This window comes from Isosphaeraceae bacterium EP7, assembly GCA_038400315.1.
Taxonomy (GTDB): Bacteria; Planctomycetota; Planctomycetia; order Isosphaerales; family Isosphaeraceae; genus EP7.
Genome location: CP151667.1, coordinates 2537550 through 2998922 on the forward strand (window position 1 = coordinate 2537550; position 461373 = coordinate 2998922).

General features: G+C 66.9%; 350 protein-coding genes, 2 tRNA genes and 12 pseudogenes (2 of these 364 running past the window's edge). 169 read left to right on the forward strand and 195 right to left on the reverse strand.

Annotated elements, in window-relative coordinates; translation table 11 throughout:
• The 9 genes and pseudogenes from EP7_RS09730 to EP7_RS09770 form a co-directional block, all read right to left on the reverse strand.
• Positions 1-3179, reverse strand: partial view of a hypothetical protein gene (locus EP7_RS09730; protein ID WP_463527666.1) — the 5' end (the start) only. 7696 nt of this gene lie to the left of the window's left edge; 3179 of the gene's 10875 nt are visible here — the first part of the coding sequence; it begins with the start codon at positions 3177-3179; its stop codon lies off the left edge, out of view.
• A gap of 6 nt (positions 3180-3185) precedes the next feature.
• Entirely contained in the window at positions 3186-12221 is a 9036-nt protein-coding gene (locus EP7_RS09735; RefSeq protein ID WP_463527667.1) for a hypothetical protein, read from the reverse strand.
• Between the two features lie 98 nt (positions 12222-12319).
• A complete protein-coding gene (locus EP7_RS09740; RefSeq protein ID WP_463527668.1) occupies positions 12320-13555 on the reverse strand; it encodes a hypothetical protein in 1236 nt (411 codons plus the stop codon).
• A 32-nt stretch (positions 13556-13587) separates the two neighbouring features.
• Positions 13588-14601 (reverse strand): hypothetical protein, encoded by a 1014-nt coding sequence (locus EP7_RS09745; protein ID WP_463527669.1) that lies wholly within the window; start codon positions 14599-14601, stop codon positions 13588-13590.
• Between the two features lie 1035 nt (positions 14602-15636).
• A pseudogene (locus tag EP7_RS09750) lies at positions 15637-16447 on the reverse strand (IS5 family transposase).
• A 129-nt stretch (positions 16448-16576) separates the two neighbouring features.
• The gene (locus EP7_RS09755) at positions 16577-17992 is read right to left on the reverse strand and encodes an MFS transporter (RefSeq protein WP_463527670.1); all 1416 of its coding nucleotides are present in this window, start codon (positions 17990-17992) and stop codon (positions 16577-16579) included.
• A 274-nt stretch (positions 17993-18266) separates the two neighbouring features.
• A complete protein-coding gene (locus tag EP7_RS09760) occupies positions 18267-19298 on the reverse strand; it encodes a M14 family metallopeptidase (RefSeq protein ID WP_463527671.1) in 1032 nt (343 codons plus the stop codon).
• A 33-nt stretch (positions 19299-19331) separates the two neighbouring features.
• The gene (locus EP7_RS09765) at positions 19332-20735 is read right to left on the reverse strand and encodes a DUF1501 domain-containing protein (protein WP_463528396.1); all 1404 of its coding nucleotides are present in this window, start codon (positions 20733-20735) and stop codon (positions 19332-19334) included.
• 51 nt (positions 20736-20786) lie between these two features.
• Positions 20787-24125, reverse strand: a complete 3339-nt coding sequence (locus tag EP7_RS09770) for a PSD1 and planctomycete cytochrome C domain-containing protein (RefSeq protein WP_463527672.1) — start codon at positions 24123-24125, stop codon at positions 20787-20789.
• A gap of 315 nt (positions 24126-24440) precedes the next feature.
• On the opposite strand from EP7_RS09770, the gene EP7_RS09775 reads away from it, so the two are divergent.
• A complete protein-coding gene (locus EP7_RS09775; RefSeq protein WP_463527674.1) occupies positions 24441-24791 on the forward strand; it encodes a transposase in 351 nt (116 codons plus the stop codon).
• A gap of 3 nt (positions 24792-24794) precedes the next feature.
• Here the strand turns inward: EP7_RS09775 and EP7_RS09780 are convergent, their stop codons facing one another.
• Both EP7_RS09780 and EP7_RS09785 read right to left on the reverse strand, forming a co-directional pair.
• Complete coding sequence (locus EP7_RS09780) at positions 24795-25406, reverse strand: IS630 family transposase (RefSeq protein WP_463528397.1); 612 nt, start codon at positions 25404-25406, stop codon at positions 24795-24797.
• Positions 25340-25837, reverse strand: a complete 498-nt coding sequence (locus tag EP7_RS09785; RefSeq protein WP_463527675.1) for a helix-turn-helix domain-containing protein — start codon at positions 25835-25837, stop codon at positions 25340-25342. Before EP7_RS09785 ends, EP7_RS09780 begins: the two co-directional genes overlap by 67 nt.
• Positions 25838-25905: 68 nt before the next feature.
• Here EP7_RS09785 and EP7_RS09790 point away from each other — a divergent pair.
• Positions 25906-26271: pseudogene (locus EP7_RS09790) on the forward strand (transposase); the annotation flags it as partial.
• Between the two features lie 453 nt (positions 26272-26724).
• Positions 26725-27354, forward strand: coding sequence for a GntR family transcriptional regulator (locus tag EP7_RS09795; RefSeq protein WP_463527676.1), 630 nt, complete (start codon positions 26725-26727; stop codon positions 27352-27354).
• A 164-nt stretch (positions 27355-27518) separates the two neighbouring features.
• Here the strand turns inward: EP7_RS09795 and EP7_RS09800 are convergent, their stop codons facing one another.
• Positions 27519-27971, reverse strand: coding sequence for a hypothetical protein (locus EP7_RS09800; protein WP_463527678.1), 453 nt, complete (start codon positions 27969-27971; stop codon positions 27519-27521).
• Positions 27972-28232: 261 nt separating this feature from the next.
• Here EP7_RS09800 and EP7_RS09805 point away from each other — a divergent pair, with 261 nt between their 5' ends.
• Positions 28233-28787 carry a hypothetical protein gene (locus EP7_RS09805; protein WP_463527679.1) on the forward strand — a complete coding sequence of 185 codons (555 nt, stop codon included), beginning with the start codon at positions 28233-28235 and terminating at the stop codon, positions 28785-28787.
• A 240-nt stretch (positions 28788-29027) separates the two neighbouring features.
• Here EP7_RS09805 and EP7_RS09810 read toward each other — a convergent pair whose 3' ends face one another.
• Positions 29028-36149 carry an SdrD B-like domain-containing protein gene (locus tag EP7_RS09810; RefSeq protein WP_463527680.1) on the reverse strand — a complete coding sequence of 2374 codons (7122 nt, stop codon included), beginning with the start codon at positions 36147-36149 and terminating at the stop codon, positions 29028-29030.
• A gap of 387 nt (positions 36150-36536) precedes the next feature.
• Here EP7_RS09810 and EP7_RS09815 point away from each other — a divergent pair, with 387 nt between their 5' ends.
• Complete coding sequence (locus tag EP7_RS09815) at positions 36537-37151, forward strand: RNA polymerase sigma factor (RefSeq protein WP_463527681.1); 615 nt, start codon at positions 36537-36539, stop codon at positions 37149-37151.
• Positions 37152-37360: 209 nt separating this feature from the next.
• Entirely contained in the window at positions 37361-40456 is a 3096-nt protein-coding gene (locus EP7_RS09820) for a WD40 repeat domain-containing serine/threonine protein kinase (RefSeq protein ID WP_463528398.1), read from the forward strand.
• Between the two features lie 264 nt (positions 40457-40720).
• On the opposite strand, the gene EP7_RS09825 is transcribed toward EP7_RS09820, so the two are convergent.
• Positions 40721-41404 carry a hypothetical protein gene (locus tag EP7_RS09825; RefSeq protein ID WP_463527682.1) on the reverse strand — a complete coding sequence of 228 codons (684 nt, stop codon included), beginning with the start codon at positions 41402-41404 and terminating at the stop codon, positions 40721-40723.
• Between the two features lie 110 nt (positions 41405-41514).
• Positions 41515-72138, reverse strand: a complete 30624-nt coding sequence (locus EP7_RS09830; RefSeq protein WP_463527683.1) for a CARDB domain-containing protein — start codon at positions 72136-72138, stop codon at positions 41515-41517.
• A gap of 503 nt (positions 72139-72641) precedes the next feature.
• Between EP7_RS09830 and EP7_RS09835 the strand changes: the two genes are divergently transcribed.
• From EP7_RS09835 to EP7_RS09855, 5 genes and pseudogenes are all read left to right on the forward strand, one after another.
• Positions 72642-72899, forward strand: coding sequence for a hypothetical protein (locus EP7_RS09835; protein WP_463527685.1), 258 nt, complete (start codon positions 72642-72644; stop codon positions 72897-72899).
• A gap of 758 nt (positions 72900-73657) precedes the next feature.
• Positions 73658-73804: a hypothetical protein gene (locus EP7_RS09840; RefSeq protein WP_463527687.1), complete on the forward strand. Its 147-nt coding sequence runs from the start codon at positions 73658-73660 to the stop codon at positions 73802-73804.
• Between the two features lie 268 nt (positions 73805-74072).
• A pseudogene (locus EP7_RS09845) lies at positions 74073-74477 on the forward strand (IS1595 family transposase); the annotation flags it as partial.
• A 175-nt stretch (positions 74478-74652) separates the two neighbouring features.
• Positions 74653-75072: a helix-turn-helix domain-containing protein gene (locus EP7_RS09850; protein ID WP_463527689.1), complete on the forward strand. Its 420-nt coding sequence runs from the start codon at positions 74653-74655 to the stop codon at positions 75070-75072.
• A gap of 7 nt (positions 75073-75079) precedes the next feature.
• Positions 75080-75466, forward strand: a complete 387-nt coding sequence (locus tag EP7_RS09855) for a transposase (RefSeq protein ID WP_463527690.1) — start codon at positions 75080-75082, stop codon at positions 75464-75466.
• 191 nt (positions 75467-75657) lie between these two features.
• Here EP7_RS09855 and EP7_RS09860 read toward each other — a convergent pair whose 3' ends face one another.
• The gene (locus EP7_RS09860; protein WP_463527691.1) at positions 75658-77076 is read right to left on the reverse strand and encodes a DUF1501 domain-containing protein; all 1419 of its coding nucleotides are present in this window, start codon (positions 77074-77076) and stop codon (positions 75658-75660) included.
• A 20-nt stretch (positions 77077-77096) separates the two neighbouring features.
• Positions 77097-79430, reverse strand: coding sequence for a PSD1 and planctomycete cytochrome C domain-containing protein (locus EP7_RS09865; RefSeq protein WP_463527692.1), 2334 nt, complete (start codon positions 79428-79430; stop codon positions 77097-77099).
• A 387-nt stretch (positions 79431-79817) separates the two neighbouring features.
• On the opposite strand from EP7_RS09865, the gene EP7_RS09870 reads away from it, so the two are divergent.
• Both EP7_RS09870 and EP7_RS09875 read left to right on the forward strand, forming a co-directional pair.
• The gene (locus EP7_RS09870; RefSeq protein ID WP_463527693.1) at positions 79818-80042 is read left to right on the forward strand and encodes a hypothetical protein; all 225 of its coding nucleotides are present in this window, start codon (positions 79818-79820) and stop codon (positions 80040-80042) included.
• An 8-nt stretch (positions 80043-80050) separates the two neighbouring features.
• On the forward strand, positions 80051-80569 hold the full coding sequence (locus EP7_RS09875; RefSeq protein ID WP_463527694.1) for a transposase: 519 nt from the start codon (positions 80051-80053) through the stop codon (positions 80567-80569).
• On the opposite strand, the gene EP7_RS09880 is transcribed toward EP7_RS09875, so the two are convergent.
• The 5 genes from EP7_RS09880 to EP7_RS09900 form a co-directional block, all read right to left on the reverse strand.
• Entirely contained in the window at positions 80537-81148 is a 612-nt protein-coding gene (locus tag EP7_RS09880; RefSeq protein WP_463527695.1) for an IS630 family transposase, read from the reverse strand. The genes EP7_RS09875 and EP7_RS09880 overlap by 33 nt on opposite strands.
• Positions 81145-81519, reverse strand: coding sequence for a transposase (locus EP7_RS09885; protein ID WP_463527697.1), 375 nt, complete (start codon positions 81517-81519; stop codon positions 81145-81147). Before EP7_RS09885 ends, EP7_RS09880 begins: the two co-directional genes overlap by 4 nt.
• Positions 81520-81563: 44 nt before the next feature.
• Positions 81564-82391, reverse strand: a complete 828-nt coding sequence (locus tag EP7_RS09890) for a hypothetical protein (RefSeq protein WP_463527698.1) — start codon at positions 82389-82391, stop codon at positions 81564-81566.
• A 78-nt stretch (positions 82392-82469) separates the two neighbouring features.
• The gene (locus tag EP7_RS09895; protein ID WP_463524443.1) at positions 82470-82637 is read right to left on the reverse strand and encodes a hypothetical protein; all 168 of its coding nucleotides are present in this window, start codon (positions 82635-82637) and stop codon (positions 82470-82472) included.
• Positions 82634-83797 carry an IS701 family transposase gene (locus EP7_RS09900; RefSeq protein ID WP_463524442.1) on the reverse strand — a complete coding sequence of 388 codons (1164 nt, stop codon included), beginning with the start codon at positions 83795-83797 and terminating at the stop codon, positions 82634-82636. The genes EP7_RS09895 and EP7_RS09900 overlap by 4 nt, the downstream gene beginning before the upstream one ends.
• 97 nt (positions 83798-83894) lie before the next feature.
• Here EP7_RS09900 and EP7_RS09905 point away from each other — a divergent pair, with 97 nt between their 5' ends.
• The 5 genes from EP7_RS09905 (at position 83895) to EP7_RS09925 (ending at position 88262) form a co-directional block, all read left to right on the forward strand.
• Positions 83895-84269 carry a class I SAM-dependent methyltransferase gene (locus tag EP7_RS09905; protein ID WP_463527699.1) on the forward strand — a complete coding sequence of 125 codons (375 nt, stop codon included), beginning with the start codon at positions 83895-83897 and terminating at the stop codon, positions 84267-84269.
• A gap of 69 nt (positions 84270-84338) precedes the next feature.
• On the forward strand, positions 84339-84479 hold the full coding sequence (locus EP7_RS09910) for a hypothetical protein (RefSeq protein WP_463527700.1): 141 nt from the start codon (positions 84339-84341) through the stop codon (positions 84477-84479).
• A gap of 55 nt (positions 84480-84534) precedes the next feature.
• Complete coding sequence (locus tag EP7_RS09915) at positions 84535-84816, forward strand: YdeI/OmpD-associated family protein (RefSeq protein ID WP_463527702.1); 282 nt, start codon at positions 84535-84537, stop codon at positions 84814-84816.
• A gap of 487 nt (positions 84817-85303) precedes the next feature.
• Complete coding sequence (locus EP7_RS09920) at positions 85304-86692, forward strand: DUF1501 domain-containing protein (RefSeq protein WP_463527703.1); 1389 nt, start codon at positions 85304-85306, stop codon at positions 86690-86692.
• A gap of 139 nt (positions 86693-86831) precedes the next feature.
• Positions 86832-88262 (forward strand): sulfatase, encoded by a 1431-nt coding sequence (locus EP7_RS09925; RefSeq protein ID WP_463527704.1) that lies wholly within the window; start codon positions 86832-86834, stop codon positions 88260-88262.
• Positions 88263-88454: 192 nt separating this feature from the next.
• On the opposite strand, the pseudogene EP7_RS09930 reads toward EP7_RS09925, so the two are convergent.
• Positions 88455-89493: pseudogene (locus EP7_RS09930) on the reverse strand (IS701 family transposase); the annotation flags it as partial.
• Between the two features lie 266 nt (positions 89494-89759).
• Between EP7_RS09930 and EP7_RS09935 the strand changes: the two are divergent.
• The 4 genes from EP7_RS09935 to EP7_RS09950 all read left to right on the forward strand — a co-directional run bounded on the left by EP7_RS09935 (position 89760) and on the right by EP7_RS09950 (position 93471).
• On the forward strand, positions 89760-92027 hold the full coding sequence (locus tag EP7_RS09935) for a DEAD/DEAH box helicase (RefSeq protein ID WP_463527705.1): 2268 nt from the start codon (positions 89760-89762) through the stop codon (positions 92025-92027).
• Positions 92028-92159: 132 nt separating this feature from the next.
• Positions 92160-92504, forward strand: coding sequence for a DUF6444 domain-containing protein (locus EP7_RS09940; protein WP_463527706.1), 345 nt, complete (start codon positions 92160-92162; stop codon positions 92502-92504).
• Positions 92392-93156, forward strand: a complete 765-nt coding sequence (locus EP7_RS09945) for an IS66 family transposase (RefSeq protein ID WP_463527707.1) — start codon at positions 92392-92394, stop codon at positions 93154-93156. Before EP7_RS09940 ends, EP7_RS09945 begins: the two co-directional genes overlap by 113 nt.
• 15 nt (positions 93157-93171) lie before the next feature.
• A complete protein-coding gene (locus EP7_RS09950; RefSeq protein WP_463527708.1) occupies positions 93172-93471 on the forward strand; it encodes a hypothetical protein in 300 nt (99 codons plus the stop codon).
• Positions 93472-93476: 5 nt separating this feature from the next.
• On the opposite strand, the gene EP7_RS09955 is transcribed toward EP7_RS09950, so the two are convergent.
• The gene (locus EP7_RS09955) at positions 93477-94148 is read right to left on the reverse strand and encodes an IS630 family transposase (protein WP_463528381.1); all 672 of its coding nucleotides are present in this window, start codon (positions 94146-94148) and stop codon (positions 93477-93479) included.
• A 74-nt stretch (positions 94149-94222) separates the two neighbouring features.
• A pseudogene (locus EP7_RS09960) lies at positions 94223-94630 on the reverse strand (helix-turn-helix domain-containing protein); the annotation flags it as partial.
• A 105-nt stretch (positions 94631-94735) separates the two neighbouring features.
• On the opposite strand from EP7_RS09960, the gene EP7_RS09965 reads away from it, so the two are divergent.
• Positions 94736-95251 carry a helix-turn-helix domain-containing protein gene (locus tag EP7_RS09965; protein ID WP_463527709.1) on the forward strand — a complete coding sequence of 172 codons (516 nt, stop codon included), beginning with the start codon at positions 94736-94738 and terminating at the stop codon, positions 95249-95251.
• Positions 95252-95259: 8 nt separating this feature from the next.
• Positions 95260-95802 (forward strand): transposase, encoded by a 543-nt coding sequence (locus tag EP7_RS09970; protein WP_463528399.1) that lies wholly within the window; start codon positions 95260-95262, stop codon positions 95800-95802.
• On the opposite strand, the gene EP7_RS09975 is transcribed toward EP7_RS09970, so the two are convergent.
• The 4 genes from EP7_RS09975 to EP7_RS09990 all read right to left on the reverse strand — a co-directional run bounded on the left by EP7_RS09975 (position 95799) and on the right by EP7_RS09990 (position 101981).
• A protein-coding gene (locus EP7_RS09975; protein ID WP_463527710.1) for an IS3 family transposase occupies positions 95799-96928 on the reverse strand; the annotation gives its coding sequence in 2 pieces (ribosomal slippage) (positions 95799-96661 and positions 96661-96928; 1131 coding nt in all). The two genes, EP7_RS09970 and EP7_RS09975, sit on opposite strands and share 4 nt — an antisense overlap.
• Before the next feature lie 30 nt (positions 96929-96958).
• Positions 96959-97204, reverse strand: a complete 246-nt coding sequence (locus tag EP7_RS09980; protein ID WP_463527711.1) for a transposase — start codon at positions 97202-97204, stop codon at positions 96959-96961.
• Between the two features lie 303 nt (positions 97205-97507).
• Positions 97508-98920, reverse strand: a complete 1413-nt coding sequence (locus tag EP7_RS09985; RefSeq protein WP_463527712.1) for a DUF1501 domain-containing protein — start codon at positions 98918-98920, stop codon at positions 97508-97510.
• A gap of 34 nt (positions 98921-98954) precedes the next feature.
• Complete coding sequence (locus EP7_RS09990; RefSeq protein WP_463527713.1) at positions 98955-101981, reverse strand: DUF1553 domain-containing protein; 3027 nt, start codon at positions 101979-101981, stop codon at positions 98955-98957.
• Between the two features lie 232 nt (positions 101982-102213).
• Between EP7_RS09990 and EP7_RS09995 the strand changes: the two genes are divergently transcribed.
• The 7 genes from EP7_RS09995 to EP7_RS10025 all read left to right on the forward strand — a co-directional run bounded on the left by EP7_RS09995 (position 102214) and on the right by EP7_RS10025 (position 110284).
• Positions 102214-102966 carry a helix-turn-helix domain-containing protein gene (locus tag EP7_RS09995; protein ID WP_463527714.1) on the forward strand — a complete coding sequence of 251 codons (753 nt, stop codon included), beginning with the start codon at positions 102214-102216 and terminating at the stop codon, positions 102964-102966.
• A 68-nt stretch (positions 102967-103034) separates the two neighbouring features.
• Positions 103035-103457 (forward strand): winged helix-turn-helix domain-containing protein, encoded by a 423-nt coding sequence (locus tag EP7_RS10000; protein ID WP_463527715.1) that lies wholly within the window; start codon positions 103035-103037, stop codon positions 103455-103457.
• A complete protein-coding gene (locus tag EP7_RS10005) occupies positions 103458-104069 on the forward strand; it encodes a transposase (RefSeq protein WP_463527716.1) in 612 nt (203 codons plus the stop codon).
• Between the two features lie 381 nt (positions 104070-104450).
• The gene (locus EP7_RS10010; RefSeq protein ID WP_463527717.1) at positions 104451-105575 is read left to right on the forward strand and encodes a DUF1559 domain-containing protein; all 1125 of its coding nucleotides are present in this window, start codon (positions 104451-104453) and stop codon (positions 105573-105575) included.
• Between the two features lie 815 nt (positions 105576-106390).
• Positions 106391-106906 carry a hypothetical protein gene (locus tag EP7_RS10015; RefSeq protein ID WP_463527718.1) on the forward strand — a complete coding sequence of 172 codons (516 nt, stop codon included), beginning with the start codon at positions 106391-106393 and terminating at the stop codon, positions 106904-106906.
• Between the two features lie 238 nt (positions 106907-107144).
• Complete coding sequence (locus tag EP7_RS10020; RefSeq protein ID WP_463527719.1) at positions 107145-108896, forward strand: CRTAC1 family protein; 1752 nt, start codon at positions 107145-107147, stop codon at positions 108894-108896.
• 83 nt (positions 108897-108979) lie between these two features.
• Positions 108980-110284 carry a tetratricopeptide repeat protein gene (locus tag EP7_RS10025; RefSeq protein ID WP_463527720.1) on the forward strand — a complete coding sequence of 435 codons (1305 nt, stop codon included), beginning with the start codon at positions 108980-108982 and terminating at the stop codon, positions 110282-110284.
• Positions 110285-110357: 73 nt separating this feature from the next.
• Here the strand turns inward: EP7_RS10025 and EP7_RS10030 are convergent, their stop codons facing one another.
• Entirely contained in the window at positions 110358-111599 is a 1242-nt protein-coding gene (locus tag EP7_RS10030) for an SGNH/GDSL hydrolase family protein (RefSeq protein WP_463527721.1), read from the reverse strand.
• A 192-nt stretch (positions 111600-111791) separates the two neighbouring features.
• Between EP7_RS10030 and EP7_RS10035 the strand changes: the two genes are divergently transcribed.
• From EP7_RS10035 to EP7_RS10050, 4 genes and pseudogenes are all read left to right on the forward strand, one after another.
• Positions 111792-112682 carry a phosphoenolpyruvate hydrolase family protein gene (locus tag EP7_RS10035; RefSeq protein WP_463527722.1) on the forward strand — a complete coding sequence of 297 codons (891 nt, stop codon included), beginning with the start codon at positions 111792-111794 and terminating at the stop codon, positions 112680-112682.
• Positions 112683-112734: 52 nt separating this feature from the next.
• Entirely contained in the window at positions 112735-116859 is a 4125-nt protein-coding gene (locus EP7_RS10040) for a ThuA domain-containing protein (RefSeq protein ID WP_463527723.1), read from the forward strand.
• Entirely contained in the window at positions 116856-118079 is a 1224-nt protein-coding gene (locus tag EP7_RS10045; RefSeq protein ID WP_463527724.1) for a Tm-1-like ATP-binding domain-containing protein, read from the forward strand. The genes EP7_RS10040 and EP7_RS10045 overlap by 4 nt, the downstream gene beginning before the upstream one ends.
• A gap of 40 nt (positions 118080-118119) precedes the next feature.
• Positions 118120-118604 (forward strand): annotated as a pseudogene (locus tag EP7_RS10050) (transposase); the annotation flags it as partial.
• A 12-nt stretch (positions 118605-118616) separates the two neighbouring features.
• On the opposite strand, the gene EP7_RS10055 reads toward EP7_RS10050, so the two are convergent.
• The 6 genes and pseudogenes from EP7_RS10055 to EP7_RS10080 form a co-directional block, all read right to left on the reverse strand.
• A complete protein-coding gene (locus EP7_RS10055) occupies positions 118617-119186 on the reverse strand; it encodes an IS630 family transposase (protein ID WP_463527725.1) in 570 nt (189 codons plus the stop codon).
• Positions 119183-119557 (reverse strand): IS630 transposase-related protein, encoded by a 375-nt coding sequence (locus EP7_RS10060; RefSeq protein ID WP_463527726.1) that lies wholly within the window; start codon positions 119555-119557, stop codon positions 119183-119185. Before EP7_RS10060 ends, EP7_RS10055 begins: the two co-directional genes overlap by 4 nt.
• A 71-nt stretch (positions 119558-119628) precedes the next feature.
• Positions 119629-119931, reverse strand: a complete 303-nt coding sequence (locus EP7_RS10065; RefSeq protein ID WP_463527727.1) for a hypothetical protein — start codon at positions 119929-119931, stop codon at positions 119629-119631.
• Positions 119932-119952: 21 nt separating this feature from the next.
• A complete protein-coding gene (locus EP7_RS10070) occupies positions 119953-120186 on the reverse strand; it encodes a hypothetical protein (protein ID WP_463527728.1) in 234 nt (77 codons plus the stop codon).
• A 41-nt stretch (positions 120187-120227) separates the two neighbouring features.
• Positions 120228-120839: a helix-turn-helix domain-containing protein gene (locus tag EP7_RS10075; RefSeq protein WP_463527729.1), complete on the reverse strand. Its 612-nt coding sequence runs from the start codon at positions 120837-120839 to the stop codon at positions 120228-120230.
• Positions 120840-121078: 239 nt separating this feature from the next.
• Positions 121079-121914 (reverse strand): annotated as a pseudogene (locus EP7_RS10080) (IS5 family transposase).
• A 127-nt stretch (positions 121915-122041) separates the two neighbouring features.
• Between EP7_RS10080 and EP7_RS10085 the strand changes: the two are divergent.
• Positions 122042-122374: a hypothetical protein gene (locus EP7_RS10085; protein ID WP_463527730.1), complete on the forward strand. Its 333-nt coding sequence runs from the start codon at positions 122042-122044 to the stop codon at positions 122372-122374.
• Here EP7_RS10085 and EP7_RS10090 read toward each other — a convergent pair.
• Complete coding sequence (locus EP7_RS10090; protein WP_463527731.1) at positions 122371-122670, reverse strand: hypothetical protein; 300 nt, start codon at positions 122668-122670, stop codon at positions 122371-122373. The two genes, EP7_RS10085 and EP7_RS10090, sit on opposite strands and share 4 nt — an antisense overlap.
• Before the next feature lie 6 nt (positions 122671-122676).
• Entirely contained in the window at positions 122677-123015 is a 339-nt protein-coding gene (locus EP7_RS10095; protein WP_463527732.1) for a thermonuclease family protein, read from the reverse strand.
• A gap of 346 nt (positions 123016-123361) precedes the next feature.
• Between EP7_RS10095 and EP7_RS10100 the strand changes: the two genes are divergently transcribed.
• The gene (locus EP7_RS10100; protein ID WP_463527733.1) at positions 123362-123934 is read left to right on the forward strand and encodes a tetratricopeptide repeat protein; all 573 of its coding nucleotides are present in this window, start codon (positions 123362-123364) and stop codon (positions 123932-123934) included.
• Between the two features lie 4 nt (positions 123935-123938).
• On the opposite strand, the gene EP7_RS10105 is transcribed toward EP7_RS10100, so the two are convergent.
• Positions 123939-125086, reverse strand: a protein-coding gene (locus EP7_RS10105; protein ID WP_463527624.1) for an IS3 family transposase whose coding sequence is annotated in 2 segments (ribosomal slippage) — positions 123939-124816 and positions 124816-125086 — 1149 coding nt in all. Because the reading frame shifts where the segments join, the coding sequence is not laid out codon by codon here.
• Positions 125087-125151: 65 nt separating this feature from the next.
• On the opposite strand from EP7_RS10105, the pseudogene EP7_RS10110 reads away from it, so the two are divergent.
• Positions 125152-125682 (forward strand): annotated as a pseudogene (locus EP7_RS10110) (integrase core domain-containing protein); the annotation flags it as partial.
• Positions 125683-125725: 43 nt separating this feature from the next.
• Here EP7_RS10110 and EP7_RS10115 read toward each other — a convergent pair.
• A protein-coding gene (locus EP7_RS10115; protein WP_463527734.1) for an IS3 family transposase occupies positions 125726-126849 on the reverse strand; the annotation gives its coding sequence in 2 pieces (ribosomal slippage) (positions 125726-126597 and positions 126597-126849; 1125 coding nt in all).
• An 84-nt stretch (positions 126850-126933) separates the two neighbouring features.
• Between EP7_RS10115 and tnpC (EP7_RS10120) the strand changes: the two are divergent.
• Positions 126934-128028: pseudogene (gene tnpC / locus EP7_RS10120) on the forward strand (IS66 family transposase).
• Between the two features lie 1165 nt (positions 128029-129193).
• Here tnpC (EP7_RS10120) and EP7_RS10125 read toward each other — a convergent pair.
• The 5 genes from EP7_RS10125 to EP7_RS10145 form a co-directional block, all read right to left on the reverse strand.
• A complete protein-coding gene (locus tag EP7_RS10125) occupies positions 129194-130438 on the reverse strand; it encodes a reverse transcriptase domain-containing protein (RefSeq protein ID WP_463527735.1) in 1245 nt (414 codons plus the stop codon).
• Positions 130435-131886, reverse strand: coding sequence for a hypothetical protein (locus EP7_RS10130; RefSeq protein ID WP_463527736.1), 1452 nt, complete (start codon positions 131884-131886; stop codon positions 130435-130437). Before EP7_RS10130 ends, EP7_RS10125 begins: the two co-directional genes overlap by 4 nt.
• A 62-nt stretch (positions 131887-131948) precedes the next feature.
• Complete coding sequence (locus EP7_RS10135; RefSeq protein WP_463527737.1) at positions 131949-132338, reverse strand: helix-turn-helix domain-containing protein; 390 nt, start codon at positions 132336-132338, stop codon at positions 131949-131951.
• 347 nt (positions 132339-132685) lie between these two features.
• On the reverse strand, positions 132686-134755 hold the full coding sequence (locus EP7_RS10140) for a hypothetical protein (RefSeq protein ID WP_463527738.1): 2070 nt from the start codon (positions 134753-134755) through the stop codon (positions 132686-132688).
• A gap of 168 nt (positions 134756-134923) precedes the next feature.
• A complete protein-coding gene (locus EP7_RS10145) occupies positions 134924-136171 on the reverse strand; it encodes a tyrosine-type recombinase/integrase (RefSeq protein WP_463527739.1) in 1248 nt (415 codons plus the stop codon).
• Between the two features lie 506 nt (positions 136172-136677).
• On the opposite strand from EP7_RS10145, the gene EP7_RS10150 reads away from it, so the two are divergent.
• Both EP7_RS10150 and fae read left to right on the forward strand, forming a co-directional pair.
• A complete protein-coding gene (locus tag EP7_RS10150; protein ID WP_463527740.1) occupies positions 136678-137301 on the forward strand; it encodes a transposase in 624 nt (207 codons plus the stop codon).
• Positions 137302-137475: 174 nt separating this feature from the next.
• Entirely contained in the window at positions 137476-138024 is a 549-nt protein-coding gene (gene fae / locus EP7_RS10155) for a formaldehyde-activating enzyme (RefSeq protein WP_463527741.1), read from the forward strand.
• A 192-nt stretch (positions 138025-138216) separates the two neighbouring features.
• Here the strand turns inward: fae and EP7_RS10160 are convergent, their stop codons facing one another.
• Positions 138217-138666, reverse strand: a complete 450-nt coding sequence (locus EP7_RS10160; RefSeq protein WP_463527742.1) for a hypothetical protein — start codon at positions 138664-138666, stop codon at positions 138217-138219.
• Between the two features lie 173 nt (positions 138667-138839).
• On the opposite strand from EP7_RS10160, the gene EP7_RS10165 reads away from it, so the two are divergent.
• The 5 genes from EP7_RS10165 (at position 138840) to EP7_RS10185 (ending at position 147065) form a co-directional block, all read left to right on the forward strand.
• Positions 138840-139142, forward strand: a complete 303-nt coding sequence (locus EP7_RS10165; RefSeq protein ID WP_463527743.1) for a hypothetical protein — start codon at positions 138840-138842, stop codon at positions 139140-139142.
• Between the two features lie 452 nt (positions 139143-139594).
• Positions 139595-139831: a hypothetical protein gene (locus EP7_RS10170; RefSeq protein WP_463527744.1), complete on the forward strand. Its 237-nt coding sequence runs from the start codon at positions 139595-139597 to the stop codon at positions 139829-139831.
• A 301-nt stretch (positions 139832-140132) separates the two neighbouring features.
• Complete coding sequence (locus EP7_RS10175) at positions 140133-140408, forward strand: helix-turn-helix domain-containing protein (RefSeq protein WP_463527745.1); 276 nt, start codon at positions 140133-140135, stop codon at positions 140406-140408.
• Between the two features lie 526 nt (positions 140409-140934).
• The gene (locus EP7_RS10180; protein ID WP_463527746.1) at positions 140935-145965 is read left to right on the forward strand and encodes a beta strand repeat-containing protein; all 5031 of its coding nucleotides are present in this window, start codon (positions 140935-140937) and stop codon (positions 145963-145965) included.
• Between the two features lie 752 nt (positions 145966-146717).
• Complete coding sequence (locus EP7_RS10185; RefSeq protein WP_463527747.1) at positions 146718-147065, forward strand: hypothetical protein; 348 nt, start codon at positions 146718-146720, stop codon at positions 147063-147065.
• 48 nt (positions 147066-147113) lie between these two features.
• Here EP7_RS10185 and EP7_RS10190 read toward each other — a convergent pair whose 3' ends face one another.
• From EP7_RS10190 to tnpA, 5 genes are all read right to left on the reverse strand, one after another.
• Entirely contained in the window at positions 147114-147752 is a 639-nt protein-coding gene (locus EP7_RS10190; protein WP_463527748.1) for a hypothetical protein, read from the reverse strand.
• Positions 147753-148452: 700 nt separating this feature from the next.
• The gene (locus EP7_RS10195; protein WP_463527749.1) at positions 148453-152031 is read right to left on the reverse strand and encodes a cadherin domain-containing protein; all 3579 of its coding nucleotides are present in this window, start codon (positions 152029-152031) and stop codon (positions 148453-148455) included.
• Between the two features lie 775 nt (positions 152032-152806).
• Entirely contained in the window at positions 152807-154336 is a 1530-nt protein-coding gene (gene tnpC, locus EP7_RS10200; protein ID WP_463527750.1) for an IS66 family transposase, read from the reverse strand.
• 52 nt (positions 154337-154388) lie between these two features.
• Entirely contained in the window at positions 154389-154751 is a 363-nt protein-coding gene (gene tnpB / locus EP7_RS10205) for an IS66 family insertion sequence element accessory protein TnpB (protein ID WP_463527751.1), read from the reverse strand.
• Complete coding sequence (tnpA, locus tag EP7_RS10210; RefSeq protein ID WP_463527752.1) at positions 154745-155146, reverse strand: IS66 family insertion sequence element accessory protein TnpA; 402 nt, start codon at positions 155144-155146, stop codon at positions 154745-154747. The genes tnpB and tnpA overlap by 7 nt, the downstream gene beginning before the upstream one ends.
• A gap of 547 nt (positions 155147-155693) precedes the next feature.
• On the opposite strand from tnpA, the gene EP7_RS10215 reads away from it, so the two are divergent.
• On the forward strand, positions 155694-156185 hold the full coding sequence (locus EP7_RS10215) for a hypothetical protein (protein WP_463527753.1): 492 nt from the start codon (positions 155694-155696) through the stop codon (positions 156183-156185).
• Positions 156186-156413: 228 nt separating this feature from the next.
• Here EP7_RS10215 and EP7_RS10220 read toward each other — a convergent pair.
• From EP7_RS10220 to EP7_RS10230, 3 genes and pseudogenes are all read right to left on the reverse strand, one after another.
• Positions 156414-156581: pseudogene (locus EP7_RS10220) on the reverse strand (transposase); the annotation flags it as partial.
• 39 nt (positions 156582-156620) lie between these two features.
• Positions 156621-156962, reverse strand: a complete 342-nt coding sequence (locus EP7_RS10225) for a hypothetical protein (protein ID WP_463527754.1) — start codon at positions 156960-156962, stop codon at positions 156621-156623.
• Positions 156963-157192: 230 nt separating this feature from the next.
• Complete coding sequence (locus EP7_RS10230) at positions 157193-157450, reverse strand: hypothetical protein (RefSeq protein ID WP_463527755.1); 258 nt, start codon at positions 157448-157450, stop codon at positions 157193-157195.
• A 582-nt stretch (positions 157451-158032) separates the two neighbouring features.
• Between EP7_RS10230 and EP7_RS10235 the strand changes: the two genes are divergently transcribed.
• A complete protein-coding gene (locus EP7_RS10235) occupies positions 158033-158971 on the forward strand; it encodes a ligand-binding sensor domain-containing protein (protein WP_463527756.1) in 939 nt (312 codons plus the stop codon).
• Here the strand turns inward: EP7_RS10235 and EP7_RS10240 are convergent.
• Both EP7_RS10240 and EP7_RS10245 read right to left on the reverse strand, forming a co-directional pair.
• Positions 158961-159119 carry a hypothetical protein gene (locus EP7_RS10240; RefSeq protein WP_463528400.1) on the reverse strand — a complete coding sequence of 53 codons (159 nt, stop codon included), beginning with the start codon at positions 159117-159119 and terminating at the stop codon, positions 158961-158963. The two genes, EP7_RS10235 and EP7_RS10240, sit on opposite strands and share 11 nt — an antisense overlap.
• A 158-nt stretch (positions 159120-159277) precedes the next feature.
• Positions 159278-159550, reverse strand: coding sequence for a hypothetical protein (locus EP7_RS10245; RefSeq protein WP_463527757.1), 273 nt, complete (start codon positions 159548-159550; stop codon positions 159278-159280).
• Between the two features lie 426 nt (positions 159551-159976).
• Between EP7_RS10245 and EP7_RS10250 the strand changes: the two genes are divergently transcribed.
• The 3 genes from EP7_RS10250 (at position 159977) to EP7_RS10260 (ending at position 162054) form a co-directional block, all read left to right on the forward strand.
• Positions 159977-161314, forward strand: coding sequence for a hypothetical protein (locus tag EP7_RS10250; protein ID WP_463527758.1), 1338 nt, complete (start codon positions 159977-159979; stop codon positions 161312-161314).
• A gap of 223 nt (positions 161315-161537) precedes the next feature.
• Entirely contained in the window at positions 161538-161798 is a 261-nt protein-coding gene (locus EP7_RS10255) for an SOS response-associated peptidase family protein (RefSeq protein WP_463527759.1), read from the forward strand.
• 31 nt (positions 161799-161829) lie between these two features.
• Positions 161830-162054, forward strand: a complete 225-nt coding sequence (locus EP7_RS10260; protein WP_463527760.1) for a hypothetical protein — start codon at positions 161830-161832, stop codon at positions 162052-162054.
• Here the strand turns inward: EP7_RS10260 and EP7_RS10265 are convergent.
• Both EP7_RS10265 and EP7_RS10270 read right to left on the reverse strand, forming a co-directional pair.
• A complete protein-coding gene (locus tag EP7_RS10265) occupies positions 162051-162662 on the reverse strand; it encodes an IS630 family transposase (RefSeq protein WP_463527761.1) in 612 nt (203 codons plus the stop codon). The genes EP7_RS10260 and EP7_RS10265 overlap by 4 nt on opposite strands.
• Entirely contained in the window at positions 162659-163033 is a 375-nt protein-coding gene (locus tag EP7_RS10270; RefSeq protein ID WP_463527762.1) for a transposase, read from the reverse strand. Before EP7_RS10270 ends, EP7_RS10265 begins: the two co-directional genes overlap by 4 nt.
• Before the next feature lie 154 nt (positions 163034-163187).
• On the opposite strand from EP7_RS10270, the pseudogene EP7_RS10275 reads away from it, so the two are divergent.
• Together EP7_RS10275 and EP7_RS10280 are read left to right on the forward strand one after the other, a co-directional pair.
• A pseudogene (locus EP7_RS10275) lies at positions 163188-163568 on the forward strand (helix-turn-helix domain-containing protein); the annotation flags it as partial.
• Positions 163569-163663: 95 nt separating this feature from the next.
• Positions 163664-164314, forward strand: coding sequence for an IS630 family transposase (locus EP7_RS10280; protein ID WP_463528401.1), 651 nt, complete (start codon positions 163664-163666; stop codon positions 164312-164314).
• 43 nt (positions 164315-164357) lie between these two features.
• On the opposite strand, the gene EP7_RS10285 is transcribed toward EP7_RS10280, so the two are convergent.
• The gene (locus EP7_RS10285) at positions 164358-165605 is read right to left on the reverse strand and encodes an IS256 family transposase (RefSeq protein ID WP_463527763.1); all 1248 of its coding nucleotides are present in this window, start codon (positions 165603-165605) and stop codon (positions 164358-164360) included.
• 806 nt (positions 165606-166411) lie between these two features.
• On the opposite strand from EP7_RS10285, the gene EP7_RS10290 reads away from it, so the two are divergent.
• The 4 genes from EP7_RS10290 to EP7_RS10305 all read left to right on the forward strand — a co-directional run bounded on the left by EP7_RS10290 (position 166412) and on the right by EP7_RS10305 (position 170399).
• Positions 166412-167515, forward strand: a complete 1104-nt coding sequence (locus tag EP7_RS10290; RefSeq protein ID WP_463527764.1) for a DUF1559 family PulG-like putative transporter — start codon at positions 166412-166414, stop codon at positions 167513-167515.
• Between the two features lie 220 nt (positions 167516-167735).
• Entirely contained in the window at positions 167736-169115 is a 1380-nt protein-coding gene (locus tag EP7_RS10295) for an aminotransferase class V-fold PLP-dependent enzyme (protein ID WP_463527765.1), read from the forward strand.
• 187 nt (positions 169116-169302) lie between these two features.
• Positions 169303-169605 carry a helix-turn-helix domain-containing protein gene (locus EP7_RS10300; RefSeq protein WP_463527766.1) on the forward strand — a complete coding sequence of 101 codons (303 nt, stop codon included), beginning with the start codon at positions 169303-169305 and terminating at the stop codon, positions 169603-169605.
• A 332-nt stretch (positions 169606-169937) separates the two neighbouring features.
• Positions 169938-170399 carry a PA14 domain-containing protein gene (locus EP7_RS10305; RefSeq protein ID WP_463527767.1) on the forward strand — a complete coding sequence of 154 codons (462 nt, stop codon included), beginning with the start codon at positions 169938-169940 and terminating at the stop codon, positions 170397-170399.
• 42 nt (positions 170400-170441) lie between these two features.
• On the opposite strand, the gene EP7_RS10310 is transcribed toward EP7_RS10305, so the two are convergent.
• Positions 170442-171583, reverse strand: a protein-coding gene (locus EP7_RS10310; protein ID WP_463527768.1) for an IS3 family transposase whose coding sequence is annotated in 2 segments (ribosomal slippage) — positions 170442-171316 and positions 171316-171583 — 1143 coding nt in all. Because the reading frame shifts where the segments join, the coding sequence is not laid out codon by codon here.
• Between the two features lie 103 nt (positions 171584-171686).
• Here EP7_RS10310 and EP7_RS10315 point away from each other — a divergent pair.
• The 5 genes from EP7_RS10315 to EP7_RS10335 all read left to right on the forward strand — a co-directional run bounded on the left by EP7_RS10315 (position 171687) and on the right by EP7_RS10335 (position 178356).
• Positions 171687-172810, forward strand: a protein-coding gene (locus EP7_RS10315) for an IS3 family transposase (protein ID WP_463527769.1) whose coding sequence is annotated in 2 segments (ribosomal slippage) — positions 171687-171939 and positions 171939-172810 — 1125 coding nt in all. Because the reading frame shifts where the segments join, the coding sequence is not laid out codon by codon here.
• A 135-nt stretch (positions 172811-172945) separates the two neighbouring features.
• Complete coding sequence (locus EP7_RS10320; protein WP_463527770.1) at positions 172946-173107, forward strand: hypothetical protein; 162 nt, start codon at positions 172946-172948, stop codon at positions 173105-173107.
• 963 nt (positions 173108-174070) lie between these two features.
• Positions 174071-176869 carry a hypothetical protein gene (locus EP7_RS10325; protein WP_463527771.1) on the forward strand — a complete coding sequence of 933 codons (2799 nt, stop codon included), beginning with the start codon at positions 174071-174073 and terminating at the stop codon, positions 176867-176869.
• Between the two features lie 697 nt (positions 176870-177566).
• A complete protein-coding gene (locus tag EP7_RS10330) occupies positions 177567-177761 on the forward strand; it encodes a hypothetical protein (protein WP_463527772.1) in 195 nt (64 codons plus the stop codon).
• 343 nt (positions 177762-178104) lie between these two features.
• Positions 178105-178356: a hypothetical protein gene (locus tag EP7_RS10335; RefSeq protein WP_463527773.1), complete on the forward strand. Its 252-nt coding sequence runs from the start codon at positions 178105-178107 to the stop codon at positions 178354-178356.
• Here EP7_RS10335 and EP7_RS10340 read toward each other — a convergent pair.
• The 3 genes from EP7_RS10340 to EP7_RS10350 form a co-directional block, all read right to left on the reverse strand.
• Positions 178346-179140 carry a hypothetical protein gene (locus EP7_RS10340; RefSeq protein ID WP_463527774.1) on the reverse strand — a complete coding sequence of 265 codons (795 nt, stop codon included), beginning with the start codon at positions 179138-179140 and terminating at the stop codon, positions 178346-178348. The two genes, EP7_RS10335 and EP7_RS10340, sit on opposite strands and share 11 nt — an antisense overlap.
• Before the next feature lie 203 nt (positions 179141-179343).
• Positions 179344-179964, reverse strand: a complete 621-nt coding sequence (locus tag EP7_RS10345; RefSeq protein WP_463527775.1) for a hypothetical protein — start codon at positions 179962-179964, stop codon at positions 179344-179346.
• Positions 179965-180234: 270 nt separating this feature from the next.
• Positions 180235-180849: a hypothetical protein gene (locus EP7_RS10350; RefSeq protein WP_463527776.1), complete on the reverse strand. Its 615-nt coding sequence runs from the start codon at positions 180847-180849 to the stop codon at positions 180235-180237.
• Between the two features lie 347 nt (positions 180850-181196).
• Here EP7_RS10350 and EP7_RS10355 point away from each other — a divergent pair, with 347 nt between their 5' ends.
• From EP7_RS10355 to EP7_RS10365, 3 genes are all read left to right on the forward strand, one after another.
• A complete protein-coding gene (locus EP7_RS10355; protein ID WP_463527777.1) occupies positions 181197-181718 on the forward strand; it encodes a hypothetical protein in 522 nt (173 codons plus the stop codon).
• 53 nt (positions 181719-181771) lie between these two features.
• Complete coding sequence (locus EP7_RS10360) at positions 181772-182233, forward strand: hypothetical protein (protein ID WP_463527778.1); 462 nt, start codon at positions 181772-181774, stop codon at positions 182231-182233.
• Between the two features lie 175 nt (positions 182234-182408).
• The gene (locus EP7_RS10365; RefSeq protein ID WP_463527779.1) at positions 182409-182687 is read left to right on the forward strand and encodes a hypothetical protein; all 279 of its coding nucleotides are present in this window, start codon (positions 182409-182411) and stop codon (positions 182685-182687) included.
• Here the strand turns inward: EP7_RS10365 and EP7_RS10370 are convergent.
• From EP7_RS10370 to EP7_RS10380, 3 genes are all read right to left on the reverse strand, one after another.
• Positions 182623-184020: a tyrosine-type recombinase/integrase gene (locus EP7_RS10370; RefSeq protein ID WP_463527780.1), complete on the reverse strand. Its 1398-nt coding sequence runs from the start codon at positions 184018-184020 to the stop codon at positions 182623-182625. The genes EP7_RS10365 and EP7_RS10370 overlap by 65 nt on opposite strands.
• Positions 184021-184129: 109 nt before the next feature.
• Positions 184130-184215 (reverse strand) — tRNA-Leu (locus EP7_RS10375).
• A gap of 135 nt (positions 184216-184350) precedes the next feature.
• Positions 184351-184692 carry an ArsR/SmtB family transcription factor gene (locus EP7_RS10380; protein ID WP_463527781.1) on the reverse strand — a complete coding sequence of 114 codons (342 nt, stop codon included), beginning with the start codon at positions 184690-184692 and terminating at the stop codon, positions 184351-184353.
• A gap of 237 nt (positions 184693-184929) precedes the next feature.
• Between EP7_RS10380 and EP7_RS10385 the strand changes: the two genes are divergently transcribed.
• The 10 genes from EP7_RS10385 (at position 184930) to EP7_RS10430 (ending at position 197474) form a co-directional block, all read left to right on the forward strand.
• Positions 184930-186003 (forward strand): alkene reductase, encoded by a 1074-nt coding sequence (locus EP7_RS10385; protein ID WP_463527782.1) that lies wholly within the window; start codon positions 184930-184932, stop codon positions 186001-186003.
• Positions 186004-186048: 45 nt separating this feature from the next.
• Complete coding sequence (locus EP7_RS10390) at positions 186049-187080, forward strand: aldo/keto reductase (RefSeq protein WP_463527783.1); 1032 nt, start codon at positions 186049-186051, stop codon at positions 187078-187080.
• Between the two features lie 180 nt (positions 187081-187260).
• Positions 187261-188403 carry an alkaline phosphatase family protein gene (locus EP7_RS10395; RefSeq protein WP_463527784.1) on the forward strand — a complete coding sequence of 381 codons (1143 nt, stop codon included), beginning with the start codon at positions 187261-187263 and terminating at the stop codon, positions 188401-188403.
• Between the two features lie 333 nt (positions 188404-188736).
• A complete protein-coding gene (locus EP7_RS10400; RefSeq protein ID WP_463527785.1) occupies positions 188737-189597 on the forward strand; it encodes an STAS domain-containing protein in 861 nt (286 codons plus the stop codon).
• Positions 189598-189631: 34 nt separating this feature from the next.
• Complete coding sequence (locus tag EP7_RS10405; protein WP_463527786.1) at positions 189632-190027, forward strand: STAS domain-containing protein; 396 nt, start codon at positions 189632-189634, stop codon at positions 190025-190027.
• Positions 190008-190412 (forward strand): ATP-binding protein, encoded by a 405-nt coding sequence (locus EP7_RS10410; protein ID WP_463527787.1) that lies wholly within the window; start codon positions 190008-190010, stop codon positions 190410-190412. Before EP7_RS10405 ends, EP7_RS10410 begins: the two co-directional genes overlap by 20 nt.
• Complete coding sequence (locus tag EP7_RS10415; protein WP_463527788.1) at positions 190387-191436, forward strand: ATP-binding SpoIIE family protein phosphatase; 1050 nt, start codon at positions 190387-190389, stop codon at positions 191434-191436. Before EP7_RS10410 ends, EP7_RS10415 begins: the two co-directional genes overlap by 26 nt.
• On the forward strand, positions 191433-193661 hold the full coding sequence (locus tag EP7_RS10420) for an ATP-binding protein (RefSeq protein WP_463527789.1): 2229 nt from the start codon (positions 191433-191435) through the stop codon (positions 193659-193661). Before EP7_RS10415 ends, EP7_RS10420 begins: the two co-directional genes overlap by 4 nt.
• Positions 193662-193679: 18 nt before the next feature.
• Positions 193680-196001, forward strand: a complete 2322-nt coding sequence (locus tag EP7_RS10425; protein ID WP_463527790.1) for a hybrid sensor histidine kinase/response regulator — start codon at positions 193680-193682, stop codon at positions 195999-196001.
• A 639-nt stretch (positions 196002-196640) separates the two neighbouring features.
• A complete protein-coding gene (locus EP7_RS10430; RefSeq protein WP_463527791.1) occupies positions 196641-197474 on the forward strand; it encodes a hypothetical protein in 834 nt (277 codons plus the stop codon).
• A gap of 74 nt (positions 197475-197548) precedes the next feature.
• Here EP7_RS10430 and EP7_RS10435 read toward each other — a convergent pair whose 3' ends face one another.
• Both EP7_RS10435 and EP7_RS10440 read right to left on the reverse strand, forming a co-directional pair.
• On the reverse strand, positions 197549-198334 hold the full coding sequence (locus tag EP7_RS10435; protein WP_463527792.1) for a PEP-CTERM sorting domain-containing protein: 786 nt from the start codon (positions 198332-198334) through the stop codon (positions 197549-197551).
• 444 nt (positions 198335-198778) lie between these two features.
• Complete coding sequence (locus EP7_RS10440; RefSeq protein ID WP_463527793.1) at positions 198779-199636, reverse strand: hypothetical protein; 858 nt, start codon at positions 199634-199636, stop codon at positions 198779-198781.
• 410 nt (positions 199637-200046) lie between these two features.
• Between EP7_RS10440 and EP7_RS10445 the strand changes: the two genes are divergently transcribed.
• Positions 200047-202635 (forward strand): DUF4214 domain-containing protein, encoded by a 2589-nt coding sequence (locus EP7_RS10445; RefSeq protein WP_463527794.1) that lies wholly within the window; start codon positions 200047-200049, stop codon positions 202633-202635.
• Between the two features lie 203 nt (positions 202636-202838).
• Positions 202839-203342 carry a c-type heme family protein gene (locus tag EP7_RS10450; RefSeq protein ID WP_463527795.1) on the forward strand — a complete coding sequence of 168 codons (504 nt, stop codon included), beginning with the start codon at positions 202839-202841 and terminating at the stop codon, positions 203340-203342.
• A gap of 106 nt (positions 203343-203448) precedes the next feature.
• Here the strand turns inward: EP7_RS10450 and EP7_RS10455 are convergent, their stop codons facing one another.
• Positions 203449-204084, reverse strand: a complete 636-nt coding sequence (locus tag EP7_RS10455; protein WP_463527796.1) for an MSMEG_1061 family FMN-dependent PPOX-type flavoprotein — start codon at positions 204082-204084, stop codon at positions 203449-203451.
• Positions 204085-204457: 373 nt separating this feature from the next.
• On the opposite strand from EP7_RS10455, the gene EP7_RS10460 reads away from it, so the two are divergent.
• A complete protein-coding gene (locus EP7_RS10460) occupies positions 204458-204994 on the forward strand; it encodes a DUF3568 family protein (protein ID WP_463527797.1) in 537 nt (178 codons plus the stop codon).
• Positions 204995-205021: 27 nt separating this feature from the next.
• Here EP7_RS10460 and EP7_RS10465 read toward each other — a convergent pair whose 3' ends face one another.
• A complete protein-coding gene (locus EP7_RS10465; RefSeq protein ID WP_463527798.1) occupies positions 205022-207403 on the reverse strand; it encodes a hybrid sensor histidine kinase/response regulator in 2382 nt (793 codons plus the stop codon).
• Between the two features lie 910 nt (positions 207404-208313).
• The gene (gene bshB1, locus EP7_RS10470) at positions 208314-209006 is read right to left on the reverse strand and encodes a bacillithiol biosynthesis deacetylase BshB1 (RefSeq protein WP_463527799.1); all 693 of its coding nucleotides are present in this window, start codon (positions 209004-209006) and stop codon (positions 208314-208316) included.
• A 207-nt stretch (positions 209007-209213) separates the two neighbouring features.
• Here bshB1 and EP7_RS10475 point away from each other — a divergent pair, with 207 nt between their 5' ends.
• Positions 209214-209537, forward strand: a complete 324-nt coding sequence (locus EP7_RS10475; RefSeq protein ID WP_463527800.1) for a hypothetical protein — start codon at positions 209214-209216, stop codon at positions 209535-209537.
• A gap of 22 nt (positions 209538-209559) precedes the next feature.
• Here EP7_RS10475 and EP7_RS10480 read toward each other — a convergent pair whose 3' ends face one another.
• Positions 209560-211110, reverse strand: a complete 1551-nt coding sequence (locus tag EP7_RS10480; RefSeq protein ID WP_463527801.1) for a phytoene desaturase family protein — start codon at positions 211108-211110, stop codon at positions 209560-209562.
• Positions 211111-211358: 248 nt separating this feature from the next.
• Between EP7_RS10480 and EP7_RS10485 the strand changes: the two genes are divergently transcribed.
• Positions 211359-211667 carry a Rieske (2Fe-2S) protein gene (locus EP7_RS10485; protein WP_463527802.1) on the forward strand — a complete coding sequence of 103 codons (309 nt, stop codon included), beginning with the start codon at positions 211359-211361 and terminating at the stop codon, positions 211665-211667.
• A gap of 72 nt (positions 211668-211739) precedes the next feature.
• A complete protein-coding gene (locus EP7_RS10490) occupies positions 211740-212735 on the forward strand; it encodes a GNAT family N-acetyltransferase (RefSeq protein WP_463527803.1) in 996 nt (331 codons plus the stop codon).
• Positions 212736-212903: 168 nt separating this feature from the next.
• Here the strand turns inward: EP7_RS10490 and EP7_RS10495 are convergent, their stop codons facing one another.
• The 14 genes from EP7_RS10495 to EP7_RS10560 all read right to left on the reverse strand — a co-directional run bounded on the left by EP7_RS10495 (position 212904) and on the right by EP7_RS10560 (position 241243).
• Positions 212904-215162, reverse strand: coding sequence for a M56 family metallopeptidase (locus EP7_RS10495; RefSeq protein WP_463527804.1), 2259 nt, complete (start codon positions 215160-215162; stop codon positions 212904-212906).
• Positions 215159-215542 (reverse strand): BlaI/MecI/CopY family transcriptional regulator, encoded by a 384-nt coding sequence (locus tag EP7_RS10500; RefSeq protein WP_463527805.1) that lies wholly within the window; start codon positions 215540-215542, stop codon positions 215159-215161. The genes EP7_RS10495 and EP7_RS10500 overlap by 4 nt, the downstream gene beginning before the upstream one ends.
• Before the next feature lie 243 nt (positions 215543-215785).
• Positions 215786-216934: a ribosome small subunit-dependent GTPase A gene (gene rsgA / locus EP7_RS10505; RefSeq protein WP_463527806.1), complete on the reverse strand. Its 1149-nt coding sequence runs from the start codon at positions 216932-216934 to the stop codon at positions 215786-215788.
• Positions 216935-217058: 124 nt separating this feature from the next.
• Positions 217059-217757 carry a CAAX prenyl protease-related protein gene (locus tag EP7_RS10510; RefSeq protein ID WP_463527807.1) on the reverse strand — a complete coding sequence of 233 codons (699 nt, stop codon included), beginning with the start codon at positions 217755-217757 and terminating at the stop codon, positions 217059-217061.
• 73 nt (positions 217758-217830) lie between these two features.
• Positions 217831-218703, reverse strand: a complete 873-nt coding sequence (locus EP7_RS10515; RefSeq protein WP_463527808.1) for a DnaJ domain-containing protein — start codon at positions 218701-218703, stop codon at positions 217831-217833.
• Positions 218704-219042: 339 nt separating this feature from the next.
• On the reverse strand, positions 219043-219930 hold the full coding sequence (locus EP7_RS10520; protein ID WP_463527809.1) for a J domain-containing protein: 888 nt from the start codon (positions 219928-219930) through the stop codon (positions 219043-219045).
• 153 nt (positions 219931-220083) lie between these two features.
• Positions 220084-220761, reverse strand: coding sequence for an HAD family hydrolase (locus EP7_RS10525; protein ID WP_463527810.1), 678 nt, complete (start codon positions 220759-220761; stop codon positions 220084-220086).
• Positions 220762-220788: 27 nt separating this feature from the next.
• The gene (locus tag EP7_RS10530) at positions 220789-221772 is read right to left on the reverse strand and encodes an NAD-dependent epimerase/dehydratase family protein (RefSeq protein WP_463527811.1); all 984 of its coding nucleotides are present in this window, start codon (positions 221770-221772) and stop codon (positions 220789-220791) included.
• A gap of 16 nt (positions 221773-221788) precedes the next feature.
• Positions 221789-223420 (reverse strand): fatty acid CoA ligase family protein, encoded by a 1632-nt coding sequence (locus EP7_RS10535; RefSeq protein WP_463528402.1) that lies wholly within the window; start codon positions 223418-223420, stop codon positions 221789-221791.
• A 41-nt stretch (positions 223421-223461) separates the two neighbouring features.
• Positions 223462-224328, reverse strand: a complete 867-nt coding sequence (locus tag EP7_RS10540; RefSeq protein ID WP_463528403.1) for an alpha/beta fold hydrolase — start codon at positions 224326-224328, stop codon at positions 223462-223464.
• A 128-nt stretch (positions 224329-224456) separates the two neighbouring features.
• Positions 224457-225644 (reverse strand): 3-oxoacyl-ACP synthase III, encoded by a 1188-nt coding sequence (locus tag EP7_RS10545; RefSeq protein WP_463527812.1) that lies wholly within the window; start codon positions 225642-225644, stop codon positions 224457-224459.
• Positions 225641-232630, reverse strand: coding sequence for a beta-ketoacyl synthase N-terminal-like domain-containing protein (locus EP7_RS10550; RefSeq protein WP_463527813.1), 6990 nt, complete (start codon positions 232628-232630; stop codon positions 225641-225643). Before EP7_RS10550 ends, EP7_RS10545 begins: the two co-directional genes overlap by 4 nt.
• A gap of 135 nt (positions 232631-232765) precedes the next feature.
• Positions 232766-239584, reverse strand: a complete 6819-nt coding sequence (locus EP7_RS10555) for an SDR family NAD(P)-dependent oxidoreductase (protein ID WP_463527814.1) — start codon at positions 239582-239584, stop codon at positions 232766-232768.
• A gap of 63 nt (positions 239585-239647) precedes the next feature.
• Complete coding sequence (locus EP7_RS10560) at positions 239648-241243, reverse strand: PfaD family polyunsaturated fatty acid/polyketide biosynthesis protein (protein ID WP_463527815.1); 1596 nt, start codon at positions 241241-241243, stop codon at positions 239648-239650.
• 566 nt (positions 241244-241809) lie between these two features.
• Between EP7_RS10560 and EP7_RS10565 the strand changes: the two genes are divergently transcribed.
• The 4 genes from EP7_RS10565 to EP7_RS10580 all read left to right on the forward strand — a co-directional run bounded on the left by EP7_RS10565 (position 241810) and on the right by EP7_RS10580 (position 247554).
• The gene (locus EP7_RS10565) at positions 241810-242034 is read left to right on the forward strand and encodes a hypothetical protein (protein WP_463527816.1); all 225 of its coding nucleotides are present in this window, start codon (positions 241810-241812) and stop codon (positions 242032-242034) included.
• 110 nt (positions 242035-242144) lie between these two features.
• Positions 242145-243230 carry a DUF1559 family PulG-like putative transporter gene (locus tag EP7_RS10570; RefSeq protein WP_463527817.1) on the forward strand — a complete coding sequence of 362 codons (1086 nt, stop codon included), beginning with the start codon at positions 242145-242147 and terminating at the stop codon, positions 243228-243230.
• A 101-nt stretch (positions 243231-243331) separates the two neighbouring features.
• Complete coding sequence (locus EP7_RS10575; protein ID WP_463527818.1) at positions 243332-246268, forward strand: CRTAC1 family protein; 2937 nt, start codon at positions 243332-243334, stop codon at positions 246266-246268.
• Complete coding sequence (locus EP7_RS10580) at positions 246265-247554, forward strand: heparan-alpha-glucosaminide N-acetyltransferase domain-containing protein (RefSeq protein ID WP_463527819.1); 1290 nt, start codon at positions 246265-246267, stop codon at positions 247552-247554. Before EP7_RS10575 ends, EP7_RS10580 begins: the two co-directional genes overlap by 4 nt.
• A gap of 51 nt (positions 247555-247605) precedes the next feature.
• Here the strand turns inward: EP7_RS10580 and EP7_RS10585 are convergent, their stop codons facing one another.
• From EP7_RS10585 to EP7_RS10600, 4 genes are all read right to left on the reverse strand, one after another.
• Positions 247606-248760 (reverse strand): hypothetical protein, encoded by a 1155-nt coding sequence (locus tag EP7_RS10585; protein ID WP_463527820.1) that lies wholly within the window; start codon positions 248758-248760, stop codon positions 247606-247608.
• Positions 248757-249593, reverse strand: a complete 837-nt coding sequence (locus tag EP7_RS10590; protein ID WP_463527821.1) for a metallophosphoesterase — start codon at positions 249591-249593, stop codon at positions 248757-248759. The genes EP7_RS10585 and EP7_RS10590 overlap by 4 nt, the downstream gene beginning before the upstream one ends.
• A 48-nt stretch (positions 249594-249641) precedes the next feature.
• Positions 249642-251546 carry a molecular chaperone HtpG gene (gene htpG / locus EP7_RS10595; protein WP_463527822.1) on the reverse strand — a complete coding sequence of 635 codons (1905 nt, stop codon included), beginning with the start codon at positions 251544-251546 and terminating at the stop codon, positions 249642-249644.
• 266 nt (positions 251547-251812) lie between these two features.
• Positions 251813-253552, reverse strand: a complete 1740-nt coding sequence (locus EP7_RS10600) for a hypothetical protein (RefSeq protein ID WP_463527823.1) — start codon at positions 253550-253552, stop codon at positions 251813-251815.
• Between the two features lie 492 nt (positions 253553-254044).
• Between EP7_RS10600 and EP7_RS10605 the strand changes: the two genes are divergently transcribed.
• The 6 genes from EP7_RS10605 (at position 254045) to EP7_RS10630 (ending at position 269472) form a co-directional block, all read left to right on the forward strand.
• The gene (locus EP7_RS10605; protein ID WP_463527824.1) at positions 254045-254494 is read left to right on the forward strand and encodes a BlaI/MecI/CopY family transcriptional regulator; all 450 of its coding nucleotides are present in this window, start codon (positions 254045-254047) and stop codon (positions 254492-254494) included.
• Positions 254443-257874 (forward strand): carboxypeptidase regulatory-like domain-containing protein, encoded by a 3432-nt coding sequence (locus tag EP7_RS10610; RefSeq protein ID WP_463527825.1) that lies wholly within the window; start codon positions 254443-254445, stop codon positions 257872-257874. Before EP7_RS10605 ends, EP7_RS10610 begins: the two co-directional genes overlap by 52 nt.
• Before the next feature lie 162 nt (positions 257875-258036).
• Complete coding sequence (locus tag EP7_RS10615; RefSeq protein ID WP_463527826.1) at positions 258037-266061, forward strand: MG2 domain-containing protein; 8025 nt, start codon at positions 258037-258039, stop codon at positions 266059-266061.
• Positions 266062-266079: 18 nt separating this feature from the next.
• A complete protein-coding gene (locus tag EP7_RS10620; RefSeq protein WP_463527827.1) occupies positions 266080-267696 on the forward strand; it encodes a CRTAC1 family protein in 1617 nt (538 codons plus the stop codon).
• 146 nt (positions 267697-267842) lie between these two features.
• Positions 267843-269090 carry an efflux RND transporter periplasmic adaptor subunit gene (locus EP7_RS10625; protein ID WP_463527828.1) on the forward strand — a complete coding sequence of 416 codons (1248 nt, stop codon included), beginning with the start codon at positions 267843-267845 and terminating at the stop codon, positions 269088-269090.
• 136 nt (positions 269091-269226) lie between these two features.
• A complete protein-coding gene (locus EP7_RS10630) occupies positions 269227-269472 on the forward strand; it encodes a hypothetical protein (protein WP_463527829.1) in 246 nt (81 codons plus the stop codon).
• A gap of 53 nt (positions 269473-269525) precedes the next feature.
• On the opposite strand, the gene nikR is transcribed toward EP7_RS10630, so the two are convergent.
• Genes nikR through EP7_RS10645 form a run of 3 tightly spaced genes read right to left on the reverse strand, consistent with a single transcriptional unit; the run spans position 269526 to position 273079 of the window.
• Positions 269526-270023, reverse strand: a complete 498-nt coding sequence (gene nikR, locus EP7_RS10635) for a nickel-responsive transcriptional regulator NikR (RefSeq protein WP_463527830.1) — start codon at positions 270021-270023, stop codon at positions 269526-269528.
• Between the two features lie 6 nt (positions 270024-270029).
• Complete coding sequence (locus tag EP7_RS10640; protein ID WP_463527831.1) at positions 270030-272036, reverse strand: DUF2339 domain-containing protein; 2007 nt, start codon at positions 272034-272036, stop codon at positions 270030-270032.
• Positions 272036-273079, reverse strand: a complete 1044-nt coding sequence (locus EP7_RS10645) for a YihY/virulence factor BrkB family protein (protein WP_463527832.1) — start codon at positions 273077-273079, stop codon at positions 272036-272038. The genes EP7_RS10640 and EP7_RS10645 overlap by 1 nt, the downstream gene beginning before the upstream one ends.
• Positions 273080-273283: 204 nt before the next feature.
• On the opposite strand from EP7_RS10645, the gene EP7_RS10650 reads away from it, so the two are divergent.
• Together EP7_RS10650 and EP7_RS10655 are read left to right on the forward strand one after the other, a co-directional pair.
• The gene (locus EP7_RS10650; RefSeq protein WP_463527833.1) at positions 273284-273763 is read left to right on the forward strand and encodes a hypothetical protein; all 480 of its coding nucleotides are present in this window, start codon (positions 273284-273286) and stop codon (positions 273761-273763) included.
• Positions 273764-273841: 78 nt separating this feature from the next.
• Positions 273842-274408, forward strand: coding sequence for a DUF2231 domain-containing protein (locus tag EP7_RS10655; RefSeq protein ID WP_463527834.1), 567 nt, complete (start codon positions 273842-273844; stop codon positions 274406-274408).
• Positions 274409-274558: 150 nt separating this feature from the next.
• On the opposite strand, the gene EP7_RS10660 is transcribed toward EP7_RS10655, so the two are convergent.
• Both EP7_RS10660 and EP7_RS10665 read right to left on the reverse strand, forming a co-directional pair.
• The gene (locus EP7_RS10660) at positions 274559-275077 is read right to left on the reverse strand and encodes a hypothetical protein (RefSeq protein ID WP_463527835.1); all 519 of its coding nucleotides are present in this window, start codon (positions 275075-275077) and stop codon (positions 274559-274561) included.
• A gap of 158 nt (positions 275078-275235) precedes the next feature.
• A complete protein-coding gene (locus EP7_RS10665) occupies positions 275236-276351 on the reverse strand; it encodes a hybrid sensor histidine kinase/response regulator (protein ID WP_463527836.1) in 1116 nt (371 codons plus the stop codon).
• Between the two features lie 519 nt (positions 276352-276870).
• Here EP7_RS10665 and EP7_RS10670 point away from each other — a divergent pair.
• Positions 276871-278265 (forward strand): sigma-54-dependent transcriptional regulator, encoded by a 1395-nt coding sequence (locus EP7_RS10670; RefSeq protein ID WP_463527837.1) that lies wholly within the window; start codon positions 276871-276873, stop codon positions 278263-278265.
• An 86-nt stretch (positions 278266-278351) separates the two neighbouring features.
• Entirely contained in the window at positions 278352-278804 is a 453-nt protein-coding gene (locus EP7_RS10675; RefSeq protein ID WP_463527838.1) for a CBS domain-containing protein, read from the forward strand.
• Between the two features lie 25 nt (positions 278805-278829).
• Here EP7_RS10675 and EP7_RS10680 read toward each other — a convergent pair whose 3' ends face one another.
• From EP7_RS10680 to EP7_RS10705, 6 genes are all read right to left on the reverse strand, one after another.
• On the reverse strand, positions 278830-279741 hold the full coding sequence (locus EP7_RS10680; RefSeq protein ID WP_463527839.1) for a diacylglycerol/lipid kinase family protein: 912 nt from the start codon (positions 279739-279741) through the stop codon (positions 278830-278832).
• The gene (locus tag EP7_RS10685; protein ID WP_463527840.1) at positions 279738-280199 is read right to left on the reverse strand and encodes a phage holin family protein; all 462 of its coding nucleotides are present in this window, start codon (positions 280197-280199) and stop codon (positions 279738-279740) included. Before EP7_RS10685 ends, EP7_RS10680 begins: the two co-directional genes overlap by 4 nt.
• Entirely contained in the window at positions 280178-280390 is a 213-nt protein-coding gene (locus EP7_RS10690; RefSeq protein ID WP_463527841.1) for a DUF883 family protein, read from the reverse strand. The genes EP7_RS10685 and EP7_RS10690 overlap by 22 nt, the downstream gene beginning before the upstream one ends.
• A 46-nt stretch (positions 280391-280436) precedes the next feature.
• Positions 280437-280988, reverse strand: coding sequence for a hypothetical protein (locus EP7_RS10695; RefSeq protein ID WP_463527842.1), 552 nt, complete (start codon positions 280986-280988; stop codon positions 280437-280439).
• Positions 280989-281139: 151 nt separating this feature from the next.
• The gene (locus EP7_RS10700; protein WP_463527843.1) at positions 281140-282654 is read right to left on the reverse strand and encodes a GTPase; all 1515 of its coding nucleotides are present in this window, start codon (positions 282652-282654) and stop codon (positions 281140-281142) included.
• A gap of 184 nt (positions 282655-282838) precedes the next feature.
• Positions 282839-283357: a hypothetical protein gene (locus EP7_RS10705; protein WP_463527844.1), complete on the reverse strand. Its 519-nt coding sequence runs from the start codon at positions 283355-283357 to the stop codon at positions 282839-282841.
• 399 nt (positions 283358-283756) lie between these two features.
• Here EP7_RS10705 and EP7_RS10710 point away from each other — a divergent pair, with 399 nt between their 5' ends.
• The 4 genes from EP7_RS10710 (at position 283757) to solA (ending at position 286524) form a co-directional block, all read left to right on the forward strand.
• Positions 283757-284002, forward strand: coding sequence for a hypothetical protein (locus tag EP7_RS10710; RefSeq protein ID WP_463527845.1), 246 nt, complete (start codon positions 283757-283759; stop codon positions 284000-284002).
• Between the two features lie 210 nt (positions 284003-284212).
• The gene (locus tag EP7_RS10715) at positions 284213-284656 is read left to right on the forward strand and encodes a CsbD family protein (protein WP_463527846.1); all 444 of its coding nucleotides are present in this window, start codon (positions 284213-284215) and stop codon (positions 284654-284656) included.
• Positions 284657-284757: 101 nt separating this feature from the next.
• Positions 284758-284934: a DUF1328 domain-containing protein gene (locus tag EP7_RS10720; RefSeq protein ID WP_463527847.1), complete on the forward strand. Its 177-nt coding sequence runs from the start codon at positions 284758-284760 to the stop codon at positions 284932-284934.
• Between the two features lie 444 nt (positions 284935-285378).
• A complete protein-coding gene (solA, locus tag EP7_RS10725) occupies positions 285379-286524 on the forward strand; it encodes an N-methyl-L-tryptophan oxidase (protein ID WP_463527848.1) in 1146 nt (381 codons plus the stop codon).
• Positions 286525-286535: 11 nt separating this feature from the next.
• Here the strand turns inward: solA and dnaB are convergent, their stop codons facing one another.
• From dnaB to EP7_RS10760, 7 genes are all read right to left on the reverse strand, one after another.
• Positions 286536-287954, reverse strand: coding sequence for a replicative DNA helicase (gene dnaB, locus EP7_RS10730; RefSeq protein ID WP_463527849.1), 1419 nt, complete (start codon positions 287952-287954; stop codon positions 286536-286538).
• A gap of 294 nt (positions 287955-288248) precedes the next feature.
• A complete protein-coding gene (rplI, locus tag EP7_RS10735; protein ID WP_463527850.1) occupies positions 288249-288890 on the reverse strand; it encodes a 50S ribosomal protein L9 in 642 nt (213 codons plus the stop codon).
• Between the two features lie 187 nt (positions 288891-289077).
• Positions 289078-289614 carry a single-stranded DNA-binding protein gene (locus EP7_RS10740; RefSeq protein WP_463527851.1) on the reverse strand — a complete coding sequence of 179 codons (537 nt, stop codon included), beginning with the start codon at positions 289612-289614 and terminating at the stop codon, positions 289078-289080.
• 234 nt (positions 289615-289848) lie between these two features.
• Positions 289849-290253 carry a 30S ribosomal protein S6 gene (rpsF, locus tag EP7_RS10745; RefSeq protein WP_463527852.1) on the reverse strand — a complete coding sequence of 135 codons (405 nt, stop codon included), beginning with the start codon at positions 290251-290253 and terminating at the stop codon, positions 289849-289851.
• 95 nt (positions 290254-290348) lie between these two features.
• On the reverse strand, positions 290349-290921 hold the full coding sequence (gene pth, locus EP7_RS10750; RefSeq protein ID WP_463527853.1) for an aminoacyl-tRNA hydrolase: 573 nt from the start codon (positions 290919-290921) through the stop codon (positions 290349-290351).
• Between the two features lie 50 nt (positions 290922-290971).
• Positions 290972-291610: a 50S ribosomal protein L25 gene (locus EP7_RS10755; protein ID WP_463527854.1), complete on the reverse strand. Its 639-nt coding sequence runs from the start codon at positions 291608-291610 to the stop codon at positions 290972-290974.
• Positions 291611-292326: 716 nt separating this feature from the next.
• A complete protein-coding gene (locus EP7_RS10760) occupies positions 292327-293226 on the reverse strand; it encodes a cobalamin-binding protein (protein ID WP_463527855.1) in 900 nt (299 codons plus the stop codon).
• A 320-nt stretch (positions 293227-293546) separates the two neighbouring features.
• On the opposite strand from EP7_RS10760, the gene EP7_RS10765 reads away from it, so the two are divergent.
• A complete protein-coding gene (locus EP7_RS10765; RefSeq protein WP_463527856.1) occupies positions 293547-293837 on the forward strand; it encodes a hypothetical protein in 291 nt (96 codons plus the stop codon).
• Between the two features lie 757 nt (positions 293838-294594).
• Here the strand turns inward: EP7_RS10765 and EP7_RS10770 are convergent.
• From EP7_RS10770 to EP7_RS10805, 8 genes are all read right to left on the reverse strand, one after another.
• Positions 294595-295833 carry a M16 family metallopeptidase gene (locus tag EP7_RS10770; protein WP_463527857.1) on the reverse strand — a complete coding sequence of 413 codons (1239 nt, stop codon included), beginning with the start codon at positions 295831-295833 and terminating at the stop codon, positions 294595-294597.
• A gap of 3 nt (positions 295834-295836) precedes the next feature.
• Positions 295837-297090, reverse strand: coding sequence for a M16 family metallopeptidase (locus EP7_RS10775; protein WP_463527858.1), 1254 nt, complete (start codon positions 297088-297090; stop codon positions 295837-295839).
• A 91-nt stretch (positions 297091-297181) separates the two neighbouring features.
• A complete protein-coding gene (locus tag EP7_RS10780; RefSeq protein ID WP_463528404.1) occupies positions 297182-297709 on the reverse strand; it encodes a GNAT family N-acetyltransferase in 528 nt (175 codons plus the stop codon).
• A 287-nt stretch (positions 297710-297996) separates the two neighbouring features.
• Complete coding sequence (locus EP7_RS10785; RefSeq protein WP_463527859.1) at positions 297997-298461, reverse strand: hypothetical protein; 465 nt, start codon at positions 298459-298461, stop codon at positions 297997-297999.
• Between the two features lie 154 nt (positions 298462-298615).
• Positions 298616-300004: an amidase gene (locus EP7_RS10790; RefSeq protein WP_463527860.1), complete on the reverse strand. Its 1389-nt coding sequence runs from the start codon at positions 300002-300004 to the stop codon at positions 298616-298618.
• Between the two features lie 30 nt (positions 300005-300034).
• Positions 300035-300361, reverse strand: a complete 327-nt coding sequence (locus EP7_RS10795) for a hypothetical protein (RefSeq protein ID WP_463527861.1) — start codon at positions 300359-300361, stop codon at positions 300035-300037.
• A 20-nt stretch (positions 300362-300381) separates the two neighbouring features.
• The gene (locus EP7_RS10800; RefSeq protein ID WP_463527862.1) at positions 300382-301860 is read right to left on the reverse strand and encodes an APC family permease; all 1479 of its coding nucleotides are present in this window, start codon (positions 301858-301860) and stop codon (positions 300382-300384) included.
• A gap of 76 nt (positions 301861-301936) precedes the next feature.
• The gene (locus EP7_RS10805) at positions 301937-304303 is read right to left on the reverse strand and encodes a M28 family metallopeptidase (protein WP_463527863.1); all 2367 of its coding nucleotides are present in this window, start codon (positions 304301-304303) and stop codon (positions 301937-301939) included.
• A gap of 253 nt (positions 304304-304556) precedes the next feature.
• Between EP7_RS10805 and EP7_RS10810 the strand changes: the two genes are divergently transcribed.
• On the forward strand, positions 304557-305072 hold the full coding sequence (locus EP7_RS10810; protein ID WP_463527864.1) for a hypothetical protein: 516 nt from the start codon (positions 304557-304559) through the stop codon (positions 305070-305072).
• Between the two features lie 25 nt (positions 305073-305097).
• On the opposite strand, the gene EP7_RS10815 is transcribed toward EP7_RS10810, so the two are convergent.
• Positions 305098-305511 carry an organic hydroperoxide resistance protein gene (locus tag EP7_RS10815; RefSeq protein ID WP_463527865.1) on the reverse strand — a complete coding sequence of 138 codons (414 nt, stop codon included), beginning with the start codon at positions 305509-305511 and terminating at the stop codon, positions 305098-305100.
• Between the two features lie 182 nt (positions 305512-305693).
• Between EP7_RS10815 and EP7_RS10820 the strand changes: the two genes are divergently transcribed.
• From EP7_RS10820 to EP7_RS10830, 3 genes are all read left to right on the forward strand, one after another.
• Positions 305694-306233, forward strand: a complete 540-nt coding sequence (locus EP7_RS10820) for an RNA polymerase sigma factor (RefSeq protein WP_463527866.1) — start codon at positions 305694-305696, stop codon at positions 306231-306233.
• A gap of 22 nt (positions 306234-306255) precedes the next feature.
• Complete coding sequence (locus EP7_RS10825; protein WP_463527867.1) at positions 306256-309108, forward strand: YfbK domain-containing protein; 2853 nt, start codon at positions 306256-306258, stop codon at positions 309106-309108.
• Positions 309109-309387: 279 nt separating this feature from the next.
• The gene (locus tag EP7_RS10830) at positions 309388-309627 is read left to right on the forward strand and encodes a hypothetical protein (RefSeq protein WP_463527868.1); all 240 of its coding nucleotides are present in this window, start codon (positions 309388-309390) and stop codon (positions 309625-309627) included.
• Positions 309628-309692: 65 nt separating this feature from the next.
• Here EP7_RS10830 and EP7_RS10835 read toward each other — a convergent pair whose 3' ends face one another.
• The 9 genes from EP7_RS10835 to EP7_RS10875 form a co-directional block, all read right to left on the reverse strand.
• Complete coding sequence (locus EP7_RS10835; protein ID WP_463527869.1) at positions 309693-310973, reverse strand: glutamate-5-semialdehyde dehydrogenase; 1281 nt, start codon at positions 310971-310973, stop codon at positions 309693-309695.
• Complete coding sequence (gene folP / locus EP7_RS10840) at positions 310970-311875, reverse strand: dihydropteroate synthase (protein ID WP_463527870.1); 906 nt, start codon at positions 311873-311875, stop codon at positions 310970-310972. The genes EP7_RS10835 and folP overlap by 4 nt, the downstream gene beginning before the upstream one ends.
• An 84-nt stretch (positions 311876-311959) precedes the next feature.
• On the reverse strand, positions 311960-312472 hold the full coding sequence (gene lptE / locus EP7_RS10845; protein WP_463527871.1) for an LPS assembly lipoprotein LptE: 513 nt from the start codon (positions 312470-312472) through the stop codon (positions 311960-311962).
• 91 nt (positions 312473-312563) lie between these two features.
• Complete coding sequence (bamD, locus tag EP7_RS10850) at positions 312564-313868, reverse strand: outer membrane protein assembly factor BamD (protein ID WP_463527872.1); 1305 nt, start codon at positions 313866-313868, stop codon at positions 312564-312566.
• 5 nt (positions 313869-313873) lie between these two features.
• Positions 313874-314626, reverse strand: coding sequence for a DNA repair protein RecO (gene recO / locus EP7_RS10855; RefSeq protein ID WP_463527873.1), 753 nt, complete (start codon positions 314624-314626; stop codon positions 313874-313876).
• Between the two features lie 60 nt (positions 314627-314686).
• Positions 314687-315967 (reverse strand): hemolysin family protein, encoded by a 1281-nt coding sequence (locus EP7_RS10860; RefSeq protein WP_463528405.1) that lies wholly within the window; start codon positions 315965-315967, stop codon positions 314687-314689.
• On the reverse strand, positions 315964-316428 hold the full coding sequence (ybeY, locus tag EP7_RS10865; protein ID WP_463527874.1) for an rRNA maturation RNase YbeY: 465 nt from the start codon (positions 316426-316428) through the stop codon (positions 315964-315966). Before ybeY ends, EP7_RS10860 begins: the two co-directional genes overlap by 4 nt.
• A 70-nt stretch (positions 316429-316498) precedes the next feature.
• The gene (locus tag EP7_RS10870; protein WP_463527875.1) at positions 316499-318739 is read right to left on the reverse strand and encodes an HD family phosphohydrolase; all 2241 of its coding nucleotides are present in this window, start codon (positions 318737-318739) and stop codon (positions 316499-316501) included.
• A gap of 128 nt (positions 318740-318867) precedes the next feature.
• A complete protein-coding gene (locus EP7_RS10875) occupies positions 318868-319896 on the reverse strand; it encodes a PhoH family protein (protein WP_463527876.1) in 1029 nt (342 codons plus the stop codon).
• 297 nt (positions 319897-320193) lie between these two features.
• Between EP7_RS10875 and carA the strand changes: the two genes are divergently transcribed.
• Together carA and EP7_RS10885 are read left to right on the forward strand one after the other, a co-directional pair.
• Positions 320194-321345, forward strand: coding sequence for a glutamine-hydrolyzing carbamoyl-phosphate synthase small subunit (carA, locus tag EP7_RS10880; RefSeq protein ID WP_463527877.1), 1152 nt, complete (start codon positions 320194-320196; stop codon positions 321343-321345).
• Between the two features lie 958 nt (positions 321346-322303).
• Positions 322304-322966, forward strand: a complete 663-nt coding sequence (locus EP7_RS10885) for a PEP-CTERM sorting domain-containing protein (protein ID WP_463527878.1) — start codon at positions 322304-322306, stop codon at positions 322964-322966.
• Positions 322967-323235: 269 nt separating this feature from the next.
• Here EP7_RS10885 and EP7_RS10890 read toward each other — a convergent pair whose 3' ends face one another.
• Positions 323236-324561: a hypothetical protein gene (locus tag EP7_RS10890; RefSeq protein WP_463527879.1), complete on the reverse strand. Its 1326-nt coding sequence runs from the start codon at positions 324559-324561 to the stop codon at positions 323236-323238.
• A 344-nt stretch (positions 324562-324905) separates the two neighbouring features.
• Between EP7_RS10890 and EP7_RS10895 the strand changes: the two genes are divergently transcribed.
• From EP7_RS10895 to EP7_RS10905, 3 genes are all read left to right on the forward strand, one after another.
• Positions 324906-326198: an adenylosuccinate synthase gene (locus tag EP7_RS10895; RefSeq protein WP_463527880.1), complete on the forward strand. Its 1293-nt coding sequence runs from the start codon at positions 324906-324908 to the stop codon at positions 326196-326198.
• A 97-nt stretch (positions 326199-326295) separates the two neighbouring features.
• The gene (gene uppS, locus EP7_RS10900; RefSeq protein ID WP_463527881.1) at positions 326296-327084 is read left to right on the forward strand and encodes a polyprenyl diphosphate synthase; all 789 of its coding nucleotides are present in this window, start codon (positions 326296-326298) and stop codon (positions 327082-327084) included.
• Between the two features lie 106 nt (positions 327085-327190).
• Complete coding sequence (locus tag EP7_RS10905) at positions 327191-328105, forward strand: phosphatidate cytidylyltransferase (protein WP_463527882.1); 915 nt, start codon at positions 327191-327193, stop codon at positions 328103-328105.
• On the opposite strand, the gene EP7_RS10910 is transcribed toward EP7_RS10905, so the two are convergent.
• On the reverse strand, positions 328081-328680 hold the full coding sequence (locus EP7_RS10910; RefSeq protein ID WP_463527883.1) for a hypothetical protein: 600 nt from the start codon (positions 328678-328680) through the stop codon (positions 328081-328083). The two genes, EP7_RS10905 and EP7_RS10910, sit on opposite strands and share 25 nt — an antisense overlap.
• Positions 328673-329230 carry an RNA polymerase sigma factor gene (locus EP7_RS10915; protein ID WP_463527884.1) on the reverse strand — a complete coding sequence of 186 codons (558 nt, stop codon included), beginning with the start codon at positions 329228-329230 and terminating at the stop codon, positions 328673-328675. The genes EP7_RS10910 and EP7_RS10915 overlap by 8 nt, the downstream gene beginning before the upstream one ends.
• Before the next feature lie 204 nt (positions 329231-329434).
• Here EP7_RS10915 and EP7_RS10920 point away from each other — a divergent pair, with 204 nt between their 5' ends.
• From EP7_RS10920 to EP7_RS10930, 3 genes are all read left to right on the forward strand, one after another.
• On the forward strand, positions 329435-329764 hold the full coding sequence (locus tag EP7_RS10920) for a cupin domain-containing protein (RefSeq protein ID WP_463527885.1): 330 nt from the start codon (positions 329435-329437) through the stop codon (positions 329762-329764).
• Positions 329765-329806: 42 nt separating this feature from the next.
• Positions 329807-330598, forward strand: coding sequence for a carbon-nitrogen hydrolase family protein (locus EP7_RS10925; protein ID WP_463527886.1), 792 nt, complete (start codon positions 329807-329809; stop codon positions 330596-330598).
• 469 nt (positions 330599-331067) lie between these two features.
• Positions 331068-331841 carry a LamG domain-containing protein gene (locus EP7_RS10930; protein WP_463527887.1) on the forward strand — a complete coding sequence of 258 codons (774 nt, stop codon included), beginning with the start codon at positions 331068-331070 and terminating at the stop codon, positions 331839-331841.
• A 346-nt stretch (positions 331842-332187) separates the two neighbouring features.
• Here EP7_RS10930 and EP7_RS10935 read toward each other — a convergent pair whose 3' ends face one another.
• From EP7_RS10935 to EP7_RS10945, 3 genes are all read right to left on the reverse strand, one after another.
• Positions 332188-335079, reverse strand: coding sequence for a bifunctional transaldolase/phosoglucose isomerase (locus EP7_RS10935; RefSeq protein ID WP_463527888.1), 2892 nt, complete (start codon positions 335077-335079; stop codon positions 332188-332190).
• A 209-nt stretch (positions 335080-335288) separates the two neighbouring features.
• Positions 335289-335954: a DUF502 domain-containing protein gene (locus EP7_RS10940; RefSeq protein ID WP_463527889.1), complete on the reverse strand. Its 666-nt coding sequence runs from the start codon at positions 335952-335954 to the stop codon at positions 335289-335291.
• A gap of 304 nt (positions 335955-336258) precedes the next feature.
• Positions 336259-336651: a hypothetical protein gene (locus EP7_RS10945; protein ID WP_463527890.1), complete on the reverse strand. Its 393-nt coding sequence runs from the start codon at positions 336649-336651 to the stop codon at positions 336259-336261.
• A 599-nt stretch (positions 336652-337250) separates the two neighbouring features.
• Between EP7_RS10945 and EP7_RS10950 the strand changes: the two genes are divergently transcribed.
• On the forward strand, positions 337251-339200 hold the full coding sequence (locus EP7_RS10950) for an Nramp family divalent metal transporter (protein ID WP_463527891.1): 1950 nt from the start codon (positions 337251-337253) through the stop codon (positions 339198-339200).
• 41 nt (positions 339201-339241) lie between these two features.
• Here the strand turns inward: EP7_RS10950 and EP7_RS10955 are convergent, their stop codons facing one another.
• From EP7_RS10955 to EP7_RS10980, 6 genes are all read right to left on the reverse strand, one after another.
• Positions 339242-339688: an Imm30 family immunity protein gene (locus tag EP7_RS10955; protein WP_463527892.1), complete on the reverse strand. Its 447-nt coding sequence runs from the start codon at positions 339686-339688 to the stop codon at positions 339242-339244.
• Positions 339689-339733: 45 nt separating this feature from the next.
• Positions 339734-340315: an NADPH-dependent FMN reductase gene (locus EP7_RS10960; RefSeq protein ID WP_463527893.1), complete on the reverse strand. Its 582-nt coding sequence runs from the start codon at positions 340313-340315 to the stop codon at positions 339734-339736.
• A 60-nt stretch (positions 340316-340375) separates the two neighbouring features.
• Positions 340376-342028, reverse strand: coding sequence for an FAD-dependent oxidoreductase (locus EP7_RS10965; protein WP_463527894.1), 1653 nt, complete (start codon positions 342026-342028; stop codon positions 340376-340378).
• Positions 342029-342067: 39 nt separating this feature from the next.
• Complete coding sequence (locus EP7_RS10970; RefSeq protein WP_463527895.1) at positions 342068-342355, reverse strand: ubiquitin carboxyl-terminal hydrolase 14; 288 nt, start codon at positions 342353-342355, stop codon at positions 342068-342070.
• Positions 342356-342590: 235 nt separating this feature from the next.
• Complete coding sequence (locus EP7_RS10975; RefSeq protein WP_463527896.1) at positions 342591-343589, reverse strand: hypothetical protein; 999 nt, start codon at positions 343587-343589, stop codon at positions 342591-342593.
• Positions 343590-343672: 83 nt separating this feature from the next.
• Entirely contained in the window at positions 343673-345658 is a 1986-nt protein-coding gene (locus tag EP7_RS10980; RefSeq protein ID WP_463527897.1) for a hypothetical protein, read from the reverse strand.
• Positions 345659-345974: 316 nt separating this feature from the next.
• Between EP7_RS10980 and EP7_RS10985 the strand changes: the two genes are divergently transcribed.
• The 4 genes from EP7_RS10985 (at position 345975) to EP7_RS11000 (ending at position 350132) form a co-directional block, all read left to right on the forward strand.
• The gene (locus EP7_RS10985) at positions 345975-346589 is read left to right on the forward strand and encodes an HdeD family acid-resistance protein (RefSeq protein WP_463527898.1); all 615 of its coding nucleotides are present in this window, start codon (positions 345975-345977) and stop codon (positions 346587-346589) included.
• Positions 346590-346699: 110 nt separating this feature from the next.
• Complete coding sequence (locus EP7_RS10990; RefSeq protein ID WP_463527899.1) at positions 346700-348127, forward strand: monooxygenase; 1428 nt, start codon at positions 346700-346702, stop codon at positions 348125-348127.
• 480 nt (positions 348128-348607) lie between these two features.
• Positions 348608-348690, forward strand: a tRNA-Leu gene (locus tag EP7_RS10995).
• A 995-nt stretch (positions 348691-349685) separates the two neighbouring features.
• Positions 349686-350132 (forward strand): tyrosine-type recombinase/integrase, encoded by a 447-nt coding sequence (locus tag EP7_RS11000; protein WP_463527900.1) that lies wholly within the window; start codon positions 349686-349688, stop codon positions 350130-350132.
• Between the two features lie 19 nt (positions 350133-350151).
• Here EP7_RS11000 and EP7_RS11005 read toward each other — a convergent pair whose 3' ends face one another.
• Together EP7_RS11005 and EP7_RS11010 are read right to left on the reverse strand one after the other, a co-directional pair.
• Positions 350152-350430: a hypothetical protein gene (locus EP7_RS11005; RefSeq protein ID WP_463527901.1), complete on the reverse strand. Its 279-nt coding sequence runs from the start codon at positions 350428-350430 to the stop codon at positions 350152-350154.
• Positions 350431-350606: 176 nt separating this feature from the next.
• Positions 350607-351581 (reverse strand): hypothetical protein, encoded by a 975-nt coding sequence (locus EP7_RS11010; RefSeq protein ID WP_463527902.1) that lies wholly within the window; start codon positions 351579-351581, stop codon positions 350607-350609.
• Positions 351582-351990: 409 nt separating this feature from the next.
• On the opposite strand from EP7_RS11010, the gene EP7_RS11015 reads away from it, so the two are divergent.
• From EP7_RS11015 to EP7_RS11025, 3 genes are all read left to right on the forward strand, one after another.
• Positions 351991-352542: a helix-turn-helix transcriptional regulator gene (locus tag EP7_RS11015; protein ID WP_463527903.1), complete on the forward strand. Its 552-nt coding sequence runs from the start codon at positions 351991-351993 to the stop codon at positions 352540-352542.
• Positions 352543-352880: 338 nt separating this feature from the next.
• Positions 352881-353513, forward strand: a complete 633-nt coding sequence (locus EP7_RS11020; RefSeq protein WP_463527904.1) for a hypothetical protein — start codon at positions 352881-352883, stop codon at positions 353511-353513.
• 245 nt (positions 353514-353758) lie between these two features.
• Positions 353759-354454 carry a hypothetical protein gene (locus EP7_RS11025; RefSeq protein WP_463527905.1) on the forward strand — a complete coding sequence of 232 codons (696 nt, stop codon included), beginning with the start codon at positions 353759-353761 and terminating at the stop codon, positions 354452-354454.
• Here the strand turns inward: EP7_RS11025 and EP7_RS11030 are convergent.
• The 5 genes from EP7_RS11030 to EP7_RS11050 form a co-directional block, all read right to left on the reverse strand.
• On the reverse strand, positions 354444-354695 hold the full coding sequence (locus tag EP7_RS11030; protein ID WP_463527773.1) for a hypothetical protein: 252 nt from the start codon (positions 354693-354695) through the stop codon (positions 354444-354446). The two genes, EP7_RS11025 and EP7_RS11030, sit on opposite strands and share 11 nt — an antisense overlap.
• A 622-nt stretch (positions 354696-355317) precedes the next feature.
• Entirely contained in the window at positions 355318-355659 is a 342-nt protein-coding gene (locus EP7_RS11035) for a hypothetical protein (RefSeq protein WP_463527906.1), read from the reverse strand.
• 220 nt (positions 355660-355879) lie between these two features.
• A complete protein-coding gene (locus EP7_RS11040) occupies positions 355880-356722 on the reverse strand; it encodes an IS5 family transposase (RefSeq protein ID WP_463527907.1) in 843 nt (280 codons plus the stop codon).
• A 103-nt stretch (positions 356723-356825) separates the two neighbouring features.
• Positions 356826-356993 (reverse strand): hypothetical protein, encoded by a 168-nt coding sequence (locus EP7_RS11045; RefSeq protein ID WP_463524443.1) that lies wholly within the window; start codon positions 356991-356993, stop codon positions 356826-356828.
• A complete protein-coding gene (locus EP7_RS11050; RefSeq protein WP_463524442.1) occupies positions 356990-358153 on the reverse strand; it encodes an IS701 family transposase in 1164 nt (387 codons plus the stop codon). The genes EP7_RS11045 and EP7_RS11050 overlap by 4 nt, the downstream gene beginning before the upstream one ends.
• A gap of 103 nt (positions 358154-358256) precedes the next feature.
• Between EP7_RS11050 and EP7_RS11055 the strand changes: the two are divergent.
• Positions 358257-359066, forward strand: a pseudogene (locus EP7_RS11055) (IS5 family transposase).
• 110 nt (positions 359067-359176) lie between these two features.
• On the opposite strand, the gene EP7_RS11060 reads toward EP7_RS11055, so the two are convergent.
• A protein-coding gene (locus EP7_RS11060) for an IS3 family transposase (RefSeq protein ID WP_463527908.1) occupies positions 359177-360321 on the reverse strand; the annotation gives its coding sequence in 2 pieces (ribosomal slippage) (positions 359177-360066 and positions 360066-360321; 1146 coding nt in all).
• A 108-nt stretch (positions 360322-360429) separates the two neighbouring features.
• Between EP7_RS11060 and EP7_RS11065 the strand changes: the two genes are divergently transcribed.
• The 3 genes from EP7_RS11065 to EP7_RS11075 all read left to right on the forward strand — a co-directional run bounded on the left by EP7_RS11065 (position 360430) and on the right by EP7_RS11075 (position 361971).
• Entirely contained in the window at positions 360430-361197 is a 768-nt protein-coding gene (locus EP7_RS11065; RefSeq protein WP_463527909.1) for a DUF932 domain-containing protein, read from the forward strand.
• Positions 361198-361202: 5 nt separating this feature from the next.
• Positions 361203-361520, forward strand: a complete 318-nt coding sequence (locus EP7_RS11070; protein WP_463527910.1) for a hypothetical protein — start codon at positions 361203-361205, stop codon at positions 361518-361520.
• A 169-nt stretch (positions 361521-361689) separates the two neighbouring features.
• A complete protein-coding gene (locus EP7_RS11075; RefSeq protein WP_463527911.1) occupies positions 361690-361971 on the forward strand; it encodes a hypothetical protein in 282 nt (93 codons plus the stop codon).
• A gap of 262 nt (positions 361972-362233) precedes the next feature.
• Here EP7_RS11075 and EP7_RS11080 read toward each other — a convergent pair whose 3' ends face one another.
• The 4 genes from EP7_RS11080 to EP7_RS11095 form a co-directional block, all read right to left on the reverse strand.
• Positions 362234-362614, reverse strand: a complete 381-nt coding sequence (locus tag EP7_RS11080; RefSeq protein ID WP_463527912.1) for a nuclear transport factor 2 family protein — start codon at positions 362612-362614, stop codon at positions 362234-362236.
• Positions 362615-362700: 86 nt separating this feature from the next.
• Positions 362701-362937 (reverse strand): alcohol dehydrogenase catalytic domain-containing protein, encoded by a 237-nt coding sequence (locus tag EP7_RS11085; protein ID WP_463527913.1) that lies wholly within the window; start codon positions 362935-362937, stop codon positions 362701-362703.
• 25 nt (positions 362938-362962) lie between these two features.
• Positions 362963-364075 carry an NADH:flavin oxidoreductase/NADH oxidase gene (locus tag EP7_RS11090; RefSeq protein WP_463527914.1) on the reverse strand — a complete coding sequence of 371 codons (1113 nt, stop codon included), beginning with the start codon at positions 364073-364075 and terminating at the stop codon, positions 362963-362965.
• Positions 364076-364246: 171 nt separating this feature from the next.
• Positions 364247-365230 (reverse strand): aldo/keto reductase, encoded by a 984-nt coding sequence (locus EP7_RS11095; RefSeq protein WP_463527915.1) that lies wholly within the window; start codon positions 365228-365230, stop codon positions 364247-364249.
• A gap of 352 nt (positions 365231-365582) precedes the next feature.
• On the opposite strand from EP7_RS11095, the gene EP7_RS11100 reads away from it, so the two are divergent.
• Entirely contained in the window at positions 365583-366524 is a 942-nt protein-coding gene (locus EP7_RS11100; protein WP_463527916.1) for an AraC family transcriptional regulator, read from the forward strand.
• 96 nt (positions 366525-366620) lie between these two features.
• Here EP7_RS11100 and EP7_RS11105 read toward each other — a convergent pair whose 3' ends face one another.
• The 5 genes from EP7_RS11105 to EP7_RS11125 all read right to left on the reverse strand — a co-directional run bounded on the left by EP7_RS11105 (position 366621) and on the right by EP7_RS11125 (position 369966).
• A complete protein-coding gene (locus EP7_RS11105) occupies positions 366621-367064 on the reverse strand; it encodes a putative quinol monooxygenase (protein ID WP_463527917.1) in 444 nt (147 codons plus the stop codon).
• A gap of 64 nt (positions 367065-367128) precedes the next feature.
• Entirely contained in the window at positions 367129-367524 is a 396-nt protein-coding gene (locus EP7_RS11110) for a (R)-mandelonitrile lyase (protein ID WP_463528406.1), read from the reverse strand.
• A gap of 140 nt (positions 367525-367664) precedes the next feature.
• Positions 367665-368432: an SDR family NAD(P)-dependent oxidoreductase gene (locus EP7_RS11115; RefSeq protein WP_463527918.1), complete on the reverse strand. Its 768-nt coding sequence runs from the start codon at positions 368430-368432 to the stop codon at positions 367665-367667.
• A 44-nt stretch (positions 368433-368476) separates the two neighbouring features.
• Positions 368477-368818, reverse strand: coding sequence for a cyclophilin-like fold protein (locus EP7_RS11120; protein ID WP_463527919.1), 342 nt, complete (start codon positions 368816-368818; stop codon positions 368477-368479).
• 170 nt (positions 368819-368988) lie between these two features.
• Positions 368989-369966: an alpha/beta hydrolase gene (locus EP7_RS11125; protein WP_463528407.1), complete on the reverse strand. Its 978-nt coding sequence runs from the start codon at positions 369964-369966 to the stop codon at positions 368989-368991.
• 302 nt (positions 369967-370268) lie between these two features.
• Between EP7_RS11125 and EP7_RS11130 the strand changes: the two genes are divergently transcribed.
• The 3 genes from EP7_RS11130 (at position 370269) to EP7_RS11140 (ending at position 373185) form a co-directional block, all read left to right on the forward strand.
• Entirely contained in the window at positions 370269-371171 is a 903-nt protein-coding gene (locus tag EP7_RS11130; protein ID WP_463527920.1) for an AraC family transcriptional regulator, read from the forward strand.
• A 159-nt stretch (positions 371172-371330) separates the two neighbouring features.
• Positions 371331-371726 (forward strand): MarR family winged helix-turn-helix transcriptional regulator, encoded by a 396-nt coding sequence (locus tag EP7_RS11135; RefSeq protein ID WP_463527921.1) that lies wholly within the window; start codon positions 371331-371333, stop codon positions 371724-371726.
• 127 nt (positions 371727-371853) lie between these two features.
• Positions 371854-373185 carry a 4Fe-4S binding protein gene (locus EP7_RS11140; RefSeq protein WP_463527922.1) on the forward strand — a complete coding sequence of 444 codons (1332 nt, stop codon included), beginning with the start codon at positions 371854-371856 and terminating at the stop codon, positions 373183-373185.
• Between the two features lie 174 nt (positions 373186-373359).
• Here the strand turns inward: EP7_RS11140 and EP7_RS11145 are convergent.
• Positions 373360-374483 (reverse strand): IS3 family transposase gene (locus tag EP7_RS11145; RefSeq protein ID WP_463527769.1). Its coding sequence is split into 2 segments (ribosomal slippage): positions 373360-374231 and positions 374231-374483, totalling 1125 coding nucleotides; the frame shifts between segments, so codons are not numbered across the junction.
• A 112-nt stretch (positions 374484-374595) separates the two neighbouring features.
• Here EP7_RS11145 and EP7_RS11150 point away from each other — a divergent pair.
• Positions 374596-375719 (forward strand): IS3 family transposase gene (locus tag EP7_RS11150; protein WP_463527923.1). Its coding sequence is split into 2 segments (ribosomal slippage): positions 374596-374851 and positions 374851-375719, totalling 1125 coding nucleotides; the frame shifts between segments, so codons are not numbered across the junction.
• Between the two features lie 84 nt (positions 375720-375803).
• Here EP7_RS11150 and EP7_RS11155 read toward each other — a convergent pair.
• The 4 genes from EP7_RS11155 to EP7_RS11170 form a co-directional block, all read right to left on the reverse strand.
• On the reverse strand, positions 375804-376256 hold the full coding sequence (locus EP7_RS11155) for an IS630 family transposase (RefSeq protein ID WP_463527924.1): 453 nt from the start codon (positions 376254-376256) through the stop codon (positions 375804-375806).
• A complete protein-coding gene (locus EP7_RS11160) occupies positions 376253-376627 on the reverse strand; it encodes an IS630 transposase-related protein (protein WP_463527726.1) in 375 nt (124 codons plus the stop codon). The genes EP7_RS11155 and EP7_RS11160 overlap by 4 nt, the downstream gene beginning before the upstream one ends.
• A 63-nt stretch (positions 376628-376690) precedes the next feature.
• Positions 376691-376951, reverse strand: coding sequence for a transposase domain-containing protein (locus EP7_RS11165; RefSeq protein WP_463527925.1), 261 nt, complete (start codon positions 376949-376951; stop codon positions 376691-376693).
• Between the two features lie 179 nt (positions 376952-377130).
• Positions 377131-377982 (reverse strand): SDR family oxidoreductase, encoded by an 852-nt coding sequence (locus EP7_RS11170; protein WP_463527926.1) that lies wholly within the window; start codon positions 377980-377982, stop codon positions 377131-377133.
• 83 nt (positions 377983-378065) lie between these two features.
• On the opposite strand from EP7_RS11170, the gene EP7_RS11175 reads away from it, so the two are divergent.
• Positions 378066-378518 (forward strand): winged helix-turn-helix transcriptional regulator, encoded by a 453-nt coding sequence (locus EP7_RS11175; protein WP_463527927.1) that lies wholly within the window; start codon positions 378066-378068, stop codon positions 378516-378518.
• Between the two features lie 301 nt (positions 378519-378819).
• A complete protein-coding gene (locus tag EP7_RS11180) occupies positions 378820-379218 on the forward strand; it encodes a hypothetical protein (protein WP_463527928.1) in 399 nt (132 codons plus the stop codon).
• A 41-nt stretch (positions 379219-379259) separates the two neighbouring features.
• Here the strand turns inward: EP7_RS11180 and EP7_RS11185 are convergent, their stop codons facing one another.
• From EP7_RS11185 to EP7_RS11210, 6 genes are all read right to left on the reverse strand, one after another.
• Positions 379260-379631 (reverse strand): DUF1801 domain-containing protein, encoded by a 372-nt coding sequence (locus tag EP7_RS11185; protein ID WP_463527929.1) that lies wholly within the window; start codon positions 379629-379631, stop codon positions 379260-379262.
• Positions 379632-379656: 25 nt separating this feature from the next.
• Positions 379657-379887 carry a DUF4287 domain-containing protein gene (locus EP7_RS11190; RefSeq protein ID WP_463527930.1) on the reverse strand — a complete coding sequence of 77 codons (231 nt, stop codon included), beginning with the start codon at positions 379885-379887 and terminating at the stop codon, positions 379657-379659.
• A gap of 73 nt (positions 379888-379960) precedes the next feature.
• Positions 379961-380443, reverse strand: coding sequence for an SRPBCC family protein (locus EP7_RS11195; RefSeq protein ID WP_463527931.1), 483 nt, complete (start codon positions 380441-380443; stop codon positions 379961-379963).
• On the reverse strand, positions 380440-380778 hold the full coding sequence (locus tag EP7_RS11200; protein ID WP_463527932.1) for an ArsR/SmtB family transcription factor: 339 nt from the start codon (positions 380776-380778) through the stop codon (positions 380440-380442). Before EP7_RS11200 ends, EP7_RS11195 begins: the two co-directional genes overlap by 4 nt.
• Before the next feature lie 619 nt (positions 380779-381397).
• The gene (locus EP7_RS11205; RefSeq protein ID WP_463527933.1) at positions 381398-382030 is read right to left on the reverse strand and encodes an MOSC domain-containing protein; all 633 of its coding nucleotides are present in this window, start codon (positions 382028-382030) and stop codon (positions 381398-381400) included.
• A gap of 158 nt (positions 382031-382188) precedes the next feature.
• Positions 382189-382773 (reverse strand): DinB family protein, encoded by a 585-nt coding sequence (locus EP7_RS11210; protein ID WP_463527934.1) that lies wholly within the window; start codon positions 382771-382773, stop codon positions 382189-382191.
• A gap of 237 nt (positions 382774-383010) precedes the next feature.
• Between EP7_RS11210 and EP7_RS11215 the strand changes: the two genes are divergently transcribed.
• Positions 383011-384432: a neutral/alkaline non-lysosomal ceramidase N-terminal domain-containing protein gene (locus tag EP7_RS11215; RefSeq protein ID WP_463527935.1), complete on the forward strand. Its 1422-nt coding sequence runs from the start codon at positions 383011-383013 to the stop codon at positions 384430-384432.
• A 116-nt stretch (positions 384433-384548) separates the two neighbouring features.
• Here the strand turns inward: EP7_RS11215 and EP7_RS11220 are convergent, their stop codons facing one another.
• Both EP7_RS11220 and EP7_RS11225 read right to left on the reverse strand, forming a co-directional pair.
• Positions 384549-384869, reverse strand: coding sequence for a hypothetical protein (locus tag EP7_RS11220; protein ID WP_463527936.1), 321 nt, complete (start codon positions 384867-384869; stop codon positions 384549-384551).
• A gap of 247 nt (positions 384870-385116) precedes the next feature.
• The gene (locus EP7_RS11225) at positions 385117-386904 is read right to left on the reverse strand and encodes an ABC transporter permease subunit (protein ID WP_463527937.1); all 1788 of its coding nucleotides are present in this window, start codon (positions 386902-386904) and stop codon (positions 385117-385119) included.
• Between the two features lie 333 nt (positions 386905-387237).
• Between EP7_RS11225 and EP7_RS11230 the strand changes: the two genes are divergently transcribed.
• The 8 genes from EP7_RS11230 to EP7_RS11265 all read left to right on the forward strand — a co-directional run bounded on the left by EP7_RS11230 (position 387238) and on the right by EP7_RS11265 (position 393669).
• Positions 387238-388467, forward strand: a complete 1230-nt coding sequence (locus EP7_RS11230; protein WP_463527938.1) for an FG-GAP repeat domain-containing protein — start codon at positions 387238-387240, stop codon at positions 388465-388467.
• A gap of 117 nt (positions 388468-388584) precedes the next feature.
• On the forward strand, positions 388585-389088 hold the full coding sequence (locus tag EP7_RS11235; RefSeq protein WP_463527939.1) for a 2'-5' RNA ligase family protein: 504 nt from the start codon (positions 388585-388587) through the stop codon (positions 389086-389088).
• Positions 389089-389700: 612 nt separating this feature from the next.
• Positions 389701-390201, forward strand: coding sequence for a DinB family protein (locus EP7_RS11240; RefSeq protein ID WP_463527940.1), 501 nt, complete (start codon positions 389701-389703; stop codon positions 390199-390201).
• Between the two features lie 167 nt (positions 390202-390368).
• Complete coding sequence (locus EP7_RS11245) at positions 390369-391013, forward strand: dihydrofolate reductase family protein (protein ID WP_463527941.1); 645 nt, start codon at positions 390369-390371, stop codon at positions 391011-391013.
• A 42-nt stretch (positions 391014-391055) separates the two neighbouring features.
• Positions 391056-391505: a VOC family protein gene (locus EP7_RS11250; protein WP_463527942.1), complete on the forward strand. Its 450-nt coding sequence runs from the start codon at positions 391056-391058 to the stop codon at positions 391503-391505.
• Between the two features lie 39 nt (positions 391506-391544).
• Positions 391545-392279: a helix-turn-helix domain-containing protein gene (locus tag EP7_RS11255; protein ID WP_463527943.1), complete on the forward strand. Its 735-nt coding sequence runs from the start codon at positions 391545-391547 to the stop codon at positions 392277-392279.
• A gap of 131 nt (positions 392280-392410) precedes the next feature.
• On the forward strand, positions 392411-392692 hold the full coding sequence (locus tag EP7_RS11260; protein WP_463527944.1) for a hypothetical protein: 282 nt from the start codon (positions 392411-392413) through the stop codon (positions 392690-392692).
• A 146-nt stretch (positions 392693-392838) separates the two neighbouring features.
• Positions 392839-393669 (forward strand): alpha/beta fold hydrolase, encoded by an 831-nt coding sequence (locus EP7_RS11265; RefSeq protein WP_463528408.1) that lies wholly within the window; start codon positions 392839-392841, stop codon positions 393667-393669.
• Here EP7_RS11265 and EP7_RS11270 read toward each other — a convergent pair.
• Both EP7_RS11270 and EP7_RS11275 read right to left on the reverse strand, forming a co-directional pair.
• Complete coding sequence (locus EP7_RS11270; protein ID WP_463527945.1) at positions 393641-395053, reverse strand: serine hydrolase domain-containing protein; 1413 nt, start codon at positions 395051-395053, stop codon at positions 393641-393643. The two genes, EP7_RS11265 and EP7_RS11270, sit on opposite strands and share 29 nt — an antisense overlap.
• A 353-nt stretch (positions 395054-395406) precedes the next feature.
• A complete protein-coding gene (locus EP7_RS11275) occupies positions 395407-397758 on the reverse strand; it encodes an efflux RND transporter permease subunit (RefSeq protein ID WP_463527946.1) in 2352 nt (783 codons plus the stop codon).
• Between the two features lie 701 nt (positions 397759-398459).
• Between EP7_RS11275 and EP7_RS11280 the strand changes: the two genes are divergently transcribed.
• From EP7_RS11280 to EP7_RS11295, 4 genes are all read left to right on the forward strand, one after another.
• Positions 398460-398741, forward strand: a complete 282-nt coding sequence (locus EP7_RS11280; RefSeq protein ID WP_463527947.1) for a hypothetical protein — start codon at positions 398460-398462, stop codon at positions 398739-398741.
• Between the two features lie 187 nt (positions 398742-398928).
• Positions 398929-399051, forward strand: coding sequence for a hypothetical protein (locus EP7_RS11285; RefSeq protein WP_463527948.1), 123 nt, complete (start codon positions 398929-398931; stop codon positions 399049-399051).
• A gap of 210 nt (positions 399052-399261) precedes the next feature.
• Positions 399262-400308, forward strand: a complete 1047-nt coding sequence (locus tag EP7_RS11290) for a YybH family protein (protein ID WP_463527949.1) — start codon at positions 399262-399264, stop codon at positions 400306-400308.
• Positions 400309-400362: 54 nt separating this feature from the next.
• Positions 400363-402954 (forward strand): tetratricopeptide repeat protein, encoded by a 2592-nt coding sequence (locus tag EP7_RS11295; RefSeq protein ID WP_463527950.1) that lies wholly within the window; start codon positions 400363-400365, stop codon positions 402952-402954.
• 228 nt (positions 402955-403182) lie between these two features.
• Here EP7_RS11295 and EP7_RS11300 read toward each other — a convergent pair whose 3' ends face one another.
• Positions 403183-404124: an NAD(P)H-binding protein gene (locus EP7_RS11300; protein WP_463527951.1), complete on the reverse strand. Its 942-nt coding sequence runs from the start codon at positions 404122-404124 to the stop codon at positions 403183-403185.
• Between the two features lie 121 nt (positions 404125-404245).
• Between EP7_RS11300 and EP7_RS11305 the strand changes: the two genes are divergently transcribed.
• A complete protein-coding gene (locus EP7_RS11305) occupies positions 404246-404866 on the forward strand; it encodes a DUF1990 family protein (protein ID WP_463527952.1) in 621 nt (206 codons plus the stop codon).
• A 448-nt stretch (positions 404867-405314) separates the two neighbouring features.
• On the opposite strand, the gene EP7_RS11310 is transcribed toward EP7_RS11305, so the two are convergent.
• The 3 genes from EP7_RS11310 to EP7_RS11320 form a co-directional block, all read right to left on the reverse strand.
• Entirely contained in the window at positions 405315-405539 is a 225-nt protein-coding gene (locus EP7_RS11310) for an SEC-C metal-binding domain-containing protein (RefSeq protein WP_463527953.1), read from the reverse strand.
• 154 nt (positions 405540-405693) lie between these two features.
• Positions 405694-406080 (reverse strand): SMU1112c/YaeR family gloxylase I-like metalloprotein, encoded by a 387-nt coding sequence (gene gloA2, locus EP7_RS11315; RefSeq protein WP_463527954.1) that lies wholly within the window; start codon positions 406078-406080, stop codon positions 405694-405696.
• A 245-nt stretch (positions 406081-406325) separates the two neighbouring features.
• Entirely contained in the window at positions 406326-407126 is an 801-nt protein-coding gene (locus tag EP7_RS11320) for an SDR family NAD(P)-dependent oxidoreductase (protein WP_463527955.1), read from the reverse strand.
• Positions 407127-407201: 75 nt separating this feature from the next.
• Here EP7_RS11320 and EP7_RS11325 point away from each other — a divergent pair, with 75 nt between their 5' ends.
• The 4 genes from EP7_RS11325 to EP7_RS11340 all read left to right on the forward strand — a co-directional run bounded on the left by EP7_RS11325 (position 407202) and on the right by EP7_RS11340 (position 412085).
• Positions 407202-407594 carry a ribosomal maturation YjgA family protein gene (locus EP7_RS11325; protein ID WP_463527956.1) on the forward strand — a complete coding sequence of 131 codons (393 nt, stop codon included), beginning with the start codon at positions 407202-407204 and terminating at the stop codon, positions 407592-407594.
• A 327-nt stretch (positions 407595-407921) separates the two neighbouring features.
• The gene (locus EP7_RS11330) at positions 407922-408338 is read left to right on the forward strand and encodes a hypothetical protein (RefSeq protein ID WP_463527957.1); all 417 of its coding nucleotides are present in this window, start codon (positions 407922-407924) and stop codon (positions 408336-408338) included.
• Positions 408339-408984: 646 nt separating this feature from the next.
• Positions 408985-411012 carry a flagellar basal body P-ring protein FlgI gene (locus tag EP7_RS11335; RefSeq protein WP_463527958.1) on the forward strand — a complete coding sequence of 676 codons (2028 nt, stop codon included), beginning with the start codon at positions 408985-408987 and terminating at the stop codon, positions 411010-411012.
• Between the two features lie 497 nt (positions 411013-411509).
• Positions 411510-412085: a response regulator transcription factor gene (locus EP7_RS11340; protein ID WP_463527959.1), complete on the forward strand. Its 576-nt coding sequence runs from the start codon at positions 411510-411512 to the stop codon at positions 412083-412085.
• A 103-nt stretch (positions 412086-412188) separates the two neighbouring features.
• Here EP7_RS11340 and EP7_RS11345 read toward each other — a convergent pair whose 3' ends face one another.
• Positions 412189-412797 (reverse strand): NUDIX hydrolase, encoded by a 609-nt coding sequence (locus EP7_RS11345; RefSeq protein ID WP_463527960.1) that lies wholly within the window; start codon positions 412795-412797, stop codon positions 412189-412191.
• Positions 412798-413072: 275 nt separating this feature from the next.
• Here EP7_RS11345 and EP7_RS11350 point away from each other — a divergent pair, with 275 nt between their 5' ends.
• The 13 genes from EP7_RS11350 to EP7_RS11410 all read left to right on the forward strand — a co-directional run bounded on the left by EP7_RS11350 (position 413073) and on the right by EP7_RS11410 (position 426694).
• The gene (locus EP7_RS11350; RefSeq protein ID WP_463527961.1) at positions 413073-414176 is read left to right on the forward strand and encodes a hypothetical protein; all 1104 of its coding nucleotides are present in this window, start codon (positions 413073-413075) and stop codon (positions 414174-414176) included.
• Between the two features lie 191 nt (positions 414177-414367).
• On the forward strand, positions 414368-415117 hold the full coding sequence (locus EP7_RS11355; protein WP_463527962.1) for an FKBP-type peptidyl-prolyl cis-trans isomerase: 750 nt from the start codon (positions 414368-414370) through the stop codon (positions 415115-415117).
• Between the two features lie 323 nt (positions 415118-415440).
• Positions 415441-417171: a DNA polymerase/3'-5' exonuclease PolX gene (gene polX / locus EP7_RS11360; protein ID WP_463527963.1), complete on the forward strand. Its 1731-nt coding sequence runs from the start codon at positions 415441-415443 to the stop codon at positions 417169-417171.
• 207 nt (positions 417172-417378) lie between these two features.
• A complete protein-coding gene (locus EP7_RS11365; protein WP_463527964.1) occupies positions 417379-417840 on the forward strand; it encodes a DUF2203 family protein in 462 nt (153 codons plus the stop codon).
• A gap of 101 nt (positions 417841-417941) precedes the next feature.
• The gene (gene cmk / locus EP7_RS11370) at positions 417942-418604 is read left to right on the forward strand and encodes a (d)CMP kinase (RefSeq protein ID WP_463527965.1); all 663 of its coding nucleotides are present in this window, start codon (positions 417942-417944) and stop codon (positions 418602-418604) included.
• Positions 418601-419296, forward strand: a complete 696-nt coding sequence (locus EP7_RS11375) for a lysophospholipid acyltransferase family protein (protein ID WP_463527966.1) — start codon at positions 418601-418603, stop codon at positions 419294-419296. The genes cmk and EP7_RS11375 overlap by 4 nt, the downstream gene beginning before the upstream one ends.
• A gap of 161 nt (positions 419297-419457) precedes the next feature.
• A complete protein-coding gene (locus EP7_RS11380; protein ID WP_463527967.1) occupies positions 419458-419850 on the forward strand; it encodes a hypothetical protein in 393 nt (130 codons plus the stop codon).
• On the forward strand, positions 419828-420799 hold the full coding sequence (locus EP7_RS11385; RefSeq protein WP_463527968.1) for an SDR family NAD(P)-dependent oxidoreductase: 972 nt from the start codon (positions 419828-419830) through the stop codon (positions 420797-420799). The genes EP7_RS11380 and EP7_RS11385 overlap by 23 nt, the downstream gene beginning before the upstream one ends.
• A gap of 116 nt (positions 420800-420915) precedes the next feature.
• Positions 420916-421638 carry a 3-keto-disaccharide hydrolase gene (locus EP7_RS11390; protein WP_463527969.1) on the forward strand — a complete coding sequence of 241 codons (723 nt, stop codon included), beginning with the start codon at positions 420916-420918 and terminating at the stop codon, positions 421636-421638.
• A gap of 96 nt (positions 421639-421734) precedes the next feature.
• On the forward strand, positions 421735-422700 hold the full coding sequence (locus EP7_RS11395) for a lysylphosphatidylglycerol synthase domain-containing protein (RefSeq protein ID WP_463527970.1): 966 nt from the start codon (positions 421735-421737) through the stop codon (positions 422698-422700).
• The gene (locus EP7_RS11400; protein ID WP_463527971.1) at positions 422697-423653 is read left to right on the forward strand and encodes a glycosyltransferase family 2 protein; all 957 of its coding nucleotides are present in this window, start codon (positions 422697-422699) and stop codon (positions 423651-423653) included. The genes EP7_RS11395 and EP7_RS11400 overlap by 4 nt, the downstream gene beginning before the upstream one ends.
• Complete coding sequence (locus EP7_RS11405) at positions 423650-425218, forward strand: hypothetical protein (protein ID WP_463527972.1); 1569 nt, start codon at positions 423650-423652, stop codon at positions 425216-425218. Before EP7_RS11400 ends, EP7_RS11405 begins: the two co-directional genes overlap by 4 nt.
• 192 nt (positions 425219-425410) lie before the next feature.
• Positions 425411-426694: a beta-ketoacyl-[acyl-carrier-protein] synthase family protein gene (locus EP7_RS11410; protein ID WP_463527973.1), complete on the forward strand. Its 1284-nt coding sequence runs from the start codon at positions 425411-425413 to the stop codon at positions 426692-426694.
• Positions 426695-426716: 22 nt separating this feature from the next.
• Here the strand turns inward: EP7_RS11410 and EP7_RS11415 are convergent, their stop codons facing one another.
• From EP7_RS11415 to EP7_RS11425, 3 genes are all read right to left on the reverse strand, one after another.
• On the reverse strand, positions 426717-427328 hold the full coding sequence (locus EP7_RS11415; protein WP_463527974.1) for a TetR/AcrR family transcriptional regulator: 612 nt from the start codon (positions 427326-427328) through the stop codon (positions 426717-426719).
• Between the two features lie 55 nt (positions 427329-427383).
• Positions 427384-428619 carry a beta-ketoacyl-ACP synthase II gene (fabF, locus tag EP7_RS11420; RefSeq protein ID WP_463527975.1) on the reverse strand — a complete coding sequence of 412 codons (1236 nt, stop codon included), beginning with the start codon at positions 428617-428619 and terminating at the stop codon, positions 427384-427386.
• Between the two features lie 258 nt (positions 428620-428877).
• On the reverse strand, positions 428878-430191 hold the full coding sequence (locus EP7_RS11425) for a Gfo/Idh/MocA family protein (RefSeq protein WP_463527976.1): 1314 nt from the start codon (positions 430189-430191) through the stop codon (positions 428878-428880).
• Positions 430192-430538: 347 nt separating this feature from the next.
• On the opposite strand from EP7_RS11425, the gene EP7_RS11430 reads away from it, so the two are divergent.
• The gene (locus tag EP7_RS11430) at positions 430539-433025 is read left to right on the forward strand and encodes a DUF1559 domain-containing protein (protein ID WP_463527977.1); all 2487 of its coding nucleotides are present in this window, start codon (positions 430539-430541) and stop codon (positions 433023-433025) included.
• 64 nt (positions 433026-433089) lie between these two features.
• Here the strand turns inward: EP7_RS11430 and EP7_RS11435 are convergent, their stop codons facing one another.
• The 3 genes from EP7_RS11435 to EP7_RS11445 form a co-directional block, all read right to left on the reverse strand.
• Positions 433090-434409, reverse strand: coding sequence for a DUF1552 domain-containing protein (locus EP7_RS11435; protein WP_463527978.1), 1320 nt, complete (start codon positions 434407-434409; stop codon positions 433090-433092).
• Positions 434410-434455: 46 nt separating this feature from the next.
• Positions 434456-436828, reverse strand: coding sequence for a DUF1592 domain-containing protein (locus tag EP7_RS11440; RefSeq protein ID WP_463527979.1), 2373 nt, complete (start codon positions 436826-436828; stop codon positions 434456-434458).
• Positions 436829-437078: 250 nt separating this feature from the next.
• Positions 437079-438695, reverse strand: a complete 1617-nt coding sequence (locus EP7_RS11445) for an outer membrane beta-barrel protein (RefSeq protein ID WP_463527980.1) — start codon at positions 438693-438695, stop codon at positions 437079-437081.
• A gap of 612 nt (positions 438696-439307) precedes the next feature.
• On the opposite strand from EP7_RS11445, the gene EP7_RS11450 reads away from it, so the two are divergent.
• Positions 439308-440687: an ammonium transporter gene (locus EP7_RS11450; protein WP_463527981.1), complete on the forward strand. Its 1380-nt coding sequence runs from the start codon at positions 439308-439310 to the stop codon at positions 440685-440687.
• A gap of 354 nt (positions 440688-441041) precedes the next feature.
• The gene (locus EP7_RS11455) at positions 441042-444134 is read left to right on the forward strand and encodes a PVC-type heme-binding CxxCH protein (RefSeq protein WP_463527982.1); all 3093 of its coding nucleotides are present in this window, start codon (positions 441042-441044) and stop codon (positions 444132-444134) included.
• A gap of 109 nt (positions 444135-444243) precedes the next feature.
• On the opposite strand, the gene EP7_RS11460 is transcribed toward EP7_RS11455, so the two are convergent.
• From EP7_RS11460 to EP7_RS11475, 4 genes are all read right to left on the reverse strand, one after another.
• Positions 444244-448116, reverse strand: coding sequence for an ELWxxDGT repeat protein (locus tag EP7_RS11460; RefSeq protein WP_463527983.1), 3873 nt, complete (start codon positions 448114-448116; stop codon positions 444244-444246).
• A gap of 165 nt (positions 448117-448281) precedes the next feature.
• The gene (locus tag EP7_RS11465) at positions 448282-448494 is read right to left on the reverse strand and encodes a hypothetical protein (RefSeq protein WP_463527984.1); all 213 of its coding nucleotides are present in this window, start codon (positions 448492-448494) and stop codon (positions 448282-448284) included.
• Positions 448495-448540: 46 nt separating this feature from the next.
• A complete protein-coding gene (locus tag EP7_RS11470) occupies positions 448541-448942 on the reverse strand; it encodes a radical SAM family protein (RefSeq protein WP_463527985.1) in 402 nt (133 codons plus the stop codon).
• 121 nt (positions 448943-449063) lie between these two features.
• A complete protein-coding gene (locus EP7_RS11475; RefSeq protein ID WP_463527986.1) occupies positions 449064-449225 on the reverse strand; it encodes a hypothetical protein in 162 nt (53 codons plus the stop codon).
• Between the two features lie 705 nt (positions 449226-449930).
• Here EP7_RS11475 and EP7_RS11480 point away from each other — a divergent pair.
• The gene (locus EP7_RS11480; protein WP_463527987.1) at positions 449931-450062 is read left to right on the forward strand and encodes a hypothetical protein; all 132 of its coding nucleotides are present in this window, start codon (positions 449931-449933) and stop codon (positions 450060-450062) included.
• A gap of 248 nt (positions 450063-450310) precedes the next feature.
• Here EP7_RS11480 and EP7_RS11485 read toward each other — a convergent pair whose 3' ends face one another.
• Complete coding sequence (locus tag EP7_RS11485; protein WP_463527988.1) at positions 450311-450466, reverse strand: hypothetical protein; 156 nt, start codon at positions 450464-450466, stop codon at positions 450311-450313.
• 151 nt (positions 450467-450617) lie between these two features.
• On the opposite strand from EP7_RS11485, the gene EP7_RS11490 reads away from it, so the two are divergent.
• A complete protein-coding gene (locus EP7_RS11490) occupies positions 450618-451412 on the forward strand; it encodes a M90 family metallopeptidase (protein WP_463527989.1) in 795 nt (264 codons plus the stop codon).
• A 25-nt stretch (positions 451413-451437) separates the two neighbouring features.
• Here EP7_RS11490 and EP7_RS11495 read toward each other — a convergent pair whose 3' ends face one another.
• The 4 genes from EP7_RS11495 to EP7_RS11510 form a co-directional block, all read right to left on the reverse strand.
• Positions 451438-453279 carry a M61 family metallopeptidase gene (locus tag EP7_RS11495; RefSeq protein ID WP_463527990.1) on the reverse strand — a complete coding sequence of 614 codons (1842 nt, stop codon included), beginning with the start codon at positions 453277-453279 and terminating at the stop codon, positions 451438-451440.
• 135 nt (positions 453280-453414) lie between these two features.
• The gene (locus EP7_RS11500; RefSeq protein WP_463527991.1) at positions 453415-454662 is read right to left on the reverse strand and encodes a hypothetical protein; all 1248 of its coding nucleotides are present in this window, start codon (positions 454660-454662) and stop codon (positions 453415-453417) included.
• Positions 454663-454850: 188 nt separating this feature from the next.
• Positions 454851-455228 carry a winged helix-turn-helix domain-containing protein gene (locus EP7_RS11505; protein WP_463527992.1) on the reverse strand — a complete coding sequence of 126 codons (378 nt, stop codon included), beginning with the start codon at positions 455226-455228 and terminating at the stop codon, positions 454851-454853.
• Positions 455215-455841, reverse strand: coding sequence for a hypothetical protein (locus EP7_RS11510; RefSeq protein ID WP_463527993.1), 627 nt, complete (start codon positions 455839-455841; stop codon positions 455215-455217). The genes EP7_RS11505 and EP7_RS11510 overlap by 14 nt, the downstream gene beginning before the upstream one ends.
• Before the next feature lie 549 nt (positions 455842-456390).
• Between EP7_RS11510 and EP7_RS11515 the strand changes: the two genes are divergently transcribed.
• A complete protein-coding gene (locus EP7_RS11515) occupies positions 456391-457101 on the forward strand; it encodes a hypothetical protein (RefSeq protein ID WP_463527994.1) in 711 nt (236 codons plus the stop codon).
• Positions 457102-457273: 172 nt separating this feature from the next.
• Here the strand turns inward: EP7_RS11515 and EP7_RS11520 are convergent, their stop codons facing one another.
• Both EP7_RS11520 and EP7_RS11525 read right to left on the reverse strand, forming a co-directional pair.
• Positions 457274-458095, reverse strand: a complete 822-nt coding sequence (locus EP7_RS11520; protein WP_463527995.1) for an HNH endonuclease — start codon at positions 458093-458095, stop codon at positions 457274-457276.
• A 178-nt stretch (positions 458096-458273) separates the two neighbouring features.
• Positions 458274-458741, reverse strand: a complete 468-nt coding sequence (locus EP7_RS11525; RefSeq protein WP_463527996.1) for a cupin domain-containing protein — start codon at positions 458739-458741, stop codon at positions 458274-458276.
• A 109-nt stretch (positions 458742-458850) separates the two neighbouring features.
• Between EP7_RS11525 and EP7_RS11530 the strand changes: the two genes are divergently transcribed.
• Complete coding sequence (locus tag EP7_RS11530; protein WP_463527997.1) at positions 458851-459120, forward strand: hypothetical protein; 270 nt, start codon at positions 458851-458853, stop codon at positions 459118-459120.
• Between the two features lie 85 nt (positions 459121-459205).
• Here the strand turns inward: EP7_RS11530 and EP7_RS11535 are convergent, their stop codons facing one another.
• The 3 genes from EP7_RS11535 to EP7_RS11545 all read right to left on the reverse strand — a co-directional run.
• A complete protein-coding gene (locus EP7_RS11535; RefSeq protein WP_463527998.1) occupies positions 459206-459517 on the reverse strand; it encodes a hypothetical protein in 312 nt (103 codons plus the stop codon).
• A 119-nt stretch (positions 459518-459636) separates the two neighbouring features.
• Positions 459637-460053: a hypothetical protein gene (locus EP7_RS11540; RefSeq protein WP_463527999.1), complete on the reverse strand. Its 417-nt coding sequence runs from the start codon at positions 460051-460053 to the stop codon at positions 459637-459639.
• A gap of 165 nt (positions 460054-460218) precedes the next feature.
• A protein-coding gene (locus EP7_RS11545; protein WP_463528000.1) for a mandelate racemase/muconate lactonizing enzyme family protein crosses the window boundary here: on the reverse strand, positions 460219-461373 show its 3' portion. Its footprint extends 102 nt past the window's final position; the window shows 1155 of its 1257 coding nt (coding positions 103-1257); its start codon lies beyond the right edge, outside the window — the gene reads right to left on this strand; it ends in the stop codon at positions 460219-460221.

A 461373-nucleotide genomic window follows, 5' to 3' on the forward strand; every position in this document is an offset into this window, starting at 1 on the left:
ACGATCGCTGCACCTCCCCGGTCCTCGTCCCCGCTCTCAACTTCGCCCTCCCCCTCGAAGGGGGGCACGATCTCCGCGATCTCGTGGACCGCGACGGCCCGAGCGCCCCCGGACGGCGTGGCGTCGAAATCGACGGGGGCGAACGTCAGGAGGCTTCCGGACTGCCTGGCGAGCAGGACCAGGGGCGGTCCACCGGCGCCCGGGGCGACGGCCAGGGCGAGCCCGTCGGCGGTCGACCGGAGCGAGATCGACACAGAGGCAATGGTGCCGAGCCCCGCCACGGTCTCGGCGCGCGGGTTCGTGCTGTCGAGCGGCTTGTCCGGATCCCACGACCACACATGCGTCGCATGCGCGTCGGAGCTTACAATCACGGCGAGCCCGTTCAGGAACCCGAGGCCAGCCACCTGGCAGGGGTGGGCCGGCAGGATCACCGGGATCGCCTCGGGGTCGGAATCAACGTCGGTCAGCCGCCACGCCCCGAGCCGCCCTCCTGCGTCGATCGCCAAGGCGAGGTGAGGGTAGCCGGCCCCGCCCACGGCCACGGCCAGGACAGCCGCCGGCGGCGAGGCTCCAGGGATCGCGAGCGAGGCGCGGAGCCGTCCCGTCCGGGGATCGATCAAGCGTACCCGTCCAGAGCCGTTCGCAGCCAGCAGAGGCGGGCTCGCCGGGGTCGCGCCGGGGCCGCCCAACGCAGCGGCGGTCAGCTCGTCGGCCTCGAACAGCAAGGGCACGGCGCTCTGCCTCGCTCGCTGTCGACCGTCGGTTGGGGCCGTCCTCGGTGGGGGCTCGGCGACCTCGACGCGTGGCCTGCGGCCCCCGTCCACGTCGGCCCAGCCCCGCCAGCGCACGTCGAAGGTGAGCCAGGGCAGGTCCTCGCCGAGGACGGGGACCCTGTCCCCCGGGATCGCCTGGAGCCGCTGGGTGGAGCCCGCCAGCCGGACGGCCGGCAGGCGGTCGAGCGGCGCCGAGCCGGGGGCCGTCGGCGTTTCCAGCCAGGCCCGCGGCCCGGGTGTTGCGTTCCCGCCGGGAGCCACGATCGCGGCACCTGGGAGCCAGCCGGTGACCGGAGCCGCCGCGGCCTCGATGCCGGGCAGGATTGTCACGGCCACGCTGTACGCGTCGCGAACGGCCTCCAGGAAGTCCCGCCGGCTGGCGGCGATCGCCACCGGCCGGCCGTCGACGGACCGATCCATGCTCGCCGCCGCGAACTCGCCGTGCTCGAGCACGAGGTTGCGGTGGTGCAGGGTGCGCCGGGTGGGCGCGGCTCCACCGATGTCGAGCCCGTCACGACACACGACCCAGGGCGCCAGGGCGAAGGCGAAGTAGACGGAGGACTCGACCGGGTCGACGGCAACCGAGCCGGACACGGCCTCCAGCCGTCCCGGGTGGTCGTCTGTGGCGCCCGCAAGCCGGAACGGCCGACGTAGGGTCCAGGTGGTCAGGCCGTGGCTGACGTCGCGCTCGACGATTACCCGGCGCGTGCGGTCGTCGATCCGCTGGCCGAGGTTTCCCGAAGCGGCCGAGAGCGGGTCGATCCCGGCCACCAGGCCGTAGGGAAGGAACGCGACGACGGCATCACGCTCGGCGGTCAGCCCGAAACGCACGGGAGCCCCAGGCGTGATGGTCGCCGTCAATTTCGGACGCGACGTCCGTCCCTCCGACTTGTGGCTGGTGAACACCAGCCTCGTCGTCGCGAGAGTCCCGGACGTCCCCCGCCCATCCAGCTCGAGCCGGCGCGAGTTCGGTGGCTGGCGTGGTGCGGGAAGCGCTCCGGGGTAGACGTGAACGGGCACGGACTCCGCGGTCACAACCGCGTCGAAGACGCTGAGCAGCACGCCGAAGCGTGCCCCATCGGTCACTGTCAGCTCGACCCGTCGCCCGGTCGGCACCGCGCCGGCGTGGTCTCTCGCGACGTGCTCAAACCTCAGTCGCCAGCCGTCAGGGCCGAGTTCTGGCGGGAGGCCGAGGGGGCCGTCAAGCGAGGCCACCACCATCGACGGCGGTGCAGCCTCGTCCGGCTCGGGCAGCTCGTAGCGGACCCAACCCGGCATCTCGGCACCGGCGACCACGGGCACCGGTGCCACGGCCGCGAACTGCCACAGGTAACCGGACTGGAGCCGCGTGGAGGTCGACCCGACCCCTTCGAGCGTGGGGAGCCGCGCCTCCGCGACGGACCACCCCGAGCCTGTACGCTCCCAGCGAATCTGGGCGACCGGTTCGCCCGAGTCGGCCCCGTCCGCGTCGGTGCCAATCCCTTCGGCCGGGTCGTCGTGCAGAACGATCTGGTTCTGGACGGTGGTCACCACGCGGGGCGACCAGCGAGTCGTCGCCGGGTCGTCGCGGAAGAGGAGGTCGAAGTCGGGCCGGGCGAATCGGCGGATCGGGGTCGCCGGGATGGGCCAGGCTCGCGAGACCTCGTAGAAGACCTGGGCCGACGATGGATCGGCCCCGAGCCGAGGGGCCACCGCCACGGCCCGCCGCGGCAGGGTGTCCAGGACGGCCTGGACTCGTGTGCGGAGCTGCGTGAGAAGCTCAGCGGGGGTTTGTGTCGGGGTGGCGAGCCGGCGGCAAGACGACTGTTCCCACAGCCGGAGGTCGGCAGTCTCCTGCCTGAGGTCCAGCCGCAGACGAGGCTGGGCCGTGCCCCGGTTGACGACGACCTCGATCTCGGTCGATTCGCCGCCGAACCACAGCGCGGCCACGTCGTTGACTCGGTCGGGCCAGATCGAGGCACGCCAAACGGCGAGGTCGGTGCCGGGGTCGAGCGGGGCGAACAACCGGCTGTGAAAGATGAACCCGCGGTCGGTCCACAGCTTGAACACACCCGACTGAATGCGAAATCGGAAGCCCGGGTGGCCCTGAACCCACGCCGCCTCGAGGGTCCCGGTCGCGCTGAGGTTCAGGTCGAGAGAGTTGATGTTGTCCTCGAGGTACGACACGACGAGACCGACCGTGGCGCCGAACGCGGTGATGGTAGGGACCGGGACGGGGCCGCTGAAGACCCGGTTCCAGCGAACGATCCTGTCCCACTGCATCACGAGCGTCGCCCATTTGGGCTCGCTGGCGTCCCCCTCGACCTGGCTGGCCAGCCAGTCATCGGCGACGATCAGCGTGAACACCATCGGGTCACCGGTCGGGAGCGAGCCGGACACGACTTCGAGCAAGACGGGGTTTGCCATGGCCGGTCACTCCGCAAGAACGTGGATCGGGAGACTGGCGGAAAGGTGACCGCCGCGCGAGACCTGGAATACCCAGCGGGCCGGCTGAGATGGGTCGAACACCGGGCCGTTGGGGTCGTGATCGGTCCGGAATTGCACGGCGACGATGTAGGCCGGGACGAGCGGGCCGGCCGCCGGGTGAAGCTCAGACTGACCGCAGACGATCGGGAGCCACTCCGCGCCGACGTTCAACTTGACCCGCGCGTCGAGGGGGCGGAACCGGGGATGCAGGGGAAGTAGCGGCTGTTGTGGGTCAGCCGGGGGGGCCGGGAGCTGATAGCTCGGGTGCCACGGCATGAGGATCTCGCCCACGGAGAGGAAGACGCCAAGATCATCGGGGTCGGCGAGTGGGTCGTCGATGCGGTAGGAGATGCCGTAGCCCATTCCGGGCTCGGGCAGGCGGTCCAATGCGAGGTCGAGCGTGACGCCGTTCGAGGTGGTTGCCTGCCGGGGGGCGAGCGGCGGACTGGCCGCCAACTCGACCGGCTCGAGCAGGTCGCCGGTTCGGGTCAACGAGACCGTGACCTTCCAGTCGTCGAACCCTGCCCCGCGGCCGAGGTGTTCCAGGGTGGCGGGGCGGCAGGCCAGGAAGGCCGGCTCGCGGCGGGCCGGCTCCGGGGCGAGACGTGTCGTCGGCACATCGGGGCCCCCGACCCACCGAAGGTCGTACTGCGAACGGGCCTCCAGCCAGTACTCGAAGAAGTAGGGGAGGCGGTCGAGCACGACAAGCCGCTCATGGCGGAAGAGCCGGGGCTCGCCGGCGGGCGTCCGAGGCACCGGCCGCACGACCGCGGGCGGGTCGGCGATGCGGGCCGAACCGTCGCTGCCCGGAGCGCGGAAGGTCATCGCGGCGAGCAGGCGTTGCCACCCGCGCACGCCCGGCTCGTCGTGATCGCGAAGTCGGTAACGGAACCCCAGTGTGTAGCCCTGGTAGCCCGTGCGGACTGCGGAGATCACGTTGTACAGCGACCGCGCACCGGCCGCCGGCAGCGGGAAGCTGAAGCGGATGTCGAGGGAGTCGGGGTGGACGACGATGGGCAGATCTTCGGGGAGGTCGAGGTCGGTCAGGCGGTCCTCCTCGAGCGTGATCCGCCGCACCGCGAACGCCTCGGCCGGGTCGCCCGAGGGCCAGACGACAGGGACGTCGAACCTCTCGTGCCACCGCACGAGGGGCTCGTATCGCGAGACGACGCGGCCGAGCACGGGCTCGGCCAGGCGGCGGCCGCGGCGGTCTGGCAAGGTCCAGTCAATGTGGGCCCGACCGTCGACCAGCGGCACCGTGACCCAGCCAGTCTCACGCGGCTCGAGGCGCAATCGCGGGAGGGTGTCGGCCGGCACCGTGTCCATGCCGTGCGATACATAGGCGAAAACCTGCACGATGCGTTTCAACAAGGCGATCGCATCGGCGTCCTGGGAGTCGCCGAGGGTCAGCCGCCGCGCCTCGCACCACGCTCGGAACCGGTTGAACGCGACCGTCACCCGCGACGCGGTGGCCGAGTCGTCGATGGGAGAAGGCCAGATTCGCGTCTGCAGGAGCGTGGCGAACTCCTGCGGCACGACGACGAGCTTGGCGAACGAGTGGCCGACAAAGAACTCGGGACGCCTACCTTCCAGGTCGGGGAACACTCCGCGGTGCTCGGAGTCGGGTTCACGGCCGAGGACCACCCACGCCCGGTGCGGTGCCAGGCCCGACCGAGCGAGGGCGCCCAACAAATCGGCGGCATCGATGGCCGTGACGAGGTCGTCCTGCGGAACGGGGTGGCCGAGAGCGTCGTGGGCCGCGAAGTCGAGGGCGAACCCGAACCGTTCGAGGAGATTGAGCAGCCCGACGACCCCGGTCTCGGGGGGCGTCGCGGTGTCAGCCGAGCGGCCGGTCGCGGCATCCAGTCGGGGTGCGTCGTCCATGAAGTCCGCCAGCCGATTATCGACGGCCTCGCGTGCTCCATCCTCCTTCACCCCGACGCCGACCTGGTGGTGCGGGCGCCGGGCAAGCCGCCAGCCCTGGGTGGCCAAATTTTCCCGAAGGCCGTTGATGGCCACGGTGAGACCGGCTGCCTGTCCCACGAGGGCCGCGGCAGCCTGGCGACGCTCAATGGCGCCGTCGAACTGCAGCATCTTCCTCAGCGTATCGAGGTGGCCCGGCAGGAGTTCCACGGCCCAGACGACCGCTGCCGGGGTCGGCGTTGGCATTCGGTCGAGGAGCCTCTGGCAGCGAACAAGAGGACCAACCTCGGCCGAGAATCGCTGGACCTGGCCGCGGAGGTCCTCGAACCACGTCTGGCCGGGCAGTCGCGGGCTCTCGGCCGCCAGCTCGGCGGCCGTCAGCACGTCGTCGGACGCCGAAGCCGACAGCACTTCCGCAACGCAGGTCAGACGACGCCGGAGCACCGAGGCGAGCTGATGCGCCAGGTCGAGATCGAGGTACGCCCTCCGGGCCGCTCTCAGACCCTCGGGGGTATCGTCAGGCTCGGCGAGGTCGTCGGTCCGGGCATCCTCGGCCTCGGCTAGCCAGGCGGCGAGGTCGGTGTCGATCCGGACGGTCTCGGCCACCGTTGGCATGGCCTGCCGGCCGGCGACCTCCGGGTCGCGCAGCCCGGTGAACGCGTGCTTGATGAGGAACTTGAGTTGAATGACCTGATCGCGGGCCGTGGAATCGTTAAGGCTCAGTGGCGACCGCTCGTAGCCGCGCAGGGCCGTCAGCAAGTTCTTGGCCGCAGGCGAGATCGCCCACCACGGGGTTGGGGCTCCGCCCGTCGCCGGGCGAGCCAGTTGCTCCAGTTCCTCGCTCCGCCGGAGGACGGCACGCAGGATCGGGTTGTCGCTGCCGGCGAGATAGAGCAAGGCATCGGTGATGCTCCCGGTGCCGGGAGTGCCGACGGCCGGAGCGAAGGGCACACCCAGCCGGTCGAGCTGTTCCAGGGGAGTCGGCCGCCAGGCGGAGGGGTTGCGGAAGTCGGTCGTCAGTAGCCGGTAAGCCTCCTCGTCGGGCATCTCGCAGACGAGGAGATCTTGCACGGCGGAATCATCGAGGTCGCGGATCAGGATCTCGACGCCGCCCGCCCGATCGCCGGCGACGGCCGGGTCGGCCTGGAAAAGGTCCCAGGTCAGTCCGATGCGGGCCCGGAGGTTGGCGGCGAGGGCCCGGCGGGCCTCCCGTTTGGTTGGGACGACCAGGGGGCGTTCGTCGACCCGCACAGGCAGAAAACGGAGGACCTGGTCGAGGACGGCCTGGCGGACCGACCTCGGAACGAACTCGATCAGCGACGCGGGGCGGAGCCCGAGCGAGGCGCCCGCCCCGACCTGAAGGGCCTGGTCCGGTCTCTCCGACCGGGTCAGGAAGGAACTTATCGGGCGGAGCAGACCGATCGCCTCGCGCCGGGATGTGCCCGGCCGGATCGATCGCGGCCGCACGAGAAAGCGATAGGCCAGTCCGGGCCGGAGTCTCGTGCGGGCTGCTGCAGGGTCGATCCGGAAGGCCGCCCCCGGGGTGGAGGCGTCGGGATCGACGTCGAAAGGCACCACAAACTTCCGGCCGTCGGTCGTCTCGTCGGGGCCGGCATCGCGTGTGGAGCGGAGCGTGTCGATCTCCCCGCCGCTGGCGGGACTGTCGCCGAGGTCGCCGGGTCTCGGGTCGCCGCCGCCGTAGTACCCGGAGCCCGGGATGTCGCACTCCTCGGCCCAGAGCTCGAAATCGTCCGCCCGGAGCGGGCGCACCTGGCCGTCGGGAAGGGGGATCGTAACCGGCCGGGGCGAGCCGCTCGAGCCCGGCTCGTCGTCGGCCATGGCGATCGTGAACCGGCCCCAGCCCTCGGGCGCGGCACCAGCACCGGCGCCGGGGTGGTACAGCGATCCGACCGGAAAGATCATCATCAAGCCGGCGGGCAGCGTGTCGGCCGGCGGGATGTGGAGCCGCACCGGCAGCGGCAACGGCAGCGACCCGGCCGCGCTCGGGGACGACGTGTCGCCGACCGCGATGGGCTTGACGCTATAATGGATCTCGCTCTGGTCGAGGATCACACCGGGCGTCTGAATCCGGCCGTCGGCGGTCGGGAACTCGTCGGCACAGAGGTAAGGCCCGACCACGACGACGTGCGGACCCGTCGGATCGTCGAGATAGCTCAGGCCGGGCTGCTGGAAGTCGGCGATCAGGCTCGGCTCAGACTCGTTCGGCAGCCGCCTCCAGAGCTGCCAGTGCGATACGGTCGGCAGCAGGGACTTCAGAACCTCATCGGGCATAAGCACCGGCACCTTCACGACGATGCGGCCGCGCTCACCTCGACGGGTCCGGTCGCCCGCCTGGTCGATCACGTGCTCTTGTCGCGCCCAGAGTGGCCGGACGAGTTCCTTGAGCCGGTCGATCGCGGTGGCAGGTGAGACGACATCCACTTCCTCGAAGTTGGGCGAGGCATCGCCGGTCGCCCGGCCGACGCGAACCGCCGTCACGTCAGACCACGCAACTCCATCCGGGAGTCGGAACCAGAGCCCGAACCAGTCGCGCGGACCGGTGGTCGCTTGCGGCCGCGCCCAGACCACCGCCCCGGGCGACGCAGAACCGGACGGGCCGGCGAGGGCGCGGTCGATCTCGGCCCGCGCGTCGAACAAGATCCGGACGACCCCCGCCCGGCTCTGGAGGGGACGGGTGCGATTGTCGTCGTCCACGCGGTGCCGGTGGAGTCGCTCGGCGCGCTCGCCCCAGGCGAGGTAATCGACGAGCCTGACGTAGTCAGTCTCGGCCCGATCGCCCACGCCCGGGCTGGCAAGCGCCGCGTCAGCGGACCGGAAGCGTAAGGGGATGGCGTAGTCGGGTAGCCGCGCCCGGTCCTCGTCTGTCCACCACTCCCGCCCGATGCTCTCGACGCGGGGGTCGCTCTGGGGATCGTACGATTGGAGGGGCACGGACGAGACCGCCTCCTCGGGTGCCGTATCAATCATGATCGCCTCGGCGGCCTCCAGCGCGTCGCGTTCGTCGCGGAAGTGGTCCCAGCGGGCTCGCTCCCACGGCGGTACGACGGTCGCGAGCCGCTCGGCGTTCCCTTGAAACGCGCCGTCGACCTCGATGCTCGTGACGCGGTCGCGGAACGGCGGGGGTGTGTCGGGGTCGGCCGCGGCGTCTTGCGGCAGCGACGGCGTAAACCAGGTCGCGTCGGAGCGGGGCAGGAGAAGGTGCCAACCGTTGATCTCGTAATGCAGCCACGCCTCGGCCGACACCGCCAGGCTCTGCATCGCACGGTGGCCGTCCCCGTCCTGAAGCTCGCGGCTGCCGCCTCCGTCGAGGAGTTCGCGACGAACCGCCTCGATCCTCGCCTCGAAGGCCGCCACGCGGTCCTGCACCTCGCTGATCAGCCCCTCGTTGATCCGGAACGAAGGGGAAATCTCGAGCCGGAACGAGGCAATCGCCACCGAGATCGCGATCGCCCCGTCGAACCCGAAGCGACCCGACTCATCGAACGCCACCGCGCCCCGCAGCCCGAGCCCCACCCGGGCGGAGACCAACGTGACGACGAGCGAATAGCTGAACTTCTTCTTCCAACGACCGATCCGGATGGTGATCGACCACTCATGCTTGAAATACGCGCGGACGGCCAGGCTGAGCTGAACGTCGAGACGGCCATACACCGCCAGCCCGCGCGGACTGAGCAGGCCGGCGATCTCCAGAGCGATATTCAGCGCCCCCGACGCGGCGAATCCGCCCGGCCGCTGCTCGAACTGGCGGTCGAACCGGCCGGTGACCGACTCGCGGAGGATCACCAGCATGGTCCGGTCCATCACGGCCAGCCGGAAGCTCCCGCGGTAGAGCATCTGGAAGCCGAGGAACTCATCCTGATATGAAACTTCGTGGAGGTGGAAGTCGACCAGCCGAGGCGACAGCAGGAACGAAAGCCGGATCCGCCCGTTGTTCAACACCCGGGCCAGTTGCTCGTTTTTTTCGATGGCCGGCCGCGCCCGCGACTCCAGCGCGGCGGAGATCACCCGATCGCGCGGTCGCATCGCGATCGCCCCGACCAAGGCGGGCCGGTTCCAGTGATCTTGCCTCCGCACGAAGTCGACGCTGCTGGAGAACCAGAGCTTGCCCGCAGCCACCACGTTCAAGTCGAGGTCGAGGCAGAGCACCAACGCCGCAACGTAGGCATTGATCTGGTCGCTGGGGCCCTCGTCGGACGTGATCACCGTCGTGCCGACGATGCTGAGGAAGAATCCGTTCCGCCGGACGAACTCCCAGCCCTCAATCCGAGAGGGGTCGATCCGATCGATGTTCGCGAGCACCGCCTCGGCGTTCGGCCGCTCGCCGACCCCGGCGAGCCGGTTGTTGATCCCGAGCCCCACGCCGAAACTCTTTGCGACGACCCCCGCGAAGAGCGGCACCGACACGTCGGTCGCGCCGTAGAGGGCGATGTTGGGGACCGTGGCACCGTCGAGCTTGACCCCGCTGCCGAACTTGAGCAGGGACGACGCTTCCGGCAACCCCTGGAGCGACAGCGTCCCGGCGGCCGCGAAGTAACGCTCGACATCGTTGTCGACCCAGGCCACGGCCCCGCGAAAGCGCACCGAGCCCCCGATCCGGACGTCGATCCCCAGCTTCGACGGGTTCCGCATCGTCACACGGTTGCCGCCGTGAAACTCCAGCCTCACGGCCCCCACCTCGATCCTCACGTCGAGCTGCCCGGGCTGCTTGTAGCGAAACGCAGCCGTGTCGCACGCGAGGAAGAACCCGTTCCCCCAGCCGAACTGGAGCTTCTCGAAGCGGGCCGAGAACATCCCATCCAGGCAGTCGAACACCACCGGCTTGTCGAGCTGGAGGGCAACCTCACCGGGTCCCCGGTGCAGACTGAGCAGGTCGAGGTCGCGGACCACGATCGCATCAGGACGCGCCAGGTCGTCAAGTCCGCCCGTGTTGCTGGTCCGCGGCGCGAGCGAGAGCCGGCCATCGACCCGGACCGAGAGGTCCCAGTCGTTCTTGCCCAGATCCCAGGAGAGCCGGGCGCGGAAGTCATCGAGCTTGACCTGAAGGTAGCCGACCGAGAACTGGGCCAGCGGCATGCCGTCTGTGCGGTCAAGGTCGACGGCCACCCAGATGACGGGCGGCTGCCCCCGCTTGTCCTGACGCAGGCCTAGCTCCACCTTGGCAACCAGGTCGTCCAGGCCCGGCACGTCGAGCTCGCCGAAGAGGACCGACTCCTTCCACACGCTCTCGATCAGGACGACCCGGCTCCGCGTCGGCCCTCGCTGCTCGTGCAGCCGCAAGGTCAGCGGCTTGCCGCCGCCGGTACCGATCTGCGGAGAGTGGCTCGAGTCGACCTCGGCATGGAAGCTCAGGCCGCCGGGGCCGATGCGCAGGTAGATCTTATCAGGCCCGTCGACGGGCCACGTGCCCGGGTCGAACTCCCGGAGACGCAACACAACTCGATTATCGATCCGTTGATCTGTCAGGCTGCCGGGGATCAGGACCAATGGGCCGGGACGCGGGGTCGCCCCCGCCTGAGTCGGCGCCTTGATCGTGAAGGTGCGGGCCTCCAGGTCGAGCCCGCCGTCGTTGTCGTCGCCGAAACCGCCGGGCCCGCTGTCCGGCCGCGAGGGAAGGATTAGCGCGAGAAATCCGAGGTCGATGACCTGAAGCTCGCACAGGTGCAGGCCCGGGCCGAGCCGGAACTTCAGGTCGTTTGCCGTAAGCCGCAGGGTCTTCAGGGCAATCTTGAGCTCGAGGTCGAGCCGGAACGTCTGGCCCGCGACCAGTAGGGAGAGCGACAGCGGGACGGTGAGCCGGCCGCCGGTCGGGGTGGGGGCGGACGACGAACTCCGGTAGCGCCTCGGGCTCGCCACCTCAAGCGAGACCGGCCCGAGTAAGTCGCCGAGCAAGTCGGCCAGCGACCAGCGTAGACCGTTGAACGCGTGAGCGTGGTGCCCCAGCTCGCGCGACGAGAACAACCACTGGCCGGCATTCGCGGCGGCGAGGAAGTCGTCCCACGACCAACGATTCCCATCCAGCGGCAGCGTCAGAACAGGCTGGCCCAGGTGCGCCCAGTCGCCGTCCACCAGGAACTCGATCCGATGCCGCAAGGACGGTAGTCCGCCAGCCGTCCGCGACTCGAGCGGGGCAAGAAGTGCCTGTGCGTCTGGCAGCTCGACCTGATCCATCACGATCGAGAACGTCAGGTCGATCGGCAGATGCACCGGGTCCCCGGCGATGTCGGGAAACAGGTAAACCGCCAACCTCCCGGTCTCCAGGCGGATCGACACCGCCTCGCGCGGCAGCTCGACGCGGGCCAATCCCCCGACCCCGAACGGGAGCGAGAGATGGCCGGAGCAGAGGAGATCGATGCCGGGTCCGGAACTCCCCGCCACGAGGGCGATAGGGCCCGAGGCGATCCGGGCCCCCTCCACACCGCAGACGACCGCGTCGTTGAATCGAAGCCTGCCCCCCGTCCACTCGCTCTCTCCCAGACCGTTGGCGACCAGACCGAAGGTGACCTCGCCCTCCCCCACACCGGGGACATCGACCGCGGCGGCGGGCAGCACGAACGAGGGGGCGATCGCATCGGTGTCATCGGAACCGGCCAGCGCGAACCGCCAGCCGTCGGGATGACCTCCGCTCCGCTTCAGCCCAAATCGCGCGGGCCCGAGGCCGTTGGGGGCGAATCCCCCATTGACCCGCGAGGCTCGGAGCTCCGCCTCATTCACGTGCAATGTGGCGAGGTCGAGGTAGGTGTCGAGCCGCTCATCTTCCCCTACGAGGGGGTCGTCACTCAGCGAACCGAACGGGCCGTCGGTCTTGATCCTGTGGAACGCCCAGCCGCCGAAGGGGGGGGCTTCCGTCCCGTCGCGTTCGAACCCGAGCAGAGCGAGGGTCTGAGCCGCAGCCACGTTCGAGTCGGCCGCCAGCACCGCGAACCGGTACCGATGGCCCGTCTCGCCCAACCCCGGGGGACCCTGGAACAGGTAGGGGAAGACGACCCCATCGCCGGCCGACGGGGGAAGCGGCTTCAGGCTGAGTGGGAGGTACGGCATCACCAAGGGCACCTTCCAGCACGGGGGGACGCGGACCCTCGGTCCGCGCGACCGGCCACCCTGATCGGCCAGCACACGCTCACACCGAGGACGGCGTCCTAGGTCGTTGAGTTCGGCTTCCGGACGAAGAAGAGCTCGGCCGCGAGATAAAGCGGCTGGAGATGCCGCCCCACGATCGCATCGACAAGCTCCCGGTCAATGACGGCGGGATTCAGATCGCTCGGGCGCTCCATCAAGCTCAAGGCGGTCGTCCGGACGCCCCGATCCACCCGTTGATCGACGCGCTCGGGCCGGCCGAAGAGCTGATAGAACCCGGGCAACGACAGGAACCCGCCCCAGAATCCTTCAGTCTTACGTTCCCGTGTCGGGTCGTTGGAAAGCGACTTCACATTGGCGTCGTCGGCCAGGAACTTTTGGACGACTGGATCGCTCTCGAGGTGAGGGATCTCGTACTGGAGGTAATAGCCGTCATCCAGCCCAAGGTGGTGACCGAACTCGTGGGCAGTGACATGCACCCGGTCACGGGTTGTGGTGCTGTCGTCGATGTCGATGGCCCACCATTCCATCGTGCTCTTGGCCACGATTCTCCGGAAAAGCGATCCGCCGGCCGTGACGATGTCGATGTTGTAGTGGCCGCCCGACTCGACCCAGTCGCACTCGACGTGGAGCGTTTTTCCGTTCGAGCCGCCGACCGCCGTGGCCCATACGGTCTCGATCTTCTCCTTCCAGACGTCGAGCTGGGTCGGGCCGCCCACAGGCCCCTCGAGCCGCTTTCGCTCGTCGTCCGAGAGGGACGACGACGGGTCGGCCGTGAGCCGGACGGTGATGTACAGGTCGTCTCGCTTCCAGGTCCGTGTCTGCAGGCCGAAGGCATAGAAGCCGGCCGCCCCGGAGAGGACCGAGTCGAGCTCCCCTTCCTTCACGCCGAGCTCGTCCTCGGTGATCGGAAACTCCGAGACGCGATCCAGCGGATCTGTCACCGGGGTGCCGTCACGCGTGGCGTCTGCCGGCGACACCTCGTAGCCACGCCTCCAGGGGGGAGCGGACTCGCTCCGGGGGAGGAACGGCACGCAATGGAGAGTCATATCCTGAGTGAAAAAGCCGTCACCCCCATGCGGTGGATAGATGAAGACATAGTCGGTAAGAACCTTCCACCAATCCTTGGAACCGAAGACCTCCAAACCGAACTCGTCACCAGCGCGAAGCTCGGAGCAATTGAACGTCGCCTGTGTCTGCTTACCGGGTGCAAGGATCCAGCGGCGGGCCGTGCCTGAAGCCGTCTCGGTCCCATAAACTTCGATCACATGGCTCGAACGGTTCACCACCTGGGCCATCGGGGCATTCCTGGATATGAATGGGGAACTCGCTATTTCTTGACGACTTCGCAAACAAATCCGATCGACTTGTTCGTGGCGTCACGGAGCATGCTCCCGGCAAGTTTGAGGTTCTCGTTCCCGGACGGCTCGAGCTCAAAGGTCTTGAGAAAGAAGTTGTCGGCACTGGTGCCCAGCAAGTCGTAGAGCGAGCACAGCGTGCGATCGGCTCGGAAGCGTCCCACGTCGAGACCGAATTTGAGCGAGGCGGTGGGAGTGGCCAGCAGGATCTTCAACCGCGTCCGCTCGGAGTCATCCAGGCCGGGGACCTCCTCGGCCAGCTTGTCTGTGAAATCGTGAAGGGTGTCGAACACCCACCCCGATGCCGTCCAGCCCATGGTGACGATCCGGGCCTCCCCTACTCCCGGTACGAGGAGCAACAGGACCGCGAAGAAGACGTCGAGGGTCATCCCGGCCACACGGTCGGGCTTCCAAACGTCGCCCCAGGTGGCATCCCAGGCGCTCTTCAACCGCGCCTCGTTCACGGCGTCGTAGAACTTCTCCAGCAGATTCGCATCGTTGGAGTTCGTGGGCAGGGGGACGGGGACCGCTGTGGACTCGACTGGGGTCGCGACGTAGCCGACGGCGATCCTGCCCGACGTGTGCGGCAGCACCATCAACGCGCCCTGAGTGGCCAGGAAGCCCGACGCGACCCGGACGGGAAACACACCCGCGTAGTTCACCTTGCCCAGGCGAACCGTCTGCCCGGGGACCGCCTCCAGCGACTGCCCGCCGAAGGCATTCTCGATCAGGACCTTCGCGTCGGCGACGACCACCGCGTCGACGTCCTGCCCGATGTCGTAGAGCATGCGGGTGAGCCGCAGCGTCGGGGCCCTCTGGCCGAGCTTGACAGCCGCCAGGAGGAGCCCATTCTGCCGCGCTGAGCCGGTGTACGCCTCGCGGAGGTCGTAGAGTCCCCAGAGCCGCCTGCGGGCCGCGAAGCTGGACCCGTAGCCCATCGAGCGTAAAGCGTCCACGAGCGAGTTCGGGTCGTAGGCCACGCTCACTGTTGGGGACTCCTTCACTTTGGGTGAAGACCCGGGAACCTCGTGCAAACCGCCCCCTCTGGGCTCAGGATCCGGGAGGTTATTCACCGTCGGATGGCTGACAATCCCACAATTCGTGGGACCCAGGTGGACTTACGGACGCCCGTGACGTTTGGCTAACAATCGATAGGATCGCTACGGGCAACCGAAGCCGCGAATCGACGTCACGTCGAAGCGAAGTTCGGGATGCCTGCGAACGACGGCCTCACGGGTTAGCGGTCGATCGAGCGTTGCGGAGGTGAACTTACACTTACGGTAGATGCCATTCAAGGAACACGTGTGGAATCTGGAGTTAATTTTTGACTGACAACCTCAATACATCGCCACCAACTGATTTGTATGCCTCGACTGCGAATTTCTCCAAGCCTGTGGACCAGCTCATCCGGGCCGGGAGCACGCTCCCAGGCGAGCGCCGAAGTGAGTGCCCCAATGTCCGTGAACGATGCGGCGATCTCGCCTCGCCCGACAGATCACCGCGAACGAATCCAGCTTTTTGGAACCGTGGGCCACGAACCATCTGGACACTATTAATTTGAAGGTTTCCTCTCTTATTGAGACCCGTACTTTCCGCAACTTCGTTCACGATAACGCGGCAAGCTGCGGGCCTCCGTGCCTGCGTCTACGGCAGGGTGTGCCGATTTCTCCAATCTTACCGGAGCGCGGCATTGCACAATTTGAAAAATTTAAATATACATATCCTCATTAAAAAAATCGCGATTGAATGACACACGGCCCGGCGTTCCGGAGCCAACCGAGGATGACTCGCGGCGTTGGGGTTGACCTGCCGTCACCTTTGCCGCAGCTTGTGTGCGGGCCGGCCAGGATCACCCTCCGTTACGACGCTAAGGAGTCGGTGAAGATCATCGCTCCGCCCTGGTACGCCTCGGGCAGAGCGTCCCAGAAGCACCAAGTGGGGTCCCCGAGCGATCGCGGAAGATCATGACCACCACGCGCCGTGTCTCGGCGTCCAGGGCGACTCAAAGCCTGTTGAGAAAGCTACCTTTTCGCCAACACTTTCGGCAGCCGGCGGGCCATCAGGTGGATCATCGCCAACTTGACGAATGCTTCGCTGCTGGAGATCGTCGCCTCGTAGCCCTTGCTCAGCCGGCGATTCCGGCCCAGCCAGGCAAAGGTCCGCTCCACACGCCAGCGGAACGCGTTCGGCTCGAACTTGCCGGCACCGGGGCGCTTCGCCTTGATTTCCAGGCGAAGTCGGCTTCTGCGCCGCAGCGCAGCGACCCATTCGGCAATCCCGCCCTTGTAGGATTCTATCAGCGACGATCAGCCGCAGCCGCATGAAGCGGTGCCGCAGCGGGGCCAGGACCAGCCTCGCCCCGTCGCGATCCCGGATGCACGCGGCGTGGACGACCACCGAGAGCATCAGCCCCAGGCCGTCGATGAGGATGTGCCGCTTGCGGCCGGCGACCTTCTTGCCGGCGTCTTAGCCTCGGGGGCCCCTTTTTCCGTCGTCCTGACCGACTGGCTGTCGAGGATGGCCGCCGACGGCTGGCGCGGCCGGCCGTGGGCCTGGCGCAGGTCGCCTCGGAGCAGGTCCATCAGGCGGTCGAAGGTGCTGTCGGCCTTCCAGATGCGGAAAATACCAGTAGGCGGTGGCCCAGGGGGGCAGGTCGTGCGGCAGGGCACGCCACTGGCAGCCGGTGCGGAAGACGTAAAGCAGGGCGTCGACGATGTCCCGCAGGTCGTGCTTGGCGGGCCGCCCGCCCGGTCTGGGCGAAGGGATGACGCGGCAGACCTGAGCCCGCTCGGCGTGGGTCAGGTCGCTCGGGTATGCGGTTCGTGTGTCCATCCCGGATGGCTAGGTCAAGCTTGCCCAACAGGCTTTTAGGGTCCACACATCGGATTGGCCGCGATCTCAATTGCGGGCGACCTTCCGAGTGGAAGACTCTCATCTGGCCAATCTAGGTCACCGAGAAGGTCAGTCCGCGGAAATCGGGGTCGAAGGGTCGATGAGGGGCCAGCAGCAGGAGGCTAGTAGGAAGACAACGACATAGGTGGCGAAGGCCGCGTCGTATCCAGATAGGACGGCGACATGCCGATCGACGGCAGACAGTTGCGCGAGAGAATTGTGTTGCAAGGCCACTTGTAATGTCAAGGATCGCTCGACCAGCGTGCCGGTCAGCCAGACCGCCATGGCAGAGCCTAGCGTCCCGATCGTGTTCATGCAGGCCGCTGTCACTGCGGCATGCTGTCGGCCGAGGTCCTGGCAAGTTGCCCAGGCCGCCCCCAGGGTGAGGTCGATGCCGAACGCGGCCAGGGAGATCAGAAGGCAGAAGGTCTGGACGTTCTCGGCATGACGGGCACCCCACCAGCAGAGTGCCCCCGCACTCAAGGCCGTGAAGCCCAGAACCTGCCTTGCCCGCCGTCGATCGCCCAGGACGCGAGCCAGTCCGTTGATGCAGAAGCCTCCCAGAAAGCAACCCGCCGCGCCCAACCAGAGAGGGGCCCCTTTATAGATCGCGCCGAGTCTGTCTCCAGTTTCGATGGAAAATCGTTCCTGGAGGTATGTGGGGAGATAGGTCAGGTTGAAGGCCCAGGCGTAATTCACCAGGAAATACATCAGGCACAAGGCCCAGAGGCTTCGGCTGGTGAATAGACCCCTCCAGGGTATTGCACCGTGCAAGGACCGCGCATGCTCATGCGAGCCGATCAGGTCGCGTTCCGCTGCGTTGATGCCGGGGTGCTCTTCGGGCCGGTTGCGAAACCAGCGGGCGAAAGCGACGGTCCAGATCAGTCCGATCCCACCGAAGAGTAAAAAGGCCGGTCGCCAGCCCATCAGCGGGGCAGTCTCGGCGGTCCCTCCGACCAGGATCGCCCAGAGAAGCGGGGTCAGCCCGCCCATCACGCGACCCGCCATAAAAACCATCCCCTGGGACATTTCCCAGCTTCGGGGGGGAAACCAATTATGGATGGCACGAGTGATATTCGGATAGGCACCCGCTTCGCCGGCTCCGAAAAGAAACCGGAGGGCGATGAGAGTGCCGAGCCCGCCGATGACCGTCCCCCCCACCCGCAGGCCGATGACGGCGGTAAGGGCCGTGCAGACCGACCACCAGGTGACGATACGGATCAGCATCATTCGAGGTCCAAGCCGGTCGCCCATCGCGCCCGCCGGGATCTCGAAGACGGCATAAGCAATCGCGAAAGCGGTCATCGCCCACTTGAGCTGGGACACGTCGGTAAGACCGAGCTCGGACGCGATCGAGGGGGCCGCCGCGCCGAAGCAGGCGCGGTCGAGATAGGTGATCATCGAAAGCGTGCAGGCAAATCCGAGCACCCGATATCGGACACCTGTGGGAGATTCCGAATTCGTTGCGTTCGTGGGGCCGTTCATCGCCGGGACTCGCAGATTGATAGGGGGTTCTCCATGCTTTGACGGAGCGAATTTCCAGTTCCGGGCCGATCGGGGACCGTGATTTACCCGTCCACGGTCGGACAATTCCCCAGGGCGGGTCCTTGTCGTTGACGAGTGTTCTCGAAGTCGATGGCCGACAACCCTCGGGCCCAAAACATCCTCACAAAGAACCGATCGGCCTGGAGTCAGCGATGTCGACCAAGACTTCGATCAGGCCGGTTGTGTCGTTACGGACGTTCGCATCACAACCGGATCAGTTGGAGAGCACGCGACCGACGACCACGATATGCTGGCCTCGCGGGACCGGGGAGACCCAGGCCTGGGCGAGGATCACCCCATCGACTCCAGCGACGACGGGCCACGGTTCCATGTCGATATGATCAAAATCGTGAAGCAAGCCGACGGTCTCGCCGCGTCGGACCGCCGTGCCACATTCGAGCAGGGGCTCGTAGTGGCCGTCAAACGGGGCAACGGAGAAACAGTCGCGGTCGACCATCTCCAGTTTTCGTTGCGTGCCATCCTTGTGGTAGCCGATAGGCTCGATCTCGCCGTGGAGTTGGCCTTGATGGATGGCCGCCGCGAGGACGCCATGCTTCCCGTATCGGACGCCGTCGACGTTCACGGCACGTCCCCAGCCGAGTTCGGTTCCAACCGTGATCTTACCGAGCCGCTCGGCCTCGCTGGGGAGTAGGCCCGGAGTTGAATTCTGGTAGACCATCAGGCAAGGGGTGCCGAACCAGCGAGCGGTCTCCTCGACCTGGGCCGCGAGGATGGGGTCGTCCAGGGGATGGTAGTTGGCACACAGAGCAAACCGGGCCACATCGCCGCCGGAATGAAGGTCGATGACCGTGTGGACGCGAGGCCAGATGTAGGCCCGGACGAACGCGGCAATCCGATGGGTAATGCCGGCGAGAGAAGGTGTGACACCCGCCCCATCCACGAATGCCCGATTGAGGTTCACGCCATCAGCGTCTCGACTCTCACGGGTCCCCGTTCGAAATGCAGCGACATTCAACACCGGGATGAAGATGATTCGGCCCCGGACCTTCTCGATCTGGATCTCACCCATCAGGTGCTTCAGGACCATGGGCCCTTCGTATTCGTTTCCGTGGTTGGAGCCGAATGCGACGAGGCCTCGGCCCAACTCGACTTCCGGACCCACCCAGACCGTAAGGGGGATGAGGTGATCGCCCCAGATACTGTCGTGCTCCAGGGCGACCCAGTAGTCACGCCTACCGGGAGTATCCAGGTCCAGCTGATCGGGGCGAACGATGAGGCGTGCCATGTGATCGAAGTTCCAGCGTGAAGAGAAAGGTGGTCAGGCGACGATCGGTCGGACGACCTGCCCGTGAACGTCTGTGAGGCGGAAATCGCGACCTGCGTAGCGATAAGTCAGGCGCTCGTGATCGAAGCCGAGGAGGTGGAGGATCGTTGCGTGGAAATCGTGGACGGTGACGGGATTTTCCACGGCCTTGAATCCGAAATCATCCGTGGCACCATGGATCGTCCCGCCTTTAATTCCGCCGCCCGCCATCCAGACGCTGAATCCGTAGTGATTGTGATCGCGGCCGAGCGCGGCCTTTCCGTTGCCGTCGAGCTCGACGGTCGGTGTGCGACCGAACTCCCCACCCCAGATCACGAGCGTGTCCTCAAGCATCCCACGCTGCTTCAAATCGGTCAGCAGCGCGGCAATCGGCTGGTCGATCTCGGCAGCGAGCTTGCGGTGATTTTCCTCGATCTGGGAATGATTGTCCCAGGGCTGCCCGGCTCCGTGCCAGAGTTGGACGTAGCGGACTCCGCGTTCCAGGAGTCGACGAGCGATCAACGTCTGCCGCCCGTGCACCCCGTTTCCGTAGAGTTCGCGGATCGACTGGGGCTCCCTGCCGATGTCGAAGGCCTCAGCGGCCTCCATCTGCATGCGGAAGGCCATCTCGAACGACTGGATGCGGGCGTCGAGTCGGGCATCAGCCCGATTTTCCCGATGCTTCGTGTTGAAGGAGCGGAGCAGGTCGAGCTGCTTGCGTTGTACGGCCGTCGTGGCGTGGGGGCTGCGGATATTCTCGATGAGCCTGTCGATTTGTGTGTGCTGGGGATCGATGTAGGTTCCCTGGTAAATCCCAGGCAGGAATCCCGACTGCCAGTTATCCGAATCCTTGATCGGGAGACCGCTGGGGCACATCGAGACGAACCCTGGAAGGTTCTGATTCTCGGACCCGAGCCCGTACATCACCCAGGCTCCGACGCTCGGGCGCGAGAGCACCGAGTCGCCGCAGTTCATGAGCATCAAGGATGGCTCGTGATTTGGCACCTGGGCGACCATGGATCGGATGACCGCGATCTCATCGATATGCTGGGCCGTCTTGCTGAACAGCTCGCTGACCTCGATGCCACTCTGCCCGTATTTCTGGAATTTGAACGGCGAAGGGAATGCCGCGCCCGTCTTGCGCTCCGTCGCGAAGGACTGAGGCGTGGGCTGGCCGGCATATTTCAGCAGAGCCGGCTTGGGGTCGAACGTGTCGACCTGACTCGGCCCTCCGTTGAGGAAGAAATGGATGACACGCTTTGCCTTGCCCGGGAAATGGGGCGACTTCGGCACCATGCTCGCGACGCCTCGACCTCCGGCGGCGACGTCTGCGTAGGCCTTTTGGTCACTGAAGAGGTCGGCCAGGCCAAGGGCCCCGATGCCGAGCGCGGAACGCTGAAGAAGGGCCCTGCGGCTCATCCCCTGCGACGGTTCATGCGGCTGCTCTGGCACGGCTCGCTCCCCTTAAGGTCAGTCGACGAACATCAATTCGTTCGCCATCAGAAGCACCTGGGCCAGTTGCTCCCAGGGATTCAATTGGCGAGATGAGGGGCCAGCGAAATCGCGAGCCGAATTCCAGCTTGACGCAATGGCGGAGTCGCTCAATTCGCGAATCGTCGCGACCCAGGTATGCTGATCACTGTTCAGACCGCCGCGGTAGTCGACGCCGAAGTCAATCGTGTCTCCGACCTCGACGGCCACACGATCAATGTTAAATTCCACGCGACTATTGTGGACCGGCGCCGACTTGAGAACACCATGACGACTGGAAACGACCCAGCCTCTGACGCCATCACCGGCGGCCTCGGCATGCACCAGCGTTGAGCCAATCGCGACGTTGGATGCCTTCGTCGCCGTCCATCGCCGGACGATGGCGTGCTTGAGATCGTCGCCGGGATGGCCACCTTGTGCGTTGATCCGAGCCCAGCCCAGTTTGGAGTCGGGCCACTGTGGGCCTCCTCCCCAAGCTGTCCCATTGAAGTGTGGCAGGTGAACGAAGTCGCGGGAAGGTCCCGTCGTGGGATCGACCTCGGCGTAGCCGTACTGCCAGGCAAGGGTCTCCGGTGAGACGACCGGACTCGCCTCTTCGACGGGTGTGGAGATGAATTGCCGACAGTCTGCCAGTTCCACCTCAGTCGGTTCGCGCTGATAGGTCGACTTGTAGAGTGATCGAATCGACGCTTCGGGATCGTTGATCGTCAGTTTATCCGCCAGGGCCTTGGCCCGATCTGCGATGAAGGGATGGTTCATCGCAAAGAGGGCCTGCTGTGGGACTGTCGTCTCGCTACGGATCGGCGTGTGGAGGTCGGGGTTGGCGAAGTCGAAGACGCGGAGGATGCTCGGCAAGAATTGCCGGTCAACCAGGCCATAAAGCGATCGACGGACGTTCGATGAGCCGACGGGAAATAATTCCGAGGAGCGGCCGCCGAGGCGAGAGTCGAGTTCCCCGGTTACGGAGAGAAGCGTGTCGCGTGCTTCCTCGAATGTCAGTCGATGCGGATTCATCCGCCAGAGAAGTCGATTCTCGGGGTCGACGCTCTGAGTGAGCTCACGAGCTGCCGCGTCCGCAGGCTCGTCGGACCGCTGCTGGTACGCGGAAGAGAGCAGGATCAGTCGATGAATGCTCTTGGTGCTCCAGCCATTACTGACGAGCTGACGAGCCAACCAGTCGAGTAATTCTGGATGGCTTGGCGCCTCGGCCCGGATGCCGAAGTCGCTCGGCGTGCGGACGAGCCCTGCACCGAAGTGGTGCATCCAGATCCGGTTGACCCAGACCCGAGCCGTCAGAGGGTTAGTCGGGGCGACGATCACTCGGGCCAGTTCCAAGCGGCCACTGCCTTGCGAGAATGGCTTGCGATCCTGCCCCGCGACGACCTGGAGGAACCTCCGGGGGACCTCATCGCCTCGATTCGCCGAACTTCCTCGCTTGAAGATGCGGGGCTCCTGAAGCTCTTCGCGATCGACGACTGCGACAGCATGAGCCGGGGATCTCGGCGACTGAATCAGCCACCGATCGACCTCGCCCTGAAGTTTCCACATCTGAACGACGGTGGTCGAATCGAAGAACCACTCGGTTGTCACGATGGGCTCATCAGGCATCGAGCACGGGCCTCGATCCGAATACAGGACTTGTCTGAGCGCCTCGGCCTCGGGATCTTCCAGGAACTTGGGAGGCGTCGCCCCGGCTGCACCGGAAGGCTTCTGTACCTCTTGCCAAAGTCGATCGATCTCGGTAAAGACCTTGCCATAGCGCTCGGCAACCTCACCGATCGAGCTGGGAGGGGTCGCAAACGCCTCGGCGATCTTCCGATTCAGAGGGAGCAATCCAGGTTTATTTATGTTACCGGATTCGATTATTGCTTGCGCGGCGAAGTCGGCATCCGTCAATCTCGCAAATATGCGCCAGGGTCGGAAAATACGGTCGTCGGAATTCGCTGCGTTGGAGAGATAGGCCGTGAATCGACGCACGAACGCAGGATTCAGATCATCTTTTCCGAGGACCGTATCGAAGCCTTCCTGGGGTACCTTCGAAAGGTCCTTTTGCACGAGAAGGTAGGCCGCGACACGCTCTCTGACCCGCTTCATGGCCTCGGTCCGACTCGCTTCCATGCCCTTCTTTAGGTTTTCGAGACGGGTCGAAAGTTCCTTCTCGAAGGCTACGTAGGCGGGATCACGCGACTCGGGTTCGTTGATCTGGACCAGACGTTCGGTGCAGTTCTGAAACACCCCGTAGAGTGAATAATAGTCGGCAGTCGGGATCGGGTCATACTTGTGGTCGTGGCAGCGGGCGCAGGCGACGGTCAAGCCCATCGTTCCGCGGGAGAGGACGTCGATTCGGTCATCGATAATATCCGGTGTGATGCCCAGGAATCGACGACCAACGGTCAGGAACCCCATCGCCGCCAGGGCCGTTCGGTCTTCGGGTACGACCAGGTCCGCGGCGATCTGATTGAGGAGGAACTGGTCATAAGGCAGGTCTTCGTTGAATGCCTTGACGACCCAATCTCGGTAGGCCGGGGCCTGCACGAGGAACCGCTCTTCTCGCCCGTAAACATAGCCTTTTGTGTCTGCATAACGGGCCACGTCCAGCCAGTGTCTGGCCCATTGCTCACCGTATTGCTCGGACGCCAGCAGGCGATCGACCAGCTTTTCATAGGCGTCGGGGGATTGATCCTCGAGAAACGCAGTGGCCGCTTCGGGCGTTGGAGGCAAGCCGGTCAGGTCATAGGTCAGCCGCCGGATCTGGCGATACCGATCGGCCAGAGGCGAGGGCGCGAGGCCTTTCGCTTCGAGGGTCGCCTTGACAAACGCATCCACCGGGGTGCGGCACCATCCTGTATCCTTGGGGCGGGGGATTGGCGGATCGGTGATCGGTTGGAACGCCCAGTGCGCAGCCCATGCATCCTTACGTCGATCGACGACGGGCGTCAGATCTGCGGGCCATTTCGCACCGGCCGCGACCCATCGTTCCAGCGAGGCGATTTGCTCGGCTGAAAGCTTTCGGCCCGGCGGCATCTTGAGGTCGCCTTCGTGCCGAACCGCCTCGAGGAGGAGACTCTCGTCCGGCTGGCCTCCGATTACCGCCGGGCCAGAGTCTCCGCCATTCATAAACGCTTGCCGTGTATCAAGCCGCAGCCCCCCTTGCTGCTTGTCGGCGCCGTGGCACTTCGCGCAGTTCTCGAGCAGGAGAGGGCGAATCTCTTTCTCGAAGGATTCGGAGTCCGCGGCCGCCTGGGCAAGCAGGCTGACCTGGAGCGAAGCGACAAAGGTCGCAGTCAAGCACACGATTCTGCACCGATCGTGGAGCATGATGAAGCTCGCTCGGACGCCCGGAGGGGGAAGGCGGGAGTTGATCACGACTGCGGGAGGGATTGCTGGCCGGAGTAGCGGCGGGCCTAAGATGGATTGTAGACAATCATCGATCATGTGGCGACAGGAATCCGGGTCGCTTCCGGAAACCTTACCAAAGCTCAAAACATGCCAGCCAAGCCAGGCTCTTCGTGCCGGTGAGGAGAATTCGGTCGGCAGCAGGCGAGCCAGAAGCAATCCGGCAATTGAGCTTTGCCTTAAACTGATGATGGAAAACGGCGTACGCTCGACCGACCATCAACGGGAGATAACCCGATGCGTAAGCCCTACCCATCCGATCTCACCGACGAACAGTGCGCCATCATCGATCCGATCATCCCGGTCCACCGGGTGGGACGGCCGCGGCGGGTCGAGATGCGCGGTCCTCAACGCGATCTTCTACGTGACCCACTCGGGCTGTCTGTGGGGCATGCCGCCACTCGACCTGCTGCACAAGAGCACCGTCTGCGACCACTTCAAGCGCTGGCGAGAGACGTCACCTTGCAGCGGATCATGGGCATGGATTCGCCGCGACGTTCGGGTCGCCGCCCGGCACGACCCCGCGCCGCCGCCATCGGCTGCCAGGCGGTCAAGGGGATCGAGGTCGGCGGTTCCCGTGTTTATTGACCTTCAGATGGTTAAATTCCGGTTCGGAAAGGGGAGATCCGACCCGTTCCAGAGCGACCGAATCAGCCCCGGATTGCCCCTGACACCCCGCAGATTCTCCCGGACCACCCGCTCCAGGTGGAGGACATCCTCGGGCACGAAGTTGGCCATCCGCCCGTGCTTCAGGTGGCCCCAGATCATCTCCACCGGGTTGAGATCCGGGGCGTAGCCGGGCAGGTGCTCCAGCGTCAGCCGGGGGTAGCGCCCCAGCAAGGCTCGGATCGCCGGCCCCTTGTGGTTGCTCCCCCCGTCCCAGACCACGATCACCCGGCCCTTCAGGTGCCGCAGCAGGCCCCGGAGGAAGGAAACCACCGCCTCGGCGTCGATGTAGCCCTTGGGATCGGTCTTCCAGCACAGCCCGAGCCGGCGCCGCCCCGGCGCGACGCTGATGGCGGCGATCGTCGAGACCTTCTGGCGATGTCGCCCGCACCCGGTCAGCACCGGAGTCTGCCCCTTGGGGGCCCAGGTGCGGCGGACCGCCGGGTTGAGGAAGAAGCCGCTCTCGTCGATCAGGACGACGTGGGACCCCTCGTCCCTCGCTTTTTTTCGATCCGGGGCCAGTCCTCGGCGGCCCAGCGGGCGATGGCCGGGTTGTCCCGCTCCACCGCCCGGACCTCGGGCTTCGGCGGCGAGGAGCCTCGCCGGGTGAGCCAGCCGGCCAGGTCGTTGGAGTTGAAGCGGACGCCGTACTTCCTGGCGATGACCTCGGCCAGTCGCCTGGTGGTCCAGAGGTCGGCCTTGTCGCCGAAGGCTTGCGGGCTCCTGGCCAGCCAGGACAGGACGGATTGCTCCCTGCGGCGGGTGAGCTTGGGGGCCGGCCCGGGGTGGGGCGTCGCCTTGAGGCCCTCCTCGCCGGCCTCGCGGTGGGCGGCCACCCACCCGCCGACGGCCCGGGTCGAGACGCCGAGAAAAGCGGCGACATCCTGCTGCTTCCAGCCCTCGGCGACCCGCTGCACGGCGAGACGTCGGCGGGCTTCGAGTTCGGTCGATGTTCCGGTGGGTCTCATCGCCGGAAAGTATCGGAAACGGACGCCATCCGACAAGAAGTTAGCCGCCTGAGGGGCAATAGGTCGGCGGCAAGAAGCTCTCGGGCCGCAAGCGTCATCTCATCGTGGACAGCCTAGGGTTGCTGCTCGCCGTGCTGGTCACGGCGGCGTCTGCCGACGACGGGACGGCGGCGCCCCGGGTGCTGCGCCGGGTGACGCCCGAGCATCGGTCGCGTCCGGAGGTCGTACGCGCCGACAGCAAGTATCGCGACAACTCGCTGGATGGCTGGCCGAGGCGGTCGAAGGTCGTCTATCGGGTCGAGGAGGTCAAACGCCCGGCCGGTTCGGCGGGATTGGTGCCTCTAGCGAAACGCTGGGTGGTGGAGCGGATGTTCGCATGGCTGGGGCGCTCTCGCCCCGACGGCGAGGGCGCCCGGAGTCGAGCGGGGCGATGATCAAGATATGCTCAATAAATATCACACAGGCGCGATCGAGTCTGAATCCCGGAAAGACGAATCCGTTCAACGATTCGAGAAAACGTCAGAGAGTTCCCGGACAGCCTTTCGCAGACAGGCAGGAATCCGATCGAATCGATTTATCCACCATAATATTGCAGACAATTAATGGCCGATTGAATACAATCGGCCATCACTTCAGAGGCCGAACCCCTAACCTCACGTTCATTCTGCGATTTCGCCGCGGTGCCCTCCCGGGCAGGATTCGTCATGCGTCCAGTCGTTCCCCTAGATTCGACAATTCTAATTTACTCGGAGATCTCGGCGGCATGCGCTCGTGATATCCACGCAACCGGATGCGTACGGCTCGCGATCGCTGAAGCGTGAAACAATTCAGTTATGAGCATGCAACCTACAATTCTAGCGGCCTCAGTCCCCGAGGGAGACAACCGAATGGCGGCGGTCGATGCAGCGGCCGGTTCCTCGGGAGCCAGTCGCATCACGCAACAGTTGAAGGAGGATATTCTCACGGGTCGTCTCGAGGTTGGCTCGCGTCTGACCGAGGCGCAGGTTTCAAAGCGGTTCGGGGTAGGGCGGGGCCTTGTCAGGGAGGCCGTCCAGAGCCTTTCATTCCAGGGTTTGCTGATCAACCGCCCGAATCGGGGGGCGGTCGTTGCCCCCGAGGCTCCGCGCGAACTTCGCAACTTCATCGTCCCGATCCGGCGGACCGTCGAGATTTACGCGTTGCAGCTCGTCTTCGCCGAGTTGGAAATCGGCGATTACGTCCTTTGGGAAGAGATCCTCGGTCGCATGCGAAGCGCCTGTGAACGCGGCGATTACCACGACATCGCCGAAGCCGACATCGCATTTCACCGTGCTCTTCTGGAGCGAGCAGGCCAACCTGATCTGGTTCTGATCTGGGAAACCTTGGTCGGCCGCATCCGCTCGCACTTCCGTCGTACCCAGCGTCGTCGGGTCGAAGATGCGATGGAAATTTACGAGGAGCACCGCGCCATCCTCGAGGCGTTCCGGGGCAAAGATTTCGCGGCCGCCAAACGAATCCTTATGGAGAAAATCGTCTGACGGTCTCCTCGAGTGCTGGCCGTCCAGGGTCCGACGCTTGAGGATCCATAGCAGGCTTTCGGCCAAGTTCAGCCACGACCCGCCCACCTGCGTGTCCAGCGGCATGACCCCGTGGGCGAACAGCCAGCAAACCAGCTCCGGCGTCTTGTGCCCAGCCGGGTTGTTCAGGCCGGGAGCATCCATAGCGGCAGCGGTTTCACCAGCAAGATCGGCCGGATCGAGAGGCCTTGCTGCCAGCGTTCCCAGGCCCCTCGCCCACCTGATCCGGTCTCCTCGGGCGGATCGGGCACGCCGGCAAGGACCTCGCTCAGTTCCCGCTTGAGCCAAGGGCGAGGCACCGCGTTGGGGCACCACCGGACGCCCCGAAAGCGGACGCGGCCATCGCCCGGATGGAGCAGGGTCAACGCCTTGAGAGTCCCCGCGCGGAGGTATTCGTGCGGCAGTCGCGCCGGCTCGCCCTCGGGCCGCCACGACTGGCCAGCGTACGGGACCGTCTGGTACGGCCCGGCTTGGTCGGTGCGCCAGACCGCCAGAGCCGACGACTCGCCGGTGCGGTAGGCGGTCTCGATCAGATATTTTCTAGGGCAGTCGAGCCGGCTTGATCGACGGATGGCCATCAGTGATCCTGGTGTGGAAGCACCCGGGGACTCAACGATTTCACGACGCACCGCCCGACTTATGCCGATCCGGGAGATCGAGCTGCAGGCCGTGACCCGGGCCTGTCCCGAATGCGACCGGCCCCTCTCGGCCGCCTGCAAGAGCCATCGGACCCTGGCCACCCTCGACGGATTGATTCGACTCGCCTTCCAGGTCCGACGCTGCCGCAATGCCGAGAGCCCGAGTCACGACGTTTCGCTCCGAACTCGGGGGGGCTCGCCTTGCCGTGGCTCGAGTTCTGCCTCGATGTCATCGCCGCGATTGGCCGCCTACGGCACGCCGAGCATCGCAGCGTGCCCGAGATCCATGCCCAGCTGAACAGCCGTGGCGTGTCCATCTGCGTCCGGAGCGTCGCCAGCCTGCTGGACCGCTACCATGAGCTGCTCGCCCTCTTGCTCTCTGACCCGTCCCGACTCCATCGCGTCACAGCCGAGGCCGGTCGGGTGATCCTGGCCGTCGACGGCCTCCAGCCCGAAGTCGGCCATGAGGTGCTCTTGGGGCATCCTCTCCGGCGAGGTCCTCCTGGCCAGGAGCCTGCTCTCCTCCTGCCGGGCCGATCTGGCCAGGCTGCTCGGCGAGGCCCTCCGGCCCGAGGAGGCCACGAGGACGACGAGGCGACGGCGATCCGGGGCTACTGCGCCGCGATCCGCACATCGCAGACCGACGATGGCCGGTCGCCGCTGGCGGCGTCGGACCTGGTATCGCGGGACCGTCTGGGGAAGTTCGCCGCGAGCCTGGATGAGGTCGCGTCCAAAAGGGGCTCACGAGGGAATTGACGAGGCTGCGGGCGATCCTGACCCGAGGCCTGGAGCCGACCGAGTCGGCGTGGCCCGAGGTGAGCGTGGCGGTCGGCAGGGTACATCGCGCGGCGGCGATCCTACGGAACAAGAAGAGGCTCGACGCCGCCGGGGTGCGGCGTCGGCTCGTCGGGCTAATGGGGGCAAGCGTAAGGCCTCATCCGATCAGAGTTTCCCGTCTGGTTTATCCGAGGGAAGCATGTCAATGCCCCGAGCGAATCAGCCCGTGATTGGCTTGAGTGATCGCATCGGGATCGAGACGGTTGTTACTTGGGCCGCGCGCAAGCCCTGAATAGCCTGGGCACGCATCGCCGGTGTGAGACGTCCGAGGGGGCCCCTGGGATGGGCGAGGATCGGCTCGACGGCCCGTGGCACCAGCCCGGCGGCCCTGGAGGCCCTCGCATAGAACTCGTCGGATGCGAGGACCTTCACCACGAAGCTCTCAGGCGTCTCGTGGCGGGCGACGAGACGCCGGATCCAGGGGCGGGCCTCAGCGGAGGATGGGGCCCGGCCGAGATCGCCTAGATAGGTGCGCGTAACGAGCCGCGCGGTGGCCATCCGAGAGTTCAGGAAGGTACGAGCCAGGCCCTCCGAGTTGAACCGACCTCCGGCCAGTCGAATCCAAGCGTTGACCTCCCGCGGACTGGGATTCGTGCCGAGCACGTCCCGGTAGAGGCCACGGATGAAGGCGTCCGGCGATGTGTGGCTGGCCCGATATTCATTCGAACCGAGGAGCTTGGCCGCCAGAGCCGTGGTGCTCAGCCCTCCCCGCATGCTGGTGACCCAGAAGTCACGCTCGGCGGGCTGAGCGGCCCGCTTGAAGTACGACGTGTAGAACTGATCGACTTGAAGGCCGAGGTGTTCAGTCGAGTCGTAGAGGGCCCTGACCAGGTCCAGGCGAGTCACCCCGAAATCGAGTCGGGTGGTCAGCGTCTCCGCGACTTGCGAGGTGGGAGTCGTGCCGAAGATCACCTGATAAACCGCGTAGACGAAAGCCGTGGGCGAGGACACTGACGCGACGCTGATAGTGAAGGTTCGCGAGTCATGGATCGTCGACCGGAATGGGTTTGACACCAAAACGGTGACGGAATAGCTCCGGCCTCCCTGGAGGAGCGTCGGGGTCCAGGTGAAGGCACCCGTGGTGGGGTCGATGCTGGCCCCCACTGGCGCCCCCGGGGCCAGGCGATATCGCAGGACCGAGTTGCCCGCGGTTGCAGACTTCTTGGCGACAACGCCGACGGCCACGCCCGCGACGACCTGGACATCGGCGATGGGCGCGAGCAGCGTCGGGGCCATCCCGAAGGATCGGGCGGTGATTTGGCTGGCACCAGCGACGGCCACGGCATACCCTCCCCCCGCCGGCCCGGTTAGGGCCTGGCCGTCGCCGGCGATGACTCGGACCGTGTACGTGCCGTCTGGCAGGCCGCTGAACGCGTAATAGCCACCCGCCGTCGTGACCGTGGACCGATCGACGCCGGGGTCGAAGATGCCGTTGCCGTTGAGGTCGAGGTAGACCGTCACGCCCGCCTTCCCGACCTCTCCGGCGTCCCGGACCCCCGAGCGATTGGGGTCGCCGTAGGTCGTGCCGTTGATCTGACCCAGCTGGACATTGTTAAAATTCTGGCTTGTCAAATTCACGATGCCCCCGCCGACATTGATCGAAATGGGCTGCGGGGTGATCGTGGACTGGTTCAGGAGGTAGCCGATCGATCCGATACTCGAACCGTTGTCGTCGCCGTAGAGGAGATCCGGCAGGCCGTCGCCATTCAGGTCGGTCGCGATCAAAGACACGGGCCCGGCGCCGGTGAAGACAGTCGGTGGGGAGGACGTGTCGAATCCGCCGGTCGAGCCGGGGTCGTTGAGGTAGATAGTCGTATAGGCGAAATTGTTCGGATAGGGGTTGCCTGAGTTGGGATTCACGGGAAGGATCGCGAGATCGGGCAGCGAATCGCCGTTGAAGTCGGCCGCGACCAGGTTGGTCACGACCTGCGGGTTCGTGAGGCTGAGCGGTGCGAGGATCGCCTGGACCGCCCAGTTCTGAGTGCCCCCCTGCGAGAGGATCATCACCTGGAATGGAGCGACGCCAGAGACTACGGCCACGTCGGGCATGGAGTCGCCGTTGAAGTCGGCCACCGCGACGGGCCCGCCCCCGGGGTTCTGCGACGTGAAGACGGCGTAAGATGTCACGGAGCCGAACATGCCGGTCGCTGTACCGTAGGCGATGTAGAGGGAGTTCTGGTCGCTGGTGACGATGTCGGGGAAGGTGTCGCCGTTCATGTCGGCGACGGCGAGGCCGAATTGCTCGCCGCCCGCCGGAAAGACAAAGTTGGCCTGCAGCACCTGGGCGGCCCCTCCGCCGGGGAGCAGCACGACAATCCCGCCGCCGACACCAGAGATGTTCTCGTAGACGTAGGCGACGCCGTTCGACTGTGAGCCGGAGACGAAAAGGCCCGACGCGCTGGCCATGGACACGATGCTCGATGGGAGGCCCTGCCAGTAGTTCGGGTTGTCGGTGAAATTTCCGAGGCCGTCGTTCTGCAGGAGCTCAACCGACCCGTCAACGTTGATGACGACGATGTCCGGTGTGCCGGGGCTCCGCACATCGGCCGCCACCAGTAGCTGGGTGTTTCCGGCGGCCGTGTTCACGGCATCCAGGTAGGTTTGGTACGAACCAGTCCCGTTCGAGAGCACAATGTCGATCGCGTTGACGTTGTAGGTTTGCTCGAAACTCAGGACGCCCGAGGCAAAGTCGATGATCCCGTCGTTGTTGAAGTCGGCGGCTGCCAGACCGCTGGGGTATCCTGATGATCCGAAGAGCTGGTTCGTGGTCCCAGGGAAGGAGAATGTTGCCACGACAGGGGACGTCTGCTGCCACTGGGTGCCGGGGGCCTCGGTGATCGTGTAGGGCCCCTGCGCCAGGCCGCTGAACGAATAGTTGCCCGAGGCATCGGTGATCGTGGTGGCCACGGCTTGCCCATTCTGGCTGAGCGTGACCGTGACCCCTGCGAGGGGTGTCTCCACCATATTCAGGCCGGCATCCGTCAGCCCGTTGCCCGTAATCGTCCCGCTCACCGTGACGTACGGCAGGACCCCGAAGTTCAAACCGGTGTCATGCTGGTAGGGGTTGTTGCCAATCGGCGAGGGAATCATCGCCTGCGTGGTCAGGTAGTAGGTCGCCGGGATCGTCGGGATCACGCTGAAGTTGGTGTTGAGCGGGACGTTATAGAAGATGTACCCGCCGGTCGCGTTGGTGATTGTGGTCGGCTCGCCCGGGTCAAACTGGCCATTGTTGTTGAGATCCAGCACAACCGAGATGTTGGGCAAGCCAGGATCGGACGGGTCGTTCGTACCGTCGTTGTTCAGATCCACGAAGACAATGCCGGAGACGCTGGCCAGTTCGTCGATGGCGAAGTCGAGGTCGACGGGGTTGCCCTGGCTCACGAAGACGCCCGGGTTCGTCGAGGCGGCGTCGAGCTGGAATCCCTGGGGGACCGTTACGTAGACGTTGAAAGTGCCGGTCGTCACTGGCGGCGAGAAGAAGGCATAAAACCCGGTCGGACCGGTGGTCGTGAACGGGTCGACGGTCGAATCGAAGACACCATTGCCGTTGACGTCGATGTAGACCTGAATTCCGGAGATGCCGACGTTACCGTTTTTGGGATCCGAGACCGTCCCGCTCAGGATCGGCGTTGGCGTCAGCGAGGCGGATGTCGCGGAGAAGACCGGGACATTGAACCCGTCGTTGATCCTGGCATAAACGACGTAGGGGATGGGATAAAGGCCGTCCAGGTTCCAGTTCGCCGTCATGGCCGGGCCGGTGTAAGCCAGCACCGGCTGACCGCCGATGAGCGTCCCATTTCCCATGAGGGCCGCCGGCGTGGAATACAGGCTAACCGTCGTCTGGCTGGCGAAGGCCGAGTCGACCTGAGAGCCGATGCTGATGGTGGCGTTGCCCGACTGGGCCGGGCCGGGCTGGACCCCGCTGACGGCGACCAGCGGGCGGAACCTGTGATAGGTGGCCGTGATCGTTGGCTGGCTGACCGACTCGCCCGGCGCGGCGACCAAGGTGGTGACGATCGTGTAGGTGCCGGGCTTCAGCGATTGTGTCGGGTCGCTCGCCGAGGCGACGAAGTGGAGGGCGGCGGTCGAGGCGGAGCTGAACGCCGGGACCGCCTGGGCAACCACCGCGATGCCGGCCGGGTTCATCACGACCAGGTTCGAGGAGATCAGGCTCTGGCCCCAGTCGGACTGCACCGTCACGTCGGTGGCACCTGCCGAGAGTTGGTCGTCGCCGATCGTGAACGTGGTCGTGAACGTATACGTCTGGTTGGCAGGGGGAGGTGCCGGGGTGTTTTTCAGGTTGTTCACCGACTTGGTGCCGATCACCTTCACTGTCTTGGAGGCATCGCTGAATTCGTACTCGATGCCGATATCGAACTTGCGGACGATGTCCAGCTCAACCCAGGCCGCGACGAACCCGGTGGGATTGCCGTTGTTGCTGTTGTAGTCCATCAGGAAGTCGATCTGGCCGAGTTCCTTGCCGCCGATGAACGGGATGTGGGCTGGCACCCTCACGTCGGCCTGGGCGCTCAGGCTGAGCGCGAACTGGTCGTCGCCGAGGTCGTGGAACGTGAAGGACGTCGTCAGTTGAAAGACGTCGTCGTACATCGAGAACGACGCGGTGACCTGATAGAGCCCCTGCGCCCAGTCGAGCGTCACCTGACCGCTGCCCGTTCCGTAGAGGCCTTCCGGAAGCGTGGGGGTCGTCGTGATGGGCGGCGGGGTGGTCTGGCTGATAGCTCCGATCGCGAAGCCGGCGTCCAGTGTCAGGCCGTCCTTGTCAACGCTGAACGAGCCTGCGGCGCTGAAGATAGTGACGCTCGTCCCCGCGATCGACACCTCGCCACCGAAGTCGATCCCCATGGCCCCGGACACGATCAGGTTGTTCGGCTGGTCGATATTCTGGACCGTCGCCGACATCATATTCAGGAACAGGCCCGTGTCGCCGATCTCGATTCCCTCGCCGGTCGCCGCCGAGTACGAGAGCGAAAGCTCGTCAAGCTTGCCATTGACGAATGCAATGCTGCCGCCGATCGCCCATCCCTGGGGGAAGAGGACCGAGACAACGACGCTGAAGGTCTCGTTGGGGGCATAATTGACATCGAGCTGCTCGATGGTGAACGCACCCAGCTGGACGTCGTTGAGGGCCAGCGTGAACGCGCCAATGGAGACCACGCCGTTGTCGATGGTCAGGCCATCCTGGCCGCCCTGACCAAGGATCACGCTGGCATTGAAAAGCTCCGGGACCGTGATGCCGCCGGTGATCTGATAGATCGTGCTGCCCGGCTCGCTGACATAAACCAGGTTCAAGGCGTCGAAGTCGATTGCGAGGCCGAAGAGGTCGAGGTTGCCGTTGAGCGTCATATTGACGTACTCAAGAGTCCCCCCCACGATGACCAACCCTGCCGAGATGGACGTGCCGTTGTTGTCGTAATTCCCCTGTAGGCTAGCGGAGATGTTGCTGCCGGACACTGCGATCGAGAGGGCCCCGGAGACGCTGTAAACCGAATTCGCCCCGGCGTCCTGATAGGAGAATGCGAGATCCTTGATGTTGAGGGTCAGCCCGGCGAAGACCGCCGTCCCGTTCAGGTCGAGGTTGAACGCCTGGAGCTGCCCTCCTTGCACGACCAGGCCCTGGCCCGGGAAGCTGGCAGAGAAGCTGATCTGCCCCGCGGTATCAGAGAAGCTGACCGGCCCCCCCGTGATCGCCACCTGCGAGGGTACGCCAACCCCCTGAGAGGCCGTATACGCCATCGTCAGTTTGTCGATGCTGAAGGCCAGGCCACCCAGACTGGCCGAACCGTTAATCGTCAGATCGAAATTCTGCAACTTCCCATTCGAGACGACGACACCGGCCCCAGGGAAGCTCGCCGACAGGCTCAACCCCCCCGCGGTGAAGGTGACCGGTCCACCCGTCAACTTATAGACTTTGCCGGCGGCCGCGTAATCGATGGCGAGGTTAGTGACGTCGAAGGTCGCGCCGGCGAGGCTAGCGTTGCCGGACAGCTGGAAGTCGAAGTCACTCAGCGTGCCGTTGGTGACGACCACTCCCGCGGCGGGGAAGCTGGCCGAGAAGCTCAGGCCGTCCGCGGTGAAGGTGGCCGGTCCACCCGTCAACGTGAAGACCTGTCCGGCGGCCGCGTAAGTGATGGCGAGGTTGGTGACGTCGAACGTCGCGCCGGCGAGGCTAGCGTTGCCGGTGATTGACAGGTCGAAGTCTTGCAGCGTCCCGCCGGAGACCTGCACACCGGATCCGGGTAAGGTCGCCGAGAAGCTCAGGCCATCGGCGGCGAAGGAGACGGGACCGCCCGAGATTGCGAAATAGGACGACACTGCTCCTTGAGATGGGGTGTAGGCGATCGCGAGATTCTGCGCACCGAATGTAGCGCCGCCCACGCTGACACCGGCGGACACGGCGGCATCGAAAATGGCAAGGCTGCCGTTGACGATCGTCAGGCCCGGTGCGGAACTCGGCCCGAAATCCGCAGTGAGTGAGAGGTCGCCCGAGGTGCTGGCGATCCCAGCGCTACCCCAGAGCGAGAAGACGTCGTCGGTGCCCGATGTGGAATATGAGACCGACAGTCCCTGCGCCGAGACCGTCAGGCCGGCGATCGAAAAAGTCTGGGTGAGCGTGGCGGACACGCCGGTCAGGCTGATCCCGGAGTGGGCGACGTTCACGTAATTCGAATCGTCAACCTCGATCGTCAGGCCGACGAATGTCGGCAGCGTCAGAGCTCCCTGGAGCTGGACTCGTGAATCCGTCGTGTCGATCGACCCCGGGTTGTTGAAGCGGAACTCATCGAATGCCAGGCTAGCACCGGCGACCGAAACAGCATCCCCGACGAGCGAGACCCCCGGCCCTACGAGGTCGCCGACGTTGAAGCTGCGAGTGCCCTGGAACAGGGGAACCAACACATCGCCTGCGTCGAGCTTGGTGCGGATCGTGCTGCCCGCGATCTCGAATGTGGAGTCGGCCGAGCCCGTGTCGAACGAGACGGATCCATCGATCTCGACGAGCGGAGTGAAGGCCTCACCCTGGGTGGGAGCAAAACCGACCTGAGTCGTGCCGGTGGCCGTGTACTGAGTGCCGAGAATATTGAAGTTCGCGGACGAGAACAGTAACGAGCCAAGCTGCACCTGGGTCGAGGCGAGCAGCATTCGCTCCTCGAGCCCCTCCACACCAAGCTTCCAGCCCAGCTTGAGGCTGCGAGGTTGCCTCAACCCCCTGGGAGAGGCTGGACGACGAGGCCTGAGGTTCGGCGAGATCAAGGTGCGAGGCATCGAGTAGGCTCCGCGGAGGGCTGGCACTGAGTGGAGAGTCAAGGGAGAATGGGCGTCAGGAGATGCCGATCCGCGATCCGGTTTCGGGGCTTTTGGCAGACTAGACTGCGGCGCCAGGTGGCGAGCGAGAACTCTCGGCCCGGTCAGCTTCACCCCGGGATTGAATCATTTGACCGGGCAGTCACAGATCTACCCGGTCTGCGGTAGTCGCAGTCGTTGGCTGGTAGTCCCGTCGCGACTTCGCGGCTCGATTCCACATGCACAAAGTCAGCGAATACGAGGGAGTCACCCCTTTTCTGCAAAACCTGACAGCGCGTGCTATTTTTTCTGGTGGAGGTCGATTCGTGGTGGACGAAACCCACCTGAGTAAGGGGTTGCGGAGTTGTAATGGATGAACGATCGCTCTCGAGAACAAGTGCCAGCCTCCTTGAAAGGCTCCGGGGCGAGGCCGCAAACCCAGTCGACTGGGCCGTCTTCGTCGGGAGATATGGCCCGCTGATCTATGGTTGGTGTCGCGGCCTGAAGTTGCAGGAGGCCGACGCTCAGGACGTGACCCAGGACGTACTGACCAGGCTGGTGTCCAGGCTCCGCTCGTTCCGATACGACCCGTCGCAGAGCTTCCGTGCCTATACCAGGACGCTCACCCATTACGCCTGGTGCGACTTCGTCGAGTCGCGAAGGCGCCCCGGTGCGCGAGGGAACGGTGATTGCCGGTTCCTCAATCAACTCGACCACGTCGTCGCGCGGGACGACCTCCAGACGCAACTCTCCGACGCGTTCGATCGCGAGGTGCTGGAGATGGCGATGGAGCGGGTCAAGAACCGGGTCGAGACGAGAACTTGGGAGGCGTTCCGGCTGACGGCGATGGAGGGGTTCGCCGGCACCCAAGCCGCCGAGAAGGCCGGCATGGGGGTAGCTGCCGCGTTCAAGGCCAAGAGCAAGGTCCAGCAGATGCTGCGTGAGGAGGTCCGCCGGATCGAACAGGACATGGCGGCTCTATGAACGGGACTACCTGCCCCGCACCCGACCTGCTGGCCAGAATGTTGCAAGAAGAATTGCTCCCCGGTCAGTCCGAGGATGTCGAGCGACACGTCGCTGACTGCCCAACCTGTCAGGACATGCTCGAAGCTCTGACCGACGACAAACGTTTCCTCCCCGGTCCGGCCCTAATTCCCGGTGATCCGGACTCCTCTGCGTTTCTCCGCCGTCTCATGGGCCGCCCGCCAGAGGCACGCTCGGGCCAGCGCACGCCGCTCGCGCCCACAACTCTGGGCGACGTGCTTTTACATCGGAGAGGGGGCCTCCCGGACATCCCCGGGTACGAGATCCTGGATGAACTCGGGCGAGGTGGCATGGGCGTCGTTCTCCGCGCGCGCGAAGTCCGCCTCAATCGGATCGTGGCGATTAAGATGCTGCCGCCGGGCGGATTGACGTCTCCAGAGTTGATCTCGCGATTCAAGGGTGAGGCCGAGACCATCGCCCGGCTGGAGCATCCCAACGTCGTCCGCATTCACGCTGTCGGCGAGCATGAAGGCCTCCCTTATTTCGAGATGGAATATATGGTCGGCGGCACCCTGGCCGACCGTCTCGATGGCACTCCATGGGCCCCGCGAAAGGCGGCGATTCTTGTCGAAGCATTGGCCAGGGGGGTCGAGGAGGTTCATCGGCTCGGCGTCGTGCATCGCGACCTGAAGCCGAGCAATGTGCTGATGAATCTCGATGGCTCACCGAAGATCGGCGATTTCGGTCTGGCCAAAGATCTCGCCGACGATTCGGGCCTGACCGGGACCGGGGTCTTGCTCGGCTCCCCCATCTACATGGCCCCCGAGCAGGCGGAGCACGGGGCCCGGCAAGCTGGAACGGCGGCCGACGTCTACTCGCTGGGCGCGGTACTTTACGAAGTCCTCACCGGACGGCCGCCGTTCCGCGGTGCAACCATCTTCGAGACCTTGCGTCAGGTCCGTGTTAACGAACCGGTCTCCCCCTCCAGTCTTGTGCCGGGGCTGCCTCGCGACGCCGATACGATCACACTGAAGTGCCTGGAGAAGGCCCCTGGCCGCCGCTATGCCTCGGCCGGAGAGTTGGCCGAGGACCTACGACGATTCCTCGATCACAGGCCGATCTTGACCCGTCGCACCGGGCCCGCCGGGCGTCTCCTCAGGATCTGCCGCCGCAACCCCTGGCAGGCCGGGCTAGTCGCGGCCATTGTCGTTCTGCTCCTGACCATCACGGGGGTCTCGATTACCGCGGCAATTCGGGTCGCACACCTGGCCTCGCAAGAGCGCAGGACCTTCTACTTCGCCCGAATGAACCTCACCCAGCTCGCCTGGGAGTCGGCTGACATACGCAGGATGCGCGACCTGCTCGCCCCGTACGGGCGAGACTTAGGCGCCGACGACCTCCGCGGCTTCGAATGGTATTACTGGTGGAGGCTGGCTCACCGGACCTCGGCCGAGTTCGCGGGCCACCGCGGCCTGGTCATCGCCGTAGCCTACTCGGGCGACGCTCGGACCCTCGTCACGGCTGCGCAGGAGGGGGTCATCATCGCATGGGACCTCGCCACCGCAACGGAGAAAGCCCGCTACAAATCGGCTCGCAAGATCCTCTCGCTGGCCGTTTCGTCCGACGGTGAGAAGATCGCGGTCGGCTGCACCGACGGCTCGATCCTGATCTGGGGACAGGGCGATCGCGCCCCTCGACCTCTGCCCAGAGTCGACGGCAAGGGAGTACTCGCTCTGGCCTTCCTGGATGGGCACAGGTTGATCTCTGCCCAGGATCAGAACCTCGACCGCGTCTGGGATCTCGATTCGTGGCGACTCGTCCGCGAATACTCCGGCCCGCCCCTGGCGGCCGGCCCGCTTCCCGACACTCACTATCGGATCCACGCATTCTCGGACGACGGCCGGTTGATGGCCGTCGCCGGCCTTAACGGCACGGTCCTCGTGCGCAAGACCTGCTGCGCCGGCGAGGCGACGCCATCCGTCGTGGACTCGTTCCGCGTCGGCGAGGTGGCCGCGAGATCACTGGCCTTCTCCGCAGATGGGAAGTCCCTGGCCGTTGGGGGGGAGGACCGTTCGATCACGATCCGCGATCTCGTGCGTCGGGAATCCCGAGACAAGCTCAGGAGCCATTCGGCCAGCATCTGGGGACTAGCCTTTTCTCCCAACAGTCGACGCCTTGCCGCGGCCAGCTTCGACAACACCATCACGCTCTGGGACGTCGAGACAGGCCGACTTGAAGCGACCCTCAAGGGGCACAGCGGCCCGATCAATAGCCTTGCCTACTCACCAGACGGTCGATCGATTGCCTCGGGGAGCAACGATGCCAGCGTGAAGCTGTGGAGCATGAGTACCGAAGGGGCAGACGCCCCCGTGGCTAGCCATTCTGCCGGCCTTGTTGTCGTCGCCTACTCGAGCGACGGCCAGGTCCTGGCCGCGGGTTGTCGCGATGGAAGGATCGTCATCTGGTCCGCCTCGAGCGGCGAGCGCATCGCTCAGATCGATCCGGCGCCGGAGAACCCGTCGGGCCATGCCGGCGAAGTCACCGCGATCCTCTACACCCCCGACGGCAAGACGCTCATCTCGGCCGGAGAGCATAGCCCGATCCGATTCTGGGACGCCAAGACTCTAACTCCCCAGGGGTCGATGGGTCGAAGTTCGCCCCCTGGGACAAAGCCAAAGTCTTACGTCTCGCTAGCCCTCTCCTCCGACGCAACGAAGCTATTGTCCGGCTGCGACGACGGCGAAGTTACGCTCTGGGGCCTCGCCGAGAGGGCAGCCCTATCCACCTACCCCGGCCGATCCAAGACCCTCTCCGCCGTCGCCATCTCGCCCGACGGCCGCACACTGGCCGCCGCGAATGGAGGCAATCGAATCGACCTCTGGGACGCCGCCGGTTCACGCCAGGACGGCGGCCTTGATCGAGCCGGCAGCGACTTCCGCTCGCTGGCCTTCACGCCTGACGGCAAGACGCTCTTCTCGGGCGATGCCGAAGGGCGCCTGATCAACTGGGACGTCGGCAGCAAACGGGCCAGGTCTGTCGCCCTGGCACACACCAATCACATCACCTCCCTCGCGATCCTCGATGGAGGCCGTACCATCGCCAGCGGTGCTAGAGACGACATGATCCGACTCTGGGATTACGACTCCGGCGAACTGAAGTCGACTCTCAAAGGACACACCGGCAACGTCATGTCCCTCGCTGTTTCCCCCGACGGGATGTCCTTGGCATCCGCAAGCCTGGACAGGAGTGCTCGCATCTGGAGGGCGGCGACCAGTGCCGAAACCCGTCTGTGGCTCGGCCCTTAGAGCGATTTTCATTAACTCTGGCGGTTGACGCGGTTATTTCTTCCCGTCGGGTGGATACGGATGATGAAGACCCATTCGATGAACCTACGAGAGTGGGTCGTGGCCGCTTGAGACGCCGGCGACGCGAGCCGCGAGCAGATCGCCGCGAGGTTCTCGGTCAGGCTCTCCTGGATCCGCGACCTGCTGCGGAAGCCTCGAAAGACCGGCTCGATCGCCTTGCGGCCCCGCGGGGGCGGGCGCTCACCGGCTCCGCGAGGCGGGTCATCACCCAGGAAATCGGAGACGCGTCAATCGCCCGGTCGAGAGGGCGGCGACACACGCCAGGCCGGTCGCGAGCAGGACGATCCCTCCGGGCTCTGGGACGGCCGCCAACGTCACACCATCGAGGGTCACGGACGATCCGGTGGCGGTTCCTCCCGAGAGGAGACGGAAGAGGATCCGGGCGTTCTGGCCTCCGAGCGGGCCGGCGATCGCGACCGAGATCGTCAGAGGCAGAGCGTCCGCCGCCGGGGAGACGGTCACCCCCGCCGCTGCATCTCCCTGACTGACGCCGGAGACGAGGTCTCGTATGTAGAACGAGTCGGTCATGCTGTCCACGGTCGGCACGAGCGAGAGGGACGTGAGGGGGTCGATCAGGGCGGCACCAAAGGCATTCGGCGGATCGCCGTCGGACTCGGACGTCAGTCCCGCGATCGTAAACGAGAGGGAAGGGGCCCCGACGGGGAGGGTGAAATCCTGGTAGAGGAAGACTTCCTGATCGATCGGATGTTCGGCAAGGGTGACCTTGCCGTTCGAGACAGTCACGTAGGACGGATCGGAGACGACCCAGCCGAAGAGGCCATTCGAGAAGTCGCCGTTGACCAGCTCGCCCCCCTGGGCCGGGGTGAGACCGGCCCCGAGGAGTGAGATCACCGAGGCGATGAGCCAGGCTCTCGCAGGATATCGCATGTTCATCAAAAATTCCTGTTGCAGTGTGGATCGGACCGGATGAAGAATCGGACGACGATCGGCCCGCCATGATACAGGACGCCGTGGAGGATGCAAGCAATCGCGGAGGGTCAGAGCCCCCACCAGCCCAGGGCGATGTCGGAAAGCAACTCGGTGGACTGGAGTGCCCGCTCGACAACCCTCGAGCCGGGCCGGACAGCCTCAATCACAGACCCGTCAGAATTCATCGACCCCGAGGCCGTCTCGACCCTGACGGCCTGGTAGCGTCCCGCCCCGACCGGCCTGGCCGAACTCGGGGCCGACGGGATCCGCCGACGCCAAGCCGGTCCCGTGGGAACGGTCTTCCGGACCGATGCCGCCTCGGCGAAGCTCGGGGTGATCACGGGGTCGGTCGGCCAGACCGAGGGGGGGGCGAGGGTCGCGATGAGAGGGGCCGCCCCTCCCGAGGGCGCGACGACTGCGAAGATCGCCGAGCCTGGTTCGAGAAGGTCGCGATCAGCGGCCAGGTCGAGCACACCGCCGCCCGAGCCCGCCCCAAGGGCGACTAGTCGCATCTCTAAAGGAGCGGCGGAGGGAGACAGGGCGACTTCCGGCACTGAGGGCATGCTCACCGAGGTGCCGAATGCCCCCGACATGACCACCGGCGCGGGGGCCGATTGCAGCCAAGCCGAGTTGGGGAGGGGGTGGGCGGGGGTCCCCCGCGTGTCTCTCTGATTGACGTAAAGCTCGATATACCAGCCGAGGTAGCTCTTGATCTGGTCAAGGCCAATCTCGTGTTCGGGGATGTCGAATGCCATCCAGAGAGTCGCGGCCTCGGCCTGGGTGACGTGGTTCGTGGCGTTCTTGCCCCCCGCCATGAAGCCGAGGTCGTCGGTGAAGATCGGCTCCTTCGCGGCGTTGTACTCGTCGAACAGGCCGAGGTTATGGCCTAGCTCGTGGCCGATGGCGTAGCCGAAGAACTTCCCGAGGTTGGCGAGCGAGGCCGGCGAGAACTCGCCGAAGGTCTCGGAGAAAAGGTACAGGACTTCTCCCAGGACGACCTGATTCGCAATATTTCCCCCGGGCCAATCCGCCAGGGCCCCCCCACGCTCCGGGTTCGTGGCCTGGTCCATGACGAAGCGGATCGAGGCAAGCGAGATGTCGGACCTTAACTGGATATCGGCGTTGGAGAGGTCGTCGACTTTCTCGATGACCGAACTCCACGCCTGGTCGATGAGGGCGGCGCTGCCGACGTCGGGAACGTAGAATGCGAAATAATTGATGTCGTTGCTCCCGCCCGATTCGAAGGAGATTGCCCCTTCTTCAGCGAACGGCTTGTAGATATCCCCGGTGAGCGACTGGTCGAGCCCGCCGAGGAATAGCTCCCAGTCTTCGTCGACAATCTGGAGGGAGCCAGTGAAGGTGAAGAGGTCCTGGATCGGCGCGAACCACGGCAGATAGACATCGGGGTTGGCCGATGCGAAGTAGACTTCGGGGTTGAGCAGGAGGGCGGTCAACTCATTTCGGAGGGAGTCGAGGTTGAGATTGACGGTCTGCCGCTCCGTGGCCCGCGCGGAGAGATCGACGGCGCCGATCTGCTTCCCTCGGAGATAGAACTTCGCGATCCCGTCGTAGGAGCCTTCCTGGTCGGAGGAGAAGCCGAGAGCGTAGAGTCCGGTGGACACCTCGGAGGCGGCGAATTTGGAGTTGGCGCCTTCGATCTGAATCCCAACCTCATGGCACCCGTCCCCTTCGAGGGAGACGATGACCTCGCGGGTGTGCCCGGCGAGCGTGTCGGCGAACTTGAGTTTCCCGTCGTTCATGTCCTCGTCGCCGGCATCGACGAGCCGATAGACGCTGAGCTCGTCCTTCAGTTCCTTACCGACCTGACTGCCGGTCTGACTCACGAAGATAGGCCGGCTCGACACATAAATCTGCGACCAGAGGAGCTGGTCGTGGGCGATCCCCGCGCCCTGGTCGTTCAGCGTATCGAAGTAATTTGACGCGAGTTCGGTCGTAACGGTGAAGGTGAGTGACTGGCCCGGGGCCAGGCGGACTGGGGCAGCGAGAATCACATGGGAGGCGCTGTCATTGAGAGCAGTGACGACCCCGCCGGGGAGCCCCGCGATCGACCGAATGAAGGCGTTGGCACCCACTTCGATCCGAGTGATCTCCATCCCGGTGTTGCCGAGCGGGTTGGTGATCGTGAAGGTCCGCGAGACGTCGCCGGGCTGCGCGAGGAAGACGGTGTGATCCTTCATCTCGAAGCTGTCGTCGGTGATGTTCAGGCCCTGTTGGAAGAAGATCTCGTCGAGCAGGATCTTGCTATGAACCTTCCCGGCGGAGGACCTGAGAGTGAACTTGAGCGTGCCGATCTTGCCTCGGACCTCGTCGGGGAGCTTCAGCAGGTAGGTGTCGAGGCCGGCCGCGGAGACATTGATGACAGTCGTGTTGAGGCAATCGCCCGCGTTCAGCTCGTGCATCGTCCCGTCGTCGGTGGTGATGACGATCCGGAGCTCGTCGAGGTCGCTCGCCTCGAGGACGTTCATGGAGAACCGGAGCCCCGCCGCCATCTCGGGGATATACATCCAGTTGTGGACGATCGAGTTGCCGGTGAAGCGATGGCTGAGCTCGACCGCGTAGTTGTTATTTCCCGTGTCCTGGAGCCGGCCCTTGCCCTCGACCTGGTCGTCGGAGAGGTCCAGGGAGGTACCGCTGAAACCGCCATGGAACGACCAGCCCGGCATGGCATACAGCCGGCTGGCATCCGCCAGGGAGAAGCGAGTGGAGCTTAAGCGGTCCTTTTCGGTCAGATACCACGTGCCCGACTCGAAGTCGCCGTTGAAGATGCTCTGGACGGGGGCGAACTTCGTGCCCGCGGTGTCAAAGACGAGGCTCTCCAGGGGGGAGACGCGTGCATTCGGGTCATCAGAGTTTGTGTTGTCATAGTAGACTTCCAGCCGATTCCCCGAGACCGGCCGCTTGTCGTCGCCGCCGCCGAGGCGACTGTAGAACCACCCGACTCCGATCCCCTCCTGGGGTGCTGCGTCTGGCACGCTCGCGTACTGCGCGGGCACGTACCAGGGTTTCGCGTTAAGGCTGTCCACAATGTTCTTCACATTGTCGGAGGCGATCTTTACGACAGCGTCCTTGACGCTCCGATATCGGGCTAGCCGGACCATGAAGCCGCTCGAAGCCAGGAAGACCAGGGAGTCGACAAGTCGGCGCTGAACTAGCTCGCCGTCGGGCCCGGACTGGAACTGGAGAAGGTCCATCGCGGTCGTGCCCGCATACCATCTCCACGCCCGGCTGTGCGGGCCCACGAGCGGGAAGCCCACTCCGGCGCCCAGGGAGAGCCGGATCTCGCCCGCGTCGTCGCGAGTAAAGCCCGACATCCCGTTGAGGAGGAGGTTGAGGTCGGCACCGTCGCCAGTCTTCGGGTCCTTATCCGGGTGAAGCGGGTCAGCTCCCGGCGAGAGCGTCCGGCCGTTGGGGGTGAGGCTCCCGACGATGAGATTGTCCTCGGCCAGGCTCTGATAATAGTTGTCGGCGAACGCGACGTTGTCCCAGACGTGGACCATCGGCTCGTGGAAGTTATCCCACTGGGCCACCACGGGCAACTCAAGGTTCGGCTGATTGAAGTCGTGGACGTCCAGGGTGGTCATCTGGATGTCGATCGCCTTGCCGTCGACCCGATTCTTTGGGAAGTAGGTCGCGAACCGCTGGATGAGTTCGCCGGTGACGACCGTTCCCCGGCTGTGCCCGATGAAGTGGAGCGCCGACTGGAAGAGCTTGCCGTCGATCCCTGCGGAGGCGTCGAGACGGACGAGCGCCGCGAAGAGGGCATCGGCCGCGGCCTCTGAGAATCCGGAGTCGTCGATGTCCGACTCGGCGACCCAGTCGGAGACCAGCACAAGCGCCTCGCCCAGCTTCGGTGTCCCCCCTTCCCAGGTTCCGTTCTGCTTGTTGTAGACGAGCACCACGCCACCGCCGGCCGAGGTCGCGATCTCCTTGCCGAGTTCGACGAACTGATTCGCATCCGAGATCGAATTCCCGAACGCGGCGAAACCATGGGTGATGATCGTCACCCCGTTGAAGGGACCGGCGAGCTTCACCGGTGCCGTGCGGAAGGAGTACCACTTGCGAGAGCGGTAGCCGTCGGCCGTGGTCGTCTCGACCCCCCAGTAATACACCTGGCCCGCCGTCAGGCGTCGGCCGGTGGGGAGCTTGTACTCATAGACGCCATCCCCGGCGGAGGTGATCCCGAGGCTGACCCCGTTGAGGATGCGGTTGGGGTTGAGGTCGAGAAGCTCGAAAAGATCCTCGGGGAAAAGCCCCTCCCCCGCCGGGGAGGTGCTGAGGTAGAGCTTGGTCTCGACCGGCTGCCGTCCCCCCTCGATCTTCCAGCGGAAGAGCGGCTCCAGGACGTTGCCGGTGCCGACCGGTCCGAGCAATTCGAGTACGTTGACTGGGGTCGCCAGGCCCCTGGCCCCACCGAGACTCAGCGGGGCGTTCGCTCCGCTGTAGACCTCATAAACCGGATCGGCGCCCTTCGTGCCCCCTTGTAGGGCATAGGCGGCGTGGAGGTCGATGGCCGCGTTGTGCAGCAGGTTTCCGGCGGCATCCTTCACCCGGCCGTCGATGATGTCGTTGATGCCGTAGCGGGTCATCAACGATGCGTTCCTAGGGTCGCTCACCGCGGCGTCGATCGCCGTGACGTCGTACACGAAGACCGCCCCCAGGCCGCCACCCGCGATCGGGATCGTCGGCATCGAGGCGTAGAGGTAGCGGCCGTCGCCCGAGATCGCCAGCTCATACTGGAAGCCGGCGGGAATTGGCCGGGTGGCCGCCACGAGTGTCGCGGCCCCGAGAGGGTCGCGGATGATGCCGATGTTACTCCCGGCCGGGTAGTCTTCTGGTTCGAAGTGATTATGGCTGGGGATTTCCATGTCTGGAGCGTTGTAGCCCATGACGAACGCATACTTCAGGTCGGGTGTGACGACCACCGAACGCACGTTATTGACGTCGAACGCGTCCTCGGAGCTCCCGAGCGCCATCTGGACCGAACCGGCGAGGCCCCACGCCCCTCCCTGCTTCTTCAAGACGTTGAAGCCCGAGAGGTCAGAGAGATAGTCGGTGAAGACGATCGCGTTGGGGTCGGAGGTCGAGGTGACGCCGAAGGGGGACGGGCCGACATCGATCGCCGTCTTCTTATCGAGCAGGCCGAGGAGCCCGCCGCCGAGCTCGATCACGAAAATTCGCCCCTTCTCGGAGGGGGCGTTGCGCTCGTAGCTGACCCGGGCCGGGGCGGCGACGAACAGAGTCTTCCCGTCGGTGCTGACCGCGATCCCCCGCAGTCCCTTGGGCGCCGGGCCGACGTCGATCGTTCGGTCGAGTGAGTTGTAGTCCCTCGACGTCGGCGAGATGTCGATCACGTAGATCGTCCCGGTGATCGAGTCCGTCACGTAGGCGAACTCGTCGCGGCGGTCGATGACGATGTGAGAGGGGGACGCATTCGGAAGCCGGATGCTGTCGATCACGTCGGGCGTGGAGGGATCGGCGTCGATCCGCTGGAACGCGACGGTGTCGATGACGTCGATCGTCCCGTCGCTGCGGAGGACGTAGGCCCGCGTCCCGTCGTTGGTCGCCGCTGTCATCTTCGAGAAGCCCGCGCCCGACAACGCGACCTGCGCCACCGGAGCCTGCGTGCGAGAGTCCAGCACGAGGAGATCCTTCGACCCGGCCGCATAGCTATAGTCGGAGGTCGCGGGGACCTGGGCCTTCAGGCTCGTCATGATCAGGTCCGGCAGGATCGCCTGCTTGATCGTCCGACGGACCGTGATGTAGGCGACACCGAGCGTCACGCCGTGGGGGAGGACCAGGCGGATCTCCTTGCCATCGGGGCTCACCGATTCGATCTCGGCCGTGATGTCGAGGGCTCCTCGGCGATAGAAGACCTGGTTCAAGAAGTCCAGATCTGCCCCCCCCATCTCGAAGTGAACCTTCAGCTCGTCTTTCCTGGCCCCGAACGCCTCACCGGTGATGACGAGCCGGGTCGTGCCGGGGGCCGAGGTGAGGTCGACCCGAATCGACGAGATCCGTGGGGTGTCGGCCTCGGGCATCAATCCCACACCGGTGGGGACCGTCACGCTGATGGCGGTGGCGCCCGGCTGGGCCTCGATGACGAAGTCCCTGATCACCGGTGCCCCCGTGCGAGGGATCGCCACCAGCCGCATGTCGTTGGAGCCGACCGGGATGTCCATGACGAAGCCGGCGAGCAGGCTCATCGAGACGCCCACGCCGATCCCGCCCGCCATGTTGGAGATCAGGTTGAAGGACGAGCCGCCGTCGTTGATGCCGGTCGTGAACTCGAGCCGCCCCTTCACCTGGCTGGTCGCTTCGGGTGCCATCCCCCACATGTAGGTGCCCTTGATCCGGACGCCGTCGTAGGGGGGCGACGTCGTCCGGGCGAAGCCATCGGTGCCGACTACCCCGACCTCGACCTGGAACCAGACCGGCATCTCGGTCCCGTCGCCCTTCGGCACCGCGCCGGCCCGGTAGACGAAGATCTTCGAGCCCGGCAAGACACCCGGCCCGACCGGGATGGCGAGCTGCGCCGGCTGGAGCAACTCCTGGTCGCCGACGTCGAGCGCGACCGCGCCGACGAACTGGATGAAGCTCGGCAACGCCATGGGGAGGTCGGCCTTCGAGACGGCCTCGATGCGGACCGTGGCCGGCGACGTCAGGGCGCCTGGGGCGATCGTCACGAGCGAGCCGTCGGCTCCCCGGACCGCCCCGCCGCCGGTCCCGACCACCGCCGGGCCGGTCCTAGCGGCCTCGACATGGACCTCGATCAGACGCTCGGACGGGCCGTTGATGACGGTCACCGTCGCCGAGCCCGCCGCAAGGCCACGCATCAAACCGTCGGGGCCGACCTCCACGACACGGGGATCGCTCACGTAGTAGCGGGTGCCCGAGGCGGACGAAGTCAGGTCCTTCGAGCCGTCGAGGGTAATCTTGAGCTGGCGGCCGGAACCGCCGGTAGCCAGGGTCACCGCATCGGGGTAGACGTCGAGGCCGAACCAGTAGAGGAGGATCTGCTCGCCGGCCGGGGCGCCGACGGCCACCGCCGTCGCGGCCTGGAGTCCCTTCGCCGAGACAAGCAGGGCCGACGTCCCGTTCGCCAACGCGGTCACAACTCCCGACGAGGAGACCGAGATCACGCCGGGGTCGGAGACGGCGAAGGTCACATACGAGCCGGGGAGGACGACTCCCTGCTGGTCGGCGAAATCCCCGACCAGGACCACGGTCGTTCGCCCTCCAGCGTCGAGCGAAAGCTCTCGGGTCGTGATATCGAGCCGAACGAGCGGGGCATCGCTGACGTTTACCCGGACGATCCCCGGGGTCGAGGTGCCGTAGCCGTCATCGGCCACGTACCAGAAGCTGGCCGCGCCGGAATAGTCGGCATCTGGGGTGAAGGTGATCGTCTTGCCGTCGGCCTCCAGCCGGGCAACGCCGTGGTCGGCTCCCACAACCCGGATAAAGACCGGGTCGTCCTCGGGGTCGGCGGCCTTCGCGGCGGCGTCGTACGAGAAGGAGAGGCCTGTGTGCGTCAGAACTTCGCCCGCCGTGACGGCCGGTGCCCGGTTGGCCGCGAACCCGAGATTGCTCCCCAGGATCTGGACGTCGGCGGCGTCGATCACCCCGTCGAGGTCGGTGTCGGCCCCGACGAGATAGCCGAACTGCCCCGCTGAGGTTCCCTGCGCGGAGGCGATGAGCTGCCCATCGACGCCGTCGACCATGCCGTCGCCATTCACGTCGCCCGCGGCGAACATCCTGAGCGTGTAGCCCCCCGACGTGCCGCCGAGGCCCGCCACTTCGAGCAGGTGCTGCCCTTCGCGATCGATCGCGAACAGGGCGAACGCCGAATTTGCGCTGACCCGACTGATGAGCGGGGTCAGGCCGGGGATCGATGGGACCGCAGGCCGCAGGCCGCTCCCGGTCGGAGTGGTGATCTCGATGCCTATCAGGATCCGACCGTCGGCGGTCGCGCGGAGTTCCGACGGACGGACGCCGAACGCGAAGCGGGCGGTCGCGCCGGCGGCCAGGGTGCCTGATGTCGTCGAGGAGAGGTACTGGCCCGAGCCGCCGAGATCGGCGGTCAGCGGCTGGACCTGCCGGACCGGACCGTACACGACGACCTTGCCTTCGGAGGCCGTCGAGGCGTTCACCAGGTTGAGCAGGTGGGAGCCGGGGGCATAGCCATAGCGTCCCGAACGGCCGGTCGCGATGTTCCTCGCAGAGATCAGGTTTCCGCCGGCGTCATAGCCGTAGATCAGGCGAGTTCCATTGGGTGCGACGATCGAGACGATGCGGCCGGCCTCATCGTGGACGAACTGCACCGCCTCGCCCGTCGCGGCGTCGGCGATGCCGGCGTCGCTAACGAGGAACGTCTGGCCCCCCGGCAGGTTGATCTCGCGGGCCGTGCCGTCGGCGTCAAGCTGATAGGCGGTGCCGTCGGGCGCCCGGAGTGTGTACGCCTCGGCGTTGAATTCGGGAGCAGCCGGGTGATAGGGGCGGGCCGTCTTGATCTCGTAGAAGCGGTCGCCGACCCGGGTGAGGATTGCCGGGGAGGCGTCGAGTCGGTAGTCGTTGCCCGCGTCGGGGGTGAAGCTCGGGACGTAATAGGTTAGCCCGGAGACCGTGCTCGACTTAGGGGTGAAAGTGAAGCCGAGCCGACGCCCGTCGGGGACGGTCAGGTAGACCCTCGTCCCGGCCCGGAACGGCGTGTAGACGCCGAGCGCTTCGCGGCCGGTCGGCTCGACGCCAGCCTGGAGGTTGAACTCGACGTTGGACAGCCGCCATCCTGGCCCGAACGAGCCGGGACGTCCCGCGTCCAGCGAGTCGTAGGCCCGCACCAGGCTGAGGCCCGTCCCGCCCAGGGTAACCGCGAGGTCGGTTTCGGAGTGAAGGAACTGAGCCGGCTTGGATGCACCGGAGATCTCGACCGTGACATCAGCCGTCTTCGAACGCCCGCCGATATCGGCCGCGGTGAGCCTGAGGCGGTAGAAGCCGTTGGCGAGCGAACCCGGATCGAGCCGGGCGAGGACGCCATCGGACCTCGAGTCGTGTCCTCCCGCGATACGAAGGAAGGTGTCTGAGCCGAGGGGGGCCAGCTCGAGGGTCCATTCGTCCAGGTTGGTGTCGAACGCCCGGCCGATCAGGTCGGTGGGGGCGGTGATCTTCAAGCCCTGGAGGGTAGGGCTGAGCGCGACGTCGGGCGAGGCGAGGTCATTCGGGTCGCGGACCTTGAGGACGGCCTCGGCCGTTCCGATCAGGCCGTCGGCGTCGGTCGCGGTGGCGTGAAGGATCAGCCGCCCGAACCGGCCGGCGACCACCTCGGCCCGCCCCTGGGCGTCGATCGGCACGGGGACGCCGTCGACGGTCAGGGTCAACCCGACGATCTGGGCCAGGCTCCCGGCGATCGCGTGGACAAGCACCCTCTGGCCCGGGACGACCGGGAAACTTGGGGTCAGCTCGATGTGGACCTGGGGCTTCGGAGGGGCGATGGAGGCGCGGAGCAGGACGGTCCGGCTCGCGGTCGCCTCGCCGTCGGTGGCCGAGAAGGTGACCAGCGTGTCGCCCGCCTGGCCCGCGCCCGGCCTCCAGCGAACGTGTCCGGTGGCCGGGTCGAGCATCGCCCCCTGCGGGAGCCCCTGCGCCGCGAAGGTCAGGGTGGTCCCGGCGTCGGCGTCGGCCGCCACCAGATCGAATTCGAGCCATTCGCCCAGAGTTGCACTGTGGTGCGACGCGTCGAGGCTGGGGGCGCGATTGACGTTGTCGATGAAGAGCATCACATCGACCATCGAGGTCAGGCCATCGGGGTCGAGCGCCCGGAACGCCAGGAGATAGTCTCCGGCCTGCTCGAATCCCGGGGTCCAGAGGAACCGGCCCGTCCTGGCGTCGAAGCGGGCTCCGTCGGGGAGCGACGACGCGACCGAGTAGGTCAGCGGGTCGGCGTCGGGATCGGTGGCGACGAGCGTGAACTGGAGCGGCGTCCCCTCTCGCCCCGATTGCGGCGCCAGCGGCGTCAACGTCGGAGCCTGGTTCGTGTTCGTGACCTCGACGCGGAACGTCTGCGATGCCGTGCCGTGGCCGTCACTCGCCGTGACGACAATCCCGGCATAAATTCCGGCCTGGAACAAATTCGGTGCCCAGGAGAGGCGCCCCGTGACGGCGTCGAGCCTCGCGCCCGCCGGGAGGTTGCGGGCGGAGTAGGTCAGTCGGTCGCCGTCGGGATCAGCGGCGGAGAGGTCGAGGACCAGGGGCGTTCCCTCGGCGACGGTCACGTCACCGACGGCGGCCAGCGTCGGTGCGGCGTTGGAGGCGCGGGCGACCAGGCGGAATGTCCTCGATGCGGACACGGAGGAGGCAGGGTCGCCGTTGCCACCGTCGAGGACGCGGACCGTCACGTCGTAAATGCCGGCCTGCCCCTGGTTCGGGGTCCAAATCAGCGTGGCCTCGCCGTAAATCGAGGAGGGCTCGATCCGGGCGCCGGCGGGGAGGCCGTCGGCCTCGAAAGTGAGAGACTCCTCGTCGAGGTCGCGAGCGAACAGGGCCAGTCGGAGCTCCTGGCCGATCACGGCCACGGTGTCGCCGACGTGACCCAGGCTCGGGGGATCGTTGGGGGAGACAACCGTGACGATGAACGTCTGCTCGGCCGACAGGGCAGCCCAGGCGCCGTCTCCGTCTCCCTCGTCGGTCGTCCGCAGAGTGATCGTGTAGTTCCCGCGGTGTCCCGTCCCCGGAGCGAATCGAAGCAGGGCGGTCCCGTCGCCGCGATCGACGAAGGCAGCGAAGGGGGGGAGCCCGAAGCCGGGCAGGCCGGCGGCCGCGATCGCGACCGGGTTGCCGTCGGGGTCGATGACACGAATGGGCACATCGAGGACACCGCCGCGGTCGACCGAGACGTTGGCGATCGGCGCGAAGACCGGCGGCCGGTTCGTATTCAGGACAGTGATCGGGACGACAACGGTGGTCGTCAGAGGCATGCCGGTGCCGTCGCCGTCGTCTCTGGCCGAGATCGTGATGGAGTAGCTTCCGGCAGCAGAGTACCCGGGGAGCCAGGTGATCATTCCCGTCGCGGGGTCGAAGGCAGCCCCCTGCGGGAGCCCCGTGACGGTGTAAGCGACCAAGGACGACGTCCCCTCGAGCGGGGTCAGAGTCCCGTCGGGGAGCCGGTCCTGCGGGATGTGCCCGGGGTTGTCCGGGTCGGCCGCGAAGGCGCGGAAGCGGAGGACCTGGCCCTCGCGGACCTGCCACCCGCTCAGGTCATCGAAGCTCGGGGCCGCATTCGCGTTGAGGACCGTGACGTTGAACTCTCGAGTCGTCGAGAGCGAGCCGTCGGTGACCGTCACCGGGATCTGGTAGGTACCGTGCTGGAAGTAGCCGGGGGTCCATTCGAGCACGCCGGTCAGCGGGTTGAGGGTCGCCCCCGCGGGGAGCATGGAGCTGTGATAAACGACGGCGTCACCCTCGGTGTCGTCGGCGATCATCGCGATCCGGAGCCGGTCCCCTTCGAGGATGGTCCGGTCGGCGGGGCGCACCAGCGTCGGCGCCTGGTTCGTGGGGGCGATCACCAGGGTTGTTGACCGGACGACGCGGTGGATGCCGTCGCCGACGATCAGGCGGACGTCGGGATAGGTGCCGGCCGCGTCGAAGCCCGGGGTCCAGATCAAGGCCCGTTGCATCGGGTCGAAGACGGCGCCCGGGGGGAGGTTCTCGGCCCAGTAGGTCAGCAGGTCTCCCTCGGGGTCGGTGGCCTGGAGGGCGATCTCCAGCGGCATCCCCTCGCGGCCCTCGATCTTGTCCGGCAACGCCGCCACGACAGGCGCCAGATTCGTGCCCGAGACGTCGATCGTGAACTCCTGGGTCGCCGAGCGGCCCTTCGAGTCGTAGACCTGGAGGACGACCGTCGCGGCGATCGGCGAGGCGACCGTGGGGAGCCACCGGACCCTACCGGTCGCCGAGTCGACCGTCATCCCGTCGGGCCCCGAGACGAGCAAGTAACCCAGCTTCGTGCCCGCGGCCCCGGCGGCAGAGGCCTGATAGTCGTAAGGCTGGCCGACCTGGGCGGTGAGTGCCGGCGCGGACAGGAAGGTCGGAGCCGCCTCCGGGAACGGAAGGGCAAGCACCCCCGACTTCCACGAGAGACGCCCCCCGGAGGGATTCGAGAACGTGATCGACCGAGGCGAGGTGGTCTGGCCGGGACCGAGCAGGCCCCCGAGAACCTGCGTGCTGAGGTCAATCCACCAGGCGCCGTCGCGGTAGACGGCCCCCGAGGAGACCGGCTCGACATCGAGCGGATTCAGCCCCTCCAGTGAGAGCCAGATCGCCGGTTGCAGGTTGCTCGTCGAGTTGTTCGTGACCGTCACATCGTAGGTAATGGTCTTGTGCGCCGCATCGGCCCGGCCGCGTGAGAGCTTGACGGCGACCATCGTCGAGAAGTCGTTGACCGCCCGGAAGGTGCCGGCATACTCCTCGGCCAGAGGAAGGTCTTCGACGCTACGGAGAGAGGTCAGGACGCGCAGCACATAGGTGTCGGGCGCCAGCGAGTCAAAGACCAGCGAGGCGGTCCGGCTGCCACGGTCATAAGCGACCGAGCGGATCGTCACCGCCCCCCCCGAGGCGCCAACGAGCCGGTAGTTGGCCGGGTTGAGGACCGATCGTGGGTCGGTGGCCGTCCCCACGAACATGTCGCGGTCGAAGGTGACGCTCACCGAACCCATGGGGAGCGGGACCACGCCCCCTGTGGGGGGGTTGGTCGAGGCGACCCGGGGGGCCATCACCGGGCTCAAGACGTCGACCTGGCCCGTCTGGCTGATCAGCACCCGTCCGTCGGAGGTCGTGCGAACCACGTCGCCACGCGTCCCACCCCGGGCCACCGCGACCCGACGCAGGCTGGCCAAGTCGACCATGATCAGCTCGCTGCCCACTCCCGCGCGGGGCCCGGCGTTGTTCGAGACGAAGAGTAGGCCGGCGAGGTGGGTCCCCGCCTTGCCGAAGGCGATCGAGTCGACCTGTGTCTTCAATTCGAGCATCAGCTCGGGCCGGACCCTCGACGCGGTCAGGTCGAAGCGGAGGACATTCCCCCGGCTCGGCCAGCTCGCCGCCCACAGGCTGCCGTCGGGGGCGAATGCTAGGCTGCCGACACGGACGTCGGAGAGGTGGCGGAAGGTTGAGGTGGCCGGGTCGAACGTCTCGATCCCCTTCCCGGAGGAGACGAAGATCGTCCCGGTTCCCGGCTGGATTGCCAGCGCCTGGGTAAGACCGTCGCCGAAGCGCCCGAGGATCGCGCCGGTGTCGGGGTCGAGCCTCAGCAGCGGGCCTCCACCGGTCGTGGCCCAGAGCCCGCCGTTGGCGTCGAGCGCCAGGTCGAAGATCGGCAGCGGGAGCGTGGCGAACGCCTCGCCAACCTGCCCACCGGCCGCCGAGAGCCGGAATAGGAGGTTGCGCCCCGGCCCGCCGCTGAGGATCACGCTGCGATCGGGAAGCTCGACGATGGCCATCGGGCCGATGCCCGCGTGGCTCTGCGCGATGCCGGTCGCGAACGAGGCGCCCACGAAGGGTCGAATGAGTTCCGTGAAGCCGGACGGGCGTGTGCCGGGCACGGCCGCGGGGATGGCCCGCTCGGCCTCAAGGTAGAGTGGATTGCTCGACGGTTGGCCGATCGGCGCCGGCGGGCCGGGGTCGAACTCGGTGGTCTCGGGGACCGACGGGAGGGCGCCGAGGTTGGCCCCCGATCCGTCGTCGGGCGCCTGCACCCCGGCGTCGGGCTTCTCGCGATTGCCGGCCTGGTCGGTCGCCAGCACCAGGAACCGATACTCGTGGCCCGCCCGACCCTGATAGATCGCTTCGGTCGCGGTCGTCTGCCGCAGCCAGATCCTGTACTCTCCGCCATCCTCCGAGACATAGACCGTCGCGTGCCGGACGCCCGAGCCGGACGCCTCGTCGACCGAGGACCAGCGGACCTGGTAGTCCGAGCCACCCTCGACGATCGCCTCCACTATCACTGTGGTCCTCGGCGCCGCGCCATCGACCAGGGCGACCAGCACGTTGGTGTCCTGCGGCGGGGCGTTGTCGAGGAGGACCCTCGCTTCGGCACGGATCTCGGTGCCGGTGGCGATCCCGGCCTTGGGGACGGCCGTGTAGCCGACGAATCCGCTCCCCGACCCCTTGGCGTCGTTGGGCCGGAGAAGACCCGCGTCGACATCCTCGAGGACCTCGCCGGTCTCGGGGTCGATCGCCTGGATCAGCCAGGTGGCGGTGTTCGACTGCACGTCGAGGCCGGCGCTGACGCGGAGGATGAACCCCTTGGTGCGGATGAAGTCGAAGTCGCCCTGGAAGATCCCGCGTCCCGAGGGGATGTGGACCTCAATGTCGCCAATGCGGAGATCGCCGAGGCGGAAGCTCCGCGGGTCGAGATCATCATCGAGTTTTGTGACGATCCGGATCTCGTTGGCCGAAGTCGCCGACTGTGCCGGGTTCTCGAACCGGATCGTGTACGGGAGCGCCTGGCTAGCCGGGACGAACCCGTTCGCGCCGTAGCCGATCGGCCCGGTCAAAGTCGCCAGTGGGGTCGAGGAGCCCGCCGTGCTGAAGTACGAGGCGAAGTCGGGGGGAACCGGCGGGTTGCCCGGGGGGATATCGAGCTGGAGGTCACCGAACGGCACGTAGACGTTGAATGACTCGAAGTGCGTGGGATGCGAGAGGTTCAAGTCGAATTCATCGATCGGCTGCGCCGGCGAGATCAGAGGATCGGTCGAGGTGATCGGGCCGAGGAGGTTCGGGTCGTTCCCGTACCATTCGCGGACCTGCTCGAAGAACTTGACGAGGTCCCCCTCCGAGCGAATCGGATCCCCCGCCGGACCGATCAGGAGGCCTGAGCTGAGCGTGGCCACCAGGCTGACCAGCCTCGGATCGGTCCGGATGGGAGGCGCCTGATCGACGGGCCGGAGCAGCCCGACCTCTTCGAGCGCCGAGAGGAACGCGGTGGTCCAGGTATCGGAGTCGGCCGCGAGGAGCACGAGCGTGCGATTGGCGGCCGGGTCGGCGAGGATCTTCTCCCTGAGCCGGAGTGCGTCGGCGGTCTGCCGGGCGATGAATTCGTCGCGGGTCAGCGCCGTGGCAGTCGCCACCAGGTGGAACTGGAAGGCGACCTTCTCGGGCTCGAGCGCAAATTCCTCCAGGAATTCGGGATCTTCCGCGAGCCGTTCGAGCAGGCCGGGATAGATCACCGTGTTGAAGGTGCGCCCGGCATAACTCCGCGCGTAGAGGTCGAAGGCGTAGCCGGGCGCCAGGTTGTAGCCGCCGGTGTTGATCGTCGAGTTGAGGCTCGCCCACGGGACGTCGCCCAGATCCGCCGACCCGGGCCCACCCGCGAGATTTTGGAAGAAGTCCAGGTAGCGCAGGCCCAGGTTCGGATTGATCCCCAGCTCGGGGACGCCGAACGCGAAGTAGACATAGGGGGCGTCGACGTTGCTCACGCTTTCGAGCGAGAAGCCATAGGTCCCGGTCTGACCGGGGGCGAGCACCCGGGGGCCCCCAAGCCCGATCCGGACGTCGGTCTCCATCGCCGTCTCGACGAGGTAGCGATAAGGGGAGACCGCTGTGTCGCCGTTGGGGTTGACCACCCGGATGTCATAGAGCCCGTGCGGCGCGTCGCGGAGGTCGAAGGTCGCAATGATCTTCGTGCTGTCGACGACCTCGTAGCGGGTCGGCTCGTACTCGGCGAAGCCCGGGCGGATGAGCTTGACGATCGCGTTGGGCTGGAACTGGGCGCCGAGGATCGTGGTCGTGACCCATCGCGAGTCGCCACCGGCGTCGGGGGAGACGGCGGTGATCGAGAGCGGGAGCACCTCGGCCAGGAGCGTGGTCGGAGTCGACGGGGCCGGCTCGGAGTGACCGCGGACCAGGATGTAATAGGTCCCCGGCCGGGTTAGCGGGATGATCACCGTCTGATTCGGCGCCAGCGGGCCCTGGTACGAGGCGTCGTAGGTGATCCCGTCGGGGACGTCGCCGTAGCGGAGGAATAGCTCGTTGGCCGCGTTCTGGGCGGGCGTCGTCAGCGTCACCCGCAGAGTCTGGCCCAGCCCGACGACGACCTTGTAGAGCCGCTCATCCCCGGTGGAGAGGGTCGTCTCCAGGGGGATGTTCAGGTGCAACTCGTCGACGGTGACGTTCAGGGGGTCGGCGGAGGCGGTCCGATTATTCGACTCGTTCGTCCCCTCGTAGACCTCGTTGAAGATGTCGGGACGGACGATGATCCGGTACTGTCCCGGCCGGGCAGGGGGCAGGGTCGCCCGAAGGGCCGCCTCGTACGAGCCGCCCGACAGGAGAGTGCCGGAGTGAGAGACCCGGCCCAGCAGCCTGTCGTTGACGTCCCAGACGGCGTCCTCGGAGAGGTAGACGGCGTCGGTCCAGCTCCCCTCGGCCTGGAAGTCTCCCCGGTTGAAGACGGTCCAGGTGACGTCGACCACTTCGCCCGAACGTGCCGAGCCGGGCAGGCGGATCGTGTCGACCTGGAGGTCGGAAGGGGGGGGGACGTCGAGGATCATCGGCCTCGGGGAGGGGGAGGCATTGTTCCCCTCCTTGTCGAGCTCGAATACCACGCCCCGGGCCCGCCCACGCGATGCGTCGGTGTATACGAAGACGTAGAACGGGCCCGCGAGGTCACGCGGGGCGCGGAACGTCAGAGTCTCGGTGTACGAGCCCCCCGACGCGAGCCCGCCGGTGTGGCGGATCGAGCCCAGATAGCGGTCGCTATCCAGGTCGAGGAAGGCGTCGCGCGACAGGTAGATCAGGTCGTCCCAGCTCGACTGCTTCGGCGGCGTGTCGCCGGCGCCGGCGTTTCTGACCGTGTAGGTGACCTCAAAGGCCTGGCCGATCAGGGTGTGCTCGGGGGCCGATACGGCGGTGACTAGCAGGTCGGGCGGGGTCCGAAGTTCGATCGGCTGCGCCGACGCGGTGATGTTGTTTCCCTCGTCCGCGAATTCGGGCACGCGAGCCATGCCCACGGAGATACCGTACTCGTACCGGAGCGAGGGATCGGCCGGGGGGACAGGCCCTGTGATATTCGAGTCAACGAAGACCAGGAGATAGAAATCCCCCTCGATGCCGTCGGGGAGGTCCACGTCGAGGCTCGCGTCGTATGAGGCCCCCTTCGCGAGGCCCACGGAGCGAATCCAAGAGCCGAGGAGCTGGTCGCCGGAGTCGAGCGACGCGTCGCGAGACAGGTAAACGCGGTCAATCCATTCCAACTGCCGCGTGTCGCGGGTGCCGATGTTGGTGACCGTCCAGGCGACCCGGACCCGGTCGCCCGACAGGGGCGTCCCCCCCGGCGCAATCAGGTCGGTGACCTTTAAATCGGGCTCGCGATAGACCACCGGCAGGGGTGCCATACCGAGGTTGTTCGACGCGTCTTCATAACCCCGGGAGATGAAGGAATCGCGGCTGATGTCATTGTAGCCGCCCCGTTCTCCATTCGATCCGTTCGGGTCGGTGATGACGTAGATGTAGTATTCGCCCCCGATCCCAGCGGGGAGCGTGAATTGCGCAGACTGCGTGTAGCTCTCGCCGGCCCCGAGGGTCGGCTGATTGCCGCGAATGACCGAGCCAATGTGGGTTGCCCGGCCTGGGATGAAGGTGTCGTCGGGCGAGAGGTAGACGTAATCGGTCCAGTACCGCGTCCCCGACCAGGTCTCGGCGCCGGCGTTCTTGACGGTCCAGGAGACGGTCGTCTCCTCGCCGGAATAGCTCACCGGCTCGGTCCGGATCGACTCGACGAGGAGGTCGGCCGGGTCGCGCCGGACGACGCTCGTGCTCCCATGGCTGACGTTGTTGTTGCCATACGGCCCCTCCCAGACCCCGGCTCCGGTGACGACGATCACGTACTTGCCCGCAGCAACGGGCGTCAACGCGAAGGTCGCTTCCGCCGCATAGCTCTGGCCTACGCCGAGCTTGCCGGTGTGCTGGATCGAGCCGAGATACCAGCGCTCCGCGTTCGGCGTGGTCAGGTCGGGGAAATCCGAGAGGTAGACCGCGTCATACCACGAGCCCTCCTCGGTTTCATTTCGCCCCTGGTTGGCGACGGCCCAGCGCACCGTGAACGAGTCTCCGCCGACAGCCTGCGCCTGCGGAGTCACCGTGGTCACGACAAGGTCGGGCGGCGGCGTCAGCAGCACCTTGATGGCCCGCGCCTTGTAGTTGTTGTTGTCGAGCTCGTTGGGGTCGTCGGTGTTGATGACGTTGCTGAAGGTGTCCTCCAACTCGACGTCGTACGTGTCGGCCCAGGGGGTGATGTAGAGCTCGCCCGAGACGCGCCTCGGCAGCGTGATCCGGACGACCTGCTCGTAGCTCTCGCCGACCCCGAGCCTCCCGGAGTGCGCGACCTGGCCGACCACCATGTCGTACTGGACGTTGTCATCGGTCTTGAACTTGCGGGGATCGGGCCGGACCTTATTCACCGCGAGCCAGATCGTGTCGGTCCAGTTCGCCTCGTACGTCGGGTTGGCGCCCCGGTTGGTGACCCTGAATCGGACCTCGATCTCGCTGCCGTCGAACGCCTGCGAAGGCACGACGACGTCGCTGATCACAAGGTCTGAGGGGGGGAGGGGGTCGACGTAGATCTCCTGCACGAAGACGTTGTTGTCCTCGTTAGGGAACTCGTTGACTGCGGCCCCGGAGTCGGCCCTCACGATCAGGAAGGCCGGGCCTCGATACCGCTTCGGGACGACCAGCCCCGGCGTCTTCGTGCGGTAGGTCTCGCTCGGCAGGAGCGCCGAGCCGTTCTCCATGGTCCCGATCAAGATGTCGTCGCCCGAGATGACGCCATCGAGTGAGAAGTAGACCGAGTCGGACCAGCGCGGGGCGGTGGTCGGGACGGTCCCCTGATTGATGACGACGAATTCGAGCGAGACCGTGCCGCCGGCCTGAACCCGGCCCGGCGCGGTCACCGAGCTGACCTGAAGGTCGGGGTGGGGGGCCAGCCGGACGAGCGTCGTGGCGTCGTCGGCCGTCGTGTTGTTGCCCGAGGCCCCGTGCTCGTAGAGGGAGAGTCCGGAGTTGGTCGTCACCTCGAGGCGATAGAGCCCCTGGATGTTCTCAGGGAGCGTGAACTGCTCCGAGCGAGAGTAGGTGCGCCCGGCCTGGAGCCCCCCTCCAAAGCTGAAGGAACCGAGCGGGATCGCACCCGTCCCGTCCACGCGACGCAGGGAGAGCGTGTCGGTCCAGGTGCCGATCGCGTCGCCCGGCCCGGCGTTGCGGACCGTCCAGGTCACGTCGATCTTCGAGCCCGAGACGACGTCCGCGGGGGCGATGATGTCGGTGACCGTCAGGTCGGGGGGAGGCGTCAGGGTCACCTCGATCGGACCACCGACCCGGGTATTATTCTGGGTGTACTCGAACTCATAAGGCCCGCCTGTCGCCACCACGACGTAGTACGTCCCGCTGATCCCGTGGGGGAGGACCGCGGTGGCGGTGCGCTCGTAGCTCGCGCCGACGGCCAGGTGGCCGCTGTGGTCGAAGCTGCCAAGCGAGATCAGGCCGGTCTGTCCCGTCGGGTCGGTCGTCAGGTAGACCGAGTCTCGCCAGGATGGCGTGCTCGTGAGCCCGATCCCCTGATTGGCGACGGTCCATCGAATCGTCAGCGACTTGCCGCTCTGCCCGGAGGCCGAGGGCTCGACCTGGCCGACAATCAAGTCGGCGTAGGGAGACGGCACGACGTCGAAGAAGCCGGGGGCTCGGCCAGCGTTGTTCCCTTCGTAGTCGAACTCGTCGACCGCGTTGTTCGCGTCGGCCTTGACGAAGAGGGTGTACCGGCCCTGGAAGCCGGGCGGAAGGCGGAACGTCTCCGACGCTGCATAGCTCTCGCCCACGCTGAGGGCCGACGGACGCTCGAAGCGGCCGAGAACGATGTCATCGCCGTTGCCGACGACGGTGTCCTTCGAGGCGATGACCACGTCGACCCAGGGCACCGCGCCGCTGGGCCCGGTCCCCTGGTTGGTGACAGTCCATCCGACCGTGACGCGCACCGGGTCGCCGATCGTCAGCGGTGGGGCGGTCACCGCCGAGGTGACGAGGTCGGCGAACGGGGAGGCGGCGATCCGGGTCTGCGAGGATGCCGCGACGTTCGACTCGGCCCCCGGCTCGTAAATCTGGTCGCCCGCGTCGGCGACGACGAGGAACCGATAGGTGCCTCCGACTAGCGTGCGCGGAAGGGTGACAGTCCGCGTGACCTCGTACGAGGAGCCGGCCACCTGCGGGCCGGTGTGGTCGACCTCGACAAGCAGCATGTCCCCGTCGTCGACGGTCGCATCGCTCGACAGATAGACGCGGTCCACCCAGGTCCCGAGGGCAGGGGCCCCTCCCTGAGAGGAGACCGCCCAGTGGACGACAATCTCATCGCCGGCGACGGCGATCGCCGGCCCCGTGATCGTCGTCGGCTTCAGGTCGGCGTTCCGAATCGCCAGCGGGACGTGAAGGGAATTATTCGACTCGCCGGAGTGCTCGTAGACCTGGCCGTCGGCGTCGGCGACGACGAGGAGCCGGTATCCGCCGGCCGTCACCCGGGGAATGACCACATCGGCGAACGCCTGGTACTGGGCGGCCGAGGCGAGCGAGCCCGAGCGGGCGACGGCGGCGAGCAGGGTCGCCCCCTCGACCCGGCCGTCGGTCGAGAGGTAGAGCCGGTCGACCCAAGGGCCAGCCGCCGCGCCAGGGCCCGCGTTCGTGCCGGTCCAGCGCACCCGGATCGTCTCGTCCGGCTGGGCCGACGCCGGTACGGAGATCGACTCGATCTTCAGGTCGGGGGGCGGGGTCAGCGTCACGGCGATCGGGGACACGGTGCGCCCCGCGTTGTTTCCCTCGGAGTTCCCCTCGTCGATCGCATCCTCGGCATCGGCGATCACGAAGATGTGGTACGAACCCGAAATCCCCTCGGGGAGGACGAAGCTCCCCGAGCCGGTGTAGGACCCTCCCGCGGCCAGGGCCGACGTGCGGGCGACTCGGCCCAGCTCGACGTCGGACGGGTCGAGCACCGCATCGGCCGAGAGCACGATCCGGTCAACCCAGGACGAGGCGCGGGCGGAGGCGGTCCCGCGATTTCCCACGACCCAGGATACGCTGACGGCCCGCCCGCTGGCGGCCGTCCCCGGTGGGGAGACCGAGTTGACGACGAGGTCGGCGAGCGACCGGGGAGTGACGCCGAGAATCACGCCATCGGAGAGGTTGTTCCCCTCGCCTGTCCCCTCGTCGAGCGTCCCCGAGGCATCGACTCGGAGAATGAGCCGGTAGGTCCCGTCGAGCCCGCCGGGGAGAGTCACCGTGCGCGAGACGGTGTAGGACTGCCCGGCGCCGAGGGCCCCGGAGCGCTCGACCTCGATGATCGCCACCTCGGGACCGGGTGTGGACCCGTCGCGAACAAGTACGATCCGATCGAGCCACCGTGAGACGCCCGGGGCGGCCCCGCCGCCGTTCTTGACGGTCCAGGTGAGGGTCACTTCCGCCGGGTCGCCGATCACGCTGGAGGCGGAGGCAGTGAACGTCTCGACGGCGAGGTCGGGCCGCGCTGCCTGGCTCGGGACGATCTCGGCCTGGACCAGGTTGTTCCCCTCAGCGGCCTCGTGGCCCTGGGCGTTGAACTCGTAAAGCCGGTCATCCAGGTCGGTCGTAATCTCGACGGTGTAGCGGACCCCAAGCTGCAGCGACAGCTCAAGCGAGCCGGCCCTCGAGGCCCCAACGGCCAGCCCCCCCTCGACATTCCGGGTCGTGCTGGAGACGAGGCCATTGTTGTCGGCACGACGGACAATGATCCGCTCGCGCCAGCCCTCCGAGGCGACGCTCGATCCCCGGTTGAACGTCCGCCAGGAGAGGGTCAGTCGGCCCGAGCTATCGGCAGACGAGCCCGAGACCCCCTCGACAACGAGGTCGGCGTACGGCGAGCGGGTGATGTGGAAAGTCCGCGCCGAAGCCCTCGTGTTGTCCCCCTCGTTGAAGAACTCGTTCACCTCGTTGAACGCGTCGGCCGCGACGAGGAGATAGTAGTCGCCCTCGATACCGTCGGGCAGGGTGAGCGATGAGCTCTCCGTCCGGCTCGCGCCGACGGCGAGCGACCCGGATCGGGCGAACTGGCCGAGCGGGATGTCGTCCGCGTCGCCGTAGATCGCGTTCTTCGAGAGGACGACCCGGTCCGACCACCCCCCGGCGGTCGCCAGGTTCCCGGAGTTGGTCACGGTATACGTGAAGGTCACGGCCTCCCCGCTCTTCGGGGCGGCCGTCGTCGGCAGTTCGACGGAGGATACGACCAGGTTCGGCACCGTTGCCGCGCCGGAGGGGCTGACGACCACGTCGAGGACATACAGGGCAGTCAGGCCCCCGGTGCCGTCCCGGCCCCAGACCACCGCGAAGTATGTCCCCGAGCGGGTGATCCGCACCCGGGCGAGGGCGTCCCCAGAAAGCCCCCCCAACTCCTCGACGAGGTAGCCGCTTGCGGCGTCATAGAGGCTGACGGCGGGAACCAGCCCGCTCCCCGCCGGGGTCCGTACGGCGAGGGAGACCGTCTGGCCCGCCTCGATCCGGCCGAGCGCGTAGGTGTCGATGTCACCGGGGAGCAGAATCACACCCGCCGTGCTCGCCAGCCTCGTGTTGCCGCTGGTCTGGAGGGGCAACGCGGTCGACTGGGTGAGCGAGTCGCCCGGGTCGACCGCCAACGTCAAGGGCGCCGACGCCAGCGAGGCTCGGAACCGGTACTCGCCCTGATAGCCGTAGTAGCCCTGACTCAGTTGGATCGTGTAGGTCCCGTCGCTGGGCAACGACACCGGGGCGAGCTGGGACGGGTTCTTGTACGCCGAGAAGGAGGCGATGAGCCGTCCATCCGGTCCGAGAAGCGAGAGGTTGACGGAGGTCGTCGAGAAACTCTGCGTGACGGAGTCGATCGCCTCGGCGACGATCGTCGCCTGGTCCCCCGCCTTACCGACGAACTTCCAGGTGTCGAGGTCCCCCGCGATGATGTAGCCGCGACCAGCCCCTGAACTCAGCCCTGTGAAGGTCGTCGTCAGGGGGAGCACCGTGGCGGTCCCGGCCGATTCGTTGGGCTCAGCCTCGGCGGTGAAGCCGGCCAGCGCCTCCACGCGGAACTCGCGGACGAGCGGGGCGGCCAGCGGGTTGCCGACCCGGTCCCTCAGCCCCGCCTTCGCCGTCAGCCGGTACGACCCCGGCGCCAGCGGCCTGGCCGGCGCGAAGCTGGCGGAGGTCCCGCCCGTGTAGGGGGGCGAGGCCGACAGCGCGATGACCACGTCATCGCCGGTGCCGAACGACCCGTCGGGGCCGGCGGAGCGGAGCTCGACGTTGGACGGGTCGTTGACCGCGGCCGGGTCCATCTCCTCGGAGAAGCTCAGACCGACGGAACCCACAAGACGGGACGTCGTACCCCCGGGCTCCGGGAGGTTGCTCAGGCTCACCGTTGGCGCCACCCGGTCGGTGACGGAGATCGACAGGAGATACTGCGAAAGCAGGCCGAAGGTACCCCCCGACCTCTGGAGAGAGGCCGAGTACGATCGGGGGGTGGCGCTGGCCGGCACTGTGTACGTCAACGTGGTGACGCCCGACGCGGAGGAGGCGACCTGGGTCTGACTGAAGCCCTCGATTTGGAGAATGGTGAGGAGGGCCGACAGCCCGCTACCGGCGGGCTTCGCCAGGGTCAGCGTGATCACCTGGCCGGCGTTCAGAATTCCCAGTGAAATCGTGTCTGATTCATATTCATTATTAAAAGAACCTACAATGGTTGCGTTGAGCGTCCGGGTCGAGGAATCGGCGACGAGCTTGACGTCCCCCTCGGCCTGCAGCGGGGCGGCCACCAGCGAGGCGCGGAACCGGTACTCACCGGAGTAGCCGTAGTAGCCCGGCTGCGCGCGGATCGTGTACTCGCCGTCGGCGGGCAGCACCAGAGGCGAAGAGAGGGATCCGGACCGTGAGGCGGAGAACTGCCTGAGGTAGGAGCCGTTGCCGTCGTAGACGTAGAAGTCCACGTAGGTCGTGTAGAAGCTGACGGCGGCGGAGTCGGGGGCCTCGGCGGAGACGGCCAGACGCTCCCCAGCCTTCCCCGTGAACTTCCAGACGTCAACATCCCCCGCCGACAGATGGCCACGCCCCAGCCCCTGCCGGAGCCCGGTGGACAACGAGGCGAAGGGGAGCGCCGTGGCGGTCGCGGTCGACTCGTTGGGCTCGGCCTCGGCGGTGAAGCCGGCCAGCGCCTCCACGCGGAACTCGCGGACGAGCGGGGCGGCCAGCGGGTTGCCGACCCGGTCCCTCAGCCCCGCCTTCGCCGTCAGCCGGTACGACCCCGGCGCCAGCGGCCTGGCCGGCGCGAAGCTGGCGGAGGTCCCGCCCGTGTAGGGGGGCGAGGCCGACAGCGCGATGACCACGTCATCGCCGGTGCCGAACGACCCGTCGGGGCCGGCGGAGCGGAGCTCGACGTTGGACGGGTCGTTGACCGCGGCCGGGTCCATCTCCTCGGAGAAGCTCAGACCGACGGAACCCACAAGACGGGACGTCGCCTGCCCCGGGGCGGGCAGACCCGGGGCGGAGACGACCGGCGCCACCCGGTCGGTGATGGAGATCGACAGGAGATACTGCGAGAGCAGGCCCCAGGTCCCGTCCCCGGCGCGGACGACCAGGATGTATCGGCCGTCCTCCCCGGCGGGCACGGTGAAGGCGAGCGAGCCCTCTCCCGGCCCGGCGGCGGCGACCTCCTGGCCGTCGTCCTCGCGGACGATGGCCAGGGAGGCCACCAGCGGGCTCGCCGAGGGACGGGAGAGTGTCAGAGTGATCGCCTGCCCGGCGTTGAGGAGCCCGACCTCGAATTGGTCCTCCTCGTACTCCTCGGTGATCGCGCCGGCGACGGTCATGCTCAGGCGCTTGGCGGCGACGTCGGCGACGAGCTGGGCGTCCCCCTCGGCCTGCAGCGGGGCGGCCACCAGCGAGGCGCGGAACCGGTACTCACCGGAGTAGCCGTAGTAGCCCGGCTGCGCGCGGATCGTGTACTCGCCGTCGGCGGGCAGCGCCAGCGGCGAGTAGAGGGACCCGGACGGCGAGGCGGAGAACTGCGCCAGGTACGAGCCGTTGCCGTCGTAGACGTAGAAGTCCACGTAGGTCGTGTAGAAGCTGACGGCGGCGGAGTCGGGGGCCTCGGCGGCGATGGCCAGACGCTCCCCAGCCTTCCCCGTGAACTTCCAGACGTCAACATCCCCCGCCGACAGATGGCCACGCCCCAGCCCCTGCCGGAGCCCGGTGGACAACGAGGCGAAGGGGAGCGCCGTGGCGGTCGCGGTCGACTCGTTGGGCTCGGCCTCGGCGGTGAAGCCGGCCAGCGCCTCCACGCGGAACTCGCGGACGAGCGGGGCGGCCAGCGGGTTGCCGACCCGGTCCCTCAGCCCCGCCTTCGCCGTCAGCCGGTACGACCCCGGCGCCAGCGGCCTGGCCGGCGCGAAGCTGGCGGAGGTCCCGCCCGTGTAGGGGGGCGAGGCCGACAGCGCGATGACCACGTCATCGCCGGTGCCGAACGACCCGTCGGGGCCGGCGGAGCGGAGCTCGACGTTGGACGGGTCGTTGACCGCGGCCGGGTCCATCTCCTCGGAGAAGCTCAGACCGACGGAACCCACAAGACGGGACGTCGCCTGCCCCGGGGCGGGCAGACCCGGGGCGGAGACGACCGGCGCCACCCGGTCGGTGATGGAGATCGACAGGAGATACTGCGAGAGCAGGCCCCAGGTCCCGTCCCCGGCGCGGACGACCAGGATGTATCGGCCGTCCTCCCCGGCGGGCACGGTGAAGGCGAGCGAGCCCTCTCCCGGCCCGGCGGCGGCGACCTCCTGGCCGTCGTCCTCGCGGACGATGGCCAGGGAGGCCACCAGCGGGCTCGCCGAGGGACGGGAGAGTGTCAGAGTGATCGCCTGCCCGGCGTTGAGGAGCCCGACCTCGAATTGGTCCTCCTCGTACTCCTCGGTGATCGCGCCGGCGACGGTCATGCTCAGGCGCTTGGCGGCGACGTCGGCGACGAGCTGGGCGTCCCCCTCGGCCTGCAGCGGGGCGGCCACCAGCGAGGCGCGGAACCGGTACTCACCGGAGTAGCCGTAGTAGCCCGGCTGCGCGCGGATCGTGTACTCGCCGTCGGCGGGCAGCGCCAGCGGCGAGTAGAGGGACCCGGACGGCGAGGCGGAGAACTGCGCCAGGTACGAGCCGTTGCCGTCGTAGACGTAGAAGTCCACGTAGGTCGTGTAGAAGCCGACGGTGGCGGAGTCGGGGGCCTCGGCGGCGATGGCCAGACGCTCCCCAGCCTTCCCCGTGAACTTCCAGACGTCAACATCCCCCGCTGTGAGAAACCCTTGCCCGGCACCCCATCGGAGGTCGGCGGGTCCGGTAGTCAGGGTCAGGGGAGTGGCATTTGAAGCCGTGTTGTTCGGCTCGACTTCCCGCTGGAAGCCGGACTCCGCGGGGCTCAGGACACGGAACTCGCGAGTGAGGACCGAGCTCGCCACCGGGTTGCCCGCGCGGTCGGTCAGGCCCGAGCTGACCTTCAGCCGAAGCTTGCCCGGAAGGACGGGAAGGTTCCCCACGGTATACGTCACCGAAGCAGACGGGGCGGTCGTCTCGGAGGGGATAAGCGTATAGAGGATATCGTCGGCCGTGTCGAACTGGTCGTCGGACCCGGCCGCGCGGAGTTCGACCAGCGACCCGTCGTTCAGCGTCGAGGGGGCCATCAACTCGGAGAACGTGAGCGTGAACTGCCGGAACGACGGAACCCCTGTCCCGTCGGGGGGGAGCGTGGTCGAGACCAGCGTCGGAGCGGTCCCATCGGCCAGGAGCACGTTGAGGAGGTACTGCGCCTGCATCCCCAGCCGGGCCAGGCCCTCGACCTTGACGTAGTAGGTCGCATTGGTGGCGACGAAGCTGAGGGCGCCCGAGGTCCCGGAGGCGATTGGCGTGGTGCCGCCGACCTCCAGGATCGAGAGCCTCACGTCGCCTGGGGAGAGTGAGCTCCAGGGCGGAAGGACGAGGTTCAAGCTCACGGCCCCGCCCACGGCGGGCACATCCAACTTGAACATGTCGACCGAGGAAATCCCCGTCGGGAAGGCCCCGGCGACGCGGGCCTGCAACCCCCCCCGGTACGCCTCGAAGTTCGTGATCGGCGTCGCCGAGGCTTGCGAATCGTTCGATTCCTGCTCAAGCTGAGCGCCCCGGACCGGCCGGGCGAGATCGAGGCGGAGACGGTAACGACCCTGCCCTCCAGAGACGCGCACGAGGAAGGTACCCGGAGTTGGGATCTTGAAGTTCGCGACCTCGGCCGCCGACCCGCTCGTGCTCGTCAGGACGCTCCCGCTGATACTGAGAAGCGCGATCGTGAAGTAGCCCGACGACCCATCTCCTTCGAGCCGGATCGTGACCCGATCCCCAGCCTCGGCATCGAAGCTCCAGTGGTCGAGGTCGGCGGCGTTCGCGATCGAGCCGACGCCGAGGGCCGACGAGATCCCGGACCCAGGCGCGAGCTCGACCGCCACCAGCGGCGATGCGCCTGCCGGCGTGTCGTTCCCGAGCCTCTCGATTGTCCCGCCGGGGGGCGCCGCGACGGAGAATCGCCCCTCATAGGGCTGCGCGACGCGACCCGCGCGGTCGGTCAGGCCCGATGCCCGCAGGCGATAGAGACCCGGCTGGAGCGGCGAGGTCGCGATCGCCAGCGAGGCCGAGGCGCCGTCCAGGGACGCCGCGATCGGGATCGACGCGTCATCGCCGGTGCCGAGCAGGCCGTCGGCTCCCGCGGAGGTCAACACAAACTGCGCCCCCCCCAGCAAAGAGGCGAGCAATTCCTCATTGTAGGTCAGGGTGATCCGGTCGACCGCCGACGCCACCACGCCCGGCCCGGCCAGGGGCGCAGTGCTCACCGTCCAGGGGGACCGGCCGGCCGCCTCGGCCCCCAGGTTAATCGTGCCGTCGAAGTGGTTGGGGGTCGCGTCGGCCACGACATTGCCCGTGCCCGCGTCGAAATTCCAGGCCCCGACGAGGCCAGCCTCCGCCCCGGAAACCGGAAGTGTCCTCCGGTCGCGGACCTCCGCGGCCGTCCGGGCCCTCGACCAGATTCGGAGAGCATCGACCTGGCCAGCCCAGGGCGAGGCCCCTTCGGCCCGGCCGATGCGGAGCGGCCCCTCGACCCGCGGCACGGCCACAGTCGAGGTGGCCGTCCCATTCTCCTGGCCATCCCTGTAGAAGCGGTAGGTCTCGCCCGACTTCACCAACGCCAGGTGGTACCAGGAGTCGAGCGAGGGCGTCCAGGATGACGAGGAGAGCGTCACATCGTCGCCAATCTCGGTCCGGATCCGGAACACGGTCGATCCCGCGGACGTCCCGGATGCCCGCGCGAAACCGAAGACCCAGCTATCCTTGGCGGCATCCGGCCCCTCGTCCTTGCCGACGAGCGCCGCGATCGTCCCGTCCGGCAGGGCCGAGAACTTCACCCAGGCTTCGATCGTGGCCTGCTCGCCCGGGTCGAGCGAACGTACGGGGGGATCCGCCACGAGGACCTGATCGTCGATGCCGTCGAACGTCAAGGCCGAGCCGGCGCCGTCGGCCGGGAGCGAGGTGCCCGCGATCGCCGGGGCCGAGCCATCGGCGATCGCAACCCGGAGGAGATAAGTCGACCGTAGCCCGGCTGTCGAGGTCGTGTTGGCGGCCACCCGAACCTGATAGGACCCGTCGGCCGTCGCGGTGAAAGTCGCGTGATTCGAGCCGACGGCCTGGGCCACGACGGCCCCGTCGGGCCCGATCAGCCGGATCATCGCGTCGAGCGTGCTGAACGACGGGAACGCAAGCGACAGGTCGATCGCATCGCCCGTACGGAGCTGGCCCAGGCGGTAGAAGTCGACGTCCGAGGAGGTCACGATCGAGCCCGAGACGCTCCCCGTCGCGCGTTGATTGCCGGCCGGGGTGAGTCGGATCGGACTGGCCTGCAGCGAGGAATCATTCGACTCCTGCTCGGCGGAGAAACCTCGCGACAGATCGACGCGGAGGGCGTACGGGGCCGACGTGATGATACCCGGGGTGTTGTAGTAGGTCCGGGCCCGGAGGTAGTATGTCCCGTCGATCGTCGCCTGGAAGGCGGATCGGGGACGCGAGGCGGGGAATCCATAGTAATCGTCGGCCTGGACCAGGAGGGTGCCGGCCGAGTCGCGCAGCTCGAACACGAGCGAGTTGGAGTAAGTGCCCCCTTCGCCCGCCACGCCGATCCAGTCGCCGGCCTTGGCCTCGAACCTCCAGAAATCGACGTCGCCGCCAACGCCCAGCGAGCCGATGCCATACATCGAGAAGAAGCCGGACCCGGTGGGCGACTCGGTGGGCACCAGCGGCGTGGCCCCTGCCGCCGTGTCGTTCCCCTCCCCCTCGATCTTCCCCCCCTCGGGTGCCTTCACGGAGAACCGCCGTTCGAACGCGGGCGCCTCAAGGCCCGCGCGATCGGTCAGCCCCGACGTCAGGAGTCGGTAGGAGCCCGGCTGAAGTGGGCCCCCCACGATCGTCGCGATCACCTGATTCCCCGCGGCCATCGTCGGGACGAGGGCGATCGCACGGTCATCGCCCGTGCCGAACGAGCCGTCGGCGCCGGCCCAGGTGAGGGCGAGGTTGGCCGGGGTTGCGGAGGAGATCAGCAACTCCTCGCTATAGGTCAACTTGAACGAGTCGACCGCCTCCACGACGCTCGCCCCCTCGCCCGGCAGCGAGGATCCGAGCAACGCCGGGGCCGTAACATCAGCGACCTCGACCGAGAGGAGATACTGGGCAAAGATCCCGGCCTCTGCCGGCCCCGCTTCGGTGGTGGCTGAGACGCGGGCGAGGTATTGATCCGCAGCGGCGACCGTGAAGACCGCGTGCGATGCCCCGACGGTCGAGGCTACGACCTGGCCGGTCGAGGTGCGGATCAACTCGACGCGAGTAGCGAGCGAACTCCCCGGGATCGGCGTGGCCACGAGGTCGATCTTGTCTCCGACGCCGAACCGGCCAAGGTCAAAGTGATCGACATCCCCATCGCGGAGGATCGCCCCCGAGGCCCGACCCGAGGCTCGGCCAGCCCCCGCCTTCGTCAGCTCGATCCGGGAAGGCCCGTAGACATAGTCATTGGACTCGACCTCGGAGAGGACGCCCCGGCCGACATCGACGCGGAGCGAGTACTGATCGAGACTGTCGCCATACGTCCTCGCCCGGACCAGGTACGTTCCATCCGCGGCCGCAACAACGTTGGCGAGCGTAGGGATGCCGCCGTAGTAGTCGTAGACCTGCCCCAGCGACGTCAGGTTTGGATCCAGGAGCTCGAGAATGACCGATTGCCCGTAAAGGCCCCCCTCGGCCGCCACGGTGAGCCGGTCCCCCGCCTTCGCGCTGATGCTCCAGTAATCCTGGTCGCTGTAGGGGGTGATCGCCCCCCGGCCAGCCGCCGAGAAGAAGCCGGACCCGGGAATGGGCTCGGTCGCCACGAGTGGAGTCGCCTGGATGGGGAGGTCGTTCGGCTCGAGCTCCTGGGTGAGCGAGAGCATCATCAGCTGCTCAAGGCGCTCGACGCCGGGGTGCGAGACCCGGGGAGCTCGCCGGGGTGCCTTCCCCTTCCGGCCCGATGACGACTTCTGGTTGAGGCCCTTGCCCAATCCGATGGATCGCGACATGTTTGTCGATGGCTCCCAGCGAGGTGCAGCGTTCAATCGGATCATCGCGCAGAGGCGCGGGTCATCACGAACCCAGCCATCGGGGAAATCCCGGAGGGGTGGGCTTGGAGGGGAGAAACTCGTGCCTTCAAGCCTATGGAAGGCCTACTCTTCGCGGACGGGTAGGGGGCCGTCCATGCTTCGAATCCCTGGGGGATCGAGAGCATCGAAGATATCGGTGCCGATCGAGATAGAGGGCCAGGCCAGGGCTGTCATAGCCCGGCATTGTGCCTTATCTTTACGGGATTCGGACGGTGAGTACTCGCCGGAGACTGCCTGCGAAACGCGGCCACAAACCAGCCGGACTGGATTCTTTCCTGCTTTTGGTCGGGGGCTCCTCGACATGAGACAGGGGTCTCACTCAAGTCAGTCCGCAGTGATCTTGGACTCGAAAAGTTCCGAAAAAACTCGTCTGCCGGCTTAGAAGCCATATCACAACTGTCTGGCGGCAAATTGCTCGTAGGGTGAGGCCCGAGTACAACAGCTCCTCGATCGAAAACATCGACGTGATCGAGGCCGAGGACGCCGGCACCCCGCCCCGCCCCGAGCAGCTGAACTTGGACAGGGGCTACGACGTCTGCCCGTTGCGGATGCGGCCGGTCGGTCGTGGGATCGAGACGATCTTGCCGCATTGCGGGTATCGCAAGTTGCCGAGGACGCAGGACGTCTGGATGCTGAGTCGACTGAGGAGGCTTTGCGAGGTGGATCAGCCCTTCGCATGACTGAAAAACGACCGTCGTCTGGTGGTCCGGTACGAGCGGACGCCGCGGATGTACCGGGTATTCTTCCACCTCGCCTGCCTCCTGATCGAGATCCGCAGGTTAAAATTCGGCTTCTAGAAAGCTCTCGATTCATCGAGAAAATGCCGCCATTCACGCTCTCGTGTATTTGTTCGAGTGATCTTACGAGGGCGGCTCTGGCGACCGCAAGAATAAATTTCACGATTATTCATGCGATCACGTCGCTCGCTGGGCGTGATGAATAGTGTGGCAAGTCCAAATCAACGAGCCTTGATGATTTGGAGATGGAGAATTATTGCGTCGGGGCCCGCGTTTCAAGCTTCGCACGTCAGTTTGGGGTGCGGTCGGAAAGACGCAGGGAATTGGCCCACAGCGGTCTCCGACCATTCCCAGCCAACAGTGTCGTTTAGAGGTGAAGACGGCATCGACTCTGACCGAGTTCGTCTCGGCCCGAGAACCTCCAACAGGCCCTCGGGCGGTCTCGGGCTGGAGAATGAGTCGATTGTGGCCGTCCCCAATGTCATAAAAATCGTTCGCAAGGGGCAGGCTCCACGAGAATCAGCCCTTAGTCCCCCCGTATTCGGCGATCTTGGCCCGGCACCGCAAGCGAGGCAGGCTGAAATCGCGATCGATGCCGATTCGGGATGCTGGCTTGGCCGATATCCTCCGGTTCTCGGGATTCATCCGCAGGCCAACCTGTCCGGTCGGCTTTCCTGGCGTCCTACCACCGGGAGGTCGCCATGCACGTCGAAGCCCACCAGACTGCGGACCAGTTGGCCGACCGCATCCGCGCCGAGCTACACGCTCGTGTCGCCCGACGACTGATGGCCCTCCACCTGGCGTTGCTCGGCCAGACCGCCGCCCAGGTCGTGCCCCTGGTGCGGTGATTCGGAATTTTCTAGGGCAGCCGATAGGCTGCTCTCATGGACCTGAACCACTGATCGCCACCTCGTTGGCCTGCTGTGCTGGGCCTGCCATGCCGCGACCGGGGCCAGCAACGCCCGGCAGCGTCAGTGCCCACGCAGCCGCCGCAAGTGGAGCTACGATCGCAAGCGGACCCGGTGGGAGCTGCTCAAGGCCTTCTGCCTCAACGCCACAGCCCATCACGCCTCCTGCTCCGCCCGCTGCGACGATCGGACTGCCTATCGGGCCTACATGCACTTTCGCCTCGCCCTGGGCAAGATGACCGCCGAGGAGAACAGGCCCCTCCTCGGCGAACTGGAGTTGGACGAGTCAAACTTCGGCGGCAGGCGCAAGGGCAAGCGGGGCCGTGGTGCGGCCAGGAAAGTGGCCGTCCTCGGCGTCCTGGAGCGGGCCGGGCGGGTCTACACCGTCATCGTGCCCGACCGCAAGAAGGAGACCTTGATGGCCAAGATCGAGGCCTCGACGGTCAAAGGCTCGGTGTTCTACACCGACGAGCTCATGAGCGACAACGACCTGAGCCGATTCGGCAAGCACGTCCCGATCGACTACTCCGAGGCCTACGCCGAGGGGCCGGCGCACATCAACGAGATCGAGGGATTCTGGAGCGATGCGAAGGGCATGCACCGGCCCTGCCGCGGAGTTGATCGGGAGAACTTCCCGGTAGACCTGTCCGAGTACGAGTTCCGATTTAATCACCTTGACGAGCATCTTCTGGAGATCCTCTTCAACAGGCTATACAGACCGGAACTCATCAAGGGACGCTGCCCTAGAATATCCTTAATCACCCCGAGTGCTCTTCTCCGAGCGTCAGGTGTATGCTTGGGTCGCCCGCTACAACGCCGACGGGCCCGACGCCCTGGACGACCGACCCGGACGCGGCCGCAAGGGGCCGCTCACCGACGACGAGCCACAGCGGCTCAAGGCCCGACTCCTTGCCGGGCCGACCGAGGCCGACGGCGTCTGCACCCTCCGCGGAGAGGACTTCCGCCGCATTCTCCACGACGAGTTCGGCGTGGTCCGTTCGCTGCAAGACGTCTACGACCTGCTGCATCGCCTCGGCTTCGAGCCCCTGCGTCCCAGGCCGCAGCACCCGGGCGGCGACGCCGAGGCCCAGGCCGCCTTCAAAAAAGTCTCCTCGAGCGGGTCACTGCCGTCGCCGAGTCACATCCCGGCCGGCGAGTCGAGGTCTGGTTCGAGGCCGAGGCCCGCTTCGGCCAGAAGGGAATGCTGACGACGGTGTGGGCCGACCTCGGCAGCCGACCCACCGCGCCGAAGCAGAGGCCTACGGCAACCTCTATGTCCTGACGGTCGTCTGCCGGGCCGATGGGCTGATCAGCCGTCGGCTCAACGCATCGGTAGTCCAGGTGATGGTCGACGGCCTGTCGGCGACGATCCCGGCCGGCGTCCACGCGGTGCTGGTCTGGGACGGGGCCGGCTACCACGTGGCCAAGGCCCTGCGGATGCCGGCGAACCTGACGATCCTCGGCCTGCCGCCCTACTCGCCGGAGCTGAACCTGGTGGAGCGTCTCTGGCTGGACCTGCGGCAGCACCACTGGTCGAACCGGCTCTACGAGGACGTCGTTGCCGTGGAGGAGGCGGCGATGGCCGGGTGGAGGGTCGTCTGACTGGACCAGGCCAAGGTCAGGAGCATCTGCCGATGCGAGTACGTCGAGCCAGGAAGTTCATTCCTGGGAAGCGTATCATGCCAGGCGGAACGCTGATCTCGGATTGAGCGATTCGCCCCCACTCTATTGGGATGGATGGGTCCGGTGCATGGCGCCTCGGGGCTCGTGCCATGGGGGCGTTGTCTGAAAGGTCAGGCGAGAATGTCGTGGACGACTCGGCCCGCGACGTCGGTCAGGCGGAAGTCGCGGCCCGCATAGCGGTAAGTGAGCTTCTCGTGATTGAGCCCGATCAGGTGGAGGATCGTGGCGTGCAGGTCGTGAATATGGACTTTATCCCGGACGGCGTAGTAACCATAGTCGTCGGTGGCGCCATACTGCATACCCCCCTTCACTCCACCTCCGGCCATCCACATGGTGAAACCTTCAGGGTTGTGGTCGCGGCCGTCCTTGCCCTGAGCGGTCGGGGTCCTGCCGAATTCGCCGCCCCAAAGCACCAGCGTATCGTCGAGTAGGCCCCTCGCCTTGAGGTCGCGGATCAGGGCTGCAATCGGGCGGTCGACCTCACGGGCGTTCTGCTCGTGGCCGTTCTTGAGGTCACCGTGCTGGTCCCACTGCACGGCGGCGTTGCTGTGGGTGGCCTGCACGAACCGGACTCCGCGTTCGGCGAAGCGGCGGGCGAGCAGACACTGGCGGCCGAAGTTCTCGGTGACCGGGTCGTCGATTCCGTATGCCTTGAGGGTCGCGGGCGACTCGCCGGAAATGTCCTGGATCTCGGGCATCTCGGTCTGCATCCGGAAGGCCAGTTCGAACGACTCCAGGCGGCCTTCCAGCTTCTGGTCGGGTCCGGTCCGATCCAGCTGATCGCGGTTGATCTCCGCGAGCAGGTCGAGCTGGGACCGCTGCTGGGCGGTCGAGAACCGGGGGCTCTGGATGAATCCGACTCGGGCCTCCTTCGCGGGGACTCCGGCGTTGCCCAGGGGCGTTCCCTGGTAGGGGGCAGGCAGGAAGGCGGAACTCCAGTTCGAAACGCCGCCGTGGGCCAGGGTCGGGCAGATCGTGAGGAAGCCCGGCAGGTTCTGGTTCTCGGTCCCCAGTCCGTAGGTGATCCACGATCCCATGCTCGGCCGGACGAAGTTGTCACTGCCGGTGTGCATCTTGAGCAAGGCCCCGCCGTGGGCCGCGTTGGTACCGTGCAGGGAGTTGATGATGCAGAGGTCGTCCACGCACTGGGCGACGTTCGGGAAGAGATCGCTGACCTGGATCCCGCACTCCCCATAGGGCCGGAATTTCCAGGGGGAGCCCAGGAGCATGCCGGTCGGGGCGAACTGGACCCGGGGCTTCTCGAACGGCAACGGCTTGCCGTCGTCGCGCTGGAGCAAGGGCTTGTAATCGAACGTGTCGATGTGCGAGGGGCCACCCTTCATGAACAGGAAGATGACCCGCTTGGCGCGAGCGGGGAAGTGGGGCGTCCTGGACATAAGAGGATCGGTAGACACCGGCCCGGCTTTCGCCTCGGCGAGCATCGCGGCCATCGCCAGGGAGCCGAAGCCCGCGGCACTCCGCTGGAGCATTTGCCGACGGGAGACGAGCGGTTGCAAGTCCTGGTCCATCTCAAGATCTCCCGTGAGCATTATCGAATGTACACGAACTCGTTTGAAGCCAGAATCACCTGACAGAGTGCTTGCCAGGCTTCCGTGCGCCGCTCGTCGTTCGAAACGCCCGGCCCGTCGTGGCGTAGGCGTTCGAACCGTTCGAGGAACGCGAGGTTCCGACGCGACTCCTCGGGCGCGGGAGAACGTCCGAGGGTCTGTTCATAGAGCTGTCGGATCCGACCTGCGTCGTCGGTCTGGGGGCGTGTAATCAGGTCCGCGGCCAGTGTCCGTGCCGCCTGGAGGACCAGATCGCTGTTGAGCATGAAGAGGGCCTGTGGGGCAACGGTCGTCGTGGCCCGATCGCCGTTCATGACGTTGCCGTCGGTGGTGTCGAACAGTTGGAACATGTTGTACAGGTGGTTGCGGACGATCGGCAGGTAGAGCGAGCGGCGGCGGGTCTCGTAGCCGGTCTTGTCGCGCGAGGTGTGATCGAAGAAGTAGGCGCGATTGTCCACCTGAAGCAGGGAGCCGCCCATCGTCTCGTCGAGCGAGCCGCTGACTGCAAGTAGGGCGTCGCGGATCTCCTCGGCCTCCAGTCGGCGGACGTCCCAGCGCCAGTAAAGCCGGTCTTCCGGGTCCTTCTGAAGCGCGTCAGCATCAGGCTCGCTGCTCATCTGGTAGGTCTTTGAGAGCATGATGAGCCGGTGCATCGCCTTGACCGACCAGCCTTCGGCCACGAAGCGGCGGGCGAGCCAATCCAGCAATTCGGGGTGAGTCGGCAGGGCGCCGTTGGTGCCGAAATTGTCGGTCGTGCTCACCAGGCCTCGGCCGAAATGCCAGCGCCAGATCCGGTTGACCATGACCCGGGAGGTCAAGGGATGCTCCGGCTCGACCAGCCATCGCGCCAGCTCTAGCCGTCCGCTCTTTGAGCCTCCGAAACTCGGCGGGCTAGCCTCGCTGAAGACCTCGGGCGCACGTCGGGGGATGACCTTACCCAGGGTCAGGTGGCTGCCCCTGATGTGGACGGCCACGTCGGTGGCGGTTCCCTCGGTCACACCCATCGCCGACGGCATCACGGGCGCGGCCTTCTCCAGCGTGGCCAGGTCCGCACGCAACTTCGTGAGCCGGGCTTTGGTCTCCTCGGGATAGAGCGTATCGAGCTTCTCGGGAAGGGTCGCGCCTTCGGCCTTCGTGGCGCGGACATGCTCGTCGGCGGCGGTGACCTGGCGGGCGATCTCGGCCTTCGCGGCAGCGACCTCAGCCTCATGAGCGGCGTTCCGAGCCAGTTCGGGCTCGGTGGCGAGCGTGTTCTCGTGCCAGCGAGCGACCGTCGTGAAACTGTCCATCGTCTTCGTGCTCTTGAAGACTCCGGCGAGTGCGTAATAGTCGGCCGCGGTGATTGGATCAAACTTGTGGTCGTGACATCGAGCGCACCCAATCGTCAGGCCGAGAACCGCCCGACCCAGGGTGTCGATCTGCTCATCGATGATGTCCATCTCCATCTTCGTCTTATCGACCTCGGCCAGCACCTTCGGCCCGAGCGTGAGGAAGCCGGTGGCGATCAGCCGCTCATGCTGAACCTCGACGGAGTCGGCCTTCGGGAGCAGATCGCCGGCCAGTTGCTCAACGAGGAACTGGTCGTAAGGCGTATCGCGATTAAACGCGGAGACGACGTAATCGCGATAGCGCCAGGCATTGCCGTGGGCCACATTCTCGTCCAGGCCGTTCGAGTCAGCATAGCGTGCGACATCGAGCCAATGCCGTCCCCAGCGCTCCCCATATCGTGGAGAGGCGAGCAGGCGTCCCACGACCCGATCGAAGGCGTCCGGAGCATCGTCCGCCAGGAACGCGTCGACTTCCTTCGAGGTTGGAGGCAAGCCCGTCAGGTCGAACGTCGCACGTCGGATCAGGGTCCGCTTGTCGGCCGCCGGAGCCGGCTTCAAGCCCTGGGCTTCCAGTTGGGCCAGGATGAACTGATCGAGGCCATTCCCGGGCGAAATCGCGGATGAGACCGGGGGGGGCGTCGGATTGCTAGGAGGCTTGAAACCCCAGGCTGCCTTATTACGCTCGCCATCACTTGCCGGCTTCGTGGAGGCCGCCAGGTCCATCGCCGGGGCAGGAGCCCCCATCACGACCCATTCGGTCAGAAACTCGATCTGGCGATCATCAAGCTTGCCCTTCGGGGGCATCTGGATGGATTCGTCCTTGTAGCGGACCGCGGTGATCAGCAGGCTTTCTTCCAGATTGCCCGGCACGACGGCTGGTCCAAGGTCGCCCCCCTTCAGCCAGTCGGCCTTGTTGTCGAGCCTGAGGTTCCCCTTGATCCGCTTGCCCTCCGCCGAGTGGCAGGAATAACAATGCTCAACGAGCAACGGGCGGATGTTCTTTTCAAAGAAGGCGACGCCATCCGGGGCAGACTCACTCGCAATCGCCGGACTTGTAAGAAGCCCGAAGACCGCGACGATCAGACGCGCGGGAAGCCCCTTCACTAGGCGTCCCCACACGCCAGGCGCGCGGAAGTCGTTATGAGGACCGTTGAGCGTAATAATCATAGCGATCTCATCGCTTGGCGGTTCGGGGCAGGTGGCTGTACGGTGGGACTCAGGAAGCGACGATGGGGCGGGAAGGCGAGTCGCGTGCAAGATCAATCATCGCCTAAGTGCCTGGAATGGGAAAGCAAAAATCCCGGCCCCGTGGATCGCAATGAGTGCTCTGGACCGGAATTTGAAGATCCTCAAGCCGCGGCTCGATCGCCCGAGGTGCTCGATACCACCATTCTCACCGAAAGCCCGCCGCGGCGAGCCGGTTGGGCCAAGGTCGGCACTCAGGAGGTTGCGCCGATCACCGGCAACCGCGACCGCCGCGTCCACTTCGTCGCCATCGCCGTGGGCCGCGGCACGCTCTGCCTGGACCGCGCCGAGCACTGGAATCAGGACAGCTTCCAGGGTCATCTGCGGCACCTCCGCCCGACCTGGCGAGGCTGACGGACGCATTGTTCCTGGAACAGGGCTCGCCGCAAACGGCCAAGCGGTGGCGCGCTCTGGCCAGGGAGTCCTCCATCGAGCTGCGGTTCTTGCCGACGGCGTGCCCGGAACTCAACCCGATGGAGGGCCTCTGGCGCGAGTTCAAGGGGCAGATCTTGGCCATCGAGCAGCCGCCCGAGCTGGGTGTCTCGCTGGAGCGAGCCACCGATCACCTCATGGCCATGACCGGCCAACACCGGCGGCAGACCGCGGGTATCCTGTCCAAGAACTTCTTCGGAGGCGGGCCCTTGGTCCGATCGCTAAAAGAAAGCCCCCTGGCCCCTGCAATTGCCGGGCCGGGGAGATGTCGATCCTGGTCAGCGTCTCCTGCGTCCCGGACGGATCTCGCCTCCGGCCAGGCAAGAGGCGAGCATCGCGAGGAAGGCCAGCATGCCGATCCCCAAGCTCGAGGACATCAGGCCGATCGGCGAGGACAGCGGGAGGCAGCCGTTGACTTAGCCCGGTTTTCCTTTGAGCGTGTCGGTTGACGCCTCTACCCCGCTCCGGTATCCGCAGTGGTCGAACCAGCCGCGGAGGTCGCCCGGCTCGACGGCCCTCAGGCCGTCGCCCATCGCACCGATCCGCGCCTCGACCGTCCGCGCCTTGGCCGACCTCAGGTGCGGCTTCAGCTTGGAGAACATCGACTCGATCGGGCTGAGGTCCGGACTGTACGGCGGCAGGTACCGCACCTCGGCCCCGGCCGCCGCGATCAGCCGGCCGACCTCGGCCGTCTTGTGGCACGGCAAGTTGTCGATGATCACGACGTCGCCCGGACGGAGCGTCGGGGCCAGGCACCGGCCGATGTCGGCCTCGAAGCAGGCGGCGTTGGTCGCCCCGTCGAAGGCCAGGCAGGCCGCCGCCGGCACGCCGTCGAGGCGAACCGCGGCGGTCAGCGTCGTGACCTTCCAGTGGCCGTGCGGCACCGGGCCGTCAACGCGGACCCCGCTGGGGGCCCGGCCGTGGGTACGGTCCATCGCCGTGCTGGCGCCGCTCTCGTCGAGGAAGACCAGCCGCCCCGGGTCGACCGCGGCGAACTCCTCGCGCCAGGCCCGCCGGTGCGCCTTCAACTCGGGGCGATCCCGCTCGGCCGCCCGCCGCGACTTTTTTGGCGCGTGATGCCCAGTCGCCTCCGCGCCCGGTGCACGGCCGACGGGCAGCAGCCCACGCCGGCGGCCTCGGCCAACGGCGCGAGCGTGGCGTCGTCGTCGGCCCGGACCGCCTCGCGGAGTCGCCCCGCGGCCTCGCCGTCGAAGGCCGGGGCCCGCCCGCCGCCGTGCGGCCGGGGGGCGATCGAGCCGGTGTCGCGCCGCGGCCGCACCAGCTTGCCAATCCAGGTGACGCTGACGGAGAACCGCGAGGCGATCTGCTCGCGGGTGCCGTCGCGCCGGTCGCAGGCGGCGAGGACCCGCTCGCGCAGGTCGGCAGAATAAGCCTTCATCCCCGTGCCCTCCATCCAGGAAGGGATAACAAGGGACAACCGGCTCAGTCAAAGAGAAACCGCTCTAGGTGGCCGCCGTAGAGCAAGATCACGTCGGACCCGGCGGCGGCTGTCGGCACGTTGAACGACAGCGTGATCGACTTCTGATTGGACGCGAAGCTGTACGCGGAGAACGTCAGGCCCGTGAGCCCGTAGGTGGTGATCGAACCGGCGACCTGGGCAGCGCTGGGTAGTGAACCATCGGTTGGGGTCGCCCAGTTGCTCGCCACGCCGAACGGGCTCGTGCCGACGGTCGGGTCCACCCCGGCGAACGTTGCGTTGTAACTGGCAAGCGAGTCGATGAAGTGCTCGCCTTGAGAGTTCGTGAAATCATACTTTAGATCGACGCTCTTCGCGCCCGCCGTCGCATTTTTGATCACGATGCGGAAGGGAATGACGTCGCATTCATTGAACCGCGGATTGCTCCCCTGGAGATTGCCACCCCAGGCACCTACACCGACTAGGGTCTCCCACCCTTCCACGTTGTCTACATTAGTCGGCGCGTCAGTAAAATGCGTCGTCGCCTCGGCCCCCGAATCGACCCCGGTCGCCGTCAACTTCAACGAAGTATAAGCATATTGATTTTCAACGAACCAGGACGTCCCGATCGATCCGTTGGCCACGCCGTCGGCGTCGCCTGTGCCGCCGTCGGTGGCGAACCAGGGAAGGTTGCCACTGGGGAAATCCTCGATCCCATCGGTCCGAGTGACCTGAAACTTCAGCGTCTCGCCGATATTGAAGTTCGAGCCCTCGGCCTCATCGTTCCATGCCGTGATCTGGGCAGTCGAGCCGGGCGCGTAATCGGGGAGGTCGGTCACCACTCGGGCCGTCATGAGCGTCCGCGATTCCAGCAACTGGACAACGGAGTCTACCGGGTTACCGCCCGATCGGCCTTAGTACTACAGTTGTAACTAACCCGGGGGCCCGGCCTCGCGTTTCTTGTAGTGGCAACGCCGCGCGAACGCCTGGTGGGCGCGCCGCCATACCGACCAATCCAGGACCTCGACGGCCTCCGGCAGGCGTCCCCACAGGAGTCGGACCAGGAGCCGACGGGCCTCGGGCACCGTCAGGGCGATCAACTCCGGCTCGTCGGCCGACTTTTTTTGGGCGGTGCGCCGGCAAGTCTCCGGATCGCGGCCAGGACGGCATGGGCCAGCAGGGCCAGGGTGATGTGCCGATGCCAGCCGGTCCAACTCCGCACCTCGTAGTCGGCCAGTCCAGCCTCCTGCTTGGCCGCCTCGAAACCGCCCTCCACCGCCCAGCGAGCCCCGGCGGTCTGGGCCAGCCGGGTTAACGTCGTGCGGCTCGGGCCGGCCGCGATGGAGTACGCCAACTCCTCGCGGCCATCCAGACTCTTGCGCACCAGCAGCCACCGCCTCCATGCCGGGCCCAGGTCGCTGTTGATCTCCAGCCACGCCCAGGCGTACCGCCTCGGCCCCTTGCTGCCCGCCGCGATGGTGATCTTGTGCCAGGCCTGCTTCGGCAACGCTCTGGTCAGGGTGGCGACCGCGGCCTGCCCGGACCCCGCCCAGACATACTGGTTGGCCCGGACCGCCAGCACGTACGGCCGCTTCTGCTCTTCCAGCCACCGCCGCAACTCCCACGCGCCGTAGACCTCGTCGCCGGTCACCCACGCCGCAGGCACCCCGGCCTTGAACGCCCGCTCGAGCATCGCCCTGGCCAGCCGGATCTTGGTCGCGAAGGCGGTCTTCTCCGGGACACCCGCCGCCTTGCACCGCCCGGGGTCGCCGGCCCACTCCTCGGGCAGGTACAGCGTGCGGTCGAGGAACGCGACGCCATGCCGGCTGGCGTACGCGAGGAAGACCCCGACCTGGGCGTTCTCGATCCGGCCCGCGGTGCCGGTGTATTGCCTCGCCACGCCCACCGACTTGGTCCCCTTCTTGAGGAACCCGGTCTCGTCGAGGATCAGCACGGCGTCGGGGTCGCCGAGCGTCTCGACGACGTAGGCCCGCAGGTCGTCGCGGACGGAGTCGGGGTCCCAGTCGGCCCGGCCCATGAGGTACTGGACGCCGTAGGGCGTCTCGTCACCGATCTGCTCGGCGACCTGCCAGGCGTTCTTCCGCTGGACCGGCCCGAGCAGGCCGATGAGATAGGCCCGGACGCGATCGCGGGTCTCGCTTCGAGGAAACCTCGCCCCGATCCGGCGGGCCACCTCGTCGATCTGCCGCCCCCAATCGTGGACGTCCTCGGGGCTGAAGGCGGCATCGGTGCTGGCCATGGTGATCCTCCTCGGGGATTCCATGGCCAAACTACCGGGCTGATCGGTTAGTTGCAACTGTAGTATTAGGGGGGGCCTGCACCTGCTCATCGGGCCCGTGCTCTCGGACCTGGGGGACGACGCACGGTTCCTCTACATCGGCGTGGGCACGGGTCCGGAGCTGATCTACCTGGCCGAGCGGTTCCCGGGCTGGCGCTTCGTTGCGGTCGAGCCCTCGGCGCCGATGCTCGACGTCTGCCGAAGGAAGGCCGAGGAACGCGGGATCGCCGACCACTGCGGGTTTCACGAGGGCTATCTCGATTCTCTACCTCAGGGCGAGGCGTTCGACGCGGCCACGTCGCTTCTGGTGTCCCAGTTCATCCTCGACCGGCAGGCACGCACCGGCTTCTTCCGCGAGATCGCGGGTCGCGTCCTTCCTGGTGGAGTTCTGGTGAACGCGGGCCTGTCATCCGACGCGAGCGCGGCTGACTAAGATAGCCTGCGCGGGGCCTGGTTCCGGATGATGCGGGACGGGGTACTCAACCGCGAAGCCATCGGGAAGATGCGTGCGGCGCATGACCGGGACGTGGCCCTCCTGCCTCCCGATGAGGTCGGTGCGATCATCTCGGCCGGCGGCTTCGACGCTCCGGTCCAGTTCCTCCAGACCGGACTCATCCGCGCCTGGTATGCGCGGCGGGTGTGAGCTTGGTGGGCAGCGGTGCTGCGTGTTGCTAGGGTGAGGCGTCTCCGAGGCAGTCATGAACCCCACCATCTTCGAGACCCCAGGCGACTTTAGGGCATGGCTTGCCGAGAATCACACCACGGCCGGCCATGTATGGGTGGGTTTCTACGGCCGGAAGCGCATGACCTGGCCCGAGGCCGTCGACGAAGCCCTCTGCTATGGCTGCCTCGACGGTGTACGCAAGGGCGTCGATGCCGAGATCTACGCGAACCGCTTCACGCCTCGCAAGACAGGCAGCGTCTGGAGCAACGTCAACATGAATCGAGTCCAGGCCCTGATCGCCCTCGGGCGGATGTAGCCGACCGGACTCGTCGCGTTTGAAGCCCGGAAAGAGAGCCGATCTGGCATCTACTCACACGAGCAGCAGGACGTGGACCTGCCCGAACCGTATCAGGGCCTCCTTAGACAGAACACCGCGGAGTGGGAGTTCTACCAGCGGCAGCCGGCGTCATATCAGAAAGCCGTCAGTTGGTGAATCGCGAATGCCAAGCAGGAGAAAACCCGCCTATCACGGATGAGAAAACTGATCGAACATTCGACTCGGGCGGAGAGATTGCCGCAGTTTACCCGGAAAAAGTCATCGGATTGATGCAGCCTCACGCCATCCGAGAGAACCACAATTCTCCCGCCCGACGAGCAAGGAGCATGATCCACCGGAAGCCGCCGGATCGGGTCTCGACGGGCGTCTGCCCGCCTAGAAGCCTGGCGACGAATGAGTTAGGCTGAGGGTGATCGGTGCCGATCGAATCGCCGTCTCCGGTTCGCCCTTACAGGAATGATTCATGATGCATGCAACCGGAGCGGGGTCTCGCCGAGAATTCCTGAGGGCGGGGCTGGCGGGGATGGGGTCGCTGTCGCTCCCTGGACTGCTCCAGTTGAGGGCGCAGGCCGCGCCGACACGGGAGCGGAAGGCCGTGATCCTCGTCTGGCTCAGGGGCGGGTGCAGCCACCTGGACACCTACGACCCGAAGCCGGATGCCCCGTCGGATTTTCGGGGCCCCTTCGCGACCCTGGACACCAGAACGAGTGGCCTGCTCCTGTCCGAATTGCTCCCACTCCAGGCCGCGATCTCAGACAAGTTCAGCGTGCTGCGATCCATGGCGCACACGGGCGGAGGGCACCCGGCCGGGTCGCTCCAGCTGCTCTCGGGCGATCCCGACCCGCAGGACAAGGCCGGGCCGGCCTTCCCCGACGTGCTTGCGGTGGCGAACTATCTCGGGAAGCGTACAGACCGGACGCTGCCCAATTACGTGGGGGTCAACCCGATCCACGGCTACGACGGGTTCCGCATCGCCGGCCCGGCGTTCTTGGGATCGACATATGAACCATTTGCCGTGACGGGCGACCCGTCGGCCCCGGACTTCCGCGTTAACTTCGGCGAAGTCGCGCCGGATGCCCGCCTCCGGGACCGGGATCGCCTCCGCCGAACGTTCGACGACCTCCGGCGGTCGCTGGATCGTTCCGAAATCGAGAAGTCCATGGACGTTTTCCAGTCCCGCGCCCTGGATCTCATGACTAGCCCACAGGCCGCCAGGGCGTTCGATGTGTCCCGCGAAGATCCGAGGCTGCGGGACCGTTACGGCCGCCATGCCTGGGGGCAGCAGTGCCTCATGGCGCGTCGGCTCGTCGAGGCGGGTGTTGACCTCGTCACCACGACCTTCGACGGCCCGCTCTGCGGCCGGGTCGCCAACTGGGACGACCACGCCGTCAACCACCACGTCTTCGACGCTCTCAAGTTCCGTGCCCCCTATTTCGACCAGGCGGTCTCGGCCCTGATCCAGGATGTCCACGACCGGGGGCTCCAGGAGCGGGTCCTGGTCATCGTCACGGGCGAATTCGGCCGAACGCCCCGAATCTCCTACGTGGCGAGCAGTGGGGGCGGCGTGGCGAGCGCACCGGCGGGGACGACCCAGCCGGGGCGGGACCACTGGAACCGGGCCAACTCGATGATCTGGTCGGGCGGCGGGATCGAAGGAGGCCAGGTCATCGGCTCGACGGATAGCCGGGGCGAGGATGTGGTCGATCGCCGCGTCGGGCCGCACGATTTCCTGGCGACTGTCTACCACCATCTCGGAATCGATTACGAACGGGTCACGATCCCCGACCGACTGGGCAGGCCGATCCCGATCGTCACCAACGGTCAGGCGATTTCGGAGTTAGTCGCCAAGTCCTAGTTATCCACCCGAGCCGACGCGGACATGGCTCACCGCGAACGGAAGGCCCTCAAGCCGAGGGGTGCCGCCCGCGCGGGTAATTCTCGTGACGGCCATCCCGTCGCACCACCAACCTATCGCCGCCCTGGAAGGTCCGAGGATGACAATTCGCTCTGCGTTCGTGTGCATCACCTGGATGTTGTCTGCTGCGATTTGCCAGGCGGCGGACACCCCGTCCAGGCCGAACATCGTGCTCATCTTCGCCGACGACCTCGGCTGGCGTGACGTCGCCTTGAGCAATGACGGCTTCATCGAGACGCCGAACCTCGATCGCCTCCGTGCGCAGGGCATGAGCTTCACTGCAGCCTACGCCGGGGCAGCCAATTGCGCGCCCAGCCGCGCGTGCCTGCTGTCCGGCCTTTACACGCCCCGCCACGGCGTCTATGCGGTCGGCGACACCGATCGCGGCCCGAAGGAGAAATTCCGGCTCACGCCCATCCCGAACAGCCCAGGATTGCGCCCAGGGATCGTCACCATGGCCGAGGCGCTCAAGGGTCTGGGCTACGCAACCGGCCATTTCGGCAAATGGCATCTCGGTTCCGAGGGCCGGGGCACCGGGCCGAAGCAGCAAGGCTTCGACACGAGCCCGGCCGAGCTCGTCCCGGCCCAGGACGGAGGCGGCGAAGATGAAGAGCCGGCTCCTGAGAAGGGCAAGCGGAGCCCACCGGAAGATCCGAAACGAGCCTCAACTGTCACCAAAGCCGCCTGCGAGTTCATCGAGTCCAGCAAGGATCGCCCCTTCTTCGCCTACCTCGCGCATCATGCCATCCACACCCCGCTCCAAGCGAAGCCGGCTACGCTCGCGCGATTCCGAGCGAAGGCCGAGGCCACCAAGGTGCCGCACGTGGCCGCTCTCTATGCCGCGTGCATCTACGAACTGGACGAGAGTGTAGGGGTGCTACTCGAGAAACTCGACGAGCTCGGGCTGGAGCGGAACACCCTCGTCATCTTCACCAGCGACAACGGCGGTACGCCCGCGTCGATCAATGAGCCGCTCCGCGGGGCCAAGGGGGCCTATTACGAAGCGGGGATCCGCGAGCCGTTCTTCGCCCGCTGGCCGGGCAAGATTCGACCGGGCTCTCGGTGCGACGTCCCGATCATCAACCAGGACCTCTATCCCACGTTCGTGGCGGCAGCAGGTGGCCAGGTCGTCCCCGACCTCGACGGGGCAAACATACTCCCCTTATTTGAGGGCAAGCAATCGCGCGACCGCGCGGCGATCTTCTGGCATTTCCCCGGCTACCTGGACCGGCCCGTCCCGCGCGGACGCGACCCCCTCTTCCGAACCCGCCCGGTGAGCGTCATCCGCAAGGGAGACTGGAAGCTGTTCCTCTATCACGAGGAATGGCTGCTCGACGGCGGTCGCGGGGCGCTCGCTACCAACCACGCCGTCGAGCTGTATAACATCCGCGAGGATCTGGGCGAGCGCGAGGACCTCGCTCAGAAAGACCCATCGCGGCGGGATGAACTACTCGACGAGTTGCTCGTATGGATCGGCAGAACGAACGCCCCACTGGCGAAGCGTAAGTGACGTGGAGGCCCGGCATCGCCGGCGAGACGTCGGGCGTCTGCGCCCGCTTCCACACCTGGTAGAAGATTGCTTAATACTACTCCGTTAACATCAACGGAATTAACGATGAGCGATCCCGGCAGTATGGACAGTCGTGGCGGCAGATCGGCGCCAGCAGCCGCTGCAGCGCACGGCGGATCGCCGGCACCGTGATCACCGGCCGTCTCGCCCCCTTTTTCCCGGACGGGCCGGGTCACGATCCTCCCGCTCGCGCTCCGACGCCAGGAACCCGAAGGCCAGCATCACCAGGCACGCGTGGTGGTGGAAACCCCGCCACGACCGACCCTCGTGGTGGGCCAGCCCGAGCTCTTCCTTCATCGGCCGGTCGCCCTGCTCCACCGCCCAGCGGCTCTTCCAAAGACGCACCGCGCGGATCCGGCTGGTGCCCGCCGGCAGGTTCGAGAGGGCGTAGCCGATCGCCCCGTCGGCCTGCTCCTCGATCATCAGCCAGATCGGGCCTGCTCCGGCGCAGGCGCCGGTGGCCCAGCCGCCTCCCGGCCAGACCTGCAGCCAGGCGAAGCGGCCCGACAGCTTGCCCTTGGTCCCCTCGCGCCAGGTCACCCTCCGCAGCGCCGTCGAGGCGGCCAGCGCCCTGAGGCTCGTCGGCCGCGGCGAGCCGGCGTCGCTCCAGCGGAGAGCCGCCGGTGGAGGGCCTCGGCGCGTCCCATTGCGGCTCCTCGGCGAAGACGACCATCTCGCCGGTGACGCCTACGACGTCGTGCAGGCCACGCCCGGCCAGCCGGTCGCGGAATGGGCCCGAGACGCTGTAGCAGCTGTCGGCCACGACGACCGACCCCGGCAGGCCCTCGGCGCGGGCCTGGTCGAGCAACTCCAGGGCGATCTGCCCCTTCGTCAGCGGCCGGCGGGCCTCCGCGGGCACCCCGGCCCGGTCCAGCCGGGCGGGGTCTTCCAGCCAGACCTCGGGCATGTCGAGCCGCATCGCCAGCGGGTAGTGCCCCTTCGGCAAGACGTAGTGGACCCAGGGGGCGACCTGGCAATTGGCCTTCCTGCCCGAGGCGCCGCAGTACTGCCGCTGGACGCCGGCGGAGAGCCTGCCCTGCTTGGGGAAGCCGGTGTCGTCGACGACGAAGATCCCCGCGGGCGAGGCGAAGGTCTCCGCCATGATCGAGCGATAGCGCCTCCAGACGGCCTGCTCGTCCCAGGTGCTCTGGCCGACGAACGGCTGCAGCGAGTAGTGTTAGATGCTCTTAGAATTCCAAATGGTCCGTGCGCCGCGAACATGCTTTCTCGCGAGCCTCCGCGAATCTCGTTGAGGGTCAAACGGGTTTCGGGAAATCGCCTCGGTGGTCACACTGGAGTGGGCCTCGCATGGGAGGCCGACCCGGAGCTGAGTGTCTGATCCGGATCTCCTTGTCATTTCGAAGGGCAGGCTTCGGCCTGCCTTTCCGAGAGAATCTCGATCGAGACCTTGTCCACCTGCCCGGGAGAATGCGGCCGATGTCGTTGGAGATTCCGACGCGCGACGAGTTATACGTGCGGTATGTGGACCAGTTGCCCTTCGAGCCCTACCCGGTCCAGGACCTCGCGCTGGCGGCCTGGTTTGAGTCCGAGCAAGGAGTCCTCGTCTGCGCGCCGACGGGCACGGGCAAGACTCTGATCGCCGAGGCGGCCCTCTTCGAGGCGCTCCATACGGGGAAGGTCGCCTACTACACGACCCCCCTGATCGCGCTGACCGAGCAGAAATTCCAGGAGATGCAGGACCGCGCGGTTGAGTGGGGCTTCCGCCGCGAGGATGTGGGGCTGGTCACCGGCAGCCGCAAGGTCAACCCCGAGGCCCCGGTGCTCATCGTCGTGGCCGAGATCCTCATGAACCGGCTGCTCAGCCGGTCCGACTTCTCCGACGTGACGGCCTGCGTCATGGACGAGTTCCACAACTTCGCCGAGACGGAGCGCGGGATCGTCTGGGAGTTGTCGCTCGGCATGTTGCCCAAGCACGTCCGCCTGCTCCTGCTCTCGGCGACGGTCGGGAACTCGGCCGAGTTCGTCGGCTGGCTGGCGAGGCAGCACGACCGCAAGATCACGCTGGTCGAGGGCAAGGAACGCCGGGTGCCGCTGACCTACGAATGGGTGCCCGACAAGCTCCTCAACGAACAGATCGTCGTGATCGCGGCCGGCGACGAGGAAGGCCCTCGGACTCCCGCCTTGGTCTTCTGCTTCGACCGCGAGGAGTGCTGGAGCGTCGCCGAGAGCGTGATGGGCAAGGACCTCAACCTGTCCGACGAGAAGAAGGAGGACCTCCACGACCGGGTCAACGCGCTCGACTTCAGCCAGGGGGCCGGCCCCAAGCTCAAGCGATTGCTCCACCGGGGGGTAGGCGTCCATCACGCGGGGATCCTGCCGAAATATCGGCTGGCCGTTGAGGACCTCTTCCAGCGCAAACTCCTCCCCGTCGTCGTCTGCACCGAGACCCTGGCGGCCGGCCTCAACCTCCCGGCTCGCTCGGTGGTGCTCTCGTCGCTGGTGAAGGGCCCCTTCGGCGCGAAGAAGCTGATCGACCCCAGCATCGCGCACCAGATCTTCGGCCGGGCCGGCCGGCCGCAGTTCGACGACCGGGGCTTCGTCTACGCCCTGGCCCACCCCGACGACGTCGACATCCTGAGGTGGAAGGTTAAGTACGACGCCATCCCCGACGACACCCGCGACCCGGGCCTGATGAAGGCGAAGAAGGCCCTCAAGAAGAAGAAGCCGAAGCGCCGCGAGACCGAGCAATTCTGGGTCGAGGGCCACTTCAACCAGCTCCAGGCCGCCCCGCCCGGCAAGCTCTACAGCAAGGGGCCTCTCCCCTGGCGGCTGCTGGCCTATCTGCTCGAGTTCTCGCCGGAAGTTGAAGGCATCCGCGCCGCGGTCCGTAAGCGGATGATGGACGACCCGCGGATCGCCGCGGGCGAGAAGGCGCTCGACCGGATGCTGCTGGCGCTGCAGGCCGGCGGATTCGTGACCCTGAGCCCCGATCTACCGCCGCCGCCGGAAGCCGGTCAGCATCCGACGCCTTACACCCCGATCCTGGCCCAGCCGACTCCCGCGCTGGGGAAGCTGCTGGCGTTCCGGAGCATCCATCCCCTCTACGGCGCCTTCCTGACCGAGATCCTGGCCGGGGCCGATGCCGACGAGCGCGTGCAAGCCATGGAGAGCGCCCTGGATGTGCCCGGCCCGGTCCGGAAGCGTCTCCGAGTCCCGCCCAGGCTGCTAGAGTCGGGCACCCTCGCCACCTCGAAACTCAACAACGAGCTGATCCAGCGCGGGCTCATGGCCGCGCAGGTCGAGGAAGAGGAGGAGGACGACGAAGACGATTGGGAGAAGAGGCCGCCGACCCTGGCGGAGAAGCTCCGGACCTACTTCGACCAATGCTACCCTGACATTACCGACGTCCGCTCGCACCCACTCTGGTGCGTCGGCGAGCTGATCGAGTTCGGCGGCAACTTCAACAAGTTCGTGACGACCCTCGACCTGACCAAGCAGGAGGGGATCATCTTCCGCCACACCCAGAGGATGATCATGCTCTGCGGCGAGTTCGAACGGGCCCTCGAGGTCGACGCCAACCCCTCCACCCTCGCCTGGCGGACCGAGCTGCACGAACTGGCCGCGAAGCTGACCGAGAGCTGCCGGGTCGTCGACCCGACCAGCACCGATCAACTGATCGCTAAGATCGGCGAGCCCGACGTGATCGATGCCGAGGCGGCGAAGCTCGCGGTCTGGGCGACCTGAAAGCGGACGGGTCCCATCGCCTCACGCCCTCAGGTCACGCCGCCGCAGTTCGCAAAAACAATTTTCTCTTGATGTAAGTGTTCACGGTGGTGAGGGCTGGCGCGACATCGACGGCCCGGATACAACGATGGCATGAATCCCGAGCCGCCCATCCCTCAAGAGCTCTGGAACCAGGTCCCGCCCGCCGCACGGGCGGCCATCCTGGCCGCCCTCCGATCCCTCGAGGCTCGGGTCGCCGCCCTGGAGGCACGCCTCGGCCAGGACTCCTCCAACTCGTCCAGGCCCCCGTCCTCCGACGGGCCTCACGTCAAGCGACGCCCGCCGGCACCCGCCTCCAGGAGGAAGCGGGGCGGCCACCGTGGTCATGCCCGTCACACCCGGGCCCTGGTCGGGGCCGATCAGCTGGCCGGCTCGGTCGAGTGCAAGCCGAGTGCCTGCCGGGGCTGCGGCCAGGATCTCGGTGGGGCCGACCCCTAGCCCTTCCGCCATCAGTTGTCTCAGATCCCCGAGGTCCGCCCTGACGTCACCGAATACCGCATTCATCGGTTGGGCTGCCCGCGGTGCGGGGCCATCACCCGGGGGCGTTGTCCGACAGTGTGCCGCGAGGGTCTTCGGGCCTCGGCTCCAGGCCACCATCGCCCTGCTGGGCGGGGCCTACCGGCTGAGCAAGCGGCGGATCGTGGCCATGCTCAAGGATCTGCTCGGCCTTTCGATCTCCCCGGGCATGGTCTGCAAGGCCGAGCGGGCCTGCTCCGAGGCCCTGGCCACGCCGGTCGGGGCGGTCTACATCCACGTCAAGGACTCACCCGCGGCCGGCGTCGACGAGACCGGCTGGAAGCTGGGCGGCAAGCGGGCCTGGCTCTGGATGGCGGTGACCGCCGGGGCGACGGCCTTCCGGGTCACTGCGACCCGGGGAGCCAAGGAGTTGTTCGCCCTGGTGGGCGAGCCGATCGGGCCGGTGATCACATGCGACCGCTACTCGACCTATGCGAAGGCCCCCGATCGACAGACCTGCTGGGTCCACACCATCCGAACGCAATCGACAAATCGGCCGGGGGCCTGGCTCCTCCTCGGGTCCGCGTCCCTGCCCATCGCCCGCCCCCGGGGGCTCCTGCGGGCCGGGGCCTGAGGGATTCCCGTCGACTTGGCCCAGCGGGATGACGTGCCGGATCTCCAGCGAGTCCTCCCCGACTATGATCCGCTCGATCAGCAGTTGCAAGATCCGCTGACGCTCCGCGAAGGTCGCCACGTCGAGCCGGGATCGCACCCGACGGCAGAATTCCTCCAGGTCCGACCAGACCTTCTTCGCCGCCTGACGCTCGACCTGCAACCGCTGTTCCTGGTCGCGTTGGGTGACCAGGACCTGGCGTCGGCCTCGGATCTGATCGCGGCGGGTCTTCAACTCCTCCAGGTCGATCACCTCGGCCTGGTAGGCGTCGACTAAGTGGCTCATCCGGCAAGTGTCCTGACACCCGGTACGGCGGCGATTCCCGGCGTTCGGCGTGGTTGATGGCGACGACGACGGCCCCAGACGAAGGGGTGACGATGCGCGTTCCAGTACGCTGTCGCTCGTTCGACCGCCTGGCAGATCTCCTCCCAAGTCTCGAACCGGCGGCCCTTCAACGCCAGGCTTCTCAGCACCTTCCACCACGGCTCGATCAGGTTCAGGTACGCCGCGGAGACTGGCTGGAAGACGAACTCCCAGCGGGGATGGGCCAGGCTGAACAGCAGCACGTCGGTGGCGCGGTGGGCGCTCAGGTTGTCGAGGATGGCGTAGACCCGTTCGGCGTCCGCCGGGACCCACGCCTCGACCTGGCCGAGGAACTCGACCCAGTTGCGGGTCGAGCGGCTGTCGTAGGGGCGGGTGAAGGCTTCGCCAGTGGCGGGTCGGAAGGCGCCGAAGACGTAACCCTTGCCGCGGCGGCCGTAGTCGGCCTCCTGCCGAGCGCGGCCGGCGGGCTGGCGGCTGCCCTCGGCCGTCGTCTCGGGCTTGGTTCGCAGGGGGTTCTGTCCCGGGAAGCTTTTGGCGCTCTCCGGCCCCATTTCGTCGAGGCAGACGACCGCCGAATCCGCCGGAGGCTCGCGGTAGAGTCGCTCGATGGCCCCCTTTTTTCGGCGAATTCGGGGTCCACCCGCTCGCCGAACCACGTCTCCTGCTTGCGCCAGCGGAGGCCCTCCTCCGCGAGGATCTCGTCGATCCGACTCCGCTTGATGGCGATGTCCTTCTGCTCGTTGAGGTAGGCCTCCAGGCGGTCGAGCGTCCAGCAGCCGAAGGGCAGGCCCAGGTCCTGGGGGGCGGTCAGCGCGACGGCCAGGACCTCGGCCCGCTGGTCGACGGTATAGGTCGGCGGTCGGCCGGCGCGGGGCCGCTCCTGGAGGCCGGCCATGCCCAGCTCGCTGAAGCGACGGATCCAAGCATAGACGGTCGGCCGCGAGCAGCCGAGGGCCGCAGCGATGGTGGGGGCCGATCGGCCGTAGGCGGCCTCCTGGACGATGCGGGCTCGCTCGACCAGGCGGACCGGGGCGGTGCGCGAGTGGAGCAACTCGGCGATGGCCTGCTGCTCCTCGGACGTCATCGGGCGGAGAAGGACGCGGGCGGCCATGGCGAGGTCTCCTGGGAGATACCTCCATCCACCTGCAAATCACCTGCCGGATGAACCACTAAGTAGGTCACCAGTAGTGATTGGACGACTCCCCGGAGTTGACCTATGGTTGCGATAGCCCTACAGAGGACTCGCGACCATGGCCCTGATCACACTCCAGCCGGCCGAGCGCGAGCACCTGCGCGGCCTGGCCCGTCACTCCGACGACCGCCGCGTCATCCACCGCGCCCTGGCCCTGCTGGACCTCGATTCCGGCCAGCCGCCGCTCGGCTCGGCGTCAGCCGATCGACCGTCTACAACTGGGCCGGCCGGTTCGCCAAGGAGCGAGATCCAAGCCCGTCGCTGGGCGATCGCCCGCGCGCCGGCAGGCCGCCGGCCGCCAGGCGGGCCGCCGAAGAGTTGGCCGAGGCCGCCCTGGGGACGGATCCCCGCGCGGCCGGCTATCGCCACACCAACTGGACCGTGCCCCTGCTGCTGGCCCACCTGAACCGGGCCTCAGGCCAGCAGGCCAGCGGCACCACCATGCGGCGGGCCTTGCACGGGCTGGGCTATCGCTGGAAGCGGCCCCGCTTCGTCCTCTCGCGCCGATCGCCCACCTGGCGGCAGGCCAAAGGGGGCTGAGGCGCGGGCTGCCCGGACGCACGCGCACCGTCGTCCTCTTCTCCGACGCGACCATCCTCACCGAGACTCCGCCGCTGCGGGCCGCCTGGGCCAGGGCTGGCCAGCAGGCCGAGGTGCCGATCACCGGCAACCGCGACCGCCGCGTCCTCTTCGGCGCCATCGCCGTGGGCCGCGGCACGCTCCGCCTGGACCGCGCCGGGCAATGGAACCAGGACAGTTTCCAGAGCCATCTGCGGCACTTCCGCCCGACCTGGCGCGGCTGGCGGATCGTGCTGTTCCTGGACCGGGGCTCGCCGCACACGGCCAGGCGGTCGCGGGCCCTGGCCAAGCAGTTCTCCATCGAGCTACGGTTCCTGCCGACGGCGTGCCCGGAGCTCAACCCGATGGAGGGCCTGTGGCGCGAGATCAAGGGGCAGATCCTGGCCAACGAGCCGACGCCCGAGCTGGACGTCTCGCTGGAGCGTGCCGTCGATCACCTGATGACCATGACCGGCAAACAACGACGCCAAACCGCGCGCATCCTCTCCGAGAACTTCTGGCTAGCCTCTTAGGCGGGTGACCTGTATCCGAGCGATGAATGGCGCCGGATCCTGTTGAAGAAGACCTCGATGGACTCGAAGATGCTTGCGCGGGCTTCCTCCCTCGTGGCGAAGGTCTCGCCCCAGATCAGCTCCTTCTTCAGGCTCGCGAAGAACGACTCCATCGGCGCGCTATCCCAGCAGTTCCCCCGCCGGCTCATGCTGCAGGTGATCCCCTGGCCGGCCAGCAGGCCCTGATAGTGCTCGCCGGCGTACTGGCTGCCACGGTCCGAGTGGGCCACCAGCGCCTCGCTGGGTCGGCGGCCGGCCAGGGCCATCTCCAGGGCTTCGACCACCAGATGGCTGTCGATCCGCGGGCCCATCGACCAGCCCGCGACCCGCCGCGAGTGGGGGGCCTCCACGGCCGCCAGGTACTGCCAGCCCTCGCCGGTCGCCACATAGGTGATGTCGGCCGTCCAGGCTTGATTCGGGGCCTCGGGTCGGAACTGACGATCCAAGACGTTCTCGGCCACGGGGCGGCCGTGTTTCGAGTCGGTCGTGACGCGGAACTTCCGCCTGGTCTTGGCCACGACCCCTTCCCGGCGCACCAGCCTGGCCACGGTATTCACGCAGCAGGAATTCCCGCGAGCCACCAACTCGGCGTGAACCCGCGCGCTGCCGTAGCGGGCCTTCGTCTCGACGTGGATGGCCTTGATGGCGACGACCAGGGCGTCGTGCCCGGCCGCCCGGCTGCTCTGCGGCCTCCCCCGCCAGTCGTAGTCGCCGCCGGGGGAGATGCGCAGGACCCGGCACATCAGCCGGACCGGCCATCGTCCCCGGTGGCGTTCGACGAAGTCGTACCTCATGACGACTCCCTGGCGAAGAAGGCCGTCGCTTTTTTCAACACGTCGCGCTCCATGGTCAACCGCTTGACCTCGGCGCGGAGGCGACGCAATTCCTCCTCCAGGGCGGGCGGGTTGCCCTTGCCGGGGAAGGCCTGGTCGCCGCCCCTGGTCAGGGCCTGCTTCCAGGCCCGGAGCATGCTCTCGCCGAGGTCGAGGTCGCGGGCGACCTCGGCCAGGCTCTTGCCCCCCTCGGTGACGAGCTTGACGGCCTGGGCCTTGAACTCGGGTGTGAAGGTTCGTCGTATCTTCGCCATCGGTGGACTCCTGGGTTCGAGCTTACGCTCCTAACCCGGCGCTCGTCTTTCGTAGGGAAGTCCAGCGACCAGCTGCTTGAGCTTCTGGTTCTCCTCCTCGAACAGGCGGAGCCGCCGCACCTCGGGGGTCCCCAGCTCGCCGTACTTGGCCTTCCAGCGGAAGAAGGTGGCCTGGCTGACGCCCAGCTTGCGGCAGGTCTCCTCGACCCCCAACCCGGACTCGGCCTGGCGCAGGGCGAAGGTGATCTGCTCGACGGTGAACTTCGACTGCTTCATGGGCCTGAGCTCCTAAGACTCGAGGCCTCATCGTATCCGGATTCTCGAGTGCGATGGTCCAGGAAATCGCGGGCACGTCAGGGGCATGTCAATTCTTCAGGTGGGCCAGACACGCTTCCACCTTTCTCATCAGCGTCCGCAGATCAACGGTCGAGGCCGCATGCCGCGACGCCAAGCTCGTACCCCTCCTCAGGACAGCTCGTGCTCTTTTCACCGAGCGCGTCCCGATGCTGATCGCCGAAGTCCGGCCGGCAGATCCCGGGGTGGCGCCCCATCGGTCCAGGATGCCGGTCTCACGGGGTTTCACGCGAGGATCTTCGTCAGCACATAGCCGGCCACGTCGGTCAGGCGGTAGGGGCGGCCGTTGTGGAGGAACGTAAGCCGTTTGTGGTCGATGCCCAGCAGGTGCAGCATGGTCGCATGTAGGTCGTGCACGGTCGCCGGGTCAACGGCGGCGCGGTAGCCGATCTCATCCGTCTCGCCGTGGCTCGCGCCCCCCTTGACGCCGGCGCCGGCCATCCAGGCGAGGAAGCCTTGCGGGTTGTGGTCGCGTCCGTCCTTTCCCTGCGAGACGGGCATGCGGCCGAATTCGCCTCCCCAGATGACGAGAGTCGATTCCATCAGCCCGCGTTGCTTCAGGTCGGTGAGCAGTCCGTCGATCGGCATATCGGTCGCCAGGCAATGACCCGTGTGATTGCTCGCGAGGTCGGCGTGGGCGTCCCACTCGCCATCGCTGTAGACCTGGACGAACCTCACTCCGCGCTCGATCAAACGTCGCGCCAGGAGGCACTTCGAGCCATACGATTTGGTCTCCTTTCGATCGAGTCCATAGAGTCTCCGAGTCGCCGTTGATTCCTCCGCGAAGTCGATCAGGCGGAGCCCTTCCGACTGCATCCGGTAGGCCAGCTCGAACGACTGGATCCGTCCCAGCAGGTCGGACTCACCGGGGTGGGCCTCGAGGTGCTCGGCGTTGATCCGCGCGAGCAGGTCGAGCTGCCGGCGCTGGTCCTCGCGCGTCACGTCCTCCGGTCGCTTGAGGTTCAGGATGGGGTTCCCCTCGGGGCGGAAGAGCGTGCCCTGGTAGGACGAGGGGAGGAAGCCGGCGTGCCAGTTGAGCGGGCCGCCCTTGATCCCCTGATTGTTCCCGAGCACGACGTAGCCGGGTAGGTCCTGGTTCTCGCTCCCCAGGCCGTACGTAACCCAGGCCCCGGCCGCCGGGAAACCGGGGCGTGCGATCCCCGTGTTGATCTGATAAAGGGCGGGGACGTGGTCGTTCGACTCGCTGTGGAGCGACTTGATAAAGGCGAAGTCGTCCACGTGTTTCGCGACGTTCGGGTACTTCTCGCAGACCCAGGCACCGCTCTGGCCGTGCTGCTTGAACTGGAAGGGAGACTTCATCAGCGGGCCGGGGTCGCCGTTGAACACGTCGATCGCGATCTTCTTGCCATGGCCTCTGGTGAGCTCGGGTTTGGGGTCGAAGAGATCGACGGCGCTGGGAGCCCCTTCCATGAAGAGCCAGATGACTGACCGCGCCTTCGCGGGAAAATGCCCGGGTCTCGGTGAGAGCGGGTTGGCGGCGTCTGGTTCGGAGGCGAGGAGGCCCTCGCCGGCCAGCAGGTGGGCCAGCGCGATGCTGCCGAACCCGGCGCCGGCTCGCTGGAGAAAGTGTCGCCGGTTGGTAATCGGCTCGATACGGCCGCAATGTGCGTCTTGCATGTTCGCCGATGCTCCTCGCCCCGGGGCCGCCCATTCAATCGATGTACAGGAATTCGTTAAGGCTGAAGAGTGCCTGACAGAGATCGGCCAGTGCCTGCCTCCGGATCTCGCCCGCCGAAGCCTCGGTAGAGCGTTTCTGCCGCTCCGCCCGCTGCGATTCCACGAATGCGCGGCAGGCTTCATGCTCCGACTTGCTCGGCGAACGAGCCAGGGCGAGTTGAAAGCCCCGTTCGACCCACCGATCGGGATCGCTCCCGGCGTCCTTCAATAGGCGGTCAGCGAATTCCGTCGAGACCTTCCGCACGAACTGGTCGTTCAGCAAGGCCAGCGCCTGGGGCGCGACGGTCGTCGTGTCGCGTCGGCCGCAGCTCTGCTGAGCGTCGGGCTTGTCGAACGCCTGCAGGAGCGGATACGGGACGACCCGCTTGTGAAACAGGTAGACCGATCGGCGACGAACCGCCGGGCCGTCCTCGATCTTTCCGGGATACGGGTCCTGGACGTTCCTCGCGAGCATCGCCTCGGCGGCGATCGGGGGCTTTTCTGCGGGACCGTATAGGGCGAGATTCAGGGTCCCGCTCACGGACAGCATGGAATCGCGGAGGGCCTCGCCTTCGAGGCGCCGGAGCGGCATCTTCCAGAGCAGCCGGTTGCCCGGATCGACCGGGGGCGCCGCCCCGGCCGATCCGTCCAGCTGATAGACGGCGCTTAGCAGGATCAGGCGTTGCAGTCGCTTGATCCGCCAACCGTGCGCGACGAGGTCATTGGCCAGCCATTCGAGCAGCTCGGGATGGGTCGGCGGGTCCGAACGGACGCCGAAGTCGCCGACGGTGCGCACGAGCCCCTGACCGAAATGATGCTGCCAGACCCGGTTGACGATGACGCGGGCCAGCAACGCCCCGCCGCCGTGCTCGACGTCGGTGATCCAATCCGCGAGGGCCCGGCGTTGGTTCGTGCCCCCCTTCGCGGGGCCGGCCTCGCGGGCCGCCTTCCAGTACGCCTCCGGTGTCTTGCCGTTCGTCAGGACGGAGATGAACCCGAGCTGCACGGCCTGGCTGCGATCGTGGAAGTCGCCGCGATGGAACAGCCACGTCGGCTGCGGTTCGGGGCCGAGGTCGCGATAGCCGAGCACCTTGTCCGGGCCGACCCGCACCTCGCCCCGCCTGCCACCGTGGAACGCGCTCATCATCCGATAATAATCGCGCGCGGGGATCGCGTCGTATTTGTGGTCGTGGCAGCGAGCACAGCCGAGCGTCAGCCCCAGGAGCCCCGTCCCGGTCGTGGCCAGCATATCGTCCAGCTCGTTATATCGCTCGCGCGTGCGCTCCTCCTCCATCAGCTTCTCCGGGAGCTCGGCGAACGGACCGGCGACCAGGAACCCCGTCGCGGCCACCGCCTCCGCGTCCTGCGGCTCGTACTCGTCCCCGGCGAGCTGCCAGCGAACGAACCGGTCGTACGGGAGATCGTCATTGAAGGCGCGGACGACGAAATCGCGATAGCGATACGCCAGGGGCCGGTCGCGATCGCTCTCCTGGCCGTCGCTGTCGGCGTACCGTGCCACGTCCAGCCAGTGCCGTCCCCAGCGCTCGCCATAGTGGGGGCTCGCGAGGAGCCGGTCGACGAGCGCGGCCAGGGCGCCGTCTGGATCGCGCCCGGCGGCGGAAATGAAGTCGCGGACCTCGTCCGGAGTCGGGGGCAGCCCGACGAGGTCGAACGTCGCGCGGCGGATCAGTTGCCGTGGATCGGCCTGCGGCAGGGGCCGGATACCCGCGGACTCGAGCCTGGCGAGGACGAACCGGTCGATCGGCGTCCGGCACCACCTCGCATCGGAGACCACGGGCACGGGAGTCGGAGCGAGCGGCCGGAACGCCCAGTGATCCTTCGCCCGCTCGGCCCGAGGGTCGAGCACGTCGGCCCCATCCGGCCAATGGGCCCCCTGGTCGATCCATGCGCGCAAAAGGCCCACTTCCGCGGGGCTCAGCCGGGGACCGTCGGGCGGCATGACCTCATCGGGCTCGATCGCCGCGACCATGTGGATCAGCCGGCTCTTTGCGCCGTCGCCGGGGAGCAGCACCGGCCCATTGTCTCCCCCTTCGAGCACACGCCGACGGATGCCAAGATTGACTCCCCCTTCCTCGTTCCCCTTGGCGTGGCACTCGAAGCAGTGTCTGCGCAACAGCGGCTGAACGTCCTTGACGAAGTCCACCCGCCGCTGGGCGGCGGGGGGAAGCAGGGCCGCGTAGTCGGCAGCCGTCGCGACGCCCGCGGCGAAGTTCTGAGCGACCTCTCCGCCCGTCAATGCGCGGCCATAGACCGCGGCGAGGTGCAGCTCGCCCAGCCAGGGGCGATCGTCGGTCAGCTCGTTGAGCAGCGACAGGCGATATTCGTCGCTCCAGTTCTCGACCTTGCCGCCGACCGTCCGAGCGACGGCCGCGGTCCCATTGATGTAGATCCACGCCCCGCCGTCGCGATCGCGGGTGTAGACGACATGAGTGAGCTCGGTCCGCAACGACCCGTCCGGGCTGGAGATCGATGGGAGTCCGTTTCCGTCCGTGGAGGTCGAGCGCAGCCGCACGTCGTAGCGTGGCCCATCCTGCGCCATCGTGAAGTCACGCTGACCCGTGTCGGCGGAGAGCGTCACGATGCGGGCGGGCCCGGCCTGGCTCGTATCCTGGGGCTTGACCCAGGCTTCGATCGACAGCCCGCCCGATTGCTTGACGGCGGCCACGATCTTCCGGGCCGGCCGGGCTGACGAGATTCGGGTCGATGAGGTCACCAGCATGCGGCCGCCGCGGAACGCGATGCCCCGGGGCTCCTCGATCTTCAAGTCGAGCGGCTCCCCAAATCCGGAGAGGTCGCGAATGAGGTTGTCGGTCGGTCGCTCGAACGTAAACAGGGCCAAGAGGCCCTGCGCGACGCGCCGGGCCGGGCCAGCCGGTGGGGACCCGACCGGTGCGTCGCCAGCGCGACTGGCATCGCCGCCACCGATCGTCAGCAGCGCGATCGCCGCCATCCGCCGCCAGCACATCATTCCGCGGGAGGGCCGACTGGGTGGGTAGCTCAAGGGTTCGGCCCTCCCCGGGCCGTGACGGGGTAACCTTGATCTCTCTCTGCCGATTCTTGCAAAGTGGCTTGCTGTCATCAAGAACGGCATGGGGCCAGAGGCAGGTCGCGAATATGTTGTCGAGTTCGGCCAGCTCGCCATCGACGGCCGTTACCGGCTTGCCGAGGCTCTTAGTGGTTCATCCGGCAAGTGTCCCGACAGAGAATGGGGTTAACTCCGCAGGAGATTCCTCATGACTGCCAAGGCTCAGTTGCGTGATTTGACCGACGAGGAACTCGGGGAAATCCACCGGCTCGCGCGATCCCGCACCGACGAGGCCCGCCTGGCCCAGCGGGCTCAGGTCATCGAGGGTCTGGCCGCCGGAGAACACCCCGGCCGAATCGCGGAGCAGGTTGGCCTCAGTCGCAATCAGAACTACCTCTGGCTGCATCGCTTCAACGACCGAGGGCTCGAGGGCCTCGGCGATCTGCCCCGCACGGGGCGGCCACCGACCCACACCTCCGATCAGATTGCCGAGGTCGTGGCGGCGGCACTCTCCGACCCGCAGGGGCTGGGCCTGCCCTTCGGCTGCTGGACGCTCGACCGCTTGGAAGTCTACCTCGACGAGCGGAAGGGCATCCCGATCAACCGGAGTCGGATCGATGAACTCCTCGCGGCCGAGGGGCTGCGATGGCGCAAGCAGGAGACCTGGTTCGGCGAGCGGGTGGACCCCGAGTTCGCGGGAAAAAGGGGGCCATCGACCGACTCTACTGCGAGCCTCCGGCGGATTCGGCGGTCGCCAGCCTCGACGAGATGGGCCCCGAGAGCGCCAAAAGCTTCCCGGGACGGAACCTCCTGCAAACCAAGCCCGCGACGACAACCCGAGGGCAGCCGCCATCCTGCCGGACGCGCCCGGCAGGAGGCCGACTACGGACGTCGCGGCAAGGGATACATTTTCGGCGCCTTCCGCCCCGCCACCGGCGAAGCCTTCACCCGCTCCTACTGATTCACCGCTCTTATTGACTCCAGCCTAGCCAACTGAACCGATAGGCTTTGCCATTCGTATCAGTAATCATGAGACCCATCGGCACCGCAGAAGAGCTCCAACGTCGCCGCATCCGGGCCGTCGAGCTCGTCGCCCAGGGCGAATCGCCCGACGACGTCGCCCACTTCCTCGGGTGCGGCCGATCCTCCGTCTACACCTGGGTGAAACTCGCCAAGGAGTCGATCGAGACGATCGCCGCCAAGCCCCACGCCGGGCCCAAGCCCCGCCTCGGCTCCGCCCAGTTGGAGCAACTCGAAGACGAGCTGAAGAAGGGGGCCGTGCACCACGGCTGGCGCACCGAGCTGTGGACCGCCGCACGTGTTGCTGACCTGATCGAGCGACTGTTCAGGATCACGTTCCACCCCGAGCACGTCCGCAAGATCCTCAAGCGGCGCCTCCGCTGGACCAGCCGGAAGCCCGAGGAGCGAGACGAGGAGGCGATCCGCCACTGAATGGGTCAGGAACTGCCCAACATCGTCCGCAAGGCCCGGCGACGAGGCGAGCAGCTGGTCTTCCTCGACGAATCGGGCTTCATGCAGGCCCCCACGGTGCGACGCACCTTCGCCCCGAGAGGCCAGACGCCGATCCTCCGACGCTGGGATCGCCACGATCGGATCTCGGCGATCAGTTGCATCACGGTCGGCCCGGCGAGGCGACGACTCGGCCTGTACTGCCAACTCTCGCCGGATGACACCAACGTGACGGGCGAGCGGATGGTGGAGTTCTTGCGAGAGCTTCGCCGTCAGCTGCCGGTGCCGATGCGGATCGTGTGGGACCGCGGCAACGTGCACGACAGGAGCAAGGCGGTGCGGGCATTCCTGGCGGAGCACCCGTCGGTGAAGACGGAGCGTTTCCCGTCGTACACGCCCGAGGCGAACCCCGACGAGGGGGTGTGGAAGGATACCAAGCACGGACGGCTGGCGAACTTCACGCCCGAGGACACGGCGGAGTTGCGTTCGGCGGTGAGCGGGGAGTTGACGAGGTTGCAGCGGAGTCCGAAGCTGCTGGCGTCGTTCATCCGGCACGCAGAAGTCCCGATCCGCCTACCCAAATCGTTCCGTTAGCTACGCTGGAGTCAATAGTAGCGACCGCGGGGGCAGGTCAGACCGGGGTCGTCCACTACCCGCTCGTGATCCCTCTGCGAACAAGTGATGCAGGTGGTCTTGTGCCCCCGTACAGGCTCGGCCGGGCTCCCGGCCATTAGCATGAGGATATTCTCATGCATTATCACCGCGGGTCATCGCCGTTGCTCTCAACATAACCGAACCGCGGCCCGACTCACTTGGACGACACCATCCCCGAAATCCGTGACGAGCAAGGTATTTTCAGTGGCGAAAAATAACCTTCTTGTGTGCCGTCACCTCCGCCACTATCCTTTTGCAGGGTCGGTAGTCTCGCTCATATCCACCAGTCTAGTCTTTATAAACAAGGGAGGAGCATGCCCGATGTGTGTTCATGCGCGCTCTCGCAAGGCTTTCACGCTGATCGAGCTGCTAGTCGTCATCTCCATCATCGCGATCCTGATCGGCCTGCTACTCCCCGCCGTCCAGTCGGCCCGAGAGGCGGCCCGCCGCGCCCAGTGCGTCAACAACCTGAAGCAGATGGGCCTGGCGGTGCATAATTATATGGATTCGAATCAGGTCTTCCCAGCCTATTCAATGAACAACTATCGGGACTGGGCATGGAATGTGTCGTGGGCCGATGCGATCTTGCCGCACCTGGAGCAATCGCCGCTGTACAACGCCATCAACTTCAACGTCCCGATTCAGGACCTGGGAGGGTTCACGCCCGGGTCGCCCTGGCCCCAGAACACGACAATCGGCCTGACCGTGATCCGGTCCCTGCTCTGCCCCTCCGAGAGCCTCAACCACGCGGTCAGCTACACAGGCGCCAACGCTCAGACCAATTACGCCGGGAACTACGGCGGCCCGGCGCAGTTCGCCTCGTGCAGCGGCCTTATCATCCCATCCAAGGGGTCCTTCGGAGTCCCGGCCACCGCGGGCATCTGCTCCCTCTCGTCGGTCACCGACGGCTCCACGAACACGGCTATGTTCAGCGAGCACCTGATCTCCGGCTCGTACTTCACGGGCCTCGGCGCGGGGCCGTCGCCCGACTCCTACGCCGGCCGGAGGAACGCGAAGCGGGCCCTGTTCCAGCTCAACGATGTGACGTTGACATTCGACAACGGCAACACGGCCAACCTCCAGCAGTTCGTCGGTGCCTGCAAGGGCATTCCGGTCGGGACGCCCCCCTCGGACGATACGGGATTCGGGGCCTCGTGGCACATCTCGCAAGGTTATGACACGTCCTCGATCGCCTACACCCACGTGATGACGCCCAACGGCTTCTCCTGCACCGGGAAGCAGGGGGGGCTGTTCGACTTTTCCGCCGACGGCGCGCAGGGAGGATTCGCCGCCGCCATCACGGCGGCCAGCAACCACCCCGGCGGGGTCAACGTCGGCATGGGCGACGGCTCGGTCCGCTTCGTCAAGGACACGGTCAATCAACAGGTCTGGTGGTCGCTCGGGTCCCGCAACCTGGGCGAGATCATCAGCGCCGATGCTTATTGACTAATGACCGCACCACCCGACCGCGCTGAGACGCGGGCCTCGTCCTTCCTCGTGCGACGGCCCGCATCGCATCCGGATGCGATGCGGGCCGTCCTATCCTCGGAGCATATCTTGAATCGCCACCTCTTCCCGAGAATCGGTGCGATCGCCCTGGCCTGCCTCCTGCCCGGATGCGATTCGGACGAGCCGCCCCCATCCGACACGAACACCGCCGTCTCGGGCCCGACCCGGAGGCTTATGGCCACGAAGAGGTTCCAGGACCCGTCATTCAAGAAGATGATGGAAAAAGGCGCGCCGAAGAACTGGTCGCCGGAGATGATCAATAAGACACCCGGGGGCGCCCGCAAACGGTGACCCGCCCGGAGGCCCAACTGGCCTCCCTGGGGCGGATCGGGCGATTGTGGAGTGTGTTAGGCGTTTCGACCGCGACGTACTCCCGCTCCGCGGATTCCGGCAAGACAATCCTGCTCCGTCCGAGCCAGCGAGGGAAGTCCTCGGATCGTGCTTCGTCGGATGCCAGAATCGCGAGAGATCGAGCCATGCAGACATCCGCCCCCGTTCCTGGCCCTTCCGACTCGCGGGCCGTGTTAGAGTCGGCCTCGGCCTCCTCCTCAGATCTAGGGGAACCTCCTCACGGGCGCGGCCTACTCTTATCGGCCCTCGGGATTGGCCTGGGTGTCGGCATCATCTCCTGGCTCATCGGTGAGGTGGCCGAGAACACATTTTCGCCCCGAACCATCGCGGGTCGCCTCGCGAACGGGATCCCGACGCGGATCACCACCGACTCCGCGAGGACCGTCGCGACCATCCGGAACGTGACTCTGTCCTCGGGCCTCTTCGGCGCACTGCTCGGCTCGGCCCTGGCCCTGGCCGGCGCGATCGCTCGCCGAGACCGCGGGGCGGCGAGGCGAGCCGCCCTGAGCGGGCTGGCGGCGGGAACGCTCGCCGGGGCGGGGGCGGCTCTGCCGCTCGTGACTCTCTACTTCCGCTCGTTCGAGCGCTACGCGCCGGACAGTCTGATCGAACCGCTGTTGATGCACGCGGGCATCTGGGGGGCGATCGGCGCCGCCGGAGGGCTGGCGTTCGGGTTGGGCACGGGGGGCCGAGGCCAGGTGCTCAGGGGCCTTGTCGGTGGCCTCGTGGGGGCAGTGCTCGGCGCGGCGATCTACGAGATGGTCGGCGCCATCGTCTTCCCGATGTCGCGGACCTTCCAGCCCTCTGCCTCCGAAATGCTGCCTCGGCTGATGGCGAGGCTGCTGGTCGCCACCCTCGCCGCAGCCGGCGCGGCCCTGGCTGTCGCCGACCAGGGGCGGACGAAGCATGCGTCCTGACCTCGGGATCGCCCCCGCGATGACCTTTCTTCTTCGGGCCGCGACGCAGACTCCGAAGGTCCCTTCCATGCGGTGGTTATGCCGCGCAAGTGGCGGCGGGATCGCGTACCTCGGCTTGCTCTTGGCCGGTTGCGAGGCGACCCTGCCCGGCGAGCCTAGCGAGGCGTCGTCCCCGGCAACGCGGCCAGAAGTTCCCCGGCATGTCGGGGTAGGGCGTCCGTTTGGCTTGAGCGAGAGAATGGCTTACATCGGCTTCGCCGATTCGTTTGCGACTACACCGAAGATGCTCAGCCCGTTCCGGTTCCTCAACATTCTCGAGGGGAGCGGGATCGACTTCGTCCATACCTCCGGGACGACCGCCGAGAGGTATTTCCCGACCGCCTTCGGCTCGGGTGTGGCGATGCTCGACTACGACGGCGATTGCCGGCTCGACCTCTATTTCGCCACAAATACATTCCTGCCGCTGGGGACGGCCAAGACGGGGCCAAACAAGCTCTACAGGAACCTGGGTGGCGGCAAGTTCGAAGACGTGACGGCGAAGGCGGGCCTGGACTTCACCGGGTTCTGCCATGGGATCATCGTCGGCGACCTGGACAATGACGGCGACCCTGACCTCTTCCTGTGCAACGTGGGGCCGAATGCCCTTTACCTGAACAATGGCGACGGGACCTTCCGTGACGCCAGCCATCCCGCCGGGATCGAAACCCCGAACTGGTCGATGGGCGGGGCGATGCTCGACTACGACAACGACGGCGACCTGGACATCTACGTCGCCAACTATGGGACCTATGCGTTCCTCCAGACACCCAGGCCTTGCGGCTCCGATGAGGTCCCGATCTATTGCGCTCCCGGCGGAGTCCCGTGGGCCAAGAATTGCCTCTATCGCAACAACGGAGATGCGACCTTCACCGACGTGACCGACCGTGCGGGACTCGGTCGCACCGACGGTCACAGCTTTGGCGCCGTCGCGGCGGACCTCAATTGCGACGGCCGGGTCGACCTCTATGCCGTCAACGACCTCAGGCCGAATTTCCTTTTCCTGAACAAGGGGGACGGCACGTTCGAGGACGTGACCGAGACGTCGGGCGCCGCGTACGATGCCCAGGGGGGGCCACAGGCCAGCATGGGAGTCGACGCCGAGGACTGCGATGGCGACGGCCGACCTGAGCTAATCGCGACCAACTACCAGTACGAGTACACCGCCTATTATCAGAATTTCTCCGTGTCGCCCGCGACCCCGCCGGTTCGCGGAGTAGCTCCGCCGGTCATGTTCAACGACGCCTCGGCGGCGATCGGACTGGTCGCCGACAGCAAGCCTTACGTCGGGTGGGGCTGCGCCCTGGCAGACTTCGACAACGACGGCTGGCCCGACGTCTTCGTCACCAACGGCCACGTCGACAGCAACCGCGCGCTGCTCGCGCCGATGCTCACCTACCTCGAGCCGCCGATGCTGCACCGGAACGTCCCCGCCGGGACCGCCCCCGGCGCCGGGCGAAGGTTCGAACGCGCCACGCTCGGCGTGGGGCCGTACTTCGACGCGCGGCACGCCGGCCGAGGCGCGGCCTTCGGCGACCTTGACGACGACGGCGATATCGACATCGTCGTCAATCACCGCGACGCCGCCCCCGCGGTCCTTCGCAACGACACCCCGGGCGATTACAGATGGATCCGCCTGAAGCTGGTTGGGACACGGAGCAATCGCGACGCGATCGGTGCCCGCGTCGAGGTCCACGCCGGCGAGAGGACCATCACACGCCAGCGCAAGAGCGGCCACAGCCTGGAATCGGCCAACGATCCTCGCCTCCTGATCGGTCTGGGCATCGTCGACGAGGTCGACCGGGTCACGATCCGCTGGCCTTCGGGGGTCGTCAGCACGTTCGAGCACCTGGTCACCAACACGACCTACGAGGTTGTTGAGCCTCGGGACGAAGAGGGCAAGGGCAAGGGGTTGGCGGTCGTCCGCCCGGGGGAGAAGTTGGGGGCGGACTGAGTCGGGTGACTTCCCCGGGGCAATCGTCGTCGGGGCGCATCCGAGCCCCATCACGGGTCAGGCCCTGAAATGCGGAGAGGCGGATGGAGACCATCTCGAACCGTTGCCCTCGGGACTTCCTCTCCCGTCGCGCCCGTTGGATCGTCGTGGCCGTCGGGATGGTCCTCGCACTTGCCGCGGTCGGAGTCTGGCACCTCGGGGAGATCCCGGCGCGTACCACGGCGAGGGCCGCGCGACGTGCGGTCGCCGACAGTCAATTTGACGAGGCGGATGCGACGCTCGGGCGCTGGCTGCTGATGCGGCCGAGGTCGGCGGAGGCCTACTATCTCAAAGCCCGGGTCGCGCTGGCCCGGAAGAAGCCCCAGGAGGCGGTCGCGGGTCTGGCTGCTGCCCGGGCGCTGGGATATCCGGCCGCGCCTCTGGATCGGCTCGACGCCATCATTCGCGCCAATGCCGGTCGGCATGCTGAGGCCGAGCCGGTCCTCAGGCGCGTCCTGGAGGAGTCCAAGGCGCCCGACCCGGAGGCCGCCGAGGCCCTGGCCCGGGTCTATCTCGAGACCTATCGATTCCAGGATGCCGCCGTCGTGATTGACCGCTGGATGCGCGATGCGCCGGACGACGCGAAACCCTACCTCTGGCGGACTGAGGTGAATTCGCGACTCAAGAAGGACTCGATCGCCCAGATCCGGGATTATCGTGCGGCCCTGGATCGAGATCCGACCCTCGATCGGGCTCGCCTCGGCCTGGCCGGCGAGCTTCGCCTGGCCGGGCGTCACGCCGAGGCCGCGTCGGTCTATGACTCTTACATCGACCGCAATCCCGACGAGCCCGCCGGACACCTCGGCGCCGGGCTCGTCGCGTTGGACCGGGGGGACGACGCTTCGGCGATCCTCCATCTCGACCGGACGCTGGAACTGGCCCCGGTGAACTCCGCCGCACTCTCGGCGCGGGCGGCGATCGCGGTCCGTCGGCGCGAAGACACCGCCGCGTTGGACTTGCTGGATCGGGCCGTCCGCATCACCCCCCACGATGTCGAGATTCGCCATCGTCGCGGGCTCTGCCTCGCCCGGCTCGGACGACGCGACGAGGCACGGGCGGAGCAGGTGGTGGCGGCGCGCCTCAGGGAGGACGCCCAGCGATTGGGCAAGCTCCAGTTAGCGTTGGTCACGAATCCCGGAGACCTGGGACTCCAGGGTGAGATCGCGCACTGGATGATCGAGCACGGCCACGAGGAGGAAGGAATCCGCTGGGCCAGGAAGATCCTCGACGAGCGGCCCAACGACCTAGAGGCCAATCGCATGATGGTCGAATATCACGAGCGGGGCGGCAGTCCAGGACTGGCGAATTACTACAGGCTCCAGGCCAAAGAGACCCCGCCCCCGAAATGAGCCCGAAGTGCTGAAGAGGTGGCCATTGATCGTGATCACGATTCACTGAGGGATTGGGCCCCGCCTCGTGCCCTCAAGACTTCTTCGCCCCGGCGGGCCGCACCACGAAGTGGAATGGCCTGGGTCTCACGAGCGTGCGCTGGAGGACCTCGATGTGGGCGTTGACGTCGTCGGCCCCCTTCCGGAACGAGTCCCAGTCGGGATAATTGGGCAGGTAATGGTGGGCGGTCCGTCCCGCCAAGGCGAGGTCGTTGCGGGCGTCCGTCAACTCATTCAGACTCCAGGCCTGGGCCTCCCACGGCCCCCCCGGCTCCCAGCCGTCGGCCGTCGCCGAGGAGATGTTCACGCCCGAATCCAGCCGGTCCGCCATGAACGACCCGAGCGATCGGCCGTCGGCCACGACCTCATACCGGCCTTCCGGAAGCCCCTTCACCGCCAGCATGTAGCGATTCAGCTCGTCGGGGATCGGCACGAACCGGAATCGGAGGGCACCGAAGAGGCCGAAGTTGATCGGCAGCCCCTCATCCAGGCGGTCGAATTCCAGGTGCGTGGGATCCCCTTTGAAGTTCGACACTCGGCACCCCTTCGCCTCGACGACCGCGGCCTTACCTGCATCGAGAGTGGCCGAGGAGACGTCGGCAGGGCCGCCCAAGCCCTTGAGGATCGCGAACGCCATGGCCAGTTGCCCGAGGTCATTCAGGTGGATGCCGTCGCCGGCGTGCAGCGTCAGGTCTGCTTTCTCCTTTTCCTCTTTGGCACCGGCTCTTTCGGCCAGGACCTTCCGCTGGATGGCGCGCATCGTACGCTGGACGTCGATGGCCCCTGCGCCGGCGGAGCGGGCGAGGGCCATCCCCTCGTCGCACATCGTCTGGAGGAAGTCATGTTCGCTCTTGTCCGGGTCCTGTCCCGTGATTGCCGCGGAGCAGATAAACACCCGGATCCCGCGATCCTTGCACCGCTCGACGATCCCTCGGATCGCGTCCAGGTAGATCTGCTTGTGCTCGGCGTCGGCCTTCGCCCCCCAGCCGATGTCGTTGACCCCATAGGCGACGATCAGGACGGTCGCGCCGCGGGCGAAGACGTCGCGGTCGAGACGCTTCAGCCCCCCCGCGGCGGTGTCCCCACCCCAGCCCGCGTTGAGGAACCGGACCTTGCGGTCGGGGAAGCGGAGCAGGGTGTAGTTCTCGACAACCTTGCCGTAGGTGCGCGCCGCCGTGATGCTGTCGCCGAGAAAGACCACGGTGTCGCCGTCCCGAAGGGCGAAATCCGCCCCCCCGGCGTGGGGCGAGACCAAGACCAGGGCGAGGAACGACATGGTGGTTTTCAGGGATATTCGCACTGAATAATCCAAAGCTTCACGGGGGCGGCGACTGGGTCTGGGGCTGCCTTCAATCCAGTTATGTCGCGTCGTGTCTCCCGACTGTATACTCGTCGGACGGGTCGGTCCAGCCCTTAGAACGAGCACCCGATCGGTTGGCCGTCGACGGGTCGTCGAGGCATGACGTCGATGGATCGTTATGATCTGGTGGATTACGGGGGGCGTATGATGCGGCGAGAGCGGGCGGAGATCCTCGCGTCATTCCGAGAGAAGGTCGCGAGAGGCGAGCCGATCATCGGCGGCGGGGCGGGGACGGGCCTCTCGGCCAAGTGCGAGGAAGCCGGCGGCATCGATCTCATCGTCATCTACAACTCCGGTCGGTTCCGGATGGCCGGGCGCGGCTCGCTGGCCGGGCTCATGGCCTACGGCAACGCCAATCAGATCGTACGCGAGATGGCCCCGGAGGTCCTCTCCATCGTCGGGCGGACCCCGGTGCTGGCCGGAGTCTGCGGCACCGACCCGTTCCTGCTCCGCGACCAATTCCTGCGCGAGCTGCGCGACCTGGGATTCGCCGGCATCCAGAACTTCCCGACGGTAGGCCTCATTGACGGCCTCTTCCGCGAGAACCTGGAGGAGACCGGGATGAGCTATCGCCTTGAGGTGGAGCTGATCGCGGCGGCCCGCGCGCTCGACCTCCTGACGACGCCCTACGCCTTCAACCCCGAGGAGGCACGAATGATGGCCGAGGCGGGCGCCGACATCATCGTGGCACATATGGGGCTGACGACGGGCGGCACGATCGGCGCACGTACTGCTCGCACGCTCGAGGATTGCGTCGGCGAGGTGCAGGCGATCGCCGATGTCTGCAAATCTGTCCGGTCCGACTGCCTGGTCCTCTGCCACGGCGGCCCGATCTCATCGCCCGAGGACGCGCAATTCATACTCAGCCGTTGCCATGGAGTCGAGGGGTTCTACGGGGCCAGCAGCATGGAGCGATTGCCGGCGGAAACCGCCATTGCCGAACAGGTCGGGCGATTCACGAAGCTGTCGCTGCCAGGGGCCCGTCCGGTCGCGCGGTGAGACGACCACGTCCGCAGCCCCGTTCCGAATTCATGCGGGAAGGACTTCGACGATGCTCCGCAGCCGTATCGCCTCGGTCGCCCTGGGAATCCTCTCGGCCCTCGCCATCAGCGCATCGGCGGCTGGCCAGGACGTCCCCGCCAGACCGATCGAGGCGTGGGCCGATCCCCACCTAAAGGTCACACGCGGCCTCGTGCTCTGGCTGGATGCGGGCCACCTGAACGCGGCCCGCAAGGCCCTCGGCCGCCCGGAGGCGGCCGAGGGCGCGCGGGTCGACCTCTGGTATGACGCCTCGGGCCACGGCCGGCACCTGGCCCAGACACGAGTCGAGGTGCAGCCCTTCTATCAGGACGGCGCCTTGCGGTTCGACGGCGACGCGAGCCACCTCGAACTGGCCGGGATAGGAGGACGGTTCCGGGAAATCACCCTCTTCGTCGTCGCCGCGCCCCTCGGCAACGCGGGGGGCTTCCGCGCCTTCATGGCGATCAACCAGGAGGGCAAGGATGACTTCACCAGCGGGCTGAATCTCGACATGGGATTCGGGTTTTCGTCGCGATTCGAGACGATCAACGTCGAGGGGAACGGCTTCGGCGGGATGGCCAATCTGATGGCCAGCCCCTCCGATTTCGGCGTCGTCCGGCGGATGACCGTCACCTCGACACCCGGCCCCGGCGGCACGAAGACTTACCTCGACGGCCGACCCGGCGGTTCGCGCGACCGCAAGGATTCGGTCCTCATCGCGGACAGGGTCACCGTGGGGGCCCGCCGGTATGGGGCCGACGCCGTCCGCGGGTTCCTCGACGGCGACATCTTGCAGGTCCTGGTCTACGACCGCGTGCTCGATGAAGCTGAGCGCACACAGGTCGAGGGCTTCCTTGCCGCCCGATATGGCGGGAAGGCCCCGATCGTCCGCCCCGGCCGGCCGGCCGTTGGCAAGCCGCTGGTCTCCGTAGCGAACCCACCCGCGGTTCAGATGCTGGTGCCGGGCTTCTCCGCGCGGGAACTGCCCGTCGACCTGTCGAACATCAACAACATCAAGTATCGGCCGGACGGCAAGCTGGTCGCCCTCGCCTACGACGGGAATCTCTACCTCCTCTCCGACAGCAACGGGACGGGAGTCGAGGACAGGGTCGAGCGATTTTGGATGAACAAGGGGGGGATCAACGCTCCGATCGGCATGGCGCTGACGCCTCCGGGCTATCCCCTGGGCGAGGGCGTCTTCGTGGCCAGCAAGGGGAAGATTTCGCTCATCACGGACGTCGACCGCGACGGCAAGGCCGACCGGGAGATCGTCGTCGCCACGGGGTGGAAGGAACTCCCGCACGGCGTCGACGCCCTGGGCGTGGCGGTTGACGAGGCGGGGGCCGTCTACTTCGGGCTCGGGGTAACGAACTTCACCAACCCCTACCTTGTCGGTGCGTCGGGCGAGGCGGCGTACGACCTGAAGGGCGAGCACGGCACGATCCAGAAGGTCGCGCCCGACTTCGGCAGGCGCGAGATCATCGCCACGGGGATCCGGTTCCCGGTCGGGATGGCATTCAACCGCCACGGAGACTTCTTCGCGACCGACCAGGAGGGGGCGACCTGGCTCCCCAACGGGAACCCGTTCGATGAGCTGCTGCACATCCGGCCGGGGAGGCACTACGGGTTCCCCCCGCGTCACCCGAAGTACCTCCCCTCGGTGGTCGACGAGCCCAGCGTGTTCGACTATGCCCCGCAGCATCAATCCACCTGCGGCCTCAACTTCAATGAGCCGGTGAGCGGAGGTCCAACCTTTGGTCCGGCCTTCTGGGCGGGAGACGCGCTGGTCACCGGCTACTCGCGAGGCAAGCTTTACCGGACGAAGCTGGCGAAGACCGAGGCCGGCTACGTCGCGCAGACGCACGTCTTCGCCGTCCTGAATATGCTCCCCGTCGACGCCTGCGTCTCGCCCCGAGGCGATCTCGTGGTCGCGGTCCACAGCGGCCTGCCGGACTGGGGGAGCGGGCCGAAGGGGAAGGGCAAGCTCTACAAGGTCACGTACAACGACCACGATGCCCCCCAGCCGGTGCTCGCCTGGGCCTCGGGGCCACAAGAGGCGAGCGTCGCGTTCGACCGTCCGCTCGACCTGGCGAGCCTGAAAGACCTGGCCAGGAACCTCACCCTCGAGTACGGCAAGTCAGTTGGCCCCGGCGACCGATACGAGTCCCTGCGCCCGCCCTACGATGCGGTGGCCCGGCAGTTGAACGCGCCCCGGTTCGGGCTCCCGATCTACTCGGCCAAGGTCTCCGCCGACCGACGTTCGCTGCACCTGACAACCGCCCCGCACCCCGAACTGGGCACGTACGTCATCAACTCACCGGGCCTGGGGCGGCCCGATCGGGCGAAGATCCCTGCGGCTGCGATGCCCCAGGACGCCGACGTGGATCTCGCCTATGACCTTACCGGCGCCGACGTCACCTGGAAGCCCGAGTCGGGGCCAGGGAGCTGGGCCGGCTGGCTGCCGCACCTCGACCTAGCCGTCTCCCGCAATTTCACCGTCGGGAGCGCGGAGCACGATCGACTCTGGGATGTCCTGGGGCGGCCGGGCCGCTTGACCCTCAAGTCCAGGCTCGACCTCTGGCAGATGCTCCGACCGGCCGTCCAGCCCGGCTCGACCGCAGGTTACACCCTGCCGGACGAGAAGGTCACGATGACTTTCACCGGCTCCGGTCCGATCCAGGTCACCACGCCCGCAGGGAGCGTTCCCGCCGAAGCCGACAAGGAGGGCCTCTACCGTGTCCGGGTCGCGGTGTCGCCGAGGGAGCGCGAGCCGCTGCCGCTGGAGGTCGCCCTGGAGACGGGAGGTCGGGCGACCCTGGAAGTGTCCTACACGACGGCCGAGGACCCTCGACCCCGGGCGTTGCCACTCAGGCGACTCCTGCTGCCGTGGGCGGCCTTGACGAAGCGAGCGGACACGTTCGCGGAGCGGGATATCCCGGAGTTGTTGGGGGGCAACTGGTCACGAGGCCGGGCCATCTTCACCGGATCCGAGGCCCGGTGCGCCACCTGCCACCGGGTGCGCAGCCTGGGAGATGACATCGGCCCCGACCTCTCGAACCTTATCCACCGCGACTATGCGTCGGTGCTCCGCGACATCCACGCGCCGAGCGCCGCCATCAACCCCGATTACGTTGCCTACTCCGTCGCCCTGACGGACGGCCGGGTCCTGCAGGGCACGCTGCGCACCGAGGCCGACGGCCTGGTCGTGAGCGACACTGCCGGCGTGCGGACAACGGTCTCCCGATCGTCGGTCGATGAGACTGCCCCCTCGGCGGTCTCAATGATGCCCGACGGGATCGACGCGGCCCTCGGCCCGAAAAAGCTGCGCGACCTGCTCACGTTCCTCCTGACCGACCCGATCGGCCCGGCAAAAATCGAGTACCAGGGCTCTCCGCCCCCTCCGCCGCGGCGCCGACACGAGCTCGACGCGGTCCTGAAGGGGAGCGTCCCGATCGCAAACCCGCGAAAACTCCGGATCGTCCTGGCGGGGGGCCCCAAGGACCACGGGCCGGGCGAGCACGACTATCCCCTCTGGCTGAAGCGCTGGTCGCCCCTGTTAGCGACGGACGAGTCCCTCACCGTCGAGACGTCGGCGGGCTGGCCATCCCCCCAGCAGCTCGAGACGGCCGATGTCGTCGTCTTTTACTCCAACAACCCCGGCTGGGACGCGGCGAAGGCCGAGCAGCTCGACCTCTTCTTCGCCCGGGGCGGCGGGGTCGTCCTGATCCATTACGCGGTCGACGGCCATGACGCCTCGGAGGCCCTGGCGGATCGGATCGGCCTGGCTTGGAAGGCGGGTCGATCGAAGTTCCGCCACGGGCAGCTCGAGGTGGACTTCTCCGGGTCGAAGCACCCGATCACCCGGGGTTTCGGCCGGCTCAAGCTCGTGGACGAGAGTTATTGGAATCTCGTCGGCGACCCGTCGCGGATCGACCTGCTGGGGACTGGGGCGGAGGAAGGCGGGCCGCGGCCGCTCTTCTGGGCCCGCCAGACGGGGAAAGGGAGGGTCTTCGTGAGCCTCCCCGGCCATTTCACGTGGACGTTCGACGACCCACTCTTCCGCGTCCTGATGCTGCGCGGGATGGCCTGGGTCGCGGGCGAGCCGGTCGATCGTTTCAACGAGTTGGCGACCCCGGGCGCGAGGATCGATGAATGAAGGCCGTCTATCTGCTGGCGACGCTCGACACCAAGGGGATCGAGGCGGCCTTCGTCCGCGACACCTTGGTCGCCCGCGGGGTCGCCACCGTCGTGGTCGACACCGGGTGCCTGGGTGCGCCAACGATCGAAGCCAACGTCTCGCGAGCGGAGGTCTTCAAGGCGGCAGGCCTATCGCTGTCGGACTTGGTCGCGCAGAACGACCGTGGGGCCGCAGTGACCGGGGCCACGCTCGGGGCGACCCGGCTCGTGGCCGAGGCCGCCGCGCGCGGCGAGGTCGCCGGGGTGCTGGCGTTGGGCGGTTCGGCGGGCACGGCCATCGGCACTTCGGCCATGCGTGCCCTGCCGATCGGCATCCCGAAGGTCATGGTCAGCACCGTGGCCTCGGGTCAGGTCCGGCCGTATGTAGGCGACAAGGACATCCTGATGCTGAACTCGGTGGTCGACATCCTCGGCCTGAACCGGATCAGCCGGACGATCCTCGGCGAGGCGGCCCGGGCGATGGCCGGCCTGGTCATCTTCGCCGACGACTCCGCCGCGGTCGCGGCCTCGTCGGATCGGCCGCTGGTGGCCGTAACCATGTTCGGCGTCACGACGCCCTGCGTCATGAGGGCGCGCGACGTCCTGGAGGGGGCCGGCTACGAAGTGCTCGTCTTCCACGCCACCGGCAACGGTGGGCTGGCCATGGAGTCCCTGATCCGCGACGGCCTGATCGCCGGGGTGCTCGACCTCACGACAACCGAGCTCGCCGACGAGCTGGTCGGGGGGGTCTTCTCCGCCGGCCCGACCCGGCTAACCGCCGCCGCAGAGGCGGGGATCCCGCAGGTCGTCTCCGTAGGCGCGCTCGACATGGTCAACTTCGGCGCCCTCGAGACTGTCCCGGCGCGATTCGCAGGGCGGACGCTCCACCGCCACAACGCGAACGTAACCCTGATGCGCACGACCGTCGACGAGAACACGGCGATTGGAGCCGAGATCGGACGGAAGCTCGCCAGGGCGGGCCGCGAAGCGGAGGTCTGGATCCCGCTCCGGGGCGTCTCGGCGATCGACGCTCCCGGACAACACTTCGAAGACCAAGCCGCCCGCCATGCTCTGTTCGCCGCAGTGCGCTCGCACGCCGGGGAGATCTCCGTCGTCGAGGTCGATCGTCACATCAACGATCCTGAATTCGCCGAGGCCGTGGCAAACCGACTGATCGAGCTCCTAACACTACTCCATTAGCTCCTAAGAACGAACCTCTCGGTCGGTTCGTCATGAGGGGATGAACCGCACCTACACTCCCGAACTCGCCCCCGAAGTTCTTGCCCGGCTCGACGCCTTCGCTGACCGCTTCCGCGGCGACTTCAACCGACCACGCCAGGCCGCCTACAGCGGCGTCTACCTGCACTGCAGGGGCTGCTCCTCGACGGCGACCGCGAGAGCATCGAGCCGCTCTCTCGCAGGGTCACCCTCCCGGCCGGCCTGGTGGTCGCCGACCTCGACCAGGCGCTGCAGCCGTTCGTCGGCCAGAGCACCTGGGACGAGCAGGCCGTCTGGAGGCGCTATCGCTCGATCATGGCGGAGACCTTCGCCTCGCCCGCGGGGATCTTCGTCGTCGACGACACCGGCTTCCCCAAGCAGGGCAGGCTCTCCGCCGGCGTCCAGCGGCAGTACTGCGGCGCCTCGGGCAGGAAGGCCAATTGCCAGGTCGCCCCCTGGGTCCACTACGTCTTGCCGAAGGGGCACTACCCGCTGGCGATGCGGCTCTAGAGCAGTTCCCTATTGAACGTGGCGATATCCCGAATGATGAAACCATCCAAGGATATTGGCCGGTGTGACTGACCTCAGGCCGTCTCCCATCGCGCCGATCAGGTCGTCCACGCTCCTCGCCTCGGCCGATCGCAGGGACTCCTTGAGCTTGCTGAACATCGCCTCGATCGGGTTCAGGTCGGGGCTGTAGGCCGGCAGGTAGCGGACCTCGGCGCCGGCGGCGGCGACCAAGCGGGCCACCTCGGCAGTCTTGTGGCATGAGAGGTTGTCCATCACCACGATGTCACAGGGCCTGAGTGTCGGGGCCAGGCACTCGCCGATGTCGGCCTCGAAGCAGGCGCTGTTCGTCGCCCCGTCGAAGGCCAGGCAGGCCCCGATGCCGCCGAGGCGGACCGCCGCGGTCAGGGTGAGCACCTTCCAGTGGCCGTGCGGCACCGCCGCATCGACCCGCTTGCCGCGCGGGGACCGTGCGTACCGCCTGGTCATCGCGGTCGTCGCGCCGCTCTCGTCCAGAAAGACCAGGCGGGACGGGTCGACGCCGGTGAACTCGGCCCGCCAGGCCGCCCTGGCCTCCTTCAAGTCGGGCCGGTCCTGCTCGGCGGCCCGGGGCGACTTTTTTTGCGCGTGATGCCCAGCCGTCTCAGCGCCCGGTCGGTGGCCGAGGTGCCGCAGGCCACGCCGGCGGCGGCCGCCAGCTGCCTGAGCGTGGCATCGGGATCGGCCGCGACGGCGTTGCAGAGCCGCTCGGCCGCCTCGCCGGAGAAGGCCGGGGCCCGGCCCCCGCCGTGCGGCCTCGGCGCGATCGAGCCGGTCTCCCGGCGCCTCTTGAGCAGCAGGCGGACCCAGGACTGGCTGACGGAGAATCGTTCGGCGACCTCGGCGCGCGTCTGAATCCCCTCATCGCAGGCGGCAATGACCCGCTCCCGCAGGTCCATCGAGTATGCGGCCATTCTCCGTGCCCTCCTATCACGGAGAATCGGAGAAAAGCACGCCACGTTCAATGGGGAACTGCTCTAGTGGGTCATTTGCGTTGAGGATGATTATAAACCAACTTTGATCGCCGGACCGGCCTCCGTGTGCACGCCCCGGACCCGCCCAGCCGGTGCCCGCGATCTCGCTGCCGGCGTCCCCGCTCCGCCCGCTTGCCGCCCCACTCGAACGGCGTCGGCGACCGATTCCATTGTTCCGTCACCGCCTCGAGCCGGGCGATGAACTCCGCCGGACTGCCCGGCTCCTGGCCCTCCAGCGCCCGCCGCTTGAGGATCCGCTGCAGGCTCTCGGCCATGTTCAGCCACGACCCGCCCAGCGGCGTGCCCAGCGGCATGATCCCTCGGGCGAACAGCCATCAGACGAACTCCGGCGTCTTATGCCCGACCAGGTTGTCCAGCACCAGGAGCATCCGCAACGGCGGCAACTCGGCCGGCAGGGTCGGCTTGATCGGCAGCCCCTCCTGCCACCGCTCCCACGCCCCTCGCATCGACGCCGCGGTCGGCGTCGTGGGCAAGGGTAAGGACGCCAGGATCGTCGTCAATTCTTCCTTGAGCCAGGCATGGAGCACCGAGTTGGGGCAGGTGGTCACGCCCTTGACCCGAGCCCGGCCGTCGGCGGGGTGGAACAGCGTCAGGGCCTTGGCCGCCCCGTTACGGACATACTCGTGCGGTCGTCGGGCCGGCTGTCCCTCGGGGCACCAGGACTGGACGGGTTGGGGGACCGTCTGGAACGGCCCAGCCTGATCGGTGCACCAGACCGATAGGCCCATCGCCTCGCCAGCCCGGTAGGCGTCCTCGATGCACTTGTTTTCGAGGGCGTGTCCGGGTCGGTGACGAGGACGGGACCACTCTTGCGAATGCGGAGGACGGTCCCGGTGGGGCACCAGGTGCGGCTGCGTTGATGCGAGGAGTTGGCCTCGCGGAGGACCAGCCAGATCGTGTAGGTGGAGACCTTGGGCAGGCCATCGGGTGCCGAGCGGAGGGCCTTCTGCAGGGTGGTCGGGCTCCAGGTCGCCGTGCCGTCGGCCTCCGGGGTCGGCGTGCGTCGTGCCTCGCGGAGGATCCGCTCGGTCGCCTCCTGATCGTAGGTACGCCGTTGCCCGCCGCCGTGGCGTGGGTCGAGGGCGGTCAGGCCCTCGGCGTTGAAGCGGGCGACCAGGTTCGAGACGGCGACGCCGGAACGCCGCCCGGCGGAGAGGGCGGGCTGCGGATCATCCTCACCTCGGGCGACGGCCAGGAGCATGATCGCTCGGGCGACGCGGGCAGCGGGCTCGGTCTGCGCTGCGATCGACTGATCCGGAGGAGGAAGGCGGCCTCTTCGTCGGCGAGTGGGCGAAGAGGGTCCTTCTTGAGACGCGACATCGTTGACCTCCGTGGGATCAGAGGTCGTTAATGCTAGCAGATCGTCGGTTCTATAGTCACGTGCAAGACAAACGACCCACCAGTATTACAGTTGTAACTAGCCTCTGTCTGACGGAGGGGTTATATGGTCAATAGCCTCAGATATCTCTGCATCATGGCCAACTTCACCGTGGCCAGGTAGTTGAGTGCCAGCTTGTCGAACCGCGTCGCCACGGCGCGGCACTCCTTCATCTAGCCGACGCACTGCTCCACCACCGACCGCCGGCGGTACGCCTCGGAGTCGAATCGCACGCGGCCGTCTCCGGGCCGCTGGTCCGACCGGCGCGGGATCACCGCCCGGATGCCGTGCCGCGCCAGCCATCGGCGGATCCGCGGGTCGCTGTAGGCCTTGTCGCCGGCCAGGGCGACCGGGCGGCACCGCGGTCGGCCCCGTCGGCCCCGCAGCCGCACCTCGCCCATGGCCCGCTCGAACTGGGTGGACTCGTGCCGCTGGCCCGGCGTGATCACCGCCGCCAGCGGGATGCCGCGGCCGTCGCAGACCAGGTGGACCTTGGTGCCGAAGCCGCCGCGGGACCGGCCCAGGGCGTGGTCCTCCGGCTCGCCGGCTCGTTTTTTTTCGACGCCCCGGCGGCCGCCCGCGCGGCGCGGATGACGGTGCCGTCGATGCAGAACAACTCGGCGTCGATGAGCCCCTCGGCGTTGAGCCGGACCTGGAGTCGCTCGAGCATGCGGTCGATCAGCCCCGCCTTGCGCATGGCGTTGAAGCGGTGGTAGACCGTCTGCCACGGCCCATAACGCTCGGGCAGGTCGCGCCAGGGGACGCCGGCTCGCATCCGCCACAGGGCGCCGTTGAGGACGGTGCGGTGGTCGGCCCAGCGGCCGCCGCGTCCCTGCGCCGGGAAGAGGTCGGCGATCAGGGCCCATTGTTCATCGGTCAGCTCATGCCGCTTCGCCATGACATCCTCGCAAGATGCTGCAAGGCGACAAGATAGCGACGCGGTCATCCCTCAGACAGAGGCTAGGCGCGTGCCGCAGCGGCATCCACGCCTCGCCGTCGATCTCGTCGGCGGGTAGGATGCCCCCATGGCTTACGACGTCATCCTCGAATCAGTCTCGCCTGGCTTCCACGGGCCGGTCGTCGCCGCTCTGCTCACCGTCCGCATCCCGAGCCGGACGAAGTGGGCGGAAGTCGCGGGATTCCGCAACGCGACCACGGTAGGCCTGGGCCTGGACCCGGCGAAGGCCGAGCGGCTCGCTACCTCGGCTCCGGTCACCATCGCGAAAGGTGTGACCGCCGAGGACGCAGTGCACATCAAGGCCTATCTCGAGGCGGGCCATTACCCCGAGAAGAAAGAATGGCCGCGCCCGGAGCCGGGCCACGGCTGTTGCGTGTTAAGCATTCGAAGTTTGGGTTAACGACAATCCCCGGCCTTCCGATACCCAGCCTTCTCCGCTTCCGCAACCGAGCCAAAGGTCACCCGGTTTGCTTCCTTCATCGCGGCCGCTCCCCGGCAATGCGGCTTGTGATACAGGAAGCTCTTGCGGTTCCCGACAACTCCCGCCGTCACGGCAACGCCCACGCCCTTCCGCCATTCCCACGGCGGGACTGGCTTCTCCGCGCTCCAAAGCCCGATCTTGATCTTCTTGGCACACACCTGCGCCCGGATCAGCAAGATGTCGTCCGGGGCGTATTTGCGGTAATGCCAGGCCATCCCGAGTCAGGCCATCCCGAGTTCAAGTATTTCCCGGTTGAGCCAGACGCCATCGGGCAAAAACACGTCGGCAACAGTTCGGCCATAACGGTCGGTGTCCTTTACCTTGACCGTCACATCCTTGCCGAACGCCAGGTCTGATGCCGCCTGCTTGGCACGCGAGCCGAAATCCTGGCCGGTTTCTGGAGCGTCAATTCCGTGAAGCCTGACCTTCACCTGCGTCTTGTCGGCCTTCAGCACGGTAATCGTGTCGCCGTTGGAGATGCCGACGACGCGCGCGGCGTAGTCCGTGGCGAAGCTGGGGGAGGCGAAGAGCAGGAGGAGTGCGGTGAAAAGTAACTTCATAAAGAGAGGGTAGTTCGAGGAAATCTTTCAAGCCAGCGGAATCGTTAAATTACCGCACCGGTGATGTTTCTTTAACCCTCGGCGGCTCCGCTCCGAAGGTTGACCGTAGGGTTTAACGGCAAAGGCTTGATCGTGAAAATCGCCAGGGGGCATCGCCAGCGCTTATCAAATCGGTCTGCATCGCACTCGCATTCTTGGCCTTGATCCCAGAGGCAACCTCGGCGGGCGGATCTCGCGGGTCGGTCAGTGTCGGGGTTACACGAGGAGGGATGGGACTCATGTTAGGCCGCACATGCGTTCGGCCCCGGATGGAATTTTCAGCAATAACTGGTCGACGAGGGGCAATGTGAATCCCTACACCGGCGCGGTGGGGACGAAAACACGCGATCCCAACGGATCCTGGGTAGGCGGAAGCTCCTCTTATGCAGGGACGTCAGCCACGATCAACTATGGCTATTCCGCCCCAGCACCCCAGACATCGGCAGAATCGCTTCACTTAGGGTTCCGATCGGTGGGGACACAGGACACAGAAATCGAGGCCCCCAGTCGGCAGCCAATTGTCCTCACGGAAGCCGAAAAGGCGATCCTCTTGAAAGAAGAGGCCGAGCGGATTCAACTCCTCGAGCGCGAGGAAATCCGACTGAGATCCCTCCAATACGCCGAGGTTGGGCTGGCTCATTACGTTGCGGGCAACTTCCGCTCGGCAATCGTCGAGTACAATCGGGCAATCGCCCTCGACCCGACGAATCCGAAACTCTTTTACTGCCGCGGCACGATGTACAGCCGGCTCGGCGATTTCGACCAGGCCATCGTGGACTTGAACAAGGCAATCTCTCTCAAGGGGGATTTTAAGGAGGCGCACATCGGCATTGGGTATGTCTACAGTGGACTTCCCCACGAATGGCGAGCGCCGGGTTAACGGTTTATGAGGCTTTTTCGTACTCGGCGGGTGACAGGTAGCCCAGCGACGAATGCCGCCGGACTCGATTGAAGAAGACCTCGATGTACTCGAAGATGCTCGCCCTCGCCTCCGCCCTCGTCGCGAAGTTCTCGCCCTGAGTCAGCTCCTTTTTCAGGCTCGCGAAGAAGCTCTCCATCGGCGCATTATCCCAGCAGTTCGCCCGACGGCTCATGCTGCCGGTGATCCCGTGCCTGGCCAGCACCCCCCGGTAGTGCTCGCTGGCGTACTGGCTCCCCCGGTCCGAATGGGTCACCAACCCCGCGACGGGCCGCCGGCCGGCCAAGGCCATCTCCAGGGCGTCGACGACCAGCCGGCTGTCGATCCGCTCGGACATCGACCAGCCCACGATCCGCCGCGAGTGGAGGTCCTCCACCGCCGCCAGGTAGAGCCACCCCTCGGCGGTGGCCACATAGGTGATGTCGGCCGTCCAGGCCCGATCCGGGGCCCCCGGCTCGAACTCGCGGTTCAGGACGTTCTCGGCCACGGGGCGGTCGTGGTTGGAGTCGGTCGTGACGCGGAACTTCCGCCTCGTCCTGGCGGCGATCCCCTCCCGACGCATCAGCTTGGCCACGGTGTTCACGCAGCAGGGCTCGCCCCGTGCGATCAACTCGGCGTGAATTCGAGGGCTTCCGTAGCGGGCCTTCACTTCGCCGTGGATCGCCTTGATCGAGACGACCAGGGCCTCGCGCCTCCGGGCCTGCTCGCTGTCCGGCCTTCCCCGCCAGTCGTAGTAGCCGCCGGCGGAGACGCGCAGGACCCGGCACATCAGCCGGACCGGCCATCGATCTCGGTGGCGCTCGACGAAGCCGTACCTCATGACGACTCCCTGGCGAAGAAGGCCGTCGCTTTTTTCAAGATGTCGCGCTCCATCGTGAGCCGCTTGACCTCGGCCCGCAGCCGACGCAGCTCCTCCTCGTGCGCGGGCGGGTTCCCCTTGCCGGGGAAGGCCTGGTCACCGCCCTCGGCCGGGGCCCGCTTCCAGCCCCGCAGCAGGCTCTCGGAGAGGTCGAGGTCGCGTGCGACCTCGGCGACGCTCTTGCCCTGCTCGTTGACGAGCTTGACGGCCTGGGCCTTGAACTCGGGTGTGAAGGTTCGTCGTGTCGTCGCCATCGGGGGACTCCTGGGTTCGAGCTTATGCTCTTAACCCGGCGCCCGCTATCCGTGGGAAAGTCCAGTGCGTGCGGCTGCGTCCCAAGCGCAAGGACCACGTGTGGAGCTACGACTTCGTGCAGGCGCGGACCCGCGACGGTCGGGCCTTCCGCATGCTGAACATCATCGACGAGTACACGCGGGAGTGCCTGGCCATCGACGTGGCCAGGAAGCTGAAGTCCGACGACGTGCTGGAGCGGCTCTCCGACCTGTTCGTGCGTCGCGGCGTGCCCGAGCACATCCGCAGCGACAACGGGCCGGAGTTCACGGCGAAGGCCGTGCGGGACTGGCTCGGCCGCGTGGGGTCGAAGTCGCTGTTCATCGAGCCGGGGAGCCCGTGGGAGAACGGCTATGTCGAGTCGTTCAACGGCAAGCTATCGGACGAGCTGCTGGACGGGGAGGTGTTCGATACGCTGCTGGAAGCGAAGGTACTGATTGAGCGTTGGAGGGTGAGGTACAACACTGTGCGGCCGCACAGCAGCCTGGGGTATCGCCCGCCGGCTCCGGAGGCATTCCGGCCCGGGTCGCCGGACTCCGGAGCTTTGCCCCTGCGCCCGGCCTCTATGGCCGGGAGTGACCTGCCCCGGAAAGTTGGACCAGCTAAACGAGAGCTTTTCGGTCGGACGAGGCGTTCAGATCACTGGCCTTCAATGCGGCGAAATCCCTCGGGGCCAGGTTCCCCAGGGCGCCGTGCGGGCGGACTTCATTGTAGTCGATGCGCCATGACTCCAACCGCTCCCGGGCGTCCTCCAGGCTGGTGAAGTCGGTCTGATTGAGACACTCCTCGCGCACACGCCCATTGAAGGACTCGATGAACGCGTTGTCCGTCGGCTTGCCGGGGCGGCTGAAATCCAGCGTCACGCCGTTCAGATGGGCCCACAGGTCGAGCATCTTGCCGGTGAACTCCGGGCCGTTGTCCACACGAGGCTCACGCGGCGCCCCTCGGGTCGAAGAGACCTCTGCCATCACCTCGGCGACCTGCCCGGAGGTGAACCGCGGGGCCACTCGCATGGCCACCGCCTCGCGGGTGAACAGGTCCAGCACCGTCAGGACGCGGAGCTTGCCGCCATCCGAGAGTGCGTCGCTCATGAAGTCCATCGCCCAGGCCTGGTTGGCCGCCTCGATGGCCGGCCGGTCGTCGCGATGGCGAGAGCTCACGCGGCGTCGCGGGGCCTTCCGCCGCAACGTCAATCGCTCCAGGCCGTAGAGGCGATCGACCCGCTTGACGTTGACGGCCCAGCCCTCGCGCTCGAGCAGGATGTGCAGCCGGCGATAGCCGTATCGGACGCGGCTGGTGGCCAACTCGCGTAGCCGCAGCCGGAGGGGCTCCTGGGCATCGCGGGTCCTCCGATCGTGGTAGGTCGACCGCGGATAACCGACGACCTCGCAGGCCCGCCGCACGCTGACGCCGAAGCGGACGGTCAGGTCCGCCACGACCGCCCGCCGCTGCGGCGGGCTCAGGGTTTTTTTGCCAGGACGTCCTGGAGCATCTTCTTGTCGAGGCTCAGGTCGGCGACCAGCTGCTTGAGCTTCTGGTTCTCCTCCTCGAGCAGGCGGAGCCGCCTAACCTCGGGGGTGCCCAGCTCGCCGTACTTGGCCTTCCAGCGGAAGAAGGTGGCCTGGCTGACGCCCAGCTTGCGACAGGTCTCATCGACCCCCAGGCCGGCCTCGGCCTGCCTCAGGGCGAAGGTGATCTGCTCGACGGTGAACTTCGACTGCTTCATGGGCCTGAGCTCCTAAGACTCGAGGCCTCATCGTATCCGAACTCTCAAGTGCGATGGCCCAGGAAATCGGGGGCACGTCATCCCATGCCGATTCTCAAATGCGATGGGCTAGATTCCGGGGTCAAGCGCACCGCCGACATCACCCCACTCGTCACCCAGCACACGATCCATCGCTTCTGGTGCTCCCGCTGCAAAACCACCGTCGAGCCCATCGTGGCTGATGCTCTGCCGGGTTCGACCATCGGCCTGCGGGTGCTGGTCTTCTCCGCCTGGCTGCATTACCTTTTGGGCACCACCATCGCCCAGATCCTCGACGTCTTCAACTTCCATCTCCAACTGAAGCTATCCGCCGGTGGCCTGGTTGCGATGTGGCGTCGCTTGGCTGAGGTTCTCGCCGCCTGGGACCAGCAGATCCACAACCAGGCGTTGCAAAGTGCCGTGCTCCACGCCGATGAGACCGGCTGGCGGGTCGAAGGCAAAACCCACTGGCTCTAGTGCTTCGCCGCGAAGGATCTGACCTACTACCTGATCGACCGGAGTCGGGGCAGTCCGGCATTGATGCGGTTCTTCCAGGCCGAGTTCGCCGGGGTCTTGGTGACCGACTTCTGGGGGGCGTACAACGCTGTGGTGTGTGCCCGAAAACAACGGTGCCTGCCCCACCTGCTGCGCGATCTGAAGCGAACGCAGCATTACCACAAGCCGGAGGGGGACTGGCCGGAGTTTCGCCGCAAGTTGAAGCGGCTGATCCGCGACTCGATCCGGCTGAGCAAGCGGAAAAAGGAGTTGTCGGCCGAGGCGTTCGCCTCGCGTCGCAAGCGGTTGGACCTGCGGCTGAACCAGATCCTGGACGGGTCGTGGCAGGAGCGGCACGCGCGGCGGTTAGTGAAGCGGTTGCGGCGGCACGCCGGGGAGTTGTTCACGTTCCTGGACCACGACGGAGTGCCGTTCGACAACAACCACGGCGAGCGACAGATCCGGCCGGCGGTGTTGGCCAGGAAGAACAGTTATGCCAACGGCAGCGATCAAGCGGCAAGCACGCAGGCGAGCCTGATGAGCGTGTTCCGAACGCTGAAGCAGCGAGGCCACAACCCGGTATCGGTGGTGACCGAAGCGGTCCGCACCTCGCTCAAGTCGGGTCAACTTCCACCCCTACCTGAACCCGTCCCTGCACTCGGCTGAAGGCTTACGAAAGTGTGAAGTGTCCGACCGAGACAGACTCGAGATCCGACTCTCGCCGAGCAACGGCCTGTGACGATGGAGGCATCGTGTCGCCGCAATCAAGCTCCTGAAGCGCCAGATGTTCGGTCGAGCCGGATTCGTGCTCCTGCGGTGCCGATTCCTTCGGGCCGGGTGGCTCTCGGATCATCGTGGAGGAAGAGCGGGTCACCGATCAAGAGATGCAGAGATTTATCCTTTTGAACGGATCAAGTCTGTCGGACAGCGGCGGCTTCGTTTGGCCGATGGTCTCACGAAGCAGGCCAAGCACTTCTCACCTGGCCGCGTCACGGAAATTGCGGGAGAGCCGGAGCCCGGCCATCGGCCTTCTGGCGTTCCTGGCCCTCGCGTCAGGCGGCCTGGCCACCGGCGCGATCCGGCTACGCCGTCGTCACCCCTAGCTTGATGGCCGGCCCCCGCCGCGGCACCGGCCGCGGCGGGGGTGGCCGCCGCCTTTCTTTTAACCATGGCCCCGTCCCCCGGTGCACCGGTGACCGAGCCCCTCGGTCGGCCCGGGCCGGGACTCCCTGATTAACGTTAATCAGTGAGTCCCCTTTGCGACCTTCATGATCGCCGACGTGGCCAGGCGGCTCGCGCTGGTCTTCCCGGCCCCGGGCGGGCATGGATTGCTACGGCGAAACGGACCGATTGATCGAACCCTTCGCCGGCCGCCGGCGAATTGAAAGCGTGCCGATCGGGGTGAGGACAGCCTCAACTTGCAGGCTCGGGCCGCACGGGCAACGGAAACGGTCGAGTCGAGGTTCGAGCGACCCGCGTCGCCACTCAGCGCGGTCGAGATTCTCGCCTCTTCGACCGCCGCCAGTAGCTTCTCCCCGATGATAATCAGCCCAGCCCATGGTCAGCTCGCCACGCGTCGGCGGACAGGCAGCCGCTCGTCAGTCCGCCTAGCATCTCTGGGGAATCGGACTCGATCCATCGAGTGGGCCTGAGTGTCGTCGCAGGGTTTGAGAAACGTCTTCGATCGAGCGTGAACCGGGTCTCCGGAACGAGCCCGGGCCGGGCGAAGTCAGCCTCGCCCGGCCCAGGCCTCGAGATGCGAAGTGAGCTTCGCACCCCGGTCGATGTGTGGCATGCGGAGCTGCCACGCGACGCAAGTCGCACAGCGGCCCTACCCGCCCCCTCCGCGCTCATGCCTCGTGCGTTCCCACCGCCCGTGTGCCTCACGGCACCATCCCAACGTGGTCTCGCGCGGTGCAACCTCGCGGAAGCCGAGTGCGGCCGCGATCCCCAGGATCCGGCCCGTCATGGCGGCTGCATGCTGCGGCCCGAAGGCCGGCCCGAGCGAACCGATCCAACCCCTGCAGATGGCCAGGGCCATGGAGGGCGGGTCCGGGTCCTCGTGGGCCGATTCGAGTTCGGTCTGGAGCTTGGTCCAGGCAGTCCTCCCCGGTGAGAGTTGGAGTCGGTCGTCCTGCCAGCGGAGGGCGAATCCCAGGAGCCGGCATTCGCCGCGTCGGAGGTCGAAGGGCGGCCCGTCCTGCTGCTTCAGGTTGTGGCCCGCACGATCCAGGAGTTCCCGGGACGCGTCGAGTGCATCCGTAGCTTCGGCCTCGTCCTCGCAGGTGTAGATCAGGTTGTCGGCGTAGCGCAGCCAGGGGATCTCGTTCGGGCGCCCCCGGAAGGCCCGGTCATGGCATGCGTCCAGTCGGACGTTCAGAAGCAGCGGCGAGATCGGATCGCCCTGGTCGATGCCCGCGACGCGGGCCAGGTCGGTCGACCCGCGGATGACGGCCTCGACCAGGGCGTGGAGTCGTCGGTCCTCGATGGGATCGGTCAGGTCCTCCAGGAGGCACGGGATGGAGACATTGTCGAAGGCCGCCTCGACGTCGTCGATCGCCAGGACATACCGGCTCCTCGCGGCCATGTCCGCCTCGAGCGTCGCCAGCAGGGTCCACGTATTGCGTCCCGGCCGGAATCCGTGCGAGCGATCGTCCAACGAGGGCTCGAACACCGGCGAAAGGACCTCGAGCAGGGCCTTGGAGATCACCCGGTCCGCGACGCCGCGGATCGTCAGGGTCCTGGTCTTGCTGCTGCCGGCCTTCGGGATCGCCACGCGGCGTGACGGCCCGGGCTTATAGGTCCCGTCGCGGATCGTCGCGGCCAGATCGCGTAGGACCGCGGCGGTCTCGCGGCGCCCGAGGTCCTGGTAGGTGACGCCGTCGGGGCCCGGCGCTTGCCCTCCTTTCGCACGAAGTTCGTCGTAGATGGCGATCAGGAACTCGTGGTCCCCGACCTGCGCGAGGCTCGGACTCCCGCCGTCCGCCAGGCCCGATCGGGCACGACGGCGGGCGCGACGCATGGCGTAGAAGTCGCCAGGGCCGAGGGGCGCGCGGATCGAGCCATAGCCGCTCATCGGAAGCCCCCGGGCCGGGTGGCGAGGAAGTGATCGAGGGGAGTCGGCGGTTTGACCCCGTCGACGGTCCAGCCCCGCAGGCGATAGGCCTCACGCCGCGATCGGCTCCGCCTTCGCAGCTCGGCCGACCGGCGATCGACGAGGTCGATCACACGCAGTGGACTTGAAGTCAACTCGTTCGGCACCGCGATGCCGCAGAGCTTGGGGGGCAGGCCCGCCCCGCCATCCGCGCGGATCAGCACGTCCAGGTCCCCCAGGAACCATCCGTCGATCGCCGAGGGCGTCACGATGATGCCGTGGCCCTCGGCCACTTCGTCGTGGACCTCGACGAGGGCCCGGTCGCCCTGCGGCAACCCATCGAGGTCGGCATGGTTCGCCGCAGCGATCGACCAGCCTTCGAGTCGGTTAAAGAGCGCCATCGCGTGCTCGAGGTTCGCGGCGAGGACGGCGACCCGCGCCCTGGTCGTGGGGGCTGCCGTCGGATCCGGGTGCGACGCATATTTCGCCAGATTTGACCTCGCCAGGTTTGCGACGATCCGGGTCCTCGCCTCGTTGTGCCAGATTCCGGCCCGGAGGTGCCGCGCCAGGCTCGGATGGTCCGGGATGGCGGGCCTGCCGTCGTATGTCCGGAAATCCACCTCGACGTCTCGCAACCGCTGGCCATGCGCGGGGACGAAGCATTCCTCGAATCCGAACGCCGCGCGGAGCTGATCCCGGTCGAGCGAAGCGGACGCGGGGCCGTCGAGCAGGAAGCCGAACCGACGCGCGTGCCGCGAGAAACCCAGCGGGAATCGGGCACGGACGCCGAGCGCGTCCATCGCGTCCGGGAAGAGGAGGAGCCGACGCTCGTGGAATCGTGCGGCGGGATCTCCCATGCCGAGCTCGGTCCCCACCGCGATCTGCACCGGGCCCTCACGCGATGCATGGCTCGTGTACCGGCCCGCGGAGAGGCCGTAGCGACCGAGTTCGCGGGCCACCCCGTCCACGTCCTCGCGCCGAGTTACGACGACGGCAATCAGCAAGCCCGGCCAAGCGGCCGCGATTTGAGCGATCAGGAAGATCGGGTTGACCTGCTTTCCGAGGTGGAGCAGACCGGACTCGCGCGATCGCACGAAGTCGATCATCGGCCGATCGACGACTCGAAGGTTCGCCGGCTTGGCCGCGACTGGCTCGGGGAGCGGATCCCCGGCCCCGAGATCGTGGACGACCAGGCCCGATTCCCGGAGCTTGAGGGCGACCAGTTCGCGGAGGCAGCACGGGATCGCGATCCTCGCGATGCCCCCACTCGACGGGCCGAAATCGCGGTCGAGCCGCGCGCATTCGACGTCGATCCGGCTCCCTCCACCGGAATCGGCCCGCAGGACGTGGCGGGAGGTGCCGAGCGCGGCCACGAGTTCGGGTGGAGGATCCTCGACGATGAATTCATCCTCGAATCGATCGATGACCACGGTTCGCCGCTCGACTGTTCGGCGAGCGGCTTTCCGCGGGCGATTTCGCCCTCGATCCCGGCTCATCGTCCGGGCCTTCCGCCGGTCGTGCCATCCACCTCAGATCCCAATGTCGCGGGAAGCGCGTCGCCGAGCCCGCGCCCGATCAGTCGCTCGAGCTGCTCCCTCGGGACCAGGAGCCGGCCTTTCGGGCCGGTGCCGGTGACCCGGACGGCGTGCAATTTCCCCTGCTTCACCCAGCTCCGGACGGTGTACGAGGCCCGGCCGGTGAGCTCGGCGATCTCCTCGATGGTGTAATGCGACTTCCGCGAATGGCCGAGCAGGTTGTGGATCTCGCCCAGCATCCGGTGGACGTCGCGGACGAACTCCGCCATGGCCGCGGGATCGAGGCCGGGCTGGCGTGGGTCGGGGCCGGCCTGATGGGGACGAGGAAACGGTCGGGTCGTATCCATGGATGCACGCCTCGGTACGCTCAGGAATCCGGCAAGGCCGGGGTCCGGATACTGGTTGCGACCGAGGTGGCGCCGATCAAGCGGGATGGAATAGGCGAGGGGAGCCGGGCGACAAGACGCGGAGGAACAAACGCCGCGGATGGCGTCGCCTCGGGTCGCAACCAGCTTGGTTTGGGGGTCTTCGGGATCGGGGAGATCCCGGAGAGTCGTCACGCGGCGCTGACTGCCAGTGCCCGAAACTCGGGACTTGTGACGACCGATCCAGGCTAACCATCGCGTCGTGATGCGGCAATGCCATGTCGTGGAATTTCGACCCGGGCTCCCGGCCATGCTGCGGATGCCTTGATTCAATAAGTATCGCGGACCTCGATGACGAATAGGTCATGCGTGAATCGCAGAGATCCTGCCGCGGCCCGCGTCGCGGCCGTCACGAGCGACGAGTTCGCGGCCCGATCGTCCGGCCCTGCGGGGGCATCGATCAGGATCTGATCATGGAATGCGCCTGCCACGCAGAGTCCTTGCTCGACGACCGAGAAGAGGACCTCCTTGCGGACGGCGTCCGCGAGATCAAGGAGGATCGCGCGGTGCACCCCGGCGAAGGCGCGTCCCCCCACGATCCTCCCCGTCGCGGTCACGACCGAACGGGAGAAGATCGCCTCGTGCAACGCCTTGCTGCCGGATCCGGACTCCAGGACTGTTCGCAGGGCCGGATTGCGGCAGATGGCGGCCATCCGACGCAGGAGCGATCGATCCCTGGATCTCCCCGAGATCAAATTCCTGAGCGACGCGTCGTGCTCATCTCGTTGGCGACCGATGATCGAAGCCAGCTCGGACGTCTCGCAGGCCAGGGCCCGGAGCAACGTCAGGACGACCTCATCGTCGGGAAGGTAGACGCGTTCCAGCCCGGTTTCCGCAGTCATGATTCGCTGGTACTCCGCGGACTTGCTTGCATCGATCTCGATCCCGCGCTCCAGGCCCAGCATGACCCGCGACTGGGCGGCGCTGTAGCCGCGGGTCAGCCCGCGGAGGAAGGTCTCCGAGATCGCTAGTAGGCGTCGGCACTCGGCCGGATCCTTGGCAATCTCCGAGGTGAACTCCTCACCGGCGAGCGGCGGCTCGTGGAATCTCGATGCGACCTCGGCGATCGGGTCGATTCCCGCCCGGAACCACCCCGCCAGCTGGGAGCAGCCGCCCTGCCGCTCGACCAGCTCCGCGAAGCATCGGAGCTCAAGATCGCGCAGGTACAACACGAGGAATTTGCGACCCGGCCCCGGTTCGAAGATCGGGGCGTCGACGAGCCGGCGTAGGCCGACGACGTCCGGGTTGTAGGCGCGAATCGCCGGCACAACCTCGTAGGCCGGAAGGAAGATCCGGTCGCCCGCCAGGCGAGCCATGGCAACCTTGAGATCTGCTGCGATCGTCAATTGCGACCAGGCCTCGAGGATCGGATCGAGATGAATCAAGTCTCCCCAACGCCTGGGGTCGATGCTGACATTCCCATCACCATCCTCGGGTGTCTCGATGGATAGTTGCCGTTCATCCGTCGAGTTGGAGGCGGCCTGGCCGAGCAGGATCGCGAGTTTCTTCGGCCTAGCGTCGGGGAATTTCCCGTCCTTCAGGCGAACGTCCTCGCCGTCCCATCGGAAGCAATCCTGCGCCCGCGCGTCGCGCCCGAGGCTGAGCGAGCTCGCCCTGTAGATTTGGTCGGCTTGCGTGTCGAGCGTCTCGAGCTGATCGGCCCGGACTCGCAGGCCTCGCCTCGTCGCCCGGGCCAGCGTGACCGCCCCGCGGACCTCGATCCCCAGGCCGAGCGGGCCGTGCCGGCAGATGACCCCGAGATCGAGGCCCTCCTCTTCGCAAATCCGGTCAACTTGCTCGCGGAGGGCGTGCTCGATCTCGCGGGTCGCGCACGCTCGTTCCAGGAGTGTGACGGACCCCGAATCGGATTCGGTAGCCGCCCCCCCGGTCGACGGGCCATACGTTCTGATTGGCGCCTCGGCCGATCCAACATAAAGGTCGGAACGGTAATGGCCGAGCTCGTCGAGGGTCCTAGTTACGGGTGAGCTCGCACCGTCCGCCAGCCAGACGAGTTGGTCGAGCAGCCTCACGTCGACGATCCGATTTGTCCGGCACAGCTCCAGGAGGACCTGCCCGGGCTCGCCAACCTCCCCGACGCAGTCCGCGATCGACCAGAACCACATGCGCGAGTCGTAGCAGGCGAATGTGCGGTCGCGATGCGAGAGCAGGAACGGCCCGATCTCGCCGGGTTGCAGGATGCACGAATCGGCTCCCGTATCCGCCGCGGCGAGGGCGACCGTAGGGGTCGAAGCCCGACCATGAGTCGCTTCGTTTATCTCGACCGCCATCGCGATCGTCCCACCGCTCAAGATGCGGCCTCCCCACGCGAACTCGTGCATGGCCTTCGGCTCCGCCTGTGATTTCGCCCTCGACCCAGCTTACCTACCCGAGGAGGTCGTTCCGATCCCCTGCAACGGGGACACGTCAGCACTCGCAGCAGCCCTCTCGATTCAATCCTCGCAATCCAGGCCCCGACGCGTTCGACCCGCCGCCCGACCCGGCCATCGTCAGCTCGCCCCCTCGGAGGGCTCGTCGCCGAAGCTGAGGGACTCGATGGCCGAGCGGCGGTCGTCCGGATGCAGATGACGGTATCGCTTGCGCATCCCCTCGGTCTGGTGGCCCATCCACTCGTCGATGATCCGCTGATCGACGCCGCGCGAGGCCAGGTTGCTGGCGAAGCTGTGCCGGTAGGTGTGGAAGCCCACCTTGAACCAGTTGCGTTTGCTGTCCAGGCACCACCCCGTCCCGCGCATCGGCTGCCAGAAAGCCCGGTTGGCGCGGTCGGTGCCCAGGGCGTCGGGGCTCCCCGGCTCGCAGACGACGTGCTGCCCGCCAGGTCGCTTGCGCGACCATTCGTCCAGGATCCGACGGAGTTCGGGGTGGAGGTCGATCCTCCGGGCCGTCGAGACCGTCCGGCGCGACTGCTTGAGACTGCGTGCGACGACCTGTCGGCGGTCCAGCTCGACGTCCTCCCACCGCAGGCGAAGGACCTCGCCCCGCCGCATCCCCGTATACGCGGGGATTGCGTGCAGGAGATGGGCGAAGTCGGCCTCGGCCCGCTCGTTCACCGACCTCAGGAGCCCGCCGATCTCGCCCGGCGCGAGGTAAAGACAGTCCCAGAGCCCGGCGGACTCCGCCGCCGACAGGCCGCCCCGAGACTGCATCCGCTCGATCTCGGCGATCGTTCGGAAACGCGGCAGCTCGGCATGCTCCTTGATCGGAGCCAGGTCGGACGCCGGCGAGGATTCCAGGTAGCCGTTGGCGACCGCCCAGGCGAAGAGCTGGCCGACCGTGTCGCGCTCCTTGTGGACCGTGCTGGGCCACCTCAGCTTCAGCCGGGCCTGGAGGAACTGGTCCAGGTCGCGGTGCGCGATCGCGTCGGCGGACGCCTCGGCCTTCGGCCCCAGGGCGCGCATGAGGTTGCGGAGGTGGACCCCCTCGGTGTAGACCGTCGAGGGGGCCTTGTGCGACTGCCCCTGCAAATAGGACGCGGCCAGGGCGGCCAGGGTCGGGGCCCGCCGCCGCGAGCGGGCAGGGGCCCTGAGCGTGCCGCCGCTGACGATGAAGTCGCCGGGGTCGACGCCGGGCGGGACCTCGATGAGCCCCGTGAGCAGGCCGTGGATGGCCCGCTCGAGTCCCTTGATCGCGACGCGGGCGTCGGCCGCGTCCGTCGTCTTCAGGGACTTCTTGTATTCCTTGCCGCCGTGCCGGAAGCGGGCGACGAACGTGTCGCCCTTCTTGCCCAGGTACGCCATCGCACCGACCCTCCCCGCCTCGGAGTGGCAGCCCACGCACCCGGACAACCGGGCTGTGGGGAATGCCACACGGTGCCACAGGATCGCCGGCCGAGGCACTCCGGAGGCACCGACGGGGAATGGTAACGAAAAAAGGGCCCGCGGCAATTCGCCGCAAGCCCTTTCGCTGCATAGTGCCGGAGACAGGACTTGAACCTGCACGGGAATAAATTCCCTCTAGCCCCTCAAGGTAGTAAACCAGCATCGTACCAGCGTTGGCTCTGCGTCAGATCTGCATCGATCCCTCTGGAGTTGTTCGACTTGGAACGAAATCGCGTCGGATCTGTGTTGGTTCAACCCAGGTCTGATGTGGGCTACGCGGGTGTAAGCACGGTGTAAGGGCGACGCATAAGGATACGATCTCCGGTTTTCCGTCGGAGGCGGCAGACTGGTGCTTAATCGCGTTAGGGCAGATCCAGCTGAATCTGCCCTGGCTGGCCTGGGCCGATCGGCTCGACCGGCTCGGGGTGCTGCAGGGGGCACACACGCCTCAGATCAAGGGGCAGATCGCACCGGAGCTGCTCGACCAAGCCCGCGACGAGTGCCAGCCGGTGAAGGTCGTGGTGGCCGACAGCGGCTGCGGCAACTCGGGACGGTTCTGCGACGGCCTGGCCGGGCGGGGCCTGCACTCCGTCGTCGGCGTCAGCGGAGAGAGGGTCGTCTCCGCCGAGGTGCCGCCATGGGGCGTGCCGAAGCCCTCCACCGGCGGCCGGCCGCAGAATCGACGCCGGCTCGCGGCCGACTCACCGCGGCCGGTGAGCCCGTCCGAGCTGGCCACCCGGACGCCCCGGCAGAATGTGACGTGGCGCGAGGCGACCAAGTGTCTGGATTTCTCCAGCAAAGACGGGTGTCGAAGTTGTGGGTTCATCCGGTTCTCTCGTACCCGGCAGGCGACATGTATCTCAGCGACGAATGTCGCCGGACTCGATCGAGAAAGGTCGAGGAGGATGTATACAAATCGACAGAAAATTGCGTACGCCCTGTTCAGGAACGAGCTAAATCGGTGTACGTCATGGACTCGGGCATTCTTGGCGACGCAGAATTGCAACAGCGCCCTCGGGCCGGTCTCAAGCACGAGAGGGACACCGTAAAGTGCGTGCTTCATTAGACTTTGCCAATTCTGATCTGGACTGATTGTCGCCGAGGTGTCTCAACCTGATAATCGGCCCCCGGAACATCGCTGGCACAGTCTCTGACGACTGTAGGCTACTGGCGAGCATCTGCGACGCTAACATCCAGCACCGAGATCGAATTGAGGGATCACCATGAACGAGCGGATCATCCTGCGGACCGGCGAGGCCTTGGTTGAGGGCGACGTGGACTATTTGGCCGCCGAACCAGAGGTCGTCATTGGTGAACTCGATGGGCCGGTCGGCCATGCTCTGGCCCAGCTCATCGGCGGGCAGGTCAAAGGCCATACGAAAGTCTTCGCCATCCTCAACAGCGACGTCCAGGTCCGGCCCGTGACCGTCTTGGTCAGCAAGGTGACGGTCAATGACGCGAGGTACACCAATATCCTCATGGGGACCGTCCAGGCGGCGATCGCCAATGGCGTGCTCGACGCCGTACGTGCCGGCGACTTGCCGAGGGACAAGGTGAACGACCTCGGGATCATCTACTCGGTCTGGCTCGACCCGGCGGCGTCGAAGGTGGACAAGCTGGACCACGAGGCGCTCTTCCAGATCCACAGGGAGGCGACGGCGAAGGTGATCCGCAAGGCCATGCGCCACGAGCCATCGATCGACTGGCTGCTGGAGAATCAGGACAAGGTTCAACACTACTACCACCAGCTTGGACTGCAGGGGGAACTCTGACCTCGGCTGATGCCGATCGGTGAAGGTTACGCCGCGGGTGCGAGGGTCGTAGCAGGACCTCTCGCAACGCCTCGGGGAGTTTCTCCAGGCCCAGCCCGCCGCCGGCCTGTGGGAAAACCCAATCGGCCCATAGCCAGAGCAGTACCGTCGCCACCGCGTCGGAGAACGTCACCGCCGCTTTCCCGGGCCAGCTCACCGCCCCGGTTCGCGCCGTCTCGGGAGGGCGTGGAACAGCAGCGCCACGACGGAGTACAGCTCGAACAGGCAGGGGGCGGCCCGCTCGACCGTCTTGCGACACCGGCCCCGCGTCGTCTCCAGGCCGAGGTGGGCCCGGGCCTCCTGGAAGGTGGATTCGACCTGCCATCGCTGCCCCCTCCGTTCCGGGAGCAGGCCGTTGCGGCGATAACGCAACAGCTCGTCGTGGGAGATCGCCCACGATTTCGACGCACTCCGGCCGGAGCCGCGCTTGCCCGCGTGGACCCGGCCCAGGCGGCACCACTGCCTGACGGCGAACTCCGCCTTGCCGACTGCGCGGGCGAACTCGTCGGTGGAGTAATGCTCCTTGACCGACTCGCGCTCGAGCAGCGAGGCCAGCATCTGCTCGATCCTGTCCAGCCGATCGATCATCTCGCCGTCCGCCATCGTCGCCGCCTCCGGGGGTTCAGCTCTCAGGGGGCGGCGAGAGTAACCCCGCCCCGGTCCCCGCACAAATCCGCTGGCCTCGATCGGGGTTCGCTCCCCGACCCGGCCGTCATCTCCGCCCAACCGGCGAGGTCGCCGGGGCCGCCCATGGGCACCACGAGTGGGGCCGATCGATGAAATACGAGACCGACGGGGATGTCCGCTCGCCCCGCGAAGTCCTCGACGCTCATCCCAACGCCATCGATCTGGTCGAATTCGACCGGTTCTTCTCCGATCAGGCCCTGCCGATCCGGGGCGTGGCCGTCCTGTCATACCGGGTCGCCCGCCAGGTCGCCGACCCGGAGGCCATGCTCGATGCCACCCCGACAAGCTCGTCCGCGTCGCCAGCCTCAACGACCGCCCCACCCAGGCAGAGCTCGCGTCGAAATCCCCGAGGACTTCCGGGAGAGATCCGAGTGAACCCCCCGCGCCATTGACACCTACGGTTCGCTGTACTCGGTCCTCCGAACGGACCCGATCACGACGCTCTCTCGATAGCTGGAAGACGAAATGACCGTTGCCGGCAATCGTCGGCCGACCTCCTCCTGAAGATATAAGATCCAGCGAGCCAACAAGTTGTGGCGGAGACGATGACTTTCGTGAGTCGTCTTGGCGGCGGATTTCCCCCGATCGGCACTCTTTTGTCCTGAAGCTCCTTCGGGTTTCTGCTGAGGATCCTCGCCCCGTAGCCTCCACGCGCCGCGGGCGAGATCGACGAGGGCGTCGCTCATGGTCCCGGGCGGGAACCGGCAGCCGCCGGGGCCCCTCGGAAAAAAGGCGCCTCGGCGCCGAGGCGTCGGCGCATCGCCAGGGCCTCGGCCGCAGCCGGGGGGGCCTGAGCAGCCAGATCGTCGCGATCGCCGGCGACGAGAGCACGGCCCTGGCCGTCGTGGTCGTCCCGGGTCAGTCGCACGACGCCCCGCACCTGAAACCCTTACTGAATCAGGCCGTGGCCCGGCTGAAACCCGCCGAGCAGTCAGCTACCCTCACTCGCGAGGGGCGGTACCGCGAAGACCTGTGCTATCGACTGGGGGTCTTTCTCGTCCACCTGCCGCTCCTGCGCGATCGGCTCGCCGACCTGCCGTTACTGGCGGAGCACTTCTGTGCCGGTTCCGCGTCGAACTGAGGAAGGAAGTGAGCAGCAGTGCTCCGGAGCTCCTCGATCGGCTGGGATGGTATTCCGGGCTCGGCAACGTGCAGGGATAGCAGAACGTCCTGAAGTCGGCGCCGCTACGCTCCCACGGGCCGATCCTCCTGCTCGATTCCTTCACCCGCTGGAGGATCCCACTGTCGGGATAGCCCCGGCCCCCGGAGTCCGACACTGCGGCGGGCGTGCCCGACTGGGTAACTTCGTGGATCGGAGATTACGCGACGGCACGACGGACCTCCTTGCCAAGGCCCAGGCCGCCATGGTGTGAGATATCCTCGTGCGCATCCCGCTACCTTCCGGGGGGAACCAGATTCGGGCTGCGCGTCGTTTGGGGATTTCACGCGATCCCCTTCGCGCCAAGCGACGAACTCTTGACATTGTCACTGCTTCAACGCTGGCCAAACTTCAGAGACTTCTGGGTGATTCATGTCTCAAAAACTTCTGGGTGATTCCTAAGCCGCCTGTGGACGAAAATGGGCCACGACGCCGCCTTGGCCGTTGCCCGGTCGCAACCATTTGGACGCTGATGCAAATAATATACTTCACACAATAAAGCGCCAATATTTGCAGGTCAGCCCTCAGGCTCGCTTACTTTTAAGGCCTTGCGATATAAAGGCACGTCAGCTGGGCTCTAGCCTCTCGGGATTTCACCTTTAAAGCCGATTTGTCCCGAGCGCACGTAATACTTAGTAGCAAACGTGTTTCGCCGCTATCTTGACCGCCATTAACCATGCTGGCATTTTGCTTTTATCATTCTTTAAATATCGGATCTCCTAGGCAAGTTTGCCCGAGATCCCACTCGACGTCGCTAGTGGCATTCCCCCCAGGCCACCCAGGATTTTCATCCCTGTAGACTCCAGGACCGACCCGATTCCGGCGACGGAATCTTGGGCGCTGCTGCCCTGTTTTCTCACTTCAGATTCCATCGAAGCCTAGGTCATAGCCGGGGCCCTGTCCACCCGCCACATCCGGGCCTCGACGACCCGGGAGTGGGCATCTCCCGCTACTTGCGCGACTGCCACACGAACGGACGATTTCGCACCCTCCGCCTCGCTTTACTAACGCAGGAGTCGACGCCGATGTCGCTGTTCAAGGCATTCCGCGATCACCACACCAACCGCAAGCTAAACCGCTCTCGCGAGGCCCGCCGAAGCGGTTCCATCGCCTGGGCGAGCTTAGGCCGATCGGGCGGTAACCCGGTAGACTCCGTTGTCCAGTTGCTGGAATCGCGGACGCTCATGACGGCCCGAGTGGTGACCGACCTCCCCGATTACGCGCCCGGCTCGACTGCCCAGATCACGGCATGGAACGATGAGGCCGAGGGCTCGAACTTCAATATCGGCGAGACGCTGAAGTTTCAGGTCACTCGGACCGATGGGATCGAGGATTTCCCCAGTGGCAACCTCCCATGGTTCGTCACCGACGGCGGCACAGGCGACGCCGACGGCGTGGCCAACGGATCGATCGGGACGTCCTGGTTCGTTGAAAATCAATATGCTTATGCTTCGTTGAAGTTGACGGCGACCGGGGTCGATTCGGGGGCCGAGGCGACGACGCATTTTACTGACGCGCCGACTAATGTAGACAACGTGGAAGGGTGGGAGACCCTAGTCGGTGTAGGTGCTTGGGGTGGCAATCTCCAGGGGAGCAATTCGCGGTTCAATGAAGGCGACGTCATTCCCTTCCGCATCGTGATCAAAAATGCGACGGCGGGCGCGAAGAGCGTCGAGCTGAAGTATGACTTCACGAACTCTAGCGGCGTTCACTTCATCGACTCGCTTGCAAGTTACAACGCAACGTTCGCCGGGGTGGACCCGACCGTCGGCACGATACCGGCCGGCGTCTCGAGCAACTGGGCGATCCCAACCGACGGTTCGCTCCCCAGCGGTACCCAGGTCTCCGGTTCGATCACCACCTACGGGCTTACAGGACTGACATTCTCCGCATACAGTCTCGCGTCCAATCAGAAGTCAATGACGCTGTCGTTCAACGTGCCTACGGCCGCCGCGGGATCCGACGTGATCCTGCTCTACGGCGGTCACCTGGCCAGCGAGGTGGTCTGGGGTCCTAACAAGGGATCATCCGATTTCCCCGGCGGTTCCGGGAAGACCTACGAGAGGTTGGTCGGCTCGAGCAGCTTCAATAATGCATCCGTCAACCCTAGCAGTTCCATCAACCCGCCGCCCGTCGCCGAGGCAAACGGCCCCTACAGCGTCTCGGAGGGGGGGAACGTCATCCTCTCGAGCGCCGGATCGAGCGATAGTGTCGGCGGCTCGGTCGCACTCTACGAATGGGACTTCGACTACGTTTCGTCCACGTTCACCGTTGATGCGACCGGGGCGTCGCCCACCTTCTCTGCGGCTACGCTCGACGGCCTCTCCAGCCGTACGATCGCCCTGCGCGTCAAGGACAACGAAGGGAGCTACAGCCTCGTCGATACCTCGACGCTTACCATCACAAACGTCGCCCCGACCATTCCCCTGAGCGGTGACGACAGCGTTAACGAGGGGAGTCTTTACACCCTCACACTCGGCACGGTCGTCGATCCGGGCCTCGACACGGTGGCATCGTACACCATCAACTGGGGCGACGGCACCACCGAGCCCTTCATTGGCTCGGCTAACGGCGCTGTCAAGACCCACGCCTACGCCGACGGCTCGCTCGCCGGGACCTCGCGGACGATCACCGTCTCCCTGACCGACGAGGACGGCACGTTCACGGGCGGGACCAAGGCGATTACCGTCGGCAACGTTGCGCCGACAGCCGCACTGGCCAATAACGGCCCGATTGGCGCCGGGGGCACGGCGACGGTCAGCTTTAGCGGCCAATCCGACCCCTCGAACACAGACACGGCCGCCGGCTTCCACTACGCCTATTCGACGGTCGGCTTCGGCTCGCTGCCAACTACCTACGCTGGCGCGACCGACGGGGCATCGAAATCGATTGCCTTCCCCAGTGTCGGTACCTTTACCGTTTACGGTCGCATCTTCGACAAAGACGGCGGTTCTAGCGACTACACGACGACCGTCATCGTGGGCAAGCTCAGTCAGTCGATCAACTTCACCGCCATCCCCGACAAGACCTACGGCGACCAGTCGTTCGCCATCACCGCGTCGGCGACCTCGGGCCTGCCGGTGAACTACAGCATCCTCTCAGGCTCCGAGTTTGCCACGCTCTCTGGCAACATCGTGACGATCGTCGGTGCCGGCTCGGTCATCATTCAAGCATCACAGCCCGGTGACGCGACCTACAACGCGGCGACCAGCGTTAGTCGATCCTTCGCCATCGGCAAGGCCGTCTCCTCGGTGGTCGCCACCGGCGGCAGCTTCACCTACGACGGCACGACGCACGCCGGCGGCTCGGCCGTGGTCAGCGGGGCGGGCGTCATCGACGCCAACGCGGCCGTCCTGAGCTACACCGGCGACCGGGTCAACGCCGGGTCGTACACCGTCGTCGCCACCTACGACGGCGACGCCAACCACTTCGGCAGCAGCGACAGCGCCTCGATCGCCATCGGCAAGGCCGTCTCCTCGGTGGTCGCCACCGGCGGCAGCTTCACCTACGACGGCACGACGCACGCCGGCGGCTCGGCCGTGGTCAGCGGGGCGGGCGTCATCGACGCCAACGCGGCCGTCCTGAGCTACACCGGCGACCGGGTCAACGCCGGGTCGTACACCGTCGTCGCCACCTACGACGGCGACGCCAACCACTTCGGCAGCAGCGACAGCGCCTCGATCGCCATCGGCAAGGCCGTCTCCTCGGTGGTCGCCACCGGCGGCAGCTTCACCTACGACGGCACGACGCACGCCGGCGGCTCGGCCGTGGTCAGCGGGGCGGGCGTCATCGACGCCAACGCGGCCGTCCTGAGCTACACCGGCGACCGGGTCAACGCCGGGTCGTACACCGTCGTCGCCACCTACGACGGCGACGCCAACCACTTCGGCAGCAGCGACAGCGCCTCGATCGCCATCGGCAAGGCCGTCTCCTCGGTGGTCGCCACCGGCGGCAGCTTCACCTACGACGGCACGACGCACGCCGGCGGCTCGGCCGTGGTCAGCGGGGCGGGCGTCATCGACGCCAACGCGGCCGTCCTGAGCTACACCGGCGACCGGGTCAACGCCGGGTCGTACACCGTCGTCGCCACCTACGACGGCGACGCCAACCACTTCGGCAGCAGCGACAGCGCCTCGATCGCCATCGGCAAGGCCGTCTCCTCGGTGGTCGCCACCGGCGGCAGCTTCACCTACGACGGCACGACGCACGCCGGCGGCTCGGCCGTGGTCAGCGGGGCGGGCGTCATCGACGCCAACGCGGCCGTCCTGAGCTACACCGGCGACCGGGTCAACGCCGGGTCGTACACCGTCGTCGCCACCTACGACGGCGACGCCAACCACTTCGGCAGCAGCGACAGCGCCTCGATCGCCATCGGCAAGGCCGTCTCGACGACCAGTGTGAGTGGCGGGACGTTCACTTACGATGCCAGCCCGCACGGGGCGACCTCTAGCTCGGCGATCGGCGCCGGGGCAATGAGCACCACCGCCACCAGCTTCCTATATCAGGGTTCCGGCACCACCACTTATGGCTTTAGCTCCACGGCACCCACCAATGCGGGGACCTACAGCGTGATCGCGTCCTACGCCGGCGACGCCAACCACGAAGGGAGTACCAGCACCTCGGCCGCAATCACGATCAACAAGGCCAACCAAGTCATCACCTGGTCCAACCCGGTGGCAATCACCTACGGCACGGCGTTGTCTGCCACGCAGCTCAACGCCAGCGTGGCGGGCGTCGCTGGTGGCTCAGCCCCCGGCTCACTGACCTATCTTCCGGCCGCGGGTACGGTCCTCAATGCGGGGAACGGACAGACGTTGATGGTGTCGGCGGCTGCAACTCAGAACTACAACGCCGCGTCGAAGTCCGTGTCCATCAACGTCAACCAGGCCAGCCTGATCGTCTCGGCCAACCCGCAGACCAAGCTCTTCGCCGCCCCGCTACCAACCCTGACCTACACCTACAGCGGACTGGTTAACGGTGACGGCCCCAGCGTATTCACCGGTGCCCTGGCCACCACGGCGACGCAGACGAGTCCTGTCGGGGAATACCCGATCACCCGGGGAAACCTCGCGGCGGGCAGCAACTATTTGATCAGCTTCACGGGTAGCAAGCTGACGGTCACCGCCCGCGACTCGATCGTCCGCTACATCGGCCAGCAATTGTTCGTGACCTCGGGCACCAGCGCCACGACGGCCCAGGTTACGCTCTCGGCGAGCATGCAGGATCCGACGGGGTCGTACCCACTGAGTGGAGCGAAGGTGGACTTCCTCAGCATCGACCCCGCCACGGGGTTGGTGCTCAAGGTTCTCGCCACTGGCGTGCCCGTCAGCTCGGTGCCCGGCCAGCCTGACACTGGCACGGCCAACACGATCGTGACGCTGAGCACCGGCCAGTACGGCAGCTCCTTGTATCTCATCAGGGTGGTGGCGACCGGCAACTACACCAACGAAGACCAGCTGGCCGCGGACAAGACGGCGACCGTCGTCATCTCGAAGCCTGCCGCGACCAATGAGATCATTGGTGGCGGGACGATCAACAAGTTGACGGCTCCGACAGCGACCTCGGGTATCGCCGCAGGAACCTTCGGCATCACCGCCGAGACGAGCTTGCTGACGACTTACAGCATCGGCGTGAAGTACAACAAGAGCGGCGCCAATCTGCAGGGCCAGGTCCTGTTGATGATCCCGCAGACGGACGGCTCGACCCTCTTCATCAAGAGCAATTCGCTCTCGTCGCTTGCCGTCAACTCGGTGATCGATAAGCTCACCGGCAACACGACGAAGACCGCCACCCTCTATGCCAAGGCGTCGGTCTACCTGACCAAGGACGGCGTGACGACTCCCATCGAGGGCAACGTCTCCCTGCGAGTTGATCTGCTCAACGTCATCGACAAGACCGGCAAGGTCGTGAACTCGGAGGTCGGCTTCACCACCCTCTCGTCGAAGTCGGGCGAGATGTTCTACTCCAACAACTGGTACTTCGACGTGACCACCTCGACCTGGAAGACGAGGACCCAGAAGGTCAACTCGCCGGAGAGCTTTATCACGATCAGCTGATCGCGGCGTCCCATTCCGGCGGGCTGTGGACCTCGTGCCTCAGCTCGTCGGCCGATCCTCCTGATCCGCGTCGATGTCTCGCCTCCGAGTCCAGGTGGGCTGGATGAGACCGAGCCAACTTCACGGCCCTGGAGCGATCCAGGGCCTTTTCGCACCTGAATCGAGAGATCATCTCATGGCTCGAGAGACAGCCGGAGCCAGCGTGTGCCGAGATAGGACGCTCCCGATCAAATACTGGGTCCAGACCATAAAGGACGCGACACTCCGCGTTACCCTGGAGACGATCGAGGCTCCAGATGACCCGAAGCTGAACCCAGTGAATCGCCAGAGGGTATCTCGCTTCCCTCAGCGGCCGATACTGTGCTCGACGCCGCAGGGTGCGTCATTTGCATGAATGGGCGCTGGTGCCGTGCCCTGGAGGTCGGGTCATGCAGATGACATCCATCCAAACGCGCTGTCCCCATTGCCTGAGCATCGCGCGGGTCGGGCCGAAAAACCAGGGTCAGGTCGTCTCGTGCCACAAGTGCAGGGAATCATTTCGGGTCTCAAGCCACATACTCATCGCCTGCCCGAACTGCGGGCGAGAACTACGAGGTCGGCCTGAATCCATCGGCCAGCAAGTCAGCTGCAAACGCTGCTTTCACATGTTCCGCGCCGAGCCCGAAGGGGACAGCCTCATTGCGCCTTCCTCCCCTTGGCCCCCTCCGGCATCGCCGGCGCCGAGGGACGGGGTTGCGGAACCCGTTCCCCCGGTGATGACGCCCGAAGACGAGGTCCAGCCACCCCCCGCTGAAGCTGCAGTCCGGACGGCCGAGGCGGCCGTGTCGGGCGAACAGCTCCGAGGGGCGCAAGGACAGCTCGCGGAACGTCCGGGCCCGGTGGAGGATCGGCATGAGAGGTTGGAACAGCCTCGGGAGCAGCATCTGCAGGCCGAGGCGTTGCGCCTCGCATTGGCGGAGGCCCTGTCCGAACTCCTCCAAGTCCGCGACCAGGCCCGAGACCTCCAGGAGCAGGATAATAAGCTTGTCTCCTTGAGGGATACGTTTGGGGTCACCCGGACGGAGGCTGAGTGGCTTCAGGTCGCACTCCAGGAGGCCTAAACGGCTGGCGGTCAGGCCACCGAATCGAGGGCCGGCGAGATGGAGGCCCTACGCGCCCACCGGGACCGGTTCAAGGAAGTGGTTCAGGCCCTTCACCACGAACTCGACGCACTTCGGGACGAGCAGGGACGAATTCGCGACCGGACCGGGGGTTTGCAGGAGCAGACTGACCACCCCCCCCTGCCGAGTGAGGAACTCGACTCCGCTCGGTTCGATACCGATCGGCTCCGGGCGGAACTTCGTGAAGCGCAGGCTCTGGCGACTGCATGTCAGGCCGACCTCCAAGCCAACGCAGAGCTGAGTCGGGACTTCGAGGCAGCCCGCGCCCACCGGGATCGGCTCCACGAGGAGGTGCAAAGCCTCCGCGCCGAGATCGAGGCGATCCGGGCCAAGGACGAGTCGCTCCAGGGAGAGGCCGACCAAGTCGGCCCTCTGAGGAAAGAGCTTGTTACCTCCCGGGCCGAGGCAAATCGGCTTCAGGAGCATCTTCGAGAGGCGCGGGAGCAACACGCCGCACGCCAGGCGGAACTCCAGGCCGCTAGGTCGCGGGCTGAGGAGCTTGAATCCCTGATTGACCACCGAGACCAGCTCCAAGTGGAGGTACAGACTCTCCACGTCGAACTCGAGGAGCTTCGGGCCGATCAAGACCGCTGGAAACGGTCCCTGGCCGAGGCCGAGCGTCGGCAAGAATCCATGGCTCGGGAGTTCGAGGAGGCACGGCGTGGATGGGAGACGGAGTGGCTGGCGCGACAAGGTCAGTGGGAGCAGCAGCAACGCAATCTAATCCAGGTGGCCGAGCATTGCCGCGGTGAGGCCGAGACGCGGTGTCCGTCCGGTGAACCGCGCCGAACGGATACCCCGGCCCCTGTTGCGGGGCGTCAGGTGAAATTAGGCCCGGAAGGGCTCCGAGGAATGGCCCCGCTGAATGTAGGTGCGATCGCTGCGTGACTTCTCCGTATAGCGGCCGGATCGGCTCCCACATCGCCTTGGTTTCGGGGCCTGCTCAGCGTTCACTCGCGTTGCGGCCTGCCTGCTCGCCGAGCCGCCGAGGCGGCCCGTTCTCTCGAAGGCTTCGACGGCTTCGTCACCTGCGCCGCCGCTCCGATAGCTACCGGCTGGAGCGACCGGTTGCCGGGCGGGAATTGCATCCGCTGAAGATCCGAGCCCTTCCACGGCGCTTGCTATCGAAAGGCCTCCTCGCGTACGAGGACAAGGCTCTCCAGCGGGCGGTGGCGATGGTCCTGGAGGCCGTCTACGGGCAGGACTTCCTGGACTGCTCGTACGGTCGGGGGGTAGCCGGTCGCGGGCATCGTCGCCGGGCCCGGGGGCCGGGTCAAATTAAAAGTCCCCCGGGCGGCAGGGCCCGGGGGATGCCGGAGGGCTATGGTCAGCGCCGCGTCACGCTCTGCAGCAGGATCTTGCCCGGCACCAGCAGGGCATCGGCCTGCGCCTGCGTCAGGATGCCACCGTCGACGAAGTCCGTCACCTCATTAAGGAATGCCTGCACCTTGCCGACGTCGCCGGAGGTGTCATTCAGGTTCAGCTTCACGATCAGGGAATTGGCCTGCCCTTGGTTGAGGACCCCCAGGGCCTGCAGGGCGCGAACCTGGGCCTTCAGGCCCGCCGACTGCTTCGCCGCCGACATGACGTTGATCGCCACGCTTCCCGAGGTGCTCAGGCTGCCGTCGCCGGCCGTAACGGTCAGCGTGTCGTGCCCGCCGAAGTTGAGGTTGCCGCGGTAGACCAGGCCGGCCAGGGCGGAGTTCAGGTCGGTGATGCTGCCGGACAGGGTCACCGTGCCGCTGCCGAGGCCGGAGATGGTCAGGCCGGTGGTCATGCCCAGCGTCAGCGTGCCGTGGCTCACCGCCAGGGTGACCTTCAGGCTGTCGCCCTCCGGGTCGCCCACCGTGATGCCGCTGATGGCCCTGTTCACATCCTCGAAGGCGGTCTGGGCGGCCGGCACGGCGAGCGTCGGCGCTTCATTGACGTTGATGACATTGACGACGAAGACCTTCTCGGTCGAGAGGCCGCCGGCGTCGGTGCTGCGGACCCGGACCGAGTACTCGCTCTTCGCCTCGAAGTCGAAGCCGGCCGCCGTCCTCAGCGTGTCGCCGACGATGGTGAACGATGCGTTGTCCGCGCCGCCGGTGCCGCCGACCAGGCTGTACGTGAAGCTGTCGCCGGCATCGGGATCGGTCGTGCTGAAGCCGCCGACGGCCGTGCCGGCCGGCCGGTTCTCGGCGATGCTGCTGGCGCTCAGCGCGATGTCCGTCGGCACTTCGTTGACGTTGGTGACGCTGACGGTGAAAGCCTTGTCGAACGTCAGTCCGCCGGCGTCGTTGACGCGGACGGTGATGGCGTAGCTCGACTTCGCCTCGAAGTCGAAGCTGGCACTCGCCCACAGGGTGGCCCCGCTGACTGCGAACGCGGCGTTGTCTCCGAGGCCGTCCGGCAGGCTGAAGGACAGGTTGTCGCCGGAGTCGGGGTCGGTCCCCGAGAGGTTGCCGACGGCCGTGCCCGACGGCCGGTTCTCGGCGATGCTGCTGGCGCTCAGCGCGATGTCCGTCGGCGTCTCGTTGACGTCGTTGACGCTGATGATGAACGACTTCTCGGTCCAGAGGCCGCCGGCGTCGGTGCTGCGGACGCCGACAAAGTACGTGTCCTTCGCCTCGAAGTCGAAGCCGGCCGCCGTCGTCAGGACGCCGCCGACGATGGTGAACGATGCGTTGTCCGCGCCGCCGGAGCCGCCGACCAGGCTGTAGGTGAAGCTGTCGTCGGCGTCGGGGTCGAGCGTGCTGAAGCCGCCGACGGTCGTGCCGGCCGGTTGGTTCTCGGCGACGCTGAAGTTACTCAGAGAGATGAACGCCGGCGTCTCGTTGACGTTGTCGACGCTGATGATGAACGACTTCTCGGTCCAGAGGCCGTCGGCGTCGGTGCTCCTGACGCGGACCGAGTACGTGTCCTTCGCCTCGAAGTTGAAGCCGGCCACCGTCCTCAGCGTGCCGCCGACGATGGTGAACGATGCGTTGTCCTCGCCGCCGGGACCCCCGATCAGGCTGTACGTGAAGGTGTTGCCGGCGTCCGGGTCGGTCGTGGTGAAGCTGCCGACGGCCGTGCCGGCCGGCCGGTTCTCGGCGATGCTGCTGGCGCTCAGCGCGATGTCCGTCGGCACTTCGTTGACGTTGGTGACGCTGACGGTGAAAGCCTTGTCGAACGTCAGTCCGCCGGCGTCGTTGACGCGGACGGTGATGGCGTAGCTCGACTTCGCCTCGAAGTCGAAGCTGGCACTCGCCCACAGGGTGGCCCCGCTGACTGCGAACGCGGCGTTGTCTCCGAGGCCGTCCGGCAGGCTGAAGGACAGGTTGTCGCCGGAGTCGGGGTCGGTCCCCGAGAGGTTGCCGACGGCCGTGCCCGACGGCCGGTTCTCGGCGATGCTGCTGTTGCTCAGCGCGATGTCGGTGGGCGTCTCGTTGACGTCGGTGACATTGACGGTGAACGCCTTCTCGGTCCAGAGGCCGCCGGCGTCGGTGCTGCGGACGCGGACCGAGTACGCGCTCTTCGCCTCGAAGTCGAAGCCGGCCGCCGTCCTCAGCGTGTCGCCGACGATGGTGAACGATGCGTTGTCCGCGTCGCCGGTGCCGCCGACCAGGCTGTACGTGAAGGTGTTGCCGGCGTCCGGGTCGGTCGTGGTGAAGCTGCCGACGTCCGTGCCGGCCGGCCGGTTCTCGGCGATGCTGCCGGCGCTCAGGGCGATGTTCGTGGGCGCCCCATTGACGGTAAAGAAGGCATACTTCAGATCGAAGTTGGTGCCATCGTAGTAGCTGATGGCCGGGTTGCCGTTGACCACCGCCAGCGACGAATACCCCCCCACAACGCCTACGGAGTCCACGGTGACGGGGGCGGCCCAACTGCTGCCGCTGGCATCGCTGGCACGCACGTACTTCAGATCGAAGCTGCTACCGTCGAAGCTGATGGCCGGGCTGCCGTTGACCACCGCCAGCGACAAGTCCCCCACAAAGCCCTCGGTGGCGACTTTGACGGGGGTGCCCCAGGTGCTGCCGGTGGCATTGCTGGCGCGCACGTATTTCACACCGACGCCGTTATCGTAGTAGCCGATGGCCGGGTTGCCGTTGACCACCTCAAGCGACGCGTGCATCGCAATAGGTTTCGTTGATGCATTCCCTGCGTCCACGGTGACGGGGGAGCCCCAGGTGCCGCCGCTGGCATCGTTGGCACGCACGTACAACAGGGGGATATACGAGGAATTCGCAGTGGGTACGAGGCCGCTGTAACTGATGGCCGGCCGGCCGTCGACCACCGCCAGCGACGAGTACCGCTCCGAAGTCACACCGTCCGGCAGGTTTTGCACGGTGACGGGGATGGCCCAAGTGCTGCCGCTGGGATTGCTGGCACGCACGTACTTCAGATCGAAGTTGGTGTTATCGGAATAGCTGACGGCCGGGTTGCCGTTGACCACCGCCAGCGACGAGCGCTGCCCCACATCGCCCGCGGTGTCCAAACTGACCGGGGTGCCCCAGGTGCTGCCGCTGGCATCGTTGGCACGCACGTATTTCAGATCTTTATTGGTGAGATCGTAGTAGGTGACGGCCGGGTTGCCGTTGACCACCGCCAGCGACGAGTACCGCCCCACAATGCCCGCGGTGTCCAAACTGACCGGGGTGCCCCAGGTGCTGCCGCCGGCGTCGTTGGCACGCACGTATTTCAGATCGCCGGCACCCTGATCGTAGTAGGTGACGGCCGGGTTGCCGTTGACCACCGCCAGCGACGTGTCCAACCCGACAGAGCCCACGGTCGCCGCGGCCATCGGGGTCCACGCCAGCAAGCGGCGGTCTTCGAGAGCTTCTATCAGCAGCAGCGCCTGCCTCACTCGCCTCGATGAACTCGTCATCATCTCGCTTTTGCTGTTCTTGGGAGTGCCACGCTTCAACCAGCCGTGCAATGCCATCGTTTAAAAATCCGGTCGTAATAGAACCGCGCATGAAGCCAGGCGCCCCCGGCGTCAATGCGTCGAGCCGGAGTCCTCGGGAAAACCTCGGACCTGGCCCGTGTCGGGAAGGGTACTCGGCTACCTGGTCGTCGTAAGCCACGTCGATGTGGGGAAACCAGGGCGACCGTCGGAGTGTCGGAGTCAAGTCGATGGACATTAACGAGAATCACCACGAATAGATAGCGATCGATAGTTACTTGAATGACATGGTGCAAAATATCAACTTCGAGGGGAATGGCTGAGATCCGGCGATCCGACCGGCTGAGCCTCCGGCCCCACGAGGTGCAGCCGATCCGATGGCAGCTCGGTCTTCCTCGCGGCCCATTCTTCCGCTCTCCCGAGGTCGTTCGGGCCTCCGTCGCGAGGGGCACGATGTATCAGTATGGGCCGGAATAGGCATGAATTGCGTCTTCCGCCTGCGAAGACTCAGCGATCACGCGAGATTAATGGCGCCACTGCTGGCCCGGCCAGCTTATTTCGCGGGTTGTTCGGCCCGCGCCGGGGAGGGCCGACGCATCAGAGAACGCTGAAAGACGCAGGAGATGCGCCTTCCGGCCCCGAAGGCGCAGGAAACCGACCCCGACCCGGCCGGATTGCCCCCTCACCACGCCCCGTCGACCTGGCGACGGGGGACGCCGCCGTGGTCCGGAACCTGCTCGTCGTCACCGGATGTGGCGGCCCGGTGTCATCCGGTCGAGCGCGACGCCACCCCCGCCATCGGTGGCGGCCGCGATCATCCCGCCGGGGCTGATCCCGAGACGGATCGGTGGGCCTGCCAGCGATCGGGCAGCAATTCCGCGACCCGCCGGGCCGGGTGGGTGCAGACCCGATCCAGGACGTCGCGGAGGTAGGCTAAGGGGTCGATCTCCAGGGCCTTGCACGTCGACGCGAGGCTGAACAGGATTGCCGCCGTCCTGCCGCCGCCCTCGCTCCCGGCGAACAGCCAGTTCTTGCGGCCGAGGGCGACCGGCTTGACAGCCCGCTCGCTCGCGTTGTTGTCGATCGCCAGGTATCCGGCCTCGGTGAATCGGTTCAACGCCGCCCAGTTCGACCGGGCGTAGCCGATCGCACCGCCGATCGGGCTCTTCGGCAGGACGAGACGGGCCTGCTCGTCCAGCCAGGTCCCGAGCCGCTCCAGGAGCGGAACGGAGCGCTCGCAGCGCAGGGCGAGCTGCCCGGCGTCGTCCAGGCCCTTGGCGGCGGCCTCCACCGCGTACAGCAGGCGGATTCGCGCCAGGGCCTCGTGGGCCCGCTCGGGGTCGCTCGTGCGGGCGTCGAAGAACTTGCGCCGCGCGTGGGCGAAGCACCCGACCTCCACCACGCCTCGCCAGAAGATCCGGTCGTATCCGCTGTACGCGTCGGCCTGGAGGTAGCCCTTGTAGTCGCCCAGGAACCGCTCCGGCCCGTCGCGGGAGCGGTCGGCGGTGTAGTCGTAGACGGCGTAAGGGTGCTCGCGATCACCGAGGTAGACCCACAGGCGGGCGGTGCGTGCCCGGTCGAGCTGTCGATCGAGCACCGGCACCGTGGTGTCGTCCGTCTGGATCACCCGCGACTTGAGGACCTCGGCCCTCATGGCCTTCCAGATCGGCTCCAATAGCCAGGCGGACTGGGCCATCCAGCCGCACATCGTCTTGCGCGACAGCTCGACCCCGTGGCGGGCGAAGATCCCCTCTTGCCGGTAGAGCGGGAGGTGATCGGCGAATTTGCTCGTGATCACCTGCGCGAGCAGCCCCGGGCCGGGCAGCCCCTTCTCGATCGGCTGTGCGGGCCTGGCTGCGACCGCGACGTGTCCCTGGCATCGCCGGCACGCGACCTTGACCCGGACGTGCTCGACGACGAACAGCGAGGCCGGGCGGTAGTCGAGCTGCTCGCTGACCTCCTCCCCGATCGTCTCTCGGTCGTGGCCGCATCCGGGGCAGGCCCGCTGATCGGGCGGGACTTCGTGGACGCGCCGCTCGCGGGGCAGGTCGGCCGGCAGCGGCTTGCGGCCGTGGCCCTTCACCGAGCGGGCATGCGACAGCGGCGATGCCTCCGCCGGCGTCACGGGGGACGGTTCGAGAGGCGGCTCCGCCTGCTCGGCGAAGAGTAGCAGTTGGCCCGGATCGACCCGCTCGGATCGCGGGCCGTACATCCGGCGGAGCAGCAGGTCGAGGCGATGGCCGAGCTGCTCGACTTGCCGCCGGGCCTCCCGCAGGCTGGCCGCCAGCTCGCGGATCATGCAGTGGCAGGTGGCCAGGTCGTCGGGCAGTGTAGCGCTCTCCATGGCCCGATTCTGACCGCTGCGGGGACCGGGCGCAAGGGCCTCGGGCCGTCGATTACGGCGCGATCGCGGCCGCGGGCAGGGCGTAGCGGGGCCGGCGGCGGACCGAGGACAGGTCGACCCCGTCGAGAATCATGGCCAGATCCGCGCCCCGGATCTCGGCGGAGTCGCCGTCGCAGACCGGGAAGAGGAACGTCCCATGCTCCAGGCGGCGATACCAGAGGGCGTACCCGTCGCCGGCCCAGTACAGGATTTTCAGCCTGTCCCCCCTGCGATTGCGGAAGACGAACAGGGCGCCGGAGAGCGGGTCCTGCCGGATCACCTCGGTCGTCATGCGAGCCAGGCCGTCGAACCCGCGCCTCATGTCCGCCGGACGAGTCGAGACATAGATGCGGACGGTCGGCGGCCAGCTCAGCATCTCGGCGGCTCCAGGATGGAGATGACCCGGATCAGTGTCTCGACGTCGAAGCCCGGCGGGACGGCGATGCGGTACCCGCAGGCGAGGATGATCTCCACGGAGCGGACGGGCGTGCGATGCGAGGCCGATCCGGTCGACGCTCGGTCGTCCTCGACCACTCGGACCGGGAGGAATTCTCCCGGAGCCTTGGCCGTGGGCCGTGCGGCTGGTCGGATCGCTGCCGCGGGTCGGTCCAGGTCAGCGACGGGCTCGGCGTCGCGGCGATAGAGCCGGCGGCGGAAGGTGTGGAGAGGGATACCGCCTTGGCGGCAGAACTCGGGCTGGGTCAGGCCGCTATCCCGCCACTCGCGGAACAGGGCCGCCCAGTTGACATCCTGGGAAGCTCGTCTGGCCATCGATTGCCCTCCTGATCAGGCTCGATGGCGACATCATTGCAGCAGACCGCCGGGCTTTACAGAAGTACTTGGCCGGACGGACACCAACTAACCACCCAGAGGCTGCTTGCGCAGTCCCGATCAAAGCTCTCATGTCAAACGCGGCGATTGCCCCTTGATGTCAGTCCAGTACGGCAACCTTTCAACTGGTCGTTGCCGACCCATCAACTTGGGTGGTCGTGTCCAATCCGCGGACTGGCAGGACAATGTATGAGGGCAGTCCGCTGTCTGCCCCTCGGCTGCAAGCGGTAAGTCCGGAACGACACTCACGGCCACTGGCCTTCCCGGGGTGAGCCCCCTACCAGGCCGGCCTAATGAAAGCGGCGATTGCCCTTGCCGTCCGGGGCGAATGCGGCACGTCGCCTTCACCTCACGGCGCCATCCCGATGATCGGCGCAAGCTCTCTCCCCGAGTAACGAAACCCACAATAGGCCGATCGTGTCTGCCATGGCGTGCCGACAATTCGCCTTGACCATCAACACAATCCACCCCATCGAGGGATTCTAGGATGAATCGGTTCTTCATCCTCGCGCCGGCCCTCCTCGCGTTGTCGGGCTGCAGCGTGCTGGACCGGGTCGATATGACGATCGAGCGCCTCGACACGGCAAACACCATGCTGGCCGACACGAACGGGCAGATGTCCGCGATCGGCCGCCAGATGGCCGAGACCCAGCAACTCCTCGTCGAGTCCAATCGGCTGGTCGTCGAGTCCAACCGCCAGATCGCCATGAGCATCAAGAACGTCATCAACTCCAACGCCAAGATGGATGAGTCGAACGCGAATATCGCGAAATCCATCGACACCGTCGCGAGATCGAGCGAGGAGGTTGTGACGTCGAACGCGAACATGGAGAAGACGAACGCGAACATGACGCTGACGCTGGCCCAGATGGTCGAGATGAATCGGGGGGTGGCGCGGAGCAATGCCCTGATGGCGGAGATGAACGAGAAGCTCGGCCTCATGACCCAGTTGATCCCGAAGATCCCGGGCACGAAATAGCCGCGAAGCTCTATCGCTTCTCCTGCTCGCGTAACTCGGTCCCCATGAAGCTCGTTGTAAAAGCATCTTTCTGGGAATTTTTTGCAACCATACGAGTAGCGATTGCGAGCTAACACGCTCATCCGCCAGGGCATTGCCTCAGCATCGCCTCGCCTCATTACCGTTGCGTTGCCTCAGGTAATAACACACAACTACGCCGCAAGGTTGCCCTAGAGATTGATATGAACTTCAGACGAAGTGCGGGGCTGGGTTGTGGAACAACAGGATGCTGAAGGCCACAGCATGCAGGCCCGCCAGGGTCGTCGCCAGCCGCTCGTACTCCCAAGCCAGACCTCGGAACCTCGTCATCCAGCCGAAGGAACGCTCGACCACCCCGCGGAGCGGGCAGAGTCGCTGGGTGTGGAGCGGACGAGCGGCCGCCTTAAGTTGCTGCTCTCATGCCGACCGGCGTAACCCCACGGATTCGGGCATCCCTCGTTGCAGTTCGCTCAGCCAATCCAAGAAGAAGGCGAGATTCTCCAGCCCGTGACCCGCCGCGATCTCCTCGTCCGCCAGGAACATCTGGCCATGCTCCGCGAGGACGTGGCAGTACGTATCGCGATCGAGGGAGGCGAGGTGGGAGCAGACGGCATGTCTCAGCCGCGGCTCTCCCGGGACATGATCAAGACCCCGACGATCGCTGTCCATCAGCGCCTCGATGGCCTGGCTCAGGGTATAACCGGGATAGACGAAGTCGGTCTCAACCTTCAGCATCGTGCGGAGTTCGAGGTCGATCATGGGAAGGCTCCCCTTCGGCGTTCGATTAGGTCATATGCGATCCAAGCGAGGAGGTGGGCTACCTCCACTTCCGATCCTCAGTCAGGCTTACAAATGTTTGCAAGAGGTGGGCCAGTAGAAGCAAAATGAGACGGATCCGCCCACCACCTGGATGGGAGGTGGCGATCATCGGCCTGAGGATAGGTGGGCAGGTTATCCGCTCGGCGAGTTGCGGGCGACCGCGTTTAGGCTCAAGTCTCCTTCCGATCGCCATCACACCGCCGGCGCCTTGCCTTTCCCAGCTTTGGGCGGCGCCTGCGGTGGTCCCCGGCGGCCTCGTGCGCGATATCGACTCGCTGACGATCGCGATGTCGCTCGGAGGCGGCGAGCAGCAACAGGTAGATTCGCTTGTTTTCGGGGGCCATGCTGGTGTCGGCCATGGCCTGCTCGCGGGTCCGTTGCAGGACTATTAGGCCCTGATCGGTCATGATCTTCAGGGGTTTAGCCACGGCGATCGGCCTCCAGCGAGGTGCCTGGCGGACCGGCACCCCGAGGGATCATTTTACCGAGGCAAGGTTACATGAGCGAGGCGATAAGGGCAATTATCCCGACCGATGAAGGAGGCGACGGACTTGGTAACTGCCCTTATCGGCTTGACCACCCAAGGGGTAGCCAGACCCTACTAATGGGCCGACAAACCCCTGGCCGCACACCGACGCACGAGGCATCCTTGAGGATGCCTACAAGCTCAAAGCGGCGGAGAAACACCTAGAGTTTCTGGGGAAAAGCCGGAGTGTTTCGTTCCTCGAAGACAATAGGGGAGTCGTGATAGCGATAATCCCTGAAAGTAATTGGTGATCGGGAGGACGCAGAGTTGTTCTTCGAGCAGTAGATTATCCACTCCGGCTGGAGACGCCTGACGCCGAACGGGGTGGTGCGGTTCGAGTACACTGGGCCGATTAACCGACTCGTCATGTCGCAGGAGGCCAACCATGTCGTCTCGTCCGCGACGGTACGCGCCATTCCTTTTCCTCTGCGTCCTGATGGGAAACGTCGCTCTCGCCGGGCAGCAAGGCGAGACGGTCACCGAGATGAGCAAGCGGATCTGGGTCGTGTTCCAGGCCAGGAACGGTGACTACTGGTTCGGGAGCGACGGGCAAGGCGTCTACCGCTTCGACGGGGCGACCATCGTCCCGTTCACGACGAAAGACGGCTTGAGCGGCGACCGAGTGAGGGAATTCAAGGAGGGCAAGTCTGGGAGCGTCTACATCGGCACCCTTACTGGCATCAGCAAGTTCGACGGAAAGGGTTTCGTCACCCTGGCCCCGGTGGAGAGCAAGGAATGGAGGCGCCACCCGGAGGATTTGTGGTTCAAGGGCGACTCCATGGTGGACGGCCCCTACCGATATGACGGGAAGACGCTCCACCACCACAAGTTCCCGAAGAGCGAACTAGAGGATGAATACTTCAAGAACAACCCGAAGCAGCCCTTCAGCCCCTACGGCGTCTACACGATTTACCAGGACAACATCGGGTGTCTCTGGTTCGGCACGGCCGGCTTAGGCCTCTGCCGCTATGACGGGAAAGGCTTCGGCTGGCTGTACGAGCGGGACCTTTCGGAGACGCCGGGAGGCGGTTCCTTCGGCATCCGCTCAATCACGGAGGACAAGCACGGTAAGTTCTGGATCAACAACACCGCCCGGCGTTTCGCCATCTCGCACGAACCTGGGAAATTCCGGTACACGAAGGAAGCCGGCGTCGACCAGCCAATGGTGCCGGGCGGGGAAGATCCGGCCTGGTACAACGGCATTGCCAGGGACAGCAAACAGAACCTCTGGATGTCGACCTTTGGCGGGGGCGTCTGGCAGTACGACGGGGAAGAGCTGACGAACTACGCGGCGAAGGACGGCGTCAAGGATGCCCTCGGGGTCTCGATTTACATGGACAATCGAGGAGATGTGTGGCTCGGGACGCTGGATTCCGGGGCTTATAGGCTCAAGGGGAATAGGTTCGAAAAATTCAGGCCGTGACGAAATCACAACCATCCGACCTCCACCTCGACATAAACGTGTCCAACGACACAACATCGTGGTGGGGGATGCGAAAGCAGATAACGCTCGCGGCCAAGGTGGTCCAGGCGTCCTGAATGATACTCAGCCTGTCGTACTGCACCCGCATCCGCCGCAGCCCCTTCAGCCAGGCGATCGTCCGCTCCACGACCCAACGAATCCTCCAAGCCCGCTGCCGTGTGGCGACCGCAGCTTGGAGATGTGCGGCTCGATCCCCAGCCAGCGCAACAGCGCCCTCGTCGCCTCGCTGTCTTAGCCCCGATCGAGTCACGCCTCATCCGGAAGCTCCTTCGGGCGGCCCGGCACACCCTTGACCCGGGGGAAGCCGAGCACCAGCGGTATGATCTGCCGGTGGTCGCTGGCGTTGGCCCCAGCGGTGCGGATGACCAGCGGGACCCCCGCCTTGTTGATCATGACGGTATGCTTCGTGCGGGGCCGGCTGCGGTCCAAGGGGCTCGCCCCGGTCGCCTCGCCGCCGCCGAAGGCCCTCACCGTCACGCCGTCGATGATCACCGTGTCGAGGTCAAGCTTGCCAGCCACCTTGAGGAGCCGGAGCAGGTCCCAGACCCCGGCATCTTCCCAGGCCCGGAGCCGCCGATGGGCGGTGCGGCCGGAGCAGCCCTACTCCTCGGGGACGTCCTCCCATCGTGTGCCGGTGGTCAGGACGAAACAGATCACCCGGAGGGCGGTGCGGTGGTCGATCCTTGGCCTGCCGCCGCCGAGAATCCGTACCATCCCCGCACCACCGCCAGTGTTCGTCCACCTGCGAGAGTATCTCCTGGCGGGGTGATGGTCAGCCTATAGCACCAGATTTCGTCACGGGATATAACGGCCATCGTGGCGTCCAGGCTCGGGGGCCGCTGTCCATCGTCTCGTCCCGTGCGTGTTTTCCTCCTTCACTCGCGAACCACGCGGTAGAATTTCGCCGCCGCTGACCGATCAGACTGCAACACAAGGGATGCGTGCATGGCGGGAAATCACCACCTGGGGTCGGACCCACTCTTCACCCGGCGTGAAATGCTGGCAATGTCGGGTAAGGCGGCTCTGGCCGGCATCGCAGCCGGTACCGTTTCGCATGCTGCAGCCGGTACTGTTTCGCAAGCTGCGGAAAGACGGCCTCGTATCGCCTGTATCGTGAGCTTTTGGGGGGCTCCGGGGTCCCATGCGGACTGGATCGTCAACAAGCTGATGGATGGCTACTGGTGGCAGGGCGGCCACACTCCTTCCCGGGTGGAAGTCGCCTCCGTTTACATCCATCAGTTTGAGACGAGTTTACTGGGCCAGAAAGTATGCAAAGCGAAAAACATACCGATCTATAAGACGGTAGGCGAGGCCGTCAAGCTCGGGGGGGAGGAACTTGCGGTAGATGGTGTGGTCATCGTCGGGGAACACGGGAACTATCCCACAGATCTCAAGGGACACTGGCTCCTGCCGCGCTGGTGGATGTACCAGCAGGTGATCCGGGTTTTCGACCAGGACAATCGCTCGGTGCCGGTCTTCAACGACAAGCACCTCTCCTACAACTGGGACGATGCCAAGTGGATGTTCGACAAATCCCGTGAACTGAACTTTCCACTGACCGGCGGTTCCTCCATCCCGACCTACTTCCGTAAGCCCGAGATCGACCTGGCTATCGATACGCCTATAAAGAACTCGATCGTGGTTGGAGGCGCCGCGGATGAGGGAGCCATTTTCCATTGTGTCGACGTGCTTCAAGCCTTCGTAGAACGACGCAAGGGCGGAGAGACCGGCGTCAAATCGGTACAGTCCATCCGGGGACCTGAAGCATGGAAGTGGGTCGAAGGCAATCCCTGGGCAGGCAAGCTGCTTGATTCCGTGGCGCACAATTTCGACCTGAAGCCGGGATCCTTTCAGAAGAGCGCCCAGGCCAACATCTGTTCCGTGGAGTATAACGACGGGACAAGGGCGGCTGTCATTTCGGGCCGCGGCGTGGGCTGGACCTACGCCGGCGAAATTGAAGGACAAGAAGCGCCGACAATCGTTTCGATGCTTGGCTGGCCCGGCCCTTACTCGCAATACCACGCCGCGAACGCTCAACCGCACTGGATTACCGAGATGATGGTGACCAATAGGGAACCATTCAATGCGGAGCGGTTACTGCTGTCTACCGGGATTGTGAACCACTACATGGACTCAAACTGGGAAAACGGCCGTTACTCTGCCGTTGGGCACCGCATCGAGACGCCGTTCATGGACATGAAATACCACACAACACGGGGACCGATGTTTGAGAAGGGTGAGCGTCCGCCGAACATCCCATACATCCGGGGTTTTCATGCATAGGCTCAGTGCATCGCGGCCGAATGCTCCGGGACGGCCCCGCATGCCGGTGCGGCTAACCGCAACGGTGCCGCCGCGGGAATGCTGCCGCTGAGTCGATAAGCGAGCGCAGAGAAGCCAAAGTAGGACAGGAAATCCTGGATCAGGTACTGGACCCTGACGTTGCCGTTATTCTAGAGGATAGATCCGACTTCGATATTTTGCTCCAGATGAGAGACCCGGGCCGGTGCACGGGCGGATGCCGGTGGTGCTGCTGAAAAACGATTATCAGGCCTGGCTCAATCCGAATGCGACGCCGGACGAGCTGATGTGGCTGCTGAAACCGCTACTGCCGGAGCTGATGGTGGGCTACCCGGTCGGCAAGGCGCGGTCCATTCGCCCTCGGTGGACAGTCCGTTCTGCGTCGATCCCGCCCGAGCCTCCGGTGAACGCAACCGCACTGGCACGCCCGTACAGAATTTCCGCCACAATCCGCCCCCGGCCTTAATCGCCCGAGTGTTCGGCTTTGGGGGGCGGCGATGCGGATCAAGCACTACTCAGAAGGCCGGTTCTACGTGATCGACTGCCCTCCCGGCAGCCGAGTTGTCCGCGAAGCCTCGTCGTATGACCTGCTGATTGTCCCTTTCGGCGAGAAGGACGTGCCGATCTCGTCCGAGCCCGAGGAGCTGCTGCCGCTGCTCGCAGACGCGGGGCGATGTGGGCTCTCGCTCGTCGGCGAATCCGAGGCGGTCTTGGCCAGCTAGCCCGGTTTTCCTTTGAGCGTGTCGGTTGAGGCCTCCCCCCCGCTCCGGTATCCGCAGTGGCCGAACCAGCCGCGGAGGTCGCCCGGCTCGACGGCCCTCAGGCCGTCGCCCATCGCACCGATCCGCGCCTCGACCGTCCGCGCCTTGGCCGACCTCAGGTGCGGCTTCAGCTTGGAGAACATCGACTCGATCGGGTTGAGGTCCGGACTGTACGGCGGCAGGTACCGCACCTCGGCCCCGGCCGCCGCGATCAACCGGCCGACCTCGGCCGTCTTGTGGCACGGCAAGTTGTCGATGATCACGACGTCGCCCGGACGGAGCGTCGGGGCCAGGCACCGGCCGATGTCGGCCTCGAAGCAGGCGGCGTTGGTCGCCCCGTCGAAGGCCAGGCAGGCCGCCGCCGGCACGCCGTCGAGGCGAACCGCGGCGGTCAGCGTCGTGACCTTCCAGTGGCCGTGCGGCACCGGGCCGTCGACGCGGACCCCGCTGGGGGCCCGGCCGTGGGTACGGTCCATCGCCGTGCTGGCGCCGCTCTCGTCGAGGAAGACCAGCCGCCCCGGGTCGACCGCGGCGAACTCCTCGCGCCAGGCCCGCCGGTGCGCCTTCAACTCGGGGCGATCCCGCTCGGCCGCCCGCCGCGACTTTTTTGGCGCGTGATGCCCAGTCGCCTCCGCGCCCGGTGCACGGCCGACGGGCAGCAGCCCACGCCGGCGGCCTCGGCCAACGGCGCGAGCGTGGCGTCGTCGTCGGCCCGGACCGCCTCGCGGAGTCGCCCCGCGGCCTCGCCGTCGAAGGCCGGGGCCCGCCCGCCGCCGTGCGGCCGGGGGGCGATCGAGCCGGTGTCGCGCCGCGGCCGCACCAGCTTGCCAATCCAGGTGACGCTGACGGAGAACCGCGCGGCGATCTGCTCGCGGGTGCCGTCGCGCCGGTCGCAGGCGGCGAGGACCCGCTCGCGCAGGTCGGTCGAATAAGCCTTCATCCCCGTGCCCTCCATACAGCAAGGGATAGCAAGGGACAACCGGCTCAGTCAAAGAGAAATTGCTCTAAGTGGTTCATCCGGCAGGTGATTTGCAGGTGGATGGAGGTATCTCCCAGGAGACCTCGCCATGGCCGCCCGCGTCCTTCTCCGCCCGATGACGTCCGAGGAGCAGCAGGCCATCGCCGAGTTGCTCCACTCGCGCACCGCCCCGGTCCGCCTGGTCGAGCGAGCCCGCATCGTCCAGGAGGCCGCCTACGGCCGATCGGCCCCCACCATCGCTGCGGCCCTCGGCTGCTCGCGGCCGACCGTCTATGCTTGGATCCGTCGCTTCAGCGAGCTGGGCATGGCCGGCCTCCAGGAGCGGCCCCGCGCCGGCCGACCGCCGACCTATACCGTCGACCAGCGGGCCGAGGTCCTGGCCGTCGCGCTGACCGCCCCCCAGGACCTGGGCCTGCCCTTCGGCTGCTGGACGCTCGACCGCCTGGAGGCCTACCTCAACGAGCAGAAGGACATCGCCATCAAGCGGAGTCGGATCGACGAGATCCTCGCGGAGGAGGGCCTCCGCTGGCGCAAGCAGGAGACGTGGTTCGGCGAGCGGGTGGACCCCGAATTCGCCGAAAAAAGGGGGCCATCGAGCGACTCTACCGCGAGCCTCCGGCGGATTCGGCGGTCGTCTGCCTCGACGAAATGGGGCCGGAGAGCGCCAAAAGCTTCCCGGGACAGAACCCCCTGCGAACCAAGCCCGAGACGACGGCCGAGGGCAGCCGCCAGCCCGCCGGCCGCGCTCGGCAGGAGGCCGACTACGGCCGCCGCGGCAAGGGTTACGTCTTCGGCGCCTTCCGACCCGCCACTGGCGAAGCCTTCACCCGCCCCTACGACAGCCGCTCGACCCGCAACTGGGTCGAGTTCCTCGGCCAGGTCGAGGCGTGGGTCCCGGCGGACGCCGAACGGGTCTACGCCATCTTCGACAACCTGAGCGCCCACCGCGCCACCGACGTGCTGCTGTTCAGCCTGGCCCATCCCCGCTGGGAGTTCGTCTTCCAGCCAGTCTCCGCGGCGTACCTGAACCTGATCGAGCCGTGGTGGAAGGTGCTGAGAAGCCTGGCGTTGAAGGGCCGCCGGTTCGAGACTTGGGAGGAGATCTGCCAGGCGGTCGAACGAGCGACAGCGTACTGGAACGCGCATCGTCACCCCTTCGTCTGGGGCCGTCGTCGTCGCCATCAACCACGCCGAACGCCGGGAATCGCCGCCGTACCGGGTGTCAGGACACTTGCCGGATGAGCCACTAAGGAGCTTATGTCAAATGTTGTGGACGGGGTCTGATTCAGGCGGCGTCCTTGACCTCGATCCCATCGGCGAACTTTGCCCCTGAGATGACAGCCTGAAGGCGAGCCGATCCGTTCAACGAACGCCAACTCTTCGAGGCACTCTCCATCAGCTTGAAGACCATCGTCAGGCACGCCATTCGGCTGCCGCTCCCCTTGGTTTTCACGGTCCGAAGCCGCACCGTGGCGAACGTCGACTCGATCGGGTTGGTCATGCGGATGTGACGCCAATGCTCCGCCGGGAAGTCGTAGAACGGCAGCAGCGGCCCGCGATCCTTGGCCAGGCAGTCGGTCGCCTTCGGGTACTTCGCCTCGTAGGTCGCCACGAACAGGTCGAACGCCTTCTCGGCGGCGGCCTTCGTCTCCGCCTCATAGATCCCATGCAGGGCCGCCTTGGCCCTGGGCTGCACCCCCTGGGGCAGCTTGTCCAGGACGTTGGAGGTCTTGTGCACCCAGCACCTTTGGCCCTTGGTCGAGGGCCAGACCTGGGCGACTGCCTTCCAGAAGCCCAACGCCCCGTCGCCGATGGCCAGGCTCGGCTCGACCGTCAGGCCGCGGGCCCGGCAATCCAGCGGCAGCTCCTTCCAGGACTGCTCGCTCTCCCGGTAGCCGTCGGCCACGGCGATCAGCTCCTTCTTCCCCTCGGCGGTGGCGCCCATGAGGACCAGGATGCACTGGCGGTCCTGCTCCAGGCGGACGTTGAAGTGGACGCCGTCGGCCCAGACGTAGACGTAGTGCCTGCCCGCCAGCGACCGCTTGCCCCATGCCTGGTACTCGCCCTCCCAGGTCGCCTTGAGCCGGGTGACGGTGGTGGCCGACAGGCCCGGGGCGTCGGGGCCAAGGAGGGCCTGCAAGGCCTCGGAGAAGTCGCCGGTGCTGACCCCCTTGAGGTAGAGCCATGGGATCAGCTCGTCGAGGCTCCTGGTCCGCTTCAGGTAGGGCGGCAGGATGCCCGAGGTGAACTTCTCCCGCTCGTCGGCGGGCCTTCGATCGTGGACCCGGGGTTGCTTGACCTGGACCTCGCCGAGCCCGGTCTGGATGGCCCGCTCGGGGAGGTGGCCGTTGCGGACGACCTGGCGTCGCCCGTCGTGGCCCTTGAGGTGGGCATGGGCGTCGATCCAGGCGAGGACCTCGGCCTCGACGGCCTCGGCCAGGAGACGTCGGGCGCCGTCCCGCAGGAGGTCGGTCAGGGGGTCCTGGACGCCGGGCATTGGCCCGACGATTGGGAGGGTTGTAGACTCTTCCACGGCGGCGTGCTCCTCGGCCATTTCGGCCGGCTGGTGGCCTTGAGATTCACCAAGGGTACGCCGCCCAAATCAGACCGCCATCCACAACTTCCGGTTATAGCTCCCGGGCCATCGCCGTCGAAATTGGTGTCGTCCTGCCGGCTTTTCAGAGAAAGGTCATGCGAAAAGTCGAAGGATTACTCGAATCGTTGTGCCTTCGTTGCAGGGAAACACGATTTTGACAGGCCACATTGCGACTTTTTTTCTTGGTCCAGAGGTGTATCTGCGTCTAATAGCAGCAGAGTGCTTGACAGCTTGCATGGCAAGTTTTAAGGTAAAATTAATCGCCGATCTTTCGGGATTGTCGATCACTTCCAAATAGATGGATTCGAAAGAGTGCGATCGACGCTGCTTTAGAGCAAGGAGACACCCGTTCGGGTGTCTTTACTGCCGCACGTGATCCGAGAGGTCAATCGACGTGACAATCGCGAGACGACGTGTTCTTGGCTTGGGCTTGTTTTACGGGCTACTCGCAGTGACCGGCTGTTCTCGATCGCCCCAGGAGACCGAGATTCAAAAGATCGACGGACTATCTCCCGGTGAATACCGCGACAAAATGGAGATCGAGGCACAAAAGGCGTCCCGTGGAAGGTCGAAGGCCCGCGGTGGCAGGAGCAAATAGCGACAGGAGTCAGGGATTTCGTCAGGGGGAGCTGTTAAACACGGCAGTGAGCGATAGACGAATTCGGCCCAGGAATAGCCGATCGAAGTCGGACTGAATGGTGTCGGTTACCGTTCTCAACACGCTCTCAGGAGTCTTCATTTCCATGCCAACTGCATCACACCGACCAAGATCCCCACGCGGCTTCACTCTCATCGAATTGCTCGTCGTTATCTCCATCATCGCTGTTCTCATCGCTCTGCTGCTGCCCGCCGTCCAGTCCGCCCGCGAGGCAGCTCGCCGGATGCAGTGCATCAACAATCTCAAGCAGCTCGGCCTAGCCGCCCACAACTACTCGCAGGTCAACGAGTGCTTCCCGTCGGGGACGTACTTCATGTTCCCTCAGGCACCTTCCTGCCCTCGCTGGAAACAAGGGCCGAGCTTTCTCATCTCGCTCCTGCCTTTCGTCGAGTCCATCAACGGCTTCAACGCGTACAATGCCAATCTTCACCCCTATCAGTCCGAAAACTCGACGGTGCTGGGTACTGGCCTGAGCGCTCTCTGGTGCCCGAGCGATCCCGAGGTGGCCCAGCCGATCGTGACCTCGACTCCTCGTGACATCCTCGGCAGTTGCAGCGGCGTCTCGGGGGCCCAGCCGTTCCCCTGGAGGCTCCAGCACACGTCTTACGGCGGCAACTCGGGCCCAATCCCGATCGCCCCCACCGGGCCGTCAGGCGTCGACCTGAATTATCAGTCCCAGATGACCCAGGCCCAGGGCGTCATCAACTTCGGCAGCACCACGTCGATCGGCAGCATCACCGACGGCACGAGCAACACCCTCCTCCTCGGCGAGCGGAATTACTCGAAGATCACGCCGTTAGCCGACAAGGGGCCATGGCTCCTCTTCTTCTCGGGCGCGAATAGCGACTCGATGTGCACGTCGATGTTCCCGATCAACGGTTGGAAGAAGTTCACGTTTGTCTCCCCCACGCAAAACGACTGGAATGTCGCCGGTGGTGGTAACGCTTCCACTGCCGGGGCCGGCAGCAATCATCCCGGCGGCGCCAACTTCGCGTTCTGCGACGGATCGGTGAAGTTCCTCAAGGAGACGATCCAGAGCTGGCCGTACGATCCGGTCTCCACCCTGCCGAACGGGATCACCTATACCAGCGGATTATACTCCGTGGTGTCGCCGTCGCCGCAGTACGGGGTCTACCAGGCCCTCTCCACCCGCGCCGGCGGCGAGGTCATCAGCTCTGACTCCTATTGATCCGGAGAGATCGGAATCTCGCCCTGCTTCATCGACCGGTCGACCAGGTGGCCCTGGACGACCGGCTACTCTGTTCCCGGGACAATCCGCTCGCGGGGGTGAGGACCGAGTCGAGCCCGGTGAAACGATGCCGATCGCGGCCCGATCCTTCACTCCGCCTCTGTCCCATGATCGAACCGGCGCGTCCCGCATCGTCCCATCCGTCGCACAACGAGGTCCTATGCGTAGCCGTCGCTCGTTCCTTGTCGGGGCCACGGGCCTAGGCCTGGCCGCACCCGCGTTCGCTCCGGCCGCCATGGCCCGATTGATGGAGGCCAACAATGCCGCCGGGCAGGCCTCTCCCCTAGAACTGGCCCAGGATGAAGATTACTGGGCCGGCATCCAGCGTGCCTTCGACATCGACCGCACGCTGATCTATCTTAATAACGGCGGCTGCTGCCCGTCGCCGACGCACGTCCTCGAGCAGATGATCCGCGACCTCAAGTTCACCAACGAAGCACCCACATATCACATGTGGCGCATCCTCGACCCTCGGATCGAGACGGTCCGTCGCGAGCTGGCGCGCGAGTTCGGCTGCGACCCCGAAGAGCTGGCCATCAAGCGGAACGCGTCCGAGGCGATGGAGACCCTGATCTTCGGCATTGACATGAAGCGGGGTGACGAGGTCATCGTCACCGACCAGAATTACCCGCGAATGCTCAGCAGCTGGGACCAGCGAGCCCGTCGCGAAGGGATCGTCGTCAAACGCATCTCATTCGACGTCCCGCTGCCGTCGCCGGCCCACTTCGTTGAACAGGTTGAGGCGGCGATCACGGAGAAGACCCGGGTCATCGAATTCCCCCACGTCACTAACCTCTCGGGACAGATCCTCCCAGTGCGCGAGGTGGCCGACTTGGCGAAGAGGCGAGGCATCGAGCTTTTCATCGACGGTGCTCACGGATTCGCTCACTTCCCGTTCACACGCGATGACCTGAATTGCGACTACTATGGGACGAGCCTACACAAATGGCTCCTCGCACCGATCGGCACGGGATTCCTCTATGTTCGCAAGGAAAAGCAGGTCAAAATCTGGCCCTTGATGGGGGCCGATGCGTCGCTCGATGGCGACGTCCGGAAGTACGAGCAAATTGGCACGCATCCGGCGGCCAACTTCAACGCGATTGAAGTCGCCCTGACCTTTCACCGGGGGATTGGCGTCGCGCGTCGGGCGGCACGTATCCGCTACCTGCGCGACCGCTGGGCCATGCGGCTCCGAGAGGCTTCCGATCGGGTGAAGCTCTGGACGCCGATCGACGACGAGAAGGCTTCGTGCGGGATTGCGCTGGTCCAGATCGAGGGAGTGGACACCGGCAGCCTCTACGGTCATCTCCTGAGTAGATACCAGATCATCACAAGTCCCACTGTTCACGAGCAATACGAAGGAATACGGATTACCCCGAACGTGTATACCACGCTCCGGGAGATCGATGTCTTCTCTGAAGCGATGATCGAAGTAATTAAGAACGGCATCCCGGTTGAGAAGAAGTCGGAACCGGCCAAGAAACGCGATGTGAGACAGAAAGACGGCACGCGAAATGGTCGCCAACTTACAAAGGAATAGAGAAAAAGGATCTGGAAGACGCGAAGCGAGCCGATGAGAAGGGTGTGAAGCGAGGGCGGGATTAAGCCGTGGCCCACGCTCGACCTCGTGGCTGGGGTTTGTTGCATGACTCGGTCCGACCGGGAATCAAAGGGTCGGTTACGCAACTTGCGATCTCATCGGTTGATGCCGCTCCCGAGCATCGACGATGGATGACCTCTCACGCTTCTGCTGCCTGATTTCCGCGTGCCATGAGCATGGCAAGCGGGACGCCGGAAATCTCACCGTGTGCCATCGATACGGGCCCGGCAGGGCCAAGCGGATGCTGCGTTGCCGGACCTGCAAGGCCCGCTTCTCCGAGCGCAAGGGCACTTCCCACTTCGGTTCGCACCTGCCGCCGGAGAAGGCCCTCTCGGTCCTCCAATACATCGTGGCCGTCTCACGGCGGGGGTCGGGAAGGTCGGCGAAGACGTCGGTGAGCGGCATGGCGGGCATGGCGAGGGGCTCCTGATACCCCGGTATAGCCGAAAACCCTTATGCCGTCAGCAGTTCATAGTGCGGTGGCCCTGGGGGGGTCTCCGGGCCTGAGGGCGGAGTTCTTCGACTTCACCGCGGGCCTGTCGTCCCTGCCGAGCCTGGCCGGCCGCGTGCCCGACGTGACGCGTGTCGACGCGGCGATCAACTACGCCAGCACCAACTCGGCCTGGTCGGGCCTCGACGCCCGCTTCGCCGACACCTTCGCCTCGCGGCACACCGGCTCGCTCCGCGTCGACGTCGCGGGCCCCTACACGCTCTTCCTGTCGTCGGACGACGGGTCGCGGCTCTGGGGGCGACGGCGAGCTGGTGATCGACAACGACGGCCTGCACGGGATGCAGGAGCGGTCGGCGGCGCGGACCCTGGCGGCGGGCCTGCACGCGATCCGGGTGGAGTTCTTCGAGAACGGCGGCGGCGCCGGGGTGGTGCTGTCGTGGTCCGGGCCGGGCATCGCCAAGCAGGCCATACCCGCCTCGCTCTTCTCGCAGCCCACAGAGGCGATCATCTCTCTGGCCGGATTCGCATCAGTCGGATTACCTCACATGGTCTCGCGCCGGGCCGCCGATCCCGCCGCGGGCAGGGCGTCGAGGAGTGGGATGCCCGCGATTGGCCAGATCTCCAGTTGGGCGCCGGGGACCTCAGTCGCGATCAAGCCCAGGCCCTTCAACCCTGACAGGATCGTGACGCCCCGATTGGCGGCCCTCCGACCCTCCCGGTTCACCCTCGGCGCACTGATATCCCACCGGTCGAATTTTGGTGACCTCTCTTGATAGGCAAGGGGCCTGACCTGCCTCCGCCTCTGCTACCACCTGCTATGTTAGTGCCTCCGCCGCCGCCGTCCATGGCACGATCGCCTCCGGCGCCGGCGGCCGATACCCGAGCGAGCTGTGCGGCCGCACGGTGTTGTACCGCACCCGCCACCGCTCGATGAGCACCTTCGCCTCCAGCAGCGTGTCGAACACCTCCCCGTCCAGCAGCTCGTCCGACAGCTTGCCGTTGAAGCTCTCGATGTACCCGTTCTCCCACGGGCTCCCCGGCTCGATGTACCGCGTCGTCACGCCGACCCGCCCGAGCCACCCGCGCACGGCCTTCGCCGTGAACTCCGGCCCGTTGTCGCTGCGGATGTGCTCCGGCACGCCCCGGCGGACGAACAGGTCCGACAGCCGCTCCAGCACGTCGTCGGACTTCAGCCTCCTGGACACGTCGATGGCCAGGCACTCGCGGGTGTACTCGTCGATGACGTTCAGCATGCGGAACGCCCGCCCGTCGCGGGTCCTCGCCTGCACGAAGTCGTAGCTCCAGACATGGTCCTTGCGCTCGGGCCGGATCCGCACGCACGACCCTTCGTTCAGCCACAGCCGCCCGCGCTTCGGTTGCCGTTGCGGCACCTTCAGGCCCTCCCGCCGCCAGAGCCGCTCCACGCGCTTGTGGTTCACCGCGAATCCCTCGGCCCGCAGCAGCACCGCGACCCGGCGATAGCCGTACCGGCCGTACTCGGCGGCCAGGGCCACCATCCGCTCTACCAGCGCGGCCTCGTCGTCGGGCACGAGGGGCGTGCGCCGCTGGGTCGAGCGGCACTGCCCCAGCACCCTGCAGGCCCGGCGCTGCGAGACGCGGTCCGGGCCGAGCACGCCGCGCACGTGCTCGACCGCCTCGCGCCGCCTCGCCGGGCTCAGGATTTTCCCGAGGCCGCCTCCTTCAGGATCGCCTTGTCCAGCTCGGCGTCGGCCAAGAGCCTCTTGAGGCGCGCGTTCTCGCCCTCCAGTTGCTTGAGCCGCTTGGCCTGGTCGAGCTTCAGGCCGCCATACTCCTTGCGCCACCGATAGTACGTCTGCTCGGTGATGGCCAGGTCCTTGCAGGCCTGTGCGATCGCGGTGCCCTTGGCGAGCTTGACCTCGGCCTCGCGGAGCTTGCTGATGATCTGCTCGGGCGTGTGTCGCTGACCCTTAGGCATGGTGCGTCCCCTCCGGTGAGAATCTGCGCTTGACCCCGGAATCGAGTCCATCGCATTTGAGAACCGTCATGGGATAATCGGCCTCGGATCGGAGGCCCGAGCGATGAAGAAGAGCAAGTTCACCGAGGAGCAGATCGGCTTCGCCCTGAGGCAGGCCGAGGCCGGCACGCCGGTCGATCAGGTGTGCCGCAAATTGGGCGTGAGCCAGGCCACGTTTTTCCGATGGAAGCAACGCTTCGGCGGCATGGGCGTCGGCGAGGTGAGGCGGTTGCGGCAGCTCGAGGAGGAGAACCGCAAGCTCAAGCAGCTGGTCGCCGACCTGAGCCTGGACAAGGCCATGCTCCAGGACGTCCTGTCAAAAAAAGTCTGACCCCGGCCCGGCGCCGCGACGTCGTCGCGGGCCTGCAGGCCGCCTACCGGGTGAGCGAGCGCCGGGCCTGCTCGGCGATGGACTTCCCGCGGGCGAGCCATCGCTACGTCAGCCGACGCGACCCGCAGGGCCCCCTGCGGGTCCGCCTGCGCGACCTGGCCGGGGCACGCGTCCGGTACGGCTACCGCCGGCTCCACGTCCTGCTCCGCCGCGAGGGCTGGCAGGTCAACCACAAGCGGACCTACCGACTCTACGCCGAGGAGGGCCTGGCCGTGCGGCGCAAGGCCCCGCGGCGGCACGCCAGCTCTCAGGTGCGGGCGGCGCGGGCCGCCGCCGAGGCACCCGACCGCATCTGGGCGATGGACTTCGTCAGCGACGCACTCTCGGATGGCCGTCGGTTCCGCATCCTGACCGTCGTGGATACCTACACCCGCGAGGCCCTGGCCGCCCGGGCCGACGCACGATTCACCGGCGACCAGGTCGTCCGGGTCCTGGAGGGGCTGGTCGCCGAGCGGGGCGTGCCGGGGAGCATCCGCGTGGACAACGGGCCGGAGTTCGTCGGGCGGTCGCTCGACCTGTGGGCCTACTTCAACGGCGTAACGCTGGATTTCAGCCGGCCGGGGAAGCCGACGGACAACGCCTTCATCGAATCGTTCAACGGCCGCCTGCGCCAGGAGTGCCTCTCGCCGAGCTGGTTCTTGTGCCTGGAGGACGCCCGGGTGAAGATCGAGGCGTGGCGAGCGAGCTACAACAAGGACCACCCGCACAGCGCCCTGGGCTACCTGGCCCCCGGGGAATTCGCCGCATCCAAGGCCAGGGAGCAAGGGCCGAAGATCCCAGCGAAACTCTCGTTATGAGTGGACTCGAAATGGGGTCAAGCGCACATCGCCTCGATCATCACATCGAGGCTGGACTCGTTTGAAGGGGGCAGGTCAGGCCGCGGCCTCACCCTCGACGCCGTCATCGATCTAGCGATTGAGAGGCTCCCGGACATGGATGAGCTGAATCCTTGCGATTGGTTCGACTGGCGAATCTCGCGGGAAGGCCGGCTGGTCGCGTGGGTTTCGCTCGACCCCGATACCGAGGAGCCAGTTATCGAATTGTTCGAGGAGGGATCGAACGATGTTCGGAAGATGGAGGCAGGACTCAATTGATCGAAGGGCAGTGCTGGGAAAGAAGGGCCAATCGGCCCTTCTTTCGTGAGGTCACGTCACTCGAATAGCCATATCTCAGACACAAATCAGGCAGGGGTGATATGGAAAGGTTTTCGGGCCACAGATGGCATATCCAAGGCAGAGGGTGGCATGAAAAGGTTTTCGGGCCATAGGATGGAATTAAAACGTTTCCATGAATACATTTTCGGATTGATTATCGTTTCCCGAGTTCTTTACTATCGATGCCGGCCGACGAGATCCCACCGAATATACTTCCGCGAGGAGTTGGGATGAACCAGCATAACTTCGAAACGCAGGACCGAGTCATCAACGTTCGCGTCAATCAGATTCTGCAAGAGGGAGCGATCGAGCTTGAGGCTGCGGCGTCACTTCTCCCGCCTAATCGCAATGGATTTCCATTAAGTAAGCACTCGTTGACACAACTCATTATCCGAGGCCGGCGGGGCGTGAAGCTCCGCGGAATCTCCGTCGGTGGAAGGCTGATGACTAGCCGCGCCGCGATATTCGAGTATGTGTCGCAGGAGACGGAAGCAGCGCTTGCCGGGATCCGCGGAGCGAGCGGTCCGAAGAGTGGAGCCCGCCTCCGGAGGCTCGAAGTCGCTGGAGCTAGGTAAACGAAGAAGGCCCGAACCCCCTCATGAAGGGTCCGGGCCCGGTTCGATCGTGTTTTGTCGTCTTGCCGGTCAGCCGAGGTGGTTCAGTCCTCGTCTGTCCATCGATCTCGCGTCAAAGCGCCTATCAAACTCGCCGGAAGCTGGCAGTTCCCGGCAGCCCACAGCCTCACAACCCTGCCGGGTCACTCCGGCCACGGAGCTATATTATTATGATCGCTGAAACTGACTTTGTCCATGAGAAAGACCGCCAAAAGCCCGAGAATGGGGCCCAAAGTACCCCTGAAATCCCCTCGATGGGCCAATCTGTGTCCCAGATCGGGGGGTTCTGATGAATTACCCCCGCAGCCATGCCCAGCTTGACGCATTCCTCAACCTGATCATTGACTCTGAAGTCGGCCGGACCGAATCCCGCCTGTTCGGTGGTCGGATGGATGGGGGGCTGATTTGGCCTCTTGCTGCTGGTCTCAAGACTTCCACGGTCGCTAAGAAGAAGGGCGGGGGAACGTATGGGGGTTGGTTTAACCATCCCGCCGACCTGATCGCCGCTACGTCGAAGCTCAGGGGCGTCTCGACCTATGTTATTCCCAATCCGTGTGTTCCCGATGTCGCGTTCTTGAAGGTCGGAGACAACAATTATGGTCCGGTGATTCGGGCGACGATGGACAAGCACATCCCCTATCTGCGGTGGATGTTCGTTGACTTCGACTTCACCCGACCGTCGGAGACGAGTTCGACTGATGAAGAGGTCGAGCAAGCCCTCGCGCGGCGGGATGACTTCTTAGGTGAATGGCCGATGTTGTCCGCCTCCGTGATCTCGGGATGCTCTGGAAACGGGGCTTGTGTGCTGGTGAGGCTGCCGGACCTGAAGAACGACGCGGAAGGCCGCGAGAAGACGAAGCGGATGATGGGAGCGGTTTCGCGGATCTATTCGGATGCCGTCATCAACATCGACGTCAAATGCAAAAACCCCGCCCGCCTGATGTGCCTTCCTGGCACCTTGAAATGCAAGGGCGAAAACACCCCCGAACGCCCATGGCGGCTGGCCACCATGGAGGGCAGCGAAGGCGATCCCGTACCTGTCCCCACCGACCCGGTTGAGTTCCTAGCCAAGTTGCTAGAGCGATCTCCCGAACCGCTCGTGGCCCGCAGGAATAAGTTGGCAATGGTCGGCGGCGGTGTGGTGAGCGGCTCGGCGATGCCCTCGCATTTTCCCGCTTCTCCGTCGGACGATGGGGCCGAGCCGATCTGTCCCCCGGCCAGCAAGAAGACGCTGAGACAGGCGGGCGCATACCTGAGGAAGAAATCGGGCGGCATCCAGGGAAAAAACGGCAGCGGTCCTACTTTCGATGCGGCCTGCGTGCTTCGAAAAGGCTATGCATTCACCTTCGAAGAAGCCATGCCGATCCTCAGGCGATGGTCCGACGAGACCTGCGTTCCGACGTGGTCGGAAGATGAGCTTAAGCACAAGCTCGACAGCGCCTACGAAAAGGAGGACGGACCCAGCGACAAGCCACGCGGCCATCTGAGACTTAGCGAGGCGTCAGCCCCTCCGGGGTCCATCGACCACCCAGTCGGGGCGGCAGACGAGGATGGGCGATTCACCATCATGCTCACGGACGACGAGCGGAAGGTCGTCGACGACTGCGAATGGATGATATCCATTGATGAGAGCATTTATCAGCAGGGAGGTCAACTCGTCCATACGTTCGTGATCCCGGGGGAGGATGCCGGAGGACGGAGACTTCGCATCACACCGGCCACCTATCCGATCATCAGGGACAAGTTGAGCGGTCACATCGAGTTCAAACAAGAGTGCGACGACAAGTGGAGAACGGTCCCGCCTCCGACGTACGCCCCGTCGTCGCTCATCGAACGCAAAACATGGCCGAAGATCCGATACCTGAACGGAATCGTCCACTCTCCCACAATCAGACTCGATGGCACTTTGCTCTGCCAGCCCGGCTACGATGACGTCTCGAAGCTGATCTACGATACGCCCGAGAATCTGGGGCCCATCGACTGGAGATCACCCATCGCCACCGGCCCTGAGAACGCCGAGATCCTTCTCGGATTGGTAGGCGAGTTCCCGTGGCCGGACCGCCGCCACGCCGTCGCATGGCTCTCATCCGTACTAACCTTGGTCGCTCGCTACTGGATCAACGGCACCGCCCCCATGTTCGTGGCCGACGCGAATTCGAGCGGGGCGGGCAAGTCGCACCTCGCACAGATCGGCAGCCTGATCGCGAGGGGGACGCCTGCCACACTTACTTCCTATTCGGCCAATGATGAAGAGATGAGGAAGCGAGTCACTGCACTCGCGATCGGCAGGCATTCGATGTGCCTGATGGACAACATCGATCGTCCTCTCGGTGGTGCTTCGCTGGATGCCGCACTGACCTCGCGAAACTGGTCGGACCGCATCCTTTGCAGCTCGACGATGGCGATCGACGTCCCGCTCAATATCACCTGGTTCGCAACGGGGAACAACGTGTCGATCGTGGGCGACGTGGCTAGGCGGGTCGTCTACATGCGACTGGATTCGCCCCACGATCGACCCGCCGAGCATGGGGGCTACCGCATCAAGGACATCCTCGGCCACGTGGCCGCCGAACGAGCGACGTATCTGAAAGCGGCCATCGACATCATCCGGGGCTACGTCGCCGCCGGTTCTCCCACGTTCGATTTCAAGACCTTCGGGAGCTTCGAGCGATGGTCGACCACGGTCCGATCCGCCGTCTACTGGGCGACCGGCGTTGACCCGCTCGATACACGCACAGAACTCGCCAACCAGGACGATGGACAGATCGAGACCGAGGCATTGATCGCCAGGTGGTCGAAGCTCCCCCATGACGGGACCGGGATCAAGGTCCGCGACGCCGTCGAATTGATGAAAAGCGACAATTCCCGATTCGGAGACCTCCTGCAACTCTGCCGGGAGCTTGCCGGGTCGCAGTCCGGGGAGATTGATACGAAGCGACTCGGAATCGAGTTGAAAAAGCGGCTCGGCAAGAACGTCGCCGGGATCACGCTTCGCCGCCAGAATTACGGAGGCACGATGTTGTGGAGTACCGAATTCGCCTCGCCACAACCCGAAAGTTTAGCTTCCTGTAAAGCTGCGTATCCCTAATAGTCGGGGCAGCCAACATCGGGTCAATTTTAAGGACCTTTATGGACTTAAGGAGTCTCTAAAACAATACGCGGGGGAGGGGGTAGTTTTCTGATTCATACTCTCTCTCCCCGCAAACCGAAGCCATACGCTCCCCCAGGGGGAGGCATTGTTGCAGGGACACCTTAAGTCCCTAAAGGTCCTTAAAATCGATGCCCCGACTCTCCCGCTACCCCAGCGTCCAGCGTCTCCACCATCAGGTCCTTGCTTCCGAAGAGGAGCCCGACCATGAACTCCGAAGAAAACCCACCCTACCGCATCATCCGATGCCGCACGTTTCCCTTCGGCTACGAGGCGTATCTCCTCGACCCGACGAGGTCGCCGCGATGCTCGCTGAAGCGGTGTCGCGCCCCTCAGGAGTTGCGATACAGCGTCGTGGGACTCGGATTCCTAGGCGATGCCGGGATCTGCGAGAAGCATCGCGAGGCATACCGGGATGGGCGAGGGTTCGATGCAATGATCCGAGACATCGTGGCCGCCGAGAATGAGGAACTCGATCGACTACAGCGGAAGCGACTGACGAGTTCCCGCAGATCCAAGTCCGCCGCTCCCCCGACCGCCCCGACGTCCTGAGAGTGACGCAGGCAGCCGTCAGCCGAACATCCATCACGAAGCCCCGCGCACCATCCCACACAACCCTGAGCGGAGTTTCGCAACCATGGCCCGCACCACCAATGCCACCTCAACCGCCACCGCATCCACCAAGCCGATTCCCCGGCCCGCCCTCCCGGCCAACCCGTACTCGGTGGCTATCGGCGAGCACGCCCACGTCCGAAGCGGAGCAGGCCCTCATCCCGTCATGCCCGGATCGGATCGTCACGCTCTGCTCCGGGACCACCCATTGCCTGCGTGACGACGTCCAGGCGGAATGGCCGACATGCCTGGAATGCGTGAGGAGGCCGTTGAGCGTCACGCCCTGAGGTTGACGAAGTCGGCGAGCCCGAGCTTGCAGGCAAGTGGATACGGAGTAGTACCCCGAGTGCGTCGCTCGCCGGTCGCACTCGGTGGTTCGTGAATCGAATCGCAAGGAGCCTTCTCCCTGCCTCCAGGCGTCGCCGTGAGGAACGAGAAGCGATCGAACGGCGACTGTCCTGGGCGTATCGCGGGTGCTAGCATGTCATCGAAATCAGCCCGGCTCGTTCCCGCCGCGATCCGAGCCGCGGATATGGCCTGGCGAAACAGGGGAGACTCAGGCGATGCGTAAGGTTGTCCTGTTCGGATCGTCGCTGGTCCTCGCGGTGGTGGCGATGGCATTCTTGACCGCGGGTCGCTCTACCCAGGCCCAGGCCGTTGCTCCGGGCGCTGTCGTACGCTGGGAATATTCCGTCATCAGAGGCTTCAGAGTCGAAACCTTCAACGAACTCGGCGCACAGGGCTGGGAGCTGTGCGCCGCGGGAAGCAATCTCAGTCAGTACTCCGACTACGTCTTCAAGAGGCCTAAGCGCTGACTCCCACGCTCATGGCATGCGCCCCGCCGGAGCCGCCATCAACGGCGTACGAAGGTCCCAGGTGCCAGGCAAGCTTCGCCAGTAATTTCTCCGCAGACAAGGCTCTGCGTCGCGCCAGGCGAGCCGATCGGGACGCCAGGGCCCCGCGCTTGTCGCATCGCAGGGCCGCCTCGACGTCGCGACAGGTCAAGGCGACCCTCCCCTTGAAGCCCTCGGATGACGCAGTCGCCTCTCCGGCCAGCGACTCGGCGACGTTGACCGAGGCCACGGAGGCGAGGAACTGCTCTAGGGATGGAAGGGCAGTGTCGGCGGGGGGCATCGCGCCGGGCAACGGCGGGGGTGCCCATCGGCAGGCCTGCTCGATGGCGGCAGCCGAGGCGTCACGATCGGCCCGTGCCTCCAGATCCGACGGCACCTTTCGCGCACGCTTCCACGCGGACCGATTGTAGGAGACGTAGCCGCGGGACCTCATCACCAGGATGAATGCGGCCCGCGCCAGGCGGAGGCCCTCATCTAGCAACCTCGCGCGGGCATCGGCCTCCGCCTCCATCTCGCGGAACCCGGCCCGCCAGGCGTCACGCTCCTCGCGGATCCGCCGATCGGCTTCACGTTTCTCGGCTGCGATGCGTGCAAGAGTGTCCCTACGACTGGCCGAATGGAGGAGGTCGAGTTCGCGGATCGCCAGGCCCAAGGGACCGGAGGCCACATAGGTCCAGGCGATCCGGCCCCCGGCTTTCCGCTCGCGGTAGTAGTGCGGGATCCCGTCAATGTTACGAATTGGCATGATTGTCATACCTGGCAGGTGGGGAAGTGGCCTGCGTCCCATCGTGGCGGGCGAAGGCCCTCAAGATTTCGGACGCAGGCGGGATGCGACCGTCCCTCTCGGCCTCGGCCATTGGCACGGACCACCCAAGGTGGGAGGTGACACGACGACCGGGGCCGATTCCGCGTCGCCGGCTGATCCGCTCACGGCCTTCCGTCGTCGTCTCACGAGTCGCCGCCCAGCCCTCCGTGATCCCGCGCCCAGAAGGGTAGGGAGTCGCTCAGGCTCGTCCGTCCTGCCTCGGCTTGGGCCTCGGCCTTCGCGAGCGACTCGGCAAGGCGACTCAGCACATCGGCCTGACGCTCGGGTCGGATGAATTCGGCGATGGACGCGACGAACTCGCTCAGGATCGGCCCGATCGAGGATGAGTCGGCTGGGGCATGTGCCACGCCACGCATCTCGTGCTCGTGCCGCTCGACGATGATCTGGAGTTCCAGGTCCCGATACCGCAGGTTGAGGAACTCCCTCGCCGCCGCGTGATTCCGGCCGCTCATCGCGAGCAGATAAAGGCTCTCCCTGACATCTTCGTTGGGGACCATCTCGGCCGCGAAGACGTCGTCGCGGAATTCGGGATCGGCGTCGAACTCCCGGCAGAAGTCGGCGGTGGGAATCATGGCTTCCTGGCAAGCCCTCACTCGCCCCTTTCCTCGGGAGAGCGCATCGAGGAGGGCCGCCTTCTGCGAGGTTGTCGGCGGCTCCGTAGCCCCGCGTCGCCGGGCGGACGGCGCGGACGTCCCTCGGATCGCCTCGTCACCTCCCGACTTCTTACTGAGCCTGCTGGCCATCGGATCCCGCCCCTCCGCCGCACGATCATGCCCGGGGCTGGGCGGTGCAGCTTGAAGTATTCGCACGTTCTCCGATAAATCAATTGCTTAATTAACTGTACGATCCTCGCGGCCCCCCTGCAATCTCAAGCGTCGCCGAAGCCGTGGCCATGCGTTGGCGGGATCGGGCAATTCTGGTCTGGGGCCGTTTCGAGGGGACACACCGATTCATTCGCCGCCGCCGCCCCAATTGGGTGGTCAAGCAGACCCTATCACCTGGGATGTCCTCGATCACCCGTGCTTCTTGAACTTCTCGGGCTGACGCGAGACAGCACCGGAGCCTACCTCCAAATCCTCGACTCCGTCGCGGAAGAAACGATTCCTCGGCGGTTGCGTGGCGCCACCCGCCTGACTCACCTGGCCCGCCTCCCTGGCCCTCTGATCGGCCCGCGCATCCAGGAGGCTCTCGACGGCCTTCTCCGCCCCGAGCTGGCCCGCGAGCTTGAGGAGCACCCAGACATCGACGCCCATCGCCTCTCGGTACGCAGCGAACTTCGCGGCCTCGTCCGGCGACTGGGCCGCCACGGTCGTAGGCTCCGCCCTCGCGGCGACCCGGCTCACCGGCGTCACGACCTCGGAATCGCGATCCAGCAGCGACTCCAGGTCGATCCCCAGGACCCTGGCGGCAAAGTAGCAGGGGATCAGGCTCGGCTCCGTCGTGCCCGCGAACCAGGCGGACATGCTGGCCGTGGTGATCCGGCCGCCCATCGCCCGGATCCGCTGGACGAACTCGGTCTGTGACCACCCGCGGGCTGCCACCAGCCCCTTGAGCCGGAGCCCGACGTAGGAGTGCTCGACCTCTTTCGACGCGGGCCGTATGCGTCGCTTCTTGCCTTCGCTGCTCATACCTCGCCTCGTTGCGGTCAGGATTCGACGTGCGTACCGTCGGCTGAACACCATGGGAACTGATTTGGATAGCTGAAGCAAGGGGTCCGGCCGCGTTTTAGCCGCCCTATCCCCTCTCGGGCGGCCTAATCGCACCATCGATTGCCACCCGATTCCCGCGGTCGAATGAGCACGAGTTCGATTTCGAAAATTAGGCTTACCTTCAAGAAAAGTGGCCACGCTCACGTTTACTTCGCATTGGCAAGATGAGACACTATTCACTAATCCGAAAATTTGACGCAAATTATTCGGCTCTCTTTGGGGCGGCCCCTCACCCGACCACCCCCCACCATCGCCGGAGATGAGCCGTGGCTTCAGCCCTCGACCAAATCGCCGCTCAGGCCACCTCGTCCGCCCTCCCGGCTGGGTGGTTGCCGCTGGACGATCTGCCGGAAGCCCGGCTTGGCGGCCCCGACCTCTTCGATGAGTCGGAGTACGTCATCCGACGCGGGATCCCGATCCTCGACGTCCACCGTCACGACGACAAAGGGACCGTCGATCGCGGGCTGCTGGAGCTGATCGCGGCGAACTCGAACGCGCGGTCGGCCCGCGGCGACTACGCCCTGATCTTCGTCGGCAACATCGACCCGGACCTCCCCGAGATGGCGCAGCCCCCCATCGTCGGCTACATCTCTGAGTTCACCGTCGGCCTGTATGACGGTCGCCCCTGCCTGCTGGCGGACTTCCACTACATGAAGGCGAAATTCGACCTGGCGATGAGCTTCCGCACCGATCCATCGAGCGGGCCTACGGGGAACTCCCCCAGTCGAACTTCATCTCGGCCGTGGCGCTGCTGCGGTTCCGCCCCGAGCGGTCCCTGGGGCTCATGACCTACTCCCGATCCGACACCCCGACCCCCCGGACTTCCCATCAGGAGAGAACCATGACCGCAACCGCCATCCCAGACGCCGATGTCCGCCTGACCGCCCGGAACGCCAGCCTCGATTCGCAGGCGGCCAAGCTCGAAGCCCAGGCGGCGAAGCTCGCCGCGCTCAAACTCAGGATGGACCGGGACGAGCGAGGCGCCGAACTCAAGGCGATGGCCAGGCAGGGCATCAGGCTGGACGTGCCCGCGGAGCTGGCCCGATGCGAGCGGATGACGGACATCCAGTATTCGTCCCACGTGGCGTCGATCCGCAAGAACTACGCCCGCTCGCCCCAGCCCGTCGCCACCGTTCCCATTGGGTGGTCGGGGTCGCCGGCGACGATGAATGAGATCAGCCGTCAGGCGACCGACGAGGCGAAGGGGATCTATCGCTACGCCCGCGACAACAAGATCGGGCCGGGTCGGTTCGCCGACGCCGTGGCAGGATATCGGGCCGAGCAGGCGAAGACGATCAGCTGACGCGGCCGGGCCGGTCGCTGCCCTGCGGATGAACCAAGGGAAGCAACCGGCCCGAACGTCTCACGCCGTCCGCCCATCAGGCGGAGACTCCGGCCCTCGCGGGCCATCGACAACCCAAAAGGGCGGCTAGCCCTGCTTGGCAAAGCAACTTGGCGATCAACCTGGAGCCGGGAACATGAGCGACGAAGAGCTGAAGGATCGACTTGAGAGGATCGAGCGGTCGTTGGCGATGCTGGTTGAGCGCGAGACGATCAAGGATTTCTACGACATCGAGGAATTCGCCCGGCTCGTCGGCAAGGCCGAGTTCACCGTGCGTGAGTGGGCCCGGCTGGGGCGGATCCACGCCGAGAAGCGGCAGTCGGGCAGGGGGGCGTATGCGGAGTGGGTGGTCAGCCATCCGGAGCTCCTCCGCTACCGGCAGCACGGCCTGCTTCCCCGGCTCGTGGGGGCGTGACCGGTCGATCCAATGACCCCTGCCCGAAGACCGAGGCGACCGCCTGCGTCTTCAGGGCCGGGGTCAGATGACGATACCGTCTCTGCATCTCCGGGCTGGTGTGACCGACGATGTCGTCGATGATCCGCTGGTCGATCCCGGCGGCGGCCAGGCACGAGATCATCGAGTGCCGCAACGTGTGCAGCCCCTTCAGGACCTCCCACTTCGACCCCTTGACGGTCGTGCGGAAGTGCGACTGGCTCTCGTCGGTCGTCAGCGACGAGGGCGCCACCTCGCCACGTCGCTCGACAGTTGCGCCCCGGCCCATCAGGGACGATGGTCTGTCTTCGCCGCTCTTGTGGCCGGTCGTCCGGCTCCGCTTCTTGCTCCGCTCGACCTCCGCTGCGTGACAGAACAGCGTCGGGCCCCCGGGGTGGACCTTCAGCCATTCGCGCAGGGCCTCGGACAGCAGGGGGGTCAGCGGGGCGCGGCGGGTCGAGCGTTTCCCCTTGAGTCGCTTCTTCTCGCGGATTGTCACCCCGCCACCCTCGAAATCGACGTCCGCCACCCGCATGGCCAGCAGCTCCGACCTCCGGGCCCCCGTGTGGGCGGCCATGCAGAACAGCGGGTAGATCCAGGTGTGCCGGGCATTCTCTCGAACGTAAGCCAGCAACTCGGCGATCTCATGAGTCCTCAGATAGAGCGCCTCCCAGAGGGCGTCCACTTCATCGGGCGTCTGGCTGCCCGCCGCCACCTGCCGCTCGATCTCCTCGCGGGTCTGGTAGGGGGGCAGCTCGTCCTCCTTCGGGTAGATCAGCCCCTTGTTGGGGTACTCGCCGGTCAGCTCGCCCACGTCCATCGCCCAGTGCCAGGCGGTCCGCAGCGTGGTGACCTCCTTGCGGATCGTGGTGGCCGAGATCCCGAGCTTGGCCCGCCGCGCGATGTGCCGCTGGAGGTCCGACTGCGTCAGCTCGGCCAGCAGGAGGGACTCGCCGAGCGTGGCCACCAGGTGCTTGAAGTGGATGCGGCCCGTCTTGATGGTGCTCGCCTCCCGCCCCTCGCCCCGCGCGGCCAGGGACCGGTCGCGGAGCTTCCCCAGGGTGAGGGCCCTGGCAACAGTCTTGGCAACATCGCCCTCGGGCGGCCTGCCGTCGAACTGGAGGAAGGCGACGATGTCCACGCCGGGCGGCAGGTCGATGAGCCGCTGCTTGAGTCGGAGGAGCAGGTAATCGACGTAGGCGGCCTTGGCCTTCGCCTCCTCGGGGGAGACCTTGCCGATGAGGACGAAGTGCTGCTTGCCGCGGAAGCGGAAGATGAAGCGGAAGGTGCCGTTACGATCTTGGAGGCTGGCCACGGGATGTCCCCAATGCCACCGCAATCGTGTTGCCAATTTGTTGCCAGACCGGCATTTGGCGCATGAATAAGGGGTCACGCCTTTCGACGTAACCCCTTTCGCTGCATAGTGCCGGAGACAGGACTTGAACCTGCACGGGAATAAATTCCCTCTAGCCCCTCAAGCTAGCGCGTCTGCCAATTCCGCCACTCCGGCTTGTCGAACAGGGACTGGACTGCGGGGACGCATCTCGTTGAGGAGGCGAGATGCTCATTCGGGACGAGTTAGAGATTAGACGATCAGGGGGTCGCAAGGCAAGATCATCGGCGAAAAGTTCGGCGGGATTCGGGATCAGGCGGGGGGCTTGGCTTTGCGGTGGGCGTGGAGGATCGCGTCGAGGAGGCCGGGGAAGTGGGCGGAGAGCTCTTCTCGGCGGAGGTGACTGGTCAGCTCGACCCCCCGGCGCTCGCAGCGGATCAGGCCCGACTCGCGGAGGATCTGGTAGTGCTGCGAGCAAGTGGACTTGGGCAGCGGCACACCCACACGGCTCACCGTCTCGGAGCAGTTCAGGCCCGACTCGCTGCGGCTCAGCTCGAAGACGATCGCCAGCCGCGTCGGGTCCGCCAGCGCGTGGAGCAGGTCCGCGACCGTGACCCGGTCCATCTCGGGGTGCCGCAGCGGCTTGGATGCCATCGGGGGGATGCCTCGACTGGACGTACGATCGGGCCGGACCGGTCGCCGCGCACGCGGCAGGCTCCGTCGAAGGGACCTCTTAGCCCGGCCAGGTGAACGGAGGCGGCGGGCGACGTTCCCTTGTTCTGAACTAAGGAACCTTATACCATGCTCAGGGCCCAGCGGGACACCCCAAGTAGCTTGCCCTCGGGTCGCCGAGCAGCTCTCACGTCCCGATTCCAGCGCGAGGATTCGCCGATGTCCAGACTTTCGGAGCCGGTTCAGATCGGCGAGTTCCGCCTGCCGAACCGCGTGGTCATGGCCCCCTTGACGCGGGCCAGGGCGGGGGCGGAGCGGATTCCCAATGCGCTGATGGCCGAGTATTACAGGCAGCGGGCCACGGCCGGCCTGATTCTCAGCGAGGCCACGTCGGTCACGCCGATGGGCGTCGGGTATGCCGACACGCCGGGGATCTGGTCGGACGAGCAGGTTGAGGGGTGGAAGCTCATCACCGAGGCCGTGCACGAGGCAGGGGGCCTGATCCTGCTCCAGCTCTGGCACGTCGGCCGCATCTCCGACCCGATGTTCCTGGACGGCCAGCTCCCGGTGGCCCCCAGCGCCATCGCCGCGAAGGGGCACGTCAGCCTGGTCCGGCCGATCAAGCCGTTCGTCACCCCCAGGGCGCTGGATCGCGACGAGATCCCGGGGGTGCTGGCGGCCTATCGCAAGGGGGCCGAGAACGCCCAGAAGGCGGGCTTCGACGGCGTCGAGCTGCACGGAGCCAACGGCTACCTGCTCGACCAGTTCCTCCAGGACGGCTCGAACACGCGAACCGACGACTACGGCGGGCCGATCGAGAACCGGGCGAGGCTGATGCTCGAGGCCGTCGACGCGGCCGTTGAGGTCTGGGGGCCGGGGCGGGTCGGCTTGCACCTGGCACCCCGGGGCGACATGCACGGGACGGGCGATTCCAACCTGGCGGCGACGTTCGGGTTTGTCGCCCGCGAGGCCGGCCGGCGTAAGATCGCGTTCCTCTGCTCCCGCGAGGCGCTGGGGCCCGACCGGCTGGGTCCGGCCCTGAAGGCGGCGTTCGGCGGGGCTTACATCGCCAACGAAGGCTTCACTCCCGAGGCCGCCGAGCGGGTCATCGAGGCGGGCGAGGCCGACGCAGTGGCCTTCGGCAAGCTGTTCATCGCCAATCCCGACCTTCCCGAGCGGCTGTTCAAGGGGACTCCGCTCAACGAGCCGATCCCCACCACGTTCTACGCGCCTGGGCCGGTCGGTTATATAGATTACCCCGCGTTGGGGCAGTCCGTTGGCGTCGCCTCCTGAGGCGTGCTGCGATCCTGGACGATTCTCGAGGGGAGATCGCGCGACGTGGAATACAGACAACTTGGCGGGTCGGGCTTCAAGGTGCCCGAGCTGACCTTCGGCACGGCGACCTTCGGCGGCGGCACCGACTTCTTCAAGGCCTGGGGATCGAGCGACGCGGCGGGCGCCACGAAGCTCGTCGACATCTGCCTCGACGCCGGCCTGACGATGTTCGACACGGCCGACATCTACTCCTACGGCAAGGCCGAGGAGATCCTGGGCGCGGCAATCAAGGGGCGGCGTGACAAGGTCCTGATCTCCACCAAGGGGACGTTCCGGCACGGCGAAGGGCCGAACGACGCGGGCTCGTCCAGGTACCACATCACCCGGGCCGTCGAGGGGAGCCTGAAGCGGCTGGGCACCGACCACATCGAGCTGTACCAGCTGCATGGGTTCGACGCGCTGACCCCGCCCGAGGAGATCCTGGGTACGCTCGATGACCTGGTCCGCGCCGGCAAAATTCTCTACGTCGGCGTGTCCAACTTCTCGGGCTGGCAGCTGATGAAGTCGCTGGCCGTGGCCGAGAAGTACAACCTGCCGCGGTACGTGGCCAACCAGACGTACTACTCGCTGATCGGCCGCGACTACGAGTGGGAGCTGATGCCGCTGGGGCTCGACCAGAAGCTGGGGGCCTTGGTCTGGAGCCCGCTGGGATGGGGACGGCTCACCGGCAAGATCCGCCGCGGCCAGCCGCTGCCGGAGACCAGCCGCCTGAAGAACCAGGCGGTCATCGACAACGGGCCGCCGCTGGAAGACGAGTACGTCTACAAGGTGGTCGACGCACTTGACGAGGTGGCCAAGGAGACGGGCAAGAACGTCCCGCAGGTCGCCCTGAACTGGCTCCTGCGGCGGCCGACCGTCTCGTCGCTGATCATCGGCGCCCGCGACGAGGAGCAGCTCAGGCAGAACCTGGGCGCGGTGGGCTGGTCGCTCACCCCCGAGCAGGTGGCCAAGCTCGACGCCGCCAGCGTCACCAAGATGGCCTATCCCTACTGGCATCAGGAAGGCTACCGCGAGCGTAACCCCGCCCCGGTCTGAACCGCATGCGAGCCCGGCCGGCCTGCGGAGGGCCGACCCGCCGGCCGGGCGTCGCCAGTATTGAGCGTTCAGGGCACGCGCCAGGGGACTTGCGGCCTGGTAAAATGGCGGGACGTCGGACGGGCCCACGGGCCGGTCCCTCCACGCTCCGCGCCCGCCACACCGACCGAGACTGCAACGGTGACCTACTCCCGATCCGCATCGTCGATGGCCCTCGCCCTGACCCTCGGGCTCGCGGCCTTCTGCTCCACGCCCGCGGCCGCCGCCGAGCCCAAGCCGGCCGCCAACGCGGTGCTCGTCACCGCCGACGGCCTGCGCTGGCAGGAAGTCTTCCGGGGGGCCGACGAGGCCCTGATCAACAAGGAAGACGGGGGCGTCGTCGACGTCAAGGAGGTGAGGCGCAAGTTCTGGCGCGACACGCCGGAGGCCAGGCGCGAGGCCCTGATGCCGTTCTTCTGGTCGACCATCGCGGGCCAGGGGCAGCTCTTCGGCAACGACGACAAGAAGAGCCCGGCGCATGTCACCAACGGGATGCACTTCTCCTACCCGGGCTACAACGAGCTGCTCACCGGGTCGGCCGACCCTCGCATCGACACCAATGACAAGGTCCTCAACCCGAACGTCAGCGTCCTGGAATGGCTCAACGGCAAGCCCGAGTTCCGCGGCAAGGTGACCGCGGCGGGCTCGTGGGACCTCTTCCCCTACATCCTCAACGCGGGCCGCAGCGGCCTGCCGGTCAACGCGGGCTGGGAGCCGATCGCGGGCGACTCGCTGGACGAGACGCAGAAGACCCTGAACCTGATGATGGGCCGGGTCAGGCGCGACTGGCACGACTGCCGAGATGACGCCTTCACGTTCCCGGTGGCCCTGGACCAGATCGCCCGCCTTAAGCCGAGGGTGGCCTACATCAGCTACGGCGACACCGACGAGCACGCGCACCAAGGGCGCTATGACCTCTACCTGGACGCCATCCACGAGTTCGACGCGGACATGAAGCAGCTCTGGGAAGAGCTCCAGGGCAAGCCCCACTATGCGGGCTCGACCTCGCTGCTGATGACGACCGACCACGGCCGCGGCGACGCCCCCAAGGGCTGGCGCGACCACGGGTCGAAGACGCCCAAGTCGGAGAAGATCTGGGTGGTGGGGCTCGGGCCGCTGACTCCCCCCCTGGGCGAGCGCCGGGATGTGCCGGCGGTGACCCAGAGCCAGATCGCCTCGACCGTCGCGGCGCTGGTGGGCGAGGACTACCGCGCGGCCGCGCCGAAGGCCGCGCCGCCGATCGCCGACCTGGTGCGCGGGGGCGGGGCTAACGCTTCCCGCTGACCGGACAAATCCCCCCTCCGCGGAACCCGGTGGGGGGGGATTGTCGGCCGGGTCCTGATATTCTAAGCTGATAGCCGTCTCGCCCGAGCGATCGAGCGTCATCTCGCATTGCCACTCGCCAGATCTGGCGAGTCCGGCCCAAAGCCCACTCCTGATCTCCGCCGAGGCCGCCGGCCGACGCTGCCCTGCGTGATTGCGGGCGGGGCCGGGGCATTGTGGTTGAGAGGCGTCCCAGGGCCGTCGTCCACCTTCGCCGGGGCGGGTCTTCAATTCTGGGCGAGGACGCCGACCATGTCGGGTCGGCTCTCGCCGGTTGTCGTCGGAGGTAGCGGAATGGTCTCCAGTGCCAAGAGCCGGATCCCCGAGATCGTGCGGAAGCACGCGGATTCGCTGATCGAGGAGTGGATCAAGGGGCAACTGGCCGGGGGCCGGATCAACGAGGCGGAGCTGCGGCAGCAGTGCCGGACCTTCCTCGGGCAGTTGCTCGAAGGGACCGAGGCGGGGGGCGACTTCGAGGACGTCTCCGGCCAAGCCTGGGACGGGATGCGCGAGCTGCTCGCGGAGGTCTCCGAGTCCAGGAGCCTGAAGGGGTTCAGCCCGTCGGAGACGGCGACGTTCGTCTTCTCGTTCAAGCGCCCCTTCTTCACCCGGCTGAGGCGCGAGCTGGCCAAGGACTCCGACGTGCTGGCCGAGGAGACCTGGCGGGCCACAACCCTGCTCGACCAGCTCGGCCTGTTCACCACCGAGGCATACCAGACGACGCGCGAGGCGGTGATCAACCGCCAGCAGCAGGAGATGCTCGAGCTGTCGACGCCCGTGGTGAAGCTCTGGGACGGCATCCTGGCCTTGCCGATCATCGGCACCCTGGACAGCGCCCGGACTCAGGTCGTGATGGAGACGCTGCTCCAGACGATCGTGGCCCACTCGGCGGAGATCGCCATCATCGACATCACCGGGGTTCCGACGGTGGACACCCTGGTGGCGCAGCACCTGATCAAGACGGTGACGGCGGCCCGCCTGATGGGGGCCGACTGCATCATCAGCGGGATCAGGCCGCAGATCGCGCAGACGATCGTCCACCTTGGCGTCGACCTGACCGGCGTGACGACCAAGGCCACGATGGCCGACGCGCTGAGCCTGGCACTGAAGCGTCGCGGACTCTCGGTCAGCCGTGCCGCCGCCGCAGCCAAATGACGAATCGGCCGGGATAATGGGGGGAGCACTCTCGGTGGAACGGATCCCGATCCTGCGGATGGGCAACCTGCTGCTCGTGACCATCCAGGTTGACATGCACGACCGCCTGGCCCTGACGCTCCAGGACGACCTGATGGCCAGCATCAGCGTCAACGGGGCCAGGGGTGTGATCATCGACATCTCGGCGATGGACATGGTCGACTCATTTATCGGTCGGATGATCGCCGACATCGCCGGGATGGCCCGGATCCTCGACGCCGAGACGGTGGTGGTGGGGATGCAGCCTGCGGTGGCGATCACGCTGGTCGAGCTGGGGCTCTCGCTCGACGGCGTGCGGACCGCGCTCGACCTCGAACGGGGGATGACGTACCTGCGGGAGGCGCTCGCGGTCGACGAGCCGGAGGCCGCCGATGGCGTCGGTGAAGACTGAAACGCTGCCGATCGTCGCCGAGTCGGACGTCGTCCTGGTCCGGCATCTGGTGCGGAAGTGGGCCTCCGAGCTGAGCCTGAGCCTGGTGGAGCTGACCAAGGTCGTCACCGCGGCCAGCGAGTTGGCGCGGAATGTGCTTGTCCATGGCGGCGGGGGTCGGATGCGGGCCGAGATGCTCCAGGAGGGGCTCCGACGTGGATTGCGGCTCCATTTCGAGGACGAGGGCAAGGGCATTGCCGACCTCGAACTGGCCCTGCGCGACGGGTACACCACCGGCGGCGGCCTGGGCCTCGGCCTGGGCGGGTCGAAGCGGCTGGTCAGCGACTTCCAGATCGTTTCCCGGGTCGGCGAGGGGACTCGTGTTACGATCACCAAATGGAAGTGAGCTCTGTCCCTCCTGGGGCATCGAGGTCACAGAGTCGAGCCAGGTGGGCGAGGCCAGGCGCAGGGCCTCGGCCATGGCGGCCAACCTCGGCTTCAGCCCGACGGGGCAGGGGCAGGTGGCCCTGGCCGCGACCGAGGCGGGCACCAACCTGATCAAGCACGCCGGCGGCGGCCGGCTGCTACTCTGCCCCATCGACGACGGCGAGGGGTACGTGGCGCTGGACCTGCTGGCGCTGGACAAGGGGCCCGGCATGGCCGACCCCGACCGCTGCCTGCGCGACGGGTTCTCGACGGCCGGGACGCCGGGGACTGGCCTGGGGGCGATCGCGCGGCTCTCCGACTCGTTCGAGCTGTCGTCGGCCCCCGGCCTGGGCACGGCTCTGCGGGCCCGGTTCCGGCCGGAGCGGTCGAGGCCCGAATCGCCGACGCAGTCCTCCCCTCGGCTGGAGATCGGCGCGGTACACGTGCCCAAGCCGCCGGAGATCGCCTGCGGCGACGCCTGGGCGGTCGAGCACGGCCCGACGTCGAGCCGGATCCTGGTGGTCGACGGCCTGGGCCACGGCCCGCTGGCCGCCGACGCCTCGCATGCGGCCGTTCGGGCCTTCCGCCAGTCTCCCTGGGTGCCGCTGCCCGACCTGATCTGGGCGCTGCACGCGGCCCTGCGAAGCACGCGCGGGGCGGCCCTGGCCGTCGCCGAGCTGGACCTCGAGGCGGGGCTGCTGCGATACGCGGGGGTGGGCAACATCGCCGGCACCATCTTCCTGAACAGCACGTCGCACGGGCTGGTCTCGCACAACGGGACGGCCGGGCACGAGGTTCGCAAGGTCCAGGTGTTCGAGTACCCGTTCGCGCCCGGCTCGCTGCTGGTGATGCACTCCGACGGGCTCTCAATCCCCAGGCGGCTGGACCAGATGCCCGGCCTGGCGTCGCGGTCCTGCCCGTTGATTGCCGGTGTGCTGTACCGCGACCTCGGCAGAGGCCGCGACGACGCCACGGTGCTGGCCGTGCGGGGGGGACCGCCTTGAGATACCCGATCATGACGGTGGACGTCCGGCTGGAGCAGGACGTGGTCATGGCCCGTCAGAGAGCCAGGCAACTGGCCGGGATGCTCGGCTTCGACGCCGGCGACCAGACGAGGATCGCCACGGCCCTCTCGGAGATCGCTCGCAACGCCTTCCGCTATGCCGGCGGCGGCCGGGTGGAGTTCTCCGCCGAGGCGGGCGACACGCCGACGTTCCACATCAGGGTGGTCGACCGCGGCCCCGGCTTCGACCACGTCGGCCCCGTGCTGGACGGCACTTATCAGTCGACGACCGGGCTGGGCCTGGGCATCCCCGGCGCTCGCCGGCTGATGGGCCAGTTCCGGATCAGCTCGCAGGCGGGCTCGGGCACCACCGTCGAGATGTCCAAGCCCTTCCCACCCAAGGCACCCCTGCCTACCGCGGCGCAAGTCAACCGGGTCGTCGAGGAGATGACCAGGCGCGGCCCGCAAAGCCCGATCGAGGAACTCCAGCAGCAGAACCATGAGCTGCTGCGCACCCTGGATGAACTGCGGTCGCATCAGGATGAGTTGGCCAAGACCCACGCCGACCTGGTCGAGCATGAGGCCTCGCTGGGCCGCCTCAATCGCGAGCTGGAGGACACCAACCGGGGCGTGGTGGCCCTCTACGCCGAGCTGGACGAGAAGGCGGAGTTCTTGCGACGAGCGTCGCAGATGAAGTCGCGATTCCTGTCCAACATGGGCCACGAGTTCCGCACCCCCCTGAACGCGATCACGGGGCTCTCCGGCCTGCTGCTCGACCGGCTCGACGGCGAGCTCTCCGCCGAGCAGGAGAAGCAGGTCCGGCTGATCCGCGGCGCCTCCGAGGAGCTGACCGAGCTGGTCAATGACCTGCTGGACCTGGCCAAGGTCGAGGCCGGCAAGGTCGTCGTCCGGGCGCTCGAGTTCGACGCCGGCACGCTCTTCGCCGCGCTGCGGGGAATGCTCAAGCCGCTCCAGGCGAGCAACCCGGCGGTGGCCCTGGTCTTCGACGAGCCCGACGGGCCGCTGATGATGGAGACCGACGAGAGCAAGCTGGCGCAGATCCTGCGCAACTTCATCTCCAACGCATTGAAGTTCACCGAGCAGGGCGAGGTGCGGGTCTCGGCCCACGTGCAGCCCTGCGGCGACCTCGTCGAGTTCCGCGTGGCCGACACCGGCATCGGCATCGCCGCGCACGACTGCGAGCGGGTCTTCGAGGACTTCACCCAGGTCGAAGGGCCGCGGCAGAGGCACGTCAAGGGGACCGGGCTGGGCCTCCCCCTGGTCCGGCAGCTGGCCGGCCTGCTGGGGGGCCGGGTCGACCTGAAGAGCGAGCTCGGCGTTGGCTCGACCTTCTCGGCAACCCTGCCCAGGGTCTATCGAGGGCCGGCCGAGGTTTGCAGCGTGGCGGGCCCGGTGCCCGAGATCGACCCGTCGAGGCGGCCGGTGCTGCTCGTCGAGGACAACCCCGAGATGATCTTCATCTACGAGCGGTACCTGGACGGGACCCCCTATCAGGCCGTGCCCGCGCGGACGATCGCCGCGGCCAGGCACGCGCTGGACCGGTTCCGCGCGGCGGCGATTATCCTCGACGTGCTGCTCCAGGAGGAGAGCACCTGGAACTTCATGGACGAGCTGAAGCAGGACGAGTCGACCCGCGACATCCCCATCCTGGTGGTGACGCTGGTGGAGAACGAGGCCAAGGCCAGGTCGCTTGGAGCCGACGTCTTCCACACCAAGCCGATCGAGCGGACCTGGCTGCTGGAGCAGCTGACGCTCCTCGCCCCGGCCGTGGATAATCCGCCGGCGGAGGCCCCGACGCGGCCGACCGGCGGAGAATTGGCCCTCATCGTCGACGATAGCGAGGCGTCGCGGTATATGCTGAAGGAGCTGCTCCGCGGATCGGGCCTCGGCGACGAGCCGGCCGAGGCGGAAACCGGGGCCGAGGGGCTGAGGCTGGCCGGGCTGAGGCCGCCGGCGGTCGTCTTCCTCGACCTGGAGCTGCCCGACATGGGGGGCCTGGACGTGCTGAAGGCGCTCCGGGCCGCCGCGGCGACCCGGCACCTCCCGGTCATCATCCGCACGTCGAAGGTGCTGGATGGGGCCGAGCGGAATCGACTGATCGAGGCGGGGGCCGCGGCCGTCCTGTCGAAGCAGACGGCGTCGGTCGATGCGGTCCGGGCCGAGATCAATGACGCCCTCCGGGGCGTCGGGCTGGGGGCTCGGTAGCTGCCGGGGAACGCCGCGATGCATGAGAAACCGACCGTGATCCTGGTGGTCGACGACAAGGAGGGGACGCGCTACACCGTCTGCCGCCTGTTGCGCCGTGAGGGGTACGAGATCGTCGAGGCGACCGGCGGCGAGCAGGCCCTGAAGCTCGCCCGGGACAGGCCCGACCTCATCATCCTGGACATCAAGCTGCCCGACCTGGACGGCTACGAGGTCTGCCGCAGGCTGAAGGCGGCGCCGGAGACGGCGTCCATCCCGGTGCTCCACCTCTCGGCCTACATGGTCGAGAGCGAGAGCCGGTCGACGGGCCTGGAGAGCGGCGCCGACGGCTACCTGACCCACCCGGTCGAGCCGCGCGAGCTGGCCGCCCAGGTGCGTGCCCTGCTGCGCATCCGCCGGGCCGAGCGCCAGGCCCGCGACCAGGAGGAGCTCTTCCGGGTCACCCTCTCCAGCATCGGCGACGCGGTGATCTCCACCGACAACCAGGGCCGGATCCGGTTCCTCAACCCGGTGGCCGCCAGCCTCTGCGGCTGGGACGCGGCCGAGGCCGTCGGCCGCCCCCTGATCGAGGTCTTCGACATCGTCGACGAGACATCCGGCGAGCCGGCCCTCGACCCGGTCGCCCGGGTCCTGCGCGACGGGCGGGTGACCGGCCTGGTCAATCACACCATCCTCATTTCCAGGGACGGGACTCAACGACCGATCGAGGACAGCGCCTCGCCGATCCGCGGCGACGACGGCACCCCCCTGGGCGTCGTGCTCGTCTTCCGCGACATCACCGAGAGGCGGAAGGCCGACGCCGACGTCAGGTCGGCGCGCGAGCGGCTGCGGCTGACGATGGAGAGCGTCCGCGAGTACGCCATCTTCACCATGGACATGGCCGGCGTCGTCGACAGCTGGAACACGGGGGCCGAGCTGGTCTTCGGCTACTCCAAAGACCAGATCATCGGGCAGGACGGCCGGATCCTCTGGACGCCCGAGGACCGGGCCGTGGGGGCGCCCGACTGGGAGATGGCCACGGCCGTGGCCGACGGCCAGGCACAGGACGAGCGCTGGCACCTGAAACGCGACGGCGGCCGGTTCTTCGCCAGCGGCATCCTCACGATCGTCCGCGACCACGCCGGCCGGCCGATGGGATACACCAAGGTGGCCCGCGACGTCACCGCCCGCAAGCTGGCCGACGAGGCGCTGAGGGACCAGGACCGCAGGAAGAACGAGTTCCTGGCCATGCTGGCCCACGAGCTGCGCAACCCACTCGCACCCATCTCCAACGCCTTGCGCATCATCCGCATCGAGGATCCCGCCGCCTACGCCTCGGCGAGGCAGGCCTGGGAGATGATCGAGCGTCAGGTCGAGCACATGGTCCGGCTCGTCGACGACCTGCTCGACGTCAGCCGGATCTCGCACGGCCAGATCAAGCTCCAGCCGGCCGACGTCGACCTGGCGGCGGTGCTCTTTCGCGCCGTGGAGAGCAGCCGCCCGCTGATCGACGCCCGCCGGCACGACCTGGTCGTCCGCCTGGCCGACCGCCCGCTGCCGCTCTATGCCGACCCCGTCCGCACGGCGCAGGTCTTCTGGAACCTGCTGAACAACGCGGCGAAGTACACGCCCGAGGGGGGCCGCATCACGCTGAGCGCCGAGGTCGTCGAGCCCGGACCGGGGGGCGTCAGCGCCGGCGTGGTGGTCCGCGTGCGGGACACCGGCATGGGCATCCCCCACGAGATGCTCCCCAGGGTCTTCGACCTGTTCACCCAGGTGGAGCACTCCATCGACCGCTCCGAAGGGGGACTGGGCATCGGCCTGACCCTGGTCCGGCGCCTCACCGAGATGCAGGGGGGCACCGTCGACGCCACGAGCCCCGGGCCCGGCCTGGGCAGCGAGTTCAGCGTCCGCCTGCCGCTGTCCGCCAGGCCGACCTCGGCCTCGACGCCCTCGGCCAACCACGCACCGGAGCCCGACGCGCCCTCGCCGTCGAGGCGCATCCTGGTCGTCGACGACATCCGCGACTCGGCCGACAGCCTGTCGAAGCTCCTGCGGCTCTTCGGCAACGACGTGCGGACCTCCTACGAAGGGCAGCAGGCGATCATGACCGCCGAAACCTACATGCCCGACGTGGTCCTGCTCGACCTGGGCCTGCCCGGGATGAACGGCTACGAGGTGGCCGCCGGCCTGCGCAAGATCCCGTCGCTGGCCGGCGCCACCCTGGTCGCCCTGACCGGGTTCGGCACCGAGGAAGACCGCCGCCAGACTGAGGCCGCCGGCTTCGACCACCACCTGGTCAAGCCCGTGGACATCGACGCATTGCGCACGCTGCTCGACCGGGTGCCGGGCCGCGACTGACCGCCGCCGCAGTCGCCCCGGATCCCCGCGTCTCGGCTTCCGCGCCCGCCCGACGACCTCGCTCACGGGCCGCGTCCCGGCCCTCCAGTGCTGGCCCGCTCCCCCGCCGTTGGGTTCGTTTTCAAGGCGGGACCGGGAGTTGACCGCCACGGCCGGGGCGGCATGCGTTCTCGACGCATCCGCATGAATCCCGCGGACTTCGCGCCGACCCGAGCCCCCTCGACCGGTGCGGGCGGCCCGGTCTTCGCGGCGAGTCGCCCGCCGCCCGGCGCGGCACCGCCCGACCTGGCCCCGATGCGTCCTGGCGCGGTTGGCTTCGTTTTCCGCCCCGGCGCCAACGGGCGTGCATGCCTTCGGTTGGGTTCGTTTTCCGGGCGCGGTCGCGCGGCGGGCCAGGAGCAGTGCGTTGAGGGACCGGCTGAAGTCGCGGCATGCCTTGAACTGATGTTCATGCATGGCGAGACCCTGAGGTGAGGTGTCGATGAGCACCCGGTCGGGGGCCTCCTCGCGGTCGAGGCGCTCGATCTCCAGGGCCTCGGCGTGCCTGGCCTTTAGGCGGGCGAGGGCCTGGTCGACGAGCGGCAGGAGGCGGGCTCGGGCCTCGGGGTTTGCGGAGCTGGCGGCCAGCGATTGCAGCCGATGGAGACCGGGCGCCACCGGCTCGCGGAAGAGGGCGGCGGCCAGGACCGGGCCCAGGTCGGGGTCGATCGGCCGGCCTTCGGCGAGCGCGGCGCGGTCCCGGGCGAGGGCCCCGGCGATCCTCAGGCAGCCCGCTGCCGTGGCTTGCAGGTCCAGCGCGCCGAGGAAGTCGGGGCTTGCCCGGAACGCTTCGAGTGCGGCGGCCGTCTTGCCGGCCAGCCAGAGGTCGTAGTTCTCGCGGGCCTGGCCCACCCGAACGGCGGTGGCGGCGTCGACTTCCAGGCGGGCCCGCTCGGCGCGGACGGCGGCCAGCACGGCGCGGTCGATGAGCTGGCGCTGATGATCGTCGGCCGGCCTGAATTCCAGGGACCAGGCGGCCTGCATCCGCGCCCTCGCCCGCTCATCGTCGGGGTGCATGACCAGCCCCACGCCGGTGAGGCCGAGCTTCAGGGCATTGCGGCGCGAGGCGGCCTTCCCCTCGGCGGTCCTGGGGCCGGTCGACCGCATCGCATTGCGGCGGTTCGCGTCGATGCGCGCCTGCGAGGTGGCCATCTCTGGGGCATCCCGGGTGTCGTCTCGAGGGAGGGCAGCCCGGCAACATCGCCGGAGCGTTCGGCTTCGAACGCGCAAGCCCCCTTTGAAGACCATCGTTCCGAGGCGCGATTCTCTCCCTGGTTTCCCGGAAATTTCCGGAAATGGTGGGGAGAGCCCGGGCCTCGCGGGGCGGGCTTCGAGGCGGCCATGGCGAGCATCGAGGCGAATTTCCCCGAGAAATCGACCATTCCAGGGATCCCGACGCGGCGACCTTCGAAATGGCAACACCCCCGACGGTGAGGTCGGGGGTGTTGCCAGAAATCAACATCAACGGCTCGGAGGGTGCGGCATCGCGACGCCCCGAGGTTGGTGGATTAGCGGGAGGCTCGCGTCTTGCGGACGCGGCGGGCGACGAGGGCGGCGGCACCCATGCCGGCCCAGGCCATCAGGGTCGAGGGCTCGGGCACGGGCACCGGGTTGATCGGGCCGCCGGTGGCCGAGTAGACCGAGGAGTAGGGCCCGCTGGTGGGGTTGGAGCCCTGGAGGTTGATGAACTGCTGGGTGAACGGCTGGGTGGACAGCAGGACGAAGGTGGCGCTGGTGGCACCGGCGCCCAGGGGCTGGGTCTGGGTCAGCGGGTCAACATAGGCGGCGCGGATGACGCCGACCTTGCCGGGCTGCCAGGCCAGGGTGTTGGGGACGCGGATCTGGTCGCCGGCGGAGGCCTGGGGGGCGACCAGGCTGCCGATCGAGCCGTCCTTGATCGAGTAGGCGTAGACGTCGTGGCCGACGTTGGCGAAGTCCGAGCCGACCGGGGTGGCGTTGAACTGGTAGCTAACGCTGTCCAGGTGCTCGGGGTCGCCCGCCGCGTTGTTCACGTTGTTGACCGAGAGCTGGTACGCATAGGCGTAGAGCCCCTCGGCGGCGCCGCTCCCCTTGAAGACCTGCGAGCCGACGTTGCCCGTGGTCGGCGACCCCAGGAACTGGTAGGTCGAGTTCAGGACGGGGGCGGCATCAATCGGCTGGAACAGGGCGTTGAAGGTCGAGGCCGACAGCTCGGGGGTCTCGAGCGTCTGGATGATCGAGCCGGCGGTGGCCGGGCCGTTCATGCCGAGGGTCAGTCCGGTAGCCAGGGCCAACGCGATGGTGAGCTTGCTCATTTCGAACGATCATCCGTGATGGTGCGAGAGTGGCCGTGGGACCACTCCGGCGAGCCGGTCCCTGACTCGCCGACCGCCGGAGAACGCCCCCGGGCGGGGTGACGACGCGTCTAACCGCTCACGAATGGCACCTTGCAATCGGGCCATCCGTGGCGTCGGCCGGGAAAGTACGCGATCCTTACAAACCGGTCAACCCGATTTCCTCAAGTGATTCAGGCATGCACCCGGGCCCGATCCATAGACGCTCCCGGTGAACGTGCGTCAACCCGACAGCGGAAGTTGGAACCAGGCCCGCACATCGGCGGCTTTGTGGCCAGGAACCCCTGCGCCACCTCGACCATCGCCCCGTGATCGCCGGGGCGGGAGAATCCGGCGATGCCGGACGGTTGCCAGGTCGGGCCCACGCCTCATCGCGTCGGCGAAAGCCGTCTTTCCGACGATCGTCTACGTCTTCCCCAGCACTCGATCGACGACCCAGCAGCCTCGACAGTGCGTCCGACCGGACCGGCAGTGATTCAGGATGTCCTTGCTGTCGCACCCGGCATCTTCTAGGGCGTCGGCCAGGATCGGGGCGGCCGTGAAGTCTCGCGTCTCGTACATCGTCGAGGCGATCTCGACGGCCTCCCGCGTCCTCCACGCCGCGTCGAACCGCACGGACGAGAGGGGATGCCAGAGGATGTCCTCGATCAGGCCGATCGCGGCGGGCCGATGGCCGGGATGGATGGGCCGCCAACTGACCCATGTGGAAAACGTCCCGGGGAAGTCGCCCAGATAGGAGTCCAGGATGTTCCACGACCCCGGGCGGACCTCGCCCAGCCCGAGGAGCCAGGAGGCTGCCCCGTAGCCGATCACGTCCTCGTCCCGCCGATCTTCGGGGTTGAACATCCTGGCCTCGGCGGACCATTCGGCGTGGCGAACGTACTCCTCGGCGAGGAGCAGCCGATCGGCGTCCGGGTCATCCGCGTGCTGCTCGAGCCATCTGATCGCGTGGTGAGCGTTCATCGGAAAGACCGGCCACGAACGGTCGCTTCCGAGGGATTCTGGTGCCCCCCCGGTCGCCTTCCGGAGCCGCAGCCACTCGGCCGGCGGCATGGCCGTCTCGAACCACGGCTGATCCGCCACCAGATCCCACAGGGGGCGGCCGCAATCGGCGAACGGGGCATGGCGGATGATCCCGCATTCCAACAGGAGCAGCGTCCTCCGCGTGGCCCTCCGACGATACCACTCGACCAATCGCCGCGTCCTGGGCGGAGTCGTGCCGGGGCGTACGCGGTTCTCGTCCGAGTGGCGTTGCCGGTTCATGCGACTTAGCATCGCGGCCGGCCAGGAACCGGGCAAGCCCTCGCCGCCGAGACGAGACGCACGGGATCAACGATAACCGTGCGATGAAAGGAACACCCTGAGACTCGCGGCTGACGATGCAACACGCAGTTGACGCAAGTTGGCAACGCCCGAGCAGGGGGGCAAGCGACTAAGTATTCTCGTCTCGACACTTAAAGCATCATGAACGGGTTGGTCCTGGCGTTCTTGCGCCGAATCGTTCATGGTTGAATGCCTCCACTCTGAATTCGACGCCGACCAGAGGTTGCCCCATGAGCGTCTTCGCCCGCTTCGCTGCGTTTCGTCCATCGGCGGTGGTTCAGGGCCGTGTCGCCTCTCGATCTCGGCTCAATGGGGCCCGGCCATGCCTGGAGTCGCTCGAGGCACGCACGATGCTCTCGACGACCGCGAGGGCGACATCGGTCGCGGTGAAGGCCCCGACGGCGATGGAAAACAAGGCGTTTATCGATGGGCTGATCGGCACGCGCCAGATCGGCTCGCCGGGCGAGGCGGCGCTGGCGACGGCGCTCACGACGCAATTGAATCGCGGCATGCCTCGCCATCAGGTCGTGCTCAACTTGCTTCGCAGCACGCCCGCGCGGCGCGTGCAGGTGAGCGCCGAATTCGTCCGCCTCCTCGGTCGCCTGCCCAAAGCCGCCGAGTTGCAGACGTGGACGGCGCGCACGCGAGACGCGGGCGATACACGGCCGCTCAATCTCGCGATTTTCGGCTCGCGCGAGTACGACAAGCGCAGCGGCAACGGCACGAAGGCCGGCTACGTGACCGCCTTGTATCGGGATATTCTGAAGCGAGACCCCTCCGCGGCCGAGCTGAATTCCGGCGTGTCGTCGCTTCGCGGCGCGAACGCGCGGACCAGGTTGGCGCAACGCCTGCTCACATCAGTCGAAGGCCTGACGGTACAAATCAACGGTGTTCAGAAGCTGATGTCGTTGAGGCCACCGGGCCCTCAGGCGAACGACTTCCTCGTCTTGTCGCGCCGCGGCGGACTGACCGTGCTGACGGCGAGGGCACTGGCCTCCGAGTTCACGTTCTCGCAGATCGTGCATCCCGCGAGCCCTCCGCGGGCCGACTTGGGGACGGCCTTCAACCACCCGCCGGGATTCCCGATCGCCCCCGGCTTCGACCTGGCGAGCCGGACCCAGGAGCTGGACGTGCCGGTCTCCTTCACGAACGTGGTCCGCACGCTGGGCGTCGGGAGCGATGACGTGCCGTGGTACGGCACGGACAGCGGCCTCTCCACCTTCGACGTCAATTCCGCCACGTTGACGCCGAAGTGGACCGGAGGGCCGGTCGATTCGATTGCCGCGATCGGCGCGAATGAAGCCTACGCGGTGGTGGAGCGGGTGCGGCCGCTCCCGTCGATCCTGCACGTCCTGAACGGGGCCACCTCCTACTTGCCGAACCTGCCGGGTAGCGACATCCCGACTCAGGTGGCGGCGGGCCCGGACGGGACCGTCTGGGCGTTGGGGCAATCGGGCGGCATCTACGCTTACTCGGCCGTCGGGCAAGCCTGGACTTCGATCTCGACCGACGGCTACGCCATCAAGTCGATCAGCGTCGGCTCGGCGGACAACATCTGGGCGCTCACGGCCTCGGGTGCGGGCCTGCAATACAGCAGCGCGACCGGCTTCCAGCCCGACAGCTTCCTGAAGAGCGACGTGCTCGCGATTCAGGCGACGTTCGACGGCGCCGTCTGGGCGGTGGCGGGCGTCGGGACGAGCAATTATGTTTTTATGAAACCTTCGTTCGGCGTCTGGAAATTGGCCCCGGCCCAGCCGCCGCAATCCGACCTCGCCTACTTCGCCGCGGGCTCGATGAATCGTGCGTTCGAGACCGGCCTCGACGTTTCCAAGGCCGGGGCGTCGCTGCCGACGTATCTGATCACGATCGGGGTCGCGGATCGGCAGCCGATGCCATTCCCGGCCTATACCGGCTCCTATCAGACCGCTTATCTGGAGCTTTCCCAGGCCGCGAAAGTCACCCTCGCCGCCGGCGTGCGCGGGCTATACAACCAGCCCGGTCAGGACTGGGCCGGACTCCAGTCCGACATCCAGAATGCCGTCGTGCCGGCGAATGTGCCGGCGGACATCTGGACCTCGGTGCAATCCGAGCTGGCCACCGAATTGCTCTATGTCGGCGAGGTCTACGGTCGGCTCACGTTGATGCAGACGCTCTATACCGAGATCCAGACCGTCAATAACGGCGCCCTCGCCGCCGCGGCCAAGATCGTCCAGCTCACCGACGAGGACCAGCAGAACTCGATCATTTCGCTCATTTTCGAGGATTTCTTCGAAGCGATCGCGGCGAGCGTCTCGTCGATCGGGATCCCCGCGGCGGGAGCAACCCTGGCCGCGTTCCTATCGTCCGGGTTCGACAGCGCGCTCTCGATCCTCGAGGGCAGCAACCCCCCGAATTCCAAGAACGCAATCCCGATCGCCTACGCTCAGCTCCAGACGACGCTTGATACGCTCTACGTGAACGCGTTGAACACGATCAACACGCAAATCACCAACATCGTCACCGACTCCGGCAAGCTCGCCGCGGTCGGCCAGGCGATCGTGACCAAGGTCTGGCCTTACTCCAATCAGGAGATGTCGCAGCAACTGACGGCGACCCAGGCCGTTTACAACGAATTCTTCTATCAATCGCTCACGGCCTCGAAGTGGCAAATCGTGCACACGCCCTACGGCAACTACGTCGTGAATCCGCCGAACCTGCCCGTGCCCAGCTACGCCATATTTGCGATCCCGGATGGGTACCAGGACGGCATGCCCATCGAGCACCTCTATTTCATGAACAAGATCGGGGCTTCGCACGACCTGAGTTCGACCGATCTCGGACCCTTCCCGGATTCGCTGCTGTTCACCACGATCGCCGGCCTCGGAAATTCGACGACGACCGATTTCTGGACGGGTGCGAATGGATGGTCGATCATCCCGCGCGTCGAGGCGACCCTCTGATCGGGGACGAGTGGGGATTCTCGCCCGGACGAAGCCCCCCGGGCGAGTCGATCCGCCGCATTCTCAAACCCCAGGATCGGGGACGTTCGATGGCGACGTTGTCTTCCAACGGCACGGGTTCCCGGGCTTCAATTCGCGGGTATCAAAAAATGTCGAAATACGCATTGATTGCCCTGGCGGTCACTTTGTGCCTCGGGGCGCCCATGGCCGGGAGGAGCCAGGAGCCGGCTCGCGGTCCCGGGAACGACCCGGGAGCCGTCGAGGGGAAGGAAGTTCGCGCTGTCACGCGTCCAACGCTGGAGGAAGCCCGCCGTCAATCGGCGGTGCTCCACACGGCCATGCATACGACACTCCAGGCCGTCCATCATCGGTACTACCGGGAGGATGAAGGCCTGCAGATCCCGGCCGCGACGCTGAAGGAGGTGTTCGCGGACCTGGAAAACGAACATCAAGTCACGCTTCGATGGCTTGTCGTCGAGGGACAGGCGATGAACTCCGACCACAAAGCGCGGAGTTCCTTCGAGAAGGACGCCGTCGCGGCGCTGAAGGCGGGGAAGAAGGAGTTCGAACGCGCGGAAAACGGCGTCTATCGGCGCGCAGGCGCGATCACCCTGACAAACCTCTGCCTCAAATGCCATGTGCCGGATCGCAAGAGCACCAAGGATCGGACAGCGGGGCTCATCATCTCCATCCCCATCGAGGAGTAATGATCGGTATGCGGCCACCGATGGATGGTGCCAGAGCCGAGGATCGCGGGTGCGCCGGGGCTCGCTCCCATTCCCACCCGGCCACCATCCCGGCGAGGCGGCCGGGTCAGTAGAGATTGTTCGCGTAGGAGTCTTCAATGAGTTGGTTGAGCGACTCCACCGTCTGACCTTCGATCTTCGTCTGCTCGACCAGGATCTCGGCGAGGCAGGGGAGCGAGGAGGGTTGGTCGCCGTCTCGGGGGTTCCAGAGCCCGGATCGGAGGATGGCCTTGGCGCACTGGAAGTAGCACTCCTCGACGTCGACGGCGATCCCGACGAGCGGGACCTTCCCGTCCGCGGCCAGGGGGGCCAGCACGTCGTCATCGCAGATCAGGCAGGCAGCGCCGTTGACTCGCAGGGTCTCGCCCCTGCCGGGGATCAGGAAGAGGAGCCCCACGCGGCCGGTCTCCAGGATGTTCCGCAGGCTGTCGGCGCGGCGATTGCCCCGCCGGTCGGGGATGACGATCGTCTTCGGGTCCAGCACCTTCGCGAGCCCGAAACCGTCGCCTCGGGGGGAGACGTCGCAACGCCCTTCGCGGCCGAACGTCCCCAGCAGCAGGAATGGGGACTCCTCGATGAACGTGGCCATGAACCCGTCGAGCTCGGCGAGCTGCTTCTTCAACACCAACTCGCCGGGCGTGCCGATCAGCGCCTCGAGTTCGGCCACCGAGGTCAGCGGTCTCTGGAATCGTCGGGTGTTCATGCTCTGGCGCCCATCACGCGAGGGTTGACGCGGCCGAGCGGCGGGACGCTCCCGCGCGGGATTTCTCGGACTTCCCTCGAACGTCCGGCCGGACATCGGGCGGGAAGGTGCCATCACTGCGGAGCTTGGTTCGCATGTCAATGCCTCATTGATCCGGATCACGGCCGGCGGTGGCGGAGAGTCGGGGCAACATGGGAGAGATGGGGCAAATCAGATCTTGGGCAGTCCCGCGAGGAGGTGATTTGAACGGAGGGGTTGGGCGAGGCACGCCTCGGGTTGACCGCGAGGGGGCCAGCCGCTACAAGGCCGTTGCGCGCGTCGGGCGGGCGGGCAGGGGGTCCGCGCCGATGTCGCGGCAGGGAGGCGGAAGGCGATGATGGGACGGGAGATTCGACGTTTGGGGGTGATGATCGCCCTGGGGGGCTTCGCGGGCTCGGGCCTGGCGGGGTGCCGGACGATGGGTGGGATGGCGGGGAAGGGGGCGGTGCAGGTCGCCGGCAGCGAGACCGAGACGTTTCCCGTGCCGGGGGTCGAGGTGGAGAAGGCCGCCGAGCAGGCGATGAATGACCTGGCCATGACCGTGAAGGCGGGCCCGCGCGCCGAGCAGAAGGGCCAGGTCCACATCTGGGGACGGGCCAAGGACGCGCGGACGGTTCGGGTGGACGTGGCCGGCGGGGCCCAGTCCAGCGCGGTGACCGTCGTCATCGGCACCTACGGCGATCCGCCCCTCTCGCGCGCCCTGCTCGACCGGATCGGCGTCCGGCTGGGGACCAAGCCCCCCCAGCCGATTCCCGACCAGGTCGAATCCGAGCCCGCCGGCAACCCGTTCGTCAACCGGGCCGCCGTGCCCGACGCCGTCATGCTCCGCGACCAGTCCCAGGCCACTTACCGCGACGCGATCGTGCCCTGACCGGGCGGCATCCCCGGCCCGACGGGTTCAGGGATGGCCGTCGAGGGCGGGTCTGGGGGGGACGCTCAGGCGGATGAGGTCGATGAGCAGGCCGAGGGAGGCGGGCTTGGCCAGGTGGTGGATGAAGCCCGCCTCCTTGCTCTCGCGCTCGTCCATATCGGAGGCGTAGCCGCTGAAGGCGATGCCTCTGAGGCCGAATCGGTCCCGGCCGTGGCGCATGACGTCCAGGCCGCTGCCGTCGGTCAGGCCGATGTCGCTGATGAGCAGGTCGAACTCCTCGACGGCCATCGCCGCGAGGGCGGAGACCACGCCGGAGGCGGTCCTCACCGCGAAGCCGGAGCTCCTGAGCAGCCGGGCGATGGCGTGCCTGGTGTCCCTGTTGTCCTCGACGAGCAGCAGGTTCAGGGGCGTGTCGGAGGGGCACGACGCGATGGGGCCGCCGACGGCGGCGTGCGCTTCGTCGGCCTGCGACTCGACCTCGTGCGAGTCATTGACCGTCTCCAGTTCCACGCGGAAGACCGAGCCCCGGTCGCGGCCGGGGCTGGAGGCGACCAGGATCCCGCCGTGGAGGTCGACCAGTTGCTTGGCGATGGCCAGGCCGAGGCCGAGGCCGCCGTAGCGCCTCGCCACGTCGCCGTCCGCCTGCTCGAAGGCCTCGAAGATCCGCCCGAGGGCCTCCGCCTCGATGCCGGCCCCGTTGTCCTCGACCTCGATGGCGAGGCGGCCGTCGCCCAGGTCCGAGGTGGACAGGCGGAGGCGGCCCCTGGCGGGGGTGAACTTGGTGGCGTTCTGGATCAGGTTCCAGAAGACCTGCCGCAGTCGGGTCGGGTCGCCCCAGGCGCGATGGTTCTCGGCGTGCAGGGCGAGGGTGACCTCCAGCTTCTTGGCGTCGACCTGGACCTGGCAGACGGCCAGCGCGGCGCGCAGGGTCGCGTGGCAGTCGACGATCTCGGGATGCAGGATGAGCTTGCCCTGGGCGATCCGGGTCAGGTCGAGCAGGTCGTCAATGAGGCGGGCCTCCAGCTCGACGTTGCGGCGGATGGAGGCCATGTCCTCGCGCAGGTCGTCGGGCAGCCCGGGCCTGCCTTCGAGGTGGACGATGGTGGCCAGCACGGGGGTCAGCGGGGTGCGCAGCTCGTGGCTGAGGATGGCGAGGAAGCGGTCCTTGGCCCGTCCGGCCTCCTCGGCCTCGTCCTTGGCCCGTCTCAGGAGGTCGTCGGCCCGCTTGCGCGCGGTGATGTCGCGGATGGTGCACTGGATGATCTCCAGGGCTCCGACCCTGTAGACGTTGCTGACGACCTCGACCTCGACCGCTCGGCCGTCGCGGGTGGCCAGGGGGATGTCGTCGTAGCGGACGTAGCCCTTCTCCTGGAGCTCGAGGAATGAGGCCTTGCTGGCCTCGACGTCGCCGAGCAGGCCGATCTCCCAGAGCCGCTTGCCAACGAGGTCGTCGCCGGAATAGCCGAGCAGGTCGAGCAGGAACGGGTTGGCGTCGGTGATGACACCGGTGCGGGAGTCGAGGATGAGGATGCCGTCCTGGGCGGCCTCGAAGAGCCGCCGGAACCGCATCTCGGATGCCTCGAGGGAGGCCTGCATCTGCCTGCGGTCGGTGACATCCTCGATGGTCAGAAGGATGACCTGCTCCTCGCCATGACCGCGAAGGAGCCCGCGAGCCTTCAGGTGCATGACCCCGCCGCCGTGCGCCTCGAAGTCGCGCTCGACCGGGGTCTCGCCGATTTCCGCCGCCCCCTGGAGGATCTCTCTCAGGGTGGCGCGCAACCCTTCGGCACGCTTCATGGGGTCGCCGAACTCGAACATCGTGCGGCCGACGGTCTGCTCGGGCGAGGCGCTGAAGGTGTCGTAGAACGCCCAATTGGCCGACCTGATGCGGAGGTCGCTGCCGAGGACGACGACGGAGACCTGCACGGCGGAGATGACGACCTCGCCCTGGAGCCTGGCATCCTCGAGCCCCTTCTCGACGAGCCGGCGCGAGGAGATGTCGCGGAAGATCAGGACGACCCCGTCCAGCACGCCCGCGACGCCGCGGATCGGCGCGGCGCTGTCGTCGATGGCGACCTCCGTGCCGTCCCTGGCGACCAGGAGCGTCAGGCGGGCGAGCTCGTGGGTCCCACCCAGCTCGATCACGCCCTGGACGGGCTGGCGGACCGGCAGCCGGGTCACCTCGTTGATGATCCGGAAGACGGACTCGATCGGCTGATTCTTGGCGTCGGCGTCGGCCCACCCGGTGAGGGCCTCGGCCGCGGGGTTCAGCAGGATGATCTGACCCAGCGGGTCGGTGACGATGACCGCGTCGCCGAGGCTGATGAGCCCCTGGCCGAGACGCGCCCGACGCTCGGCGATTGCCCTGTCTGTCTTTCCCTGCCCCTCGAATGCCGTGGGAAATTCCATGGGATTTTCCCCTTTGAACACGGGAGGTGCCGGAAAGCGAGCGGCTCGACATCGAGTCTCGCACATACGGGGCCGTCGTCCGGCGTGACCGGCCCGGAACCATTCGACCACAGAACATTGCAAGCGACATAACGATTTCTTTAATTTTAAATACGCAAAGGACTGGACACCAAGCAACTTCGCCCGCATACGCCCCCAAATTCAAGGGGTCATGAATCACGCGCTTCGTTAATACCGCCGCAATCAGCAAGAATAAACTCGCCCGCGAACGGGACGGTCGGATGCGATGCGCGGGGCGATCTGCGAATTCCAGAGCGGTCGATTTCTCGAGGCTGAGAATCGGCCGGGGTCGCCGTCTCGGGTGCCGCGGTGTCCCTGGATGGGGGCGGGCGTTGGGGGGAGTTCGCCGATGGAGAAAGGTGGAGGAGGGGAGGGGGCCGAGCAGGCCAGACCGGCCCGCGTCGACTCGGCTTCCTGCCAAGCGGCGACGCGGGCCGTGCGGCCTTCGGGGCGTCCCGGGCATCCGGGTGGATGACCGTGGAACGCACGTCGTGTGACACGAGGCCAGCTCCAGCGTCCTTGCCGGCCGAGCAGCGGTCACACTTTTATGAAGTAGGGCTATAACGCCTAACGTGGCGTTACCAGCCGACTACATTTTTTTTGAGATTGAGGCGGAGGGGAGTGAACCTGGGCGGAGACGTGCACGGGACTGGATCGGTCGTCGAATCGACTCGACCCGCGTGACAAGGGCCATTTCTACGGGGTCGAAGCATCGGAGTCAACACGTTCTCCGCCCCTTTTTTCGATTACCGGGGGCCTGGTAAAGGGGGTCGTCTGGGGACGTTTGAACTGGCGCCCCCCCGAGTCGGCCTGATTTAAACTGGAAAGATTGAGCTTGTCGGGTTGAGAATCAGAGGAGGACTTGATCCAGCGAGGAGAGGCCCAGGGGCTCACGGCTGGCGAACGGCTCGCCGTGCCGGACGCCGATGGTCTGTCCCCAGAAGCGGGTCCGGTCGCAGACCGCGTCGATGACGCCGGGCCGGCCCGCGGGCTGATTGTCGACGAGCTGGGAGCGATAGGCGTTCATCGCCCGGACCTTGGCGTCGAGCTGGTCGGAGATGTCGAGGACGAAGCTGGGGCGCTCGACGATCCGCAGGTGGACGCTGAAGTAGTAGAAGATCCGGGCGGGGTGGAAGGGCTCGCCGGGGATGTCGCTCTTGGAGAGCTTGCTCCAGAACCGCGCGTCCTCGACGAGCCTGGTCGCGGCGAGGTGGTCGGGGTGGGCGTCTTCCCAGTAGGGGGCGAAGAGGAGCCTGGGGCGCACCTTGCGGAAGACGGAGGCGATGGCCCTGCGATGCTCCAGGGTCGCCTCCAGGTTGCGGTTGGGCAGGCCGAGGTTCATCCGCCAGGGGGAGCCCAGGGCCAGGTTGGCGGCCTCGGTCTCCTTGCGACGGCCCTCGACGCTGCCCAGGGGGGTGGGCTCGCCGGTGGTGAGGTCGAGGATGCCGACCTTCCAGCCGGCGGCGAGCAGCCGGGCGATGGTGCCGCCCACGCCCAGTTCGGCGTCGTCGGGGTGGGGGGCGACGACCAGGGCGTCGAGCATGAGAGGGCTCCTCGGGACGGGTGCGGGCGTTGCGTCCGTGCCACTCTAAACGACCGAGGGGGGCGAATCGAAGGGGGATTGGGTGGCTCGGCGAGCGAAGGAGTCGGGCGTGGCATGCCGATCGCTTAGACTCGACCGACGACCGCATCCTCCCCCCCCTTCACCCGGCTGGGCCGCCGCGAACCGGCCGTGAACCGAGGAGCCACCATGACGGCGACCCCCACCGATCTGACGCTCGTCGATGCGCCCGATGCGGGTTCATCACTTGCCATTACCACCCTGACCGAGCTGCCCAGGGACCTGGGGGTGCTGCTCCTCGCAATGGGAATGGTGGGGGTGGCCGCGCCCGGTGTCCCCGGGACGCCCGCCCTTCTGGCCGCCTGCGTCGTCCTCTGGCCCGAAGGCTTCGGCTGGCTGGAACACCGGTTCGCGCGGCGTTTCCCCAGGGCGCATCGGTCGAGCCTGAACCAGGTCACTCGATTTCACAGGGATGTGGAACGCCGGTACCCGTCCTGCCCCAGGCTGAACTGACGGCGGGGCACGCGGCCCGCCGTCAGGCGACGAACGGGGCCTTCAGCTTGCGCCAGGGCTGGCCGGTGATGCGCTCGACGACCCGTGCGGCGGAGAGGACGGTGGCCATCGTCCCCTGACCCGGGAAGACGGAGTCACCCACCAGCCAGAGGCCGGGGCCGAGCGCGTTGGGGCCCACGGCCAGCAGGTTGCTGTTGCGCCTGGAGACCGGCGGCCCGCCGACGGCGCCGAGGGTCCGCCTGGTGTAGCGGCGGAAGCTGCGCGGCGAGGCGAACTCCTCATGCCGCAGGGCGCCCGGCGCATCGGGCAGGGCACGCCCCAGCGCGGCGAGCAGCCGTCCTCGATAATCGGCCTTGCGTGCGGCATAGGTGGCCGCGTCCAGGCCGTCCCAATCTTGCGGGCGGGTGTGAGTCGACAGGGTGGCGACCCGGACGGAAGGGGGGCCGTAGCCCTCGTCGCCGGGGGGCGAGAGCGAGACGAGCACGTTGTTGCCGTCGTGCGGCGGCAGGTCATACGACTGCAAGACCTGGTGGAACAGCGGCGCGTCATCCGGCACCGCGGCGGCGCCGATGGCCAGGTAGCCGGTGAACGCGCCCCAGGCCGCGCGGCTCTTGCGTTCTTGCCCGCCCAGTCGGCCGACGAGGGGCCTGGAAAGCAGCGCCGCGGCCAGGTCCACCGGCAGGTTGAAGGCGACCTGCCGCGTCTTCAGCCGATCTCGCCGCCTGGTCGTCACGACGAACCCGCCGCGCCCGGGGTCGGCCTCGACGCGATCGACGATCGTGCCCGTGCGCAGGCTTCCGCCCAGCGCGGCGAACCGGCCGCCGAGCCCCTCGGCCAGCGCCTTCATCCCGCCGACGGGCCGGGCCATGCCCAGGCGGTAGGCGTGCAGGCAGGCGGCGGCATTGGAGAACGGGACGGTCTCGGGCCCCGCCTGCGCCGTGTCTTGCAGAAGCATGGCGATGAACGCCAGGAACGGGCGGTCGCGATGGAGGCCGAGCAGCCGCAGGACGTCGAGGACGGAGAGCGTCCAGGTCGAGGCCGCCAGCAGGCCGCGCGGGCCGAGAATCGCCAAATTGTGCGCCCAGTCGGCCGGAGATAGCGTGGGCAGCCGCGGGATGCCCCCCGCGGCGCGGAAGAGGGCCGAGCCGACGGCCTCCTGCAAACCCCAGAAGAGGCCCCGGGCCCGATCGTGCCCCGGGAAGGCGAGCCTGGAATCGGCCAGGAAGGTGGCCGGCGGCGTGCCGATGAGCAGCCGACGATCGGGCAGGCAGACGCGATAGCCGGCGCGGGGGACGTGCTCGAAGCGGGCCCCGACGGCGGCGAGCAGGTCGCCGATCGGCTGGCCGGGCTCCAGGCCCATCAGCGCGGTGGCGCCCGCGTCGAAGGTGTAGGGGCCGCGGCTGAAGTAGCCCGCGCAGCCGCCCAGGTGGGTGTGGGCCTCAAGCAGCGCGACCCGGCATCCGGCGCTCGCGGCCAGACCCGCCGTGGCAAGCCCCCCCATGCCGGCTCCGACGACAACCAGGTCGAACTCGACCGCTTCGCCCGCCAATGGCCCGCCCTCGCCCCGATTCACGACCGGCCCCCGGTAGCACGGCCCACCCGGTCATCTTGGGCGCCGGGGAGCCGGTCGGCGAGGTGCGGCCCGCCCGTGCCCGGGGATTTGTCATTCAAAAAAATGCGTGTTTGCCGATTGGGCGATCGCCGGGGGGCGGGCGTCATCGCGGGGATTCGGATGTCGCACCGGCCCCGGGTCGGGTAAGATCGTCGGGAAACCGGGCGCCCGCGGGATGACCCGCCTGGGGATCATGGGAGTCGTTGTTGATGCCTGGTTTCGTGAAGATGGCGACCCTGGACGAGCTGCCACCGGGCGGCTCCAAAGAGGTGGAGCACGACGGCCGGATTTACGCCCTGTTCAACGTCGACGGGATCATCTCGGCGATCGACGGGATCTGCCCGCACCAGGGGGGCCCCCTGGCCGACGGCCCGCTCGACGGGACGTGCGTGACCTGCCCCTGGCACGGCTGGCAGTTCGACGTGCGCACGGGCAAGTCGTCCCTGAACGGGAAGCTGAGCCTGCCGACGTTCGAGGTGAAGCTGGACGGGGCCGATGTGCTCGTCTCGGTCGCCTGACGTCGCGCCACGCCTCGGACCTCGCCGCATGGTCGTCGGACGCTCCTCCCCAATCCCACTCAAGCCCCCCGAGTGCCGTTGACGCGCCTGAGGACGTTCCGCAACACCGACCCGCCTCGGCTGGCGTCGCTCTGGAATCGGGGGCTACCGACGATCGCGGTGGCGCGCCCGCTGGCGGCCCACGAGTTCGACTCGCTCGTCCTGGACAAGCCGCACTTCGACCCCGCCGGGCTGCTGGTGGCCGAGGACGACGCCGGCCATGTGATCGGCTTCGCGCACGCCGGATTCGGCCCGCTGGACCCGTGCGGAGAGGTGCGCGGGCGCGACACCGAGCTGGGCGTGATGGCGATGTTCGTCGTCGACGAGGAACGGATGGACTCCGACGCCGAGGACGCCCTTTGGCTGTCGGCCGAGCAATACCTCAGATCGCGCGGGGCCACCGTGCTGTACGCGGGGGGCCAGTACCCCGTCAATCCGTTCTACTGGGGGATTTACGGCGGCAGCGAGTACGCCGGAATCCTGTCGTCGCACGTCGCGTTCCACCGGGTGGCCCTGCGCATGGGCTACGAACCGACGTCGACCACGGCCGTCCTTGAGGCCAACCTCAGCGAGCCCGAGCCCCGCGACCCGCGCGTGGCCGCCCTCCGGCGCCAGGTCCGGCTGGACGTGGACGAGGACTCCTGGCTGGACTGCTGGTGGGACGCCGCCGCCATCGGCGCCTACCGGCCGACGACCTATCGCCTCCGACCGCGCAACGACGAGACCGAGCTCGCATCGGCCATCACCTGGGACATGGACGGCTTCTCGCGACTGGACGGCCGCACCCGGCTGGGCCTCATCGACGTCGAGGTGCCCCACGAGCAACGCCGCAAGGGCTACGGCCGCTTCCTCGTCCGCGAGATCATGCGCGAGGCCCGCAACCGGATGATCGACATCCTCTGCGTGCAGACGACCTCGACCAACCACCCCGCGCTCGCCCTCTACGAATCCATCGGCTTCCACCGCCTGGAAACCGCCACCCTCTACCGCCTGCCCGCCGACAAGATGGGCCGCTCGACGCCGCACTGAGCGGTTCGGCGGAGGGTCACGCCAGCTCGCGCAAACGACACGTTTTCACGACGTCTCGACCGCCCGGGATGGATCGGTGAACCAGATCGGCACGCCCGCGTTGCGGGGCCCTGACATCCGGGGGCGTGCCGTCGTGGATGGTTCCTCACGCATCGAGCCCGGCGAACCCTAGGGCTTCGGGACCTTCGGTCGGTTGATGACGGGCCGGTCCCGGACCTTGCCCGCGTTGCCCTCGGTCTCCAGCATCAAGGCCAGGACGGGCTCGAACATCAAGGCCAGGTCGGCGAGCGTCCCGAACCCCTCGGCCTGGAGGCCGATGGAGGGGCCCTCGGCCCGGATGCGGAGGTTTGCCAGGAACGATGTCGCCATGCGGCGAGCCAGTTCGACCGACCGGAAATCCGGCGTGCCCGGCGGCGATGCGGGTTCGGCCTTCTCGACCTTCGCCTTGGCCAGCGTCAGGAGCGAATCGATGGCCCGGGTGACTGCCGACGACGCACCGCCGTCGACGCAACTCGCGGCGGCACGGAAGGCCATGGAGTCGTGTTCGTCGACGCTGAAGATCCAGCGGTCGACTCCCTTGAGCAGCGAGAGGACCAGCGCGTCATCGGGCCTTCCCAGGTCGTAGCTCTTTCCCAGGGCGCCGCCCTGGTTGTCGAGGACGACGGCCAGCAGGCCGCGGCAGGCACGCTCCCAGTCGGCACTGAGCAGAGAGGCGGATTTCGAAGGCCCGCCGCGATTGACCAAGGCGCGGATCTCCGCCTCGTCGTCGACGACGGTGGTCCGGTCATCGGGCAGATAGATGCAGATGTCCCAGTTGCCAGCGCTCTGCGGCGGCCCGGTCAATTTGTAGTAAATGCGACCGCTCTCGCGAACCTCTTCGAGGTTGCAATGCCACTGGCGGAGGAACCGGGGCCAGTCGAAGGGGGCGGCGGTGCGAATGGTCATCCCGCGTAACTCGAGCCTGTGAAGCGGGGCTTCCTGCTGGACGCCCCCCGGGCCGAAGCCGACGCCTCGGCCGAAGCCGACGCCGCAGGTGACCCACTCAACGTCCTCGAAGCCGAGCCTCAGGAAGCCGGGTGCGGACGTGTCGACCTTGAGCGATCCGGAGAGAATGGCAAGCTCGGAATTGAACCAGTCCGAGATCAAGGGAAAGGGGAAGGGCCGGGCCTTCCTCGCCAGGCGGAGCGCCGCGGCGGGGCGAAAAGCGATCAGGCCGGCCATCCCTTTGCGGGCGTGGGGCGTGTTGAACGGGGTCTCGGTCGTGGGCAAGGCCGGCGGGCCGGGCTCCGCCGATGCCAGGACTGGCGCGGGGGCCTCGTCGTCCGCGGCGCGTGCGGGGCCGCGGAGCATCGCCGGGCCAATCGTCAGGCCGAGCAGGGCGAGGGCCGTGGTGAGGCGCCAGGCGCCCGAAGAGGGCCGTTGGCCTGTTCCCGTTTCGTTCTGATCTCGCAGCATCGTGATCCTCCTGATCAGGGTCCCGCGGCCCGGGAGGAACGCCCTCGCCGGCCAGCTTGGGGACCGTCCATCTTGCTTCAGGGCCAGGCTCGACAGCGCCAGCAGGTACGTCACCCGCCCGCCAGCGAACCGGGCGCCCAGGGCGTCGGCCGCCTGCTCCTGCTGGAGCTGGAGCCGGCCGGCGAGCCAGCGCACCAGCGGGTGGTACGCATTCAGGACCACGGCGAGCCTGGCGACCAGGCCCGCCACATAGTCGTCCCTGAGGATGTGCGCCAGCTCATGCGCCAGCACTGCGCGTCGCTCGGGCGCGTCCCAGGTCCGCCAGTCGTCCGGGAGCAGAATTACCGGTCGCCGCCATCCCGCCGTGGCCGGCGTAGTCAGTTCGGCCACCTCTCGCAGCTCGACGGCCGGGCGACAGTCCATGGTTCGGCGTAACTCGTCGAGAAGGCGGGATAGCCCGGGATCGTCGACCGGTCGCCCGCGGAGCCGGCAGATCCGGATGGCCCAGAGGCCGCCGACGAGCCGGAGGAGGCCGAAGCCGGTTGCGGCCAGTGCGAATATTGCGACCACGCCACCCCAGGGCCTGAACCTGGCCGCGGGCTCCGCAACGCCCCGATCGATGCGGGCCCAGGCCCGCCGCAGGCCCGAGAGATCCCAGCCGGCTTCGGCGGCCGTGGGAGCAACTGCGTCGGGGCCATTGGTGGCGATGGCGTCGTCCCGCGGGTCGACCGAGGTTGATTTTGGGGCCACCGCCACGGACGCGTGCCCGGTGGAGATCGCGGCGAAATGGCGGTCGACGCCGATCAGGCCGCTGAGGCTCAGGGCGACGACCAGGGCGAGCGTCAGGGTCGCGACCCAGGCGCCTTGGGCCGGGCCTCGCCGCGAGGCGATCCCATGCAGGGCCAGTGCGGGGACGCCCAGGAAGGTGACCTGCGCGGCGATCCAGGCGAGCGTGATGCCGAGGTCGTTCATCGGTCCTGCCCCTCCAGGATCCGCACGAGCATCGCACGCTCCTCGGCCGTCAGCTTGCGCTGGTCGACGAGCCGGCGAAGCAGCTGGGCACGCGATCCGCGGAAGACACGCTGGACGAGGTCGCCCAGGAGCCGGCCCGAGACGTCCTCGTACGACCTTTCGGCCCGGTAGCGGAAGGGACGCTCGCCGTTGAGCTGGCTCAGGAACCCCTTCTCCTGGAGGGCCCTGACGAGGTTGGCGATCGTCGTGTAGGTGCGGACCAGGCCCGTCGCCTCGAGCCGGTCACGCGCCTCGGCGGCCGTGGCCTCGGCCTGCGACCAGAAGACGTGCATGACTTCCAGCTCGCGATCGGTCAGATCCTTCGCAGGCGGACGTCCCATGGCGGGCCCTCCCTTGGCCGCTCAAATTTCATTCTCCAAATTTGGTTTTCATAACTTAGCGGGCATGGCACGCATGTCAATGCAAAAAATAACCCGCGACGAGCCGGAAGTCTGCCGACTCCGGCGTTGTCGACCTGGAGACGAGTCACGGCCGTGCCGGCCCCGAGACTCCGAGGATCGAACGGGCTCGATCCCACCGGGACGGACGATCAGATGCCGATCACGCGCCGAGGAGGGCCCGGATCAGCCTTCTTCCAGGGGCTGGCCGAAGTAGAGCTTCATGTAGCTCTCGTAGCGGCCGGCATGGATGAGGCCCAGGTGGACGGCGTCCTTGACGGCGCAGTCGGACTCGTGGGTGTGGGAGCAGTCGGGGTATTTGCACTTGGGGATGAAGGGGCGGAACTCGACGAAGTAGGCCTCGACATCGGCCTGCTCGACGCCCCAGAGCTCGAACTGGCGCAGGCCGGGGGTGTCGACGACGAAGCCGCCGGATTCGAGGCGGATCAGCTCGGAGTTGCTGGTCGTGTGCTTCCCCTTGCCGGTCCACTCGGCCACCTCGCCGATGCGCAGGTTCAGGCCGGGCTGCACGGCGTTCAGGAGCGAGCTCTTGCCGACGCCGCTCTGGCCCGAGAAGGCGGTGGTCCCCTCCTTGAAGAAGGAACGCAGGCGGTCGATGCCCCGGCCGTCGGCGGCGGAGGTGATGAGGGTCTCGTAGCCGAGCTGAGTGTAGAGGCCGACGATCCACTGGAAGTCGACGACGTCGACGAGGTCGGCCTTGTTCAGGATGATGATCGGCTGGACGCGGCCGATCTCCGCCGAGATCAGGTAGCGGTCGATGAGCGGGAGCTTCAGGCCCGGCTCGTCGAAGGCCGAGACGATCAGGATGCGGTCGACGTTGGAGACGAGCACGTGCTTGTGCTTGCGGTACCCGCGCGAGATGGTCCGGGTGCGGGCGTCGATCTTCTCGACCATCCCCTCGCCGTTGGGCTCGGGCCTGAACCAGACGCGGTCGCCGACGGCGATGACGTTGCGGCCGTCGATGGCCATCGTCTTGAGGATGCGCCTGACGTTGCAGCGGTAGCGGTCGCCGTCGTCGGCCTCGACCACCGAGATGAGCCCGTGGACGCGGATGACGCGGCCGTGCAGGCACTCGGTGAGGTCAACCGAGATGAGCGACCCCTGGTCGTCGCCGGCGTCGGCCCGCTCCTTGTCGGTCCCCTCGGTGACGATGGTGCGCTTGCGCGAGAGGTCTCCCTTGGCGCGCACGCGCTCGGCCGAGGCGTGGTCGAGCCGCACCTGGTTGTCGTTGCGAAAGTCTTCGGTCAGGTTATTGTCGCGGGTCCGCTTCTGGCGGTTCTTCTTGAAGCTGACCCGGATTTTCTTCTTGGCCAAGCGCGTGCGACCTCGGGCGTTGGGATCTCGGGCGGCGCCCCTGCCTGCCGGCGCCTCGACTCAAGGCTAAGGCCCGGAGGGCTCGTGCGTCAATCAAGATGGCCCGTGACAGGGCCCGGCCGCCTCACCAGAACCGGTAGGCGCCCGACCAGAGGACGTAGATGCCAAGCGTCAGGTTCGCGATCGCGTGGCTGGCCACGCAGGCCGACAGGCTCCCCGTCCACTTTAAGAGCCAGGCCCAGGCCAGGCCCGTGAGCAGCGCGGGAAGCCACTCGGGATGCGCCAGGGCGAACGCCACCGAGCTGACCCCGGCCCCGAGCGGCGTGACCAGGCCGACGGGGACCTTCTCGAAGTCCTGGTCGATCACCCAGCGCACCAGGAACGACCGCCAGAACAATTCCTCGATCAGCGGGACCACCGCGACCAGCCCCAGGAACCGGACGGCCAGGAACGCATACCGGCCCGGGGCCGAGGAGATGGACTTGGGGTCGAAGCCCGCCCGATTGCCCGAGAGCGACCCGAACGTCGGATACTTCCCATCCAGGCCGACCCAGACCGCGATCACAAGCACCCCGAGCGCCGCTGCCACGAGCCAGCCGAGCGGGCCCGGCAGCGGCTTCAGGTCGCGCCAGGCCGACCGGCAGAGCCAGGCGACCGCGATGACCACGGCGAGCTTGGCGGTGTAGGCCAGCGGGTAGGCGGCCGGCGGCACGTAGCCCTCCAGCGACGTGAGCGAGAGGAACGCGATAATCGGCGACAGGTGGGCCCAGGGGGGCTGGGTGATCGCCGGGAAGCGGGAGGGTTCCGGGGTCGGGTCGGTCATGCGGATCATCCACCGGGATCGGGATCAGTTCGATGGCATGACCCGGATCATGCCACAACGGGGACGGCACATCTCAGACTCGAGGCTGCTTCTCGAGGTGTTTTTCGATCCGATCGTGAGCGGCATTGATCTCGCTCATCCTCGTCTGCTCGGCCCCGTCCCGACCCGGATTGTGCGCGAGCCGGTCGGGGTGCCAGACCTGCACGAGGGCGATGTAGGCCGACCGGATTTCCTCCCGCGTCGCCATCCTCTTGAGCCCCAGGACTTTGAGGTCCTCCCGGAACCGAGCCTCCTCGGCCTCTCGCTTCAGCCGCTCCCGATCGTCCTCCTCGCGATCCGCGTCCCCGCCCGGTGGGAGATAGCTCCGCGAGCCGGGACGGGCATTGATGGTCCCGGCGAGATGAATATCGGAGAGGAAATCGACGTAATTCCTGACTTTTTCGGCCCGAGTCCGTCGCCGCGGCCACTCGAAGGTGACCCGGCGATGCGGCGGGACGAACGTGAGCAGCCAGACGGCGCCGGGCGACCCGATCAGGCCGAGTTTAAGGGCGTAGAACCACCATTGCGTCGCCTGCGAGGAAGTGACCCCCGAGAGGAATCCCGGGATTTCCCCGTCGTGAGACGGGTCGCTGAACCAATCGATCGTCATCGCGGAACAGGCGTACCAGGAGACCGCGAACGTCAGGCCAGTCAGGAGCTGCGTGACCTGACGATCGATGCGGCGGTGTGTGAAGAGCAAGGCGACGAGGCCCGAGAGCCAGAGGCCCAGGGCCGAGGCCGTCCCGACGTCGAACCTCGGGGCGGCATGAGGCGACGATGGGCGTGCCCACAGGAACATCAACCATTCCGCGCCGAAGAAGGCCAGGCACGACGCGAGGTACCAGGCGACGACGACGGCCGCTCCGGAGAGGAACCGCGTCTGCCTGGAGGAGATCCGGATCGCCATCAATTTCGTCCGATTCCGCGGAAGTCGACGGCCACAAGCTCTGGCCCAGGGTGCGACGATCGAAAACTAGGACAGATCCAGGGCATTGTCCGCATCGTCGGGTCGGCGCCATGCTATTCGTCCGGACAGGCAATCGCCAGCCAGGAATCGATCCGACTCTGCAATTTTTAGCACACATCCCGACAGGCCGCGGGAAATGACACTCGGGCCGGGGCCCGCGCGGCTGCCGGTGTGCCGCCCGAACGTCCACCGACACGCCGGGCCCTTTCCGGCGGGGACGATCGTGATGGAGATCGGCCCATCCTCTCGTCGATCATTCCGGCGCGAATGGGGACCGCTTCAGCCGCAGGTTCGATTCGCGAGATGGAGTTCAAGCCTGTCATGCGCGGCGTTGATCTCGCTCATCTTCTCCTGGGCAACCGCCCGCAGGTGCGGGTCGATCGGGAATCGATCGGGATGCCAGGCCAGCACCAGGCTGCGGTAAGCCTGGCGGACCTCCTCGGCGGTCGCCCCGACCTTCAGCCCCAAGATCCCCAGGTCACTCCTCGAACCGGGCGAGTCGAAGACTTGAGTCGATCCCCGTCCGGGGCCGTCATTCCGGGGCGGTTCACGGCGGGGTGGAGGATCGGCGATCGCCGCGAACACGCCCCCGAGGCGGGCGTCCCCTTGGATCCGGGCACGCCGGCCGCCCAAACGTCTAATGCTTAATTTCTCATAGATTGATTCAACGAGGTCGCGGCGATATCCGACGCTCTCCCGGCGATGCATCGAGCGGAACGTGAGCAGCCATGCGGGTGCGGGCAATCCGACCAGGGCGAACCGGAGGGGATAATACCACCAGTCGGACTTCTCCGCCGGCGGATGGGCCGCGTCAAACTCGGGATTTCTCGCGACGGCCGACGGTTCATTGAACCACTCGATCGTCGTCACCAGGCACAGGTACCAGGAGAACGCGAAGGGCAGGATCGTGACGTATCGAAGGAACTGACCGTCGATGAATTGCTGCACGAGGAACATCGAGGCTAGGCCGACGAGCCACATCGCCAGGGCGGCGAACGTCGCGTGATCGAGGATCATCACGGCGTGTCGCGAATGCGGAGGCCGGCAATGGTCGATCAGCCACAACGCGCCGCCATAAGCCAGGATCGAAGCGAGATACCAGCCGAGGGCGATGGCCGCTCCGGAGAGGATCCTCATGGTGCCACGCGGATGGGGCCGGGTCGCCATCGAGATCGTCCGCTCGAATGAGAAACGACGGCCGCATCCGACGGCCCATCGCGCGAGGATCGCGGATCAATCAGGGTACCGCGATCCTGACCACGTCTTGAAGCCGGCTCCACGCGATTCGTGCGGACAGGCGATTGCCAGCGCCGCCGACGATCAGCCCCGCGGAGATCCCAGCAGCCTCAGCACGGCCGGATCGTCGAGGCGGTCGACGAGGAGGTCGGCGGCGCCCAGTCCCGTGGCGGGGCTGTGGTCGTGGGGGATCCCGACGGCGTAGGCCCCGGCGGCCTTGGCGGCGGCGATCCCGGTGGGGCTGTCTTCCAAGACGAGGAGGTTCGACGGGTCGACGCCGTGGCGGGCGGCGGCCTTGCGGTAGATCTCGGGGGCCGGCTTGCTCTCGGTCACGTCCTCGGCGCAGAGGGTGAACGCGAACCGGTCGAGCAGGCCGTGGCGGCTGAGCAGGCCCTCGGCGTACTCGCGGCGCGAGGAGGTGGCCAGGCAGATCGGGAGCTTACGCTTGCCGATTGCGTCCAGGAGGGCGAATAGGCCCGCGGTCGGGTGAACGGACGTGTCAAGCACGGCGAAGAAGCGTGCCGTGACGTCTTCAAGGAGTTCCTCGGGCGTCTCGTCCAGCCCCGCCATCCGCTTGAGCGCGGGGAAGGAGACGTGGGCCTGCTTGCCGAGCATCGCGGCCATGATCTCGGGGGTGAAGTCCTTCCCCTTGTCGGCCATCATCTCTGTGATGACACGATGGGCGAGCGCCTCGGTGTCGAACATCAGGCCGTCGAGGTCGAAGGCGATGGCACGGATTTCGGGGGCTGCGACGACATTCATGGGGTGACGTTGCTCCGTGCTGGGGTCCTAGGCGAGCGAGGCGGCCAGGCGGCTCAAACCCTCGTCGAGGGAGATCCGGGGGTTGTAGCCCAGGTCGCGGCGGGCGGCGGAGAGGTCGAACCAGTGCGCGTGGGAGAGCTGGCCGGCCAGGAACCGGGTCATCGGCGGCTCGGCCTTCATACCGAAAAGGCGGTAGCCGGCCTCCAGGATCGCGCCCGCGGCGTAGGCCGTGCGGGGGGAGACGGTCTTGCGCACCGGCGGCAGGCCCGCGGCGGCGAGGATCCGGTCGACCAGGTCCCAGACGGGGACGGGCTCTCCCTGGGCGATGAAATAGGCCCTGCCCGCCGGGGGGGAGCCGGGGGCCAGGCGGTCGGCGGCCAGTAGGTGGGCGTCGGCGGCGTTGTCGACGTAGGTGGAATCGACGAGCTTGGGCGCATGCCCGATCCGCCTGAGCTTGCCGGCCCGACCGCGGGCGATGATCCGGGGGACGAGGTGATTGTCCCCGGGGCCCCAGATCAGATGGGGCCGGAGCGCGACGGTGGCAAAATTCGGGCCGTTGGCGGCGAGCACGAGCCGCTCGGCGAGCGCCTTGGTGGCCGGGTAGGGGGCGTCGTACCGATCGGGATAGGGGGTCGACTCGTCGGCGTTTTCCAGGTCGTGGCCGCCGAAGACGACGCTCGGCGAGCTGGTGTAGACGAGGCGGCCAACGCCCGAGGCGCGGCAGGCGTCGACGACGTGGCGGGTGCCGACGTGATTGACGCGGTCGAACTCGACGTAGGGGCCCCAGACGCCCGCCCTGGCCGCGACGTGGAAGACGACGTCGACCCCGCCGACGGCGCGGGCGACGGCGGCAGGATCGGACAAGTCGCCCCGGATCTGGTCGACGCCCAGGGCTTCGAGCACAGGGTAGGCGTTGCGGGCGAGGCTGCGGACGGAGTCGCCCCGGGCGACGAGCTGGCGGGTGATGGACAGGCCGAGGAAGCCGCCGGCGCCGGTGACGAGGGCGTTCATTGAGGAGGGGCCGAGATCATGGCTGCCTCCGGAGGCGGCGGGTGGCCCAGGCGGCAAGCTTCTCGCGGAAGATCTTGGAGTTGTGGCGGATGTCGACGGGGAACGAGGGGTGGAAGAGGATGGTGGTGATGGCGCTGGTGTAGGGGGAGGTGGCGCCCAGGGCCAGAAGCTCGCGGCGCAGGCGTTTGCGGCCGATGAGCCAGGACCACTTGGTGGGCTCCACGCAGAGGACCGGGCGCATCGAGCCGGGGATGCCGATCCCCACCAGGGCGCTGCGGGCGACCTCGGGGTGGGTGTTGAAGATCGCCTCGCTGGGGATCGTGTAGAGGGTGCCTCCCTGGATCTGGACCCGGTGCGCCTTGCGGCCGCAGAACCAGAGGCGGCCCTTGCCGTCGCGATAGCCCAGGTCGCCCATCCGGTGGAAGAAGCCGCCGGTGGCGGGGTCCTGGATCTTGGCCAGGGCGGTGGCGTCGGGCAGGCGGAAATATTCGCGGGTGACGTTGGGCCCGCGGACGACGAATTCGCCGACCTCGCCGTCGGCGACGAGCAGGTCGTCGGACCAGGTGGGGATGGGCGCGTCGCTGGTCCTGATAATCTCGACACGGACCCCCGGCACGGGGCGACCGACGCAGACGCCGTGGCCCAGGTCGGTCAGGCGGCGGGTGTCGAGGAGCAGCTCGTCGGAGCCGATCGAAGCGACGGGCAGCGCCTCGGTGGCGCCATACGGGGTGTAAAGCTGGACGTTGGGGGCCAGCATGGTGGCGAACCGCTCGACGACCTTGGCGGGGACCGGGGCGCCCGCGGAGATCACCCGACGAAGCGAGGGGAGCTTGATGTTCTTCTCGGCGCCATAGAACCCGACCCGGCGCATGAGGGCCGGGGAGCCGAACATGTTGGTGACGCCGAAGTCCTCGATGGCCTCGATGATCTTCGTCGGGTCGACCCGCGCGGGGCGGCTGGCGTCCATCTCGGGGATGATGGCGGTCATCCCCAGCGCGGGGCCGAAGAGGGCGAAGAGCGGGAAGGTGCAGAGGTCGATCTCGCCGGGCTGGATGCCGTAGACGGCGCGGAGGATCTCGACCTGCGCCGCGAAGATGGCGTGGGTGTACACGGCCCCCTTGGGCGGGCCGGTGCTGCCGCTGGTGAAGAGGATGGCGGCGACGTCATCCGGCTGCACGCGGGCCATGGTGTAGGGGGTGGCGAAGTTGCCGGCCTCGTACACCTCGTCGAGCGTCCGGCCGTTGCGCGGCCTGTGCTTGCTGACGGAGACGAGGACGCGGATGCTCTCGCGGCCCCAGCCCAGCACGGCGCGGGCGGCCAGCGCCTTCTCGGTGCCGATGAACGCCGAAGGCTCGGCGTCGGCCAGGCAGCGGCCGATGTTCCTGACGCCAATGCCCGGATCGATCAGGACCGGCACCGCGCCGGCCTTGAAGAGGGCGAAGGTGAGGGCGAAGAACTCGAGGCTCGGCTTGACCATCAGGGCCGTGCGGGCCCCCTTGCTGACGCCCAGCCCTTCCAGGCCACGGGCGATCGCGTTGCTGTCGCGGTCGAGCTGCTGGAAGGTCCGGTGGGTGTGCCGGGCCCGGCCCTGGCGGTCGCGGCCCGAGGGGCAGACGACGGCGAGCGAGTGCGGGCGCGACCGCGCCATGTCCGTCAGGGCCTCGGCGATGTTGACGATCAAGGGGTCGTTCAACGCGGGTCGCCTTCGGCCGGAGAGGGCGTGGTGGGGGACTCGATCGGGTGGTCGTCCAGGAACCTGCCGATCAGGGGGATGACGGCGTCGGCCTCGTCTTCCAGGATGTAGTGGCCGGCCTGCTCGAACCGGTGGACCTCGGCGGCCGGGAAGCGGCGGGTCCACTCGTCGAGGAAGTGGCGGTCGAAGACGAAGTCGCGCAGGCCCCAGGCGATCAGCATCGGCGTCTGCGAAAACTTGGGCAGCGCGGCCTCGGTGGCGGCCACCGTGTCGTAGGCACGCTCGCCGGGCTTCAGGGGGATGTCCTGGACGAACCGGTGGACGGCCCGGCGATTGGCCCAGCTGTCATACGGGCGAATATAGGCGGCGCGGAGGTCGGCGGGCATCGGGTGGTGGGTGCAGCCCTGGCTGGCGGCGCCCCGCGCAAACAGGTTCAGGCCGCGGACCAGGAAGGCGGACAGCGGCGAGTTGCGGGAGAACCACAACTGCCAGGGGAACCGTTTCGACTTGGGGAGGCCGAAGGCGGCCGTGTTGAGGATGACCAGCCGCTTGATCCGATCCGGGTGCCGCGCGGCGTAGCCCATGCCGATCATGCCCCCCCAGTCGTGCACGATCAGGGTGACGTCGCGGGTGACGCCCAGATGCTCGAGCAGGGCCTCCAGGTCGTCGATGCGCCTGGAGAGCGTGTATTCATACTTCGAATCGTCGGGCTTGTCCGACCGGCCGCAGCCGACGTGGTCGGGGACGATCACCCGACGGCTCCCGGCCAGCGACTCGGCCAGGTTGCGATAGTAGAACGACCAGGAGGGATTGCCGTGGACCATCACGACGGGCTCGCCCGAGCCCTCGTCGAGGTAGTGCATCCGCGGGCCGCCGGGCCTGGTCTCGAAGTCGCGTCCGGGGTGGTCGCGGACGAAGACGTCGTAGGGCGAAGCGTCGCCGGCACGGGTTGCGGTCGGGATCGTCGTCGGGTTCGTCACGGTGGTCACCATCACCACTCCAGCCCGAGCATCATGCAGTTCAGGCCGCTGCCGATGCCGAGGAAGCCGACCCGGTCTCCGGGTCGGAGGAACTCACGTTCCTCGGCCAAGGCGGCGGTCAGGGGGAGCGACACCGTGCCGATGTTGCCCAGATATTCGTAGGTCGAGAAGTCTTTGGAGGCGTCGATGCCCAGGGTCTTCAGCACCGTCTCGCGGTGGCCCGAGCCGACCTGGTGGCAGATCACCTTGTCGACCAGCTCCTTGCGCCAGTCGAGCCGGCCCATCAGGCGGGACCAGGTGCGCTGGCCCAGCTCGACTCCGTGCTTGAGGACGGCCACCGAGTCGGTGGTCATGTACTGGCTGAACTGGCGCGCGGCCAGCGGCATCACGGTCTCCAGCGTGCGGGCGGCGATCGGCATCACCGTCTCGTAGCCGCGGGTGGCCAGGGGCATGACGGTCTCGATACCGCGGGCGGCCATCGGCTTCAGGGACTCGATGCCGCGGGCGGCCAGGGGGGCGACGACCTGCTCGATGCCCCAGCGGCAGAGCGAGTGATGCTGCGGGGCGGCCTGGGTGGCCCCGCCGACGAGACGCCTGCGGTCGCGGTTGGAGAACGAGCCGTCGGTGAGCAGCACCGCCACGGCGCCCGAGCCGCCGGTGAGGGTGGCCAGCGACGTGCGGAACATCTCCATGCTGCGGGTGTGCAGCATCCGCTCGATCATGATGTCGTTGATCTCGCGGGAGGTCTCGCACGAGACGACCAGGCCGGCGCGGGCCTGCCCCAGCTCGATCCGGTTGGCCACGTCGACCATGCCGTTGAGCACGCCCAGGCAGGCGTTGCTCAGGTCGTAGACGGCCGTGTCGGGACCGACGGAAAGGCCGGCGGCGACCTTGCAGGCGGTGGCCGGCTCGAACATCTCGCGGCAGACGCCGGCGTAAATCAGGACGTCCAGGTCCTTGGCCCGCACGTCGCAGTTGTCCAGCGCGTGGCGGCCGGCGGCGATGGCGCCGTCGGAGAGCGAGTAGCCTTCGTCCCACCAGCGGCGTTCGGCGATGCCGGTAAGCGCCTGGAGCTGCCCCTGCGGGATGCGCAGGGCCTCATACAGGGCGCCCAGGCGAGCTTCGAGCTCCGCGGTGGTGACGACCACCGGGGGGAGCTCGTAGCCGATCGCGTCGATGTAGACCTTCGAGTACTTCATCGAGCCTCAGCCTCCAGCAAGCCCGCCGTGAATCGGCCCATCTGGTAGATCAGGCGGCCGTCGACCCCGAGGAGTCCGTCGGCCACCAGCAAGTGGCGTTGGTCGTCGACCTCGATGACCGTCGCCTCGGTCGTCATCAGGGTGTCGCCCGGCACGACCTGGCCGCGGTAGACCCAGCGATGGGCCTCGGCAGGGCCGGCCGACAGGAAGACCGTCGACGGGTCGACGCCCCAGCGTTCCGCAGCCATCAGTTTAAGGAGTTGCAGGAACGATTCCAAACCCAATGACCCGGGGACCACCGGGTCCTGGTGGAAATGGGCCTTGAAAAACCAGGCCGAGGGGTCCACCGGCTTCTTCCCGCGGATGTAGCCCAGTCCGGCCGGGCCGCCATCGGCGATCAGGTGCTCGACCCGGTCGATCATCCGCCACCGATCATCGGGGAAGGGGGCCTCGCGCGGATAGTCGAACGACTTCGATCGGGCCAGTTCGGCCTCGGTGGGCTGGTAGAAACTCGCCTCGCGGAAGCCGACCTGGTTGGCCAGGGCCTGCTTGGCGAAGAACCCGAAGTAGGTGTCGCCTTCGTAAACGACCTCGCCGCCGGAGGTCGTCATCCGATAATCGTAGTGCTGGATGATCATCCCGCCCGAGCTGGAAACCTTGGTCAGCGTGACCTCGGTCGTCATCGTGCCGACGTGCGGGGTCACCTCGATGAGCTGGCGGGCCTGGCCGCCGAGGTTGCGGAACGAGAGGTCGACGTCGCTGGTGAGCGCCGACCCGACGTAGGCGGCCAGCCAGCCGCAGGGCTGGAGCGCGGCCTCAAGCAGCACGCAGAAGGGCATCAGCGGCTGGCGGTCGGCCGAGAAGTACCAGGCGTCGGCGGGGACGTCGTACTCGGCTGTGGCCCCGGCGCCGGCGACCATCGCCCAGGGTTCCCCCTTGGTCGAGATCACGCGGTCGAGGAACTGGTAGGGTGGACCCGGAAGCCGGGCGATGACGCGGCCCTCGTCGAAGATGCGGTAAGGGGCGCCGAAGGCCTCGGAGGGATTGCCGATGGCGAAAGCCCGGATGCTCGCGGCGTCGTAAACGGGTGGCTGGGGGCTGGCTTCGGGCGTGACGACGAACTCGGGGCTGGCCTGTCGGCCGGCCCAGGTCGCTTGCAGGGTTTCGAGCGTCAGGCCCTCGAACCGCAGCGACATGTCGGTGATCTCGACGATCGGCTTGCCGTCGGCGTACATCAGGGCGTCGACGATGGCGTAGGGCTCGGGGCCGTAGCCAAGCTCCTTGATGGAGACCTCGTAGGTGACCATCCGGGTCGACTCGATGACCTGGCCCCGGCACTTCAGGCGGCTGGCGATGCCCGGGACGGGCCCGCACGTCACCGCGTCGTGCTCGCCGACCCAACCCATGCGGGCCAGGTAGATGCGCAAGGTGTGCAGGCAGCACTCGAACATGAGCGTGCCGGGCATCACGCGGTCGTCGACGAAGTGGCAGGTCATGAACCAGTCGTCGGCGTGGATGTCGGCCTCGCCGCGGATCAGGCCAAGTCCGTAGGTGCCGCCGGCCGGGTCGATGCGCTCGACCCGGTGGACCAGGGTCATCGGCCCGCCCGGCAGGCGCTGGGGCTCGGCCAGGGGGAGCCCGTCGAAGGCGGGACCGAACGCGGCGGCCAGGTTGCCCAGCCGGAGCGCCTCGACGCGGTCGGCGTCCAGTTGCTCCAGGGCCATCGGCACCAGCGGAGGCACGGTGCCGCCCCGGCCGTCGGCGCGGGTCTTCGCTTCGAGGGTGGACCGGACGATCCCTTTGCCGGCGGCCAGGGCCTCGGCGGTGAAGAAGCCGGCGCAGCCTTCCTGCATGCTGAGCAGCGGCTGTCCCCCGACAGTCGCCTCGAACCGGAACCGGAACAGCCAGGTGTCGGCCTGGCGGAAGAAGCCGTCGACGTGGATGTCGTAGTGGATCACCTCGCCGACGCCCGGCAACGGGCGGTGGAACGTGACCACGGCGTCCAGCAGCCGGTAGACGGCCAACCCTTCGGTGATGAAGTCGATGCCCAGGAAGCCCGACAGGAACAGGTCGGCCTGGCCGGCTTCCACGGCGATGCAGGTCGGAATCCGGCCGCCGTCCAGATACCACATCCCGGGGTGGATGTCGTGCTCGGTGACGACCCGTCCCGAGGTCATCGACCGCGGCTCGCCGTCGATCTCGAGGATCCGGTCGACCAGCATCAGGGGTTCATCGGGGAGCCTGACGCGAGTCGGAAAAGCGTCGACCTCGGCAAAGTCGGGGCCGAGCACGTCGCCGATCCGGCCGATCGCATAGGCCAGGCATTGCGCCCGGTCGAGCGCCCGGGGGACCTGGCCCGTGGCGATGTCGAGCGGAGCGGGTGAGGTGACGACCCTTGTGACGGCTTCCGATTCGTCCTCTAGATCCGGGTAGGCGGGCAGGCTCGCGGCGGCGGGATTTCCGGCGAGGGCGTCGATGAGGGTCATCTGGAAGGCGATCTGGTCGGCCATCGTGCGGGCCAGGTCGCCCGAGGCCCGGAGGTAGGCGGCATGGGCTTCGCCGCGTGCGGCCTCCGCGGCGAAGAAGGGCTGGCCAACGACCGAGTCGTCGAAAGTCGGCATGATCGCGGGCTCGGTCCAACGGTACGACGGGACGGCCGGGCTCGGGCTCTGTCCGTTGCGATGCTGGGGAGGTGCGTCGGTGGCCATGTCGGGCAGCTCTCGGGGCGGCGTCTGTTCCGCGTAGGCGGGCGTCGGCTTGAAATCGACGGTCTCGGGGAGCGAGGCCGCCAGGGGCCTCGGCTCGGCCGGCTTCGGGCGGGCCGTGGGCGGTTGCGGCGGGAGGCCCACCGTTGAGCGGAGGCCGGGTACCTTCGCTTCGACATGGGCCGCGTCGCCGTTTTCACGCGTCGCTGAGGCGGGAACGACCGACGCCGTCTCGATCCCGCGACCCTGCGCCAGGCCCTCGGGCGGGTCGAACGGGGCCCCGCCGATCGCGACCTGGATCGTCCGGCCCGGCTTGGCTTCGTTTTCGGGGGTCGTCTCGGTCGAACCATAGAGCGAGGTCAGGTCGAGCGGAACGCGCTCGGCGATGAGGTGGGCGAGGCCTTCGAGCAGGGTGGCGACGGCGTCGTGGCCGGCGACGGCAAGGGGGCGGGCCATGTGGGGAAGGTCGCCCAGGATCTCGCCGATCATCCGGCTGCACGACGAGCCGGGGCCGATCTCGACGAAGACGCGATGGCCGTCGTCGTAGGCGCGGCGGATCATCGCCGGGTAGTCGAACCCGCGCAGGGCGTGCTCGGTGATGGCGTCGGCGGCCGAGTCGCGGTCGGGGATGTAGGGCTCACCGGCGGCGCTGATGTAGAAGGTGACGCCCGGCGGCGGGGTCGTCTCCAGCAAGTGCAAGGCGCGATAGGCGTCCTGGACGGGCGCGAGCAGCCCGCAGTGCACGGTGCTGACGGCCGAGAGCAGGACGAAGGGGCCGCCGACGCGTGCGATCACCTCGCCGACGGCCCGGCGCTGGCCGCCGATGACGGTCTCGCGCGGCGTGTTGGCGATCAGGCGGTAGACCCGAGGGATGCCGACGATCGCGGCGTCGACGGCCTCGGCCGGCTTGGGGATCACGCCGGCGACCCAGTCGACCGGCTCGTCGGGGCGCAGGTTCCAGACCAGGCGAGCGGCGTTGCAGGGGCCTGCCAGGTCGTCGCGGAAGAGGCTCGACTCGCGCAGCCGCCGCCAGATCAGGTCGCGACCGGTCCAGGCATGGGTGGCGAAGAGGCCGGCGGTCTCGCCCAGGCTATAACCGACGACCGCGTCGGGCCTCAGCAGCGGGGCGATCAGGTCGGCCACCATCGCGCCGAAGGAGACCTGGCCGAGGATCGGGGCCCGGTGGTCGTCGAACTGCGGGGGGATCGCGTCGGCCCAGAAGAGGTCGGGCGCGAACTGGCCTTTGAGGTGCACGCTGCCGGCATCCTGGCCGCGCAGGGCCTCGGGCCAGTGCGCCGCCAGGTCGCGGCCCATGCCGGCGAAGTGGCTGCCCGAGCCCGGGAAGACGAACGCGACCTTCGAGCCGCCCAGCGGGTTGGCGGGGTCCGAGGCGACGAAGACGCGGCGGCCGGCGCGGTCGCGAGATGACGGGGCAACCGTCCCCTTGTCGACCGACGCGACGGATCGGGCCAGGTCGGCGGCGTCGGCCGCCACGATCGCCACGCCCAGCGTGCGGGCCGGGTCGTTGGGGTGCATCCCCCACCAGCGGCGCGCCAGGGCCTCGATGGGTTCGTTTTGCCGGGTATCGGCCAGGGCGTAAAGCTCGTCGAGCCGGGCGCAGAGGGTCTGAGGATCGTCGGCCTCGACGGCGAAGAGGCCGAACGGGCGATCGCCCAGGGGCTGCGGGCTGGGGGCGGCCCGATTCGGCCCTTCATAGCCTTCCAGGATCGCGTGCAGGCTGGTGCCGTCGGTCCCGGTCGCGGCCACCGCCCCGCGGCGAGGGCCGTCGGCGCGGTCGCGGAGCCAGAACTGAGGGGCCGGCGAGGCGGCGGATTGGCCGACCTGGCCGGGAATCATGTCGTGCTGCAACCCGGCCGCGAGCCGGGCCAAACCAACCAGGCCGGCGGCGGCCCCGGCGTGACCGAGGGTGGCCACGGCGTCGCCCTGCATTCCGTGGAAGAGGACGGGCTCGGCGTCGGCGCGTTCCAGATAGGCGAGCGCCGTCACGTCGAGGCCGGCATCGGCGCAGGCCAGGGCGAACGAGGTGCGGGCGGCAGCGGCGCCGGGGATGACCTCCTGAGGCGAGCCGCCGCAGGCGGAACCGACACCCCGGACGACGGCCAGGATCGGGTCGCCGTCGCGCTCGGCGTCGTCCAGCCGCTTGAGGACCAGGGCCACGCCGCCATCGGCGGGGGTCGTCCGATCGGGGTGCAGGGCTGCGGCGGCGAGGGCGTAGCGGGGGTCGCCGGCGAAGTCGACCGCACCGACGAGGGCCTCGTCGATCTCGCCTCGGCGCAGCATGCCCGAGGCGACTTCCAGGGCTCGCAGGCCCGAGGTCTCCTCGCTGGAGACGGTGAAGCTAGGGCCGCCGGCGCGGAACTCGCGGGCGATCCGGCTGGCGACCAGCCCGCCGAGCGCCCCCATCGTTCGATTGGCCGACAGCGGAGGGCCGAAGGCGTCGCGCAGCCGACCCGCCCAGGCGACCACGCCGGCCTCGTCCAGCCCGAGCCCGAGCTGTTCGTTCCAGCGCCTGGCCTGCGGCAAAAGCCACCACCGCACATGATAGTTCGTCGTATTCAGGTCGAGCCCAAGGCCGACGAACACGCCGGTGCGCAGCCTGGGGGTTCCGCGTTGCCAGCCGGCCTCGGCGATGGCCTCGCCCGCCAGGCGCAGCAGGAGCGACTGCTGCGGCAGCATCTCCTCCAGCTCCAGGGGCGGGATCCGGAAGCGGTCGGCGGGAAGCTCCAGCGTCTCCAGGTAGTAGCCGGCCGGGGCATCGGCGATCCCCCACCAGCGTGCGGGCGCGGCGGGGCCGGCCTGCGAGCCGCCGCCGAGGGCCCGCACCCGGAACGCTTGTGTCGTGGCGCAAGGGCCGACTTGTGCGGCCAGCGAGACGATGGCCAGCGGCACGCCCGGCTTGACCTTGGGCCTGGGCCGTGGGACGAACGGCCGCGCGGGGGGCCGCCACTCTTCCAGCAGGATATGAGCGTTGATCCCGCCGAAACCGAACCCGCTGATGGCGGCCCGGCGGGCCCGGCCGGCGGTGCGTTCGGGCCAGTGTGCGGACTCGGCCAGCACGCGGAACGGGCTCGACGGGTCTTCCAGCGGTTCGAGCGGACTGGCGAAGTTGGCGGTGGGGGGGAGGACGCCGTGCTCGAACGACTGCAAGACCTTCAGGAGCCCGGCCGACCCGGCGGCGGTGAGTGCGTGGCCGATATTGGATTTGACCGACCCGATGATGCATCGGCCCGGCTTTCCTTTCTCGCCGGCCCAGAGCTCGCGCAGGCTGGCCAGCTCGACCGAGTCGCCCAGCGGGGTGCCGGTGGCGTGGCACTCGATCAGGTCGACGTCGCCGGGCGCCCAGCCGGCGTTCTCATAGGCGGCCCGCATGGCGCGGAGCTGGCCCTCGGTGCTGGGGGCGAGCAGGCCGCCATCGACATCGTTGGACAGGCCGGAGCCCGCGACCACGGCGTAGATCCGATCGCCCGCCGCGACGGCGTCGCCGAGTCGTTTCAGGACGAAGACGCCCGCCCCTTCGCCGACCACCAGGCCGTCGCCGCCTGCGTCGAACGGCCGGGGGTGGCCGCCCGGGGAGAGGGCCCGCAACTGGGCGAACCCCATCTGGGTGTACAGCGGGTCGGGCCGCGAGACGCCGCCGGTGAGCATGACGTCGGCGCGGCCCGAGGTCAGCTCGTCGGCCGCCAGCTTGAGCGCGTACAGAGACGACGCGCAGGCGGCATCCAGCGTGTAGGCGGCCCCCTTCAGGCCCAGTGATTTCGCCAGCATCCCCGCCGGCAGGCCCGCGGCGAACGCGGCGCGGGGGTCGACATCGGCCTCGGAATCGGCCGGTAGGTCCAGCGATTCGGCGAAGGCGCGGCCGAGGGTCTGACGGGCCAGGGCCGAGGCGCCCTCGGTGGGCAGGACGATGTGGCCCAGGATCACGCCGACGCGAGTCGGGTCAATGCCGTCGGTCTTCGCATCCCGCCAGGCGGAGCGGCCGGCGTGCAGGGCCAGCCGCACGGAGACGTCCAGGGGGCCGGCGAACTCGGGGTCGAGGCCCTCGGCGTTCACGAAGCCGGCGCGGAGGCTGGGGACGCGGTCGGGGGAGACGGGGCGCGGGTCGTGGGCGTCGCCGGGCGCGAGCGCCCAGCGGCCTTCGGGGACCTCGGAGGTGGCGTCGATGCCCCCCGAGACGATCTCCCAGAACTGCCCGAGGTCGGGGGCGCCCGGGAAGATGGCCCCGACGCCGACGATTGCCACCCGTTCCGCTGCTGCTGCCATGCTCGACCGTCAATCCTTGGTGCGCGTTGATGCTGGTCCGACGAACAATCGACGCCCGGGAACAAGGTGGGGGACGACGGGGCCGCGTCTCGCCTCGGAGCCGGCCCCCCGTTTTCCCCGGGGAAGTGGGCCGTTCTAGCGGGCGTCGAGCCGCGCGGGGCGGTTCTTGCGGAATGCGTTCTGGAGCGAGGCGTCGATGACGCACTCGTATCCTTCGATCCGGGCGACCGGCTCGCCGGCGCCGTCGAGGAAGTCGATGTCGGCGGTCGCGCCGTGGGCCGACGACCGGGTGACGCGGGCGACAAGGGTCACGCCATCGGGCGGGAACGCCTTGCGGAACTGGCGGTAACGGCCGACCACCGTCGGCAGGCTGGCAGCCCCTCGCAGCTCGTGGCTCCAGAGGATCATCAGCTGGAAGGCACAGTCCAGGGCCAGGGGGTCGGTCACCCAGGCGGTCCGCAGCGGCTTGTCGAGCCACTCCGAGGGGGCCGGCGAGGTCGACGACCGGGCCACGGCGCCGGCCTCGTTGCAGGCGTCGATCTGCTGGATCCCTTGCAGCTCGGTGCCGTGGAACAGGACGTCGCGGTAGAGCGTCCGAGCGGTCCAGGCGGTGGGCTTGCCCGCGGGCAGGGGGCCGGCCGGGCCGGGCAGCGGGGCGCGGTCGCCCAGCACTACCTCGGCGCGGGCGTGCAGCACCTCGCGGCCGTCGGCCAGCCTGCCGCGCAGCTCGGTCGGCACGATCGAGAGCCCGTCCTTGCGGATCGCCTTGCCGGCGAGCACACGGACGGTCTCGGGCCGGTCGTCGCGGAGGATGACCCCCTTCAAGAGCCGGAACTCATCCACCCCATGCAGCCCCAGGCCGGGATGCCGGTGCATGGCCCCCTGGACGAGCCATTCCATGACCAGGGCCATCGGCAGGACCGGCCGGCCGTCGAGGACGTGGGCATCCAGGATCGGGATCGCCTGCACGCTCACCGGCCGCTCGAAGACCGCCGCCATCCCCGCGGCCGTCGCCGGCGCAGGCTCGATGGCCGGCGCCTCGGAGGTCGCGGGCGTGGCCTCGATCTCGGGCCGCAGCGGCGTGGTCGGCGGGGCCGAGCCGGGCCCCAGGATGACGACCTCGACGGGCCGGGGGGCGGCCGATCGCAGCTCATCCACCAGATAGGCCGACCCTGCTTCGAGCGGGATCAGAGCGACCCCCTCGGCGGAGAAGACCCCCTTCAAGGCCGGCGTGACCATGCCGCCGTCCCAGGGGCCCCAGTTGGCCGAGACCACGCGGCAGGAGGGGCGACGCCACTGCTCGACGCGGGCCAGCTTGTTGAGCGACTCATTCGCCGCGGCATACGCGACCTGTCCGGTCCGGCCGAGGCGGGCGGTGGTCGACGAGAAGACGACGAGCACCTTCAGGTCGTCGCCCCGGGTCGCATCCAGCAGGGCGTTCAGCCCCTGGACCTTGGTGTCGTAGACGCGGGCGAACTGGTCGTCCGTCTGGTCGACGATCGCGCGATCGGCCAGGACGCCGGCCCCGTGGATCAAGGCTCGGACGGGGCCGAACCTGGATCGGACGTCGTCCAGGATCGAGGCCACGGCGGCGGAGTCGCGGACATCGGCCGCGTAGTAGGCCGCCTCCGAGCCGGCTCGGCGGATCCGGTCGAGGTTGGCGGAAACCTCGCGATTGGCCAGGATCGCGCGGACCTCCTCGCCCACCTGCCTGAGGTCGGCCTTGCCCTCGGCCCTGGCCAGCATGGCCCGCTTGATGGCGGGCTCGTCGGCCAACCCGGCCAGCCATTCGGGCTCGGCCTCGGGGGCGGCGCTCCGGCCGATGACCACGATCGTGGGCCGGCAAGCCACGGCAAACGCCAGGGCCACCTCGGCCGTGACGCCTCGAGCACCACCCGAGACGACCACCACATCGCCGGCTTCCAGGGGCATCGAGGCCCCGGCCTCGACGGACAGCGGGGCCGCGATCAGGTCGAGGGCCGACCGGCCGGCCGAGGACAGGCCGACCTCGACGGGTCCGTCCAGCGTCAGCTCGTCGACGATGGCCTCGGCAACCTCGTCGTCCGATCCCAGGTCATGCGCGGCGTCGATCGCGCGGACGCGGACGTCGGGCCATTCGCGGGCGGCCGTCTTGACCAGGCCGGCGAGCGCCCCGCCACGCCCCGATTCCAGGCCGCCCGGCCCGAACCCGAAGGCGCCATCGAGATGGCAGACGGAGGCCAGCACGCCGCCGGTCTGGCGGAGCGAGGGGCCGGCCTCACGCATCAGGCGGAATGCATCCTTGATCGCGGCCGTGTCGTCGTCGGACTCGCCCGCGAGCAAGATCAGGCCCTCGACCTCGCCGACCGACCCGGGGCGGACCAGCCTGGACCGGAGCCCTCGGGCTTCGAGCCGGCGCACCAGGGAGGCGGCCAGCGGCGAGCCGTCGTCCATCACGCCGAAGTCGGAGCCCGATCGAAGGGACCTCCGTTCGCCGGCGGCGATCCGGGCAACCGTGGGAAGAAACCGCTCGATCGCGGGGCCCGAGACCGCGACTTCGACCGGCCTGGCAGCCTCGGCGGCGACTGGCGCCGGCGTCTCGTCCGCGGTCGGGCTGCCGACCAGGAACTCGACGATCTGCTCCAGGGTCCGCAGCGAGCCAACATGCTCCGAGCCGATCGCGGCGGCATCGGGCAGGCGTTCTTGCAGCGCCGAGAGGATCTCGACGCGCTTGATCGAGTCGATGCCCAGGTCGGCATCAAGCTCCATCGACGGCTCAAGCACGTCGGCCGGATACCCCGTCTTCTCGGCAACCACGGCCATCAGGGCCGCTCGAATCGTCGCGGCATGATTCCCCGAAGGTGTGGGGGCCTGGACGGGTGCGGACACCGGGGACGCCGTGGCGGGAAGGGTCGAGGCGAGATGCTCGACAATCTGGCCCAGGGTCCGCAGCGAGCCGACGTGCTCGGAGCCGATGGCCCCCGCTTCGGGCAGGCGTTCTTGCAGCGCCGAGAGGATCTCGACGCGCTTGATCGAGTCGATGCCCAGGTCGGCGTCCAGTTCCATCGTCGGCTCAAGAACGTCGACCGGATACCCCGTCTTCTCGGCGACGACCTCCATTAGGACGGAGAGGATCGACGACGAGGATGCCGAGGTCGCGGAGGGGGCGGCGGGAGTTTCGGCGGGGGCCGACGAGGCGAGATCGGCGACGAGGTGGTCGATGATCTGGCCGAGCGTCCGCAGCGAGCCGACGTGCTCCGAGCCGATCACGCCCGCCTCGGGCAGCTTCTCCTGGATGGCGGAGAGGATCTCGACGCGCTTGATCGAGTCGATGCCGAGGTCGGCATCCAGCTCCATCGACGGCTCAAGAACGTCGACCGGATACCCCGTCTTCTCCGCGACGACTTCCAGCAAAGCCCGCTCAATCGCATCGCGGCCCATGCCGGCCGGCGCGGCGGGCTGAGGAGCGACGGCCGCAGAACGCGGGGCGACAGGCGCGGGGCGGGGTGCCTCGACGTGTGCGGGGGCCGGGGCCCTGGTCGCGACGGGAGCCGGTCGGGGCGCCTCGAACTTTGGCGCGATCGGGGCCGGCGCGGGGGCGGGCCGTGCGATCGCCTGCTGCGGCGCGGGGGTCGGGGCGGGACGAAGGGGTGCGTGGGTAGGCGTGCCGGTGGCCAGGCCGAGGGAAGCGAGGGCCAGGGCCTGCTGCTGACCGAGCAGGGTTTGCAAGGTGCGCTGGGCCGTCTCTTGCCCTTCGAGGAACTGGCGATGCAGCCCGGCGGTCTGCTCGTTGAGGCGTTGCAGCCCCACCAGGTTCGCCTGCGCATCGCGCAAAGCCTGGCCCAGGAGTCCGGCAACGGCCGGGTCGGCCGACGTGGCCTGGCGTGCGGGCGGGGCGGGGGCCGCCGGGGTGTCGCGATGAGTCATGGTGTCGTCGGAGGTGAAGTGGCCTCGGCCATTGGTAGAGGCCGGCCCTGGTTGTGCGACGCCCCGGGGTGGGGCCTGCGGCGTGACGTTCGGGGCGTGGACGGGCAGGGGGCCGGGCGGGGTCAAGACTGCCCGTGCGGCCGGGGCCTGAATTGGTACGGCAGGGATAGGGGCCTGGACAGGCGGGGCCTGTTTTTTCGGCGGGGTGGGCGGCCGCTTACTGGGCTTGGCGGTCGCGTTGGCGCCACTCACCTTGACGGTCAGGCCGGCGGGCCTGGGCGGGGCGGCGGCCAGGGCGTTGGCCGGCTCATCCCAGCGGTCGAGCTTGAGCGGATGGCCCAGCGCGGCCAGGCCGGCGAGCGTCCGGGACAGGTCGAGCAGGCCGCCGCGGGCTCCCTTGCTGGCGTCGAGGGCGAGCGCCGCGTGGTCGGTTGTCTCCAGGATCGCCGAGACCAGGCCGGTCAGGACGGCGCCGGGGCCGACCTCGACGAACGTGGTGATCCCCAGGCCGGCCATCGCGCGGATCTGGGCCACGAACTCGACGGGCCGGGCGAGTTGATCGGCGAGCAGGGCGCGGGCCTCGGCGGGGTCGGCCGGGTACTCCGCGGCGGTCGAGTTGGCGAAGACGGGCAGCAACGCCGGGGCCAATTTCACCGCGTCGATGGCCAGGCGGAACGGCAGGCTGGCGGCGGCGACGAACCGGCTATGGAAGGCCGCCGCCACGGCCAGCGGGCGGGTGGCGATCTTGCTCGCCTCGAACAGCCGGGCCGCCCGCGCGATGGCCGACGCCGGGCCCGAGAGCACCGCCTGCTTGGGTCCGTTCTTGTTGGCCACCACCACGTCGAGCCGCTCGCGGGCCAGCACCGCCTCGACCTCGGCGAGCGGGCCGAGCACCGCGAGCATCGCGCCCGAATCGCCCTCGCCCGCGTCGGCATTGCCGGCCTCGGCCATCAGTTCGCCGCGCTTGCGGGAGAGGGCGAAGAGGGCCTCGGCCGAGATCCGGCCGGCGGCATGCAGCGCGGGCAGCTCGCCATAACTGTGCCCGGCCGCGGCGTCGGCCTTCACGCCGAAGCGGTCGAGGATGGCGAGCATCCCCAGGCTGATCGCCCCCAGCGCCGGCTGCGCGGTCTCGGTGGCACGCAGGGCCCTGTCATGGGCGGCTCGGCCATCGTCGTCGAAGGCGGGCTGGGGGTAGATCGCGTCGGAGAGCCGGTCGGGGCCGCCGATCGTCCGGTCGCCCAGGTCGAGGACGCGGGCCATCTCGGGGAAGAGGCAGGCCAGCTCGCGGGCCATGCCGACGTATTGCGCCCCCTGACCGGGGAAGAGCATCGCCAGCTTGCCGGGCTTCCCTTCGCCCAGGTAGGCCCCCTCGGGGGCGACGGACAGGCCCTTGCGGGCGGGACCGGCCAGCAGCTTGCGGCCGGCCTCGAAGGCACGAGGCAGGTCGGCGGGGGTGGCCGCGATCGCCAGCCGGACCGGGGCGTCGGGCTTGAACGAGGCGCGGGCGCGAGCGGCCTGAACACGCAGGGCGTCGCCTTCAAGGCCGAGCGGCCAGATCTCCAGGAGTGAGCCCAGGGCCTCGCGGGTGGGCGCCGAGAAGGCCAGAAGCTGGACGCCGCCGTCCCAGGCGACCTCGGCGTGATCGGGATCGGCCTCTTCCATCACGCAGTGGAAATTGCTGCCGCCGAAGCCGAAGGCGCTGACGGCCGCGCGTCGCGGGTGGCCCTCGCGGGGCATCCAGGGGCGGGCCTCGGTGTTCACGTAGAAGGGGGACGCGCCCGGCAGGGCGTCGGCCAGCGGACGTGTGACCTTGGCCGTGGGGGGGAGCACCTTGTGGTGCAGCGCCAGCGCCGCCTTGATGATCCCCGCCGAGCCCGCCGCCGCCTTGGTGTGGCCGATCTGCGACTTCACCGAGCCCAGGGCGCACCAGGTGGCGTCGTCCTTCGCCTCGCGGTACACGGAGGCCAGCGCCGACAGCTCGATGGCGTCGCCCACCTTGGTCCCCGTGCCGTGGGCCTCGACCAGCTCGACCGTCTCGGGGCTGATCCCGGCCTCTTCATAGGCACGCCGCAGCGCCCGACTCTGACCGGCGGCGACCGGCGCGTAGACGGCCCCGCCCTTGCCGTCGGACGACGTGCCCATCCCCCGGATCACCGCGTAGATCCGGTCGCCGTCGCGTTTGGCATCGGCCAGCCGCTTCAAGACGACCACGCCCAGCCCTTCGCCCAGGATCGTGCCGTCGCAGCCGGCGTCGAACGGGCGGGCGTCGCCGGTGGGCGACATGGCCGGGGTCTTGCTGAAGCACATATACATGAAGATGTCATTGAACGTGTCGAGCCCGCCCGACACGGCCAGGTCGGTGCGGCCCGAGGCCAGCTCCAGCATCGACAGGTGCACCGCGCCGTGGGAGCTGGCGCAGGCCGCGTCGATGACGCAGTTGGTGCCGTGCAGGTCGAGCCGGTTGGCGATCCGGCCGGCGGCCACGTTGCCCAGCAGGCCCGGGAACGAGTTCTCCTGCCAGCCGACGTAGCCCTCGCCGATCCGCTCGACCACTTCCTGCGCCGTCGCCTCGTCGACCCCCGAGTCCTTCAGGGCCTTGCGCCAGAGCGGGTGGCCGAGGCGGGCGCCCAGCGGGATCACCAGCTCCAGGGCGCCCGTGACGCCCAGGATCACGCTGACCCGGGCACGGTCGAACTCGCGCCCCGCGCCATACCCGGCGTCGTCCAGCGCCCGCCTCGCGGCGTACAGGCCGAGGAGCTGGGTGGTGTCGGTCGCATCCAGGTTCGCGGGCGCAATCCCGAACTCGAGCGCGGGGAAGTCGACCGGCGAGAGGAAGCCGCCGCGATGGGCGTAGGTCTTGTCGGGCGACTTGGGGTCGGCGTCGAAGTAGTCCTCAGGCCGCCAGTGCGAGGGGGGGACCTCGGTGATGGCGTCGACCCGGTTGCGGATGTTCGCCCAGTAGCTCGACAGGTCGCCGGCCCCGGGGAACAGGCAGCCCATGCCGATGATCGCCACCGGGACCTGGGGGGTTGATTCGGCCGGATTCAAGGGTTCGAGTCCTTACGCGTGGGGCTGGCTCAGGCGATGCGGCGGGCGGCGTGCGGGGTTGACTCAGGGCAGGATCAACGGATCCAGATCGGCCGGTTCAAGCGGGACCAGCCTCGGCGTGCCAGTCGGCGGCGCCAGGCCCTGCGCGGCCAGCGACCGTGCCCGCTGCAAGACCGCCGCGCCGTGGAGGATATTCAGGGAGGCCGGCAAGATCCGCCGGGCGGCGGGCGCCTCCAGCCAGGTCCCGCGCACCCAGTCGTTGAACGCGGCCATCGCGGGCCCGCACCAGACCTGGTAGTCGACCGCGCGGGAGGCGTCGCCGGCGTTGGCCCAATGCGACGACTGGCCCAGATACCAGCGGAAGACCAGCGCCATCTTGTGCCGGGGGTCGCGATCGGCCCGCTCCACCTGCGACGGGTCGCGCACGGCGAAGAAGGCCTTGGTCTGGACCCAGACGGCGTCCAGCGGCAGCCGGAAGATCGTCTTCTCCAGCGTCGCCCGCTCGGCGGCCGGGATCGCCTCGATCGAGTCGTACGCGCGATAGGCCTCATACAGCTTGGCCGCCCGCATGGCGAAGAGGGTGCCCCGCTTGAGCACCTGGAGCTTGATGCCCATCTCGAACATATCGGCGGCCGGCGCCATGGCGATGTCGGCCTGGCGGGCCTCGGCGAGCATCGTGCGGACGGCGTCGGACGTGCCCGACTCCACGCACGACTGGCTGACGCTACCGATGACGAGATAGGCGGCCCCCATCGCCAGGGCACCCGCAGCCGACCAGGGGGTCGAGATCCCGCCGGCCGCGCCGATGCGCGGGACCTGCGCGTAGCCGTGCTGGGCCTGGATCCGGTCCCGCAGGGCGAGCATCGTGGGCAGCAGGACGATCGCGGGCTGGTTGTCGGTGTGCCCCCCCGAGTCGGCCTCGGCCGTGATGTCGGCGGCCATCGGAATCTCGGCCGCCATCGCCGCCTGCTCGGCCGTGATGTCCCCGCGATTCACAAGCTCCGCCAGCAGCTTCGGCGGCGGCGGCGCCAGAAACTTGGTGGCGACCTCGACCCGCGAGACTTTGGCGATCACCTTGTTGGGAGCGACCACGCGCCCCGAGGCGTCGCGCCGCAGGCCCGCCACCCGGTAGCGGACCACCGGGAGCGTCAGGTCGAGATAGGCGCTGGCTTCCACGAGCCGGATGTTGCGCCTGAGGTAGAGGTCGACGACCGCGGCCTCAAGCGTCGGCTCGCCCGGGCTGTGGATCAAGTTGAACCCGCGCGGCACGGAGGCGTCGAGGTTGTGCTCGAGCCGGTCGATGGCGGCCTCGACGGCCGGGACGGGCAGGCCGGCCGCGCCGAAGATGCCGAGCATCCCGCCGCGGCCCATCGCCTCGACGATCTCGGTCGAGCCGATCCCGTTGGCCATCGCGCCCGAGACCATCGCAAAGCGCAGGCCATGCTCGCGGAGGAAGGCGGAATCGCCCAGGTTCTCTAGCGGGCAGGGGGGAACGAGGCCCAGGACCCTATCGCCGTCAAGGGTTGCGGCGAGCCCGGCCGGCCAGTCGACCTCGACGAACTCGGGGCCGCCCGGGCGTTCGACCGCGACGAATCCGGCGCGCACGCGGGCAAGCGCTCGTTCCAAAGTCTCGCCCTGAGTCGTCGGTGCCACCGTCATCAAGCCGCTCCACCGCCGCCCCTGTTGCCGACCTCGACCTGACCGGGCCTCACGGCGGACGGCCTCGGAACGTCCTCAAACGGACACCCCCGGCCGCCCGGCTCGCCGACCATTCCGCGATTCGGCCGCGTGTCAGGCCCCGGGGGTGGGCTCCGTTATAGAATATGGGGGGGAGCCAGTGCAACACGGGCCGTCGTCGCCGTCGCCCCGGCCTCGTCGAAAAATCCTGAGATGGGGCTGCCGTCGGGGGGGCGGAAAACGCCTATGCTATCCGCTCCGATGACATTCGTTGATGCGTTTTTGCAACACGATCGCGAATTCCCGCCGAGGCCCGACGAGGGTATTGACGTCTGATGAGATTGGTTTTATCGTCACAGATCTATCGCCACGTTCCTCGGCCTCGACTTGTCTGAGGCCACCGCCAGATTCGTTTACCAGACTCGAATTTGAATCGGTGCTCGACAGCGCCACGATCGGGCGATCGTACGCGCTTAAGTCGGCCGGCGGGACGTGAGTGTGGGGGTCCGCGCCTGGACCCCGAACTCCATTGCCAGGAGATGACTCTCGTGAGACGTGCAAACGTCACCCTCGCGGCGACCCTCGCGGTCGTAGGCACTCTTATGCTCGGAGGTTGCGGATCGGCGGAGAACGACGGCGGGAAGATCGACCTCTCGGAGCAGTACATCACGACGCCGAAGACCCCTCCCAAACCGGTCCCGCTCGAGAACCTCAGCCCACTTCAGAAGCGGGCTCGCCGGGCCGCAGAAGCCCAGGGCAAGACAGACAATTAATCGTCTCCGCCGGACCGATCGTCGGAGTCCGATCGGTCCACCCGTCATTCCTCCGTCCGTCGCCATTCATCTCTCGTACGCAGATCCTCAAAAACTCGGAGACGTCCGCCATGCCGGTCCATGAGACGCGGAGCAAGGCCGTTCGGGGGTTCACCCTGATCGAGCTGCTGGTCGTGATTTCCATCATCGCGGTGCTGATCGCACTGCTGCTGCCCGCCGTCCAGTCGGCGCGAGAGGCCGCTCGGCGCATGCAGTGCGTCAACAACCTGAAGCAACTCGGGTTGGCGACCCACAATTATGAGTCGAGCGTCGGCTCGTTCCCCATGGGCGACCACAAGGGCCGCAACTATAACGGCAACTACATCCGCCAGAATTTCGGGCCCTTCGTGGCATTGACCCAGTTCATCGAGCAGGGCCAGGTCTACAACGCCCTGAACTCATCCCTGCAGATGTATCTGGCGCCGAACAGCACGGTCAATGCGATAGGCCTGACCGCCCTGTGGTGCCCCAGCGACATCAACGTCACTCGTCGTTACCCGGGCAACAAGGACGACGGCTGGGATGAAGCGCCGCAGCCGATGTGCTACAGCAGCTACGGTGCCAACACCGGCCCGCTCATCTACCATCCGAACCGCGGCAATAGCGGCTGGTCCGGAACCGGCACCCTGCTGCCGCAGATGAACGGCATCTTCTCCTACATCGGCGCCGCCGCCTACGGCGACACGGGCACCAGCGTCTCGCCGACCCGGCTCTCGGGCATCACCGACGGCACGAGCAACACCATCCTCTACGGTGAGCATTCCTACGGCCGCAATGCCATGGGCAACACCGACGGGCCCGACGGCCCCAACTGGTGGTCCTCGGGCGACTATGGGGACACGACGTTCTCGACGTTCTTCCCGCCCAACTATTTCAAGAGCTGGACCCAGTCCCGCGCGGTCGGCGTCTACTACTTCCCCCGCGGCGAGAACATCTCCAACACCTCGACCAGCTTCCACCCCGGCGGCTGTAACTTCGCCATGTGCGACGGGTCGGTCCGGTTCATCAAGGACACGATCAACTCCTGGAAGCCCCTGGCCATCGGCATCCCCTCGGGCGCCGAGACGCCTTACAACCTGAACGGCCAGACCTACGGCGTGTATCAGGCCCTCTCCACCCGCAACGGCGGCGAGATCGTCAGCGCCGACGCGTTCTGATCCGACGCACTCACGCCGAGGGGCACCTCACGGTCCCCTCGGCGGGTCTCCTCACGCGACTGCCCGTGTACCCAATCTTGAAGGGTACGCGGGCGGCTTGCTTGGACGTCGAATCGACCGTCGAGACCCCGCGGGCCACGCCGAAGATGACGACCCGCGCCCGAACACGCACCCTGATCGCGACAACACTCCTGACGCTGGTCGGCCTGACCGTCGCCGGCGTCTGGGTCTCATCTCGCCGAGATCGCGCCTTCCGCGCCGACCTTGCCGAGGCTCGCAAGGCCATGGACGACGGCCGGTTCGCCATGGCCCGCCAGACATTGAACGGGTTGGCCGACGGCGGCTCCGATGACCCCGAGCTGTTCCTCCTGCTGGGCTACTGCGAGCAGGCCCGGGGCAAGCCGCCCGCGGCGCTTGCCGCCTGGTCCCGCATCGGGGCCGACACCCCGCAGGCCAGCGAAGCCTCCTTCCGCTCCGGCCAGGTCGAGCAGGAAGCCGGCCGACTCGCCGCTGCCGAAGAGCTGTTCCGCAAGGCGATCGACCTCCCCGGCACGTTCCGGGACCAGGGCCGCAACGCCCTGGCCAGACTGTTGCGCCTGGAAGGGCGCGAGGATGAGGCCCGCCGCGTCGACCTCGACGGCGTCGACGCCTCGACCGACCCGACGAGCCTGGCGAAGTTGCTGCACACGCAGGACATCCTCCCATTCCCGATCGAGGGGGCCCGCCGCTATTTCGATCGCTCGGCCGCCCGAGCCCCCGACGACGACCGCGTCCGGCTGGGCCGGGCCAGGCTCGCGATCCTGACCGGCGACTTCGACGAGGCGACGCGGCTCCTCGACGCGAACCTGGCCCGCGCCCCCGACGACCCGCCCACGCTGAAGGCAAGTCTCGACCTGGCCGTCGCCGCCAATCGGCCCGAACTAGCGAAGCGGGCCCTGGGTCGCCTGACGAGCCTGGAACCGAGGGACCAGGCTCGGTTGCGAGCCTGGATCGCGGCGAGCCAGGGCGACCGTGCCGCGGAGGCCGACGCGCTCAGGGCCCAGGTCGCCGCCGGGCCGGTCGAGGCGCGGTCGCTCGATCGACTGGCCGAGTTGGAAGATCAGGCGGGGCGGCCCGACGAGGCTGCGAAGATCCGGACGCGCAAGGCCGACCTCGATCGGACGGGTCGGGAATACGCCGACGCCCTGGCGGCGCCCGGCCTGGATCCCGCCTCGAAGGAGCAGGCCGTCACGCTGGGCCGGCTGGCCTCGAAGCTCGGCCGGGCCCTGGATCTCGCCTGCTGGCAGGCCGTCGCCGAAGGCCGCCCGCTCGACCTCTCGAAGTTCAAGGGGTCCCCTGCGGTCTCGACCGGCCCGCTGCTGTCGATGCTGGAGCGGGCGAAGTCCGTCGAGGTCGTCGCGGATGTGGTCCAGCCGGCCCGATTCGAGGACGAGGCCGAACGTGCGGGCCTGAGATTCGGCCAGATCAGCGGCTCCACGGGGCGCGGTCTGATCCCGCCGGTGACGTCCTCGGGGGGAGTCGGCCTGATCGACTACGACGCGGACGGCCACCTGGACGTCTATCTCGTGCAAGGCGGCACCTTCCCCTCGGGGACGACCGGCCCATCGGGCGGAGATCGCCTGTTCCGCAACAAGGGGGACGGCACGTTCGAGGACGCCACCGCGCGGTCGGGCATCGAGGCGATGCCTCGCGGCTACGGGCACGGGGTCGCGGTGGCCGACTACGACAATGACGGGCATGCCGACCTGTTCATCACACGCTGGCGGTCGTATGCCCTCTATCGCAACAAGGGAGACGGCACGTTCGAGGACGCCACCGCCAGGCTTGGGCTGGGCGGGGACCGGGACTGGCCGACCTCGGCGGCGTTCGCGGACCTGGACGGGGACGGCGACCTGGATCTCTATGTTTGCCACTACCTTAAGTGGGACGAGAATTCGACCCTGCCATGCTCGGACCCGAACGACCCGTCGGTCTACGCCTGCAACCCGCGCGACTTCCCGGCGCTGGCCGATCACCTGTTTCGCAACGACGGGTCGAAGTTCGTCGACGTGACCGCCGAGGCGGGCCTCGTCGACGACGACGGCCGAGGCCTCGGCGTGCTGGCGGCCGACCTGGACGACGACGGCAAGACGGACCTGTTCGTGGCCAATGACACCACGGCCAACTACTTCTGGCGCAACCTGGGCGGGTTGAAGTTCGAAGAGTCCGCCGTCGCATCGGGCCTGGCGTCGTCGGCCAGCGGCGGCTTCAAGGCGGGGATGGGCGTGGCCTGCGGCGACCTGGACGGCGACGGGATCCTCGACCTGGCGGTGACCAACTTCTACAACGAGTCGACCACCTTCTATCAGAACCTGGGCGGGGGCCTGTTCGCCGACCGGACCTCGGCCCTGGGCCTTGCCGCCCCCACCCGGTTCGTGCTCGGCTTCGGCCTGGCCCTGCCCGACGTCAACAACGACGGGCATCTCGACCTGATGCAGGCCAACGGCCACGTCTTCGACGGCCGCCCCCAGTTCCCCTGGAAGATGCCCGCGCAGCTGCTTCTAGGGACTCCTCGAGGGACGTTGCTCGCCCCCGGCGCCGCGTCCGGTGCGCCGTTTTCCGTCCCTCACATTGCGCGAGGGCTTGCCGCCGGCGACCTGGACAACGACGGATCTATCGACGCGGTCCTCGTCTGCCAGGATGAGCCGGCGGTCTACCTGCACAATAACGGGGGAGCGAACCGGTCGATCACGCTGGCCCTGCGCGGTGTGAAGTCGAACCGCGACGGCGTGGGCGCGAGGGTCAGTGTCCGGGTGGGCGACCGGACTCTGGTCGCGGCCCGGATTGGCGGAGGGAGCTATCAGTCGGCCGACGACCCGAGGCTGCACTTCGGCCTGGGCGCAGCCGACCATGCCGACTCGGCGGAGGTACGCTGGCCCTCGGGCCGGCTGGATCGGATCGGCAGGCTGGAGGCCGGTCGCGGCTACCTGCTGACGGAAGGCTCGGACACACCCCGGCCGCTGGACGGCCGGGAACACACCACGGATCCAAGACCATGAGCCGGATCACCCAGGACCGACCGACCGCCGCCGACGGATCCGAGGCGGCGCCAAGGGCCCCGCAGTCGGGCTTCGCCGGCCGGATCGAGTCGCTCGACCAGTTCCGCGGCTACACCGTCTTCGGGATGTTCCTCGTCAACTTCCTGGGCGGCCTGGCCGCGGTGCACGCCAACTTCAAGCACAACAACACGTTCTTCAGCTATGCTGATTCGATCATGCCCAGCTTCATGTACGTCTGCGGCGTGTCGTATCGCCTGACGACGCTGAGGCGCATCGAGCAGGTGGGCACGGGCGCCGCATATGCCCACGTGATCAAGCGCAGCCTGGGGCTGATCCTCATCTCGCTGGCCGTCTTCGGCTTCGACGGCAAGTTCGATTCCTGGTCTGAGATGACCTCCGGGGGCGTGTTCGACTTCTTCGCCAAGCTCCTGAAGGCGAACCTCTGGGAAACCCTGGCGATCATCGGCGCGACGCAGATCCTGCTGCTCCCGGTGGTGGCGGCCGGTTGGCGGGTGCGGGTCGGCGCCATCGTCGCCTGCCTGGTGGGTCACGCGACGATCACCTACCTGTTCAACTGGGACTTCGTCAACGGCCGGCCCAACTTCGTGAGCAATTTCTGGGGCGTGGAGAAGGCCCGTGCTTGGGACGGTGGTTTCTTCGGCCTGCTGGGCTGGGCGGTGCCGATGCTGCTGGGCACCCTGACCTACGACGCGCTGGCCAGGCGAGGATCTCGGGGAGCCTTCCCTCGGCTCCTCGCCTGGGGCCTGCTGCTGATGGCCGTCGGATACGGGATCTCCTGCCTGACGCGGCTTTATGACACCGCGCCCGACGCCGAAGGGAAGTACTCGGCCCCCGAGTATGCCGATTCCCCGGTCTGGCTGCCGCTGGAGAAGATGAGCGGCCGGCCCTGGTCCGACCTGCTGGCCGAGCCGCCGTTCGTCGAGCCTCCGCACTGGTCGCAGAGGCCGATCAACTACTGGATGATGGGCAAGCGGATGGTCGGCCCGTCGTTCACGCTGTTCGCCGGCGGGTTCGCGATGACGCTCTACGGCCTGTTCATCGTGGGCGTCGACCTGATGGGCCGCCGCCTGGACGTGTTCCGGATCCTGGGCCAGAACGCGCTCGCGGCGTATGTTCTGCACCACCTGATCGAGCACGGGATGCTCCAGATCGTGCCCAAGGATTCGCCCCTCTGGTGGGTCCTGACGGCCCTGGTCATCTTCATGACGGTGAGTATCTCGTTCGTCGCTTATCTGGATCGGAACAAGATTCACATCAAGGTCTGAGCAGGGCTGGGCGACACGCCCCCGCCTGGCTGGGGCGTGTCGCCAAGGGGGTCAGTGGCGGACGAAGGCCATGACGACCTCGACGGTGATCAGGAGGATGACGACGAGCTCCAGGACCTCTCCGCGGGTTCCGCCGGCCTGCTGAACGAGGAGGTCGAAGACGTCGCCGACGGTGTCGAGCTTGCGGCGGATCGACTGCTGCCACTCGTCGAGGTGGAAGCGGGCCGAGGCGATGTCGAAGACCCTGGAGAGGTACTGGTCGCCGATCAGCTTGAGCGCGTTGTCGGCCCGCTCGAAGAGGCTGGTGGCCTCGATCTCCAGCTCGCGCACGCTGCGCACTGCGTCCGAATGAGTTCGCCAGTTGGGGGCCCACCGGCGCGCCGGGCGGCCGGGGCGGATCAGGCGATAGGCCCCCTCAAGGCGATCGTCGAGGCGGTCGTCGATGTGGCGAAATTCCAGCAGCTGGACGTTGGCGAACTCGATGACCTGCAGGGTCTCGGCGCAGTCGCGGTCGGCGATGAACCCGGCCGCCCAGTCGAGCAGGACGAGGTCATCGGGGGTGTAGGCCAGGCTCAGGCGGGTGGCCTCGGCGATCTCGGTGCGGCTCATGATGCCGGGCTCGAGCCGGACCAGGCCGGCGACCCAGGCGGCGTGGTCGGCGATCCATTCGGCGCGGGCGTCGGGGAGCTGGAAGACGATGTATTCCTCGCTCAGGTCGCTGACCTCGAAGCCGAAGACGACGGGCTTGAGCCGCTCGACCCAGGGGGAGACGACGAGCCTGGCGGCCGAGTTCAAGGGGCCCGAGTCGGCCAGCTGACCGGCAAGCTCCAGGAGCCCGGCGGGGGTCAGGCGGACCGGGAAGCGGACCATCAGCGAGATGGCGCCGAAGTCGAAGATCGACAGCTCGCCCTGCGCCGGCCTGGTCAGGACCACACCGCCCGGAAGGGCGAGGCCGGCGACGTCGACGGTGGCCCGCAGCGGGGCGGGGCGGTAGCGGATCGACTCGGGGGTCCGGCGGCGACGGGCCAGCGAGCCCGACTCGCCCGGCATCACGGCGCGGGCACGCTCCAGGTCGATCTCGTAGCCGATGTCGAAGGCGAAGGCCAGATGGATGACGGCGTCCAGCTCGTCGGCGTCGTCGCCGCCCGGACCGAAGGGCGAAGGGCTCGGCGAGGAGTCCGGGGCGGGCGTCGCGTGCGGGGTCATGCGGAACTCGTCAGGGTGATGTGGACCACTTCCGGCCGGCAGAAGAACCGCGCCGGGGGCCCCGCGGTGCCGACCCCCCGGCTGACGTACACCGGGCAGGCCGGGCCTTCGACGAGCCCCTGGGCGTACTTCTGGCCGAACCGAGAGGGAAGGATCGGGGCGCCGTAGCCGGGCACGCGAATCTGCCCGCCGTGGGTGTGGCCGCTGAGCATCAAGCCGACGCGGCGGTCGGTCAGGTATTCGGCGTAATCCGGGTTATGCGACATCAGGATCGTCGCATCGCCCTCGTCGGCGTCGCCCAAGGCCGAGGCCGGATCCTGGCGATCTTCCCAGAGATCGCCGACGCCCGCCACTCGCAGCCGGTTACAGCCCCGCTCGATCCATTCTCCCCGGTTCTCGGCGAGCGTGACGCCCGCGCTCACCAGGGCCGCACGCATGTCGGCGGGATTGCCCCAGTGGTCATGGTTGCCCAGGACGGCGAACTTGCCCATCCCGGCGCGAAGACGGGCCAGCTCGCCGGCCACGGGCTCGATGTGCGGGTGCCCCCGGTGGACGAAGTCGCCGGTCAGCATCACCAGGTCCGGCTTCAAGGCGTTGGTCATGTCGACGACGTGGCGGACATACTCGATCGAGACGTTGGGCCCGTGGTGGATGTCGGTGAGGTGGGCCAGCGTCGTGCCTTCGAAGGCCGCAGGAAGGTTCCGCAACGGCACGCGCACCCGGGTCACCCGGCACCACCTGGCTTCCAGGAACGGGTAGGCGCCCCCGGCCAGGCCGAGGCCAAGCAAGGACGCCGCGGCCCCTTTGAAGAATTTCCGACGCTCGATCGTCATGGCATCTCCCCCTTTGTCACCTTGTTACGGCGCGACATCGCCGAACGGTCAGAGGATCAGGGGGGATTTTGCCTCGGCGGCCTGCTCCAGCATCGACTGCACGCGGGCCACCGTGTCCTCGGGCTCTGTGACCACCCCTTCAAGCAAGAGCGCATTCGACCAGAGCTGGAGGCCGCATTGCTTGATGAAATCGTCATGCGTGTGGCTGGAGCCGAGCATCGACAGGCGGCGGATGAGGGGGGCGCCGGGGTTGATCTCCAGGATCCGGCCACCCGCCTGGAAGCTGGCGTCATTCATCTTGAGGATGCGCTGCATCTGGGTCGACATCGCGCCGTCGGCGTTGACCAGGCAGCAGGGGCTGTCGGTCAGCCGCTTCGACTCGCGGACGTCCTGCACGCGGGCGCCCAGGGCCTCGCGGAAGAGGGTCAGGACCCGGGGCAGGCCGGCGGTGTCTTCGGGCTTGGGTTCGTTTTCCGACTTGGCCGCGTCCTCGCCGGGAAGGTCCAGCTCGGCGGCGTCGGTCGGGGTAAGGGTCTTGCCGGCGTAGGCGCCCAGCGAGGCCAGGACGAACTCGTCGACCGGGTCGGTGAGGTAGAGCACCTCGACGCCTCGCTTGCGGAAGATCTCCAGGTTGGGGCTCTTGCGCAGGGAGGCGAGGTCGGGGGCGCTCAGATAGTAGATGTGCGACTGCCCCTCGGGCATCCGGCCGATGTAGGCGTCCAGCGACGTGACCGCGTCAGGTCCGCCCTCGACGGTGTGCGACGACCGGTAACGCAGGAGCTTGCCCACGCGGTCGCGGTGCTCGAAGTCGCGGACCCCTTCGCGGAGGATCGTGCCGAACTGCTGGTAGAAGGCGAGGTAGTCTTCGGGCGTCTCCTCGGCCATCTTGGTCAGGCGGTCGAAGACGCTCTTGACCAGGACGCCGCGGATCCGGCGGATGACCGTGTTGTCCTGCAAGGTCTCGCGCGAGACGTTCAGGGGGAGGTCTTCGGAGTCGACCAGGCCGCGGATGAAGCGGAGGAAGTCGGGCAGCAGGTCGCGACAATGGTCCTGCACCAGCACGCGCCTGGCCAGCAGGCTCAGGCCTTCCTCGGGCTTGCCGAAGCCCATCGTCTCGAAGTTCGTCGGCGGGCAGTAGAGGATCGAGCGGAACTGGATAGGGGAGTCGACCGACAGGTGCAAGTGCCAGAGGGGCGTTTCCTCGGCATGGTGCGTCAGGTGGCGGTAGAACTGCAAGTACTGCTCGGCCGTGACCTGGTTGCGAGGCTCGACCCAGATCGGCTTCTGATCATTGACCAGCTCGCCGGCCACCTCGATCGGGTAGGGGACGAAGCTGGAATACTTGCGGACGATCGACTTGAGCTTCCAGTCCTCGGTGAACTCCTTGGCGTCTTCCTTCAAGTGAAGGGTGATCGACGTGCCGCGCGGGATGTCGGCGCCGTCGACCTCGGTGACGGTGAAGGTGCCCGAGCCGTCGGACTCCCACTCCCAGGCGGCCGACTCGACGGCGACTTTGCTGCGGACGGTCACGTTGTCGGCGATCATGAAGGCGGAGTAGAAGCCGACGCCGAACTGGCCGATCAGCGACAGCTCGGCGGGCTTGCCCTCGCCCGCCTTGGCCTTTTCGGCCAGCCCCTTGAGGAACTCGCGCGAGCCGCTGCGGGCGATGGTGCCCAGGTTGTTGACGAGGTCGTCGCGCGTCATGCCGATCCCGTTGTCCCGCAGGACCAGGCGGCGGGCCTCGGCGTCGGGTTCCAGGCTGATGCGCAGGGGCTCGTCGTCGCGCCCGGCCGTGTCGGTCAGCGCGGCGTACCGGCGCTTGTCCAGGGCGTCCGAGGCGTTGGAGATCAGCTCACGAAGCGCAATCTCACGACTCTGGTAGAGCGAGTGCGACAGCAGGTGCAGGAGTTGCTTGATCTCGGCCTGGAAGGAGAACTGTTCTTTGGATTCCATGGAAGCTGCGGCCCATAGAGAGGAGAGGCGCCGACACCGCGTTGGGTTCGTTTTCTCGACGGCAACGTGGCCGGCCTGGCGTCAACTTTTGACGCGACCAAATAGAAATGAAATCAATATGCAAAATTCAAGCCACTCCGAAACGATCGCCACAACTTGTCCAACACCAAGCCTTTATCTCATCGAAGACGACCCTGACGCGGTGGAAATCCTGCCAAGTTGCTCGGTTTGCATCGTCGTGCGACTGACATTTTGACAAACGAGGCTCAAGCTTCGGCGGGCCTGGTCCGACGCCGGACGAGCCGGCGCAGGCGAAGGACTCTCAAGTGCTCGCCCAGGTCGGGGAACATCAGGCCGAAGCTCAGGGTGGCGGCGGCTTGAAGGCCGATCAATGCGGAGACCCTGCGGACCAGGCCGTGGCGACGATGGACGCCCTCGATCGCTCGGTGCGTCTCTGCCTCTGCGGGGGCGACCTGGCCCGGATCAGATTCGGTTGTCGATTGTTCGATGGTGGATTCGGCGATCAGATCGATCCGCGGCGAGCCGTTGTCCCGGCCCCGGCCCCCCGCCCGGCCCGAGGCCAGCAGGGGAAATCCGCCGGTCCCTCGAATCGACGAAAGGCCGGCGTCCTGGTCGCAGAGGTCGTCGACATCACCGAGGGCATCCGGCGAGCCTTCGACGACCTCGGCATCTCCGCCCGAGTCTTGCCCGAGGGCAACCAGGGCCAGGTCGACGCGGACCGTCTCGCGGGCGTCGATGGCGCGGGTGGGGCTGCCATCGCCGAAGGCCCCGCCCATCGGGGCGGCGGCCAGGGCGGGCAGGGGGCCGGTCATCGCCGGCTGCGGTCCGAGCACGATCGCCAGGGTGGCCGAGTCCGTCAGCTGCTGGGGGACCTGGGATGAGACGCCCGACGTATCGGAGGGGGGCGTGGACGGGGTGATGAGGCCCGACGGGGCGGTGGTGTTCCCGCCCTTCGGAGCTTCGGGCAGACCGGGAATGGTCGGCGAGACAGGGTCCGGGGGCACGTTGAGCGTGGAGTCGGAGTGCACGTCAACGTGCATGAAATAGTCGGCCAGCAGGCCCTGGTTCGCCCCTGCGCCGTGGCCAAACTCCCCGCCCGAGTTGCCGGGATCGGCCGGGTAGAAATCGCCGACGCCGCCGGCCATGGTGTCGGCCTCGGCGTCGTCGGAAAAGGCGGGGCGGATGATACCGATGTTGAGATGGGGGCCGGCCGCCTTGAGGAATTCGCTCAGGTCCATCTCCGTGATCGGCCCATCACCGAAGAGCGGGCGACGGCCGAGCTCGTTGCCCTCCGAGTCGAACACGGCGATCACCGATGCGGCGGAGAGTTGCGGCCCAATCCGGCCGAGCTGGATATGCACCGACGAGACGCTCGACGCGACCTGGACCTGATAGAAGTCGGTCCGATCCTCGCCGCGCATGCTGCCCAGGACCATGGTGCTGGCGAAGCTGGGCAGGATCTGGCCGGTCAGCGACGAGTCATTGTCGCCGTCGCGTTCCCAGACGATCGTCGTCCCCTCCGACGCCGCCGCGATCCCCGAGGCAGGCAGGGCGACAGGCCCGACGAACGCGGGCGGGGTGGGACGACTGGAGGCCAGGGAGGGCTCGAGGTCATCGAACCAGGGACGATCGCGGATCAGGGCCATGACCGCACCGCCGTCCGGCCAGGGGAGGCCCTCAAGGCTCCCCGGCTGAAGCACCCCGACGTTGCCGTCGTGGAAGGTCAGCAGCATGGCGTAAGGGGGCAGTTCCGACGAGCCCGAGGAATTCTCGACGCCAGGGTCCGACGCGTCCACCTCCGCCGCGACCGGTTTGGGCGGCGGTTCGGGTACGTACAGGGTGGATTCGGCCGCGTCGAGCAGCAAGCGACCTTCCAGCGCCTCGATCGCCGGCCGCAGCGAGGGCCGCCGCCTCGGCAGGCTCGATTCGCCCGTCGCGTCCGCACCGACCGTCCTGGCGTGCTGTCGATCGCGTTGGAATCGCATGTGGGGCCGATCCGGACTTCCTTGGTGCGCATCCATCGCGGACGTCGTGTCGGGCCCAGACGGCTCCTGAGAGGGCCCAAGGGCTTGCAGGCCCCTTCGATGGAGTCTGATCCTTCTCTTTCCTAACGAAAACCCCCCGACATTGCCGACAGGCTTTTTTCAGGCAGGAGCCCCCCAATCCATAACTCTCACCAGAAAGAAGAGTTGTGTCCATTGTTTTGTACGAGTCACTGAGCTTATTTGGCCTCGGGTGGTCGGTGCTCGAAATTTCGTTGGTAATTCCCTGGACCCCGTCCCACTGCACTCCTAGTATCCACTAGAGATCCAGTAGACTAGGTGCCATGCTTGTGTGAAGCATGCGGATGAAGTGCCTGGGAGGGATGATTCCGCTGCTGAAGGGGAAAGCTCCGGGGCCGGTGGTCCGCGTGTCGGGGGGGCTGGTCGCGGGCGACGGCCCACTCCGAATTTCGTGTTCAAATGGGAGATTCAATGATGGCATTGGCGCGACCTTCGGAGCTGGAGTTGCAGGTCCTGGCGGTGCTCTGGGAGCGGGGGCCGTCGACGGTGCGGGAAGTGATGGAGGCGATGCCCGACGGCAAGGATCGGGCTTACACGACGATCCTGTCGGTGATGCAGATGCTGGAGAAGAAGGGGTTAGCAGGTCACACGCAGCAGGGGCAGGCCAACATCTACAGCCCGATCGAGCCGCGGGGGCAGGTCCTGCGTCCCTTGATGGTCGACCTGATGCGCAACGTCTTCGGCGGCAGCCCCGCGCGTGCGCTGCAATGCCTGCTGGACTCGGCCCCCCCCGGCGAGGATGAGCTGGCGAAGATCCGCGACGTGATCCGCGAAGCCGAGGAAAACGCAGCCCGCACCCCGGAGGACGGCCGATGCACCTTGGGCTCCCCATCGCCTTCGACTCGCCGGCCTGGCGCCCCCTGATCGTGGCCTTGCTGCACACGCTCTGGCAGGGGGGCCTGCTGGCTTTGCTGCTCGTTCTCGCGCTCAGACGCCTGCCCGCGAGCCGCGGCAACGCCCGCTACACGCTGGCGTTGGCCGCCCAGTTCGGCGTCGTCGTGGCCTGGCTGCTCACCTGGTCCATCCTCTCCGTGGAGCCCGCCCGGAAGGATCCGCGCCCGACGCAAGCCATCAGCATTCCGTCCCGAATCAACCTCGGGGCTCGTCCCGCACCATCCGTATCCGCCTCGCTGCCGGACACCTCTCCGGCCATCGTCGAACTCTCTCCCGAGTGGGTCGGCCTGGCCGCCGCGGGCTGGCTGGCCGGTGTCGCCCTGATGCTGACCAGGGCCGCCGCCGCGACCGCATCGGCGATGCGCCTGGGGAAAGGACCGACGGCGGACGACGCCGCGCTCCTCGACGCGGTCGACCGGATCCGCCAGGGCTGGGGTATCCGTCGCCCCATCCGCGTGGTCGTCACGAGATCCAGATTCGGCCCCGCCGTGCTCGGCCTGCTCCGGCCGACCTTGCTGCTGCCACTCTCGCTGATGACGGGCCTGGACCCAGACGCCCTCCAGGCCATCCTGGCCCACGAGCTGGCGCACATCCGCCGGCACGATTTCGCCTGGAACCTGGCGCAGATGTGCGTCGAGTCGCTCCTCTTCTTCAACCCGGCCGTCTGGTGGCTGGGCCGCCAGGCCCGGCAAGAGCGAGAGGCCTGCTGCGACGCGATGGCCGTGACTCTGCTGGGCCGCCCGCTCGATTATTCACGGGCCCTGGCCGCCTGGGCCGAGCGATTGCGAGAGCATCGTTCGATCCCGAACGCGGCCCTGGCCTGGACAGGCCGAGACGGTTCATCGTCCCTGCTCGGACGCATCGTCCGCATCCTCAGGCCGTCCGAGGCGCCAAGGCTCCAGCTCTCCTGGGCCGGCCTGGCCCTGCTGCTCGTGGGCTGCCCGCTGCTGCTGATCGCCTTGAAGCTGGGCTCCCTGGCATTCTCGAAGATCATTCCCACGCCAGAACGGATCGAGAAGATCGAGCGGGCCAGGGCCCAATATACCGCGATTCCTCCCGATGAACCCGTGACGCATGGGACCATCCGGGGGACGCTGCGAAACCCCGACGGGTCGCCCTGGGCGGGACCGCCGATCGAGAGCTGGGCGGCCATCCTGAATCCGGCGAGCAATCTTGGGGGCGGCATGCCGGGCAAGCCCCAGCCGGCGAATTTCTCGATGGACGTGCTCGGCGGCCGGAATTGGCTGATCTTCTTCCCCGAGGGATACGCCCCCGCCGTAACGGACCCCATCGAGGTGGGGCCCGATGAAGTCATCGAGAATGTGAATGTCATGTTTCAGCCCGGATTCAAGGCGCGAATCCGCGTGATCGACGAGATGGGTGTGCCCGCCGCCGGCGTGAAGATCAAGGGGAGCTTGATCGTCGACGAACTTAACGTCAACTTTCCCGAGGGTCGATGGGGCGGCCCCGACGGCCTGACGACCGATGCCGAGGGCTTCGCCACGGTCGAGCATGCATCCGACCGCGTCTATCGCCTATCTGCCAAAGCTCCGGGATATCGCCGGGCGTCCGAGGTGAGAGTCCGCTTGAAACCGGGCGAGCCGACCACGTTAACCCTGGTCAAATACCGGACGAAGCCCGCCAGGGGGCTGGTTGTCGCCCCCGACGGAACGCCGGTTGCCGGGGCTCGCCTGGGAGTCTTCTCCGCATCGACTGTGAATCAAAGCAGTTTCGCCCATGGACGGGACACGATGGCGACCACCGGTGCCGACGGCCGATTCGAACTGCGAGAGCTTGAGGATGAGACGAGCTACGGGATGCTGGTGACGACCGATCTGTATGGTCGTGGCCTGCTGACCGACGTGAGGGCTGGCCAGGAGGATGTCAGATTCGTCATCGGGCCGAGGCGATCGATCCGGGGGGCGATCAGGGGGTCTCTGGACGCGCTCATAAAAAGGCTCGGCAAGCCGGTCGTGACCATCCTCCAGAATGGGACTGAGGAGCAGCGGCGGCTGACCCGGTACGACGATGGTTTTATCGTGGACAGGATCCTGGTCGAGCCGGTTGGCGATGGTGGACAGTTCGTGGTCGAGGATGTTTTGCCGGGCGAGGTCGTGATCCATGCCGGCGACCACGTCCTTCGCCTCGAAGTCACAGAGACCGAGACAGCCGCGGTCATCGACTTGACTCGGCCCCTTGGAAAGATCCCCACTCGCAAGCTGATCATCCGCCTTATCGGAACGGACTCCTCAGATCCCGTCACGGGATCGATCGTCGGCCAGTTCATCGGGCGCAGTGGATTGGATCAGCCCGGCCCCGGCCAATTTGACGAGACTCTGGTCGAGGGCGAGGTGAGCGTCGAAGTGCCGATCGATTGCCAGGTCAACTTCGACGCGAGGTCCGTCAAGGGCTATTGGTTCCCGAGCCAATCCCTCTCAATTAACTCCGGGGATAAACCGTTAAGCCTCAAGGTCCAGGCCTCGCCGGCGGGGGCGATCGTCGGACAGGTCTTCAACTCCGACGGGACCCCGGCGGATCGGTATACGTACCTGATCTACAAATCGACCGATGCACCGGGTTCGGCAGGTTGGGTCCGCGGACAATACCAGTTTCAGGAGGGAGCTGAGTCCCGCTACTTCCTCGGCCCGCTGCCATTCGGCAAGACCTACGTCTTGACCGCGGGCCGGAATGCGAATCAGGTGGATAGCCCGCCGATCAGGCTCGATGGGCGTGTGGCCACGGTCAAAGTCGATATAAAGCTCGCCGCGACCTCCGACGTGACAGGCCGGATCGTCGCCCCGGATGGCAAACCCCTCGCCGGAATCAACGTCAGCGTCGACTTCGAACAATCGAAGTCTGGCTCCCTGTTCAGCAGTCCGACGACGACGGACCGCGAGGGCCGTTTCCGCTTCTCGGGCTTGAATCCCGGGTTGGGACCTTATGTCGTCGATGTCGTACCCCTACGCGACTACCAGGGCACCCGGGCCACCGTGGTCGCTGGCGGCCCGCCCGTCGAGATCAAGCTGGCGCGAGGGCGAATCATCGAGGGCCGCGTCCTCGACGCCGCGACGGGCTGGCCCATCCCCGGGGCCGGCCTGAGCGCGCGGCTCCAGGAGCTCGAAACCGGCGTTGTTTGGTCCTCCAAGGTTGAAGGGAAGACTGACGCCAATGGCCACTTCCGATTCAGCACCCTGCCCGCGAAGCCGATGATTCTCTCGGTCGAGGAGGGCCACTTTCGGGAGCGGGGCGGGGACCTCAAGATCGACGCGAACTCGGCCGGCCCGATCGAGTTTCGCGTGGCGTTGCCGGCGGATTCGGCCCTCAGGCCCAGGCGACCGGACGGCCGTTGATCTGAGGAGAGAAAGGCTGGCGAAGAAGAAGTTGGGGGGTAGCCCCTAAGATCTGGGTGGCTGGATCGTCTATAAGGGGGTGTGCGCGGCCGCGAGGGGCCGCGTGCCGCACTTCGCCGGCGCACCTTGCGTGCGCCACCCCCCTTCGATGAGGAGCCAGCCGTGGCACGACGGATCGTCGGGTCGTTTCTCTCATTCGCCGCGGGGGTGCTCGCCACCTCGCTGATGCTGGGTGCCGATGCGCCCGCGCCCAATCCGGCGCATCGGGCCATCGAGCCGGTGGCCCCGGTGCTTCCCGCCGATGTGGTCGCGGCGATGCAGGAGAAGCGGTATGAGCAGGCTGCGACGTCGCTCGTGCGGATGGAAGGGGAGGCGAAAGCCGAGGATCAGGCCTATTTTTCCCTAATCCGTGGCATTGCCCAGCGGTTGGGCGGGAAGAAGGCCGAGGCCCGAGGCACGCTGACCAAGGCGATCGAGGGGGCACCCAAGGGGCCCTGGGCCGCCAAGCTCCGGTTCGAGCTGGCCACGCTGGAGGTGGCCGAGGGGAAGTTTGCCGCGGCCGAGGCCCTGGCCCGCGAGGAGGCCCAGGGCCTGCTGGCGGGCGACCGCAAGGACAGGCTGGCGGTCGTTTATGAGAACTTCGCCAAAACTCTGCTCAAACCCGACGATCCGATCACGCCGGCCGATCCCGAGTCGGCCTACGCCCTGCTAGATCAGGCCCGCCAGCTTGCCAGGGGAGACGCCCTGCGAGCCAGGCTGCTGCTGGCCAAGGCCCGCGCCAGCCGCCAGGCGAACAACCTGCCGCGAGCCATTGCCGACTTCCAGGCCTATGTCAGCGCCAAGCCCGCGGGGGCAGATGCCGCAGAGGCACGCTTTGAACTGGCCGATGCGCAGCTGAACGCCGGCCAGCCGCTGCAAGCCCGGCTCGCCTGGGCCGACCTGGCCCGCGACCTCGCCGGCAAGACCGAGGCGCCCCTGGTCGAGCTGCGTGCCCGCGCCCTGCTGGGAATCGCCCGGACGCACGGCATCCCGGCTCCCGCCGACGACACCCAGCTCAACCTGGGCGTCGCCGCCCTCCGCCGCTTCCTGGCCGCGGCGCCGGCGCATCCCAAGGCGGTTCGCGCGGCCTACGACATCGGCGCGTCGTACCTCTCGCGAGGCAAGACCCAGGAGGCTTACACCGCCTTCCTCGCCTTCCTGAAGGGGGACGGCTACAAGGCCGAGTCCGACGAGGCCAGGCGCGAGCTTGCCGCCCTGACCCCGACGGCGACGTTCCAGGTGGGCCAGGTCCTCCAGCAGCAGGGGAAGTTCGCCGATGCGATCGAGGCCTGGAAGGGTTACCTGGCCAAATTCCCCGACGGCCCGCAGAGCGCCGACGCCCAGCGCCTGATCCTGGACACGCAGCTCGCCATCGCCGACGACCTCGCCAGGCGCGAAGCCTACGACAAGGCCCGCGCCGCCTGGACCGCCTTCGCGGCCCAGAACCCGTTGGACCCGCGCGTGCCGAGCCTGCTCTTCCGAGTGGGCGAGTCGTTCCTGCCCGAGAAGAAGCCCGACGCCGCCGTGGCCGCCTGGGAGCCCCTGCTCAGCAGGTTCCCCGACATCGAGCCGGCCGCGCACGCCCAGTTCGAGATTGCTCGCATCCGCGAAGTTGACAAGGGAGACCCCGCCGCTGCGGTCGACCTGTACCGCAAAATTTCCGTATCCCCCTGGGCGCAACAGGCCCAAGCACGGATCGCGGTGATGGAGTCGCGGCACCTCCAGGTCATCAGCCCGAAGGCCTATCGATCGGGCGAGGCCGCCTCATTGAAGGTCACCACGCGCAACCTGGAGACGCTGACCTTCACCGCCTACAAGCTGGACGCGGAGGCCTATTTCCGCAAGAAGCACGGCCTCCAGCGAGACATCGCCGGCCTGGACATCGGACTGGTCGCCCCCGACGCCGAGTGGACCGTGCCCGTGGCCGGCTACGGCAAGTTCAAGACCCTGGAACATGATTATCCCCTGCCCAAGCTGACCCTGCCCGGCGTGTACGTGGTGCGGGTGACCGACGAGAAGCACCTGCAAGCGACGACCCTGGTGCTGGGCAGCGACCTCGACGCGATCGTGAAGACCTCGCGCGATCAGATCCTGGTCTTCGCGCAGGATATGAAGACTGGCAAGGGGCGGGCCGGAGCACGCGTGCTGGTCTCCGACGGCGGCGCGGTGATCCTGGACGCCAAGGCGGGGCCCGATGGCGTGCTGCTCTCGAGCTGGAAGGAACCGCGAGGGCCGGGGTCGAGCCTGACCTATCTGGTCCTGGACGGGCCCGACGCGGCGGGATCGGGCCTGAGCGTCCCAGGCGAGGTGGCGCAAGGGCTCTCCGCGCGTGCCTATCTCTACACCGATCGGCCGGCGTATCGGCCCGGGCAGTCGGTCGAGCTTCGCGGCGTGGTACGCGAGGTGAAGGATGGGCAATATGAGAATCCGGCGGGCATCGCCTACACCCTGGAAGTGACCGACAGCCGGGGGAGGCTGCTACTCTCCAGGCCGGCGACGCTCTCGGCGTTCGGCACGTTCCACGAGAGGGTTGCGCTCGACGAGTCGGCCCCGGTGGGCGACTACCGCGTGCGAATTTCGAGGCCCGGACGGGGCGACTTCTCGGGCGGCTTCCGGGTGGACTCGTACAAGCTGGAGAAGATCACCCTGAGCATCGACCTGCCGAAGACGGTCTACATCCGGGGCGAGTCGGTCAAGGCGAAGGCCGTGGCGAGCTACCAGTACGGGTCGCCGGCGGCCGGGCGGCCGATCGAGGTGACGCTGCCGGACGGCCGGACGGTGGCAGGCTCGACCGACGCGGCGGGCGCGTTCGCGGTGGAGTTCGCCACGGACGGATTTGCCGAGGAGCAGGCCCTGAGGATCGTCGCGCGGCTGCCGCAGGATGACGTGGCCGCCGCGGCCGATGTCCGGTTGGCCGTCCAGGGGTTCCGCCTATCGCTGGAGACGCGCCGGACGGTTTACCTCGATGGCGAGTCGTTCGGACTGGACGTCATCGCGGTCGACGCCCAGGGCAAGCCCGCGGGTCGTGCCGTCAAGGTCTCGGTGCTCAAGCAGGTGACACGCGGCTCGGTGGTCGCCGAGCGCGAGATCTCGACGGCCAGCGTGACCACCGACACGGCCTCCGGGCGTGGGACGGCGCCCCTGAAGATCGACGACATTGACGGAGGCACATACGTGCTGCGGGCCTCGGGCGTGGATCAGTTCGACAACCCGATCGTGGCCGATCGCGTCGTCACCGTCTCGGGGAAGAAGGACGAGACGAAGCTGCGACTGATCGCCGATCGGACGCAATACAAGGTGGGAGAGAAGGCGTCGATCAACCTGCACTCGCGGTCCAAGGCCGGCACGGCGCTGCTTGCCTGGGAGGCCGATCGGGTCCTGCGTTACAAGGTCCAGACGATCGCCGAAGGGGACAACCCGCTGACCTGGGACGTGGACGGGGCCGAGTTCCCCAACTTCACGCTGACCGCCGCAAGGATGGTGGACACCCGGTTCGACGAGGCGCGGCTCGACCTGAAGGTGGAGCGCGAGCTGGTCGTGCGGATCGAGCCGAAGCGGCCTTCGGCCAGGCCCGGCGAGGAAATCGAGGTCGAGGTGACGACCGTCGACCAGCTGGGCAAGCCGGTCGCCGCGGAGCTTTCCTTGGCGCTGGTCGACCGCGCCCTGTTGCGGCGGTTCCCCGACACGTCGTCGCCAATTAGCGAACATTTCTATAACCAGTCGCGCACCAATGCGTTTACCACCGCGGCCACCAATACATTCCGCGACGCCCCCCAGACCGTGCCCGTCCCCGAGGCGGTCGTCGAGGAGATGGAATCGGCCGCGGCGCTCGCCGCCAACGAGGCCTCCAAGGCCGCCATCATCAACCGGGCCCAGTTGCAGGTGGCAGGCGACATGCCTGCCCCGGCGATGGCTCCGATGATGGGCATGGGGATGGCGGGCAAAGGCGAAATGGGCGGTGGAATGGGCGGAATGATGGGCAGGATGGGAAAGAAATCGAAGGAGGGGTTGGTCTACGACAACTCGTCGTCATCGGTTGACAACATGTCGGCGTCGATTCCTGCCAACGGACTCCCGGTACTCGGGAGAAGAGCGGTGGAGATGGAAACCGCACTCGGGGAGAACGCCCCGGCGGAAGCAAGACAATTGTTCGCGCGGGATCAGAAGCTTGGGGTGGAGCCGCGACAGCAGTTCGTCGAGACCGCCTACTGGAATCCGGCCGTCGTCACCGATGCGAAGGGGAAGGCGACGCTCACGATCAAGGCGCCCGCGGCGCTGTCCGAATACCGCTTCACGGCGAAGGGGGTGACCGGGGCCGACACGCTCGTCGGCCAGACGACGGCCTCATTGGTGGTGCGCAAGGATGTGTTCGTCGACTTGAAAGTCCCCGCCACGCTCACGCAGGGGGACTCCCCCCGGTTCGTCGCGCAACTGCATCACAACGGCGTGAAGGGAAAGGCCTCTCTGATCCTCAAGGCCTATGCGGGCGACCGCGAGACGTCGTATCCACGCGAGATCGAGCTGACCGGCGACGGCGTCGAGGAGATCCTGTTCGAGGGATTCGAGGTCCCCGAGTCCGACCAGGTACGGCTGACCGCTTCGGTCAAGGTCGGGGACCAGGCCGATGAACTGACGGTCGAGGTCCCGGTCCGGCCGTGGGGGGTGCAGGCGATCGCGTCGGCGTCGGGCACGTCGTCGAACGACTCGACGGCCATCGTGGGCCTGCCCGAGGGGCGTGCGTACGAGAACGCCGAGATGCTGGTCGTGGTCTCGCCGACGGTGCAACGCATGCTCATCGAGCTTGCCATGCAGCGCGAATTCATGCCGATGCCGAGATTCGTCTCCGACCGGATCATGCCCCCGCCGTCGAACACGCTGGCCGACCGGGCGTCGGATCTGATCGGGGCCGCGGCGGTCCTGAAATACCTGAATGCGACGAAGGCGCAGGACGCCCCCGAGGCGGGCCGGTTGGTGGGCCGGATTCGCGGCCTGGTCGCCGAACTCATCACCGCGCAGAATGACGACGGCGGCTGGCCGTGGGTGGCCGGGCCCATCATCGAAGGCAAGGTTCGGCCCGGCGACCGGATGACCTCCGCCCATGTCACCCTGGCACTCGCCGCCGCCAGCAAGCTGGGCCTGCTGAGCGACCCGGCGGCGTCCGAGCGTGCGACGACGTACCTGGCCCAGGAGATCGGCAAGGTCGAACCGGCCGACCACGAGGCCCGGGCGGCGATCTTGCACGCCCTCAGCGCGCACGGCAAGGCGACGTTCGAGGCCGCCAACAGCCTGAACCGCCTGCGGCAAGGCCTGCCCGACTCGGCGCTCGCGTATCTGGCCCTGACCCTGGTGAATCTCGACCGCGTGGCGCTGGCCGGCGAGATTCTGGACGTGCTCGGCACGCGGGCGAAGCAGGAGCAGGGGGCCCCCGGCGACAAGCCCCGGATCTTCTGGCCAGGCACCGTCGGCCGGGGCCACGCGGGCCCGACGGAGAGCACCGCCCTGGCCGCGCTCGCCTATGCCGCGGCCCGACCCGGCGCCGCACAACTGGAGGGGGCGGTCCGCTGGCTGGAGGCGCACCGGACGGGCTTCGGATGGCGTCCGGAGAAGGCCGAAGGGTTCGCGCTCGCGGCTCTCGCCGCCTATCACGGACGGGCCGCCGACTCCGAAGACCGGTATCGACTGGTCATCACCGTCAATGACGTCGAGGTCCACCGCGCCGACGTCACCGGCGTCGCGACGGGAAAGGCCCTGCTCGTGCCGGCGAAGGCCATCAAGGCCGCGGGGAGCAACCGGGTCAGGTTCGACATCGAGGGACGAGGCACGTATGGATATTCGGTGACCTTGACCGGATTCACCCGCGACTTCGGCCCCGACCAGAATTCCCGCCAGCCCTTCTCCGTCGCCGAGCGTGTCTACACCCCCGCGGACCCCGAGTTCAACGGCCGGCCGATTGCCGCCGGCTTCGGGGTCGCGCTCAATGCGCAGGGATTCCGCAACACGGTGAGCCAGGTCGCCTCGGGGGGTCGCGCCAGGGTCCACATCGAGGCCAGGCGCAACCAGAACGGGGGAGTCGAGGCCTGGCGCCGCGACTTCCTGATCCTGGAAGACACGCTGCCCGCGGGCACCACCCTCATCGATGGATCGGTGAAGTCGTCGGCGCAGTCCCACACCTATGCCGATGGTTTGATCACGTTCTACTTCGGGCCCGACGACTATCCGGGCACCATCGAATACGACATTGCCGGCTACCTGCCCGGCAAGTATCGGACCCTGCCCACGAAGATCAGGAGCGCCTACGAGCCGGGTCGCGTGCACCTGGGCAAGCCGGGCGAGATCACGGTGATCGCCCCCGGAGAGCCGACGACCGACCCGTACAGGCCGACTCCGGACGAGTTGTATGCCCGGGGCAAGGCCCTGTTCGACGAGGGGAAGATCGCCGAGTCGGCGGCCCCTCTGGAGGCCCTCTTCGCCGGGTACACGCTGCGGGATGACGTGGCCAGTGACGCCGCGAGGATGCTGCTCTCGGCCTCGGTGAAGGCGTACGACGCCCGCAAGGTCGTCCAGTATTTCGAGGTCCTCAAGGAGAAGGCCCCCGACCTGGTCATCCCGTTCGACGAGATCCTCGTCGTGGGGCGAGCCTATCGCGACATCAATGAACATGAGCGGGCTTACCTCGTCTGGCGGGCGATCGCCGAGGCGAGCTACCTGGAGGACGCACGCGTCGGAGAGGCGATCCGCCAGCGTGGTCGGACGCTCGAAGGCCTGGCGATGCTGATGGACCTCTGGCGCGAGTACCCCGACACCGCGTCGATCCAGGGTGACTTCTTCGGCCTGTCGCAAGTGCTCGCCGACGCCGCCGGGCGTGCCCTGACCGAGCCGGCGCTACGCAAGGAGCTGGCGCAGGCCGGCGTGACCCGTTCGGAGCTGCTGCTCCAGGCGATCCGGATCACCCAGGTCTTCCTCGCGCTCTCGCCCGAGAACCCGATGGCTGACGAGGCGAGCCTGGGACTGGTCGGCGCCTTCCTCGACCTGGAAGATTTCGAGTCGGTGGTGAAGCTGACCGAGCGGTTCGCCAAGCTCTACCCCAAGAGCACCTTCCTGGACAGCTTCCAGTACAGCGAGGCCCTCGGCCGGTTCCAGCTCGGCCAGTATGACCGGGCCATCGCCGTGGCCGAGTCGATCAACGCGGCGACCTACAAGGATGCCGCGGGGGTCGACCAGCCGAGCCCCAACAAGTGGCAGGCGGTCTATATCCTGGGGCAGATTTACGACGCGAGGCGCCAGCCGGCCAGGGCGATCGAGTTCTACACGCAGGTCGCCGACAAGTTCAGCGACGCCGCCGAGGCGATCAACGGGTTCAAGCGCAAAGACCTGAAACTTCCCGAGGTCGTCGTGATCCGGCCGGCCGACGACAAGGCCCCCGGCAAGCCGGGCGTCACGCTCGACTATCGCAACGTCGCCGAGGTCGAGCTGAAGGTCTATCCGGTCGACCTGATGCGGCTCTACCTGACCAGGCGAAATCTGGACGGCATCGCCGGGGTCGACCTGGCGGGGATCAAGCCGCTGCACGAGGTGACCGTCAAGCTGGGCGACGGCGACGATTACGCCGACAAATCACGGCGGATCGAGCTGCCGTTGACGAAAGAAGGTGCCTATCTGGTGATGGCACGCGGCGGCGAGCTGCACACCTCGGGCATCGTCCTGATCAGCCCGCTCGAGGTGGAAGCCCTGGAAGACGCCGCGGCCGGGAGGGTCCGGGTGACGGTTCGGGACTCGGCGAGCAAGGACCTCGTCCCCAAGGTGCAGGTCAAGGTGATCGGAGACCGGAACGCCGCCTTCCTCTCGGGCCAGACCGACCTCCGGGGCGTCTTCACGGCCGAAGGGGTGGGGGGCCGGGTCACCGCCGTCGTCCGCCGCGGGGCCGCGCAGTACGCCTTCTTCCGCGGCAAGACGCCTGTCGGCCCCACGCCGCCGAACGTTCCCCTCACCGTCGCGCCGCCCGCGCCCGAAGGGATGCCGGGCGCGTCGCAGTCGCTCGACCAGAACCTGAAGATTCTGAACGGCATGAATCGGGTCCGTCAGATGGACCGGCTCCAGCAGCGATACAACAACGAAGACAAGGGCGTGCAGATCCAGCAGGCCAAGTGACCGCAACTCGGGAGCTCGATGCATCTCCAACTCCTGATACTCATGCTCGTCGCCCTCGCCGAGCCGGACCCCGCCCCGCCCGGGATCCGGCTCGACGAGGTCGCCGGCCGCGCCGGGCTGGTCTTCCGGTTCGACGCCGGCTCGCGCGGCCGGCACGACCTGCCCGAGATCATGGGGGGCGGCGTCGGCCTGATCGACGTCGACGGCGATGGCCGGCTCGACGTCTATCTGTGCAACGGCGGGCCGATCGGGACCGGTCCGGACGAGTCGCCATGCCGGCTGTTCCTCAACCTGGGAGGGTGGAAATTCAAGGATCTGACCGGGACGGCCCATGCGCCGGGGCCTTCATATGCGATGGGGGTTGCGGTCGGCGACTATGACGGCGACGGCCGCGACGACCTCTTCGTGAGCGGCTGGCGCGAGCAGACGCTCTACCGCAACGAGGGGGGCGGGCGGTTTTTGGACGTGACCCGGGACGCGGGATTGACCTCGACGGACTGGGGCACCTCGGCGGCGTTCGCCGACCTCGATGGGGACGGCGACCTGGATCTCTACGTGGCGACCTATCTCGATTACACCCTCGCCCAGGCCCCCGCATGCCGCGCCCCCGACGGCGGGGCCGACTACTGCGGGCCGGAGGATTTCGAGGCGCAGGTCGACCACCTCTATCGCAACAACGGGAACGGCACGTTCACCGATGTCGGGCACGACGCGGGGATCGACCTTCCCGAAGGTCGTGGGCTCGGCGTGGTCGTGGCCGACCTCGTCGGCGATCGGAGGCCCGACGTCTACGTGGCCAACGACGGCACCGCCTGCCGGCTCTTCGAGAACAAAGGGAATCTGAAGTTCGAGGAGGTCGGGGCGGCCTCCGGCGTGGCGTTCGACGGGTCGGGCACGGCGCTCGCCGGCATGGGGACGGCGGTCGGCGACCTGGACGGCGACGGCCTGGATGACCTGGCGGTCTCGAATTTTTATGGGCGGTCGACCGTCGGATTCCGATCCGTGGGGGCCGGGATCTTTGCCGACTCGACGGCCGCGATCGGGCTGGCGGCTCCCACGCGCGGGGTGAACGGGTTCGGCCTGGCGTTGGAGGACTTCGACGGCGACGGCCGGCTCGACCTTCTCCAGGCCAACGGGCATGTGCTCGACCGTGCCCGCCTGGGGCTGCCGTTCGCCATGCGTCCGACGCTGCTTGCGGGGTCCGGCCTCGGCTTCGTCGGCCGCCCGACCGACGGCGGCCCCTGGTTTGGTCGGCCGATCTTGGGTAGGGGGCTGGCGGTCGGGGATCTCGACGGCGACGGCAGGCCCGACGCGGTCATGGCCTCGCTGGATGCGCCCGTCGCCTTGCTGCGCAACGCCAGCACGCCCGGCCGATTCGCCGCGATCGACCTCATCCCTCGGGGGTCGGTCGGGGCCAGGCTGACGGCCCATGTGGGCGGGAGAGCGGTGAGGCGGCGGGTGACGGCGGGTGGAAGCTATCTCTCGGCCTCCTCGCGGGTGATTGCCGTCGGGCTGGGGGACGCGGGGCAAGTTGACCGGCTGGATGTCGACTGGCCCGACGGCCTGCGCGAGTCGTGGGGCCCGATCCCGGCCGGCGAGACGTTCCGGGCGGTACGCGGGAGCGGACGCCGTTAAGCACCGGGCACGCGGGAACATCTATCCAGGGCGAACCCGATTTGCGTAGCATACGCGCGGGCGTAACGACGCCCGGCCCGTGTCTTGCTGCGAAACCGCATTTCACCCGACGTTCCTCGGGCCCATCCGTCCGGAGGCTCCACACCATGCGTCAGGTCAGGTCTTGGTGCGTGCCCGTCGTCGGGGTGGCCCTGGTCGTCGTCGGGGCCGGGCTGGCCGCGGCGCAGCAGGGGGGGGCAGGCGAGACGATGGCCCGCGTGGAGACGGGCCCGCTGGATCCGGTCTCGCCCGAGAAGTTCGCGGTCCCGGCCGTGACCGAGCCGTATCGGCGCGTGACGGTGGTGACCACTCTCGACGGCGTGATCCGCTCGCTCCCCGCGCAGGTAGGCACCGTCGTGCGCGAGTCTCAGGAGCTGGCGCTTGTCGACCGGGTTGAGTCGGCGGCTCACCTGAAGATCGCCCAGGCCGAGGTGAAGCAGCAACAGGCCGCGTTCGACGAGGTCAAGCAAGGGGATCGCTTTCTGGCCGCCCAGGCCGAGGCGCGGCTCGAAGCATCCAAGGCGAGACAGGAGCTGGCCCAGTTGCAGGTCGACCGGTGCAGCCTGCGGGCCCCCTTCGCGGGCACGGTGCTGGGGGTGGGCGTCAGCGCGGGGCAGTACCTCTCGCGGGGCGCGGCGGTGCTAGAGCTGGCGGATACGTCGAGCCTGCGTGCCCTGATCCCCCTGGACAGGGCCTCGGCCAGGCCGGGCGCGGAGGTCGAGGTGAAGGTGGGGGGGCAGGTTGCGACGGGCAAGGTGCAGGCGACGATCCCGCTGCCCGAGTCGTTCTCCGCCTTGCGCGACCTGGCCACGCCCCCGGTCGCCGCCTGGGTCCTCATCCCCAACACCGACGGCAAGCTCGATGCTGGCCAGCGTGCCGAAGGGCCGTTCCTCCCCAGGCTGCCGGTCGCGTCGGTGCCCACCTCGGCGGTCAGGAGCGGGGGGACCGACGGGCGGGAAGGGACCATCCAGATACTTCGCAACGAGACGGTCGTCGACATCCAGGTGCAAGTCCTGGGCAGCCCGACGGCCGACATCACCCAGATCTCCGGGCCATTACGGAGGTCGGATACCCTGATCGTCGGATCGTCGGTCGCGCTCCGTCCCGGCACGCTCGTCCGGTTCAACAGGGCGGACGCCGACGGCACGGGTGCCGTCGTCGAGGGGGTTGCCCCCAACCCGGATGACCGCGGCGAGTCGGCCCGGATCCTGGCGCCGGCGACGGCCGCCGGAGTTGCACCGATCGGTGCGCCCGGGAGTGCCGCGCCCCGAGCCAAGGCCCCCTCGGCCCGGCCCGGCCCCGGTGCCCGGCCGGCGCCCGCGAAGGCGAAGGGTGCGGTCGCGGTGCCGTTCTGAAGGGAACCTAGGCACCCCGATCGCATCAATCTTGAGCCTGGGCTATTCGGTATTCGCCCGCCCGGCTAAAATTAGAGGCAGTGGGAATGGGGAATGACCCGGGAAGCGTACATCCCCCGAGCGATCCCCCTGGACGATGACCGAGACCCCGGAGCCGCCTGTGCCGTCTCTGTATCTCTCCGTCGCCTCGATCTTCCTCTTCGCCTGCTTCATCCTGGAAGCAATCGGGCTGCATCTGATGCTGGGCTGGGCGCGTGAGCGGCGCCAAAAGAATGTCATGCAAGCCCAGGTCGTCGCCGGTGAGCCCGACACGGCCGTCGAGCCAGTCAACGAGATCATTGACGAAGAAGCATTGCTCGACGTGGTGGCCGAATCGCGTTAGCACTCGATCTGGGCATTTCCACCCGACGACGGACAGGTGCCCAGAACCAGAGATCAGTGTTCGTGGGGATGGGCGTGACCGTGGCTGTGGCCATGGCCGTGCGAATCGCCTGCGTCGTCGGCCCCGTCCGTCCCTTGATCCTGCTGGCTGGCGCTGGCGACGGTGATCTCGCCGACCTGGATGCCTTTGAGGGCCTTCAGGCGTGTGGAGAGTTCCTGGAGCTCGCCGGCCGGGCCACGGAGGATGATGACTTCCAGGCAGCGATCGTGGTCGAGGTGGACGTGCAGCGTGGAGACGACCCGGTCGACTCGCTCGTGCTGGATATCACGCAGGCGTTCGGAAACCTGCGGACGATGGTGGTCATAAACGAGCGTGAGCGTGGCCACGGCATCGCGGGCATCGCCCTGCCAGACGTGGCGATTGAGCCGCTCATGCAGGAGCTGGCGGATCGCCTCGCTCCGGGTCGGCAAGCTCTGGTCGCGGCAATAGTCGTCGAACCTGGCGAGCAGGTCGGCCTCCAGCGAGACCGAGAAGCGGACGATGTCGGACAAAGGCGGTCACTCCCATAAGACTTCTTCGCCGGCCAACGCCGAGTCTACCGGCCCGGCCCGCGATCGACCACCCGGGGCGTCTCCCGGACGCCCGGATGCGAAGAGGCCCGCGAGGATGAGCCCGAACCCCAGGGCGTGAAGCCCATATCCTACGGCCAGGCCCCTGGGCCTGATCTCGAGCACGAGCCGGCCCTGGGCATCGGCGGCGGCTTCGAACGGGCGGGTCATCTCGACGCAGCGCAGCGAGGCGTCAGCGGGGCGGCCATTGATCGACCACCACGACCCAGGATTCTGGTTGATCACGACCGTCGCACCGGGCTCGACGCGAAGGACGACGCGATTCGGGCTCCAGAATTCGGGCTCGACCGGCCTGCCGCCGACCGAGAACTCGCCGTGATAGCCGGGCAGCCCCTGCCAGGTTCGGGCGGTCGGGGCATGGCGGTCGTAGCCGAGCAGGGGTTCATAGCCCTGGACGACGGCCCGGTTGACGAGGATGGCCGGGAAGCCGGGCCACTCGCCAATCGAGATCAGACCGGGTGAAGGGGCCCCGGGAAAGGCCGAGGCGACCGGCTTGATGCTGAAGGCCAGGTGGAGCGTCTGGTTCCCCAGGGCGAGGAGGTCGGCCGCGACCACGAGCACGAGGATCGTTGCCGCGGTTCGCCAACGACCGCCCGAACTCCGCCAGCGGGCCACGGCCGAGGCCGCCGCAAGGCCCAGGCCGAGCATCGCGGCGAACCGCCATCGGCCGACGGCGTGCATCGTCGAGAACACCGGCCAGTGGCCCAGCCAGTAGCTTGGCAAGTACCAGCGCGAGCCGCCCGCCGCCAGCCATCCGCACCCCAACATCAGGGTGTGCCACCACTTCCATCCGCCCGCCAGGCTGATGGCCGCGGCGATGAGTACCGCGGGGCCGACGTAGCAGGTCGACTCCCAGAAGTAAGGCGGCAGGGCCTCGGGGCCTCGGAGCAAGGCCTGTGCGGGCCGGTTGAGCAGGTGGCCGAGGAGGCCTGAGAGCGTCTCGTCGCCGCCGGGCGGGATTTTGCGCGGAAAGTCTCGCATCACGGACGCGAGCGTCCCGATCCGCCAGCCGGAGAGTGCCAGCGCCACCCCCATCGCGATGGCCGAGTGCGCAAGTAGCTTCCGACGTCGAGGGCCGTCCAGCACACACACGGCCCTCGCCCAGACCAGGGCCGCGATCAGGACACCGTGGATGCTGGGATACTGGATCCCGCCCAGCACCACGAACGCCCCCCAGGCGCCCAGTGCGAGGCCGGCACGCCTCGACCGTTCCAGTCGGAAGACGGCGTCGATCAGCCAGGGAATGGCCGCGTAACTCATCGAGATGAAGTAGCCGGCCACGGTGTCGACCTGGAGGCCGCCATTCAGTGCATAAACCAGCGCGGCCAGGGCCGAGGCCCAGGGGTCGCCGAACAGGCGGTCGGCAAGCCTGCGGGCCCCCTCTGCGGCGATCAGGAGCATCAGCACGGCGGCCAACCGCAGGCCCACCGACGTGCCGAACGCCAGGACCAACGGGGTGGCGATCGAGACGAGCCCCACCTGCGGGCCGGCCGCCAGCGGCACACCCCCGCGGCACCACGGGTCCCACCAGGGGAACTCGCCGTAGACGAGGATGGTCCGGCGGATGGCCTCGAACTTCTCCAGGAAGTAATCCCAGTCGCCGAATCCGAGGTTCGCGGGATCCTTGAGAAGCGGCCAGGCCAGCGAGAGCGTGGCCAGACGCAAGGCCCAGGGGAGCCACCTTGCCGCAGGCCCCACGGGGCGTGGAGCAGGGGGCTCGGGCCAGGTGTCGCCGGCCCTGACGGTCCAGAGACGACGGGCGAGCAGGGCCAACGCCGCGATGAAAACCGCCCAGCCGCAGCCCTTCTTGAACCACCAGGGGATCGCGCCGATCCAATCGTGCGCGAGCACCAACAGCGCGACCAGCGCCGGCGACCCGGCCAGCAGGGCGAGCCCCACGTGCCGCCCCGAGATCCGCGGGCGCCTGGCGCGCATCAGTTGGACGTCCTAGGCTCGATGTTGGCCAAGTCGGGGGTATTGGACGTCCTTGGCTCGATGTTAGCTAGGTCGGGGGCATTGGACGTGCTCGGATTAATGTTGGCCAGGTCGGGGGTATTGGTCACGTCATGCTTCTGGCCGTAGCTCTTGCCCAGCGGCGAGGCGTCCTCGATCACCTTGTTGAACTGGGCCGAGGCCAGCAGCACCAACGACGAGATCCAGAACCAGAAGAGCAGGACCATCACACCGCCCAGCGAGCCGTAGGTCTTGTCGTAGTTGCCGAAGTTCTGCACGTAGACGCGGAACCCGAAGCTCGCCAGCAGGAATAAGCCGGCACCAACGAGACTGCCGGGGGTGATCCACTCCCAGCGCTGGTCGGCGTCGGGCGCGACGTAATAGGTCAGCGCGAAGCTGGTGAGCGTGACGATCGCCAGGACCACCCACTGAACGGTCGTCGCGAGAACGACCGCCTGGTCGCTAAGGCCGAGCCATCCCATGATCTGCGGCCAGGCGACGATGGTGACCAGCGAGACGATCAGGATCAGCGCCTGGATGAACGTCATCACGACGGCGATCAGGCGCTGTCGGACGATCGAACGGCTCTCCACCACGCCGTAGATCCGGTTCATCGCGTCGATGATCGCCAGGTAGAGGCTCGAGGCCGTCCAGAGCGTGATCACCAGGCCCAGGGAGAGCAGGCCGACCGGCGGCTCCTTCTGGATCCTCGCGATCTGCGCCTCGACCACCGTGTAGGCCTCGGTCGGGAAGAACTCGCGCAGAATCTGGCGCATCTGGTCGACGGTCAGGTTCCCCACACCCTGTTCCTGGGCGTGGCCGGTGACGTCGGGAAGTAGCTTGATGATCAGCGTCAGGATCAAGGCCAGGAACGGGACGAGGGCGAGCATCCCGTAGAAGGAGACCGCCGAGGCCCTGGTGAGGATCTCGTTGTCGTTGATCCGCTTCCAGGTCCTCATCACCGCCTCCGACGGTCGGATACCGCCGAATTTGAACGCTTCGCGGAGTCGCACAGGAATGAGCACCTCGGAACCTCCAGGGATGGCCAGCTGACGAGACCCGGCCCGGGGCTGAGCCCTGAGTCGATGGGCCGGGGCGGCCGACGTGCCGATGTCCGGTGGCATCCGGCGTGCCACGCGGCATGGCGTTCGCCTTGAACACCGGCCAGCAAAGACCGAAGCCCGAACACCATTCGTCCAAGACCATCCCCAATCCGGAGGGACACGTCCATGATCGCCAAGACACAGAACCGCGTCGTCCTGGCCCTGGCCCTGCTGGCGGCCGGGTGCAACAACGGCCCGGACGGGGCCGGCATCCTCAATCCTAACCCCGGAACCGGCTCTTCGGAACGGGGCGCCGAGCGCACCGACCAGCCCAGCCCGACCCCCAACGGCGACGGCATGGCCGGCGGCGCCGCGGGGGCACCCACCCCGACGCCCCCCGGAATCACCGACGGCATGGACAGGACCTCCGCCGGCCTGGCCGGCTCCGACGTCGGCGGGACCGGCAACGCAGGCGGAACCGGGGCCCGCAACGGCGGCCGGGGGGGTTCGGATGCCGCGGGCGTCAAGGACTCGCAGACCGCAAAGGATGCCGAGGCCGTGCGTGCCACGCCACCAACCATCGAGTCGCCCGCCGGCAACAGCGCCGCGGGAGAGACGAAACCGGCCGGAAACATCGAGACGGGCACTCCCAAGAGCCCACAGTGACCCGAGCAGGCAACGGCAACGGCCGATGTGAAGCGAAGCGACGACCCCAAGAGTCATGCATCCGGAGGACGACCCGCGATGGACCCCATCTCCGCACTCGTCGACAAGACCGAGGAGCTGCTCGGTCACAGCCCGCACCCGGCCATCGTCGCCTTGCCCCTGGGTGCCTGGACCGTCAGCAATCTGTGCGACGGCCTGGCGCTGGCCACCGGCGACGATTCATTCGACGATGCCGCCCAGATTAGCATGGGCATCGGCCTGCTGGGCGCCGCCGGTGCGATCGTCACGGGGATCCGCGACTACAGCAAGATCCCCCAGGATCGCCCGAGCCACGACGTGGCGACGGCGCACGGCCTAGGCAACGCCCTGGTCAGCAGCCTCTTCGTGGCCAGCTACATCATGAGAGCCCGGGCCTCGGCCAGAAATGAGCCCCCCGGCACGCTCGCCAGGGTGCTCGCCCTGGCCGGCGGCGGCCTGTCGGCTTACACCGGCTGGCTCGGCGGCAAGCTCGTCTCAGAGTACGGCGAGGGGGTCAAGCCGGTCATGGACCAGCTCTCGCGCGCCGAGGACCAGGAAGATAGCGACCATTCCACGGGCCGCGATCGTCTCCAGGCGGGCACACCGCTCGGCTCTTTGACCGTCTGAGACCTGCGTCCCAATCCACCCGAGGCCATGCCTTTATCACGAGATGGGCATGCCTCGGGGGTTTCGTGCTGATTCGAACGACGACGAGGGCCGCCGGGTTGTGGCGGACCCGGCGGCCCTCGTGGATCGATCGAGGTCGAGCGGCAGGGCTCAGGCCTTCTTGGCCGTCAGCTCGCCGCGGGCACCGCGGGTGACCAGCGTGGCGAGCACCTTCTGGAGCGCGTCTCGGTGGGTTTCCTCCTCGGCGAGGACCGTCGCCAGCTCCTCGGAACTCTGAGTATCGCCGATGGCGGCGAAAGCCTCGACCCAGGCGCGAGACCAGTGGATGGCGTTGGATTTGGCGCCGAGGTCCTTGCCGACGAGATCCAGGGAGCTGGCCCCCATCTCGCCGACCTTGTCCTTGATCCGGCCGATGGCCTCGCCGATGCCGCCGCCTGCCCCGCGGCTGGGGGTGTCGCCGTATCGCGCCGCGATCGTCGAGACGACCTCGCGGTGACGCGCCACCGACTTGGCGATCTCGCTGTACAGCAGGGCCAGCTCGGCGTCGGGCGGGGATTGGGCCCGGGCCTCGGCCTCGGTCTTCATCCCGTCGAGCGAGTCGACCCCCTTGGAGAACTGCTCGAGGATCCAGGCGCGGTCGATCGTTACTGTCGGCGTCGTCGTTGCCATGGCAATATCCATTCGGGAAAGTCGGGACATCGCCGCTTCGGGCCGCCCTCTCGGCGAAACCCGCCCGTGGCGTTTCTTGATCGAAGATCCAAGGCAATGGCCGTGCCGGGGCCGCACGCAATTCCAAGCCCCGGCCCGCACGTCGAGGGCGGCTCGGGTCAGTCCTCGCTTGAGGGCGATCGAGCGGGCCAATCCAGCACGATCGTGGTCCCATGACCGGGGGCGACGTCGAGCCTGGCGTTGCCGCCGAGGAGCTGGCTGACCCAGGCCGCGACGGCCAGGTCGAGGCCTCGACGCTCGGCCGCCACGCCGTTGAGGCGTTCGAAGACCCTCGGGTGCAAGGTGATCGGCTCGACGTACGAGGGCGGGGGCTGGTCGACGGCGATCGAGACGACCCAGCGGTCGGCATCGTCCTGGCCGCCACCCTCGCCCGAAAGGCGCAGGCGGATCGGCGTGTCGCCCGAGATCGCCCCGGCCGCGTTGGACAGCGAGTAGAAGATTGCCTGGCCCACCAGGGTCTGGTCGAGCGAGGCCTCGACCGGGCAAGTTGCGTCGATCTCGAGATCGACGCGAGGGGCGGGGGCCGGCATCTTGGACTGCCACTTCTCGATGATTTCCTCCGCCAGCCGCCTCGGGTCGAACGGCACCGGCCGGATGTCGTCGAGCATCATCCCGATCCGGCAATAGTCGCTCAGTTGGGCGAGCATCTTCTCCATCTGGGCCGAGTTCACGCGGATGCAGCGCAGGTCTTCGTCGAGGTCGGGGGCCTTCCGCCCGAGGACGTGCTCGAGCACCTGGATGGCCAGGCCCATCGCGTTGAGCGGCGTCCGCAGGTCATGCACGACGACGGCCAGGAAATTCGGGTCGAGCGAGCTGGATGCCAGCGTGTCATCGCGCCGGGCGATGAGCCGCCGGAGTCGCGTGACGACCTCCTCGGGCTCGGCCCCTTGCAGGACGAAGTCGTCGAAGTGATCGAGCCTCTCCGGGGCCCCCCCGGGGAAGACGACGGCGAGGACCGGAATCTTCGCCGAGCGGGCCTGGGCCAACAGCGATTCGCCCGGCTCCCCCTTCACACCGCCTGGCATGCCGCCGGACGCCGGCTCGACGTAGACAAGGACCGACGGCGCGGTCGAACGGAGCAGGCCGAAGGTCTCTCCATCCGCGGCGGCGTCGATGACGTTGAAGCCCAGGTCACGGATCGCGTCGATCGACCGGTCGGCTTCCGCGTCCTTGCTCTCGCGAACGACGAGGATCGCGACCGATGAGGTTGTCATCGCAATGGTTCCAGCTCGGCTTCGACCTGACGACTTCATGGGTACGCCGCACTCCCTGTCGGATCGTATTCGGCGGGATGAGGCCGAGGTCCGGGGTGGGGACCCGAATTGCCTCGCCCGGCCCTGAATATCCGACGTTCAAGGGGCTCTCATTGCCCGCGGGCAGACACAGAAGTCGACCGCCGCGGACCATCGCGGAGGTCGGCTCTCGAAGAGGTGCCTGGACCGAAGGCAAACCCGGCTGGATCCGGGTGAGCCTGATAGACCTTCCTCAGGCTTCGAGCTAGCAGCAACTCCCACGCCGCAAATCTTGTCGCCGAAAGTTTTCGTATGCTAACGAAAGGCCCGCGAATGAGCACTTGATTTCTCGCCGGCGATAAATAGTTTGCTATTCATCGTGGGCTTCTCGACGCTAGGAGATCGCCACGACTTTTCGGCACTAAATTTCCTAGTAGCCGAGCAAGCGGACGCCCGAACTGGGCGTCAGGCCGGTCATCCTGGCGACGGGTGGGGGAGAGAATGCGACGTAAGGTACTGGTCGTGGATGACGATGCGTACGGGACGACCCAGCTACGCAAGCTCCTGGAGTCCGATGAGATCAGCGTGGACACGGTTTCCAGCGGCCAGGAAGCCCTGACCGCGCTGGCCGAGGTCGACTACAGCGTCCTGATCACCGACCTGCGGATGCCCGGCATGGGGGGCATGGACCTGATCCGCGAAGTGGCCCAGCGCCGGGTCCTGGTCACCACCATCGTGACGACGGCCTTCGGGTCGATCGACCGGGTAGTCGAGGCGATGCGGCTCGGCGCTTACGACTTCCTGACCAAGCCCATCGACCCCACCTATCTCAGGTTGGTGATGGACCGCGCCCTGAAGAAGCGGGCGCTGCAGGACGAGGTTCTCAGGCTCCGCCAGCAACTGAAGGAGAACTTCAGCTTCAACGGCATTATCAGCAAGAATCCGAAGATGCACTCCATCTTCGAGCTGGTCCGCCACATCGCCGGGACCAAGAGCACCGTCCTCGTCGAGGGGGAGACGGGCACCGGAAAGGAGCTGATCGCCAAGGCGGTGCATTACAGCAGCGAGGACCGGCAGGGCAACCTGATCGCGATCAATTGCGCCGCGCTGCCCGAGAACCTGCTCGAGAGCGAACTGTTTGGCCACGAGCGCGGGGCCTTCACCTCGGCCGACGCCCGCCGAAAGGGGCGATTCGAGCTGGCCGACAAGGGGACGATTTTCCTCGACGAGATCGGCGACATCTCGCCGGCCATGCAGGCCAAGCTGCTGCGAGTGCTCCAGGAGCGCAAGTTCGAGCGCGTCGGCGGGCACGAGACCATCGAGGTCGACATCCGCGTCGTCGCCGCGACGAATAAGAGCCTGGAGAACGAGGTCAAGGAGGGGAAGTTCCGCGAGGACCTCTACTATCGCCTCAATGTCATCAAGATCGACCTGCCACCGCTACGCGACCGGCCCGAGGACATCCCGCTGCTGGTCACCCACTTCCTCAACAAGTACGCACGCCCCAACGAGCCGGCCAAGCGGGTCTCGCCCGAGGCCATGGACCGGATGCTCGTCTATCGCTGGCCCGGAAACATCCGCGAGCTGGAGAACGCCGTCGAGCGGGCCGCGGTGACCACCGTCGGCGACACGATCAACGTCGACAACCTCCCCCAGCGCGTCACCGGGCACAGCGTCGAGGACAAGCCCAAGTTCGAGATCGACCTGTCCCAGCCGCTGCCGTATTACCTGAATCAGGCGACCGAGCAGATCGAGCGGCAGTACATCCTCAAGGCCCTGGAGAAGAGCCGCGGGAACGTCGGCCGCTGCGCCGAGCTCTGCGGGCTGTCGCGCCGGAGCATCTCGGGAAAGATCAGCCAGTACGAGATCGACAAGTACCCCTTCAAGTCAACCTGAGGCGGCCGGCCCGCGACTTGCAGTCTCGCTCCGGGAGTGAAGGGGCGATCGCCCCGGCCGCCGACGCTCCCGGAGCTTGCTCGCCCATGGCCACCTCCCGCGCCCTGACGCAGACCGCCGCCGACCTGATGACTGCGGCCCCGCGGACCTGCTCGATCTACAGCACCGTGCTCGAGGCCGTCATGATCTTCCGCGACGCCGAGTGCGGCGCCGTGCCGGTGCTCGATGACGGCAAGCCGGTCGGCATCCTCACCGACCGCGACGTCGCGCTGTCGCTGGCCGACCACGCCAACGTCACCGATCTCCAGGTCACCGACATCATGACCCAGGGGGTCGTCACGATCGAGCCGGAGGCGACGCTCGTCGAGATTCAGGCCAAGTTCACCGAGCACGCCGTCCGGCGGCTCCTGGTCGTCGACCCGGACGGCCAGCTCGTCGGCATCGTCTCCTGGTCCGACGTCGCCCCCTGGTTGGACAACGCATCCGTGGGCCAGGTGGTCACCGACGTCGTCGCCGAGCCGGGCACCGGGCCGGTCTGATCCGACCCGACCTGCCTCGGCACGATCAGGGAGTGTCATCCGGGGGGGCCAGGACGCGGAGGACACCGGGGACGACCTCGACCGTCAGCGGCGTCTGCCCCCTCGACTCGCCGTCCAGGGTGACCCCCTGCGGCGGGTCCGCCTCGATCGAGACGTTGCGGGCCTTGATGAACAGGTCGCCGGGGCGATCCAGCGGGACCTGGAGCTTCAGGAGGGCCATCGTCCCGGCCACCTCCCAGCGGCTGCGTGCCCCCATCGCATAGATAACCAGCTCGCCGTCGTCCATCCGGCTCCCTTCGGAGACGAGCACCCCCCCGCCATAATATCGGCCGTTGCCGATGACCAGCTCGCGGGCCTCCACGCGGATGGTGCCCGCCTCGGTCGTGATCGTCGCCTTGAAGGTGGGCGAACGGATCAGGGCGTGCAGCCCGACGACCGCATAGACGGCCCGCCCGAACCAGAGCTTCAGGCTCGGCGAGACGTCGCGCGAGACCGCCGCCGCCGCCACGCCGACGTGAGCCGCGTTGAGGAACCAACCGACATTGGCCCGGGCCAGGTCGACAAACCGCCAGCAGGCCCCCGCGGCGACATCGGCGGCCCCGTCGAGGTCGACCGGGATGAGCAACGTCCGGGCGAAGTCGTTGGCCGTCCCCATCGGGATCACGCCGAGGGCGACCCCGGTGCGTGCGATGAGAGGCGCCACCGTGGCAATCGTGCCATCGCCGCCGCCCACGATCAGGCGGTCGGGCTCGTCGGCCAGCAGGTCGCGGGCGGCCTGCCCGAGTTCATCGGGCCTGGAGACCTGGATGACCCGTCCGACCTGAAGGCCGCGGTCTTTCAGCGCCCCCAGGGCCGCCGAGGTCGCGTGCTCACCGGTCCTCGACCTGGCGTTGATGAGCAGCGCGGCCCGCCTGCCGATCGACACGTCGTCTGTCACGAGATGCGTCTCGGGGCCACGGAGCGGCCGCTGTGCAGCAGGACCGTCTTGATCCAGGAGACGTTGCGGGTCAGCTCGTCGCGTGATCTGCGGAAGCTGCCGAAGCTCTTCGTCAGGCCCAGATAGCCGACGTAGGACACCACCAGCGCCACCGCAAGGGCCGCGGCAGCCGTGGCCAGGAACGCCAGGCTGGTGCGCCAGCCCGTCGACTCGGCCACCAGATAGGCCAGGCCCACCAGTGCGACGGGCACCGTCGACAGCGCCACCACCACGCCCGTGGCCAGAAGTGTCGCCGGGACCGTGGCCTGGCTGGTGCTCTCTCTTAGATCGGCCAGCGCCAGCTTGCCCTGCAGCTCGGCCAACGACGCGATGTCGCCGCCGAGGCCCGCCACGCTCTCGACGACCCCTTCCAGGGGCGTGGCGATCCCGTTGTTCTTCATCGTCGCTTGACTAGCCATCCCAGGGCGACCCCCACCAAAAGCGCCAGGCCCAGGGCCTTCGCGGGCTGATTGATCACGAACGTCTTGAGCCGCTCGGTCCCGTCGGCGAACCCCTCGCGGGCCGCGGCCGATGCGCCCAAAGCCTGCTCACGCCACGATTCGGGCTGGCCGCCGAGCGCCTGCCCTGACTCACGTAATCGGTCGATCATGTCTCGGTCCCTCGTTGAGTGCGGTACGCAGCCGGGCCGCATCGGTTCAGGGTCGGACGGGGCCGTCCCCCGGCCGCGGGGTGCCCGGCCGGGTCGGGTCGGGCTTGGGCCGGGCGGGAGCGGGCTCAGGCGGCTGGGCCGCCCCCGCATTCGCCAGGAACGCCTGGAGGGCCGATGCGCCCCCGGCCTGCTGGGCGATGAAGGACTCGAGATACTGCATCGCATAGCCCTGCGCCGCGCGGATGGCGATCGGCGAGACCAGCCCGAAGGCGGCGCCGAAAAGTGTCCGGGCGATCGACGACTTCTTCGCGGCCGGTTCGGCCGCGGCGAAGAACTGCTGCGGGCCGGGGCCGGTCACGCCCTGAGGCGTCGCGATGACCTGGGGCGCGAGCACGGCCGCTTGCTTGCGCGGGACGATCAGATAGCCGACCACGAACGCCCCCCCGAGCGCCAGCAAGGGGGAGCTGCGGACGTACCGACGCCAGTCGGTGACCTCTTCCGCGTTCTGCACGACGCCCTTGACGTTCTCGTGCATCTCGCGGCGGATCGAGGCCATCCGCTTGCGGATCTCGTCGATTTCGGGACTCGCCGTCGACACGTGACGCTCCTCGATGAGCCGGGAGGGGGTCGGGCGATGCCGCCCGATCGGGCGGCCGCCGCCACCAATGCAACGCGACGAAAGCAAGCCCGGTGCCAAGGGCGCAAGCCAAACCCACGCCGAAGCCTGGGACGAGGGCCGGTCGGCTCTCCTAACGCCTCGCATCCTCGCCCGCGGTGCGTTTGGGGTTTGTGCGTAAGTGACTCCAGAGCCGAGCACCCTGCTGCCCAACCTGGCTGAGTAGGCGGTTGGCCTTCGACCGCGACGAGGTCTGCCTGAGCTGGCGGATCAGGGCCGAACGTTCGACGCGCGGCCAGACGATCGAAAGCGGGGATAGGATCCTGGACGCCACCGCGAAGGCGTCATCCTGGGGGACGCTCAGCGGCAGGAGGTTCAGGAACGTCGGCGGGAAGTGCGTCCGGTACGCGGCGGCCTGCCCCTCGCCGATCCCCCCATGGTCGTCCATCCCCGTCCGGTCGAGGACGACGAGGGCGGGCGGGATCTCGATGTCGGGATGGTCCATGAACCAGGCGTCCCAGGCCTTGGCGAATCCCTGATCGGCCAGGGTCGGCAGGTCGCCGGGCTCGACTACCAGGATCAGGGCGTCGACGTCCACGGCCGCCTCGACCGCCTCCTTGCGTGTGGAGCGGTCGCGGGCCGTCTCGGCCCCGGGGTGCGACGTGTAATAGGGGACGTCGACCCACACAACCATCTCCAATTTGTCCAGGAACGAGGCATCCAGCCCCGCGGCCGAGAGCCTGGCCTTGATCAGCGACGGGTCGCCCGACCGCGCCGACTTCAGCGCCGCCAGGATCCTGGGCGCCCCCGGCCCCTTTGCGCCGGCCACCGCCAGGCGGATCCCAAGGGTCTCGTGGTCGGAATGCCTGGCCTTCGTTGTGTGCTTGCGTGTCAGCCGGCGATATTTCTCGGTACCGATGGCCAGCCGGCCGCTATAGAGCTCGACCAGGTGCGCCCCCATCCGGTTGACGTAGGCCCGATATAGCCAGCGCAGCAGGTTCATCTGCATGTCGCGCCAGGCGGGCTTGACCATCAACTGCTGCGAGGCCAGACGGGGCAGGCCGCTGATCGGGTTGAAGATGGGCAGCAGGTAGCCGTAGATCTCGTTGGCCCGCTGCAGGTAGCCGGCCGCGACGACCGCCTTCTTCATGTGGCCCGAGGTGAGCAAATCGCCGCCCGGAACCTGGCGACAGAGCGCCTCGAGGTCTTCCGCCGCGAGTTCGACGGCCGCGAGCATCTCCACCAGCGGGACTGTCTCGACCAGGTCGCCCGAATTGTGGTTGTAGTGCTCGGCCAGCCGCCTTGCCAGCGCCTTGCCGGTCTCGAACAGGGCATCGGCCGTGAGCAGCTGCTCCATGGGCACCGACTCGGTGTTCTCGGCCTCCTCCTGGACGATCTCCCAGGCCCGGCGGTCCAGCGGCGAGAACGTCTGCGGCGCCTCCCAATCGATGGGGGGCAGCACCATCCGGGTGGCCTTCGTCCAGCGCGAGGCCAGCGCATAGAAGGCGACGCCCGAGGCGGTCCAGAGCAGGCTCCCCGCCAGCAGCCAGCCATGCTCGAACAGCCAGAGCGAGCCGAACACCAGGTAGGCCAGGAATGGGCCCACCAGCAGAAGGGCCAGGATCCAGGCCCGCCAGTTGGTCAGCACGTCAGGAGGCCCCGAGGGTGAAGTGTCGATCGTCGATCGGGAATGGTCCCGCCGGACGCGCGAGCCCCCGACATGATAGCCGGTCGGCGGCCCTCCACGTAGAATTCGCCGGCCGGTCGACGTCGGAAGGCCTCCCCCCCATCGCGGGGGGGAGGCCTTCCAAGCGTTCGATCTCGATCGGATCTCAGCGGCGGGTGAGACTGCTGGGCAGGCGGCTGGCGATCGCCTCGGGCAGATCACGCAAGTGGTCGAGCAGGTCGGCATACGTGTCCTGGGCCTGCGCCTTGACCTTGCCCGTGAACTTGGCGGCGTCGCGAGGCACGTACTTCGCGGCCTTCTTGGGCAGGTACTTGTCGGCCCAGGTCTCCTCCTCTCGGCCCAGCAGCGCCGTCAGGGCCAGGCCGATGCCGAAGCCGATGCCGAAGCTGATCAGGGTCGACGAGGCCGGGTTGCGGGCGATGGTCCCTTCGGCCTGGCGGTAGCTGTGGGCGAGGTGCTCGCTGGCCTCACCATAGCCTTCGCGGAGCCGGTTGACGGCCTGCCCGGCGGCTTCCTTGGCCCCCTCGGCGAGGTGCTCGGCCTGCTGGCGAACGCCCTGGGGCTGCTGGGGCTGGCCGCCCGACCCACCGTTGCGGGCCCCCTGGTCCTGGCCACGATTCTGGGGCTGGTTCGGCTGGGGCTGGTTCGGTCTGCCGGTTGGCATGGGTTGGCTCCTTCAAATGGCTCATACGCGAATCGAGATGATCCAGGTCCCCGCCCGGACCGACTTCTCCCACCATTGCAACGGACGTGCCGCCCATCACGCCAACATTTCAGGAACCTGGGTGCGCAGGAGAGAGCAAGCTTCCTGCCGGTTCACCCTGCGCGAGGGTCATTCTCGTAAAGTCCCAACGAAATCGTCCCCGAACCTCGTAATTGAGAGTATCGCGTGCCCGGCTCCGCAGAGGTTCACGCCTCGCTCGGGTTTCCGGGGGGGAGAGCGGTTGCATGCGGTGCCTGACTTGCTTTAAAGTCATGCCGTCGGTCGGTCGGCCGTGCGTACCATCTTCGGAACGCCGTCGGTCGTATTCGAGCGAAGATGAACGCACCAAAGGAGTTTCTTATGAAGCGCGCACTTGCTTCGGCCCTCGCCCTGGGCCTGATGACCTTCGCCGGCTGCGGTGAAACCGCCAAGGAAGAAGTGTCCAGCACGGTCACGACTCCCGGTGGCTCCACCACCGCGACGACCACCACCGAGGTCGAGAAGACGGGCGATCACAAGACCGACGCCGCCCCGGCCGCCACGGCGCCCGTCGTCGAGGTTGCCCCGCCGGCCGCCACCGCCCCGGCCGTCGAACCGCCCAAGTGATCCGAGCCGGGGTGCATGTCGCCCCGGTCCGCTCGCTCTGAGCACCGAAACCCCCGCGACGCCCCCTCGGCGTGGCGGGGGTTTTTTCGTCGCCCGCACCCGCTCGCCCACACCAGATCGCCCGACGAGCACTTGGCACTGCTGTTGCAACGTACTGTGTTCAGAGACCGGCGGTGACGTCGGCAGGGGTGAAGTCAGGAGATTCCGGCGATGGCAATCAATGCGCAAGAATTGCAGGGCCAGTGGACTAAGCTCCGCGGCCAGGTCAAGGAAAAGTGGGGCCAGCTGACCGAGGACGACCTCGCCTTCCAGGGCGGGAACATCGACCAACTCGTCGGCAAGATTCAGCAGAAGACCGGCGAAGGACGTGAGGCGATCGAGCACTTCCTCGGCGACCTCACCAAGGGTGGATCCTCGGCCGTCGCGAATCTGGCCGGTCAGGCGGGTGAATACGCCCAGCATGCCGGGCAGGTCGCCCAGCAGGCCGGCGAGCGACTCCGCGAGGGCTACGGCCAAGTGGCCGACCAGGCCCGTGCTCGCTTCGAAGAGTCGGTCGACACGGTCCGCCAGAACCCAGGCCAGTCGGTCGCCGTCGCCTTCGGCGTTGGAATTGTCGCCGGCCTGGTGCTCGGATTGGCACTGAAATCGCGTTAAGGAATTTCGTTGCTCAAAACTCGCGGCCGAGTCGATGTGGCTCGGCCGTCGAATTGATAAACGATGACCTGAAACCGGACCTTCAAGACGGAGAGTTGACCATGCTACGTTGGGCGATCTTCTTTGCCATCATCGCGATCGTGGCGTCTGCCCTGGGGTTCGGCGGCCTCAGCGGCACTTCGGCCGACCTGGCCAAGCTCTTCGCATTGATCTTCCTGGTCCTGTTCGTGGTCTCCTTGATCTTCGGTCGTCGCGCTCTTAACGGGCCGACGGTCTAGTTAAGCGATCTACTGGATCCGATCGACGGCCGCCTGCGATGTCCCCCCCAGTCCGGGAGGGAAATTGTCGGCGGCCATCGTTCATTTCGAAGCAACCCGAATGGCCGTCTCCGCTTGCCATGCGATCGGCTCAGGCAAGGCTCTCCAGTTAGGACGATCCCGCAGAGGATGCCGGGCGAAGAAAAGCTCATGTGTGGTCAATCCGATGCGCGGGCGACCGAGTTCGCAACGTTCTCCCGTCCGCCGCGTGCTCGCAGGGCGAATTTCCCGACCGCAATATCGCTCGGTGGAGAAACTATCTCTCCGTCACTTGTGCACCATCGCCGAACGATTGAAGTCCCGTGGGGCTCAATCGAGACGGTTGCAGCGAATCTCCCTTCAAGGGAAGAATGGGAACCCCGGCGACATCTCAGCACGCACTGAACCAGGCGGGATGGACCGACGATGACCGAGACGATCCGGGCGCGAAACGTGATCCTGGGCGCCGGTGCGATGGGCACGGCCGCCGCCTACCACCTGGCCAGACGCGGCGAACCTGTCCTGATCGTCGAGCAATTCACGCCTGGCCACGCCCGCGGCAGTTCGCACGGGGCGGCGAGGATCACCCGCCACTCTTACTCCGACCCGCGATATGCACGGCTGATGCTCGATGCCTTCGCCGCCTGGCGCCAGCTTGAGGCCGACTCGGGCCAATGCCTCTACATCCGGACCGGTGGCGTCTCGTTCTGCCCCGGTCGGCACGACTACGCCGCGCGGGTCGCCAAGAGCCTGGCGGCGATCGGGGTCGTACATCGGCAGATGAGCGGGTCCGATTGGAACGGACTCCAGCCAGAGTTCCGACTGCCGGGCGACTACGACGTCGTCTTCGAGCCCGACGCGGGCATCCTCTCGGCTGCGCGGGCCCTGGCCGCGCAAATCGAGATGGCTCGGTCGCTGGGGGGAAACGCGACACGCGTCCTGGAAGGGTGCCGAGTCGACCGCATCGACCTCGACGGGCCTCGCCCGGTCCTGTTGGCCGGCAACCTCCGGATCGAGGCAGAACGCCTCGTCGTGGCCGCCGGCGCCTGGGCCGGCCGGCTCCTGCCGGGCCTGGACGCCGAACTGAGGCCAACGCGTCAGCAGGTGCTCTACATGAAACCGGCCGACGCCGCAGCCTATGCGATCGGCCGGTTTCCTGCATTCATCTACATCGGCGAAACACCCCAGGATGCGTTCTACGGGATGCCCGACTTCCTGGCGACGGGTGTGAAGGCGGCCAGGCACCACGGGCCCGAGGTGGACCCGGACCTCGACGACCGGGAGCCCGCCCACGATTACGCAGGATGCGTCCAGGAGTTCCTCCGACGCCACATCCCCGCGCTCGCCGAGGCCCCGATTGTCTCGCAGGAAGTCTGCCTGTACACCGTCGCCGACGACGAAAACTTCAGGGTCGGCCCCTGGCCCGGTCGGCCCGACGTCGTGCTGGCCAGCCCTTGTAGCGGGCACGGATTCAAGTTCGCATGCCTCGTGGGCCGGGTGGTCGCCGACCTGATGATGCGAGGGGAGACGGACGTGGACATCTCCCCCTGGGCCCTGCCGGCGCGTGCCTGACCGCGCCCTGATCAGAAGACGCCGGTGTCGTCGTGCATCGTGTCGAGCGGCTGGAATCGGGTGATGTTCTTGGCGAACTGGAGGTCGACGCTGCCGGTGGCACCACTTCGATTTTTGGCCACGATCAGCTCGGCCTGGTTGGGCTTGTCGTTGGGATCATAGTAGTCGGGCCTGTGCAGCAAGAGCACGAGGTCGGCGTCCTGCTCGATGGCCCCCGACTCGCGGAGGTCGGCCATGCGCGGGCGACGATCCTCGCGGTTCTCGACGCCTCGATTGAGCTGGGAGAGGGCGATGACGGGGATGTTCAGCTCGCGTGCGAGCTGCTTCAGACGACGGCTGATCTTGGCAATCTGCTCCTGCCGGCTGTCCCGCGACTCCTCGGCATCGACGAGCTGGATGTAGTCGATCACGACCAGGCCGAGGTTGTGGCGGAGCTTGAGGCGACGGGCGTTGGCCGTGATCTGGAGCATGTTCCGCGCGGGGGTGTCGTCGATGAACAGGGGGGCGGTCCGCAGCTCGTCGTAGGCCTTGCCCAGCATGGCCATATCCTGGCCGCGGAAATTCTGGCCGGTGCGGAGCTTGTGATTGTCCACCCTCGACCGCGAGCAGAGCAGCCGCTCGGCGAGTTCGAGCTGGCCCATTTCCAGGCTGACGAACAGGACGCCGAGCTTCTGCTCGAGGATGACGTGCTCGCAGAGGTTCAGCGCGATGGCCGTCTTTCCCATCGACGGGCGGGCCGCAAGGATAACGAGCTGCGAGCCCTGGAAGCCGCCGGTCAGGTTGTCCAGGTCCGGGAAGCCTGAGCCCATGCCGGAGATGGGCAGGCCCCCCTCGGCGCGGGCGCTGATGCGTTCCATCGCCTGATGGACGACGTCCTTCAGCTCGACCGTCTCGCCGGTGACCCCCTCCTCGGCGATCTTGAAGATGCGCGACTCGGCCAGCTCCAGCAGCTCGTCGGCGGTGTGGGTCTCGGAGTAGCCGGCCGAGTGGATCTCGTTGGCGCACTCGATCAGGCGACGAGAGATCGACTTCTGGCGGACGATCTCGGCGTGATACCGGGCGTTAGCCGCATGCGGGGTGGCGCTGATCAGCTGATTGATCGCGTCGAGACCGCCGATGGACTCGAGGTGGCCTTCCCGGGCGAGCTCATCGGCCAGGATCAGGGCGTCGACGGGCTTGCCCAGGGTGTACAGGTCGCTGATCGACCGGAAGATGATCTGGTGGCTGTCCCGGTAGAAGTCATCGGCCTTCAGCAGCGGCATCACGTTGTGCAGCTGGTCGTTGTCCAGCAGCAAGGCGCCGATGACTTCCTGCTCGATGGCGATGTTCTGAGGGGGCAGGCGATCGCCGGCCGGCGGGGGGGTCAGCGTGAGAGTCGGTTGCCAGGGTTTGCCGCCCCGGCGATTCTTGCTCGTTGAGTTGTCGGCCATGGTCGGGCGTCGCTCCATCCCAGAGCAATCGGCCGAGATCGCCCCATCCGGGAATTGCCCATCCCGGGCATCGAGGCCTCCGGCGCGGGCCCCCGGGCGCTCGATTGGCGAGCGACCGCGGAGGCCTCATGCTGAACAATGGTATCGTCACTGGGGCCGTTCCGCCATGAGCCTCGGCCAGAAACCACGACGACCACAATCGCAGCCCATTTCCCCTAAACGCCGACAACCCGCACCGACCTGGGAGGAGGTCGGGGCGGGCATCGGTGAGGTTCGGAGGGTCCGGGCCGGGGCTCAGACCGGGGCTTCTTCGCTGTGCGCTGAGGGGACCACCCAGAGGCGGATCTCTGCGTCGACGTCCTGGCCCAGGTGGAGCTTGATCGTGTACAGGCCGAGCTCCTTGAGCGGGCCTTCGAGCCGGATGTTCTCGACATCGATCGGCAGGTTGTCGGCCTTGAGGGCCGCGGCGATCTGGTCGGCGTTGACCGAGCCGTAGAGGTGACCCTCGGCGTTGGCGTTGGCCTCGATGGTGATCTGCCGCTGGGCGATCTGGGCCGACAGGCTGAGCAGGTCGGCGCGACGTGCCTCTTCGAGCTGGCGGAGGCGCTGGCGATGCTTCTCGACGATCCGCAGGTTATGCGGCGTGGCGAAGGTGGCCAGGCCCTGGGGGATCAGGTAGTTGCGGGCGAAGCCGGGCCGGACCTTGGCGAGTTCGCCGGGCTGGCCGACATGGGGGACGGCGTGAGTCAGCAGGATCTCGATCTGCCCGTCCTTGGCGCGGGTCGGATGATTCCTGCGGCGCTCGACCCCGGGCTGGCGGACCGCGGTCTCGACCACGGGCGCGGCGGCCTTGGCGCCGACGCCTGGCTTCCTCTTGACTTTGGCTTTCGCCTTGGGCTTGGCCTTGTCGGACTTCTTCGCGGTAGTCTTGGCCATGTTGAATTCCTCGACCGGCGGGTCATGCCGACGTCCCGATGCGTTTCGTCACCCGGCCAGCCCGGTCGCTCCTCATTCAAGTCGGGTCGGATCGATCAAGGTCAATTGACGCTACGTGATCGCGGTGCTCGCCGCCGGGCCCCAGACTCTCAGTTCCGGGGCCGGGCAGGCGACGCGGTCGGTCGGTTCAGAACGGGATGTCGTCGTCTTCCTCGGCCGAGGGCGGAGGGGCGGGACGACGGGGTGCCGGCGCGGACGGGGCATAACCCCCACGAGAAGGCCCGTTGCCCCGGGCCTCGCCGGCGCCGGCCGGGGCCGAACGCCTGGGCTGGGGCTCGGAGTGGGGTGCGAAGTCATCGTCGCCGCCGCCGCCACCGCCCGGCCCGTCTTCACGACGGTCGAGGAACTGGACGCGTTCGGCCTCGACCTTGAGCTTCGACCGCTTCTCGCCGGTGGCCTTGTCGTCCCAGGTGTCCATCTTGAGGAACCCCTCGACGTGCACGGCGCGGCCCTTCTTGAGGTACTGGCAGCAGTTCTCGGCCTGCCGGTTCCAGACGGTCACGTCGACGTAGACGGTGTCCTTCTGCGGCTGGCCATCCTTGCCGGTCCAGGACCGGCTGGTGGCCACGGGCAGTTCGGTCACCGCGGCGCCGTTCGGCGTGTAGCGCAGCTCAGGGTCGCGGGTGAGGCGACCGATCAGCAGAACCTTGTTGAAGTCGGCCATTCGCCTGGACTCCCACCTGCACAAAGAGGACCGGGCGTCGAACCCTGCGTCTCGCCCCGACGCTAAACGGTTGTCCCCTATCTAGGGGGGAGGTTATCACATCGGGGCCGTGGCCACAACGAGAATCCCCCGGGGCGGACGCTTGCGCCTTCGCACGTTGTATCGGCCCGGGCGGCGATCAGCGATGATCCCAATCCGGACCGGGTCGGCGTGCGGAGGCGCCGACGGATCGACTCAGTCGTCGCGGCGGCGGCGGCGGGGCCGTTCGTCGCGGTCTTCCTCGCGCGACTCTTCGTCCTCGCCGGGCGTCGAGGTCATGGCCCGCTCGACCAGGTGGTCGATGAGCTTGGGGTGAACCTTGAGGACCAACTCGCGGAGGATCACGTCGCTGAGGGCACAGTCGGCGACGATCTCCTTGATGGCGGCCCCTTCAACCTTGAAGTAGGTCAGAAGGTAGGTCCCCTTCTTGTGGCCGTCGACTGCGTAGGCGAGCCGACGCTCGTCCCACTGGCGGCTGGCCACGATCTCGGCCTCTTGCTTGGCGAGGATGTCGTGAACGTGCTTGACGGAGTCGTCCCAGGACGCGGCCACTTTGGCGCTATCCAGGAGGAACATCCCTTCGTAAGTGCTAACTGGCAAGTGGGAAACCTCCGTTATCGGGCCGCGGCCCTGGGTCAAGTTCGAGCGTGTTCTATCCGGCAGTGGACTGAGGCCGGCCCTGGCTGGGCTGGCGTCTACTTGATCGGGGCGGGGCCGTTGAACCGATTCATCGCGTCGGGCAACCCCTTTGCGACCCAGACGGCCACGGCCTGGGTGGCGATGATCAGGGCGTCGTCGATGGCCTGGCGTTCGGCGGATCGGAAGCGACTGAGGACGAAGTCGGCGGCGTCGGCGGCACCTCGCTCGCCGATGCCGACGCGGAGTCGGGGGTAGTCCTCGGTGCCGAGGTGCGCCGCGATGTCGCGGAGCCCCTTCTGGCCGCCGTCGGAGCCGGTCCCCTTGATCCGCAGCTTGCCCAGGGGGAGGGTCAGGTCGTCGCAGATGACGAGCAGGTCGGCCGGGGTCAGCTTGAAGAACCTGAGCGCCTGGGCCACGGCCCGTCCGCTCAGGTTCATAAAGGTCTGGGGCTTCAGCAGCAGGACGCGCCGGAAATCAATCTCGGCGTCGGCGGCCAGCGACTCGAACTTCTGATTGAAGCCGACCCCAGCTCCCCCTCGGGCGAGCTGGTCGACGACCTCGAAGCCGATGTTGTGGCGTGTGCCTTCGTACTTGCTGCCCGGGTTCCCCAGGCCGACCACCAGTTTCATGACTCATCCTGCAGACGACTGAGGCGACCTCACCCCGGTGGCACGCCCACTCAGTCCTCCTTCTCCTTACGCTCGGCCTTGATGACTTCGGGCTGGGTGACGCTGGCTTCCTCGGGCGTGACCTCGGCGACCGGCGCGACGACGTGGACGAGCAGCAGCTCGGGGTCGGTGTCGGTCTTGACGCCGTCGGGCAGCACCAGGTCCTTGACGTGGATGGCCTTGCCCAGGTGGAGGTCGGTGACGTCGACCCGGATCGAGTCGGGGATGGCGTCCGCCCGGCAGGTGACGGCGAGGCTGTGGACGGCGATCTCGAGGACGCCCCCCTCGGCGACGCCCGTCGCGGTGCCGCGGATCTCGAGCTTGACCTCGGTCTCGATCGCCTCGGAGGCGTCGACACGGGCGAAGTCGAGGTGGATGATTTCCTTGCCGAGATAGTCCCACTGGACGTCGCGGACCAGGACCATCTCGGTCGAGCTGCCGTAGTCGAGCTCGGCCAGGTGGGTGGCCTTCTTGAGCATCTCAGCGACCGCTTCGCGGGTCAGTGAGATGGGCTGGGGGGCCTGCTTGTGCCCGTAGACGATCGCGGGGACGCGCCCCTGCGACCGGAGCTTGCGAGAGACCGTGGTCCCTGTCCCCTTGTTCTTCGCGGGGTCGCGAGTCTCCGCCTTGATCTTGACCGCGTCCGCCATGTGTCGCCCTTTGACTGGCCGCTGTGTGCCGGCCTCACACGTCCGCCCTGCCACCCGATCCGGCTTGAACTTCGCCCGGTCCGGGAGCCCGACCTCTCAAGAAGAGGGTCGCAAGCGATCCGCTTCTTTACCAACGGGAAATGCAGCCCCTTGGGCCGCGCATCGGGCGATTATCACGACGACCCGCCCGATCCGCAAGGTCAAACGCCCTGAATTCCCCCATCACGCTTGGCATCCACAGTTGGCTTCGTTTTTCCGACCACGGATTGGCTTCGTTTTCGGACGTCGAGTTGGCTTCGTTTTGCAGCATTGGCGCGGCAAACTGCATTGGCTTCGTTTCGCGTCTCGGCCGAGATCGCCTAATGGCGCCCCCCCATCGATGACCCAGACTCATCCGCGGGGTATCCGCTCTTAGGACCGCCGAATTGAGAAAGAATGGGGCCTGCTTGCACACGTCGGGGAGCCGCGTCACTCGCCAATCCATCCAGTTGCGATTCCGCGAATTTTCCGGCAGATCGTCCCGGGCTTTTCCAAATTTTTTCGGTCGTGAGGCGATCCGGCAACATCGAGCCGGTGGCTTCACCTCACCAACCTGGGTGATTTGGTTCCCGGCGAGATGACCCGCACGTGACGCATTCCGAACTCGTCGCCAATCCGGCCATGCCACGACCACGTTGATCCGCCCGGATTTGCCCGCCGATATCGACCGAGAGGGCTCAGTCCAGGAAGGTCCAGTCGCAGTCGTCGGCGAGGTCGCCGCAGAGGTCGGGGTGGATGGCGGCGGCGGCGATCCGGAGGCTGGATTCGAGGCGTGGGCCGGGGCGGGAGAAGTAGGCGGAGCCGTCGGCGAGGGCGACCTGATCGGTCTGGACGGCCCTGAGGGAGGTCCACTCGGGGCGGGCGGCCAGGGCGGGAAATTCCTGGCGGGCCCGGTCGAGGGTGAATCCGCACGCAGTGACGAGGATGAGGTCGGGGTCGGCGGCCTGGATGGCGTCCCAGGTAATCCGGCGGGAAGGCTGGCCGGCGCGGCCGAGGACGTCGATGCCGCCGGCCAGCTCGACCAGCTCGGGGTTCCAGTGGCCGGCGGAGTAGGGGGGGTCGAGCCATTCGAGCAGGAGGACCGGGCGCGGGGGGCGGCCGGCGATGCGGCGGCCGATCTCGGCAACGGTGGCCTGGAAGTCGGAGATGAGCGCCTCTGCGGCATCGCGGGCACCAAGCAGGTCGCCGATGGATCGGAACATGGCGTGGAGGCCGGCGAGGTCGAGGGGGTTGACGCTCTCGACGTGGGGATTACCGGCGAGATTGGCCGCGGCCCTGCGCACGGTGGCCTCGTTGACGGCGCAGACGTCGCACTGCTCCTGGGTCAGGATCAGGTCGGGCTTCAGCTCGGCCAGCAGCGCCTCATCCAGCGTGTAAAGGCTGCCGCGCAGCTCGATGACGAGTCGGTCGATGGTGGCGCTGTCAGCGTCCTGGGGGATCAGGCCGCGGGTGAGATGGGGGAGCTTCTCGACGCCCGGGGGATAGTCGCACTCGTGCGAGACGCCGACCAGCTCATCGCCGCGTCCGAGGGCGCAGACGAGTTCGGTGAGGGAGGGGAGGAGGCTGACGATGCGCATGGGGGTCGGGCTCCTCGCGGCTTCTGTGCTCTGCGTAAGATGTCGTTGGGCGGAAGGCTCGAAATGAGCGGCCGCTCACAGCTCATCCACGTGCGAGACGGATGCGATCAATGCTGCTACGCTGGTGCGGGATGGTCAATCCCGATGCGAATTCGCAGGAGTTCGACATGATCGACACGCGATGGAACCAGGTAAGTTGCTGCTTTGACACGGATGATGGTTCGTTACCCGGGATCGAGATCGTTGGATTGTCCCCAACCGGCGTCTCTGCCATTTATAGGATGCTCCGTCGCCGGTCATGAATCGAGGGGGAGGCACCTGTGTTTTGGAGTTTCGAAGTAGAGGCGGAATTGACGGTCGATTCCGTCCCCGATGCCGCCGGTCTGGTGACTGAAGGTCGAGCTGCGATGTACAATCACTGCATTTCCGGAGTCATCGCCGGCGGCGCGGAGTTGCCGGTTCTCGGCATCTTTGTCCTCTCCGATTCGATCGAGCTCGACTATCGCATGGGGAAGGAATGGGGCCCTCGGCAGGTGGCCGGATTCTTCGAGCTCTTGAAGGATTGCTGCGATCTGGATGCAAACGCGACCGTGACTCCATTCAGTGACTGAAATCGACAAGGAGCCCAGCAGTATGGACAGAAAAAATGGGCGACCAAAGATTGTGCTGGCGCATGCTGTCGTTGCTTTTTTAGTCTGGACAACGATATCGTATCGCTCAATAGGAATCCCATTGATTTTGCATTTTGTTCTTCTGCCTAACGATAGGCCACTTCGAAAATCTATTGCTTTCGCAATATTGCTAATCGTGTCGTTTTCGCCTTTTGATATCAATCTTTTCGGTCTTCAAGGGGCTTATCACAATGGAGGTATCCACTCTAATGGAATTCGTTTCGTCCCTTTTTTTCGAGAGAGCCACAATCTCCGCGAACGACTCGAATCTTATGGCGAATATTACACATGCGGATACATTAGCACCCTAAATTGCCCTGACTGGATCTTAACCTGGTAGCCGAAGATGCAGGGCTGCCGCACTATGGAAGCGCCCAAATTTTAGGGGGCGCGGCGATTGATTGGCTCGCATTAGCCCTCTCGGCGAACCTCGCTTGACGTAAATCATTGCGGAGCTCACGAATTGACGACCCGTCGTATTTGCCCGGCGGACCCGGCATGGGAGAGGTCCGGACGTTGAGATGCCTCTCGATCGCCTCGCCGGACCTGATGACCTGGCCTTAGAGTTCCAGGGCTTCGATGATCTTCGTTCCCGCCTTGCTCATCGGTGGTCTTCCCGGGCGAGTCGGTCCATCGATCTCTCTCGATGGCCGACTTTGCCCGGTTCCGAAGCGGTCCAGCGTGGCCTCGGCGTTGCTCAGCCGGGGGCGCGGAGGTCGACGGTGGGGCCGACGGAGGTGAGGGTCATGGGGAGGAGGGGGTACTGGTCGAGGACCTGGCGGATGTCGTCGGGGGTGACCTTGGAGAAGGCGGCGAGTTCGGCCTCGACGGTCATGTAGTCTTTGCGGTAGGTCCAGTGGAAGCCGAGGGAGGCGAGGCGGCCCATGGGGCGCTCGGCCCTCATGACGGTGCGGGCGAGGACCTTGTTCTTGGCCTGGGTCAGCTCGCGGTCGGTGAGGCCGGCGGACTGGACCTCGGCGTAGAGGTCGTGGACGCGCTGGAGGTTGTCCTGGGCCTGGCCGGGCTCGCAGGAGAGGAAGGTGAAGAGGGCGCCGGCCTGGTTGTAGTCCTGGTAGGAGAGGTCGGCGCCGTCGGCGTAGCCGGGGTCGATGAGGGCCCAGTAGAGGCGCGAGCCGGTGTGGTCGCCCAGGGCGGTGGCCAGGAGCTGTGCGGCGTAGCGGTGGTCGCCTTCGAGCGGGGGGGCGTCGGCGATGCCGAGGATGGTCTGCTGCTGGTCCTCGGCGCGGAGGATCGCCTGGAACTTGCCGCTGCCCCTGGGGGGGACGGCCTGGCGTGCGCTGTCGACGCCGCGCCAGGGGCCGCAATAGGTGCGGGCCAGCTCGAGGACCTCGTCCCAGTCGCTCTTGCCGGCGAAGGCGAGGACGATGTTGGAGGGGCTGTACTTGGAGGCGAAGTAGTCGCGCATCTGGGTGACGGAGAGGTCGGTGATGCTCTCGACGGTGCCGAGGATGCTCTGGCCGAGGGGGTGCGCGCCGAAGTGGAGGGCCTTGGCGGCCTCGTAGGCGACGGACATCGAATTATCCAGATACATCCGGATTTCTTCGATGATGACCTTTTTCTCGGTCTCGAAGTCCTCGGGCCGCAGGCTGGGCCTGAGGATGTCGGCGAGGACGTCGAAGGCCTTGGGGAGGTACTCGGGCAGGCAGGTGACGTGGTAGAAGGTGTCTTCCTCGGAGGTCTGCGCGTTGTGCTTGGCGCCGACCTTGTCGAGGTCGCGGTTGACGTCGACGGCCCCGCGGCGCTCGGTCCCCTTGAAGACCATGTGCTCGAGGAAGTGGGAGACGCCGGCGAGCTCGTGGGACTCGTCGCGGCTGCCGGCCTTGACGAAGAATCCGCAGGCGACGGAGTGGGCCTGGTCGTTCAGCTCGGCGACGATGTTCAGGCCGTTTTCGAGGGTGGCGTGGTGGAATCGCATGGTTCAAGCCTCCTCGGCGGGCGGGACGGCCAGCGGGTTGGGGCCGAGGGTCAGGATGGTCATGTCTCGCGAGGCGCCCGAGGCGGCGAAGGCGCTGACGCCCTCGGGGGTGAGGGCGTCCAGCGAGGCCGAGATCTCGCCGAGGGGCCGGACCCGGTTGAGGTAGAACCAGTCGGAGGCGAGCGAGCTGGACCGGCCCATGCTGGACTCTTGCTGCATGATGAGCGAGCTCTTCAGGCCGGCGCGCATCATGTCGAGCTCGTCGGACTGGATGCCCGACTCGGCCATCCGGGCGATTTCGCCGAGGGTGACGTCGAGGGTCTCCTGGGCGCGATCGGCGGAGGTCCCGGCGTGGCAGATGACGGCGGCGCGGTCGCGGTGGGCCTCGTAGCTGGCGTAGACCGAGTAGCAGAGCCCGCGCTTCTCGCGGACCTCGGTGAAGAGCCGGGCCGAGGAGTAGCCGCCGAGGATGGCGGTGGCGGCCCGTGCGTTATAGTAGTCGGGGCTGGTGACGGTGGCCGACGGGTAGGCCAGGGCGATCTGGATCTGCTGGGTGTCGCGGTGAAGATGGGCACGTCGAGGCCCGCCGGGGTTGGCCTGGACGTTGGTCTCGGGCTGGCGCTTCCAGTCGCCGAAGAGGCGGTCGACGGCGCGACGCAGGTCGTCCCAGTCGACGGCCCCGGCGACGCCGAGGATGGCGCCGTTGGGGCGATAGAACCGGCGATGGAAGTCGCGGAGGTCATCGGGCCCGGCGGCTTCCAGGCCCGCGCGGGTGCCGGGGGCGGGGCGTCCCCAGGGATCGGGGAAGTGGTGCTTGCGGAGCTCGTAGATGACCTGGCTGCCGGGGTCGTCTTCCAGGCTCTGGAGCGACTGGAGGGCGAGGGCCCGGATGGGGTCGATCTCGGCCTCGTCGAAAGCGGGTCGGCGGAGCACGTCGGCGAAGATTTCCAGCCCCGGGATCAGATTCCGGCCGAGTGTGGCGGCCGAGATGCTGGTATGCAGGGTCTGGGCGCCCACGGAGTGGCTAACTCCGAGGTTGTCCAGGTCGGTGAGCACGGCGCGGCTATCTCGGCTGCCGGCGCCTCGGGTGACCCACTCGGCGACCATGGTGGCCATGCCGCCGCGGTCGGCGGGCTCGAAGGCGGCGCCTGCGGGTAGGAGCAGCGTGAAGGCCGCCGACTGGACGCCGGGCATCGTCTCGGCGACGAGTACAAGGCCATTAGGATAAGTCTGCTGCCTGACCTGCGCCTCGGGCACGTTCACCTCGCGTCTGAACCATTTGGGGCGGCGGCCGGCGCCATGAAATCGTCTGTTCGATGCCGGCCGCGTGCTTGGGGTTCCCGCCGGCTCATCCGTCGACGGCCTTGTAGACCGTCTTGGACCTGCGGAAACCGATCGAGCGATAGAGCTGGATGGCGGCGTTGTTCTCGGCGGTGACCTCGAGGAAGGCCTTGCGGAGCCCAGCCTGATAGAACCCTTCGAGGGCCTGCCGGACGAGGGCCCGGCCGAGGCCGAGTCCCCGGTAGGCCGGCGCGACGCCGACGTTCTGGATTGCGCCGATGGGCCCGCGGTCCATGATCCCCTGGACGGTGCCGCAGTACCCCTCGGGGCCCGAGATCAGCCAGGTCGCGGCCGGGAGGAATCCCGTCTTGCGGCGGATCTCGCGCATCAGACGGTGACAGCCGTGACGGTCGCCGAGGCAGGGGAAGACGTGGGCATCGATCTCTTCGCGGAAGCTGAGATATTTCACCTCGGCGTGCGCGTCGACGAGCACCTCGTCCCATCCGACCCAGCCGAACGTCGCCGGAAGCGGCGGCGGCGGGGTGCCGTCGAGGTCGACCTCCATCCTGAACCGCTTGTAGTACGTGATCGCCATCGCCGTCGTCGATCCGGTCCGGACCGAGTCCACCGAGCGAGCGAGCCGGGCGCGCATCGCGTCCGCCGCCTCGAGGTGAAGTATTGTAGGGCAACGGAGGCCGCTGGGTCAACCTTCGACGGCCCCCGGCGCAGGCGGAGGTCAGGAAAGGGACGAGGACGTGCCGCCGTGCGCAGGCGGCACGTCGGCGCCGGGAAGGGGAACCAGGCGGCCCTCGGCAAGCGTCGGATCGTACCCGACCACGTCATCGACCCGATCCGGGAGGGCCCGGGAGACGGGGCGACGGCTCAGGGGATGACCTTGCCGTAGGCGCCGATCTCGTAGTCGGCACCGGCCTCGGTGGCCTCGACCTCCGCCTTCAGGAATTTGCCCACGTGAGTGAGCTCGTGCAGGAGCGTCACGCCGACGATGAAGACGTTCTGCCCCCGGGCATTCTTGCCGACGCCGAGGCTGTAGGGCGCCTTCTCGAAGTCGGCGACGGTCCCCTCATCAATCTCGATCTGATGGAGGTTCGTGCTGCGGGTGCAGCCGTAGGCGCTGGGAACCCCGCACTGGCCGCCCGACAGGTCGGTGATGACGATCAGGGGCTCGGCCCCCCATCGCAGGGCATCGCGCACCTGGGCATCGGTCATGCTCCCCTTGGACTTGAGGTTGAACATCACCGACTTGACATGGACCAGCTCGGGGATCTTGACCCGGACATACTGGGCGAATTTGGGGTATTTCGCGATGTCGGCGGCGGTGAGCTTCATGTCGGAGACTCCCGTTCCTGGGCGGCGCCCATCCAATCGGACCGGCCTCTGAGAGGTCACACGTCCCTTACGCACCGACCATGAAAACGGGACATGGGCACGCGAAGAGAGATCGAGATTCAATCAAGAATTGAATTGCGATCATGCATCCAGATCAGGAGACCTCGGGATGGGCCGAGTGCCAGGCGGTGGCCTGCTGGAAGGCGAGGCCGGCGGCGATGAGGCGGGACTCGGAGTAGGCACGGCCGTCGAGCTGGATGGCGGTGGGCAGCCCCTGGGCGTCGAGGCCTGTTGGGACGACCAGCGCGGGGGTCCCGCAGATGTTGCCGGGGGCCCCCATGGTCTTGGCCGAGAAGGGATCTTTGAACGGCCCTTCGGCCGCGGGGGCGGTATTGGGATTGGTGACGGTGAGGACGGCATCGTACGGCGCAAGCCAGGCGTCCAGCGCGCGACAGAGGTGGGCGCGGATGCGCTGGGCCCTGAGGTAGTCGGTGGCGAGGACCGCCTGATCGGACAGGCCGCCGATCCGATCTTCGGGAGCGGTCAGGGAGTCGACGAGCCCGGAGTCGACCATCTCTTCGAAGGCGCTGGCGGCCTCGGCGTTGAGGATGGTGGAGATGACCGCCGAGAACGGGAGGTCGGGCAGGCTGATCTCCTCGACGGTGCCGAGCCCCTTGAAGACGGCCAGGGCCCGTTCGAAGTTGGCCCGGACCTCGGGCTGCGCGGCCTTCACGCCGTCCTTGAGGATGGCGAATTTGAAGGGGCCCGCGGGGGTGTCGGCCGGGGGATAGGCGAACGGGCGGCCGGAGGCGGACGGGTCCTCGGGATCGGGGCCGGCGATGGCGTCAAGGATGAGTGCGCAGTCATGCGTGGTGCGGGCCATGGGCCCGATCTTGTCGAGGGTCCAGGCGAGCGCCATGGCGCCGGCGCGTGAGACCCGGCCGTAGGTGGGCCGCAGTCCGGTGACGCCGCAGTTGGAACTCGGGTTGGTGATGCTCCCCCAGGTCTCGGTGCCGATGGCGAACGGCACGAGCCCCGCGGCGACGGCGGAGCCAGACCCCGAGGAGCTGCCCCCGCTCCACTGCGACGGCTTCCAGGGGTTGCGGCCCGGCCCGGTCCAGCTCGCGTTGGCCTGCTTGTAGCCCATGCCGCCGGCGAGCTCGACCATCGAGAGCTTGGCCACCAGCACCGCGCCGGCCTCGCGCAGCAGCCGCACCACGGTGGCGTCGCGGTCGATGACGCGTCCCTTGTAGGGGGCGGCGCCCCAGGTGGTGGGAATCCCCCTGGTGGCGAGCAGGTCCTTGGCGCCATAGGGAATACCGTGCAGCGGCCCGCGATCCTTGCCCGCCTTCAGGTCGGCATCGGCCTGCTTCGCCTGCCCCATCGCGAGATCACGCGTGAGGGTGCTGACGCAATTATATTTCGGCCCGTGCTTCTCCAGGCGGTCGAGAAAGAAGGCGGTCAGCTCGACCGATGAGATCGCGCCGCCGCGGAGCGTGGCGCCCAGGGCGGGCAGGGGGGCGAAGGCCAGGTCTTCGGTCATGCCGCGTCGTCTCCCTTCGATTCTGTCGGATCAAGCGAGCGGGGCCCGATAGGGGGTGAAGACGGGCATGGGGCCGTCGCCGTTGTCGAGCGGGAACTTGCGGAGCCGCTCGACGCGGCGGACCTGATCCTCGACGTCGGAGCGCACGCTCTTGAGGGCCGCCGCGTCGAGCCGCTTGCCGTAGCGCTGGATGATGAGGGCCATCCGCGCGTCGACCTCGGTCTCGACGGGCTTGTCCGTTTTGACGACGTCCTTGGGCTCGTCGGCCGGGGCGGGGGCGGCCAACAGGCTCGCCGGCGCGACGAGGGCCAGGGTTCGGACGAACTGGCGGCGGTCCTGGAGGTCATCGGGGGTCATGGGCATTGGCTCCCGTCAGGTCAGGCCGCGGGGCGTGCGGCGGCCGACTTTTGCCGGTTGAAGAACGCGTAGGCGGGCAGGCCCAGGAGGATCAGGCCCAGGCCGGCGAGCGACTGCACCGGGGTCTCGCGGATCATGTTGCCCAGCAGGATCAGCGACGCGACCACGAAGACGACGGGGGTAACCGGGTAGCCCCAGGTGCGATAGGGCCGGGGCAGGTCGGGCATCGTCCGGCGCAGGACGAAGACGCTGGCGATCGAGAGCATGTAGAAGATGGTGGCGCCGAAGATCACATACGTATACAAAAGATCATACAAGGGGACCGCCTTGGTGGCGGCCCAGGCCCGGACGACGAAGCCGGGCAGGCCGCTCTCGGGTCCGGGGGCGGGCCCGAGGATGAGCAGGGTGCCCAGCGCCGTCAGGATCATGGCCCAGGTGCACTGGGCGATGACGGCGTTGGCCGGCGTGCGGAACCGGGCATGAACACGGCCCAGGGCGGCGGGCAAGACTCCGTCTCGGGCCATGGCGAAGTAGGCGCGCGGGCCGGTCATGGCGTTGCCGTTAAGGGCGATGAAGATCGAGACCATGATGACGACCGTGATCGTCACATCGCCGCTGCCGCCGAGCAGTCGCCGGCAGTAGTCGGCGGCCACCGACTGCGTGGGCGCGTTGCCCCCCTTCAGCGACGTGATCTCTCCCATCGGCAGGACGAGGTGGTACATCAGGGTCATCCCCAGATAGATGAACGCGAGCGTGGCCATGCCGGAGATGAGGGCACGCGGGATGTTGCGCCCGGGGTCGCGGATCTCCTCGGCCATGGGGGCCAGGTTCACCCAGCCGTCGTACGACCAGAGGATGCCGACCATCGCGGCCATGAATCCGCTCCAGAACGACGCGTCCAGGTGCTCGGGCCACATCGGCGTGAGCCGGCCAACGTCGGCGCCGCCCAGGAAGAAGGGGAGCGACATCATGGCCATCAGGGCCCCGACCTTCAGCGCCGTGCCCACGACGGCGAGCTTGCCGGCGAGCTCGGTGCCCAGCACGTTGATGACCATGAGCACGGCGATGGCCGAGACCGCGACGCCCATCTGCCAGAGCGCCGGCGAGAGGCCCAGAGGGGGCGGGACCAGCCGCGCGAAGGCTCGTGCGAAGGCGGCGGCGAGCGTGGCCATCGAGCCGGCGCGGACCACCCAGAACTCGGCCCAGCCGAACAGGAACGCGGGGACCGGGCCGTAGGCGGCACGCAGGTAGACATAAGGGCCGCCCACGCCGGGGAGCATCGCGGCAAGCTCCGCGAGCGTCAGCACGCCCGCCGCGCTGAAGGCGGCCCCCACCACCCAGGCCAGCACGATGCCGCCGAAATAAGGCACCGCTTCTGCCACTCGCGACGGCACGAAGAAGATGCCCGAGCCAATCACCGACCCGACGATGAGGCTGAAGGCGGTCACCGGCCCCAGCAGCCTCGGCAACTGGCCACCGGGCTGCTCTGCATTGATCATGCGACTCATCGGCGGTGGTTCGCCTTTCCGGACGGGGAAGGGAGGGGAAGGCGGAGAGGAGTCGGGACAGGGAGGGTTACTTCTTGTCGTCGTCCGCGGCGGCGTCGGCGGCGGCCTTCATCGCGGCGGTCGCGGCTTTCAGACGCTCGACCAGGGGGGGGACGGCGGCGGCCAGGGCATCGCCGTCATTCTCCTCGATCGCCTGGCGCACGGCCGGCAGCGGCCAGCTCGCGTAGCCCGTGGTCACTCCGGGCGCATAGATCCCGTGCTTGAACCAGGGGCGGCCCGGCAGTCCGTCGGGCAGCAGGAAGGCCCGCTCGATCTTCGTCAGAAGGTCATTCACCTTGCTGACCTGCTTATCGTCGGCCCCGTCGCCCTTGGCGAGTGCCGACGTGGCGGCGTCGAGCGCCACGGCCTGCTCGCCCAGTTCGTCGGCGGCGGCCTGCACCTTGCCCAGGGCGGCCAGGGCCTTGATGGGCCGTGGATCGTCGGGCGTGGCCAGTCTCCGGCTGCGGACGACCGTCCGCTTCAGCTCGCCCAGATACGAGTGGATCGCCTCGGCGTAGGGGGTGAAGGTCAGCGGCACGACGTCGGCGCCGGCGGCCCGCATGGCGATGAGGGTGTAGAGCCTGGCGGCCGTGGCGTGGGTGATGAACTCGGGGTCGCCGAAGTGTTCCATCCAGTAGAAATTATCGAAGACCGAGTGGTAGACCCCGTACTTGCCCGAGAAATTGGCGTCCACCGCCGGGATGCCCAGGTGGTCGAGGAACGCGGTGTAGTCGGACCCCGAGCCCAGCGGCGTCATCGCGGGCCGGAACCCGCCGGTGCGGAACCGACCCTTGTCGGCCGAGTCGGGCTTGCCCGTGGCCAGTTCTTCGCCTTCGGCCAGCGGTGAGTTGGCGGCCCAGGCCCTGCGCTGGGCCTCGACCCAGATCTGGCCGAGCGGCCGGTTCGACCGGGTGTCGCGCACGCCGTTTGCGGCCTGAAGGATGAGGTCGCGCATTGAGGGGACGCCGTCCAGCTCGAGGTCGGGGCCGGAGACGGCCGAGTCGACGTTGAGCATCATCACGGCCTTCTCGTCCAGCTCCTTGGCGTGATGGACGGCCCACTCGGTCGAGCCGATGAGTCCATATTCCTCGCCGTCCCAGCTCGCATATTTGAGGGTCCGGCGCGGCTTCCAGCCCGACTTGACCGCCTCGCCCAGCGCGCGACACATCTCCATGGTGGCGGCGGTGCCGCTGCTGGGGTCAACCGCGCCGTAGACCCATGCGTCGCGGTGGTTGCCCACCATGATCCAGCGGTCGGGCTCGACGGAGCCTTCCAGCGTGGCGATCACGTTCCAGATGGGCCTGATCTTGTAGTCCATCTTGAGCGTGAAGGAGACCTCCACCGGCCCCGGGCCGACGTGATAGGCCAGCGGGAGGCCGCCCTGCCAGCCGGTTGGTACGACGGGCCCGCCCAGGTTCTCGAGGATCGGCCGGGCGGAGTCGTAGCTGATGGGCATCGACGGGATATTGGCGAAGTATTCGTTACGCTTGCGGCCGGTTTCCTTCTCCCAGGCGTCGACCCTGTCCTGGTCGTCCTTCAGGCTCACCTGGTTGCTACCCGGCCCGCGGTCGACGCGAGGGAAGCCGTTGTCCGGGTCGATCGGCAGGCGTGGAGCGCCGTCGATCGAAGGGCCATCGGGGGTCGAAGGATCGCCGGCCCCGAGCGAGAGGAATTCGACGCTCCCGCGCTGGATCGCGGAGCCGGGCCGGTACGGGCCATCGGGGTAGACGTCGCCCTTGCCGTAGCCGTCGTTGGCGGGGTCGGAGTAGATCAGGACCCCTCTGGCCCCCCGCTTCTGTGCGTTGTAGACCTTCAGGCCGCGGAAGATCTCGCCGTATCGGGCGAGCACGACCTTATCCTTGACGTCGATGCCCAGCTTCTCGAGCGTCGCGAAGTCTTCATTGCGGGCGTAATTGACGTAAACAACCTGGCCCTCGGCGGTACCCGAGACGCCATAGCCGTGGAAGGCGGTCATGACCTTGGAGCTGCCCGAGTCCTTGTCGGCGGGGTTGTAGTCCTCGATCACCTTCAGCTCAATCCGCTCGGGCTTGGTGATCGCGAACTGGACGAAGTCGCGATCCGGGTAGTTGAGCAGTACCTGGTACTCGGCGAGATCGGCCTTCCAGCCCCAGCCCCTCAGCTGGTCTCGCACGAAGATCGCGGTGTCGTAATCTTCCGGCGTGCCGGCGACGTGGGGCTCCTCGGTGAGCTTGCGCAGGAGGAGCCGCGCGGCCTCGGGGGTGGGGACGTCCAGGGCTCGCGCCTCGGCCTTTCGCTGGGCGGCCAGGGCATCTGGCCTGTCGCGGAAGCCGAGCGGACGGTCGTCGGCGTGGGCCCCGAGGGCGAGGATGGCGACCAGGAGGAGCGGCCGGAATGCATCGGTGGCTGGTCGCATCAAATTCGCCTTCTCGGAGCAATGGCTTGACAAGTCCCGATGTGAGCGGGGAGACTCGGCGCTGGGGCGTGGCGCGGATGGCCGGCGCGTGCAGCGAAGATACGGCCCCCCCGGTGTTGAATCCAGCCCCTGTCGCCCACCGCCGCCCCGAGACCGGGCCGGCCCTCCGCCTTGAAAATTGGCGAGCTAGACTTCCCGGGGCACGTCGTGCCGGGGGGCGGCCCATCCGCATCCGTAACCGGGAGCCATCCAGATGAGCTTGTCGTTCACGGTGGGAGGGACGAGGGGGCTATTCGACGATCGGTTCGCCCGGGAGGTGGCCGGTGCCCTGGACAATGCATTCGGCGCCGAAGGGGACTGGGAAGGCTTCCCGCCGCGCCACTTCGGCGAGCTTGCCGGCACGGGCTGGTCGGCGCTCCAACGCCGAGCCGTCGCCGAGCTGGGCGCCGAGTCTCTGCCCAACCTGCTGGCCGCCGGTAGCGAGGGGCGGGGCGTTTACCTACCCACGCATGTCAACGCGATGACATTGACGCTCTCGGCCGGCGGCCCGCTGCGCTGCGCCAGCCTGCCGTCCCTGCGCCGCGAGCTGGCCGAGCTGGCCGGCCGCTGGGGCGTGCCGCTCGACGACGAGAGCCTGGAAGAACTGGTGCAGGGGCACGACGGCGCGGTGGCCGACGACCCCGAGATCGCGGCCTTCGCCCGGCTCTCGTTGGCCGCCAACGAGGCCGTGCGGCGAGACTGCCCCCTCTGGCTGTTCGGCGAGGCCTGACCCGGGGGGCGGGGCCTCCGTGACTTCAGGCGACGGAGAGGCTCACGCCGATGTTGCCGTGGGTGGCCCTGGAGTAAGGGCAAACCTCGTGGGCGGCCTCCATCAGCTCCTGGGCCTGCTCGCGCGAGACGTCGGGCAGCGTTCCCTTGAGCGCCACGGAGAGGGCGAAGCCGTCTTCGTACTTGTTCAGGGTAACCTCGGCGGTGATCGTGACCGTGCCGGGGTTGATCTTGCGCTGGCGGGCGACGAGCATCAACGCGCTGCCGAAGCAGGCGGCATAGCCCGCGCCGAAGAGCTGCTCGGGATTGGTCCCGTCGCCGCCGGCCCCGCCCATGCTCTTGGGGGTCGAGAGCGTCACGTCAAGGTGCTTGTCATCGCTGGTCGCTCTTCCCTCGCGGCCCGCGACAGCCTCGACGGACGTGGTGTAAAGGACGCTCATGGTGGCGGTGCTCCCTTGCTTGATCGGTCGTCGAGCGGCTGATCCGATCCCAGGATCGTAGGGGGCCGGGCGCCGGCGAACAATGCTCCGGCAGTTTGCCCATCTTGAAAATTCGGCCGGGACCTAAGAAAGTCCCGGGCCGTGCGTGGTCGGGTTGTACGAGGTTCGTCCCGGAGTCGAGCATGACGATGACGGGCCAGACGATGAATGATCCGGGGTTCGTCCGCGACGCCGTCCGGCAGTTCGAAGGGCCGCTGACCCGGTATGCCGCCAGGCTGCTGGGCGATGCCGATCGGGCACGCGACGTGGTGCAGGAGGCGTTCTTGCGCCTCTGCGCCCAGGATCGGGCCGAGGTGGAGCCCCGGCTGGCCGAGTGGCTGTTCACCGTCTGCCGCAACCGGTCGCTCGACGTGCTGAGGAAGGAGAGCCGCATGACCCAACTGACCGACCTGCAAGTCGGGGCCCGCACCAGCCCCGCACCGGCGCCCGACGAGGCCGCCGCGCACAAAGAGGCCGCCGCCAAGGTGGTCGACCTCCTGGACCGGCTGCCGCAGAACCAGCGAGAAGTCATCCGCCTGAAGTTCCAGGAAGGCTTCAGCTACAAGGAAATCAGCCGGATTTCCGGCCACAGCGTCACCAACGTGGGCTACCTCATCCACGTCGGCATCAAGACCCTTCGCGGACAGCTCGCCGACGGCCTGGCGGCCGATGCGCGCCTTTGATCGAAAAAAAGGAGCCCCGACCATGCCGCTCGATGCCGACGATCCCCGCCTGACCGCCTACGCCCTGGGCGAACTCGACGACCCCGCCGAAACCGCCGAGATTCAGGCCGCCCTGGCCCAATCCGCCGATCTCCGCCAATTCGTGGACGAGATCCGAGCCACGGGCGATCTCCTCGCCGGCCACCTGAAGGCCGAACCCGTCCCCGGCCTGATAGTCGCCTATCGCGGCGATCTCGAGGAACTCTTCGCCCCATCGACGAACGGTTCGCGCCGCTGGTGGACCTCGCCGGCGTTCAGGCTGGCCGCCGCCGCATCCCTCCTCGTCGGATTGGCCGGCGTGGCCTCGTGGACCACCCGCGTAGCCTATCAGTCGTCCGTTGCCTCCGACCGCTGGGTCGCCGAGTACGAATCCAAATTGGCCGCGAACGACGCGGCAAGGCCGGAGATTGGCTTCAGTAATCAGGCACCCGCCGCCAAGCAGGCCGGCGATGTCGTCGCGGGCCTCGCGGAGAGCGAGGGCGAAGTTGCCCGCGTCACCAGCCGCTACGACCACGAAATCCGGAAGGAAGAAGCGGAACCCGGCCCGACCGAGCCTCCACCGAGTCAGGCGGATGCTCCCGTGGAACTCGTGTTCCGGCGGCCGGAAGCCCCGTCGGCCTCGAACACGCCAACGCGAGCGAAGGATCTAGGAGACACACTCGCCTACCGCGACTCGAAGCCTTCGTCGGCCACGGAGGTCAATCGCGGTGAAGACCCCACAACGCGTGAGCGAAGACCTGGTCGGAAGCTGAATGCGAACGAGCTTCGTGAATCGATTCTGTTGGCCCCGGCTGACGCCAGCCCAGCCCAGCAGGGACAAGCAAGCCAACCCCAGCAGAGAGAGAACTCGCAGGGACAAGCACAAGGGCAGCAGGGACAAGCACAAGGGCAGCAGGGACAAGCACAAGGGCAGCAGGGACAAGCACAAGGGCAGCAGGGACAAGCACAAGGGCAGCAGGGACAAGCACAAGGGCAGGCCGAGGGGAAGTCGGAGATGATGGGGATGGTCGTGAAGCCGATCGACCCGAACTCTGTCTTCTCGCTGGATACCGCAAGTTCGGCCGCTGCCCCCAAGGATTCCGAACCGGCCGGTCGTGGGATGATCGCGAAGGCGGGTCGACTCCAGTCTGTGGACAGGAAACTGGCTGAGTCGCAGGCAGGCCAGAACTCCCCTGGAGGGCAGGTGCGTAGCGGGGGGGGCATGGGCCAGGGCATGGGCGGCATGGCCCAGGGCATGGGCGGCAAACTGCCGATCACGGTCGCAGATAAGTCTGGCCTGGAGGGGTTCACCCAGGGCCAGACATCCCGATCGGAGTTCGGCCGTGAGGCGAAAAGGGTTGGAGAACCTGCCCCGGGCGTCCCGCCCAGTGCGCCCGGTGTCCCGCCGGGTTTGTTGGTCGTCGAGCCGGCTCCCAACCAGGAGCAGTACAATCGGGTGGTCGACAACCCGTTCGTGAAGGCCGCCGAGAAGCCGCTCTCGACGTTCTCGATCGACGTGGACACCGCGTCATATGCCAACGTGCGGCGGTTCTTGAATCAGAATACGTTGCCGCCCCGGGATGCGGTGCGAATCGAGGAGATGATCAATTACTTCTCCTACAACGACCCGCAGCCCGCACCCGGCGAGGCCTTCTCGGTCAACATCCAGGTCGCCGGCTGCCCCTGGGCCGACGGGCACAGGCTGGCCAGGATCGGCCTGAAGGGCAGGTCGATCGACCTGGCGAACCGGCCGCCGGGAAACTTCGTGTTCCTGGTCGACGTGTCGGGCTCGATGGCCGACCAGAACAAGCTGCCGCTGCTGAAGTCGGCATTGCCCTTGCTCGTTCAGCAGCTCGGCGAGAACGACCGATTGACGATCGTGACGTATGCGGGGACGACAGGCATCGCCCTGCCGCCGACCTCGTGCGACCGCAAGCCTGAGATCCTCCGGCTGATCGAGGTGCTGACCTCGGGGGGCTCGACGAACGGGGCCAGCGGCATCCAGCTCGCCTACGACGCGGCCGTCCGCACGTTCATCAAGGGGGGGACCAACCGGGTCATCCTCTGCACCGACGGCGACTTCAACGTGGGCATCAGCGACGATGCCTCGCTGGTGCGGCTGATCGAGGAGAAGGCAAAGACCGGCGTGTTCCTGAGCGTCCTCGGCTTCGGCCAGGGGAACCTCAAGGACACCAAGATGGAGCAGCTCGCCGACAAGGGGAACGGCAACTACTCGTACATCGACACGCTCCAGGAGGCCCGCAAGGTCCTGGTCGAGGAGATGGGCGGGACGCTCGTGGCGATCGCCAAGGACGTGAAGATCCAGGTCGATTTCAATCCGGCGAAGGTCGGGTCCTATCGCCTGGTCGGCTACGAGAACCGGGTGATGGCCAACAAAGATTTCCACGACGACACCAAGGACGCCGGCGAGATTGGCGCGGGCCACGGCGTGACGGCCCTGTATGAGATCATCCCCGCAGGGGCCGTCGAGGCCCCGGCGAGTGGATCCCGCTACACCAAGCCCGCCCCCACGCCGGTCGTCGTCAACGCCGATGCAAGCGACGACCTGCTGACGGTGAGCCTGCGGTACAAGCACCCCGACGCGGACAAGAGCACGCTCATCGAGCGGACCGTGAAGGACGACGGCCGCGACCTGGCCGCCGCCAGCGACGACCTGAAGTTCTCGTCGGCCGTCGCCGGCTTCGGGCTCCTGCTGCGGGGCTCGCCCGCGGGGAACCTGACCTACGGCGGCGTGCTGGAGCTGGCGGAGTCGAGCCGGGCGTCGGACCCGAACGGCTATCGCGGCGAGTTCCTGGAGCTGGTCCGCAAGGCCAGGTCCCTCTCGCCGGGGCGTTGAGGATGCGTTGAGAGATCAAACGAAGGGGGGCGCGGGGGCGAACGTCCCCCGCGCCCCCCGCTATTTTGGCATGCCCGAATCGGCCGGCGGGCGTTGATTTAAAACCGCGAAGCGAACGAGAGCGTGGCCGGCATCGTAATAATATCCAGACCGGCGAGACGAATTCACCGGCAGAAGTTCGCGAGGACGCGAGGCGACAGACATCAGTCCCGACCGAAACGGGGGTTTGTCGAGCACGTCGAAACGCATGAACTTTGGAATGGATTTCTGGAGGATATCATGGTTTACACCACCCGCAATGTACCCAACGAAATGCTGGAGAATCGTCCGGCCCGGCTCTGGGTCGGCCTGGCCGTCAGCGCATCCCTGATGGTGCTGACCCTCGGAGCCGAGCTGGCAATCTACTTGAAGCACGGCCAGACCGAATGGCAGTTGCTGCCCATCGGAGCGGGGCTGTCATTCTTCGCCTTGATCTACCTGACCATCCGTGGCGCGATGATGAAGATGCACGACCTGTGATCGGCCTTGTCCCGAGACTTCGGGCGGAATGGATGCCGCCCGGACTGGGCCGGCCCCGAGATTGATCAGTCGCGAACCTGGCCGTCGCCGTAGACGACCCACTTGGTCGTGGTCAGCTCACGCAGCCCGCACGGGCCGCGCGCGTGATATTTGTCGGTGCTGATGCCGATCTCGGCCCCCAGCCCCAGCGCATTGCCGTCGTTGAACCGGGTGCTGGCGTTGACCATCACCGCCGAGCTGTCGACCTCGGCCACGAACCGGCGGGCCGCGTTCAGGTCGTTGGTGATGATCGCCTCGGTGTGCCCTGAGCTGTGGCGACCGATGTGCGCGATGGCGTCGTCGAGCGATTCGACCACCTTCACCGCGAGAATCAGGTCGAGGAACTCCGTGTCCCAGTCGGCCGGCTCCGCGGGGGTCATCGAAGCGACGATCTCGCGAGCGCGGTCGTCGCCGCGCAGCTCGACCTTGAGGGCGGAAAGGGCATTCGCCACGATCGGCAGCAGGGTCGGGGCGGCGTCCCGGTGAATCAGGAGGGTTTCCAGGGCGTTGCAGACGCCCGGGCGCTGGACCTTGGAGTTGACCGCGATGCGCACGGAGGTCTCGGCGTCGGCGTCGGCGTGCAGGTAGAGGTGGCAGTTCCCCTGGTAGTGCTTCAGGACGGGCATGGTCGCGTCCTGGACGACCCGGCGGATCAGGCTCTCGCCCCCGCGCGGGATGGCCAGGTCGATGCAGTCGGCCATGCCCAGCAGGTGGCCGACGGCGTGGCGGTCGACGGTCTGGACGAGCTGGACGGCGGCCTGCGGCAGCCCGCTCGGCTCGAGTTCCGAGGCCAGGATCCGATAGAGCGCGGTGTTCGAGTGGAGCGCCTCCTTGCCGCCGCGGAGGATGGCCGCGTTGCCGCTCTTGATGCAGAGCGCCGCGGCGTCGACCGTGACATTGGGCCGGCTCTCGTAGATCATGAAGACGACGCCCAGCGGGACGCGGACCTGCGTCACGTCCAGGCCGTTGGGCCGCTTGCTGGAAGTGACGGCCTCGCCGATCGGGTCGGGCAGGGCGGCGACCTCGGCCAGCGAGGCGGCGATCTTGTCGATCCGGCCCAGGTCGAGCGATAGGCGGTCGATGGCGGCGGCGTTCAGGCCCCGGCCGGGAGCTTCCTCGATGTCGATCGAGTTGGCGTCGAGGATCTCGGCCGCGCGGTGGTTCAGGGCCTCGGCCGCCCGCTTCAGCCAGGTGTTCTTGGCCTGCCCCTTCACGATGCGCATGGCCTTGGAGGCCACCTTGGCCTGCTCGGCCATGGCCCTGCATTCGTGGAACAGGCGCTTCGCGACCCAGTCGTGCTCGATCATCTGGAACCTTCCCCAACGTGGCCTTCGATGGCCGCCCAGACCTTGATGGCGTCGACCATCGGCCCCACGTCATGCACCCGGACGATTTGGGCCCCGCGCGCGATGGCCGCCAGCGACGAGGCGACGGTGGCCGCCGCACGCTCGGACACCGGCCGGCCCGTCAGGGTTCCCAGGAACCCTTTCCGCGACGTGCCGACCAGCACGGGACATCCCAGGCTGGCAAACCTGGACGTTTGCCGCAAGAGGTCCAGGTTCTGTTCGAACGTCTTGCCGAACCCCAGCCCGGGGTCGACGGCAATCCGCTCGCGCGGCAGGCCCAGCCCCATCAGGTAGTCGATCCGGCCGGCCAGATAGCCCCGCACCTCGGCCACGACATCATCATAGTGGGGACTGACTTGCATCGTCGAGGGCGTCCCCTGCATGTGCATCACCACCACGCCGGCCCCGCGAGCGGCGCAAAGCGAGGCCATCTCGGGGTCGCCCGCCAGCCCCGTGATGTCGTTGATGATCGCCGCGCCGGCGTCAAGTGCCCTCCTGGCGACCTCCGCCTTGCTGGTGTCGACCGAGATGGGGACATTCAGCCTGCCGCGCAAGGCGTCCAGCAGCGGGATCACGCGCGAGAGTTCCTCGTCGAGCGAGACCCCCGCCGACCCCGGCCTGGTCGACTCGCCGCCGATATCGAGGAGGTCGGCACCCTCGCTCACGAGCCTCAGGGCGTGCTCGATCGAGGCATCCAGCGACCGTCCCGGCCTGCCGTCGGAGAAGCTGTCGGGCGTCACGTTGACGATGCCCATAACGGCGGCGCGGCCGGGGGCCGAGATGATGCGGTCACCGACGATCCAGGGGCTTCGGTCCTCGGGGATCGGCCGAGGCAGGGTCGTGGTCAGGTCGATGCGCGACATCGGTCCTCGCCGTCGGGATGGAGCAGGGGGGTGGCCCCGGCCTGGCGGCGGTCGGTGTCCGGGCGCCGGACACCGGCCCGAGTCTCACCAGCGTTGCTCCATCATACCGACGATCTGAATCGCCAGCTTCTGGTTGACCTTGTAGAAGGCGGTCTCGGCGGTCTCGCCCAGCTCGGGGGCGAAGTTAACGGCCTCGGAGATGAGGGCCGGCGGGACGGGCTTCTTGTCGGGATTGTCCCGGTTGTCGGTCCAGTTGACCGACACGGTCATGACGGCGTTGAGCAGTCGCGGGAGGTTGAACGGGCTCTCGACGATGAGGTTCTTGTCGGCGAAGTTCACCTCGCCGTCGAGGATGGTGTCGGCCGCGTCGGGGTCATTGACGAGCTTGAAGGGGGTGCGGTTGGCGATCTCTTTCTTGACCAGCTCGGTGAGCTGGAAGTTGACGTCGCGCTTGAAGGTGACAGAGCGGAAGACCGGCACATAGATGGTCCGGATCGACTTGTCGAACGGCGGGCGGACCGAGTAGCCGCAGCCGGCGACCATCGAGAGGCCGAGTGCGAGCAGGGCGCGACGGGTCGGGCGGTTGGGACGATTCAATGTCGGGCCCTCCTTGCGGGCCGGGCGCCCGTGCGCCCGCGTCCTTTGTTCCTTGGACCGATTCTCGGCCGCGTGATCCGATCCATCCCGATCAATACGTCGAGGCGCCGCCGTTGGGGCTGTTCATGCCGCCCGTGAGCCCGCCGCCGCCCACGCCGCCGGTGAGGGGATCGGTGCTGCCGGGCAGGGTCATGATCTTGCTGGGCAGCGATTCCTTGCGAGGGACCTTGGCCAGGGTGACCAGCTCGGTCTTGGACTTGGCGGCCCAGTCGCTGTCGGGCCAGAGCTGGACGACCTTGTTGTAGTACCACTCGGCGGCCGTGGGATGGCCGGTCCTGCGGTAGAACTTGGCCGTCCTGAAGTCGCGCTCGGCCCGCTGGTCGTTGATGAGGTCGAGGGTGTGGCTCAGCTCCGACGTCTCGCCGATCTTCTCGGGGAAGGCGACGCGGGTCTGACGGATCGTGGCGCGGGCCTGCTCCAGACCTGTGGCGTCGTATTCGGGGCCGACATAACCCTTGACCTTCGAGTCGATGCTCTCGTGCTGCGCCTTCTGCACGAGGTCGCTCTTGGCGTGGTCGGTGACCAGCTGATCATAGTGGATGGCGGCTAGCTCATACTCGCCGGAGGCCTTGTAGTGGTCGGCGATGCGCAGGAGGGCCTTGTCCGAGAGCGGCCCGGTGGGGTCGTGATGGCGGACGTGCTCGAGCGCCTGGATCGCATGGCCGTTGACGTCGACGAGCGGGAGCCTGCCGGTCATGCGCGAGTTGATCGGCATGGCCTTGTAAGCCTCGGCGTCGTTGGACGAGAGCCAGTAGTTGCCGATGGCATATTCGCGCTTGACCAGGGCGTCGAGATAGTCGGTGCCCGGGTAGGTGATGACGAGCGTCTCATACTCGTTGTGGGCACCCACATAGTCGGCCATCTGGTACTTGGTCTCGGCCAGATAGTACTGGGACTTTTCGCCCCAGGGGGTCCCCTTTCGGGCCCTGGCCATGGAGGCGAGGAGGGGCTTTGCCTTGGCGTATTCGCCGCGCTGGAACAGCTCCTCGGCGGCCTTGAACTCGGCCTCGGCCTTGGGATCGGCCTCGACGACGGCGGGCTTCCAGCCCTCGCGCCCCTTGACCATGCCGACGGGGTCGGCCTCGGTCGTCGACGGTGGCGTCCTGGGGCTGAGCCATCGCTTCATCAGCGAACGTTCATCGCCGACTTCTTTGTCGGTGATGGGCTTGGCCAGGGTGTGGTCGTAGGCGGCCCGCCAGCGCGACATGGGCCCCTCGGCGATGCCCTGGCAGCCGGCGGCCGAGAAGGCGGCCAGCAGGGCGAAGGCCAGGGCGGGGCCCGTCGTCGCGGCGTCCCGCGTCAGTTCCGGCGTCCTCAGTCCTTGGGCATTCGCCATCGAGATCAGGCTCCGAGATAGGGCAAGAGCCGCGGTCGGCGTCCGAGCAGGTGGCTGACGACCGCGCCGAGCGTCGAGCGGACCGGTCCGAGCGTCCTGGGGCTGTCGTCCAGCGTCCGCCAGTCGGACCCCGGCCCGGACAGGGCCCGCAAGGCATCCAGCGTCCGGCCCGAGAGCGTCGCGACGTGCGCCACACCAGGCCGGCAAGACGGGCAGAGCACACCGCCGGTGGCCAGGCCGAAGGCGACGACGTCCGAGTCGTGACGCGTCTCGACCGGGTTCCCGCAATGAGCGCACGCGTCCAGCGAGGGCATCAGTCCCAGCTCACGCAGGCAGGCCAGCTCGAAGCGGGCCAGACGGCGCGAGCGCAGCACCGGGTCGCCGAGGTGCCGCAAGGTCACCAACGCCGCGTCGAAGAGCCTGGGATGTGGATCGTGGAGGTCGGTCAGCTCGCCCAGAAGCTCGGCGATGTAATACGCCGAGTACAGGGCCGCCAGGTCGCGTCGGAGCGGCCCGAAGCGCTCCACGGGGGAGGCCTCGGTGACCAGGTCGAGCGCATCGGACGACTTGTGCAGCAGCACGATATCGGAAACACCCAGCAGGTCAAGGGCACCCTGCATGGCGTTCTTCGGCCGCCGCGCCCCTTTGGCCAGCGCCCCGACCTTGCCCAGCTCGCGGGTGAACAGAGTCACCACTAGGCTGGTCTCGAAGACCTCCACGGACCGCACCACCAACGCCAGCGAACGGACGGCGGGCACGGTTCACCTCGGTTCCACGGAGGATGACGGGAGCGATTGACCGGCCGGGCCCTGCGTCCTTCAGCCGGCATGGCCGTTGGTTCGGGGGCCGGACAGGTCGATGCGGACGCGGCGGATGGCGTGGTCGATGACCTCGACGACGGTCAGCTCGGCGTCGCCGGCGCGGAAGGTCGAGCCGACCTCGGGCACGCGGCCGAAGGCGTAGAAGGCGTAGCCGGCGAGGGTCTGATAGTCTCCGCCGGTGGGCAGGCGTATGCCCAGCTTGTTGTTGAGCCGCTCCAGGTCGAGCGTGGCGTCGACAAGATAGCTCCCCTCGCCGACATCCTCGATCTGGTCGCCGACCGGGGGGGTGTCGTGCTCGTCGTCGATGGGGCCGACGAGCTGCTCGATGAGGTCTTCCATGGTGACCAGGCCGGAGACGCCGCCGTACTCGTCGAGGATGATGGCCATGTGAGTCCGGCGGGCGCGCATCTCGTCGAGCAGGATGTCGGCCTCCTTGGTCTCGGGGACGCAGAAGGCCGGGCGGGCCAGGATCCTGGGGTTGGTGGCGTCGATGCCCCCGTCGATCATCCGGGTCAGCAGGTCCTTCGCGTGCAGGACCCCGACGATGTCGTCCCGGTTCTCGCCGAAGAGCGGGATGCGGGTGCGGCCCGACTCGACGAACAGGCGTGCGGCGACGCTCGCCGAGACGTCGGCGGGCAGGGCGATGATCCTGGAGCGCGGGGTCATGATCTCGGAGACGTCGCGCTGGGAAAGCTCGACGACGCGCTCGAGCAGGGCGCGGGTGGAGTCGGTCAGGTCGGCCTCGCCGTCTTCCCCGGTCTCCATCGGGGTGTGGATCTCGACCTCGACGCTGGGGGGCCGCGCGGGGGAGGCCGAGGCGCCCGAGAGATGAGTTGCCAGCTTCTCGACCCCCAGCGAGAGGGCCGTGATCGGGCTCATCAGGACGCGCAGCGGGCCGGTCAGCGGCCAGAGCCGGTCGAGGACGTCCTCGGCATAGAGCCGGCCGACGACCTCGGCCACCAGGTGCCCGAGCGCCGCGACGCCCAGCGCCACGACGGGCAGGAACCGACCCAGCGGCACGCCCGACCGCAGGTTCACCAGCGCGCCGAGCAAGGCCGCCAGGCCCAGCGCAGCGATCGTCGACAGGGCACCGACGCTGCGCTCGGTGCGGACGTCGTTGTGGTCGATGGCGGAGGCGCGGGCGGGCCGGCCCCGGCGGGTGCAGATCTCCTCGAGGCGGCTGACCGAGTAGGTTCGCAGCGCCCGGGTGAGGGCCACCGAGGTCCAAAGGACGATCAGGCCGGAGATGCCCAGAAGCATCCCCAGGCCGAAGCTCATTCCGGCCACCGCGAGCCCCCCCGTCCCGCGAGCGAGTCCGGCGCAGGCCGGCCCACCAGCGGGAATGTGTTGACCAGGCCCAGGGCCGAAAGCACTTCGCCCTCGCGCCGGCGCATTGACGCGGACGAGGCGTCGTCGGTGTCGTCCAGGCCGCAGAGGTGCAGCAGGCCGTGGACCACGTAGAGGGCCAGCTCGTCGGAGGGATTGAAGCCCGACTGCTGCGCCGTGGTCGCCGCCATCTCGGCCGAGACGACCACCTCGCCGCAGAGCTCGGTCTCGTCGGGGTCAGACAGCGGGAACGTCACCACGTCGGTCGGCCAGTCGTGCTGGAGGTGCCGCGCATTGATCGACCGGATCGTCGGGTCGTCGACCACGACGATCGAGATCGAGGCCAAGTCGACGCCCTCGCCGACCAGCACCCTGCGTGCTAGCCGGGCCAGGCCGTCTGGGTCGACGGGCAAGTGCGCCTGAGTGTTGCTGACCTCGACCCGAATCGATGCGCCGGAACCTGGGCCGGGCACCTCCGCCGGTTCAGGCGGTGCGCTGCTGGGGGTATTTGACCCGGCCATGGTAGATCCCGATGAGTGACTTGATGAGGCTGTCGCGGATCTCGGCGATCTCGCGGAGGGTGAGGCCGCACTCGTCGAACTGGCCGTCGCGCAGGCGTTTGTCGATCATCTCGCTGACGAGGCCCTCGATGCGCGAAGGGGTGGGCTCGGAGAGGGTCCGGCTGGCGCTCTCGACGGCATCGGCCACCATCAGGATGCCCGCCTCCTTGCTCTGAGGGCGGGGGCCCGGGTAGCGGAAGAGCCCTTCCAGGACGTCGGCGGCGTCGGGGTCGCACTCGCTCCGGCGGGTGGCCTCGCGGTAGAAGTACTCGACCAGGGTGGTGCCGTGGTGCTGCTCGATGAGGTCGATGATGCTCTGCGGCAGGTGGTGCTGGCGGGCCAGGTCGGCGCCGTCCTTGACGTGGCCGATGATGATCAGAGTGCTCATCGCCGGGGCCAGGTTGGCGTGGCGGTTGGCCATGCCCGTCTGGTTCTCGATGAAGTAGTGCGGCTTGAGCATCTTGCCGATGTCGTGGAAGTAGGCCCCGATGCGGATCAGCAGGGCGTTGGCGCCGATGCGCTCGGCGGCGGCCTCGGCGATGGTGGCCACCGTCACCGAGTGGTTGTGCGTGCCGGGCGCCCTGCGGACCAGCTCTTGCAGCAAGGGGTGGGTGATGTCGCCCAGCTCCAGCAGGCTGATGCCGGTGACGATGCCGAAGGCCCCCTCGATGAACGGCAGGCTGCCGCCCAGGAAGAAGCCGCCCATCAGGCCCCAGCCCGCGCGCCAGAGGCTGTCTTGCACCAGCAGGGGGGTCGGCTGGTTCTGCCAGAGACCCGTAGCCCAGGTGAGGATGAAGTAACCCAGGGCCGACGTGGCGCCCACCTTGATGAGCTTCGTCCGGGTGCGCACCTCGTTGAGCGTGAGCACACCGGCGACGGTCCCACCCATCAGCACCATGAAGTGGCCGATGCCGGAGCCCATGGCCAGGTTGGTCATCACGCAGAGGGCAAACGTGATCATCATGGCGAAATGCGGATTATAGGCCACCGCGACGATCATGCCCGAGAGCGCCACCGGCACCAGCTCTGCGTCCCAGGTCTGGGTCGCCAGTAGGCGCACCAGAGCCATGGCCAAGACGACCAGGCCGCAGGCCGAGGCCACGCGTCCCAGGTCGCGGTCGACGGCCGGCTCATTGCGATGGACGTAATAGCCGACCAGGGCAAAGAGCGATGCGACCATCACCACGGCCGAGCCGGCGCGCCTGAGGATGGCCCAGGGGGGCATCTCGGAGACCGCCTTGTCGTGCTCCATCCGCAGGAGGATGATCTGCTCCTCGCCGATCTCCTGGTCCTGCTCGACCAGGACGTCACCGCGGCGATAGATGTCATAGACATCCCTGACCGAGTTGCGGGCCGCCTCGCGGAGCTGCTCGGTGAGGGGCCCGTCGAAGGTGAGCGTCGGGATTCCCGCGAACCGGGGTGCGACCAGGCCGAAGAGGGCGTGCCCCAGCGCGGGGTCGTCGAAGGCGGCGGCGAACTCGCGGGCGAGCGGGCCGTCGAGCCTGGCCATACGCTCGGGCCCCACGCGCTCGCGGGGGACGGGCCTGGGCGGCCCCGCGGCGGCCCCCGCGTCGCGGATGGAGAGGGTCCGGCTGGCCTCCTCGGTCCTGGGCAGGGCCTCGGGACCGAGCACGCCGTCCCGGACGGCGGGGGCGAAGGCGCGGGCGAGCCGGCCGGTCAGCCCCTCGCGGGCGCCGGGCTTGGCCAGGGCGTCCTTGATCAGGCGGAAGGAGACTTCCGTCGGCTTCCAAGCCTGTTGCACGGCGGGGGGAAGGCTATCCAGGGAGTCGGCCGCGGCGACGGCGTCGACGAAGTCTTCGAGTTGGTCGGCCAGGTCGCGGATGGGCGACGGGTCGTTGACCATGGCGGGGGGGACCTTGTCGGCCTCCATCTGCCGCTCGGTATTGGCCCTCATCTGGTTGCGGCGCTCGAACTTCTCGACGTTGACGCGCAGCTCGCGGCTGGGCCGCTGGCCCAGGCGGTAAGTGAACGGCGGCCCCGAGCCGTTGACCAGCGCGGCGGTGCACAGGACGGCGACGCCAAGCACGGCGGCGCGGGCCAGGCGATCGCGGCGGCGGGCGATCAGGCCTTGCTGCGAGTCGATGGGGCGGGCGGGCCTCAACTGGGCCCGGGTGGATCTGGTCCGACGTTTACCAAAGCTCATGGAACGGTGTCATCCACTCGCGCGGTCAACGGGCCGAGGCCCGTCCCGCGCCGGAATGTGCCGCGCCGGCTTCGGCGCGGCTTCGTCGGCCCTCGGGGCGTCGCGTCCGCCCCCCGGGCCGCCTCGCCTCATTCCGAGGCAGGGACGGCCGCCGCGTCCACCGCGGCAGACGGCCCATCGTTCGCACCGAACGGAACGCCCTGCTGATCCCCGCGAAGCTCGTCGGTCGACTCGTATGCGTTTACGATCGCCTGCACCAGCGGGTGACGCACGATATCCGACCGGCTGAGCGTCACGATGCCGATGCCGGGCACATCCTTCAAGCGATCCACCGCGTCGGCCAGCCCGCTGGGGGTGTCCGACGGCAGGTCCACCTGGGTGACGTCGCCGGTCACCACGATCCTGGCATTCTGGCCCATCCGGGTCAGGAACATCTTCATCTGACCGATTGTCGCATTCTGGCCCTCGTCCAGGATGATGACCGCATCGTTGAGCGTCCGCCCCCTCATGTAGGCGAGCGGCGCGATCTCGATCAGGTCGTGCCCCGTATACCGGCGGATCTGGTCGTAATCCATCAGGTCGTGCAGGGCGTCGAGCAAAGGGCGCAGGTAGGGGTTGATCTTCGCCTCGAGGTCACCCGGCAGGAAGCCCAGGTGCTCGCCGGCCTCGACCGCGGGGCGGACCAGGACGATCTTCTTGATCCGCCCTTTTCGCAGCAGCGAGACGGCCATGGCCACGGCCAGATAGGTCTTGCCCGTGCCCGCGGGGCCGACGCAGAAGACCAGCTCATAGTCGCGCAAGGCCGAGAGGTAGCGGGCCTGGCCGTCGGTGCGGGCGCGGACCAAGCGAGAGCCCTCGCGGATCTCCACGGGGCCGCCGCCGGCGGAGTCTCGGGTGGCGTTCACGATCGCGTCGAGCGCCTCGGCGACGTCGCCCGAACTGATCGCCTTCCGCCGGCGATAGGTGTCGCGCAGGCCGTCGAACACGCGCTTGGCTCGCTCGACGCCTTCCTCAGGGCCCTCGACGCGGATCTCTCCGTGCCGCGCCGTGACCTTGACGCCCAGGGCATCGCGGATCTGCCTTAAATTCTGGTCTCGGCTGCCGAAGACCGCGAACTCTTCATCCTGCCCGCCCAGAGTGATCGTGACTTCCGGCATGCCCCGCCCTTCGATGCGTCGCTCGGTGCTGACGGTGCTTCGGCCGTCAATTAATCTTCATTATGGACACCCCGGTCGTCAAAAGACAACGGCATGCCCCGCGGCCCGACCGTGAGGGCGAACCTCGCCGCCCTTGGGCTCCCTCACGCAACCGATGCGCCGTTCTCGCTGGACGATCGGGGCCGCATGCCGCTACAATCGGCGTGACGAATTTCGCCCATCGGCGCGTCCGCGCGCGCCGAAAACCGGGCCGACGGGCACGCACGCGGGGCGACTTGAACGGGAACGACCACGCCGATGGAGATCGCCAAGCTCGCGCTCGAGGATGGGACCGTGTTCACCGGGCGTGCCTTCGGGGCACCCGCGGAGGTCGACGGCGAGGTCGTCTTCAACACGAGCATGACCGGATATCAGGAGATCGTCACCGACCCCTCCTATCACGGCCAGATCGTGGCCATGACCTATCCGCTCATTGGCAACTACGGCATCAACGCCGAGGACGCCGAGAGCGGCCAGCCCTGGATCCGCGGCCTGGTCGTCCGCGAGCTCAGCCGGGTCGTCAGCAACCACCGGGCCGAGCGTGCGCTGGGCGACTACCTCGCCGACCACGGGGTCCCCGGCCTCGAAGGCATCGACACCCGCGCCCTCGTCCGCCTGACCCGCGAGCGCGGGGCCATGAAGGGGATCCTCTCCTCGGTCGACCTCGACGACGCGTCGCTCGTGGACAAGGCCCGCAAGAGCCCCGGACTGGTCGGCCGCAACCTCGTCCGCGAGGTGATGCCCCGGACGCATTCCACCTGGTCGCCCGGGTTCGAGAGCCCCTTCGCCAAGCGAGTCATCGACCCCTCCAACCCGGTCCAGCCCCAGCCCGACCGGCTGCCGCACGTGGTGGCGATGGACTTCGGCATGAAGTGGAACATCCCGCGCCACCTGGTCGAGTCCGGCTGCCGGGTCACCGTCGTCCCCGGCTCGACCCCCGCCGCGGCGATCATGGAGCACCAACCCGACGGCATTTTCGTCTCCAACGGCCCGGGCGACCCCGAGCCCCTGGTCGAGGCCGTCTCGACCCTGAAGGCCTTGATCCGCGACGCGGCCGAGGCCCGCGGGATCCCCATCTTCGGCATCTGCCTGGGCCACCAGTTGCTCGGCCAGGCCTTCGGCGGCAAGACCTTCAAGCTGAAGTTCGGCCACCGCGGCGCCAACCACCCGGTCCGCAACAACCGGACGGGCAAGATCGAGATCACCACCCAGAACCACGGCTTCGCCGTCGACCCGTCCACCCTGCCGGCTGACGTCGAGCAGAGCCACACCAACCTCAACGACCAGACCCTCGAAGGCCTCCGCCACCGCCGCCTCCCCGTCTCCAGCGTCCAGTACCATCCCGAGGCCTCCGCCGGCCCCCACGACAGCCAGTACCTCTTCGCCGACTTCCGCCACCAGATGGGTTGAAGCCGGTGGGGCAGACGCCATCGACAGAGGACGCCAACCGCCGGCCGGATTCACCCCATCCCGCCGGCGCCGTTGGGTTCGTTTTCCGATTCCCGGACCTCGACCGACAATTCCGACCGTAACACGATTTCTCGGAAGAATTTACGTCTCCCTTGGGTTCGTTTTCTCGTCGCCGCAATGGCTTCGTTTCGCAGTCTTTGCACGATTCAGTTGTCAAAGAATCGCGCCGCGGGGCGAGTCGCCTCCACTTCGCGGCGCAATGCGCAAGCTATTCCTTAAGTTGCAATTCGCGGCGAAAACCGGCAGCTTTTTTCGAATTATCCTTTTTGCGCGGCCCTGCCTGACTCGATGACCGAATAGACATTGTCAGGACCGACGCACTGATTGCGTGCACGCAGTTATTACTCTCGGCGCAGGTCGACGTTTTCCCCGGCTCGGGGAATGGGCTGCACCGGGAGGGCATCGCATTGCCTCGCCCCGGGAAGCTGCCTTGTGAAACCGCTACATCCGTGGCAAAATCCCGGCGCATCCAAGCTTGCAGGCCATCATCGACTGATGAGGCCGTGGCTCGCTGCTGGCGATCACCTCCGCACTGATTAAAACCCGAAGGCCCCTTGATCCGAACGTCGCGTCGATCAGCTCGAAGGCGATGCGAGAGGGGCGTCCATCCGTGGCAGGTCCGACCGATGCGGCGTTGCACCAGGTCGAGGGTTAGGTCGAAGACGACCGGACAACTCGAAGTTTGATTCATTCTAAAAACATGTTGATCACAGGAAACACTTCTTCAGCCTTATGAGGCCAGAATCACCGCCTCCGATGAAGGATTACGGATTACTGAAGCGACTTGGAAAACATGAAGGGCATGATGCTTGCGTCCACACAGTGAGGATGCGCACACTACCGCAAGCAGGGGGTCGAATGTCCCCCCCGACTCGACCCAACAAAAAGGGCAAGGATGATGGTTCTCGCAAGAATGCCGATCGCGGCCGCGGCGCTCCTCCTGGCGGCGATGGCGGGAACCCCTGCGAGGGGGGAGTCTTTCAGTGGCACGATCGAAGGCCAGGTCAGCATCGACGTAAGCTATGCGGGATCAGTCGAGATCGACCCCTCCGAATATCAGTCTTATAGCTATGTCGGCAAAGGTTCCCTCTCTTTCAGCTTCGAACTTCAGCTCCCCGTCAACCCGGACTTCGGATCGTTCGCCTATAACTTTAGCTTCTCCATTGCTGAAGTTGGCTTAAGTCCCACGCCAGACGCCTTGATCCTCGCCTACGATGGTTCCGCCTATGGTTCCGTCGGGAATTACGTGGGAGGGTCGTCGAATTTCGAGTCCAAGGGTTTCCATCAAGACTACTCCGTCTCACTGGCGGATAAGTCGGGCCTGTTCTTCGGGACCGGCTCCACGGTGCCTGGGATGACAGCCTCCGCATCGGCGTATGTGTCGAATGACGTTGGACCCATATCAGGGACGATCATCCGTCAGATTCGGGCCTCGTTCACGGGCAGCGTCGCGCCTGCTCCCGTGCCGGTTCCCGAGCCCTCGGGACTCGTGCTGATGGGGATCGCTGGGCTCTGCGGCCTGGTCGCCACGGCGAAGCATCACCGGCGGGCTTTGGCCTGAGCATGGCCGGGCCAAGCCAGGTCGTCGGCGCGGCCCCGACATCGGCTCGCGAGTCTCCTGGCCGCGACTCCGGGATTCCACCGTCGGGACCATGGCGGCCGGGCGATACGGCTCGGGGCGTCTTCGCCCACGGGGCACGCCCTCATCCGGGACATTCTTGATCTGTGCGGGGTTCCGGAAGGCCCAGTCAACGCGAAAAGGGCGGAGGCGCGGTTGTGTCGCGCCTCCGCCCTTCGATGCGATGATCGTCGATCCGACTCGGTTCGAGATCAATTCTGGCTGGAAGGGGCGACCTGGCTGGAGGGGGCGACGGCCGGGGCGGCGGCGTAGGTGGCGGGGACCATGACGCAGGTGTTGACGGCCACCTGGCGGCTAACCTGGCGGGCGACGCAGCGGGTGGTCGTCACGGGGACCTGCTCGGGGACGCAGACGGGAACCTGGCGGGTGATCGTCTCGGTGACCGGGCGGCAGCGGGTGACGTAGCGGGTCACCTGGTACTGCTCGGGGACGCAGACGGGAACCTGGCGGGTGATCGTCTCGGTGACGTAGCGGGTCTGGGTCGTCTGCACCTGGTCGGTGCGCTGCTCGGGCACGAAGGTGGTGCGGGAGACCTGGACCGTCTCGGAGACCTGGCGGGGGACCTGGCGGGTGACGGGGACCTCGATCTCACGGGTCAGGGTGCGGCAGACCTGGCGGGGGACGGTCACCGAGACGTAGTCGACCTTGCACTCGGGGACCTGGACGGTCGTCTGGACGGGGACCATCTCGGTACGGCACTTGTTGACGTACTGGGTCTCGTTGACCGTCGTGCAGACGGGGTTAGAGACGAAGACGGTCTGGCTCTGGTAGCCCACCACCGCGCAGGTGACGCAGGTCTTGCTCGCGTGGCCGTGGCCGCACTTCGCCGGGGCGGCCGCCGCCACCTGGCCGTAGATCGGCACGTTCTGGGTCTGGTAGCCGCCGCGCTCTTCCACCACCCGGCGGGCGATATTCACGGGCACCTGCTCGTTGACGGTCCGCGGTACGTACGAGGTGCGGACCTGGTTGGTCATCACGGTCGAGTACCGCGGCTGCTGCACCGTGTCATTGACGGTTTCCGTCACGGTGTACGGCTGCTGCACCTTCTGGGTGGTGTTCTGGGTCTCGTAGACCGTGCGCACGACCTGCTGCGGCACCTGCTCGGTGCGGGGGACGTTCACGGTGTAGGTCCGGGGGACCGTGACCGTCTCGCAGATGGGCCGCTGGACGGGGATCTGCTCGGTCTTGTACTCGGTCCGGTAGCGGGTCAGGGTCTGGGTGACCGGGACCTGCTCGGGGATCATGCGGGTGACGGGCACCTGCTCGGTCTTGTATTCGGTCCGGTAGCGGGTGACCATCCGCGTCTCGGGCACCCGGTCGTAGACGGTGTCGGTCACGGTCCGATAGCTCGTCTGCCATTGCGGAACCAGGGCCGGGCCGGTCTCGCACGCGGGGGCAACGCCCACGACATGGCCGGAGCCGCACTTCTGGCAGAGATGCCCGGCCTGGGCCGAGCCCACCCCAGTGGCTCCAACCACGACCATCGCCGCAAAAACCCGCATCTTCCCAAGCTGCATCATCATTGTTGTCCCGAAAAAACCAACGCTCAACCCATTCCGCCTAACCGGCAAGGCTTCTTAAAGCATATCTTATTCCACAGCTTTCCCAAGCTCGATGATCGACAAAATTTTCCCCATCCCTCCCATCCTCCGAATCTACACACTATCCTCTAGGCGAAGTGTTCGGCATTGGCCGGCCCGGAAGGGCTGCGGGTCGGGGCTCTGCCGAGTCGAGGGTGATCGGGGATGGGCGCGTCGAGACGGGTTCGATCCCAGTTACTTGACGCGGCAAAGTGAGCTTGTTAGTCTCTCGTTTTCTTGGCGAGAGAGTCGTCAAGGGCCGTTGGCAGAGGGGTTTCGCCGTGTCGTCGACGTGTGTGGTTGGCCTCCAGTGGGGCGATGAGGCGAAGGGGAAGATCGTCGACCTGCTCTGTGACGCCCACGACGTGGTCGTGCGCTACCAGGGGGGAGCCAACGCGGGCCATACCGTGGTGGTCGACGGCACGACCTACAAACTCTCGCTCATCCCGACGGGCATTCTCAGGCCCAACGTGACGGCCGTGATCGGCAACGGCGTGGTCGTGCACCCGCCGGCGCTCCTGAAAGAGGCCGCGACCCTGGCGGCCCAGGGGATCGACTTCGGCGATCGCCTGCTCGTCAGCGACCGGGCTCACCTGATCTTGCCCTATCACCTGGCCGAGGAGCGGCTGACCGAGGAGAGTACCTCGGAGGCCGACCACCTGGGCACCACCCGCCGCGGGATTGGCCCCTGCTATCGCGACAAGGTGGGGCGGGTGCACGGGATCCGCGTGGGCGAGCTGGCCCACCCGGCCGAGTTCCGCGAGCGGCTCGACCGGATCGTGGCGTACAAGAATCGCCTGCTGACGGCCATGCTGCCCGACTTCGAGCCGATGGACGCCCGCGCGATCGCCGAGGAATACCTGGGCTACGCCGAGCAGCTCCGCCCGTTCGTGCGCGACACGACGGCCTGGCTCCACGAGGCGCTAGCGTCCGGGCGCAGGCTCTTGTTCGAAGGCGCGCAGGGGAGCCTGCTCGACATCGACCACGGCACCTATCCGTACGTGACCAGTTCCAACAGCAGCGCCGCGGGAATCGCCGCGGGCTCGGGAGTGCCGACCCGGCACATCAGCCGCTGGCTGGGAATCGTCAAGGCATACACGACCCGCGTGGGCGGCGGGCCGTTCCCGACCGAGCTTCACGACGAGACGGGCGAGCGCATCCGCCGCGTGGGCCGCGAGTACGGCACCGTCACGGGCCGCCCCAGGCGCTGCGGCTGGTTCGACGCGGTGGCCACCCGCCACGGGGCGAGGGTCAGCGGTGCCACCGAGATCGCCGTGATGCTGCTGGACGTCCTGAGCGGGATCGACCAGCTCAAGGTGGCCGTGTCCTATGAAGATGAGAACGGCAAGCGAGTCGAGAACGTCCCGGCCCACCTCTCGGACCTGGCCCGCTGCCGGCCGGTGTTCGAGACCTTGCCCGGCTGGACGGAAGACCTGACCGCCTGCCGCCACTGGGATGATTTGCCGGGAGCGGCCCGCGACTACGTCGGGTTCCTGGGCAAGCAGCTGGGCGTCCCGGTGTCGATCGTCTCGGTCGGCCCCGAGCGCAAGCAGACGATCGACGTGCCTCGCTAGGTCGACGCAGGATGGGCCGCACGCCCGCCAGGCCCACTCGAATGGATTCGAGCCGGCGTCCCGAACCCGCACCAGAGCCCCCGAGGTTTTGCCAAGCGTGTCCCGGACCACGACAATCACCCCGGAAGGCCTGGCGCGGATCGCGCCGCTGGGCCTGACGCCCGAGCAGCTCCCCCGGCACGTCGCCATCATCATGGACGGCAACGGCCGCTGGGCCAGGCGCCGCGGCCTGATGCGCAGCGTCGGCCACCGGTTCGGCATCCGCAGCGTCCGGGCGGTCGTCGAGGAAGGCTGCCGCCTGGGCCTGGGGCAGTTGACCCTCTACTGCCTCTCGGTGGAGAACTGGAAGCGGCCGGCCAACGAGCTGCGGTTCCTGATGCGGTTCCTCCGCCACTTCCTGGTGGCCGAGCGAGCCAAATTAATCCGCGAGAATGTCCGCCTGACCATGATCGGCCGCCGCGAAGGGCTGCCGCCCGAGGTGCTCGACGACCTCGACCGGACCATCGCCGAGACCGCCGGCAACACGGGCCTGACCCTGTGCCTGGCCGTGAATTACGGCGGCCGGACCGAGATCGCCGACGCCGCCAGGCGGATCGCCGAGGATGTCCGCGCCGGCGTGCTCGACCCCGAGCAGGTGGACGAGTCGACCGTCTCGGGCTACCTCTACACCGCCGGGATGCCCGACCCCGACCTCTTGATCCGGACCGCGGGCGAGATGAGGCTGAGCAACTACCTGCTCTGGCAGATCTCCTACTCCGAGATCTGGGTGACCGAGACCCTCTGGCCCGACTTCCGCGCCGACGACCTGCTCGCCGGCTGCCAGGCCTACGCCGGCCGCCAGCGCAAGTTCGGCGGCCTGCCCACCGAGGCCGCGGCGACGCGCTGAGGCCGAAGCATGGCGCGTCACGGTTGGTTGGGGCGGTTTGGTGTTGTACACTGAGTTCGCGCGATTCCCCCGCCCGAGACCACGGTCGCACGCACCAGAGACCTCGATGCTCGCAGCACGCCTGACGACCGGCCTCTCGCTGGTGGCCCTGACCGTCGCGCTCCTCTGGGGCGATGAGCCGCTCGCCCCCTGGTACCCGCTCTGGTTGCTCACGTCGCTGGGCATCCTGGTGCTCTGCGCCCTGGAGCTGGTGGACCTGATGGAGCGGACGGTGGTCCGGACGTCGGGAAGGGCGGTGGTGGGCGGTGTGCTGGCGCTGGGGCTGTCCAACTGGGCCCCGCACATCATGGCTCACATCATGGCGAACGGGTCGACGCATACCGACCCGGGCTTCTGGGGCCTCAACCCGGTCGACGCGATGGCCTGGCCGCTCTGGGTCTTCGTCGGGATCTTGATGGCCCTGTTCGTGTCCCAGGCGTTGCAGTTTCAGGCCCCGGGGCCGACCCTGCCGAGGATCGCGGGTTCGACGCTGGCCATCGCCTATCTCGGCCTGCTGGGCAGCGTCCTGATCCAGTTCAGGTGGCTGGAAGGGACCTACCACGGGGTGATCCCGCTGCTGACCCTGGTGGCCGCGGCCAAGGGGAACGACATCGGCGCGTACACGGTGGGCCGCCTGATCGGCAGGCGCAAGCTCTGGCCGGTGCTCAGCCCCAACAAGACGGTCGAAGGGGCCGCCGGCGGCCTGGTCTTCGGCATCGTGTTCAGTCTGGCCGTCACGGCGATCGCCCGTTATGGCCTGCGTATCCCCACGCTGGGGTGGGCTGCGGCCGTCGGCTTCGGCCTGCTCGTGGGCGTGGCGGCTCAGATTGGCGACCTGATGGAGTCGCTGATCAAGCGGGATTGCGAGCGGAAGGACGCGAGCCAGACCTTACCCGGTTTCGGCGGGATGCTCGACGTCCTCGATTCGCTCCTCTTCGCCGCCCCCGTCGGCTTCGGCTACTGGCTCTGCTTCGGCCCCTGAGCCAGCCGGTCCGACAGATCGACGAGCCTGACTTCGAGCCTGAGGATCTGCTCGCGGAGCGCCGACTCGGCGCGACCGATCCGCGAGTCGATGAGCATGACCGTGGCGAGGATCAGCATCGCCAGGGCCGTGGTCAGCATCGGCATCCCTTCTGCCGCGCGAGCCGAGGCCGATGCGAAGATCGCCAGGGCGACGATCGAGACCAGGGTGAAGCCGAACCCCATCCGGGCGGCGATCGCGTTCTGCCCGGAGAAGTTCCCCCTCGACCGCGAGAACCCCCAGGTGGCGAGCACGATCCAGGCCAGGCCGAAGCAGGCGAAGAGGGACAGGATCGCCCGCACCCGGAATGGGGTCGACGCCGGCTCGGTGAGGGCCAACGACCCGCAGACCAGGAACCCGGACAGGCCGCCCAGGCCCATCAGCACAGAGCCTGCGCGTCGCCGGGCCGACGAGGCGTCCGACAGGCTTGCCTCAAGCTGGGCGCCCAGGGCTTGCCCGTAGCGTCCGTGGATTGCCGGGTCGTGCAGGTCGAAGTCGTGCAGGCGCTTTTCCGGGGAATTTTCGCGGTCAGACATGGCGATCACCTTCGGGTTGGAGGACGTTGCGTAAGGCGTTCTTCGCCTTGAAGAGCCGTGATTTGACCGTGCCGGGCGGGATGCCCAGCACCTCGGCCACCTCGGCGATGCTCAGGTCACGCAGGAAGAAGAGGGTCAGGACTTCGCGATCCGACCGACCGATGAGCGAGAGCCCGTAATGGACCGACTCCGCGTCGTCGAACGAGGCGAGGTCGTCGGCCGCCGGCGACTCGACGAGATCGGCGTCTTCCAGCGCCTTCTCTCGTGCGTAGCCGTCGCGATGATGGCTCATGGCCCTGTTGCGGGCGATCGCGTACAGCCAGACTGGCAGGCGTTGCGGGTCGCGCAGCGAATGGATGCCGCGGAGGACCTGGAGCCAGACCTCCTGGAGCGTCTGCCAGGCGTCCTCCTCCGTCGGCACGAGCCTGCGGAGGTAGAAGAAGAGTTTCCGCTCCCAGGCTTCGATCAGCTCGTCGAAGGCCGCCCGCTCCCCCCGCTGGCAGCGGAGGACGAGGATTTCCTGCTCGATCGCCCGACGGTCCTGGTTCAACGTCCTGCCCCCTTTGCTTGAGCATCAAACTAGTCGCGGGGCGAGGGCGATCGGTTCAAATGCGGGCGAGAATTCCCGTCGAATTCAATTGGCGGCGTGTCCCGCGTTGAACGACTGCCCAGGACAATACCTCGCAAAGGCGGGCGGCATCGGCGATATTCGGCGAGAAACGCATTGCATGCCCACCATCCACGGAGCACGGCCATGGCGATCCCGCACGCAGCGTCCAATCACGTCATCTCGGTCGAGCCGCTCGGCCCTGACCTCGCCGCGACGAAGTCGTGGACCCTGCTCAAGACCGAGGCCATGCAGGTGATCCGCCTGGTCGTCCCCGCGGGCAAGGAGATCCCCGCCCACGCCGCCCCCGGCGAGATCACCGTTCAGTGCCTTGAGGGCCGCGTGGCCTTCACGGCCAAGGACAAAACCCAGGAGCTCACGCCTGGCCAATTGATCTACCTGACGGCCGGGGAAACCCACGCCCTCCTCGGTCTCGAGGATTCATCGTTGCTCGTGACCATCCTCCTGGGCCGATAATCGGACTTCCAGGGCGGGAATTTCATGGCCGGACGGAAACCCATGAACCTCTTTCGAATCGCACTCGCCAACATGAAATTCCCTGCCACCCCCGAGGACTCCATCACGCTCGCCGAGCGGGCCATCGATCGGGCCTCCCGCGAGGGCGCGAGGCTCATCTGCTTCCCCGAATGCTTCGTCCCCGGCTATCGAGATCCCGGCAAGAACGTTCCGCCTCCCGACGCGCAGTTCCTCGAACGCGCCTGGTCGGCCATCGCCAAAGCCGCCGCGAGGGCGAACCTCACGGTCGTGCTCGGCACCGAACGCATCGTGAACGACGCGCTGCTGGCGACCGCCCTGGTGATCGATCCGGACGGTTCGATCGCGGGCTTCCAGGACAAGGTCCAGATCGACCCCTCGGAAGAGTCCACCTTCACGCCGGGCACAGGCCGCCGGGTCTTCCGGGCAGGCCCGCTCACCTTCGGAGTCGTGATCTGCCACGAAGGTTGGCGCTACCCCGAGACCGTCCGCTGGGCCGCCCGGAACGGGGCCCACGTCGTCTTCCACCCGCATTTCCACGAGGCCGAGCCAGGCTCCTACCGCCCCACAACCTTCGCCGATCCCGCGAACACCTTCCACGAAAAAGCCGCCCTCTGCCGCGCCGCCGAAAACACCTGCTACTTCGCCACCGTCAACTTCGCCAGCCCCGGCTCCCCGACCACCTCGGCCGTCATCCGCCCCGACGGGACGCTCCTCTGCTATCAGCCCTACGGCGAGGAGGGACTTCTGATCGCGGACCTCGACCTCTCCACCGCGACCGGCCTGCTGGCGTCGCGTTACAGGACCGTGATGTGAGAACGTGGTCCTGACGCCGGCTTCCCTGAATTCATGGAAGATGGGACGCCATCGGCAGACCGACCCGGCAGATTGTCCGGACGAGGCCAGGAAGGGAAAGAAAGAACGGGCCATGTTCTCAACGGCGAAGAACATCACGGCCCAATTATTTCTTCATTTGAAAATAGACAGACTAATCGACATGCTCAAGAGAATGGACGTGAAACGCATCCCTCGGTCCACCTGGTGGCGGAGTGCGGCACCTTGACCGGTCTGGCCTGAGGGGTATTCTGGGAGCTTTCAAGGCAGGCTCGCGCCCGCGTTCGGCCAGTCGGCCGCACCCAGGACCGCGGCCGGTCTTCACACCTTGGGCCATGGATCTCGCATGCACCGGAATCTCTATCACGCCCTGGCGATGCTGATTTGTTTGTCATTTCCGGGCCCGGCATTCTCCCAGAAGCCTGGTTCGGTCGATTCGATTCGCGATGCCATGACGTTCTGGGCGAGCTTCGACAACGGAGCGGATGCCGATCTCGCCGGGGGCGACAAGCGGATCTACACGGCCTCGTCGGCGCAGCGGAAAGACCCCAGGCCGGGCCTCACTTCAGGCGAGACCGAACTGGCTCGTGGGCTTGGCCGCCGAGGCGGCGATGCGCTCCGATTCATCAAGAAGACCGACAAGGATGTCTTCTACAAGGTCGCCGGGAACGTCGATTATCGTTCAAAGGACTGGAACGGGACGGCTTCGTTCTGGCTGAGTCTCGACCCCCAGACCGATCTCGGGGACTGGTATTGCGACCCGATCCAGATCACTGAAAAGGCCTGGAACGACGCAGCGATCTGGGTCGACTTCACCAAGGACGAGCGGCCAAAGCACTTCCGTCTCGGGGTCCTCGCCAACCTGGACGTGTGGAACCCCACGAACCGCGACTTCGAAAAGATGACACCGGCCGAGCGGCCGATCTGCGTGGTGACCCAGCCCCCGTTCGCCCGAGGGAAGTGGACCCACGTCGCCATCACCTTCGAGAATTTCAACACCGGCAAGCCCGACGGCGTCGCGAAACTCTACCTCGACGGTAAGCTCCAGGGTTCGATCTCCGGAAAGAACCAGATCTATCGCTGGGACCCGGAGAAGGCGGCGATCCAGATCGGCATGGGCTATGTCGGCCTTTATGACGACCTGGCGATCTTTAACCGGGCGCTGACTGAGGCGGAGATTCAAAGCATCTCCACCATCGAAAGTCGCCTCGGCGTCCCGAAATAACCCGACGACCACCCCGGGCGGAAGAGTAGGCTCAAGCCCGAGATCTCGGTCTGCCGGGACTATCGCGTCGAGCCGACCCGGGGTGAACCTCGGCGGACAATTCTCGGCCGGGGTTTTCCGCAGTTTGGCCGAGACAAGTAACAGCGAGTCATCGCTCAATCTCGATGCCATTCCACCACGGGCTTGCCGGCACCACAAACAACGCCCCCGATCCGGTCGACTCCAGCCACGAACGCACGGCCTCGGCTGAGATTCACTTGTCGATGCAAAATGGGCGTCGCCCCGGCCGTTGGGTTGGCCGGGGCGACGCCCATTTGCGTTGATCAGGTCATCCGGCGGTGATCGCTCAGGAGATGGCGTCGCGGATGAGGTCGGCGAGGAGGCCGAAGCCTTTGTCGACGTCGGTTCCGAGGTTGATGCTCAGGGCCCGGCGGTTGCGGGAGGTCAGGGACTGGAAGTCGCCGAGGGCCTGGGCCTGGACGAGGGTGGCGAAGCCGAATTTCTCGTTGGGGATGGCGAGGTCTTCGCCGTCCTGCGCGGTGAGTTGGAGGAAGACTCCGGTGTCGGGGCCTCCCTTGTGCAGCTGGCCGGTGGAGTGCAGGAAGCGGGGGCCGTAGCCGGTTGTGGTGGCCACCTTGTAGGTGTCACGCAGCTTGACGCGGAGGATTTGCAGGGCCTCGTCGCGGCGGCTCTTCTCGTCGAAGTACTGGGTGATCGCCAGGTAATCGCCGGCTTTGAGGCGGCCGAGGTGGGCCTTCAGGACGGCGACGGCCAGGTCACGGCCGGTCTTGGCGCCGGCTGCTTTCAGTAGGGCCGCCTTGTTTGTGGCGTCGGTGCTGAAGGTGAGAGCCTCGAAGGTGGCGACGGTTTCCTGCTGGGGCAGGGCCCCCTTGGCGGTGTACTCGGCGAGCAGGGCCTTGGTGTTGTCCTTGCTCTCCTGCACGTTGGGCTGGTCGAACGGGTCGATGCCCAGGCGCTGGCCGGCCAGCGGGGTGGCGACTTCCCAGACGAAGAACTCGGCGCCCAGGTCCATCGTGTCGGCCACGATCAGCTCGAGGACCGGGTGGCCCGCCTTGGAGAGGGCGATGAGCTGCGCGTGGTCCTCGACGGCCGGGCCGTCCAGGGTCCGGATCAGGACGAAGACGCGGTCATTGCCGTAGAAGTCGGGCGAGGTGAGGGGCTCGCCGGCGATCGGCACGATCCCCTTGCCTTCCTTGCCGGTGCTCTCGGCGATGAGCTGCTCGATCCAGAGGCCCAGGGCGTCGAACGGCGGCGGGGTGACGAGGGTCACCTTGTCGCGGCCCTTCTTGGCCAGGGCGCCAAGGGTGGCGCCCAGCACGGCGCCCGGGTTCTGGCGAATCGGCGTCTCGGGCTTGGTCGCCTTGATGACCGTGCCCGCGCGGTCGAGCAGGATGTCGACGTCCAGGCCCATCAGCGCGGCCGGGACCATGCCGAAGAAGGAGAGGGCCGAGTACCGGCCGCCGATGTCGCTGGGGTTGAGGAAGATCTTGCGGAAGCCGTCGCGGCGGGCGTCGGCCTCCATCTTGGTGCCTGGGTCGGTGATGGCGATGAAATTCTCGCCCGCCTTGTCCCCCTTCAGCTTCTTCACCAGGTCATAGAAGTAGGCGTAGAAGACCGAGGGCTCGGTGGTGGTGCCGCTCTTGCTGGCGACGATGAAGAGCGTGTGCGCCGGGTCGATCGCCTTCTCGATGCGGCGGATCGTGGCGGGGACGGTGCTGTCGAGGACGACCATCACGGGGTGGCCGGAGACCGGGACGTTGGTCCGGCGGATGACCTCGACGCAGAGGCTGGAGCCGCCCATGCCCATCACGACGATGTGGCCGAAGCCGGTCGCGGCGATCTCGTCGCTGAATGAGGCAAGGGCACCGGCCTCGGGCTTCACCACGTCGGCCACGGTCAGCCAACCCAGGGAGTTGGCGATGATCTTGGCGTGGTCGGGCTCGGCCTTGAAGAGGCTCGTGTCCTTGGCCCAGAGCCGCTTGACGGCGCCGATCTTGTCGAGGTCGTCCAGGGTGGCTTCGACGGCGTCCTTGTAGTCGCCAAGGAGCGCCGTGCTGCCGACGCGCGACTTGCGGATGAGCTCGGCCTGCTTCTCGCGGATCGAGGTCATGAGCTGGCCGAAGGAGTCGGCGAAGATCTTGACGCCGTCGCGGAGGAGCTTGTCCAGGACGTCGTTGAAGTCGACGCCCAGGGCGCTCAGCTCCTCGATCTGGGCCTTGGCCTCGTCCATCCCCTTGAGCAGGGCGGGGGCCGCGTGGCCGTGGCCCTTGAAGGCGTCATAGGTGGGCCGGGGCATGGTGCTGACGGTGTCGGGGCCGATCAGCTCGTCGATGTAGAGGGTGTCGGGGTAGGCGGGGTTCTTGGTGCCGACGGAGGCCCAGAGCAGGCGCTGGACCTTGGCGCCCTTCTGCTTGAGCGCCAGGAACTGGGGGGAGCCGAATTCCTTCTCGTAGATGACGTACGAGTTCTTGGCGTTGGCGATGGCCACCTTGCCCTTGAGCGCCTGGAGCCTGGCGACCTTGGCCTTGTCGTCAGCGGCGGCCTTGATCAGGGCGTCGAGCCGCTTGTCGACCTCGACGTCGATGCGCGAGATGAAGAAGCTGGCCACCGACGCGATGTGGTCGACGGGCTTGCCCTCGGCGGCGCGGCGGGCCAGGGCCTTGATGTAGGTCTGGGCGACCTTCTCGTAGGCGTCGACGCTGAAGAGGAGCGTGACGTTGACGTTGATGCCCGAGTAGAGCAGTTCCTCGATGGCGGGGAGCCCCTCGGGGGTGCCCGGCACCTTGATCATCGCGTTGGGGCGACCCAGAAGCTCCCAGAGCTGCTTGCCCTCGCGGATGCTCCCCTCGGTGTCGTGCGCTAGGAGCGGCGAGACTTCCAGGCTGACGTAGCCGTCCAGGCCGTCGGTCCGGTCGTACACCGGGCGGAACAGGTCCAGGGCCCGGCGGATGTCGGCGACGGTGAGCCCCTGGTAGATGCCGTCGATGCCGCTTCCCGACGCGACGAGCGAGGCGGTCTCTTCGTCGTAATCGCTGCCGGCGCTGATGGCCTTCTGGAAGATGCTGGGGTTGGACGTCATGCCTTGCAGGCCGTCCTCGTCGATCAGGCGCTGGAGGCTGCCGTCTTCCAGCATCTTGCGGCTGATATCATCCAGCCAGACGCTCTGCCCGAGCGCCTGCAGACCGGCCAGGTGTGCGGACGTCGACGCGGTGGCCATGATTCGCAATCTCCAAAGGTCGCCCGGCACGCCGGCAGAGTCGCCGATTCGCCCCAGGGCGGGGCTCATTTCTCCACCCAAGGATACGAAAAGGTCGTCGTGACTGCGACCCTCGCCCTCGATTTGAGCGGCGCGAACGCCGTTTCCGGCGTCGTTCGCCCCGCGATGCGCCTCCGAGATCGGACCAACCGGGGTCAATCTCGCCCTCCTCAGGCCCCCTCGCATCGGTCGCCGGTCGGCTTTTCATCGGCGAGCGCCTTGATCGCGAGCAGCGCCGGCGCGGCGAGGTCCCCGGCACCAACTCCCGACCGCGTCAGGCAGCCGAGCAGGCCGAGCATCGACGTGTCAATCATGTGCACGCGCGAGGCTTCCACGATGCGCACGGCCCCGCTCGTCGGCGACGGCGCGTCGGGCAGAAACACGGTGCAGTACCCCGTCGGCAGGCGCTCGACCAGCAGGGCGAAGGCCCAACCCTCGTCCGTGGCCACGAGCGCGGGTGACACCGGGGGGTCCACGTGCAGGCCCGGGAATCGGCTCGCCGCGCCTCGCACGAGCAGATATCCCGGGAGCCGATAGAGCACACCTCGCTCCAGGTAATCGCTCCACAGCCGTCCCCGGCGCGTGCCCACGAAGAGGCCCGCGATCAGGAAGACCAGGACGATGGCGAAGATCGTCACGAGGTCTTCGCTCAGGATGCCAAAGAACCGTTCTTCCGGGAGCAGCCGCGCAACCGGCTGGAAGATCCGACGGAAGATCTGATAACCGTCGCGGCCCAGGATGGCGATGATCACGATCGGCACCAGGAACAATACGCCCCTCACGAGCGTGATCAGCAAAAACCGACCGAACTGACGCACCTTCGGACGAATCTCCATTTCGAGCTCCGATCTTCAGCGATCTCCCCGAAGGCCAGCCCGAAGTCTACGAAAACGGCCCCGGACTGAATACGATGCGGAGGATTGCGGTCGTGAACAATCCCCCGGTGCCGACGACCTCGGCGTCGAAAGTTCGACGGCGGCCCATGGGAATCGTCCCGGCCCAATCCCGGGGGTGATCGAATCCCCTCACCCCGACCCGGACACGACGTTTGCCCGCGCACGACAGAGCCCCGGCCGTCCCATTGAAGGACGGCCGGGGCCCCCGGTTCCATCGTCGATCGCCTCGATCGGTCGCGTCAGCTCACCAGCGACGGTAGCCGCGATACGGGTTGAAACCCGGGCGATAGCCGTAGACGGGCGGACGGTAGTAGTTGGCGTAGGGCGTCGCGGTCGAGTAGACGCCGCCCGGGGCCACGACCGTGGGGGCATATCCGCTGTAGCCCGAGCTGTAGTACGTGGTGCCGCCGGGATAGACGGTCGTTTGCTGCTGGACATAACCCTGGTTGCCGTATCCGTAGACCGGCGCGTATCCCTGGGTGTAGCCGGGATAAGCGTAGCCACGGCCGCCGATCACGCCATTGCTGTAACCGTAGGGGTTACCGCCGCCGACGCTGATCATCAACTGAGCGGACGAGGTCGCGTTGAGCGCCAGGACCAGGCCAAAGGCGAAGACGTACTTCTTCAGGCCAATCATTGCTGAAGCTCCCGAAATCTAGAGGTCGCCCGCTTGCGACGCCATTCGATACGTTCGTTGGCCGAGATAATCCGGCGACCACGGGCGGCCGGTCCGTCGTTTTAACACCGATATCAGCACGCCCCATACCGACATACGCCAGAAATCCCCACTTGGGACTACTTGCGGCGGAAATCCATCAAATATGCCCGATTCGAGGCAAGCTCGGCAGCCTGGGCCGACCCTCCGGCGCCCTTCCGACCGAACTCGGCACCGGGGGGGTGGAATGTGTTTGCGCATGATAAGGCAAGGAGCCGGCCGCCCCTGAGCCGCGAACCGTTGAGGATGGCCGCATCCCGGCTCGACCCGCGTCAGGCCCCGAGATCCGGCAACCCGCCCGATTCGCCCCACCTTCAGGGACAGTGCCGAGGATTCAGGTCCAATTCGCGGGTCGATCCTAGGGACAGCCGTTGCAGCCAGTCGAGTCCACGACCCTATTTTGGATGCCCAAAAACCAAATTCTCTCAAGCTAAAATCGAACTTGAGTTGGCCTTTGTTTCCCGTTAGGATAGTCGCGCGGTCCAGTCTGGAGTTGGATGGTGCGACCCTTGGGAGGGGCGATGAGTCGGATCGAGGAAGCGGGAGGGCGGCGGAGCCTGTCGGAAGTGCATGGGTCGGTGTCCGTGACGCATGCGAACCCTCTGAAACGGATGTACGCGTTCCTCGGGCCGGCCTATCTGGTGAGCGTCGGCTACATGGACCCGGGCAACTGGGCGACCGACCTGGAAGGGGGCGCACGCTTCGGCTACGCCCTGATCTGGGTGCTGCTGATGTCCAACCTCATCGCCGTGCTGCTCCAGACGCTCTCTGCCAGGCTTGGGGTGGTCACCGGCCACGACCTGGCCCAGGCCTGCCGCGCCGAGTACTCGCGCCGGGTGAACTTCGCCCTCTGGCTGATGGCCGAGGTGGCGATCGCCGCCACCGACCTGGCCGAGGTGCTGGGCACGATCATCGCCCTGAAGCTGCTCTTCGGCCTGCCGATGCTCTGGGGCTGCCTGATCACGGCGCTCGACACGTTCCTGCTGCTCTGGCTGCAGAAGTTCGGCATGCGGAGGATGGAAGCGTTCATCCTGGCGCTGGTCTGCACCATCGGCGCCTGCTTCCTGCTCCAGATCGTGCTGGCCCAGCCCGACTTCGGCCTGATCGTCGGCGGCCTGAGGCCGTCCCTCCCGCCCGGCGCCCTGTTCGTGGCCATCGGGATCCTGGGCGCCACGGTGATGCCGCACAACCTCTATTTGCACTCGGCCCTGGTCCAGTCGAGGCAGATCGGCCACGACCAGAAGAGCAAGGCGGTGGCCTGCAAGTACAACCTGATCGACACGGCCATCGCGCTGAACGCGGCCTTTTTCGTCAACGCGGCGATCCTGATCCTGAGCGCGGCGGTCTTCCACGCCAACGGCCAGAACGTGGCCAGCATCGAGGAAGCGTACAAGCTGCTGCCCACCTTTTTAGCCCCGGTGGCGCCCACCCTGTTCGGCATCGCGCTGCTGTGCGCCGGGCAGAGCTCAACGCTGACCGGGACGCTCGCCGGACAGATCGTGATGGAGGGCTACCTCGACCTGAAGGTGGCCCCCTGGCTCCGGCGCGTGGTCACGCGGTCGCTGGCGATCATCCCGGCAGTGGTCGTCATCTCGCTGACCGGCGAGGGCTCGACGCAGCAGTTGCTGGTGCTTAGCCAGGTGATCCTCAGCTTGCAGCTCTCCTTCGCGGTGATCCCCCTGATCCACTTCACGTCGGACGCCAAGAACATGGGGTCGTTCGCCACCCCCTGGTGGGGCAAGGCGCTCGCCTGGCTCTCGGCCGCCGCGATCGTGGGCCTCAACGGCAAGCTCGTCTTCGACCAGATCGACACCTGGATCGAGCTCGCGCGCAGCTCCAACCTGGCCCTGGGCCCCATCCCCGCCTGGTGGGCCGTTGCGGTCGCCCTCTACGGCCTGGCCGCCGCGGTCCTGGGCCTGCTCGCGTGGGTGACCCTGAAGCCCTGGCTTCAGCCGGCACCCGCCTGGACGCCCCAGCCCGCCATCGAGTTGGACTGGGCCGACGCCCTGCGCCCCCGGCCGCTGTCGACGATCGGCGTGGCCCTGGAGCACAACGCCAACGACGGCGAGATCCTCAACCGGGCCCTCAGCCTGGCCGCCGCAGGCAAGACGAGCCTGGTCCTGATCCACGTCGTGGACACCCCGATGACCCGAATCTACGGCGCCGAGACCGCCGACCGCGAGACCGAGGCCGACGAGCGCTACCTCGCCGAGGTCGTCCGCGTCCTCGAGCAGAAGGGCTACGACGCCCGGGCCGTCCTCCTCTACGGCCCCGACCGGGCCGGCGAGATCGTCGGCTACCTGAGGCGCACCCCTGTCGACCTCCTCGTCGTCGGCTCCCACGGCCACGGCCTGGTCCGAGACCTCCTCTTCGGCCAGACCGTCGACAAGGTCCGCCACTCCCTGGAAATCCCCATGCTCGTCGCCCGGCCGGATCGGACGGCGGGTGGGCCGGTGGTTGAAGGGGCCTGACGGAGAAGCTGATTTGATCGAATCGCTCGGCAAATTTGACCCTACAAACCAGCCAAGAGTCGATCAATCCGCTCTTCGAAGACCGGACGCTTCCGTCGAAGTGCGATCAGGACTTCTCGAACTGCGTGCTTCTCATCCTCGGAGAGATTCTCGAACGCGATCGCATAGGCGGCAAGGGTTCTCGGTGAATTCATGATTCGCATATGTATGATGGAAGCCCATCTTGGAGCGGTTCTCCAAAATTCAGGCAGGTGGCGAATGATTTCCCGAACGAAAATTCGATCGTCAAAAATCTCGATCGCATGAATAATCGAGAACATTAATTCATCGAATTCTGCATGGTCATCAAGAAGTGACAATAAAACATCGACGGAGGCGGGGTCCTTGAGCTCGGCGATCTGCCCGATGATTTCCTCGGATCGTCGAACATAGCCTTCGGCCTGATTCCGCAACTCATTTTTTAGCTGATCGACCAGGACTTTGATCATTCTTTCACTCGCCAAAGCCCAACACAACGCACGACCACATGCGAATCAATAAGGCGTGCCCGCCTGCCGGGCCGCCTTCAGGGCATTCGCATACCACTCCAGCTCATCCAGAAACTTGCCGGCTCGCTTGCGGGCCTTCTCGTCTCTGGGGTTGCCGGCGTCGTCGTAGGCGTCCTGCACGGCGGGGATGGGGAGGAGGGAGGGGATGCTGGGGGTTCCCAGCTCGCAGAGCATGGCCCTCAGCTGCATGGCGGCCCTGACTCCTCCGAAGGGGCCGGCGGAGTAGCAGACGATGGCGGAGGGGTGCCAGAAGTATTCTTCGAGGAAGTGGTCCAGGAGATTGGAGAGGGCGGGGGGGATGCTGTGGTTGTACTCGCCCGAGACGATGATGAAGGCGTCGGCCTGCTTGATCCGGGCGGCCAGGCGCTCCAGCGGGGCGGGGGCCTGGCCGGGGTCGTATTCCTTGTACATCCGGTCGAGGAGCGGGAACTGGTCTTCCATCGGGTCGACCAGGGTCGCCTTGTGGCCCCGCGCCAGGCACTCGCCGAGGATGAAGCGGGCGGCCTTGATCCCCTGGCGATGGTGGCGGACCGAGCCGTAGATGACGAGCAGGTCGAGGGGGGTCATGGCGTTTCCTGAATGGGTCAGATCCGCGTCAATTGATGTTCGAATTTCGAGGGCGGGCGTTCACATCCCCTTGAGATACTCGTGCACGAACTGGACGGCCATCGAGCCCTCGCCGACGGCCGAGGCGACCCGCTTGACAGAGCCGGATCGGACGTCGCCGGCGGCGAAGACGCCGGGGCGGCTAGTCTCCAGGTGGAACGGGGGCCGGCGGGGGGTCCATCTCGCGGATCCCACCAGGTCGGGGCCTGTCAGGACGAACCCCTTGGCGTCGCGCTCGATCTCGGGGGGGAGCCACTCGACGCGCGGGATCGCGCCGATGAAGCTGAACAGGGCGGGGGTCTCGATCGTGCGGACCTCGCCGGTCGTGTTGCTCGCCACCTCGACGGCGGTGAGGTGGCCTTCGCCCATCAAGCAGCGGACCTCGGAGTTGCAGAGCAGCTCGATGTTGGGGGTCTGCAGGAGGCGCTCGACCAGGTAGCTGGACATATTCCGATGCAGGTCGTTGCCCCGGATCAGGAGCCAGACGTGGCGGGCCTGGCCGGCGAGGAAGACGGCGGCCTGGCCGGCCGAGTTGCCGCCGCCGACGACCATCACGTCGGCACCGCGGCACATGCTGATTTCATTGGGGGTCGCCGCGTAGTAGACGCCCCGGCCCTCCATGGGCTCGCAGCCTACGACGCCGAGCTTGCGGTACTCGGCCCCGGTGGCGATCAGCATGCACTTGGCCGCGACCGTCTCGCCGCCCTCCAGCTGGAGCAGCGGGTATGGGCCATCGAAGGTCAGGCCGACGACCTGCGTGGGCACCGGCATGCTGGCGCCGAACTTGTTGGCCTGCATGCAGGCCCGATCCGTCAGTTCGGCGCCGGTGATGCCCAAGGGGAACCCCAGGTAGTTCTCGATGCGCATGCTCCGGCCGGCCTGGCCGCCGGGCCCCGACTGCTCGAGGACCATCGTGCTCAGGCCTTCCGACGCCGCGTAGACCGCCGCGGCCAGGCCGGCGGGCCCCGAGCCGACCACCGCGAGGTCGTAGGTCGTCGCCTTGATCGAAGGGCGCAGGCCGGCGGCATCGGCGAGCTGCCGGTCCGTGGGATTGCGCAGGATCTTGCAATGGCCCCAGGCGACGACGGGCGTGTCGGCCTCGCTCAGGCCGAGCTGGCGGAGCATCGTCTCCACCTCGGGGGCGGCCTCCAGGTCGAGCCAGGTGAACGGCATGCGGTTCTTGGCCAGGAACTCGCGCACCCGGAACGTGTCGCGCGAGTACCTCGACCCGATCACCCGCAGCCCCGTGAACGAGCCCGACTCGCGCAGGAGCTGGCGACGGGCGATGAACGCCTGGACGATGATGTCCCCCAGGGTGGGGTGGTCATTGAGGATCGTCCGCAGCGCCTCGATGGAGACCTCGTACACATCGCAGTCGCCCCGCGCGACGGCGCAGACGAGCGGATGCCCGCCGGCCAGGTCGGACACCTCGCCGGTGAACTCCCCCGGGCCGATGATGACGATCGAGTTCGGCACGTCGCCCGTCTCATCGATGATTTCAACTTCACCCTTTTTGATGAAGAAGAACAGGTGCTCGACCGAGCAGGGCTCGAAGAGTCGCTCGCCTTCGCGATAACGTCGCGACGTCGTCAGGTGGCAGGCCCCCAGCTCGGCCATCTGGCGGTCGTCGAGCTTGGGCAACGCCACGGATCTCAGGTCGCCGAAGTCCCACATGATCTGCCTCCCGGGGGGATGGGTCGGGCCGGAATCCGTCTATCGCAGGAGCGGTTCGAACCGCGCGGGCACGTCCAGCTCGGCCTCGTGGACGTAGCACCAGCCCCAGCGCTCGCCGGGTTCGTAGGACGCCATGACCGGGTGGCCCGTCCCGTGAAAGTGCTTCGTGGCGTGCATGCCCGGCGAGCTATCGCAGCAGCCGACGTGTCCGCATTCCAGGCAGAGGCGGAGGTGGACCCAGGGCGTCCCCTCCTCCAGGCACTCCTCGCAACCGTCGGGGGTCTTCGCGGGCACGGGCTCGACGCCGTCGATGTGATGGCAGGCCATCGGGGCTCCTCCTCGAATCGGGCCGAGTTCGGGGCGAACACGCTGACTCGCCGGGGGTGGCCGGCGAACGATCGCTGCTGAGATCCCATGACGACCGCAATTCTACCCGAACCCGGCAAGGCCCGCATCCGGGGCGAAGGCGGCCGACGCGACACACGCATGCATAATCACACTTGATAAACGAGAACACCGATCAATCCCGCCCTCGTCGCGTCGGCCCGGGGCCCCGCCCCGGTCACTTCGCGTCGGGTGCCTCCCCCTGGATGTAGCTCTTCACGATTTTCTCGCCCTCGATCTCGTAGACGGGCAGCCCGTCGGGGATCGGGACGTCGCCGAAGAAGGTCACCGGGTACGTCCCCGTCGGGGCCACCGATTCGACCTCGATGGTGTCGGAGCGGATGAGGATATGCTTCCCTTCCCTCAGGCTCGCCCGGTCGTAGACGAGGTCCTTGTATCGGGACGGATACCAGGCCCCGGGCGAGAATTCCCGGAGTTCCTCGACCCGCCCGCTCACCATCGGCAGCGTGCTGCTGTAATCAACGGCGTAGCTCTCGAATTTCAACGGGAGGTAATTCCGACTGGGTGCCAGCCAGAGCAGGCCCAGGCTCCCGGGGTCTTCGGGGCGCTCGCGGTAACGTGACTCGCACCGGATTTTGAGGCATTCGATCCCATCCACGGCCTCGTGGCCGTCCAGCTTCACCGTGAGGATCGCGCGCTCATGATAGGGCCCGGAAAGCGGGTGCTTGCTCAGCTCCTTCCCGCCGCGAAGATACAGGGACAGGGGGGCGCCGACGGACTGCCGGAACGGCAGCATGTGGGGGCGGTAGAACGTCTGGCTCTCCGCCCTTCCGTGGTAAATATTCGCATATTCTCCGTTGTGATTGAACCTGGTGACCTTGCCGTCGTACCCGGCGATCTCGTCGAGATCGTGGCCCTTGGCGCCTTCGAAGGTGGTCCTGGCCCCGGCCTCGCGGAAATAGTAGAGGTCGCCCTGCGAGACGCTCCTGGAGGCCGTGGTGTACGACCGGAGGGCCTGCTTCACGTATTGATCTTCCGGCTGTTCCGCCACATAGGAATATTTGGACTTGACCTCGACGTCGCGATAGAGCCGTTCTTTCTCCCGCACCGCCTCGATGACCTCCTCCAGCGAGACGTCCCGCGCCGCCACGTCGGACGGCCAGCCGCAGAGCATGGCGAGAATCGCCAGGATTGCACGCCCATCGAACGCGTCCATTGCACGCATCGTCCACCCCGAATCCAATGCCAACGAGGCCCGTTGACATTCGACACGACGCCGGAATGTCAATCAATGCTCGATCAGGGCAACCGCTTGACCAGGCTGATGCGGTCAAGCACCTCGCGGAACCCGGGGCGGTCGCGGATGGAGTCCAGCTCGGGGTCGGCGGCCAGGGCGGGGGCATCCTTCCAGCCCAGGTCGACGGCCCGGCCCAGGGCTCCCAGCGCCAGGGTGGTGTAGCGTTCGGCCTCGGACGTGGCATCGGCGAGGCTGGCCGCGGCGGCGCACTGGGCGTAGCCCCCGGCGGCCCGGTAGAAGCCCTCGGCGTCCAGGCCCGGGGCCGCGGCCAGCTCGGCGGCGACACGCCCGGCCTCGTTCAGCTTGCCGCACCGGGCCAGGGCCAGCAGCAGGTCGGCCTCGCGCCCCAGGTCGCGGCCCGGGCCGGGGCCGGGGGGAGTCGACCGGCGGGCCCGCAGGCTGCGGTCGAAGAGCGCCTCGGCGCGGGCCGTGTCGCCCAGCTTCAGGGAGGCGATGCCCAGGCGATAGGTGGTCGAGGCCAGGCAGCGCAGGGCCGCCGCATCGGGCGACTCCTGAGGCCGGAAGACCCGGTCGACGTCGCGGGCGGCCTCGCCGAAGCGGGGCCGCAGCGACTCGGGGCCGAGCTTCTCGCCGGCGCGGAGGGCCAGCCTCGCCGCGCCGAAGAGGGCCAGGATCGGGCTCGGCTCGTCGCCCGGCGGGCGAGGGGCCGACTTGGGAGTGGCGGCCTCGCAGAGCTCCAGGGCCTCGGCATAAAGGTCCCTGGCGCGGGCCGGGTCGCGGTCAAGCGTCAGCGCCACGTCGCCCAGGTAGTTCAGCGAACGGACCAGCTCGCGGGCGGCCCCCGCCTTGTCGGGGTCGCGGCGGGCGAGGCCCTTGCGGATGGTGTAGGCCTTGTCGAACTGGGCGTGCGCCGCCGCGCTATCGCCGCGACGCAGGGCGATTTCGCCGAGCCGGTCCAGGCCGGCGGCCTGGTCGCGCTGCACGTCCAGGCGGTTGCGCATCGGGGCGGGCAGCGCGTCGCGCAGGTCCAGGGCACGCAGGGTGTCGGCCTGCGCCGAGCCCGAGTCGCCCAGGCGCATCGAGAGCCCGGCGACAAGCGCATAGGAGCCCGCGGCGTCGAGGTTCAGGGCGTCATTGCCGGGCTCCTTGAGCATCCGGTCAAGCCGCAGGCGGAGGGCGCGACGGGCGTAGGTGCGGGCCAGCTCGGCGCTGCCGCGGCCGGCCATCGCCACGTCGGCTAGATTGTTGAGGGTGGCGACCATGTTCCGGCTGACGATCGGGTCATCGGGCTCGCGCGCGGCCAGCTTCTCCAGGCGTTCCAGGGCGATTTCATACTGGCGGATCGCGCCGTCGGAGTCGCCCGCAGCGAGCAGGGCCTGGCCGATCCGCTGATGCATGCCCGCCAGGCTTCGATCGGGCAGGTCCTTGGTCTCCGCGGCCCTGTCCACCTGCTGCAAGCCGGCGATGGCCGCGTCGAGCACCCCCTGGCGGGTCCGCTCCATCCCGGGCCGGTCGCGCAGCTGCGTGGCCACCTGCGTCGTCAGCGACCGGATCACCTCCAGGGCCGCCTGGCGCTGGAGCTGGGTCGCCTCGAGCGCCTCCTGCGTCTGCTTGATCGCCCGCCTGGCCTCGTCGGCGTCAGCCTCGGCCCGCCTGCGTGTCTCGGCGTCCCTGGCGGCCTCGCGGTTCGCGTCGTTCCGCTCCTTCAGGGCCGTCGCCTCGACCTCCTTCGCCCGCCTCAGCCCGTCCTCCGCCGCGCGCGCGGCGACCCTCGCCCGGTCGCGGTCGCGGCCCAGCGAGACGACCCGAGCCCCGAGCACGCCCAGCGACGCGACCAGCAGGGCCACCACGGCAATTCCCGCCGCGACCCAGCTCCGCCGCCGACGACGCATCGCGGCCGGCGCGGCCGGGGCCGTGCGGGTCGAAGGCGCGGGGAACCTGGCCGCCGAGCCGGTCGGGGCCGGGGTGCGCCCCACGCCCGACTTGGACGCGACGGTCGGGCTGTCGTCGGGGCTGAGATCGTCCACGAGATCCGTCCCTCGCGTGTTCCACCGGGGACCGGCTGCGTCGCCAGTCGATCCCACCCGGGGGCTCGTCTCCTCTTCACCGGGGCGCCTCATTGTAGCGCCCAGGGCCCGCCGGCTTCCATCACTTTCCGGAGCCCGCCCCGTCTCTGGCCGTTCGCGACCTTGCCGCTTGCACCCGGGGCCCGGACGGCCGACGATGGCGACTCCGATGTGGAACTCGCCGCTGTATCAGGGCTTGGGACAGGCAAGCATCGCCCCCCAGGGCCCGCAATGTGGCGGGCAGGCCTGCTCCAACATCGGGTAGGGGAGACTCAACATGAGCATCGTGACGGAAGGCCGAAAAGGCATCTCGCTCAGGCACGAGATCGAAGCCCTGGGCGGCAACTGGCTCTGGTTCGTCGTGCTGGGTGCGGCGCTCATCGCGCTGGGCTCGGTCGCGCTCAGCTCGGTCGTCATCGCCTCCATCGTCTCGACCGTGGCCCTTGGCGTCGTCATGATCGCCGCCGGTATAGGCGAGATCGTGGGCGCCTTCTGGGTCCGCTACTGGAGTGGGTTCTTTCTCCACCTGCTCTCGGGCATCCTCACCGGCGTCGTCGGCCTGCTGCTGCTGAAGGCCCCGATCCAGGGGACCGCCACGCTCACCCTGCTCATCGCCAGCTTCCTGCTCGTCGGCGGCATCTTCAGCGTCATCACCGCCCTCAGCTACAGGTTCGCCGCCTGGGGCTGGCCGGTCTTCGGCGGCCTCGTCGACATCCTGCTCGGCTTGCTGATCCTGGCCGAGTGGCCCGCCTCGTCGCTCTGGGTCATCGGCATGTTCGTCGGCATTAACCTCATCTTCAGGGGTGTCAACTGGATCGTCCTGGGATTCGCCGTCAAGTCGCTCCGCGACCGGATCGTCGCCAGGCACCCGGAAGGGGTCCAACCCGCCTGATCGGTGCACTAAGCTTGAGCCGAAGGCCGCGAGACTTTCCGCAACCGACGGGGTTGGATGCGTAGGAGTCTCGCGGCCGAGGCCGGTCAGACATCGAGGGGTCCAAGGCAATGCGCAGCGTCCGTGCGTTCTTCCTCGCGGCTTGTGCGGTCACGTCGTCGACCACACTGGCCATCGGGGGCGAGGCCCCCACGTTCCACAGGGACGTCTCGCGGATCCTCCAGGCGCACTGCCAGGAGTGCCACCGACCTGGGCAGGTCGCGCCGTTCCCGCTGCTCACCTGGGAACAGGCCCGCAAGCGCGCCGGCGACCTCGCCGCCGTCACGTCCGAGCGCACCATGCCCCCCTGGCATGCCTCGACCACCGAGGGGGGCCCGTTCCGAGGCGCCCGCATCCTGACCCCCGCCGAGATCGCCACCCTGTCCGCCTGGGCCGAGGCCGACGCCCCCGAGGGCAACCCCGCCGAAGCCCCCGCGCCCCGCACCTTCAGCTCCACCTGGGCCCTGGGCGAGCCCGACCTGATCCTCACCCCTTCGAAGCCCTTCCGCCTGTCGGCCAACGGCCGCGACGAGTTCCGCGTCTTCGTCCTCCCGTCGGGCCTGACCGAAGGCCGCTGGATCTCCGCCGTCGACTTCAAGGCCGGCAACCCCAAGGTCGTCCACCACATCCTGGCCGCCTTCGACACCACCGGCCAGGCCCGCTCCAAGGATGCCGCCGATGACGAGCCCGGCTACCGCTCGTTCTCCGGCTTCGGGGTCCTCCCCTCGGGAGGCCTGGGAGGCTGGGCGCCCGGAAAGTCGCCCAGGGCCACCCCCGAAGGGATCGGCCGCTACATCCCCGCCGGCGCCGATGTCCTCCTCCAGATCCACTACAACAAGAGCGGCAAGGAAGAGGACGACGCCACCTCGATCGGCCTCTATTTCTCCAAAAGGCCCGTCGACAAGCTCGTCCGGGGGGCCGCCGTCCGCCCCAACCTTCCCCTGCAAGGCTTCCGCCCCAAGATGATCATCCCGGTCGGCGACGCCAACTATCAGGTGCAAGGAACCTGGACCGCCCCCGTCGACATCCACCTCAACGCGGTCGTCCCCCACATGCACTGGCTGGGCAAAGACTTCAGGCTCACCGCCATCAGTCCCGACGGCACCCGCAAGCCCCTGATCCGGATCGACCGCTGGGACTTCAACTGGCAGGACACCTACGAGTTCAACGCCCCCGAGGCGCTCCCCCGGGGCACCAAGATCGAGCTCACCGCCCACTTCGACAACTCGGCCAGCAACCCGGCCAACCCCTCGAAGCCCCCGATCGAAGTCCACTGGGGAGAGCAGACCGAGGACGAGATGTGCATCGGCTTCCTGCAATACACCCGCGACGAGGAGCACCTCAACAACAACCCGCCCCCGCCCCGACTCACCGCCGCGGGCCGGGGAGCCGGCCTCGCCACCAAGCTCGACGCACTCCGCCGCTTCCGCCGCAATCAACAACAGTCCGAGACGCCAGAAGCCCCGGAGTTGAAGCCGGCCGAAGAAGGCAAGGACTGATCAAGGCCCGTCCCATCAAGGGCGGCGCAATCCCCCACGCTGAGCGGGCCGCCGCCCTTCGACACCCGCGATCGAGCAAGCCTCACGGGCGTCACGCCCCGCGCAACACCCTGCCTCTCGCCCGATCCATCGCCCCACACGATTCCCGCCGAGATGCCGCGGGGCCGATCCACGACGGCACCAGGGGGATCGTCCGATCGGACCCCCGCCCGGCGTCCCCTCTGAGTTGGCACCCGGCACTGCCAACGACGAGTCCTCCAAATGGCCCCAAGAGACAACCCTCAAAGGTCGCGACAGGCCTGATTAACGCAACTCCCGTCATTCTTTGAGAAGAAATTTCGAAACACTCCGGGCACGATTTGACTCGATAGCCTGGTTTGAAACGAAGTTCCTGATAGAATGCCCGGGCCGAAAGCAGACGAGGCATCGCCTCGTTTGCCACTATTTTCTTGGACTTGACTTGAAGCGTCCGAGAAATGAGCCGAAGTGGCGAAATGGCAGACGCGCCGGACTCAAAATCCGGTGGGGTAACACCCGTGTGGGTTCGAGTCCCACCTTCGGTACTATGGACTTACGGCGAATCACGGGCGATCTTACCAGAGGCCTTGGCAAGGATCTGGTAAGATCGCCCTCGCCGCGTTGGGGTGGCATCGCCCGCCGGGAGGGCAGATGGCCGCACTTCAGGACAGGAACGGCAGCTACCGGATCCTCTTCGAGTACCAGCGAAAGCAGCGATCCTTCACGGTCGGCCGCGTCTCCGAGGCCGAGGCCAGGTCGATTACCTGCTGATGCGTCTCGCCCAGGGGCTGACCGAGTTGCCGCCGGGCATCGGCATCGTCGAGTACGTCCGGCAGGATGGTAAGCCGATTCTTATCAAGGACGGCAGCATCGCCCCCGCCACGCGGCTCACCCTCGGCTCGCTCCGCGACCGCTACCTGGAGACGCACGGCAACGGCTCCCTGGAGACGCACGGCAACGGCTCCCTGGAGGAGAGGACGCTCGACGGCATCCGCCTCCACTTCAAGCACCTGGTCGCCGCCCTCGGCGAGGCGTTCCCGATCGGGGACCTCGCCCTGTCCGACCTGCAGGCCTACGTCGATCGCCGCGCCAAGGCGAAGGGTATCCGGGGCATGCTCTCCCCCGCCACGATCAGGAAAGAGATCATCTCCCTGCGCATGTCCTGGAACTGGGGCGTGCGGATGGACCTCGTCGCGGGCAAATTCCCGAACGGGGGGCTGCGCTATCCCAAGCGGGACGCCAAGCCGCCGTTCCAGACACGCGCCGAGATCGAGCGGCAACTCGCCGGGATCACCGCCAAGGATCGGGCGGAACTCTGGGACGCCCTCTACCTCCGCCTGCCCGAGGTCGAGGAATTGCTCGCCCACGTCCGCGAGCAGGCCGGCCACCCGTGGATCCACCCCCTGCTGGCCACGGCCGCCTACACGGGCGCCCGGCGTTCCGAGTTGATCCGCATGCGGCTCTCCGACGTGGACTTCGAGGGCGGGTCATCACGGTGCGGGAGAAGAAGCGGTCGCACAGCGAGCGGACCACACGCCGCGTGCCCATCTCCTCGGCCCTGGCCGCGATCCTCCGCGATTGGATCGCGATCCATCCCGGGGGGACGTGGCTCTTCTGCCAGTCAGGCGAGGTCGAGCGGAGCAAGAAACGGAGCCGCACGACCGGCCACACGTCTGGCGAAGGCCGCGCGAAGACGGCCGGAGAGAGGATGAAGTCGGTCCGCAATCGGGAGGGGCCCGGGATCACGCCCCTCACCCCGGACGAGGCCCACGATCACATGAAGCGGACGCTCGCCGATTCGCCCTGGTCCGTTATGAGGGGCTACCACACCCTGCGGCACTCCTTCATCTCGGCCTGCGCCAGCAAGGGCATCGACCAGAGGCTCATCCAGGAGTGGGTGGGACACCTGACGGCCGAGGTCCACAAGCGATACTCGCACCTGTACCCGTCAGTCCAGGCCGAGACGATCAAGAGCGTCTTCGGATAGGAGCCCCCTCTCCGACCCTTCACGCCCTCACGAGGCGAGGCAGCAGTCCGTGCTGGCGGTAGCGGAGAAGCTCGGCATGACTCACCACCCACGCCGAGTACGCACCACGCCCCGACTGTCGCTTCTCGGCGTGGATGCGACCCAGCCTGGCCCATTCGCGGCAGGTGAACTCGGCCTTACCGACCAGGCGGGCGAATTCCTCGACGTCGTAGAAGTCCTTGATTGTCTCGCGCTCGACCAACATCGCCAATGATCGCTCGATCCGCTCAAGTCGATCCTTCAGCTCTTCGTCGCTCATGTTCTCGGCTCCAGGTTGATCGCCAAGTTGCTTTGCCAAGCAGGGCTAGCCGCCCCTTTGGGTGGTCGATGGCCCGCGAGGGCCGGAGTCTCCGCCTGATGGGCGGACGGCGTGAGACGTTCGGGCCGGTCGCTGCCCCTCGTTCATCCAGGGGGGCAGCGACCGGCCCGGCCGCGTCAGCGGATCGTCTTCGCCTGCTCGGCCCGATATCCTGCCACGGCGTCGGCGAACCGACCCGGCCCGATCTTGTTGTCGCGGGCGTAGCGATAGATCCCCTTCGCCTCGTCGGTCGCCTGACGGCTGATCTCGTTCATCGTCGCCGGCGATCCCGACCACCCAAGGTCTGGGGCGGCGGCGGGCTGGGGCGAGCGGGCGTAGTTCTTGCGGATCGATGCCACGTGGGACGAATACTGGATGTCGGTCATCCGCTCGCATCGGGCCAGCTCCGCGGGCACGTCCAGCCTGATGCCCTGCCTGGCCATCGCCTTGAGTTCGGCGCCTCGCTCGCCCCGGTCCATCCTGAGTTTGAGCGCGGCGAGCTTCGCCGCCTGGGCTTCGAGCCTGGCCGCCTGCGCTTCGAGGCTGGCGTTCCTGGCGGCCAGGCCGACTTCGGCGTCTCGGATGGCGGTCGCGGTCATGGTTCTCTCCTGATTGGAAGTCCGGGGGGTCGGCGTGTCGGATCGGGAGTAGGTCATGAGCCCGAGAGATCGCTCGGGGCGGAACCGCAGCAGCGCCACGGCCGAGATGAAGTTCGACTGGCGAAGTTCCCCGTAGGCCCGCTCGATGGATCGGTGCGGGAAGCTCATCGCCAGGTCGAACTTCGCCTTCTTGTAGTGGAAATCCGCCAGCAGGCAGGGCCGCCCGTCGTACCGGCCGACGGTGAATTCGGAGATGTAGCCGACGATCGGGGGCTGGGCCATCTCGGGGAGGTCAGGGTCGGTGTGGCCGACGAAGATCAGGGCGTAGTCGCCGCGGGCCGACCGCGCGTTCGAGTTCGCCGCGATCAGCTCCAGCAGCCCCCGATCGACGGTCCCCTTGTCGTCGTGGCGGTGGACGTCGAGGATCGGGATCCCGCGGCGGATGACGTACTCGGACTCGTCGAAGATGTCGGGGCCGCCTAGCCAGGCTTCTGGCAACTCGTCCAGCGGCAACCACCCAGCCCGGGAAGCGGAGGAGGGGCCTGCGTGGTGATTAGGTCGAGGGTTGAAGCCAAAGCTCGACTCCGGCGAGGGTTGTGGGTGGTCGGGCGGGGGCGACCGTAAGCCTTGCCGAACAATTCAGGCTAATAATTCGGAATAATGAATAGCCTCTCATCTTGCCAACACGAAGTAAATGCGAGCGTGATCAAGTTTTTTTGAAAGGATGCCGAATACTCGAAACCGAGTTCGAATTCGGCCCACCGCGTTCATCGGTTGGCGAGTGATGGTGTGATTAGGCCGTCCGAGATGGGATAGGGCGGCTAAAAGGCGGCCGGAGCCCTTGTTTCAGCCATCCAAATCAGTTCCCATAGTATTCGGCCTACAGCACACGCGTCCAAACCCGGCCAGAACGAGGCGAGGCATGAGCAACGAAGGCAAGAAGCGACGCATACGAACCACGCCGAAGGAGGTCGAGAATTCCTTCGTCGGGCTCCGGCTTAAGGGGCTGGTGGCAGCCCGCGGTTGGTCACAGACCGAGTTCGTCCAGCGGATCAGGGAGGCCGGCGGCCAGATCACCACCGCCTCGATGTCCGCCTGGTTCGCGGGCACGACGGAGCCGAGCCTGATCCCCTGCTACTATGCCGCCAGGGTCCTGGGGATCGACCTGGAGTCGCTGCTGGATCGCGATTCCGAGGTCGTGACGCCGGTGAGCCGGGTCGCCGCGAGGGCGGAGCCTGCGACCGCGGCGGCCCCGTCGCCCGACGAGGCCGCGAAGTTCGCTGCGTACCGAGAGGCGATGGGCGTCGATGTCTGGGTGCTCCTCAAGCTCGCGGGCCAGCTCGGGGCGGAGAGGGCCGTCGAGAGCCTCCTGGACGCGCGGGCCGATCAGAGGACCAGGGAGGCGGGCCAGGCGAGTCAGGCGGGGGGCGCCACGCAACCGCCGAGGAATCGTTTCTATCGGGACGGGATCTAAGATTTGGAGGTAGGCTCCGGTGCTGTCTCGCGTCAGCCCGAGAAGTTCAAGAAGCACGGGTGATCGAGGACATCCCAGGTGATAGGGCCTGCCCGACCACCCAAGGGGGCGGAGCGGCGAATGATTCGGTCGGGCCTCTAGAACCAGCCCCCGGAGTGTCCGATCCCTCCTCCATGGCGCCGATGCTTCGGCGTCGGGATATGCGACGCTTGCGACTGCAGGAAGATCACAAGAATTATACAATTATTTGAACACTCAATGTAATTGAAAGCGTAATTATACTTTATGTTGTACCGCCCTGGCTCGGGCATCATCGTGCGGCGGAGGGGAGGGATCGGATGGCCATCAAGCTCAGTAAGTCGCGACGTGACGAGGCGATCCGAGGGACGTCCGCGCCGTCCGCCCGGCGACACAGGGCTACAGGGCCGCCGGCAACCTCTCAGAAGGCGGCCCTTCTCGACGCACTCTCCCGGGGGAAGGAGCGAGTGAGGGCATGCCAGGAAGCCATGATCTCCACCGCCGACTTCTGCCGGGAGTTCGACGCCGATCCCGAATTCCGCGACGATGTCTTCGCGGCCGAGATGGTCCCCAACGAAGATGTCAGGGAGAGCCTTTATCTGCTCGCGATGAGCGGCCAGAATCACGCGGCGGCGAGGGAGTTCCTCAACCTGCGGTATCGGGATCTGGAACTCCAGATCATGGTCGAGCGGCACGAGCACGAGATGCGTGGCGTAGCACATGCCCCAGCCGCCTCATCCTCGGTCGGGCCGATCCTGAGCGAGTTCGTCGCGTCCATCGCCGAGTTCATCCGGCCCGAGGGTCAGGCCGATGTGCTGCTCCAACTTGCCGAGTCGCTCGCGAAGGCCGATGCTGCGGCCCAAGCTGAGGCAGGCCGGACGAGCGTGAGTGCCGCCTTGCCGTCCTGGGCGAGGGATCACGGCGGCCTGGGCGGCGACTCGTGGGACGACTAGCGCGACGGGGTGGGCAGGGATGGGCCGCTGACCATCAACCACCCAGATGTCGCGGTCGTCGCGGCCCGTGGGTGGTTGATGGCCCGGGGCCGATCGGGTGAATCCGTGGACGCATCCGATATTCCGGGCGCGGAGGTATGGTAATACTGCCGCTCAAATATCTAAATGGTTTGCCATATTTCTATAGAGAGCGCAAGGCCGGGGGCCGGGTCGAGTGGGAGTACGTCTGCTCGGGGGCGTCGGCCGTGGCCGCCTATTCACTCGACGCGACGTTCTCGGTCAGGCGGCGCGAAATTGAGCGCAGGATCGCCCGCGAGGGTCGCGATGCCGGGCTGCGGGCCCGCGCGGAGCGGAACTCCTGGCGGGCCGGGTTCCGCGAGATGAAGGCGGCAGCCGATGCCCGCGCAAGGTTGCTGGAGGAGGGCTTCCGCCTGGCGCGGTCCGCATTCATCTCTGCGATGCGGGCTGAGGGCTACGTCTCCTGCAATCGCTCGCGGTTCAATAAGCTCCGCAAGTCGCGGACTGATCTGGAGACGCGGGCCGATCGTGACGCCTCGGCTACCGCCATCGAGCTGGCCCGCCGATGGGCACCCCCGCCGTTGCCCGGCGCGATGCCCCCCGCCGACACTGCCCTTCCATCCCTGGAGCAACTCTTCGCCTCCGTAGCCTCGGTCAACGTCGCCGAGTCGCTGGCCGAGGAGGCGACCGCTGCATCGGAGGGCTTCAAGGGGAGGGTCGCCTTGACCTGCCGCGATGTCGAGGCGGCCATGCGATGCGACAAGCGCGGGGCCCTGGCGTCCCGATCGGCTCGCCTGGCGCGACGCAGAGCCTTGTCTGCGGAGAAATTACTGGCGAAGCTTGCCTGGCACCTGGGACCTTCGTACGCCGTTGATGGCGGCTCCGGCGGGGCGCATGCCATGAGCGTGGGAGTCAGCGCTTAGGCCTCTTGAAGACGTAGTCGGAGTACTGACTGAGATTGCTTCCCGCGGCGCACAGCTCCCAGCCCTGTGCGCCGAGTTCGTTGAAGGTTTCGACTCTGAAGCCTCTGATGACGGAATATTCCCAGCGTACGACAGCGCCCGGAGCAACGGCCTGGGCCTGGGTAGAGCGACCCGCGGTCAAGAATGCCATCGCCACCACCGCGAGGACCAGCGACGATCCGAACAGGACAACCTTACGCATCGCCTGAGTCTCCCCTGTCTCGCCAGGCCATATCCGCGGCTCGGATCGCGGCGGGAACGAGCCGGGCTGATTTCGATGACATGCTAGCACCCGCGATACGCCCAGGACAGTAGCCGTTTGATCGCTTCTCATTCCTCTCGGCGACGCCTGGAGGCGGGGAGAAGGCTCCTCGCGCGTCGAGTCACGAACCACCGAGTGCGACCGGCGAGCGACGCACTCGGGGTACTACTCCGTCTCCAGTTGCCTGCAAGCTCGGGCTCGCCGACTTCGTCAACCTCAGGGCGTGACGCTCGACGGCCTCCTCACGCATTCGAGGCATGTCGGCCATCCCGCCTGGACGTCGTCGCGCAGGCAGTGGGTGGTCCCGGAGCAGCAGGTGACAATCCGATTCGGGCATGACGGGACGAGGGCCTGCACCGCCTCGGACATGTCGGTTCTCGCCGATCGGCGAGAGCCGCGGAGCACGAATGGGCCGGGATTTCGGCTTGGCGGCTTCTGCGGCGGCATTGGTGGTGCGTGACATGTTGCAACTCCGATCTTGAGTGATGGGGGACGGTGCGCAGGGATCGACGCTTCGGGGGTGTGCTGTCATGTGTGCGGTTGGCGGCTGTCCGCAGCTCGGTCAAGGCGTCGTGGCGGCCTTGACCGAGCTTCGCCTCGCGAGAGCCTTGAGGGCTCGTTCGCGACGCGCGTCGAGGCGTTTCGCCTCCGCTGCGGCCACAGCAGCAACCAGGCCGTCCTGATCGTTGCTGCGTCCGTACTTCTCGAAATGTCGGCTGCACACGCCGACATGGCCGATCATCCCGAGGCCGAGAAGAAGGAATCGGAAACTGCATCGGCCACGACAATTCGTGATGCTGCAGCGCGGGGCTAGTTTCGGGTCATGGCGAATGGCGTCGAGGCCGAAAGGGAATTCTCGGCAGTCGGCGATGCGATAGTCAGGCGGGGTTCCGGCGGTGTTCATGGGTCGGGCTCCTGTTCGGAAGCAAGGACCGGTGTGGTGGCGGACTCTGGATGCAGGGCGGTGCGATCGGGTGAGCGAGCGAAGGGGTCGGCGTTCGCTGTTTGGGCTATAGCCGGTGCTTGTCACCGGCAGTCACCGGCAAAAACAACCAAGCCGCTTCTACTGTGAAAACGAGCTGCATCAGAAGCACTATTGATGCTTTTCTTTGCTCTTTTAGAGGCTATCCGGCAACTGATAGCTGCTTTTTCGGGTAATGGAATGGATTCGCCTTGGTGGGATTTGGATCCAATCGCCTGAGCATGTGCTGAATTGCGCCGACCTTGATCATCGACTCGCTCGACGCGGTGAACCACTCGTAGTCCCGACTCTGACGACGAGACCGCCCCAACCAGGCGAAGCTCCGCTCCACCACCCAACGCTTCGGCTGATGCACGAATCCCTTCACATCCTTGGGCCGGTCGATCACCTCCATCACATACTTCACCCGCGCCTCTGCCATCCAACGATTCAGCTTATGATTGCGGTACTTCGAATCGCCCCGCACCGTCTCCAACCGCCCGGTCTGCTCCGGCGTCAGGCGACGCAGCACCCGCCGGGCTGTCGTCCCGTCATCCAGGTTCGCCACCGCGACCACGACGACCAGCAGTAAGCCCAGGCTATCGACGACGATATGACGCTTCCGGCCCCAGAGCTTCTTGCCCCCATCGTAGCCCCGTGCGCCACCGACCTCGCTCCCCTTGACCGTCTGACTGTCGATGGCGGCGGTGCGTGGGGCGGGGTCGCGACCGGCGGCGACCCGGACCTTCTCGATCAACGCGTCCTTGATCTTGTCCCAGGTGCCATCGTCCCGCCAGGTGGCGAAGTGGTCATAGACGGTGCTCTTGGCGGGCAGGTCGTGGGGGAGCATGTCCCACTGACAACCGGATCGGTCGAGGTAGAACAGGGCGTTGAGGACTTCCCGCATCTCGACCCGCCGAGGTCGTCCGGTCTTCTTCCCGGGGATGAGCGGCTCGATGATGGCCCACTGGGCGTCGGTCAGGTCGGACGGATAGGGCTCGCGCATGGAAGCATGTCCCGGTGCCATTGGGTCGGGGTGACATCGTTTGCCACCAGTGTTTTACGGCAAATCTTTGTTCCCGGATAGCCTCTTAGTACTACAGTTGTAACTAACCCGGGGGCCCGGCCTCGCGTTTCTTGTAGTGGCAACGCCGCGCGAACGCCTGGTGGGCGCGCCGCCATACCGACCAATCCAGGACCTCGACGGCCTCCGGCAGGCGTCCCCACAGGAGTCGGACCAGGAGCCGACGGGCCTCGGGCACCGTCAGGGCGATCAACTCCGGCTCGTCGGCCGACTTTTTTTGGGCGGTGCGCCGGCAAGTCTCCGGATCGCGGCCAGGACGGCATGGGCCAGCAGGGCCAGGGTGATGTGCCGATGCCAGCCGGTCCAACTCCGCACCTCGTAGTCGGCCAGTCCAGCCTCCTGCTTGGCCGCCTCGAAACCGCCCTCCACCGCCCAGCGAGCCCCGGCGGTCTGGGCCAGCCGGGTTAACGTCGTGCGGCTCGGGCCGGCCGCGATGGAGTACGCCAACTCCTCGCGGCCATCCAGACTCTTGCGCACCAGCAGCCACCGCCTCCATGCCGGGCCCAGGTCGCTGTTGATCTCCAGCCACGCCCAGGCGTACCGCCTCGGCCCCTTGCTGCCCGCCGCGATGGTGATCTTGTGCCAGGCCTGCTTCGGCAACGCTCTGGTCAGGGTGGCGACCGCGGCCTGCCCGGACCCCGCCCAGACATACTGGTTGGCCCGGACCGCCAGCACGTACGGCCGCTTCTGCTCTTCCAGCCACCGCCGCAACTCCCACGCGCCGTAGACCTCGTCGCCGGTCACCCACGCCGCAGGCACCCCGGCCTTGAACGCCCGCTCGAGCATCGCCCTGGCCAGCCGGATCTTGGTCGCGAAGGCGGTCTTCTCCGGGACACCCGCCGCCTTGCACCGCCCGGGGTCGCCGGCCCACTCCTCGGGCAGGTACAGCGTGCGGTCGAGGAACGCGACGCCATGCCGGCTGGCGTACGCGAGGAAGACCCCGACCTGGGCGTTCTCGATCCGGCCCGCGGTGCCGGTGTATTGCCTCGCCACGCCCACCGACTTGGTCCCCTTCTTGAGGAACCCGGTCTCGTCGAGGATCAGCACGGCGTCGGGGTCGCCGAGCGTCTCGACGACGTAGGCCCGCAGGTCGTCGCGGACGGAGTCGGGGTCCCAGTCGGCCCGGCCCATGAGGTACTGGACGCCGTAGGGCGTCTCGTCACCGATCTGCTCGGCGACCTGCCAGGCGTTCTTCCGCTGGACCGGCCCGAGCAGGCCGATGAGATAGGCCCGGACGCGATCGCGGGTCTCGCTTCGAGGAAACCTCGCCCCGATCCGGCGGGCCACCTCGTCGATCTGCCGCCCCCAATCGTGGACGTCCTCGGGGCTGAAGGCGGCATCGGTGCTGGCCATGGTGATCCTCCTCGGGGATTCCATGGCCAAACTACCGGGCTGATCGGTTAGTTGCAACTGTAGTATTAGAGCGAGTTGAGAAAGGGTGTCCTAGGCTTGGAGCATGGACACACGACGTCGCTATCCCAGTGACCTGACCAACCCCCAGTGGGCCCAGGTCTGCCGATTCATCCCGGCCCCCAAGCCCGGGGGCCGGCCCGCCAAATACGACCGCCGCGAGATCGTCAACGCCCTGCTGTACGTCGCCCGCACGGGGTCCCAGTGGCGGGCAATGCCGCACGACCTCCCCCCCTGGACCATCGCCTACTGGTACTTCCGGTGCTGGAAGAAGGACGGCACCTTCGACCGATTGATGGCCGAATTGCGGGGCGACCTCCGCGTGGCCGAGGGGCGGCGTCGGCAGCCCTCGGGGGCCATCCTCGACAGTCAGTCGGTCAAGACCACCGAAAGGGGGGGCCCCACGGCATCGATGCCGGCAAGAAGGTCGCCGGCCGCAAGCGGCACATCCTCGTCGACGGCCTGGGGCTGATCCTCTCGGTGGTCGTCCACGCCGCGAGTATCCAGGATCGCGACGGTGCGAGGCTGGTCCTGGCCCCGCTGCGGCACCGCTTCATGCGGCTGCGGCTGATCGTCGCCGACGGGATCGGACAACGGCGGGATCGCCGAGTGGGTCCATGCGTTGCGGGGCCGCAACCGGCTGCGGCTGGAGATCAAGGCGAAGCGCCCCGGTGCCGACAAGTTCGAGCCGATCGCATTCCGCTGGCGTGTGGAGCGGACCTTCGCCTGGCTGGGGCGGAACCGTCGGCTGAGCAAGGATTACGAGGCGACGACCGCAAGCAGCGAAGCATTCGTCAAGTTGGCGATGATCCATCTGATGGCCCGCCGACTACCGAAGATGTTGGCGAAAATGTAGCTTTCTCAACAGGATTTCAGACAAGTTCAGCGTGTTGCGATCCATGGCGCACACGGGCGGAGGGCACCCGGCCGTGACCTTCCCCAGGAATCGTGGGCGCTCGGGGCGGGCTAGGATGCGAAGCGTACTTCGTAGTCCGCCGGACTGCGATAGCCAAGCGTCGAATGCAGGCGTTGACGGTTGTAAAAGATCTCGATGTAGTCGAACAAGGACCGACGCGCCTCCTCCCGGGTGACGTACGACTCGTGGTGGGTCAACTCTCGCTTTGCTGTACTGAAAAAACTCTCGGTCACCGCGTTATCCCAGCAATTGCCCGTCCGGCTCATGCTCGGTTCGATCCCGGATCCCGCCAGAAGTTCCTGGTAGGCCCCGCTGGCGTATTGCACGCCTCGGTCGCTGTGGTGCATCAGCTCCCCCCTCGGCCTGCGATGCTCCAAGGCCATCCGCAAGGCGTCGCAGGCCAGCTCGGCACGCAAGTGATCGGCCGTGGCCCAGCCCACCACGCGGCGTGAGAACAGGCCCAGGACCACCGCCAGGTAGAGCCAACCCTGAGCCGTCGGCACGTAAGTAATATCAGCCGTCCATACCGCGTTCGGTCGATCTGGATAGAACTCGCGATTCAGGGTGTTGGCGGCCACGGGGTGGCCGTGCCGGCTGTCCGTGGTCCTGACCACGAACGGCCGGGCCGCTTTGGAACGCAGCCCCGTCGCCCTCATCAGCTTGGCCACGGTGTTCTCGCAGCAAGCGGCGCCCACAGCCTTGAGGGCCCGGTACACGCGTGGAGAGCCGTAGGTGTTACGGCTGTCGCCGTGGGCCTTGCGGATCTGCCCCACGAGTCGGTCGCGACGCAGGGTCGCCGGGCTAGGCGGCCGTCGAGTCCAGGCGTAATAGCCACTGCGCGAGACCTTCAGGACGTCGCAGAGGGCCTCGACGGGGAAACACGCCCTCTGGTCCCGGATGAAGGCGAACTTCACGGCAGCTCCTTTGCAAAGAATGCCGTCGCTTTTTTTAAAATCTCGCGTTCCATGAGGAGCCTGCGGTTATCCTCGCGCAGGCGGAGGTTCTCGCGTCGGAGTTCCTCGACCGAGGCGTCGGGCATCGCGACGACGGGGCCGGAGACGGCGCGGACCCACCTGCGAATGGAGCTGGGATCGACCCCCAGGCTCTCGGCAGCCTGCGAGGCCGAATAACCTTGCTCGCGGACCAGCTTGGCCGCGGCGGCCTTGAACTCGTCGTTGTAGCTCTTGGGCGTCATGGGCAAACTCCTCGGCTCGGTGTTATATCACCTCGACCGAGCGCCCACGATTCCTGGGGAAGGTCACAACTGTCCGCGGAGACGGCGTCGCGCGTCTTCTCGGAGACCATGCCGGGCGGGAACAAGCCGGTGCAGCTCTTCACCCGGGACGACGAGATCAGGTCCATCCACGGGCACAGCTACTCGAGGCTCCACGACTCGGAGCTCGTCTCGATGCTGATGGAGTTCGCGGTCGACTTCTCGCCGCCTCAAGGTGGGGCGACGGGCGGGACCGGGCTCTATCGCGGGGAGCAGGACCTCTTCTGCTTCATGATCGATCCGACCGGGTGGGTCGAGGTGGAGGGCGAGGCGTTCGCGCCCGGCTTCTTCGCCTGGAACTCGGAAGTCGGGAAACGCTCGGTCGGGATCCAGTCGTTCTGGTTCCAGGCCGTCTGCGCCATCCACATCGTGTGGGACGCGGTCGACATCACCGAGTTCACGAGGAAGCACACGGACAAGGTGTCCGACGCCCTGCCCGAGATGAGGCGAATTGTCGAGGCGCTCGTCCAGAAACGTGACGAACGGAGGGACGGCTTCGTCGCCACGATCCGCCGCGCGATGGAGACGCGCCTCGGGGACGACACCGAGGAGGCGATGAGGTTGCTCTCGACCCACGGGATCAAGGGGATGCTCGCCAAGCGCGCCCTCGAGATCGCAAGGGAGCATGGGCGGTTCACGGTCTTCTCGCTCGTCGATGCACTCACGCGTATCGCAGGCGAAATCAAAAACGCAGGCGACAGGGCCGAGACGGACCAGAAGGCGTCGAAGCTCCTCGGGCTCGCGGCGAAGCCAGTCCCGCCGTGGGTCGCCCTCGCGACCGTCGGCGAGGGGAGGTGAGGAGGATGTCGAGGCAAAGCGCGGTCACCGGCGGGGCGAGCGAATCGAAAGGGTCGCAACCAGCGCCCGAAACGAACGTCGAACGGAATCGGCCCGTCCACTCGGTCAGTCTCCGTAACATCCGGGCCGCCGTATGGGCGAACGACGGCGAGCAGGGGGCGTGCTTCAACGCGACGCTCGCACGGCTCTACAAGGATGGCGAAGGCAACTGGCGGTCGAGCGAAAGCTTCGGGAGGGACGACCTGTTGCTCCTCGCGAAGGTCGCCGACATGGCCCACACCTGGATCTCGGAACAGTTGCAGGCCCAGGACGTGCCATTCTGATGAGGTTCATGGGCGCGAAGACGGGACGGGCGGATGCGACACGATGTTGCTCCGCTCGGGTCCTTCGCGATTCCCACTCAAAGGTTTCGATATGTCGCCGCCCCCTTCCACCGCTCAGTTAGCGAGCGAGCAAAAACGACGAAACGTAGATGAGAAGGAGGGTAACGAGATGGGTACGCTATGCAGGACGATCTGGTGCGGGCCGTGCGCGATGAAGCTCGGGCTCGAGATGAAGAGCGAGATTGGCCGAGCGAGGGCCGTGCGCTGGGGGCTGGTCGATCTGCCGTTCCTCACGTGCGACTGCTGCCGCGGGAGGATTGTCCGCCGCGACATCGCGGTCGGCGTCACGGCGTACCGCGGGCTCGAAGACTACGAGACGTGGGAGTGGGAGTTCCTCCACGACATGGATGTGGGCCTCATCGAGTCGGAAGCCTCAGGAGGTGCCCTATGAGTGGGCAGTGGGAGGAGGAGCGGTGGGACCGCGTCCTCGCGAGCCGGAGGAGGACGATGAGATTCGCTCACGGCCTGGCCTTCATCGCGGGAATGATCCTCGGGCTCGGTATCGTCACCGGAGAGCCTCTCGACCCGACCCTGCTCGGCGCATTCGCATGCTTCGGGAGTGCAAGTTTCCTCGTAATCCATCGGGCAGTCCGTTAGGGAAGCGCCGTCGACCTCGCGAAGAGGGCGTTGACCACCACATCGAACGGCACGATCTACGTCGACGGATGGACGGTGGATAGCTGCGATTCGCCCCGGATGTCGAAACGCTTGACGCGGCCATTTTCAAACCGAAAAACGTGAGTGAGCATTTCATCGAGCAAGGGTTGCCCGTCGAGGCCGCGGACGGTCAGGTGCACGTCCACCTCCATCGAGCCGTCCGGTGCCTCGTTGATCTGCTTCGGCTCGACGTGCGGGTCGATCACCGACCATTGATGCGTCCAATACTCCCTGACGGCTTCGGGGCCATGGACATGGGTGCCCTCCATGCCGTTCGCCCAGGCCACGCCCTCGGCGAGCATCGCGAGGACGGAGTCGAGGTCTCTGGAGTTGAAGTTTTCGTACAACTGTCTAATAAGCTTTACTTTGTCATCCATTGATTGCCTCGTCCGATATTGCTTTGGCCCTGCTGGCTGCCAGGAAGGTAATCGTACCTGCTCAGACGCATTCTTCGCACCAAGAACTAAGCCGAGGGGCTCGCCCCGACCGCCACCACCTCGCCCACCCCGTCGCTCACGGGGACCAATCCCTTTCGATGGGGCAAGGGATACCGGTCGCGAATCAACGCGATGTCGCGGAAGTTCAGAGAAACCGCATTGAACCGGACGAGCACCTCGTCACGTTGCGGTTCTGCGTCGGCTTCTTCCTCAAGACGAAGTTCGTCGAGGCTCGTGAAGCCATCGAAGCGGTAGGCTTTCATGGAAAACTCCCGAGTTCGGACGGACCTATTCAGCCTCCGGCGGCTTGGCCTGACGCTTCAGCCAGTACGCGTACTGCTCTGGTAGGGTGTTCTGCGGCGTCTCGACCTCAAGGATTTGGGCCGCACGATACGGCCAGTGCGGGTTTTCAAGCAGTGCCTTCCCGAAGAGGATGAGGTCCACCTGCTCGTCGCGGATGTACTGGTCCGACTTCCTCGCGTCCGAGATATTCCAGGAGGTCGCGGCAGGGATGCCGACTTCCCGCCGAATTCGCTCGGCGATGGGGACGAGAAATCCGTGTTCCGCCCACGGAACTCCCGACACATCGGGCGTGTTGAAGCCCATGCTCACGTCGACGAGGTCCATGCCCGCGGCCTTCAGTCGGCGAACCAGTTCGATGGACTCCTCCATCGGTTGTTCCCCCTCGACGTAGTCGATGACGCCGAGTCGGACCGTGAGTGGGAGTCGCTCCGGCCAGACCTCTCGGATAGCGGCGACCGTTTCGAGGAGGAACCGTGCCCGGTTCTCGAAGCTCCCTCCGTACTCGTCCGTCCGGTGATTCGCGAGCGGGGAGAAGAAGCTCTGTCCGAGATAGCCGTGGGCGAAGTGCAACTCGAGCCACTTGAACCCGGCCTCGAATGCTCGGCGTGCCGCCGAGGCGAAGTCTCCACGCACGCGGTCGATATCCGCTCGCGTCATCTCGCGAGGCACGCGCGGGAGATTCGCACCCAGGGCAATCGGGGATGGCCCGAGCGTTTCCCATGCCTCCGGGTGGCCGAGAGGCAGGTGATCGTCGCCTTCCCAGGGTCGATTCGAGCTCGCTTTCCTGCCGGCGTGAGCGAGTTGAATGCCCGGGACCGCGGCTTGGCTCTCGATGAATCGAGTGATCGGCTTGAGCACATCGATTTGGGCATCCTTCCAAAGCCCCGTGTCTCTCGGAGTGATGCGACCCTCGGGAGAAACGGCAGTCGCTTCGGCGATGACGAGCCCGGCCCCTCCGATTGCCAGGCTGCCCAGGTGGGAGCTATGCCACTCGTTTGCAAGTCCGTCGGTCGCCGAGTATTGGCACATCGGCGAGACGCCAATTCGATTCTTGAGCTGCACGTCCTTGATCGTGAGTTCGCTGAACAGAATGGGCATGACTGATTCCTTTATCACGGGTCTTCGATTTCACCCGAGCAGCCAGCGAACCAGCATTGCCCGCGTTGGAAATTCCACTGATTCTTCCAAATCGAAGAGAGCCCCTGAAGGTGGCTCGTTTTGGGGGTGTTGCCGGAGAAGATTCCAGTCCTCTCCGGTAAAAGCCACCGCTCACGGCGTCTGCTCGACATCCTTCATGTACTTCTCCGCCATCCGACCGCCGTGGACCGTGAGCCTCGAAGCGGCGGCTTCCATCTCGCGAAGGTCGGCAGGCGTCAGAACGACGTCAATCGCTCCCAGGTTCTCGCTCAAGTGTTCGATGCTGCGTGTCCCAGGGATGGGGACAATGAACGGCTTTGAGGCCAGGAGCCACGCGAGCGAAACCTGAGCCGGGGTCGCGTTCTTCTCGGCCGCGACTCGCTTCAAGAGTTCCACGAACGGCCAGTTGGCTTCAAGGTTCGCGGGCGTGAAGCGTTCGAATCCATGCCGGAAATCCTTCTCGGGATCAAACTTAGTGCGAGCGTCGATTTTGCCCGTCAGGTACCCCATCCCCACGGGCCCCCAGGGCACGAAGCCGATGCCCAACTCTTCGCAAGTCTTGAGCACGCTGTTCTTCTCGGGGCTCCTCTCCATGAAGGAGTATTCGCTCTGGATGGCCGCCACCGGCTGGACCGCGTGAGCGCGACGAATCGTCTTCTCGCTCGCCTCGGAAAGGCCGAAGTGGAGGCCCTTGCCCGCCTGGATGAGTTCCTTCACCGCACCCGCGACGTCTTCGATGGGAACCCTCGGGTCGACGCGATGCTGATAGAGGAGGTCGATGCGGTCGGTCCTGAGTCGCTTGAGCGACTCCTCGACTACCTTCTTGATGTGCTCGGGCTTGCTGTTGAGCCCACCCGCTTCGAGATTGAATCCGAACTTGGTGGCGATGGCCACCTTGTCGCGGATGGGCTCCAGGGCTTCGCCCACCAGCAGCTCGTTCGTGTATGGGCCGTAGACCTCGGCCGTGTCGAAGAAGGTGACGCCCTTCTCGTGGGCTGCTCGGATGACCTCGATGCCCTGGGCCTTCGGGGCAGCAGGGCCGTAATTGGAGCTGATGCTCATGCACCCGGCCCCGATTGCCGAGACGGTCAGGCCGCCGAGCTTTCGCGTGTTCATGGTGTTCCTTCCCTCTGGTTTTTCTTTGTCGTCGGGTTGATTCGATGTGGCAAGCGACGGCCGCATGGCCAAACCCGTAGCGAGGAGGGCAGAAGCCGCTAGGAATTCACGTCGACTTATTTTCCGATTCATGTCCGTCGCTCCATGTCGAATCTCCCGTGTTTTCTGAGCTGGGGGTTCTTCCCACTCGGCACCAGAAGCTTTGTTGCATAAAATTCCAATGAGGCCGAAGATGTTGCGGAGCGAACCTTCGATTTCAAAAGGAATTCTAAGTGATTCGCGCTTTGAGCTGGTATGACGAAACTCGAAGTTACTTGGACGATTCTCCAAAAATGACCAGCAAAGGGACACTATGAAGGGACGGCCAGGGGTGGACTCGGTACGAGAGGAACGACGAATCACCGACGACCGGCAAGAGCTTGTGGAACGCCTGGCCCGATGGGTTCCGCAGGATGGGCCCGCCGAGCCCCAGCCTGGGATTCAGCTCTATCGATGCTCGGCTCCTACCGAGCCGGTGCACAGCGTCAACGAGCCGGCATTTTGCGCCGTGGCTCAGGGCAGCAAGCAAGTCTTCATGGGCAAGGACCGCTTTCAGTACGACCCCGCCCATTACCTGCTTGCCTCCGTCGAGCTACCTACCGTGAGCCAAGTTCTGGCCGCATCAAAAGAAAAGCCCTACTTGGGCTTGAGGCTTGTGCTCGACCCGACGCTTGTCGCCTCAGTTTTGGTGGAAGCGGGGCAACCTTCGCCGTCGCGTTCCTCGGGCGTGAAGGCCCTCGATGTCAGCCCGCTCGATGGCGGTCTCCTCGACGCTTCCTTGCGTCTCGTGAGGTTCCTCGACAAACCCGCCGAGTATCGCGTGCTTGCCCCGCTCGTCATGCGGGAGATTGTCTACCGCCTCTTGATGGGTCAGCAGGGTGCACGCCTTCGCCTCGTCGCGGCCCTCGGTGGCCAGGCCCACCGCATCGCTCGGGCAGTCGAGCGACTTCGGAAGGAATACGACAAGCCGCTTCGCATCGAGGGACTCGCCCGCGAACTCGGGATGAGCGTCTCGGGCTTTCACCAGCACTTCAAGTCGGTCACGTCGCTCAGCCCGTTGCAGTTCCAGAAGCAACTGCGGCTCCAGGAAGCAAGACGACTCATGCTCACCGAGGACCTCGACGCGGCAGGGGCAGGCTTTCGCGTGGGCTACGAGGACGCGTCTCAATTCAACCGCGAGTACAAGCGGCTCTTCGGCGGTCCGCCCATGCGGGATGTGGAGCGTTTGAGAGTAGCGACTAGGGCAGGAGTTTAGAAACAGCGAGTCAATTCAAAGAGACCGTCGCATAAACCACCTTATGTTTCCACGGCCTCTTTCGCGCGACTCGGCCAGGGACGAGTCCTCGCCGCCTTACTTTTTCTTGTCGCTCAGTTGGACAGAGACCATCTCGATGAGCTTGCGAGACACGACCATGTCCTTGGTGATAGCTCGAAACTTCTGGAAGTGTGGCGACTCGATGTGCGACTTGAAGGCGGCCTCGTCAGCGTACATCTCGAAAAACCTGAGTTTGGCCGTGTTGTCCTTTTCGGCGACGGCGTAGATTGCGAGAACCCCAGGTTCCACTCGGACCGAAATCTCCATCTCCTCTTTGACCGCCGCCGTGAAACTCTCCAGTTGGGCGGGGTCAATCTCCAGGTCGGCCATGCGCACGATTGGCATGCGAGGCTCCTCGGCGGCGGCAACGGACCAAAGCGACATGGCCGCGACGAGGCCGACCCCCGCCGCTAGAGACTCTCTGCGGTTCAATAGGCCCGGCCGAGGCTTCCGACACCGGTCGTCATTGCGTTTGGACATGCGATGAAATCTCCCGAGAGCGTCGTTGCCAGGCTGTCAATCGGATGAGCCCAATGCGGATTCCTTACTTGCGGTACTGCTCGACGGTCACGTGTTCCAGCCATTCAACCATATTGCCGTCGAGTGCCTCCTGAATCGCGGTGTGAGTCATCGCCGTCGTCGGACTTGCCCCATGCCAGTGCCGCACGCCGGGAGGGAACCAGACCACGTCACCAGGTCGTACCTCCTCAACCGGGCCGCCCTCTTGCTGAACCCAGCCTAAGCCGGCCATGACGATGAGCGTCTGCCCCAGCGGGTGCGTGTGCCAGGCCGTGCGGGCACCGGGCTCGAAGGTGACGGCGTTGCCGGCCGCACGGGCCGGGGCCTTCGCGGGGAATAGCGGGTCGATGCGGACCATGCCCCTGAACCACTCGGACGGTCCTTTGGTCGAAGGTTGCGAGCCTACTCGGGTGATATCCATCTTCTCCTCCTGCGTTGTGTTTGAAGGGCTCGCGTGGGCCCGTCGCGTGGCGAAGTACGCGAGCACGGGACCCGCGAGTGCCACGAACGAGCGACTGGAAAGGGACATGCTGGCGTCTCCTTGAGCTTCATGAGGCCCCATCAGACGACCGTCATGCCGCCGTCAACGGTGAGGGCGTGGCCGATGACGTAACTCGCCCCCGGGCTGCATAGCCAGAGCACGGTCGAGGCGATTTCCTCGGGCCTGCCCGCCCGACCGATGGGAACGCTCTTCGCGATTTCGCCGTAAGCCTCCTCACTCCCAGCGACGACGTCACGGGCAACCTGGGTGTCTATGAGGCCGGGATTGACCGCGTTGACGCGGATGCCGTGTTTGACGTATTCGAGGGCCGCCGTCCGCGTGAGGCCGACTACACCGTGCTTCGAGGCGATGTAGGAGCCGATGCCAGGATTTCCGGTCAAGGCACCCACCGAGGCGTTATTGACGATGGCCCCGCTCTTCTGGCGTTCCATCTGCCGAAGCTCGTGCTTCATGCAGCTCCAGACGCCACGGAGGTTGACCCCGATGACGCGTTCCCACTCCTCGCGGGTGCTCTCTGCCGTCGGTGCGATGCGTGCCATGACGCCCGCGTTGTTGAACGCGGCGTCGAGTCGGCCGAACTCAGAAACCGTGCGGTCGACCATCGCCTCGACCTGGGCGTCGTCCGAGACGTCGCAGCGGACGGCAATCGCCTTGTGACCGGCGGCGACCAGCTCCGCCGCCAACGCCTTCACGGCGTCCTCCTTGAAATCCGCCAGGACGACGGCCGCACCGGATTCGGCGAAGGCCCTGGCCGTTGCGAGCCCCATGCCGGCCGCAGCCCCGGTGACGAGTGCCACCTTGCCGCTGAAATCGAGTGTGTTCTCCATCTCCCGTCTCCTCATCCGTACTCGTTACTTCGCCGTTTCGTCCGTTACTCAAGCTCGAAGCTCACCTTCACGCTCCCCGAACCGACCGCAGCCGCGAGGCCCTCTGGGTCGTCGATTCGCCCGAGTCGGGTGTAGCTGTAGCTGGTCTTGAAGCCCTTGTAGAAGACCACCAGCGTATCGGACCCCCAGAGCATGAGGTCTCCGTTTCGAATCGTCCCAGTGTCCGTGGCTTCGGTCGGGAGCGGATTCGGTAAGCGGGCATGCTTCTCGTTGCCGTTCAACTCGGCCATGTCGAGTGTCAGGGGGAGCATCGCCCGGAGCTTGGACGTCGCCTCGTTGTTGTCGAGCGTGGCCTTGAAGGTCTTGGTGCCGATGGTGATTTTCATGGGGTTACTCTTCGTTTCACCGCGAGGCTTGTCGCGCTGGACTTCCAAACCGACGACGGCGTCTCGCTCCTGGCCCGTTTCGTCGCAGCCCGTAAGCCCGACCAACAGGCCGGCCGCGAGGAGGGCAATTCGTCGTGAGTTGCGCAAGGCGAACCTTACCGCCTCCGTTGTCAGTTCAAGTGCTCAGTAAAGAAGGAGGCAAGCTTATCGAATGGGATGACGTCCACGCGGTCATAGAGGTCGACGTGCCCCGCGTTCGGGACGATGAGCAGTTCCTTCGGCTCGGCGGCGAGCTTGTAGGCGTCCTCGCTGAACTCGATGGAATGGGCCTTCTCGCCGGCGATGAAGAGGAGCGGTCGGGGCGATATCGTCTCGATGTCGTTGAACGGATAGAAGTTCATGAACTTGACGTTGCTGGAAAGCGTCGGATGGGTGGTCAGCTCGGGCGTTGAGCCCTTCGGAGTGAACTCGCCGCGAGGCGTGCGATAGAAGTCATAGAACTCCCGTTCGATGGGGTGGGAGCTTGCCGAAAGCTCGTGCACGGACCCGCTCGTGTACTTGGTCTCGCCGCCCGCGAACTCGACGTCGCGCTGCGACGCGGCTTGGGCGATGGCTTGCTTTCGCTGTTCGACCGTCACCGATTTCCTGAGCCCATGACGATTGGCAGCCCCCATGTCGTACATGCTGACGGTCGCGACGGCCTTCATTCGCGGGTCGATTTTGGCGGCACTGATAACGAAGCCCCCGCTGCCGCAAATCCCGATGGCACCGATTCGGCCCTTATCGACGAGTGGCCGAGAGCCGAGGAAGTCCACGGCGGCACTGAAGCTCTCCGCGTAGAGGTCGGGCGTCACGACGTTGCGAGGCTCCCCCTCGCTCTCGCCCCAGAATGGCAAATCAATCGACAGCGTGACGAATCCCCGTTCGGCCATCTTGGTGGCATAGAGGTTGGCACTCTGCTCCTTCACCGCCCCCATCGGATGCCCGACGACGATGGCGGGTAGCTTCGCGTCCCGCTTCGAGCCCTTGGGGACGAACAAATTCCCCGCGATGCTCATCCGGTACTGGTTGTTGAAGGTGACCTTCTCAACGGTCACCTTGTCGCTCTTGTAGAAATTGTCCGATCCGTTGTTCATGTCTTGTCCCATGAGGTGTGATGAAAACACGGCGAGCCCGACCAAGATGGCGGGCACGGCCGAGAGGAGTTTTACTCCGGCGGCCAAGACATTGGCTTTGAACATGGGTCGTCTCCTTTGGTAGCCGTCAGGCAACGAGCCTCGAAATGCCACGATTCAGCTTCACTCCCATTAAAGGCCAGCCGGCTCCGAACTGAAAGGAACGTTCCTCCGAAGTTTTAGCCTAATTCTCCTGGGCATCGAAGAAGTTACCCAAAAACCGCCGTTAACTGTAACCTGATACTGCTGTAGTCGAGTGAGCCGAGGAGTAAACGATGGACGAAGCAGTGAACTACCGAGAGCGTCTCGCCGGCCTTCTCGGCGAGATTGCGGTGGAGGAAGGCTTGCAGCCAACCCGCATCGAAGGCGTTCACGTCTTCAAGGGCTCGAAGTCGGTGCCGCGTGCCCCGATGGTCTACCGGCCGCACATTATCGTCGTGGGGCAAGGCCGCAAACATGCTTACCTCGGCGGCGAGACCTACCAGTACGATCCGGCCAATTACCTCGTCCTAGCCGTGCCTCTGCCCGCCGAATGCGACGCCGAGACGGAGGACGGGAAGCCCATCCTCATGGTCAACATCGACGTCGACGCGACGATGGTCGGCGAGATGCTCCTCGAAATCGACGGGACGTCGCCCCTCTCGGGCGAGACCCCGCGAGGCATCTCCTCGACGCCGATGAATCCGGGGCTGGCCGGGGCGGTCATCCGGCTCCTCGAATGCCTCAAGTGCCCGGTCGACAGCCGCCTACTCGGCCGCCAGATGGTGCGGGAGGTCGTCTACCGCGTGCTCCGGGGCGACCAGGGCGGGGCACTCTACGCGATGGCGAGTCGCGACGACCATTTCACGCGGATTGCCCGCGTCCTGAGGCACATCCATTCGAATTTCGCGAAGCCGCTCGGGACCGAAGAAATGGCGAAGATGGCGGGCATGAGCGTGTCGGTCTTCCACCACTACTTCAAGCTCGTGACGGCGTGCTCTCCGCTCCAGTACCTCAAACGCATCCGGCTCGACCGGGCCAGGATGCTCATGACCTTAGACGGCTACAACGCGGGTTCGGCTGCACACGCGGTCGGCTACGAGAGTGCCTCGCAGTTCGGACGGGAGTTCAAGCGACTCTTCGGAGTAACCCCGGTCGAAGACGCGGAGTTTGCGCGGGCACGGCTCGTCGCGAGTTGAGCATCTGCAGTCGACCGAAAGCGAGGGAACCGTGGCATCCCGATTGACTTCCTAGCATGTTGCATATACAACTATCCAGAGAAAGGAGACGACATGTCCGGTACGAAAGACACCTTACCAGCTGCCGAACTCATGGCAGGCGAGTGCCTGGGGGTTCGAATGCGAACGCTCAACCGGGCCGTTACCTCAATCTACGACGATGTCCTGCGGCCTCACGGCCTGAGGGTTGGGCAGCTCAACCTGCTGGTCGCCATCGCGCGGATGGAGCCCGCCAGGCCGAGCGACCTGTGCCGCTTCCTCAGGATGGAGAAATCCACACTCAGCCGAGACGTCGAACTGATGAGGCGCAATGGCTGGCTCGACGTAGACGATTCGGGGGACAAGCGAGCCCGACCTTTGAAGGTTTCAGCCGACGGGCAAACCCTCCTCAAGGCGGTCATACCCGCCTGGCGGCAGGCCCAGGAGCGGGTGATGGCGTTGCTTGGGGGCGAAGTGATTTCCTCCGTGAGACACGCCGCCGACCGACTCTGGAAAGAGGGCGCCACCAAACCTTAAAGGTCCCTTTTCACCGCAATATAGTTGTAATTACAACGACCTAAGCGATTCGTTACGACCATGGGATCTCGCAATCGAAGTCGCCTTTTGGTCCGGGGCGGCAGGACACACCTTGGGGGAGAGAATTATGGCCAAGCTTGAAGAACATCCCAGCGTAATCCGCTTCAGAAAATCAGGGCCGCAAGCCCGCCCGGTGCGTATCGACGTGGAGAGGTTGAGGCGAATCTGCGTGGAGGCCGGGGCCGACGACGTCGGTTTCGTGGCCATCGACCGCCACGAACTCGACGACCAGCGGGCCGAGATCCTTGCGCTCTACCCATGGACGAAAGGGCTGGTGAGCATCGTCTGCCGCATGAATCGGGAGCCGGTCCGCAGCCCGGCCCGGTCGGTCGCCAACTTGGAGTTCCATCACGTCGGACACCATACCGACGAGGTGGCGAGCACGATTGTTTCCGCCCTGGAAGCCGAAGGGATTCGCGCAGTCAATCCGTCGATGGGCTTCCCGATGGAAGTAAACCGTTTCCCAGACAAAGTCTGGGTCGTCTCGCACAAGCCGGTCGCCGTCGCGGCGGGCCTGGGCCAGATGGGCATCCATCGCAACGTCATCCACCCAAAGTTCGGCAACTTCATCCTCCTCAGCACGATCCTCATCGAAGTCGAAGTCTCGGAGCAAACACGACCCATCGAATACAACCCGTGCCTGGGGTGCAAGCTCTGCGTGGCAGCGTGCCCGGTCGGCGCCATCGCACCGGACGGCCATTTCGACTTCACGGCCTGCCTGACTCATAACTACCGGGAGTTTCTCGGGGGATTCACCGACTGGGTCGAGCAGGTCGCCGACAGCAAGGACGCGCTCGACTATCGCAGCCGGGTCGAAGATTCAGAGACCGTCTCGATGTGGCAGAGCCTCAGTTTTGGGCCGAATTACAAGGCGGCCTACTGCATGGCGGCTTGCCCGGCGGGCGACGACGTAATCGGCCCGTTCCTGAGCGACCGCAAGGGCTTCCTAAAGGAGGTCGTCAATCCGTTGCAGGAGAAGGTCGAACCGATCTACGTCGTTCCCGGCTCCGACGCCGAGGCGTACGTCTCGAAGCGATTCCCCCATAAGAGGCCCCGGCTGGTTGGAGGCGGCCGACGGCTCAGGTCCATCAAGTCCTTCCTGTCCGCACTCCCCCACGCCTTCCAGCGGCATGCGTCGGAGGGACTGGAGGCGACCTATCACTTCGCGTTCACCGGGGAAGAGTCCGCCGAGGCGACAATAGTCATCGGGGGCAAGACCATCCGGGTCGAGCCGGGCCACGTCGGCACCGCCGACCTCCGCGTCGTCGCCGACAGCCGGACCTGGCTCGGCTTCCTGGCAAAGGAACGAAACCTCGCCTGGGCCCTAATCCGAAGGAAAATCCGCCTGAAGGGGTCTCCCCGTTTGCTGGTCGCCTTCGGGCGTTGCTTTCCGTCCTGAGACCAGCCAAAGAAGATTCTGCCCTGAGTAATTCCTTACGTGTCGAGCTATCGCTAAGCTCGAGGCATGAAACGCGTCCTTCTCACCGGCATTGACTGACGTGCCCCCGATTTCCTGGGCCATCGCACTTGAGAGTTCGGATACGATGTGCGCTTGACCCCATTTCGAGTCCACTCATAACGAGAGTTTCGCTGGGATCTTCGGCCCTTGCTCCCTGGCCTTGGATGCGGCGAATTCCCCGGGGGCCAGGTAGCCCAGGGCGCTGTGCGGGTGGTCCTTGTTGTAGCTCGCTCGCCACGCCTCGATCTTCACCCGGGCGTCCTCCAGGCACAAGAACCAGCTCGGCGAGAGGCACTCCTGGCGCAGGCGGCCGTTGAACGATTCGATGAAGGCGTTGTCCGTCGGCTTCCCCGGCCGGCTGAAATCCAGCGTTACGCCGTTGAAGTAGGCCCACAGGTCGAGCGACCGCCCGACGAACTCCGGCCCGTTGTCCACGCGGATGCTCCCCGGCACGCCCCGCTCGGCGACCAGCCCCTCCAGGACCCGGACGACCTGGTCGCCGGTGAATCGTGCGTCGGCCCGGGCGGCCAGGGCCTCGCGGGTGTAGGTATCCACGACGGTCAGGATGCGGAACCGACGGCCATCCGAGAGTGCGTCGCTGACGAAGTCCATCGCCCAGATGCGGTCGGGTGCCTCGGCGGCGGCCCGCGCCGCCCGCACCTGAGAGCTGGCGTGCCGCCGCGGGGCCTTGCGCCGCACGGCCAGGCCCTCCTCGGCGTAGAGTCGGTAGGTCCGCTTGTGGTTGACCTGCCAGCCCTCGCGGCGGAGCAGGACGTGGAGCCGGCGGTAGCCGTACCGGACGCGTGCCCCGGCCAGGTCGCGCAGGCGGACCCGCAGGGGGCCCTGCGGGTCGCGTCGGCTGACGTAGCGATGGCTCGCCCGCGGGAAGTCCATCGCCGAGCAGGCCCGGCGCTCGCTCACCCGGTAGGCGGCCTGCAGGCCCGCGACGACGTCGCGGCGCCGGGCCGGGGTCAGACTTTTTTTGACAGGACGTCCTGGAGCATGGCCTTGTCCAGGCTCAGGTCGGCGACCAGCTGCTTGAGCTTGCGGTTCTCCTCCTCGAGCTGCCGCAACCGCCTCACCTCGCCGACGCCCATGCCGCCGAAGCGTTGCTTCCATCGGAAAAACGTGGCCTGGCTCACGCCCAATTTGCGGCACACCTGATCGACCGGCGTGCCGGCCTCGGCCTGCCTCAGGGCGAAGCCGATCTGCTCCTCGGTGAACTTGCTCTTCTTCATCGCTCGGGCCTCCGATCCGAGGCCGATTATCCCATGACGGTTCTCAAATGCGATGGACTCGATTCCGGGGTCAAGCGCAGATGAGGCCTCGGGTTTTCAGGAGCTCAGGCCCATGAAGAAGTCGAAGTTCACCGTCGAGCAGATCACCTTCGCCCTGAGGCAGGCCGAGTCCGGACTGGGGGTCGAGGAGACCTGCCGCAAACTGGGCGTCAGCCAGGCCACGTTTTTCCGTTGGAAGGTCAAGTACGGCGAGTTGGGCACCCCCGAGGTGCGGCGGCTCCGCCTGCTCGAGGAGGAGAACCAGAAGCTCAAGCAGCTGGTCGCCGACCTCAGCCTCGACAAGAAGATGCTCCAGGACGTCCTGGCAAAAAAATCCTGAGCCCGCCGCAGCGACGGGCGGTCGTAGCGGACCTGACCGTCCGCTTCGGCGTCAGCGTGCGGCGGGCCTGCCAGGTCGTCGGTTACCCGCGGTCAACGTATCACTACCGGAGGACCCGCGACGCCCAGGAGCCCCTCCGGCTGCGGCTGCGCGAGCTGGCCACCAGCCGCGTCCGATACGGCTACCGCCGGCTGCACATCCTGCTCGAACGCGAGGGCTGGGCCATCAACGTCAAGCGGGTCGATCGCCTCTACGGCCTGGAGCGATTGACGTTGCGGCGGAAGGCCCCGAGGCGACGGGTGAGCTCTCGCCATCGCGACGACCGGCCGGCCATCGAGGCGGCCAACCAGGCCTGGGCGATGGACTTCATGAGTGACGCACTCTCGGATGGCGGCAAGCTCCGCGTCCTGACGGTGCTCGACCTGTTCACCCGCGAGGCGGTGGCCATGCGAGTGGCCCCGCGGTTCACCTCCGGGCAGGTCGCCGAGGTGATGGCGGAGGTCTCCTCGACCCGAGGGGCGCCGCGTGCACTGCGGGTGGACAACGGCCCGGAGTTCACGGGCAAGATGCTCGACCTGTGGGCGCACCTGAACGGCGTGACGCTGGATTTCAGCCGCCCCGGCAAGCCGACGGACAACGCCTTCATCGAGTCCTTCAATGGCCGCGTCCGCGAGGAGTGCCTCAATCAGACCTACTTCACCAGCCTCGAAGACGCCCGGGAGCGGGTGGAATCGTGGCGGGTCGACTACAATGAAGTCCGCCCGCACGGCGCCCTGGGGAACCTGGCCCCGAGGGATTTCGCCGTATTGAAGGCCAGTGATCTGAACGCCTCGTCCGACCGGAAAACTCTCGTTTAGCTGGTCCAACTTTCCGGGGCGGGTCAGTCCGACCGGAAAACTCTCGTTTAGCTGGTCCAACTTTCCGGGGCGGGTCATCACACGTCATCGCAGGGACTCCTTGAGCTTGCTGAACATCGCCTCGATCGGGTTCAGGTCGGGGCTGTAGGCCGGCAGGTAGCGGACCTCGGCGCCGGCGGCGGCGACCAAGCGGGCCACCTCGGCAGTCTTGTGGCATGAGAGGTTGTCCATCACCACGATGTCACAGGGCCTGAGTGTCGGGGCCAGGCACTCGCCGATGTCGGCCTCGAAGCAGGCGCTGTTCGTCGCCCCGTCGAAGGCCAGGCAGGCCCCGATGCCGCCGAGGCGGACCGCCGCGGTCAGGGTGAGCACCTTCCAGTGGCCGTGCGGCACCGCCGCATCGACCCGCTTGCCGCGCGGGGACCGTGCGTACCGCCTGGTCATCGCGGTCGTCGCGCCGCTCTCGTCCAGAAAGACCAGGCGGGACGGGTCGACGCCGGTGAACTCGGCCCGCCAGGCCGCCCTGGCCTCCTTCAAGTCGGGCCGGTCCTGCTCGGCGGCCCGGGGCGACTTTTTTTGCGCGTGATGCCCAGCCGTCTCAGCGCCCGGTCGGTGGCCGAGGTGCCGCAGGCCACGCCGGCGGCGGCCGCCAGCTGCCTGAGCGTGGCATCGGGATCGGCCGCGACGGCGTTGCAGAGCCGCTCGGCCGCCTCGCCGGAGAAGGCCGGGGCCCGGCCCCCGCCGTGCGGCCTCGGCGCGATCGAGCCGGTCTCCCGGCGCCTCTTGAGCAGCAGGCGGACCCAGGACTGGCTGACGGAGAATCGTTCGGCGACCTCGGCGCGCGTCTGAATCCCCTCATCGCAGGCGGCAATGACCCGCTCCCGCAGGTCCATCGAGTATGCCGCCATTCTCCGTGCCCTCCTATCACGGAGAATCGGAAAAAAGCACGCCACGTTCAATGGGGAACTGCTCTAGGGGATCGAGTCGGCGGCGAAAAAGGCCATGGCGATGACCAGCCAGATGACTGACTCGGCGGGCAGGCGACGGCGGTGTTCCAAGGCCCGGCGGGCGTGTGATCGGATGGCGGCGAGTCGGGCCCGTGAGATCAACTTCCCAAGACCGCGGGTAGAGGGGATGGTGTCGAGGGCGATCGAGTCGAAGGCATGCGGTCGCCGGGGCGATGGATATATCAGGGCTTCCTTATGATTTAGGGGTCGGGTCAGCAACCTCACAATAGCAAGGGGGCCCTGATCTTACGGCTAACTAACGGGCATTGGGTGTAGACGTGTCGGCAATTCGATGCACGCCAACAACTCGCGTCCACCAGCCGCTGGTGATCGCATCATGCTGATGATCTCCCGGATGGCCTCAAGGTAAAGCGGGCCCTCTCGAACCCGCCCATCCCTGCATCTCAACCCTTCACCATCTCGGAGACCACAGCCGCTAGAGGCGTCGTCGGCCGCCCGATGAGGCGGCTCATCTGACGCCCATCGTCGAACAAGCCACCCCTGGACGCCACCGCATCGCTATTGGCCAGCAGTTCCGCGAACTGGTCTGGAATGCCCGCCCCGGTGAGGAGAGCCCGATAGTCCGCCTCGGGCATGTCCCGGTACGCCAGCGGCTTGCCCGACTGGCGGGCAACCTCGGCGGCGAATTCGGACAGGGTCTGGCCCTCGTCGCCCGCCAGCTCGTAGATGCGCCCCGCATGCCCTTCGGTCGTCAGGACGGCGGCCGCCGCCTCCGCGTAGTCGACGCGAGCCGCCCAGGAGAATCGCCCGTCATTCGCGCAACCGGGGAGTTGGCCACGCTTCAAAGCAGCCGGAAGCGACATGGCCCTGTTCTCGGCGTACCAGCCGTTCCGCAGGAACACGACCGGGACGCCCGACTCCCGGAGAATCACCTCGGTTTCCCGGTGCTCGACACCCAAGAGCAGCTCCGTCGTGTCGGCACGCAGCACGCTCGTATAGGCCAGGAGCCTCACCCCAGCCCGCTTGGCGGCCTCGATCACGTTGCGGTGCTGGGGGACGCGGCATCCAACCTCACTGCTCGAGATCAGCAGCACCTGGTCGATGCCATGAAGGGCCGCATCGAGCATTTCCGGCTTTCCGTAGTCGGCCTCGCGAACCTCGACCCCGAGGCCGGCAGCTTTCTTGACGTTGCGTGCCGTCGCGACGATCCGGTCGGCGGGCATGGTTTCGAGCAACTTTGCGACGACGAGGCGGCCAAGCTGGCCGGTGGCGGCGGTCACGAGAATGCGGGACATGAGCGGTCTCCCTTACCAGGTCTCTTTTGGTAACCTGGTGAAGAATAGGGACCACCCCCGATGCTTCAAGGAGGCAGGAATTCGTGACAAGGTTACCCAAAGGTGACCGCCCCGAGGGCGTACGGGACGCCCTGGCGACGCGGTTCGACGGCTGGATGACGGACGATCTCGCCCCGGAGCAGTGCCCGGCGCGTGACGCGTTCGACCGGATCGGCGACCGCTGGACCGCGTTGATCATCGTAGCCCTCGCCAAGGAGCCTCGGCGTTTCGCGGTCTTGCTCCGGCTCATCCCGGACATCTCCAAAAAAATGCTGACACAATCGCTGCGGGGGCTGGAGCGGGATGGCCTCGTCACGCGACACGTCTTTCCGACCAAGCCGCCTGCCGTCGAGTACCGGCTGTCGCCGTTGGGCGAATCGATGCTGGAGCCGCTTGTCGGACTGGTGAGCTGGGCCGAGCGGACACGAGCCGAAGTATTGAGCGCCAGAGAGCGGTTCGATCGGGCGGGACAGCCTCTCGAACTCAGGCAGGGCTGAAACGGCGTGTGGTAGGGCACAAGCCGAAGGCATCGCCCACCACGCATGAAAAAGCCCCCGGCTCTCCGTAGCCCAGGGGCGAACCTACCTGCTCGTGTTCCGCGATCGGCCGCTCGGTGGACCAGATGGGTGTCGCTCATCGCCAGCGGAGCCATTGCCTCGAACAGCGGGGGCGACTCAGTCTTCACCGTCGCGGCTGTCATTGGCGTGACCACCGTCTGCGGCAAGGATAAACTCGCTGCCGGCGGCTGGTCGGTCTACTTCGGACTGAGTCAGTCACGCCACCATCTCGGAGGCCACCATGAAGGCGATTCTCTCCCTGGCGTTGATCCTCGGGACATGCGGCCTGGCGGACGCGGCTGATGACAAGGCGGCCGACCCGGTCGGAAAGTGGCATTGCAGCTACGAGATCGGCGAGCAGAAGCGGACGTCCACCCTGACGGTCAAGAAGGAGGGGGACGAGCTCGTCGGGACCATGGATTGGGCGGATCAGAAGGACGAAAAGCTGAAGGATCCGAAATTCAAGGACGGGAAGCTGACGTTCTCCGCGGTGCGGAAGTTCCAGGGCAACACGATCCCCATCGACTACACCTTGAAGATCGACGGAAACGAGCTCAAGGGTACGGGTGAGGCGGATTTCGGAGGGCAGAAGCAGGAGTTCGACATCGAGGGAAAGCGCGAGAAGAAGGACGAGAAATAATCGCACGGGCCGGCGGTGGATAGGTGAAGTGTGGACGAACCTCAGACGTACTCGATCCACCGCCGGACCAGGTCGGCGAACGCTCTCTTCTTCGCCTCGAGGTCCTCCATATTCTGGAACGAGACCGACGCCCGGTCCTTGCCCAGCCACTTCAGCAGTGGGCTCTCCAACTCAATGCCGGGCGTGTCCCTGGTCTTTGCGCCCAAGTGCAGAATCACCTGGAAGCCTCCCCGCAGGTGGAACGTCGCGAACCACTCGGTCGTGCGAAAGCTCGGGGCGTTCCACTTAATCCCCTCACCGATGGCAGGATCGGCGCCGAGGATGATCTGGCGGACAGCGAGGATCTCGGGCTTGAGCGGATGCTCGAGCGACTCGAGGAATGCCTCGACGCTCTCCGGGGGCTTCTTGGCCACTTGATACTCCTGGCGGCGGACACGCCTACGCGTCGCCTTCTTGTTTCGTACCCTTCAGCAAGGCCACGACGGCCTGGGCGTGACCGTGGCCGAGCTCGAAATCCCTCTTCAGCCACTCGATGACCTGTCCCGCCTTCACGTCGGCGCGGAGCTTGCTGTCCGCCATGAATCCCTTCTCATCGGCGAGTCTCCTAAAATCGTCGGGACCCTGGCCGGTCTTCGTCTTGATGTTGTCCAGATAGGCTTGGAACGACATTCGAGCATCCCTCCCTTGGAATCGGCTGATCCTTCCACGGCCCACTCGGGCCTACTGCCATCGGAACGACGGCTCACCAGCTCTTCGCCAACGTCACGAGCTGGTCCAACGCCGCGCCCCAGCCGTTGTGGAAGCCCATTGCTTCGTGCTTCGAGCGCCCGTCCTCGGTGCTGTGGAGGGCGGTCGCCGTGTATTTCGTGCCTGACTCGTGCGGCTCGATCTCGATGATCGCCGTGAAGACGAAGGGCACGTCCGCGCCGAGGTTCGCCGGGCGGTATCCGGGCAGGAGAGCCCCGGTCCAGACCAGCTTCCTATTCGGCACGACCTCGAGGTAGCAACCGGTGTTGGGGAACTGCTGCCCCTCGGGTGATTCCATGACCGTATGGAACTTGCCGCCGGGTTTCAGGTCGATCTCGCAGCCCACGGTCTTCCACGGGGCCGGGGTGAACCACTTTTTCAGGTGCTCCGGCGTCGTCCACGCCTTCCAGACGAGTTCGGGCGGCACGTCGACGACGCGTTCGAGCACGAGATCGGTCTTGGGGTCCAGTGGCGTCATTCGGGTTGCTCCTTGAGGTCTTCGAGATAGGAATCGAGCTGATCGAGGCGACGTTCCCAGAGCAGCCGCTGGGTCGCCATCCAGTCCTCAGCCTCCCTCAGCGTGCTCGGGGCGAGTTCGTAGGTGCGGACCCGTCCGGACTTGCGCGACTTGACCAGCCCGCACTTCTGCAGGACGTCCAGGTGCTGGAGGAAGGACGGTAAGGCCATCTTGAACGGCCTGGCCAGCTCGCTCGTCGCGGTTGGACCACGCGAGAGCCTCTCGACCACGGCCCGGCGGGTCGGGTCGGCCAAAGCCTGGAACAGGAGGTTCAGTCCAGCGGCATGGCTAGGCATTCGACTAACTATAAATGAAGCGAAGGTTAGGTCAAGCCCTAGCTATTCGGTCCCGGCGGTGCTTGCCACTCACTTTGAACGACGGAAGGGCGGTCCGGCGAAGAAACCGCTTGCGCGAAGCTCCGGAGTCAGCCATGGTCGGCTCATGCGACTGAGCCACGACATCCAAAACAGCTTATCCGCGTAGCACGTGTCGCCCCGTTCAGTCGCATAATCGAACGCGAGTGCTTCGCCGAACGCGGGAAGCGAGGATCAGTGAGTGAAGAACCTCATTGACAGCAGATGCAGCCGCGAAGGGACCTTCCGGACCGTTTCCCTTGACCTGGCCCTCAGGTAAGCCGCGTACGACCTACCCAGAACGCAGCCGCTTCGACACCCCGTTCGCTCGTGCCCCCAACCAGTTGCCCCATGAGATCGAGCTGCTGGGCGGCACTGAGCCGATCCTCTCGACGAACATCCCACCGCGTAAGGATGAGCTTCCCTATGCCTCGTTCGAAGACCCTCGTTCCATGTTTGTGAGGGACGGTCCTGACCGCCCCTGATACCGCCGACAAGCTCCACGCCATGGACGACCGCGAACTCGACATCGGATTTCTCAGATATCTTGGGCCGAATCTGATCAACGAAGCCTCTTGCTGAAATAATGTTTCCAACTCTCGGGCAGTACCCCGGACTGCATTGCTCGGCGCAAAAGTTCCTGATTTCTTGAGTCCACCGTGTACAACTTGACGATGTCGGCAACGGTTAAGTTCTCCTCAGATCGAGCCAGCGGCTCGATGGCATCGCCCGCTCCGACATCCCCCTCTTTCGTCACCGAGAAATAGAATCCGGTCCTCCCGCTCTTCAACATCCGCTTCAGCATGTCCATTCGTCCAAACCGTATGCCGAGCTTGTAACAAGGCATTCTCGGCTGGGTGACCATGAACTCAGCCGAGCCGATCCTGAAGCGGTCGCCGATTCGGACGTCCTCGAGGATGCCCTCAATCGTCAGGTTCTCTCCAAAGACCGCCGGTGGGAATTCCACCTCGGGCAATTCCTGCCGCCACGGCTCGTAGTGCTCGGAAGGGTAGACGTAAACGGCCTTTTCGAAGCCTCCGTGCACCGTCAGGTCGGATTGCTCGTCGCCCTCGAAGTTGAGCCTGGTAACTCGAAGTCGACGGTCCACCGGCTCTTTGAAGATCGAGGTCAGTACGGTCTCACCGTCGAAGTCGATTTCACGCGGGAGCCCAACGCTCAGCGATAGCACTTTCATGGGAGCCTTTCTGCGTCAAAGCCGCGGTGCTCTGCGGATGAATTTCGCACATCGGCCTGACCATGTCGTTGCAGCCAATGGCAAAACGGTCCTGAAGTCGATTTGGCAATTTGCAGGCGGGCCGCTCAGCGGATCGAAGGGCCAGGTCGAGCAGGCGCTCATCCGCCCCGCTTCGCCGCCTCCAGGGAATACGTCGGGTCAGCGTCGTCCCACTTCACATCCCCCGATGGACCGTAGATCGCCGGAACTGGCTCATGGCCAGCCTGACGCAACCAGGCCTGCACCTGGGTCCGGTGGTGGCAAGTGTGCAGGACTCGCCGCCAGAACACCCAGATACGCTCACGCTCCAGGCCGCCAAAAAACCGTCGCCCCTCCAGCCACCAGGCTCGATCGCCTTTCGCCAACTGCGGCAGGCGTCGCCTCACATGCAAGGTGTACTTATTGATGTAGTCCCGGCTTCCGGGCTTCTCGCCGGAGGGCAGAAGTTCCTCAACCGGCGGTTCCTCGGTGCCCACGAACTGGGCGAAAAACCGGCGCTCGGACAGGAGCTGGTGAACCATGATGGTGCGGATCGAATTGCACTTCTCGTGCGGCGAGAATTCAAGCATCCCATCCGGCACTGCCCGCCACATGCTGACCGCCTTGTTGGTTTCGCTGACATAAGTCGTTATGGCATTCTGGAAAACGGGATCAGCGGCTTGCGGGACCTCATCATCGGATATCGCCGTGAAGTCGTAGTGCATGGCTGAACTCGGTAGGAGTCTCTGGGTCGGGAGACCTGGCCATTTTCGCCCTCAAGGCGGCCTGAGTCGAGGGGAGCCGAAAGTTGTGGGCCGGATGACCGACGCCCCAACTGCAAGAGCCTCAATTCACATTCGACGCCTGGCCAGCCCTTCCACCAGGACACGGGTTCATCAGCGTGCGTGTCGCCGGCGGCTGGAGCCGGTATGCTGTCGGTCCCCTAAAGCTGAGGAGCTATGATGCGAAGACTCCGTCGAGCGGTTGTGGTCGGGATTTTGATGCTGGTCGTCGGTGCTCCGGCGACTCTGGCTTTCGACGACGGGAAAACGCCCTGGAAGGCCGGGACGGCCACGGTCAAGATCACGCCCGAGCGGCCAGTGACCTTGCTCGGCTACACCACCCGCAAGGGGCCGTTTGAAGCGGTATCCGACGATCTGTCGGCCCGCGCGTTGGCTCTGGAGGATGCACAGGGCCGCCGCGCGGTGATCGTCGCGGCAGACCTGGTTGCGTTACAGTCCGCCATCGTCACCGACGCCGTGACGCGCCGGATCGCCGAGCGGACGGGCCTGGGCCGCGAACGGCTGATCTTCAACGCCTCGCACACCCACACCGGGCCGGTCGTCAGCCTGGAACCGAACCTGAAGCTCAACGTCGCCCACCCGGACATGACGCCCGAGCAGGCCGAGGTGACGATCGCCTACACCCGCCGGCTGCAGGACCAACTCGTCGAGTTGGTGGAACGTGCCCTGGCCGACTTGAAGCCGGCAAAGCTCTCCTGGGCGACCGGCCGCACGAAGGTCCCCACGAGTCGGCGACTCCCCAAGCCGGAAGGGGTCATCATGTCGCCGAACCCGGCCGCCCCGGTTGACGACGCGGTCCCAGTCCTGCGGGTCGACTCGCCGGAAGGGAAGCCCCAGGCCGTGGTCTTCGGCTGCTCCTGCCATGCCGTGGCCGCCGGTTTCCAGAACGCCATCAGTGCCGATTACCCCGGCTACGCCAGAGCCGTCATCGAGGAGCGTCACCCCGGCGCGACGACCCTGTTCCTGGCCGGGTGCGGCGGCGATGCCAACCCGGAGCCTCGCGGCACGATCGAACAGGCCAGGACGCACGGCGAGGCGCTGGGCCAAGAGGTTTGCCGGGTACTCGAAGGGACGCTCGCTACCGTCGACGGGCCACTTCAGGTCGCTTATTCGCAGGTGGACCTGCCTCTCCAGCAACTGTCCCGCGAACAGATCGAGGGCTACCGGGATCGCCCGAACTTCCAGGCGTGGCAGGCCCGGCACATGCTCGAAGTGCTGGACGCGGGCGAAAAGCTGCCGACTCAATACACGGCGCCGGTGGCGGTCTGGCGGTTCGGCAAGAACCTGACGCTGGCGGCGTTGCCGGGCGAGCCGGTCGCCGAGTACGCGACGCTGCTCCGCAAGGCACTCGGTTCGGACGGGCTCTGGATCTCTGGCTACAACAACGACTGCTTCGGCTATTTGCCCTCCGCAAAGGTGGTCGCCGAAGGAGGCCACGAGGCGATCGGCGTGACGCTCTGGGCGTGGAGTCGGAACCTGAACTCCATGGTCGGCTTCTTCGAGCCTCGCGTTCAGGATGTGGTTGTTGACGCAGTGCGTCGACTGGCGAAGGAGGCTGGAGACGGGACTGGCGTGAAGTAAGAATCGCAGTCCACCCAAGAGGGCTCGCTCCTGCCTCGCGTACTATCTTCATACGGAAAATTTGCAGCCCCGCAAATTTTCCGTATGAAGGCCGGGGCTGGTGTAGCTCTCTGTGTCTATCCGGCAATCATCTTCGGTTTTCTCGGGGAGCTGCAGGCAATCGACTCGGCTGGATTGTCATTCAAGAGAATGAGCATACTATGCATCAAGCATACCTTGATGATCGCCTCGCTCGACTCCACGCGCCGCTCATGGCCCCGACTATTGCGGCGAGATCTCCCCAGCCAGGCGATGGTCCGCTCCGCGACCCGGCGGTGATGCAGCAGGACGAATCCCTTCACCCCCGCCGGGCGGTCCACCACCTTGTGGACGGGGATGAGAGGCTCGCCGATGGCCCACGTCTCGTCGCTGAGGTCGGATGAGTAGGCCCTACGCATCGAGGCATGCCTTCTCGCCGGTGTGCCGTGCGGGGACGATCGTCCCGGCAAGAGTTTGCGGCGATCCTGAATGACCGGATAGCCTCTCACTTCGGCAACACCGGCACCGCCGCCAGCATCAAGACGACGATCCACACCGCCCCATGGTCCGCCCGCAGATCGGAGATAGGCTCGCGACGAAGGAGCCGCGGCACCCCACCGCTTCGATCCGGCTTATCGCGTCGCTCGAAGTGAGGACCGGCATCCGTCAACCGAATGACCCCACCGCTTCGCTCTGAAGAACTGAGGAAGAGCGATCGCCGGGCGAAGGATCATTGACACGCCCCAGGCAGCGGTTGAATGTCTTCATCGTGGCAAGCAGCAAGGCGAGCGCGATGCCGCTATAGGCGAGGATCCAGAAGACCATCCAGGCGGTCTGGGCCCCCAACTCGTAAGCGGGCCTATGACCAGCCAGCAGCGAGCTGTAGAGGCCGACGCCCATCAGCGGACTCCCTGCCTGAACGCCATTGACGATGCCCCCGACGTTCCCTCCGAAGATGAAATGGGCCAGTGGGATGATGAGGACAACGGTCAGCGGGATCCAGCCGAGGCACATCATCGTATAGAGCCCAACCGTCGTCCCCACCGCCTGGCTCAGCCGCGGCATCCAGGTCGCCAGGGCCAGGCCCAGGCTGGTGATCGCCGCAGCATAGGCGAGGATTAGGGCGACCACAGGTGCCACGCCCCAGAAATGCCCGGATCCGAAGCTGAGCGCGAATGTCAGCATCGTCGGCAGGATCAGCAGCCCCGACACCGTCCGGAAGGTGCCCCACCACTTGCCCCAGACGATCGACCGGGTGGAGAGCGGCGTGGCCATCAGCACGTCGAGGCTGCCCCGCTGCCGCTCCTCGGCCAGGCTCGTCGCGGCCGAGACGCTGAGCATCAGCAGCCCGCCCGCGGTCTGAAGGGCATTAACCACGGAGCCGAACTCGCGACCCCACAATTGGCCGTCAATGATGAGGCTGATGGAATACAAGCCGAAGCCTCCGCAGAGCAGGATATAGATCCCCCACACCGCCAGCGCCCAGCGTGACGGCCGCTTCCTCCGGCACTCGAGCCACAGCACCGGATTGCGGTCCAGCGACGGCATGGGTACGAGCCGGCGATAGAACCGACGAAGGTTGCCTGGTTCGGGGTCGATCAACCGTCTCGATGCGCGCTCGACCTGTCCAAGCTGGCGGATGACGACCCTCCGGATCTGCCAGGTCGCGATCCCGGCCAGGCCTGCCGAGACCGAAAGTCCAAGCCCCAGGAACCTAGCATGCGTCCACTGCGTGATCGGTCGCATGCCGGGCGGCGTCCGGTTGAACACCGAGAGCACCAGGAAGATCGGATGATAGTTCATCAGTTCCATGAGCGTCGGGAGCCACGACGGCCACCACGGCGGGTTCCGCCCACCCCAGAATCCCAGCATGAGCGGAACCGACAGCAGATAGAGGACGCCGAAGGCGTAGGTCGCCAGCAGCACCTCGTGCGTCTTCCGCCCCCAGACCGAGAGCGTCAAGGCCAGGGTGCAGCCGAAGATGGCGCAGGAAAGCACCACCAGCAGGGCACCCACCAGTCCGACCGGGTCGATGCCGCCGAAGAGTGTGGCGATCGACAACACAGGTGCGGCGCAGAGGATCAACCCCAGCACCGGCACCAGCCTCGATGCCAGCTTGCCCAGCACGATCTCCGCGTCGGATAGATCCGTGGCGAAGAGCAGCGTGAGGTTCCCACTCGCCTTGTCCTGGCAGATCGAACCGGCCGCGGCCGCCGGGGCCGCCAGGCTGATCAGCCCGAGCAGGAGCAAGGCCGTCGAGCCGTAGAACGCCTTGCCGATGTCCGCCTGCTGCTGGAAAGACATCTCGCCCGACGGCGAATCGATCCATACCAACGACATCGCCGTGAGCAAGACCAGCACAATCACCGACCGCATTGCATAGGCTTGCCACCGCCGCGCAGTCATCAGCCATTCGAAGGCAAAGACCGGCCCCAGCCCGACGCGAATCGCCATGTCCCCGCCCTCCAGTTCACTTCGCAGCTTCCGCCAAGCTTTGCGAGGCAAAGTCTCATTGTCAAGAGGGGGGATATTGCGATATTTCACATCCTGCACGCATCAGAGACAATGACTCATCAGAGGCGAACGCATCGCGGCTCGAGGGGCGTAAGCCGGTAGAAGGCGGGCCGGAGGCGACGACCAATCCCGGTTGCCCCGACTCCCTGCTGATCCACGATCCATCGGGCACGGATGGCGTGGTCCGCGGCCGAGGCGCAACACCGCGTCCGGCCAGTTATGATCTCGAGCCGTCAGCCCCGCAGACTCGCCTTCCTCCCGTGCGGAGAGGTTATGAGCCGAATCCGCAGCTCCATCGCGACGGGACTTTTCCTGCTCATCGCCCGCGAGGCAATCGCCGAGGTGCCCCGTTTTAAGATGCAGCAGATCGACGCGAATGTCGGCGAGGTCTGCTACGCGCTTTGCCTCGCGGATGTGAACGGCGACGGGCGGCAGGACGTCATTGCCGCGACCGAGGATGCCGTCCTCTGGTATGCCAACCCAACCTGGAAGCGTGAGACGATCCTGCGAGAGCAAACCAAGCCGGACAATGTCTGCATCCAGGCCGGCGACGTCGACGGCGACGGGAGGGTCGATTTCGCGGTCGGCTCGGGCTGGGGGCCGCTCGGCTTGAGGGGCACCGAAAGCCTGACCTGGCTGTCGAGGGAGAAGGGATCGGATCGTTGGCGTGTCCATCACGTGGCGCCGGTCCCTTCGTTGCACCGCCTCAGGTTCGGCGATGTTCTCGGAGAGGGGCGACAGCAACTCATCGTCGCCCCACTGCAGGGCCGCGGCGTCAAGGAGCCAGACTGGGGGGCCGGGCCGGGCGTGAAGATCGAGGTGTTCCGCGTTCCGGCACGACCGGAATCGGAGCCATGGACGTCGGAGGTCGCCGACGAGGGCCTGCACACGGCGCACGGGCTCCAGGTCGTCGACTTCGACGGCGATGGCCGCGAGGAACTGCTGGTCGCCGCCTGGGAAGGGGTCTTCGTCATCAGACGCGACGCGAAAGGCCACTGGTCGCGCGAGAAGGTGGGAGAAGGCGAGCAGGCGAACGGCCCCGTCAAGGGAGTGAGCGAGGTGCGTCTCGGCAAGCTGGCCAGCGGCCGCAGGTTTCTCGCCACGATCGAGCCCTGGCATGGGTCGCGGTTGGTGGTCTATCACCCCAACGACGGCGGAGCCTGGGAACGCCGCGTGATCGACGAGGACGTCGCGGGCGGGCACGCCTTGTGGTGCTGCGACCTAGACGGGGATGGCTCCGACGAGGTGGTCGTCGCACAGAGAGACCCGAACCACGATTTGGCGACGCCTCCGAATGGCTCACGCATTCTGGTCTACGCACCGAAGGCTGACCGACGATTGCCGCTGGTATTCGAGAAGTCAGTCGTGGATGACGGGGGGATCGCGGCAGAGGACCTCGTCGCTGGCGACCTCGACGCGGACGGCAGAATCGACCTCGTCGCCGGCGGCCGCGAGACGCACAATGTCCGCATCTACTGGAACCGTGGGGCGGATCGTCGATAAGCATGGATGCCCGGGATTTCGCTGCTGTCGTGGTAGCGACATCGTCTACCCGTCGATGCCGTAGGCCCCATCCTTGCTAATGTCACGCAGGAGAGATTTCAGGAGGAAAGGAATCCAGTGCAGCCGCCATCTTTTGTTGCGACTTTGAAGCTCGACGATGAGGCGTTGGATCGGCTGAACGCACTTCGAAAGCAGTATTTCCCGCCGGCCCGCAACTTCCTCGACGCGCATGTGACTCTCTTCCACAAGCTCACTGCGGAATCGCTCACCATCCTGGAAGGGGCGGTGGCTGAGATCGCACCTCGGTCCTTCGAGGTCGAGTTGGCGAGACCCTATTCCTTGGGGCGAGGCGTGGCGATCCGGATCGAGTCCGAATGCCTGCTCTCGATCAGGAACCAACTCGCAACCCGCCTCCACGCCGATCTGTCCGCACAGGACAGGCAACCCTACAAGCCGCATGTGACGATCCAGAACAAGGTCACGGCGGAGGAGGCGAGCAAGAGTCTGGTCGCGATTGGCGGCGAGTGGAATCCGGGCGTTGCCCGTGTCGAAGGGATCGACCTCTGGGAGTACCTGGGCGGCCCCTGGCAGCACCACGGACGGCTCGTCTTTCAGGTGTAATGCCAGGCGTTTTTCCCCGATCGCTGCGGCAACCGCTCCGGTCAGTGTCCCGTCGATCTCGCATGAAAAGCCCCCGGCTCTCCGTGGCCGCGGGGCGAAGCGATCTGCTCGTGTTTCGCGTCGGCCGATCAGGCGTCCATCTGCGCTGCGGCCAGCGTGATCGTGGTGATCCCCGGAGCCACATCCTCGAACAGTGGATACGCCGCCGCCTTTCCCGGGGCAGGGGGCAGGTGTCCGCCCTTCCAGGAAGCCGATCTTCTTCCGCAGCCGGGCTCCGACGCCTGCATGGGCTGCCCGGCTTTGCGTGACGTGGAACAGCTTCGGACCGGCCGCCGGGCCATACTTCCCGACGTCGTTTTCGAGCCGCCTCACCGGCCCAAAGTTTGGCGCAAACACTATGTGATTCTATGGCTGGAAGGCGAAGCCCCTCGGAGCGGCGCAGCCGGAAGTCCCTTCAGGGGCTCGGCCTCGCGAAGAGCCTGGCCATCGCCCAAGCGAAACTTACGGTGTACAACCGTTGACTTTCTGCCGATGAATGGTTTCAATCCCCGATTCCGGGATCGCTTCGAGTCGATCACGGCAACCAGTCTTGGTCACAGGCGGGAGAAACCCATGTCCTACGCCGACAACCTGCTTCCCGAGTTCGATCACGAGATGGCGAACACCCGCAAGGTGCTCGAGCGCGTTCCCGACGACAAGCTCGACTGGCAGCCCCATCCGAAGTCCCACACGATCGGCTGGAACGCCAATCACCTGACGAACATCCCCGACTGGCTCGTGCACGCGCTGGCAACAACTGAGCTGGATATCGCCCCCGTTGGAGGCGAGGCTTACGTCACTCCCCAGGCCGCCAGCCGTCGCGAGATTCTCGAGTCGTTCGACCGGAACGTTGCGGCCGCGAGGGAAGGGATTGGTCGGGCCGACGAGGAGCACATGGCCCAACCGTGGACGCTCTTGCACGCGGGCAATACGGTCTTCACGATGACCAGGTCGGCCGTGCTCCGGCAAATCATCATCAACCACATGATCCACCACCGCGCGATCCTCTGCGTCTACCTCCGGCTGAACGACATCCCGGTCCCGGGGATGTATGGCCCGTCGGGAGACGAGTGAGCCAATTCGGCGATTCTGAGGGATCATCGACAGGGCTAGTCAGGGCCTGCGAACGGGTGTGGCTCGGGTGGCCGCCCGAGGGGTTCGGGTGCGACTGAGGCTCCTCTGATCCCCTGTGCCCGAATCTCTCAAACAGTGACGCTTGACGTTTCTTCGGAGAACCTAAAATGCCTAAAGTCGTGGTTCGCGCCTTTGCCTGTTCCCTGGATGGTTTCGGAGCCGGCCTCCATCAAAGCCAGTCCGAACCTTTCGGCAAGAACGCCTTCCAGATCATGAACTGGTTCAAGTCCACCCAAACCTTCAAGTCCATGGTCGGCGGCGAAGGTGGCACCACGGGTCTGGACGACAGCTACGCGGCCAAGGCCTTCGAGGGCGTGGGCGCCTCCATCATGGGCCGCAACATGTTCAGCCCCCTTCGCGGCCCCTGGGCCGATGAGGACTGGAAGGGCTGGTGGGGCGACAACCCTCCCTTCAAGCACCCGGTCTTCGTGCAGACGCACCATCCCCGGCCCATGCTGGAGTTCGGGAACGGCACCTCCTTCCACTTCGTCGACGGCTCGCCGGAACAGGTCCTGGAGCAAGCCCAGGCCGCGGCCGGCGGCAAGGACGTCAAGGTCAACGGCGGCGTCTCCACGGTCCGGGCCTTCTGGAAAGCGGGGCTCCTCGACGAACTGCACCTGGTCATGGCGCCAGTTTTCGTGGGGGAAGGCGAGCGGCTCCTGGGCGGGCTGGGGGCGGAGGAGGACTACCAGGTAGCCGGCTTCGAGGCTTCCGAAGCGGCCGTGCATTACAGGATCGTCAGGAGACGCTAGCGTTCATGGGAGGCATCTCGGGCAAACGAGGAAGGGGAGAATATGACGATTCAACGAATGGACAACATTCTCATCGTTGTCGACGATCTCGAAGCCGTTAAGGGGTTCTTCATCGAGTTGGGCCTCAAGCTCGAGGGCGAGACCACGGTCGAAGGACCATCAGTCGGGAGCCTGATCGGGCTCAAAGATGTCCGGGCCACCCTCGCGATGATGCGAACCCCCGATGGGCAGGGCATTGAGCTGGACAAGTTCCACACGCCCGACGCGATCAGGTTTGGGCCAGTGGACGCGCCGGTCAACACGCTGGGCTTCCGTCGCGTCATGTTCGCTGTCGATGGCATTGACTCTCTCGTTGCGCGCATGCTCGCCCACGGGGCCGAGCTTATCGGCGAAATGCGGTACGGGGACACGTACCGGCTAGCCTACATCCGCGGGCCCGAGGGCATCATTGTCGGGCTTGCCGAGCAGCTAAGTGGTTCATCCGGCAGGTGATTTGCAGGTGGATGGAGGTATCTCTCAGGAGACCTCACCATGGCCGCCCGAGTCCTTCTCCGCCCCATGACGCCCGAGGAGCGGCGGGCCATCGCCGAGTTGCTCCACTCGCGCACCGCCCCGGTCCGCCTGGTCGAGCGAGCCCGCATCGTCCAGGAGGCCGCCGACGGCCGATCGGCCCCCACCATCGCTGCGGCCCTCGGCTGCTCGCGGCCGACCGCCTATGCCTGGATCCGTCGCTTCAACGAACTGGGCATGGCCGGCCTTCAGGAGCGGCCCCGCGCCGGCCGACCGCCGACCTACACCGTCGAGCAGCGGGCCGAGGTCGTGGCCGTCGCGCTGACCGCACCAAAGGATCTGGGCCTGCCCTTCGGCTGCTGGACGCTCGACCGGTTGGAGGCCTACCTCGGCGAGCGGAAAGGCATCCCAATGAAACGGAGCCGGATCGACGAGATCCTCGCGGAGGAGGGCCTCCGCTGGAGCTCGCAGGAGACGTGGTTCGGCGAGCGGGTGGATCCCGAATTCGCCGAAAAAAGGGGGAGATCGCCACGCTCGATACGACGCCTCGGGGCGGCTCGGTCGTGGTCTGCCTCGACGAGATGGGCCCCGAGAGCGCCAGAGGTTTCCGCGGCCAACGGCCCATCCGCACTAAGCCGAGGGCCGATGCCGAAGGACGCCAGCCCGCCGGCCGCGCTCGCCAAGAGGCCGACTACGGGCGGCGCGGCAAGGGCGACATCTTCGGCGCCTTCCGCCCGGCCACCGGCGAGGCGTTGACGCATCCCTTCGCGAGCCGGTCCGCGGCGAACTGGGTCGAGTTCCTCGGCCAGGTCGAGGCGTGAGTCCCGGCGGGCATCGAAAGGGTCTACGCCATCCTCGACAACCTGAGCGCCCACCGCGCCACCGACGTGCTGCGGTTCAGCCTGGCCCATCCTCGGTGGGAGTTCGTCTTCCAGCTGGTCTACGTGGCCTACCTGAACCTGATCGATCCGTGGTGGAAGGTGCTGCGGAGCCTGGCGTTGAAGGGCCGCCGGTTCGAGACCTGCGAGGAGATCTGCCAGGCGGTCGAACGAGCCACGTCGTACTGGAACGCGCACCGTCACCCCTTCTTCTGGGGTCGTCGCCGCCATCGACCTCGGCGAACGCTGGGAGTCGCCGCCGTGCCCGGTGTCAGGACACTTGCCGAATGAACCACTTAGGACACCACCGATTTTGTGATTTTGTCAAAATTGCTGATATACTGTACTCAGCCAAACCTCACGGGCAGCGGAACTTGGCGTCTGCGGTACGACCGCATTCTTCCGCCTTCAGCGAGCGCCATGACCTGAGGTGGATCATGAGTTACTCGGCAGGACACTCGGATCAGCACGCTGTGAGCGGGAGCGACCGGCTCCTCTTATTGGGTCGTGGTGACAAACCGGTGGTGTTCCTTCACGGTCTCTTCGGAACGCCCGAACATTGGCGTTCCGTCATGGGAGCGATGGCCGACGACTACCGCCTGGTCGCACTGCAACTCCCCCTGGACAGGCGTCCGGACCGGCGGTCTGAAGGCATCAAGTCCCTGGATGACCTGATCGACTTCGTCGCCCGGACGATCTTCTCGCTCGACCTTCCCCCAGTCGTCATGTGCGGGAATTCGCTGGGCGGGCTCGTTTCGATCGAGATGTGCCTCCGATACCCGGAGCGAGTGGCGGGGCTCGTGCTCGCCGGCAGCGCCGGGATCTTCGAGCGCAGCCTGACCAGCGGCGAACGGCCGAAGCCGTCGCGCGAGTTCGTGCGCTCGATCGCGGTGGACATCTTCGCCGACGAGGCCCTGATCACCGACGAGATGGTGGAAGACTGGTATCAGTCCGTCCTGGATCGCGACTATGTGCGCTTCCTATTGCGCATCTCGCGAGCCACCCGCGACTGGCGAGTCGGGGATGACTTGCGGCGGTTGGATCTCCCCACGCTGATCGTCTGGGGGCGCGACGACAAGGTCACGCCGCCGGCCGTCGCCGAGGAGTTTAAGAGCAAGATCGCCAACTCTCGCCTCGAATTTATCGAGGCGTGCGGTCACGCGCCTTCCCTGGAGCAACCCGTCATCTTCACGGAGATGCTGCGGCGGTTCCTGCCGGACTGCTTTGCCCCTCACCCCATCATGTCGATCGGCGCGGCGATGGTGTAGAGGCCGACGACGGCCGACCCGGTTGGGGGGGACGCTCGCGCCCTCTCAACCCAGCCAAAGATTCGTAGCAGGCGTCTCGGACGGCCTTCTCGCGAGGATCGTCGAACAGCTGGAAACCCATCTCGTTGGTGACATAGGCCAGGCCAAGCCCTTCGTCCGGGTCGCCCATCCCGAAACATCCTCCCGCTCCGGGGCAACCGAAGGCATTCGAGGAGGCCCCGAACGGCATATGCCGACTGGGGCGCGAGAAGCCCATGTGGTAGCGGGTGTCGATCTTGAGGATCGCGTCCTGCGTCCCCTTTCGGGGCTCTCTCGCGGGGGCGACCAGCTCTCGGAACGTCTCCTGCGTGAGGCCGAGTTCGCGTCCGCCGCTTGCGAGCGCCTCGTAGATCTTCGCGACCGCCCGGGCCTGTCCGATCCCGTTGGCGGACGGGATTTCCACGCGGCGAAGCACGGGATCGCCGACGCTGGCCGGGTTGTCGATCCCCAGGCAGCGAACCGATTTCGACACGAGCGACTGCGGCCACATCCCCGAAAGGATCATTTTGGGCGGCAGCTTGCTGATGTTTCCAAGGAGCGCGATGCGTCGATACCCCTTGACCGTCGCCACACGGTCATCGGGGACGCTCGATGGCAATCCGATGTGGAACTCGACATTCAGCGGCCGCGCGATCTCGTCGCGGAAGAATGTCCCGAGACTCCGGCCTCGGGGGTCGACGCGACGAATCAGCTCGTTCTGGTACCAGCCGAGCGTGAGCGTGTGGTAGCCGTGGATCTCTCCGGGCGCCCACGCCGTCGTTTGCCTCGCCAGGATCTCCGCCATGCGGTCATGCTCGCCGATGATGTCCGCATTCAGCTGGCAATCCAGCCCCACGAGGCCGGCCTGATGGGACAGCAACTGGCGCACGGTGATCTCATTCTTCCCCGCGGCCGCGAACTCGGGCCAATACGTGGCCACCCTTTCATCCAGGTCGAACAGTCCTTGAGCATGAGCCACCGTCATCGCGGCGGCCGCCATCCCCTTGGAGGCAGAGAAGACCAGGGCGAGCGTGCCCTCCTCCCACGGATCGAGCGTGTCGGAAGCTCGGTATCCTCCCCAGAGGTCGACGACCTTGACCCCGCGATGATAGATCGCGCACGCCGCACCCCGTTCGCCCCGCTCCCGGAAATTCCGCTCGAATTCCCGGAGGACCGGCTGGAACTCGGGGGCCGCAAACCCCTCGACGGGGATTCCGTCCACGAGGCGGACGCGTCCAGTGTTAATGCTCATGTGAGGATGCTTAGAATTAGTCGGTGGCGCGTCGCCCCCGCCGGCCCCGGACAGCAGCAGGGTCGCGGCCGAGCCACCCATGGCGAGGGCCTGTCTCCGAGTGATCCGCGGCATTGGGCACGCCTCCTTGCGTGACGCATCGACCGCCTCGCCCGATCGCCTTCCAGCGATGGCGACCTCGCGAGGCAGGTGCGAACTGGACTCATTCGCCGAATTGTTCAGGCCGGATCGCTCTCCCGGCCGGGAGCGAGTCGAAGCCGCGTGGGACGCGAGATCTCAAGCGAGCGTCGTTCGAGGTGTGACGTCGGGGTGGCGGTGGCTCGAAGCATGCGAGTCAGGCCGGGAGACGAGACGATGGACCTGCGAGGCGCGAGTCCGGCTTCGGAGGGCATCTCGATCGGGCAGCAGAGACGGGTCGGGATCTCGGGGATTCCACCGAGGGCCGATCCATCACGCTCGGTTGAAGATCAGTCGGGAGTCTTTATCGGATTCTGGCCCCGTTGACAAGGCGTCTTCGGGGGAAAGGCGTGCGATCTAGGCGCATCTGGCGAATCGCGTGCCATTTGCGGTTGGGCCCTGACGATCGCGCGGCCGAGTGGGCCGGCGAGCAGCGCGGGCAGAAAGAGCAGGTTTGCCAGCATCCCGGCCGTGAGCAGGAGGAGCATCAGGAGGCCGAATCGAAACGTGGGGATGAACGAGCTGAGCGCGAATGCCGACAGCCCGACGCCGATGATGCCCCAGCTCTGGAAGATCGCGCGGCCGCACGTATCGTAGGCCAGCAGCGTCGCATCCGACGCCGAGAGCCCCCGGCGCGCACCGCGGCGGTGGCAGAGGAGGAAGTGGATGACGTCGTCCACCGTGACGCCCAGGGCGACGCAGGGAGTCATCACCGATCCGATATCCACGACGAGTCCGAGCAGGCCCATCGACCCGAAGATGACCGTCGTGGGGAAGACGCTCACGAGCAGCATCGCGGCGCCGGTCAGCCAGGAACGAGTCAGCAGGATCATGGCCACGACGATCAAGGCGATGTCGGTTCCCAAACCGAAGAGCATCCCGTTCAGGAGCGAACGTCGCGCCTTGAAGACGATAGGAGCGGTCCCCGTGATCATGAGATCCACGCCCCGATGGTCCGCGCCGAGCTGGGTGGAGAGTAGCGGTTCCAGCGAGCTTCGGATGGTCCGGGCCAGGACCTCGTAATCCAGATCGCCGACCCCCCTGATCCGCAGGCTGAGCCGCCAGGCCTCCAGATCTCCGTCCTCGGCCAGCCATCCTTTCGCGAGAAGGAGCCCCCTCCGCCCTCGGAGCAGGGCTTCCAGCAGCGCCCCGGGGAGGAAGCCCTGGCGCCCCGATTCCGTCAGGAGCGGAGGCGCGAAGGTCGCCGCGGAAAGGCAGCCGGTTGCGTCTGGCAATCGCCGGGCCGCCGCGTCCATCGCGGCCACCAGCCTCATCCGGTCGAGCATGGTCGTCCGACTCTCGGGCCGGAAACGGATCACCACCTCTAGCGGAACCGTCGCGCCGAGTTTCTCCTCCAGCCAGCGCGTCATGGGGATGACGGGCGTGCTGGGCGAGAAGAGCCGCATGAGCTGGATCGACGTACGTATCCGAGGCAGCCCGAACGCCCCGGCGATCATGGCGGCCAGGCAGAGGAACAAGATGACGCGACGCCGCCCCACGACCCACCGACCGAGCCCCGGAAAGATCCCGAGGTGCGTCCCGGGGTTCAACGCTTCCTCATCGCGCCCCGGTCGCCGTCGCGAGTCGCCCTCCGGCATCAGCACCGTCCACGCGGCGGGGAGCAGCAAGAACTGCGAGGCCGAGCTGATCACCACCCCGATCGCCGAGAACACCCCGAACAGGCGGATCGGCTTCAGGTCGCTGTAGATGAGGGACAGGAGGCCGAGCGCGGTGGTCCCGGCCGCGAGCAGCAGCGGGACGGCCGCGTGCATGACGGCGCGATCGGTCGCGCTTGCGTGATCCCCCTCGTCGAGGGCGTCCAGGTAGTAATTCGTGAGATGGATCGCCCCGGACACAGCTGTGACGTAGACCAGCGGGACCATGGTGATCGCGACCGCGTTCAGCGGCGTGCCCGTCAGGGGGATGACGGCCAGACTCAACGCCGCGCTGTAGACGCCTACGAACAAGATGAGCACGGTGAGCCGGGGATCGCGAAAGCAGAGCCACGCGATAAGCAGGCCCAGGAAGCCCGACAGGCTGAACAGCCTCACCAGGGAATTCGTGCTCTCTCGGTTCAATGCGTCGTTGATGACGGGGACCCCGCCGAGCCGCACCTCGCTCGGTGGGACGCCCGCCCCGGCGGCCGCTCGGCGTATCCGGCCGATCGCGGGATCGAGCCGGCCGGCCATCGCCGCCGGGAGGAACACCACGGCACACGTTTGCCGCCCGTCTGGCCCGATGACGACGCCGCGCAGGCGTTCGATCGCCAGCGACCTGTCCAGATTCACCGGCGGGCCCGTCAGCATACGCAACAACGATCGCCCCGTGTGGATTTCCCCGATGAGCAGAGGATCCGGGTCCTGCACCGGCCGCGGGGTCAGTTGCTCAACGAACCGGTCCAGCCGATCGTCGTCCAGGGTGCAGCCGGGCCAGCTGACTGCGATGAAGTCCTGCGCCCCGAAGTGGCTCTGGAACCAGCGATACTGCTGTGTCTCGGCATACTTCAGGGGCAGCCAGTCGCGCACGTCGTTGGAATTACTGCGGACACCTACATACACGCCCCAGCCGATGAGGGGGATGAGGAACGCCGCGACCAGGAGGATGGCCCGGCCATAGCGCCGGTAAAATGGTCGCGAAGGCATGCAGGTGCTCGCCGTGCCAAGTAATGTGGATCGGGAGCCACGCCCGCCTGGACCAGGATGAGCCGGCCGTACGCCGATCCCCTTCCCATCGTCCGGCCATCCATAATATACAGGTTTCCGGGCCGCACCTAAGTCTAACCATTCTCGGCGGTCAACCGGCCCGCCGCGGACTCGGCTCCGGAACCCATCGGTTCCGCTCGCCGCGACCTTCATCGAACGCGGTAATCACCGCCCGACTTGCTCCAGGGCGACGCGTCGCGGTTCGCCGAAGATGCGAATGATCCCCCGAAATGGGTGGTCCAGGATCAGTAAGATGGCGATCGCGAACGACAGCGCGCAGACGGCCAGGGACAGCAGCGCCCCTCTCCGATGCCCTGGTCGGCCTGGACGCGGTCCCGGTCGAGGTCCGCGTGGATGGGGACGTCGTTCGGCTCATCGACCGCGAAACCGGCGAATTTCTTCTGGCCCGTCGCTTCGAGCCAGGATTTTCGCTACTGAATTGCGCTCACTCTAACCTGAAGACGTGGCGTGACCTGCGAGGCTCGCTCGAGCGACGACAGACCGTGCGAACCCTCGGCCGCCGCTTCCACCAAGACCCGATGGCCTACCTGCGATCGTTTGAGGAGTCGCTCATCAATCAGGCTTTGCCAGCCTAGAAAAAAACCGCATCAAACCGCTCGTCACGGGAGGATCGTCACATCATGGCCATCCCCATCAATGGCCATTGCGGCAAGCAACTGCGAGCCAAGGACGAATCTGCCGGGAAGCGTGTGAAATGCCCGGCCTGGGAAACGGTCCTGACCATCCCGCCCAAACCTTCGGGTGCCCGAGACGGCGAACAAAACGTGCACAAGCCGCATCGTTTCCCGGTCCTCTCGGTCGGGGTTGGTGTCTTCTGCGCCGCCGTGATCGTCGGGGCGGTCGTCCTAGACCGCATGAAGAAAGCGGACCGGGCGAACGAGATCGCCGCGTCCAAGGTTTAGGAGGCCAAGCAGGCAGCGGACCAACGGTTTGTGCCCTATCTTCGTGCCATTCCCTCTGTCCCCTGTTACCGCTGCGGCCGGGACTCCGGCCAAGCGTAGTCGTCCAGCGAAGCGATCGATTCACCGCAATTCGCGCGGTGTCCGGCATCGAAGCGTTGTCCATCACTTCAACGAGGCGCGGTTCCCCATGAAGATGAGGGTCGTAGGCGTGACTCATGGAACGGTGGGCGGTCGCGGGGCCGTCGTCTTTGTCGATGATGCCGGAGGCTATCAGGTCTTCAAGGATGACGACCCGCGGCTCACCCGGTGAGCCACTGCTCCGACGAAGCGACCCTTCATCACGCGCTGGACCGGCGGGGTCTGCGACCAAATACCACGGGGCCTATCCTTCAGCAGCCCCTTGTTCAGCGAGGCGGGGCGGATTAGCGTCTGAACCAGCCCTTCCTAATTAACCGGCGGGACATCATCGAGGAAAGTTCTCACGACCGATGTCACCGGGTCGTAGCCAGGATTTGCCACCATGATTCGATCTATGCGGACCCTCGCGATCGGAATGGCACTGATCGGTGCTCACAATCCGACTGGCTACTGCCAAGAATCCGGGCGGCCCCCCGAAGCTGAGAAGGCGAAGACTTCCCCAGCCCAGACTGGGCCGGCCGGGGCCGCCGCCCCGGCCTCCTCCCCGACGGCTGCCGCCGAGAAGGCCGTACGGGAGACGGTCGCCGCCTACGTCGCCACGTACAACCAGAAGGATGCGACCAAGCTCGCCGCGTTCTTCACGGAGAACGGCGAGCTCATCGATTCAGAGAACGTCGCCACGAGCGGGCGCGAGGCCATCACCCAGGAGTTCTCCGACGCATTCGCCGAGCAGTCGCCCTATACGCTCAAGGCCGATATCGAACGGGTCCGGCAGATCACGCCCGAAGTGGCGAAGGCCGAGGGAGTGGCCCGGCTGGTTGCTCCCAGAGAGTCCACGATCGCCAAGCGGTTCGTCGCCGTGCTCGCGCGGCAGGGCGATGCCTGGAAGATCGACGAGATCCGCGACTACCCCGCGCCGGCCGACAGCCTCACGCCCTACGAGAGGCTCAAGGAGCTGGAATGGATGATCGGCGAGTGGGTTGATGAGTCCGACGAAGTCCAGGTCAGCACGACTGTCCGGTGGGGGCAGGGCAAGGCGTATCTCATCCGGGATTACAACGTACAGGTCAAGGGGAAGCCCTCGACCAGCGGTCTCATGGTCATCGCCTGGGACCCGCAGACGCACCGGATTCGCTCCTGGATCTTCAACGCCGACGGCAGTCGCGGCGGGGCGTCCTGGACGCGAGCGACCGACAACCAGTGGGTCGTCAAGGCCCACGGCAGCACGGCCGACGGCCAGTCGACCTCGGCAACCCAGGTGATTAGCCTGGTCAACAAGGATGCCATGCGGACCAGCTCCACCGATCGCATCATCGGGGACGAGATCGCGGGCGACCTCGACGAAATCATCATGGTCCGGAAGCCGCTGCCCCCTGGCGCGACGGCCGCCCCGTTGCGACCCGCGACGCCGACCTCGGCGCCACGATAGCACCTCATCGCCATACCGATTCGGCTCACGTTTTCTCGTGTCGAGGCCGGTGTGATGTTCAAGAAGACCTGGCTCGTCCTCGCGGTTCTGGTACTGGTCGGTGTCCTCTGTGAGGCCGCGATGGCCCAGCGCGGCCGCGGCGGCGGGGGCGGACGCGGCGGCGGCGGGCGCGCGGGCGGTGGCGGCGGCGCGCGGGGGGGCGGCATGGCGCGGCCCGCGGCCCCCCGCGGCGGCGGCGGCGGCGGCATGGCGCGGCCTCAAGCGCGGCCCCAGGGGCGCCCCGGCGGCATGGCGCAACCCGCCGGCCGGCCCGGCGGCGGGGGCATGTCCCGGCCTCAAGCGCGGCCCGGCGGCATGGCGGGACCCGCGGCTCGTCCCGGCGGCAACCGTCCCGGCGGCGCCGGCGGTGGCAACCGCCCCACCACGCTTCCCGGCGGGATCGGCGGCAACCGTCCCGGCGGCGCCGGCGGGAATCGACCGGGAGGAATTGGCGGGAACCCTCCCGGCGGTGTTGCCGGGAATCGACCCGGTCCCGGTGTGGGCGGCCGCCCTGGCGCGGGTGTCGGCAACCGACCCGGCGTCGGCGCCGGTAACCGCCCCGGTCCTGGTATCGCTGCAGGGAATCGACCGGGTGTCGGTGCCGGGAATCGACCGAGTGTCGGCGGTGGCAACCGCCCCACCACACTTCCCGGCGGGATTGGTAGCATCGGCAGCCGTCCCGGCGGCGGCGGCGGCCGACCGGGCCTCGGAGGCGTTAGTCCGCCCTGGGGTCAGTCAAATCTCGGCGGCGCCGGCAACCGACCGGGTGGCGTCGGCGGCGTCGGCAATCGGCCCGGCATCGACAACCGACCGGGCGGGATCGGTGGCATCGGCGGCGCCGGCAATCGACCGGGCGGGATCGGTGGAGTTGGTGGCGCCGGCAACCGGCCCGGCATCGATAACCGACCGGGCGGGATCGGTGGAGTTGGCGGTGTCGGCAATCGACCCGGCATCGACAACCGACCGGGCGGGGTCGGCGGAGTTGGCGGTGTCGGCAATCGGCCCGGCATCGACAACCGACTGGGCGGGGTCGGTGGCATCGGTGGGGTCGGCGGGATCGGTGGGGTCGGCAACCGCCCCGGCAACGGCCTGGTCGGAGGAGGAGATGGGCTCGGAAACATCGGAAGCGGCAATATCGGTAGCGGCAACATCATCGGCAACGGCAACAATTCCTGGGGCGGCGGAGGCGGCTGGTTCGGGAGTGGCGGCGGCTACGGTGGCTGGGGCGGCGGCGATGGCGGCTACGGTGGCTGGGGCGGCGGCTACAACCGGCCTCCCGCCTACGGTGGAGGCTATTACGGCGACTGGTACAACGGATGCTGGAACCACGGCGACTGGGGAGGCTTCTGGGCGGGGATGGGTGTCGGTGCGCTCACGAACTGGGGGCTCAATGCCCTCTATAATCCCCCCTACGCCTATAACTACGGCATGTCCAGCTACTTCCCGACCTGGGGCGCCTACGACTACTCGACCTGGGGGCTGGAAAGTGTCACGACCCCCTGGCTGTACGAGGACTACTCCAACCCCTATACCACGCCCGCGACGCAGACGATCGTCGTCCAGCAGCCCGTACCGGTCCAGGTTGGCGCGGAGGCGCCCGGGCCTCCCGCAACGGCCGTGGCCTTCGACTATGCCAATCCGATCGGCGTGACGGAGCCCCCCCGCCCGCCGGACGCCGTCGATGCCGCCCAGGAGACGCTCACCGGCGCCCGCGAGAGCTTCCATGCCGGCGATTATCCCGGTGCGCTGGCGCTCGCCGACCAGGCCCTCGCCCGGACGCCGAACGATCCGATCCTGCATGAGTTCCGGGCGCTTGTCCTGTTCGCGCTCAAGCGCAATGAAGAGGCGGCCGCCACCGTCTACGCCGTCCTCACCGCCGGACCGGGCTGGAACTGGCCCACGGTGGTCGGACTCTACCCCGATATCGACACTTACAACAACCAACTCCGCGAGCTCGAGGCCAGCGTGCGGCAGAACCCGAACTCCGCGTCCGACCGATTCCTGCTCGCGTACCACTACCTGGTCCAGGGCCACAAGGACGCGGCCGCGGCGCAGTTCCAGAACGTGGTCAAGCTCGAGCCCAAGGACCAGCTCTCCGCTCGGTTCGCCGAGGCCCTCGGCGCCAAGTCTCCTCCCCCGCCTCCCGAACTCCCCGCGAAGCTCGCCGAGGCTGGACGCGACGTCGCGTCAAGGCCAGCGGATCTCGCCGAGGTCGGAGCCGGCGAACCTTCCCGAGCCCGGCCGGGGGCCGAGACCGGTACGGCGGAGGACGTGCCCCCGCCGCCTGCACCTCCGCCGAATCTGCAAGGTCGGTGGTCGGCCAGGCCGAATGAGAAGGTGTCCATCTCGCTCACGCTCAACCCGGATGGTACGTTCGCCTGGTCCGTGACGCAGGCCGGCAACAGCCAGACCCTTCAAGGTCGAGCCGGTTATCAGGACCAGATCTTGACCCTCGCACAGGAGCAAGGTCCCCCCTTGGTGGGTAAGATCGAGCTCGACGCCGCCGGGAATCGCTTTACGTTCAAGCCCCCTGGTACGCCCCGTTCGGTCACTGGGCTATCGTTCGAGAAGGAGACTGCCGCGAAGGCAGCGGCGAGCGGAATGTAACCGTCCACGAGAGGGAAACGGGGCTAGTCCACCGGCGTGATCCGGTCGCCGTCGGTCCAGGCCGTCGTGATCCGGTTGATGCCCCGGACTCCCTCTCCATGCTGCTCGATCCGGCCTCCAGTCGCAGAAGGTCTACCGTGACCGATCAACCGGCCCGAGATCACCTCCGGCCTCCCGGCTCATCCCTTTGGATTCGCCCTGTCGCGACTCGCCCGAAAATCCTGATGGTCAGCAAGTTGTGCCGTTAATCGCTTCCCCGATCGCTTGCTTCACCCCCATCGGTCGAATCGAGAAGACCTCCAGGGCCTTCTTGTCGCGGACCACCGTGGGGTTCTTGAGCCCCTCGATCAAATGTCGACCAACTTCGTAGGTTGCGGGGGTCACGAGCGCCAGCCAGAGTCCCGAAAGATAGGGGGTCAGGATCGGAACGGAGATCAGCCAGCGCCGCAGCCCCTTCTGAAGGGCGTATTCCCGGATCAGATCCCCATACGTCACCACATCCGGGCCGCCGATCTCGAAGATGCGATTCCCCTCCGACGGCAGATCCTTCGCCGCCAGGAGATACGCCAAGACGTCGTCCACCGCGATGGGCTGTGTTTCCGTGGCGAGCCAGCGAGGGCACAGCATGACGGGCAGCCGGTCCGTCAGCGACTTCAGCAGGTGGAACGACGTGCTGCCCGCGCCGACGACCATCCCGGCCCGGAATTCGACGGTCTCGACGCCGGAGCCTCGGAGAATCTCGCCGACTTCGTGGCGACTGCGCAGGTGCGGCGAGAGTCCCGGATCGGCATCGTCACCCAGGCCACCCAGGTAGATGATCCGGCGCACCCCGGCCTGCTTCGCGGCCCGAGCGAAGTTCGTCGCCGCCCGCCGATCGTCCTTCTCGAAATCAGTCGAGCCTGACATCAGATGCACGAGATAATAGGCGGTCTCGACGCCCCGAAGTGCTTCATCGAGCGATTCGGGGTCGAGCACATCCCCCCGGACGATCTCCGTAGACTCCTCGACGGTCGCCCTGAGCTTATCCGGGTCGCGGGCGAGACATCGCAGGACCACCGGCTGGGTTTCGAGGAGCGGGATCAGCCGGCCGCCGACGTAGCCGGATGCGCCCGTCAGCAGGACGACGGGGGCACCCGTTGATCCAGGTCGTTCGGATTCGATGGGCGCCATCGTCTTCGCTCGGACTTTCGGTTGGGCAACGGGTTGTCAGGCGGATACGATTGTCTGGGGATAGTTTACCGTTTAACGAGCCTCCGCGCATGCCGGGCAGGGGACGAGATCGAGGATCGGGATGCTGTCGGTGAGAAAACCGTCCGGCGAGTTCCTTCGCCGCTACTTGACGGGACGGGCGGGGCTGGACTTCAGCTATTCGGCCGTGGGAGCGACCGCCCACGACCCGCCCGATGGATTTGTCCTGGATCACAGACGGACCAAGCTGGGCGAAGGCGAGACCGTCTTTCGGTCGGCGAGGGCCGCGTTGGAGCGGTGGGAGCAGTTTCATCTGGGCTGGGTCGAGGCATGGCCGCCCGAGACGCCGATCCGTCCCGGCGAGGTCGTGGCCGTTTTGGGCCATGCGATCGGCCTGTGGTGGCTGAACTCCTGCCGGATCGCGTACGTCGTGGATGAATCGGGACCAATCAGTAAGTTCGGCTTCGCTTATGGAACCTTGCCCGGCCACATCGCGAGCGGCGAGGAGCGATTCCTGATCGAATGGGACCGATCGGACGATTCCGTCTGGTACGACATCCTGGCGTTTTCCCGACCCGACCAAGTCTTGATCCGACTTGGCTACCCGGTGGTGCGACGGGCGCAGAAGCGGTTCGGGCGGGACTCGGCGGCGGCCATGCTCCGGGCTGTTCGCGTTGGGGGATGCGCCGCCAGGAGTCCGGACGTGCAAAAAGACAAATTCTAGCAGCCAACTCTTAGCATCATCCGATTGTAGCCATTGATTAATCTCGACAAGATCGAGCTTCGGCTCCATCGGGCGGTTGTGCGGTAACTGACCGAAGGAGATCGCCTCTTCGGGTTGCTCCTGCCGCGAAAATGGGGAATCTCGGGGGGTCAACGCCCTTCAAATTTCGGGGTCCCTGACCGCATCGATCCGAGTTGTCCGACCGGTGATATCCGCGAGTGCCGATTTGATCATGCAAAACTCGATGGCTCGCGATTCGCAAGCAGGTGACGCCGGCGGCCATCGTCGTTCGGGCATCGGGGATCGACCCATCCGGTCTCAACTCGCCGCCAGAAGTTCCATCCTCGACGGACCTCACCATGGCTCATGGGGATGCCCGAGTTCATGGAGACGCCGGATCGATCGAGGATCGACCCGGCTTACCGGTTACCGCTCGTAGTGGTCCCGCTCAACCCCGTCGAAAGCAGCCCGTCCTGAGGCAGCACTTCTTGAACAGGAGCCCGCTGCCGCATGGGCATGGGTCATTGCGGCCGAGCTTCTCGGAGAGTTCCTTGTCGCCGTGGACGACGCGACGGCCTCGCTTGACGTGCGTCTCGCTCAGGATACCCCCTGCGCCGCTTGGACATCGCCTCGAAAGGAGGCCGCATCGTCGAAGTCGTGTCGCATGGCACACCTCCTCAGTTCAGTTTTCGGTCGGCGGTCCGAATTCCCGACGCGGAGGGCGTCGGTCGATGATCCGGCCCGGACAAGAGACGGGACCACGCTTGGCAAGGTTCGGCTCGCCCTGGACGATTTGCTCAATCAGCCTCCCGTCGGACCCATGTCGCTCAGTCCTCGTACAATTCCAGCGGCAGGCCGTCCGGGTCGGCGAAGAACGTGAAGCGCTTACCCGTGTGCTCGTCGGTTCTGATCGGCTCGGAGACGACGCCCTGCTCGCGGAGATCCCTGACGGCCTCCTCGATGTCGGCGACCGCGAAGGCCAGGTGCCTCAGACCGCACGCCTCGGGGTAACTGGGGCGGGCCGGAGGATGGGGGAATGAGAACAATTCGATCTGCGTGCCGTCGGCCAGCCTCAGGTCCAGCTTGGAAGAGTCCCGATCGGCCCGATGGACCTCCGAGACGATCTCCAGCCCCAGCACCTCGGTATAGAATCGCTTCGACCTCGCGTAGTCGGACGCGATAATCGCGACGTGGTGGGTCCGCAGGATGTTCATGGGAAGCTCCGGTCGATCTCGGCCCTATCCCGAAGATGCATGCCTGAGATTGGTCGATGGAATGACGATGTTGGGAGAGGAGAAGGTGGCTCGTTCGAGATCGCCCCGTGAGTCGTGCGTCTGGTCACCCGGATCGTTCGACTGACGACCCGATCGCCGTCTTCCCGGCGCATGTCCCCGAGGCTAATCGCATGGGCACGGAACCCACGACGTGAAGCCTGCGCTTCGGATTTTGTAAGCCGCGATCAGACGATTGACCGCACCACGCCGCCGTCAACACGCAGGGCCGCGCCATTGGTCGCCGACGCAAGCGGGCTGCAAACGTAGACGATCATGCTGGCGACTTCCTCGACGGTTGCGAACCGCTGGATCAGCGAACTCGGGCGGCCGGTCTTGAAGAATTCGGCCTCGACGACTGCCCTGTCCACGCCTTGCTGCTTCGCCAGGTCGGCGACGAACGTCGCCACGCCCTCGGACTCGGTCGGGCCGGGGAGCACCGAGTTGACCGTGATGCCCGTGCCTGCGACGGACTCGGCCACGCCCCTTGAGATCGCAAGCTGGGCCGTCTTGGTCATGCCGTAATGGATCATCTCGACCGGGATCTGCACGCCCGACTCGCTGGAGACGAACACGACCCGGCCCCAGTTCTTGACCTTCATCCCCGCCAGGTAGTGCCGGGTGAGCCGGACCCCGCTCATGACGTTGGTCTCGAAGAAGCGCAGCCAGTCGGCGTCGGGAATCTCCTCGAACGCCTTGGGCTCGAAGATTCCCATGTTGTTGACAAGGATGTCCACCTCCGGCAACTGGCGCACGAGGTCGGCCACGCCCTCGGCCGTGGAGAGGTCGGCGGCGATGCCGGTGACCTCGGCCCCGCCGATCGTGGGATGCTGACGGACCTGCCGGACGGCGTCCTCGATCCGTTTGGGCGTGCGACCATTGAGGACGACCGAGGCCCCCTCGCGATAGAGGCCGATGGCCGTGGCCAGGCCGATGCCCGCGGTCGAGCCGGTGATCAACGCCCGCTTGCCGATGAGTTGCAGATCCATGAAGGAACCTCGCGCCTAGGTGATCGTGTGGGCCCGTCGCTACGATACCGGCAACAAGAGTCGGAGGTGATGCCCATGCGCGGAACACGAGCCGGGACCATCGCCAGGATTTCCCTCCTCGCGGCCGTCTGCCTGCTGGGACTCGGCTCCCGCCGATTCGGAGATTCACTGCCGGGCTTCGTCGCGGCCTATGCCGGCGATACCCTCTGGGCACTGGCGGTGTTCCTCGGGATCGGCCTGATCTTGCCGAGGACCTCGACCCGGACGGTCGCCCTGCTGGCGATGTCGTTCGCCGTCGCGATTGAGGTCGGCCAGTTGTATCACGCCCCCTGGATCGATTCGATCAGGCGCACGACACCGGGCGGCCTGATCCTCGGCTTCGACTTCGTCTGGAGCGACCTCGCGTGCTATGCGGCGGGCGTCGGGGTCGGGATCTTGATCGAGTGGGCCATGCCCGATCGACGATGACGGCATGGCTGGCCGCGATCGCCCTTCTGACGATGGCCGCTTCCGACGATGCGCCGAAGGGCGAAGGCCCATTCCCGACGAGACGGCGGTGGCCGGGATGGGTGAATGCCGTTGCGAAGGGCCGGAGCGGTCGTTGCCGGAAGGACCAGACGAGGGTAGCCTGCCGCATGGGGCATCGCCCGGATCGGCGCCTTGGCGGGATGATTAGCACCCATCAAGGTCCGCCCCGAAGATGCCCCGCACAAGGGGCCGGGCCGGGAGATCGACCCGCTGCTCACGTCGAGTCGCCCTCCAAAGGAGGGCTGTCCTTCAGGAGATGCCCGAGCGATGGCCTACGAATTGATCGCTCTCTTGACCGAGGAAGCGGACATCACGATCGGGCGACTCGCCCAACTGCTGCGGAACGACTTCCCGCCCGATCTCGGGGCGGTGGTGGAGCTGGAAGAATCTCCTCCGGGGGAAAGTCGGCAGCTCGAGGTGCGGTGGGGCGACTGGTCGTTCTGCGTGTCCTACGAGGATCAACCGCACGTCCAGGAGGAGTCGCGGGAGATCGCCGAAGCCTTCGCCGGAAGCCGCCCGGATCGTGACCTGATCGCGGGATGTCGCCGGAGGATCTCGCTGGCGGCGGATGATGATCCGGGGATGGATCATTTCAACGACTACTGCTTCATCCAGCAGCGACTCGGTGAGCAGAAGGGGGTCATCCTGTTCGATCCCAGGGTTCCGGAGTTGATCGAGAACTGAGGTGATCCGGCCCTCAGTTCCGGGAACGACCGACCAAAGGCTTACGGCAAATGACGGGCTCCGCGATGGGAAGCGACAATGGCCGCACCCCGGGGACGCAACGGCGGGGTTCGCGTGCTCGCGATTCCGGCATGGACGCGAGCAACGCGAGGCCACGCCCGACGAAACCAGCATGAGATCCGCATGGGTCTGCCTTCCCGCGCACGGCTGACGGCGTGGAAGGCGGCGGGGGTCGGGCGGACGAAGGTGCTGTCGTGAACGATCGTCCCGGCGGCGACTTCCAGGTTGAAACCCGGCTCGACATGACCGTGAGACTGGGATCGAGGGGTGGGGGCTCATCGGGCAGATTCGACGAGCCTACTGAACGAAGAGTTCGAGCCCGTGATCGGCGGGCCACCAGGTCGGAATTTGAAGGCGACCTTTGGGGGGTTCGGGGGTACTTCAATCGTGGGTCAACGCATGCACGTCGTCCGGGCGGGCGGTTTCCTTGAGCTTGTCGAGAATTCGGGGAAAGACTAGAGTCCCGCGTCCTCGGTGAAGGGGCAGGCCTGTCGCTTGGCGTCGGGTGGCCTCGGCACCTGGAGGGTCACGCCACATGAAGTGGCCGTTCGGCCCGCGTCTGCGGGCGGTGCAAGGAGGCAGGTCGATGCGTCGAATGGACGCCGGGGCCCGGCGAATGGCGGCCAGGTCGCTCGCGGGCCTGCTCGTGGCCCTCGTCCTGGCCGGGGCAGGCCCGGCCAAGACGGATAAGGACAAGAAGAAGAAAAAGGACGACACGCCCACCCTGCGTGTCGACGAGGCGGTGGGCAACCTCGCCCAGATCCGCGGCAGCGAGCTGCGCCTCGAGGGTGTCGGGCTCGTCGTCGACCTGGACAACACCGGCGCAGATCCGCCCCCGGGCGTGCTGCGGGCCAGGCTGCTCGACCAGATGAAGAAGGCCGGGGTCTCCGACTCCGACAAGATCCTGGCCAGCAAGCGGACCGCCCTGGTCCTCGTCCGGCTCATCGTCCCGCCGGGCGCCTCGCCCAAGGACCGGATCGACGCCGAGATCGAGATCCCCTCGAACACCGCCACCACAAGCCTCGCCGGCGGACGCCTGCTCACCGCCAATCTGGCGCAAGTCATGATCGCCGGCGGAGATGCGAAAGAAGGCTTCACGCTCGGCAAGGCCGGCGGCCCGGTCATGACCGGGTCGAAGGAGAAGCCCGACGACGTCAAGAGCGGCCGCATCCTGGGCGGCGGACGCTGCTTGAAGGAAGTCCCCTACATCATGATCCTGGACGAGCGCCGCAAGAGCATCAAGACGTCCGCCTTGATCCAGGCGGTCATCAATGCCCGGTTCTTCCAGCACGAGGGGACCGACCAGAAGGGGCTGGCCAATGCGCAGAATGACCAGCAGATTAGCCTGAAGGTCCCCCTGATCTATCACCAGAACCAGGCCAGGTACTTCCGCGTCGTCAAGCTGCTGCCCTTGGTCGACACCGCCGAGCTGAGGGCCAAGCGGCTTGGGACGCTGAGCAAGGAGCTGCTCGACCCCAAGACGGCCGGAATCGCCGCCCTGAAGCTGGAAGCGATGGGGCCGCCGGGCATCGACACTCTCAAGGTCGGCCTGACCTCTCCCAACGCCCAGGTCAGGTTCTTCGCCGCGGAGGCCCTGGCCTACCTGCGTGACCCGTCCGGCGTGGACGTCCTGGCCGAGACCGCCGTGAAGCGCAGCGAGTTCCGCTCGCAGGCCCTGGGCGCCCTGGCGGCCATGGACGACTCGGCCTCCTACATCAGGCTCCGCTCGCTGATGAACGAGGCCGACGTCGCCGTCCGCTATGGTGCCTTCGACGCCATCCGCACGGCCAGCCCGTTCGACGAGTCGCTGGGCCGGGTCCGGATCCTCCACGACCAGCCCGCCCCCTCCGACGACGACTCGATGGCCCATGCCATCTCGGGCGTGAACCCCAAACGCCCGCGTGACAACCGGCCGCCCCGCGCCGACGATCCCTTCGCCCTCTATATGGTGGACAGCGAAGGCCCCCCCTTGGTGCACATCTCCAGCACCAAGCACGCCGAGATCGTCATCTTCGGCCAGGGCCAGAAGATGCTGACCCCGATCGTCCTTGGGGGCGGAGGCGCCATCCTCCTGAACGCGGCCGACGGCGATACCTCCGTCCAGATCAGCCGGATCGTCCCCAGCCGGGCGGGCGCCCCGGACGTGAAGATGAACTGCTCGCTGGCCATCGGCGAGATCATCCGCGAGACGGCCAACCTCGGCGCCACCTATCCGGAGCTGGTCGAGATCCTCCAATCGGCCTCGCGGCAGAAAAATCTCTCGGGCCCCCTGATCGTTGATGCGGCACCCGCCGGCGACCTCGCCTACGAGGCCGCGGCGCTGAACGGAATCGACCCGACTCTCAAGGTCGACGACTCCCTGAAGAAGACCAAGGCCGAGCCCGAGGCCCGCCCCCGATTCCTCAGTCGGCTCTTCGGCCGCAAGGCCAAAGACGTCGCCGAGGCCGATTCCAAGGCCAAGGATAGCCCCAAGAGCGACGCCAAGACGTCGGACGGCAAGAAGCCCGACGACGGCGTCAAAGACGCCCAGAAGGACGACAAGGCCGCTCCCGGCCCACTCGAGGCCATCGACGACGCCGACCTGCCCCCGCTGCCCGAAGAGTCCAAGCCCTGACCCGCGGCATCCGCCTCGCGACTTCAAGGCCCGGGCGGGCCTCCCCAATCGGCCCGCCCGGCACGACTCGCATGCACCATCCCAGACGACCCGGCGACACCTCCCGGACCCTGAAATCGCGACGGATGTTCTCGCTGTACTTGGCCCTCCTTAAAGTCCTAAGCCGCAACGATCGAAAAATAGTCCTGTCGGTCAGGTTCGCTACGGCAAGGAGGCGGGCGAAAGCCCCCTTCGGTACTGACCCCCGACATGCCCGCACCGTCGCGTCCAGCGTCGGGGCGGGCCTCGTCACCTAACGTGCAACGCGGCACGGACCGGCCCAGGCCGGGACGCACCCCGCGACGCACCGGGCGGCGAGTATCGGCATCGGTAGCAGTGCAGGAAGACCGGGGGCCGCCCAGGCGGGCCTCGGGAACTGCTCCGATTCGGGTCGGACCATGGGGGCAGAGGAAACCTCCGAGGTCTCGCACCTTCAACGGGCGAGTGGAGTCCTCGAAATGAAAAAAGTGTTCACGACCGGCCAGGTCGCCAAGATATGCAAAGTCGCCCCACGGACGGTCAGCAAGTGGTTCGACTCGGGTCGGCTGCGCGGCTACCGCATCCCGGGGTCTCAGGATCGGCGGATCCCCCGAGAGCACCTGCTGCGCTTCCTCAAGGAGCACGGCATGCCCCTGGGGGACCTCGAAGCTGAGGTCTACCACAAGGTCCTCGTCGTCGGGGCCGACTCCCCGCTGCTGGGCACGCTCAGGGAGCACCTCCGAGAGGGGGACGACTTCCGGATCGAGACCGCCGCCTCGGGCTTCGAAGCCGGCATCCGCGCCGAGAGCTTCCACCCCGACTGCATCATCATCGACCTGGCCGTCGGCCGGATCGAAGCCGGGCAGATCGCGCAGAACCTGCGCAAAAGCCCGGATCATATCACCACCATCCTCGTCGCCCTCACCAGCGACGAGCCCGGCGAAGAGCTCTACGGCCTCGGATTCAACGACGCCTTCAAGAAGCCCTTCGACGGTGCCCTGCTCGCCGAGCGCGTCCGTCGCCTCATCTCGCAGAAGAAGGCCGACGAGCCTTGATCCACGCGGGCATCTCGCCCCTCCCCGACAGGCCCGAGGCATGCCCTCCTCCCATCAAACGGAGGAGGCGAGCCTCGGGCCTGTCGGCGTTTGTCGTCCCCGTTCAGCGGGAAGGAAGCGGGAAGGGGGGGCAGACCTCGCGCCGGCCCACCTCCTCGGCCACGTACCAGCGCAGCAAGCCCTCCACCGCCAGCGCATGGCCGATCCGCCCGTCGCCGATCATCGTTAAAATCTCCGAGGCCGGCACCAGTTCCACCGCGACCTCTTCCCCCACGTCCAGCTTGGGGGCGGCCACCTTGACAGCGTCCGTCACCAGGATCGTCGTCATCCGAGACGTCAGCAGCGACGGATTCGCCCACGACCGGCCCAGCACCCTGGGGGCGTTGCCGGCGTACCCCGTCTCCTCGAGTAGCTCGCGCACCCCGGCGGCCAGCACATCCTCGCCCGGCTCGACCAGCCCGCCGGGCGGTTCCAGGCTGTCCGCCCCCGAGCCCGCGCGGAACTGCCTGACCAACACGATCTCGCGGCCGGCCGTGATCGCGACCACCTCCACGGCGTCGGCCAGGTGGACCACGTAGTAGTCGTGCGCCTTGCCCGTCGCCCGAGACCTCGACCGCTCCCGCCTCAGCCGGAACAGCCAGTTCTCCTCGATCGTCCGGTCCCCCTCGGGCTCGCGCGACCACGACGGGCCCGCCTCTTCCTGGCTCTTCATCCGGCTTCCGCCCCCTCGGCTCGATCCCCGGCCCGCAACCCGCCGGTCCCGCCCCCCGATCATCGCCGAACGGCCCATCGACCGCGAGCGGGCCGGTGATCGGCTTATTTCTGGAAGTTTGCCCATTTTCTCCAAATAGTAGGGACGAACCATCCCGTTTTCGGGATAGTATCTCATAGAAGACCCGACCGCTCGACGTTGAGCGGCCCGGCATCTCGCCATTATCGGCGACAAATCTCGCCCTGAATCCGCACCCCAGGAAGCGACGAAGCATCATGGGCAAGCTCGAGGTCAGCCAGCGCCGGATCGAGGCCAATCGCCGTAATGCGTTGCGCAGCACGGGGCCGAAGACGGCCGAGGGGAAGGAGAAGTCGCGCCGCAACAGCCTGATCCACGGGCTGGCGGGCGCCGGGGTGGTGGTCCCCGAGGGCGAGACCGTGGCCGCCCGGGAACGGGCCGAGCAGTGGAACTCGTCGCTGCGGCCGATGAACGCCTTCGAGGTCGGCCTGGTCGAGACCATCGCCGTCGAGAGCCTGCGCATCGAGCGCTGCCGGCTCGAAGACAATCTTGTCCGCGCCCTTCGCGCACGCAGGGCCGAGCATTGCTGGGGCGACGAGCGTAAGGTGGCCATCGCCCGGCTGGCCCGATCGCTGGCGAAGCGGCCCTCCGAGACTGCGCACGAGCTGTCCACCTCGTCGCCCGGCTGCGACTGGCTCATCGCCCGCTGGCGTGTGCTCGGCCATGTCCTCGACACGAACGGCGAGTGGACCGCCGAGCAGACCTCGCTGGCCCTCGACCTGCTGGGCATCGACACCGACCTCCGGTCGCTGCCGACCCCGCTCGACCCGCCCGAGGGGGTTAACCTGCTCCCGCACCTCCAGGCGCTGGTCGACGACCAGTACGTGCGGCTGCTCGACCGCCAGGACGAGTCGCTCGACCCGATCGAGGACGAGCTACGCGAGGCCGTGATGCACGGCCTGAACGTTACCAACGACCCAACCCTTGTCCTTTTGAGACGTTACGAGACGGCCAGCTTCCGCCGGCTGCGCTGGGCGCTCGACCTGCTGCACAAGGGGAAGTTCCGGCCCAACGCCCCGGGGCCCGACCGTCGCGACCTCGATCGACCGGCCTGGGAACCTACCGCGAGCAACCCCGGTCCGGGCGCCGATCGAACCCATCTGGGCGGCCCCCAGTTCCCGGTCGGCCCCCGGTTTGTGGACGCGATGCCCCCCGCCGGGCCGTTCGACGAGGCGTCCGAGGCCGTCGGATGCCCCGATCTGGCGGAAATCGGCGGCGTCGGCCGGGGCTCATCCGGGTTGGGGCGCAATCCGCGGCCCGGAGCCCCCTCGGATCGCCCCCGAAGCCCGCAGAAACCCTGACCCGCCCGCCTCTTGAGCGTCGACGCGGCGACCTGGGCGACGGCCCGACGCCCCCGCGCGCCCGGGCCTCCGGCGTGCGCCCTCGACGCAACCTGATTCCGGGGCCTCGGATTCGCTACAATACTCCCCCCGTGCCCGCGGGACGTCCCCGCAGGGCAGCCCAGCCCGCACCCCGCCCGAAGGAATATCGAATGATTCGCCTGATGGTCGTCGCACTCGCCATGGGCCTGACGATCGGCCTTGCCCGCGCCCAGGAACCCGCCGGCAAGGCCACGGCCCCCGCCGCCAAGGCCGCCGACAAGCCCGCCCCCTCCGAGGCCGAGCTCAAGACCAAGGTCAGCTACGGCATCGGCCTGGACTTCGGCAAGAAGTTCAAGGCGCAGGGGGCCGACATCGACCCCGACCAGTTCGTCAAGGGGCTCAAGGACGGCCTCGCCGGCACCAAGGCGGCCCTCACCGACGAGGAGATCAACGAGGCATTCAAGGCCTTCTCCGCCGCCATGCAGACCAAGGCGCAGGCCACCATGGCCGCCGTCGCCGGCAAGAACAAGAAGGAAGGCGAGGCCTTCCTGGCCGCCAACAAGTCCAAGGAAGGGGTCAAGACCCTCCCCAGCGGACTCCAGTACAAGGTGCTCAAGAACGGCACCGGCAAGACCCCCAAGGCCACCGACACCGTCAGCGCCCACTACGCCGGACGGCTCCTCGACGGCACCGAGTTCGACAGCTCGATCAAGCGCGGTGAGCCCGCCGACTTCCCCGTCAACGGCGTCATCCCCGGCTGGATCGAGGCCCTTCAGCTCATGAAGGTCGGCTCGAAGTGGCAGCTCTTCATCCCCTCCGAGATGGCCTACGGCGAGCGCGGCCAGGCGACCATCCCCCCCAACTCCGTCCTCATCTTCGACGTCGAGCTCCTCGGCATCCAGGACGGCGAAGCCAAGTGACCCCGCACCGCCACCCGGAGGCCGATCCCTTCGGGTGGCCCGCTGAATTCATGCCTTGCGCAGTCGAAGTGACGCAGTTGGCCCAAGACCGGGCCATACGGCTGGCAATTTGATCAATTTCCGTAGGGTGGGCACCGCCCACCGCAGGGGCTCGCTCCCGGTGGGCAGTGCTCACCCTACGCAGATCTCCCAGGTTCACGACCAATTCGTCCGGCTGATGGTCAACTGCGTCACTCTTGCGCAGCATGAACATGAATGGGGCGACCTCCGTCCCCTCGCCAGAGCCTCGGCATCCACAAACGCCCCGCCCCCAGGTCGAACCGATGGATACCAAACAGATCGCCCGGATCCTGGACGAGATGGGGACGCTGCTCGAAGTTCGCGGCGAGAACGCGTTCCGCTGCCGGGCCTATCACACGGCCTCGCAGGCGCTGGCCGGGCTCCCGTCGGACCTCTCCGAGATGGTGGCCGACGGCACGCTCGCCGAGGTGCCGGGCATCGGCGAGACCATGCTCAAGAAGATCGCACAGCTGGCGACGACCGGGCAGTTGCCCTCGTACGACGAGCTGAGGCGCGAGACGCCCCCCGGCCTGGTCGCCCTCCTGCGCGTGCCGGGGCTCGGCCCCAAGAAGATCAAGGCCCTGCGCGACGAGCTGCAAATCTCCAGCCTGGCCGACCTCCGCCTCGCCGCCGAGAACGGGCAGATCGCCGGCGTGAAGGGCTTCGGCGCCAAGACCGCCGACCGGATCCTCCAGGGGATCAAGTTCCTGGAAAAGTCGGGCGACCGAGTCCTCCAGAACCGCGCCAGGCTCCTGATCGCCCCCGTCTATGAGGCCGTCCGCGCCCTCCCGGGCGTCATCCGCGCCGAGATCTGCGGCAGCCTCCGCAGGCGGGCCGAGACCATCGGCGACCTGGATATCCTCTTCAGCTCGAATGATCCGGTCCCGATCCTCGACGCCTTCATCGCCCTCCCCGAGGTCGCCGAAGTCCTGGCCCACGGCGAGTCCAAGGCCAGCGTCCAGCTCGACGGCGGCATCCAGTGCGACCTCCGAGGGGTGGCCGACGGCCAGTTCCCGTTCGCCCTGCATTATTTCACCGGCTCCAAGGCCCACAACATCGCCATGCGTCGGCGGGCCATCGCCCGCGACATGAAGCTCAGCGAATACGGCCTGGAAGGCCCCGACGGCCCGATCCCCTGCGCCACCGAGGCCGACCTCTTCGCCGCCCTCGGCCTGGCCTTCATCCCGCCGGAGCTGCGCGAGGACCGGGGCGAGATCGACCTGGCCGAGCGCGGGCCGCTGCCCGAGCTGGTCACCCTGGCCGACCTGACCGGCACCTTCCACTGTCATTCCGACTGGTCCGACGGCGGCGCGACCCTGGCCGAGATGGCACAGGCCGCCCGCAATCTCGGCCTGAGCTACCTGGGCATCGCCGACCACTCCCGCGCCGCGGCCTACGCCAACGGCCTGTCCATCGACCGCGTCCGCCAGCAGTGGGCCGACATCGACACCCTGAATGCCTCCTTCGGTGGCAGCTTCCGCCTGTATAAAGGGATCGAGTGCGACATCCTGGCCGACGGCTCGCTCGATTATCCCGATGAGATCCTGGCCGGTTTCGACTACGTGGTCGCGAGCGTCCACTCCGGGTTCGGCATGTCGCGCGACGCCATGACGGCGCGCATCTCACGCGCCGCGTCCAACCCCCGCGTCACCATCCTGGGCCATCCGACCGGCCGCCTCCTGCTGGCCCGCGACAGCTACGAGGTGGACCTCGACGCGGTGATTTCCGCCGCGGCCGGGGCCGGCACGATGATCGAGATTAACGCCAACCCGCACCGGCTCGACCTGGACGCGGAGCACGCGCGCAAGGCCCGCGACGCGGGCGTGATGATCGCGATCAACCCCGATGCGCACTCGACGAAGGGCCTGACCGACCTGGATTACGGCGTGGGCATCGCCCGCCGCGCCGGCCTGCGCCCGGCCGACGTCTTCAACGCCGCGCCGGCCGACGAAGTCGCCGCCCGGCTCGACGCACTCCGACGGCGGGGGGCATGACCGCCTTGTTGCTCGCCACCAACCTTGTCGATTCTTTGAAACAACGCTGCGTCCCTTGCGGCTCGGGGGTGCGTATCTATAATGAATTCAGAGCCCCGGGCGGGGGACAGGGCGGCTGGACCTCGCCGACGGGACTGTCCTCGGCATCGCCGTTGCTGAGTCTGATCGACACGCGGGATTGCCGGCCACTTGCCAGAGGACTTCGACATGGCCCCATCAGAACCGGTCGAGGCGAAGCGGAAGTTCTTCACGGTGGAGGGCGCCAACAAGGCCCTCCCCCTGGTGCGCGCCATCGTCGGCGACGTCGTCAGGCAATTTCAGGTCGTCGAGGAGCTGCGCCAGCGGCTCAGGGCGGTGACCGCAGGCCGCCGCAAGGCGGTCGACGACGTCTATTCCGAGGAGCTGGCCCAGAGTCAGGCCGAGATGGAGGCCGAGGAAGCGAAGCTCGTCGGCTACATCGGCGAGCTGACCGAGCTGGGCGTCGAGCTGAAGGGCCCCGACGGGCTCTGCGACTTCCCCAGCCTGATCGGCGGCCGCGAGGTCTTCCTCTGCTGGCGCCTGGGCGAGCCGTCCATCCAGCACTGGCACGAGATCGACGCGGGGGTGGCCGGCCGCCAGCCCCTGTCCACCGCCGGCCTGCCCGGGCACATCGCCCACACCGGCCCCTGAACCCGACCGGCCCCGCAGGGCAGGTCCGCATCGTTCCGCCCGCCTCGAGATTCTGCTACAGTGACGCCCGAAAAACGGGGCTTACTGGCGCGGGGTGTCGCATGCGGGTGGTGACGATCGACGGGCCGGCAGGCGCGGGCAAGAGCACGGTCGCCCGACTTCTGGCCGGCCGCCTGGGGTGGGGCCTGCTCGACACCGGGGCCATGTATCGCGCGGTCACGCTGGCCGCGCTGCGCGACGGGGTCGACCTGAGCAACGAGTCGGCCCTGGCCGCCCTGGTCATCTCGATCCGGGTCCGGTTCCTGTCTGACTACGTCGAGCTGGACGGACAGGACGTGACCGACGCGATCCGGGCCGTCGAGATCACCCGCCGCTCGGGTGCCGTGGCCGACAGCCCGAGCGTCCGCGCGCGGCTTGTCGCCTGGCAGCGCGAAGCCGCCGACGACCGCGAAATCGTCACCGAGGGGCGCGACCAGGGGACGATCGTCTTCCCGGACGCCCTCTGCAAGTTCTTCATCACCGCCAGCCCCGAGGAGCGGGCCCGCCGCCGCCTGGCCGACTTCCGGGCCCGCGGCGACCAGATCACCTACGAGCAGGTGCTCGACGACCAACGGCTCCGCGACGAGCGCGACGCCGCGAGGGCGATTGCCCCGATGGTCGCCGCCCCCGACGCCCGGCTCGTCGACACGACCGGCAAGCCGCTGGAGGCGGTCGTCGACTCGCTCGAGCGCGCGGTCCGAGCCTGCGAGGTGCCCGCCCGATGACCGCCACGACCGGGGCCCGCACCGACACCCCCGCCTCCCTGCACGACCGGACCCCGCTTGCGTTCGCCTGGTATCGCCTGAATCAGCTCATCCTGGGCACCATCCTGGCCGTCTTCTTCGGGGTGCGGATCAGCGGCAGGTGCCACATCCCGCCCTCGGGAGCCGTGCTGCTCGTCTCCAACCACCTGAGCCACCTGGACGTCATCGCGCTGGGCGTGTTCGTGCCCAGGCCGATGAGCTTCATCGCCCGGTCGACCCTGTTCTTCCCGCCGTTGGGCTGGCTGATCCGGTCGCTGGGCGCGTTCCCGATCCAGCGCGACGGCATCGGCGCCTCGGGCATGAAGGAGACCCTCCGCCGCCTGAAGCGGGGTAACGTGGTCGTCCTCTTCCCCGAGGGGACCCGCAGCCGCGACGGCGAGCTGGGCGAGTTGAAGCAGGGGGTGGCCGCCCTGGCCGGCCGCTCCCGCGTGCCCATCCTGCCCGCCGCCCTGTCCGGCGTCCACGAGGCCTGGCCTCGCACGTCACCCCTTCCATATCCACATGCCATTCGCATCCATTATGGGCCATTAATTACCGTCGACCAGTCCGCCGGCCTCGACCCGACCGCCCTCACCGCCCTGATCCGCGAACGGATGCTCGACGCCCAACGCACCGCCCGCGCCGGCCTGACCCGCGACCTCGACCCGGCCTGACCCCCGCCGGATTGGCGTTGCCAGGCCCGCCGGATTGGTTAAAGTCCCCCGACGGCGGGCGAATTGCCCCGGCCGCGTGCCCCCCCGGGCGTCGCGGCCCGCGGGCGACTCGCGACGGCCTGGCCCGGGAATCGGCCCGGCCGCGGCCCTGGAGAATCGCCATGCGACACAGAACGAGCCGGCCCCTGCGAGGCGCGCCCTTCCTGGCCGCCTGCGCCCTGGCGGCATCCGCCGGCTGCACCCACAACCACTACTACACCGCGCTCCCCGTCTGCGGCCAGCCCGCGGCCCTGGCCTCCGCCACCATGTCCGAGGGGAGCCTCTGCGACCCGGCGGGCGAGGTCGTGAACGCGCCGGTCAGCAGCTCGGTCGTCGGCCGCCCGGTCATCGTGACCGTGCCGCCGCGCACCTCCCGCGTGATCATCAGCGAGCCCACCGCGGCCCCCGCGGGGCGGGGCGGATCGAAGCTCTCCTGGCGCCGGAACAACCCCGACGAGTCCCTGGCCACGACGCGTATCGATGGGAACCTTGATGACGACTCGGTTCGCAAATAACCACCCCAGCCCCGTCCGCCGGCCGGCCCGCCCCCGGGCGATCGTTGCCCGGCATGCCCCCGGCGTCCCGCCACGCCTCGCCCCCGGCGACCCATCACCCCGGGCCGCTCGCCGGACGTACGCCGGCGCTCGTTGCCTGGTCACCGGCGCCTCCTCGGGCCTGGGCCGCGCCCTGGCCGAGCACCTGGCCCGGCAGTCGGCCCTCGTCCTGCTGACCGGCCGCAGCGCCGCCCGCCTGGGCGAGGTGGTCGAGTCCTTGGTCGCCGAGGGGGTCCCGCGCGCGAACCTCCGCGTCGTCGCGGCCGACCTGACCGTCCACGATGACCGCCGCCGCCTGATCGCCGAGGCCACCACCGCCTTCGGGGCCCTGGATGTCCTGATCAACTGCGCCGGCGTGGGGGCCTACGGCCACTTCGAGACCCACCACCCGTCGGTCCTCCGCAGCCTCGTCGACCTGAACTTGATCGCCCTGGCCGAGCTGACCCGCGCCGCACTGCCGCTCCTACGCCTGGGCCGTCGCCCGAGCGTCGTGAACATCGGCTCGGTCGTCGCCCGCCGGGGCATCCCGGGCCGCACCGAGTACACCGCCAGCAAGTTCGCCGTCGCCGGCTTCACCGAGTCGCTGCGGGCTGAGTGGGCCATCTACGGGATCCACGTCCTGCTGGTCAATCCCGGCTTCACCGCCACCGAGTTCGGCCGCAACCTCGTCGTCGACACCGCCGTCTACGCCACCGACGACCGCCGCAGGATGACCGCCGACCAGGTCGCCGCCGCCACCCTCGTCGCCTTGCGCAAGCGGAAGTATGAGGTCACCCTCACGGCGGGGGGCCGGCTGCTGCTCCTGCTCAATCGCCTGGTCCCCGGCCTGATTCACCTCGCCTTCAACCTCTGGTCGCTCTCCATCCACGGCCGGATCCACGCCGATCCGGGCCCCTCGGAGCCCACCTGACCCGGCCTCTTTTCGCCCACCGAGCCGCCTTGGCCGTTGCCCCGCCGGTCCCCTCGCGCTACCCTTGGACCTTCGCCCGCCACGAGGCACCGCCGCGAAGCCCGGGGGATCTTCTGATGCGTCTGCACCTGGCCCTGCTGCCCGTCATGCTGCTCATTCCCCCCTCGGCAGGCCTGCCGGCCGCCGAACCCGGCCCCCCCTGGGTCGACCTGAATGCACTGGACTCCTGGAAAAGCCCGGCCGGCGCCTGGGCCATCGTCGGCGGGGTGCGCATCGCCCCCGACAACCCGAAGCTCCTGGCCGCCGAACCCGGCGAGGGTATTCTCTACAACGGCCCGACCGGCCGGACGACCAACATCCTCAGCAACCAATCGTTCGGCGATGTCGAACTTCAGGCCGAGTTCTTCATCCCCAAAGGCTCCAACTCGGGCATCAAGTTCCAGGGCGTCTACGAGATCCAGATCTTCGACAGCCACGGCAAGGCCAAGCTAGACGGAAGCGACTGCGGCGGCATCTACCCCCGCGCCGAGCTGCTGCCCAGGTACCACCACATCGACGAAGGCCACGCCCCCAGGATCAACGCATCGAAGCCCGCCGGCGAGTGGCAGGCCCTCGACATCACCTTCCGCGCCCCCCGATTCGACTCGCAGGGCAAGAAGACCGCCAACGCCCGGTTCGAGAAGGTCGTCCTCAACGGCCAGGTCATCCACCAGGACGTGGCCGTCGAGACCCCGACCGGCCACGCCTGGCACAACAAGGAGCAGCCCGCCGGCCCGCTCCTCCTCCAGGCCGACCACGGCCCGGTCGCCTTCCGCAAGCTCCGGGCCCGCGCTCTCTGAACGCCACATGGCGCATCCTATGCGTGCGGTTGCCCTTGCGACGGCGACGGCCGGCCGTTACCTTCTGTTCACCGCACCCCGGAGATCACACCGTCCATGCCCGCCCCCCGCTGGAAACGCCCCGCGAAGCTCGCCCTCAAGTCCGCCGTGGCCGTCCTGGTGCTCTGGTACCTGGGCCGTCACGTCGCCCGGACCTGGCGCGACCTGAACGCGCAAGGGGAGTCGATCCAGATCGCGCCGGCCTGGATCGCCCTGGCGGGGGGCCTCTACCTGGCGGGCCTGGCGGCCTGCGGGATGGTCTACGCCAGGGTGCTGGCGGCGGGCTCCACGCCGGTCGGCACGGCCGCCGCGATCCGGGCCTATCTCATCAGTCACCTGGGCAAATACGTGCCCGGCAAGGCGATGGTGGTGGTCATGCGGGTCGGCCTGACGACCCCCTACGGCGCACGCCCCGCGACCGCCGCATTGGCGACCTTCTATGAGACCCTGGCCATGATGGCCGCAGGCGCCCTGGCCGGTGCCCTCGGCTTCGCCCTCGGCCCGCGGCCCATCCAGTGGATCCCGCTGGGCGCCTCGGCCGGGCTCGCGGCCCTGCTGCTGGCGGTGGTCGAGCCCAAGGTCTTCCCCAGGGTCGCCGCCCTGATGACCATGCCGTTCCCCAACGTCGGCCCCGACGCCCTGCCTTCGCTTTCTTACCGGCTGCTGGGCACGGGCCTGCTCTGGTCGCTGGCGGGCTGGGTGCTGCTGGGCCTGAGCCAGCTGGCCGTGGTCCGGGGCGTCTCCTCGGCGGGCATCGATCTCGCCCTCTGGCCGGTCGTCATCGCCAGCGTGGCCCTGGCGACGGTGGCCGGGTTCGTGGTCGCCGTGATGCCGGGCGGGCTCGGGGTCAGGGAAGGGGTCCTGATGGCCACGCTGGCACCGGCGGTGGGCCACGACCGGGCCGTCGTCTCGGCCCTGGCCTTGCGGCTGACCTGGGTCGCCGCCGAGGTCATCGCCGGCGGCCTGCTCGCCCTCGCCAGGCCCTCGGGACGGCTCGCGCCGGCGGGGGTCACCGAACCTTGATCAGCGTGGTCGTCCCCCTCAAAGACGAGGCCGAGAGCCTGGCGACGCTCCATGCCGAGCTCGACCGGGTCGTCGCCGACGCCGAACTCGGCCCCGCCGAATTCCTCTTCATCGACGACGGCAGCCGCGACAAGTCCTGGGAAGTCATCAAGACACTGGTCGCCCTCGATCCCAGGGTCCGCGCGATCAGGTTCCGCCGCAACTTCGGCAAGGCCGCCGCGCTGACCGCGGGGTTCCAGGCCGTCCGCGGCGAGGTCGTCTTCACCCTCGACGGCGACCTCCAGGACGACCCCGCCGAGATCCCCAGGTTCCTCGCCAAGCTCGACGGCGGCCTCGACGTCGTCAGCGGCTGGAAGAGGCGGCGGCACGACCCCTGGCACAAGGTCTACCCCAGCCGGGTCTTCAACTGGCTGGTCAGCACCCTCACCGGCTGCCATCTGCACGACCACAATTGCGGCTTCAAGGCCTATCGCAGGCAGGCGTTGCTCGAGGTCGGCATCTATGGCGAGCTGCACCGGTTCGTCCCGGTCCTGGCCCACGCCCGGGGCTTCCGCGTCGGCGAGATCGAGGTCAACCACCGGAGCCGCCGGTTCGGCTCGTCGAAGTACGGCGTCACGCGATTCATCAAAGGATTGCTCGATCTCCTCACCGTCCGCTTCCTCACCGTCTTCGCCCAGCGCCCCCTGCACGTCATCGGCGGGGCCGGCCTGGCCTCGCTGACCATCGGCGGGCTGGGGCTGTCCTACCTCGCGCTCCTCTGGCTCATCGGCCAGGGGCCGATCGGCGTCCGACCGCTCCTGATCTACTCGGCGGTCCTCGTCGGCCTCGGGACCCAGCTCCTGAGCGTCGGGATCCTGGCCGAGCTGGTCACCTCCTACAACATCCGGGCCGAGCACACCTACAGCATCGCCGAGACCCTGGAGCCTCCCCCCGCGGAGCCGCCCATCCCATGAGCAACGACGATCGATTGACGGCGCAGGCCGAGCCGGCCCCCCGCTCCGAGGCCCGGCAGTTCTTCGCCCTGATCGTCATCGGCACCGCCACCGCGATGATGCTGGGCATGACCCTGAAGGCCCCAACGCTGCTGGGCGCCAACGACATCTCCCGGTGGTGCACCGTCTGGAGCCTCCTGGAGCGCGGCGACTACGTCATCGACGAATGCCCATGGGTTTCCAAGACCCAGGACAAGGTCAAGAAGCCCGACAAGCTCACCCCCCCGGGAGCCGACTCCGGCCCCATGCGGCGGCTCGAATACGCGATCGCACCCGGGTCGTGGAAGTCCGGCGAGCCGACCGAGCACTTCTACTCCAGCAAGCCGCCGCTGCTGCCGACCCTGATCGCCGGCGTTCTTTACCCGATCCGCAAGGCGACCGGCGTGCCGCTGGACAGGGTCGTCGAACAGAAACGCATGCCCCGATATGTCGAGAGCCCCGTCGAGGGCGAGCCGGGCAAGACCAAGTTCGTGCTCGAGACCCCCAAGGAGCCCGTCCGCTGGGCGGTCCTGGTCTGGTACCTGAAGCCGATCATCATCCTCCTGAACGTCGTGCCGATGCTCCTGTCGCTGGTCCTGTACGCCCGGTTCCTCGACCGGGAGGCCGGGTCCGACTGGGCCTGGATGCTCAGCCTGGCGGCGGGCGCCTTCGGCACCTATCTCTTTGTGTTCGCGCAAACACTGAATAATCATTCGATCGCCGCCTGGTCGGCCTTCTTCGCCCTCTACGCGTTCCAACGCATCTGGGTCGACGACCGGCGGTCGGGCCCTTGGTTCGCGGCGGCCGGGTTCTTCGGCGCCTTCACGGCCTGCAACGAGCTCCCCGCGGCCCTCTTCGGCGCCCTGCTGTTCCTCACGCTCCTGGCCCGGTTCCCCGGCAAGACCCTGAAATTCTTCGTCCCGGCGGCCGTCGTCCCGCTGGCGGCGTTCCTCGCGACGCAGTACCTGGCGTTCGGCCAGTTCACGCCGGTCTACGAGGAGTTCGGCACCAAGTCGTACACCTACGAAGGAAGCTACTGGAACACGCCGCTGGAGTTCGACTGGTTCAACGCGTCGACGACGAAGCCCGACGGCACGGTGGTGCCCAACCAGGAACCTCACGGCGTCTACCTGTTCCACATGACCCTGGGCCATCACGGCGTCTTCTCGCTTACGCCCATCTTCCTGTTCTCGATCTTCGGCGCCGCCGCGCAGGTCGTCCGCCGGGGCAGGCTGTCGGCCCTGGCCTGGCTGACCTTGGCCCTGACCGTCGCGATGCTGGCCTTCTACACCTGGAACCCGAAGGCGCGCAACTACGGCGGCTCGACACAGGGGCTGCGCTGGCTCTTCTGGGTGATCCCGTTCTGGCTGGCCGTGCTCCCCGCCGGGCTCGAGGCCGGCCAGCGGAGTCGCTTCATACGCGGCCTCAGCCTGGCCGCCCTGTGCGTCTCGGCCCTCTCCGTCGGCTACGCCTGCCGGTTCCCCTGGAGCCACCCCTGGATCGTCGACCTCCTGGGGCTGCTGAACCTTTATCCGCTGGTCTACTGACCGATCCGGGCCCGAATCGGGTGGACAGACGCCCTCTCTGCGGGCCAGTCCGGCCGCCGATTTGACTTTGGATGACGACCGTCATAGGATCTCCCGAACGAAGTCGGGGAACGGATCAAGGCGGGCCGAGGCCCGGATGATTTCCCGGCCCGACCGCGCCTGGTCGGCCGGAACCTTGGCGGGGGGTGACCGGTGCAACGACGCGTGGTTGTGACGGGGATGGGGATGATCACGCCGGTCGGTGGCGACACCGAGTCGTCCTGGCGATCCTTGCGCGAGGGGCGTGGGGGCGTGGGGCCGGTCACGCTCTTCGACGCGACGACGTTCGCCACGCGGATCGCGGCCGAGGTCGACGACTTCCGCCTGGGTGATTACCGGCCCGACGCCAGCCGCTGGCCCGACCACAGCCGGACGACCCAGTTCGCCTTGGCGGCGGCGACCCTGGCCATGGAAAATTCCGGGCTCCGCGACCACTCGTTCGATCGCGGCCGCTTCGGGGTCTATCTCGGCTCGGGCGAGGGGCAGCACGACTTCGAGCGATTCGCCGACCTGGTCCACCGGTCGAGCATGGGCGGCCCGGTGGACAAGGCCCTGTTCACGAACATGGGCCTGAAGACGCTGGACCCGACCCGAGAGGCCGACCAGGAGCCCGGGGTGCCCGCCGCGCACCTCGCCGCGGCCTTCGGCGCCTCGGGGCCCAACCTGACCTGCCAGACCGCCTGCGCGGCCAGCGCCCAGGCGATCGGCGAGGCGGTCGAGATCATCCGCAGGGGAGACGCCGACGTGATGCTCGCCGGGGGCGCCCACAGCATGATCCACCCGATGGGCCTCACCGGGTTCATCCTCCTGACGGCCATGTCCACCCGCAACGACGACCCCGCCGCGGCCAGCCGGCCGTTCGACCGCGACCGCGACGGATTCGTCCTGGGCGAGGGGGGGGGCGTGCTCGTGCTGGAAGACCTGGACTTCGCCATGGCACGCGGGGCCCACATCTATGGAGAGGTGGCCGGCCATTGCTCGACGGCCGACGCCTTCCGGCTGACCGACAGCCACGAGGAAGGGCGGGGGGCCATCGCCGCCATGCGCGGGGCCCTGGCCGACGCGGGGGTGAACGCGGACGAGGTCGGATACATCAATGCGCACGGCACGAGCACGCCGTCGAACGACTCGATCGAGACCCTGGCCATCAAGCGGGTCTTCGGCGACCTGGCCCGCCGGCTGCCGATCAGCAGCACCAAGAGCATGACCGGCCACCTCGTCTCGGCTGGCGGCTCGGTCGAGGCGATCGCCTGCCTGCTGGCGATCCGCGACGGCGTGATGCCGCCGACGATCAACCTGGAGAACCCCGACCCCGAGTGCGACCTCGACTACGTGCCGAAGGAGGCACGCGAGCGCAAGCTCGACGTGGTCCTGTCCAACAGCTTCGGCTTCGGCGGCCAGAACACGGCCCTGATCCTGCGGCGATTCGTCGGCTGAACGCCTGCGGGAACCGCGGGGCTTACGCTCCCTCCCGCGTGCCGGCCTCGGCCGGCGCGGGGGGGTCGAGGGCCTGCCTGGCCAGGTCGCGGCAGGCGTCCAGGATCTTGCCGGCGAGGGCCTCGTCTTCGACCGACCTCGCGACGCCGAGGCCGCCGACGCAGAGGGCGAAGATGGCCAGGGCCCGCCCCTCGTCGGGCCCCCCTTCGCCGGGCTCCACCCGGAAGCGGGCGGCGCCGGCCCCGAGGATCGACTCGAAACTCCGCTTGACGGAGGCGTTGCCTCGCGCGACCTCCGAGACTAGGGCGGGCAGCGGGCAGCCGTCCTCGGCCCCGACGCGATGCTCGGGGCTGAGGTAACGGTCGATCAGGGCGAGCACGCGGTCCCTGGCCGAGAGCCCGTCGAGCCCCTCGGACAGCCTGGCACCCACGTCCGCGGCGGCCGGGGCGAGCGCCTCGGCGAGCAGGGCGTCCTTCGAGGGGAAGTGGGAATAGAAGCCGCCCGCGGTGAGGCCCGCCTCCTCCATCACCGTGTCGACCCCGGCCGCGTGATAGCCCAGGCGGCGGAAGACCCGGCCCGCCGCCCTGAGGATCTTCGCCCGCGTCTGCTCCTTGTGGCCGGCCGCATAGCGCATCGAATTGAAGACCCCCGACGCATCGAAAAACGTCCGTCGAGCGCTCGCGCGCGGCTCAGCCCGGGGCACCCACGACGAGGCACGAATTATGGCCGCCGAAGCCGAAGCTGGTCGACACGGCGTACTTGACCCTCATCTCGCGGGCGACGTTGGGCACATAGTCCAGGTCGCACGCGGGGTCGGGGTTCTCCAGGTTGATCGTCGGCGGGACGACCCCCCGCGTGATGGCGAGGGCCGACGCGATCAGCTCGATGGCTCCGCTGGCACCCAGCAGGTGGCCGGTCATGCTCTTGGTGCTGCTGACGGCCAGGCGATAAGCGTGCGGGCCGAAGACCCGCTTGATCGCCTGCGTCTCGATCTCGTCGCCCAGGGTCGTGCTCGTGGCGTGCGCGTTGATGTAATCGATCGCCGATGGGTCGAGCCGGGCGTCGTCCAGGGCGACCTGGAGGGCACGCGAGGCTCCCCGGCCCTCGGGGTGCGGGGCGGCGATCCCGTAGGCGTCGTTGGTCCGGCCGTAGCCGAGCAGCTCGGCGTAGATGGTGGCACCTCGGGCGCGGGCGGCCTCAAGCTCCTCGAGCACGACGATGCCGGCCCCTTCGCTGAGCACGAATCCGTCGCGGTCGCGGTCGAACGGCCGGCTGGCCGCGGCGGGGTCGTCGTTGCGGGTGGACAGGGCGCGGGCGGCGACGAAGCCGCCGAGGCCCATCACGGTGATCGACGCGTCGGACCCGCCGGCCAGCATCACGTCGGCCTCGCCCCGCTGGACGGCCCTGAAGGCGTCGCCCAGGGCGTCGGCGGCCGACGAGCAGGCGGTGGCGATGGCCGCGCTGGGGCCCATCAGGCCGAACTGGATCGCCACGCTGGCCGGCCCCGCGTTGGGCATCATCTTGGGGATCACGAACGGGCTGATCCGCCGGACCCCGCCCTTGTGGTAGGCGTCGTGCCCCGACTCGAACTCGGCGAGCCCGCCGATGCAGCAGCCCAACACCACGCCCCTGCGATAGGGGTCGCCCGCGTCCATGTTCAGCCCGCTGTCGCGCACGGCCTCGACCGCGGCGAGGACCGCGAACTGGGCGAACCGGTCCATGCGCTTCGCGGCGCGAGGGTCGGGCATCAGCGACGGGTCGAAGCCCTTCACCTCGCCGCCGAACCGCACGGGGAAGGCGCTCACGTCGAGCTGCTCGATCGGCCCGATCCCGCTGCGGCCCGCGCAAAGCCCGTCCCAGTAGGAGGCGACGTCCAGCCCGAGCGGGTTGACCGTCCCCATCCCCGTGATCACCACCCGGCGCATCCCTGTCGATCCCGCATCCATAGATCGGTCCATGTCCCGTCCGGTCGAGTTGAAGCATGCCACCCCGGCCTGGTGATCCGGCGGCCGGATCCGAGGGACCGCCTGATTCTATTGCGATCGTCATCCTAATCAAGTGCAGCCCGGACGGCGGCACGTTCGGATCGTGGCGAATGGCACAGGAAACGGGTGCGATCGGGCCGGAAGGCAGGGCGTCGGCCGGCGGACGGGGCGTGCCGGCCGACGCGGGTCTGTGCGGGCTCAGATGCCGAATCCGGCCCGATATTGCTTGCGGATCAACGGCTCGGCCTCGGGGGCATTCGTCGCCTTCAACGCCTCGGAATCCCACTCGATGCGCTTCTGCAGGCGAAGCGCAAGGTTGCCCACCAGCAGGGCTTCGGTGAAGGGGCCCGAGTAGGCGAAGCCGGCCCTGGCGTCCTCGGGCTTGTTGTCCTTGCAGGCCTGGATCCACTCGGAGCGGTGGCCGGTCGAGCGCGGGATGGTGGGGGGCGGGGGCTGGAATTCGGCCCGACGGGCCTCGGGGTAAAGCGTCGGCGGCCCGGACCAGCCGCCGCAGACCATCGTCCCCTTGTCGCCCACGAAGTAGATCCCGTTGTCGACGAGCGAGACGTCGGCCGGCAGGTCCTTCGGCTTCGGGGGCATCTTGCCGCCGTCGTACCAGGTGAGGGTGACGGCGGGCCGGTCGCCTTGGGCGGCGAATTCGTAGCGGAGGATCGACCAGAGCGGATACGACTCGGCCTTCAAGGCGCTGGTCGTGGCCTCGGCGGCCGAGGGTGCGCCCAGGTCGAGGGCATAGAAGGCCGGGTCCATGTTGTGGATGGCCATGTCGCCCAGGGCACCCGTGCCGAAGTCGAACCAGCCTCGCCAGGCCATCGGGTGGTAGACCGGGTTGTACGGACGCACCGGGGCGGCCCCCAGCCAGAGGTCCCAGTCGATCGAGGCGGGGACGGGCGGAGTCTCGGAGGGTCGGTCCTTGTCCTGGACCCACCATTTCCCGGGCCGGTCGGACCAGGAATGGATCTCGCGCACCGGGCCGATTGCCCCGGCCTGCAACCACTCGCGGGTGAGTCGCAGGCCCTCGCCGGCGTGGCCGTTGTTCCCCATCTGGGTGACCAGGCCGGTCTCCCTGGCCACGCGGGCCATGACGCGGGCCTCCTCGATCGAGTGCGCCATCGGCTTCTCGACGTACACATGCTTGCCGGCCCGCAGCGCCGCCAGGGTGATGGGCGCGTGCATATGATCGGGCGTGGCGATCATCACGGCGTCGATGTCCCGGCGTTTCTCCAGCAGGACGCGATAGTCGCGGAATTGCTCGGCCTTGGGGAACTTCCCGAACGTGCCCGAGGCCTTCGCCCAATCAACGTCGCAGAGCGCGACGATGTTCTCACCGGCCATCTCGCGGATGACCCCGCCCCCCTGGCCGCCGACGCCGATGCCGGCGATGTTCAGCTTCTCGCTCGGCGGGACGAACCCCCTGCCGAGGACGTGGCGAGGCACGATCTCGAACGAGAACGCGGCCCCGACGGCCGCCTGCAATAAGCGCCGGCGCTTCATGGTTCGCCCCTTCCGGGATGCAACTCGAATCGATCGACCCCACACCCGTGCGGGTGCCTCGGCCTCGGAGCTTAAGGGAGCCGAAGGTCGCGGACAAGCGCCCGAATCCATGGGCCAGGCAGGGGGGAGCCCGAACCCAAAGTCGTGTGGCGATCAGTCCTTGGCGTCGCCCCAAGGAGCCTCCACAGTCACGAAGGGCACGATTCGAGGGGTCGGGGTGTTGTCACGGAGGTGCGGTTCGGATGCAATGCTCGACGATGCATGCAGGCTGTCGAGCACGGATCAGTCTCGTGCCAATCCTTCGGATGCATCGTCTTGCTTCCCCTCTCCACACGAAAAGGCAGGCCATGCAACGAGACCTCTTGAAGCCACCACCCGCGGTCTTCGCGGCGGGCCTCCTGGCACTAATGGCTCTGACTAACCCGGCGAACGGGCAGGCGACGAAAACTGGCGGGCGCGGCGGCGCCCCGGCGACGGCGGCGTCACTCGCGCGGTACGTTCCCGAGAAGGGTCTCGCAGCCTACGCCGAGTTTCGCGGGTTCGACGCGGATGCGCGTGGATGGCAGAAGACGGCCGCATACAAGGCCTTCAATGACACCACGCTGGGAGCCTTGCTGGTCGACCTCGCCTCGCAGGGCATCGACGCGGCGCGGAATGCCGCCGGGGGGGCCGGGCCGGGGGGAGACGAAGTCCTGGCCAAGGCCGCCTTGTTCCTGCGCCGGGGGGCCGTGGTTGGTCTCTGCATCCGCGAGGGCAAGCCGGAAGAAGCCGATCTCGTGATCGCGTTCCGCGGCGGCGCGAACAAGGACGTGCGAGGGCTGATCGACCGCGTGGTTTCCTCGGTGGGGAAGAAGGGCGAGCTTCGCAAGGGGGCCCGCAAGCTGGTCACCTACGGCACGGGGAAGAAGACCTTCGCGACCTGGGATGAGAAAGGCGACGCGATCGTCTGCGGCCTGGAGGTCGTTGACGCGGTGCTCGCCGCGACCGACGGCAAGGCGAAGTCCGCCGAGACTCACCCGATTCGCGCCGGGTTGGCGAACGACGTCGACGGGTTCAGGCCGGTCGGCCTCGCGTTCCTCGATATGACCAAGTTCCCGAAGCCCCCGCCCGACGCGGCGAGGGTGGGGCTCGACGGCGTGAAGCGGGTCGAGATGCAGTTCGGATTCCAGGACGAGGCGTTGATGTGGACGGCGCGCATCGCGGCCCCCTCGCCGCGCAAGGGCTTCCTGGCGCTGCTGGACCAGCCGACCTTCGACCTGGGATCGCTGCCCCCCTTGCCGGCCGACCTGACGCAGTTCACGGTCCTCTCCGTCGACCCGGAACGGACCTATGACCGGATCATCGCCCTGATCAAGGAGAGCGACCCGAAGGGGGGCCAGGCGCAGGCGGAAGCGACCGAACGATCGATCAAGGAATCGCTGGGGATCGACCTCAGTCGCGACCTCCTGCGTCACCTGGGGCCGAAGTTGTCCCTGTACGCGTCGAAGTCGGCCCCACCGATCCAGGGCCTGCTCCCCGCGCTCGAGAACATCTCGGGCCTGGTGATCGAGGCCGAGGTCAAGGACCAGAAGGCCGCCGCACGCGGGGTCGACGCCCTGATGACGTCGCTCGCCCGCCGGGTCGCCGACGAGGCGAAAAAGCCGGGTCGCCGCGGGACGCCGCCGCAAATGCGAAAAAACGACGGGCCCCAGTTGGCCTGGTCGATGATTCCGGCCCCGGGTACCCCGGCGAAAGACCTGGAACCGACGCTGGTGGTGGGCGAGAAGTCCCTGGTCTTCTCGCCCCGGAAGGAGATCGCCGAGTCCCTGGCCGCGGGGCTCAAGGGGGAGCGATGGACTCCGAAAGGTGACTACTCCACCCTGGGCAAGCGGGTCCCCAATCGCCTGGTCTACCTGAGCGTGAGCGACCCCCGCGAGACCGTCCCCCAGATCGTTGCGAACCTGCCGAACCTCGTCGCCATGGCAGAGATGGGGATGGCCCAGTCGGCGAAAGCGAAGGGCCAGGCACCGCCGAGGATCCCGATTCGGATCGACCCCGCCCTGATCCCCGACCCCGAGACACTAGCCAGTAAGATGGGGCCCGGGTCGATGTCAATCTCCGTCGACCCGTCGGGGATCCGGTTGGTCAACCGCGAGGCGTTCCCCTCCCTGGCGAACCCGGCCTCGGGCGGCATCGCCATCGCGCTCCTGCTGCCGGCCGTCCAGTCGGCCCGCGAGGCCGCCAGGCGGGCTCAGTGCGTGAACAACGAGAAGCAGATGATGCTGGCGTTCCACAATTATGAGTCGGGCTACGGCCATTTCCCCAGGGCCGCGATCGTCGATAAGGCGGGCAAGCCGCTGCTGAGCTGGCGGGTGGCGATCCTGCCGTTCATCGAGCAGCAGGAATTGTATAACAAGTTCCACCTCGATGAGGCCTGGGACAGCCCTCACAACAAGACACTCTTGAATTCCATGCCCCCGCAGTACCGCTGCGCGAGCATGCCAATGACGGACCCGACTCTGGCCTATTACCGGGTCTTCGACGGCAAGGGGGCGATGTTCGAACCGGGCGTCGACGTGAAAATCGCCGACATGACCGATGGAACGTCGTACACACTTGCCCTGGTCGAGACGAAGGAAGGGGTGCCCTGGACCAAGCCGGAGGATCTCGAGTTCGACCCCGATGCCAAGGCCCCGCCGCCGTTCTATGGCGCTGGGTCGATGCACCCGGGCGGCTTCAACGCCGGGATGGGCGACGGGTCGATCCGGTTCCTCAAGGCGACGATCGCGGAGAAGGTGATGAAGGCGTTGATCACGCGCGCCGGCGGCGAGGTGATCGGCGGGACTGACTTCTGAAGCAATCCGAGAAACCGCGTCGCCCGCCCGGCTGAAAGGGCGGGCGACGCAGACTTCGATTCGATCAGGTCAGGTTGCTCAGCACGCCGTCGCCGCAGAAGTTGGGGTTGCCGAACCGCTCGATGCGGTGGCCCATGCCGTGCGCCAGCGACATCAGCAGGCGGTTGTGGGGGACCTGCTTGTATTTGAGGGATCGGCCCATCTTGAAGTCGGAGCCGCCGCCTAGGATGACGAACGGGATGTTGTCCAGGGTGTGCGAGTTCCCCTTGCCCAGCTCGTTGGTCCAGACGATCGTGGTGTTGTCCAGCAGGCTGCCGCCGCCGCCCGGCTCGGGGGTCTCGGCCAGCCGCTTGGCCAGGTAGGCGAGCTGCTCGCAGTACCAGGTGTTGATCTTGGTGAGCTTCTCGACCGACTTGGCGTCGCTGTCCGGGTTGTGCGACAGCTCGTGGTGACCCTCGTCGATTCCCATCCAGCGCATCCGGGCCATGCCCACCGAGTTGGTGTATTGCAGGGTGGCGATCCGGCTGAAGTCGGCCGTGAAGCTGTTGACCATCAGGTCGATCTGGGCCTTGCTGATCTTGGGGATGTTGTCATTATCCCGCCGCACGCCCAGCTCCAACTCGGGCACGGCGTGGTCGGCCGTCTCGTCCTTGGCCTGCGAGAGGTCCTGCTCCATCTCGCGGACGAACGTGGCGTGCTCGTCGAGCAGCTTGCGATCCTCGGCGCTCAGCTTGGTGCCGACCGCCTTGAGGTCGTCGCGCAGCTCGTCGAGGATGCTGGTCAGGTCCTCGCGGTCCTTCACCCCGCCGTAAAGCTTGTTGAACATCTGGTAAGGATTGTCGATGGGAGGCAGGGGCTTGTTGGACCCTGCGTAGACCATCCGGGTCCAGGTGTCGGCGTGCTCGGGGACCATGACGCCGAATTCGAGCGAGCCGAACCGGGTGCGTGTGGCCGCGTCCTTCTGGAGATAGGTGCGCAGCTCCTGGTCGATCGAGTGGCCGCTGGCCCAGCCCGCCGGGGTGTCCGAGCCCCCTTGAATGGTTCCCGGTAGCAGCTCGATGCCGGTGAGCAGGCAGCCCATCCCGCGCATGTGGTTGTCGCCGTCGCCGCGCACCTTGTCGCAGACGCCGTTGAGCGTGAGCAGCTTGTCGCGGAAGGGCTCGAGCGGCTTGAGGATCGGCTTGAGGGTGAAGTTCTCCCCCTCCTCGTCGGGCCAGAAGGCGTCGGGGATGACGCCGTTGGGGCTGAACAGGACGACCAGCCGCTGCTTGCGGGCCCCCTGATTGGCGAAGCCCAGGCTGGGCAAATTCAGCAGGAACGGGACCGCCGCGGCGCCGATGCCCAGGTCGCGGAGGAACTCGCGTCGGTTTCGGGTCTGTGCCACGGCGTCGTCTCCGGGAGGGGGAATGAAAGGGGGGGCTGCGATCGTGTCAGTCCGGAGCCGAAGCCGAAGCCACGGGGACCGGTGCGGGGGCCAGCGCCGAGGTGGCGACGATCCGCGCGGCGAGCTTGCGGACGCTGTATCCATCATCGGCGAATCCGCGCCTCAGGTCGGCCCGAACTTGCGGCCCGTAGGCGCGGATCGGCTGCTTGACCAGGGCGTGGAAGAGCTGGTCGACGAAGGCGAAGTGAGTCTCCTCGCTGCGGGCGAGAAGCTCGGCCAGGGCGCGGGCCCCTTCGTAGGGGGTTGCCGTGCCGGCCTGGTCCTCGTAGACGCCGCTGGCGTCGACCGGCTTGCCCTTCTCCTCGGCGCGGAAGCGGCCGACGGCGTCGAACCGTTCCAGGCCGAAGCCGAGCGGGTTGACCATCCCGTGGCAAGTCATGCAGGCGGCCGGCGACGTCTGGATGGTCACGCGTTCGCGGGTGCTCAGGCTCGCGTGCAGGTCGGGGGCCAGAGGGGCGACCGCCTCGGGCGGCGGCTTCAGGCCCCGGCCCAGCACGCTCCGGTTGATGAACACCCCCCGATGGATCGGCGAGCTGGTCGCGGTATACGCGAAGTTGGCCAGCACGTACGGATGCGACAGGACGCCGGCACGCTGGTCGGGCTCGAACCGGGTCTTCTGGAACGGGGCGTCGTCGGGCAGGCCCGCGCCGTAGAACTTCGAGAGCCGGCCGTTGAGCATCGACTGGTCGGTGAGCAAAATCTGGCGGAAGTCCGACGAGTCGCTCCAGAGGATGTCGTCGAGGGTCAGATCCAGCGAGGTCCGCAGGTCGGCGGCGATCGCCTTGTCGAAGCCCGGGTAAATCGCCTGGTCCTTGGAGAGGTCCGGGGCCCGATCGATCCGCAGCCACTGGAAGAAGAACTCGCGGATCTTGGCGTGCGCCCGCGGGTCGTCGACCATCCGGGTGGCCTGACGGGCGACCTCCTCCTTTTCGTCGAGCTTGCCCGCCTCGGCAGCCTCGATCAGGGGGCGGTCGGGGATCGAGTCCCAGAGGCCGAAGGAGAGCCTCGACGCGACGTCGTAGCCCGGCCCGAGCCCGCCCGCCTCGCGGTAGAGGAACCTCGGCGACTTGAGGGTCAGCAGGATCACCCGCTTGACGGCGACCTCGGGGTCGCGGCCCCCCTCGAACTGGCGGTCGACGAAGACGCCGATCAGGTCGTCGGAGATCGGACCGCGGAAGGCGCGGCGGACGAACGACCGGCAGAACGACTTCAGCTTGTCGCCCCGGTCGGCGTCCTCGGGCTTCGCGCCAGTCAGGTCGCGGAGGTGGGCCGACACGTAGGCGGCCGTCTCGATGGCGGCGTCGGTCGTGGCCTGCTCCCAGGCCTTCGACACCGACGTCCCGCGCTCGTAGCCCACGCTCCGGTCATCGGGCGGGAACGGGGTCAACGAGACGTACGTCGGCGCCACCTCGGCGGTCGACAGGCAGCGAGTCGGGATGGTCTCGATCGCGCGATTGGGGACGGCCCAGGCCAGCTCGATCGAGGCGGGGAGGATCGGGTGATGCTTGTCGAACTTGGCGTCGTCATCCCCCAACCTCCCCTTGGTGAAGTCGAGCCGGATGGGGTAGGCCCGCCCCCCCAGCAGGGTGATCGAGCCCCGGTACTCGGTCTCGTTGCCCGACTTCACCCAGGCGTCGATCAAGGGGCGTTGCGGGTCGTTGACGAAGAGCCTCGTGGCGTGCTCAGTCCTGACGACGAACTCGTACTCGCCGGTCTCAGGGGCGACGATCGAGCCATCCCAGCGCATCGAGAACCGGCGTGCGTCGAACTTATCCGGCTCGTCGCCGGGACCTCCGAGCTTGAAGTCGAACTTCACCTCGGGGTCGACACGCTCGAAGACCCGTTCCTTGTCGCGGAACTTGCCCGCCTTGAAGTACTCGCCGCGAAGGCCCGGCTTGCCGTCGCGGGCGGGCTCGCCTCGGAAGCCCGCGAGCAGGTCGGCCAGGGCATTCTTGTGCTGGCGGACGGTGAGGCGCGAGAGCTCGACCCTGGGGGGAGCATTGCGATCGCGGGCGGCCTGGGAATAGAAGGCGTCGTGGATGTAGGCGGCGACCTTCTCGGCCTCCGGCCCGACGCAAGTGCCCGGGTCGTCCTCGGGCATGGTCTTCTCGATCAGATGGGCGAGCTTCTCGGCCGACTTGTCCCCTTCCAGGGCCCTGGGGAACTCCTTGGTCCCCTCGCCCGAGGCGCCATGGCATGAGGCGCACTTCAGCCGGTAGATCTGCTCGCCCGAGGCATCACCGGCGTCGGCGGCGAGGGAAAGGGCGGGCACCGCGAGGGCGCAGGCGAACCCAACGGCGATCGAGGCGAGCCGACCGGGACGGGGCTTCGAATTGCGGGGGGAGGGCTGAGGAGTCATCGGCGGGCCCGGCGGGGTTCTGTAGTGGCAGGATCCGCGGGACGGGTCGAGGGAGGGGCCCCCTGGCACGGGGCCGATCGATCCGCGTCGGATCATATCTTACCCGACCATCAACCCCGGCGATACCCTTCGCGCGAGCCGGGTCGAATCAGACTCCAAGGATCGCGACCGGGCAGGGTGGGCGCATGCGAAGACCCGGCGGAGCGGGTGCTCCCCGGGTCTTCGCGGGGCGAGTCGGATCGGCTCAGAATCAGAAGAGGAAGATCACGTCGAAGCCGAGGGTGAACTGGCTGTTGCGGGTGCCGTCGCTGTAGGGGTTGCCGCTGCGTGCGAAGTCATACCGGGCCTCGGGGCGGACCCAGACGTAGGGCTTGGGCTTGTAGATCAGGCCGAGGGTGAACTCGGAGAAGTTGGTCGCGAAGCCGGTGCGGACGCCGTTGTTGTCGCGGAAGATTTCCGAACGCCAGACGCCCATCAGCTTGTCGTTGTCTTTGTTGAACTTGTAGAGGAACCAGTTGCCGAAGCTGTACCAGCCGGCGCTCTGCGAGGCGCCGTTCTGGACCACCCCGTTGACGACCGGGGAGGCCGCGCCCGGGACGTTCTGCTCGAAGCCCTGGTCGGTCTCGATCACCTGCGTGAGCTTGTCGGACCACTTGTGGGTGATGACCGTGGTGAACAGGAGGCGGTCATTCGACGCGTAGCCGTTGTTCTTGGCCCCGGCCAGGCTGGGGATGTTGATGTAGCCGGTGGGGAAAATCTGGGTGTTGTTGGGCAGCTGGCGGGGAAACTGGTTGGGGCCCCAGATCGAGATGAACGAGATGTTGGTCTTCTCGTCCTTGAAATTATAAGTGAAGCCGCCGATGTAGCCCCACTTGTAGTTCTCGTTGATCCAGCGGTCCCAGCCGTTGATGGCACCGTTGTAGATATTCAGGCGGTCATTGACGTGCCAGGTGCTCACCATGCCGAAGTGGGTGAACGGCTGGCCGTAGTTGAACATGTAGGGGACGCTCAGCAGCGGGCGGCCCGTGGCGGGCACGACCTCGTAGCCGGCGAGGGTGTAGAATCGCCCCCCCTTGATGTCGAGGCCCTTGGTGCCGAACACGTTGTCCGGGATGTGGACCTCGGCATAGGCCTGGGCCAGGTCATAGCCCTGGAAGCTGTTCAGGTTGAAGGCCCGGTCTGCGAACCCGGCCATGTGGTTGAACTGCCAGTCATTGCCCCAGAGATTGTCGGCCCGGAAGCCGAAGTTGATCTCGTCGCTCTGCTCCAAGGGATTCTCGACGACCAGGTAATACTGGTTGCCCATCCAGCTGTTGGCCTTGAAGTTCGGATTCACGCCGAAGTTCGTGCCATTCTTGGGCATCCCGTTGGTATTGCCGGTGTACGAATTCTGGATCCAGCCGTAGACCTTGACCGGGGAGTCGGGGATCCCCAGCAGGTCCATCAACAGCTTGGTCTCGTCCTTCGACGGCTCCGCGGCCTCCTCTCCGGCCTGGTCGCCGGTCGTCGGCTCGCCGCCTCCCCCTTCGCGCTCGGCGCGGGGCAGCGACAGGTCGGTGTTCGACGCTGTGGACGAGTCGGTCGGCGAGGTCCCCGATCCCGACCCCGGCGTGGCCGTGAACCCGGGGGTCGAGGCCTCGGGCGTCTCGGGGAATGTGCCCGGGGTCGAGTCCTGCACGGCCCTGGGCGGGGGGACCGACGCGTCGGGGACGGCCTGCGTCCGCTGCACGGAGCGGTCACGCATGATCCTGGAGAAGAGGCGGCCGGCGGGCCTCCCGGCCGGTGCCGCCGCGTCCTGCCCCATCGCATCGGCGGAAAGGAAGATGAAACAGGCGGCCAAGGCAAGGCGGCCCTTCCGGGCAGTCATCCCGTCAGCTTTCATCCTGAAAGCTCCAATTATCTTGAACGTCGAGCGTGGAGGGGGGAGACACTCGGCGGGGAGAGGACGCCGGACGATCCGCGATTTGCCCGCCGGACGCGATCAAGGATGACCATTGTCTAGGCGCATTCGATGCGGATGATTCGTCAAGCTAGTTATCGGCTCGCATGAAGGACCGGTTGATCTTTCCGGAACGATTCCACCGGTGGCGCCGCCCCGGTTCCCGACTCAAAGCAGGGCGCCAGGCCCCTCGTGAACGCAGCAAAGTCGCCCCACCCCCAACAACCTCGGCCAATTGACGCGGGCCGCCCCCGAAGGAGGTCGGGCCACGCCAAGACCGAAAGTGCCGGAAACTTAGACAAGCAAGGCTTCGATGCCCGAAATCGGGCAACCCCTCCGATTGGCACGACCTATGCAATAAACCCGTCGTCCCACAACGGACTTCCCGCCTACCTCCCGCAACCCGAATTCACGAATCGCCGATATCTCCATCGAGAAAGGCTTTGCGTGATTCTTCGGGGGCCCATCGTCGAGCCGCGGGTCGGCAGGACACCGTCATGGATTCCCCGCTCTCCGCCTCTCTCCTAGACAGGGATGCCCATGAAGCGCGCAACACCGCTCCCATTTCTCCTGCTCGTTGGCCTGGCCGTCCTGGCGCTGGTGCCGTTCAAGTTTTCGGGGCAGCCTCCCGTGCCGGTCGGGGGTGACATCAACACGGGCGACGTCGCCTGGATGCTGACGGCCTCTGCCTTGGTCTTGTTGATGACGCCCGGGCTCTCGTTCTTCTACGGCGGCATGGTCGGATTCAAGAACGTGGTTTCGACGATGCTCCAGAGCATCGTGGCGCTGGGGGTCATCAGCCTCCTCTGGGTGCTGGTCGGCTTCAGCCTGGCCTTCGGCGACAGCATCGGCGGGTTCATCGGCGACCCGCGGACCTTCTTCATGCTCGACGGCGTGGGCGAGGCGACGCACCCGAGGTTCGCGGCGACCGTCCCCTTGATGGTCTTCGCCATGTTCCAGCTCAAGTTCGCCATCATCACGCCGGCCCTGTTCACCGGCTCGTTCGCCGAGCGGGTCCGGTTCTCTTCCTACCTCCTGTTCATGGTCCTCTTCAGCCTGCTGATCTACAGCCCGCTGGCCCACTGGACCTGGCACTACGACGGCTTCCTGAACAAGTGGGGCGTCAAGGACTTCGCCGGCGGCACGGTGGTGCATATGTCGGCGGGCTTCGCGGCCCTGGCCGGCGCCCTCGTGCTCGGCCGCCGCAAGAGCCACGAGGCCAAGGAAACGCACTCGCCGGCCAACATCCCGTTCGTCCTGCTGGGCACCGGCATGCTCTGGTTCGGCTGGTTCGGCTTCAATGCCGGCTCGGCCATCGCGGCCAACGGGACCGCGGCCATGGCCTTCGCCACCACCAACACGGCCTCGGCCGCGGCGATGCTCGCCTGGATGTTCTTCGACTGGATGCGCGGCAATAAGCCGTCGGCCCTGGGTGCCTGCATCGGCGCCGTCGTCGGCCTGGTCGCCATCACGCCGGCCGCCGGGTTCGTCACGGTCCGCGAGAGCATCGTCATCGGCATCGTCGCCAGCGTCGTCAGCAACCTCTGCGTCCACCTGCGGACGAAGTCGACCCTCGACGACACGCTCGACGTCTTCCCCTGCCACGGCGTGGGCGGCATGGTCGGCATGATCGCCACCGGCATCTTCGCCAAGGACGTGGGCCTCACCTCCGGCAAGACCGAGACCTTCCTGTATCACCTGCTCGCGCTGGTGATCGTCGCCGCCTACTCGTTCTTCGGCTCCCTGATCCTCTACAAGATCACCGACCTGATCATCCCCCTGCGCGTCACCAACGAGGAAGAGGCCGAGGGCCTCGACCTGAGCCAGCACGGCGAGACCGCGCTGGGCCTCGACCTGTTCGCCGGCAACGGCACCAACGGCCACTCCAAGCCCGTCGACCTGATCGTCGTCGAGGTCTGACCCGACTTCGATCGACCCGACCTGCCAGCCAAGGCCCCACACCGGCTCTCCCCCCAGGGACGAGCCGGCGTGGGGCCTCTCCGTGCGCCCACCGACTCGGCCGGGTGCAAGGGGGATGAGCGCCGCCGGACGCCAGGAACGCGCGGCGGCCGGGCCTTCGGCTCATCTCTGCAATCATGCCCGCCTCTGCTCGAACCCAGGAGCCAGGGCGGAGGGCAAGCTCCGATGGTCCCGGGCCTGGTCGGTAAACCGGGAGCCATCCAGGCGAGCCCGGCCCCTCGACGCCGCCCCTCGCGCAGGCGACACTCTGATTCGGATGAGTCGATCCCGGCAAGGGCGAGGGGGGCGTTGACGATGCGACGACCGCGGGAATCTCTCCGGGCGTGGGCCGTGCGGGCAGGGCTCGGCCTGGCGATCCTGGGAACGCAAGCCACGGCCAGGGCGGACGACTTCCCCCGCCCTTACGACAGCGAGACGGTCGCGGGCCGGCCGATGGACCCGGCCGAGGCGGCTCGAGGGTTCCAGATGCCGGCGGGCTTCTCCGTCTCGGTCTTCGCCGCCGAGCCCGAGGTCCAAAACCCGATCGCCCTGGCCTGGGACGGCCGTGGGCGACTCTGGGTGGCCGAGAACTACACCTACGCCGAGCGCGCCAAGAAATTCGACCTGGCCCTCCGCGACCGAGTCCTCATCTTCGAGGATGCCGACGGCGACGGCCGAGCCGAGCGCAGGAGCGTGTTCCTGGACACGGCCCAGCGGCTGACCGGGATCGAGGTCGGGCCCAGGGGGACCTGGCTGATGTGCCCGCCCCAGCTCCTGTTCGTCCCCGATCGAGACGGAGACGACCGGCCCGACGGGGCCGCCGAGGTGGTGCTCGACGGGTTCGACGTACCCCCGGAGAATTACCACAACTTCGCCAACGGCCTGAAGTGGGGCCCCGACGGCTGGCTCTACGGGCGCTGCGGCGCGTCGGCACCCGGCCTTGTTCGAAGTCCAGGCGACCCTTCCGGTTCCGCCATCCCACTCGCCGGCGGCATCTGGCGTTATCATCCGAAATCGAAGGTGTTCGAGCCCCTGTCGCACGGCACGACCAACCCCTGGGGCCACGACTGGGACGAGCACGGCGAGCTCTTCTTCGTCAACTCGGTGAACGGCCATCTCTGGCAGATGATCCCCGGGGCCCATTTCCGCCGGCCGCACACGCTCAGCACCAACCCCCTGGTGTACGAGCCGATGGAGATGCATGCCGACCACTGGCACTGGGACACCGGCAAGGACTGGATCGACTCCCGGACATCCATCGGCGCGCACGGCCGCCTCGGCGGCGGCCACGCCCACAGCGGGGCCATGTTCTACCAGGGGGGCCAGTGGCCCGAGTCGTTCCGCAACCGCCTCCTTACGCTCAACCTCCACGGAAAGAGAGCGAACACAGATCGACCCGAGCGTTCCGGGAGCGGATACACCGCGAAACATGAGCCAGACCTGCTCCTGGCCGCCGACCCCTTCTTCCGCGGCATCGACCTGACCTACGGCCCGGACGGCAGTGTCTACGTCCTCGACTGGAGCGACACCGGCGAGTGCCACGAGTACAGCGGCGTCCACCGCACGTCGGGCCGGATCTTCGCGGTGAGATACGGAGACTCGAAGCCCGAGCCCGCCCCCGATCTGTCGAAGCTGACCGGCTCGCAGCTCGTCGCCCTCCACACCCACAAGAACGAGTGGTTCGCCCGCCAGGCCAGGCGCGAGCTGGCAGGCCGGGCCGAGGCCGGTCCCATCCCTGATGACGTGGCGGCGGAGCTACGCCGGATCGTCGAGCAACCCGGCGACGTGCGACTCAGACTCAGGGCCCTCTGGACGCTCCAGACCCTGGACCTGGCCACCGCGGAGTTCCTCAGGCCGCGGCTCGAGGATGCCGATGAGCACGTCCGGACCTGGGCGATCCGGCTGCTGACCGATGCATGGCCGCTGGATATGCCGACGGGCCGACCCAGGGCCGATGCGGTGGCCGTGCCCGCCGACCTCCTCGACCGTTTCGCCCGGATGGCCCGCGAGGACGGGTCGGGCCTGGTCCGGCTCGCCCTGGCCTCGACCCTCCAGCGCCTGCCCGTCGCCCGACGCCCGGCACTCGCCGCGGCCTTGCTGTCGCGAGCCGAGGACGCGGCCGACCCGAACCTGCCCCCGCTCGTCTGGTATGGCCTGATCCCGCTGGCCGTCGAGACCCCCGAGGCTCTCGCCCCGCTGGCCGCCGACGGCAAGTTCCCCCGGGTCCGCGAGTGGGCCGCCCGTCGTTTCGCCGAGATCCTGGCCAGGAGGCCCGAGCCTCTGGAGAGGCTCCTGGCGGCGACCTCGGAGAAGGGCGACGCGACCCGACTGGACGTGATGGCCGGCATGACGGCCGGCCTGGCCGGGGTGCGCAAGGCCAAGGCTCCAGCATCGTGGGCCGCGTTCCCGAGGCAGTTCGCCGGGCCCGACGCCGGCAAGGGCCAGTCCCTGGCGCGAGGCATCGACGTGGTCTTCGGCGACGGCCGGGCGCTCGAGGAAGTCCGCCGCCTGGCGCTCGACGACAAGGCCGAGCTCTCGCTGCGCAAGGCGGCCCTGAGCTCGCTGATCGACTCCGAGCCGGCCGACCTCCGGGCGGTCTGCGAAGGACTGCTCAAGGTCCGGTTTTTGAACACAGTTGCGCTCCAGGGCCTGGTCCGGTCCGCCGACCCGGCCGTCGGCAAGCGGATCGCGGCCAGCTACCGGACGTTCCACCCCAGCGAGCGGGCCGCGGTCGTCGAGGCGCTCGCCTCGAGGCCCGAGTTCGCCGCCGAGCTGCTCGACCGGATGGCCGCCGGCGAGATCCCCAGGACCGACCTCTCCGCCTCGCAGGCCCGGCAGATCCGCGGCATGGGCGGTCCCGACCTGGGGAGGCGACTCGGAGAGGTCTGGGGCGAACTGCGAGAGTCGCCGCGAGACAAGGCCGAGCTGATGGCCCGCCTGACGACCGACCTGACTTCGACCCGGGTCGCGACCGAGGACAGGGGCCGGGGTCGGTCCGTGTTCATCAAGGCATGTGCGTCATGCCATCGCCTGTTCGGCTCGGGCGCCGAGATCGGCCCCGACCTGACCGGGGCCGGGCGCAAGGACCTGTCCTACATCCTCTCCAACATCGTCGACCCCGGCGCCGTGGTGAGCAAGGACTTCCAGATGACCGTCCTCGGGCTGGCCGACGGTCGGGTCGTCAGCGGGATCGTCACCTCGGAGAACGACGCGTCGATCGCGATCCAGACCGCCCAGGCGAAGGTGACGATCCCCAGGTCGGACGTGATGGAACGCAGGCAGTCGACCGACTCCCTGATGCCCGAGGGCCTCCTCCAGACCCTGACCCCCCAGCAGATCCGCGACCTGGTCGCCTACTTGATGTCCGACGCCCAGGTCGACCTGCCGGCAGGACCAGCCCCAGATTGACCGACCATATGAAAATAACCTACAAGTCAGCAAATTGCTCATATTAGAATGCAAAATCGGCCGCGACTCGTCGAGTCGCGGCCGATTTTGGTGACTTCGCCGACGAGGATCAGGCCGGGGACAGGGCCGAGACGGACTTGCTGGCGACGGAGGCCGTGGCCGGGGACGACGGGGTGGCCGTCAGCGTCGTGGTCGACCGCCGGGGCGCGACGCCCTGGACGAGCCGGGCGCGGGCGGCGAAGGAGGGGGCCGCGACGACGACCTTGGGGGCGGCGGCCGTCGAGGCGGGCGGCGCGGAGGCGGCCGCGAGGGAGAGGGTCGAGGGCTGGATGGCGGCGACCGAGGCGGTCGCGCGGTTCCCGCCGTTGGTGATGACCGTGTACTTCTTCACCAGCGGCACGTCGCCGCTGCCGGCCCGGCCCCAGACGACCGTGTTGGCCACCACCGGGCCCGTGGCGTTGCGGGTGAACCAGCGCGCCGTGGCGGGGGTGTAGACGGCCAGGTCGGCCTTGCCGTCGCCGTCGTAGTCGCCTGTGATCGGGATGTCCGAGCCGCCGGCCAGGCCCCAGAGGATGTACTGGGCCGGGAGGCCGGTCGAGTAGCGGATCACCCAGGTCGCCGAGGCGGGGGTGTAGGTGGCGATGTCGGCCTTGCCGTCGCCGTCGAAGTCGGCCGCGACCGGCACGTCGCCGGCGCTGCCCCAGATGACGGAGGTGGCCGACAGGGCGGCCGAGTTGCGGACGATCCACTCGGCCGTGTTCGGGTTGAAGACGGTCAGGTCGGCCTTGCCGTCGCCGTCGAAGTCGACCGCCACGGGCAGGTCGGCCGAGCCCGCCCGGCCCCAGACGATGACCGCCGGCGTGGCGCCCGAGGTGTAATGGATGAACCACTGCGCCGTGGAGGGGTTGTACGCGGCGATGTCGGCCTTGCCGTCGCCGTCGAAGTCGGCCACCACCGGCACGTCGTTGCTACCGGCACGGCCCCAGACCAGGGCGATCGGCGCGGCGCCGGTGGACTGCTTGACGTACCAGACCGACGAGCCATGGTCATAGGTGGCGATGTCGACCTTGCCGTCGGCGTCGAAGTCGCCGGAGAGGATCGTCGTCGTGCCGGCCGTGTTGCCCCAGACCGTCGCCGACGACCCGCCCGAGGAGTTGCGGATCACCCACTGGGCGCTGTCGGGCATGTACACGCCGATGTCCGACTTGCCGTCGCCGTCGAAGTCATTGGCCACGGCGGGCTTGACCACGAACGGGGTGACGTCGACGGCCCAGGGCTCGGCGCCGGTGAGGCCGTTATCGGCGCTGACGAGCAGCTTCGACGCGCCGATCACGCCCAGGACGATCGGGTTGGAGTTCGTCACGCCCGGGGCGAATTCCTGGGCAAGCACGGTGCCGGCCGTGGTTCCGTCGGTCTGCCAGAGTTCGATCCCGCGGGTGCCGTCGTCGGCCGAGAAGTAGAGGGTCGTACCGATGACGGCGAAGTTGGAGAGGAACGAGCTGAAGATCCCCGGCCGGATGTCCTTGACCAGGACGGTCCCGGCGGCCGTACCGTCGGACTTGTAGAGTTCCCTGCCCGAGGCCACCACGGCCGAGAAGTAGACGGCCCCGCCGAAGGCCGTGATCTGCGTCGGCACAGAGCCGGTCGCGCCGGGGTTCAGGTCGGTGACCATCGCCGTGCCGGCGGACGTGCCGTCGCTCTTCCAGAGTTCCGGGCCGTTCGTGCCGTCGTTGGCGAGGAAGTAGATCGAGTTGCCAAGGACGACGAGCCGCCGGCTCGTGGACGCGTCGTCGGAGGTCGCGAAGCCGTCGAGGGCCCCAACGCGAATGTCCTTGACGAGCGTGGTGCCGGCGGTGGTGCCGTCGGTCTTCCAGAGCTCTCGGCCGCGGGTGCCATCATTGGCGACGAAGTAGACGGTCCCGTTGAGGCTCTGGAACATGGTCGGGCTCGACCCGGCCGTCCCCGGGTTGACGTCCTTGAGCAGGACCGTGCCGGCGGCCGTTCCGTCGCTCTTCCAGGGCTCGATCCCGTTGACCGCGTCGATCGCGGAGAAGTAGAGCGTGCCGCCGAGGTAGGTCAGGTTGCTTATCTGCGAACCGGGGCCGGGGTTGATGGCCTTGACCAGCGCCGTGCCCGCGGTGGTGCCGTCGGTCTTGTAAAGCTGCCTGCCCAGGGTGGGATCGACGGCGGTGAAATAGAGGGTGTTCCCCCCCACGATCAACGATGCCGGGGAGGCGTCGGCCGGGCCCGGGTTGATGTCCTGGATGATGCGAGTCCCGGCGTCGGTGCCGTCGCTGGTCCAGAGCTCCGAGCCGTAGGTGGCGTCGGTGCCGGCGAGGAAGAGGGCCCCCTTGAAGACGACCATCGAGCTGACGTTGCCGAGCTTGGCCGTCACCTTGGTGGTCCCGGCGGCCGTGCCGTTGGTCCTCCAGAGTTCGTTGACGGCGCCGTCGGGCGAGGCGATGAAGTAGGTGAAGCCCCCCAGGACGACGGCGTTGACCGGCTCGGAGCCGATGGTGCCGGGGCGGATGTCCTTGACGAGCGCGGTGCCGGCGGCGGTTCCGTCGGTCTTCCAGAGCTCGAAGCCGTGGGGGCCGTCATTGGCGGCGAAGTAGACGGAGCCGGCCACACCGGCGAACGCGGCGGCCGCGGAGGTCTGGCTGAAGCCCAGGAAGGAGCTGGCCACGCCGGGGCGGATGTCCTTGACGAGCGCGGTGCCGGCGTTGGTTCCGTCGGTCTTCCAGAGCTCATAGCCGACATCGGCCCTGATCGCGGAGAAGTAGACCGTCGATCCGATCGCGGTCAGGCCGTCGGGCGAGGAGTTCGAGGCGCCCGGGTTGATGTCCTTGAGCAGGACCGTGCCGGCATTGGTGCCGTCGGTCTGGTACAGCTCGATGCCGGCGGCCGCGGTGGTGGCCCTGAAGAGCAGCGAGTTGCCCAGTACGACGAACTGCGAGGGGCTGGAGTTGCTGGCGGCAGTGCCCGCGTTGACATCCTTCAGCAGGACAGTGCCGACGGATGTGCCGTCGCTCTTCCAGGGCTCGGCGCCCACGACGCCGTCATTGGCGGCGAAGTAGAGGGCCCCATTGAAGGCCTTGATGTTGGTGGCCGAGGGGTCCAGGCCGGAGGCGTTGCCCGTGCGGATGTCCTTGACGAGCGAGGTCCCGCCGGAGGTGCCGTCGCTCTTCCAGAGTTCCGTGCCATTCGTGCCGTCATTGGCGGCGAAGTAGAGCGTGCTGCCGATCGTGGCCCAGCGTGCGTCGAGCGCGTAGTTGCTCGTGATCCCCGAGGTGATGCCCGGGTTGATGTCCTTGACGAGGACCGTGCCGACGGCGGTGCCGTCGGTCTTGTAGAGCTCGGTCCCCGTCGCCGCGTTCAGGGCGGCGAAGTAGAGGGTGGTGCCGATGGCCGTCAGGTTGGTGGGCAACGACGGGTTGGCGCCCGGGTTGATGTCCTTGAGCAGGAACGTCCCGCCCTCGGTGCCGTCGGTCCTCCAGAGCTCGAAGCCGTTGACTCCGTCATTGGCGTTGAAGTAGAGCAGCCCGTTGCCGCCGTCGGTCAGGCGTGCAGGGTAGGAGCCGACGACGCCCGGATTGATATCCTTGACCCTCACCGGGGCGGCCGAGCCGGTGATCTTGTAGAGCTCGGGCTCATCGGCCGCGGTTGATCCGGAGAAGTAGAGCGAGCCGCCGCTGACGACCGGGACCGAGGAGACGACGACCCCCAGGTCGGACACCTTCTGGGTGCCGGCCGCGGTGCCGTCGGTCTTGTAAAGCTGCGAGTAGAGGGCGTTCGTGCCATCGTCGGCCAGGAAGTAGGTCGAGCCGTTATAGACGATGGGCGCAACGACGTTCGCGTTGTTCCCGTTGGTGTTGATGTCCTGAAGCAGCGACGCCGCCATCAGCGTCCGGGGCTCCATGACCTCGACGCGGGGGCCGAGCGGGCCACGGGCCTGCGCCCGCCTGCGATTCGGTCGATTCATCGATCTCGGACTCCTGGTGCGCGACTCTGGCGATTCGGACTCGATCGGCCCGGGGAGGCCGGGCCGGACATGCGGGCCCTGGCGGCGCGGGGCGACGGGGATGCAATGGCCGGGCGATCCGGCCGGAACTCTCGAGGAGACCAGGGCCGCGCCCCCGGGGCGAGGTCAGGACTTGGCCACTCGTCGACGGCCGCCGGGCACGACCCACCCGGGTTTCAGCCAGTCTTCATCGTCCGCGCCGACCGGTTCAAGTAACCCGGTTGACGCCACCAGGCCATCGGGGGCCGAGGCGGCGTTCATGATACCATGCTCTTTCTCCAGATCCACGGTGATCACCTCCGACTTGTCTGCATTCTTGCCGATGTTTCGCCAGGTCAACAAACTCCAGCTCGCAAGATCGAGACCAAGACGTGAGGAAAACGGTCTAGAAAAGCCTCATCTGGCCCGAGCGAGGAGTTGGAGGAGTGAACCTCGATGAGTCGAGCGCGGGGAGGCGGCCGTCGAGGCCCAGGCGCCTGGCGCAGAGGCGGAAGAGCCCGGCGATCTGGCCGGCCATGGCGCCAGTGCCGGCCATCCGGGTGGCGAAGTCGCTGTCGTTGAGCCTGCCCTCGCGCGCCCGCCGGATCTGCGCCAGAACGCGGCCGGCCCGGCCGGGTTGCTCTCGCTCGAGCCACTCGACGAAGACGGGGGCGCCCGTCAAGGGGAGCCGCAGCAGCGTGTAGCCGGCCGACCCCGCGCCCGCCTCCCTGGCCGCCGCCAGGATCGCCGGGATCTCGGCGTTGGTGAGGCCGGGGATGACCGGCCCGACCAGGACGCCGACCGGCACGCGCGTCGGCCAGGGCGCGGACGGCCCTGAGCCTCGCCGTGGGGGTGCTGGTGCGCGGCTCCAGCGACCGGACGAGCGCGGGGTCGAGCATGGTGATGCTCAGGTAGACATGGACGAGGTTCTAGCCGGCCATCTCGCGCAGCAGGTCCAGGTCGCGCAGGACGAGGGCGTTCTTGGTGATGATGGTCATCGGCTGGTGTGCCTCCAGGGCCACCTCCAGGCAGGCCCGGGTGAGCCTGTAGTCGCGCTCGGCCGGCTGGTAGCAGTCGGTCACCCCGGACATGGCGATCGGGTGGGCCTGCCAGGTGTCGCGGGCCAGGAAGTCGCGGAAGAGGCCGAGGGCGTCCTGCCTGATTATGATCCTGGTCTCGAAGTCGAGCCCCGCGTTCAGGCCGAGGTACTCGTGGGTGGGCCTGGCAAAGCAGTAAACACCCCCACTGCGTGCAATCTTAGGTGTTCACCGCTCCACAAGGACCGGAAGTCCGGTGGTTCCGTAATCCACTGGCTTCCCCTGAAAGTATTCCGATAGGGGGTCTTTTAGGACGGCACCGGGCGGTACCTTGCTGGATCGCTGGATTGCCAGAACGATCGTCGCCAGCCCCTCGCACCTGCCGAGTTCACGGGCGTTGTCGGCGGAACAGAGCGGACAGTCCTCCAGGTGGCGCAGGATTCCCGTGGGAGCCCGTGATGGGGCGTTGTAAATGGCCACGGCGATTCCGAGGATCAGCAGAATCAAGGCGGCTGGGGACAACAGGAGGTCTTTGAAGAATTTAGCCATTGGTGTCCGTTTGGGTGCGGCGACATGGGGGATCCAATATGGCGACGGCAGATCGGGGACGATGTCATCCGGCGGGGTTACGATCTCGCCGTTGCGGAATAGAAAGCCTCTCACGAACCTTGCTTTTTTTCAACACATGAGCATAGAACAAATTAATGGCCATCCTTGGCCAACGGCGGTTTACTTAACAGGTGGGCCGAGCGGTTCTTGATGGCACCCGATGACCTGTTCCACCAAGTCAAGGAGATGCTCGACTCCTGGAAGAAAGAGGCCCTCGACCTGGAGAAGCGAATCCAAGAGCAGACCCTCACCGAGGGCGCGATTTACGACTTCACCAAATGATGAGAATCCATCAAGAACAGCTTGATTGAAGTCATACCGCTGACTTGGACGCTGTCCCTCGATCAAGGCGTTGAAGAGCCCGCTGGAGGGGTCTTGATGGAACCCGCCAAGCTTCGGTCAATGTTCAAGAACATGAAAATTAACCGCCTCACCTCATAGGAGCAGCCCCGGTAAGCGTTGATGCTGTAGCGGAACCCGACGTCGGGGCTGTCGTTCTCCGAGACGATCGACCTGGAGCGGTCGGGCAGTTACTCTGTGGGCCGGCGCCTCAGGGCTTCGAGGCCGTCCTCGTCGTGCTCCAGGTGCTCGAGGTCGAGCACGTGGTGCGTGCCGCCGAAGCGGTTGGGCGGGTCGATCTGCGAGCCTCGCCCCCCGGCGAGCGGGCGGTTGGGTTCGAGTGTCATCGACGGCTCCGGCCTGATCCTGTGTTCGCCCGTTCAGGACAACAACTGAACAGGACGATGGAAACCGGGCGGGACAATTCGGGGCGGCGTGGCCCGGGATTCGCGGATTCTGGCGTGCTCAGGGGTCTCGGCACGGGCAGGGGGGGTGGACATGTTCGGCTACTTCAGGCGACGGCGGCGCGAGACTCTGCGGGCACGGCCGTTCCCGGCGGACTGGGAAGCCATCTTGCGCAAGAATGTCCCGCTCGATGCCCGACTCGACGAGGCCGACCGCGCCGAGCTGCGCGGGCACATCCAGGTCTTCCTCGCCGAGAAGCATTTCGAGGGGTGCGGGGGCCTGGAGCTGACCGACGAGATCAAAGTGACCATCGCCGCACAAGCATGCTTGCTCCTGTTGCATCGGGAGACCGACTACTACCGCAAGCTGATCACGGTCCTGGTCTACCCGGCCGCCTACCAGGCGAAGAGCGTCGAGAACCTGGGCGGGGGCATGGTGCTGGAAGGGGGCGAGGAGGGCCGGCTGGGCGAGGCCTGGGCGGGGGGCGTGGTGGTGCTCTCCTGGGACGACGTCCGGTCGGGATCGGCCGACCTCCGGGACGGGCACAACGTTGTTCTGCACGAGTTCGCCCACCAGCTCGACCAGGAGGACGGCGTGGCCGACGGGGCGCCAATCCTGGAGCAGCGGGGCCAGTACGTCGCCTGGGCCAGGGTTCTCGGGACAGAATATGAACAATTGCGGAATTCCAGGGGAAAGAGCGTGCTGAACAGGTACGGCGCCACCAAGCCGGCCGAGTTCTTCGCCGTCGCAACCGAGTGTTTCTTCGAGAAGCCGATGCAGTTGAAGCGGAAACACCCCGAGTTGTATGAGGAGTTGAAGGAGTATTATCGCCAGGATCCGGAGAAGAATGCCGCCGCCGAGGAGGCGACCTCGGCCCGCCCGGAGTGAGCGCCGGGCGGGCCTGCATGATCGGTTACTTGCCGAGCCAGGCGCGAAGGTGGGCCTTCTGGGCGTCGGTCGCGGCGGGGTCGGGTTCGAGCTTGAACAGGGGCTTGGGCTCCTGGCCGAAGGTCGCATCCAGGCGCATCAGTTTGCCGCGGCGTGCGATGAGGACCGAAACCTTCTCGGCGGGCCGGTACTGCTCCATCCGCCTGGACCACTGCTCGGGCACGACCCGCTCGTCGCCGACGGCCACGATCTCGTCGGCCACGTTGAAGCCGGCTTCGAAGCCGGGGGTGCCTCGCTTGACGGCGGCGACCGTCAGGCGGCCCCCGTCGGGCTTGGTGTCCAGGCCCAGCCAGGCCTTCTCGGGCTTCTTCGGCTTGTCCTTGTCCTTGGGGTCCTCCCCGGTCGAGAACCGGAGGCCGTACCACTTCAAGGTTTCTACATAGTCAAGTTCGTCGGTGGTCTCGAGCGCCCTGTGGAAGAAGGAGGAGAGGTCGACGCCGGCGACCTCGGCCGCGACGGCGCGGAACTGGCCCGGGGTGAAGCCGGTGGCGCCCGAGTAACGCGGATAGGCCAGACGCATCACGTCATCCAGGCTCTTGGATCCATGAGTGACGCGGCGGATCTCGGCGTCGAGGAGCAGGCCGACGACGGCCCCCTTGACGTAGTAGCTGATGGCGGTGTTGGGGGTGTTCTCGTCGCGGCGGTAGAACTTGATCCAGGCGTCGGCCGAGGCCGATTCCAGGGGCTGGACCGCGCGGCCGGGGGTCTCCTGGAGCCGCTGGATGTCCCCCTTGGGCTTGTCGGCGTCGGCACCCGTGGGGGCCACGTCGCCGGCCAGGTATTCGTCGTCGGTGCAGAGCCCGGCGCGGCGGAGCAGGAGGTCTCCGTAGTAGCTGGTCAGCCCCTCGGCGATCCAGAGGCTCCGGCTGACGGCCTCCTTCTCGTAGTCGAACGGGCCGAGCTCGACGGGCCGCAAGCGCTTGACATTCCAGGTGTGGAAATATTCGTGACTGACCAGGCGTAGCCAGCCCAGGTAGTCGGCCCGCCGCCTGCCGGCCCAGCGGCTGGCCATCAGGACGGTCGAATTCCGGTGCTCGAGGCCGCCGCCGGTCTCGGTCAACAGGTTGAAGACGATGTACTTGTCATAGGGGAGCGAGCCCCAGAAATCGCGCTGGGTGCGGACGATGGCCTCGACGTCCTTGGCCGCCTTGGGTCCGTCCCAGAGGCCGCCCCCCCCTTCGTTGACGATGTAGTGCGGCTTGCCGTCGACCTCGAACTGGTCGACCTCCGGGCTGCCGGCGTAGATCGGCGAGTCGACCAGGGCATCATAATTGTCCGCGAGGTAGCGGTGGGGGACGTCTCCGGCGACGATGGGGAGGCCGCAGTAGGTCTTGGCCCAGGTGGCGGGGAGGGTGAGCCTCACCTCGTGCGGGCGGGGGCCGCCGTCGACGGGGGTCAGGAAGGTGGCCGCGCCGTTGAGCAGGGCGAACGAGCCGTCGACCCAGTTGGTCTGCACGCTCATCTCGCGGCCGTAGACCCGATAGCCAACGACCACGCGGGCCGCGCCTGCGGAATCGATGCGCCAGCGGTTCTTGGCCGTCTTCTCGACGGTCAAGGCCTTCCCCTCGGGGGTCCGGGCGGTCACGCCTTCGACGTGGCGGGCGTATTCGCGGACGAGGTACGAGCCGGGCGTCCAAACAGGGATCATCAGGTCAACATGGTCGCGGCCATCGGATGGCACGTCGGCCTCAACCTCGACGTAATGCGTCTGGGGGGCCGGGAATCGGAGCGAATACCGCACCGGCTCGGCGCCACGCAGGGCGGCCGGCAGGGCGAGCAGGGCCAGCAAGACGAGTCGGAATCGCATGGGCATCTCGCGGTTCATGGCATGAAATCTCGCGAGATTGTACCCGCGCAATCAAGCCGCCGGAGGGGGCCCGCGATCCGGGCTCCTGGAGCCGAATTATCAAAGATCGAGGCGACCGGATCATCGTGCCTGGGCTCAAACCATCGCGGGCGTCGGCTCGGCGCACCGGCCCCGGCGGGTCCTGCGCAGGTTTTTCAGCAGGTTCGCGTTGCGATTGGCGGCCTGGCGGGCCTGGACGCGGGCCTTGGGAGTGGTCGGCGAGGGCTGTTCGTCGACCTTGGTGGGTTCGTTCCGCAGCAAGTCCACCAGCCTTGGGTGGGTCGGAACCTCCTTGGTGGTCGTCGGGGCCTCGGCGATCAGGTCTTCAGCGGACTCGGAATGGGTTCGTACGTCGTCGTCGAACAGGCTCCATTCGAGGGGATCGCTCTCACGGCGGATCCTGTCGTTGATCGATTCCCTCAAAGCGTTTGCGTCATTCCGCCACGAGTCCCGCGCCTGGGCCTTGCGCGTCTGCATCAGGTCGAGCGCCCATTTCATGCGTCGGAAGCTGGCTGCCTCGTACCGCCGGAGGAGCTTCATGGCCCGGTCGTCGCCCGCGGTCAGGCCGTTGGCCGCCGCCTCTCGCTCGTTCTCCTCGATCTCGTCGAGGCCAGCGGCCTTGAGCCCGAGCAGGCGTTCGAGCTGTTCGTCGACCAGCGCCTGACGGTGTTCGAGCGAGCTGATCCCGTCGGCCGGTTCCAGGGGCGAGAGCAGCTCGCGCACGGCCGAGTCGAGCCCGAGGAGGTCCAGGGCCATCCCCGCCTGCTCGTCGGTCCACTCCCCGGCCGTGTCAAGCGCATGCCCCAGGGCACGCCATCGTTCGATCATCCAGTCGCAACCCGGGGCGCAGATGCTCAGGCGACCGGCCACCACTTCGGGCCGGCCCGGCAGGGCGAGCGCGACCTCGGCGATCTCGGCCTTTCGCTCGTCGGCCCAGCAGATGGTGGCGCGGCGGGCCCTGGCCTTGCGGGCCTCGCTTTCCTCGCCCTGGAAATGCGCCATCCGCACGCTCTCCACGGCGATGATCTTCAGCAGGCCCCGCTCGAAGTCGTCGCTCGGGTTCAGGGCGCTGTACCACTCCTGGCCGCGCTCATGGACCATCTCCGTCTGACTTTTGGGCAAGACCACGCCCTCGCCGGCCATCCCATGAACCAGGCTGTTGCGCCGCGACTTCTCCTTCCCCTCGGTCGTCTTCGGCCCCGTGCTGCGCAACGCATTACGGCGATTGGCGTCGATCCGCTTCTGGCTGACTTCGAGCTTGCCCATGGTGCTGCGTCGCTTCCCGGGTGCGTGGTCGATGATGGTTTCGCCGGCTTCGGCGAGCGGGGCATGGCCGCGCAACATCGCGCGAACGGGTCCCCTATTGGAGATAATCCTGAAATGAGGGCGTTTCCTCCCTCCTTTTTCGGAATTCTGCGGAAATTCTCCGAGGAATCCAGGAACCGTCGAGACACGGGCGCCAAGCGATTGCCTAGGGGCCGAAGTCCCCCGGGGTTCTGTCCATGATTGGGCAGGGCCACATGGCCCCTCGGCTACCCCGAAGGTGAGCGGCCCTTCGAGTCCTTTGGCCGGATGACTGGGCGATCCGTTGAGCCCGTACCGGGGGGCCGCCCCATCGCATCCAGGAGCCGTTGAAGCGTGTCGAGATACTTGGCCAGGGCCGCTCGCCCCTTCTTGGTCAGTGAGTAGGTCGTCCTCGGGCGACGCCCGACGAAGGCTTTCTCGGCCAGGACGTATTCGGCTTCTTCGAGCTTCTGGAGTTGCAACCCCAGGCTGCCATCCGCCGCCTCCAGCCTCTTCTTCAACGCCGTGAAATCATGGGGCCCTTCGAGTTGGAGTGCGGTCAGCACCCCCAACCGCAGCGGGCCGTGGACGGTGGTATCGAGGCCGTTGAAGTCAATCGGCTGCATGGTTCGCGGTCGCCTCCCGCAGCTGAAACCACTGGATCGCGACGGCCGTCAGGTAGCCCAACGCCATCAGGCCATGTGCAACGGGAAGGCAGTATCGCGGGTCGAGGATCGGCAGGAGCATTCCCGCGAGCAAGGTGGAAATGGCAAGGCCGAGGCAGTAATGATGCTCCCTGCTCTTCAGGGCCGCGCGGACCAGGATCAATGAGAAGGCGAAGAGGAGGCCGATGCTCGCGGCATACAAGCCGGCCGTTCGCGCCGGTCCCACCGCGGGGCCGGCGAACACCGCCATCGCATAGCCCCACCCGGCCACCCAGACGACGGCATAAATGCTGATTGAAAGCATCACCTGCGCGATGATTTCAGGGCCGAGGTCGGGGGCGCGGCGAGAGCGCAGGAACAACCCCACGGGACCGAGGACCATGATCGTGGCGAACGGGACGACCTGGGCCCGGTCGTCGTCCACGAGCAGGCTGACGGCCGCCGCGACGACCGAGGCAACCGTGAGCAGGATGCCGAAGGCCAGCATCCCCCCGTCGAAGGAGAGGCGCAGCCCCATCGCCCTCTGCATCACGGCAAGATCACCCCTGATGCGACCGAGTTCGTCGTCCGACATGACTTTTACCCTCCGCCGATGACCAACGCTCAAATCCCCTGAGCACTCAATAAATTTGAGTATCCAGCCTGACGCAGGGAGGTCAAGCTTATTATCAGCAAAAAGCCGGTGAAACGATCGGGCCCGAACCCGGAGGCATGACGGCGACGCATCGCCGCCGGGTGTCGGGCGAGAAGCGCCAATTGGTTCGGGGGCGGGATCGACGGGGAACCAGGGGCGTGATTGAGGACTGGGTGCACCGGCCTCGGCGAGCGGGGCATCGCCATACACCATCGCGAGGACGGGTCCCCTCTTGGAGATCTTCCTGAAATTGGGACTCTTCTCCCGACGATTCTGGAATTCCGGGGAAATTCTTCCGAAAAGCTGACCTGATCATGAGTCCTGGGCCAGACTTCATGAGGCAGGCCAATTCCTCCTCCCCCAATCCTGGCTCACCGAGTGCGACGCTCCATGAGCCATCGTCGCTGACGGCCTCATCCTGGCGGAGCCCGCCGCGACCGCCATCTCGCGATTCGCCGATGCCTCGTGGCCGATACTGGTGCAATCTTCATGATCCAAGACGTCCCGAAATCCACCCGCACCCTGGTCATTTCCTATCTGGGCGTTCGACGCGCCATCGGTGCCGTCGGCCTGGTCTTGCCGGTTCTGCTCGGACCGGTGGGATTACTGGTCTTCGGCATCGAGATCCAGGATAATATGAGCAGCTATTATCACACCGCGATGCGCGACGTGTTCGTCGGTGCGATGTGCACGATTGGCATCTTTCTCTTCTGCTATCGCGGGTACGATTGGATCGAGAGTTGGAGCGCAAACTTCGGATGTCTCTCCGCCCTGGGTGTCGCCCTGTTCCCGCTCGACCCCGGCAGTGATCCGCTGCATCAGCGATCCGTCGTCGGCTATTTGCACTCACTCAGCGGCGGCGTCTTCTTCCTGACCCTCGCCTTCTATTCCCTGTACCACTTCCCCAGCAGTAAGGCGGAGAAGCACGAATCCGCCCCCCACGAGGCCGAGCGGAATTTCGTCTACCGCACCAGCGGCGTGGTGATCCTTCTCTCCATGGTCGTGATGGGAGCCTACCTCTTCCTCATCCCGGACGAATGGAAGCGCCATTGCAACGACTACAATCTCTTATTCTGGATGGAATGGGTCGCCATCTGGGCCTTCGCGGCCGCATGGCTCACCAAAGGCCGTGCCATCCTCGCCGAGATTGCCGTTGACCTGATGGCATTGCCGAGCCAACTTCTGCGAAAACATGAGTGAGGTATCGAGAGGTCTGACAAAGAGTCAACGGACTCGGGGCTGGGCAGGGGAGGCCGATATGCGATTCATGATATGGTGGTACACGACTCACGTGAATAAATAGATGCATACAACAGGTAAGGATTAAATCGCAGACGTATCTCATCTCCCCTCTAACCGAATCGCAACGCCTTTATCTGCATCTCCTGTTTACAACGATCGCCCGCAGTTCTTCGATACAAAGCGTTTTGTCATGCCTGCGATGGATCATTGCATGGCAGTTGGCACACACCGAAGCCATATCTGTAGCTGGATTGATCATAGCCGGCCCATCCATGACAGAAATTGGCACAATATGATGTATATGAGTATAGCCAAATCCGACAGCACCGTAGGTATTCTCGAAGTCAAAACCGCAGACGGAACACGTTGTCCCATGGAGAGCTACTGCTGCCCGGCGCAGTCGACCGTCTCGCTCATATTGGGTCACGAACCTCCGCTTAGCCTGTCCTTCCTCTGCGCTCTCGAAGCCCGCCGCTATCCCTTGATTCTCGTCGTTAACGTCCTCCAGCCGAGGTGTCCCCGGCAGTAACGTCGCCAGCCCTCGAATCCTCTGATAAGTGGCTTCTTCGATCAGCCTGACACCGTCGCGCCAGTAGCTTGATATCCGAGTCTCAGGAATGGTTTCGATGAACCTTCCATCTTGCTTGGCTAGAATACCGGTAGCAAATGGTCGGTAATCGGTGACCAAAGCAAAGAGATCGCCCTTCTTGCTACGTGTGTCGGACCAGGACTGTCCAATTTCCGCAACAGCAAAATAATGAGGTTCATTGCTGAGTCGCTTGTTGGCATACGCAGGATTTTTTTGTTTGCCTTTGTAGTAAACAACCTTTGTCTGAGGTTTGAGATATTTGGCGTAGCGGCTTGGAAAATGGTACAGCGACCCAGCATGGTCGTCCCACCGAGATTCATCGTTCTCGGTAATTACGGCGTATTCAATCGCAATCTTTTCCAAGTATTATTCCTCAACGGCATTACAATCTGACATAGCCCGTTTCATGAAGCTGGGACACGGCAGAAGAACGGCGACATGCAATCTTTGGATTGAAGTAGGCAAAATCTCCCCTTCTCTCTATCCGTCACCCCGGCCGTCTTTCCCCTCCTGGATTGGCCTCTTTTCCAATCTTCAGGGGTCAGTGACCGCTTGAGAGTTCCAACCCGTACTTAGGGATCGCCGCGATCAGCTTGGCGATACTTTCGGGGGTCGGAGGGATCGGAGTCGATTCGCGGCTGGCGAGCTTCTCGCCGATCTCGATGAAGAACTCTTCCAGGCCGGCCGGCGTGACCGTGATGATCAGCTTGCCGGGGGTCGTGCCCACGTTCTTGAAATTATGGGGCACGCCGCGTTTGCCGAAGAGGAACTCGCCCGTCGAGCGGCGGATCGGCTTGCCGGCCACGAGGAACTCGAATTCGCCTTCGACGACGTAAAAGCCTTCGTCCTCGCGGCTGTGGACGTGGGGCGGCGACCCGCTGCCGGGGGGGACGTAGGCCTCGAAGACGAAGCAGGCCCCATCTGTCTGGGCGCCGGTGAGGAGGAACGTGTAGCGATCGCCGACCACCGAGTAGATCGGGAGATCATGGCCGCCCGTAGTTGGCATCATGGCCTCATTGAATTAGTGAGATGCTGATGAACTTGATACCACTTAAAACTTAGCAATCTCCTCATTCCATGGTAAAGTCGAATGAAAAAAAGGGGGGGGGGATCGTGCTATGATCATCATTTTACCAAGTGACCTTGAAAATTCGATCGAGGCAGCCGTGCATCGTGGCCGCTTTGCGTCCGTCGATGAGGCGATGATTCATGCGGCCAAGCTGCTGCTCAGAGAAATCGACCAGCAACCGACTACAGATCCGACCGAGAGCGTGCAGCCTGCAAGTCTCGGCTTCATCGGTGCCTTGCGCGATGACGCCGATCTGCTCGACCAGGCCGTTAAATACGTCATGCAAGTACGTCGCAAATTGGGGACGTTCTACTCTTGAAGTCCGACTACGGCGAGGGGATAAGGGGAACAGACAGCCTTCGGATTGAAAAGGTAGTCTACCTTTCCGATCATTTTTTCCATCCTCAATCAAGGTCCCAGTCTTGCAAATTACTCCCATGAAAAGGGTTGCTGTAGGTTACGGTTTCAGATCGAATCGGCTTCGTGTAACGAGCGTTAATCAACGGATGCGCAATCCTTCCTTGGGTCTCTTGGAACAGTTTCCACCAGTTCTCAAGTTCTAACTCCGAAACAAAGCTACCAATAATACAACCTTTTTTGGTTGTCAACGTCCATGACTTTTCACTTTGATACTTACGAGCGTACGCCACACCCCGCAATGCGTTCGGGACAGTGATCCCGAGAAACGTCAGCTCTGATGCTATCTGATCGCTCATCTTCGATCTCCCATCGGCCAGTGAAGATCCTTGAAAAGACTGCACCGGCGTAGCGACAAGATTGCAAGAACGAAACAATCGAGATTTTATAGGCACTCAAGGGTGTGGCGTCGAGAGGGTTATCGGCGACGCTTCTTCTTGACGGCAACGGGGCTGTCTTCCATGTTCATAGATCGGGTGAAGTCTTCGTCGCGGAAGACCCGGATGGGGTCGTAACCGAGGACCATGTATTTGACGTCCTTGGCGGGCTCACCCTTGAGGGTCAGGGAGACGGGGAAGGTGTGGCTGCTCTGGTCGGCGGAGTCGGAGCCGATGGAGAAGGTTTCGAGGGACTTGGCGGCGTTCCACTCGAAGTCGATGGCCTCGACCTTGGGGTCCTTGGTGGCCAGGGAGGCGGGCTTCTCGCCGGCTTTCCAGGCGTCGAGGGAAGATTGGAGGGCGGCCTTGGCCTGGTCGCTGGTGGGGGGGGCCGGGGGTTCGCCGCAGCCGGCGATGAGCAGGAGGGCGGCGGCCAGGATGGAGAGTCTCGGGGACATGCGGGGAAGCTCCGAAGGAACGGGGTCGTCGGGGTCGAACGTGGGTCGCCCGACGATGGGCCGAGGGCGCGACGCTGCGGCGGCCCGGCCAACTGTCCGCATCCATGATACCTGGCGACGGTTGCGGCGCGGAGTGGCCCTGAGGGATGACGGACCGGCAGGGAATCAGGCTCGGCCGACTTGCTTGCTTTCGCGGAGGAAGGTGGGGTCGATCTCGACGCCGAAGCCGGGGCCGGTGGGGATCTTGACGATCCCGTTCTCGACCTTGAGGGAGGCGGTGAGGCTGGAGACGGGGAAGTCGGCGTTGCCCTTGAACTCGGTGAAGGGGACGGGGTTGGGGATGCAGGCGGCGAAGATGGCGGCGTCGAGGTAGCCGAGGCCGGAGCCGGACATGTGGGGGGTGCAGAGCATGCCCGCGGCGTGGGCCATCCGGGCAACTCGCATGGAGCGGATGAAGCCGCCGTAGTAGTGGAGGTCGGGCTGGACGATGTCGACGACCCGGTCGCGGATCATCCGGCGGAAGGCGAACTCGCTGGATTCCTGCTCGCCGGCGGCGACGGGGATGGTCAGGGCGTCGGCCACGAGCTTGGTGCCGTCGTGGTCGTCGTAGCGGCAGGGCTCTTCATAGAAGGCGTAGTTGTGCTGCTCCATGAGCCGGCCGATGCGGATGGCCTCGGCGGGCGAATAGGAGCTGTTGGAGTCTGCGTAGAGGGTCATCGAGGGGCCGAAGGCCTCGCGCACGAGGGGGATGAGGCGTTCGGAGCGGCCGGGGGGCGTCTCGGCATTGTCGCGCCTCATCATGCCGCCGAGGCGGAACTTGAGGGCTTTGGCGCCCGACTCCTCGACGAGCTTGCGGAGGTCATCGAGCTCGGCCTCGGGGGTGTTGCCGCGCGTGCCGCTGGCCCGATAGACGGCGATCTCGGGGCGCTTCACGCCGCCGATGAGGGTGCCGATCGACTTGCCCGAGGCCTTGCCGAGGAGGTCGAGGACGGCGAACTCGGCGCCGGCGGTGCAGACCCAGAGGGGAAGCCCCTGATATTTATAGTTGTCGTTGTGGCGATAGAGTTCCCAGAGAAGGCCTTCCAGATCCCGCGCGTCTTTGCCGACGAAGAACGGGGCGATGCGGTTGGTGAAGATGGGATAGAGATGGACCATGTGCATCGAGTTGGGGACGGCCAGGCCTTCTGCGCCGTCGGAGGTGCGGACGCGCACGACGAAGTTCCGGCCGTTTCGCAGCAGGTCCATCGCGCTGATCTTGAGCGGGGAGTTGAGGCCCGCGACGTCGAGGACCGGGGCGTTGGCGATGCGGTCGAGGGCCTC

What these genes read in the sequence shown, in the direction of transcription:
- EP7_RS09735 (WP_463527667.1), bottom strand. Translation starts at nt 12,221, where the DNA reads ATGCCGTACCTCCCACTCAGCCTGAAGCCGCTTCCCCCGTCGGCCGGC.
- EP7_RS09740 (WP_463527668.1), bottom strand. Translation starts at nt 13,555, where the DNA reads ATGGCCCAGGTGGTGAACCGTTCGAGCCATGTGATCGAAGTTTATGGG.
- EP7_RS09755 (WP_463527670.1), bottom strand. Translation starts at nt 17,992, where the DNA reads ATGAACGGCCCCACGAACGCAACGAATTCGGAATCTCCCACAGGTGTC.
- EP7_RS09760 (WP_463527671.1), bottom strand. Translation starts at nt 19,298, where the DNA reads ATGGCACGCCTCATCGTTCGCCCCGATCAGCTGGACCTGGATACTCCC.
- EP7_RS09765 (WP_463528396.1), bottom strand. Translation starts at nt 20,735, where the DNA reads ATGAGCCGCAGGGCCCTTCTTCAGCGTTCCGCGCTCGGCATCGGGGCC.
- EP7_RS09770 (WP_463527672.1), bottom strand. Translation starts at nt 24,125, where the DNA reads ATGCTCCACGATCGGTGCAGAATCGTGTGCTTGACTGCGACCTTTGTC.
- EP7_RS09775 (WP_463527674.1), top strand. Translation starts at nt 24,441, where the DNA reads ATGCGTAAGCCCTACCCATCCGATCTCACCGACGAACAGTGCGCCATC.
- EP7_RS09785 (WP_463527675.1), bottom strand. Translation starts at nt 25,837, where the DNA reads ATGAGACCCACCGGAACATCGACCGAACTCGAAGCCCGCCGACGTCTC.
- EP7_RS09795 (WP_463527676.1), top strand. Translation starts at nt 26,725, where the DNA reads ATGGCGGCGGTCGATGCAGCGGCCGGTTCCTCGGGAGCCAGTCGCATC.
- EP7_RS09800 (WP_463527678.1), bottom strand. Translation starts at nt 27,971, where the DNA reads ATGGCCATCCGTCGATCAAGCCGGCTCGACTGCCCTAGAAAATATCTG.
- EP7_RS09810 (WP_463527680.1), bottom strand. Translation starts at nt 36,149, where the DNA reads ATGCCTCGCACCTTGATCTCGCCGAACCTCAGGCCTCGTCGTCCAGCC.
- EP7_RS09815 (WP_463527681.1), top strand. Translation starts at nt 36,537, where the DNA reads ATGGATGAACGATCGCTCTCGAGAACAAGTGCCAGCCTCCTTGAAAGG.
- EP7_RS09820 (WP_463528398.1), top strand. Translation starts at nt 37,361, where the DNA reads ATGGGCCGCCCGCCAGAGGCACGCTCGGGCCAGCGCACGCCGCTCGCG.
- EP7_RS09825 (WP_463527682.1), bottom strand. Translation starts at nt 41,404, where the DNA reads ATGCGATATCCTGCGAGAGCCTGGCTCATCGCCTCGGTGATCTCACTC.
- EP7_RS09830 (WP_463527683.1), bottom strand. Translation starts at nt 72,138, where the DNA reads ATGTCGCGATCCATCGGATTGGGCAAGGGCCTCAACCAGAAGTCGTCA.
- EP7_RS09840 (WP_463527687.1), top strand. Translation starts at nt 73,658, where the DNA reads ATGCACGTCGAAGCCCACCAGACTGCGGACCAGTTGGCCGACCGCATC.
- EP7_RS09860 (WP_463527691.1), bottom strand. Translation starts at nt 77,076, where the DNA reads ATGGACCAGGACTTGCAACCGCTCGTCTCCCGTCGGCAAATGCTCCAG.
- EP7_RS09885 (WP_463527697.1), bottom strand. Translation starts at nt 81,519, where the DNA reads ATGAAGGCTTATTCTGCCGACCTGCGCGAGCGGGTCCTCGCCGCCTGC.
- EP7_RS09890 (WP_463527698.1), bottom strand. Translation starts at nt 82,391, where the DNA reads ATGACGGCCCGAGTGGTGACCGACCTCCCCGATTACGCGCCCGGCTCG.
- EP7_RS09900 (WP_463524442.1), bottom strand. Translation starts at nt 83,797, where the DNA reads ATGGCCAGCACCGATGCCGCCTTCAGCCCCGAGGACGTCCACGATTGG.
- EP7_RS09910 (WP_463527700.1), top strand. Translation starts at nt 84,339, where the DNA reads ATGCGTGCGGCGCATGACCGGGACGTGGCCCTCCTGCCTCCCGATGAG.
- EP7_RS09915 (WP_463527702.1), top strand. Translation starts at nt 84,535, where the DNA reads ATGAACCCCACCATCTTCGAGACCCCAGGCGACTTTAGGGCATGGCTT.
- EP7_RS09920 (WP_463527703.1), top strand. Translation starts at nt 85,304, where the DNA reads ATGCATGCAACCGGAGCGGGGTCTCGCCGAGAATTCCTGAGGGCGGGG.
- EP7_RS09925 (WP_463527704.1), top strand. Translation starts at nt 86,832, where the DNA reads ATGACAATTCGCTCTGCGTTCGTGTGCATCACCTGGATGTTGTCTGCT.
- EP7_RS09935 (WP_463527705.1), top strand. Translation starts at nt 89,760, where the DNA reads ATGTCGTTGGAGATTCCGACGCGCGACGAGTTATACGTGCGGTATGTG.
- EP7_RS09940 (WP_463527706.1), top strand. Translation starts at nt 92,160, where the DNA reads ATGAATCCCGAGCCGCCCATCCCTCAAGAGCTCTGGAACCAGGTCCCG.
- EP7_RS09945 (WP_463527707.1), top strand. Translation starts at nt 92,392, where the DNA reads ATGCCCGTCACACCCGGGCCCTGGTCGGGGCCGATCAGCTGGCCGGCT.
- EP7_RS09965 (WP_463527709.1), top strand. Translation starts at nt 94,736, where the DNA reads ATGGTTGCGATAGCCCTACAGAGGACTCGCGACCATGGCCCTGATCAC.
- EP7_RS09980 (WP_463527711.1), bottom strand. Translation starts at nt 97,204, where the DNA reads ATGAAGCAGTCGAAGTTCACCGTCGAGCAGATCACCTTCGCCCTGCGC.
- EP7_RS09985 (WP_463527712.1), bottom strand. Translation starts at nt 98,920, where the DNA reads ATGCAAGACGCACATTGCGGCCGTATCGAGCCGATTACCAACCGGCGA.
- EP7_RS09995 (WP_463527714.1), top strand. Translation starts at nt 102,214, where the DNA reads ATGACTGCCAAGGCTCAGTTGCGTGATTTGACCGACGAGGAACTCGGG.
- EP7_RS10000 (WP_463527715.1), top strand. Translation starts at nt 103,035, where the DNA reads ATGAGACCCATCGGCACCGCAGAAGAGCTCCAACGTCGCCGCATCCGG.
- EP7_RS10005 (WP_463527716.1), top strand. Translation starts at nt 103,458, where the DNA reads ATGGGTCAGGAACTGCCCAACATCGTCCGCAAGGCCCGGCGACGAGGC.
- EP7_RS10010 (WP_463527717.1), top strand. Translation starts at nt 104,451, where the DNA reads ATGTGTGTTCATGCGCGCTCTCGCAAGGCTTTCACGCTGATCGAGCTG.
- EP7_RS10020 (WP_463527719.1), top strand. Translation starts at nt 107,145, where the DNA reads ATGGCTTACATCGGCTTCGCCGATTCGTTTGCGACTACACCGAAGATG.
- EP7_RS10025 (WP_463527720.1), top strand. Translation starts at nt 108,980, where the DNA reads ATGGAGACCATCTCGAACCGTTGCCCTCGGGACTTCCTCTCCCGTCGC.
- EP7_RS10030 (WP_463527721.1), bottom strand. Translation starts at nt 111,599, where the DNA reads ATGTCGTTCCTCGCCCTGGTCTTGGTCTCGCCCCACGCCGGGGGGGCG.
- EP7_RS10035 (WP_463527722.1), top strand. Translation starts at nt 111,792, where the DNA reads ATGGATCGTTATGATCTGGTGGATTACGGGGGGCGTATGATGCGGCGA.
- EP7_RS10040 (WP_463527723.1), top strand. Translation starts at nt 112,735, where the DNA reads ATGCTCCGCAGCCGTATCGCCTCGGTCGCCCTGGGAATCCTCTCGGCC.
- EP7_RS10045 (WP_463527724.1), top strand. Translation starts at nt 116,856, where the DNA reads ATGAAGGCCGTCTATCTGCTGGCGACGCTCGACACCAAGGGGATCGAG.
- EP7_RS10060 (WP_463527726.1), bottom strand. Translation starts at nt 119,557, where the DNA reads ATGGCCGCATACTCGATGGACCTGCGGGAGCGGGTCATTGCCGCCTGC.
- EP7_RS10065 (WP_463527727.1), bottom strand. Translation starts at nt 119,931, where the DNA reads ATGCCGCTGGGCACGCCGCTGGGCGGGTCGTGGCTGAACATGGCCGAG.
- EP7_RS10075 (WP_463527729.1), bottom strand. Translation starts at nt 120,839, where the DNA reads ATGCTCCTGGCCGTCGCCCGAGGTGAGGATGATCCGCAGCCCGCCCTC.
- EP7_RS10085 (WP_463527730.1), top strand. Translation starts at nt 122,042, where the DNA reads ATGGCTTACGACGTCATCCTCGAATCAGTCTCGCCTGGCTTCCACGGG.
- EP7_RS10090 (WP_463527731.1), bottom strand. Translation starts at nt 122,670, where the DNA reads ATGGCCTGGCATTACCGCAAATACGCCCCGGACGACATCTTGCTGATC.
- EP7_RS10095 (WP_463527732.1), bottom strand. Translation starts at nt 123,015, where the DNA reads ATGAAGTTACTTTTCACCGCACTCCTCCTGCTCTTCGCCTCCCCCAGC.
- EP7_RS10125 (WP_463527735.1), bottom strand. Translation starts at nt 130,438, where the DNA reads ATGAGCGGCTATGGCTCGATCCGCGCGCCCCTCGGCCCTGGCGACTTC.
- EP7_RS10135 (WP_463527737.1), bottom strand. Translation starts at nt 132,338, where the DNA reads ATGGATACGACCCGACCGTTTCCTCGTCCCCATCAGGCCGGCCCCGAC.
- EP7_RS10140 (WP_463527738.1), bottom strand. Translation starts at nt 134,755, where the DNA reads ATGCACGAGTTCGCGTGGGGAGGCCGCATCTTGAGCGGTGGGACGATC.
- EP7_RS10145 (WP_463527739.1), bottom strand. Translation starts at nt 136,171, where the DNA reads ATGGCGTACCTGGGCAAGAAGGGCGACACGTTCGTCGCCCGCTTCCGG.
- fae (WP_463527741.1), top strand. Translation starts at nt 137,476, where the DNA reads ATGAACGAGCGGATCATCCTGCGGACCGGCGAGGCCTTGGTTGAGGGC.
- EP7_RS10160 (WP_463527742.1), bottom strand. Translation starts at nt 138,666, where the DNA reads ATGGCGGACGGCGAGATGATCGATCGGCTGGACAGGATCGAGCAGATG.
- EP7_RS10165 (WP_463527743.1), top strand. Translation starts at nt 138,840, where the DNA reads ATGAAATACGAGACCGACGGGGATGTCCGCTCGCCCCGCGAAGTCCTC.
- EP7_RS10180 (WP_463527746.1), top strand. Translation starts at nt 140,935, where the DNA reads ATGTCGCTGTTCAAGGCATTCCGCGATCACCACACCAACCGCAAGCTA.
- EP7_RS10195 (WP_463527749.1), bottom strand. Translation starts at nt 152,031, where the DNA reads ATGGCATTGCACGGCTGGTTGAAGCGTGGCACTCCCAAGAACAGCAAA.
- tnpC (WP_463527750.1), bottom strand. Translation starts at nt 154,336, where the DNA reads ATGGAGAGCGCTACACTGCCCGACGACCTGGCCACCTGCCACTGCATG.
- tnpB (WP_463527751.1), bottom strand. Translation starts at nt 154,751, where the DNA reads ATGCTGAGCTGGCCGCCGACCGTCCGCATCTATGTCTCGACTCGTCCG.
- tnpA (WP_463527752.1), bottom strand. Translation starts at nt 155,146, where the DNA reads ATGGCCAGACGAGCTTCCCAGGATGTCAACTGGGCGGCCCTGTTCCGC.
- EP7_RS10215 (WP_463527753.1), top strand. Translation starts at nt 155,694, where the DNA reads ATGAATCGGTTCTTCATCCTCGCGCCGGCCCTCCTCGCGTTGTCGGGC.
- EP7_RS10225 (WP_463527754.1), bottom strand. Translation starts at nt 156,962, where the DNA reads ATGATCGACCTCGAACTCCGCACGATGCTGAAGGTTGAGACCGACTTC.
- EP7_RS10235 (WP_463527756.1), top strand. Translation starts at nt 158,033, where the DNA reads ATGAGCAAGCGGATCTGGGTCGTGTTCCAGGCCAGGAACGGTGACTAC.
- EP7_RS10240 (WP_463528400.1), bottom strand. Translation starts at nt 159,119, where the DNA reads ATGCGGGTGCAGTACGACAGGCTGAGTATCATTCAGGACGCCTGGACC.
- EP7_RS10250 (WP_463527758.1), top strand. Translation starts at nt 159,977, where the DNA reads ATGGCGGGAAATCACCACCTGGGGTCGGACCCACTCTTCACCCGGCGT.
- EP7_RS10260 (WP_463527760.1), top strand. Translation starts at nt 161,830, where the DNA reads ATGCGGATCAAGCACTACTCAGAAGGCCGGTTCTACGTGATCGACTGC.
- EP7_RS10270 (WP_463527762.1), bottom strand. Translation starts at nt 163,033, where the DNA reads ATGAAGGCTTATTCGACCGACCTGCGCGAGCGGGTCCTCGCCGCCTGC.
- EP7_RS10290 (WP_463527764.1), top strand. Translation starts at nt 166,412, where the DNA reads ATGCCAACTGCATCACACCGACCAAGATCCCCACGCGGCTTCACTCTC.
- EP7_RS10295 (WP_463527765.1), top strand. Translation starts at nt 167,736, where the DNA reads ATGCGTAGCCGTCGCTCGTTCCTTGTCGGGGCCACGGGCCTAGGCCTG.
- EP7_RS10300 (WP_463527766.1), top strand. Translation starts at nt 169,303, where the DNA reads ATGGATGACCTCTCACGCTTCTGCTGCCTGATTTCCGCGTGCCATGAG.
- EP7_RS10320 (WP_463527770.1), top strand. Translation starts at nt 172,946, where the DNA reads ATGGATGAGCTGAATCCTTGCGATTGGTTCGACTGGCGAATCTCGCGG.
- EP7_RS10325 (WP_463527771.1), top strand. Translation starts at nt 174,071, where the DNA reads ATGAATTACCCCCGCAGCCATGCCCAGCTTGACGCATTCCTCAACCTG.
- EP7_RS10330 (WP_463527772.1), top strand. Translation starts at nt 177,567, where the DNA reads ATGGCCCGCACCACCAATGCCACCTCAACCGCCACCGCATCCACCAAG.
- EP7_RS10335 (WP_463527773.1), top strand. Translation starts at nt 178,105, where the DNA reads ATGCGTAAGGTTGTCCTGTTCGGATCGTCGCTGGTCCTCGCGGTGGTG.
- EP7_RS10340 (WP_463527774.1), bottom strand. Translation starts at nt 179,140, where the DNA reads ATGCCAATTCGTAACATTGACGGGATCCCGCACTACTACCGCGAGCGG.
- EP7_RS10345 (WP_463527775.1), bottom strand. Translation starts at nt 179,964, where the DNA reads ATGGCCAGCAGGCTCAGTAAGAAGTCGGGAGGTGACGAGGCGATCCGA.
- EP7_RS10350 (WP_463527776.1), bottom strand. Translation starts at nt 180,849, where the DNA reads ATGAGCAGCGAAGGCAAGAAGCGACGCATACGGCCCGCGTCGAAAGAG.
- EP7_RS10360 (WP_463527778.1), top strand. Translation starts at nt 181,772, where the DNA reads ATGACCGCAACCGCCATCCCAGACGCCGATGTCCGCCTGACCGCCCGG.
- EP7_RS10365 (WP_463527779.1), top strand. Translation starts at nt 182,409, where the DNA reads ATGAGCGACGAAGAGCTGAAGGATCGACTTGAGAGGATCGAGCGGTCG.
- EP7_RS10380 (WP_463527781.1), bottom strand. Translation starts at nt 184,692, where the DNA reads ATGGCATCCAAGCCGCTGCGGCACCCCGAGATGGACCGGGTCACGGTC.
- EP7_RS10385 (WP_463527782.1), top strand. Translation starts at nt 184,930, where the DNA reads ATGTCCAGACTTTCGGAGCCGGTTCAGATCGGCGAGTTCCGCCTGCCG.
- EP7_RS10400 (WP_463527785.1), top strand. Translation starts at nt 188,737, where the DNA reads ATGGTCTCCAGTGCCAAGAGCCGGATCCCCGAGATCGTGCGGAAGCAC.
- EP7_RS10410 (WP_463527787.1), top strand. Translation starts at nt 190,008, where the DNA reads ATGGCGTCGGTGAAGACTGAAACGCTGCCGATCGTCGCCGAGTCGGAC.
- EP7_RS10425 (WP_463527790.1), top strand. Translation starts at nt 193,680, where the DNA reads ATGCATGAGAAACCGACCGTGATCCTGGTGGTCGACGACAAGGAGGGG.
- EP7_RS10430 (WP_463527791.1), top strand. Translation starts at nt 196,641, where the DNA reads ATGGAGACCGGGCGCCACCGGCTCGCGGAAGAGGGCGGCGGCCAGGAC.
- EP7_RS10435 (WP_463527792.1), bottom strand. Translation starts at nt 198,334, where the DNA reads ATGAGCAAGCTCACCATCGCGTTGGCCCTGGCTACCGGACTGACCCTC.
- EP7_RS10440 (WP_463527793.1), bottom strand. Translation starts at nt 199,636, where the DNA reads ATGAACCGGCAACGCCACTCGGACGAGAACCGCGTACGCCCCGGCACG.
- EP7_RS10445 (WP_463527794.1), top strand. Translation starts at nt 200,047, where the DNA reads ATGCTCTCGACGACCGCGAGGGCGACATCGGTCGCGGTGAAGGCCCCG.
- EP7_RS10450 (WP_463527795.1), top strand. Translation starts at nt 202,839, where the DNA reads ATGGCCGGGAGGAGCCAGGAGCCGGCTCGCGGTCCCGGGAACGACCCG.
- EP7_RS10455 (WP_463527796.1), bottom strand. Translation starts at nt 204,084, where the DNA reads ATGAACACCCGACGATTCCAGAGACCGCTGACCTCGGTGGCCGAACTC.
- EP7_RS10460 (WP_463527797.1), top strand. Translation starts at nt 204,458, where the DNA reads ATGATGGGACGGGAGATTCGACGTTTGGGGGTGATGATCGCCCTGGGG.
- EP7_RS10465 (WP_463527798.1), bottom strand. Translation starts at nt 207,403, where the DNA reads ATGGAATTTCCCACGGCATTCGAGGGGCAGGGAAAGACAGACAGGGCA.
- bshB1 (WP_463527799.1), bottom strand. Translation starts at nt 209,006, where the DNA reads ATGCTCGACGCCCTGGTCGTCGCCCCCCACCCCGACGACGCCGAACTG.
- EP7_RS10475 (WP_463527800.1), top strand. Translation starts at nt 209,214, where the DNA reads ATGACGGCGACCCCCACCGATCTGACGCTCGTCGATGCGCCCGATGCG.
- EP7_RS10485 (WP_463527802.1), top strand. Translation starts at nt 211,359, where the DNA reads ATGCCTGGTTTCGTGAAGATGGCGACCCTGGACGAGCTGCCACCGGGC.
- EP7_RS10495 (WP_463527804.1), bottom strand. Translation starts at nt 215,162, where the DNA reads ATGAACGACCTCGGCATCACGCTCGCCTGGATCGCCGCGCAGGTCACC.
- EP7_RS10500 (WP_463527805.1), bottom strand. Translation starts at nt 215,542, where the DNA reads ATGGGACGTCCGCCTGCGAAGGATCTGACCGATCGCGAGCTGGAAGTC.
- EP7_RS10510 (WP_463527807.1), bottom strand. Translation starts at nt 217,757, where the DNA reads ATGACCGACCCGACCCCGGAACCCTCCCGCTTCCCGGCGATCACCCAG.
- EP7_RS10515 (WP_463527808.1), bottom strand. Translation starts at nt 218,703, where the DNA reads ATGGCGATCCGGATCTCCTCCAGGCAGACGCGGTTCCTCTCCGGAGCG.
- EP7_RS10520 (WP_463527809.1), bottom strand. Translation starts at nt 219,930, where the DNA reads ATGGCGACCCGGCCCCATCCGCGTGGCACCATGAGGATCCTCTCCGGA.
- EP7_RS10525 (WP_463527810.1), bottom strand. Translation starts at nt 220,761, where the DNA reads ATGAATGTCGTCGCAGCCCCCGAAATCCGTGCCATCGCCTTCGACCTC.
- EP7_RS10530 (WP_463527811.1), bottom strand. Translation starts at nt 221,772, where the DNA reads ATGAACGCCCTCGTCACCGGCGCCGGCGGCTTCCTCGGCCTGTCCATC.
- EP7_RS10535 (WP_463528402.1), bottom strand. Translation starts at nt 223,420, where the DNA reads ATGGCGCGGTCGCGCCCGCACTCGCTCGCCGTCGTCTGCCCCTCGGGC.
- EP7_RS10540 (WP_463528403.1), bottom strand. Translation starts at nt 224,328, where the DNA reads ATGCACTACCTCGACGAGGGCTCGGGCGAGCCCGTCGTGATGGTCCAC.
- EP7_RS10545 (WP_463527812.1), bottom strand. Translation starts at nt 225,644, where the DNA reads ATGAAGTACTCGAAGGTCTACATCGACGCGATCGGCTACGAGCTCCCC.
- EP7_RS10550 (WP_463527813.1), bottom strand. Translation starts at nt 232,630, where the DNA reads ATGGCAGCAGCAGCGGAACGGGTGGCAATCGTCGGCGTCGGGGCCATC.
- EP7_RS10560 (WP_463527815.1), bottom strand. Translation starts at nt 241,243, where the DNA reads ATGACGGTGGCACCGACGACTCAGGGCGAGACTTTGGAACGAGCGCTT.
- EP7_RS10570 (WP_463527817.1), top strand. Translation starts at nt 242,145, where the DNA reads ATGCCGGTCCATGAGACGCGGAGCAAGGCCGTTCGGGGGTTCACCCTG.
- EP7_RS10580 (WP_463527819.1), top strand. Translation starts at nt 246,265, where the DNA reads ATGAGCCGGATCACCCAGGACCGACCGACCGCCGCCGACGGATCCGAG.
- EP7_RS10585 (WP_463527820.1), bottom strand. Translation starts at nt 248,760, where the DNA reads ATGACCCCGCACGCGACGCCCGCCCCGGACTCCTCGCCGAGCCCTTCG.
- EP7_RS10590 (WP_463527821.1), bottom strand. Translation starts at nt 249,593, where the DNA reads ATGACGATCGAGCGTCGGAAATTCTTCAAAGGGGCCGCGGCGTCCTTG.
- htpG (WP_463527822.1), bottom strand. Translation starts at nt 251,546, where the DNA reads ATGGAATCCAAAGAACAGTTCTCCTTCCAGGCCGAGATCAAGCAACTC.
- EP7_RS10600 (WP_463527823.1), bottom strand. Translation starts at nt 253,552, where the DNA reads ATGCGATTCCAACGCGATCGACAGCACGCCAGGACGGTCGGTGCGGAC.
- EP7_RS10605 (WP_463527824.1), top strand. Translation starts at nt 254,045, where the DNA reads ATGGCATTGGCGCGACCTTCGGAGCTGGAGTTGCAGGTCCTGGCGGTG.
- EP7_RS10610 (WP_463527825.1), top strand. Translation starts at nt 254,443, where the DNA reads ATGCACCTTGGGCTCCCCATCGCCTTCGACTCGCCGGCCTGGCGCCCC.
- EP7_RS10620 (WP_463527827.1), top strand. Translation starts at nt 266,080, where the DNA reads ATGCATCTCCAACTCCTGATACTCATGCTCGTCGCCCTCGCCGAGCCG.
- EP7_RS10625 (WP_463527828.1), top strand. Translation starts at nt 267,843, where the DNA reads ATGCGTCAGGTCAGGTCTTGGTGCGTGCCCGTCGTCGGGGTGGCCCTG.
- EP7_RS10630 (WP_463527829.1), top strand. Translation starts at nt 269,227, where the DNA reads ATGACCGAGACCCCGGAGCCGCCTGTGCCGTCTCTGTATCTCTCCGTC.
- EP7_RS10640 (WP_463527831.1), bottom strand. Translation starts at nt 272,036, where the DNA reads ATGCGCGCCAGGCGCCCGCGGATCTCGGGGCGGCACGTGGGGCTCGCC.
- EP7_RS10650 (WP_463527833.1), top strand. Translation starts at nt 273,284, where the DNA reads ATGATCGCCAAGACACAGAACCGCGTCGTCCTGGCCCTGGCCCTGCTG.
- EP7_RS10655 (WP_463527834.1), top strand. Translation starts at nt 273,842, where the DNA reads ATGGACCCCATCTCCGCACTCGTCGACAAGACCGAGGAGCTGCTCGGT.
- EP7_RS10660 (WP_463527835.1), bottom strand. Translation starts at nt 275,077, where the DNA reads ATGGCAACGACGACGCCGACAGTAACGATCGACCGCGCCTGGATCCTC.
- EP7_RS10665 (WP_463527836.1), bottom strand. Translation starts at nt 276,351, where the DNA reads ATGACAACCTCATCGGTCGCGATCCTCGTCGTTCGCGAGAGCAAGGAC.
- EP7_RS10670 (WP_463527837.1), top strand. Translation starts at nt 276,871, where the DNA reads ATGCGACGTAAGGTACTGGTCGTGGATGACGATGCGTACGGGACGACC.
- EP7_RS10675 (WP_463527838.1), top strand. Translation starts at nt 278,352, where the DNA reads ATGGCCACCTCCCGCGCCCTGACGCAGACCGCCGCCGACCTGATGACT.
- EP7_RS10685 (WP_463527840.1), bottom strand. Translation starts at nt 280,199, where the DNA reads ATGGCTAGTCAAGCGACGATGAAGAACAACGGGATCGCCACGCCCCTG.
- EP7_RS10690 (WP_463527841.1), bottom strand. Translation starts at nt 280,390, where the DNA reads ATGATCGACCGATTACGTGAGTCAGGGCAGGCGCTCGGCGGCCAGCCC.
- EP7_RS10705 (WP_463527844.1), bottom strand. Translation starts at nt 283,357, where the DNA reads ATGCCAACCGGCAGACCGAACCAGCCCCAGCCGAACCAGCCCCAGAAT.
- EP7_RS10710 (WP_463527845.1), top strand. Translation starts at nt 283,757, where the DNA reads ATGAAGCGCGCACTTGCTTCGGCCCTCGCCCTGGGCCTGATGACCTTC.
- EP7_RS10715 (WP_463527846.1), top strand. Translation starts at nt 284,213, where the DNA reads ATGGCAATCAATGCGCAAGAATTGCAGGGCCAGTGGACTAAGCTCCGC.
- EP7_RS10720 (WP_463527847.1), top strand. Translation starts at nt 284,758, where the DNA reads ATGCTACGTTGGGCGATCTTCTTTGCCATCATCGCGATCGTGGCGTCT.
- solA (WP_463527848.1), top strand. Translation starts at nt 285,379, where the DNA reads ATGACCGAGACGATCCGGGCGCGAAACGTGATCCTGGGCGCCGGTGCG.
- dnaB (WP_463527849.1), bottom strand. Translation starts at nt 287,954, where the DNA reads ATGGCCGACAACTCAACGAGCAAGAATCGCCGGGGCGGCAAACCCTGG.
- rplI (WP_463527850.1), bottom strand. Translation starts at nt 288,890, where the DNA reads ATGGCCAAGACTACCGCGAAGAAGTCCGACAAGGCCAAGCCCAAGGCG.
- EP7_RS10740 (WP_463527851.1), bottom strand. Translation starts at nt 289,614, where the DNA reads ATGGCCGACTTCAACAAGGTTCTGCTGATCGGTCGCCTCACCCGCGAC.
- pth (WP_463527853.1), bottom strand. Translation starts at nt 290,921, where the DNA reads ATGAAACTGGTGGTCGGCCTGGGGAACCCGGGCAGCAAGTACGAAGGC.
- EP7_RS10755 (WP_463527854.1), bottom strand. Translation starts at nt 291,610, where the DNA reads ATGGCGGACGCGGTCAAGATCAAGGCGGAGACTCGCGACCCCGCGAAG.
- EP7_RS10760 (WP_463527855.1), bottom strand. Translation starts at nt 293,226, where the DNA reads ATGCGCATCGTCAGCCTCCTCCCCTCCCTCACCGAACTCGTCTGCGCC.
- EP7_RS10770 (WP_463527857.1), bottom strand. Translation starts at nt 295,833, where the DNA reads ATGCGATTCCACCACGCCACCCTCGAAAACGGCCTGAACATCGTCGCC.
- EP7_RS10780 (WP_463528404.1), bottom strand. Translation starts at nt 297,709, where the DNA reads ATGGCGATCACGTACTACAAGCGGTTCAGGATGGAGGTCGACCTCGAC.
- EP7_RS10785 (WP_463527859.1), bottom strand. Translation starts at nt 298,461, where the DNA reads ATGAAGCTCACCGCCGCCGACATCGCGAAATACCCCAAATTCGCCCAG.
- EP7_RS10790 (WP_463527860.1), bottom strand. Translation starts at nt 300,004, where the DNA reads ATGACCGAAGACCTGGCCTTCGCCCCCCTGCCCGCCCTGGGCGCCACG.
- EP7_RS10795 (WP_463527861.1), bottom strand. Translation starts at nt 300,361, where the DNA reads ATGACCCCCGATGACCTCCAGGACCGCCGCCAGTTCGTCCGAACCCTG.
- EP7_RS10800 (WP_463527862.1), bottom strand. Translation starts at nt 301,860, where the DNA reads ATGATCAATGCAGAGCAGCCCGGTGGCCAGTTGCCGAGGCTGCTGGGG.
- EP7_RS10805 (WP_463527863.1), bottom strand. Translation starts at nt 304,303, where the DNA reads ATGCGACCAGCCACCGATGCATTCCGGCCGCTCCTCCTGGTCGCCATC.
- EP7_RS10810 (WP_463527864.1), top strand. Translation starts at nt 304,557, where the DNA reads ATGAGCTTGTCGTTCACGGTGGGAGGGACGAGGGGGCTATTCGACGAT.
- EP7_RS10815 (WP_463527865.1), bottom strand. Translation starts at nt 305,511, where the DNA reads ATGAGCGTCCTTTACACCACGTCCGTCGAGGCTGTCGCGGGCCGCGAG.
- EP7_RS10820 (WP_463527866.1), top strand. Translation starts at nt 305,694, where the DNA reads ATGACGATGACGGGCCAGACGATGAATGATCCGGGGTTCGTCCGCGAC.
- EP7_RS10825 (WP_463527867.1), top strand. Translation starts at nt 306,256, where the DNA reads ATGCCGCTCGATGCCGACGATCCCCGCCTGACCGCCTACGCCCTGGGC.
- EP7_RS10830 (WP_463527868.1), top strand. Translation starts at nt 309,388, where the DNA reads ATGGTTTACACCACCCGCAATGTACCCAACGAAATGCTGGAGAATCGT.
- EP7_RS10835 (WP_463527869.1), bottom strand. Translation starts at nt 310,973, where the DNA reads ATGATCGAGCACGACTGGGTCGCGAAGCGCCTGTTCCACGAATGCAGG.
- folP (WP_463527870.1), bottom strand. Translation starts at nt 311,875, where the DNA reads ATGTCGCGCATCGACCTGACCACGACCCTGCCTCGGCCGATCCCCGAG.
- bamD (WP_463527872.1), bottom strand. Translation starts at nt 313,868, where the DNA reads ATGGCGAATGCCCAAGGACTGAGGACGCCGGAACTGACGCGGGACGCC.
- EP7_RS10860 (WP_463528405.1), bottom strand. Translation starts at nt 315,967, where the DNA reads ATGAGCTTCGGCCTGGGGATGCTTCTGGGCATCTCCGGCCTGATCGTC.
- EP7_RS10870 (WP_463527875.1), bottom strand. Translation starts at nt 318,739, where the DNA reads ATGAGCTTTGGTAAACGTCGGACCAGATCCACCCGGGCCCAGTTGAGG.
- EP7_RS10875 (WP_463527876.1), bottom strand. Translation starts at nt 319,896, where the DNA reads ATGCCGGAAGTCACGATCACTCTGGGCGGGCAGGATGAAGAGTTCGCG.
- carA (WP_463527877.1), top strand. Translation starts at nt 320,194, where the DNA reads ATGGAGATCGCCAAGCTCGCGCTCGAGGATGGGACCGTGTTCACCGGG.
- EP7_RS10885 (WP_463527878.1), top strand. Translation starts at nt 322,304, where the DNA reads ATGGTTCTCGCAAGAATGCCGATCGCGGCCGCGGCGCTCCTCCTGGCG.
- EP7_RS10890 (WP_463527879.1), bottom strand. Translation starts at nt 324,561, where the DNA reads ATGCAGCTTGGGAAGATGCGGGTTTTTGCGGCGATGGTCGTGGTTGGA.
- EP7_RS10905 (WP_463527882.1), top strand. Translation starts at nt 327,191, where the DNA reads ATGCTCGCAGCACGCCTGACGACCGGCCTCTCGCTGGTGGCCCTGACC.
- EP7_RS10910 (WP_463527883.1), bottom strand. Translation starts at nt 328,680, where the DNA reads ATGTCTGACCGCGAAAATTCCCCGGAAAAGCGCCTGCACGACTTCGAC.
- EP7_RS10920 (WP_463527885.1), top strand. Translation starts at nt 329,435, where the DNA reads ATGGCGATCCCGCACGCAGCGTCCAATCACGTCATCTCGGTCGAGCCG.
- EP7_RS10925 (WP_463527886.1), top strand. Translation starts at nt 329,807, where the DNA reads ATGAACCTCTTTCGAATCGCACTCGCCAACATGAAATTCCCTGCCACC.
- EP7_RS10930 (WP_463527887.1), top strand. Translation starts at nt 331,068, where the DNA reads ATGACGTTCTGGGCGAGCTTCGACAACGGAGCGGATGCCGATCTCGCC.
- EP7_RS10935 (WP_463527888.1), bottom strand. Translation starts at nt 335,079, where the DNA reads ATGGCCACCGCGTCGACGTCCGCACACCTGGCCGGTCTGCAGGCGCTC.
- EP7_RS10940 (WP_463527889.1), bottom strand. Translation starts at nt 335,954, where the DNA reads ATGGAGATTCGTCCGAAGGTGCGTCAGTTCGGTCGGTTTTTGCTGATC.
- EP7_RS10945 (WP_463527890.1), bottom strand. Translation starts at nt 336,651, where the DNA reads ATGATTGGCCTGAAGAAGTACGTCTTCGCCTTTGGCCTGGTCCTGGCG.
- EP7_RS10950 (WP_463527891.1), top strand. Translation starts at nt 337,251, where the DNA reads ATGAGTCGGATCGAGGAAGCGGGAGGGCGGCGGAGCCTGTCGGAAGTG.
- EP7_RS10955 (WP_463527892.1), bottom strand. Translation starts at nt 339,688, where the DNA reads ATGATCAAAGTCCTGGTCGATCAGCTAAAAAATGAGTTGCGGAATCAG.
- EP7_RS10960 (WP_463527893.1), bottom strand. Translation starts at nt 340,315, where the DNA reads ATGACCCCCCTCGACCTGCTCGTCATCTACGGCTCGGTCCGCCACCAT.
- EP7_RS10965 (WP_463527894.1), bottom strand. Translation starts at nt 342,028, where the DNA reads ATGTGGGACTTCGGCGACCTGAGATCCGTGGCGTTGCCCAAGCTCGAC.
- EP7_RS10970 (WP_463527895.1), bottom strand. Translation starts at nt 342,355, where the DNA reads ATGGCCTGCCATCACATCGACGGCGTCGAGCCCGTGCCCGCGAAGACC.
- EP7_RS10975 (WP_463527896.1), bottom strand. Translation starts at nt 343,589, where the DNA reads ATGGACGCGTTCGATGGGCGTGCAATCCTGGCGATTCTCGCCATGCTC.
- EP7_RS10985 (WP_463527898.1), top strand. Translation starts at nt 345,975, where the DNA reads ATGAGCATCGTGACGGAAGGCCGAAAAGGCATCTCGCTCAGGCACGAG.
- EP7_RS10990 (WP_463527899.1), top strand. Translation starts at nt 346,700, where the DNA reads ATGCGCAGCGTCCGTGCGTTCTTCCTCGCGGCTTGTGCGGTCACGTCG.
- EP7_RS11005 (WP_463527901.1), bottom strand. Translation starts at nt 350,430, where the DNA reads ATGAGCGACGAAGAGCTGAAGGATCGACTTGAGCGGATCGAGCGATCA.
- EP7_RS11015 (WP_463527903.1), top strand. Translation starts at nt 351,991, where the DNA reads ATGAGCAACGAAGGCAAGAAGCGACGCATACGAACCACGCCGAAGGAG.
- EP7_RS11020 (WP_463527904.1), top strand. Translation starts at nt 352,881, where the DNA reads ATGGCCATCAAGCTCAGTAAGTCGCGACGTGACGAGGCGATCCGAGGG.
- EP7_RS11030 (WP_463527773.1), bottom strand. Translation starts at nt 354,695, where the DNA reads ATGCGTAAGGTTGTCCTGTTCGGATCGTCGCTGGTCCTCGCGGTGGTG.
- EP7_RS11035 (WP_463527906.1), bottom strand. Translation starts at nt 355,659, where the DNA reads ATGAACACCGCCGGAACCCCGCCTGACTATCGCATCGCCGACTGCCGA.
- EP7_RS11040 (WP_463527907.1), bottom strand. Translation starts at nt 356,722, where the DNA reads ATGCGCGAGCCCTATCCGTCCGACCTGACCGACGCCCAGTGGGCCATC.
- EP7_RS11050 (WP_463524442.1), bottom strand. Translation starts at nt 358,153, where the DNA reads ATGGCCAGCACCGATGCCGCCTTCAGCCCCGAGGACGTCCACGATTGG.
- EP7_RS11065 (WP_463527909.1), top strand. Translation starts at nt 360,430, where the DNA reads ATGCCGGGCGGGAACAAGCCGGTGCAGCTCTTCACCCGGGACGACGAG.
- EP7_RS11070 (WP_463527910.1), top strand. Translation starts at nt 361,203, where the DNA reads ATGTCGAGGCAAAGCGCGGTCACCGGCGGGGCGAGCGAATCGAAAGGG.
- EP7_RS11075 (WP_463527911.1), top strand. Translation starts at nt 361,690, where the DNA reads ATGGGTACGCTATGCAGGACGATCTGGTGCGGGCCGTGCGCGATGAAG.
- EP7_RS11080 (WP_463527912.1), bottom strand. Translation starts at nt 362,614, where the DNA reads ATGGATGACAAAGTAAAGCTTATTAGACAGTTGTACGAAAACTTCAAC.
- EP7_RS11085 (WP_463527913.1), bottom strand. Translation starts at nt 362,937, where the DNA reads ATGAAAGCCTACCGCTTCGATGGCTTCACGAGCCTCGACGAACTTCGT.
- EP7_RS11090 (WP_463527914.1), bottom strand. Translation starts at nt 364,075, where the DNA reads ATGCCCATTCTGTTCAGCGAACTCACGATCAAGGACGTGCAGCTCAAG.
- EP7_RS11095 (WP_463527915.1), bottom strand. Translation starts at nt 365,230, where the DNA reads ATGAACACGCGAAAGCTCGGCGGCCTGACCGTCTCGGCAATCGGGGCC.
- EP7_RS11100 (WP_463527916.1), top strand. Translation starts at nt 365,583, where the DNA reads ATGAAGGGACGGCCAGGGGTGGACTCGGTACGAGAGGAACGACGAATC.
- EP7_RS11105 (WP_463527917.1), bottom strand. Translation starts at nt 367,064, where the DNA reads ATGTCCAAACGCAATGACGACCGGTGTCGGAAGCCTCGGCCGGGCCTA.
- EP7_RS11110 (WP_463528406.1), bottom strand. Translation starts at nt 367,524, where the DNA reads ATGGATATCACCCGAGTAGGCTCGCAACCTTCGACCAAAGGACCGTCC.
- EP7_RS11115 (WP_463527918.1), bottom strand. Translation starts at nt 368,432, where the DNA reads ATGGAGAACACACTCGATTTCAGCGGCAAGGTGGCACTCGTCACCGGG.
- EP7_RS11120 (WP_463527919.1), bottom strand. Translation starts at nt 368,818, where the DNA reads ATGAAAATCACCATCGGCACCAAGACCTTCAAGGCCACGCTCGACAAC.
- EP7_RS11125 (WP_463528407.1), bottom strand. Translation starts at nt 369,966, where the DNA reads ATGGGACAAGACATGAACAACGGATCGGACAATTTCTACAAGAGCGAC.
- EP7_RS11130 (WP_463527920.1), top strand. Translation starts at nt 370,269, where the DNA reads ATGGACGAAGCAGTGAACTACCGAGAGCGTCTCGCCGGCCTTCTCGGC.
- EP7_RS11135 (WP_463527921.1), top strand. Translation starts at nt 371,331, where the DNA reads ATGCGAACGCTCAACCGGGCCGTTACCTCAATCTACGACGATGTCCTG.
- EP7_RS11140 (WP_463527922.1), top strand. Translation starts at nt 371,854, where the DNA reads ATGGCCAAGCTTGAAGAACATCCCAGCGTAATCCGCTTCAGAAAATCA.
- EP7_RS11160 (WP_463527726.1), bottom strand. Translation starts at nt 376,627, where the DNA reads ATGGCGGCATACTCGATGGACCTGCGGGAGCGGGTCATTGCCGCCTGC.
- EP7_RS11170 (WP_463527926.1), bottom strand. Translation starts at nt 377,982, where the DNA reads ATGTCCCGCATTCTCGTGACCGCCGCCACCGGCCAGCTTGGCCGCCTC.
- EP7_RS11180 (WP_463527928.1), top strand. Translation starts at nt 378,820, where the DNA reads ATGAAGGCGATTCTCTCCCTGGCGTTGATCCTCGGGACATGCGGCCTG.
- EP7_RS11190 (WP_463527930.1), bottom strand. Translation starts at nt 379,887, where the DNA reads ATGTCGTTCCAAGCCTATCTGGACAACATCAAGACGAAGACCGGCCAG.
- EP7_RS11195 (WP_463527931.1), bottom strand. Translation starts at nt 380,443, where the DNA reads ATGACGCCACTGGACCCCAAGACCGATCTCGTGCTCGAACGCGTCGTC.
- EP7_RS11200 (WP_463527932.1), bottom strand. Translation starts at nt 380,778, where the DNA reads ATGCCTAGCCATGCCGCTGGACTGAACCTCCTGTTCCAGGCTTTGGCC.
- EP7_RS11205 (WP_463527933.1), bottom strand. Translation starts at nt 382,030, where the DNA reads ATGAAAGTGCTATCGCTGAGCGTTGGGCTCCCGCGTGAAATCGACTTC.
- EP7_RS11210 (WP_463527934.1), bottom strand. Translation starts at nt 382,773, where the DNA reads ATGCACTACGACTTCACGGCGATATCCGATGATGAGGTCCCGCAAGCC.
- EP7_RS11215 (WP_463527935.1), top strand. Translation starts at nt 383,011, where the DNA reads ATGCGAAGACTCCGTCGAGCGGTTGTGGTCGGGATTTTGATGCTGGTC.
- EP7_RS11220 (WP_463527936.1), bottom strand. Translation starts at nt 384,869, where the DNA reads ATGCGTAGGGCCTACTCATCCGACCTCAGCGACGAGACGTGGGCCATC.
- EP7_RS11225 (WP_463527937.1), bottom strand. Translation starts at nt 386,904, where the DNA reads ATGGCGATTCGCGTCGGGCTGGGGCCGGTCTTTGCCTTCGAATGGCTG.
- EP7_RS11230 (WP_463527938.1), top strand. Translation starts at nt 387,238, where the DNA reads ATGAGCCGAATCCGCAGCTCCATCGCGACGGGACTTTTCCTGCTCATC.
- EP7_RS11240 (WP_463527940.1), top strand. Translation starts at nt 389,701, where the DNA reads ATGTCCTACGCCGACAACCTGCTTCCCGAGTTCGATCACGAGATGGCG.
- EP7_RS11245 (WP_463527941.1), top strand. Translation starts at nt 390,369, where the DNA reads ATGCCTAAAGTCGTGGTTCGCGCCTTTGCCTGTTCCCTGGATGGTTTC.
- EP7_RS11250 (WP_463527942.1), top strand. Translation starts at nt 391,056, where the DNA reads ATGACGATTCAACGAATGGACAACATTCTCATCGTTGTCGACGATCTC.
- EP7_RS11255 (WP_463527943.1), top strand. Translation starts at nt 391,545, where the DNA reads ATGGCCGCCCGAGTCCTTCTCCGCCCCATGACGCCCGAGGAGCGGCGG.
- EP7_RS11265 (WP_463528408.1), top strand. Translation starts at nt 392,839, where the DNA reads ATGAGTTACTCGGCAGGACACTCGGATCAGCACGCTGTGAGCGGGAGC.
- EP7_RS11270 (WP_463527945.1), bottom strand. Translation starts at nt 395,053, where the DNA reads ATGCCGCGGATCACTCGGAGACAGGCCCTCGCCATGGGTGGCTCGGCC.
- EP7_RS11275 (WP_463527946.1), bottom strand. Translation starts at nt 397,758, where the DNA reads ATGCCTTCGCGACCATTTTACCGGCGCTATGGCCGGGCCATCCTCCTG.
- EP7_RS11280 (WP_463527947.1), top strand. Translation starts at nt 398,460, where the DNA reads ATGGCCATCCCCATCAATGGCCATTGCGGCAAGCAACTGCGAGCCAAG.
- EP7_RS11285 (WP_463527948.1), top strand. Translation starts at nt 398,929, where the DNA reads ATGAAGATGAGGGTCGTAGGCGTGACTCATGGAACGGTGGGCGGTCGC.
- EP7_RS11290 (WP_463527949.1), top strand. Translation starts at nt 399,262, where the DNA reads ATGATTCGATCTATGCGGACCCTCGCGATCGGAATGGCACTGATCGGT.
- EP7_RS11295 (WP_463527950.1), top strand. Translation starts at nt 400,363, where the DNA reads ATGTTCAAGAAGACCTGGCTCGTCCTCGCGGTTCTGGTACTGGTCGGT.
- EP7_RS11300 (WP_463527951.1), bottom strand. Translation starts at nt 404,124, where the DNA reads ATGGCGCCCATCGAATCCGAACGACCTGGATCAACGGGTGCCCCCGTC.
- EP7_RS11305 (WP_463527952.1), top strand. Translation starts at nt 404,246, where the DNA reads ATGCTGTCGGTGAGAAAACCGTCCGGCGAGTTCCTTCGCCGCTACTTG.
- gloA2 (WP_463527954.1), bottom strand. Translation starts at nt 406,080, where the DNA reads ATGAACATCCTGCGGACCCACCACGTCGCGATTATCGCGTCCGACTAC.
- EP7_RS11320 (WP_463527955.1), bottom strand. Translation starts at nt 407,126, where the DNA reads ATGGATCTGCAACTCATCGGCAAGCGGGCGTTGATCACCGGCTCGACC.
- EP7_RS11325 (WP_463527956.1), top strand. Translation starts at nt 407,202, where the DNA reads ATGCGCGGAACACGAGCCGGGACCATCGCCAGGATTTCCCTCCTCGCG.
- EP7_RS11330 (WP_463527957.1), top strand. Translation starts at nt 407,922, where the DNA reads ATGGCCTACGAATTGATCGCTCTCTTGACCGAGGAAGCGGACATCACG.
- EP7_RS11335 (WP_463527958.1), top strand. Translation starts at nt 408,985, where the DNA reads ATGCGTCGAATGGACGCCGGGGCCCGGCGAATGGCGGCCAGGTCGCTC.
- EP7_RS11340 (WP_463527959.1), top strand. Translation starts at nt 411,510, where the DNA reads ATGAAAAAAGTGTTCACGACCGGCCAGGTCGCCAAGATATGCAAAGTC.
- EP7_RS11345 (WP_463527960.1), bottom strand. Translation starts at nt 412,797, where the DNA reads ATGAAGAGCCAGGAAGAGGCGGGCCCGTCGTGGTCGCGCGAGCCCGAG.
- EP7_RS11350 (WP_463527961.1), top strand. Translation starts at nt 413,073, where the DNA reads ATGGGCAAGCTCGAGGTCAGCCAGCGCCGGATCGAGGCCAATCGCCGT.
- EP7_RS11355 (WP_463527962.1), top strand. Translation starts at nt 414,368, where the DNA reads ATGATTCGCCTGATGGTCGTCGCACTCGCCATGGGCCTGACGATCGGC.
- polX (WP_463527963.1), top strand. Translation starts at nt 415,441, where the DNA reads ATGGATACCAAACAGATCGCCCGGATCCTGGACGAGATGGGGACGCTG.
- EP7_RS11365 (WP_463527964.1), top strand. Translation starts at nt 417,379, where the DNA reads ATGGCCCCATCAGAACCGGTCGAGGCGAAGCGGAAGTTCTTCACGGTG.
- cmk (WP_463527965.1), top strand. Translation starts at nt 417,942, where the DNA reads ATGCGGGTGGTGACGATCGACGGGCCGGCAGGCGCGGGCAAGAGCACG.
- EP7_RS11375 (WP_463527966.1), top strand. Translation starts at nt 418,601, where the DNA reads ATGACCGCCACGACCGGGGCCCGCACCGACACCCCCGCCTCCCTGCAC.
- EP7_RS11380 (WP_463527967.1), top strand. Translation starts at nt 419,458, where the DNA reads ATGCGACACAGAACGAGCCGGCCCCTGCGAGGCGCGCCCTTCCTGGCC.
- EP7_RS11385 (WP_463527968.1), top strand. Translation starts at nt 419,828, where the DNA reads ATGACGACTCGGTTCGCAAATAACCACCCCAGCCCCGTCCGCCGGCCG.
- EP7_RS11390 (WP_463527969.1), top strand. Translation starts at nt 420,916, where the DNA reads ATGCGTCTGCACCTGGCCCTGCTGCCCGTCATGCTGCTCATTCCCCCC.
- EP7_RS11395 (WP_463527970.1), top strand. Translation starts at nt 421,735, where the DNA reads ATGCCCGCCCCCCGCTGGAAACGCCCCGCGAAGCTCGCCCTCAAGTCC.
- EP7_RS11405 (WP_463527972.1), top strand. Translation starts at nt 423,650, where the DNA reads ATGAGCAACGACGATCGATTGACGGCGCAGGCCGAGCCGGCCCCCCGC.
- EP7_RS11415 (WP_463527974.1), bottom strand. Translation starts at nt 427,328, where the DNA reads ATGCGCTATGCGGCCGGCCACAAGGAGCAGACGCGGGCGAAGATCCTC.
- fabF (WP_463527975.1), bottom strand. Translation starts at nt 428,619, where the DNA reads ATGCGCCGGGTGGTGATCACGGGGATGGGGACGGTCAACCCGCTCGGG.
- EP7_RS11425 (WP_463527976.1), bottom strand. Translation starts at nt 430,191, where the DNA reads ATGAAGCGCCGGCGCTTATTGCAGGCGGCCGTCGGGGCCGCGTTCTCG.
- EP7_RS11430 (WP_463527977.1), top strand. Translation starts at nt 430,539, where the DNA reads ATGCAACGAGACCTCTTGAAGCCACCACCCGCGGTCTTCGCGGCGGGC.
- EP7_RS11440 (WP_463527979.1), bottom strand. Translation starts at nt 436,828, where the DNA reads ATGACTCCTCAGCCCTCCCCCCGCAATTCGAAGCCCCGTCCCGGTCGG.
- EP7_RS11445 (WP_463527980.1), bottom strand. Translation starts at nt 438,695, where the DNA reads ATGACTGCCCGGAAGGGCCGCCTTGCCTTGGCCGCCTGTTTCATCTTC.
- EP7_RS11450 (WP_463527981.1), top strand. Translation starts at nt 439,308, where the DNA reads ATGAAGCGCGCAACACCGCTCCCATTTCTCCTGCTCGTTGGCCTGGCC.
- EP7_RS11455 (WP_463527982.1), top strand. Translation starts at nt 441,042, where the DNA reads ATGCGACGACCGCGGGAATCTCTCCGGGCGTGGGCCGTGCGGGCAGGG.
- EP7_RS11460 (WP_463527983.1), bottom strand. Translation starts at nt 448,116, where the DNA reads ATGAATCGACCGAATCGCAGGCGGGCGCAGGCCCGTGGCCCGCTCGGC.
- EP7_RS11475 (WP_463527986.1), bottom strand. Translation starts at nt 449,225, where the DNA reads ATGTCCGGGGTGACCGACTGCTACCAGCCGGCCGAGCGCGACTACAGG.
- EP7_RS11480 (WP_463527987.1), top strand. Translation starts at nt 449,931, where the DNA reads ATGGCACCCGATGACCTGTTCCACCAAGTCAAGGAGATGCTCGACTCC.
- EP7_RS11485 (WP_463527988.1), bottom strand. Translation starts at nt 450,466, where the DNA reads ATGACACTCGAACCCAACCGCCCGCTCGCCGGGGGGCGAGGCTCGCAG.
- EP7_RS11490 (WP_463527989.1), top strand. Translation starts at nt 450,618, where the DNA reads ATGTTCGGCTACTTCAGGCGACGGCGGCGCGAGACTCTGCGGGCACGG.
- EP7_RS11495 (WP_463527990.1), bottom strand. Translation starts at nt 453,279, where the DNA reads ATGCGATTCCGACTCGTCTTGCTGGCCCTGCTCGCCCTGCCGGCCGCC.
- EP7_RS11500 (WP_463527991.1), bottom strand. Translation starts at nt 454,662, where the DNA reads ATGTTGCGCGGCCATGCCCCGCTCGCCGAAGCCGGCGAAACCATCATC.
- EP7_RS11505 (WP_463527992.1), bottom strand. Translation starts at nt 455,228, where the DNA reads ATGCAGCCGATTGACTTCAACGGCCTCGATACCACCGTCCACGGCCCG.
- EP7_RS11510 (WP_463527993.1), bottom strand. Translation starts at nt 455,841, where the DNA reads ATGTCGGACGACGAACTCGGTCGCATCAGGGGTGATCTTGCCGTGATG.
- EP7_RS11515 (WP_463527994.1), top strand. Translation starts at nt 456,391, where the DNA reads ATGATCCAAGACGTCCCGAAATCCACCCGCACCCTGGTCATTTCCTAT.
- EP7_RS11525 (WP_463527996.1), bottom strand. Translation starts at nt 458,741, where the DNA reads ATGATGCCAACTACGGGCGGCCATGATCTCCCGATCTACTCGGTGGTC.
- EP7_RS11530 (WP_463527997.1), top strand. Translation starts at nt 458,851, where the DNA reads ATGATCATCATTTTACCAAGTGACCTTGAAAATTCGATCGAGGCAGCC.
- EP7_RS11535 (WP_463527998.1), bottom strand. Translation starts at nt 459,517, where the DNA reads ATGAGCGATCAGATAGCATCAGAGCTGACGTTTCTCGGGATCACTGTC.
- EP7_RS11540 (WP_463527999.1), bottom strand. Translation starts at nt 460,053, where the DNA reads ATGTCCCCGAGACTCTCCATCCTGGCCGCCGCCCTCCTGCTCATCGCC.